328 protein-coding genes, 2 tRNA genes, 22 pseudogenes and 1 riboswitch (1 of these 353 cut by a window edge) are annotated in these 337,898 nt (G+C 71.3%); of the genes and pseudogenes, 159 read left to right on the top strand and 193 right to left on the bottom strand.

All coding sequences use genetic code 11. The features are described 5' to 3' along the window. Nucleotides 1-309 precede the first annotated feature (309 nt). Nucleotides 310-3,435 (bottom strand): beta strand repeat-containing protein, encoded by a 3,126-nt coding sequence (locus ACE7GA_RS26375; RefSeq protein WP_376093866.1) that lies wholly within the window; start codon nucleotides 3,433-3,435, stop codon nucleotides 310-312. Between the two features lie 267 nt (nucleotides 3,436-3,702). On the opposite strand from ACE7GA_RS26375, the gene ACE7GA_RS26370 reads away from it, so the two are divergent. Next, nucleotides 3,703-4,413, top strand: a complete 711-nt coding sequence (locus tag ACE7GA_RS26370) for an IS6 family transposase (protein WP_376093810.1) — start codon at nucleotides 3,703-3,705, stop codon at nucleotides 4,411-4,413. A gap of 313 nt (nucleotides 4,414-4,726) precedes the next feature. Further along, a complete protein-coding gene (locus tag ACE7GA_RS26365) occupies nucleotides 4,727-5,434 on the top strand; it encodes a DUF2971 domain-containing protein (RefSeq protein WP_376093863.1) in 708 nt (235 codons plus the stop codon). Between the two features lie 262 nt (nucleotides 5,435-5,696). Here the strand turns inward: ACE7GA_RS26365 and ACE7GA_RS26360 are convergent, their stop codons facing one another. Next, on the bottom strand, nucleotides 5,697-6,407 hold the full coding sequence (locus tag ACE7GA_RS26360) for an IS6 family transposase (protein WP_376093810.1): 711 nt from the start codon (nucleotides 6,405-6,407) through the stop codon (nucleotides 5,697-5,699). Nucleotides 6,408-6,711: 304 nt separating this feature from the next. On the opposite strand from ACE7GA_RS26360, the gene ACE7GA_RS26355 reads away from it, so the two are divergent. After that, nucleotides 6,712-7,677 carry an IS5 family transposase gene (locus tag ACE7GA_RS26355; protein WP_376093839.1) on the top strand — a complete coding sequence of 322 codons (966 nt, stop codon included), beginning with the start codon at nucleotides 6,712-6,714 and terminating at the stop codon, nucleotides 7,675-7,677. Between the two features lie 72 nt (nucleotides 7,678-7,749). On the opposite strand, the gene ACE7GA_RS26350 is transcribed toward ACE7GA_RS26355, so the two are convergent. Continuing rightward, nucleotides 7,750-8,076, bottom strand: a complete 327-nt coding sequence (locus ACE7GA_RS26350; protein WP_376093860.1) for a hypothetical protein — start codon at nucleotides 8,074-8,076, stop codon at nucleotides 7,750-7,752. A 350-nt stretch (nucleotides 8,077-8,426) separates the two neighbouring features. Here ACE7GA_RS26350 and ACE7GA_RS26345 point away from each other — a divergent pair, with 350 nt between their 5' ends. Next, entirely contained in the window at nucleotides 8,427-8,867 is a 441-nt protein-coding gene (locus ACE7GA_RS26345; protein ID WP_376093857.1) for a hypothetical protein, read from the top strand. Between the two features lie 13 nt (nucleotides 8,868-8,880). Here ACE7GA_RS26345 and ACE7GA_RS26340 read toward each other — a convergent pair whose 3' ends face one another. The 5 genes from ACE7GA_RS26340 to ACE7GA_RS26320 all read right to left on the bottom strand — a co-directional run bounded on the left by ACE7GA_RS26340 (nucleotide 8,881) and on the right by ACE7GA_RS26320 (nucleotide 11,964). Continuing rightward, nucleotides 8,881-9,366 (bottom strand): hypothetical protein, encoded by a 486-nt coding sequence (locus tag ACE7GA_RS26340; RefSeq protein ID WP_376093854.1) that lies wholly within the window; start codon nucleotides 9,364-9,366, stop codon nucleotides 8,881-8,883. Beyond that, complete coding sequence (locus ACE7GA_RS26335) at nucleotides 9,363-9,941, bottom strand: hypothetical protein (RefSeq protein WP_376093851.1); 579 nt, start codon at nucleotides 9,939-9,941, stop codon at nucleotides 9,363-9,365. The genes ACE7GA_RS26340 and ACE7GA_RS26335 overlap by 4 nt, the downstream gene beginning before the upstream one ends. Before the next feature lie 323 nt (nucleotides 9,942-10,264). Then, nucleotides 10,265-10,621, bottom strand: a complete 357-nt coding sequence (locus ACE7GA_RS26330) for a hypothetical protein (RefSeq protein WP_376093848.1) — start codon at nucleotides 10,619-10,621, stop codon at nucleotides 10,265-10,267. 3 nt (nucleotides 10,622-10,624) lie between these two features. Continuing rightward, the gene (locus ACE7GA_RS26325; protein ID WP_376093845.1) at nucleotides 10,625-10,951 is read right to left on the bottom strand and encodes a hypothetical protein; all 327 of its coding nucleotides are present in this window, start codon (nucleotides 10,949-10,951) and stop codon (nucleotides 10,625-10,627) included. A gap of 200 nt (nucleotides 10,952-11,151) precedes the next feature. Continuing rightward, on the bottom strand, nucleotides 11,152-11,964 hold the full coding sequence (locus ACE7GA_RS26320) for a hypothetical protein (protein WP_376093842.1): 813 nt from the start codon (nucleotides 11,962-11,964) through the stop codon (nucleotides 11,152-11,154). A 230-nt stretch (nucleotides 11,965-12,194) separates the two neighbouring features. Here ACE7GA_RS26320 and ACE7GA_RS26315 point away from each other — a divergent pair, with 230 nt between their 5' ends. After that, the gene (locus tag ACE7GA_RS26315) at nucleotides 12,195-13,160 is read left to right on the top strand and encodes an IS5 family transposase (RefSeq protein WP_376093839.1); all 966 of its coding nucleotides are present in this window, start codon (nucleotides 12,195-12,197) and stop codon (nucleotides 13,158-13,160) included. A gap of 162 nt (nucleotides 13,161-13,322) precedes the next feature. On the opposite strand, the gene ACE7GA_RS26310 is transcribed toward ACE7GA_RS26315, so the two are convergent. The 4 genes from ACE7GA_RS26310 to gmd all read right to left on the bottom strand — a co-directional run bounded on the left by ACE7GA_RS26310 (nucleotide 13,323) and on the right by gmd (nucleotide 17,311). Continuing rightward, nucleotides 13,323-14,681, bottom strand: coding sequence for a hypothetical protein (locus ACE7GA_RS26310; RefSeq protein WP_376093836.1), 1,359 nt, complete (start codon nucleotides 14,679-14,681; stop codon nucleotides 13,323-13,325). A 37-nt stretch (nucleotides 14,682-14,718) separates the two neighbouring features. Continuing rightward, complete coding sequence (locus tag ACE7GA_RS26305) at nucleotides 14,719-15,150, bottom strand: hypothetical protein (protein ID WP_376093833.1); 432 nt, start codon at nucleotides 15,148-15,150, stop codon at nucleotides 14,719-14,721. 147 nt (nucleotides 15,151-15,297) lie between these two features. Continuing rightward, nucleotides 15,298-16,239 (bottom strand): GDP-L-fucose synthase family protein, encoded by a 942-nt coding sequence (locus tag ACE7GA_RS26300; RefSeq protein WP_376093830.1) that lies wholly within the window; start codon nucleotides 16,237-16,239, stop codon nucleotides 15,298-15,300. Nucleotide 16,240: 1 nt separating this feature from the next. Then, the gene (gene gmd / locus ACE7GA_RS26295) at nucleotides 16,241-17,311 is read right to left on the bottom strand and encodes a GDP-mannose 4,6-dehydratase (protein WP_376093827.1); all 1,071 of its coding nucleotides are present in this window, start codon (nucleotides 17,309-17,311) and stop codon (nucleotides 16,241-16,243) included. 151 nt (nucleotides 17,312-17,462) lie between these two features. Here gmd and ACE7GA_RS26290 point away from each other — a divergent pair, with 151 nt between their 5' ends. Then, complete coding sequence (locus ACE7GA_RS26290) at nucleotides 17,463-18,944, top strand: hypothetical protein (RefSeq protein ID WP_376093824.1); 1,482 nt, start codon at nucleotides 17,463-17,465, stop codon at nucleotides 18,942-18,944. A gap of 125 nt (nucleotides 18,945-19,069) precedes the next feature. Continuing rightward, nucleotides 19,070-19,474 carry a tetratricopeptide repeat protein gene (locus ACE7GA_RS26285; protein ID WP_376093821.1) on the top strand — a complete coding sequence of 135 codons (405 nt, stop codon included), beginning with the start codon at nucleotides 19,070-19,072 and terminating at the stop codon, nucleotides 19,472-19,474. Between the two features lie 48 nt (nucleotides 19,475-19,522). Here the strand turns inward: ACE7GA_RS26285 and ACE7GA_RS26280 are convergent, their stop codons facing one another. The 4 genes and pseudogenes from ACE7GA_RS26280 to ACE7GA_RS26265 all read right to left on the bottom strand — a co-directional run. Then, nucleotides 19,523-21,217, bottom strand: coding sequence for a glycosyltransferase (locus tag ACE7GA_RS26280; RefSeq protein WP_376093819.1), 1,695 nt, complete (start codon nucleotides 21,215-21,217; stop codon nucleotides 19,523-19,525). 58 nt (nucleotides 21,218-21,275) lie between these two features. Continuing rightward, nucleotides 21,276-22,115 (bottom strand): sulfotransferase domain-containing protein, encoded by an 840-nt coding sequence (locus ACE7GA_RS26275; RefSeq protein WP_376093816.1) that lies wholly within the window; start codon nucleotides 22,113-22,115, stop codon nucleotides 21,276-21,278. Nucleotides 22,116-22,561: 446 nt separating this feature from the next. After that, a complete protein-coding gene (locus tag ACE7GA_RS26270; protein WP_376093813.1) occupies nucleotides 22,562-23,335 on the bottom strand; it encodes a sulfotransferase domain-containing protein in 774 nt (257 codons plus the stop codon). A gap of 344 nt (nucleotides 23,336-23,679) precedes the next feature. Beyond that, a pseudogene (locus ACE7GA_RS26265) lies at nucleotides 23,680-23,976 on the bottom strand (integrase core domain-containing protein); the annotation flags it as partial. A 59-nt stretch (nucleotides 23,977-24,035) separates the two neighbouring features. Between ACE7GA_RS26265 and ACE7GA_RS26260 the strand changes: the two are divergent. Then, nucleotides 24,036-24,746, top strand: coding sequence for an IS6 family transposase (locus ACE7GA_RS26260; RefSeq protein WP_376093810.1), 711 nt, complete (start codon nucleotides 24,036-24,038; stop codon nucleotides 24,744-24,746). Between the two features lie 73 nt (nucleotides 24,747-24,819). Here the strand turns inward: ACE7GA_RS26260 and ACE7GA_RS26255 are convergent, their stop codons facing one another. After that, nucleotides 24,820-25,530, bottom strand: a complete 711-nt coding sequence (locus ACE7GA_RS26255) for an IS6 family transposase (RefSeq protein WP_376093807.1) — start codon at nucleotides 25,528-25,530, stop codon at nucleotides 24,820-24,822. A 264-nt stretch (nucleotides 25,531-25,794) separates the two neighbouring features. Between ACE7GA_RS26255 and ACE7GA_RS26250 the strand changes: the two genes are divergently transcribed. Together ACE7GA_RS26250 and ACE7GA_RS26245 are read left to right on the top strand one after the other, a co-directional pair. Continuing rightward, complete coding sequence (locus ACE7GA_RS26250) at nucleotides 25,795-26,589, top strand: calcium-binding protein (RefSeq protein ID WP_376093804.1); 795 nt, start codon at nucleotides 25,795-25,797, stop codon at nucleotides 26,587-26,589. Between the two features lie 31 nt (nucleotides 26,590-26,620). Next, on the top strand, nucleotides 26,621-26,818 hold the full coding sequence (locus tag ACE7GA_RS26245) for a hypothetical protein (RefSeq protein ID WP_376093801.1): 198 nt from the start codon (nucleotides 26,621-26,623) through the stop codon (nucleotides 26,816-26,818). 15 nt (nucleotides 26,819-26,833) lie between these two features. On the opposite strand, the gene ACE7GA_RS26240 is transcribed toward ACE7GA_RS26245, so the two are convergent. From ACE7GA_RS26240 to ACE7GA_RS26225, 4 genes are all read right to left on the bottom strand, one after another. Further along, the gene (locus ACE7GA_RS26240) at nucleotides 26,834-27,133 is read right to left on the bottom strand and encodes a hypothetical protein (protein ID WP_376093798.1); all 300 of its coding nucleotides are present in this window, start codon (nucleotides 27,131-27,133) and stop codon (nucleotides 26,834-26,836) included. Then, nucleotides 27,109-27,813, bottom strand: coding sequence for a calcium-binding protein (locus tag ACE7GA_RS26235; RefSeq protein WP_376093795.1), 705 nt, complete (start codon nucleotides 27,811-27,813; stop codon nucleotides 27,109-27,111). Before ACE7GA_RS26235 ends, ACE7GA_RS26240 begins: the two co-directional genes overlap by 25 nt. Nucleotides 27,814-28,388: 575 nt before the next feature. Beyond that, nucleotides 28,389-29,369, bottom strand: coding sequence for an alpha/beta hydrolase (locus tag ACE7GA_RS26230; protein ID WP_376093792.1), 981 nt, complete (start codon nucleotides 29,367-29,369; stop codon nucleotides 28,389-28,391). 2 nt (nucleotides 29,370-29,371) lie between these two features. Continuing rightward, nucleotides 29,372-29,944, bottom strand: a complete 573-nt coding sequence (locus ACE7GA_RS26225) for a nuclear transport factor 2 family protein (RefSeq protein ID WP_376093789.1) — start codon at nucleotides 29,942-29,944, stop codon at nucleotides 29,372-29,374. Between the two features lie 119 nt (nucleotides 29,945-30,063). Here ACE7GA_RS26225 and ACE7GA_RS26220 point away from each other — a divergent pair, with 119 nt between their 5' ends. Beyond that, nucleotides 30,064-30,972 (top strand): LysR family transcriptional regulator, encoded by a 909-nt coding sequence (locus ACE7GA_RS26220; protein ID WP_376093786.1) that lies wholly within the window; start codon nucleotides 30,064-30,066, stop codon nucleotides 30,970-30,972. Nucleotides 30,973-31,041: 69 nt separating this feature from the next. On the opposite strand, the gene ACE7GA_RS26215 is transcribed toward ACE7GA_RS26220, so the two are convergent. Then, nucleotides 31,042-31,968, bottom strand: coding sequence for a LysR substrate-binding domain-containing protein (locus ACE7GA_RS26215; protein WP_376093783.1), 927 nt, complete (start codon nucleotides 31,966-31,968; stop codon nucleotides 31,042-31,044). A 169-nt stretch (nucleotides 31,969-32,137) separates the two neighbouring features. On the opposite strand from ACE7GA_RS26215, the gene ACE7GA_RS26210 reads away from it, so the two are divergent. After that, on the top strand, nucleotides 32,138-32,620 hold the full coding sequence (locus ACE7GA_RS26210) for a VOC family protein (protein WP_376093780.1): 483 nt from the start codon (nucleotides 32,138-32,140) through the stop codon (nucleotides 32,618-32,620). A gap of 47 nt (nucleotides 32,621-32,667) precedes the next feature. Here the strand turns inward: ACE7GA_RS26210 and ACE7GA_RS26205 are convergent, their stop codons facing one another. Continuing rightward, nucleotides 32,668-33,621, bottom strand: coding sequence for a LysR substrate-binding domain-containing protein (locus tag ACE7GA_RS26205; protein ID WP_376093777.1), 954 nt, complete (start codon nucleotides 33,619-33,621; stop codon nucleotides 32,668-32,670). A gap of 89 nt (nucleotides 33,622-33,710) precedes the next feature. Between ACE7GA_RS26205 and ACE7GA_RS26200 the strand changes: the two genes are divergently transcribed. From ACE7GA_RS26200 to ACE7GA_RS26190, 3 genes and pseudogenes are all read left to right on the top strand, one after another. Beyond that, complete coding sequence (locus ACE7GA_RS26200; protein WP_376093774.1) at nucleotides 33,711-34,655, top strand: MBL fold metallo-hydrolase; 945 nt, start codon at nucleotides 33,711-33,713, stop codon at nucleotides 34,653-34,655. A gap of 20 nt (nucleotides 34,656-34,675) precedes the next feature. Then, nucleotides 34,676-34,819 (top strand): annotated as a pseudogene (locus tag ACE7GA_RS26195) (3-hydroxyacyl-CoA dehydrogenase NAD-binding domain-containing protein); the annotation flags it as partial. Nucleotides 34,820-34,863: 44 nt separating this feature from the next. Beyond that, nucleotides 34,864-35,382, top strand: a complete 519-nt coding sequence (locus ACE7GA_RS26190; protein ID WP_376093771.1) for an SDR family oxidoreductase — start codon at nucleotides 34,864-34,866, stop codon at nucleotides 35,380-35,382. Between the two features lie 256 nt (nucleotides 35,383-35,638). On the opposite strand, the gene ACE7GA_RS26185 is transcribed toward ACE7GA_RS26190, so the two are convergent. Together ACE7GA_RS26185 and ACE7GA_RS26180 are read right to left on the bottom strand one after the other, a co-directional pair. Beyond that, nucleotides 35,639-36,586 carry a fumarylacetoacetate hydrolase family protein gene (locus tag ACE7GA_RS26185; RefSeq protein WP_376093768.1) on the bottom strand — a complete coding sequence of 316 codons (948 nt, stop codon included), beginning with the start codon at nucleotides 36,584-36,586 and terminating at the stop codon, nucleotides 35,639-35,641. A 5-nt stretch (nucleotides 36,587-36,591) separates the two neighbouring features. After that, nucleotides 36,592-37,368 (bottom strand): cyclase family protein, encoded by a 777-nt coding sequence (locus tag ACE7GA_RS26180; protein WP_376093765.1) that lies wholly within the window; start codon nucleotides 37,366-37,368, stop codon nucleotides 36,592-36,594. An 83-nt stretch (nucleotides 37,369-37,451) separates the two neighbouring features. Here ACE7GA_RS26180 and ACE7GA_RS26175 point away from each other — a divergent pair, with 83 nt between their 5' ends. From ACE7GA_RS26175 to ACE7GA_RS26135, 9 genes and pseudogenes are all read left to right on the top strand, one after another. Next, the gene (locus tag ACE7GA_RS26175; protein WP_376093762.1) at nucleotides 37,452-38,165 is read left to right on the top strand and encodes an FCD domain-containing protein; all 714 of its coding nucleotides are present in this window, start codon (nucleotides 37,452-37,454) and stop codon (nucleotides 38,163-38,165) included. A 24-nt stretch (nucleotides 38,166-38,189) separates the two neighbouring features. Next, on the top strand, nucleotides 38,190-39,125 hold the full coding sequence (locus ACE7GA_RS26170) for an ABC transporter substrate-binding protein (RefSeq protein WP_376093759.1): 936 nt from the start codon (nucleotides 38,190-38,192) through the stop codon (nucleotides 39,123-39,125). A 1-nt stretch (nucleotide 39,126) separates the two neighbouring features. Further along, a pseudogene (locus tag ACE7GA_RS26165) lies at nucleotides 39,127-39,596 on the top strand (ATP-binding cassette domain-containing protein); the annotation flags it as partial. Between the two features lie 36 nt (nucleotides 39,597-39,632). After that, complete coding sequence (locus ACE7GA_RS26160; RefSeq protein ID WP_376100583.1) at nucleotides 39,633-39,932, top strand: hypothetical protein; 300 nt, start codon at nucleotides 39,633-39,635, stop codon at nucleotides 39,930-39,932. Further along, nucleotides 39,932-40,633: pseudogene (locus ACE7GA_RS26155) on the top strand (ABC transporter permease); the annotation flags it as partial. The gene ACE7GA_RS26160 and the pseudogene ACE7GA_RS26155, both read left to right, overlap by 1 nt. A gap of 34 nt (nucleotides 40,634-40,667) precedes the next feature. Further along, nucleotides 40,668-41,432, top strand: coding sequence for an ABC transporter permease (locus ACE7GA_RS26150; RefSeq protein WP_376093756.1), 765 nt, complete (start codon nucleotides 40,668-40,670; stop codon nucleotides 41,430-41,432). 14 nt (nucleotides 41,433-41,446) lie between these two features. Then, nucleotides 41,447-42,373, top strand: a complete 927-nt coding sequence (locus tag ACE7GA_RS26145; RefSeq protein ID WP_376100532.1) for a 3-keto-5-aminohexanoate cleavage protein — start codon at nucleotides 41,447-41,449, stop codon at nucleotides 42,371-42,373. 8 nt (nucleotides 42,374-42,381) lie between these two features. Then, a complete protein-coding gene (locus ACE7GA_RS26140; protein ID WP_376093753.1) occupies nucleotides 42,382-42,879 on the top strand; it encodes a MaoC/PaaZ C-terminal domain-containing protein in 498 nt (165 codons plus the stop codon). Between the two features lie 67 nt (nucleotides 42,880-42,946). Continuing rightward, nucleotides 42,947-43,213 (top strand): annotated as a pseudogene (locus ACE7GA_RS26135) (transposase); the annotation flags it as partial. Nucleotides 43,214-43,454: 241 nt separating this feature from the next. Here the strand turns inward: ACE7GA_RS26135 and ACE7GA_RS26130 are convergent. Beyond that, nucleotides 43,455-44,504 carry an IS110 family transposase gene (locus ACE7GA_RS26130; protein ID WP_376093750.1) on the bottom strand — a complete coding sequence of 350 codons (1,050 nt, stop codon included), beginning with the start codon at nucleotides 44,502-44,504 and terminating at the stop codon, nucleotides 43,455-43,457. Nucleotides 44,505-44,569: 65 nt separating this feature from the next. On the opposite strand from ACE7GA_RS26130, the pseudogene ACE7GA_RS26125 reads away from it, so the two are divergent. Further along, a pseudogene (locus ACE7GA_RS26125) lies at nucleotides 44,570-45,436 on the top strand (IS3 family transposase); the annotation flags it as partial. An 85-nt stretch (nucleotides 45,437-45,521) separates the two neighbouring features. Here the strand turns inward: ACE7GA_RS26125 and ACE7GA_RS26120 are convergent. From ACE7GA_RS26120 to ACE7GA_RS26090, 7 genes are all read right to left on the bottom strand, one after another. Further along, nucleotides 45,522-46,064, bottom strand: a complete 543-nt coding sequence (locus ACE7GA_RS26120; RefSeq protein WP_376093747.1) for a hypothetical protein — start codon at nucleotides 46,062-46,064, stop codon at nucleotides 45,522-45,524. Nucleotides 46,065-46,250: 186 nt separating this feature from the next. After that, entirely contained in the window at nucleotides 46,251-48,470 is a 2,220-nt protein-coding gene (locus ACE7GA_RS26115; RefSeq protein WP_376093744.1) for a calcium-binding protein, read from the bottom strand. A gap of 217 nt (nucleotides 48,471-48,687) precedes the next feature. Continuing rightward, nucleotides 48,688-49,971, bottom strand: a complete 1,284-nt coding sequence (locus ACE7GA_RS26110; RefSeq protein WP_376093741.1) for a DUF924 family protein — start codon at nucleotides 49,969-49,971, stop codon at nucleotides 48,688-48,690. A 163-nt stretch (nucleotides 49,972-50,134) separates the two neighbouring features. Beyond that, nucleotides 50,135-50,536 (bottom strand): cytochrome-c oxidase, encoded by a 402-nt coding sequence (locus ACE7GA_RS26105; protein ID WP_376093738.1) that lies wholly within the window; start codon nucleotides 50,534-50,536, stop codon nucleotides 50,135-50,137. A 37-nt stretch (nucleotides 50,537-50,573) separates the two neighbouring features. After that, the gene (locus tag ACE7GA_RS26100) at nucleotides 50,574-50,792 is read right to left on the bottom strand and encodes a DUF1127 domain-containing protein (RefSeq protein ID WP_376093735.1); all 219 of its coding nucleotides are present in this window, start codon (nucleotides 50,790-50,792) and stop codon (nucleotides 50,574-50,576) included. Between the two features lie 110 nt (nucleotides 50,793-50,902). Beyond that, nucleotides 50,903-52,483, bottom strand: coding sequence for a winged helix-turn-helix domain-containing protein (locus tag ACE7GA_RS26095; protein WP_376093732.1), 1,581 nt, complete (start codon nucleotides 52,481-52,483; stop codon nucleotides 50,903-50,905). Nucleotides 52,484-53,065: 582 nt separating this feature from the next. Then, complete coding sequence (locus tag ACE7GA_RS26090) at nucleotides 53,066-54,016, bottom strand: Bug family tripartite tricarboxylate transporter substrate binding protein (RefSeq protein WP_376093729.1); 951 nt, start codon at nucleotides 54,014-54,016, stop codon at nucleotides 53,066-53,068. Between the two features lie 582 nt (nucleotides 54,017-54,598). On the opposite strand from ACE7GA_RS26090, the pseudogene ACE7GA_RS26085 reads away from it, so the two are divergent. From ACE7GA_RS26085 to ACE7GA_RS26075, 3 genes and pseudogenes are all read left to right on the top strand, one after another. Further along, nucleotides 54,599-54,964: pseudogene (locus ACE7GA_RS26085) on the top strand (DUF3489 domain-containing protein); the annotation flags it as partial. Beyond that, entirely contained in the window at nucleotides 54,965-55,087 is a 123-nt protein-coding gene (locus tag ACE7GA_RS26080; protein WP_376100581.1) for a hypothetical protein, read from the top strand. 49 nt (nucleotides 55,088-55,136) lie between these two features. Then, nucleotides 55,137-55,799 carry a recombinase family protein gene (locus ACE7GA_RS26075; protein ID WP_376093726.1) on the top strand — a complete coding sequence of 221 codons (663 nt, stop codon included), beginning with the start codon at nucleotides 55,137-55,139 and terminating at the stop codon, nucleotides 55,797-55,799. A 571-nt stretch (nucleotides 55,800-56,370) separates the two neighbouring features. On the opposite strand, the pseudogene ACE7GA_RS26070 reads toward ACE7GA_RS26075, so the two are convergent. Then, a pseudogene (locus ACE7GA_RS26070) lies at nucleotides 56,371-56,709 on the bottom strand (transposase); the annotation flags it as partial. A 646-nt stretch (nucleotides 56,710-57,355) separates the two neighbouring features. Here ACE7GA_RS26070 and ACE7GA_RS26065 point away from each other — a divergent pair. From ACE7GA_RS26065 to ACE7GA_RS26030, 8 genes are read left to right on the top strand one after another with little or no spacing between them, the layout of a single operon-like run. Continuing rightward, the gene (locus ACE7GA_RS26065; RefSeq protein WP_376093723.1) at nucleotides 57,356-58,987 is read left to right on the top strand and encodes a TIGR04028 family ABC transporter substrate-binding protein; all 1,632 of its coding nucleotides are present in this window, start codon (nucleotides 57,356-57,358) and stop codon (nucleotides 58,985-58,987) included. Beyond that, nucleotides 58,984-59,931 (top strand): ABC transporter permease, encoded by a 948-nt coding sequence (locus ACE7GA_RS26060; RefSeq protein ID WP_376093720.1) that lies wholly within the window; start codon nucleotides 58,984-58,986, stop codon nucleotides 59,929-59,931. Before ACE7GA_RS26065 ends, ACE7GA_RS26060 begins: the two co-directional genes overlap by 4 nt. Further along, the gene (locus tag ACE7GA_RS26055; protein WP_376093717.1) at nucleotides 59,928-60,767 is read left to right on the top strand and encodes an ABC transporter permease; all 840 of its coding nucleotides are present in this window, start codon (nucleotides 59,928-59,930) and stop codon (nucleotides 60,765-60,767) included. The genes ACE7GA_RS26060 and ACE7GA_RS26055 overlap by 4 nt, the downstream gene beginning before the upstream one ends. After that, the gene (locus ACE7GA_RS26050; RefSeq protein WP_376093714.1) at nucleotides 60,764-62,425 is read left to right on the top strand and encodes a dipeptide ABC transporter ATP-binding protein; all 1,662 of its coding nucleotides are present in this window, start codon (nucleotides 60,764-60,766) and stop codon (nucleotides 62,423-62,425) included. The genes ACE7GA_RS26055 and ACE7GA_RS26050 overlap by 4 nt, the downstream gene beginning before the upstream one ends. Nucleotides 62,426-62,430: 5 nt before the next feature. Next, nucleotides 62,431-63,465, top strand: coding sequence for a putative FMN-dependent luciferase-like monooxygenase (locus ACE7GA_RS26045; protein ID WP_376093711.1), 1,035 nt, complete (start codon nucleotides 62,431-62,433; stop codon nucleotides 63,463-63,465). Between the two features lie 12 nt (nucleotides 63,466-63,477). Further along, a complete protein-coding gene (locus tag ACE7GA_RS26040) occupies nucleotides 63,478-64,068 on the top strand; it encodes a CMD domain protein (protein ID WP_376093708.1) in 591 nt (196 codons plus the stop codon). A gap of 11 nt (nucleotides 64,069-64,079) precedes the next feature. Next, nucleotides 64,080-64,679 carry an alkylhydroperoxidase domain protein gene (locus tag ACE7GA_RS26035; RefSeq protein ID WP_376093705.1) on the top strand — a complete coding sequence of 200 codons (600 nt, stop codon included), beginning with the start codon at nucleotides 64,080-64,082 and terminating at the stop codon, nucleotides 64,677-64,679. Next, complete coding sequence (locus ACE7GA_RS26030; RefSeq protein WP_376093702.1) at nucleotides 64,676-65,209, top strand: L-2-amino-thiazoline-4-carboxylic acid hydrolase; 534 nt, start codon at nucleotides 64,676-64,678, stop codon at nucleotides 65,207-65,209. The genes ACE7GA_RS26035 and ACE7GA_RS26030 overlap by 4 nt, the downstream gene beginning before the upstream one ends. A gap of 175 nt (nucleotides 65,210-65,384) precedes the next feature. On the opposite strand, the gene ACE7GA_RS26025 is transcribed toward ACE7GA_RS26030, so the two are convergent. From ACE7GA_RS26025 to ACE7GA_RS25990, 8 genes are all read right to left on the bottom strand, one after another. Further along, nucleotides 65,385-65,885 (bottom strand): MarR family winged helix-turn-helix transcriptional regulator, encoded by a 501-nt coding sequence (locus ACE7GA_RS26025; RefSeq protein ID WP_376093699.1) that lies wholly within the window; start codon nucleotides 65,883-65,885, stop codon nucleotides 65,385-65,387. Nucleotides 65,886-66,476: 591 nt separating this feature from the next. Then, on the bottom strand, nucleotides 66,477-67,187 hold the full coding sequence (locus ACE7GA_RS26020; protein WP_376093696.1) for an ABC transporter ATP-binding protein: 711 nt from the start codon (nucleotides 67,185-67,187) through the stop codon (nucleotides 66,477-66,479). Next, nucleotides 67,184-67,924 carry an ABC transporter ATP-binding protein gene (locus ACE7GA_RS26015; RefSeq protein ID WP_376093693.1) on the bottom strand — a complete coding sequence of 247 codons (741 nt, stop codon included), beginning with the start codon at nucleotides 67,922-67,924 and terminating at the stop codon, nucleotides 67,184-67,186. Before ACE7GA_RS26015 ends, ACE7GA_RS26020 begins: the two co-directional genes overlap by 4 nt. A gap of 1 nt (nucleotide 67,925) precedes the next feature. Continuing rightward, a complete protein-coding gene (locus tag ACE7GA_RS26010) occupies nucleotides 67,926-68,930 on the bottom strand; it encodes a branched-chain amino acid ABC transporter permease (protein WP_376093690.1) in 1,005 nt (334 codons plus the stop codon). Beyond that, entirely contained in the window at nucleotides 68,927-69,775 is an 849-nt protein-coding gene (locus ACE7GA_RS26005; RefSeq protein WP_376093687.1) for a branched-chain amino acid ABC transporter permease, read from the bottom strand. Before ACE7GA_RS26005 ends, ACE7GA_RS26010 begins: the two co-directional genes overlap by 4 nt. Before the next feature lie 107 nt (nucleotides 69,776-69,882). Beyond that, entirely contained in the window at nucleotides 69,883-71,064 is a 1,182-nt protein-coding gene (locus ACE7GA_RS26000) for an ABC transporter substrate-binding protein (protein WP_376093684.1), read from the bottom strand. Between the two features lie 7 nt (nucleotides 71,065-71,071). Then, a complete protein-coding gene (locus ACE7GA_RS25995; RefSeq protein WP_376093681.1) occupies nucleotides 71,072-72,241 on the bottom strand; it encodes an FAD-dependent oxidoreductase in 1,170 nt (389 codons plus the stop codon). 10 nt (nucleotides 72,242-72,251) lie between these two features. Beyond that, nucleotides 72,252-73,301 (bottom strand): hypothetical protein, encoded by a 1,050-nt coding sequence (locus ACE7GA_RS25990; protein WP_376093678.1) that lies wholly within the window; start codon nucleotides 73,299-73,301, stop codon nucleotides 72,252-72,254. A 117-nt stretch (nucleotides 73,302-73,418) separates the two neighbouring features. Here ACE7GA_RS25990 and ACE7GA_RS25985 point away from each other — a divergent pair, with 117 nt between their 5' ends. Next, complete coding sequence (locus ACE7GA_RS25985; protein ID WP_376093675.1) at nucleotides 73,419-74,348, top strand: LysR family transcriptional regulator; 930 nt, start codon at nucleotides 73,419-73,421, stop codon at nucleotides 74,346-74,348. Nucleotides 74,349-74,354: 6 nt separating this feature from the next. Here ACE7GA_RS25985 and ACE7GA_RS25980 read toward each other — a convergent pair whose 3' ends face one another. Both ACE7GA_RS25980 and ACE7GA_RS25975 read right to left on the bottom strand, forming a co-directional pair. Next, complete coding sequence (locus ACE7GA_RS25980) at nucleotides 74,355-75,242, bottom strand: NAD(P)H-binding protein (RefSeq protein WP_376093672.1); 888 nt, start codon at nucleotides 75,240-75,242, stop codon at nucleotides 74,355-74,357. Further along, nucleotides 75,232-76,032 (bottom strand): alpha/beta fold hydrolase, encoded by an 801-nt coding sequence (locus ACE7GA_RS25975; protein ID WP_376093669.1) that lies wholly within the window; start codon nucleotides 76,030-76,032, stop codon nucleotides 75,232-75,234. The genes ACE7GA_RS25980 and ACE7GA_RS25975 overlap by 11 nt, the downstream gene beginning before the upstream one ends. A 186-nt stretch (nucleotides 76,033-76,218) precedes the next feature. Here ACE7GA_RS25975 and ACE7GA_RS25970 point away from each other — a divergent pair. From ACE7GA_RS25970 to ACE7GA_RS25955, 4 genes and pseudogenes are all read left to right on the top strand, one after another. After that, nucleotides 76,219-77,337: pseudogene (locus ACE7GA_RS25970) on the top strand (IS5 family transposase); the annotation flags it as partial. 99 nt (nucleotides 77,338-77,436) lie between these two features. Beyond that, nucleotides 77,437-78,461: pseudogene (locus tag ACE7GA_RS25965) on the top strand (DDE-type integrase/transposase/recombinase). Between the two features lie 618 nt (nucleotides 78,462-79,079). Continuing rightward, nucleotides 79,080-79,286: a cold-shock protein gene (locus ACE7GA_RS25960; protein ID WP_376093665.1), complete on the top strand. Its 207-nt coding sequence runs from the start codon at nucleotides 79,080-79,082 to the stop codon at nucleotides 79,284-79,286. A gap of 55 nt (nucleotides 79,287-79,341) precedes the next feature. After that, nucleotides 79,342-79,554 carry a hypothetical protein gene (locus tag ACE7GA_RS25955; RefSeq protein WP_376093662.1) on the top strand — a complete coding sequence of 71 codons (213 nt, stop codon included), beginning with the start codon at nucleotides 79,342-79,344 and terminating at the stop codon, nucleotides 79,552-79,554. Between the two features lie 196 nt (nucleotides 79,555-79,750). Here ACE7GA_RS25955 and ACE7GA_RS25950 read toward each other — a convergent pair whose 3' ends face one another. From ACE7GA_RS25950 to ACE7GA_RS25885, 14 genes are all read right to left on the bottom strand, one after another. Further along, on the bottom strand, nucleotides 79,751-80,038 hold the full coding sequence (locus ACE7GA_RS25950) for a cold-shock protein (RefSeq protein WP_376093659.1): 288 nt from the start codon (nucleotides 80,036-80,038) through the stop codon (nucleotides 79,751-79,753). After that, the gene (locus ACE7GA_RS25945) at nucleotides 79,936-80,388 is read right to left on the bottom strand and encodes a cold-shock protein (protein WP_376093656.1); all 453 of its coding nucleotides are present in this window, start codon (nucleotides 80,386-80,388) and stop codon (nucleotides 79,936-79,938) included. The genes ACE7GA_RS25950 and ACE7GA_RS25945 overlap by 103 nt, the downstream gene beginning before the upstream one ends. Before the next feature lie 340 nt (nucleotides 80,389-80,728). Then, nucleotides 80,729-81,028 carry a hypothetical protein gene (locus tag ACE7GA_RS25940; RefSeq protein WP_376093653.1) on the bottom strand — a complete coding sequence of 100 codons (300 nt, stop codon included), beginning with the start codon at nucleotides 81,026-81,028 and terminating at the stop codon, nucleotides 80,729-80,731. A gap of 56 nt (nucleotides 81,029-81,084) precedes the next feature. Beyond that, nucleotides 81,085-81,291 (bottom strand): hypothetical protein, encoded by a 207-nt coding sequence (locus ACE7GA_RS25935; protein WP_376093650.1) that lies wholly within the window; start codon nucleotides 81,289-81,291, stop codon nucleotides 81,085-81,087. 516 nt (nucleotides 81,292-81,807) lie between these two features. Next, nucleotides 81,808-82,797, bottom strand: coding sequence for a polysaccharide deacetylase family protein (locus ACE7GA_RS25930; RefSeq protein WP_376093647.1), 990 nt, complete (start codon nucleotides 82,795-82,797; stop codon nucleotides 81,808-81,810). A gap of 206 nt (nucleotides 82,798-83,003) precedes the next feature. Next, nucleotides 83,004-83,789, bottom strand: a complete 786-nt coding sequence (locus ACE7GA_RS25925; RefSeq protein ID WP_376093644.1) for a BtpA/SgcQ family protein — start codon at nucleotides 83,787-83,789, stop codon at nucleotides 83,004-83,006. Continuing rightward, on the bottom strand, nucleotides 83,786-84,808 hold the full coding sequence (locus tag ACE7GA_RS25920; protein WP_376093641.1) for a carbohydrate kinase family protein: 1,023 nt from the start codon (nucleotides 84,806-84,808) through the stop codon (nucleotides 83,786-83,788). Before ACE7GA_RS25920 ends, ACE7GA_RS25925 begins: the two co-directional genes overlap by 4 nt. Continuing rightward, nucleotides 84,805-85,476 carry a hypothetical protein gene (locus ACE7GA_RS25915; RefSeq protein WP_376093638.1) on the bottom strand — a complete coding sequence of 224 codons (672 nt, stop codon included), beginning with the start codon at nucleotides 85,474-85,476 and terminating at the stop codon, nucleotides 84,805-84,807. Before ACE7GA_RS25915 ends, ACE7GA_RS25920 begins: the two co-directional genes overlap by 4 nt. Beyond that, nucleotides 85,473-85,760 carry a hypothetical protein gene (locus ACE7GA_RS25910; protein WP_376093636.1) on the bottom strand — a complete coding sequence of 96 codons (288 nt, stop codon included), beginning with the start codon at nucleotides 85,758-85,760 and terminating at the stop codon, nucleotides 85,473-85,475. The genes ACE7GA_RS25915 and ACE7GA_RS25910 overlap by 4 nt, the downstream gene beginning before the upstream one ends. Then, nucleotides 85,730-85,906, bottom strand: coding sequence for a hypothetical protein (locus tag ACE7GA_RS25905; protein ID WP_376093633.1), 177 nt, complete (start codon nucleotides 85,904-85,906; stop codon nucleotides 85,730-85,732). The genes ACE7GA_RS25910 and ACE7GA_RS25905 overlap by 31 nt, the downstream gene beginning before the upstream one ends. Next, nucleotides 85,903-86,715, bottom strand: a complete 813-nt coding sequence (locus tag ACE7GA_RS25900; RefSeq protein WP_376093630.1) for an ABC transporter permease — start codon at nucleotides 86,713-86,715, stop codon at nucleotides 85,903-85,905. Before ACE7GA_RS25900 ends, ACE7GA_RS25905 begins: the two co-directional genes overlap by 4 nt. Beyond that, the gene (locus tag ACE7GA_RS25895) at nucleotides 86,712-87,383 is read right to left on the bottom strand and encodes an ABC transporter permease (protein ID WP_376100530.1); all 672 of its coding nucleotides are present in this window, start codon (nucleotides 87,381-87,383) and stop codon (nucleotides 86,712-86,714) included. Before ACE7GA_RS25895 ends, ACE7GA_RS25900 begins: the two co-directional genes overlap by 4 nt. After that, nucleotides 87,383-88,648 carry an ABC transporter ATP-binding protein gene (locus ACE7GA_RS25890; RefSeq protein ID WP_376093627.1) on the bottom strand — a complete coding sequence of 422 codons (1,266 nt, stop codon included), beginning with the start codon at nucleotides 88,646-88,648 and terminating at the stop codon, nucleotides 87,383-87,385. Before ACE7GA_RS25890 ends, ACE7GA_RS25895 begins: the two co-directional genes overlap by 1 nt. Before the next feature lie 201 nt (nucleotides 88,649-88,849). Next, on the bottom strand, nucleotides 88,850-89,890 hold the full coding sequence (locus ACE7GA_RS25885) for a PotD/PotF family extracellular solute-binding protein (protein WP_376093624.1): 1,041 nt from the start codon (nucleotides 89,888-89,890) through the stop codon (nucleotides 88,850-88,852). 850 nt (nucleotides 89,891-90,740) lie between these two features. Here ACE7GA_RS25885 and ACE7GA_RS25880 point away from each other — a divergent pair. From ACE7GA_RS25880 to ACE7GA_RS25865, 4 genes and pseudogenes are all read left to right on the top strand, one after another. Continuing rightward, on the top strand, nucleotides 90,741-92,276 hold the full coding sequence (locus ACE7GA_RS25880; protein WP_376093621.1) for an amidohydrolase family protein: 1,536 nt from the start codon (nucleotides 90,741-90,743) through the stop codon (nucleotides 92,274-92,276). Between the two features lie 76 nt (nucleotides 92,277-92,352). Then, nucleotides 92,353-93,237: pseudogene (locus tag ACE7GA_RS25875) on the top strand (IS630 family transposase). A gap of 70 nt (nucleotides 93,238-93,307) precedes the next feature. Then, nucleotides 93,308-93,580 (top strand): annotated as a pseudogene (locus ACE7GA_RS25870) (integrase core domain-containing protein); the annotation flags it as partial. A gap of 28 nt (nucleotides 93,581-93,608) precedes the next feature. Then, nucleotides 93,609-94,985, top strand: coding sequence for a serine hydrolase domain-containing protein (locus ACE7GA_RS25865; RefSeq protein ID WP_376093618.1), 1,377 nt, complete (start codon nucleotides 93,609-93,611; stop codon nucleotides 94,983-94,985). Nucleotides 94,986-95,052: 67 nt separating this feature from the next. Here ACE7GA_RS25865 and ACE7GA_RS25860 read toward each other — a convergent pair whose 3' ends face one another. Further along, nucleotides 95,053-95,844, bottom strand: coding sequence for an IclR family transcriptional regulator (locus ACE7GA_RS25860; RefSeq protein WP_376093615.1), 792 nt, complete (start codon nucleotides 95,842-95,844; stop codon nucleotides 95,053-95,055). A 64-nt stretch (nucleotides 95,845-95,908) separates the two neighbouring features. Here ACE7GA_RS25860 and ACE7GA_RS25855 point away from each other — a divergent pair, with 64 nt between their 5' ends. From ACE7GA_RS25855 to ACE7GA_RS25810, 10 genes are read left to right on the top strand one after another with little or no spacing between them, the layout of a single operon-like run. Beyond that, nucleotides 95,909-97,168: an extracellular solute-binding protein gene (locus ACE7GA_RS25855; protein ID WP_376093612.1), complete on the top strand. Its 1,260-nt coding sequence runs from the start codon at nucleotides 95,909-95,911 to the stop codon at nucleotides 97,166-97,168. Next, nucleotides 97,165-98,103 (top strand): carbohydrate ABC transporter permease, encoded by a 939-nt coding sequence (locus ACE7GA_RS25850; RefSeq protein ID WP_376093609.1) that lies wholly within the window; start codon nucleotides 97,165-97,167, stop codon nucleotides 98,101-98,103. Before ACE7GA_RS25855 ends, ACE7GA_RS25850 begins: the two co-directional genes overlap by 4 nt. After that, nucleotides 98,100-98,927 (top strand): carbohydrate ABC transporter permease, encoded by an 828-nt coding sequence (locus ACE7GA_RS25845; protein WP_376093606.1) that lies wholly within the window; start codon nucleotides 98,100-98,102, stop codon nucleotides 98,925-98,927. The genes ACE7GA_RS25850 and ACE7GA_RS25845 overlap by 4 nt, the downstream gene beginning before the upstream one ends. 29 nt (nucleotides 98,928-98,956) lie before the next feature. Further along, nucleotides 98,957-99,922 carry a Bug family tripartite tricarboxylate transporter substrate binding protein gene (locus ACE7GA_RS25840; protein WP_376093603.1) on the top strand — a complete coding sequence of 322 codons (966 nt, stop codon included), beginning with the start codon at nucleotides 98,957-98,959 and terminating at the stop codon, nucleotides 99,920-99,922. After that, the gene (locus tag ACE7GA_RS25835) at nucleotides 99,919-100,983 is read left to right on the top strand and encodes a mannonate dehydratase (RefSeq protein ID WP_376093600.1); all 1,065 of its coding nucleotides are present in this window, start codon (nucleotides 99,919-99,921) and stop codon (nucleotides 100,981-100,983) included. The genes ACE7GA_RS25840 and ACE7GA_RS25835 overlap by 4 nt, the downstream gene beginning before the upstream one ends. Continuing rightward, the gene (locus tag ACE7GA_RS25830; RefSeq protein ID WP_376093597.1) at nucleotides 100,980-102,134 is read left to right on the top strand and encodes an extracellular solute-binding protein; all 1,155 of its coding nucleotides are present in this window, start codon (nucleotides 100,980-100,982) and stop codon (nucleotides 102,132-102,134) included. Before ACE7GA_RS25835 ends, ACE7GA_RS25830 begins: the two co-directional genes overlap by 4 nt. Further along, nucleotides 102,131-103,096 (top strand): Bug family tripartite tricarboxylate transporter substrate binding protein, encoded by a 966-nt coding sequence (locus tag ACE7GA_RS25825; protein ID WP_376093594.1) that lies wholly within the window; start codon nucleotides 102,131-102,133, stop codon nucleotides 103,094-103,096. Before ACE7GA_RS25830 ends, ACE7GA_RS25825 begins: the two co-directional genes overlap by 4 nt. Nucleotides 103,097-103,115: 19 nt before the next feature. Beyond that, entirely contained in the window at nucleotides 103,116-104,105 is a 990-nt protein-coding gene (locus ACE7GA_RS25820; protein ID WP_376093591.1) for a mannonate dehydratase, read from the top strand. Next, nucleotides 104,102-104,863, top strand: a complete 762-nt coding sequence (locus ACE7GA_RS25815) for an SDR family NAD(P)-dependent oxidoreductase (protein WP_376093588.1) — start codon at nucleotides 104,102-104,104, stop codon at nucleotides 104,861-104,863. The genes ACE7GA_RS25820 and ACE7GA_RS25815 overlap by 4 nt, the downstream gene beginning before the upstream one ends. Nucleotides 104,864-104,886: 23 nt before the next feature. Beyond that, nucleotides 104,887-105,645, top strand: a complete 759-nt coding sequence (locus ACE7GA_RS25810; protein WP_376093585.1) for an RraA family protein — start codon at nucleotides 104,887-104,889, stop codon at nucleotides 105,643-105,645. 302 nt (nucleotides 105,646-105,947) lie between these two features. Here the strand turns inward: ACE7GA_RS25810 and ACE7GA_RS25805 are convergent, their stop codons facing one another. Both ACE7GA_RS25805 and ACE7GA_RS25800 read right to left on the bottom strand, forming a co-directional pair. Next, the gene (locus tag ACE7GA_RS25805; RefSeq protein WP_376093582.1) at nucleotides 105,948-106,091 is read right to left on the bottom strand and encodes a hypothetical protein; all 144 of its coding nucleotides are present in this window, start codon (nucleotides 106,089-106,091) and stop codon (nucleotides 105,948-105,950) included. Then, nucleotides 106,081-108,780 (bottom strand): MHYT domain-containing protein, encoded by a 2,700-nt coding sequence (locus tag ACE7GA_RS25800; RefSeq protein ID WP_376093579.1) that lies wholly within the window; start codon nucleotides 108,778-108,780, stop codon nucleotides 106,081-106,083. The genes ACE7GA_RS25805 and ACE7GA_RS25800 overlap by 11 nt, the downstream gene beginning before the upstream one ends. A gap of 367 nt (nucleotides 108,781-109,147) precedes the next feature. On the opposite strand from ACE7GA_RS25800, the gene ACE7GA_RS25795 reads away from it, so the two are divergent. Then, on the top strand, nucleotides 109,148-109,612 hold the full coding sequence (locus tag ACE7GA_RS25795; protein ID WP_376093576.1) for a TspO/MBR family protein: 465 nt from the start codon (nucleotides 109,148-109,150) through the stop codon (nucleotides 109,610-109,612). A 265-nt stretch (nucleotides 109,613-109,877) separates the two neighbouring features. Here the strand turns inward: ACE7GA_RS25795 and ACE7GA_RS25790 are convergent, their stop codons facing one another. Next, entirely contained in the window at nucleotides 109,878-110,498 is a 621-nt protein-coding gene (locus ACE7GA_RS25790; protein WP_376093573.1) for a TetR/AcrR family transcriptional regulator, read from the bottom strand. A 195-nt stretch (nucleotides 110,499-110,693) separates the two neighbouring features. On the opposite strand from ACE7GA_RS25790, the gene ACE7GA_RS25785 reads away from it, so the two are divergent. The 3 genes and pseudogenes from ACE7GA_RS25785 (at nucleotide 110,694) to ACE7GA_RS25775 (ending at nucleotide 114,510) form a co-directional block, all read left to right on the top strand. Then, nucleotides 110,694-111,191 (top strand): (2Fe-2S)-binding protein, encoded by a 498-nt coding sequence (locus ACE7GA_RS25785; RefSeq protein ID WP_376093570.1) that lies wholly within the window; start codon nucleotides 110,694-110,696, stop codon nucleotides 111,189-111,191. Then, a pseudogene (locus tag ACE7GA_RS25780) lies at nucleotides 111,188-112,241 on the top strand (FAD binding domain-containing protein). The gene ACE7GA_RS25785 and the pseudogene ACE7GA_RS25780 overlap by 4 nt, the downstream one beginning before the upstream one ends. Further along, nucleotides 112,234-114,510: a xanthine dehydrogenase family protein molybdopterin-binding subunit gene (locus ACE7GA_RS25775; protein WP_376093567.1), complete on the top strand. Its 2,277-nt coding sequence runs from the start codon at nucleotides 112,234-112,236 to the stop codon at nucleotides 114,508-114,510. The pseudogene ACE7GA_RS25780 and the gene ACE7GA_RS25775 overlap by 8 nt, the downstream one beginning before the upstream one ends. Nucleotides 114,511-115,863: 1,353 nt before the next feature. Here the strand turns inward: ACE7GA_RS25775 and ACE7GA_RS25770 are convergent. The 3 genes from ACE7GA_RS25770 to ACE7GA_RS25760 all read right to left on the bottom strand — a co-directional run bounded on the left by ACE7GA_RS25770 (nucleotide 115,864) and on the right by ACE7GA_RS25760 (nucleotide 116,885). Further along, nucleotides 115,864-116,163, bottom strand: a complete 300-nt coding sequence (locus ACE7GA_RS25770; protein ID WP_376093565.1) for a hypothetical protein — start codon at nucleotides 116,161-116,163, stop codon at nucleotides 115,864-115,866. Between the two features lie 12 nt (nucleotides 116,164-116,175). Continuing rightward, a complete protein-coding gene (locus ACE7GA_RS25765) occupies nucleotides 116,176-116,499 on the bottom strand; it encodes a hypothetical protein (RefSeq protein ID WP_376093562.1) in 324 nt (107 codons plus the stop codon). Nucleotides 116,500-116,809: 310 nt separating this feature from the next. Then, a tRNA-Phe gene (locus ACE7GA_RS25760) sits at nucleotides 116,810-116,885 on the bottom strand. Nucleotides 116,886-117,584: 699 nt separating this feature from the next. On the opposite strand from ACE7GA_RS25760, the pseudogene ACE7GA_RS25755 reads away from it, so the two are divergent. Beyond that, a pseudogene (locus tag ACE7GA_RS25755) lies at nucleotides 117,585-117,797 on the top strand (UDP-phosphomannose--protein mannosyltransferase); the annotation flags it as partial. Nucleotides 117,798-117,820: 23 nt separating this feature from the next. Beyond that, nucleotides 117,821-118,867 carry a glycosyltransferase family 39 protein gene (locus tag ACE7GA_RS25750; protein WP_376093560.1) on the top strand — a complete coding sequence of 349 codons (1,047 nt, stop codon included), beginning with the start codon at nucleotides 117,821-117,823 and terminating at the stop codon, nucleotides 118,865-118,867. Between the two features lie 16 nt (nucleotides 118,868-118,883). Here the strand turns inward: ACE7GA_RS25750 and ACE7GA_RS25745 are convergent, their stop codons facing one another. Both ACE7GA_RS25745 and ACE7GA_RS25740 read right to left on the bottom strand, forming a co-directional pair. Beyond that, nucleotides 118,884-119,582 (bottom strand): response regulator, encoded by a 699-nt coding sequence (locus ACE7GA_RS25745; RefSeq protein ID WP_376093557.1) that lies wholly within the window; start codon nucleotides 119,580-119,582, stop codon nucleotides 118,884-118,886. 18 nt (nucleotides 119,583-119,600) lie between these two features. Further along, on the bottom strand, nucleotides 119,601-120,134 hold the full coding sequence (locus ACE7GA_RS25740) for a MarR family winged helix-turn-helix transcriptional regulator (protein ID WP_376093554.1): 534 nt from the start codon (nucleotides 120,132-120,134) through the stop codon (nucleotides 119,601-119,603). A gap of 115 nt (nucleotides 120,135-120,249) precedes the next feature. Here ACE7GA_RS25740 and ACE7GA_RS25735 point away from each other — a divergent pair, with 115 nt between their 5' ends. The 3 genes and pseudogenes from ACE7GA_RS25735 to ACE7GA_RS25725 form a co-directional block, all read left to right on the top strand. Continuing rightward, nucleotides 120,250-121,149: a branched-chain amino acid aminotransferase gene (locus tag ACE7GA_RS25735; RefSeq protein WP_376093552.1), complete on the top strand. Its 900-nt coding sequence runs from the start codon at nucleotides 120,250-120,252 to the stop codon at nucleotides 121,147-121,149. 98 nt (nucleotides 121,150-121,247) lie between these two features. Next, complete coding sequence (locus ACE7GA_RS25730; RefSeq protein WP_376093550.1) at nucleotides 121,248-121,760, top strand: DUF3592 domain-containing protein; 513 nt, start codon at nucleotides 121,248-121,250, stop codon at nucleotides 121,758-121,760. A 4-nt stretch (nucleotides 121,761-121,764) separates the two neighbouring features. Continuing rightward, nucleotides 121,765-122,076 (top strand): annotated as a pseudogene (locus ACE7GA_RS25725) (3-keto-5-aminohexanoate cleavage protein); the annotation flags it as partial. Between the two features lie 73 nt (nucleotides 122,077-122,149). Here ACE7GA_RS25725 and ACE7GA_RS25720 read toward each other — a convergent pair. The 12 genes from ACE7GA_RS25720 to ACE7GA_RS25665 all read right to left on the bottom strand — a co-directional run bounded on the left by ACE7GA_RS25720 (nucleotide 122,150) and on the right by ACE7GA_RS25665 (nucleotide 131,830). Beyond that, nucleotides 122,150-122,881, bottom strand: coding sequence for an aspartate/glutamate racemase family protein (locus tag ACE7GA_RS25720; RefSeq protein WP_376093548.1), 732 nt, complete (start codon nucleotides 122,879-122,881; stop codon nucleotides 122,150-122,152). A gap of 106 nt (nucleotides 122,882-122,987) precedes the next feature. After that, the gene (locus ACE7GA_RS25715) at nucleotides 122,988-123,470 is read right to left on the bottom strand and encodes a hypothetical protein (protein ID WP_376093546.1); all 483 of its coding nucleotides are present in this window, start codon (nucleotides 123,468-123,470) and stop codon (nucleotides 122,988-122,990) included. Nucleotides 123,471-123,959: 489 nt separating this feature from the next. After that, nucleotides 123,960-124,556 (bottom strand): hypothetical protein, encoded by a 597-nt coding sequence (locus ACE7GA_RS25710; protein WP_376093543.1) that lies wholly within the window; start codon nucleotides 124,554-124,556, stop codon nucleotides 123,960-123,962. A 292-nt stretch (nucleotides 124,557-124,848) separates the two neighbouring features. Next, entirely contained in the window at nucleotides 124,849-125,343 is a 495-nt protein-coding gene (locus tag ACE7GA_RS25705; RefSeq protein ID WP_376093540.1) for a molybdenum cofactor biosynthesis protein MoaE, read from the bottom strand. Beyond that, a complete protein-coding gene (gene moaD, locus ACE7GA_RS25700; protein ID WP_376093537.1) occupies nucleotides 125,340-125,591 on the bottom strand; it encodes a molybdopterin converting factor subunit 1 in 252 nt (83 codons plus the stop codon). The genes ACE7GA_RS25705 and moaD overlap by 4 nt, the downstream gene beginning before the upstream one ends. Nucleotides 125,592-125,595: 4 nt before the next feature. After that, nucleotides 125,596-125,961, bottom strand: coding sequence for a hypothetical protein (locus tag ACE7GA_RS25695; RefSeq protein WP_376093534.1), 366 nt, complete (start codon nucleotides 125,959-125,961; stop codon nucleotides 125,596-125,598). 80 nt (nucleotides 125,962-126,041) lie between these two features. Further along, the gene (locus ACE7GA_RS25690; RefSeq protein WP_376093531.1) at nucleotides 126,042-126,299 is read right to left on the bottom strand and encodes a hypothetical protein; all 258 of its coding nucleotides are present in this window, start codon (nucleotides 126,297-126,299) and stop codon (nucleotides 126,042-126,044) included. Between the two features lie 218 nt (nucleotides 126,300-126,517). Continuing rightward, on the bottom strand, nucleotides 126,518-127,129 hold the full coding sequence (gene pgsA, locus ACE7GA_RS25685; RefSeq protein ID WP_376093528.1) for a CDP-diacylglycerol--glycerol-3-phosphate 3-phosphatidyltransferase: 612 nt from the start codon (nucleotides 127,127-127,129) through the stop codon (nucleotides 126,518-126,520). A gap of 34 nt (nucleotides 127,130-127,163) precedes the next feature. Continuing rightward, complete coding sequence (locus ACE7GA_RS25680; protein WP_376093525.1) at nucleotides 127,164-127,994, bottom strand: alpha/beta fold hydrolase; 831 nt, start codon at nucleotides 127,992-127,994, stop codon at nucleotides 127,164-127,166. Between the two features lie 164 nt (nucleotides 127,995-128,158). Then, nucleotides 128,159-130,213, bottom strand: a complete 2,055-nt coding sequence (gene uvrC, locus ACE7GA_RS25675) for an excinuclease ABC subunit UvrC (protein WP_376093522.1) — start codon at nucleotides 130,211-130,213, stop codon at nucleotides 128,159-128,161. A 304-nt stretch (nucleotides 130,214-130,517) separates the two neighbouring features. Continuing rightward, entirely contained in the window at nucleotides 130,518-130,904 is a 387-nt protein-coding gene (locus ACE7GA_RS25670; RefSeq protein WP_376093519.1) for a dihydroneopterin aldolase, read from the bottom strand. After that, nucleotides 130,901-131,830: an SDR family oxidoreductase gene (locus ACE7GA_RS25665; protein ID WP_376093516.1), complete on the bottom strand. Its 930-nt coding sequence runs from the start codon at nucleotides 131,828-131,830 to the stop codon at nucleotides 130,901-130,903. Before ACE7GA_RS25665 ends, ACE7GA_RS25670 begins: the two co-directional genes overlap by 4 nt. Between ACE7GA_RS25665 and ACE7GA_RS25660 the strand changes: the two genes are divergently transcribed. The 12 genes from ACE7GA_RS25660 (at nucleotide 131,726) to ACE7GA_RS25605 (ending at nucleotide 145,485) form a co-directional block, all read left to right on the top strand. After that, complete coding sequence (locus ACE7GA_RS25660; RefSeq protein WP_376093513.1) at nucleotides 131,726-132,310, top strand: AAA family ATPase; 585 nt, start codon at nucleotides 131,726-131,728, stop codon at nucleotides 132,308-132,310. The genes ACE7GA_RS25665 and ACE7GA_RS25660 overlap by 105 nt on opposite strands. Next, the gene (locus tag ACE7GA_RS25655; RefSeq protein WP_376093510.1) at nucleotides 132,310-133,044 is read left to right on the top strand and encodes an SDR family NAD(P)-dependent oxidoreductase; all 735 of its coding nucleotides are present in this window, start codon (nucleotides 132,310-132,312) and stop codon (nucleotides 133,042-133,044) included. The genes ACE7GA_RS25660 and ACE7GA_RS25655 overlap by 1 nt, the downstream gene beginning before the upstream one ends. Nucleotides 133,045-133,054: 10 nt before the next feature. Then, complete coding sequence (locus ACE7GA_RS25650) at nucleotides 133,055-133,762, top strand: SDR family NAD(P)-dependent oxidoreductase (RefSeq protein WP_376093507.1); 708 nt, start codon at nucleotides 133,055-133,057, stop codon at nucleotides 133,760-133,762. A gap of 94 nt (nucleotides 133,763-133,856) precedes the next feature. After that, nucleotides 133,857-134,075 (top strand): DUF2171 domain-containing protein, encoded by a 219-nt coding sequence (locus ACE7GA_RS25645; protein ID WP_376093504.1) that lies wholly within the window; start codon nucleotides 133,857-133,859, stop codon nucleotides 134,073-134,075. A 140-nt stretch (nucleotides 134,076-134,215) separates the two neighbouring features. Next, nucleotides 134,216-135,424 carry a cell division protein ZapE gene (zapE, locus tag ACE7GA_RS25640; protein ID WP_376093501.1) on the top strand — a complete coding sequence of 403 codons (1,209 nt, stop codon included), beginning with the start codon at nucleotides 134,216-134,218 and terminating at the stop codon, nucleotides 135,422-135,424. 441 nt (nucleotides 135,425-135,865) lie between these two features. After that, on the top strand, nucleotides 135,866-136,090 hold the full coding sequence (locus ACE7GA_RS25635; RefSeq protein WP_376093498.1) for a hypothetical protein: 225 nt from the start codon (nucleotides 135,866-135,868) through the stop codon (nucleotides 136,088-136,090). A gap of 221 nt (nucleotides 136,091-136,311) precedes the next feature. Continuing rightward, entirely contained in the window at nucleotides 136,312-137,265 is a 954-nt protein-coding gene (mdh, locus tag ACE7GA_RS25630) for a malate dehydrogenase (protein WP_376093495.1), read from the top strand. Nucleotides 137,266-137,427: 162 nt separating this feature from the next. Further along, nucleotides 137,428-138,624, top strand: a complete 1,197-nt coding sequence (gene sucC, locus ACE7GA_RS25625; protein WP_376093492.1) for an ADP-forming succinate--CoA ligase subunit beta — start codon at nucleotides 137,428-137,430, stop codon at nucleotides 138,622-138,624. Nucleotides 138,625-138,629: 5 nt separating this feature from the next. Next, entirely contained in the window at nucleotides 138,630-139,520 is an 891-nt protein-coding gene (gene sucD, locus ACE7GA_RS25620; RefSeq protein ID WP_376093489.1) for a succinate--CoA ligase subunit alpha, read from the top strand. A 206-nt stretch (nucleotides 139,521-139,726) separates the two neighbouring features. Further along, nucleotides 139,727-142,624, top strand: a complete 2,898-nt coding sequence (locus tag ACE7GA_RS25615; RefSeq protein ID WP_376093486.1) for a 2-oxoglutarate dehydrogenase E1 component — start codon at nucleotides 139,727-139,729, stop codon at nucleotides 142,622-142,624. A gap of 14 nt (nucleotides 142,625-142,638) precedes the next feature. Further along, nucleotides 142,639-143,895, top strand: a complete 1,257-nt coding sequence (odhB, locus tag ACE7GA_RS25610) for a 2-oxoglutarate dehydrogenase complex dihydrolipoyllysine-residue succinyltransferase (protein ID WP_376093483.1) — start codon at nucleotides 142,639-142,641, stop codon at nucleotides 143,893-143,895. A gap of 102 nt (nucleotides 143,896-143,997) precedes the next feature. Next, nucleotides 143,998-145,485 (top strand): helicase HerA domain-containing protein, encoded by a 1,488-nt coding sequence (locus ACE7GA_RS25605; protein WP_376093480.1) that lies wholly within the window; start codon nucleotides 143,998-144,000, stop codon nucleotides 145,483-145,485. A 43-nt stretch (nucleotides 145,486-145,528) separates the two neighbouring features. Here ACE7GA_RS25605 and ACE7GA_RS25600 read toward each other — a convergent pair whose 3' ends face one another. Continuing rightward, the gene (locus tag ACE7GA_RS25600) at nucleotides 145,529-146,413 is read right to left on the bottom strand and encodes a GyrI-like domain-containing protein (RefSeq protein WP_376093477.1); all 885 of its coding nucleotides are present in this window, start codon (nucleotides 146,411-146,413) and stop codon (nucleotides 145,529-145,531) included. 119 nt (nucleotides 146,414-146,532) lie between these two features. On the opposite strand from ACE7GA_RS25600, the gene lpdA reads away from it, so the two are divergent. Further along, entirely contained in the window at nucleotides 146,533-147,930 is a 1,398-nt protein-coding gene (lpdA, locus tag ACE7GA_RS25595; RefSeq protein WP_376093474.1) for a dihydrolipoyl dehydrogenase, read from the top strand. Nucleotides 147,931-147,988: 58 nt separating this feature from the next. After that, nucleotides 147,989-148,318, top strand: a complete 330-nt coding sequence (locus ACE7GA_RS25590) for a PGPGW domain-containing protein (RefSeq protein ID WP_376093471.1) — start codon at nucleotides 147,989-147,991, stop codon at nucleotides 148,316-148,318. A gap of 16 nt (nucleotides 148,319-148,334) precedes the next feature. Here the strand turns inward: ACE7GA_RS25590 and ACE7GA_RS25585 are convergent, their stop codons facing one another. From ACE7GA_RS25585 to fsa, 7 genes and pseudogenes are all read right to left on the bottom strand, one after another. Beyond that, nucleotides 148,335-148,727, bottom strand: coding sequence for a VOC family protein (locus ACE7GA_RS25585; RefSeq protein WP_376093468.1), 393 nt, complete (start codon nucleotides 148,725-148,727; stop codon nucleotides 148,335-148,337). Between the two features lie 34 nt (nucleotides 148,728-148,761). Next, complete coding sequence (locus ACE7GA_RS25580; protein WP_376093465.1) at nucleotides 148,762-149,319, bottom strand: SDR family oxidoreductase; 558 nt, start codon at nucleotides 149,317-149,319, stop codon at nucleotides 148,762-148,764. Then, nucleotides 149,316-149,528, bottom strand: coding sequence for an SDR family NAD(P)-dependent oxidoreductase (locus ACE7GA_RS25575; protein ID WP_376093462.1), 213 nt, complete (start codon nucleotides 149,526-149,528; stop codon nucleotides 149,316-149,318). The genes ACE7GA_RS25580 and ACE7GA_RS25575 overlap by 4 nt, the downstream gene beginning before the upstream one ends. A gap of 41 nt (nucleotides 149,529-149,569) precedes the next feature. Then, entirely contained in the window at nucleotides 149,570-150,085 is a 516-nt protein-coding gene (locus ACE7GA_RS25570) for a hypothetical protein (protein ID WP_376093459.1), read from the bottom strand. Between the two features lie 110 nt (nucleotides 150,086-150,195). Further along, nucleotides 150,196-151,103: pseudogene (locus ACE7GA_RS25565) on the bottom strand (tyrosine recombinase XerC). Continuing rightward, nucleotides 151,100-151,873: a hypothetical protein gene (locus ACE7GA_RS25560; RefSeq protein ID WP_376093456.1), complete on the bottom strand. Its 774-nt coding sequence runs from the start codon at nucleotides 151,871-151,873 to the stop codon at nucleotides 151,100-151,102. The pseudogene ACE7GA_RS25565 and the gene ACE7GA_RS25560 overlap by 4 nt, the downstream one beginning before the upstream one ends. A gap of 70 nt (nucleotides 151,874-151,943) precedes the next feature. After that, entirely contained in the window at nucleotides 151,944-152,600 is a 657-nt protein-coding gene (gene fsa, locus ACE7GA_RS25555) for a fructose-6-phosphate aldolase (protein ID WP_376093453.1), read from the bottom strand. Between the two features lie 153 nt (nucleotides 152,601-152,753). On the opposite strand from fsa, the pseudogene ACE7GA_RS25550 reads away from it, so the two are divergent. The 3 genes and pseudogenes from ACE7GA_RS25550 (at nucleotide 152,754) to ACE7GA_RS25540 (ending at nucleotide 155,461) form a co-directional block, all read left to right on the top strand. Beyond that, nucleotides 152,754-154,945: pseudogene (locus ACE7GA_RS25550) on the top strand (primosomal protein N'). 35 nt (nucleotides 154,946-154,980) lie between these two features. After that, nucleotides 154,981-155,262 (top strand): DUF29 family protein, encoded by a 282-nt coding sequence (locus ACE7GA_RS25545; RefSeq protein WP_376093450.1) that lies wholly within the window; start codon nucleotides 154,981-154,983, stop codon nucleotides 155,260-155,262. Nucleotides 155,263-155,269: 7 nt separating this feature from the next. After that, entirely contained in the window at nucleotides 155,270-155,461 is a 192-nt protein-coding gene (locus ACE7GA_RS25540; RefSeq protein WP_376093447.1) for a hypothetical protein, read from the top strand. On the opposite strand, the gene ACE7GA_RS25535 is transcribed toward ACE7GA_RS25540, so the two are convergent. Then, nucleotides 155,458-155,709 carry a hypothetical protein gene (locus ACE7GA_RS25535; RefSeq protein WP_376093444.1) on the bottom strand — a complete coding sequence of 84 codons (252 nt, stop codon included), beginning with the start codon at nucleotides 155,707-155,709 and terminating at the stop codon, nucleotides 155,458-155,460. The two genes, ACE7GA_RS25540 and ACE7GA_RS25535, sit on opposite strands and share 4 nt — an antisense overlap. A gap of 247 nt (nucleotides 155,710-155,956) precedes the next feature. Between ACE7GA_RS25535 and atpH the strand changes: the two genes are divergently transcribed. The 7 genes from atpH (at nucleotide 155,957) to ACE7GA_RS25500 (ending at nucleotide 163,196) form a co-directional block, all read left to right on the top strand. Next, nucleotides 155,957-156,586, top strand: a complete 630-nt coding sequence (atpH, locus tag ACE7GA_RS25530) for an ATP synthase F1 subunit delta (RefSeq protein ID WP_376100528.1) — start codon at nucleotides 155,957-155,959, stop codon at nucleotides 156,584-156,586. Nucleotides 156,587-156,588: 2 nt separating this feature from the next. Further along, the gene (atpA, locus tag ACE7GA_RS25525) at nucleotides 156,589-158,121 is read left to right on the top strand and encodes a F0F1 ATP synthase subunit alpha (RefSeq protein WP_376093441.1); all 1,533 of its coding nucleotides are present in this window, start codon (nucleotides 156,589-156,591) and stop codon (nucleotides 158,119-158,121) included. A gap of 25 nt (nucleotides 158,122-158,146) precedes the next feature. Continuing rightward, nucleotides 158,147-159,028 (top strand): F0F1 ATP synthase subunit gamma, encoded by an 882-nt coding sequence (locus ACE7GA_RS25520; protein WP_376093438.1) that lies wholly within the window; start codon nucleotides 158,147-158,149, stop codon nucleotides 159,026-159,028. A 68-nt stretch (nucleotides 159,029-159,096) separates the two neighbouring features. Continuing rightward, nucleotides 159,097-160,527, top strand: a complete 1,431-nt coding sequence (atpD, locus tag ACE7GA_RS25515) for a F0F1 ATP synthase subunit beta (protein ID WP_376093435.1) — start codon at nucleotides 159,097-159,099, stop codon at nucleotides 160,525-160,527. Between the two features lie 4 nt (nucleotides 160,528-160,531). Continuing rightward, complete coding sequence (gene atpC, locus ACE7GA_RS25510; protein WP_376093432.1) at nucleotides 160,532-160,945, top strand: ATP synthase F1 subunit epsilon; 414 nt, start codon at nucleotides 160,532-160,534, stop codon at nucleotides 160,943-160,945. Between the two features lie 236 nt (nucleotides 160,946-161,181). Beyond that, the gene (locus ACE7GA_RS25505) at nucleotides 161,182-162,042 is read left to right on the top strand and encodes a ferritin-like domain-containing protein (protein ID WP_376093429.1); all 861 of its coding nucleotides are present in this window, start codon (nucleotides 161,182-161,184) and stop codon (nucleotides 162,040-162,042) included. 2 nt (nucleotides 162,043-162,044) lie between these two features. Beyond that, nucleotides 162,045-163,196: an endo-1,4-beta-xylanase gene (locus ACE7GA_RS25500; protein WP_376093426.1), complete on the top strand. Its 1,152-nt coding sequence runs from the start codon at nucleotides 162,045-162,047 to the stop codon at nucleotides 163,194-163,196. Between the two features lie 7 nt (nucleotides 163,197-163,203). On the opposite strand, the gene ACE7GA_RS25495 is transcribed toward ACE7GA_RS25500, so the two are convergent. The 6 genes from ACE7GA_RS25495 to gpmI all read right to left on the bottom strand — a co-directional run bounded on the left by ACE7GA_RS25495 (nucleotide 163,204) and on the right by gpmI (nucleotide 170,425). Then, a complete protein-coding gene (locus ACE7GA_RS25495) occupies nucleotides 163,204-163,689 on the bottom strand; it encodes an RNA pyrophosphohydrolase (RefSeq protein ID WP_376093423.1) in 486 nt (161 codons plus the stop codon). 67 nt (nucleotides 163,690-163,756) lie between these two features. Then, a complete protein-coding gene (locus tag ACE7GA_RS25490; protein ID WP_376093420.1) occupies nucleotides 163,757-164,629 on the bottom strand; it encodes a divergent polysaccharide deacetylase family protein in 873 nt (290 codons plus the stop codon). A 347-nt stretch (nucleotides 164,630-164,976) separates the two neighbouring features. Beyond that, a complete protein-coding gene (locus ACE7GA_RS25485) occupies nucleotides 164,977-166,377 on the bottom strand; it encodes a S41 family peptidase (RefSeq protein ID WP_376093417.1) in 1,401 nt (466 codons plus the stop codon). A gap of 154 nt (nucleotides 166,378-166,531) precedes the next feature. Next, entirely contained in the window at nucleotides 166,532-167,857 is a 1,326-nt protein-coding gene (locus ACE7GA_RS25480; RefSeq protein ID WP_376093414.1) for a murein hydrolase activator EnvC family protein, read from the bottom strand. Between the two features lie 23 nt (nucleotides 167,858-167,880). Further along, entirely contained in the window at nucleotides 167,881-168,891 is a 1,011-nt protein-coding gene (gene coaA, locus ACE7GA_RS25475) for a type I pantothenate kinase (protein WP_376093411.1), read from the bottom strand. A gap of 13 nt (nucleotides 168,892-168,904) precedes the next feature. Next, nucleotides 168,905-170,425 (bottom strand): 2,3-bisphosphoglycerate-independent phosphoglycerate mutase, encoded by a 1,521-nt coding sequence (gpmI, locus tag ACE7GA_RS25470; protein WP_376093408.1) that lies wholly within the window; start codon nucleotides 170,423-170,425, stop codon nucleotides 168,905-168,907. Nucleotides 170,426-170,538: 113 nt separating this feature from the next. Between gpmI and ACE7GA_RS25465 the strand changes: the two genes are divergently transcribed. After that, nucleotides 170,539-171,600, top strand: a complete 1,062-nt coding sequence (locus ACE7GA_RS25465) for an acyltransferase family protein (RefSeq protein WP_376093405.1) — start codon at nucleotides 170,539-170,541, stop codon at nucleotides 171,598-171,600. Between the two features lie 108 nt (nucleotides 171,601-171,708). Here the strand turns inward: ACE7GA_RS25465 and ACE7GA_RS25460 are convergent, their stop codons facing one another. The 9 genes and pseudogenes from ACE7GA_RS25460 to ACE7GA_RS25420 form a co-directional block, all read right to left on the bottom strand. Beyond that, on the bottom strand, nucleotides 171,709-172,440 hold the full coding sequence (locus ACE7GA_RS25460) for a class I SAM-dependent methyltransferase (protein WP_376093402.1): 732 nt from the start codon (nucleotides 172,438-172,440) through the stop codon (nucleotides 171,709-171,711). Further along, nucleotides 172,437-173,300: an ion transporter gene (locus ACE7GA_RS25455; protein ID WP_376093399.1), complete on the bottom strand. Its 864-nt coding sequence runs from the start codon at nucleotides 173,298-173,300 to the stop codon at nucleotides 172,437-172,439. The genes ACE7GA_RS25460 and ACE7GA_RS25455 overlap by 4 nt, the downstream gene beginning before the upstream one ends. A gap of 58 nt (nucleotides 173,301-173,358) precedes the next feature. After that, nucleotides 173,359-174,033: an NnrU family protein gene (locus ACE7GA_RS25450; RefSeq protein WP_376093396.1), complete on the bottom strand. Its 675-nt coding sequence runs from the start codon at nucleotides 174,031-174,033 to the stop codon at nucleotides 173,359-173,361. Between the two features lie 44 nt (nucleotides 174,034-174,077). Beyond that, nucleotides 174,078-174,764, bottom strand: a complete 687-nt coding sequence (locus tag ACE7GA_RS25445) for a hypothetical protein (RefSeq protein WP_376093393.1) — start codon at nucleotides 174,762-174,764, stop codon at nucleotides 174,078-174,080. An 82-nt stretch (nucleotides 174,765-174,846) separates the two neighbouring features. After that, the gene (locus ACE7GA_RS25440; protein WP_376100526.1) at nucleotides 174,847-175,314 is read right to left on the bottom strand and encodes a 23S rRNA (pseudouridine(1915)-N(3))-methyltransferase RlmH; all 468 of its coding nucleotides are present in this window, start codon (nucleotides 175,312-175,314) and stop codon (nucleotides 174,847-174,849) included. Between the two features lie 451 nt (nucleotides 175,315-175,765). Next, nucleotides 175,766-176,212, bottom strand: a pseudogene (gene rsfS, locus ACE7GA_RS25435) (ribosome silencing factor); the annotation flags it as partial. 833 nt (nucleotides 176,213-177,045) lie between these two features. Continuing rightward, nucleotides 177,046-177,717, bottom strand: a complete 672-nt coding sequence (locus tag ACE7GA_RS25430) for a nicotinate-nucleotide adenylyltransferase (protein ID WP_376100524.1) — start codon at nucleotides 177,715-177,717, stop codon at nucleotides 177,046-177,048. A gap of 10 nt (nucleotides 177,718-177,727) precedes the next feature. Further along, on the bottom strand, nucleotides 177,728-178,564 hold the full coding sequence (locus ACE7GA_RS25425) for a 2-keto-4-pentenoate hydratase (RefSeq protein ID WP_376093390.1): 837 nt from the start codon (nucleotides 178,562-178,564) through the stop codon (nucleotides 177,728-177,730). Nucleotides 178,565-178,630: 66 nt separating this feature from the next. Then, a pseudogene (locus ACE7GA_RS25420) lies at nucleotides 178,631-179,897 on the bottom strand (glutamate-5-semialdehyde dehydrogenase). A gap of 350 nt (nucleotides 179,898-180,247) precedes the next feature. Here ACE7GA_RS25420 and ACE7GA_RS25415 point away from each other — a divergent pair. Beyond that, complete coding sequence (locus ACE7GA_RS25415) at nucleotides 180,248-182,779, top strand: tetratricopeptide repeat protein (protein ID WP_376093387.1); 2,532 nt, start codon at nucleotides 180,248-180,250, stop codon at nucleotides 182,777-182,779. Between the two features lie 108 nt (nucleotides 182,780-182,887). Here ACE7GA_RS25415 and ACE7GA_RS25410 read toward each other — a convergent pair whose 3' ends face one another. The 4 genes from ACE7GA_RS25410 to proB all read right to left on the bottom strand — a co-directional run bounded on the left by ACE7GA_RS25410 (nucleotide 182,888) and on the right by proB (nucleotide 186,283). Continuing rightward, nucleotides 182,888-183,847, bottom strand: a complete 960-nt coding sequence (locus ACE7GA_RS25410) for a hypothetical protein (protein WP_376093384.1) — start codon at nucleotides 183,845-183,847, stop codon at nucleotides 182,888-182,890. Further along, entirely contained in the window at nucleotides 183,844-184,602 is a 759-nt protein-coding gene (locus tag ACE7GA_RS25405) for a hypothetical protein (protein WP_376093381.1), read from the bottom strand. The genes ACE7GA_RS25410 and ACE7GA_RS25405 overlap by 4 nt, the downstream gene beginning before the upstream one ends. 11 nt (nucleotides 184,603-184,613) lie before the next feature. After that, nucleotides 184,614-184,973 (bottom strand): hypothetical protein, encoded by a 360-nt coding sequence (locus ACE7GA_RS25400; RefSeq protein WP_376093378.1) that lies wholly within the window; start codon nucleotides 184,971-184,973, stop codon nucleotides 184,614-184,616. Between the two features lie 185 nt (nucleotides 184,974-185,158). Continuing rightward, on the bottom strand, nucleotides 185,159-186,283 hold the full coding sequence (proB, locus tag ACE7GA_RS25395) for a glutamate 5-kinase (protein WP_376093375.1): 1,125 nt from the start codon (nucleotides 186,281-186,283) through the stop codon (nucleotides 185,159-185,161). Between the two features lie 81 nt (nucleotides 186,284-186,364). Between proB and ACE7GA_RS25390 the strand changes: the two genes are divergently transcribed. Continuing rightward, complete coding sequence (locus ACE7GA_RS25390) at nucleotides 186,365-186,850, top strand: M23 family metallopeptidase (RefSeq protein ID WP_376093372.1); 486 nt, start codon at nucleotides 186,365-186,367, stop codon at nucleotides 186,848-186,850. A 72-nt stretch (nucleotides 186,851-186,922) separates the two neighbouring features. Next, a complete protein-coding gene (locus tag ACE7GA_RS25385; protein WP_376093369.1) occupies nucleotides 186,923-187,768 on the top strand; it encodes an FkbM family methyltransferase in 846 nt (281 codons plus the stop codon). Nucleotides 187,769-187,774: 6 nt separating this feature from the next. On the opposite strand, the gene ACE7GA_RS25380 is transcribed toward ACE7GA_RS25385, so the two are convergent. From ACE7GA_RS25380 to ACE7GA_RS25360, 5 genes are all read right to left on the bottom strand, one after another. After that, a complete protein-coding gene (locus ACE7GA_RS25380) occupies nucleotides 187,775-188,707 on the bottom strand; it encodes an ABC transporter permease (RefSeq protein WP_376093366.1) in 933 nt (310 codons plus the stop codon). A 7-nt stretch (nucleotides 188,708-188,714) separates the two neighbouring features. Then, the gene (locus tag ACE7GA_RS25375; RefSeq protein ID WP_376093363.1) at nucleotides 188,715-190,370 is read right to left on the bottom strand and encodes a peptide ABC transporter substrate-binding protein; all 1,656 of its coding nucleotides are present in this window, start codon (nucleotides 190,368-190,370) and stop codon (nucleotides 188,715-188,717) included. Nucleotides 190,371-190,384: 14 nt separating this feature from the next. Continuing rightward, on the bottom strand, nucleotides 190,385-191,461 hold the full coding sequence (locus ACE7GA_RS25370) for a calcium-binding protein (RefSeq protein ID WP_376093360.1): 1,077 nt from the start codon (nucleotides 191,459-191,461) through the stop codon (nucleotides 190,385-190,387). Further along, the gene (locus ACE7GA_RS25365) at nucleotides 191,398-191,880 is read right to left on the bottom strand and encodes a hypothetical protein (RefSeq protein WP_376093357.1); all 483 of its coding nucleotides are present in this window, start codon (nucleotides 191,878-191,880) and stop codon (nucleotides 191,398-191,400) included. The genes ACE7GA_RS25370 and ACE7GA_RS25365 overlap by 64 nt, the downstream gene beginning before the upstream one ends. 178 nt (nucleotides 191,881-192,058) lie before the next feature. Continuing rightward, complete coding sequence (locus ACE7GA_RS25360; RefSeq protein ID WP_376093354.1) at nucleotides 192,059-192,799, bottom strand: orotate phosphoribosyltransferase; 741 nt, start codon at nucleotides 192,797-192,799, stop codon at nucleotides 192,059-192,061. Nucleotides 192,800-192,940: 141 nt separating this feature from the next. Between ACE7GA_RS25360 and ACE7GA_RS25355 the strand changes: the two genes are divergently transcribed. The 5 genes from ACE7GA_RS25355 (at nucleotide 192,941) to ACE7GA_RS25335 (ending at nucleotide 197,369) form a co-directional block, all read left to right on the top strand. After that, the gene (locus tag ACE7GA_RS25355) at nucleotides 192,941-193,942 is read left to right on the top strand and encodes a mitochondrial fission ELM1 family protein (protein WP_376093351.1); all 1,002 of its coding nucleotides are present in this window, start codon (nucleotides 192,941-192,943) and stop codon (nucleotides 193,940-193,942) included. Nucleotides 193,943-194,001: 59 nt separating this feature from the next. Next, on the top strand, nucleotides 194,002-195,084 hold the full coding sequence (locus ACE7GA_RS25350; RefSeq protein WP_376093348.1) for a Kelch repeat-containing protein: 1,083 nt from the start codon (nucleotides 194,002-194,004) through the stop codon (nucleotides 195,082-195,084). Between the two features lie 24 nt (nucleotides 195,085-195,108). Beyond that, nucleotides 195,109-195,849, top strand: a complete 741-nt coding sequence (locus ACE7GA_RS25345) for a formylglycine-generating enzyme family protein (RefSeq protein WP_376093346.1) — start codon at nucleotides 195,109-195,111, stop codon at nucleotides 195,847-195,849. A gap of 73 nt (nucleotides 195,850-195,922) precedes the next feature. After that, entirely contained in the window at nucleotides 195,923-196,996 is a 1,074-nt protein-coding gene (locus ACE7GA_RS25340) for a tartrate dehydrogenase (RefSeq protein WP_376093343.1), read from the top strand. A 133-nt stretch (nucleotides 196,997-197,129) separates the two neighbouring features. Further along, nucleotides 197,130-197,369 (top strand): hypothetical protein, encoded by a 240-nt coding sequence (locus ACE7GA_RS25335; protein WP_376093340.1) that lies wholly within the window; start codon nucleotides 197,130-197,132, stop codon nucleotides 197,367-197,369. A gap of 78 nt (nucleotides 197,370-197,447) precedes the next feature. On the opposite strand, the gene ACE7GA_RS25330 is transcribed toward ACE7GA_RS25335, so the two are convergent. The 4 genes from ACE7GA_RS25330 to ACE7GA_RS25315 form a co-directional block, all read right to left on the bottom strand. Beyond that, on the bottom strand, nucleotides 197,448-198,098 hold the full coding sequence (locus tag ACE7GA_RS25330) for a flavin reductase family protein (RefSeq protein ID WP_376093337.1): 651 nt from the start codon (nucleotides 198,096-198,098) through the stop codon (nucleotides 197,448-197,450). A gap of 13 nt (nucleotides 198,099-198,111) precedes the next feature. Continuing rightward, entirely contained in the window at nucleotides 198,112-199,101 is a 990-nt protein-coding gene (locus ACE7GA_RS25325) for a Bug family tripartite tricarboxylate transporter substrate binding protein (protein WP_376093334.1), read from the bottom strand. Nucleotides 199,102-199,244: 143 nt separating this feature from the next. Then, nucleotides 199,245-199,967: an aspartate/glutamate racemase family protein gene (locus ACE7GA_RS25320; RefSeq protein WP_376093331.1), complete on the bottom strand. Its 723-nt coding sequence runs from the start codon at nucleotides 199,965-199,967 to the stop codon at nucleotides 199,245-199,247. Beyond that, nucleotides 199,964-200,722 (bottom strand): sulfite exporter TauE/SafE family protein, encoded by a 759-nt coding sequence (locus tag ACE7GA_RS25315; protein WP_376093328.1) that lies wholly within the window; start codon nucleotides 200,720-200,722, stop codon nucleotides 199,964-199,966. The genes ACE7GA_RS25320 and ACE7GA_RS25315 overlap by 4 nt, the downstream gene beginning before the upstream one ends. Before the next feature lie 174 nt (nucleotides 200,723-200,896). Here ACE7GA_RS25315 and ACE7GA_RS25310 point away from each other — a divergent pair, with 174 nt between their 5' ends. From ACE7GA_RS25310 to ACE7GA_RS25285, 6 genes are all read left to right on the top strand, one after another. Beyond that, the gene (locus ACE7GA_RS25310; RefSeq protein ID WP_376093325.1) at nucleotides 200,897-201,727 is read left to right on the top strand and encodes a sulfite exporter TauE/SafE family protein; all 831 of its coding nucleotides are present in this window, start codon (nucleotides 200,897-200,899) and stop codon (nucleotides 201,725-201,727) included. 311 nt (nucleotides 201,728-202,038) lie between these two features. Next, on the top strand, nucleotides 202,039-202,164 hold the full coding sequence (gene ykgO / locus ACE7GA_RS25305) for a type B 50S ribosomal protein L36 (protein WP_007003646.1): 126 nt from the start codon (nucleotides 202,039-202,041) through the stop codon (nucleotides 202,162-202,164). Nucleotides 202,165-202,181: 17 nt separating this feature from the next. Beyond that, entirely contained in the window at nucleotides 202,182-202,508 is a 327-nt protein-coding gene (locus tag ACE7GA_RS25300) for a hypothetical protein (protein ID WP_376093321.1), read from the top strand. Between the two features lie 76 nt (nucleotides 202,509-202,584). Further along, nucleotides 202,585-204,069, top strand: a complete 1,485-nt coding sequence (locus ACE7GA_RS25295; RefSeq protein WP_376093318.1) for an FAD-linked oxidase C-terminal domain-containing protein — start codon at nucleotides 202,585-202,587, stop codon at nucleotides 204,067-204,069. Beyond that, nucleotides 204,066-205,244: an FAD-binding protein gene (locus ACE7GA_RS25290; RefSeq protein WP_376093315.1), complete on the top strand. Its 1,179-nt coding sequence runs from the start codon at nucleotides 204,066-204,068 to the stop codon at nucleotides 205,242-205,244. Before ACE7GA_RS25295 ends, ACE7GA_RS25290 begins: the two co-directional genes overlap by 4 nt. A gap of 306 nt (nucleotides 205,245-205,550) precedes the next feature. Continuing rightward, entirely contained in the window at nucleotides 205,551-206,318 is a 768-nt protein-coding gene (locus tag ACE7GA_RS25285) for an MBL fold metallo-hydrolase (protein WP_376093312.1), read from the top strand. A gap of 72 nt (nucleotides 206,319-206,390) precedes the next feature. On the opposite strand, the gene ACE7GA_RS25280 is transcribed toward ACE7GA_RS25285, so the two are convergent. After that, nucleotides 206,391-206,807 (bottom strand): hypothetical protein, encoded by a 417-nt coding sequence (locus ACE7GA_RS25280; protein WP_376093309.1) that lies wholly within the window; start codon nucleotides 206,805-206,807, stop codon nucleotides 206,391-206,393. Between the two features lie 180 nt (nucleotides 206,808-206,987). On the opposite strand from ACE7GA_RS25280, the gene glcF reads away from it, so the two are divergent. The 4 genes from glcF to ACE7GA_RS25260 all read left to right on the top strand — a co-directional run bounded on the left by glcF (nucleotide 206,988) and on the right by ACE7GA_RS25260 (nucleotide 210,334). Beyond that, nucleotides 206,988-208,307: a glycolate oxidase subunit GlcF gene (gene glcF / locus ACE7GA_RS25275; RefSeq protein ID WP_376093306.1), complete on the top strand. Its 1,320-nt coding sequence runs from the start codon at nucleotides 206,988-206,990 to the stop codon at nucleotides 208,305-208,307. Next, nucleotides 208,304-208,951 carry a tetratricopeptide repeat protein gene (locus ACE7GA_RS25270; protein ID WP_376093303.1) on the top strand — a complete coding sequence of 216 codons (648 nt, stop codon included), beginning with the start codon at nucleotides 208,304-208,306 and terminating at the stop codon, nucleotides 208,949-208,951. The genes glcF and ACE7GA_RS25270 overlap by 4 nt, the downstream gene beginning before the upstream one ends. A 73-nt stretch (nucleotides 208,952-209,024) precedes the next feature. Then, a complete protein-coding gene (locus ACE7GA_RS25265) occupies nucleotides 209,025-209,294 on the top strand; it encodes a hypothetical protein (RefSeq protein WP_376093300.1) in 270 nt (89 codons plus the stop codon). 80 nt (nucleotides 209,295-209,374) lie between these two features. Then, complete coding sequence (locus tag ACE7GA_RS25260) at nucleotides 209,375-210,334, top strand: Bug family tripartite tricarboxylate transporter substrate binding protein (RefSeq protein ID WP_376093297.1); 960 nt, start codon at nucleotides 209,375-209,377, stop codon at nucleotides 210,332-210,334. 127 nt (nucleotides 210,335-210,461) lie between these two features. Here the strand turns inward: ACE7GA_RS25260 and ACE7GA_RS25255 are convergent, their stop codons facing one another. The 6 genes from ACE7GA_RS25255 to ACE7GA_RS25230 form a co-directional block, all read right to left on the bottom strand. Beyond that, complete coding sequence (locus ACE7GA_RS25255) at nucleotides 210,462-210,833, bottom strand: hypothetical protein (protein ID WP_376093294.1); 372 nt, start codon at nucleotides 210,831-210,833, stop codon at nucleotides 210,462-210,464. Nucleotides 210,834-210,850: 17 nt separating this feature from the next. Continuing rightward, nucleotides 210,851-212,497 carry a pyruvate kinase gene (pyk, locus tag ACE7GA_RS25250; protein ID WP_376093291.1) on the bottom strand — a complete coding sequence of 549 codons (1,647 nt, stop codon included), beginning with the start codon at nucleotides 212,495-212,497 and terminating at the stop codon, nucleotides 210,851-210,853. A 136-nt stretch (nucleotides 212,498-212,633) separates the two neighbouring features. After that, nucleotides 212,634-213,755 carry a 2OG-Fe(II) oxygenase gene (locus tag ACE7GA_RS25245; RefSeq protein ID WP_376093288.1) on the bottom strand — a complete coding sequence of 374 codons (1,122 nt, stop codon included), beginning with the start codon at nucleotides 213,753-213,755 and terminating at the stop codon, nucleotides 212,634-212,636. Between the two features lie 73 nt (nucleotides 213,756-213,828). After that, nucleotides 213,829-215,100, bottom strand: coding sequence for a glycerate kinase (locus ACE7GA_RS25240; RefSeq protein ID WP_376093285.1), 1,272 nt, complete (start codon nucleotides 215,098-215,100; stop codon nucleotides 213,829-213,831). 49 nt (nucleotides 215,101-215,149) lie between these two features. Next, nucleotides 215,150-216,124, bottom strand: coding sequence for a Bug family tripartite tricarboxylate transporter substrate binding protein (locus ACE7GA_RS25235; RefSeq protein ID WP_376093282.1), 975 nt, complete (start codon nucleotides 216,122-216,124; stop codon nucleotides 215,150-215,152). A 123-nt stretch (nucleotides 216,125-216,247) separates the two neighbouring features. Beyond that, entirely contained in the window at nucleotides 216,248-216,637 is a 390-nt protein-coding gene (locus tag ACE7GA_RS25230) for a hypothetical protein (RefSeq protein ID WP_376093279.1), read from the bottom strand. A 129-nt stretch (nucleotides 216,638-216,766) separates the two neighbouring features. Here ACE7GA_RS25230 and ACE7GA_RS25225 point away from each other — a divergent pair, with 129 nt between their 5' ends. The 3 genes from ACE7GA_RS25225 (at nucleotide 216,767) to ACE7GA_RS25215 (ending at nucleotide 219,318) form a co-directional block, all read left to right on the top strand. Beyond that, nucleotides 216,767-217,843 (top strand): tartrate dehydrogenase, encoded by a 1,077-nt coding sequence (locus tag ACE7GA_RS25225; protein ID WP_376093276.1) that lies wholly within the window; start codon nucleotides 216,767-216,769, stop codon nucleotides 217,841-217,843. 146 nt (nucleotides 217,844-217,989) lie between these two features. Further along, nucleotides 217,990-218,259 (top strand): hypothetical protein, encoded by a 270-nt coding sequence (locus tag ACE7GA_RS25220; protein WP_376093273.1) that lies wholly within the window; start codon nucleotides 217,990-217,992, stop codon nucleotides 218,257-218,259. Between the two features lie 192 nt (nucleotides 218,260-218,451). After that, nucleotides 218,452-219,318, top strand: coding sequence for a tripartite tricarboxylate transporter substrate-binding protein (locus tag ACE7GA_RS25215; protein ID WP_376093270.1), 867 nt, complete (start codon nucleotides 218,452-218,454; stop codon nucleotides 219,316-219,318). On the opposite strand, the gene ACE7GA_RS25210 is transcribed toward ACE7GA_RS25215, so the two are convergent. Together ACE7GA_RS25210 and ACE7GA_RS25205 are read right to left on the bottom strand one after the other, a co-directional pair. Further along, nucleotides 219,306-219,635 (bottom strand): HEPN domain-containing protein, encoded by a 330-nt coding sequence (locus tag ACE7GA_RS25210; RefSeq protein ID WP_376100522.1) that lies wholly within the window; start codon nucleotides 219,633-219,635, stop codon nucleotides 219,306-219,308. The genes ACE7GA_RS25215 and ACE7GA_RS25210 overlap by 13 nt on opposite strands. Nucleotides 219,636-219,692: 57 nt before the next feature. Next, nucleotides 219,693-220,115 carry a nucleotidyltransferase domain-containing protein gene (locus ACE7GA_RS25205; RefSeq protein WP_376093267.1) on the bottom strand — a complete coding sequence of 141 codons (423 nt, stop codon included), beginning with the start codon at nucleotides 220,113-220,115 and terminating at the stop codon, nucleotides 219,693-219,695. Nucleotides 220,116-220,121: 6 nt separating this feature from the next. Here ACE7GA_RS25205 and ACE7GA_RS25200 point away from each other — a divergent pair, with 6 nt between their 5' ends. The 4 genes from ACE7GA_RS25200 (at nucleotide 220,122) to ACE7GA_RS25185 (ending at nucleotide 221,981) form a co-directional block, all read left to right on the top strand. Then, nucleotides 220,122-220,427: a DUF1244 domain-containing protein gene (locus ACE7GA_RS25200; protein ID WP_376093264.1), complete on the top strand. Its 306-nt coding sequence runs from the start codon at nucleotides 220,122-220,124 to the stop codon at nucleotides 220,425-220,427. 7 nt (nucleotides 220,428-220,434) lie between these two features. Beyond that, nucleotides 220,435-221,124, top strand: a complete 690-nt coding sequence (locus ACE7GA_RS25195) for an EI24 domain-containing protein (protein WP_376093261.1) — start codon at nucleotides 220,435-220,437, stop codon at nucleotides 221,122-221,124. An 86-nt stretch (nucleotides 221,125-221,210) separates the two neighbouring features. Beyond that, nucleotides 221,211-221,516, top strand: coding sequence for a DUF2312 domain-containing protein (locus ACE7GA_RS25190; RefSeq protein WP_376093258.1), 306 nt, complete (start codon nucleotides 221,211-221,213; stop codon nucleotides 221,514-221,516). A gap of 66 nt (nucleotides 221,517-221,582) precedes the next feature. Further along, the gene (locus ACE7GA_RS25185) at nucleotides 221,583-221,981 is read left to right on the top strand and encodes a DUF4087 domain-containing protein (RefSeq protein ID WP_376093255.1); all 399 of its coding nucleotides are present in this window, start codon (nucleotides 221,583-221,585) and stop codon (nucleotides 221,979-221,981) included. A gap of 7 nt (nucleotides 221,982-221,988) precedes the next feature. Here the strand turns inward: ACE7GA_RS25185 and ACE7GA_RS25180 are convergent, their stop codons facing one another. Continuing rightward, complete coding sequence (locus ACE7GA_RS25180; protein ID WP_376093252.1) at nucleotides 221,989-223,713, bottom strand: AMP-dependent synthetase/ligase; 1,725 nt, start codon at nucleotides 223,711-223,713, stop codon at nucleotides 221,989-221,991. A gap of 104 nt (nucleotides 223,714-223,817) precedes the next feature. Here ACE7GA_RS25180 and ACE7GA_RS25175 point away from each other — a divergent pair, with 104 nt between their 5' ends. Further along, entirely contained in the window at nucleotides 223,818-225,665 is a 1,848-nt protein-coding gene (locus ACE7GA_RS25175; RefSeq protein ID WP_376093249.1) for a M3 family oligoendopeptidase, read from the top strand. Next, the gene (locus ACE7GA_RS25170) at nucleotides 225,658-227,016 is read left to right on the top strand and encodes an ABC1 kinase family protein (RefSeq protein WP_376093246.1); all 1,359 of its coding nucleotides are present in this window, start codon (nucleotides 225,658-225,660) and stop codon (nucleotides 227,014-227,016) included. The genes ACE7GA_RS25175 and ACE7GA_RS25170 overlap by 8 nt, the downstream gene beginning before the upstream one ends. Before the next feature lie 4 nt (nucleotides 227,017-227,020). On the opposite strand, the gene ACE7GA_RS25165 is transcribed toward ACE7GA_RS25170, so the two are convergent. From ACE7GA_RS25165 to ACE7GA_RS25155, 3 genes and pseudogenes are all read right to left on the bottom strand, one after another. After that, nucleotides 227,021-227,317, bottom strand: coding sequence for a DUF1330 domain-containing protein (locus ACE7GA_RS25165; protein ID WP_376093243.1), 297 nt, complete (start codon nucleotides 227,315-227,317; stop codon nucleotides 227,021-227,023). A gap of 64 nt (nucleotides 227,318-227,381) precedes the next feature. Beyond that, nucleotides 227,382-228,431, bottom strand: coding sequence for an alpha/beta hydrolase (locus ACE7GA_RS25160; RefSeq protein WP_376093240.1), 1,050 nt, complete (start codon nucleotides 228,429-228,431; stop codon nucleotides 227,382-227,384). Between the two features lie 131 nt (nucleotides 228,432-228,562). Next, nucleotides 228,563-229,335 (bottom strand): annotated as a pseudogene (locus tag ACE7GA_RS25155) (DUF3891 family protein). A 460-nt stretch (nucleotides 229,336-229,795) separates the two neighbouring features. Between ACE7GA_RS25155 and ACE7GA_RS25150 the strand changes: the two are divergent. The 3 genes from ACE7GA_RS25150 to ACE7GA_RS25140 are packed head-to-tail and all read left to right on the top strand — an operon-like array spanning nucleotide 229,796 to nucleotide 232,765. Then, nucleotides 229,796-230,944: an NAD(P) transhydrogenase subunit alpha gene (locus tag ACE7GA_RS25150; protein WP_376093237.1), complete on the top strand. Its 1,149-nt coding sequence runs from the start codon at nucleotides 229,796-229,798 to the stop codon at nucleotides 230,942-230,944. Between the two features lie 2 nt (nucleotides 230,945-230,946). Next, the gene (locus ACE7GA_RS25145) at nucleotides 230,947-231,351 is read left to right on the top strand and encodes an NAD(P) transhydrogenase subunit alpha (RefSeq protein WP_376093234.1); all 405 of its coding nucleotides are present in this window, start codon (nucleotides 230,947-230,949) and stop codon (nucleotides 231,349-231,351) included. Nucleotides 231,352-231,355: 4 nt separating this feature from the next. Continuing rightward, nucleotides 231,356-232,765, top strand: a complete 1,410-nt coding sequence (locus ACE7GA_RS25140; RefSeq protein ID WP_376093231.1) for an NAD(P)(+) transhydrogenase (Re/Si-specific) subunit beta — start codon at nucleotides 231,356-231,358, stop codon at nucleotides 232,763-232,765. 342 nt (nucleotides 232,766-233,107) lie between these two features. On the opposite strand, the gene ACE7GA_RS25135 is transcribed toward ACE7GA_RS25140, so the two are convergent. The 3 genes from ACE7GA_RS25135 to rpsU form a co-directional block, all read right to left on the bottom strand. Continuing rightward, complete coding sequence (locus tag ACE7GA_RS25135; protein ID WP_376093228.1) at nucleotides 233,108-233,863, bottom strand: gamma-glutamylcyclotransferase; 756 nt, start codon at nucleotides 233,861-233,863, stop codon at nucleotides 233,108-233,110. Nucleotides 233,864-234,014: 151 nt separating this feature from the next. Then, on the bottom strand, nucleotides 234,015-234,731 hold the full coding sequence (locus tag ACE7GA_RS25130; RefSeq protein ID WP_376093225.1) for a DUF1223 domain-containing protein: 717 nt from the start codon (nucleotides 234,729-234,731) through the stop codon (nucleotides 234,015-234,017). Nucleotides 234,732-234,911: 180 nt separating this feature from the next. Beyond that, nucleotides 234,912-235,115 carry a 30S ribosomal protein S21 gene (gene rpsU, locus ACE7GA_RS25125; protein ID WP_043829268.1) on the bottom strand — a complete coding sequence of 68 codons (204 nt, stop codon included), beginning with the start codon at nucleotides 235,113-235,115 and terminating at the stop codon, nucleotides 234,912-234,914. A gap of 196 nt (nucleotides 235,116-235,311) precedes the next feature. Between rpsU and def the strand changes: the two genes are divergently transcribed. From def to ACE7GA_RS25110, 3 genes are all read left to right on the top strand, one after another. Then, entirely contained in the window at nucleotides 235,312-235,848 is a 537-nt protein-coding gene (gene def / locus ACE7GA_RS25120) for a peptide deformylase (RefSeq protein ID WP_376093222.1), read from the top strand. Between the two features lie 41 nt (nucleotides 235,849-235,889). Then, entirely contained in the window at nucleotides 235,890-236,456 is a 567-nt protein-coding gene (locus tag ACE7GA_RS25115) for a COQ9 family protein (RefSeq protein ID WP_376093219.1), read from the top strand. Nucleotides 236,457-236,687: 231 nt separating this feature from the next. Beyond that, nucleotides 236,688-237,263 (top strand): hypothetical protein, encoded by a 576-nt coding sequence (locus tag ACE7GA_RS25110; protein WP_376093216.1) that lies wholly within the window; start codon nucleotides 236,688-236,690, stop codon nucleotides 237,261-237,263. A 176-nt stretch (nucleotides 237,264-237,439) separates the two neighbouring features. Here ACE7GA_RS25110 and ACE7GA_RS25105 read toward each other — a convergent pair whose 3' ends face one another. The 6 genes and pseudogenes from ACE7GA_RS25105 to ACE7GA_RS25080 all read right to left on the bottom strand — a co-directional run bounded on the left by ACE7GA_RS25105 (nucleotide 237,440) and on the right by ACE7GA_RS25080 (nucleotide 242,874). Further along, nucleotides 237,440-237,829, bottom strand: coding sequence for a hypothetical protein (locus ACE7GA_RS25105; protein WP_376093213.1), 390 nt, complete (start codon nucleotides 237,827-237,829; stop codon nucleotides 237,440-237,442). 223 nt (nucleotides 237,830-238,052) lie between these two features. Beyond that, nucleotides 238,053-239,255, bottom strand: a complete 1,203-nt coding sequence (locus tag ACE7GA_RS25100; protein WP_376093210.1) for an OmpA family protein — start codon at nucleotides 239,253-239,255, stop codon at nucleotides 238,053-238,055. Between the two features lie 233 nt (nucleotides 239,256-239,488). Continuing rightward, a complete protein-coding gene (locus ACE7GA_RS25095) occupies nucleotides 239,489-240,661 on the bottom strand; it encodes an OmpA family protein (RefSeq protein WP_376093207.1) in 1,173 nt (390 codons plus the stop codon). A gap of 186 nt (nucleotides 240,662-240,847) precedes the next feature. Continuing rightward, nucleotides 240,848-241,990, bottom strand: coding sequence for a 5-(carboxyamino)imidazole ribonucleotide synthase (locus ACE7GA_RS25090; protein WP_376100520.1), 1,143 nt, complete (start codon nucleotides 241,988-241,990; stop codon nucleotides 240,848-240,850). 26 nt (nucleotides 241,991-242,016) lie between these two features. Continuing rightward, nucleotides 242,017-242,471 (bottom strand): annotated as a pseudogene (gene purE, locus ACE7GA_RS25085) (5-(carboxyamino)imidazole ribonucleotide mutase). A gap of 202 nt (nucleotides 242,472-242,673) precedes the next feature. After that, a complete protein-coding gene (locus ACE7GA_RS25080; RefSeq protein ID WP_376093204.1) occupies nucleotides 242,674-242,874 on the bottom strand; it encodes a YdcH family protein in 201 nt (66 codons plus the stop codon). A 202-nt stretch (nucleotides 242,875-243,076) separates the two neighbouring features. Here ACE7GA_RS25080 and ACE7GA_RS25075 point away from each other — a divergent pair, with 202 nt between their 5' ends. Then, nucleotides 243,077-243,286: a YdcH family protein gene (locus tag ACE7GA_RS25075; protein WP_376093201.1), complete on the top strand. Its 210-nt coding sequence runs from the start codon at nucleotides 243,077-243,079 to the stop codon at nucleotides 243,284-243,286. A gap of 107 nt (nucleotides 243,287-243,393) precedes the next feature. On the opposite strand, the gene ACE7GA_RS25070 is transcribed toward ACE7GA_RS25075, so the two are convergent. Then, a complete protein-coding gene (locus ACE7GA_RS25070) occupies nucleotides 243,394-243,948 on the bottom strand; it encodes a DUF1013 domain-containing protein (protein ID WP_376093198.1) in 555 nt (184 codons plus the stop codon). Between the two features lie 122 nt (nucleotides 243,949-244,070). Between ACE7GA_RS25070 and ACE7GA_RS25065 the strand changes: the two genes are divergently transcribed. Then, nucleotides 244,071-244,268 carry a DUF1192 family protein gene (locus ACE7GA_RS25065; RefSeq protein WP_376093195.1) on the top strand — a complete coding sequence of 66 codons (198 nt, stop codon included), beginning with the start codon at nucleotides 244,071-244,073 and terminating at the stop codon, nucleotides 244,266-244,268. A 231-nt stretch (nucleotides 244,269-244,499) separates the two neighbouring features. Here the strand turns inward: ACE7GA_RS25065 and ACE7GA_RS25060 are convergent, their stop codons facing one another. Beyond that, nucleotides 244,500-245,837: a hypothetical protein gene (locus ACE7GA_RS25060; RefSeq protein ID WP_376093192.1), complete on the bottom strand. Its 1,338-nt coding sequence runs from the start codon at nucleotides 245,835-245,837 to the stop codon at nucleotides 244,500-244,502. Between the two features lie 107 nt (nucleotides 245,838-245,944). Here ACE7GA_RS25060 and ACE7GA_RS25055 point away from each other — a divergent pair, with 107 nt between their 5' ends. Then, on the top strand, nucleotides 245,945-246,784 hold the full coding sequence (locus tag ACE7GA_RS25055) for a 3-keto-5-aminohexanoate cleavage protein (RefSeq protein ID WP_376093189.1): 840 nt from the start codon (nucleotides 245,945-245,947) through the stop codon (nucleotides 246,782-246,784). A gap of 124 nt (nucleotides 246,785-246,908) precedes the next feature. Here ACE7GA_RS25055 and ACE7GA_RS25050 read toward each other — a convergent pair whose 3' ends face one another. After that, complete coding sequence (locus ACE7GA_RS25050; RefSeq protein WP_376093186.1) at nucleotides 246,909-247,085, bottom strand: hypothetical protein; 177 nt, start codon at nucleotides 247,083-247,085, stop codon at nucleotides 246,909-246,911. A 249-nt stretch (nucleotides 247,086-247,334) separates the two neighbouring features. Here ACE7GA_RS25050 and ACE7GA_RS25045 point away from each other — a divergent pair, with 249 nt between their 5' ends. Further along, nucleotides 247,335-248,567, top strand: coding sequence for a calcium-binding protein (locus ACE7GA_RS25045; RefSeq protein ID WP_376093183.1), 1,233 nt, complete (start codon nucleotides 247,335-247,337; stop codon nucleotides 248,565-248,567). Between the two features lie 23 nt (nucleotides 248,568-248,590). On the opposite strand, the gene ACE7GA_RS25040 is transcribed toward ACE7GA_RS25045, so the two are convergent. The 5 genes from ACE7GA_RS25040 to ACE7GA_RS25020 form a co-directional block, all read right to left on the bottom strand. After that, nucleotides 248,591-250,312: an ABC transporter ATP-binding protein gene (locus ACE7GA_RS25040; protein WP_376093180.1), complete on the bottom strand. Its 1,722-nt coding sequence runs from the start codon at nucleotides 250,310-250,312 to the stop codon at nucleotides 248,591-248,593. Next, nucleotides 250,302-251,450 carry an ABC transporter permease gene (locus ACE7GA_RS25035; RefSeq protein ID WP_376093177.1) on the bottom strand — a complete coding sequence of 383 codons (1,149 nt, stop codon included), beginning with the start codon at nucleotides 251,448-251,450 and terminating at the stop codon, nucleotides 250,302-250,304. Before ACE7GA_RS25035 ends, ACE7GA_RS25040 begins: the two co-directional genes overlap by 11 nt. 20 nt (nucleotides 251,451-251,470) lie before the next feature. Beyond that, complete coding sequence (locus tag ACE7GA_RS25030; protein ID WP_376093174.1) at nucleotides 251,471-252,457, bottom strand: ABC transporter permease; 987 nt, start codon at nucleotides 252,455-252,457, stop codon at nucleotides 251,471-251,473. A 51-nt stretch (nucleotides 252,458-252,508) separates the two neighbouring features. Next, nucleotides 252,509-254,455, bottom strand: a complete 1,947-nt coding sequence (locus tag ACE7GA_RS25025) for an ABC transporter substrate-binding protein (protein ID WP_376093171.1) — start codon at nucleotides 254,453-254,455, stop codon at nucleotides 252,509-252,511. 220 nt (nucleotides 254,456-254,675) lie between these two features. Continuing rightward, on the bottom strand, nucleotides 254,676-255,869 hold the full coding sequence (locus ACE7GA_RS25020) for a BLUF domain-containing protein (protein ID WP_376093168.1): 1,194 nt from the start codon (nucleotides 255,867-255,869) through the stop codon (nucleotides 254,676-254,678). 258 nt (nucleotides 255,870-256,127) lie between these two features. Here ACE7GA_RS25020 and ACE7GA_RS25015 point away from each other — a divergent pair, with 258 nt between their 5' ends. Then, complete coding sequence (locus ACE7GA_RS25015; RefSeq protein ID WP_376093165.1) at nucleotides 256,128-256,646, top strand: GNAT family N-acetyltransferase; 519 nt, start codon at nucleotides 256,128-256,130, stop codon at nucleotides 256,644-256,646. 9 nt (nucleotides 256,647-256,655) lie between these two features. Here ACE7GA_RS25015 and ACE7GA_RS25010 read toward each other — a convergent pair whose 3' ends face one another. Continuing rightward, a complete protein-coding gene (locus tag ACE7GA_RS25010; protein ID WP_376093162.1) occupies nucleotides 256,656-257,075 on the bottom strand; it encodes a hypothetical protein in 420 nt (139 codons plus the stop codon). Nucleotides 257,076-257,129: 54 nt separating this feature from the next. Between ACE7GA_RS25010 and ACE7GA_RS25005 the strand changes: the two genes are divergently transcribed. From ACE7GA_RS25005 to ACE7GA_RS24985, 5 genes are all read left to right on the top strand, one after another. Further along, nucleotides 257,130-258,062 (top strand): ArsR/SmtB family transcription factor, encoded by a 933-nt coding sequence (locus ACE7GA_RS25005; RefSeq protein ID WP_376093159.1) that lies wholly within the window; start codon nucleotides 257,130-257,132, stop codon nucleotides 258,060-258,062. 11 nt (nucleotides 258,063-258,073) lie between these two features. Further along, nucleotides 258,074-261,568: a methionine synthase gene (metH, locus tag ACE7GA_RS25000; protein WP_376093156.1), complete on the top strand. Its 3,495-nt coding sequence runs from the start codon at nucleotides 258,074-258,076 to the stop codon at nucleotides 261,566-261,568. 34 nt (nucleotides 261,569-261,602) lie between these two features. Continuing rightward, nucleotides 261,603-262,490, top strand: coding sequence for a cation diffusion facilitator family transporter (locus tag ACE7GA_RS24995; protein ID WP_376093153.1), 888 nt, complete (start codon nucleotides 261,603-261,605; stop codon nucleotides 262,488-262,490). Nucleotides 262,491-263,194: 704 nt separating this feature from the next. After that, on the top strand, nucleotides 263,195-263,575 hold the full coding sequence (locus ACE7GA_RS24990; RefSeq protein WP_376093150.1) for an energy transducer TonB: 381 nt from the start codon (nucleotides 263,195-263,197) through the stop codon (nucleotides 263,573-263,575). 8 nt (nucleotides 263,576-263,583) lie between these two features. Then, on the top strand, nucleotides 263,584-264,138 hold the full coding sequence (locus tag ACE7GA_RS24985; RefSeq protein ID WP_376093147.1) for a cob(I)yrinic acid a,c-diamide adenosyltransferase: 555 nt from the start codon (nucleotides 263,584-263,586) through the stop codon (nucleotides 264,136-264,138). 3 nt (nucleotides 264,139-264,141) lie between these two features. Here ACE7GA_RS24985 and ACE7GA_RS24980 read toward each other — a convergent pair whose 3' ends face one another. The 7 genes and pseudogenes from ACE7GA_RS24980 to ACE7GA_RS24950 all read right to left on the bottom strand — a co-directional run bounded on the left by ACE7GA_RS24980 (nucleotide 264,142) and on the right by ACE7GA_RS24950 (nucleotide 272,441). Beyond that, nucleotides 264,142-264,456 carry a response regulator gene (locus ACE7GA_RS24980; protein WP_376093144.1) on the bottom strand — a complete coding sequence of 105 codons (315 nt, stop codon included), beginning with the start codon at nucleotides 264,454-264,456 and terminating at the stop codon, nucleotides 264,142-264,144. 5 nt (nucleotides 264,457-264,461) lie between these two features. Beyond that, nucleotides 264,462-266,429 (bottom strand): ABC transporter substrate-binding protein, encoded by a 1,968-nt coding sequence (locus ACE7GA_RS24975; RefSeq protein ID WP_376093141.1) that lies wholly within the window; start codon nucleotides 266,427-266,429, stop codon nucleotides 264,462-264,464. A 94-nt stretch (nucleotides 266,430-266,523) separates the two neighbouring features. Then, entirely contained in the window at nucleotides 266,524-268,023 is a 1,500-nt protein-coding gene (locus ACE7GA_RS24970) for a GMC family oxidoreductase (protein WP_376093138.1), read from the bottom strand. A gap of 95 nt (nucleotides 268,024-268,118) precedes the next feature. Beyond that, nucleotides 268,119-268,226 (bottom strand): annotated as a pseudogene (locus tag ACE7GA_RS24965) (NAD(P)-binding protein); the annotation flags it as partial. Nucleotides 268,227-268,312: 86 nt separating this feature from the next. Then, nucleotides 268,313-270,310, bottom strand: coding sequence for a TonB-dependent receptor plug domain-containing protein (locus tag ACE7GA_RS24960; RefSeq protein WP_376093135.1), 1,998 nt, complete (start codon nucleotides 270,308-270,310; stop codon nucleotides 268,313-268,315). Nucleotides 270,311-270,462: 152 nt separating this feature from the next. Then, nucleotides 270,463-270,720, bottom strand: a riboswitch (cobalamin riboswitch). A 15-nt stretch (nucleotides 270,721-270,735) separates the two neighbouring features. Further along, nucleotides 270,736-271,305: an exopolysaccharide biosynthesis protein gene (locus tag ACE7GA_RS24955; RefSeq protein ID WP_376093132.1), complete on the bottom strand. Its 570-nt coding sequence runs from the start codon at nucleotides 271,303-271,305 to the stop codon at nucleotides 270,736-270,738. A 170-nt stretch (nucleotides 271,306-271,475) separates the two neighbouring features. Next, on the bottom strand, nucleotides 271,476-272,441 hold the full coding sequence (locus ACE7GA_RS24950) for a Bug family tripartite tricarboxylate transporter substrate binding protein (RefSeq protein WP_376093129.1): 966 nt from the start codon (nucleotides 272,439-272,441) through the stop codon (nucleotides 271,476-271,478). Nucleotides 272,442-272,576: 135 nt separating this feature from the next. On the opposite strand from ACE7GA_RS24950, the gene ACE7GA_RS24945 reads away from it, so the two are divergent. From ACE7GA_RS24945 to ACE7GA_RS24930, 4 genes are all read left to right on the top strand, one after another. Further along, nucleotides 272,577-273,197 carry a DUF1194 domain-containing protein gene (locus ACE7GA_RS24945; protein ID WP_376093126.1) on the top strand — a complete coding sequence of 207 codons (621 nt, stop codon included), beginning with the start codon at nucleotides 272,577-272,579 and terminating at the stop codon, nucleotides 273,195-273,197. Between the two features lie 97 nt (nucleotides 273,198-273,294). Beyond that, nucleotides 273,295-274,407 carry a 2-aminoethylphosphonate--pyruvate transaminase gene (locus tag ACE7GA_RS24940; RefSeq protein ID WP_376093123.1) on the top strand — a complete coding sequence of 371 codons (1,113 nt, stop codon included), beginning with the start codon at nucleotides 273,295-273,297 and terminating at the stop codon, nucleotides 274,405-274,407. 126 nt (nucleotides 274,408-274,533) lie between these two features. Further along, nucleotides 274,534-275,904 carry a DNA/RNA non-specific endonuclease gene (locus ACE7GA_RS24935; RefSeq protein ID WP_376093120.1) on the top strand — a complete coding sequence of 457 codons (1,371 nt, stop codon included), beginning with the start codon at nucleotides 274,534-274,536 and terminating at the stop codon, nucleotides 275,902-275,904. Between the two features lie 19 nt (nucleotides 275,905-275,923). Continuing rightward, a complete protein-coding gene (locus tag ACE7GA_RS24930; RefSeq protein ID WP_376093117.1) occupies nucleotides 275,924-276,370 on the top strand; it encodes a hypothetical protein in 447 nt (148 codons plus the stop codon). Nucleotides 276,371-276,403: 33 nt separating this feature from the next. On the opposite strand, the gene ACE7GA_RS24925 is transcribed toward ACE7GA_RS24930, so the two are convergent. Beyond that, nucleotides 276,404-278,800, bottom strand: coding sequence for a transketolase (locus tag ACE7GA_RS24925; RefSeq protein ID WP_376093114.1), 2,397 nt, complete (start codon nucleotides 278,798-278,800; stop codon nucleotides 276,404-276,406). A 147-nt stretch (nucleotides 278,801-278,947) separates the two neighbouring features. Here ACE7GA_RS24925 and ACE7GA_RS24920 point away from each other — a divergent pair, with 147 nt between their 5' ends. Continuing rightward, nucleotides 278,948-279,187 (top strand): hypothetical protein, encoded by a 240-nt coding sequence (locus ACE7GA_RS24920; RefSeq protein WP_376093111.1) that lies wholly within the window; start codon nucleotides 278,948-278,950, stop codon nucleotides 279,185-279,187. 33 nt (nucleotides 279,188-279,220) lie between these two features. Here ACE7GA_RS24920 and ACE7GA_RS24915 read toward each other — a convergent pair whose 3' ends face one another. Continuing rightward, nucleotides 279,221-280,204, bottom strand: a complete 984-nt coding sequence (locus ACE7GA_RS24915) for a Bug family tripartite tricarboxylate transporter substrate binding protein (protein ID WP_376093108.1) — start codon at nucleotides 280,202-280,204, stop codon at nucleotides 279,221-279,223. A 243-nt stretch (nucleotides 280,205-280,447) separates the two neighbouring features. Between ACE7GA_RS24915 and ACE7GA_RS24910 the strand changes: the two genes are divergently transcribed. Further along, nucleotides 280,448-281,572, top strand: a complete 1,125-nt coding sequence (locus tag ACE7GA_RS24910; protein ID WP_376093105.1) for a site-2 protease family protein — start codon at nucleotides 280,448-280,450, stop codon at nucleotides 281,570-281,572. A gap of 71 nt (nucleotides 281,573-281,643) precedes the next feature. Beyond that, nucleotides 281,644-283,314 carry a formate--tetrahydrofolate ligase gene (locus tag ACE7GA_RS24905; RefSeq protein WP_376093102.1) on the top strand — a complete coding sequence of 557 codons (1,671 nt, stop codon included), beginning with the start codon at nucleotides 281,644-281,646 and terminating at the stop codon, nucleotides 283,312-283,314. A gap of 108 nt (nucleotides 283,315-283,422) precedes the next feature. Here ACE7GA_RS24905 and ACE7GA_RS24900 read toward each other — a convergent pair whose 3' ends face one another. Together ACE7GA_RS24900 and ACE7GA_RS24895 are read right to left on the bottom strand one after the other, a co-directional pair. Further along, nucleotides 283,423-284,160, bottom strand: coding sequence for an SGNH/GDSL hydrolase family protein (locus ACE7GA_RS24900; RefSeq protein ID WP_376093099.1), 738 nt, complete (start codon nucleotides 284,158-284,160; stop codon nucleotides 283,423-283,425). A gap of 5 nt (nucleotides 284,161-284,165) precedes the next feature. After that, the gene (locus ACE7GA_RS24895; RefSeq protein WP_376093096.1) at nucleotides 284,166-285,302 is read right to left on the bottom strand and encodes an OpgC family protein; all 1,137 of its coding nucleotides are present in this window, start codon (nucleotides 285,300-285,302) and stop codon (nucleotides 284,166-284,168) included. Between the two features lie 109 nt (nucleotides 285,303-285,411). Here ACE7GA_RS24895 and ACE7GA_RS24890 point away from each other — a divergent pair, with 109 nt between their 5' ends. Next, the gene (locus tag ACE7GA_RS24890; protein WP_376093093.1) at nucleotides 285,412-286,635 is read left to right on the top strand and encodes a tetratricopeptide repeat protein; all 1,224 of its coding nucleotides are present in this window, start codon (nucleotides 285,412-285,414) and stop codon (nucleotides 286,633-286,635) included. Nucleotides 286,636-286,732: 97 nt separating this feature from the next. Here ACE7GA_RS24890 and ACE7GA_RS24885 read toward each other — a convergent pair whose 3' ends face one another. The 10 genes from ACE7GA_RS24885 to ACE7GA_RS24840 all read right to left on the bottom strand — a co-directional run bounded on the left by ACE7GA_RS24885 (nucleotide 286,733) and on the right by ACE7GA_RS24840 (nucleotide 297,810). Continuing rightward, nucleotides 286,733-287,512 (bottom strand): cellulose synthase operon protein YhjQ/BcsQ, encoded by a 780-nt coding sequence (locus ACE7GA_RS24885; protein WP_376093090.1) that lies wholly within the window; start codon nucleotides 287,510-287,512, stop codon nucleotides 286,733-286,735. After that, nucleotides 287,509-288,114 carry a hypothetical protein gene (locus tag ACE7GA_RS24880; protein ID WP_376093087.1) on the bottom strand — a complete coding sequence of 202 codons (606 nt, stop codon included), beginning with the start codon at nucleotides 288,112-288,114 and terminating at the stop codon, nucleotides 287,509-287,511. The genes ACE7GA_RS24885 and ACE7GA_RS24880 overlap by 4 nt, the downstream gene beginning before the upstream one ends. Nucleotides 288,115-288,539: 425 nt before the next feature. Next, entirely contained in the window at nucleotides 288,540-290,588 is a 2,049-nt protein-coding gene (gene flhA / locus ACE7GA_RS24875) for a flagellar biosynthesis protein FlhA (protein WP_376093084.1), read from the bottom strand. A 3-nt stretch (nucleotides 290,589-290,591) separates the two neighbouring features. Further along, nucleotides 290,592-291,986: a sigma-54 interaction domain-containing protein gene (locus ACE7GA_RS24870; protein ID WP_376093081.1), complete on the bottom strand. Its 1,395-nt coding sequence runs from the start codon at nucleotides 291,984-291,986 to the stop codon at nucleotides 290,592-290,594. Beyond that, nucleotides 291,983-292,300, bottom strand: coding sequence for a flagellar motor switch protein FliN (gene fliN / locus ACE7GA_RS24865; RefSeq protein ID WP_376093078.1), 318 nt, complete (start codon nucleotides 292,298-292,300; stop codon nucleotides 291,983-291,985). The genes ACE7GA_RS24870 and fliN overlap by 4 nt, the downstream gene beginning before the upstream one ends. Then, nucleotides 292,297-292,908, bottom strand: coding sequence for a hypothetical protein (locus tag ACE7GA_RS24860; protein WP_376093075.1), 612 nt, complete (start codon nucleotides 292,906-292,908; stop codon nucleotides 292,297-292,299). The genes fliN and ACE7GA_RS24860 overlap by 4 nt, the downstream gene beginning before the upstream one ends. Before the next feature lies 1 nt (nucleotide 292,909). After that, complete coding sequence (fliG, locus tag ACE7GA_RS24855) at nucleotides 292,910-293,908, bottom strand: flagellar motor switch protein FliG (protein WP_376093072.1); 999 nt, start codon at nucleotides 293,906-293,908, stop codon at nucleotides 292,910-292,912. Continuing rightward, nucleotides 293,908-294,801 carry a flagellar M-ring protein FliF C-terminal domain-containing protein gene (locus tag ACE7GA_RS24850; protein ID WP_376093069.1) on the bottom strand — a complete coding sequence of 298 codons (894 nt, stop codon included), beginning with the start codon at nucleotides 294,799-294,801 and terminating at the stop codon, nucleotides 293,908-293,910. Before ACE7GA_RS24850 ends, fliG begins: the two co-directional genes overlap by 1 nt. 77 nt (nucleotides 294,802-294,878) lie before the next feature. Further along, nucleotides 294,879-295,541, bottom strand: a complete 663-nt coding sequence (fliF, locus tag ACE7GA_RS24845; RefSeq protein ID WP_376093066.1) for a flagellar basal-body MS-ring/collar protein FliF — start codon at nucleotides 295,539-295,541, stop codon at nucleotides 294,879-294,881. Nucleotides 295,542-295,710: 169 nt separating this feature from the next. Next, on the bottom strand, nucleotides 295,711-297,810 hold the full coding sequence (locus ACE7GA_RS24840) for a flagellar hook capping FlgD N-terminal domain-containing protein (protein WP_376093063.1): 2,100 nt from the start codon (nucleotides 297,808-297,810) through the stop codon (nucleotides 295,711-295,713). 446 nt (nucleotides 297,811-298,256) lie between these two features. Here ACE7GA_RS24840 and flgE point away from each other — a divergent pair, with 446 nt between their 5' ends. From flgE to ACE7GA_RS24800, 8 genes are all read left to right on the top strand, one after another. Continuing rightward, entirely contained in the window at nucleotides 298,257-299,558 is a 1,302-nt protein-coding gene (gene flgE / locus ACE7GA_RS24835; protein WP_376093060.1) for a flagellar hook protein FlgE, read from the top strand. Between the two features lie 20 nt (nucleotides 299,559-299,578). After that, complete coding sequence (locus tag ACE7GA_RS24830; protein WP_376093057.1) at nucleotides 299,579-301,108, top strand: flagellar hook-associated protein FlgK; 1,530 nt, start codon at nucleotides 299,579-299,581, stop codon at nucleotides 301,106-301,108. Then, a complete protein-coding gene (locus ACE7GA_RS24825; RefSeq protein ID WP_376093054.1) occupies nucleotides 301,105-302,178 on the top strand; it encodes a flagellin in 1,074 nt (357 codons plus the stop codon). The genes ACE7GA_RS24830 and ACE7GA_RS24825 overlap by 4 nt, the downstream gene beginning before the upstream one ends. 122 nt (nucleotides 302,179-302,300) lie before the next feature. Further along, nucleotides 302,301-303,134 (top strand): flagellin, encoded by an 834-nt coding sequence (locus ACE7GA_RS24820; protein ID WP_376093051.1) that lies wholly within the window; start codon nucleotides 302,301-302,303, stop codon nucleotides 303,132-303,134. A gap of 76 nt (nucleotides 303,135-303,210) precedes the next feature. Beyond that, nucleotides 303,211-303,681, top strand: coding sequence for a flagellar biosynthesis repressor FlbT (locus ACE7GA_RS24815; protein ID WP_376093048.1), 471 nt, complete (start codon nucleotides 303,211-303,213; stop codon nucleotides 303,679-303,681). Next, nucleotides 303,678-304,040, top strand: coding sequence for a flagellar biosynthesis regulator FlaF (locus tag ACE7GA_RS24810; RefSeq protein WP_376093045.1), 363 nt, complete (start codon nucleotides 303,678-303,680; stop codon nucleotides 304,038-304,040). The genes ACE7GA_RS24815 and ACE7GA_RS24810 overlap by 4 nt, the downstream gene beginning before the upstream one ends. Further along, a complete protein-coding gene (locus tag ACE7GA_RS24805) occupies nucleotides 304,037-304,711 on the top strand; it encodes a DUF1217 domain-containing protein (protein WP_376093042.1) in 675 nt (224 codons plus the stop codon). The genes ACE7GA_RS24810 and ACE7GA_RS24805 overlap by 4 nt, the downstream gene beginning before the upstream one ends. Before the next feature lie 163 nt (nucleotides 304,712-304,874). Then, nucleotides 304,875-305,957: an AbrB family transcriptional regulator gene (locus ACE7GA_RS24800; RefSeq protein ID WP_376093039.1), complete on the top strand. Its 1,083-nt coding sequence runs from the start codon at nucleotides 304,875-304,877 to the stop codon at nucleotides 305,955-305,957. A gap of 1,000 nt (nucleotides 305,958-306,957) precedes the next feature. Here the strand turns inward: ACE7GA_RS24800 and ACE7GA_RS24795 are convergent. Then, entirely contained in the window at nucleotides 306,958-307,494 is a 537-nt protein-coding gene (locus tag ACE7GA_RS24795; RefSeq protein WP_376093036.1) for an adenine phosphoribosyltransferase, read from the bottom strand. Between the two features lie 102 nt (nucleotides 307,495-307,596). On the opposite strand from ACE7GA_RS24795, the gene ACE7GA_RS24790 reads away from it, so the two are divergent. After that, on the top strand, nucleotides 307,597-307,788 hold the full coding sequence (locus tag ACE7GA_RS24790; protein ID WP_376093033.1) for a DUF2842 domain-containing protein: 192 nt from the start codon (nucleotides 307,597-307,599) through the stop codon (nucleotides 307,786-307,788). A 39-nt stretch (nucleotides 307,789-307,827) separates the two neighbouring features. Here ACE7GA_RS24790 and ACE7GA_RS24785 read toward each other — a convergent pair whose 3' ends face one another. Continuing rightward, nucleotides 307,828-308,592, bottom strand: a complete 765-nt coding sequence (locus tag ACE7GA_RS24785; RefSeq protein ID WP_376093030.1) for a TorF family putative porin — start codon at nucleotides 308,590-308,592, stop codon at nucleotides 307,828-307,830. A gap of 169 nt (nucleotides 308,593-308,761) precedes the next feature. Next, nucleotides 308,762-308,838: transfer RNA gene (locus ACE7GA_RS24780), tRNA-Pro, on the bottom strand. A gap of 143 nt (nucleotides 308,839-308,981) precedes the next feature. On the opposite strand from ACE7GA_RS24780, the gene ACE7GA_RS24775 reads away from it, so the two are divergent. After that, entirely contained in the window at nucleotides 308,982-309,431 is a 450-nt protein-coding gene (locus tag ACE7GA_RS24775; protein ID WP_376093027.1) for a c-type cytochrome, read from the top strand. A gap of 181 nt (nucleotides 309,432-309,612) precedes the next feature. Here the strand turns inward: ACE7GA_RS24775 and ACE7GA_RS24770 are convergent, their stop codons facing one another. After that, nucleotides 309,613-310,287 (bottom strand): cytochrome b/b6 domain-containing protein, encoded by a 675-nt coding sequence (locus ACE7GA_RS24770; RefSeq protein WP_376093024.1) that lies wholly within the window; start codon nucleotides 310,285-310,287, stop codon nucleotides 309,613-309,615. A 1,027-nt stretch (nucleotides 310,288-311,314) separates the two neighbouring features. Between ACE7GA_RS24770 and ACE7GA_RS24765 the strand changes: the two genes are divergently transcribed. From ACE7GA_RS24765 to ACE7GA_RS24745, 5 genes are all read left to right on the top strand, one after another. Then, nucleotides 311,315-311,761, top strand: coding sequence for a LysM peptidoglycan-binding domain-containing protein (locus ACE7GA_RS24765; protein ID WP_376093022.1), 447 nt, complete (start codon nucleotides 311,315-311,317; stop codon nucleotides 311,759-311,761). A gap of 145 nt (nucleotides 311,762-311,906) precedes the next feature. Next, complete coding sequence (locus ACE7GA_RS24760) at nucleotides 311,907-312,641, top strand: phosphatidylserine decarboxylase (RefSeq protein ID WP_376093020.1); 735 nt, start codon at nucleotides 311,907-311,909, stop codon at nucleotides 312,639-312,641. Next, nucleotides 312,638-313,531, top strand: a complete 894-nt coding sequence (locus ACE7GA_RS24755) for a CDP-alcohol phosphatidyltransferase family protein (protein WP_376093017.1) — start codon at nucleotides 312,638-312,640, stop codon at nucleotides 313,529-313,531. The genes ACE7GA_RS24760 and ACE7GA_RS24755 overlap by 4 nt, the downstream gene beginning before the upstream one ends. Before the next feature lie 140 nt (nucleotides 313,532-313,671). Continuing rightward, nucleotides 313,672-313,956: a DUF427 domain-containing protein gene (locus ACE7GA_RS24750; protein WP_376093015.1), complete on the top strand. Its 285-nt coding sequence runs from the start codon at nucleotides 313,672-313,674 to the stop codon at nucleotides 313,954-313,956. Next, nucleotides 313,953-314,357: a tyrosine-protein phosphatase gene (locus tag ACE7GA_RS24745; protein WP_376093012.1), complete on the top strand. Its 405-nt coding sequence runs from the start codon at nucleotides 313,953-313,955 to the stop codon at nucleotides 314,355-314,357. The genes ACE7GA_RS24750 and ACE7GA_RS24745 overlap by 4 nt, the downstream gene beginning before the upstream one ends. Here ACE7GA_RS24745 and ACE7GA_RS24740 read toward each other — a convergent pair. The 7 genes from ACE7GA_RS24740 to ACE7GA_RS24710 all read right to left on the bottom strand — a co-directional run bounded on the left by ACE7GA_RS24740 (nucleotide 314,344) and on the right by ACE7GA_RS24710 (nucleotide 321,332). Beyond that, nucleotides 314,344-315,261, bottom strand: coding sequence for a DMT family transporter (locus ACE7GA_RS24740; RefSeq protein WP_376093009.1), 918 nt, complete (start codon nucleotides 315,259-315,261; stop codon nucleotides 314,344-314,346). The two genes, ACE7GA_RS24745 and ACE7GA_RS24740, sit on opposite strands and share 14 nt — an antisense overlap. A 49-nt stretch (nucleotides 315,262-315,310) precedes the next feature. Then, nucleotides 315,311-316,531 carry a CaiB/BaiF CoA transferase family protein gene (locus tag ACE7GA_RS24735; protein ID WP_376093006.1) on the bottom strand — a complete coding sequence of 407 codons (1,221 nt, stop codon included), beginning with the start codon at nucleotides 316,529-316,531 and terminating at the stop codon, nucleotides 315,311-315,313. A gap of 57 nt (nucleotides 316,532-316,588) precedes the next feature. Then, on the bottom strand, nucleotides 316,589-317,749 hold the full coding sequence (locus tag ACE7GA_RS24730) for a mandelate racemase/muconate lactonizing enzyme family protein (RefSeq protein WP_376093003.1): 1,161 nt from the start codon (nucleotides 317,747-317,749) through the stop codon (nucleotides 316,589-316,591). A 15-nt stretch (nucleotides 317,750-317,764) separates the two neighbouring features. Then, on the bottom strand, nucleotides 317,765-318,517 hold the full coding sequence (locus tag ACE7GA_RS24725; RefSeq protein WP_376093000.1) for a CoA-transferase: 753 nt from the start codon (nucleotides 318,515-318,517) through the stop codon (nucleotides 317,765-317,767). Next, nucleotides 318,514-319,341: a CoA transferase subunit A gene (locus ACE7GA_RS24720; protein ID WP_376092997.1), complete on the bottom strand. Its 828-nt coding sequence runs from the start codon at nucleotides 319,339-319,341 to the stop codon at nucleotides 318,514-318,516. The genes ACE7GA_RS24725 and ACE7GA_RS24720 overlap by 4 nt, the downstream gene beginning before the upstream one ends. A 72-nt stretch (nucleotides 319,342-319,413) precedes the next feature. Continuing rightward, nucleotides 319,414-320,613: a hypothetical protein gene (locus tag ACE7GA_RS24715; protein WP_376092994.1), complete on the bottom strand. Its 1,200-nt coding sequence runs from the start codon at nucleotides 320,611-320,613 to the stop codon at nucleotides 319,414-319,416. Then, nucleotides 320,610-321,332: a dienelactone hydrolase family protein gene (locus ACE7GA_RS24710; RefSeq protein ID WP_376092991.1), complete on the bottom strand. Its 723-nt coding sequence runs from the start codon at nucleotides 321,330-321,332 to the stop codon at nucleotides 320,610-320,612. Before ACE7GA_RS24710 ends, ACE7GA_RS24715 begins: the two co-directional genes overlap by 4 nt. Before the next feature lie 141 nt (nucleotides 321,333-321,473). Here ACE7GA_RS24710 and ACE7GA_RS24705 point away from each other — a divergent pair, with 141 nt between their 5' ends. Further along, nucleotides 321,474-321,977, top strand: a complete 504-nt coding sequence (locus ACE7GA_RS24705; RefSeq protein WP_376092988.1) for a flavin reductase — start codon at nucleotides 321,474-321,476, stop codon at nucleotides 321,975-321,977. A gap of 84 nt (nucleotides 321,978-322,061) precedes the next feature. Here ACE7GA_RS24705 and ACE7GA_RS24700 read toward each other — a convergent pair whose 3' ends face one another. Further along, nucleotides 322,062-322,997, bottom strand: coding sequence for a hypothetical protein (locus tag ACE7GA_RS24700; protein ID WP_376092985.1), 936 nt, complete (start codon nucleotides 322,995-322,997; stop codon nucleotides 322,062-322,064). A 438-nt stretch (nucleotides 322,998-323,435) separates the two neighbouring features. On the opposite strand from ACE7GA_RS24700, the gene ACE7GA_RS24695 reads away from it, so the two are divergent. After that, complete coding sequence (locus ACE7GA_RS24695) at nucleotides 323,436-324,140, top strand: DUF2066 domain-containing protein (RefSeq protein WP_376092982.1); 705 nt, start codon at nucleotides 323,436-323,438, stop codon at nucleotides 324,138-324,140. A gap of 40 nt (nucleotides 324,141-324,180) precedes the next feature. Here the strand turns inward: ACE7GA_RS24695 and ACE7GA_RS24690 are convergent, their stop codons facing one another. From ACE7GA_RS24690 to ACE7GA_RS24650, 9 genes are all read right to left on the bottom strand, one after another. Then, entirely contained in the window at nucleotides 324,181-325,302 is a 1,122-nt protein-coding gene (locus tag ACE7GA_RS24690) for a branched-chain amino acid ABC transporter substrate-binding protein (protein ID WP_376092979.1), read from the bottom strand. 52 nt (nucleotides 325,303-325,354) lie between these two features. Continuing rightward, on the bottom strand, nucleotides 325,355-326,059 hold the full coding sequence (locus tag ACE7GA_RS24685) for an ABC transporter ATP-binding protein (RefSeq protein WP_376100518.1): 705 nt from the start codon (nucleotides 326,057-326,059) through the stop codon (nucleotides 325,355-325,357). A 47-nt stretch (nucleotides 326,060-326,106) separates the two neighbouring features. Next, complete coding sequence (locus ACE7GA_RS24680; protein WP_376092976.1) at nucleotides 326,107-326,925, bottom strand: ABC transporter ATP-binding protein; 819 nt, start codon at nucleotides 326,923-326,925, stop codon at nucleotides 326,107-326,109. Continuing rightward, on the bottom strand, nucleotides 326,922-328,232 hold the full coding sequence (gene livM / locus ACE7GA_RS24675; protein ID WP_376100516.1) for a high-affinity branched-chain amino acid ABC transporter permease LivM: 1,311 nt from the start codon (nucleotides 328,230-328,232) through the stop codon (nucleotides 326,922-326,924). Before livM ends, ACE7GA_RS24680 begins: the two co-directional genes overlap by 4 nt. Nucleotides 328,233-328,339: 107 nt before the next feature. Then, complete coding sequence (locus tag ACE7GA_RS24670) at nucleotides 328,340-329,254, bottom strand: branched-chain amino acid ABC transporter permease LivH (RefSeq protein WP_376092973.1); 915 nt, start codon at nucleotides 329,252-329,254, stop codon at nucleotides 328,340-328,342. A 63-nt stretch (nucleotides 329,255-329,317) separates the two neighbouring features. Next, nucleotides 329,318-329,941, bottom strand: a complete 624-nt coding sequence (locus ACE7GA_RS24665) for a nuclear transport factor 2 family protein (protein WP_376092970.1) — start codon at nucleotides 329,939-329,941, stop codon at nucleotides 329,318-329,320. Nucleotides 329,942-330,001: 60 nt separating this feature from the next. Continuing rightward, complete coding sequence (locus ACE7GA_RS24660) at nucleotides 330,002-330,949, bottom strand: LysR substrate-binding domain-containing protein (protein ID WP_376092967.1); 948 nt, start codon at nucleotides 330,947-330,949, stop codon at nucleotides 330,002-330,004. Between the two features lie 84 nt (nucleotides 330,950-331,033). Further along, a complete protein-coding gene (locus ACE7GA_RS24655; protein ID WP_376092964.1) occupies nucleotides 331,034-332,770 on the bottom strand; it encodes an HlyD family efflux transporter periplasmic adaptor subunit in 1,737 nt (578 codons plus the stop codon). Further along, on the bottom strand, nucleotides 332,767-334,269 hold the full coding sequence (locus tag ACE7GA_RS24650; protein WP_376092961.1) for a TolC family protein: 1,503 nt from the start codon (nucleotides 334,267-334,269) through the stop codon (nucleotides 332,767-332,769). The genes ACE7GA_RS24655 and ACE7GA_RS24650 overlap by 4 nt, the downstream gene beginning before the upstream one ends. A gap of 109 nt (nucleotides 334,270-334,378) precedes the next feature. Between ACE7GA_RS24650 and ACE7GA_RS24645 the strand changes: the two genes are divergently transcribed. Beyond that, complete coding sequence (locus ACE7GA_RS24645; protein ID WP_376092958.1) at nucleotides 334,379-334,660, top strand: hypothetical protein; 282 nt, start codon at nucleotides 334,379-334,381, stop codon at nucleotides 334,658-334,660. Here the strand turns inward: ACE7GA_RS24645 and ACE7GA_RS24640 are convergent. The 4 genes from ACE7GA_RS24640 to ACE7GA_RS24625 form a co-directional block, all read right to left on the bottom strand. After that, complete coding sequence (locus ACE7GA_RS24640) at nucleotides 334,614-335,780, bottom strand: ABC transporter permease (protein WP_376092955.1); 1,167 nt, start codon at nucleotides 335,778-335,780, stop codon at nucleotides 334,614-334,616. The two genes, ACE7GA_RS24645 and ACE7GA_RS24640, sit on opposite strands and share 47 nt — an antisense overlap. Further along, nucleotides 335,780-336,484, bottom strand: coding sequence for an ABC transporter ATP-binding protein (locus ACE7GA_RS24635; protein WP_376092953.1), 705 nt, complete (start codon nucleotides 336,482-336,484; stop codon nucleotides 335,780-335,782). The genes ACE7GA_RS24640 and ACE7GA_RS24635 overlap by 1 nt, the downstream gene beginning before the upstream one ends. A gap of 89 nt (nucleotides 336,485-336,573) precedes the next feature. Further along, nucleotides 336,574-336,999, bottom strand: coding sequence for a hypothetical protein (locus ACE7GA_RS24630; protein WP_376092950.1), 426 nt, complete (start codon nucleotides 336,997-336,999; stop codon nucleotides 336,574-336,576). A gap of 144 nt (nucleotides 337,000-337,143) precedes the next feature. After that, nucleotides 337,144-337,542, bottom strand: a complete 399-nt coding sequence (locus ACE7GA_RS24625; RefSeq protein ID WP_376092948.1) for an SWIB/MDM2 domain-containing protein — start codon at nucleotides 337,540-337,542, stop codon at nucleotides 337,144-337,146. Between the two features lie 352 nt (nucleotides 337,543-337,894). On the opposite strand from ACE7GA_RS24625, the gene ACE7GA_RS24620 reads away from it, so the two are divergent. Further along, on the top strand, nucleotides 337,895-337,898 hold the start of the coding sequence (locus ACE7GA_RS24620) for a fumarylacetoacetate hydrolase family protein (RefSeq protein WP_376092945.1). It continues 863 nt past the right edge of the window; the window shows 4 of its 867 coding nt (coding positions 1-4); it begins with the start codon at nucleotides 337,895-337,897; the stop codon falls past the right edge of the window.

Below are 337,898 nucleotides of genomic sequence, written 5' to 3'. Positions count from 1 at the left end.
TTGAAGGGCGGTTTCGGTCCGAGGAAGCGGCCCTTGTTCCAGGGCAAGATGGGGCGGGTATGGGGAAGCGGAAAACCTGACGGCTGCTGCACGGTACTTCTCCCGAGCCGCGGGATCGCGGCAGCCCGGTATGGCACCCGGCGGACGGGCATGGCCGGAAGCCGCAGGACCGCTCTCGGCGGCTGCTGGTGCCGGAGCTCACATTGGGCGATGTCCGGCGGGCGCCTTGGGACGAGGCCGTGCAGCCGCGCGGGCGCGCATGCGGGCCGGATGCCCCTTCCCTGCCGCTCGGTCCCGCCCATCCTGCACTTAGTAGAATGCGAAGTCGGCGGCCGAGAGGGCGGGCCTCCCGGCGAGGGTTGCGAGGAGAGTGAGGCCGCCCTCGGCCGAGCCGTTTGCGTCGTGGAAGAGCCCGCCCGTCGCTCCGCTGTAGAGGAGGGTCGGGGCCGCGGTGACCGGATAGGGCGTGTCGCCGGAGACGAAGGTCACACCGGGCAACACGCCCGTCAGCCCGAAGGCCGCGGCTTTGAGCTGGATCCGATCCTCGCCGGTGGTGAAGTCGAGGAGGGTGTCGCCCGTGTTCACTGCGCCGGCGACGGCGTCGGCCGGCTGCTCGAAGCGGAACAGGTCGGCGCCCGCGCCGCCGGTCAGCGCATCCGGCCCGCCGCCGCCGATGAGGATGTCGGCCCCGTCGCCGCCGCTGAGGACGTCGTAGCCCTCCCCACCCGCGATGATGTTGTCGCGCCCGTTGCCGAGGACGACGTTGTCGCCCGCGTTGCCCGTGCCGTAGACCGCGGCGCCGAGGAGGATCAGCACCTCGACGTTGTCGGAGAGCGTCAGGTCGGCGGTGGAGTAGACCGTGTCGATCCCGCCGCCCGCCGCCTCCACGATCGTGTCGACGCTGCCGTTGACGGAGTAGTTGTCGTTCCCCGCCCCACCCGCGAGGACGTTCGCCGCCTCGTTCCCGACGAGGACGTCGTCGCCCGCCCCGCCCGTCAAGTTCACCGCGGCGGTTCCGATGGCAACCAGCGCCTCGACGTTGTCGGGCAGGGTCGCGGTCACGCTCGCGTAGACGATGTCGAAGCCGCCGCCCGGCGCTTCCGTCACGATGTCGCCCGCGTCCTCCACGACGTAGGTGTCGTCGCCCGCCCCGCCCGCGAGGCTGTCCGCGCCGGCCCCGCCCATCAGCAGGTCCGCCCCCGCGCCGCCCACGAGCGTGTCCGCCCCGGCTGCGCCGTCGAGCGTATCGGCCGCGTCGCCGCCGGCCAGCAGGTTCGCGCCCGGGTCGCCCGTCAGCGCGTCCGCGAAGGCCGAGCCGGAGAGGTTCTCGATGAGGATGAGGACGTCGCCCTCCGCGTCGCCACCACGCCCCGTGCCCGCCGCGAGGCTCACCGTCACGCCGGCGCCCGAAGCCGAGTAGTCCACCGTGTCCACCTCAGCCCCGCCGGGCGTCGCGGCCCCGAAAAGCGTGTCCGCGCCCGCGCCGCCGATCAGCGTGTCGGAGCCGCGGCTCCCGTCGAGGTTGTTGGCCCCGGAATCGCCCTCCAGCCGGTCGTCCCCGCCCGAGCCCCGAAGGTTCTCGACCCCGATCAAGACGTCGCCCTCAGCGAAACCGCCAGTCCCGGTGCCCGTCGCGAGGCTGACGGCGACCCCGGCGAAGGTTGCCTCGTACAGCACCGTGTCCGTGCCGGCCCCACCGATGAGGCGGTCCGCGCCCGACGAGCCGAAGAGGGCGTCGTTGCCGGCTCCGCCGTCGAGCGTCTCGCTGCCCGCGGCGCCTCCGAGCAGGTCGGCGAAGGCGCCGCCGATCAGCCCCTCAATTCCCGTAAAGGTGTCGCCGACCGCATCCCCGAACGCGGCCAGCCCTAGCCCGGCGCCCAGGCTCGCAAAGACGCGGCCGGCCGAACCCGCGAAGGAGGCCATGTCACCTGACCCGTCGCCCCCGTCCAGGCTGTCCGCCCCGGCGCCGCCCGCCAGGGTGTCGTTGCCGTCGCCACCGAGAAGCGTGTCGGCCCCGCCGCCGCCGGAGAGGAGGTCTGCGCTGTCCGCTCCTGACAGGAGGTTTGCCCCGGAATCGCCTGTGAGGACGTCGGCGAAGGCCGAGCCCGCAACGTTCTCGATGAGGAAGAGCCCGTCGTCCTCGGCGTCACCGCCGAAGCCTGTCCCCGTCCCAAGGTCCACCGTCACGCCGGCGGGCGATCCGAAGTAGTCGGCGAGGTCCACGTCGCCCCCGCCCGGCGTTGCCGAGCCCAGGAGCGTGTCGGCCCCCGCCCCGCCGACGAGCGTGTCATCGCCGCCTTGCCCGATGAGGAAGTTGGAGCCGGCATCCCCGATCAGGAGGTCGTCGCCGCCCGAGCCCGACACGTTCTCGATGCCGGTCAGCACGTCGCCCTCGGCCGTGCCGCCGCTGCCGATCCCTCGCGCGAGGTCCACGACGACCGCATCGCCGTCGAGGTTGTAGTTCGCCAGGTCGGTCCCCACCCCGCCGACGAGCGTGTCCGCACCCGCCCCGCCCGTCAGCACGTCGTTCCCGGCACCGCCGTCGAGAAATTCCGCCCCGTCCGCACCAACGAGCTGGTCGCCGAAGTCACTGCCGATGAGTCCCTCGATGCCCGAAAAGCTGTCGCCGAACGCATCGCCGCCGGACGACAGGCCGGTGAGCACGGCGGAGACACCGGAAGCTGAGGTCGCGTAGGAGACGATGTCGCCCGTGCCCGAGCCGCCGATGAACGTGTCGAAGCCGGCGCTGCCGAGGAGCGTGTCGTCGCCACCGCCACCTTCCAGCCGGTTCGCGTTCGCGTCGCCTACGAGGACGTCAGCAAAGGCCGAGCCGATGACCGCTTCGATCCCCGTCAGCGTGTCGCCCTCGGCATCGCCGCCGGTGCCCGTCCCTGCGGCGAGCGAGACGGTGACTGCGGCGCCGGATGCCGAGTAGTCCACGACGTCGAAGCCCGTGCCTCCGTCCACCACGTCGGCGCCCGCGCTGCCGAGGAGCGTGTCATCACCGTCGCGTCCGGACAGGAGGTCCGCGCCCGCAAGCCCGGCGAGCGTGTCCGCGAAATCGCCGCCAAAGGCTGCGGAACGGAAGCCGCCGGCCGTGCGCGAGACCGCAGACGTCGGCTCGCCGAAGATCACGTGGACGGAGCCGGAATCGATGCGGCCGTTGTTGTCGGCCCAGGCACCGATGGCGATGTCGGAATAGCCATCCCCGTCGAGGTCGCCGGCGGACGTCACGGATGACCCGCTGAAGTCAGCCGCGGCCGCTCCGTCCAGGCGAAAGCCGTCGGCGGCCGAGAGGTTCGCGAGATCGACATCCGCGAACCCGCCGGCCTTGCCGAAGACGACATAGGTCGCCCCGGAGGCGGGGCGGCCATTGGGCGATTCGGCGAAGGCCCCGATGATGACATCGGCGTAGCCGTAGCCGTCGCCGTTCACGTCGCCGGCGGACGCGACCGAAATGCCCGTCCTCGCCCCGGAGACGGATCCGTCGATCCGGAACCCTTGCCCTGGCTGGAGGGTGCCGAGGTCGATGTCGGTGAACCCGTCCGGCTTGCCCAGGATGACGTAGGCGCTGCCCGACGTGGACCGGCCGTTGTTGTCGGCATAGCTCGCGCCGATGATCAGGTCGGCATAGCCGTCGGCGTGGCATTGCCACGTTGTCGCCCGCTGGCCGGAACGAGGCGGCTGGGCGAAGCTGGCCGGATGTCGTCAGAGCCCGCCACCTACCCCGGCTACCGCTTCCCGGCCGAGATCATCCGGCACGCGGTCTGGCTGTACTACCTCTTCAGCCTCAGCTTGCGTGACATTGAGCTGCTCCTCGCTGAACGGGGCATCACCGTCACGCACGAGAGCATCCGGCGGTGGGTGCTCCGGTTCGGGAGTGAGTTCGCGGGGAAGCTGCGCAAGCGGCGGCCGCGGCCCGGGGACACCTGGCACTTGGATGAGGTCTTTCTGAGGATCAACGGCGAGCTGCACTACCTCTGGCGCGCGGTGGACCAAGACGGCGTGGAACTCGATATCCTCGTGCAGCCGCGCAGGAATGCGAGTGCGGCCAAGCGGTTCTTCAGGCGCCTGCTGGTCGGGCTGAAGTACAAGCCGAAGCGCCTCGTGACCGACGGGCTACGCAGCTACGGCGTTGCGCATCGCGAGGTGATGCCCGAGGTGCGGCATCGGGTCAGCCCCTACCTGAACACCCGGGCCGAGAACCCACACAGGCCGACGCGCCGGCGAGAGCGGCAGATGCAGCGCTTCAAGTCACTGGACCAGGCACAGCGGTTCCTGTGGGCCCATACGATGATCTACGGTCACTTCCGGCCGCGGCGGCATCTCATGACCGCCGCTCAGCACCGCCGCGCTCGCGCCAAGGCCTTCCGGATTTGGCGTGAGGAGACGCGCGTCCAGACCGCAGCGTGAAGGTGCACGGGCGCCTCGTCACGCGCGAAAGCTCGGCCTTGCGCCAACAAGTTGACGATACCCTTGGGTGAGCTGAACAGGGCTTGAGGCAGCTCTTAAAGCTGCCCACCGCCAAGGCGTGCATACTGAACCGCATGCAAGACGGTGGTCCGGAGAAGCAGTTGGGGCATCCGGCGGTGGACGTGGCGGGCCGGAGAGGATGAGCGCCTGCGAGGAGCCTCCTCACCTTTATAAGTACCGATCGCTCGAGGGCGCGGCGAAGGCGCGTACGAAGGACATAGTGATTCATGACCGGCTCTGGTTCGCCAGGCCCATGGACTTCAACGATCCCTTCGATTGCAGCCCGACTGTCTCGCTGTCGGCGCCGCAGAAGGTGTACGAAGACTACCTCGGAGACTTGTTCCGGGAGAAGGTAAAGGGCCTGTCCCGCCGCGACCGTCGCGCGATGCTGAGCGACATCCGCCACGATCCGGCACGGCGCCCCGGATCCGCCGAACTCCGCGCAAGCATGCGGTCCGCCGTTTCGAACATGGTCAACTCCGCCGGCGTCCTCTCGCTGGCAGCGCGGCCGGATCAGGTGCTGCTGTGGTCACACTACGCGTCAGCGCACACCGGCATCTGCCTCCGGTTCAGCAGGGCACCTTGGGCCTATCCGTTTCGCGCAGCGCAGAAGGTCATCTACTCGGAACAGCGCCCAGTGTTGAATCCCGTGCTCGACAACGCGGACGCCCAGGTCGACAAGGCCATCCTGACGAAGGCCGATTTCTGGGCTTACGAGGAGGAGTGGCGTGTGCTGAGTCATCCCGGCGGCGTCGTGCCGGGCGGCCCTGGCCTCGTCACGTTCGACCCGAAGGCTCTGGATGCGATCATCCTGGGCGCCCGCGTCAGCGACGCCGATGTTGCGGAGGTGGCCAGTTGGGTCGAGGGCCGGGAGCAGCCGGTTGCGCTGTTGCGGGCGCATCCGAACGCCGAGCGCTTCCGGATCGACATTGTCCCGCTCGATGCCGCAGTGAAGGGGTAAGTTCTCTATGTTCCGAAGTGCTGAACCCATACCCTGATTCAAGCGCATGGACCAAGCGTCAGAACTCGAAGCGTTCCTGACGAGGGTCGTGCACCTTGCCCCGGGGTCGGCGCGCGGACGGGGGCTCGGCCGCAGCTGCTGATGTGGCGGGCGGTGCGACGGTCGGCTCCGGCGCGTCCTCCGCTCCCGCGCGTGCCGCGGGTATCGTCAACTTGTTGGCGCAAGGCCGAGCTTTCGCGCGTGACGAGGCGCCCGTGCACCTTCACGCTGCGGTCTGGACGCGCGTCTCCTCACGCCAAATCCGGAAGGCCTTGGCGCGAGCGCGGCGGTGCTGAGCGGCGGTCATGAGATGCCGCCGCGGCCGGAAGTGACCGTAGATCATCGTATGGGCCCACAGGAACCGCTGTGCCTGGTCCAGTGACTTGAAGCGCTGCATCTGCCGCTCTCGCCGGCGCGTCGGCCTGTGTGGGTTCTCGGCCCGGGTGTTCAGGTAGGGGCTGACCCGATGCCGCACCTCGGGCATCACCTCGCGATGCGCAACGCCGTAGCTGCGTAGCCCGTCGGTCACGAGGCGCTTCGGCTTGTACTTCAGCCCGACCAGCAGGCGCCTGAAGAACCGCTTGGCCGCACTCGCATTCCTGCGCGGCTGCACGAGGATATCGAGTTCCACGCCGTCTTGGTCCACCGCGCGCCAGAGGTAGTGCAGCTCGCCGTTGATCCTCAGAAAGACCTCATCCAAGTGCCAGGTGTCCCCGGGCCGCGGCCGCCGCTTGCGCAGCTTCCCCGCGAACTCACTCCCGAACCGGAGCACCCACCGCCGGATGCTCTCGTGCGTGACGGTGATGCCCCGTTCAGCGAGGAGCAGCTCAATGTCACGCAAGCTGAGGCTGAAGAGGTAGTACAGCCAGACCGCGTGCCGGATGATCTCGGCCGGGAAGCGGTAGCCGGGGTAGGTGGCGGGCTCTGACGACATCCGGCCAGCTTCGCCCAGCCGCCTCGTTCCGGCCAGCGGGCGACAACGTGGCAATGCCAACGAGACTATAGCTCTCCACGCCCGCGGGGTGATCCGGCCGAATCTCCTTCTCTCGGGGACACCGCGCCCCTATCTTCCGACGCTTCGGAAGGATTATGCCTATGCCCACGGGCGCACAGATGGTGTCGGCGAGCGAAGCGGCAGCGCTTGCGGGCGTCGAGCTTCGCGACAGCGTGGTGCATGAATTGGGCGGGTGATCGCCTTAGGATAGAGTAGCGGGTGCCCCACCTGACAGAGCAGCCCTTTGCCGTACAAGGCCAATGCTGACCGGCGTCACCGGATCCCGCGGCAGCGGCACAGGGTCACGAACTGGCCCGCGTATGAGGCGGGCCTGCGGGCCCGGGGCAGCCTGACGCTCTGGTTCTCGGAGGAGGCGATCGAGGGATGGCGGGCTGAACCTCGCACCACCCGAGGAGGGCAGCCGCGCTACTCCGATCTGGCGATCACGACGGCGCTGACCCTGCGTGCCGTGTTCCACTTGGCGCTGCGCCAGACCGAGGGCCTGATCAGGTCCATACTCGATCTGCTCGGCCTGGATCTGGCGGTGCCGGACCACTCGACCATGAGCCGCAGGGCGGAGACGCTGAAGCGGCCACGGCCGCGTAGCGGGAGGGAACCGGTGCATCTCCTGGTGGACAGCACCGGCTTGCGCCTATGCGGCCCTGGCGAGTGGCTGGTCGAGAGGCACGGCAGCAAGCGGCGGCGGGCGTGGAGGAAGTTGCACCTCGCCATGGACGCCGATACTGGCCGGATTGTCGCGACGGAACTGACGGGCCATGACGTCGACGATGGCTCACAAGTCGGCCCCTTGCTCGACGGGGTCGATGGTCCCGTCGCCTCCTTCACGGGTGACGGCGCGTTCGACCGCGACGACGTCTACGCCGCGATCGCTGCCCGACATCCCGGTGCGGACATCATCGTGCCGCCGCGATCAAGCGCGGTGCCGAGTGCCGACGCAGAGACCTCGCCGTCGCAACGGGATCGGCATCTGCAGTCCATCGCCGAGCACGGCCGCATGGGCTGGCAGAAGGCCTCTGGCTACAACTGGCGAGCCCTCGTGGAGGCCGACGTGTCGCGCTGGAAACGGGTGATCGGTCCCGGTCTGCGCTCGCAGACGGATGGGCGTCAGGCGACCGAGGTGGCGATCGCTGCGGAGGCGCTCAACCGCATGTTGGATCTGGGACGCCCGGGCTACGTCCGCATCGCGTGATCCGGCATGCTGGTCGGGCTCAGTGCGTCTTCATCGCTGACCCGTGCAACAAGATGGCGGGCTGACGTCCGGTCAGGCGGAGGCCGCCAGCCGCGCGGCGCGATGCGCTTCGAGCGCCGGAATCACCATCGCCGCCCAGGCCCGCCGCGACGCCTCATAGGCGAGCTGGCGCGGGTCGCGGCCGGGGGCGGGCGGGGCAGGGGAGGGGACCTCGACATCCGGAAACTCCACCTCCGGCATCGGCCCCGCCGCTTTGATCTCGCCCTCCACCCAGGGCCGCATCTCGAGGATCAGCGCGTGCCGCTCGGCCTGACCGAGCCCCGTCACCGGGTCGACGTCGGCGCGCGCGTGAAGGAAGGGGAGGGCGGCCAGCGCCCCGAACAGGCCGCGCCGCTTCACCGGACGTTGCTCAAGTCCGCCCATCCCGCCGGCGCCGGCCGTTCCTCGAGGTCCTCTTCCCCCGGCTCGGCGAGGAGAAGGCGCCCGAAGGTCGAGGCGTTCGCGTCACGCGTCGCCTCGTCCCAGCGCCGACGGAACTCCGCCGCATCCTCCGGGGAAATCCGAACCTTCGAGGACGCCGGGGATGTCAGGGCCGGGCCCGGCCTCCCCGAACAGCCGGCGGGCGCGGAGGTGATGGGGGCAGGGGAGGGGCGTGGGGGCGTCCATGCTCCGCATCCTCCCGTCACGACCGGGCAGGCAGCTTGTTCCGGTTTCGGCTTGGACTAGGCTCCCCGCGGGGGATCTGGCTGATGCGGGTGTGGCGCGGGTTATTCCGGCTCTGGGTCGTCGCAACCTGCCTGTGGGTCCTCGTCGCTGGGACGATGACCTGGGTGGACGAGCGAGGGATCACGCCGGCCGAGCAGTGGTGGGTCCTCCCCTCAGCGGAGAGGGGCGTCTACCGGCTCGAGCTCGCGTCCGACGCCCAGGCGCTTCGCGCGACGCACGACCGCATCGACTACGCCCACAACATCCACCTCATCGTGCCGAAGGAGACCCCGCAGGAAGACATGCGGCGCTACTCGCCCACGTTCGTGCGGGATGTCGTCGAGGCGCGGGGACAGTTTCTCGCCGACGAGCGTTGGGACCGCCTGCGGAGGTCGGCGTCCTTCATCCTGGCTGCGCCCGTCGTCGTCCTGGGTCTCGGCCTGGCCTCGCGATGGGTCGTGGCCGGCTTCCGGCGGCCGGCCTGACGACGCCCCCTCGTCAGTCGTCCTCGTCGTCCGGATTGCGCGGAGGCGGCGGGGGAGGGGTGTAGGGCGCGGTCGCGGCGACCGCCTTTGCCCGGTCCAGTCGAAGGGAAGCGCCTCGGGGCGTCTCCTCGAGGTGTCGGTGATCAGAGATCGCGAGGATGATGACCGTGTCGTCGTCTCGTTGCATCAGGTAGACGATGTCGTCGGATCCGGGGTGGCGGAGGTGCAGGTGCATGACCCGAAGCTGGCTCCGGAGAAGGTCATCGCCGCGCGTGCTGGCGCGGTAGTACCGCGCGAGTTTTTCTGGATCGCAGTCAGTCTCTATAATGTCGATGAGGTCGTTGAGGTCCGCGAGTGTCCTGCGGGACGGCGTGTAGCCGGTGCCGAGCGGCAGGCGGCGATTCCCGTCGGCGTCGAACGTGGTGTCGATGATGACACGCTTGGGCCCCGGCCGGAGGCGTGGCTCGGCCAGGGCGCCGGCGATATGCGGCCGCTTCAATCCCTGATGCGGCCGGCCATGGCGGTAAGGGCCGCGAGCCTCTCCTCACGCGTCGACCCGAGGGTGCGATATTCGATGGGGTGCGTGCGCCCAGCGGCGAAGTCCAGCACCCGCCGTTCGATCTCCCCATCCACCGTCACCGGAGGCGCGGGGGAGGCTGGCTGGGCTGCGAGAGCGGGTTCCGTCGAAAAGGGGATGAACCCCTGATAGTAGGTCGCCTCGGGCGTCTGGATCGGCCCCGGCGTGTAGAGATCCTCGATGCCGCGAGCCTTCATCGGAATCCGGTAGCGGTGACCCTTCTTCACGACGCTCACGCGCTCGATCCCGTAGGGCAAGTTCACCGGAACCGACGCATCCGGCGGATTCAGCGGCACGGTGACGATGTGGGACTTGTAGCCGGAGGCGTCGATGACCTTGATGCCGCGTGCGACGTCCGTCGCCGGCGTCGGCTCGGCCGCCTTCGGCTCATGGCTGTGGGCGGCCCGGAACCGTCCGTCCGCGGACCGAACGACCGGGCCGACCGGGGGCTTCTCCCCGCCGCTGCGAGGGGTCTGGCGCCGCGTGAAATCGACCATATCCGCCCCTCTCCTCTCTGACCCGCAGGCAAAATTGCCCCGCATCTATGGGGTTTCAGCGCGGCGAAGTCGACGGGTTTGAATACTAATCCCCCGGGCAGGCACCCCATCGCGGCCGCTTCCGGCCCCGCTTATGGTCGGAGGCACGCGGGGAGGATCGGGCGACGGGGCGGCGCGACGGGGACTGGTTTTTCTACGGGGCGATCGCGATGCTGGCCGCGTCCAAGCTGACGGACCTCTCGACCACGGCGCTCGTCATCGGCGCCCTCGTCCTCGGCTGGGCCGTGAACGAGGGGATGCGCAAGCGCGACGCCTGACGACCGTCACGCCGCGGATCGGCCGGTCGGGACGGACGCGGCGCCCGCGAGGCAGCCAGGCGACGGCCGCGCCGGCCGCCGGGGCTCCCAGCCCGGCAGGGCGCGCGGATCGTCGCCGGGACGGATCTCGATCGCGACCTCCTCCAGGCCGCCCGGCCAGCGCAGGGGCGCGGTCCGGAAGGCGATGGTCGGCGCGACCTCGACCACGGGCGCGATGCCGACGCTGTAGGGCTCAAATCGGGGCGCGCGCGTGACGCGGACCAGGCCGGGGAAGCGGCCGGTCTCGCGGTCCATCTCGACCAGGTCGTCGCAGAAGCCGAGGAACGTGACGGAGCGGTCGGGGGCGATACGGATGACGTGCATGTCTCAGCCCTCCCCACGCGCGGCCGCGAGCTCGGCGAGGAGGTCGGCGACGACGCAGCCGGCCGGTGTCACGCGAATGATGATGCCCCCCAGGGGCCGGCTCTCGATCAGGCCGAGCGCCTCAAGGCGCGGCAGCTTATCCGCGTCGCCGCGTTCGAGGAGGGAGATCTGCTCGACCTCGAGGAGGGCGTGCCAGCGCGGGAAGTCCGCGAGGAACCGCACGAGCCGGCGCGCGGCCGGGCCCAGTGGGAAGGGCGACGGCGGTCGGGGGACCCGGACCGGCGTGATCGAGAGGAGAGCTTGGAGGACGGAAGAGGAGGGTGTCTGCATCCCCCGGATTGTCCCGTCACGACGCGACAGCAGGCGTCGTTTGCTCGAAACGGTGGCCCACCTTTACCTGAGATGCTTGATGGATCCTCTCCAGCAACACATGCCACTCTGTAGAATAGAGTGCTTCGTAAGGTGATGCAGCACGCTTTTCGGCCGAGATATCCCCGGCGGTTTGCCTGCTTCGTTGCTTTAAATGACACTCATAGTAGAGACGAGAAATAACTGAGCCATCTCAGGGCGCTTTCCACTGCCATACGAGCCGCACCCATCATGTCAGTAAAGTGCGCGGGAATCATATAAGCCCCGACAATAACCACTCCCTGAGCGGCCCTCTTGCCAATCTCCTTTGCAAAGCCGTCCGCTGCCGAATCGCCCTTTTTGCCAATCCAAACGACGGTGTTGTTTATGCGTTTCGTCGCTTGAGCCACCTCTACGGCGTTCGGAGTCTCTTTGGTCAGCTCTTGCCTCATGAGCCGGCTGGCTTCTCGTAGCTGTTCGGCGGCTTTACCGACCTCTGTAATCTCGTCTGGCGGTGGATTGTTGTGGCCCATGCGGCCGTGATGTCGAGGAAGTCTATCCAGTAACTCGTCTAACTTGTTGAGTGCACCCGTCACCTCGGCTCGTAGCGCTTGCTCAGCCTGGGTTCCCAGACCCACAAGCGGGCCGGTACTAAGGTCAGTTGCTAACCTTTCAATCCGCTCCGCTCGGCTTCGCCGTGTTCGCTTTTCATTACTGAACTCGGACTTTACTAGATTAGACGAGTGGTACGGATGCTTCTGACTCGGTACCCAATAAACGACTTGTCCTGGATCTACCGCCAAATCAACTTGCTCGGCGGCCTCCTCAATTGCATCGTGCGTCGCCACATCCAGGAACTCGTATTCAAGCTCATCGAACGCGAGAAACGGGCCAGGGATACCAGCTGTAGAGACTTGAGATCCATTCTGCGCGTACATTTCGTAGAAGGTCGTAAACCAGTGTTTCAGATATTCGACCTGCTTCTCAGATGACATACGTCGCAATGTGGATGGTGGCACGCCGTCAACGTCAGCGTCATTCCGGAAATACCGTTTGCGCTTTGCCATGTACGTCTCGAAACAGGAGGCGATCGGTGTGTCAAGGAGCACACGGGAATGAAGCCTGGATGCGCGGTGCGGTAACGGCACACCAGCGTGGTGCATGAATTGGGCGGGTGATCGCCTTAGGATAGAGTAGCGGGTGCCCCACCTGACAGAGCAGCCCTTTGCCGTACAAGGCCAATGCTGACCGGCGTCACCGGATCCCGCGGCAGCGGCACAGGGTCACGAACTGGCCCGCGTATGAGGCGGGCCTGCGGGCCCGGGGCAGCCTGACGCTCTGGTTCTCGGAGGAGGCGATCGAGGGATGGCGGGCTGAACCTCGCACCACCCGAGGAGGGCAGCCGCGCTACTCCGATCTGGCGATCACGACGGCGCTGACCCTGCGTGCCGTGTTCCACTTGGCGCTGCGCCAGACCGAGGGCCTGATCAGGTCCATACTCGATCTGCTCGGCCTGGATCTGGCGGTGCCGGACCACTCGACCATGAGCCGCAGGGCGGAGACGCTGAAGCGGCCACGGCCGCGTAGCGGGAGGGAACCGGTGCATCTCCTGGTGGACAGCACCGGCTTGCGCCTATGCGGCCCTGGCGAGTGGCTGGTCGAGAGGCACGGCAGCAAGCGGCGGCGGGCGTGGAGGAAGTTGCACCTCGCCATGGACGCCGATACTGGCCGGATTGTCGCGACGGAACTGACGGGCCATGACGTCGACGATGGCTCACAAGTCGGCCCCTTGCTCGACGGGGTCGATGGTCCCGTCGCCTCCTTCACGGGTGACGGCGCGTTCGACCGCGACGACGTCTACGCCGCGATCGCTGCCCGACATCCCGGTGCGGACATCATCGTGCCGCCGCGATCAAGCGCGGTGCCGAGTGCCGACGCAGAGACCTCGCCGTCGCAACGGGATCGGCATCTGCAGTCCATCGCCGAGCACGGCCGCATGGGCTGGCAGAAGGCCTCTGGCTACAACTGGCGAGCCCTCGTGGAGGCCGACGTGTCGCGCTGGAAACGGGTGATCGGTCCCGGTCTGCGCTCGCAGACGGATGGGCGTCAGGCGACCGAGGTGGCGATCGCTGCGGAGGCGCTCAACCGCATGTTGGATCTGGGACGCCCGGGCTACGTCCGCATCGCGTGATCCGGCATGCTGGTCGGGCTCAGTGCGTCTTCATCGCTGACCCGTGCAACAAGATGTTTCACTTACCATCGCGGCTCTAGGTAAGCGCGTTGAGCGCTCGCCTAGAGGCACGATGGTAACTGTCATACTAGGTCTGTTTACCTGAGGGGCTACGGCCTACGATTAGCTAAGCAGGTCCAGATTTGGTAGGATGACTTTGCCGTCTCTGGTTATGGTCAGCGCCAGAGAGGAAACGCGGCAGCATCCGTCTGCGCCAGCCGGGATGCGCACCTCCGAAACAATGTAGGCCGTCAAACCTGGCGCTGTACATGAAACCTTCGCTTTCATGAAGCCTTGCGCAAGGGTGGCCTTAACGACCTTGCGGGCAATGATCTGCCCATTTGCATTGCGCAACGCAAAGCGGATCGGAGTCTCATCTTTGCTCTTAGACTCCACGCCTATGCGGAGCGTGATATCCGTTCCACCCTCGATGACCCGGTTGTGCAACCACGCTGAGCGTTCCCAGATTGCGTCCTCCTCGTCCGCTGACGCAAGGAAAGCCCCTTTCTCGAATTCAACGCCGTGCAGGGCCCTCATGTGACCTAGGCATGCGACGCCTCGCCGGTGTTCGGTCCCAACGCTAAGGGGTCCATGAACGATGAGGGCGTTCGGAAAACGGCTCCTTAGCTGCGCGGGAGACCAGACGAAATGCCCGGCCTGCTCGGCGGCGCCACCAACGTTGATGATGAAGTCGGACAGCCGAAAACGGTGCAGGACGTCGCGGGCAATGAGCCAGTGTGGATGACCTGGATCGCTCATTTCCGGGGAGGCGAGGAACGTCTCCCAGGCGCAATCGTAGGCGAGACTCGGATCGTGGTTCCGGATGTAGTTGTGCATCCAGTCCCAGAAGAAACCGTCCATGAATGTCCAGAAAGCCGCGTCTCCGACATTGTACAATGCATTGCCATTGATGTGGCGGCACAAAGCCCAGTGCAGGGGAGCGATGCCGCTATAGTGCGCGCCGACGATCCAGGCTTCGCCGCTCCGCCCGGCCGCGGCGTTCACGCGGACGAGCCAGTTTGGCACGAGGGGCTGGCAGTCTGTCTCCATAAGGAACACAAAGCCGCCCAGGTAACGCAACGCCTTTAGGGACTCGTAGAACATCCAGTTGGGACCAGACTTGAAACCGTAGGGCGGCGGTGGATGCACGGCCTTCCGGACATACAGATCCTTCTCCGGCGGAAGGTCGAGAAAGAGGACGTCGCAGGCTGCGAAGGCCCGCCGTACCTTTGGATGCGCGTTGAAAGCATCGCGCAGCGTAGCCTCGTATCCACGATCGGGCTTGCCGCTGAAAGCGAAGACGAGACGGGCCTTTTCCTGTCGGACAGGGTCACCGGAGACCGCGGGCGGGAACCGATGCTCCCAAAAATCAAGGTTCGCGACCGCGGTTGGAATCTCCCGGGGCATCAGGGGACAGAGCACGGCTGACAGCCGCGCGTTCTCCTCACGCTTCGCCACCGCCCGGGGCGCGGCGTGGGCCATCGGTGGCGAACCGTTCACGGCGCAGCGCCTCTGCGCGTCAGGCGAGGAGCTCGTGAAGCGGGGCGAAGGCGAGGCCGGAGATGTCGATAACGACGCTGCCGGCGGCCGTGTTGTCGCGCTTCTGGAGGGCGAGCACGGGCTGCAGCACGCGGTTCGGCTCGCGAACTTCAAGGCCGGCGACGCAGACGGCGTTCTCAGCGGGAAGACGGACCGGATAGTTCGCCTGTCGGACGTACGCGCCCTGCGCTTCCCATTCGCGCACGACGATGAAGGCGTTGGCCAGATTTGTCGCGTCGGCGACAGAGACGCGGGCCCGGAGCACGCGAATATCACCTTGCACGGACAGCGCGTAGGGTCCGAGCGAGAGAGAGACGAAGTCGCCGGCACCACCCGGTCCGAACGCCAGCCGCAAGCGGATCGCAGGAACGCCGTCGCGCATGCCCGCCTCGAGCACCTCCAGTTCCGACACCTCCTCACCGGCCCAGCCCGACGGAAGCTGTCCGCCGAGGCCTACGACTCCCGCCCGCGCATGGCGGAAAACAACGTACCGTTCCTTCGTTACGTCTGCAACCATGCTGCTCAATCCTCGATTCCGAGTTATCGCGGTCTGGATGGGTCAGGCAGGCCGAAGGCTGTCGAGGTACCAGCGGTAAGCCTGCGCCAGGCCGTCGCGGAGGCCGATCCGCGGTCGCCAACCCAGCCCGGCGAGGATGTCGGCGCTCATGAGCTTGCGGGGCGTGCCGTCTGGCTTCGTCAGGTCGTTCTCGATGCGGCCCTCGAAGCCTACGACCTCGGCCACTAAGTGCGCGAGGTCGAGAATCGTTAGGTCCGAGCCGCTCCCCACGTTGACTGGTCCAGCGCCGTGGTAATGACGCAACAGGAACACGAGCGCGTCGGCGCAGTCGTCCGCGTGGAGAAACTCGCGCCGGGGCCTGCCGGTTCCCCAGATCGTCATGGTCAGACTGGCGGACACCTTGGCCTCGTGTGCCTTGCGGATGAGAGCGGGGATGACATGGCTGTTCTGTAGGTCGAAGTTGTCGTGGCTGCCGTAGAGGTTCGTCGGCATCGCTGAGGTGAACTGGCAGCCGTGCTGGGCACGGTAAGCCTGGCAAAGCTTGACCCCCGCAATCTTGGCGATGGCATACCATTCGTTCGTCTGTTCGAGCGGGCCGGTTAGAAGCGAGTCCTCTCGGATCGGCTGGGGAGCGAACTTCGGGTAGATGCAGCTCGACCCGAGGAACAGGAGCCTCTCGACGCCTGCGAGGGATGAACCGTGGATGATGTTTGTCTCGATCATGAGGTTGTCGTACAAGAAGTCGGCGGGGAAGGTGTCGTTGGCTAGAATCCCGCCCACCCGCGCCGCCGCGAGGAACACTGCGTGCGGGCGCTCCCGCTCGATCCAGGCCGTTGTCGCCGCCTGATCCAGAAGGTTCACCTCCGACCGTGGCACCGTCAGTATTTCGCAATCTTCTGCGCGGAGGCGGCGAACGAGCGCGGAGCCGACCATCCCACGATGGCCCGCGACCCAGACGCGCTTCCCGCGGAGTTCGTAGGTCATGTCAGATGCCACGATTGCGGCGCTCCCGCGCCATCTGGACCATGTCCTCGCGCACCATCTCTGCGCAAAGCTCTTCCCAGCCGATTCGCGCCTCCCAGCCCAGCCGCGTACGGGCCTTCGTCGCGTCGCCGATCAGCAGGTCCACCTCGGTCGGACGAAAGTAGGCGGGGTCGACCTCGACGAGCACCTCCCCCGTCGCCGCGTTGACGCCCTTCTCCTCCACGCCAGTGCCGCGCCACTCGAGGGGGAGGCCGACCTGCTTGAACGCATAATCCGCGAAGGCGCGGACCGAAACCTTACGTCCCGTGGCGAGCACGTAATCCTCCGGCACATCCTGCTGCAACATAAGCCACATGCCTCTGACGTACTCACGGGCATGCCCCCAATCGCGCTCGGCGTCGAGATTTCCGATGTAAAGTTTCTTCTGATAGCCCAGGCGGATGGCCGCAGCCGCACGCGTAATCTTGCGCGTCACGAAGGTCTCCCCGCGCAACGGGCTCTCGTGGTTGAACAGGATGCCGTTCGAAGCGTGCATCCCGTACGCCTCGCGGTAGTTCACGACGACCCAGTAACCGTAGAGCTTCGCGACACCGTAGGGACTGCGCGGGTAGAACGGGGTCGTTTCGTTCTGAGGAACTGCCTGGACCTTACCGTAGAGTTCCGAGGTCGAAGCTTGGTAGAAACGCGTCTTCTTCTCGAGCCTGAGGATACGGATGGCCTCAAGCAGACGTAGGGTTCCCAGCGCATCGGCGTTCGCCGTGTATTCGGGGGTCTCGAAGCTCACTTGCACGTGCGATTGCGCCGCGAGGTTGTAAACTTCGTCCGGCTGTACCTGCTGCATGATCCGGATCAGGTTCGTGCTGTCCGTCATGTCGCCGTAGTGCAGGTGGTATCGCACGTCCTGCTCATGCGGGTCCTGGTATAGGTGCTCCACGCGGCTCGTGTTGAACGAAGAAGAGCGCCGCTTAATCCCGTGGACCTCGTACCCTTTCTCAAGTAGCAGTTCCGACAGGTAAGCCCCGTCCTGGCCCGTCGCTCCGGTGAGGAGAGCCACCCTCGCTGAGCTAGACATCGAGTGCCTCTACCTTCGCAATGCCACACGGATCTGTGAGCTGACTACACGGGCCGGGGAACTGGGTAAAGGTAGAAACATGGGCCGGGGATGCTCGAACGGAGGTGTCATGCCGTCGAAATCAGCACCTCTTGCTCACGCTGAACACGACGTGTGCGACGACGGGCGGCGCCGAGCCGGACCCTGGACCAGACCGCGACGGGCCATCCTCCCCGTCACGATCCTTGCTATCTTGTGTGTGCTGCTTCCCACCCTCGCGGTGGGGCGGGAACAATCCCGACTGTCGGGCCAGGTCTCGCTGACGGCGACCGCTTCGTTCTTGGACCGCTTTGTCTCGTCGCGACATCCAGCCCTGCCGTTGTCCATCGTTCTTCAGGGCAACGAGGCGGGCGACCCGTTCTTCGCCCGCCTTTCCTTCTCGGGCAGCGCGGGACAGACTGATATCGATGTGGCGAGCGGCGGCAGCATCAGCGCGTGGCGGGCCTCCGGAATGGAGCTGCTGCCGCCGAACCGGAACCCCCGTTCAGCCTTCGTGGACGATGTCTTCCAGATCGTCGTTGCGCGCCCGGGCGCGCAGGATGAGGTGCGCGCGGGCCAGGACGCCTTTTTCCTACATCAGGCCGGCACTTACCGCCTGCGCCAGCGTGAGGACTCGCCGCAGGTCTTCTCGCCCGCGCTCGGCGTCCAGTCCGATCCGCAAGGCGGAACGCTGTACCTGCTTGCCTGGCCGCAGGCGGCCCACCTGCCTAGCGCAATCCGGTCGGAGTTCCTCATCCTCTCGCGCTTGCGGCGTGTGGCCCCGGACGTGCTGGAGTACGCGGCGCTCATCGTGAACTTCGGGTGCGAATCCTCCGGTTGGCTCAGTTTTCCTTGGGGAGGCGTGCGAACCTCCGCCTTGCCCCAACTGCATCTTGGATCGGAGACGGGCGAGACTCGCGTCGAGCCGCGCTTGCGCTATGGTGAGGGACCGGTGGTTGGACCCTCGGACTGGAACGGCATCGCCTTATGGTCCGCCGACCACGCGCGGGAGGAACGGCCGGCCCTCGGGCTCGCGGTGCCGACTCGGTTTGGCGCGTCGCCGGGCATTTGGAGGAGCGGCGTGGGCGGGGGTGGCACGGCGGGGGAGCCCCGGGACTTCTACGTGGGCGCGAGCGAGGGTGGGATTGTCCTGGAGCCAGGCGACGCGGCGGTGGGGTGGTTCTATATCGGCGTGGGCCGCCCGGCGGAGTTGGAAGCGTCCCTGCGGCATTTGCGAGCCGCTGCGCCACCGGAGGTCAGGCGGCTCGCTGCCGGCGAGACGCGGCCCGAGCCGACCCGGTGCCTTGCCGAGGAGAACGGTCTTGATCGCTCCGGCCGGTGCCGCATCACCGTCACCGACACCGCCGCGCCGGGCCTGCGACCGCTCTTCCGGTATCGCCGGCCAGATGGGACGAGCGCGCTGACAGACGACCCCTACCTCGGCGTACCTGTCGGTCTCGGCCTGGAGACGTGGCGCCGGGTGGGTGAGATTGAAGCCGTTGTGGGTTTCGTCGGGACGACGCGGAGCGGGGGCGCCTGCAACCTCACGAGCGGGGAAGTCTGCGAGGCGACCGTGACCCCCGCAGCCGAGGGGCGCTGCGCTCGACAACACTGAGAGTTTGGTGGCACCGGGCCACGTCCGCCCGTTTGGCGAAGCTGTCATGGATCTGATAGGCATATTTATTGCTAGGAAGCGGTCGGGCGTGGGATTAACAGCGCCGAAGCTGGGTCAACCAAGGAGTGACGAACATCATGAGCACGACGATGCCAACCGACGGTCCGGCGGCCGACCAGGACCGCGAGGGCATGCGTGAGATGATCGCGCGCGGCGAGCTGGAACAGGCGCTCTTGCCAGGCCTCCGGGCGCTGGAGCGAGTACCCGGCGTAGGACAGGCTGTCGAACTTGCCTCCCTTCTCGTTGACCTTCGGTTGCCGCGCGTCGCTAAGACGATCGTCTCTGAGAGCCTCGCCGAGGGCAGCGACAGCGTGGCGCTTTCCATCCTCCTTGCCCGTTGCCAGCTCATGTTGGGGCAGGTCGAGGAAGCAGCTACCACGCTTGACGCCCTCGGGCCGGACCATGCCGATCTGGAAGCGGTCAGGTCGCTTCGCGGGGGCGTTGATCGTCAGCGCGCCGCAGCGGCCTAGCATCCGGTCGCGTCGGTCCGAACCCTCAGGTGAAGGCTGGCCGACCGATCAAGATCCCACGAACGCCACCCGATGCTCGAGAGACCGGATGGTCGCCGCGGGATCACGCCAGCAGCGGAACGCAACCGCCCGTCGCGCGGCCTCCGACAAGAGCGTCGTGTGGTCATGGAGGAGCGTCCGCACAGCCCGGGCGAAACCGGACGGGTCGGAGTAGCGGAGAGCCACACCGTCTGTGGCGAGCTCAGCCACGGTCGGCCCGTCGCGAGCGACGACGACACGGCCCGCCGCGATCGCGTCGACCATGATGCCAGAGCCTCGCCCGGCGTATCGGTCTGGGTCGTAGGGCAGAAGAACGGCGTGGGCGGCCCGCAGCCGCTCGCGATAAGCGCCGTCGTCCAGGGGGCCTCGGTGGAGCCGGACCTGTGGATTCGCTCCCAGCCGGGCTAGGGCCTCCTCGTAGGCCGAGGTCGGGCCGCGGTGCGGCGGGAGGACCTGCACGTCGAGGATGATCGACCGGAGCCCGTCATCGCCCCCCAGCGTCGCGGCGAGAGCGGGTAGGTCAGCGAACCCCTTCTCCGGCCGTGCCTCGCCGAGGAAGACGAGGCGAAGCGGAAGGTCGGGCGGTGGCGACACGCCCTCGGCGGCCCAGGCCGGGGCCGGGAGCTGCAGCGCGGGCACAGTACGGCCCAGCCGTTCCGAGACTTGCCGTCCGAGTTCGCGCGTTTCCGCCCAAAGGAAAACTTCCCGCCCGTAGGACGCGGTCGCGGCGAGGCGGGCGAGGGCGCGGCTCACCTCTATTCCTGCCGCCCGCCCTGGCATTATCCACGGCTGGTTCGGAATCACCAAGTGAAACGGGGCGCCGATGGGCGCCTCATCCTCGGCCAGCGCTAACGCGGCGCGCAGCAGGGCTGGGTCGGCGCTGTGCGCTAGAAGGTGGGTGGCCGCGCCCCCAACCTTATTCAGGAAGCCCCGGAGCGCCGCGGCGATCTCAGGCCCTAGGTCCACCTGCCCCAGTGCCTCGGGGGGAAGGTCAAAGAAGGAGCGGGCGAAGACGGGGTGGACGGCGACGCCCGGCGGTGCCGTCGCGGGATCCAGCCGCGCGTGGCATGCCCAGGTGACGTCCAGCCCGAGATCCTGGCCCCCTGCCGTAAGGCTCCGCGCGAGGGGTAGGTAATGCCCGCGGGCACCGTCGAGGCAGGGGTCCACGATCGCAAGCCGCGCAGGCCAGCCCGCGGACCGCTCAAGCACGGCGTACGCCGCGGGCCGCCTCGCCAGGACGACCGGCGCCCCGCGCCCAAGGTCGTAGTGCCCGGTGAGCCGCAGCCCGTGCTCCGCGAGGGCCGTCAGGACGGCGTCGAGCGACTGGGAGGCCGCGAACTGGAGCAGTACCGCGGCGCAGTTCCGGAGCAGGCCGGGATGGCTCGCGGCGACCCGGGCGAGGGTTCCCGGCTCGACGAAGCGGAGCACGGTCGCCGAGGGGTCATCTCCCTGCGTCAGCCCTGACGCCCCGTCCACCGGCGCCACCTCTTCCGGTGGCGCGCCGGCGCGGGTCTGGCGGAAGGCGCGGAGTGGACGGGGTGGCCCGGGAGGCTCCGAGACGACGATGTTGAGACCCTCTCCGAAGATCTGCGGCAGCAGCCCGGCGGCGGGACGGCGACTGATGGTTACGAGGGCCGGGTCCGGCCGCCCGTCGGCCACGGTTGCGGTGACTGCTCCGATAAGGTCGTGCAGGGTCACGGGCATTCGCCCTCGGTGCTGCTTCGCGGGCTACGTACCGTCCGCCGCCAGCGGAGCAGGCGCTTCACGCGACCGTCGCCGTCACCGAAGCCTGGCCCGGAACGGCATACCCGTAGAGCAGGAGGTATTCCCCGAGGATGTCGTTAAGGGCAGCGATCGTTGCGGGCTTCAGGCGCCGCGCGTGGTCGCCCGGCCGGACCTGCCGGATGTGCTCCTCGGGCCGTTCAGAGGTCGGCACGACGTCTACGCGCTCCAGCACCTCATCCACCGCCGCTTCGGTCACCATCCAGCCGTACCAAGCGCAGATGTCCCGGATCCAGTCCCGCTTGGCGTAGATAACGTCCTCGTAGCGGTAGGTCGCCACGTTCGGTCGCCAATGGAAGAACTGGGCTAGGTAGCCCTCGAACATCCGGGTGTAGCGATGCACATTGGCAAGGCAGAATTCGTCGGGAGTCTGGCCGAGGGCGCGCTCGCGCGCCCGGAGCAAGGCCTCCGTAGCGCTCCCCGGCTCCGGCTCCCCCGGAAGGCCGTGACTCAGGGCGACGGAGTAGTAGAGGGAGGTAAGCATGTCCCGTGGGTCGCGCACGAGGAAAACAACCTGTGCCTCGTGGAGCATCGGGATCGCGTAGAACGGGAAGTCGCGATACCCGCCATAGCAGTATCCGGTCGGCTTCAGCACCGATCCGATGTGGGACGGCCGACGGTCCGCACGCACGTTCTTCCCATAAAGGTGGTTTGAGACGGAGAAGTACGTGACGCCCGCATGGGGCGCAAGGAGCGTGAGGATGTCGTAGAGGAGGGTGCTGCCGCCTTTCGCGAACGCGAAGGCGAAGCAGCTGGGGTGGGTGCCGTCGGTCGGCGGCGGTTGCACGGGGAAGAACTGACGACGGGGCACGAACCTCATGTATGGCTCCGGTCTGTTGGGCCTGCGCGGTGAGCGGTGGACCGCCCGGCCGAGATCCGGTCTCCCGAATGTATGCCCTGCGTGCAACGCCGGAACCTCCGCCGATGACGGTCGTCATATTGAATGAATACGGCCGGTGCTTTCTGGGAGAGCAGGCGAAGGAGCATCAAGAATTGGGGGGTTCGCCTGAAGCCTCGCCGTGGTGCCACACCACCACTCGAGCAGCGCCTAAGCTGCGGGTACGCACCCTTGGGACGGGACGCCGTCTGGACGGTCAGATCGCTGCGTCCCTTCCGAGCGCGATGTCGGCGATTCGGCTACGCCATATCAGGAGCCGCGTCTCCGAGCATGCCTCACGAAGGCGCCCGCCACCATCCCGTGCTCGACCGGCACTGCGGAGCGCCCCGCGACCATCTCGGCCGCACATCCGTCGAGCAGTCGCGATTTCAAGTATACCCGAACAATTCCATGTATTCTGATAGCCGCGCCCGTATTTCCTGCTCGGCTTCTTCCGAGATATGGCGCTTGTGGTTTCCAGGCGAGACTTGCCGCACGTGCTCGTTCGGACGTTCCTGGCTCGGCAACTCGTCGAACTCGTCGACGGCGGCCTCTCGGTCCGCGGTCGGGACGTCCCAACCAAACCATTCGCACATATCATCAACCCATTCTCTCTTACGATAAATGATGTCCTCATACCGGTAGATTACCACGTTCGGTCGCCATAGGAAGCCTTGGGCTACGTAACCTTCGAACATGCGGATGTAGTCTCTCGTGGCCTGCTTGGCGTACGTATCAATGCCGATCTCATGAGCCATTTGTCGGGCCGAAGAGAGTTGTGCGCCCGCTCCATTATCCGGACCACCCTCCTCCGGAATCTCGTGACTGTAGGCGACGGAGAAATACAACGATGTGATCATGTCGCGCGGATCCCGCACGAGCAGAATGACCTTTGAGGAGTGCAAGATCGGAACCGGGTAGGCGGGGAATTGTCGGAAACCGCCGTAGCAGTAGCCCTTTGGGTGAAAGGTACTGCCAACATCCAGTGGACGCCTCGTCGAGCTAACGTTCTGAGAGAAGAGGTAATCCTCGATAGAGAAATAGGTCAGGCCGGCCTTCGGAGCGATCCGAAGCATGAGATTGAACAGCAACGTGCTCCCGGCCTTGGCAAGGGAGAAGACCAAAGCGCTCTGTGCATCGCTCTTCGGCGGCGGAACGACCACGCGATGGTATCGTTGCTGTGGCGCAAATCTCATGACGGGAGCGACTCCACCGGCATCATAGTGATGGCTTCGTTTCGTAATCTTCTGCACACCCCTTTGCAAGAAGGCGACTCGATACCGCTGAGAAGGCTGAGGTTAGGAACCAGTGGGGTTGACCCCGCCGCGCTACCGAGGTGACGCCGGCAGGCGCGCGGAGGCGCTTGCTCGGGTGGCAGCGAAGGACGAAGGGCTGTCTCGCCGTGCGGTTCACTGTCAACCGGTCCACGTTCGCTACGGGCCGTCGCCGCTGGGCCTGCTTGTTGTTGCCCCCGAGATCCCGGACAGGATCAGTGGAGTGCTCCCCATCAAACCGGACATGCGGCTGGGGTGGACGACTGGCTGGCGATGAACTCACGGGGTGAGAGCATGCGCAAGCCGGAGTGGGGGTGGACGGCGTTGTAATCCTCGAACCAGGCGGGCAGCTGCTGGAGGACGGTGATGGCGTCGGGGCGGGGGTTCACCCGGGCATAGTCACGCTTGAGCGTCTTCACGAACGCCTCGCAGACCCCGTTGCTCTCGGGGCTACGGATCGGCGTGAAACAGGCCACGAGGTTCAGGGCGGTCGCGAAGTCGACGGTCTCCTTCGCGGTTTGAACCGCCCCGGGCATTGCCACGTTGTCGCCCGCTGGCCGGAACGAGGCGGCTGGGCGAAGCTGGCCGGATGTCGTCAGAGCCCGCCACCTACCCCGGCTACCGCTTCCCGGCCGAGATCATCCGGCACGCGGTCTGGCTGTACTACCTCTTCAGCCTCAGCTTGCGTGACATTGAGCTGCTCCTCGCTGAACGGGGCATCACCGTCACGCACGAGAGCATCCGGCGGTGGGTGCTCCGGTTCGGGAGTGAGTTCGCGGGGAAGCTGCGCAAGCGGCGGCCGCGGCCCGGGGACACCTGGCACTTGGATGAGGTCTTTCTGAGGATCAACGGCGAGCTGCACTACCTCTGGCGCGCGGTGGACCAAGACGGCGTGGAACTCGATATCCTCGTGCAGCCGCGCAGGAATGCGAGTGCGGCCAAGCGGTTCTTCAGGCGCCTGCTGGTCGGGCTGAAGTACAAGCCGAAGCGCCTCGTGACCGACGGGCTACGCAGCTACGGCGTTGCGCATCGCGAGGTGATGCCCGAGGTGCGGCATCGGGTCAGCCCCTACCTGAACACCCGGGCCGAGAACCCACACAGGCCGACGCGCCGGCGAGAGCGGCAGATGCAGCGCTTCAAGTCACTGGACCAGGCACAGCGGTTCCTGTGGGCCCATACGATGATCTACGGTCACTTCCGGCCGCGGCGGCATCTCATGACCGCCGCTCAGCACCGCCGCGCTCGCGCCAAGGCCTTCCGGATTTGGCGTGAGGAGACGCGCGTCCAGACCGCAGCGTGAAGGTGCACGGGCGCCTCGTCACGCGCGAAAGCTCGGCCTTGCGCCAACAAGTTGACGATACCCGTGCGCGGGTTCAGGCCGCGATCTGGACGCACGTTTCCTCGCGCCAGATCCGGAAGGCCTTGGCGCGAGCGCGACGGTGCTGAGCGGCGGTCATGAGATGCCGCCGCGGCCGGAAGTGACCGTAGATCATCGTATGGGCCCACAGGAACCGCTGTGCCTGGTCCAGTGACTTGAAGCGCTGCATCTGCCGCTCTCGCCGGCGCGTCGGCCTGTGTGGGTTCTCGGCCCGGGTGTTCAGGTAGGGGCTGACCCGATGCCGCACCTCGGGCATCACCTCGCGATGCGCAACGCCGTAGCTGCGTAGCCCGTCGGTCACGAGGCGCTTCGGCTTGTACTTCAGCCCGACCAGCAGGCGCCTGAAGAACCGCTTGGCCGCACTCGCATTCCTGCGCGGCTGCACGAGGATATCGAGTTCCACGCCGTCTTGGTCCACCGCGCGCCAGAGGTAGTGCAGCTCGCCGTTGATCCTCAGAAAGACCTCATCCAAGTGCCAGGTGTCCCCGGGCCGCGGCCGCCGCTTGCGCAGCTTCCCCGCGAACTCACTCCCGAACCGGAGCACCCACCGCCGGATGCTCTCGTGCGTGACGGTGATGCCCCGTTCAGCGAGGAGCAGCTCAATGTCACGCAAGCTGAGGCTGAAGAGGTAGTACAGCCAGACCGCGTGCCGGATGATCTCGGCCGGGAAGCGGTAGCCGGGGTAGGTGGCGGGCTCTGACGACATCCGGCCAGCTTCGCCCAGCCGCCTCGTTCCGGCCACCGGTCATCAACGTGGCAATGCCCGCCGTTTGGCTGAGCCCCGCGCGCTGCTCTGGCAAGAGACGCAATGCTTGATGAGGTGAGGTGGCGGTGAACGACCCGCCTCCGCGCTGGGTGCTGCCGACCGTCGCTGCGCGGCGGCGAGGGAGAACGGGGCGCGGCGGCGACATGTCTCGACACACGCCCGCGCGGGCGCCTGCTCTGCTCCAGCTCCACCAGGAGGCACGACGTGGCGATACGGAGCCGGGGCGGTGACCTGATCATCGGGGAGGCCTACGGGGACAACATCATCGGCGACCCCGAGTTCTTTCCCGACCCGGGCCTCCCGCCGCCCCTCGACCTCGGCCCCGACGACCGCATCTACGGCCGCGACGGGAACGACCGCCTCGCCGCCGACCGTCCGGGCTGGGGGAACCGGGTCGAGGGCGGCGACGACGTCGTGGACGGCGGGCGCGGCGACGACGAGATCACCGGCGGCGGCGGTCGCGACGTCCTCTCCGGCGGCAGCGGCGACGACGAGATCCGGGGCGGTCACGGCGCGGACACCCTCTACGGCTCGGCGGGCGACGACCTGCTCGTGGGCGGGCCGGGCGCCGATGTGATCATCGGCGGCGTCGCGCGGGACCGGGCCTGGGGACGCGACACCCTCTCCTACGCTGAGTCCTCGCGCGCCTTCGGCGAGCCCGCCCTGGGCGTGTCGGTGGACCTCTCGACGGGTCACGGCCGGGGCGGAGACGCCGAGGGAGACCGCGTCTTCGGCATCCGCGACCTCGTCGGCACCGAGGCGGACGACGCGTTCGTCGGGGACGGCGCGGACAATCGGCTGTCGGGCGGGCGCGGCGCCGACCGGCTCGTCGGGGGGGGGGGGGGGCGGGAACGACCTGCTCTCCGCGGGACCGGTCAGCCAAGCGTGGCTCGGCATCGGCGGCGACGACACGCTCACGGGCGGGGAGGGCGCGGACCGCTTCCGCGTCGGCTACGACGGCTACCCAGGCTCCACCATAGGCCTGTCGCGGGTCACTGACTTCGACGCCGCCGAGGGCGACACGCTCGCGGTGGACGCGAGCGCCTTCCTCTCCGAGTTCCTCGACTGGTACGGCTTGACGTGGCGCGAGGAAGGCGAGGACGTGGTGGTCGAGTGGTCCGAGCGGTACGATCCGACGGAGAGGAGCCCGATCTGCGTCCTGGAGGGAGTGGGTGCGGAGAGCCTGACGGGCGACTGGCTCGACGTGATCAGGGTCCCCTGGGATTGACGGACGGACGGCCCCCTACGGCCAGAAGCCGTACCACTCTCCCGTCAGGCACTCGACGCGCGTGTCCTGCAGGACGCAGAGGGGCTTTTCCCAGAGGCCGTCCGAGAAGCGCTCCCCCGTCACGAAGTATTGGTAATCCACCCCGATCCAGACCGCGACGTCGGTGCCGCTCTGTTCGGCCGTGATCCTCTCCGGCAGCCGGTTCTGGTCGTGCCAGATCAGCAGGCGATCCCCCTTGGCCACCGAGAAGTCGGTGATCCAGGGCCAAGCGCCGTTGGGCTCGTCCGTCGTCATCTCGTAGTACCAGTGGCCCACGACGAAGGTGTCGGCGCCCGTGCGCCCGTCAGGGTGTCCTCCCCGCCCGTCCACGATCCCCCAAATCCTCCGTCGAGCGTGTCGTCCCCCGCGCCGCCGATGAGGCGGTCCCCGCCCCTCTCCCCGACGAGGCGGTTGTCACCGTCGTTGCCGACGAGCACGTCGCCGAAGCCACTGCCTTCCACGTTCCGGAATCCGAACAGCCGATCGCCCTCCGCGTCGCCGCCGGCAGAGGTGCCCGCCGCGAGGTCCACGGTGACGCCGGCCGAGGAGGCCCGGTAGCCGACCGTGTCGGAACCCGAGGCTACGTCGCGGGCGACGCCGCCGATGAGGGTGTCGGCGCCCGCGCCACCGGAGATCGTATCATCCCCCGCGGAACCGTAGAGGATATCGTTCCCCAACTCGCCGAAGAGGGCGTCGTTCCCACTGCCACCCGAGGCGATATCGTCTCCGCGGCCGCAGGCGATCACATCGTCCCCGCGCTGGCCGTCGAGCGTGTCGTCGCCCGTGCCGGGCCAAGGATAGCCTTCGGAGTCGCCATAGAGGGTGTCGTTGCCGCCGCCACCGAGGATGCGGTCGTCCGGGCCGAGGTCACCCGAGTTACCCGTAAGGTCGCCCGCGAGGACGTCGCGCAGGTCGGTGCCGATGATGAGATCGCCGCTGTTCAGCTGACGAGTCATCCAGCGTCCCTCCATAGGCGCCGCGCGCGGTGAACCCTTTAGCAAAGCACGAGGCGGCACGCTGGAGTGTCGCGTTTGGTAGCTTGGCTGCTTCCGGGAACACGCTGTCCGGAAGGGTCCACGCTCCACCCGCGAGAGAAACACGAAGGGCTGATCCAGCGCCTGCCGCAGATCAGGGCCACGCGTGTGGATCGCCGATCACCATCCAAGCGGCGCTTCGACCCGTGCGGAGCGGACACTGTTGGCGAAGTCGGCTCCCGCCCGCCGCGAGCGGGATCGATCCCTTGGCAGGCTCACCTGCAGCAAGGTCAACCGCGCATCTGCGCTGGTGTCTGGTGCGGGGAACAATGCGGGTCGGGCGACTTCGCCAACAGTGTCCTCCCCGTTCGACGGGTTGGAAACTCGGCTCACGCTCACGCTCGCCCACCGCAGCATCGCGCGGATCGCAGCATCGCACCCGTCCTGCCGAGCGCTCACCGTCTGAAAGCCGGGCGACGTACAAGATGAAACCCGGCGCGAACGCCGGGTCTCCAAGAAATCAAGGCAGCGATGCCGGAGGATCTCGCGCGAACGGCTCAGGTGCGGAGCGTGGCCGCGAAGTGGTCGGCGACCGCGGCCACCGCAGCCGAGACCGCGGCGGGCCGGTCGTAGAAATCGAATTGGCTGACACCATCGAGCCACAGCTCGTGCTTCGCGCCCGGCACCGCGGCATAGAACTGCCGGGCCCCGGCCGGAAGGGCGGCCGCCTCGCTCTCCACCATCAGGAACGGCTGCGCTAGCTTCGGCGCGAACCGCATGGCGTCGAAGGTGAGCCAAGCTTCCCAGAAGGCGGGATCGACCTCGTTGCGCCACGCTGGGATCAGGCCGCGCGACGCCTCGGTGTAGTAGGGCACGTCGAACATGACCGCGGTCCGGTCGGTGCGGCTCGCACCCGGGACGAAGGTCGGGCGGCCGGTGGCCCTGAAGCTCCGCTCCGCCTTCCGGCCGGCCTCGATCAGCCCGGCGACCGCGTCCTTCCCGCCATAGATCGCCTCGACCAGCGCGGCGTCGTGCAGCCAGGGCGCGACCAGCGCGATCGACTTGACGTCGGCGCTCTCCGCCGCCGCCGCCGCCATGTAGCCGGCGCTGGCGCAGATGCCGAGGCCGGCGACGCGGGCGCCGTCCACATCGGGCTGCGCCTTCAGGAACGACGCCGCGGCCACGATGTCGGCGATCTTGTCGGCTGGGATCTCGCGCTGCCGGACCGCGCCGCCGCTCTCGCCGAAGCCGCGGAAGTCGAAAACGAAGGCGGCATAGCCGCGGCGCGCCAGTTCGCGGGCATGGACGGTCGGCATTTGCTCCTTGACAGTGAACCAGGCGCCGGTGACGACGACCGCCGGGACCGGGTTGAGCGCCGAGGCGCCCTCGGGGAGATGGATCTGGCCGACGAGCGTATCGGCGCCGCTCCTGAACGTGACGCGACGCATGGTGGATGCTCCGTGGGTGGACGGGGTCGCGAGGGCCGGGCCGGCCGCGGCGAGCCCGGCGAGGGTGGCGACGAAGCTGCGGCGGTCCATGGTCAGCGCCCCTTCGCCCGTTCGGTGGCGAGCGCGATGAGCCCCCGGTCGCCGATCTCCTGTGTCATGGCGAAGGTCATGCTCGTGACCTTCCAGGCGCCGCCCTGGCGCTCCAGCGTCCAGCGATAGGTGCCGATCGGCCGCCACAGCCGGCCATCGATCCAGTGGCGGCCATCCACGAAGGCCGTGGCGGTCGCGCGGTCCCCGTCGAGCTCGGCGCGCACGTCCTTCAGCTCGTGCCGGGTGGCGTCGAAGCCGGGCACGAGGCCGCGCCAGGCGGCCATCAACTCGGCGGGCGTCATGCGCTGCGGCTCGCCGCCCCAGAGGCTCGTGTAGTCGATGACGATCGAGGGCGCGAAGGAAGCCTCGGCCAAGTCGTAGCGGGCGAGGTCCACCGCGAGGGGGATGGACGAGACGGTGGAGATGACGCGGGCGCTGTCGGGGTCACCGGCGGGGGTGACGGTCATGGCAGTCTCCTCGGTCTGCGGTCGGGCGTGGGCGGGAAGGGCGGCGGTCGTCGCGAGCAGGGCCATGGCGGCGCCGGCGGCGAGGCGGATGGGCTTAAGGGCGGTCATCTGCGGGTCTCCTGGTCGGCTCCGACGACCTTGCGTCGTCCGATGCGCTGAAGATGCCGTCTGGCGCCCTATCCATTAATCGGGCTGATTTCGCGTGGAGTATGCGATACGGCTCAGCAATGGACCGTGACCTGCTCAGCCACCTGCCGGTCATGCTCGCCGTCGCACGGCGTCGCGGCTTCGCGGCGGCCGCATCAGAGCTCGGCCTCAGCGCGTCGAACGTCAGCCACTCGGTGCGCACGGTCGAGGAACGGCTCGGCACGCCGCTCTTCACGCGCACGACGCGGAGCGTCGCGTTGACCGCCGAGGGCGAGGCGTTCGTCGCGACGCTGACGCCGGCGCTGCAGGACATCGGTGCGGTCTGGGAACAGCTCCGGGCGAGGAAGACCGGTGCGTCCGGCCTCCTGCGCATCAACCTGTCCCGCGTGGCGCTGCCGCTCGCGATCGGGCCGGTAATCGCCGCGATGGTCGAGCGCTACCCCGACGTGACGGTCGAAGCCTACATCGACGACGGCCTGACCGACATCGTCGCGGCCGGCTTCGACGCCGGCGTGCGGCTGGGAGAGATGATCGCCGAGGACATGGTGGCGGTGCGGCTGACGCCGCCCTTCCAGGCGATCATCGCCGCCGCGCCGTCCTACCTCGGGCGGCGCGGGGCTCCGGGCGGCATCGCCGACCTGGCGGCGCACGACTGCATCGGCTTCCGCCAGATCGCGGGCGGCGGCCTCTACCGCTGGGACTTGCGGGAGAACGGCCGCGACGTCCAGGCCGATGTCGGCCATGCCGTGATCGTCAACGACCCGCTCTCGGCGCTCGACCTCGGGCTGTACGGCGTCGGGCTGATCTACGTGTTCGAGCCGCTGGTGCGCGAGCACCTGGCGGCAGGCCGCCTCGTGCAGGTCCTGCCCGAGGCGGCGATCGAGGAACCGGGGCTCTTCCTCTACTTCCCGCGCCGCGCGGCCATGGCGCCGAAGCTCAGGGCCTTCATCGACTGTGCGCGGGACGTGCTGCGGCTGCATACAGCCTGATCCGCGGCCGTGGAACAGGCAGCCCTAGGCAGTGAGGCCAGGGCACGCTGCCATGCCGCGGATGCCGCCTCAGCCCCTGCCGGCGAGGGTACCGGCGGTGGCGCCGCGCATGACCGCGACCAGGTGGTCCGCGAGGGCCCGCACGCGCCGCGGCACCTGCCGGGGCTGCGGCAGGAGAAGGTGGACGGGCGCGCCGTCGATCCAGGATGCCTCCAGCACGCGCCGCAGCGCCCCCGAGCGGACCGCGCCCGCCGCGATGAAGGTCGGCAGGTAGGCGAGGCCGAGCCCGGCGATGGCAGCCTCCAGCACGCCCTCGATGTCGTCGCCGACGAAGCGCCCCGAGGGCGAGAGGGAGACGCACTCCTCTCCCGCGCCGAGCGTGAAGTCGAGGGGCCGGCCCGATGTCAGGGTGAAGCCGAGCCGGGCGTGGCCCGCAAGCTCCGCTGGGCTCCCCGGCTCGCCCCGTGCACGGAGGTAGTCGGGCGCCGCGAACACGCCGAAGCGGATCCGATCCACCTGAACGGCCCGCATGGAGGAGTCCGGCAACTCGCCGATGCGGACGACGAGGTCGAGCCGCTCCTCCACGGGATCGGAGAGGCGGTCGGACATGCGCAGGTCCAGGCGGATGCCGGGATGGGCTGCGGCGAAGGCCGCGAGTGCCGGCACGACCCGAATGCGCCCGTAGGCGACGGGGGTGCCGACCCGCACGGGACCGGAGATCTCCGACCGCCGGGCGTCCACCTCCGCCTCCGCCGCGTCGAGGTCGGCCAGGAGGCGGAGGCAGCGTTCCCGCAGCACCGCCCCGTCCTCCGTCAACGCGACGCGGCGCGTCGTGCGGGTGAACAGGCGCACGCCGAGACGGGCCTCCAGGCGGCTGACCGCCTTGCCGACGCCGGAGGGGGTGAGGCCGAGCTGCGATGCGGCCGCGACGAAGCTCCCGGCCTCCGCCACGGCGAGGAACTCCTCCATTCCGAGCAGCCGGTCGGTCAGGCGCATGGGATCAGATTACAGACCTGGCGTCCGGAATGAAGGGAACAGGTTGGCGTTTTTCGATCCTGCGACGCGATCCATTCTCCAATCCGTCGCCGCACGAGAGCAGCGGGGCCGACCGGAGGAGCCCACCCGGCGGCGAACGACCCGACCCGGAGCGAAAGGAGACAGGACCATGATCAAGACCATCGCCGCCGCCGCGACCGCCCTCGCCCTGACGGCCGGCGCCCTTGCCGCCAGCGCCCAGCCGCTCCTCCCCGACATCCGCCCCTACGCCGTGACGATGTCGGTCCCTGACCTCGAGGCGACGGTCGCCTGGTACGGCGAGATCCTCGGCTTCACGGTCGAGCGGCGGAATAGCTACCCCGAGTTCGGCACCCGCCTCGCCTTCCTCCGCCGCGACGCCTTCCGGATCGAGCTGATCGAGGACGCCAACGCGCGCCCCGGCATCCCCCGTCCCGACGCGCCGGCGCACACGGCGACCTACGGCATCTCGCAGTTCATGTTCGGCACCGACGACCTTGCCGACGTGAGGCGCCGCTTGGCCGAGCGCGGCATCCACCCGCATTTCGAGTTCGAGAACGCCGAGCTCGGCGTGCGGTTCTTCTTCATCCGCGACCCCAACGTGAACCTCATCGCCTTCATCCAGCGCCTCTGAAGTGCGTCATGCGACGGGCGGTTCGCCGGGCGCTGCGCATCGGGGCGTCACCGTGTGCTCGCGCCATCGTGCAGGTCCATCACCGCTCTCGCGACGAAGTCCCGGAACCACGCGTGCGCCGGATCGGCGTCGGTCCGGACGTGCCAGGCGAGCGAGACCTCGAAATCCGGCGAGGGCATCGGCGGTGGCGAGAGGACCAGCCCGTAGGTCGCCGCGTAGTAGTGCGCTGCGGTTGAGGGCATGTTCACGAGCGAGGGCCGCCCCTTAAGGACGAACGGCATCGTCGGGAAATGCGAGACGGCCAGCATCACCCGTCGCGACCGCCCCATCTCGGCGAGACGCCGGTCCATCGGCCCGGTGAGGTCGCCTGCGATCGAAAGCAGAAGGTGCGGGATGCGGATGAAGGCATCGAGCGAGACCGGCGCCTTCTCGGGGACCTGGGCCGGGTCGAAGAGCACCGAGAAGGTCTCGCGGTAGAGTGGCCGGACGCGGTGGCGCCGCTCGACGCCACGTTCCGGCGTCGCACTCAGGGCGAGGTCCGCGTCGCCGGAGTCCAGGCGGCCGAGGAGGGTGTGGAAGTCGGACGGGCGCACGACGAGCCGCACGCCCGGTGCCTCGCGCCCGAGGCGGTCCATCAGGAGCGGCACGAGGACGAACTCCAGGTCGTCAGGCGCTGCGAAGCGGAAGACCGCGTCGGAGATTGCCGGGTCGAAGCCCCGCGCCCCTCGCACTGCGGCCTCGATGCGCGACAGGGCGGGTTCCAGCTCCACCCAGAGGGCGTCGGCGCGGGGCGTCGGCTCGACGCGGCGTCCGGCGCGCACGAAGAGCTCGTCTCCGAGCGCTTCCCGCAAGCGGGCGAGCGCCATGCTGATTGCGGAGGGGCCGAGGTAGAGGCGGGAGGCAGCACGGGAGACGCTACGCTCGCGCATCACCGCCGAGAAAACGAGAAGGAGGTTTAGGTCGAGCCGCCGTAGCTCAATCTCGCTGAACTCATCCGTCATGACGATCAATTTGAGTGAGTAACTCGGCAGGAGCAAGTTCCGGCCATCGGCGGATGGCGATGGAGCCACCACGGCCAGGGGAACACCCGATGCGCCTCGACCGCCGCTCCCTCCTCACCGGCTTCCTGACCGCAGCAGCGGCCTCTGCGCTCCCCGTCGGCCACGCCGTGGCGCAGGGCGGCGGCCTCCGCACCGGCCGCTACACCTACGAGGGCCTCGGCACCGTCAACACGCACTGGGTCGAGACGCCCGGCGGCGGGCTCGTGGTCGTGGACGTCCAGCGGGACCTGACCCATGCGCGCGAGGCCCTCGCGGCCGTCCGCGCGACCGGGCGCCCGGTGCGGGCGATCCTCGTCACCCACGGCCATCCCGACCACTACGTTGGCCTTGGGCTCTTCAAGGAGGCCTTCCCCGCGGCCGAGACCTGGTCCTCGCCGACCACCCGCGACACGATCCGGGACGACACATACGGCTTCAACGCCTTCATGCGGAGGGCCGCGCCGGGCGACTTCCCCGACCGGCTCCTCCTGCCCGAGCGCATGCTCGCGCCGGAGCAGACCGTTGAGATCGATGGGCTGACAGTCGTTGCCCGCGAGATGGGCAAGGCCGAGGCGAACAGCGCCTCCGCGTTCTACCTCCCACAGACGGGCGACCTCTACGTCGGCGACCTCGTGCTGCACCGGATGCACGGTCTCTTCGTCGAGGAGGCGACCACGGAGTGGCTCGCGGCCCTCGACCGGCTCGCCGTCCTCTTCTCGGGCCCCCGCGTCGTGCACCCGGGCCACGGCGCCTCTGGCCCGACCGCCGAGCTTCTCGGCGGTCAACGGGACTACATCGTGACCGCCCGCGCCATCGCGGCGGACGAGTTCGCCCGGAGCGGCGGGACCGAGGAGGCACGGGTCCGCGTGGCCCGGAGGGTCACGGAGCGGTTCGCGGGCTACGGCTTCCCCGCGGGCCTGCCCGACCTCGTCGGGCTCTCCGCGGCCGGGCTGTTCCGCGAGTTCGATAGGCCTGGCCGCGGCCCGGCCCGCTGACGCGCGAGGGAGAACGGAACATGACGTCCATCGGTGATTCCCTCCGGGACCAGACCGTCGCGGTCGTCGGCGGCAGCGGGGCCATGGGCTCCGCCATCGCGCGGCACGCTGCCGCAGCAGGCGCCCGGGTCGTCCTCGTCGGGCGTGACGAGGATACCCTGTCGGCCGTCGCCGGAGGATTGGCGGGGGGACGACGCTCGTCGCCGACGTGTCCGGCCCGGCCGGGGTTGCCCGGCTCGCGGCGGCCGGACCGTTCGATCATCTCGTCATCGCGACCTCCGCCGGCGGCCGCGCGTCGAGCATTCCTGGCACCGCACCGGCCGAAGCCCGCGCGGCGTTCGGCCGCTTCTGGACTGCCTACGACCTGCTGCACGCCGCGGGTGACTTGGTGCGCCGCGGCGGTTCGGTGACGCTGATCTCGGGGTCGAGCGGGCGCCGGCCCGGCGCAGGCTTCGGCTTCTGGTCCACCCTGCACGGCTCGATCGAGGCGCTCGCCCGGGCCGCAACGCTCGAGCTCGCGCCGACCCGGATCAACGTCGTCTCGCCCGGCGGCATCGGGCTGCGCCCGGACCGGCAGCTCGCGGAGCACGCGGGAAGTCCGGACGACATTGGCGCCGCGGCGCTCGCCCTCATCGCCAACCCCGCGATCACGAACGCGGTGCTCGACGTGGACGGGGGCGAGCGCCTCGGCCGCTGGTCGGGCAGCCCCGTCACGGTCGCGGCCTGAGAAGGAATGCGTCCATGAACATCGGCATCATCGGCTCCGGCAACATGGGGTCACGCCACAGGACGGAGCTGGATTCACGCTAAGCGGGACGGAGCGGGAACGTCGGACAGCGGCATGGGTGCGACGTTCAATCAGGTCTCGTCGCTGTTGTCGTGACCCCTATTCGACCCGTGAGGAGCGAAGGAGACAGTTGCTGCGTCGCGCGCTGCGACGTCCTGGCCACCACGGCCATCCTCGGTCCCGGCTGCACCTCGTGTCAGGCTCCGGGACGCACCACGCGGTTCCGCAGCGTCCCGATGCCCTCGACCTCCAGCTCGATCACGTCGCCGGGCTGGATCCAGCGGTCGAGTTCGAGGCCGCAGCCGGAGCCGACGGTACCAGACCCGAGGAACTCGCCGACGTGCAGCGTCTCGTCGCGGGAAGCGTGAGCGATCATGTCCTCGAAGCTATGGAGCATCGTGCCGGTGGTGCCGGACGACCAGACCTCGCCGTTGACGCGGACGGACATGGTGAGGGCGTAGGGATCGGGGAGCTCGTCGGGCGTGACGATCCAGGGGCCGATGACGTTACCCGTGTCGAAGTCCTTCCCTTTCGCGGGGCCGAGCCAGCCCGCCATCTCGTGGGCCTGGACGTCGCGCGCCGAGACGTCGTTGAAGATGGTGTAGCCGAACACGTGATCGCGGGCGCGGGAGGCCGGGATGTCGCGGCCGCCGCGGCCGAGAAAGATGCCGAACTCCAGCTCGAAGTCGAGCTTCTCCGAGTAGGACGGCCACCGGACGTCGTGGTCGGGGCCGACCACGGTGAAGCGGTTGCCCTTGTAGTAGATGGGCTGGGCGCGGACGATCGCGGGAACCTCAATCTCCTCGGGTGTGCGCGGGCCGTGGCCGGTGATGCGGTTCACAGCGGCCATAGATTGGCGCACGTGGGTCTCGAACACCATGAAGTCCCGCATCGCGCGGGGGACGGGGACGGGGGCGAGGAGGCGCACCTCCGCCAGCGCGTGCGTCGGGCCGTCGCGGACGGCGAGGGCTCGGGCGAGGTCGAGCGCCGCGTCGCCGCCGTCCATGAGCGCGAGCATGTCGGCGAGGTACGGGGAGTCCGCGCCGGAATGCGCGGCGTGTGCCCCCTGCAGGTCCAGGACCCGGTCGTGCAGGACCGAACCGATCCGCGGCGTCCCGGCCTGTTCGAATGTGGCGAGGCGCATCGCCGCTATTCCTCGATGATCGCGACGGCGCGGCACCAGCCGGCGGAGGCGCGCTCGATCTTCACGGGAAGGCAGGAGATCGTGAAGCCGCTCGGCGGGAGGACTTCGAGGTTCGAGAGCTTCTCGATGTGACAGTAGCCGATCTCGCGCCCGGCCTTGTGGCCTTCCCAGACGATGCTCGGGTCCCCCGTCTCGGCGAAGCGGCGAGCGGTGGCGGAGAAGGGCGCGTCCCAGGACCAGCCGTCCGTGCCGGTGACGCGGACGCCCTGGTTGAGAAGGTGGAGCGTCGCCTCGCGGCCGATGCCGCAGCCGCGGTCGAGGAAGTCGGGTTGGCCGTAGGCGCGGCCTGCCGCGGTGTTCACCACGACGATGTCGAGCGGGGCGAGCGCTACGCCGATGCGGTCGAGTTCGCGGCGGACGTCGTCGGCGGTGCAGACGTATCCGTCGGGCTTGTCGCGGAAGTCGAGCTTCACGCCGGGGGCGATGCACCAGTCCAGCGGGACCTCGTCGATCGTGATGGCACGGGCGCCCCCATCCATCGTGGAGTGGTAGTGCCACGGCGCGTCGATGTGCGTGCCGTTGTGGGTGGTGATGCGCACCTGCTCAAAGGCCCATCCCTGGCCCTCGGGCAGCTGGTCGGGGCGCATCCCCGGGAACATCGCAGCCATCGCGGCGGCGGTGTCGACGTGAGCGACATAGTCGATCTGCGGGAGCATCGAAGGCGGGTCGGAGGCGATGCCGACCTGCAGAGGCACGGACAGGTCCACGATGTGTCGGGCCATTCGGCTCTCCCCTTGTCCCCGGGACCTTGGACCGGAAGATCGGTGCTTGCCAAGATCCTCGATGATCGGGCCTAGTATCGGTGATGAGGGTCGAAGCGCCTTTCCCCGTTCTCGCGCCCGCCGCAGCCCCGCGGGGGGTGACGCTCGCGGACGTGGCGGAGCGGCGGCTGCGGGAGGACATCACGACGAACGCGCTCGCACCCTCCGCCCGGCTGCGACTGGAGGAGTTGCGGGACCGCTACGAGGTCGGGGCGTCGCCGCTGCGGGAGGCCCTGTCGCGGCTCGTCGGCGAGGGGCTGGTGGAGGTGGAGGGGAACAAGGGTTTCCGCGTCGCCCCGCTCTCCTTCGCGGACCTTGACGACATCGCGTGGATGCGGGCGACGATCGAGGGCGCGGCGGTGCGGGAGGCGATCGCGCGGGGTGACGCCGCCTGGGAGGCTGGGATCCTCGCGGCATTGCACCGGCTGTTGCGGGCGACCGGCTCGACGCTCGCGGACCGGGCGCCTCTCGAGGTCTGGAACCGCGAGCATGACGGATTCCACCGCGCGCTCGTCGGGGCCTGCGGATCGCCGCGGGCGATGGAGATGGGGGCGCGGCTGGAGGCGGAGCACCGGCGCTACCGCGTCGCGCTCATCGGGGACGGCCTGCCGGGGGAGCTGATCGTCGCGGAACATCGGGCCCTGGCGGATGCAGCGCTCGCGCGCGACGCGGACGAAACGGCGGCGCTGCTCGCGCGGCACATGCGCATCACGAGCGACTTTTACGCAAATCAGTTGCGGCAAGCGGCGGCGGAATAGCCGTCCCTCGGGGGGAGATGGGTCATGGCGATAGACAGGCGGGCGCTGCTCGGTGCGGTCGCGGCCGGGGCGCTGGCGCGGCCCGCGCTCGCGCAGGGCGCGGGGCGGGTGCGGATCGGGTACACGGCCGTGCTGGACTACACCGCGGCCTTCGTCGCGCAGGAGGAGGGGTTCTTCCGCCGCCGCGGCCTCGACACGGAGTTGCAGCTGATCACGCTGAACTCGACGATCCCGGCGGCGCTGCAATCGAACTCCGTGCAGATCGGGGGGCCGACACCCTCCGTGATGATCTCCGCCGTGGACGGCGGACTCGACCTCGTCGCGCTGTCGGCCTGCGCCGAGATCACGCGGGACGTGACGACCTTCGGGGTGGTGGCGCGGGCGGGGTCGGGGATCACGGACGCGCCGGGCTTCGTCGGCAAGCGCGTCGGCGTGCCGGGGCTGAACGCCTTCCTCCACGTCATCTTCCGCAAGTGGCTCATGGACAAGGGCGTGGACCACCGCCGCGTGACCTTCGTCGAGGTCGCGTTCCCGACGATGTCCGACGTGCTGCGCGGCGGCACCGTGGAAGCGGTGGTGACGGGGGAGCCGGTGATGAGCCGGATCACCGCGGGCGGGATCGGGGCGCTGGTCTCGAACATGACGCCGGACCTGGCGGAGCCGCTGCCCACGACCTTCTGGGCCTCGACGCGCGCCTGGGCGACGCGGAACGGGGAGGCGGTCCGGGGCTTCCGGGAGGCGATCGCGGAGGCCGTGGCGTGGGTCGGAGCCAACGACGCGCAGACCCGGGAGTACATCGCGAAGTACACGCGCCTGCCGATCGAGATCGTGCGGACCGTGCCGCTCGCGCAGCTGCGGACGGACGTGACGGAGCGCGAGATGGCGGCCTGGGTGCGGATCATGAGGGAACAGGACATGCTGACCTCCCGCCCCGACGTCGTGCGGCTGCGGCTGGCCTGAGGTGGACGGGATCGTCGCCGCACCCGTGACGCGCACGGCGGACGCCTCACGGGAGGCGGCGATCGCGTTCGAGCGGGTGTGCCTGGACCTCGGCGGACGGGAGGTGCTGCGGGACGTGACGTTCTCGCTGGCCGCCGGGTCCTTCGGCTGCGTTATCGGCCCGTCGGGGTCGGGCAAGACGACGGTGCTGCGGCTCGCCGCCGGGTTCCTCGCCGCGAAGTCGGGGAGCGTGCGGGTCAACGGCGCTCCGCGAACGGGGCCGTCGCGCGACGTGGCCGTGGTGTTCCAGGATTACGGGCGGGCGCTGCTGCCGTGGCGCGACGCCTACGGGAACGTGTCCCTCGCGCTGGAGGCGGCGGGGGTGCCGCGCGGCGAGCGGCGGGACCGGATCGAGCGATTGCTCGCCACCGTGGGGCTGCGGGACCACCTGCGGAAGTTCCCGTCGGAGTTGTCGGGGGGATGCAGCAGCGGCTGCAGATCGCGCGGTGCCTCGCGCAGGAGCCGCGCGTGCTGCTGATGGACGAGCCGTTCGGCGCGCTCGACGCGATGACCCGCGGGGCGTTGCAGGACGAGGTGCTGCGCCTCGTCGCGGAGCGTGGGATGACCGTGCTGTTCGTGACGCACGACCTGGAGGAGGCGCTCTACCTCGGCGACGTCGTCGTGGCACTCGCGGCGTCCCCGGGGCGGGTGGAGCGGAGCGTGGCGGTGCCCCTGCCCATTCCCCGGAACCAGCTGGCGACGCGGGAGCATCCGGAGTTCCTGCGCTTGCGGCGGGAGCTGTTCTCCCTTGTGCAGGACTCGCACTGATGTGGCGGGGGGCGGTGCTGCCGGTGGGGTTCCTCGCGTTCTGGGAACTTGCATTCGTGGGCCGGCCGCCGTCGGAATCGCTCGCGCCGCCCTCCGCCGTCATGCGGGCGCTCGGTGGGGCTCTGGCGAACGGGACGTTGCTCGCGGCGACCTGGGAGACGCTGTCGGTCGTGCTCCTCGGGCTCGCGATCGGGGTGGGGGCCGGCCTCATCGTCGGGATCACGCTGGGGCTCGTGCCCTTTGCGGCGCGGCTGTGCCTCGCGCCCGTGGAGGCGCTGCGGTCGGTGCCGCCGGTCGCGCTCATCCCGCTCGCGCTGTTGGTCTTCGGGTTTGGCGGGGCGTTCGGGGCAAGCGTCGTCGCCTTCGCGGTGTTCTGGCCGACGCTGATCCTCTCGCAATCCGCGGTGGCGGGCGTGGATCGGACGCTGAGGGAGGTGGCGCGGGCGCTCCAGCTCGGGCCGGTCGCGCGCGTCACGAAGGTCGTGCTGCCGGCGGCGCTGCCGCGGCTCCTCGTCGCGCTGCGGCTGGCAGTGGGCGTGGGGCTGGTGATCGTCGTCACCGTCGAGATCGCGGCGAACCCGCAGGGGCTGGGCTACGGAATGATGGTGGCGCAGCAGTCACTGCGGCCGGACCTGATGCTCGCGACGCTGCTGTGGGTGGGCTTACTAGGGTGGTGGCTGAACCGCCTACTCCTCGCAGCTGAGCGGCGACTGGCATCGCGGGGGGCGGGGCGTAATGCGCGGAGCGGCGAACCTCGGGCGGGACCTCGGACTGGCGGTCGTCGGGCTCGGCGTCGTCGCGGCGGTCTGGTGGGCCGTCACGGCGGTGGGGCTGGTCTCGCGGGCCTTCCTGCCCTCTCCCGAAGCGGCCTGGGCGGCGCTGCAACGGGGGATGGCGCGCGACCTGCCGACGCAGACCGGGGCGACGGTGTGGCTCATGCTCCAGGGTTGGCTCGCGGCGAGCGCAGTCGCGGTGCTGCTCGGCTCACTCATCGGCATCGTGCGGCCGGTGCGGGAGGCGCTGGAGCCGACCCTGGAGTTCCTGCGGCCCCTCCCGGCCTCCGCGATCATTCCCGTCGCCGTCGCGGTGTTCGGGCTGACGCCGGGCATGGTGCTGGGCGTCGTCGTCTTCGGCTCGCTTTGGCCGACGCTGCTCGCGACCGTGCACGGGTTCAAGAACGTGGAGCCGCGCCTGGGCGAGGTGTCACGCGCGCTCGGCCTTTCGCGGCTGGCCTTCGTGTGGAAGATCGGGCTGCCGAACGCGGTGCCGGACATCATCGCGGGAATGCGGCTCGCGCTGACTGTCGCACTCATCCTCGCGGTCGTGACGGAGATGCTCTCGGGCCAGCAGGGGCTGGGAACGGCGATCCTGCTCGCGGGTCGGGCGTTCCGCTCGGCGGACATCTTCGCGGGATTGCTGCTGCTCGCGGCGATCGGACTGGTCAGCAACGTCGCGCTCGCGGCGGCGGAACGGCACCTGCTGCGCTGGCGCGCGGCATAGGGAGGGAACGGGTCATGGCGTCGAAGAAGGTCATCGTGACGGTCGCGCCGACGAGCAACTTCCACGGAAAGGACGCGAACCCCGCCCTGCCGGAGCAGCCCGAGGAGATCGGTATCTGCGTGCGGGAATGCGCGGACGCCGGCGCGTCGCTCGCGCACCTGCACGCGCGCAACCCGGACGGGACGCAGTCCAACTCGGCCGCGGTGTTCCGCGCGATCAATGCCGCGGTGCGCGCGCGATCCGACATCATCGTCCAGAACTCCAGCGCGCCGGCGATGGGCAAGCTGCCGGGCGTCGCGGAGGACGGCTGGCAGACGCTCGATGCGCTGCCTGAGATGGCGAGCCTCGACATGGGGGTCTGCACCATCTCGCTGCCGGGTCGGGAGCACATCATCGAATGGACGCGCGGGTTCCTGGAAAAGACGGCGCGGACGATGCTGGAGCGCGGCATCAAGGCTGAAATGGAGATCTTCAACAATTCGCACATGGCGAACGCGGAGTGGCTCATCGAGCGTAGGCTGCTGGAGGCACCGTATTCCTACTCCTTCGTGATGAACATGCACCGCGTGAACCAGTCGGGCATGGCCTGGCACCCGAAGACGCTCTCGGCGCTCGTGGACACGCTGCCGCGGGACGCGCTGTTCTCGACGCTCGGCGTCGGGCCGTCGCAGCACCCCGCGACGGTCATGTCGCTCATCCTCGGCGGCGGGGTACGGGTGGGGTTCGAGGACAACATCTTTTACCGCCGCGGCGAGCTGGCGCGGTCCAACGCGCACCTCGTCGAGCGGATCGTGACGACGATCCGCGACTTCGGGCTGGAGCCGGCGACGCCGGTGGAGGCGCGGGAGATCCTCGGGCTGCCCCCGCTCGGCAGTGCGGGGCACATTGAGACACACGGGGGCAAGCCGCCTGCGCCCCCGGTGGCGCGGGCGGCGGAGTAGGGCGCGCCGTGTCACGGGCCATCCTCGACGGGTCGGAGTTGCGGGTCGGGGATGTGATCCCGGTGGGGTCGGTCTCCTTCACCGTCGAGGAGATCACCGACTTCGCGCGGCGCTACGACCCGCAGCCCTTTCACCTCGACGAAGAGGCGGCGCGCACGTCCATCTTTGGGGGGCTCTGTGCCTCCGGATTCCACACGCTCGCGGCCTGCTTCGGCGCGCAGGTGCGGGCGGGGGTGCTAACGCCGTGCAACCTCGGGGGGCGCGGGATAGCTGGGTTGGCTTGGCGGCGGCCGACGTGGCCGGGCGTGGAATATACGCTGTCGCTGGAGGTGCGGTCGCTCGTCCCCAATCCCGCGCGGGAGCGAATTGAGGCGGGGATCGGCTATGTGCTGTGCGATCCGGAGGGGGCGGTGGTGATGGACGCGACGCCGCAGCACCTGCTGCGGGCCACGAGGGGTGAACGTTCGACCTCGGGCGGTGAGGCACCGGTCGAAACAGCCGCCTGATTGACCTTCCCCCGTAGAAGCGGTCCGCCGGTAATGTGAGGCCGGCGAAGCCGTGGAGGGTGCTGGGATGGGGAGGAAGCATAAGCCCGAGGAGATCGTCGCCAAGCTGCGACAGGCGGAGGTGCTGATTGCAGGTGGTAGGTCCGTGGCGGACGCGGTGCGGGCGATCGGGGTGAGCGAGGCGACGTACCACCGTTGGCGCTCGGAGTATGGCGGCCTGAAGCTGGACGCGGTGAAGCGGCTGAAGGAGCTGGAGCGGGAGAACGCTCGCCTGAAGAAAGCCGTGGCCGACCTGACGCTCGAGAAGGTCATCCTGAAAGAGGCTGCCTCGGGAATGTATGGTCCGCCCCTCCCCGGCAAGGGCCGAGTTGGTGGTCACGACAGCAGTTGCGTCAATGTATCCGGCCTCTCGCGAGTGAGCCGCTGTTGCGGCCAGGCCATGATGAGATCTGCGCGCAGCGTTCCCAGAGACTGGTAAGGGCACGAGGCCCGTTTTCCCGAGAAGGGCTTACGCCGCGCCGATCGCCTGCTTCGTCATCACTCCCTCGAACCTCGCAAGCTGCGGGCAGGTGTCCTCAGGCGAAGGCGGGGTCCCGCCGTTCGTAGAGGGCACCAGGCCTATTCAGGATCACCCAGGCGATGCGCGCCATCTTCGCCGCCAGAGCGACCACAACCTTATTGGGATGCATCCTCGCCCGCAGCCGGTCCAGCCAGGCCCCGAGCCTGTCTCGGCTGCGGTCCAGGTGCATGAGGCAGGAGCGGGCGCCGTGGATCAGCAGACGCCGGATGTAGGAGTTCCCCCGCTTGTTGATTCCGAGGCGGGTCGTCTTGCCCCCCGTCGAGTGCTGTCGTGGTACGAGCCCGACCCAGGCCGCCAAGTCGCGCGCCTTTCGGAACTGCCGCCCCTCTCCGACAGCAGCCACGATCGCCGTGGCACCGAGGGGGCCGATGCCGGGGATCGATGCCAGACGGCGGGCGACCTCGTTGGACGCAGCGGTCGCCTCGATCTCGCGCGAGACGGTTGCGATGCGCGCCTCCAGCACACTGAGTTCCTCGCGGAGCTCGCCCAAGAGCCGACGTATGGTCGGCGTGAGGTCGTTCTCCTCGTCCTCAATCACCCCTGTCAGGTCGAGCTTGAACGCACCGGCGCCCTGCCGCATGGCGACGCCGTACTCGAGGCAGAACGCCCGCATCTGGCAGATCAAGCGCGTGCGGGAGGTGACGAGGCGCTCGCGGATGCGATGCAAGGCCTGCAGGTCGACCTGCTCGGTCGTCTTGATCTCGACAAAGCGCATCGTCGGCCGTGTGACCGCCTCGGCGATTGCGGCTGCATCGATGAGGTCGCTCTTGTTCGACTTCACGTACGGTTTGACGAACTGGGCGGGGATGATGCGCACGGTGTGCCCGAACGCCTTGATCTTTCGTGCGAGCCACTGGGATCCAGCGCACGCCTCCATGCCAACAACCGCCGGAGCGGCGCACTCGAAGAACTGCAACAGGGTGTCGCGTCGAAACTTCGCCTTCTGGATCGGCTGGCCGGAGCGATCCAGACCAACGACGTGGAAAACGTTCTTGCCGAGGTCGACGCCGTAGACCGCGGCATTACGAGGCTTGGTCCTACTCATATCGTTCCTCCTCTCAGCAGTACCGCCATTCTGCCAAAGGCCGGTCGGGGCGGACCATCCCATTACTACTGAGCCCAGCCCGCCGGCGTCGCTGCATCAACCACGTCCGGTCGGCGCTGGGCATCTCAGAGCGCCTCGCGTGTCGCGTCCTGGGTCAGCATCGGTCGACGCAGCAGAAGGTGCCGCAGGGGCGTGACGACGAAGCGGCACCGACCGCCGACATCGTCGAGCTCGCGCGGCGGTACGGGCGCTACGGCTACCGGCGGATCACCGCGCTGCTACGGAGGGCGGGCTGGGCTACGAGCCACAAACGCGTCGAGCGGATCTGGCGACGCGAGGGCCTGAAGGTGCCACGGCGGCAGCCGAAGCGGGGACGCCTCTGGCTGGCGGACGAGTCGTGCATTCGGCTGCGCCCCGAACGCCCCCGGCACGTCTGGGCCTACGACCTCGTCGAGGACCGGACGCGCGATGGACGCCGGTTCCGGATGCTCTGCGTGGTCGATGAGTTCACGCGGGAAGCCTTGGCCATCCGCGTGGGCCGCAAGCTTACCTCTGCGGACGTCATCGACACCCTCGCCGACCTCTTCATCCGCCATGGCGTGCCACAGCATATCCGTTCCGACCAAGGGCCTGAGTTTATCGCCGAGGCCGTGAAGGCCTGGATCAGCGGCGTTGGCTCCAGGACGGCCTACATCGAGCGCGGCAGCCCATGGGAGAATGGATACGCGGAGAGCTTCAACGCCCGCCTTCGCGACGAGCTGTTGAACGTCGAGATCTTCAACAGCCTCGCCGAAGCCTGCGTCCTCATCGAGGCCTGGCGAAAGCACTACAACGCCGTCCGACCCCACTCATCCCTGGGCTACCGCCCCCCAGCGCCAGAGGTCGTCCGTCTTGGCCTACCAGCGCCCAGAGCAACCGGCGTCCTCCTATGACCGGCCCTCATTAGACCCGGCCCACCTCGTGGGGGCTTGCCACTCCTTACGAGAGAACGCACCACCAGATCCCGGGACTGCACACCTAGCCTCCCGTCCTGACCCAGCGACCGTTCTGGGCATGCCAGACGGTTGGGCGACCGGACGCACGGAAATCCCTTATGACGAGGTCGTAGTCCGTCAGCTTGGGCGTTCTGCTCGCATTATCGCGAACGGCTCCACCCTTGGACAGGCTGAAATAATCAGCCACCAAGGATGCCTGTTGCTCGATGTTGAAGTCGCCGAATCGGGTCTTGCCAGCGAGATCGTACTTATACGTTCCCTGATAGTTTCCCATGCTCGCGATGAAGAGGCCGATCGCATTCGCCAATGGGCGGATGTTATGAAAGTACTGCCAGGAGTGAGTCATCTCGTGGAAGAAGATCCACTGCTCATCCAGCGTGGCAGAGGAAAAGTCCGACTTTGCGTGATGCGGAGAGAAGTAGGGGTGCCCTTCGGGTGTGATCGAGTTGTTCTCGCCGCCAATTTCTGCCGAGTTGATCCTGACGCGGATCTCACCATAGGGTAGCATCGCCCCGAAGATGCTCGCGAGCAAGTTTTTCTCGCCGAACGTCAGGGTTCGTTCCATCTGAATTTCTCCTTATCGCGTCGTTTTGCGTGGTTTTCCGACACGCCGACGTCGAGAGATCTGTGTTGGGTGCGTTCGGGTAGGTTCGTCAGCAGCGAACGGAGCGCCTGTATTCAGGCCGCGCCTGCCGAGAGGGAATGTCGCCCAGGTAAGAATGCCAAACCTCTACCTGGGCGGAAGCGTCGATCAGAACAGGAACGCGTCCGCGACGAAGGACCCACCCGTGATCTCGCCGTTCAGCAGGATGTCCTGACCACCGCCGGGGGTCAGCGTGTCGAGACCGTCGCCCCCATCCAGGAAATCGTCACCTAGGTTGCCAAGCAGGCGGTCGTTCCCGGTAGATCCAATGATGATGTCACTGCCGCCATCGCCGGATAGTACATCCGCGCCAGCGCTCCCAATGATAACGTCATCTCCTTCGCCGCCCTGCACGAACAGACCGATGCCGGCCAGGCTGGAAGCATTCACGACGTCGTCGCCTTCGAAGCCCCGAAATAGGAGCTGATCGAGCCCCGCCTCGGCCCCCAAGATGCGAATGGTGGCGGCCAAGCCCTCGATCACGATCACTCCTTCCTCAAGCCCGATCGTGACAGTGTCGGCGACGCCAGTTCCATCGACGACGATTAAGTCCGCGGCACCATCGGGGCCGCCCAGGTCGATCACGATTTCATCCAAATCGGTTCCTGTCATGTCGCCTACCCGGACCTCGTCCGTACCGCCAAACGTCCGCACGTCGGTGCGCTCGACATCAACCAGGTCCATCCGCACGGCGCCTACATCCCTCACGAGCACGGCGGTCGCGCCGTCCGCGATGATCTCGATCGTCTCGGTCGTGCCCGAGCCGTCGAAGGCGAGGGTGTCAGTTCCAGCTTCGCCGTCCACGAAGTCGTTGCCGTCGCCGGGGATCCACGTGAACCGGTCGTTACCCGTGCCGAGCCGAGCGAAGTCGTCGCCACGACCGCCGAACACGCCGTCGTCGCCGCCCCCCGAGAAAAGCCCATCGTCGCCATCGCCGCCCGAGAAGCTTTCGTCGTTGTCGCCGCCGAACAGGAAGTCGAGGCCGGCCCCGCCATCAACGAGAAGCCGTGGCGCGCCGATCGCGACCTCGCGGGTGCGGATGATGTCGTCGCCGCTACCGCCCGTCACGGACAGCATGTCCTGCGCCTCGACGCCGAACATGGACACTGCCGCCGGGAGCCCCTCCACCGTGATCAATGATCCGGCGCCGCTGATGACGTCGACAGTATCGCCCTCCGCACTACCAGTTAGGCTGATGACATCTGCTGCGCCGTCGCCTGCCCGCCCCGGAAGCGACAGCGCAATCTCGACGGCACTCACCTCCGTCGAGCTCAGATCGCCGATCGCGATACGGTCTGCGCCGCCGTCGGCGCGGATCGTGACGCCCTCCACGTCATTCAGTTTCATGCGGATATTGCCCAGGTCGCGGGTCAGCAGTGCGCGCTCGCCTGACGCTTCCAGGACGAAGGCTTCGTCCGCGGCGAAGCCGTTGAATGCCAGGTCATCGTCGCCCGCCTCGCCTTCCACACGGTCGCTACCGTCGCCGTTGTTCCAGACGAAGACATCGTCGCCAGCACCGAGCCGCGAGACGTCATCTCCGCGCCCGCCGATGATGAAATCATCGCCTGTGCCGCCCAGCAGGGTGTCGTTGCCCTGGCCGCCGGTGAGCTGATCGTCACCCGCGCCGCCGTCCAGCGTCAGCCTGACGCCGCCCGCGACGCCCGAGGCCGAGACGACATCGTCGCCACCCCCCGCCTTGAAGGTCACCCCGTCCTGCGCCTCGACGGAGGCGATCCGGACGAAGGCGTCCAGCCCGATTACCGACACCGCTCCGCCATCGCCCAGCAGCGTCACGAAGGACGCGTTGCCGCCGTCGGACAGCACGACGTTGTCGGTCATGCCGTCGCCGGTGCCCGCGCCTTTCGTCCCGGAGAGGTCGATGCGAACCTCCTGCACGCCGCTGCCGGCCATGTCGTTGACCCGGACGACGTCGGCGCCACCACCCGCGAACAGGTCAATGCGTTCCATGCCGGACAGGCGCATCGTGACCGAGTCCACGTCGCGGTCGAGCCGGGCCTCGTTGCCCTGCGCGCGTAGCGTGAAGGTCTCCCGGCTGTCGTCACCGTCGAAGTCGAGCCGGTCGAAGCCCGCCTGGCCGGAGACCGTGTCGCTGCCATCGGCCGGGGCCCAGCCGAACACGTCATTGCCTGCGCCGAGCAATGCCGTGTCGGAACCCCTGCCGCCGGCGACGACGTCGTCGCCGGCGCGGGCGATGATCGTGTCGTCGCCGTCACCGGGTGTCGTGTGTGGCCCGAGGCGGATGACGCCGGACGAAATCAGGCCGGGCTTGATAGTGTCGCCGGCATTCGTGCCGATGAAGATGGTCATGGTTCTGCTCCTGCTGTTGAAGGGGGATTGTCGGTTGCGGTCCGGCCACTTCGTCGCCGGGGTTGTCGGGACGTTTTCAGGGCGCGGGGTGAGAGGTCGGGGTGGCTCGCGGCACGCTGTGGCCGGAGCTTTGGTCCACCGATGGCCCTGGTCACCGGGTCATCGAAGGAAGATGAAGGTCCCACCGCCTGAGGCGTTGTGAAGCATTCGGCCCGGTTCAGCCGCCATAGCCGCCCTCATCGAGGAAACGCTGCTCTTCCGGCCGCATCACCCGCCCCAGGATCGGGTTTCGGTGCGGGAAGCGGCCGAAGCGGACGACGATGTCGCGATGCCCCTTGGCGCGAGAGAGGTTGGGCTCGCCGAAGCGCTCGGCCAGCGCAACCGATCGCTCCTGGTCGGCGATGATCTCGGAATGCGCGAAGGGCATGCGGAAGAAGAGTCCGAGAAGGTCATCAACCTGCCGATCATGACCGGCGCGGATCGCTTGATCCGCGATCTTTCGCGCCTGCTCATCGGTCGCATACATGCGTGGCGTGCCGCGAAAGGCGTTGCGTGGAAACTGATCGAGCAGGATGACCAAAGCCAGGGCGCCTTGCGCCGTGTCGCCCCAATGCGACAAGGAACCAGAAGCTGCCGCCTCGTGGGTGAGCAGGAAGCGGGTGCGAAAGCGCTGGTCGAAATCGGGGTCCTTCGCGAACCACAGGGCCGGCCCTGCGTCGCGCCAGAAGGCGATGACGGCGAGGGCTTCGTCGGGTGGGTTAGCATTCGGCGTCTGAGTCACGTCGGGCATGGAAGTTCCCTGAGTGAATGAGACGAAGGGTCGCCGCCCGACCACAATGCAGGTCAGCGACGTGGTCGCACCCGGGAGCGCGCGGATCCCAACAAAACCCTGGGCGCGAAGGTGCGATTCCACCGCTTCCTGGGTGCCGAGGAAGCCACCGAGCATGGCGCGCCGATGTTCGGCTATCGCCGCCGAAACCAAGTCGTTACCAAGTCGCAGCATGGCGAAAAGCAGCCAACCGCCCGGTCGCAGCGCCGCATGGGCACGTTCGAGAATGGCCGGAATTGACGCCTCGGCAATGAAGGCACTGGGCAGCCAGGCCAAGTCGAAGCACGACGTTTCCGTTAGCGCCTGACCCGCCTGTTGGCGCAGGGTGATACGGTCGGCGAAGCCTGATTCTCCCACGCGCTGCCGCGCGAGCGCCAGCGCGGGCGGCCAGGGATCGATGCCGAGGATGGTCAGTTCCGGCCAGAGGCGCGCCATTTCAACGCTAAGCGCGGCGACACCCACGCCGATATCCAGGAACGCCGCGCCCGGTTGCTCCAGGCGCTCCGCCAGGCCTTCGAGGCTGGTGACCATTGCGCCCTTCAGGCGGCCGGCAAAGCCTACGGATGCGTTGCCGGCCGCGGCCAGGATCGCCGGGTCGGTGGGCGTCCAGCCCTCGGTCGGGGCAGTCTGCTTGTCGCGGTTGGCGTCGAGCAGCGCAAACAGGTCGCTCATTGGCAGACGACCTCGGACGGGGGCGAGGTTGGCGCCGCGGCCATGCCCGCGCCGGAAACAAGCCTGTTCAAGATGGCAGCCCGCCAGGCGGACCAGAGGCGGCGCAGTTCGGCCTCGGATTGAGCGTCCGCCGCGAGGGCACGAAGCGCTTCAGGGTCCTGCATCACGATGCCGCCTGCAAGGCACGGGTCGAAGCGCGACGCAGTCCGGTGACGGCTGCGGCGAAGCAGAGCATGCCGCCCAGCGTCATCAACGCGCCGATACCGATGATGGGGACGAGGCCGCCGTGATCCTCGGACTGGTCCGCCAGCGCACCGCACATCAGGACCGGGCCGAGCGTCGCCAACCAGAAATGCACGCGCGGCAACAAGCCAGCCGATGCGGCCGGCACGACTTGGTAGAACAGCCCATACAGAGCGAGTGACACCCACCCGAGCAGGTTCACATGCGCATGGACATGCCTGAGGCGGAAATCCTGCGAAATGCCCATGGCGATGCCCAACGACATGCCGACAACGCCGGCGGCAACGGCGGCGAGCAGGAAGCGTCGCGCGAGCGGACGCATCGTGGTGTCATCTTGACGAATCGAGCTGGCCATAATCTCAACGCCACCCATCCGCGGGCGGCGCTGGCTGTCCGGCGCGCGTCATGCCGATATCCTTCAGCAGGCGCTCATCGAGTGAGGCGAGCACCTGCGCGGTACGGATCTGCGCCAGCCGTGCCAGCAGCCAGCGGATTGGGCATGGGGCGGGATTGCCGTTGATGGCCGAACTCCGCGGCAGGGCGGCGACCAGAGCGGATCGGGAAGGAAGATGCGACATCGGGCGAACTTTCAGTGACCGTGATCGAATGGCTGATCTCTGCCCGGGCGCGCCTAAAGCGTCCTTGCCCACGGTCTGAAAGCATCTGAATTCTTCTGGTCGGGCGCGTCCTACGCGCAGGCCTGCTCCAAAGCCGCGAACGTGCGGACGAGCCGCACCTCCCGCTGGTGATAAGCGGGGCTGACGCGATGGCGCGGTACCCTGATCAGTCGGGCGGGCAGGCGCGCGTCTGGGTCAGGTTGATGCCGAATAAAATCGGCAAAGCGTTCGCGCGCCGCCTCGGGCTGGCCGTCCAGCGCGAGCGCCACCGCCAGCAGGCCGTGACCGAAGCTCCAATCCGGGCTGGACTCCACCACCATCCGGAACACCGCCACTGCCTCGGCATCGCGTTCCAGTTGCAGCAGGGCGCGGCCCAGGCCCTGAAGCCAGGACCAGCGCGCCGGGTCCGCGGGCCCGCTCAGCTCCGCTTGGCTGAACCAATGCACGGCCTCCTCCGGCGCGCCCAGATAGAGGTGGTTGAGCCCCAGTTCCCGGCAGGCGGGCGGGTCGCCCGGGCAGCGCAGCAGCACGGCTTGCGCGATGATGATGGCATCCTCGAACCGGCCTTGCGCCCGCAACACCACGGCGCGAGCCCGCAAGGCGCCGACATGCTCGGGCTCGGCGGCCAGCACGCGGTTCGTCAGCCCCTCGGCATCGGCGAGGCGTTCCGCCCGCTCGGCCTCCGGCGTGAAGCCGTTGACCAGCGCATAAGCTTCCAGCGTGCCTAGGCCCGCGGCCGCCTCGACATTGTCGGGGTCGAGTGCCAGAGCGCGGCGGAAGAGCGCACGCGCGGCCGGCACGCTCTGCGGCGCCATGCGCGAGGCGATGGCCGAACCCAAACCTTGCAAGGCCAGCCCTCCGGCATCGGGCACCGAATCCAGAGCCGCCCGCCGCGCCTCAGCCAGCACCATGCGGAGCGCCACCATGCGCGCCAGGCGGCCGACGATGGCGTCCTGCGCCGCCAGCGCTCCCGCGCTCAGCAGCGTGTCGAAACGCTCGGCCCAGACATGGATGTCTGCTGCCGCGTCGATCAGCTGCGCATTGACCCGCAGACGCGGGCCATCGGCCGTCACGCTGCCCTCCAGCACGTAGCGGACGCCCAGTTCCTCGCCAATGGCGCGCGCGCTGAGCCTGCGGTCGCCAAAAAGGCTTGCGGTGGTTCGCGAGATGACGACACCACCGGCAAGGGTGCGCGAGAGGTCGGTGGTCAGGCTTTCCAACACCCCTTCCGCGAGGCCCGTCACCATGGCGTCGTCGCCATGGGTCAAGAAGGGAAGCACCAGCACCGAGAGCCGGACGGGTGCCACGGCTGCCGGCGCTCCGGCCGGCGAGGCGCTCGTGACCGGCAGGACGAAGCGATAGCCCCGGCCGGGTACGGTGACGATGGCATCGCGCGCCGGACCAAGCGCGCGCCGAACGGCGCCGATCTGGGTATGCAGGTTGTTCTCTTCGACGATGGCGCCCGGCCAGACCTGGCGCAGCAGCGCGTCCTTGGTCAGCAGCGCCCCACGGCCGCCGGCGAGTGTCGCCAGCAGATCGAAGGCGCGCCCACCCAGTTCAACCGGCGCGCCATCGGCCAGCAGCGCTCGGTCGCGCCGTCGAAGCGTGAAATTCCCGAAGGCAAGATCGTCCCCGTCCGAGTCCTCGTTCATGGTCTGGCACCTGGAAGACCGTTCAGTACTGTTGCAGGGTGTGGGAGGTTTTAGGGGCTCTTCAGAGGGGCAGCAAAAACGGGCCGACCAGACCGACGCCCACGTGAGTGAAGAGCGGATGCGGCTCACGCCGTCGAACCGGAAGCGTTCTGTCGTGAGCAGGTCGACCCGCTGTTTAAACCGCCTAGGACGCCAGGCCTCATCGCGCGAATGTGATCGTTACAGTCCAGTCCCCGTCGCTGTTAATGAGCTACCACTGCGAGCGCTACTCGGCCAGCCGACCTGGATGGGGTCGCTCCATTTACATAGTTAACTGATCAAATGCACTGGAACGGGGGGGAGCGGCTTTCAGAGCCCATTCGGGAAATTCTGATTCATGCTGAGAGCTTTGCGGCCAGCCGTCAAAGCATGATGCGGATCATGGCATCCGGACAACGTGCGGCGCAGGCTCGAGCCTCTCCGCGCGGCCCCGGGCGGGTGAGCGCGCCTCGGGGCTCGGGGAAGTAGCGCCCGGCTGGTTGGGTGCGGACCGGAGCCCCGACATGAGCATCCGGTGAGAGTGCCCATGCTCTCGCGGCCGGCTCACTCCAGCTTGGCGCCGGAGATCTCGACCAATCGGATCCAGGTTGGAGTTTCACGCCGGATCTGCTCGGCTAGCGACGCTGGGCTCTCACTTGTGACGACCTCGTAACCGAGCGGGCGAAGACGGTCCGCGAAGTCGCCCTGCGATGCAACTTGGCGAACCGCCGTGAACAGGTGCGCCACGACGGGCTCCGGTGTGCCCGCAGGCAGCATCAGGGCGTTCCAGGGCGAGATGTCGAGGTCACCGAGCCCGAGGTCAGCGAACTCGCCGAGACCAGGCACCTCGGGCAGAAGGGACATCCGGCCCCGGGACGAGACCGCGAGTGCCTTGAACTTCCCGCTCTCGACGTGGGGCGTCAGGGCGGGCGTGACGTCGAACATCATGTCGATCGTGCCGCCGAGCAGGTCCTGGATCGCGGGCCCGCCGCCGCGGTACGGAACATGGAGGACGCGAGCCCCGGTCGCGCTGTTGATCGCGCTGATGCAGAGGTGAGACGACGTGCCCGTCCCCGAGGAGCCCATCGTCACCCCGTCCGGGTTGGCCCGCGCCCACGCGATGAGGGAGCGGAAGTCGGTCCAGCCGCGTCGCTGCGCCGTCTCCGCGTTCACCACGCAGAGCAGCGCGCCCGACGTGATGAGCGTGAGCGGCTGAAGGTCCCGTCCCGGATTGAAGGGCAGCCGCGCGTAGAGGGTGGGATAGGCCATGAGCGTGACACCGCCGATGACGCCAATGACACTGCCGTCTGGCGGTCCTTTCGCGACCAAGTCGGTGCCGAGGATCCCGCCCGCGCCGCCGCGGTTGTCCACCACGACGGACTGACCCAGGATCGGTCCTAGCCGGTCGGCGACGAGCCGTCCCACGATGTCGATCGCGCCCCCGGGCGGGAAGGGCACGACGACCCGGATGGCCCGACCACCGGCGACGGGCTGCGCCGTCGCCGACGCCGCCATGACAGCCGTCCCGCATGCGGCGCCTGCACTCAGTAGAGCCCGTCGCAGCACTTTGCATTCCTCCGAACCGGCGCACCGTCCCGGGGCGCGCTGTCCGACACGAGGTGCGTTGCGCCGAGGCGATGGACCAGTGCCGATGTCGCGACCAGCGTGAATCATCCGGCGCCTGAAGAAGTGATCGGCACGTTTCGCTTGGTTTCTGTCCGGCAGAGCGAAGCGTCGGGTGTGCGGAGCGGGTCGGGGCTCGCCCGCACGGCCCCGGGCGGGTGACCGCGGATTGGGGTTCGGGCTGGTAGCACCCGGCTGGTCGGGTGCGGACCAGGAGCCCGACGATGATGAGCACCCCCACGAAGTCCTCCACGCTGTCTACGACCGGCGCCGCGGTGCTGCGAGGGGCAACCGAGCACCCGACGCACCACGCGCTCCCACCCGAGCACCTGCCGACCGCGGCCCGGAACGCCGTCATGGCGAGCCTGCTGCGGGCAGGGTTGCTGGTGGAGGTCGAGCCGGAGGAGGGCGTCCCGTCCGCGCTTCGGCTCACCCAGGCAGGGCTCGCCGCGATCCGGCGGGAGGTGGCCCCCAGTGGCGCCGAGAACCCGCCTGCCAGGACGGGCGAGGGCGGGACGACGTTGCAGACCGCCCGGCTGCCCCTGCGCCGGGCCGCAAAGGCCGTGCTGCTGGCCTGGGACGTGGGGGGACGGCCGTACAGGGCTCCCCGGCGCCACCGAGGCGCTGCGGGCCGCCCTGGCGCGGCGTGGCGCGGGTGGCCGCCCCTCCCGGGATCCCGCCACGCCCCGCCGCCCGCGCGAGGGCACGAAGCGCGCGGCCGTCCTCTCCCTCCTACGCCGGCCGGAGGGCGCCACGATCGCCGACCTCGTCGCCGCGACCGGGTGGGCCGGGCACACGGTCCGGGGCTTCCTGGCAGGACTGAAGAAGGCGGGCCTGGACGTGGCGGTGCTGGAGCGCGTGCGCCAGGTCGGGCCAGGGGCGAGCGGGGCGAAGGGGAGCTACAGCATCTACCGCGTCGCGGAGGTCACGCCGGCGACCGCGGCCACGGCGGAGGTCGGCTGATGCCGCGCGGACGCACCATCACCGCCTCTCCGGCCAGCCCCGCTACGCGGTGGGGCTGTACGGGGTCTCCACGGCCGAGCAGGGCCATTCCGGGCTCGGCCTCGAGGCCCAGCGCGCGGCGGTGCGGGCCTTCGTCGCGGCGCAGGGCTGGGCGCTGGTAGCCGAGTACGAGGACGTCGCCTCCGGCAAGGACGACAGGAGGCCGGGGTTCCAGGCCGCCTTGCAGCGGTGCCGTCAACTCGGCGCCATCCTCGTCGCCGCACGCCTCGACCGCATCACCCGGCGCGCGCACACCCTCTCGCAGCTGCTCGAGGACGGTGTCTCGATCCGGGCAGCCGACATGCCCGGGGCGGACGACCTGATGCTGCGGGTCTACGCAGCGATGGCGCAGAAGGAACGAGAGCTCATCTCGGAGCGGACGCGTGCGGCGCTCGCCGCGGCACGCGCGAGGGGGCGGGTGCTCGGCGGAGATCGGGGGTACCGGCCCACAGCGGGCCCGGACGCGGCGGCTGCGGCGCGGGCTCGACGGGAAGCAGCGGAGCGGGCTGCGCACCGTCTCGTGCTAGCAGTCGACCGCATGCGCAAAGACGGCATCACCGGCAAAGCAGCGCTCGCCCGGGTGCTGAACGATCGTGGCGTGCTGCCTCCAGCAGGCCGGGGGGCGTGGACCCACACGACGGTCGCGCGTGTCGTTTGTCGATCAGGCGAATGACTGAGTTGGCCGTTTCCAGCCTGTGCGCTTCTGGGAGAAGGGTGGATCGAACCGGACGTCCGATTAGTCCTCCTCCCGAGGGCAGATACTCCGACCGGAGACAGGCCGGGCGTTCCTCCGTCGCGCCCTCGTGGCCTGTCGTCGCATCCAAAAGGCCGTGTTGCTGCGCCAGCGCCTCGAGTCGGTTCGGATGCGCTGCCCGAAGGTCATGATGTGGAGCGACAGCCGGAAGCTCGGGACGCGAGCACCAGGCGTGTCCTCCCGCCTGGCGAGGAGCAGCCGGAGCAAGCGGGACGGGCCATTCGCGACGAGGACAACGGCCGGCAGAGCCGACCGATTAGACCGGGGGGATGCCATCGTCCCCGGTACCCCAGCGGAGCCGCCGAGCGGCCGTCTTCAGCCACTTAGAGCCCGCTTCGGAACGCCTTCACATCGACTGATAGTGAAAGGAGCGACAGAGACTTCGTGCGTTGTTGCCGCCGCTGCGAAACCGACCCGGTCGCCGGTTGAAAGGGTCGTGTTCCAACGCGTGGTGTAGGAGCGGTGGCTCCTGGCGGGCTGGGCCGCAGGGTCAGGCTGGCACGGCGGACAGCCTGGCGGGGCCGGTATCGCTGACGGTGCTGATGCCTTCCAGGGTCATGTAGCAGGCGCGTTGCGTTGCCCACTCGTCGGACTGCTCCAGCAGCAGCGCCCCGACGAGCCGGACGACGGCGGCCTCGTTCGGGAATATGCCGACGACGCCGGTGCGCCGCTTGATCTCGCCGTTGAGGCGCTCGGTCGGGTTCGTCGAATGCAGCTTCGCCCGGTGCGCTGCGGGGAAGGCCATGTAGGTGAGGACGTCCTCCTCCGCGCTGTCCATCAGCGAGGCGAGCTTCGGGGCCTTCGGGCGGAGCTGGTCGGCGACGGTACGCCGAAAGATCGTCGTGCGCGCGATCCCCACGCCTCGATCCCCAAGCGTTCGATCGAGATCGCGGTAGCTGACGGGGAACATGAGGTATCACCGGACCGCCCAGAGGATCACCTCGGCTGCGGACTGGCGGCCCTTGAAGGACCGACCCGCCGCAATCTCCTCCAGTGGCCGCCGTCTCGCCATACCGAACCATGGCCCCGGTCACTGCCGAGCGCAAAGGCTGCAACGGAACCCCTGTGTCTAACGGTCATCGCTTCGGCCGGGATGGACCCCGGGATGGGCCCATTCACGCGTGCACGATCCATCCGGGGCTTTGCCGGCTCGCGTCACCGCTGCGGGCGGAGCGCGGACCCGTCAATCGGGCACTGGCCGGCATGACTGCCGCCGGCCACGGCCAGAGTCACGCCGTGGCCGCAACGACCAGACTGGGCGGGCGGGCTGCCCCGCCGGGGTGGGGGGGGCGGTGGCCTGCGGCTGAACGGAGGCGGAACACTCAGCCCCCGCCAGCCATCATAAATAACGTCGCACGAACGTTCTTGCATTTTAAGCGCGTCTCCTCAACGTATATTGCAGAGCTCCCTCACGTTGTATCGGGCTTAGGCTCGGCGAGCGGGGCCAGCCCACGCCGCCATCTCGGAGATCGCCCATGCCCCTGACCCGACGCTCCGGCCTTCTCGCGGGGGCTGCAGCAGGCCTCTCCCTCGCCTCTCGCGCTGCTTTCGCCCAGGCCGCCTCTATCCGCGGCGGCACGCTGGTCTACCTGGAGCAGCAGGCGCACACGCCGCTCTACCCGCCCGCCGGCGGCTTCTACCCGAACGGCGGCATCCTCAATCAGATCACCGACAAGCTCACCTACCAGAACCCCCGCACCCTTGAGATCGAGCCCTGGATCGCGGAGAGCTGGGAGATCAACGCCGACGCGACGGAGTATGTCTTCCGCCTCCGCCCCGGCGTGACGTTCTCCGACGGCACGCCACTCAACGCCGAGGCCGTCGCGCGGAACTTCGACATCTATGGCTTCGGGAACACCGCCCTGCGGCTCCCCGTCTCCGAAGTCATCAGCAACTACGAGCGGGGCGAGGTCGTGGACCCGCTGACGGTACGGTTCCGCTTCTCGCGGCCGGCGCCGGGGTTCCTGCAAGGCACCTCCGTCATCGGCTCGGGCCTCGTCTCCCTCGGCACCCTCGCGCAGAACTTCGACGCCTTCGGCGACCCACGGAAGGTCGTGGGATCCGGCCCTTTCGTCGCGACGGGCTTCGTGCTGGGCCGCGAGGTCACGCTGACTGCCCGGCGCGACTACACGTGGGGACCGGTGCGCCACCCGCATCAGGGCCGGGCGCTGCTGGACGGCATCCGCTACGTCGTCACGGGCGAGGACAGCGTGCGCATCGGCGCGCTGCTGGCGGGCCAGGCGCACGTCATCCGGCAACTCCAGGCCTATGACGAGAGCCAAGTCGCGTCGCGGGGCTTCCGCATCTACGCCCCGTCCACCCGGGGTGTGAATAACTCCGTCGTCTTCCGCCCGGATAATCCGCTCGTCGCCGACCTCCGCGTGCGTCGCGCCCTGCTGCACGCGACGAACGCGCGGGAGATCGTGGATACCCTGTTCTCGCCCAACTACCCGCGTGCAACCTCCATCATCGCGTCCACGGCCCAGGGCTACGTGGACCTCTCGTCGAAGCTGAACCACGACCTCGCGCTCGCGAGCTGCCTGCTGGACGAGGCGGGCTGGGCACCCGGCCCGGGCGGCGTGCGGCAGAAAGACGGGCGGCGGCTCGAACTGACCGCCTACGAATCCCCGCCGCAGCCGCAGAACCGGGAGACGCTGCAACTCATCGCGCAGCAGTGGCAGCGCGTCGGCGTGCGGCTGACCGTCTTGCCCGGTGACGCGGGGTCGCGCGTCGCGGACAACCTCGACCCCGCGAAGACCCCAGTCTCCCCGGCCATGGTCGGCCGCGCGGATCCCGACGTCATCCGAAGCCAGTATCACCCGCTGACCCGCAACGTCCTGCTCCAGACCGGCGGCGTCAGCGACCGGGTCCGCGACTTCAACGACGCGCGCCTGAACGCCCTGCTGGACGGTATCGCCTCCGAGCCCGACCGCGCGAAGCGGCTCGACCTCGTGCGGCAGGTCCAGGAGTACGTTCTAGAGCAGGCCTACGCGATCCCGATCTTCGAGGAGCCGCAGGTCTTCGCCGCCTCTGCCCGCGTGCGCGACCTCGGCTTCGAGGCGGTGGGCCGTCCATCCTTCTACGCGACCTGGATCGCGCCGCGATGAGCAGCTACGTCCTGGGCCGCATGGGCGGTGCCGTCGCAGTGCTCCTCGCGACCTACACCCTTGCCTTCGTCCTCCTCCAGGCGCTGCCGGGGGACGCGGTGCTCATCAAGTTCCTCGGCTCCGATATGGGTCTGACGCCGGAGGCGCTGGCGGAGATCCGGTCCTCCTACGGCGCCGACGCCCCGGTCTGGCTGCAATACGTCACAAGCCTCGGCCGCACGCTGACCGGCGACCTCGGCACCTCTATCCAGACGGGCGCGCCGGTCTGGGCGGCGCTGTCGGCCAACCTACCCGCGACGATCCGCCTCGCCGTACTCGGCTTCCTTGCGGCGTCTCTCCTCGCTGTCGGAATCGCTGCGCTCGCGACCCTCGCGCCCTTCGCCTGGCTCCGCGGCGCGACGGCCTCCATTCCCTCGCTCTTCGTCGCGATCCCCGTCTTTTGGCTCGGGATCACGCTGATCCAGGTCTTCTCCTTCCAGCTCGGTCTCGTCTCCGTCATCTCGCCGGGTCCCCTGGAGGGGCTGATCCTTCCCGTCCTCACGCTTGCCGTCCCGATCTCTGCGCCGCTCGCGGGCATCCTCATCCGCAGTATCGACCGGGTGATGGCGGAGCCCTTCGTGGCCGTCGCCCGCGCGAAGGGCGCCTCCCCACGGTGGGTGCTGCTGCGGCACGTCGCGCGCAACGCGATCCTACCGACGCTGACGATCGCCGGCGTGCTCTTCGGCGAGCTCCTCGGCGGCGCCGTCGTGACGGAGGCGGTGTTCAACCTCTCCGGCCTCGGCGGGCTGACGCAGCAGGCCGTGGGGAACCAGGACTTCGCGGTGCTGCAGGGGATCGTCCTCGTCTCGGCCCTCGCCTTCGTGCTCATCAGCCTCGCGGTGGACCTCGCGGCACCGTTGCTCGACCCCCGCCTGGTACGGCGCGGCGCGGTGGCGGCCCGATGAGTGCGACGGCCCTCGACCTCGCGGCCCCGCGCCGGGCCGCCGTCCGGCAGGTCAGCCCGACGGTCGTGCTTGCGGCGCTGGTCCTCCTCGTCGCTCTCGCCTGGGCCGTGGCACCGGGCCTCTGGACGGCCTTCGACCCGGCCGTCGGCATCCCGCGCGGCGGCCTCCGCCCGCCGTCGGAGGCGCACGTCCTCGGCACCGACGGGCTGGGCCGCGACCTCTTCGCGCGGATCGTGTACGGCGCCCGCGAGTCCCTCCTCGGCGCAGCCGTCGCCGTCACGGTGGGCCTCGCGCTCGGCACGCTCCTTGGCGGCGTCGCCGGTACGGCGGGCGGCTGGACGGACGCAGTGGTCATGCGGCTCGTGGACACGCTCCTCGCCATCCCCGCGCTCCTTCTCTCCCTTTCGATCGTCGTCCTGCTGGGCTTCGGCACCGTGAACATCGCCGTCGCGGTCGGCCTCGTCTCCGTCGCGCGCTTCGCCCGCCTCGCGCGGTCCGAGGTCGTCCGTGTCCGCGCGAGCGACTACGTCGAGGCCGCCTATGGCATCGGCGGGCGGTTCCTCGCGGTCATGTGGCGGCACGTCCTGCCGAACTCGCTCACCGCCGTCCTCGCCCTCGCCGCGCTCCAGTTCGGCTCTGCGATCCTCCAGATCTCCACCTTGGGCTTCCTAGGCTACGGCGCCCCGCCGCCGACGCCGGAATGGGGGCTGCTGATCGCGGAAGGCCGCAACTACCTTGCGCGCGCCCCGTGGCTCGTCACCGCGCCAGGGGTCATCGTCGTCCTCGTCGTCCTCTCGGCCGAGCGGATCGGCCGCGCCCTCGGAAGCCGCGCGTGAACGCCCTCTCCCCCCGCTCCGCGCTGCCCGTCGAACTGCCAGGTCCGCCCCTCCTCGCGGTCGAGGACCTGACGATCGCCTACAGCCTCCGCGGGGGGGAGACCCAGGTCGTGAACGGCGTCTCGTTCCGGATCGAACCGGGGGAGGTCGTCGCCCTCGTCGGCGAATCCGGCTCTGGCAAGACGACGGTCGCCTCTTCCGTCCTCGGCCTCCTGCCGGAGAATGGCCGCATCGTGTCTGGCGCCATCCGACTGAGTGGTACGGACGTCGCGCGCTGGCCGTCACGTCGCTTCGAGGCGATCCGCGGCGCCGTCGTCTCCCTCGTCCCGCAGGACCCCGGTTCCTCGCTCAACCCGCTGCGGACTGTCGGCGACCAGATCGGGGAGATCCTCCGAATCCACGGCGCCCGCGATCCACGCGCGATCCGCGCCCGCGTACTGGAACTGCTGGATCGCGTGGGCCTGACCCCCGCGGAGCTTCGCGCCGGTCAGTACCCGCACGAATTGTCGGGCGGGATGAAGCAGCGGGTCCTCATCGCCATCGCCGTCGCGCTCCGCCCCGCGCTGATCGTCGCGGACGAGCCGACGAGCGCCCTCGACGTCACGGTCCAGCACCGCATCCTCGACCTGCTGGACGAGCTGCGGCGCGAGAGCGGGACGGCAGTGCTCCTCGTCACCCACGACCTTGGCGTTGCGGCCGACCGTGCCGACCGGATCATCGTGCTTCAGGGCGGCCGCGTGCAGGAACAGGGGCGGGCGGCCGAAGTCCTGGCCGCACCGCGCGCCGATTACACGCGTCGCCTTCTGGCCGATGCGCCCTCCCTCGCGGCGCCACGCCTTCGGCGCGCGGTTCCGGCGGGTGACGATGCGGTGCTCGTCGAGGGGCTGGTGCAGGACTTCGCCGTGCCCGGCGCGGCGCCCTTCCGGGCGGTGGGTCACGCGTCCTTCCGCGTCCCGCGCGGGACCACCCACGCCATCGTCGGGGAGTCCGGCTCCGGCAAGACGACGACCGCACGCGCCCTCGTCGGCCTTCTCCGCCCCACGGCGGGACGGGTCGTCGTGGACGGCGCGGAGATCGGGACCCTCCGCCGCGAGACGCTCCGCCGCTTCCGACGCGGCGTCCAGCTCGTCTACCAGAACCCCTATTCCTCCCTCGATCCGCGCCAGACCGTCGGCGAGATCGTCGGGGAACCGCTGCGCAACTTCGAGCCCTTCCCGCAAGCCGAACGCGCGCGCCGCGTTGCCGCGATGCTGGAACGTGTGGGCCTGGGGGCCGATTACCTGTCCCGCCTGCCCCGCGCCCTGTCCGGCGGCCAGCGGCAGCGCGTAGCCATTGCGCGCGCCCTGATCCTGGAGCCGCGCGTCGTCGTCCTGGACGAGGCGGTCTCCGCCCTCGACGTCATAGTCCAGGCGGGCATCCTGCGGCTGCTGGACGAGCTCCAGCATGACCTCGGCCTGACCTACGTCTTCGTCACCCACGACCTCGCGGTGGTCCGGCGCATCGCCGACACGGTTTCCGTCATGCGCGGCGGCCAAATCGTCGAGGACGGTTCCGTCGAGGCCGTGATGGGACGACCCACCCATCCCTACACGCGCGACCTCGTGGACGCGATCCCTGGCGGCGGCTCCGGCCGCATCCCCGTTCCCACGGAGGCCTGAACCCCATGGCACCCCAGCCCGTCCGCAAGCGGCTCGGCTTCTTCACCCGCGTGCTGGACGAGACCAACCCGGGCGAGCGCTACCGCCTCGGTATCGAGCAGATCGTCCATGCCGAGCACATCGGCTTCGACTCCGCCTGGGTCGCGCAGCACCACTTCCATGAGTTCGAGGGCGGGCTGCCCGCGCCGCTCGTCTTCCTCGCCGCCGTCGCGGCGCGCACCTCCCGCATCCGCCTGGGCACCGGCATTGTCGTCCTACCGCTGGAGGCGCCCATCCGCGCGGCGGAGGACGCGGCGGTGCTCGACCTCATGTCCGGCGGGCGGCTGGAATACGGGGTCGGACCCGGCGGGAACCACTCGGCATTCCGCGCCTTCGGGCTGGACGCGGCGGAGCGCGGGGCGCTCTTCGACCGCAACCTCGCCGGTCTCCGCGCGGCCTGGGCGGGCGAGGAACTGCCCGGCGGCGACCGGATCTACCCCACCGCGCCGACGCTCGGCGCACGGCTCTGGCAGGCGACCTTCACCGTTGAAGGCGCGCGCCGCGCCGGCGCCGCGGGCGACGGCCTGCTGCTCTCCCGCACCCAGCCGCGGCCGGAGGCGGCTCCGCAAGCCTCGCTGGCCGACATCCAAGATCCGATGGTGGACGCCTACCTCGCCGCGTTGCCGCCTGGGGTCGACCCTCGCATTCTCGCCTCCCGCTCCGTCTTCGTCGCGGATGACGGCGCCGTCGCGCGGCGCTTCGCCGAGGCCGGCCTCGGCCGCTGGCGCGCACGCCTCGCCGCCCTCGGCCGCCCGCCCGCGGCGCAGATGCTCGACGAGATGATCCGCGCCTCCGATGTCCACCTCGGCACGCCCGACGCGGTCATCGCTTCGCTCGCGGCCGACCGCACGCTGGACCGCGCGACCGACCTCGCGGTGCAGGTCCATTCGGTGGACCCGCCCCACGCCTTCATCCTCCGCTCGATCGAGCTCGTAGCCGAGGTCGTCGCCCCAGCGATCGGCTTCGGCGCGCGCGACGCGCCGACGCGACGCGCTGCCTAAAGGAAGACCCCCATGTCCGACGTCATCGACACCCTCGTCGGGATCGCCCCGGGGTCGGCTCTCGACGCCATCCGCGCCCGCCGGCCCGCGGCCCGGGAGAACGCGCAGCGGAGCCACGAGGTCCTCTTCGCGCCTGCCGATCCGGGCGGCTTCCCGGTCGCGGAGCGCCAAGCCCTCGGCTTCTTCGTCGCCGCCCTGCACGGGGCCGAGGACCTCGCCGCGCTGCATGCGGAGGGGATCGCGCGGGCTGGCGGGCCCGTCTCACTCCGCTCGGTCGTCCGCCGCCTTGCAACGGAAGCGCGGGCCGACGGCCCCTATGGCCACTACCCGCCCGGCCCGCTCTCGGTGGAGAACGCCGATGGTTCGATCTGGGCCGTTCCCGCGACCGACCGGGCCACCATCGGCGAGCACCTGGCGACGGCACTGGAACACGCGCACCTCCTCGTCCTGCATCCGCGTGACGCGACCCCTGGCGCGCTGCGCGCGCTGCTCGACGCGGGCTGGTCACCGGACGAGGTGGTCACCCTGTCCCAGATCGTCGCCTTCACCGCCTTCCAGGCCCGCGTCGTGGCGGGCCTCCGCATCCTCGCCGCCAGCCGCTGAGGGGGACCGACATGCCCGACACCGACCTCGCGACCGCCGCGGCCCCGAAGGCCTTCACGCGGGATCAACTGGACTGGACGCCGTGGCTCGAGCCCCTGCGGGAAGACGAGCTGACCGAGCGGCATATCCGCGGCCTCGTGGACCCGTCCCGCGCGGGATCACCCTACTTCCGGCTCCTCGCCCGCGACCCGGAGGCGCTGGAGGCGCGCACCCGGACGGACAAGGACATCTTCTACAACGCGGATGCCGGGCTTCCGCGTGCGGAACGGGAACTGGCCGCGACCGCCGCGTCGCGACTGAACGGCTGCATCTTCTGTGCCTCCGTCCACGCACGCTTCGCCGCGACCTATTCGAAGCGTGGGGCGGAGGTTGATCGCCTGCTGGTAGAAGGCGTCGGCGCCAACCTCGGCGAGCGGTGGAACGCGGTCGTCGCCGCGGCGGCAGCGCTTTCGGCCACGCCGCCCGCCTTCGGCGACGAACATGTGGACCGCCTGCGCGCCGCGGGCCTCGACGACCTCGCGATCGCCGACCTGATCCAGGCCGTCGCCTTCTTCGGCTGGGCCAACCGGCTGATGCTCTCGCTCGGCGAGCCGCGCCGAGCGGCGGAATGACCGCGACCGACGCGCCAGACGTCGCGAGTGACGCCGCGGCGCCTGAAACCCTCGCGATGCTGGATCGCCGCCGGATCGAGGCGGAGATCCTCGGGCATGTCTACGCGACCCTGAAGGAGACGGCCGGACCGGAGGCCGCCGCGCAGACGGTCGGTGAGGCGGTCCGCCGGTCGGCGCTGCAGCAGGCCCGACGCTTCGCGGCCGCCGCCGGCGGGCAGACGAGCTTGCAGACCTTCATCGACCGAGGCTCGCTCTGGGAGAAGGGTGGCGCGCTGGAGACGGTGGTGCTGCGGCGGACGGGCACCGAGTACGATTTCAACGTGACCCGGTGCCGCTACGCCGAGATGTATCGCGAGATGGGCCTGGGCGAGATCGGGCATCTCCTCTCCTGCAACCGGGACGCCACCTTCTGCGAAGGCTACGACGCGAAGCTGAAGCTCACCCGCACCCAGACCATCATGGGCGGGGCAAGCCACTGCGACTTCCGCTACCGCTACGTTGAAGAGGGTGTCGGCTCGGCCCCACGCTGAGCTGAGGCGATGAGAGCTGGCGGCGGACGTCTGTCGCGGTCGAAGCCCGTGCTGTGTAGGTTCGCTTGTCAGGGACGCGCGGTCCGAAGCGGACGTGCCGCTTCCGGTCAAGCTCGGTCCTACGGCTTTGGGTCGGCCGCAGCTATGCATGCGGCGGGGCCGCATGAACGGGGGGTCAGAACACCGCCGCCCAGTCGTCGTCGCGGCGGACGAGCTTTCCGAGCAATCGGTCGAGCGCCGCGCGCTCCCCCGCGCTGAGCGGCGCGAGCATCGCTGCCTGCCGCGCGCGGAAGCGGGGGATCAGCGCCTCGTCGAGGGCGCGGCCCTCGTCCGTCAGCCCCAGCAGCCCCGCGCGGCGGTCGGCGGCGTCGGTTCGGCGGCGGATCCGCCCCGCCGCTAGCAACCGCGCGATGGCGCGGGAGATCGAGTTCTTCGGCCGCCCCGTTGCGCGGCAGATGGCGGCTGCCGGGATGCCGGAGGCGTGGGCGAGGCAGAACAGCACGACGAGTTCGGGCCGGCTGAGGCCCGGATCGCTCTCCAGGCCGCAGTAGATCGGGCCCGAGAAGAAATTCGCGAGCCAGGAGAAGCGGTAGCCCGGCGTGATCGTCGGCGCGTCGAGGATGCCGTGCGCGCCCTGGTCCCGCCGCACCGCTATGCCGGAGCCTCGCTCGCGCACCCGGGCCGGGGACAGGGTAGGGCTGTACGGGCGGGAACCGGTCTCAAAAAATGGTTCCATTCGGGACCATCTGCCGGCATCGAACGCCGCCTCGCGCGCGCGGACCTTCGCCTGCCGCCTGCCGCCTGCCGCCTGCCGCCTGCTGCCTGCCGCCGGCGGACGCGGCTAGGACGCCGCTGCTGCTGCGCGAGGTCGCAGGGGAGCGGCGCGGGATTCCGTCCTCCTGGTGCACGGCGCGACCCTGCCGGGGTCCGTCCTGCTCGACGCGCCTCCGCCGGGGCGGTCCTGGCTCGCCGACCTCGCGGCCTCGGGGCGGCCGGCCTACGCCCTGGACCTGCGGAGGCACGCCAGCCTCGGCCCGGCTCTCTCGTCCCGTCCCCTCCTTCGTAGTTGCGTCTGTCCGTTCCCGGAGGGAGGCCGCCATCGCCGCGTCGGGCTCCTGGCCTGCCACCAGCGCTCTAGCCGTCTTGGTCCGGACCTGGAGGGCTTGGAACACGCCCTCGGAGGTGGCGCGCTCCGCCCCGAGGAGTGCAAGCCGATGCATCCCGCTTGTCGGCATGGTTCGGCCAACCGCTGTCGGCCTGCCGCGCGTCACACGCTGAGCCAAGCGCGGATGACCGGGTCGTCGTCCCGCAGGCTCTTCATGGCGCCAGTCCACTGGATGGCGCCCTTGCCCAGCACCGCGGCTTCATCTGCTAGGCGGCGCGCGAAGGCGAGGTTCTGTTCGACGAGGACGATGGACATCCCCTCGCGCCTGAGATCGCCGAGCCGTTCCAGCAGCTCGCGCACGATGATCGGAGCGAGGCCCTGAGTCGGCTCGTCGAGGAGGAGCACGCGCGGGTTAAGCAGGAGCGCGCGCCCGATAGCGAGCATCTGCTGCTCCCCACCCGAGAGCTGGCCGCAGCGGTGCCGCAGCCGCTCGCCCAGGCGCGGGAAAAGTGCCAGGATGCGGTCCGTGGTCCAGACGCCCTTCCGTCGCATGGCCGCGACGGCGAGCGCCTCCTCGACGCTCAGCGACGGGAACACCCCGCGATCCTCCAGCACGAGGCTCATCCCGGCGCGGGTGATCTCGACGGGACTGGCCGTTCCGATGGCGCGCCCGAAAAGGCGGACGGTCCCAGTGCGCGCAGGGACCAGGCCCATGACCGCGCGGAGCGTTGTCGTCTTCCCGGCCCCGTTCCGACCAAGCAGGGCAAGGACAGCGCCGGCCGGCAGGGTGAGGTCGACGCCCCGGAGGATTCGGCTCGAGCCGTAGGCCGCATGCAGCCCCTCGACCGCGAGCGCGGGCCCCTCGGCCGTCACGGGTCGATGCCGCCGAGGTAACGGGCCTGGACGAGGGCGGAGGACCTGATCTCCTCCGGCGTGCCCTGCGCCAGGATCGAGCCGGCGTCGAGCACCGTGACCCGGTCGGCGATGCCGAAGACGAGTTCCATGTCGTGCTCGATGATGACGAGGGTGAGGCTCCGCGGCAGGCTCGCGACCAGCCGCGAGATGCGCGCAGTCTCCTCCGGGCTCATGCCCGCCGTCGGCTCGTCGAGCATGAGAAGTCGTGGCTCTGAGGCGAGCGCGACTCCGATCTCCACCTGCCGCCGCGTTCCGTGGGAGAGGGCGGCGTCGGGCACGTGGAGGAGATCCGCGACGCCGACGGCCTCCGCCGCACGCCGGACGCGCTCGTGCACGTCCGACAGGCGCGCGAGCGGCCGCAGCATGTTCCAGCCCCTTCCCGAGGCGACCGTAGCCGAGACGGCGAGGGTCTGCGCCACCGTCATGCCGGGGAAGGTCGAGTTCCGCTGGAAACTTCGGGCAAGCCCCCGCCGTGCCCGTGCGTCGGGTGACTGCCGGGTGATCGGCTCGCCATCGAGCGAGACCGTGCCGCCGTCCGGCATCACTTCGCCGCAGATGAGATTGAAGAGGGTCGTCTTGCCCGCGCCGTTCGGCCCGATGATGGCGTGGCGCTCGCCCCTCCCCACGTGAAGCGTCACGTCCCGCGTGACCTCCAGGCCGCCGTAGGACTTGCGGAGCGCCTCGCAGGACAGCACCTCAGCGGCCCGCCTCGACCGGCGGCATCGCAACCTCCGGACCGGGCAGCAGCCGCGCGGCACGCCGGACGAACGGCCGGCGGAGCAGGGCGAAGAGGCCGTTCTCCGCGAACATCACGACGGCGATGAAGGAGACGCCGAGGAAGAAGCCCCAATATCCGGTCCAGCGGGAGAGGAAGTGGCTCGCCGCCTGCACGATAATCGCGCCGAGCGCGGCGCCGGAGATCGAGCCGAGCCCCCCGAGGATCGCCATGATGAGGACGAGCCCCGAGAGGGTCCAGCCCGCGAGGTCGGGGGAGGCGAAGTTGTTAAGCTGCGCCATCAGCGCCCCTGCGAGCGCGGCGAGGGCCGCCGAGAGGGCGTAGACCACCGTTCGGACGAGGTTGATCCGCGTCCCCAGGGCCCGCGCCCGTGACGGTTTCTGCCGCACGGCTGCCGCGACGAGGCCGAAGGGCGAGCGCGCCAACGCGTCCAGCAAAGCGAACGTGATGACCGCGGCGACGACCGTCACCGCCGAGAACACCTCGGGCGCCTCCCCGTCGAGGCCGATCGGGGAGAGGTCGAGGCGTGGCACGCCGGCGATGCCGTCCGACCCGCCAAGCGTCCGGTTCCCGAAGATGAAGGCATAGAACATCTCGGAAAGGGCGAGGGTCAGCATGATGAAGATGATCTCGCTGAACCGCACGATCACCGCGCCGACGAGGGCCGCGACGACCGCGGCGCCGGCTACCGCGAGGAGGAGCGCGGTCCCGGCGGAGACGCCGAGTTCCGTCGTCAGGAGGGCGACGGCGTAGGCGCCGAAGCCGAAATACATGGCGTGGCCGATGGACATGAGCCCGACGAGCCCGGCGACAAGGTCCACCGACATCGCGAAGATCGCGAAGATCGCCAGTTCCGCGAGGAGGCTCTGGCCGAAGAAGCCCGCCTTGCCCCAGGTGACGAGGGCCGCGAGAACGAGCGCGGCGGCGATGGTCCAGCGCAGCCGGATGTCGAGGCCGTCGCTCATCGGATCGGCAGCACGCCGCGCGGCCGAAGGATGAGGAAGCCCGCGACGACCGCGTACATGAGGAACGCCGCGAAGCTCGGCAGGAAGAGGCGCCCGAAGGTGTCGGCCAGGCCGATGAGGACACTGCCGAGCGCCGCGCCCGCGAGGCTGCCGGGCCCGCCCACGACGACGATGATGAGCGTGAGGACGAGGACTGGCATCTCCATCCCCGGGTAGACAGAAAGGACAGGGGCCGCCACCGCGCCCGCGAGTCCCGCGAGCAGGCAGCCTAGCGCGAATACGCCGAGGAACAGCCGCCGCACGTCCACGCCGAGGCATTCCGCCGCGTCCCGGTGGTCCACTGCCGCCCGCACCATCGCCCCGACCCGGGTCCGGTCGAGCAGAACGTGAAGGACCAGGAGGACGGCAAGACCCATCGCGATAATGAACAGTCGGTAGACCGGGTAGGGCTCCCCGGCGATCTCGACCGAGCCCGTCAGGAGCGGCGGTACGGCGACGGAGTGCGTGTCGTTGCCCCATAGGAATCGCACGGCGTCGAGACCGACGAAGATCACGCCGAAGGTCACGAGGACCTGCCGGACCGGGTCCGTTGATTGCAGTCGCTCGAACAGCGTCTTGTAGAGGGCGAGGCCGACGAGCGCGGTGCCGAGCGAGGCCGCGACGAGCGCGAGGGCGAAGGAGCCGGTGAGGCGAGTCGTTGTGAGACCGATATAGGCACCGATCATGTAGAGCGTGCCGTGGGCGAGGTTCACGAAGTTCATCAGCCCGAAGATGACCGAGAGCCCGGCCGAAAGAAGGAGGAGGAGCATCGCGAACTGCAGCCCGTTCAGGAGCTGGATCAGCATGGCGACCTCCCGGCGCGCGGCGCCCCGACTGGCGGCTGCCACAGCCGCGCCGGCTGCCACAGCCGCGCCGGCTGCCACGCCGTCCCGGACGGGGGCGCGGGTATGTCTCAGCCCTCCAGACGCATCTGGCAGCCGTTCGGCTCGTCCGTCACGGCGGGCATGGTGTCCAGCACCGCCAGCTCCGGCCCATTCGAGCCGCGCCGAACTTCGACGATGTACATGTTCTGCACGATGTTGTTCGTGGCCGGGTCAATGCGGGCCGGGCCGCGCGCGCCGACGATCCGGGCATCGCGGATCGCGCGCGCGAGGGCGAGCTTGTCGTCCGTGCGGCCGTCGAGCGCACGCAGCGCCGCCGCGATGAACAGGCCGGTGTCGTAGCCCTGGGCGCCGAACTCGGAAGCCGTCCTGCCGTGCCGGGACCGGTAGTCTGCCTGGAACCGCCGGTTCTCCGGCGTGTCGATTGAGGGCGCGTAGTTCAGGAGGCCCTGGAAGCCGAGCGCCGCGTCGCCCTGCGCGGGCAGCACGAGCGGCGAGACTGTCCAGCCGGACCCCGTCACGCGCGTCGCCTCGGAGAGGCGGAAGTCGGCCGCCTGCCGGACAAAGTTGATCGCCTCTGCCCCCCCGTAGGAGACCCAGGTGGCGTCGGGCCGCTGCTGCTTCACGCGGGCGAGGTAGGGGCCAAAGTCGTGGGTGCGCTGGAACGGCGTGAACTCGCGCCCGACGATCTGGCCGCCCTGACGCGTGAATTCCGCTTCGAACTTCTCCATAAGGTCGCGCGGCCCGACGTAGTCCGGCGCCATCAGCGTGATCGTCCGCACGCCGCGCTGAGCGAGCCAAGCGGCCATGGGGCGCCCGAACTGGTTGCCGGAGAAGCTCGTTCGCAGGATGTAGGGGCTGCACCGTTCCCCGAAGAGGTTGTCGAGCGCTGCGTGCGGCATGATCAGCGGGATGCGCCGCTGGTGCGCGAAGTCGCGGAGCGGGATGCTCTCGGATGAGGAGACGGGGCCGACGAGGAGGTCCACCCGGTCCGAGCCGACCAGCTCGCGCGCTTTCGTCAGCGCGACGTTGGGCCGCACCTCCGTGTCGGCCCGGACGATGGTGATGGGACGCCCGGCCACCGTGCCGCCCGCGTGGTCGAAGGCGAGCTGCATGGCGTTCGTGATCTCGTCCCCGATGGAGGCGAAGACGCCGGAGTAGGAGAGGAGCGCGCCGATCTTAATCGGCTCCGCGGCCCGCGCCCGTGACGCGACGGAGCTGAGGGCGAGGGTCAGTGCCGTGCGTCGCTTCATGGCGTCCTCAACGTGAGGGTTGCGGGAAGGATGTGAGGGGATCCGCGGTGCCGGTGGGCACGTGCCGGGCGGTACGCTGCATCATCCGGGACAGGTAGGCGGAGCGGGCAGTGATGCCGAAGGCGGCCGCGCGGAGCCAGTCCGGCCAGAAGGTCGTTGCACTATAGAGGCGTGACCAGCGCTGGGTGTGGTCCGTCAGCGGGCGTTCCCGACGCTCCCAGTCGGCCAGCCCCTCCTCCACGCCTCCGCCGTCGAGCGCGACGGCAAGGGCAAGTGCGTTCATCATCGCGCAGCCGCCACCCTGGCCGAGGTTCGGCGGCATGGCGTGGGCGGCATCGCCGAGGATCGCGACCCGTTCGCGCGACCAGCGATGCAGCCGGATGATCTCGAACCGCGTCCATCGCACCCGTGTCCAATCGGCGCTGGCCGCCACGCGTTCCAGCACGCCCGACAGCGCCGGGAAGGAACGTGTCCAGGCGTCGAGGTCGATCGGGGTGCGCTGCCCCGCCACGTCGTCCGCTGGGCAGCTCATCGCGACGTAGACCTCGTCGGGGCCGCAGGCGTTGACGATGATGCGCCGGCGTCCCGACCAGTTCTCATGAGCGACGGCGGAGTCCGTCGGCTCCGAAGCCCGCTCCTCCGGCGTGCGGGGAATGACGAGCCGCATGGCGCCGTCCCCTAGCGTGATGCGGCGCTGCAAGAGGCCAAGGCCATCCCGGATGGCGGAACGGTAGCCGTCCGCGGCGAGGACGAGGTCAGCCGCCAGCTCCTCCCCGCCCTTCAAGCGCAGGCGTCCCTCAGGCAAGGCGCCCGTGGCGGCGCTCCCTGTCCTGATCTCGCCGCCCTGCGCCTCCACCGCCTCCGCCAGCACCTGCACCATGTGCTGGCGGGAGATGCGGTAGGTTCGCGAGCGCGGTACGTGAACGGAGGTCGTCCGTCCCTCGCGGTCCCGCGTCTCCATCCGGCTGATGCGTAGCGCCCGCTCCAGCACCGCGTCGAGAACGCCGAGCGCCTCCAGCACGCGGATGCCGTTCTCGTGAATGGCGATGCCGAACCCCTCGTTCCGGAGCGTGGGCGCGCGCTCGTGAAGCCGCACGCTCCAGCCGCGGTGCAGCAGGGCGAGCGCAGCGCAGAGTCCCGCGAAGCCCGCACCGGCGATCTCGGCGTGCCGTCCCACGACCGCCGCCTCAGCCCGCGAGCGCGCCCTGGAGGACGCCGTCCCGCACGACCGTGGTGTTGTCGAGCGTCACCGTGCATTTCCGCATCGGCAGGTCGAAGTGGCACAGCGTGAAGCGGTCCGCGAAAGGGTTGGCGCCTGTGGAGTAGAGGAAGTTGCCGGCGAAGGCCCGCTGCTCCACGGCGTTCGTGTCGCGCTTGTCGTAGGCCACCATGGCGTCCCAGCGCGCGCTTGCATTCATGCCCCAGCCGACATGGGAGGACGCGTAGGCGTTGCGGTCGCCCCAGGCCTCGAAGTAGCCGCGCATGAGTTCGGCATCGAGCCCGTCGCCCTCGATCGCGACGGCGAAGTCGTTCTCGATGACAAGGCGGACCGGGCGTTCGAGGTTGCGCTTGAAGGTGCAGTTGAAGTCGCCAACGTCCATGACGAGCGTCCCGTTGACGGAGCCGGCCTTCGGGAAGCAAACGACGAGGCCGCCTGGCCAGTTCTCGAGGGTACCCGGCGTGTCGCAGCCGCCCCAGGTGCCGCCGACGAAGGCGTCGCGCATGTCCACCCGGAGGTCGGTTCCCGCGACGGAGGTAACCCGCATTTCCGTCGCCCGCTTCGCCATATCCATGCCGAGGTGCACGCGGTCCCGCAGCGCCGGATCGGGCGCGCAGCGCTCGAGCTGTTCCGGATGATCGTTCGAGATGTAGAGGATCCGGCTACCCGCCCCGAGGATGGCGGGCGTTTCGGGAGCGTGCATCAGCCCCTCGACGGTCAGGTCCACGACCATGACGGACTGTGAAAGGGCGGAAACGACGGTTTTCATGCCTTGGAGCGCGGGCGTCGCGCCGGTGGAGCGGACTGGCACCCTGACCTGCAGCGGTGGTGTCGGCAGCACGACGTGGAAGGGCTTGGCGCCGAGGCGGAGGAGGGCGAGTTCGGCGAGGTGGACGTTGATCTGCCGTGACTGCGTCTCCGACAGGATCGCGATCTCGTCCCCTCGCGTGACCTTCGCGAGTTCGAAGGTGTGGACGAAGAGGTCGATCCACTTGCCCTCGATGCGGTCGCTCAGCATGGCCTGCACATCCCCTTGCCCCCTAGCCGGCGTGCCCGGCCAGAGGGATGTGAATGTTGACAACCGGCGAAGGCGCCTCGCAATGTCGCGCTGGGCAAGGGGAGATCACCGCGGGTTATGACCCGCCTCGAGATCCGGTCGCTCGCGCACTTCCTTGCCGTCCTGGACGAACGAAGCCTCGGCCGGGCGGCGCGGCGCGTGAACCTGTCGCAGCCCGCGCTGAGCAAGAGCATCCGCCAGTTGGAGGCTTCGCTCGGCGTCCAGCTCTTCGAGCGGGCGGTAGGCGGCATGACCCCGACGCGGCACGGCGCCGCGCTAGCCGATCGGGCGCGCCTCATCGTCGAGGAGGCCCGGACCGCACAGGAGGAGATGGAGCGGCTCTCCGACGTCTGGAAGGGCACCGTGACCGTGGGCGCCGGGCCGAGCATCGCCGCATCGGTCCTTGCACAGGCAGTCGCGGACCTTCGGACGCTGCGGCCTGGTCTTCGAATCACTGTGCTGGAGGGGATGCTGGAACATCACCTCCCCTCGCTGCTCAATGGTTCCACCGACTTCGTCGTCGGCACGGCCGGAGATCCTGTGCCGAAGGCAATCGTCGCGGAAAGCCTTTTCCGGGACACTGTCGCCGTTGTCGCCCGTGCCGGGCACGCGCTCGCCGGGCCCGGTGTGGTGCCGCTCGACCGGCTTGCGGCCTTCCCCTTCGTGCTGCCGCGCGCGCCGGAAGTCCTGCGGGACGGACTGGAACGCCGCTTCGCACAGGCGGGCGTCGCATTCCCCCAGCACGTCATCGACACGAACTCGCTGCCCTTCATGAAGGCGCTGGTGGCGGCCGGCGATGCGCTCGCCTACCTGCCGCGCCTCGCGATTACGGCGGAGGAGCGGGCAGGCCTCCTCGTGCCGCTGAGCGTTCCCGAGGCGACCTGGCACCGGGAGGTACACCTGCTCCGGCGGGCGCGCGGCACGCTCTCGCCCTCGGCGCGTGCCCTGCTTCAGGCGTTGCGGACGACCTGTGCCACCCTCGGCGCAGTGCCGCGCGAGGCAGCGTGACGGCGTTCAGTGCCGCGCTTCGCCGGACGCGAAGGCCGGGGCGTGCTCCCGCGCAAAGTCGTCAAAGCGGCGCGGCGTGCGGCCCGCGACCGCCCGGACCACGTCGGTCACCGGCGCCGCCCCGTCGCGTTGCAGCAGGGCGTACATCCGTATCAGGTCCTCGATGAGCCAGGGCGGCGAGCCCGCAGCCCTCATCTCCGCCCGCGCTTCGTCCGGGGAAAGCGGGACGTAACGCACGGTCCGCCCGACGGCGTCCCCGATCACGGCGGCCACATCGTCGTAGCCGAGCCATTCGTCGCCCGTGACCTTGTAGGCCCGCCTCCGGTGCTCTGCGCCAAGAAGGCAGGCGACGGCGACGGCCGCGATGTCGTCAACATCCACCAGCGTCATCCGGCCGCGGCCGAAAGGCGCGCGGATCTGCCCCCGCTCGGCCACAGTCGGCGCGAAAGTGAGCATGTTGTGCATGAAGTTGCAGGGCCGCAGGTGGGTCCAGGCAAGGCCCGAGGCTTCGAGTTGGGCCTCGCCGCGCCGATGCCATTCCGACAGGGCCATCGGCTCGCTCGCCTCCACGCCCTCTGTCGATATTCGCACGACGTGCTCGGCGCCCGCGGCACGGGCCGCGTCCACCGCACGCGCGTGCTGTGCGACGAGGCCGGCGCCGACCGAGGAGGCGAGATAGACCGATCGCACCCCGGCCATCGCGTCGCGGAGCGACGCGGGATCGTCGAGGTCCCCCGCCACGATCTCCGCCCCCTCGCCGAAGATCGCCACCATCCTCGCGGGGTCGCGTGCGAGGACGCGTGGACGCAGTCCGCGCCTGATGAGGCCGTTCACCACGCCGCGCCCGATGCGTCCCGTCGCGCCGATGACGAGGAAGTCCGCCTCACCCCGCATGGGACAGGAAGTCCAGCAGCGCCGCGTTGAACGGACCGGGTGCCTCGATGTTGGACAGGTGACCCGCATCGGGGATCACGACGAGCCGCGCGCCGGCGATCCGGTCTCGCATCTCCTCGTGGACGCGGGGTGGGGTGAGGCGATCCTCCGTCCCGACGAGGAGGAGGCAAGGCACGGTGATCGTCCCGATGTCGCCGGCGACTTCGTGGAAGGTGACGGCCCGCAGCGCCTTCAGGTAGCTCTCCTTGTGGAGCACGGCGAGGCTGTCCGTGAGGCGTTGCAGCGCCGCCGGCGGCGCCTTCGAGCCGATGAGGGTGCGCGCGACGCCCGGCGCGATGTCGGCGGGTGTCTTGCCGGCGAGCAGGGGCTCCTCGCGGAGCCGCAGGAACTCCTCCCGCTCCTCCAGTGTCTGCGACCGGGCCAGGCCGGGGCTGGTATCGCAGAGGACGAGGCTCCGGACCCGGCCGGGGTGCCGGTACCAGATATGCTGCGCGACGAGCCCACCCATCGAGAGGCCCACGACGTGCGCCGAGGACGCGCCGAGGTGATCCATGACACGCACCGCGTCATCCGCCATGTCGTCTATGCCGAGAGGCCCATCGTAGTCGTCACTCAGGCCCCAGCCACGCGCATCGAGCGCGGCAGCGTGGTACCGGCTACTCAGCGCCTCGATCTGATCGTGCCAGTTCGTGCGGTTCCCCCCGATGCCGTGGAGGAAGAGGACGAGGTCGCCCTTGCCTGCGTGGTCCACCGCGATGAACGGCGACGGTCCGATGCGGGTCGTCTCCAAGGCTTCCTCCTTAGGGCGACGAGTGCCGGTCTGGATCTTGGCAAACACCCGCCGTCGCGTCGTCATCGCTTTCGCGACAGGGGCATGCACCGCGGGTTATCGCAGGCACGGCTAACAGGCTGCTGAAAAGCTGTCGCGAAGCGTGAGGGGACGTGATTCCTTCCGGTGGATTGGCTGGAGGGTGCGATGCGCGGGGTGGACGGGCGGGGTGCGGCGTTGTTCTCCTACGTGTCGCGCGAGGCGCGGGTGCCGTCGGACCATCCATTGCGCCTGATCCGGGCGATGGTAGACGAGGCGCTGGAGGCGCTGTCGGGCGAGTTCGAGGATTTGTATGCGCGTGTCGGGCGGCCTTCGATCGCGCCGGAGAAGCTGCTGCGCGCCCTTTTGCTCCAGGCGTTCTACTCAGTGCGTTCGGAGCGCGCGCTGGTGGAGCAGCTCGAATGCAACCTGCTGTTCCACTGGTTCGTGGGTCTCTCGATGGAGGCCCCGGTGTGGGACGCGTCCCCCTTCGCCAAGAGCCGCGACCGCTTGCTTGCGGGCGATGTCGCGCAAGCCTTCCTCGCGGCCATCATCGCCCAGCCGCGGGTCGCGTCCCTGCTATCGTCCGAGCACTTCTCGGTGGCCGGCACGCTGATCCAAGCCTGGGCAAGCCAGAAGTCGTTCCGGCCCAAGCGGGAGGCCGACGGAGCGGAGGGCAGGCCACCTGCGCCGCCAGCATCCAGGGGTGGGCGCAACGCGGATGCCGACCGGCGCGGGCAGAAGCGCTGGAACGAGGTGCATGCCTCCACCACCGACCCAGACGCCCGCCTTGCCCGCAAGGCGGACGGGCAGTCCTTGATGATGGCCTATGCGGGGCACGTGCTGATGGAGAACCGGAACGGGCTCGTGCGGCTGACCTGCATCACGCGCGCCTCGGGCACCGCCGAGCGCGAGGCGGCGCTCGCCATGCTGGACCGGCTGCGATGCACCACCCGACGGCGTCTCACCCTCGGTGCCGACCGCGGCTACGATGTGCGCGACTTCGTCGCCGACCTCCGAGCCCGCCGCGTCACGCCCCACGTGGCCCGCGACGACCACCTCACCAAAACCGGCAAACGCCGACGCTCGTCCATTGACGCCCGCACCACCCGCCATCCCGGCCAGAGGACCAGCGGGGTGATCAGGAAGCGCATCGAGGAGGTCTTCGGCTGGATCAAGACCACCGCCACCCTCCGACAGACCCGACACCGCGGCCTGCCCCGCGTCGCTTGGACCTTCACCCTCGCGACCGTCGCCTACAACCTCGTCCGATTGCCGAGATGTCTGATCGCAGAACGTTGTTGGGACCCGGTCGAGTGGGCCATCCCAAACTATGCGCACCGCTTCGAAGGCCTCAGAGCCGCGAAGCCGGAAGGGGGGTGAACGGTGCTCCAGATCCACCCCAATGCCCGCACCACCCCTGCCGTTCGGGCCGCGATCGCCCGCTCCGACGAGCCCTCTGGCGTGCTGGCCCGCCGCTACGGCATCAGCACCGAGACCGTGCGCAAGTGGAGCAATCGTGGTCCGGACGACTGCCTCGACCGCTCCGCCCGACCGCACGTGCTGCCCTGGAAGGCCACGGAGGAGGAGCGGGCCGTGGTCTGTGCCCTGCGCCGGGCCACGAACTTCGCCCTCGACGACCTTGCCTTCATGGTACCCCACTTCCTGCCGCATCTCAATCGCGACAGCATCTGGCGCATCCTCCGCGCCGAGGGGCTGAGCCGGCGGCGGTCGCCCACTCCCGAGGCACCGAAACGCGGCACGGGCACCTTCCGGGACTACGACCTCGGCTTCCTCCACATCGATATCAAACACCTTCCGAAGCTGCAGGCTGCCAATGGCGAGCGCCGCAAGAGGTACCTCTACGTCGCCATCGACCGCCGCTCCCGCTCCGTCCACCTCGCCGTGAAGGACGACGAGACGGAGAAGAGTGCCATCGCCTTCCTCCGCGAGGCCGCCGCCGCCTTTCCCTTCCGCATCACCCACGTGCCGACCGACAACGGCAGCCGCTTCACGGACCGCTTCGCCCGCGTCTGTGCCGAGCTCGGTGCGGAATACCGCCACACCCGCCCCCGATCGCCCAGACGAATGGGATGGTCGAGCGCTTCAACGGCCGGTCAGCAGCGAGGTGCTCGGCATCACCATCTACTCCCACGCAGGGCTCGAGACGCTGCTCCGGGGGGTTCAACGCCGCCTACAACGCCCGGCGCCAGCGCGTCCTCGACGGCAAGACCCCTGACCAAGTCGTCGCCGAACGGCTCAAAGCTCGCCGCAAGCTCGCCCGCGGCAAACCCCATGGCCGCGCCGGGCCGCAGGACATCACCAAGGCACGCCTCGTGGCCGAAGCTGCCAAGAAGGTCTCGCGACCTGACATGGGGAGAGGTAGGCCTCGGTCGCCGCCTTCAACGTGAGCGTGTCACCAGGCCGTCGCTCGTCGGACCGCCGGTGCTGGACGCGTGGCATGACAGGTTAACCCCAAAGACTCGGGTCGATTCCACTCTCGCTTGGCGGGGGGACGAGCGCCGCTTCCTCGTGCTCGCCTTCAGGGAGCCGTGTCAGACGGCGGCTTGCCTTCACGGTCACGCCGTTCGGCGGCTTCCGCCGTGACCTCCGCCGAGATGTCGGACAGCGTCCCCTCGAGCGAGTTTGGCGATCCTCCCGAAGCAGGGGGCATGTCGCCCCGCGCTCGCCGGTGAAGCTCATACCTCCTCCGAGCTTCGCGCACGGCGTCCGAATCGCTGTTGCTGTTGGCGCTCATTCAAGCCTCACATCATGAAGATGGCCGCTAGCAGGCCCGCTGCGGTTCAGGCGTGGGGTCCGGCGAGGTCTCGGCCCGCCAGCCCCCTCGCGCCATCAGCTTGCGACGAGAGCACGGGCATGCCATACAACGTGCGTCGCATCAGATCGTTCGGCCCGACCTCCAATCCCCTCCGGGGGTGCCGAGCTTCCGTTCCCAACACCTTGCATCTCGTGTTGACCCGTGACGCGATGTCCGCGTCGCGGCGCTCGTGGATGTAAGGAACACGAGAATGACAACTGGTACCGTGAAGTGGTTCAACGCCACCAAGGGCTTCGGCTTCATCCAGCCGCAGGACGGCTCGGCAGACGTCTTCGTCCACATCTCCGAGGTCGAGCGCTCCGGCCTGGGTAGCCTCAATGAAGGCCAGAAGGTCGGCTTCGAGGTCGAGGTCGGGCGGAACGGCAAGGCCGCCGCGAGCGCGCTGCAGCGCGCCTGACGGGAAATGGGGGGCTCCGGCCCCCCAGTTTCCCTGACACGAGCGAGGAATGCCCATGGCACCGCACAAGTACACGATCGGGCAGAAGGTGGACTTCCGTCCGGAGATGAGCGACGGGCCGGGCTCGCGAGGGTCCTACACCATCACGCGCGCCCTCCCGGGCGACGCCCACGACCGGACCTACCGCGCCCGCGGCACCCAGGACGGACACGAGCGGGTGCTGCGCGAAAAGCAGCTCACCCCCGCGCCCGCCGGAATCTGGGGCTGACATGGTTGGCCTCGTCGAAGCTTTTCGCCGACGAGGCTGATCGTTCCTGGTGAGCTTTCCCGAGGGCACGAACCACGGCGACCGCGGCAAGGCCTCCGCCCTCCTGGCCTATCGAAAGACCGCTCGCGACCGGCGGTGTGCCCTGCGCGAGGCGCGCCGCTGCCCCCTCGGACGCGGGGGCAGACGGCAATCCTGACTACGCGGGCCTGACCGTCGTCGCCTCCAGGCCCTTCTTGCCCTGGGCGACCTGCATCGTGACGGCTTGTCCCTCCGACAGGGCCGCCGTCCCGCTCCGCTCGAGCGCCGTCGCGTGCACGAACACGTCGTTGCCGCCACCCTCCGGAGCGATGAAGCCGAAGCCCTTCTCGGCATTGTACCACTTCACCGTACCCCGGACTTCCTCGCCCGCACCGACCGGTGCCGCATCCCGGAACGCCGGGCGCGGTGATCGAGCACTCGGCGGGGCTTCGCCCGCCTCGCCCACCTCAGAACCTCCGTGACCTGCGGCCCCCGCTCGCCCCCGCCTGCCCGCACCCTCAGGCGCGTCCCAGGCGTAACCGCATCGACGCCCGCGCGCTGAAGGGCGCTGATGTGCAGGAAGGCGTCGCCCCCGCCGCCCTCGAGCGTGACGAAGCCGAATCCCCTGGCTGGATCGAAGCGCTTCACGACCGCCCCCGTCTCCGTGCCGGACGCGCCCGCATCCCGCCTTGGGGATGGCGCGCCGCCGTAGGGGGACGGAGATGGGGCGGACCATTCGCCCTCCTCGAACGGATCCCTCCCGCCCCCCGGCTTTCGGGATTTGCGGTCGCGCCGCCAGTCGTTCGTATCGCTCATCGGTCAAGCCTTCTTGTCACGTCGAGGGGAGGACCATCGTTCCAGCTGTCTCGGACCCGTCGCTCCGTAGCGCCCCGGCCGCATCAACTGCCCCGTTCATAGAAGCTTCTGGGAACGACCGGGAGACCGGCGGCTGCCCATCTCGCACCGTTCCGGGCTAGCCGGAGAGGAGGTTCCGGCCTAGTGCGGCGGAGGGCGCCCACCGAAGCTCGGAGTTGCCGCCCGGCAGCTCGCTCGTCACCTCGCGCGAGCGAGCGCGCGGTCGTCCAGCGTGCCCGTCAGCAGGTCACGGATGGCATCGGCAGCTTAGGTGGCGTGGTCATCTGCGTTCATGCGCTCCTCATGGCTCGCCAGACTGCCGTTTGCCGCCTTGGAGTTGGGGGCCCGTCACCGCTGAGAAATCCATCATGTTGTCGATCGTTGGCACCGTGTTCTCCGAGCGCCAGACCACCGACGACGTCCCATCGGTGCCTTCGAGCACTACCTCGGTCTCGTGGCCATTGAGGCTGAGCTTGCGTGCCACGTTGATGGCCGACTCCAGCGCCGCGTCCCCCGAGCTGTAGCCGGTGTATTCGCGGCCGGCGTGTCGCACGGTCCAGCCGGAGCCGACCTGTTGGACATGGTAGGTGAGTTGCGACATCGGCGTTCTCCTTCCTGCGCTTCTGGTCGAGTACGACGTTGCCCTCGCAGCGCCAATCAACCCCGCACCCGGCGCGCCTTCCAGACCTGGACCCCGACCGCATACGCCTCCTCCGCGCCAGCGTAGTGCCGACTGCTCGAGAGGAGCGTGCGGCTGTCCCGGACGACGCGCCAAGCCCAGCGCCCGCCCGAGAGGCCCTGGCGTTCCACCACGACTTCGGCCGCCCCGGCGATCGCGTCGCTCGGAAGGGGCAGCTGAGCCAACAGGCCATGGGGGCTGGGGTACCTGTGCCTGGGTGTGCCCGGCTTCGTACTGATGATCGTCATGGAGTCCAACTGCTGGGGAAGCGCCCCTCTTACGACCTCTCACACGTCCCCGCGCCTGCGGACATGCCGGCGTGAGGCTCCTCACCGCGACGTGTTCCACGTTGAAAGGACGCCAGTTGCGTTCGAGCTGTGCCCCCGCGTGGAAGGAGACAGCCCACTTCGACCAGGGGCCTCCGTTCCACAGGTTGAAAAATGGGCCACGGCATCGCCGCACGGTCCTGCAGCCGCGTGGCATCGGCGCCGTAAGCGGTTGAACAGGAGCGCGCCGAGCGCGGCCGCGCGGTCTTCGGTGCGCGCTTGCTGGCCGAGGTGCGGCGCGAGGAGTGGGTCGGCGGCGACGACGTCAGCGAGCGATCCGTCCTGCGGCACGCGGGGATGGGCGACGCAGACCACGCCCTCCGACGTCCAGCCCGCTTCGCACGTGTCTTCTCAGGCTGACTCTCGCGCGACGCATCACGAGGAACGTGCCGGTTGGGACGCACCGCGGAGTAGTCCTGGAACAAAGGACGAGAGCGCCGGTGCCGGCGACCAGGCCGGCAGCCCGAGCCCGGCGCGCCAAGCCCGCGCGATCGCTTCGCGCCGCGCGAACCAGACGCCGGGGCGCGAGGCCATGTGGGCGAGAAGCGTTTCCAGGCCGCCGATGCGCGCAGGTCGGCCGATGATGCGCAGGTGCAGCCCGACCGACATCATGCGGGGCGCGTCATCGCCCTCGTCGTAGAGCCGGTCGAAAGCCGCGATGCAGTAACGCGCGAAGTCCTCCCCCTGCACGAACCCGCCCCCGTTGGTGAAGCGCATGTCGTTCGTGTCGAAGGCGTAGGGCAGCACGACGAGCGGCCGGCCCGCAGCCTCGACGAGGTAAGGGATGTCGTCGTCGTAGGCGTTGGAGTCGTACAGGAAGCCGCCATGCTCACCGAGCAGCCGCCGCGTGTTGGGGGAGGTGGCGGAGCGGGTGTGCCAGCCGACGGGCGGCGTTCCCGCGGCCTCCGCGATCGCGGCGACGGCGCGCGCGATGGCGACACGCTCCTCCGCCTCCGGCATGTTGGCGTGGCGTTCCCAGCGCCAGCCGTGTGACATGACCTCGTGCCCGTCCGCCACCGCTTCCTCGACGATCCAGGGGGAGAGTGCGACGGCGCGGCCGCAGGCATTGAGGGTAGCCGGGACACCGTAGCGACGGAGGAGCGCGCGGATCCTCGGCCAGCCCGCCCGGGTGCCGTATCCGAAATGACTCTCCATGCAGAGGTCGCGTACTCCCTCCACCCGCTCCACCGCCTCGTAGACGTGCTCGTTGCGCTCGTCCCCCATGGCGAGGGTGAGTTCCGCTCCTTCCTCCACGTTCACGACCACGGAGACGGCCAGGCGTGCGCCGCCCGGCCAACGGATGTCGGGCGGCCGGCCCCGGTAACCCGCGAGGTCGCGGTCGGTCGTCAGCGTCATGAGGATCATCCCCTATGCTCAAGGCGGGCCCTGTGCTCAGGGCGGGTCGGCCGCGTCCGGCGCATCGCCGGCGTGCTACCGGGCGCCGCGGGTGCTGGCGCACGGGCAGGCCCGTCCCCGCACCGCGGCCTCGTTCCGGTCGGAGTCGCGGAGGAGGGTTCGCATGCCGGCCGCCCTCCTGCCTGACCCGAGCGATCGGCACGCCGCGAGCCGGTTCACGCCGCGGCGCGGGCGCGGTCCATTAGGCGATTCGTGGCGTCGCGGTCCCAGCGCAGAAGGCCGTCCGGTCCTGCATCCTTCCGCATGAGCGAGGAGGAGACGATGACACCCTGCGCGACGCAAAGGGCCTCGGCAACGTTTGTCTCCGTCACGCCGCCGCCCAACAAAATCGGGACGCGGACGCCAGCACCACGCGCCGCGCGGATGCGCGCGAGGCTGTCGCCGAAGTCGGCGCCCGTCAGCACGAGGCCGTCGGCGCCCAGCCCCTCGGCCCAGAGCGCCGCGCGTTCCGGCGGGATGGCGACGAGCGGGATGGTCGTGCGGTCGAAGACGTCCGCCAGGATGGCGACCCCCGGCGCAGGCAGCGCTGCGCGGCAGGCGCGGGCGGAGACCGCGAGCGCCTGCTTCGTTCCCTCCGCCCCGACGGCGGCGGCGACGAAGACCTTCAGGCGCACGAAGCAGGCGCCGGCCGCATGCGCCACCGCGATCGGCGCCTCCGCGTCATGGGCCTGCAGGATGATGCCGAGATGGATGGCCGGGAACTCGCGCCGCAGCAGGCGGCCGAGCGAAGCCATCAGCGCTACCGTCTCCGCCGACGCACGCCCGGCGGCGCGCGTCTGGTCCTGCAGCTTGACCGCCGGCACGCCCGCCTCGGCGAAAAGGCGCGCGTTCGTCAGCACGTAATCCTCAAGCCAAGCGGGCGAGCGCTTCGGCCCGGCCACCGGATCAGGCAGGTGGAGTGCCGCGACCACGAGCGGGCGGGCGGCGAGGAAGGCGTTCACGAGGCACTCCGTACCGGCAGGTCTTGCAGGGCGGCCAGCCGGGCCGTGACCTCGGCGGCCGGCGCGCGCAGCGGGGCAAGGGCCCCCGGCCCCTGGACGGCGAGGGAGGCCGCGACGGCGCCGCGACGGGCCGCTGCCACAGGCGGCTCGCCGCGCAGCAGCCCGGCGAGCAATCCGCCGGCAAAGGCGTCGCCCGCGCCGGTCGGGTCCGGCGCCGTCGTGCGCAATGCGGGCACAGGATGCGCAACGCCCTCGGCCGGGTCGAGCACCAGTGCGCCCGCGCCGCCGAGTTTCGCGATGAGGAGGGGGCCACCGGGCACGGCAAGCGAGGCCAGGGCCGCCGCGGGGGCGAGGCCTGGGCGCAGCGCGCGAAGCTCCGCCTCGCTCGGCAGGAAGACGTCGCAGGTGGCGAGCAGCGCTGACAGCGAGTCGGGCGACAAACCACGTGCCGTGAAGCCGGGATCGAGCGTGACCAGCATCCCCGCGGCGCGCGCCGCGTGGGCCAGCGCCAGTTGCGATGCCGTCGGCCCTGGCGCGACGTGGACGCCGCGGGCCGACCACCACGCCCCCGGCACCTGCTGCGGCCCAACCGGATGGGCAGCGCGGAACGCCGCCCAGCCGCCCTGCGGGTCGGCTCGGGACAGCAGATATCCTTCCCAGGCCCGGGCGAGCGCGGGCGCGATCCGCCCGCCCTGGACGCCGAAGGCCGCGGCTTCGGCGACCGTGGCGTGCAGCCGGTCCACGCGGCTTCCGTCGGACCGGTGGAAGAACCACTCGGGCGCGGGCATCGGCGCTGCCTCCCGCAGCAGGCCGCCGAGGTCGACCGGCGAGGCAGCGAGCGCGGCGAAGGGGAAGTCCTGCGGAACGCGGCCGACGATCCCGGCGCGTGCGCCCATGACGGCCGCGCCGACCGCCGAATGCAGCGCGTTGCCGCCCGGTACCTCAAGCGCCAGCGCGCCGTCTGCCGTGACGATGCAGTCCAGCATCACGCCGCCCGCGGTGAAGAGCTCCGGCGTCACGACCCGCGCGGCCAGGCGCCGGGATACCCGAGGCCCGCCTCCGCCCTCGCCACGGCGTAGGCATGCGCGAGGTGATGCAGCGGGATGGCGGCCAGTAGCGGAAGCAGCAGCGGATGCGCCGGCGGCAGCACGAGGTGGCGCTCAACAAGCCCCGCGATCTCAGCGTCCTCGGCCCCGAGGATCGCGAGCGTCCGCCCGCCGACGCCGGCGCCCACGATCGCGGTGTCCAGCGCGCGCGGGCGCGACGCGGCGTCGGGCGCCAGCATGACCAGCGGATCGCCTTCCTTCTGCGCGCGGTAGTGGTGCATCTCCTCCAGGGGCCAGGCGACGGCATGGACAGGGCCCAGCTCGCGGACCTTGGCCGCGCCAATGGCAGCCATGGCGGCGTAGGGACCGGCCCCTGTGAAGGCCAGGAAGCCGGCCGCGGCGAAGGTCCGGCCGGCCTCCGCCATCGGCTCCGCCGCGAGCGTGGAGACCGCATCCGCCCTCTCCGGCAGGCCGCGCAATGCCTCCGCGAGGTCCGGATCGGGCGCCATGGCTTCGGCGGCCGCGACGAGCAGGGCGATGCAGGCCGTCGTGGACTGCGTCGGCCAGCCTTTGCGCGTCGCCTGCACCAGAAGCCCGGCATGGAAGCCCGTGTGGAGCGGGCTGCCCGGCGTGTTCGTCACGCCGACCGTAATGGCCCCCGTGCCCCGGCGCGTTCCAGCGCCTCCATCACCGCCGGCGTATTGCCGCCGGCCGAGATGCCGAAGACGAGCGTGCCGGGTCCGGCGAGGTCCGCGTCGTAGAGCGCCCAGTCCAGGGCCTGCACGCCGACGGCCGGCACCCCGAGGCGGGCGCGGTAGGCGCCGCGGGCCGCGAGGCCGGCGAACCAGGAATCGCCGCAGCCGGCGATGACGACCTCCGTCACCGCCCGCCCCTTCAGCCGGGCGGCCAGTTGAGCCAGGGCCATGGCGTTCCCCCCAGCGTCGCCGCGATGGCGGCGCCCTGGGCCAGCATCTCCTGCCGCGTGCGCTCGACCCGCGCCAGCCGCGCGGGGTCGCGCGGCGCGTCGGTGGAGGGCTCGCCCCGCAGGGCGGCAAAGCGCGGGTCGGTCATCGGCCGAGCCTCTCCAGCCCAACGGTCCGGGCCATCACCAGCAGGACCGCGAAGGACAGCAGGATCTCCATCGCCGAGAGGGCGGCGATGGCCGGGGTCGAGTCGTTTTGCACGAGGTAGTAGAGCTCCACGGGAAGCGGCCGTCCCCGCACGTCGGAGGTGAAGAGCGCGACCGTGACGTTGTCGAAGGCCTCGATGAAGGTGAAGGCGGCGGCGGCCAGCAGCGCCGGGCCGAGTTGCGGCACCGTCACGCGCAGGAAGGTCTCCATGCGCCCGGCGCCGAGGTTCGCCGAAGCCTCGTCCAGCCGCGGGTCGAGCCCCGCGAGCCGCGCCATGCAGATCCGTATCGCGAAGGGCAGGCAGAACACCGTCAACGCCGTAACGAGCATGAGATTGGACGCGCGGAAGCCGACATAGGCGCCGAAGAACAGGCTGGCGATGCCGATGACCATGCCCGGCATCATCTGCGGCGCCAGCAGGAAGGCGTTGGCGGCGGACCGGCCGGGGAAAGTGCCGCGGACCGAGGCGAAGGCGGCAGGCACGCCGATCGCGACGCACCCGATCGTCACCCAGAACGCCGTTTCCAGGCTGACCCAGATCGAATCCGTCAGTTGCCGGTTCTCGAACACCGCTGCGTACCAGCGCGTGGAAAAGCCGGAGGGCGGGAAGGAGATGAAGGCCCGCGGCTCGAAGCTGATGGCGATGACGATCAGGCTCGGCCCCACGAGAAGGAGGAGGGAGAACCCGGCCACTAACCCGAGGAGCGCCCCGCCGAACCGGTCCACGGGCAGGACGGCGCGGCGCCTCATCGCGCCGGCTCCGACCAGCGCGCCAGCCGGTTCCCGGCCGCGACGATCGCCAGTACGAAGGCGAAGCAGGTGGAAAGCAGGATCGTCGCCAGCACCGCGCCGCGGGTCCAGTCCAGCACGACGATGGTCTGCTCGTACACCTGCATGGCGAGGGTGGAGTAGCCACCGCCCCCCAGCAATTGGGGCACGATGAAGTTCGTGTAGGACACGGCGAAGACGAGCGCGAGGCCCGCGAAGATCGCCGGCACGCTCAGCGGGACGGTGACGCGGAAGAAGGTCCCGGTCCGGCTGGCGCCGAGGTTCATCGAGGCCTCCTCCAGCCGACGGTCGCGCTCGGCCAGGACGGCGAGCAGGGGCAGGATCATGAAGGGCAGGTGGATCTGCGTCATGCCGATCAGCACCGCCCAGTCCGTGTTGAGGATGCGGATCGGGTCCTCGATGATCCCCAGGGCCATGAGCGACTGGTTCAGCATCCCGCGCCGCCCGCCGAGGATGACGATCCAGGCGTAGGCGCGCACCAGCGCGCTCGTCAGCAAGGGCGAGACGACGGCGACGAGGATCAGCATGCGCCAGATCCCCCGTGCCTCTGCGAAGAGCCAGGCGACGGGATAGGCCAGCAGGAGGCAGAGCAGCGAGGAGACCGCCGCGACCCAAAAGCTCCGCCACATCAGCCGCCAGACCAGGTCATCGGCGAGGGCCCGTTGAAGGTGGGAGAGGGTGAAGCCGTCGCCCGAGACGCGCCCGCGCTCGACCGTGACGAAGCCGAAGGCGAGCAGCGTAACCATCGGCAGGACGAGGAAGACGACGAGGAATGCGAGCGCCGGCACGGCGGGCCAGATACCGCGGCCCCGGAGCACGCGGCGTAGCAGCCGCGGGCCGGCGGTGGCGTCAGGCCGCATGGGACGCGATCACGGCGCAGCCCGCCGGGTCGGCGATGCCGAGGCGCAGCGCGGTCCCCGGCATCGGCGGCACCTCCCCGCGCGGCGCGGCAAGACGGCGCGCAGCGGCTCGGGCAACCCGGCCTCGACCTCCACCTCCATCGTCGGACCCTCGGCGGAGGCGAAGGCCACGCGCCCCTGCCATCCCGGCGTATCCTCCCCAGGGCCGAGAACACGCAGATTCTCGGGCCGCAGCACGAGCGCGGCCGGGCCATCCGGGCGGGCGACCGGAATGCCGGGCAGGCCTTCCACCGCGCCCCCCGCACCGCCACGGGCACGACGTTGGCGCGGCCGATGAAGGTCGCGACGTAGGGCGTGGCGGGCCGGTCATAGATCTCGAGCGGCGGGGCGACCTGCTCGATCCGCCCCTCGCGCATCACCGCGACCTGATCGGACATCGTCATGGCCTCGGTCTGATCGTGGGTAACGAAGATGGAGGTGATGCCGACCCGGGAGATGAGCTTGCGCAACTCCACTTGCATGGTCAGGCGCAGCCGCGCGTCCAGCGCGTTGAACGGCTCGTCCAGCAGCAGCACCTCAGGCTCCATTACGAGGGAGCGGGCGATGGCGACACGCTGCTGCTGCCCCCCGGAGAGCCGGGCCGGGTAGCGGTCGGCGAAGCCGTCGAGCGCGACCATCGCCAGCGCGGCGCGCACGCGCTCCGCGATCTCCGCCCGCGGTCGGCGGCCGACGCGCAGCCCGTAGGCGACGTTCTGCGCCACCGTCAGGTGCGGGAACAGGGCGTAGTTCTGGAAGACGTAGCCGACCTGGCGGCGGTTGGGCGGCAGGTCGGTGATGTCACGCCCCCGGACGCGCACCTCGCCCTCGTCCGGATCAAGGAAGCCAGCGATGATGCGCAACAGCGTCGTCTTGCCGCAGCCAGAGGGGCCGAGCAGCGTCAGCACTGCCCCTTGGGGAATGAAGAGCCGGCAATCACGAAGGACGGCCGCCGCGCCGAACCGCTTGCTGACGCCCGCGACCTCGACGTGGCTCATGCGCCGAACCCGAAGGTGGCAGGCACCGTGACGGCGCGGATGCCGACCGCCACCGGCGGACGCGAGCTGCGCCGCGCCGCGCCTCGGACGGCTGCACCCCGCAGCGCATCGCCCGCACCTGTCGGGCCAACGGCCCTGGCCGTAAACCGACGGGCCATGTCGGCCCAACAACTTCCGGCGCCCGACGGAACCGTCACGCCGTCAACCCGCGAAGGTGCGGTCGAACTGCTCCAGGATGCGGCCGCGCGCCGGTGCGATCCTGGCCCAATCCACGGATTGCAGCGCCGCGACCTCCGCGGGGGTCGAGGGCGTGTAGCCGCGCGCCGCTTCGGGCACGGCCACGCCGCGAACCGTCGGGCCGAAGAAGTAGGGCGCGTTGGCCGCGTGCTGCTGGTATTCGGCGGAGAGGATGTCGTTCATCCACTCCTGGACCAGGTCGGGATGCCGGGTGTTGGTGATCTCCGACATGAACGAGATGAGCGAGACTGGGCCCGGCGCGGGCTGGACGAAGCGGATCGGGAGGCCGCGCGCGGCGGCGCCGGCCGCGTCGTTGTTCCAGATCGGCGCGACGCCGATCTCCTCCCGCTCCAAAAGCTGGATGAGCGCGGTGGGGGAACGGCCGACCATCGGCCGCAGTGCCGCCAGCTTCTCCCAAGCCGGGGCAAGGTTGTCCTCCGACCCGCCGAAGACCTTGGCGATGATCGCGAGCACGGCGAGGCCGAGGTTGGAGGAGGCGCGGGGGATGGCGACCTTGCCGCGGTAGTCCGCGTGCCAGAGGTCCTGCCAGCTCGTCGGCTCGCGCCGCACGACGCGGGTGTTGTAGGCCAGGCCGACGAGCGAATAGCTGGCGGGCACGCCGAAGCCGCCGGACTTCGCCATGAACTCCGGGATGACGTTGGCGGCGTTCGGCACGCGGTCGGGGCGCAGGCGCTGGATGTAGCCCTCCGCCTGCGCGGTCAGGTGCGGCGGCTCTCCGTTCGGCATGGCGTCGTAGGGCGATTGACCCTGCGCCGCCTTGATCTGGGCGACGATATCCTGCGCCTCGCTCGGGACGAGGCGGATGCGCAGGCCGGGGTGGCGCTGCTCCATCCGGCGCGCCAGCCACTGGTGCGGCTCCTGAAGCTGTCCGGCGAAGGAGACGATGATGAGTTCCCGGGCCTGTGCGCGGGCGAGGCGCGGCGTGCCGAGCGCGGCTCCGACCGTGAGGCCGCCGAGCGCGCGCCGGCTGATCGTGCTGTTCATGGCTTTGGTTCCTCTCCTGGCGATGTCAGCGGGCGAAGACGTGGTCGAAGCGATGGACGAAGGCGCCGCGCTGCGAGACGACGACGCCGCGGCCGATCGGCCGAGGCGGCAGCACGTCCTGCGGCATCGGAAGCGTGCAGAGATACCGAGCCCGCGGCACGGATACGCCCTGCAGGGTCGCGCCGAAGGCGAACGAGGCCTCCCGGCGTCGACGCCGCCGATCCGGATCAGGCCGCGTTCCGGCCGACGGGCGATGGCGCCCTGCGCCACGCCGGTGATGTGCGGTAGCCCGGCGCCCGGCAACGCCTTGAAAGGCCGGACAAGCGCCGACGCTTCGATCGTCACCACGACGTCCCCACGTTCGGGCAGGACGCGCCAGCGGCTCTCCTCCATCCCGTCCGTAAGTCGACGACTCGGCCCCGAAAGGCGGTCGCGACGGCGGGCGCCGGCGCACTCCCGAGCTGCGCCAGGGCACGACGGTCGGCCAAGCGGTCGCGCGGGCAGCAGCGAAGTGGCAACTACGGTCGGAGGACATGGATACCCCTGCGGACATAAGGAGCCCGAGACGCCTTCAAGGCGCCGCATGGTCCGGGCACGCGCCCAGCGATGTCAGGGGGTCGTTCGGCGGGACGCTGCGACGAGCGCGACGTAGGCGCGGCAGGAACGGGACGGCGCGGCCCAAGGACGGCCGCGACGACGGCGGCCGCTCACCTTCGTCCGGCCCGGGGCATTGATCCGCAGCATTACGGTGATGTTGTCATCGGGGTTGCGGCCGCGCAAGCATCGCCCTGCCCCGCGTTTCGGTGGGGTGACGCGGGCCTGCCCGCAGCCGCGGCAGGAGACGATGTGCGTGCCCGTTGATGATGCACCGACCGGGGACGGACTGATCCTCCACGGACGCTGGGTGCTGGAAGGCTTCCGGTCCGACGGCTCCCCGCTCCTACACGAGGACGCCGGCGTGCTGGTCGCGGGGGACGAGGTGGTCGCGGTCGCGCCCTTCGCGGAACTGTCCGCTCGCAGGCCTCGGGCACGCGTGATCGGCGACGCGGACGCGTTCGTTATCCCCGGCCTCGTCAATGCGCATCACCACGTCGGGCTGACGCCGTTGCAACTCGGCTCGCCGGATCACCCGCTAGAACTGTGGTTCGCCAGCCGCATCGCGCTGCGCGACGTGGACCTGCGCTTGGACACGCTTTTCTCGGCCTTCGAGATGATCGCCGCCGGCGTCACGACGGTGCAGCACCTGCACAGCCGCGCGCCGGGCACGCCGGACCGCATCCTCGCCGCCGCTTCGCAGGTCGTTGGCGCCTACCGGGAAGTGGGCATGCGCGCCTCCTACTCGATGGCGCTTCGGGACCAGAATCGGCTGGTGTACGAGGACGATGCGGCCTTTACGGCGCGGGTGCCCGAAGCGTTGCGGCCGGCGCTTCGCGACTATTTCGCCCGTTTCACCCTGCCGTTGGCCGAGCAGGTGCAGCTCTTAGATGCCATCCGTGCGCTGCCGGCCGGGGACACGCGTCTCGCGGTCCAGGTCGCGCCGGCCAACCTGCACTGGCTGTCCGACGCGGCCCTGGAGGCGGCCGCGGACCTCTCCGCCCGTCACGGCCTGCCGATGCACATGCACTTGCTTGAGACACCATACCAGAAGGAATACGCCAGGCGGCGCACGGGCGGTTCGGCTGTGGAATATCTGCACCGCCTAGGACTGACGGGGCCGCGCCTCACGCTCGGACACGGCGTCTGGATGACGGAGGCGGACATCGACGTCTGCGCGCAGACCGGCACCCGCATCTGTCACAACTGCTCTTCGAACCTCCGGCTCAAGTCCGGCGTCGCACCAGTGAACCGCTTCCTCGCCGCCGGCATCCCCGTCGCGCTCGGGATGGACGAGGCGGGGATCAACGACGACCGGGACATGCTGCAGGAAATGCGGCTTGCGCTGCGGCTGCATCGGGAGCCGGGAATCGGCGCGCCGCATCCGACGCCGGCGCAGATCCTGCGGATGGCGACGGAGCACGGCGCCGGCACCACACCCTTCGGCAACGCGATCGGCCGCCTCTCGCCCGGCTGCTTCGCCGACGCGGTGGTGTTCGACGGACGCCGTGTCATCTGGCCCTGGCAGAGCCCGGATATCCCGCCCGTCGACGTACTGGTTCAGCGAGCGAAGACGGAGAGCGTGAAGACGGTGCTCGTCGCCGGGGAGGTCGTCTACGCGGACGGCGTCTTCACCCGGGTCGACCGCGACGCCGTCCTTGCCGAGATCGCGGCAAGGCTGGCGCGCCCGTTGACGCCCGAGGAGGAGGCGCGCCGCGTCTTCGCGCGCGACGTGTTCCCGCACGTGCGGGCCTTCTACGACGGGTGGCTCGACGAACCCCCTGGAGCGTGATCGCGTGAGCTTGAGTCGTGTGGTGATGGCGGCGGGGCGGCCGGGCTGATTCGAGGTGTTGCCTGCTTAAAGGCCCCTGGCGGTCGCGGGGCGCAGTTGCGGCGGGGTGCCGACCCTCTTCGGGGCGGGTGGGTCGAGCGTGATCCGTTGGGTGGCGGCTCAGCGTGAGACGGGGGAATGCGCTGCGGTCGATGGGGGGAAGGCGGCCCATCCTGCTTCCCGAGCGAGACTGGCTGCTGGCGCGCGTGGCCGCCGCGCTTGACCTGACCGTGCGCGGCCTCCGGTCCGAGCTTCCCGTCCGCGGCGTGCGTGTGAGCTACGGCGCGGTCTGGTCCTTCCTTGCCGCCGAGGGGCTCACTTCCAAGAAAAGTTTGCACGCTGCCGAGCAGCACCGGCCTGACGTCGCGGCCAAGCGGGCGCGGTGGCGGCGTCGCCAGCACCGAATCCACCCCTCCCGCCTCGTCTTCGCGGATGAGACCTGGACCAAGACGAACATGAGCCGCACCCACGGCCGCGCGCCCCGCGCTTCCTTGGTCGCGTCCCCCACGGGCGCTGGACGACAATGACCTTCCTTGCCCCGCTCTGCCATGGCCGCATCGCCGCACCCCGCGTCATAGACGGCTCGATCAACGGCGCCCTCTTCCTCGCCTGGGTGGAGCAGTTCCTCGTCCCCAGCCTCCCGACCGGCGATGTCGTGGTGCTCGACAATCTCGGCAGCCACCAGAGCCGCACCGTGCGCGCTGCCATCCGCGCAGCCAGCGCCCACCTGTTGTTCCTGCCGCCCTACTCGCCCGACCTCAACCCCATCGAGCTGGCCTTCGCCAAACTCAAGACCCTCCTCCGCCGTGCCGATGAGCGCTTCATCGCCGCCGTCCGGCACCGCGTCGGTGCCCTCCTCGACCATTTCAACCCCGAAGGGTGTGCCAAGTACCTCCGCAACGCAGGCTACGCCTCAACCTGAGCCGATCACGCTGTCATCCGCGCAAAGCGCGGCAGAACCACCGGAGCGGCGGCATCCCAGTCCCAATCCGACGGAGCGACTGCTCGAGGCCGGGATCTATCCATCGGTTAGGAGCGTAGGAGATTGCTACGATAACGCGCCCGCAGAGAGCGTGATCGGCCTGTTCAACGCCGAGATGATCTGGCGCCCCAGCCCCTGGCGATCGTCCGAGGCCGTCGAGTGCGCCACCTTCATTTGGGTGGACTGGTTCAACAACCGCCGTCTCCTCAAGCCGATCGGCAACGTTCCTGTGGGATTGTCCCGGCTCCGTGGCTCTTCCACGCAAAGCGCGGAAGAGCCGTGAAAGCGGGTCAATCCCAATGCTGGAGATCATGCGCCACGGCGGCGCCGATCTCGGCACGCCCGTCCGGCTGCACGACCTGATCGACGGCATCTGCCGCCAGCGCACCCTCAACTTCGTGCCGGGAACGCGGTTCCTCTACAGCGACTCGAACTTCCTCCTGCTCGGCCTCATCGTCGAGCGGCTCTCGGGCGAGACGCTCGAGGCCTTCCTGGAACGCCGTGTCTTCCCCCCGCTCGGCATGTGCGACACGCGCCTGACGGCGAAGGTAGCCGACGCCATCCCGGACCTCGCCACGGGCTACTTCCCCGACGGCCCGGACCGCTGGACCCGCGCGGCGCATGCCTTTCCGTTGCACGGGGAAGGCGGGCTCGTCTCCTCCGTCATGGACCTCGCGCTCTGGGCGCGGAACTTCGACGCGCGGCGCATCGGGGCCGCCTGGCTGGACGACCTTCCGAAGCAGACGCCCTTCGCGAACGGCACCGTGAACCGCTACGCCCGAGGCCTCGTCGTGCGCTCCTATCGCGGCCTGGAAACCGTGTCCCAAGGCGGCCTCTGGCCCGGTTACAAGACGGAGTTCCTGCGCGTCCCAGGCCGCGGCCTCGCGGTCATCGCGATCTCCAACGCCGCGGACAGCGACCCCAACCTCGCGGCACACCGGGCGCTCGACGCCGTGCGGGATGGCAGCCCGGGCGTGCACCCCGTTCCCGCCCTGCCGCCGCGGGAGACGTTGGAGCCGCTGCAAGGCTGTTACGTCGACCCCGCGACCAGTGCCACGCTGGACGTCGGGCTATCCGCCGAGGGAAAGCCGACCCTGGCGCTCAACGGCCTGACCGTCTCGGCCGAGGCCATGGAGGACGGGCGCCTCGCCTCCCCGCGTTCCAGCAGCGTCTTCTTCGTGCGGGCGGCCGGCCCGGATGCGGTCGAGGTGGAGCAGGACGCGGGCACTATCGGCATCTGGCACCGCGCCCCGGCCGGTGCCGCGCTGCCGGAAGACCTGCCAGGGGCCTACCGCAGCGACGAGATGGCGACGACCTGGACGCTGACGGAGGAGGCGGGCGCGATGTCGGTCCGCGCCGCCGGCCCCGTGGTCAACGGCCCGGCGTGGGAAGTCGATGCCATCGCGCCGGACCTGCTTCGGCTTCAGATACCCGGCGCGCTGTTCCGCGCCTGGCTCGACGTGCGCGTGCTGCGCGAGAGCGGGCGCATCACGGCGCTGGAGGCGAGGGGGGCGCGTCAAGCGGGTGATCGACCGGCGGCTCGACTGATCCCGGGAACCTCCGCGTTTGCTTGGCAGGGACGAGGAGCCTGGCGGACAGCGTCCGGCCAACCCCGGCGGTGCGGTGCGGCGGCCACCTCGGACGTCATGCGCATCGATGCCCAGATCCGAAAGCGGATATGCCGCTGAGGCAATCTCCCGACCGGACGTTGCGTGAAGGTCATCCCGTGCTCCGACGCGCGCATGGGCCAGCCCATCACCTGCCCGTCGCGCTTGCCGGACCGCCGATGCTGTTCGAGAGAACGGCGGCGGCCCCGACGACGGCTTTCCTGATCCCGTCCGCGCGCGCCTTCGGCGTGGCCATCAGGTAGGGGACGCTCAGCGCCGCGGCGATCCGGCCATCCGGTCCGAGGATCGGCGCTGCCACGGCCCTGACGCCGTCCGCGAACTCGCCGCGATCCTCGGCCCAGCCGCGGGCGGCCACCTCGTCCAGCTCCGAACGAAGGACGGCAGGATCGGTGATCGTGGCTGCCGTCACGGCGGTCAGTGGGCCTGCGAGAGCCCGCTCCCGCGCGTCGGGCGGCCCGAGCGCGGCAAGGACCTTGCTTGCCGCACCGGCGTGCAGCGGGAAGCGCCGGCCGACCTGCGTCGTCACCGAATAGCTCTCGGGACTCTCCACCGTCGCGACGACGAGCGCGTCGGCACCGTCGAGAACGGAAAGCTTCACGGTGCACCGCTGCTCCGCGGCGAGCGCCTCCATCACGGGCCTTGCGGCGCCGACCAGGTCGAAGCCGATCGGCACGGCACGGGCGAGCCGAAGAAGGTGCGGACCGAGGCGGTAGGCGTTGTCCGCGCCGCGCACGACGACGCTGCGCGCCTCGAGCGAATTCAGCACCCGATACACCGTCGAGCGAGGGATCCCGAGCTGGGCGGCAAGCTCCCGGATGCCGGCCGCACCCGCGGCCAGGGCGTCCAGGACGTCGACGGCACGGTCCACCGCGGGAATGCGGTGCGTGGTGGCGATTTCGGTTGACGTGGCTGACGGCATGGGCGCTAGATTATTCAGATACCAACAAACAGTTCAAATAATAACTGACATGGGAGGGATAATCATGCATCGCCGAGCGATCCTTCTTGGCGCCGCGGCCTCGCTCGCCGCACCTGCCGTGCCCAAAGCCCAGGCCAGGACGCTCTCCTGGGTGACTCATCCCGTCATCCTGCAGGCGACCGGCGACGGCGAGCTGCTGCGCCGCTTCGAGGCGGCGACCGGCATCCGCGTCGAGCCCGTGACCTTCCCGACCGAGGTCCTCGGGCAGCGCATCCAGCAGGAGCTGATCGCCCGCAGCGCGGCTTTCGACGTGCTGAGCGTGGCGGATGCCTTCTGGACGACGAGCCTCGCCCGCTTCTGCGAGCCGCTGGATCCGCTGATCCGCGCTGCGCCGCCGGCCGGCGGGATGGACGACTTCTCGCCGGGCATGGTGCAGCAGTTCCGCGTGCCGCAGACGCCGGACGGGCCGATCCTCGGCATCCCGCAGCGGGTCTCGGTGTCGCTGCTCTACTACCGGGCGGACCTGCTCCGCGCGGCGGGGCTGCCGGTCCCCCGGACGCTCGAGGCCTTCGTCGCCGCCGCGAAGGAGCTGACCCGGGGTGGGATATCGGGCGCGGTGTACCAGGGCCTCTCCGGTCAGGCCGGCGTGCTCGACTGGTATGAAATGGCAGCGCCGCTGGGCGCCGACCTGCTCGCGGCGCCCGACTGGAAGCGGGCGGCATTCAACTCGCCAGGCGGCGTGAAGGCGCTGGAGGCACGACGGCGCCTCATAACCGACGGCAGCGTGAACGCGGGCGCCGTAGGCTACGGCTTCGACGACGCGATCAACGCCGTCGCACAAGGCCGCGCGGCAATGAGCGTCCTGTTCTCCGCCTACTGGCCCCGCTTCGCGGATCGGCGGAGCTCCACCGTCGCCGACACCATCGCCTATGCCGCGCCGATGCGGGACGACGGCGTCTCCCCCGCTTACCCCGCGCGGGGCTGGGCCATGTCGGTCAACCGGGCCTCGGCCAAGAAGGAGATGGCCTGGGAGTTCATCCGCTTCCTGACCGATGCGCCGCAGCAGAAGTGGATGGCGATCGAGAAGGGAAACCCGGTCTCCCGCCTCTCCGTCGTGCGGGATCCGGAATTCGTCGCGGCGGTCCCGATCGCGGCGGCCCTGGGCGAGGCGCTGCCGCACGCGAAGATCATGCCGAACGTGCCGCAACTGCCCCGGGTCTATGACGCGCTGTCGCGGCATCTCGGCGCGGCGCTCGCCGGCACGGCCTCCGCGCGCGACGCCCTCGCCGCGGCGGAGGGCGAGGTCAACAGGCTGCTCGCGTGAGCCTCGCGCAATCCGCCGCGATCGCGGGCGACGCCGCCCCGGCCGCAACGGGTCGTGCGGCGGCCTGGCGCCGTTCGGCGTTGCCCTACCTGCTCGCCGCGCCGGCGCTGCTGCTGCTGGCCGTCGCGGTGCTCTACCCCGTGCTGTTCAATGTCTTCGCGAGCCTGCACGCCTGGAACCTGCTCGAGGACGATGCGCCGCGCGCCTTCGTAGGCGCTGGCGCCTTCGCGGCGGTTCTCGCCGACCCGCAGTTCTGGACGGCGCTGCGCGTTACGCTGCTGTTCACGGTCTGCGCCGTCGCGCTGGAATTCACGATCGGGCTCACCCTCGCCCTCGTCGCGAACGAGGCGATCCCGGGGCGCCGACTGATCCGCACGCTCCTCGTCGCCCCGATCATGGCGACGCCGCTTGTCGTCGCGCTCGTCTTCCGGCTGATGTGGCACGGGGAGTTCGGGATCATCAACCACGCGCTGGGGCAGGTCGGGATCGGTCCGGTCGTCTGGCTGGCCGGGCCCTGGACCGCCTTCGTTGCGATCCTGACGGTAGAGGTCTGGCACAACACCTCGTTCGTCTTCCTCGTGCTCCTCGGCGCCCTGCAGATGCTGCCGGCCGAGCCGTTCGAGGCGGCGAAGGTGGATGGGGCGAACCTCCGCCAGCGCCTCTGGCACGTGACGCTGCCCTTGCTGAAGCCGGCCATCCTCGTCGCACTGCTGTTCCGCATCGTCTTCGCCGTCCGCCTCTTCGACGAGGTCTGGGTTCTCACGCGCGGCGGGCCGAACGGCGCGACGGAGACCATCTCCATCCTCCTCTACCGCGCGGCCTTCGAGGTCTTCGACGTGTCGCGCGCCGGCGCCCTCTCGATCCTGCTGCTGGCAATCACGGCGGGCTTAGCCTGGCTGCTGATCCGCTTCCTCTACCACCGGGGGGAGTCGTGACGCGGGCTCTCCCCTGGTCCCGGGTCGCGCTGACCGTCGGCGCGGCCGCGGCGGCCAGCCTCACGCTCTTCCCGATCGCCTGGATGGTCATCGTCTCGCTCAAGACGCAGCGCGACGCGCTTGCTCTCCCACCGGCCTGGATCTTCGTCCCGACCTTCGAGGCCTACGCGGCGGTCTGGGCCAAGGGCGGCTTCTCGCGCGGGTTCCTCAACTCGCTCGTGACCGGGGCGGGAACGCTCGCGATCAGCCTGCCGCTGGCATTGATGGCGGCCTATGCGCTATCGCGGTTCAAGTTCCGCGGCGACCGCGCGATCCTCTACGGGATGCTCGTGACCCGGCTCTTCCCGCCGGTTGCGCTCGTCACGCCCTTCTTTCTCACTGCGACCTGGCTCGGCGTCCACGACCGCACGCCGACCCTCGTCCTGGCCTATGCCGCACTGAACCTGCCGCTCGCCGTCTGGATGCTGAAGGGCTACTTCGACGCGGTGCCAGAGGAGCTGGAGCAGTCCGCGATGGTGGATGGCGCCACGCGCCTGCAGGCCGTGACGCGCGTCATCCTGCCTCTCATGGCCCCGGGTCTCGCGGCGACCGCGGTCTTCGTCTTCGTCGGTGCCTGGAACGAGTTCCTCTTCGCGCTGACGCTGACCAGCCGCGAGGCCCGAACGCTCCCGACCGTCATCGCCGAGTTCGTCGGCGACACGGGAATCGAATGGCCCCAGATCATGGCGGCTTCCACCATCGCGCTCGCCCCCGTGCTGATCGCGACCTTCGCGCTGCAGCGGCACATTGCGGCCGGCATGACCGCGGGGGCGGTCAAGGGATGAGCACGACGACGGACAGAAGGAGGACCGCGATGCGACGCCGTACGATCCTGGCCGCGACCTTGGCCGCACCCGCGCTGCGGGCCCAGCCCGCCTGGTCCCCGTCGAAGCCCGTCAGCTTCGTCAACGGCTTCGCGCCGGGAAGCACGATCGACCTCGTGGCCCGGCTCGTCGCGCGCGAGATGGAGCCGCGGCTCGGGCAGCCGGTCATCGTGGACAGCCGTCCCGGCGCGTCCGGAAACATCGCGATGCAGCAGGTCCTGCGCCAGCCGGCCGATGGTCACACGATCGGCTTCGCGGCGATCACCCTCGGCACCAATCCGCACCTGATGAATGTCGGCTACGACCCGGTCAGGGACATCCAGATCGTGTCGCGGATCAGCACCGTGCCGGTCGCCGTCGTCGTCTCCACCCGCGCACCCTTCTCGACGCTGCCGGAGCTGATCGCCTACGGCCGTGCCAACCGGGAGGGCATCACGCTAGGCCATGGCGGGGCGGGGACATCCGGCTTCCTCGCGGCGCAGCTGCTCGCCCGTGCTGCGGGCTTCGTACCGCTCATGGTGCCCTATACCGGCTCGGGCCCGGTGTACCAGGCGATGCTGGCCGGCACGCTGCACGGCACCGTCACCCCGGTGGACAATACGCTCCCGGGTCAGGTCTCGGGCGGTGCCATGCGGGTGCTTGCCGTCATGCAGGACAGCCGCATCGCCATGTTCCCGGACGTGCCGACGACGCGCGAGCTGGGCTTCGGGCCGGAGGTGGACTTCCGGTCCTGGCATGGCGTCATGGCACGGCCCGACACGCCATCGCCGGCCCTGGAGACGCTGTTCAGAGCGGTCGTCGGCGCGGTCGGGACCGCATCGGTCCGCGAGGGCCTTCTCCGCGCCGGGGTCGAGCCTGCACCCTCCGCGAGCGTCGCGGACGCACAGTCCTACTACCTCGGCGAACTCGACCGTTGGGGCCAATTGATCCGGGCGATCGGGCTTCGCCCGTCGTGACGGCGATCCAGCCCATCCCGGCGCGGCACGACTGGTCCGCGCTGCCCATGCGGACGGCCATGGCGACCTTCTGGCCGCCGACGGACGACCGGCTGCGCTTCATGAAGCAGATCGGTGTGGACGACACGATCCTCTGGGCGACGACCTTTCCCGACGTCGCGTCGCTCTCCTTCCGCGAACTTCTGTCGGTGCGTTCCCGCTGCGAGGCGCATGGGCTGCGGCTCTTCGCGGTCGAGAGCGTATCCGCCCACTTCTACGACCGCATCATCCTCGGTCTCGATGGGCGCGAGGAGCAGGTCGAGGGCTATAAGCGCATCATCCAGGCGGTCGGGCGGGCCGGGATCCCCGTGCTGGGCTACAACTGGATGGTCAACGGCGTGTGGCGGTCCACCTACGCAAACCCCGTGCGCGGCGGGGCGAGGGCGACGGCCTTTGACCTCGAACTGATGCGCGACGCGCCGCTCATCGCGGGCCGGGAGTATTCGGAGGAGGAGCTCTGGGACAACTACGCCTGGTTCATCCGCCGCGTCCTCCCGGCCGCCGAGACCGAGGGCGTGAAGCTCGCGATCCATCCGAACGACCCGCCGGTCGAGCGGCTCGGCGGGCTGCCCTGCCTCATGCGCTCCCGCGCGGCGATGGAGCGCGCCATGGCGATCGAGTCGAGCGAGGCGCACGGCCTTACCTTCTGCCTCGGCAACTGGGGCGCGATGGGGGAGGATCTCGTCGCGGCGATCCGGCATTTCGGGCCGGCCGGCAAGCTCCTCTACCTCCACTTCCAGGCGACGCGCGGAACGGTCCCGGCCTTCACGGAAAGCTTCGTGGACGACGCGGACTATGACCCGCTGGAACTCGTCCGGGCCCTCGACGAGGTCGGCTTCAACGGCGTCATGATCCCAGGCCACGTGCCGCAGATCGAGATGGACGTGGAGTGGCGGACGGCTTTGTCCTCCAGCAGGACGCCCTACCATCACCCGATGGGCGGCTTCGCCGCGCGCGCCTTCACGATCGGCTACCTCCGCGCGACGATCGCCGCGGTGCGCGCCGCGCGGGTGGCGGCGTGATCGAGCTTCGCGGCACCACCTGGGCGCACACGCGCGGCTTCGGCCCCCTCGCCGCCCTTGGGCGCGTGTGGGAGGACTTCCACCCGGAGGAGCGGGTGACCTGGACGGCCCGCTCCCTCTGGTCCTTCGGGGAGGAGCCGTTGGGGCGGCTGCTCGACGACAACGACCTCCTCGTCTTCGACTACCCCTTTGCCGGCGAGGCGCTCGAGGCGGGTTGGGTGCTGCCGCTGGAGGATCTGCTCGATCCCGCCACGCTGGAAGCGCGCCGCGAGGGAACGATCGGCCCGCTGCACGACGCGTTCCGGCATCGTGGCCGGCAGGCCGCGCTCGCGCTGGACGTGGCGACGCATGCCGCGGCCGTTCGGCCGGACCTGATGGAGCGGCTCGGCGCGGAGGTGCCAGCCGATTGGGACGGCGTGCTCTCTCTCGCGCGGCGCGGTGTGGTGGCGATGCCCATGCGGCCGACCGGGATATGGGGGGCTTGGCTCAGCCTCTGCGCGAACCGCGGCGAACCGGCCTTCCCGTCGAGCGGTCCCGCCTTCCACATGGACGTCGCGGCCGCGGCGCTCGCCGACCTCGCGGCGCTCGCCCGCCTCGTTCCCGATTGGTGCGCGGAGGCCTACCCGGTCGCGCTGCTGAACCGGATGGCCTGCACGGAGGAGATCGCCTACGTCCCGCTGACCTACGCCTACTCGACCTACAGCCTGGCAGGATACGCGCCCTGCCGGATCGCCTTCCACCCACTTCCGGGCGGCGTGGGGCACGGCCACGGCGCAATCCTCGGCGGATCGGGGATCGGCGTCTCGGCCCGCAGCCGGCACCCGGACAAGGCGGCGCGGCACGCGGCATGGCTGACTTCCGAGGCCGTCCAGAACGGGCTCTACGTCACCTTCGCGGGGCAGCCGGCGTCGCGGGCCGCTTGGAAAGACACGCGTCACGCGGAGCCGCTGCTCCGCTTCTTCCAGAACCTGCGCGACAGCGCCGAGCACCCCTATGTCAGGCCGAACCGGCCGGGCTTCCACGATCTGCAGAACACGGCGTCGCGCCGACTCCACCGGGCCGTCTGGCACGGCGAGGATCCGGCCGTCGCGTTGCGGGAGGCCGCGGCGGCGTGGGACGCGCTGCCGCGTCGGATGGAGGAAGCGGCATGATCGCGCGTCGCACCCTCGGCCTGGCCTTGCCGGCGCTTTCGGCAGGCCGTGCGGGCGCACAGGCACCCTGGGCACCGTCGCGCCCGGTGCGGCTGGTCGTGCCCTTCCCGCCCGGCGGCGTGAGCGACCTCATGGCACGCTTGGTCGCGTCATATGCCGAGAAGGCGCTGGGCCAGCCCTGGGTCGTGGACCCGCGCCCCGGCGCGGGCGGCAACCTGACGCTCGACCTCGTCGCCAAGGCCGCGCCGGATGGGCACACGGTCGGGGTCGCGACGGTTTCGGGTCTCGCGATCAACCGGCACCTGTATCGCAGCCTGCCCTTCGATCCGGATCGCGACCTCGCGCCCCTGTCGCTCTTCGCCGTGAACCCGAACATGGTGCTGGTCCATCCCGCGGTGCCCGCGCGGTCCCTGCCGGAGCTCGTCGCCTGGCTGCGCGCGAACCCGGGCACGGCCTTCGCGTCCGGCGGAGTCGGGACGAGCCAGCACCTCGCGGGGGAGTTGCTGGCGCAGGTCGCGGGCGTGACGCTCTCCCACGTGCCGTATCGCGGCACCGCCGGCGCGATCGCGGACGTCCAGGCCGGGCGCGTGCCGATGATGGTGGACGTTGTGGTCACGGGCCTGCAATTCGCGCGGGAGGGAACGCTGCGCGCGATCGCCGTGACCACGCCCGACCGCCTCGTGCAGGCGCCGGAAGTTCCCACGGTTGCCGAGACCTATCCGGGCTTCGAGGCCACGTCCTGGCTCGGTTTCGTCGCGCCGTCCCGGACGCCGGCGGCCACGCTGGACCGCCTCGCCGACACCATCGCGTCGAGCGCCCGCGATCCGGAGATCGCCCGTCGTGTCTCGGAGGGCGGGGCCGTCCCGCAGGGCACTGGCCGCGAGGCCTTCGCCGCCTTCGTTCGGGCGGAGTCCGCGCGTTGGGCGGGCGCTGTCCGTGCCTCAGGCGCCACGGCGGAATGAGCGTGGGGGGCCGCACGGCATGAGGCTGGCCATGTTGCTTCCGCCGCATCCCGACCGCCGTTGGGACCTGGCACTTCAGATGGGCGTCAGCGCGGCAATCACGAAATGCGCGCCCGAACTCACCGGCGAGGCGCCGCCCTACGAGGCCGGGGTGCTGGAGTGCGCGCAGCGGCGTTTCGCCGCGGCCGGCTTCGACCTGATAGGCCTGGAGGGAGACCAGTTCGACCTGTCCCGCATCAAGCTCGGCCTGCCCGGAGCGGAGGACGACCTCGCGCATTACGCCGCGATGATCGAGGAGGCCGGCCGGCTCGGGATCACGCTGATCTGCCAGAACTTCATGGCGGGCGTCGGCTGGTTCCGCACGGAGAGCAACGGGGAGGGGAGGGGCGGTGCCCGCGTGTCCCGCTTTAGCGCCGCGGATGCCGCGCGCCTGACGCCGGTCGTTGCGGAAGCCGTGCCGCAGGAGACGATCTGGGAGAACCTGACGCGCTTCCTGCGCGCGGCCGTCCCCGTCGCTGAACGCGCGGGCGTCACCATCGCCCTGCACCCGGACGACCCGCCGGTGTCCTCGCTCCGCGGTGTCGGCCGTGTCCTGACGAGCGCGGCAGCGCTCGAGCAGGCCTGCGGGATCGTGCCGTCGCCCGCGCTCGGCATCACGTTCTGCGCGGGCTCTCTCGCCGCCGCGGGCGAGGACGTAGTGGGCCTCGTGCCCCGCCTCGCCCCGCACATCCGCTTCATTCATGTCCGCGACCTCCGCCGCACGGCTGACGGGTTCGAGGAGACCTTCCCGGACGAAGGCGGCACGGACATGCCCGCCCTCTTCAGGGCCTACGCGGCTGCGGGCCTGGACGTGCCGATCCGGCCGGACCACGCGCCGACCATGGCGGGTGACCAGGCCGGCGTGCTGCCGGCGACGGGCGGCGGAATATCCGTGGGCTACGAGGCGACGGGCATGGTCTACACGGTGGGATGGATGCGCGGCCTCATGCGTTGCCACGGCCTCGGGTGAGCGCGCCCGTGGGCCCCTGGCGTCTCGACGGCCGCATCGCCCTCGTCACCGGGGCGAGCCGCGGGATCGGCGCGGCGATCGCGACGGCCCTGGCGGGTGCCGGCGCGCGCGTCGCGGTCAATGCGATCGAGGCCCATGCGGAGGAGACCCGCATCCTCGCGGCCGGCATGCCCGGCGCGGTCGCGATCCCGTTCGACCTCGGCCCGTCCGGCTCCGGCGCCCGCCTCGCCGCCCTTGCCCGGGAGGCCCTCGGCCCGCCCGACATCCTCGTCCTCTGCGCCGCCATCCAGATCGAGGCGGACTGGGACATCGCCGATCCCGACGACATGGACCGGCAATGGGCGGTGAACCTGCGGGAGACGCTGACGCTGACCCAGGCTGTCGTGCCGGGCATGGCCGAACGGGGCTGGGGGCGCGTCCTCGGCGTGTCGTCCGTCCAGGCGCTGCGGCCGCATCCGCGCATGATGGTCTATGCCGGACTGAAGGCGGCGCTCGGAAACACCCTCCGCAACCTTGGCAAGCAGGTCGCCGCGCGAGGCGTGACGGCGAACCTCATCTCGCCCGGCGCGATCGATACGCCACGCAACGCGGCCGCCCTTGCCGACGCCGAATACCGCGCCCGTGCCCTGTCGCGTATCCCCGCGGGCCGGTTCGGCACCGCGGAGGACTGCGCCGGCGCCGCCCTGTTCCTCTGTTCCAACGCCGCCGCCTACGTCACCGGGGCCGACATCCCCGTAGACGGCGGCATGGCCCTCTGATCCCGCACCGAAGGACGGACCCGATGCCCGACGCCCCGACCGACACGAAGGCCCTGCAACGCGAGGCCGCGATGATGCGGCTCGAGAAGCTTATCGCCGAACGCGAGACGCATGAGATCGTGCCCCTGCCGATCTCGGACGAGGAAATGCTCGTCCGCTACGAGCGCCTCTACACCGGCGCGATCTCCGACGTGCTGCGGGAGCACGCGCTGATGGACCAGGCGATCCCCGGTTCGCTCCAGATCCTCCGCCCCGAGCGCACCGTCGCGGGCTTCGCCTTCACGGTGAAGAGCGCGCCGAACACAAAGGTGACGGGGGAACTGACGTTCCGCACGGGAATGCTGGAGCAGATCCCCCGCGACGCCTTCATGGTCTGGGACACGTCGGGCGACACGGAATCCACGGCCTGGGGCGGCGTGATGACCGCGACCGCCGTCGGGATGGGCGTGCGCGCCGCGATGATCGACGGCGGCATCCGCGACACCGCGCAGATCCTGCAGAAGGACTTCCCGGTCTTCTACCGCTATCGCTCCCCCAACGGCTCGCTCGGCCGCTGCCTCATCTCGCATTATCAGGTGCCGATCCGGATCGGGACGGTCTGGATCCGTCCGGGCGATATCGTCGTGGGCGATATCGACGGCGTGATCGTCGTGCCCCGCCCGATCGCCATGGCCGTGCTGGAGCGCGCGGAGGAAATCCTCGGCAACGAGAAGCAGATCTTCCAGTGGGTCGCGGAGGGCGAGACGCCGAAGCAGATCACTGAGAAGGGCGGCTACTTCTGAATCGCCCAGGTAACGCTTCGCCGTTCGGTGACGGCATGCCGGCAGGCCTTGGCGGGACGGCGATCCGCTCGCGCTACGGTCGGCTTGCGCTTGCCGGGAGGTGCAGCAGGGTCGCGTCCATGACGGCGTTCCCATCAGCGTCTCGTGGCGCGTGGCCGATCGCTGCGTCGATGCGCCCCTTGGTCAGGTGGGGGAGGAGGGACGGCACCTCCAACGAGAGTGCATACTCCATCCCTGGCCAGGTCGGCCGCCGCCAGGTCACCTCTTCGACTCCACGGCCCCGAGGTTGCACCGGTTCCTCGTTACGCGCCGGGCGTCCTTCCAATTGACGGCGCGACGGAGTTCCGGATGACGATGTCGGATCGCGCGCGGATGGCCGCGTTGATGGTGCGGATCACCTCGGCCGAGTTCGACTGCGTCCCGTCCGGCGATGCGTCATCCCGCATCCAGGGCGGCTTGCACCCTCTCGGCGAGCTCGCGCCGTCGATAGGGCTTCTTGAGGATCGGCGTCGCGACGCCGGTCGAACTCTCCCGTGCAGCGGCCTCCGCGTAACCGGAGGTGAGCAGCACCCCGATGTTGGGCCGCATCCCCCGCGCCGCCTCCGCGAGCTCGAAGCCGTTCATCTCGCCCGGCATCACGACGTCGGAGAAGAGCAGGTCGTAGGGTGCACCGGTCCCCAGCAACGCCATGGCTTCTGCCGCGTCCGCCGCCAACGTGATCTGGTAGCCCAGCCCGCGCAGGAGCGACGCGGCATGCCGTCGCACCATCTCGTCGTCCTCCACCACGAGCACGCGCGCGCCGCGCTTCGAGGGCGACGCGTCCCGAGCGCCCTCGGACGGAACCCCTCCGGCGGCTGGATCGCCTCCTTCGGCAGGGTCCGCCACGGGGAACATCATCCGGACGCTCGTACCTTCGCCGGGCCTGGACGTGATCTCGGCGTGGCCACCGGACTGGGTGACGAAGCCATAGACCATGCTGAGACCCAGGCCGCTTCCCTGCCCGACCTCCTTCGTCGTGAAGAACGGTTCGAAGGCACGGCCTAGGACCTCCTTCGACATTCCCGTGCCGGTGTCGGAGACGGTCAGCACGACGTAGGTACCAGGGGGCGTGCCCGGCTCGGAGCGGGCGCCGTGCGCGACCGTGAGGTTCGCGGCCGCGATCGTCAGCACGCCGCCCGCCGGCATCGCGTCACGGGCGTTGATGCACAGGTTGAGCAACGCATCCTCGAGCTGCGCGGCATCGACCATCACGCGGCGAAGATCGGGCGGGCAGTCGAGGCGCAGCTCGATCTGCTCGCCTAGCGTGCGATCGAGCATCTCCCTCACGCCGGAGAGCACGGCGCCGACCCGAACAACCTGCGGCTCGAGCGTCTGTCGCCGCCCGAACGCGAGGAGGCGGCTGGTCAGCGCGGTTCCGCGCTCCGCCGCCTTGAGGCACGTCTCGGCCAGCGCCCGCGCTTCGTCGGACCGGTCCAGCGTCTCCACCAGCTCCTCGGCGCTGCCGAGGATCACCGTCAGCAGGTTATTGAAGTCGTGCGCGACGCCGCCTGTCAGCTGCCCGATCGCCTCCATCTTCTGGCTCCGGCGAAGTGCCTCCTCGGCGATCCGGAGCGCCCGGGCCTGCTCGCGTTCCGCGGTGACGTCGCGGCCCACCGCGCTGATCATCCCGTCGCCGATGGCGGCCGACCAGTTGATGCAACGCCAGCCACCGTCCTTGTGCGGGCACCTGATGTCCACCGTCACGAGCGACGCACCGCCCCTGAGCGCCGCGAGGCGCGACCTGGCCATCCCGATGTCGTCCGGGTGGAAGAAGTCGAGGACGACACGTCCGACGACGTCGTCCTCCCCCCAGCCCAGCACCGAGGTCCAGGCAGGGTTGACCGCGGCCACTAGCCCGTCAGGGTCGGCGACGAGCATGATGTCCGAGGAAAGGCGCCAGAGAAGGTTTCGATCGGCCGTCCGCTTGGACACCTCCTCCTCCAGGCGCTCGTTCAGCGCCTGGAGCCGCAGTTCCGCCCGCTTGCGCTCGGTGATGTCGGTCAGCCCACCCAGGATGCGCTCGGTTCCGCCCGCCAGTCGTCCCTCGGCACGGGCTGACGCGAGGACATCGACGACCTCGCCGCGCTTGGTCCGGAACTGATACTCGATGTCGTGCAGCTGGCCATCGCGGAGGAGCCTTGGCCAGTCGAGCGCCAGGAACCGGCCGGCGGATCCCTCGGTCATGAAGTCGATGAGGGGTCTGCCGAGTACCTCCTCCCGCGGGTAGCCCAACAGGTCGAGCCACGCGTCGGTGACGTTCTCGACCCGTCTCTCGCCGTCGAGCGAGTGCAGGGGCAGCGGCGTGAGTTGATAGAGGGTGCGGAAGCGCTCCTCGCTCCGGCGCAGCGTCGCCGCCTCCCGCTCCGAGAACTCGGCGAAGCGCCGGTCCACCAGGGCCGCGGCGAGGGTGAGGAAGAGGATGAGGAAGGTCGATGCCGTGACGGCGACCGCAAGCGTCAACTGGGTGAGACTGCCCGCGCCGTGTCGCATCTCCGCATGTTGCTGGGCGGTGAACGCGGCTCCGTGCATGCTGGCATAGTGCATGCCCGCGATCGCGACGCCCATGACGATGGCGGAGCCGAAGCGCGTCGCCAGGCTGCTGCGCCGCGTCGAGAGCCAGACCGCGACGGTCGCAGCGCCGATCGCGATGAGAACCGAGGCGCCGACCCATGCGCCGGCATAGCTGATGTCGGCCGCCATCTTCATGGCGGCCATCCCGATGTAGTGCATCGCGACGATCGCCAGGCCCATGAAGAGCCCGCTGGCGGCGACGAGGATCGGTGAGCGGTCGTTGCGGCTGACGACCGCGAAGCTCAGTCCGGTGGCCCCGACCGAGACCGCAAGCGAAAGCAGCGTCAGGCCGAGGTCATATCCCACCTCCATTCCCGGCAGGCTGAAGGCGAGCATCGCGACGAAGTGCATCGCCCAGATGCCGCCGCCCATCGCGACGGCCGCCATCGCGAGCCATGCGCTTCGCCCCCAGCCGCTCGACGCCCGCACGCGGCTCGCGAGGTCGAGCGCGGTGAAGGACGCCGCCATCGCGATCAGCACGGAGAGGACCAGGAGGGTAGTGTCGTGCGAACCTGTGAGAAGCATGCGGGGCGGCGGTCTTGCTCGGGAAAGCGTGGGTTGGACGCAAGGCCGATATCACGGACGGGGATCGCAGGTGGAAACGGGCGAGTCATCGTGACCGCGCCGGCCAAGCCCGCGATCCGGGCCCACGGCCCCTGCCCGCGGGTGCGTGCCGCTGGGCAAAACGCCGCCCCGGCCACCTAGCGTTCCCGTGCGAACCTGTCCATCTGACATGACGCCCCGGCACACATCCGTTCCGATCAGGTACCGGAGTTGATCGCCGAAGGGGGATGAAGGTCCGGCCGGCGAGTGAGCGGGCGACTGACGGCCGTGGTAGGGGGGGAAGGAGCGGCCTCCGGGCCAGGATGACCGGGGTAGGGGAGATGAGGGAATGAGTGATCCGCTGGGTCTCGCCGGCTTCTTCGTGGCCAACCTCGTGACCGCGGGGTCCGGCGCGATCTTCACGCCCGGCGCCTGGTACGAGGGCCTGCGGAAGCCCCGCTGGCGCCCGCCGAACTGGCTCTTCGCGCCGGCCTGGGCCGTGCTGTTCTGCATGATCGCGGCCAGCGGATGGCTCGTCTGGCGGCAGGTCGGCTTCGGCCTGCCGATCGCCGTCTATGCCCTGAACCTCGCGCTGAACGCCGCGTGGTCGGCGCTGTTCTTCGGGCTCCGGCGCCCGGACCTCGCCCTCTACGACCTCGTGGCGATGTGGCTCACCATCGTCGCCTGCATCGTCCTGTTCGCGCCGGTCAGCGCCGTCGCGGCCTGGCTGCTGGTGCCCTACCTCGCCTGGACGACCTTCGCCGGTGCGCTGAACGCCACGATGTGGCGGCTCAACGGCGCGCGGCCCGCCTGACGCCGGGGCCCTGAGCCGCGGGGCAGGCCGGACCGCGCCGGAGCCGCCGCGGCGCCGGACGACGCGTCCCGGGTGCTGAACGCCCCGGCGCCTTACAGCGGGAACGGAACCACATCGGCAGCGCCGGTCCTGCGTTGTCGCGCGCGGGATGCGTGGCCCGCCGGCTGCGGCGTGACGGACCTCATCCATGGCGCTGGACTCGCCGACCGGGCGACGGTCGCCCCCGGCTATCTCAGCCGGGCGGCTCGGACTTGCGGCAGGACCATCAGCTTCCGTCCCCCGCGGCGTGGGACGGGGCCGCCAACCCTTCCCGGCGGCGCAGTCCGTCGAGGAAGACGTCGAGCAGCCGCAATGCCTGCGCCTGCCATCCCGGCCCGTCCAGGACGTAGCAGAGGCCGACCACCGCCATCAGCAGATCCTCGGGCCCCAGGTCCGTCCGCACTTCCCCTGCCTCCACGGCGCGGCGTAGCAGCATTCCGATCGCTTCCTGCAACCGGCTGGCCGAATAGGCGGCGAGTTCCGGCGGCCTGTGGGCGGCGAGCGCCAGGGCCGCCCCCATCCCCTTTTTCGTCGCGACCATCCCCATCAGGGCCGTGAACCAGCGGCGCAGCGCCTGCATCGGCGCACCCTCCGTCGCGAGCTGACCCGCCAGCTCGACGAGCTGATCCACCTCCCGCCGGTACACCGCCTCGTAGAGCGCCTCGCGGGTCGGGAAGTGGCGATAGAGCGTCCCGATCCCGACGCCCGCCTCCCGCGCCACGGCATCGAGGCCCGCCCCCGTCCCGCCGCGGCCGAAAACGGCCGCCGCGGCCTCCAGCAACCGGTTGCGATTCCGGATGGCGTCGGCGCGCGTCCTTCGGGGCCGGGTGGCGGCGTGGTCGGGCATCGGGGGAGGGAACACTCCTCAAGTTTAACGGAGTAACCCTCCGTTTAATCTTGCAAGCGGAGGGACTGTCCGCTTATAAGCTGCCCGCGACGCGATACGAACCCCCCAGGCCCCCGCCGGTTTTCGGAGGCCGGGGTTCCTTGGCAGCCGCGACGCCGCCGCCGCATTCCGAATCGCCAGCATCGGAGCCTCCGCATGAGCCTCTCCGTCCGCCTGATCATCAACCGCGTGCCCCACGCGGTCGAACTGGACGACCCCCGCGTCACGCTGCTGGACCTGTTGCGGGAGCGCCTTCACCTCACCGGCACGAAGAAGGGCTGCGACCGCGGCCAGTGCGGCGCGTGCACGGTCCTGCTGGACGGCCGCCGCGTGAACGCCTGCCTCGCCTTGGCGCTCAGCCACGACGGCGCGGAGATCCTGACGATCGAAGGCCTGGCGGAGGGCGACGCGCTGCACCCCGTGCAGGCCGCCTTCATTGCCCACGACGCCTTCCAGTGCGGCTTCTGCACCCCCGGCCAGATCATGAGCGCCGTCGGCCTCATCGGCGAAGCCGAAGCCGGCGACGATCCGGAGCGCGTGCGGGAGGGCATGAGCGGGAACCTCTGCCGGTGCGCCGCCTATCGCGGCATCACCGAGGCCGTGGTCGAGGCGACGCGCACGATGACCGCCGCTGCGCGGGAGAAGGCTGCATGAACCGCTTCGATTACGTCCGGCCCCGCGACGTCGCCGAGGCCGTCGCGGCCGCCGCACTACCCGGCAGCGCCTACCTCGCCGCTGGCACGAACCTCGTGGACCTCATGAAGATCGGCGTCGCGCGCCCCGCGCGGCTCGTCGACCTGAACTACCTTCCGGGGCTGGAGGCGATCGAGCACGGGCCGGATGGTGGCGTGCGCATCGGCGCGCGGGTGCGCAACGCGGACCTCGCGGCCGATCCGCTATTCCGCCGACGCTTCCCCGCCGTCGCCGAAGCGCTGCTTGCCGGCGCCTCCGGCCAGTTGCGGAACGCCGCGACCGTCGGCGGCAACCTGCTGCAACGGACGCGCTGCCCGCTTCCAGGACACCGCCAGCGCCTGCAACCGGCGCGCGCCCGGCACTGGCTGCGACGCGATCGGCGGCGAGAACCGCCACCACGCCGTGCTGGGCTGGAGCGACGCCTGCATCGCCACCCACCCCTCCGACTTCTGTGTGCCCCTCGCCGCGCTCGGCGCCGTCGTCGAGATCGAGGGGCAGGGCGGCCGGCGCGAGGTGCCGTTGCAGGACTTCCACCTCCTCCCCGGCAACACGCCGGAGCGCGAAAGCGTGCTCCGGCACGGCGACCTCGTCGTCGCGCTGCGCCTGCCCGCGGAGGCCGCCGGCTTCGCCGCCCACGCCCGCTACGTGAAGCTGCGGGAGCGGACGTCCTACGCCTTCGCCGTGGTCTCGGCCGCCGCCGCACTGCGGATGGAGGGTGGTCGGATCGCCGAGGCACGCCTGGCGCTCGGCGGGGTCGCCGCGAAGCCCTGGCGGGTGGAGGCGGCCGAGGCCGCGCTCGCCGGCGCCGCGCCGGACGCCGTCGCCTTCCGCCGCGCCGCCGACATTGCCCTCGCGGAGGCGCGCCCTTCCGGCGACAACGCCTTCAAGATCGAACTGGCGCGCCGCATCGCGGTGCGGGCGCTGACCCTCGCCGCCGCCGGCACGCCGGAGCGGCTGCCCGCCCTTCCCGCATCCCCCTTCGCGCCGATCCCCGGAGGTCTCCATGGCTGACGTCATCCGCATGCGCCACGGTTCCAGCATCGGCCAGCCCCTCACGCGTCGCGACGGCGCGCTGAAGGTGACGGGTGCCGCGCGCTTCGCCGCCGACAACCACCCGGCGGGCCTGCTGCACGCCGTCCTCGCCGTCGGTCGCATCGCGCGGGGGCGGGTCACCGCCCTCGACGTCGCGGCGGCACGCGCGCATCCCCGCGTCGTCGCGGTGATGACGCCGGAGAACCGCCCGGCCCTCGCCCTGCACCCCGACGACAAGTCCGTCCCCTTCTCCTACCGCTTCGACCTGCTCCAGGACGACCGCGTGCGCTACGCCGGGCAGCCCGTCGCCGTGGTGATCGCCGAGACGTTGGAGGCCGCCACGGAGGGCGCCGCGCTGCTCGCGCCGCGCTACGACGCCGAGGCGATCGAGGCGACGCTGGACGCGGAGGATGCCTACATCCCCCACATCGTCGGCGTCGGCGACGCCGGCGAGACGCGGCATGGCGACGTCGAGGCCGGCCTCTCCGCCGCCGCACGGCGCGTGGACGCGACCTTTGAGACGCCGACGCAGTTCCACAACGCGATGGAGCCGCATTCCGTCGTCGCGGCCTGGGACGGCGACCGGCTCTCGCTCGACATGCCGACGCAGGGCCTGGCGCTGACGCGGATGCGCCTCGCCGCCATGTTCGGCATCCCCCAGGAGGGCATCGAGATCCGCAGCCCCTTCCTCGGCGGCGGCTTCGGGTCGAAGCTCCTGACCGGGCCCCAGGTCCTCGGCATCCTCGCCGCGCGGCTGGTCGGGCGGCCCGTGAAACTGGTGCTCACGCGCGCGCAGATGTACGGGCCCGTCAGCCACCGCGCGCCGACGCGGCAGCGGCTGCGCCTCGGCGCGGCGGAGGACGGCGCGCTGACCGCGATTCACCATCACGTCCGCACGGCGACGAGCCGCTTCGACGAGTTCCTCGAACCCTCGGGCGGCGTCAGCCACACGCTCTACGCCGCACCGGCCATCGCCACGACCTACGAGGCCGTGCGGATCGACACGGGAACGCCGGGCTTCATGCGCGCGCCGGGCGAGGCGAGCGGAAGCATCGCCCTGGAGAGCGCGATCGACGAACTCGCCGCGGCCTGCGGCGTGGACCCGCTCGAATTCCGCCTGCGCAACTACGCGGAGGTGGAGCCGATCTCCGGCAAGCCCTTCTCCTCCAAGGCGCTGCGGGAATGCTACGCGCAGGGCGCGGCGCGCTTCGGATGGGCAGGCCGTCCGCTCGCGTCGCGGCAGATGCGCGACGAGAATGGCCTGCTGGTCGGTTGGGGCCTGGGCACCGCGACCTTCCCCGCCCTGATGTTCCACGGGACGGCGCGGGCCGTGATCCGGCAGGACGGCACGGGCGTCGTCGAGACCGGCGCGCACGACATGGGGCAGGGGGCCTGGACCGCCCTCGCGCAGATCGCGGCGGACAGCCTCGGGCTTGACCTCGCGCAACTGGAATTCCGTTCCGGCCATTCCGGCCTGCCCGATGCGGGCATCGCCGGGGGATCGGCGCATACGGCCACGGCCGGCGGCGCGATCCACGCCGCGGGAACCCAGGCGCTCTCACGCCTGGCGGAGATCGCGACCTCCGACCCGCGCTCCCCGCTCTTCGGGTCCGGCAACATCGGCGTCGTCGCGCGCGGGGGCCATCTGCTCCGCCGCGACGACGAGAGCCGGGGCGAGACCTTCGCGGCGATCCTCGCCCGTGCCGGGCGCGACGAGATCGAGGGCGAAGGCAGCGCGGCTGCCGACCCAGCCGCGGCGGAGCACTACGCCATGCACGCACACGGCGCCGTCTTCGCGGAGGTGAAGGTGGATCCGGAACTCGGCCAGATCCGTGTCACGCGCCTCGTGGGCGCCTTCGCCGCAGGCAGGGTCATCAATCCGCGCCTCGTTCACAGTCAATACTACGGCGGCATGATCTGGGGCCTGTCCTTCGCGCTCCACGAAGGCGCGGTGATCGACCCGCGCACGGGCCGCGTCATGAACGCCGACCTGGCGGAGTACCGGGTCCCCGTGAACGCCGACGTGCCGTCGGTCGAGGCGATCATCGTCGAGGAGGAGGACACCCGCGTGAACGCCCTCGGCGTCAAAGGCGTTGGAGAGATCGGCATCACGGGGACGGCCGGCGCGGTCGCGAACGCTGTCTGGCACGCGACCGGCGTCCGCGCGCACCGCTTCCCGATCGCGGCGGAGCAGCTGCTCGCCGCGACCGGGGACACCCCGGCCGCCAGGCCCGCGCAAATCGGCTGACGCCGGATCAGCCGCACGCGTCCGCGTTCGGAACGCGACGTCGTGGGGGAGGGCAGCGGCCGGATCGTGGCGGGACGTCGAATCATGCGTCCGCCCTCCGACCGCGTCCGCCGCTTCGCGGAGCCGCCTCGAGGGCGGACCGGACGCGTCGAGGGCCCGGCGCGCCGCGCCGATGGCCGTCGGAGAACCGCAACCGCCCACGACGATCCCTGCCCCGACGGGCCGGATTAGGCAGATGCAGGACCGGGACGGTGCTCGGGTAAAGCGCGGCTGATCGCGGCGGGCTCGGTATCACGGAGGGGGAGTGGCGCCCAGGGACGCGTTCGAACCCTGATGTGGGGAACGTCCCTCGGTGTGTCTGGCTGGCACAAGTTCGCCGCTAAATCGGCGAGTTGGGTCTTCTCACGCCCCGTCACAGACGCGTCTTCTCAGTCAGGCTGCCCTACCCTGCGCCACGCTATCGCGCCCGTCATTGGGGGTAGCGTTGAGGGCATGCCGGAGGGCCGTGGGTTCGAGGTCGGAGAAACGGGCCATCGGCAAATCCGGCCGTACCGTCACCATGACCGAGGCGCGGACCGCACCCACTGGCCGCTTCCACGCCGGCGGGGGCTGCGACCTCGACCGCCGCCAATTGGGCCCGATCACCGGGACGTGAATCTTGCAATTCCGCCTCCGAGGCAGCCGTTTGCGCGAACGTCTCTCAGCTCCCTCGCGCTCGTGTGCCTTGCTGATGATCTTGCGGCCTCCCTGGAAGCTCGCAAGCTGGTTGCGGCTGGACGCGACGCTATTGGGGAGAGGACCGTAGCCCACGCTGCCGTTGCCGCGGCTGCGGCCTCACGCCGCACCTTTGCCGAGGCCGTCGCCGGTGCGATGGTGGACACGGCCGGACGAACGTCCTGTCGATCCCCTTGCGGACTCCGCTGCTGCGGATCGGGCTGGCATTCCCTGCCGAGGTTCAGGAACAGCTCGCCGTTCTCGTGCACGAGGTCCGCACGGGTTTGGCCGGGGCGAAGGTCGTAAAGGCGACGAAGGAGCGGTCCGCTGATCGGCCCGCGCCCGGGCTGAAGGAAGCAAGGGTGGAGGCGGAGCCCCCACGCATTCGGGGGCGAGGTCCCCAAACGGTATAGTCGGATAGTGACCGGGCCCAACAACCCCGACATCCCGCGGGCATCCCGTCACCTCGGCGCCGAGGCGGGACTGGACGCCACTCCTGGGCTCGGTGGCGGCGTTCTGCATTTCCGGAAACCCGAGAGTCGCCCTGATGCTTGCGATGCGGTGCGCTGCGAAACCCCGCATCGCGTCGACTACGCAGAAGGACCCTACGGAGAAGCGTTGTTGGGGGGAGCCAGTTCGCTAACGACTGCCGGCCTTCTCGCCATAGTAGAAACCTGTAACGGCGCCCACGAGAGCGACGACGGGCGACAGCAAGACCCCAACAACTTGGAGTAGGCCCTCGACCTTACCGTTGCTCCCGAAGATCGCGAAAATCGCCGTAATGAAGGTCGCGACGACAAGTACCGCAAATATGCCAACAACAATGTACGCAAGATGGCCACGGACATTCTCGCGATCTCGCGCCGGTTCGTAGGCTATCGTGATCGGTTGCGGAGGGGCCGTCTGATCAAGCGGGTCGTTGGTCAGGTTGAGCGGCATCCTCGTAAGGCCTCAACGCTTCCAGGGCAGAAGTACCAGTCGGCCCTTTCCGTCCTCACCTTCAATGACGAGACGATCACCCGACTTCAACTCTCGCTCGAAGAACTGCATCGCGCCAATACCACGCCGGATGATCTCCGTCATCGTGACGCCCTGCTTTTTTGCGAGGTCGCGGAGAACCGTCTGCGTCTCCTGTGCTAGTCTTAATTGTACTTCGTCGTCGATCCTCACTGACCCATCGTGAGCCAGAGGAGGAGTTTCGGGCTGCTGATCATAAGGGGGTCCGCCATCCATCTTGCCAAGCACCTCTGCTCCAGTCCCGGCGTAGGTTGCCATCGATCATGGATGAAAACTGAAGTTTCTAGCATACAAGGCAACACGATCAGGCGGCCAGGCGGGGGTCTCTCCCCACCATTGGGGTTGGCGGGGAGGTAGTTGGGAGAGAGAAAACCCTGACAGCTACGGGCGTCTCAGACTCCCCACCTCCCACTGAAAAACATACTGTCTCGCGCGATCCTTCTCTCGCCGACGGTCTGTGCGTGCTCCGCGTGTCAGGTTGGTTCAGGCCAGCGCGCTGCCCACTGGGGGTAGCGTCAGCGGCCGAGACGCGAACTCGCTGCTGTCATCGGGGATGTTGGAGGGGGAATGGTGCCCAGGGGCGGAATCGAACCACCGACACTGCGATTTTCAGTCGCATGCTCTACCAACTGAGCTACCTGGGCCCAAGCGATCACTGCGCGTGCGCAGCTGGGCGCGGCCGGACATAGACGACGCGGCTGACCGTGTCGAGGGGCGCGCCGCCTTCGTTCTCGGACGTCGCGCATCGGCGTCGCGACGCACACCACCGCTGGACAGGTCCTTCCCAAGAACGATCCGACCCGCCTCTCCTGCCGCGCAGCCCGTCGAGCGCTCCCCGACATGACCACGGCACCAGAAATGAACGGACGGCCGCGCCGGCCCCCGCACGTGACCCGAGCCACGAAGAAGACCTGACGGCCGCTCCCTCCGCCCCGTTTCGGCCTAGGCGCAACCGCCCGACATCCCCCCACCGCGCGAGGCGATCACGACGGCCCACGCCCCTTCCGGCGCCCGCCCCCCGCCATACAAGCCCGTCCGCCCCCGGGGACACACCCTTCAGACGTCGCCCAAGGCTCGCCCCGTGCCCTCTCCATGTCCCCGCCCAGCGCCAACCTGACCACCGCCAAGCTGACCACTCCCGCCCCGCCCCGCCCCGCCCAGGCCACGCCGCCCCCGGCGCAACCTGCCGCGCCCGCCTGGCGCGCGCGCCGCTGGCTGCTCGCGCTCTTCGCCCTCACCGGCCTGCGCCTCGCGGCGGCGGCCGCCCTGCCGCTCGCGCCGGACGAGGCCTATTACTGGGTCTGGGGCCGCAGCCTGCAGCCCGGCTACCTCGACCACCCCCGATGGTCGCCCTCTGGATCGCAGCGGGCACGGCGCTGTTCGGCGACACTGCCTTCGGCATCCGCCTCCTCGGCCCGATCGGTGTCGCGCTCGCCTCCCTCGCCCTCGCCGATGCAGGGGACCGCCTCTTCCCCGGCCGCGGTGCCGGCCCCTGGGCCGCCATCGCCTTCAACGCCATGCCGCTGACCAACGCGGGCGCCGTGCTGATGACGCCGGACACGCCGCTCATCGTCCTCTGGTGCGCGACGCTCTGGGCCGCGGCGCGCGTGGCCACCGGGGGGACGGGCGCTGGTGGCTCGCGGTCGGCGCCTTCGCCGGCGCCGCGCTGGCCTCGAAATACACGGCGGCCTTCCTCGGCTTTGGCCTCGTCCTCTGGCTCGTCCTTGACCCGGCGGCGCGGCGGTGGTGGCGCGACCCGCGCCTCTACTTCGGCGGCGCGATCGCCCTGCTGGTCTTCGCGCCCGTCATCGCCTGGAACGCGGCCCATGGCTGGGCCTCCTTCCTCAAGCAAGGCGGCCGCGCCGCCGCCGGCTCCGGCCTCACCCTGCGCTTCCTCGGGGAACTGGCCGGCGGCCAGCTCCTCATCGCCTCGCCGTTGCTCTTCGCCGCCGTTGTGTTCGGGGCGGGGCGCGCCACCCGCGCATGGCTCCGTCGCGACGCAGCGGCCGGGCTCGTCCTGCTCTTCGTCCTGCCGGCCGCGGCCCTCTTTCTGTGGCAGGCGACGGGCAGCCGCGTGCAGGGCAACTGGCCCGCTATCCTCTATCCCGCAGGCTGCCTCCTTGCCGCGGCCTTCGTCCGGCCGGGGCTGCTCCGCGCCGGCGCCGTCCTCGGCCTCGCCATGACGGCGCTCGTCGCGATCCAGGCCGTCGCCTCGCCGCTACCCCTGCCGCGGCGGAGCGACCCCGTCCTCGCGCGGCTCGGCGGCTGGCCCGCGCTCGCCCGCGACGCGGAGGCCGCGCGCCAGGCCGCCGGTGCGACCTTCATCGCCGCGGAGGAATACGGCCTCGCCGCGGAACTCGCCCTGCATGCGCCGCGCGGGGTTCCCGTCGTCGCGCTGGGCGACCGCTGGGCGCTGTTCCGCCTGCCGGCGCCGGCCCCCGGCGACACGGGGATCCTCGTCCACAGCACCCGCCGGGGCCTCGCGGACCTGCAATGGCCGGGGGCAGGGCCGGCCGGCGAGATCGTCCGCGCCCGCGATGGCATCGAGGCCGAGCGCTACCGCCTCTTCCTCGTCCGCACGCCGCCGGGGATCCTGCCCGCCGCCACGCTGCCCCGCCCCCGCTGACGCGCGGGCGGCGCCGCTATGCTCCGGGCCGCAGCACGTAGCCCCGGTGCCGCACGGTCTGGAGGAACCGCGGCTCCCGGCTGTCCGGCTCGATCTTCCGCCGCAGCCGCGTGACCGTCACGTCCACCGCGCGCTCGCCCGCTTCCGGCGTGCCCATGGCCGCCGCGATCTCCTCCCGCGACAGCACCTCCCCCGCACGCCGCGCCAACGCGACCAGCAGGCTCGCCTCGCCCCCGGTCAGCCGCGTGATGCCCTCCGGCCCTCGCAGTTCCCCTCGCTCCGCGTCGAACCAGCGCGGCCCCAGCTGAACCGGCGGCAGCGGCATGGAGGCAGGGGAGGGCGGCGCCGCCCGCTTCAGGATCGTCCGGATCCGCAATGCCAGTTCCCTCGGGTCGAAGGGCTTGGCGAGGTAGTCGTCCACCCCCGCCTCGAAGCCCGCGACCCGGTCGTCCGGCGACCCCGCCGCCGTCAGCATCAGGATCGGAACGTCCGAACCTTCCCGCCGCAGCGACTCCGCGAAGTCCAGGCCGCTCTCGCCGGGCATCATTACATCGAGCACGAGGAGGTCGAACGCCATGCCCGCCAGCGCCCGCCGCGCCTGCGCCGCATCGCCGGCCGCCGTCACCCGGAAGCCCTGCTCCGCCAGGAAGCGTTGCAGCAGCGCCCGCAGCCGCGCGTCGTCATCCACCACCAGCAGGTGCGCCGCCTCCGTCACGCGCCGCTCCCGATCCGCTCAGCCACCCTCGCCCCCGCCCGCATCCTTCGCGCCGCCCAGCCGCCCGACCACGCGCCGTGCCTCCGTCCCCATCAAGCCGCGCATCACCGCGCGGAAGCCTTCGACCGCCGCCGGCCCCGCCTCGCGATAGGCCCGCAGCACCGTCTCCCGCTGCCGCTCGAAAAGGCGCTTCTCCAGCGCCTCCCCCTTTTCGGTCAGCGACAGCAGCCGCTGCCGCCGGTCCGAACGCCCCTCCGCCTGCGCCACGTACCCCTCCGCCACCAGCGGCGCGAGCACGCGCGACAGCGACTGCTTCGTGATGCCGAGGATGGAGAGCAGTTCGCCCACCGTCATCCCGGGCCGCCGCCCGAGGAAATGCAGCACGCGGTGATGCGCCCGCCCCATGCCGAGTTCCGCCAGGATCGCGTCCGGCCCCGCCGTGAAGTCCCGGTACCCGAAGAACAGCAGGTCCTGCGCCAGCCGCATCTCCTCCTCACGCAGGAACAGCAGGGATTGCCCGGCGCCGCGCGGCGAATCCCCCCGTGCCGGCATGCCAGCCCCGCTTCCGCGTTGGGTCAGGTTCGTTGACACAATCGTATCACCCTTTTACCGTGACCCCACTACACGCAACATAATTACCCAAAACGCCCGCCTGAAGGAACAGCGCATGGCCCTCATCCCCTTCGATGACCGCGACGGCTGGATCTGGTTCGACGGCCGCATCGTGCCCTGGCGCGACGCGAAACTCCACGTCCTCACCCACGGCCTCCACTACGCCTCCGCCGTCTTCGAGGGCGAGCGCGCCTATAACGGCCACGTCTTCAAGCTCGAGGAGCACACGAACCGCCTCTTCGAATCCGGCCGGCTCCTGGGCTTCGAGATCCCCTACACGCCGGACCAGATCAACGAGGCCTGCCGCGCGGTGCTGGCGAAGAACGGCCAGACCGACGCCTATGTCCGCCCCATCGCCTGGCGCGGCTCCGAAATGCTCGCCGTCGCCGCGCAGCAGACGACGATCCACGTCGCCATCGCCACCTGGCCCTGGCCCAACCTCTTCGGCAACGATCGCATGAAGGGCGTCACCCTCGCCCACGCCAAGTGGCGCCGCCCCGCGCCGGACACGGCGCCGACCGCCTCCAAGGCCGCCGGCCTCTACATGATCGGCACGCTGTCGAAGCACGCCGCGGAGGCGGAGGGCTTCAACGACGCGCTGATGCTGGACTGGAAGGGCGACGTGGCCGAGGCGACCGGCGCCAACGCCTTCTTCGTCTTCGACGGGGAGGTCCACACCCCCACCCCCGTCTGCTTCCTCGACGGCATCACCCGCCGCACCGTCATGGCCCTGGCCCGCAACCGCCAGATGAAGGTCGTGGAGCGCACCATCAAGCCGGACGAACTGCCGCGCGCAACCGAAGTCTTCCTCGCCGGCACCGCTGCCGAGGTGACTCCCGTCCGCCAGATCGCCGACATGCACTACACCCCGGGCCAGATCACCGAGACGTTGATCAACGACTATAGCGCCCTGGTGCAGATGACGCCGGAGGAAGTCGCCCGCCGCGCGGCCTGACCGCCACGCCGCACGACACGCGCGACACAAGGCCGTTGGGGCCGCGCTCGCGTCGGCCCTAGGATGCGCGCCGCACTCCTTCGACGCGCATCACGGGCATGAGCGACAGGACATCCCCAGACACGGACGGCGCGATCCCCGACGTCCGGATCACCTTGACTTCCGACGAAGAGGCCAACGAACGGCCGCTGTCCGAGGAGCGCGGCCGTCGCCTCCTGAACATCCTCAGCGTCGCCTTCGTCGCGATCGGCGCCGTTCTCCTGCTCGTCGCCGCCTGGACCGCCGTGGACGAGGTGCAGTTCGCCGCCCGTGCCGACACCGCTGACGGGCTCGTCGTCTCGCTCCGCCGCGACACGAGCGGCGGCACCGCCCCGACCTTCCGCTTTACCACGCGGGACGGCCGCATGATCGTCGCGGAGACGAGCCTCTTTACCAACCCGCCGGCGTGGCGCGTCGGCGAACGGGCGACACTGCGCTACGACCCCGCCCAGCCCGACCACGCCTCGCCCGACACCTTCATGTCCCGGTGGTTCGTCCCGCTGCTTCTCGGCAGCCTCGGCACCTTCACCCTCGTCATTCTCGCCGTCCTGCGCCGCCTCCTCCGCGCCTGAGCGGATGGCCTTCGGAATCTTCGGCCTGGCCGACCGCTACCGGACCTCGAAGCGCGATTGGGCCAACGTCCTGTTCGCGCGCCGCACCGCCGACCGCCTGTTCGGCAAGAACTACGTCTGGTCCGTCCTCGCGGCGGGCCGCCACCAGATGCCCTTCTGCACCCAGGCCGCGATGATGGGCGGCCACGTCCGCGTCGGCCTGGAGGACAGCCTCTAGATCGGCCGCGGCAAACTCGCCTCGTCCAACGCCGAACAGGTCGCGAAGATCCGCCGCATCATCGAGGAACTCGGCCTCCAGGTCGCGACCCCCGACGAGGCCCGCAATGCTTTCGCCGTGAAAGGCGCTGACCGAATCGGTTTCTGGCGCTCGGACCTGGGGGTGCCCCGCGTCACGCCGCCGCCACATCCTCCAGCGCCACCCGCCCGGCCGCGAGGTCCGCCAGCACCTCCACGTGCACGTCCAGCGCATCGATCACCGCATACCCGACATCCCGCCCGTCGAAGGCCAGGTTCAGGTCCGTCCCCGCGAGCACGATCGCCTCCGCCCCTGCCGCGATCATCCGCCGCCCCGCGTCCACGAACAGCGCCCGCTGCTCCGCCGAGCACGCCCCGGCGACCGCGACGTCCTGATAGGTCTGCCCCAGCACCTCGATCTCGTCGTCCAGCGCGATTGCCTCGGTCCGCGCGAGTTGCCCGTAGAGCCGCGTCCGCATCACCACCCGCGTCCCCAGCAACCCGACCCGCCGGATGCCTCGTCCCACGAAGAAGGCATCCAACGGTGCAATCCCCGAGACCAGCGGCAGCGGCGAGATCGCCGCCAGCTCCGCAAAGCAGAAGGACCCACCGAGCGACGTGATCGCCGCGCAGTCACACCCCGCCCCGGCCAGCCGCTCGACGAGCGGCAGGAAGGCCCGCGCCTGCTCCTCCCGCCGGTCCGCCAGGTTGTTGCGGATCAGCTCCTGCACGTCGCCATGCACGATCGTCAGGTCCAGCCGCCGACCCCCGCGCACCGTGACCGCCGAAACGAGCCTCTGGTAATAGACGACCGTCGCCGCGACCCCGACGCCGCCGATTAAGCCGATATGCACGGGGACCTCCATCGCGCCGGGGCGCGCATCCACCGCGCGATCCTCGCTGAAACCGCGCCGCGCCGCGACGGAACCTCGCGGTGGTCCACGCAACCCAGCGATGCGCAACGCGATCACCGCGCCGGCAAACCGCGCCGCGTCACGACGGCGGCGAAGCCTGCCGCGACGCGCCAGCGCGCGCCCCCAGCACCACCGCCCCGAACACCATCACCCAGACCACCCGCGCCCCGTACCGGTCATGCGGCCCGGACAGCGCCCCGGTCGCCCCGGCATTCACCGCCACGCCGACGATCAGCAGTGCCGTGAAGGCCAGCGCCCGCCGATCCCGCCGCAGCCGCCAGGCCAGCCAGGACAACGCGCCCGCCCCGATCGCCGCGACGATCCCCTGCGGCCACAGCAGCGGCTCCACCGCCGCCGCCAGCCGGTCCCGCCACTGCAGCCCGCCCTCCAGCCGCGCGACCTCCGCCGCCGGGAACCCCGCCTCGATCCGCCGCCGCACGCCCTCGCCGACATGCGCCCGCGTCAGCGTGTCGCCCACGCGGAAGGTCAGCAGCTGCTCCAGCGTGTCCCGCACCCCGTCGAGGATCACGCGCAGCGGCTCCCGCTCGATCGTCCGCCGCACGATCTCCCGCGCCTCGCCCGAGATCAGGGCACCGCCGAGGAACCGCGCCGTCCCGTCCGGCGCGCGCGCGGTTCAACGGCGAGACCGGGCTCCAGAGGAAATGATCCGAGGAGAGCGTGGACCGCATGCACCCCTTCGCCGGATCGTCCGGCGGCGCGCAGTGCCGCTCGGCAAAGGCCTCCAGCCGATCCGCGCCGAGCGGCGGCACGAAGGCGCAGAGATACCACGCGGACCCCGGGCACTCCGCCCGCACCGTGCGCGCCGCGGATTCCGTGGCGACGAGCCGCGCCAGCAGGAAGGTCGCCCCGTGGGGCGAAAGCGACAGCCGCCCATGCCCCACCAGGTTCGTCGCGAGCAGCAGCCCGACCCCGGCGAGGATCGGCACCGCCACCCGCAGCGCGGCCCGCCACCCCAGCAGCAGCAGGACCACCAGTCCCAGCGCCGCGACGACCGGCAGGTGCGACAGGTGCGCCGCCACCCCCACCGCCATCACCGCCGCGACGAAGACCGCCTCCCCACGCGACAGCGCGCGGGACCCGTCGTCCGCCGCGCGACGCGTCGCCGCATCATCCCCCGGGCCGCCCTGGGCCGGGCCGCCTTCTGCAGCCCCGGCAGCGCCCCGCCGATCCTCCGCGCCGTCCGCCGTCCGCGTCGTCCCGACGCGGTCACCCCCCGTGCGCAGGCCAGCAGGAAGGCCGCGACCACGACGCAGGGCGTGAAGACGTCGGGCATCAGCAGCGCCGCGGAAAACGGCGCCGCCGTCAGCCCCGCGACCACCCCGGCGGCCAGCAGGAACACCCCGGCGCGCTCCCGGCCGCAGACGACCCGCACCGCCAGCCACAGCAGCGCGGAGACCATCATCCCCTGCGCCACCACGACCGGCCACAGCGACAGCCGCCAGTGGAACAGGTGCATGAAGGGCCCGTAGATCCAGGGCTTGTCCCAGATCATCAGCGGCCCGAGCGTCTGGTGCAGGAAGGCGCCGGTATCGCTGAACACCAGCGGATACCCGTTCACGAACGCCGGCCAGATCAGCAGCACCGCGCCGAGCACGATGCACCCCGCGGGGATCACCCGCTTCGCCATGCCACCCGGCCCCGAACCTCACGCTTGACTTGTGCCAATAATCCTAGGAAGATACACCACGTGCCGCGTCCAACCCCGGCGCGGCCGGCTTCCGGGCAAGGCCCCGGCCAGCCTCGCTCCTTCACAGCCGCATCCGCCCCCGCCGTCCACACGGCAACGCCGCGCCCCGATGCGGCACCGGAGGTCGCCCTCCGGGCGGCCGCGCGGCAGCCCGGGGCGCACTCAAGGCGCCCCGTCACCGCATCCAGGCCTTTTGTCCGAAACCCGCCTGCCACGCGAAACCGTCGGCCGATCAAGGGCTTGCGCCGGATGCGCCGCCCTCCCAGGCCGCGGCTCGCGCGTCATCCTCCCCTCGCGCCGCGACCCACCGGTCCGTGCCGCCGGCGAACTCCTCCCGCTTCCAGAAGGGTGCCCGGGTCTTCAGCCAGTCGATGAGGAAGGCGCAGGCCTCCAGCGCGGCGACCCGGTGCGCGGAGGCTGTCAGCACCAGCACGATTCCCTCGCCCGGGACGATCCGCCCGACGCGGTGCACCACCGTGCAGCCCGTCAGCGGCCAGCGCGCGCAGGCCTCCGCGGCGATCCGGCGGAGCGCCCGCTCCGTCATGCCGGGATAATGCTCCAGCACCAGCGCGGCCAACTTCTGTTGATCGGGGCCGTCATCCCCCCGACACACCCCGACGAAGGACGCCACGCCGCCGACGTCCGCCCGCCCCGCCGTCAGCGCGGCCGTCTCCGCCCCGACGTCGAAGGCGGCCTCGCCCACCCGGACCGTCGGCTCGACGTTCATCCCCCCGTCACCGGCGGGAAGAACGCCACCTCGTCCCCGTCCCCGACCGGGTGCTCGGCCCCGCAGAAGTCCTGGTTCACCGCCATCCGCACCTGCGCCGGGTCCGCGAAAGCCGCCGCGTGCCCCGGCGACGACGCCGAGAGCCACCGCATCAGCCCACCGATATCCGCCACGCCCTCGGGTAGCGAGACCTCCTCCTCCGCCCGCCCGACCCGCTGCCGCAGCCAGGCGAAGTAGAGAACCCTCACCACTTCAACGCGGCACCACCGTCACCTGCCCGTTCGGCCCGATGAGCGTCGTGGTGTTCCCGTTGTTGATCGCCGTCCCCGTCCCGACCCCCGGCTGGGTGTAGGTCTGGATGCGGTCGTTCCCGGAGGACACGATCCCCGGCGGTCCGCCCGGGATCGGCAGCACCCGCCCCTCCACCCCGCGGGACGGCGGGATCGCCGGCTCCCCGCGCGCCACGCTCCCCTGAAACACCCCTTGGCGCGGCACCGGCGTCGGGTCCAGCGGCTCCAGCACGCCCGGCGCCGTAGACGATCCCCGCCGGTTCAGCGGCGCCCGCGGGTTCGGCGCGGCCTCCGGCGGCACGTTCGGCCCGGGCTCGAGGCTCCGCAACGGCGGGGGCCCCGGCGGCAGGCCCCGCTCCGCCGCGGCGCGCGGCGCCGGCCCGTCGGTCCGCGGGATCGTCGCGGGATCTACGCCGTCGGGATTCGCAAGCGTCGCGCGGGGGCCTCCGCCGCCGGCCAGACATTCCCCGCTTCCGGCAGCAGCGGCGGCGGCTCCACGTCCTCGCCGAGCACGCGCCGCACCGTCAGGCTGTCCGGCGGCGCCGCGCTGCCACTCCGCCCGAACGGCGCGAAATCCGCGTCCGCGCAGCCCGCCAGCCCGGCCAGCAGCACCAGGGCGCCGAGGCGCCCGCCCTTCGCCATCGCATCCGCGCGGTCTCGCGCCATGCCGTCATTCCGTCCGTGTCTCGCCGCGTTGCACCATGCCCGCGTCGCGTCCCGCGGGCCACCCCCGCGCCGGTGAATCTGGGATGTCTCGCCGGGCCGCCAAACCCGTCATCTCCGGGCGCGACCTCCGCCGCAACGGCCCCCGGCAGCGTCGAATTCGTTCACCCGGGCCGCCCAGCGCCGATCGGCCCGGCCGTAGCGCCCTCCTGCCGGTCCCCTCAGCCCGCGCCCCGGTCCGCCGCCCTTGCCTCCGGCGCATCCTCCGCCGAAGCGTGGCGCAGCCCTGCCGTCATGTAGTCCCAGCCCGTCCAGAGCGTCAGCGCCGCCGCCACCCAGAGCCCCGCCTCCCCGAGCCAGGAGATCGGCAGAAAGCCGAGGAAGACCGCCGAGGCTCCCGAGTCGCCGGCGATCACCACCCCGAGGGACCCCATCTGGAACCCGGTCTTCCACTTGGCCAGGCGCGTCACCGGCATCCCGATCCGCAGTCCAGCCAGGTATTCCCGCAGCCCGGAGACAAGGATCTCCCGCAGCATGATGACGATCGCCGGCAGCAGCCCCAGCAGCGACAGCCGTCCCAGCCCCGCCAGCAGCATCAGCGCCGCCCCCACCAGCAGCTTGTCCGCGATGGGATCGAGCATCCGCCCGAACGCCGTCTGCGATCCCCGGTCCCGCGCGATCTTCCCGTCGAAGTAGTCGGTGATCGCCGCCGCCGAGAACACCGCGCAGGCCAGGATGTCGCCCACCGGCGTGCGCAGCAGCATCAGCGCGATCAGCAGCGGGATCGCCGCGATGCGAGAGAGCGTCAGCAGGTTCGGCAGGTCGGTCGGCATCCGCCCCGCGGTGTAGCAGGCCCGCGCCCGGCGGTCAGCCGCGGCCTTCCGCCCCGAGGTGCCCGAGGACCAGCGCGTTCACCCGCCCCGGCTCCTCCAGGTGGATCCAGTGGGTCGTATCCGGGATGACCTCCAGCCGGGCCTCGTCGCACTGGCCGACCGCTGCCTCCGCCAGGTGCCGCTCCAGCGCCGCATCCTCCTCGCCCCAGAGCACCAGGGTCGGCACGCCGATCCGCCCGATCGTCGGCCGCCGGGGGAGGGCGCGGTAATAGTTCAGCATCGCCGTCAGTCGCCCCGGCCGCGCCCAGTCCTCGGCGTAGCGGTCCAGCTCGGCCTCGCTCACCGCGGCCGGCCGCGCCGTGCGCCCGATCGCGGCCCGCAGCCCCGCGTAGCCCTTGGCGGACAGCACGGCCTCCGGCACCGCGGGAATCTGAAAGAACCCGACATAGGCCGAGCGCAGCGCCTGCGTCGGATGCCGGATCATCGCGGCGGTGAAGGTGTCGGGATGCGGCGCGTCCATCACGACGAGGCATCGCACGAGGTCGGGGTGCCACGCCGCCACCGCCCAGGCGACGATCCCGCCCCAGTCATGCCCGACGAGGTCGAAACGCCCGGCCCCGTACCGGTCCGCAAGGCCGACGATGTCCGCCGCCAGCAGGTCGAGATGGTAGTCGGCCACGGATGGCGGCGCGTCGCTGCCGCCGTATCCCCGCATGTCCGGCGCGACCACGCGGTAGCCGGCCTCCGCGAAGGGCCCGACCTGACGGCGCCAGCCGAAGGAGGATTCGGGGAAGCCGTGCAGCAGGATAAGCAGCGGCCCGCCCTCCGGCCCCGCCTCCCGGACGCGGAGGGTGAGCCCGTTCACCTGATGCGTGCGGTCGGTCCAGGGTGGTTCCATCCAGCGGGAACGGCCGCCGCGGCCTGCGTTGCCCGGTGGCCCGGATCGACCCGGCGCTCGCCCCGACCCGTTGCTTGGTCGCGCCGGCCGGCGCCGCGCCCGCAAGCCGCGCTTGCGGCCTGCGGCGCGTATCAGGCGGTTCCGTCCGCGCCCGCCGGCGCGCCCGGCACCGTGACGGTCGCGCCGGGGTGGAAGTGTTCGTAGATCCGCTTGGCGACGGCGGGCCCTATGCCCGGGGTATTGCGCAGGTCGTCGGCCGAGGCGTTTCGGACGCCGCGCGCGCTGCCGAAATGGTTCAGGAGGGAGCGCTTGATCGCCGTCCCGACGCCCGGGATGTCGTCGAGTTCCGACTTGATGAGCGACTTCGACCGGCCCGCGCGGTGCGTCGTGATGGCGAAGCGGTGCGCCTCGTCCCGCAGGCGCTGGAGGTAGTACAGGACGGGGTCGCGCGGGGGCAGTTGGAACGGGTCCTGACCGACGCGGTGGAACCACTCGCGCCCCGCGTCGCGGTCCGGGCCTTTGGCGACGGCGACGAGGGGGACGTCATGCACGCCCATCTCGCTCAGGATCGCATGTGCTGCGTTGAGCTGGCCGATGCCGCCGTCGATGAGGACGAGGTCGGGCCAGGTGCCGGTTTCGCGTTCCGGGTCCTCCTTCAGGGCGCGGCCGAAGCGGCGCTCGAAGACCTCGCGCATCATCGCGAAGTCGTCGCCGCCGCGCGGGGCACCAGGACGCAGGGTGCGGGGGGCGCTGGCGGTGTCCGCGGTGGGGAGCGGGACGGATTCGGCGGCCTCGGCGGCCATCTCCTCGACGTCCTTCGATCCGCGCTTGGGCTTCGCGGCACCGGCGCCTTCGCCGCGGATGGAGAACTTGCGATAGGCGTTCTTGTTGAAGCCCGAGGAACCCGCGACGATCATCACGCCGTAGGCGTCGCGCCCCATGATGTGGGAGTTGTCGTAGACCTCGATGCGCTCGGGGGAGGAAGGCAGGTCGAAGACCCTCGCGACGCCTTGCAGGAGTTCGCCCTGCGCCGCGCCCTCGGCGAGCTTGCGTTCCAGGGCCTCGCGCGCGTTGGTCTGCGCGTGTTCGACGGCGGCGCGCTTGTCGCCGCGCTTGGGGTGGTGGACCTCGACCTTCTTGCCTGCGCGGATCGTGAGGGCCTCGGCGACGAGCTCGGCCTCCGGCAGTTCGTGGCTGACGAGGACGAGCGGCGGCGGGGGCAGGTCGTCGTAGAGCTGGCCGAGGAAAGCCGTGAGGACTTCCGCCGGCTCGGCGTCGGCGCGAACGCCCGACAGGAAGAAGGGACGATTGCCGTTGTTGCGGCCGCCGCGAAAGAAGAAGACCTGGATGCAGGCCTGGCCCGCCGCGAAGTGTAGCGCGACGACGTCGGCGTCACCGACGTTTTCCATGTTGATGCGGTCGCGGCCCTGCACATGGGTCAGGCCGCGGATGCGGTCGCGGATGGCGGCGGCACGCTCGAACTCCAGGCGTTCGGCGGCGTCCTCCATCTCCTTCGCGAGGCGCTTCTGGATGGAAGGCGTTTCGCCGGAGAGGAACTGCGTCGCTTCCTTCACGAGCTCGCCGTATTCCTCCTTCGAGACCCGCTCGACGCAGGGGGCGGAGCAACGGCGGATCTGATGCAGCAGGCAGGGGCGCGTGCGGTTCTCGAAGACCGTGTCGCGGCAGGAGCGGAGGAGGAAGACGCGCTGCAGCGCGGTGAGCGTCTGGTTCACGGCCCAGGCGGAGGCGAAGGGGCCCCAGTAGGAGGCGCCCTTGCGGCGTTCCCCGCGGTGCTTCGCGATCTGCGGGAAGGGGTGGTCCTCCGTGATGACGAGCCACGGGTAGGATTTGTCGTCGCGCAGGACGATGTTGTACCGCGGCCGCAGGCGCTTGATGAGGTTGGCCTCGAGCAGCAGCGCCTCGGCCTCCGAGGCCGTGGTGATGACCTCCATGCTCCGAGTCTCGAAGACCATGCGCTTCAGGCGGTCGGGCAGGCGATGGACCTGCGTGTAGGAGTAGACGCGCTTCTTCAGCGACCGCGCCTTGCCGACGTAGAGCGCGTCCCCCTTGGCATCGAGCATGCGGTACACGCCTGGCGAGAGTGGCAGCGTTTCGACGGTGCGCTCGATCACCTCGCGACCCTCGACCGGGCCGGCCGGGGTGGTCTGTTCGTTCGAGAAGGCCATGGTGTCTCGGGTCGGAATCTCGCGTCGGGGTTGTGACGGGGCGTTATCCCCGAAGGCTGTGGATAAGGCTGTGGATCGACGCCGGAGGAAGTAGTGCGGGCGATGGCGGGACAGGGCCTTCCATCAAGGTGCCTATTCGATGAGCACCCCGTTAACCCATTGTTTTTGTGGCATTACGCGTATGCGAACGGTTTCACGCTTCGTTCACATTGACACCTTCTCACGGCGCTGTGAATGCGCCGGGGCGCTCGATACGGCCGTGGATGAGTTCAGACACGAGTCCTTGAGATGCATCACGAGACTGTCACGGAACCGTCTTCGAGCTGGGGCGCGAGCGCTCGACGGTGACGCCGACGGCGGCGACGTCCGGCAGGATGTCGGGCTTCTCGACGGTGACGCGCGCGGTGCGGACGCGCGCGTCCTCCAGGCATGCGGCGGCGATGCGTTCGGCCAGGGTTTCTGCAAGGCGCGTGTGGCCCGCGAGCGCGATGGCGCGCGCGCGGTTCGCCACGGCCTCGTAGTCCACGACCCGGGAGAGACGGTCGGGGCCGATGCCGACCTCGGCGGACTCGTCCTCGACCAGCAATTCGATGTTGATGACCACGCGCTGCGGCTCGGCCTCGGCGGGGTGGACGCCGAGGCGGGCCTGGATCGTCAGGTCGCGGACGAAGACGCGGCGGAGCGGGGTCATTCGATGGGGCCCCCGCCGCGGTTGGGAGCCCATTGCAGATGCTGGCCGCCGTCGAGGCAGATGACCTGGCCCGTGAGGGAGGGGAGGGCGAGGATCGCGAGGGCGGCGCGCGCCATCTCCTCCGGCGAGGAGCCGCGGCGGAGGGGGGTGGACTCGCACTGCGCGCGGAACTGTTCCTCGGTCTGACGGGGCGAGGGCAGGGTAGGTCCGGGGCCGATGCCCATGACGCGGATGCGCGGCGCGAGCGCGAGGGCCAGACTCTGCGTCATTGCCCAGAGGCCGGCCTTGCTCAACGTGTAGGAGGTGAAGTGAGGGGTCAGCGACAGCACGCGCTGGTCCAGCATGTTGAGGACGACGCCTTCCGCATCCCCAGGCAGCGCGTGGGCGAGGGCCTGGGTCAGGACGAAGGGCGCGCGCAGGTTGGGTTCGAGGTGGGCGTCCCAGGATTCGCGCGTGGCGCTGTCCCACTCGTCGCGTTCGAAGAGCGAGGCGTTGTTCACCAGGACGCCGATCGGGCCGAGGGCGGCCGCGGCGCCGGGGATGAGGCGGGCCACCTCCTCCTCCCGCGACAGGTCGGCGCGGAGGGTGAGGGCACGGCGGCCCAGGGCGCGGATGGCGGTCGCCGTGTCCTCTGCGGCCTCGGCGCTTCCGGCGTAGTGGACCGCGACGTCGAAGCCGGCTTCGGCGAGGGCAAGGGCGATCGCGCGGCCGATGCGTTTCGCCGCGCCGGTGACGAGGGCGGCGCGGGGAATGGCGGCGGGGATGTCGGGCGGCACGGCGACGGGATAGACCGCCGGGGCGGCAGTTTGGAAGCCATCCGTATGCGGGCCATCGCGTTCGTCCCAGCTTTCGTTGAGGATCGCAGGGACGCCGCGGGGCTTGAGGCCAGGACGGGCAGGGCGACTGCACGCCTGATCTTCGGGCATGTCGGGACGGGGAAGACGACCTTCGCGCGGCGGCTCGAGCGGGAGCTGCCGGGGATTTGCTTCAGCCACGATGCCTGGATGACAAGGCTCCACGGCAGCGACCCGCCGGCGGATACCTTCCGCGAGCGCGCCCAGGTCGTATCCGTGCTGATGGAGGAGGTCTGGACGCGGTGCCTGTTCCTCGGTCTGGACGTCGTGCTCGACTTCGGCTTCTGGACGCGGCGGGAACGTGACGCGACGAGGGAGGTGGTGCGACGGCTCGGCGCTGCCTCCGTGCTTTACCGCCTCGCGTGTCCGGAGACGGAGGCATGGGCGCGGGTCGAGGGGCGCAACCGCGAGCCGGGCGAGCACCTGACGATCGCCCGGGCGACCTTCGACGCGCTCCGCCAGCGCGTCGAGCCGCTCGGGCCGGACGAGGAGCGGGTGGACGTGGCGGGGTCCGGCTTGCCCACCGCCGTTGCCGGTGCGATGCGACGGTGATGGATCCAGAATTGGCGCAGACGGGGCTCGCGGCAAAGCGGGTCCTTGTGACGGGGCATCGCGGGGGGATCGGGCGCGCCGTGGTCGCGGTGCTCGAGGCGTCCGGCGCGCGGGTCGAGGGCTTGGACCTGCCGGAGCATGACCTGTCCGACGTGAAAGCCATCGCCGGATGGGTAGAGGCGGCGGTCGCGCGGCTGGGCGGGCTGGAGGCCGTCGTCAACAATGCGGGCGACACGATGCTCGGCACGTTGCAGGACACGCCGTTGGCGGAAGCCGAGCGGATCATGCGGGTGAACTGGCTCGCGCCCTTCGCCGTGTTGCAGGCGGCATTGCCGCACCTGCTGAAGGGCGGGGGCGCGGTGGTCAACGTGGCGTCGGACCAGGCCTTCGTGGGGAAGAAGGCTTCGGCGGCCTACGGCGCGTCGAAGGGGGCGATCGCGCAAATGACGCGGTCCGCGGCGCTGGACTATGCGCGGCCTGCGGAGGGGAAGCCGGTGCGGTTCAACGCGGTGGCGCCGGGGTCCACGGATACGGCGATGCTGCGGGACGTCATCGGGAAGCTGGCGCAACGTGGGGCACCGGCGTCGCTCGACGCCTATACCGAGGCGGTGCCGCTGGGACGCTTCGCGGCGCCGCGGGAGATCGCGGCGGTGATCGCGTTCCTGCTGTCGGACCACGCGAGTTTCGTCACCGGCGTCGTCATGCCGGTGGACGGGGGCACGACGGCGGCATGATGATGCTGTCATGAGCGGATCGGCAGGGGGTCTCGCCGTCGTCACGGGCGGGACACGGGGGATCGGGCGCGCGGTCGCGGCGCGGCTGGCGATGGAGGGCTACACGGTCGTCGCGGCGGGGCGGAACCTGCCGGCGGAGCGGCTGCCGCCTGGCGTGCATTTCGTGCCGTGCGACGTCACGGATCAGGCTTCGGTGCGGCTGTTGTTCGCAACGCTCGGCGGGTTGCGGGTGGCGGTGCTGGCAGCGGGGATCGCGGGGGCCGATCCGGCGCGGGGGGATGAAGGGCATTGGCGCGCGATCCTCGGCAGCAACCTCGACGGGACCTGGCGCTGTGCCGAGGCGGCTTCGGCGCTGATGCAGGGGGAAGGGCGGATCGTGACCGTCGCCTCGGTTCTGGGACTGCGTGCCGTGCCGGACCAGGTGGCCTACGTGTCGGCGAAGCACGGGGTGGTGGGACTGACGAAGGCGCTGGCGCTGAAGTTCGCGCCACGCGGCATCACGGTGAACGCGGTCTGCCCGGGCTGGGTCGCGACGGACATGGCGCGGCAGCGCTGGGCGGAACTGGGATCGTCGGAAGCGGAGGCCGCGGCGGGAACGCCCACGCGGCGGATCACGACGGCGGAGGAGGTGGCGTCGCTCGTCGCTTGGTTGTGCTCGGCGGGCGCGCGGAACGTGACGGGGCAGGCGATCGCGATGGACGGGGGTGCCAGCCTGTAATCGCCGCCTGTCGCACGGGTGCCGTGCATCCCTTCCGGCGCGCCCGCGTTAAGCGCGCCGACGTCAAACGGAATGAAGGGATAGCGCCATGGCCATGATGAACGCCTCTGAGATCAAGGAGCATATGGAGATCGCCGGCAGCGACGGGCAGCACCTCGGCACCGTGGACAAGGTGGAGGGCGACCGAATCAAGCTGACGAAGAACGACAGCAGCGATCGGCAGCACCACTACCTGTCCGTGTCGAAGATCAGCGGCGTCGAGGGCGGGCAGCTCAAGGCCTCGGCCACGAAGAACGACCTGCAGATGGGCTGAGGCCCGTTGCGCCGAGGCTGGGCGGCGTGACGACCTGGCCCCGTCGGGAGCGATCCCGGCGGGGCTTTTCGTTTCGGGAATCCTGCCGAATGCGACGGCGGGTTGCCGGGGTCGGGGACGCGGGCTAGGACGGCCGACCGATGGACGGCAGCACGGGCGCCACCGCCCTCCGCGAGGCGGAGCAGGGCACGACGACCGGGACGAGTTCCCCGCAAGCGGGGACCGGCCCGCTCCATGCCTATCGTGCGCATATCTCGTCCGGCGCACTGTCGCCGGACCCGGCGCAGGCCCTGGCGGCGGAGCGGCTGCAGGATTTGTGGCGGCGCCTGCGCGGCTACGACCCGCATCCCGGGAAGAAGGAGGAGCCGGGGCTGCTGGCCCGCTTCTTCCGCCGCAAGCCAGTTGAGGAGGCGAGCGACGCGCCGCACGGCCTCTACCTCGTCGGCGAGGTCGGGCGCGGGAAGTCCATGCTGATGGACCTGTTCTTCGACGCGGCGGACGTGCCGCGGAGGAAGCGGGTGCATTTCCACGCCTTCATGCAATCGGTGCACCGACGCGTGCATGCCTGGAAGGCGGCCAATCCGCGCGGCGAGGATCCGATCCAGCCGGTGGCGGATGCCGTGGCCGACGAGGCGGCGCTGCTGTGCTTCGACGAGTTCCAGGTGCACGACATCGCCGATGCGATGATCCTCGGGCGGCTGTTCGAGGCGTTGTTCGCGCGGGGCGTCGTGGTCGTTTCCACGAGCAATACGGCGCCGGCGGACCTATTCAAGGGGCAGCCGGGGCGGGACGCCTTCCTGCCCTTCATCGGGCTGATCCAGAAGCACCTGGACGTGCTGTTCCTCGACGCGGCGCGCGACTACCGGCGCGACCGGATCCGCGGCATGCCGACCTGGCACGTGCCGGTGGACGGGCGGGCGGAGCGGGCGCTGGATGCGGCGTTCAAGGAACTGACGGGCGTCGCGCATGGCGAGCCGTGTTCGCTGACGGTGCTGGGACGACAGGTCGAGCTGGCGCAGGCCGCGCGCGGCGTGGCGCGGGTCGATTTCGAGGCGCTGTGCGGGAAGCCGCTGGGGGCAGCGGACTACCTGGCGCTGGCGACGCATTTCCACACGCTGGTGCTGGACGGCGTGCCGCGGCTGGGGCCGGAGAACTTCGACCGGGCCCGCCGCTTCGTGACGCTCGTCGATGCGCTCTACGAGCATCGGGTGAAGCTGGTCGCGTCGGCGGAGGACGTGCCGGACCGGCTGTATGAGCGGGGGGAGGGGGCGGCGGTGTTCCAGCGCACGGCGTCCCGCCTGATGGAAATGCAGAGCGGCACGTATCTGGCGCTGCCGCATCTGACGTAGGCTTGCTGCGGGTTGGGAACTTGCTTCGCGTTCGGGGGAACAGGGGGAAGAACGAATGGTGTTTCGGGGGATGACGGTGGCCTTGGCCGCTGTCCTGGCGTTCGGGGTTTCGACGGCGGATGCGGCAGGGAGCCGGGAGAGGCAGGCAAAGCCGCAGAGGGCGGCAGCCGTGCCGATGGCGCGTGCGGCCGGGCCGGCGGTGCGGCCGGCGTCGGGCCATTCCGCGACGGCGGCGCGGGGCGGCGAGGCCCGGTCTCAGGCCGCGGCGGGAGTCCGAGGGCGCGTGGCGGAGCCGCGTGGGCCTGTCATGGCGAGCGCGCGCGGGCGCGCTCCGGCGGAGGCACGGGGCCGGGGTGAGAGCCGCGGGCGGGTGCTCGCGCGGCTGGATGACCGACGGGGGCGCGCGGCACGGTATCCCGCGGGCGGCAGGTCGAGGCGCCGGTGGCGTCCTATCGCACGGTCGGGCTCTTCTCGCGGCCGGCGGCCGCTTCGACCCTGCGCGACGCGGACGACGAGCGGAGCGGAGGCGGCAAGATGGCGCGCCGCGGCGGGGCGTGGCACGCCGGTCTGCCTGACGCGGATGGGGAGCAGATGGCCTGTCCGCCGGGGACCATGTCGGTCATGGCGCGGGGGCATTCCGAAACCTTCCGCTGCATGCCGATCTGACGGCCCGCGGAACATCGAAGGCCGGTCCGGCGAAGGTGGGACGGGCCTGGCAGGCGTGACGGTTCGTTGACAGGCCCGGGTTCCGACCCGGGCCTGTTCCGTTCCTGCCGCTGCCTTGCCCGTGCTGCGGTACGGGTCTATTCCGCCCGCGGCTTCTCGCACCCGCACTCTTCACCACGGCGGAGGACCGACGGACGGTCCCGCCTACCACAGGGACACCCATGGCCCGGAAGAAGATCGCCCTCGTCGGCGCCGGCAACATCGGCGGCACGCTCGCCCACCTGATCGGGCTGAAGGAGCTCGGCGACGTCGTGATGTTCGACGTCTTCGGCGGGGTCGCAGCGGGCAAGGCGCTGGACATCATGCAGTCCGGCCCGGTGGATGGCTTCGACAGCCACATGACCGGCGGCGGCGACTACGCCGCGATCGCCGGGGCGGACGTGGTGATCGTGACGGCCGGCTTCCCGCGCATGCCGGGGATGAGCCGCGACGACCTGCTGACGAAGAATGCGGGCGTGATGGGCCAGGTGGCCGAGGGCATCAAGACCTACTGCCCCGATGCCTTCGTCATCTGCATCACCAACCCACTCGATGTGATGGTCTGGGCGCTGCAGCAGAAGTCCGGCCTTCCCGCGCACAAGGTGGTGGGCATGGCGGGCGTGCTGGACTCGTCGCGGTTCCGACTGTTCCTGGCGCAGGAGTTCGGCGTTTCGGTCGAGGACGTGACGGCCTTCGTGCTTGGCGGCCACGGCGACACGATGGTGCCGCTGACGCGCTACTCGACGGTTGCCGGCATCCCGGTGCCCGACCTCATCAAGATGGGCTGGACGACGCAGGAAAAGATCGACGCGATCGTCACCCGCACGGCCAATGGCGGCGGCGAGATCGTGAAGCTGCTCGAGAAGGGCTCGGCCTTCTACGCGCCGGCGGCCTCGGCCGTGGCGATGGCGGAGGCCTACCTGAAGGACAAGAAGCGCGTCCTGCCCTGCGCGGTGATGCTGAACGGGGAATACGGGCTGAACGACTTCTACGTCGGCGTGCCCGTGGTGATCGGCGCCGGCGGCGTCGAGAAGATCGTCGAGGTGCAGTTCACGCCGGAGGAGAAGGCGGCCTTCGACAAGTCCTGCGACGCGGTGAAGAAGCTGATCGAGGACTTCAAGGCCCTCGGCGTCTGAGACAGCGGGCCGGGGGGAACCCCGGCCCTTTTGGTATGCAGGGGATTCTTCCCGGATGACCATCCACGAGTATCAGGGCCGCGTAGCGGGCCGGCGGGCCGGCGAAGCCAGCCGACATCGTCCGTGCCCGGTCCCCGTGGTGACGGTTCAGGAGACGCGCGCGTGAACATCCACGAATACCAGGGCAAGGTGCTGCTGCGGCGCTACGGCGTCACGGTGCTCGACGGTTACGTCGCGAAGACCGCGGAGGAGGCGGAGGCTGCAGCGAAGAAGCTGCCGGGGCCGGTCTACGTCGTGAAGTCACAGATCCACGCGGGCGGCCGCGGCGCGGGGCGCTTCAAGGACGACCCGAACGGCAAGGGCGGCGTGCGCGTCGTGAAGTCGGCGGAGGACGCGAAGGCCGCGGCGGCCGCGATGATCGGCCACACCCTCGTCACGAAGCAGACGGGGCCGGAGGGCAAAGTCGTCAACCAGGTCTATGTCGAAGCCGGGTGCGACATCGCGCGGGAACTGTACCTGTCCCTGCTGGTGGATCGGGAGACGTCGCGCATCACGATCATGGCGTCCACCCAGGGCGGCATGGAGATCGAGGAGGTTGCGGAGCACCAGCCGGAGAAGATCCTGAAGGTTGCGGTGGACCCCGCCTCCGGGGTTTCGGGCTGGCACGCGCGCAAGCTGGCCTTCGGGTTGGGACTGACGGGCAAGCAGGTCGGCGTGTTCACGGCCTTCGTGATGGCCATGTACCGGGCCTTCGTCGAGCTCGACATGGCGATCGTCGAGATCAACCCGCTGGTCGTGACCGGCGCGGGGGATGTGGTCGCGCTGGATGCCAAGGTGTCCTTCGACGACAACGCGCTGTTCCGCCACAAGGATCTGGAAGCGCTTCGCGACGACTCCGAGATGGATCCGAAGGAGCTCGACGCGGTCAAGAACGATCTGAACTATGTCGCCCTCGACGGTGAGATCGGGTGCATGGTGAACGGCGCCGGGCTCGCCATGGCGACGATGGACATCATCAAGTTGTACGGGTCCTCGCCGGCGAACTTTCTGGACGTGGGCGGGACGGCGAATGCGGCGCGGGTGACCGAGGCGTTCCGGATCATCACCTCGGACGTCAACGTGAAGGCGATCCTCGTCAACATCTTCGGCGGCATCGCGAAGTGCGACATGATCGCGAACGGGATCGTCGAGGCGTCGAAGGCGCTGACCCTGAAGGTGCCGCTGGTCGTCCGGCTGGAGGGGACCAACGTCGAGCTGGGCAAGAAGATCCTGGCTGAGAGCGGGCTCGCGATCATCCCCGCGGATAACCTGGCGGATGCGGCCCAGAAGGTCGTGGACGCGGTGAAGAAGGCGGCCTGAGCGCCATGTCCATCCTCGTCGACAAACACACGCGGGTCATGACCCAGGGCTTCACGGGAGCCCAGGGGACCTTCCACGCCGAGCAGGGCATCGCCTACGGCACGACCTATGTGGGCGGCGTGACGCCGGGCAAGGGCGGGTCCACCCACCTGAACCTGCCGGTCTTCGACACGGTGGCGGAATGCGTGGAGAAGACGCGGGCCGACGCCTCCGTCATCTACGTGCCGCCGCCCTTCGCGGCGGACTCGATCCTGGAGGCGATCGCGGCGGAGGTGCCGCTGATCATCTGCATCACCGAGGGCATCCCGGTGATCGACATGATCAAGGTCAAGCGGGCGCTGTCGGGGTCGAGGTCGCGCCTGATCGGGCCGAACTGCCCGGGCGTCATCACGCCGGAAGCCTGCAAGATCGGGATCATGCCGGGCCACATCCACAAGCGCGGCTCGGTCGGGATCGTGTCGCGGTCGGGGACGCTGACCTACGAGGCGGTGGCGCAGACCACCGCGGCCGGACTGGGGCAGTCCACCTGCGTCGGCATCGGCGGCGACCCGGTGAAGGGGACGGACTTCCTGGAGGTGCTGGAGCTCTTCCTGGCGGATGACGAGACGAAGCAGATCGTCATGATCGGCGAGATCGGCGGGCAGTCGGAGGTCCTGGCGGCCGAGTTCCTGGGCCGGGAGAACCGGCCGGGGTCGCCGAACTACAAGCCGGTGGTCGGGTTCATAGCGGGCGCCACGGCGCCCCCGGGGCGGCGAATGGGCCATGCGGGCGCCGTCATCTCGGGCGGCAAGGACACCGCCGAGGCCAAGATGGATGCGATGCGGTCGGCCGGCATCCACGTGGCGGACAGCCCGGCGGCGCTGGGCTCCACCATGGTGAAGGCGATGGCCGCGTGATCCCTGGCGGGACCCGTCAGGGTCCCGGCCGTCGCGGGGCGGGCTTGCGCCGGGGGCCCCTGCCGCACAACCTCACTCGCGGCCACATGGTCCGGCGCCGCCCTCTCACCGGGGCGGCGTTCGGCCATTTGGCCCCCATGAACTGTTAAGCAAAACAGGTAACTTTTCGGCCCCGGCGCCCGAAGCCGGAAGGCCCGGAGGACAGCATGCCAGGAGTCGACATCCTAGCCAGCGCGATGACGGGGGCGAACGCCGCCTTCCTCGCGGATCTGTACGCGCGCTGGGTGGAGAAGCCGGATTCCGTCGATCCGTCGTTCCAGGAGCTGTTCGCGGCACTGAACGACGACTCCCGGGCCGTGCTGATGGACGCCCAGGGGGCGTCCTGGGCCCCCCGGACCCGCGGCGCCTTCGCCCCGGCTGAGGAGGCACCGGCCCCCGCGAAGGGCGTGCGCCCCGCCGCCACGGACGGCAAGCCGGCCGAGCGCCGCGCCGATCCGGGGGTGACGAAGCAGGAGGTCCTCGACAGCCTGCGCGCGATCATGCTGATCCGGGCTTACCGGGTGCGAGGGCATCTGGAGGCAGACCTGGATCCGTTGGGGCTGCAGGCGAAGAAGCAACATGCCGAACTGGACCCGGTGTCCTACGGCTTCGGCCCGGGGGATTGGGACCGGCCGATCTTCATCGACAAGGTGCTGGGGCGCGAGAGTGCGACGCTCCGCGAGATCATGGCGATCCTGAAGGCCTCCTATTGCGGGCCGATCGGGGTCGAGTTCATGCATATCCAGGACCCCGACCAGAAGTCCTTCATCCAGATGCGGATCGAGGGCGCGCCGTGGTCGCGGACTTTCGACGCGACGGCCAAGCGCCGCATCCTCGAGCAACTGACCGAGGCCGAGGGCTTCGAGGCGTACTGCGCCCGCAAGTTCGTCGGCACCAAGCGCTTCGGGCTTGAGGGCGGCGAGGCGACCATCCCTGCGGTGCAGGAGGTGATCCGCCAGGCAGCGACCGACGGCGTGAACGAGGTGGTGATCGGGATGGCGCATCGCGGGCGCCTCTCCACCCTCGTCAACGTCGTGAAGAAGCCGCCGGTGCAGGTCTTCGCGGAGTTCAAGGGCTCGGGCTTTTCCGAGGACGGGTACGGTTCCGGCGACGTGAAGTACCACCTGGGGACCTCGACCGATCTCGAGATCGAGGGAAGGAAGGTTCACCTGTCGTTGCAGCCGAACCCTTCGCACCTGGAAGCCGTGGACCCCGTCGTCGCGGGCAAGGTGCGGGCGCGGCAGGACATGGCCGGCGACACGAAGGGCCGCCGTTCCGTCATGGGCATCATGCTGCACGGCGACGCGGCCTTCGCGGGGCAGGGCGTGGTCTATGAGACGCTCGCGATGAGCCAGCTCATCGGCTACCGCACGGGCGGCACGATCCACATCATCACGAACAACCAGATCGGCTTCACGACGGTGCCGGTGCACGCCTATTCCGGGCTGTATTCGACGGACGTCGCGAAGTCGGTGCAGGCGCCGATCCTGCACGTGAACGGCGACGATCCGGAGGCCGTGGTGTTCTGCGCGCGTCTCGCGGCGGAGTTCCGGCAGAAGTTCGGCGCGGATGTCGTCCTCGACATCGTCTGCTACCGCCGCCACGGCCACAATGAGGGCGACGAGCCCGCCTTCACGCAGCCGCTGATGTACGCGCGGATCAAGGAGACGCCGACCGTCCGCACGAAGTACGCGGCGCGCCTGGCGGCCGAGGGCAGCGTGGGCGAGGCGGACTCGAAGGCCATCTACGATGCCTTCAACGCGCGGATGGACGAGGCCTTCCAGGCGGCTCCGGGCTGGAAGCCCAACAAGATGGACTGGCTGGAAGGGCACTGGTCCGGCCTGAAGAACCCGGGGACGAGCGACACGGAGGAGGAGACGGCCACGGCCGTGTCCAACGAGGTGCTCCAGGAAGTCGGCGCCGCCCTGTCGCGCGTGCCGGAGGGCTTCAACGCCAATCCGAAGATCCTGCGGCAGTTGGAAGCCAAGAAGCAGGCGATCGAGACGGGCGAGGGGATCGACTGGGCCACCGGGGAGGCGCTGGCCTTCGGCTCTCTGCTGGTGGACGGGCACCGCGTGCGGCTGTCCGGCGAGGACGTGCAGCGCGGCACATTCTCCCAGCGCCACGCCTACCTGATCGACCAGGGAAACCAGGCGGAATACGTGCCGCTGAACAACATCCGGCCGGGGCAGCCGCGTCTCGAGGCGTTCAACTCGCTGCTGTCCGAGTTCGGCGTGCTGGGCTTCGACTACGGCTATTCGCTGGCGGACCCGAACACGCTGGTCCTTTGGGAGGCGCAGTTCGGCGACTTCGCGAACGGCGCGCAGGTGATCATCGACCAGTTCATCGCCTCGGCCGAGACCAAGTGGCTGCGGATGTCCGGCCTCGTGATGCTGCTGCCGCATGGCTATGAAGGGCAGGGCCCCGAGCATTCATCGGCGAGGCTGGAGCGGTACTTGCAGCTCTGCGCCGAGCGGAACATGCGGGTCGGCAACCTCACGACGCCGGCGAACTACTTCCATGCGCTCCGGCGGCAGTTGAAGGCGAACTACCGCAAGCCGCTGGTGCTGATGACGCCGAAGTCGCTGCTGCGGCACAAGATGGCGGTCTCTCCGCTGGTGGAGTTCGGGCCGGGCAGCACTTTCAAGACGGTCATCCCCGAGGTGGACAAGCTCGTCGCGCCGACGAAGGTGCGGCGCGTCGTTCTGTGCAGCGGCAAGGTCTATTACGACCTGCTGCAGGAGCGGCGGGATCGCGGGATCGAGGACGTGGCGATCGTGCGTGTCGAGCAGCTCTATCCGTTCCCCGTGACGAGCCTGGCGGCGGCGCTGGAGCCGTATTCGGAAGCCGAGGTCGTGTGGTGCCAGGAGGAACCCGAGAACATGGGGGCCTGGAACTTCGTGGACCGGCGGATCGAAGGGGTACTGGTCCAGTTGGGCGGCGCGGCGAAGCGGCCGACCTATGCCGGGCGGGTCGCGGCGGCTTCCCCGGCGACGGGACTTGCCAAGGTCCATGCGGCGCAGCAGGAAGCGCTCGTTCGCCAGGCCCTTGGGGTCGCGGCGTAGGGATCCCCGAGACGATGACCGACATCCTGGTGCCCACGCTGGGCGAGAGCGTGACCACCGCGACCGTGGCCCGCTGGCTGAAGAAGGCCGGCGAGGCCGTCGCCGCCGACGAGCCGGTGGTGGAACTCGAGACCGACAAGGTGACGGTGGAGGTCAACGCGCCCTCCGCCGGGACCATCGAGAGCATCGCGGCGAATGAGGGGGCGGAGGTCGAGGTCGGCGCCGTTCTCGGCACGCTCGGTGCGGCCGGGGCCGCCCCGGCGACGAAGCCGGCCGAGGCGCCGAAGCCTGCCGCCCAGGCGCCCGCACCGGCCGCCGCCGCGCCGAAGGTCGAGGAGCCGAAGCCGATGACCGGGCCGGTGTCCCGCCCCGGTGGTGGCGCGGCCCCGATGCACGCCCCGCTGCCCTCCGCCGCCAAGATGATGGAGGAGCGGGGGATCACCGCCGGCGACATCGGCCCCGGTTCCGCGAAGGACGGGCGGATCGCGAAGGGCGACGTCATCGCTTTCCTGAACCGTCCCGCTCCGGAGCAGGCCAAGCCCGCAGCCCCGAAGGCGCCGCGCGCGCTGGAAGGTGGCGAGGAGCGGGTGAAGATGACCCGCCTGCGGATCACCATCGCCCGCCGGCTCAAGGAAGCGCAGAACAACGCGGCCATGCTGACCACCTTCAACGAGGTGGACATGGGCAATGCGATGGCGCTGCGCGCCGAGTACAAGGATGCCTTCGAGAAGAAGCATGGCGTGAAGCTCGGCTTCATGTCGTTCTTCGTGAAGGCCTGCGTCGCCGCGCTTCAGGAATTCCCCGCGGTGAACGCGGAGATCGAGGGCGACGAGATCGTCTACAAGAACTTCGTGCACATGGGCATCGCGGTTGGCGGTCCCTCCGGCCTCGTCGTGCCGGTGCTGCGCAATGCGCACCTGATGTCCTTCGCGGAGGTCGAGAAGAGCATCGGCGACTTCGGCAAGCGCGTCCGCGACGGCCAGTTGAAGCTGGAGGAGATGGCAGGGGGTTCCTTCACCATCACCAATGGCGGCATCTATGGGTCGCTGATGTCCACGCCGATCCTGAACCCGCCTCAGTCCGGCATCCTCGGCATGCACGCGATCAAGGAGCGGCCGATGGCCGTCGGCGGCAAGGTCGAGATCCGGCCGATGATGTACATCGCGCTCTCCTACGACCACCGGATCGTGGACGGGAAGGAGGCGGTGTCCTTCCTCGTCCGCGTGAAGGAAGGCGTGGAGGACGCGCGGCGGTTGCTGCTCGGGCTGTGATGCGCGCGCCGCGCTGACGGCGTTTCCACGTGCGAAGCCCCGCGCCGGGATGACCGGCGCGGGGCTTCGTCGTTGAAGGGGCGGGCGGCTTCGGGAGGGGGCATGACGGTTCGTATCGAGATGGGCGCGACGACGAACGGCGCGCCCGCGGTGCTCGACCTGGAGGAACTGCTCGCGACCCGGTTGCTGGTGCAGGGCAATTCGGGGTCGGGCAAGTCGCACCTGCTGCGACGGCTGCTGGAACAGTCGGCGTCCTGGGTGCAGCAGGCCGTCATCGATCCCGAGGGGGACTTCGCGACTCTGGCCGACCGGTTCGGGCACCTCGTGCTCGATGCGGCGGCCGTGGACGATGCGGGGCTGCGGCGAGCCGGGGAGAGCGTGCGGCAGCACCGCGTCTCCGTCGTGCTCAACCTCGAAGCCGTGGACCAGGACGCGCAGCTGCGGCGCGCGGCGGCCTTCCTGTCCGGGCTGTTCGAGGCGGAACGGGACCACTGGTCGCCGATGCTCGTCGTGGTGGACGAGGCACAGCTGTTCGCGCCGGCGATCGGCGCGGGCGAGGTCTCGGACGAGGCGCGGCGGCTGTCGCTCTCGGCGATGACGGACCTGATGTGCCGCGGGCGGAAGCGCGGCCTTGCCGGGGTCGTGGCGACACAGCGGCTCGCGAAGCTCGCGAAGAACGTGGCAGCGGAGGCGTCCAACTTTCTCATGGGCCGCACCTTCCTCGACATCGACATGGCCCGGGCGGCGGACCTGCTGGGAATGGAACGGCGACAGGCCGAGATGTTTCGGGACCTGGAGCGGGGGCATTTCGTCGCGCTGGGTCCCGCGCTGTCGCGGCGGCCGCTGGCGCTGCGGATTGGGCCGGTGGAGACGGGGTCGCGCGGTGGTGGGCCGAAACTGGTCGCGCCGCCGGTCGCGGCGGAGGAGGCGCGCGACCTCGTCCTGAAGGCGGCGGAGCCCGATCCGGCCCGGCCCGCACCGGTGCGCCGCGCACCGGCGGCGCCGAAGCCGGACATCCTGGCGCAGCTCGCCGCGGCACGTCCGGCGCCGGTGCACCAGCGGGCGGAGGAGGCACCGCCGGGCGCGGAGGCGCTGGCGGAACGGCGCCGGGCGATGGACGACGTCCTGCGCGCGGTGATGGCGGAGCCGGACGCGGCCTATCGGCCCCCGGCGACGCTGTACCAGGACTTCCTGGTCCGCTGCCGCATCGCGCGGCTGGCGGGGGCGCCGGACCTGCCGGAGTTCCGGCGGCTGCTGTCGCTCGCCCGCGCGGGGGTGGGCGCGGAGGTCGAGGCGGAGCCGGGCTGGGCGGACGTCGCGGCGCGCGCGGCGGCGCTGCCCGATGATACGCAGGGCGTCTTCCTCCTCCTGGCCCATGCGGCGCTGCGGCGGGAGGCCTGCCCGTCCGATGAGGCGCTGGCACGCGCCTATGGCAGTCGCTCGGCCGGGCGGGCGCGGCGGCTGCTGGCCTGGCTGGAGGAGCAGGGTGAGGTGGTGCTGCGGCCCGGGCCCGGCGGGGCGCGGATCGTCGCAATCGCGGGCCCGGGCTGGGAGACGGGGCCGGGACAGCCCGGGGCCGCGGCGGCCTGAGGGCCGGCCCAGGCGCTTCGCCCGGGCCGGCCTGGGCCCTGCGTCAGGCCGGGACGCGTTCCCGCAATGGCAGGATGACGTCGGTCAGCCACTCGGCGGGTGGCAGTTCCTTCGGGTCGTTCAGGTATTCCTCGAGGCACGGTTCGTCAGAGGGTTCCTCGCCGCTCGTTGGCAGCCAGTCGCGGTAGAGCGTGGTGTAGGCGCCTTCCAACTCGGCGTAAGGCCCCTGGTAACGCAGGACGGCGGCGCGGAGGGCAGAGACCTCGACGATCCGGACCTCCCCGTCCCCGGTGACGTGCGGGGGCACGGTCAGGCCTGCCTCGGAGCGGAGCTGCGCGTCGGGGACGCTGCCCGGATCATCGAAGTAGCGGGCGAAGAAGCGGCTGTCCGGCCCGACGAGGCCGCGGGCGGCGGCCCAGGCGGCAATGCGGTCGAAGGCGCTGCCGATGTCAGTGTAGGGGCCCCGGTGCGGCAGGACCGCGAGGCGCAGGGCGGGCAGAGTGCGGATGGTGACCTCGGCCATGATGGCCTCCTCGATGAGGGTGGGTTGCCGGAGCACGGCACCGAGGCCCCGCCGCGCCCGGTAGGCGGCCGGGGGGATCCCGTAGGCCGCCGCGAAGGCGCGGGTGAAGGTTGCCGCCCCGGAAAAGCCGGCGCGCTTCGCGACCTGCGCCACCGGCGCCTGACCGCGGACCAGCTCGGCCGCCGCCGTGGAAAGGCGGAGGCGGTTGCGGGTCTCGGCCGGCGTCTCCCCGGCGAGGTGCCGGTAGATCCGGTGGAAGTGACAGGGCGAGAAGGCGGCGGCCTCCGCCAGTTCCTCCAGCGGGACGGCGCGGGCGGGGTCGCGCGCGATCAGGGCCATCGCGCGCGCGATCCGGGCGCCGTGGTCGAGGAGGGTGGCCGGCTTGGCGGCTTGCTTCTGGGGCATGTCAGTTCCGTGCTCCGACGCGCCGGATCATCCCCATATCGGCTTTGCGGCGCTTGCGGACTTCGCGGGACGCGTCGCCCCTGCTAACCCCCGCCGCGACCGTATCGAGATCCAAGGGCATGTCGGACAGCAATTCCTTCGACGTCATCGTCATCGGCTCCGGCCCCGGCGGCTATGTCTGCGCGATCCGCGCGGCGCAGCTCGGGATGCGGGTGGCCTGCGTTGAGCGCCGGGAGACGCTCGGCGGGACCTGCCTCAACATCGGCTGCATCCCGTCGAAGGCGCTGCTGCAGTCATCCGAGAACTTCGAGGAGCTCGGGCACAAGTTCGCGGACATGGGGATCGTGGTGGAAGGGGTTCGCCTCGACCTCGCGCGCATGCATGCCCGCAAGGGCGAGGTGGTCGCCGCCAACGTGAAGGGCGTCGAGTTCCTGTTCCGCAAGAACAAGGTGACCTGGCTGAAGGGCCATGGCCGCATCACGGCACCGGGCAAGGTGGAGGTCGCGGGCACGACCTACGACGCGAAGAACATCGTCATCGCGACGGGGTCTGATTCCATCCCGCTGCGGGGCGTTGAGGTGGACGAGAAGCAGGTCGTGACCTCCACCGGCGCGCTGGAGTTGGAGAAGGTGCCGGAGCACCTCGTCGTCATCGGCGGCGGCGTGATCGGGCTGGAGCTGGGCTCCGTCTGGAAGCGGCTCGGCGCGAAGGTGACGGTCGTCGAGTTCCTCGACCGCATCCTGCCCGGCATGGACGCGGAGGTCGCCAAGACCTTCGAGCGCGTGCTGACGAAGCAAGGCTTCGCCTTCAAGCTTGGGCACAAGGTCACCGGTGCGACGAAGGCGGCGGACGGCGTCACGCTCACGGTCGAGCCGGCGAAGGGCGGGGATGCGTTCGAGGTGAAGGCGGATGCCGTGCTCGTCGCGATCGGGCGGCGTCCCTACACGGAAGGGCTGGGGCTGCCGGAGATCGGCGTGGCGCTCACCGAAAAGGGGCAGGTGGTCACCGACGACCATTGGGCGACGAACGTCCCGGGCATCTACGCCATCGGCGACTGCATCAAGGGCCAGATGCTCGCCCACAAGGCGGAGGACGAGGGCGTGGCGCTGGCCGAGCGACTGGCGGGCCAGGCAGGGCACGTGAACTACGGCGTGATCCCGGGAGTCGTCTACACCTGGCCGGAGGTCGCGACGGTCGGCGAAACCGAGGAGGAGCTGAAAGCCCGGGGTGTCGCGTACAAGACCGGCAAGTTCCCCTTCACCGCCAACGGCCGGGCCCGCGCGATGGGCGATACGGACGGCTTCGTGAAGATGCTGTCGGACAAGGAGACGGATCGGCTTCTGGGTTGCCATATCGTCGGGCCGGACGCCGGGACGCTGATCGCCGAGGTCGCGGTCGCCATGGAGTTCGGCGCTTCGGCCGAGGACGTGGCGCGGACCTGCCACGCGCATCCCACGCTGAACGAGGCGGTGAAGGAAGCGGCTTTGGCGACGGATGGCCGGGCGCTTCACGTCTGACGCGAAGGTTCGTGCGGGCGGCTTGATCGGGGAGCATGGTGCGGCCACTTGCGGCGCCATGCCCGACGACGCCCGCGCCGCCGCCGCGCCTCCCCCGACCGCCGCCTATGTCAGCCTGAGGCCGGACCGGGGGCGCAAGATCCTCGGTTGGTCCTTCATCGTGCTCGGGATCCTCGGCTGCATCCTGCCCTTCCTGCAGGGCTTCCTGTTCCTGGCGCTCGGCGTCTTCGTGCTGCGAGACCAGTACGTCTGGGCGGCGGAGCGCTGGGGTTGGGTCGCGCGCAAGTGGCCTGGCGTCGTCGGCCCGGTCGAAGGGCTGGAACAGCGCATGGCCGACCGGTTCTCGCGCTGGGGCGCGTCGCTGCGGCGGATGATCGGGCGGGGCTGAGCCGCAGCCCGCCGGCTCAGATCTCCGCGTAGATCTCGAGGATGTTGTCCTCGGGGTCGCGGAAGAAGAGCGTCCGGTGCCCCCATTGCGGCAGGTCAGTCGGGCCGCGGAGGATTGGCACGCCCTGGGAGACGAGTTCCGCATGGCAGGAGGCGACGGCCGCGGGCGGGACCCGGAAGGCCAACTGCATGGCTGCCGAGCCGGGCATCCGCGGGCCGTCGTCGCAGACGCTCCACGGACCGCGCGGGCGAAGGCTCAGCAGGGTGGCACCGATCCGGAAACTAATCCAGTTCTCGCGCTCGATCTCGACCGGCAGGCGCAGGACGTCGCGGTAGAAGGCCGTCGTCTCCGCCATCCTCGTGCAGAGAAGGACGGCGTGGTCGAGGCTGTGGATCTCGGACAGGCTCATGCCGCGGTGCCGGCGTGCGGGGACGTCCGGCTTCTCACATCATGTTCGCCGTCACGCCGCCATCCACGAAGACGATTTGGCCCGTGACGAAGTCGCTCGCGGGCGAGGCAAGGAAGACGGCGGTGCCGGCGATCTCGGCGGGGTCGGCGTAGCGGCCGGCGGGCGTGCGGCGTTTCACGTTCGCGACCCATTCGGGATTGACGGCGAGCGGCGCGTTCAGTTCCGTCTCGAACCAGCCGGGGCCGATGGCGTTGACCTGGATGTTGTGGGGCGCGAGCTCCACGGCCAGGGCGCGGGCGAACATCTTCAGCCCGCCCTTCGCCGCGGCGTAGGCCGTGATGGTCGGGCGTCCCAGCTCGCTCGCGAGGCTGCCGGTGACGATGATCTTGCCGCGGCCGCGTTCGCGCATCCCCGGTACGGCGGCGCGCGCGAGGCGCATGGCCGCGGTCAGGTGCGTGTCGAGGACGAAGTGCCACTCCTCGTCCGTGTACTGGTCCACGGGCTTGCGCACGCTGTTGCCGGCGTTGTGGATGAGGATGTCGAGCGTGCCGAGGGAGGCGACCGCCTCGGCAATGGCCAGCGAGTCCGTCACGTCGAAGGGCAGGGCCCGGGCGGCGAGGCCATCGGCGCGGAGGAGGCGGCGGCAGCCTCGGTCGCGGCGGGGTCGCGGGCGTTCAGCACCACCTCGGCGCCGGCCTCCGCGAGGCCGCGCGCCATGGCGAGGCCAAGGCCGCGGGACCCGCCGGTGATGAGGGCGAGCCGGTCAGTCAGGTCGAACTTCTGGCGATGGGTCGGGTGCAAGGTCGTCCCCTCGGGGTCGGCTGGGCGGGGTTCGGGCCCGGCTAGAGCGGGCGCGAGCGGCGGCGACGATCCTCGGCCGCGGCGGCGAGGAGGGCGGCGATCGGCTTCCGGTCGAGCCACGCGAGCAGGCCGAGGCTTCCTAGGCCGGCGTAGTGCAGCGCCGCGCCGGCCTGGAAATGCGCGAGGCCGAACATCACGAGTGGGCCGGCGAGGGCCAGCGCGGCCGCGGTGATGGCGGCGGCCGCCTTCGGCCAGCCGATCGGGTGGCGCAGGCGCCATTCGACGATCGTCGCGGCGCCGAGGGCGATGACGCCCTTGGTGATCGAGGTGACCCGCAGGAGCGTCGCGAGGTCCGGATCATCGGCGAGGCCGTTGCCTGCGCCGGCGACCAGCGTCGCGACCGCCGTGACCGAGAGGGCAACGAGGAGGGTCAGGCGCCAGCTCAGGCCCGAAGCAGATGCGCGGCCGCGCAAGGCGTGGACCGTCGGCGGGCGGGTTGGACCGGCGGGTGTCCCGGCGAAGGGCGCGGGAGAATGGTGGCGGTCGAGGCGGGCCATGCGCCTCCTCCCCTTTGTGTCGTGTGGATGATGGGGCGGGCGGGCGCGTTGCGCCAGTCAGTCGGCCCCGCTCAATCGGCCCGCTCAGTTGGCCCGCTCAGTCGGCCCGTTCAGTCGGCGCGCGGGTGTGCACTGCGCCAGGTGGCCAGAAGGCCGGCCGCGTCCACGGTGGTGTAGCGCTGCGTCGTGGAGAGGGAGGCGTGGCCCAGCAATTCCTGGATGGCGCGGAGGTCGGCGCCGCTGCCCAGAAGATGCGTCGCGAAGGAGTGGCGGAGGGCGTGGGGGTCGCGTGCTCCGGCAGCCCGAGGGTGCGGCGGAGGTCGCGCAGCGCGCGCTGGGCGACGCCGGGGTTCAGGCGGTCCCCCTTCGCGCCGATGAAGAGCGGGTCGGACGGGGCCCCGGGGCCGCGCTGGCGGAGCCAGTCCGCGACGGCCTGTTCCACGGCGGGGAGGACGGGGACGACGCGTTCTTTCCGGCCCTTGCCGAGGACGCGCAGGCCCGTCCCGGCTTGGGGGGCGTCGCGGAGGTCCAGGGACAGGGCCTCCGCGATGCGCAGGCCGCAGCCGTAGAGCAGGGTGAAGAGGGCGCGGTTTCGGGCGGCGAGGCGCGGGTCATCCTCGGCCTCTGCTGTGTCGCGCGCGGCGGCGCGGGCGTGTTTTTCCGAGAGGGCGCGGGGGATGGGCGGGCGACGACGTGGGCCGGTGAGGCCGCCGAGGGCGAGGGGTGGCAGGCCGTGCCGCTTCACAAGGAAACGCAGAAAGGTCTTGATCGCCGAGAGCTGCTTCGCCCGGGTCGAGGCGCCCGCGCCGTCGGACGCGCGGTGGGCGAGGAAGGCGCGGAGGTCGGCGAGGCGGAGGGCGGTGAGGTCCGGTTCGCCGCCCTGGTGCATCATCAGAAAGGCGGAGAGTTCGGTCAGGGCCTCGGCGTAGGTCGAGACGGTAAGGGGGGAGGCGCGGCGCTCCTCGGCGAGCCAGCGGAGGAAGGATTCCCGGGCGGCGGAGAAGGCCGGGACGGTCACGGTTCCAGCGCGCGGGCGAGGGCCGTGGCGAGGAGGCGGAGCGCGCTGCTCGCGCCGATCGTCGGCAGGCAGGAGGGGTCGCGGGCGCCGAGGACAAGAAGGCGCGGGGTGGTGTGCGCGCCGAGGCGCGAACCGCGTGTGGGGCCTCCGGCCTCCGGCACCGAAACACCCCCGCCGGGCGCGGACAGGCTCGCGCCGGGCGCGGACAGGCTCGCGCCGGGCGCGGACAGGCTCGCGCCGGGCAATCGGACCAGGGCGTCGCGGCGGATCAGGCCGGCGGCTTCGCCGTGCAGGAGGCCGGCGTCGGCCAGGGGATCGTTGCGCAGAAGCAGCTCGCGCGTGCCGAGGAGGCGGGCGACGGTGCCAGGGGGCAGGTCGCGGCGGTTGACGTCGGGCGGGCCTTCGGCCGCCAGGATCGCGTGGTCCAGGCCGAGCAGGGCGGGCCATTCATGGGCGACGACGGCGAGCGGGTCCGGCGCGCCGATGAGGGAAACGGCGGCGCCGGCCGCGCGGAGCGTCAGGTCCCGCGCGGCGCCGGCGGCCTCGGCGACCGTGCCGGTCTCGGCGCGGGCGAGGACGAGCATCGCGGCCATGTGGTCGGCCAGGCGGTCGCCATGGACGCGCAGCGGGGGCGTCAGGGTCCGGTACAGGTCCGGATGGTCGGCGAGGAAGGTCGGGTGGGTCGAGAGGAATGCGGTGACCCGCGCCTCCTCCGCCCGCCGCGCTGCGCCGTCATCGGGCGGGGTTGCCGCGGGTCCTGGTCGGGTCATGCAGGGGCAGTGTGGGGGAGGGGCCCGCCGCGCCACAAGCGGCAGCGGCGGGACAGCCTCGTGACGAAGGTCAGAGGATGGACTGACCCGTCTTCTTCCAGTCCGCCAGGAAGGACTCCAGCCCGCGGTCGGTCAGCGGGTGCTTGTAGAGGGTGCGGATGACCGCCGGCGGGATGGTCGCGACGTGGGCGCCCATCTTCGCGGCCTCGATCAGGTGGATGGGATGGCGGATCGAAGCGACGAGGACTTCGGTCTTCAGGGCGGGGTAGTTCCGGTAGATCTGCACCGTGTCGGCGATGAGCTTCATCCCGTCCTGTCCGATGTCGTCCAGCCTGCCGACGAAGGGAGAGATGAAGGTCGCCCCCGCCTTGGCCGCGAGCAGGGCCTGGGCAGCGGAGAAGCAGAGGGTCACGTTGACCATGACCCCGTTGTTCACCATATGTTTGCATGCTCGCAGCCCCGCCTCGGTCAGCGGCAGCTTGATGACGACGTTGGGGGCGATCCGCCCGAGGTACTCCCCCTCCCGCATCATGCCGTCGTAGTCCGTCGCGGTCACTTCCGCGGAGACCGGGCCCGGCGTGATGTCGCAGATTTCCTTCACGACCTCGACCATCGGGCGGCCGGCCTTGGCGATGAGGCTGGGGTTGGTGGTGACGCCGTCCAGCAGGCCGGTCTCGGCGAGCGAGCGGATGTCAGACACGTCGGCGGTGTCGACGAAGAACTTCATGGCGGGGCATCCCGTGATTCCAGCGGATCAATAGCGATGGGGGAAACCGGGGCAACCCTTGATAGCGGGTTGTTCGGCGAGCTGGTGCCCGCGCCGAAGGCGACCGCGAAGGGCAAGAAGCGCGGCAAGCCGGCCGGGCCGCCGTCGCGTCGCGTGCGGGTGCTGCTGCCCCTCCCGCTCGATACGGCTGGGGGCGGGGCCTACGACTATCGCATCCCCAACGGCACGCCGTTGCCGGAGCCCGGGACCTTCGTCGTCGTGCCGCTCGGCGGGCGGGAGATGTACGGGGTGGTCTGGGACGGCGAACCCGACCCGAGCCTCGCCGAGGGGCGGATGAAGGACGTGCTGCAGACGGTCATGGCGCCGCCGATGCAGCCGGGGCTGCGACGCTTCGTCGAATGGGTCTCGGCCTACACGCTGTCCCCGCCCGGGGCGGTGCTGCGGATGGCGATGAGCGTGCCCTCCGCGCTGGAGCCGCCGGGTCAGCAGGCAGGGTGGCGGCTATCGGCGGCGGGCGAAGCCGCGGCGAACGGGGCGCCGGGATATCGCATGACGGCGCAGCGGCGCCGCGTGCTCGACGTCATGAAGCCCGGCGAGGTCCGGGCGGGCATGGAGATCGCGGACGAGGCGGAGGTCTCGACCGGCGTTCTGCGGGGGATGGCCGATAACGGGCTGATCGAGCCGGCGCTGCTGCCGCGTGCCGCCGCCTTCGCGCGGCCCGATCCGGACCATCCGGGGCCGGTTCTGGGCGGGGATCAGGAGGATGCGGCGGCGGCGTTGCGCGATTCCGTTTCGAAGCGCGTCTTCGGCGTGACGTTGCTCTCGGGCGTCACGGGATCGGGCAAGACGGAAGTGTACCTGGACGCGGTCGCGGAGTGCCTGCGGCAGGGACGGCAGGCGCTGGTCCTGCTGCCGGAGATCGCGCTCTCCGCGCAATGGCTCGACCGGTTCAAGGCGCGGTTCGGCTGCGCGCCGGCTCTGTGGCATTCCGAACTGTCTGGCCGGCGCCGGCGGGACACCTGGCGCGCGGTCGCGGAAGGGGACGTACAGGTGCTGGTGGGCGCGCGGTCCGCGCTGTTCCTGCCCTTCCCGGACCTCGGCCTGATCGTGGTGGACGAGGAACACGAGACCGCCTTCAAGCAGGAGGACGGCGTCATCTACCACGCCCGCGACATGGCGGTGGTGCGGGCGCGGATGAACGAGGCGGCGATCGTGCTGGTCTCTGCGACGCCGAGCCTGGAATCGCTGACGAATGCGGAGACGGGGCGGTATTCCGTCCACCGTCTCGCGCAGCGGCACGGCTCCGCGGGGCTGCCTGACGTCGAGATCCTGGACCTGCGGAAGGTACCGCCTGAGCGCGGGCGCTTCCTGGCGCCGCCGCTGATCGAGGCGGTGACCGCGACGCTCGCGCGGGGGGAGCAGGCGATGCTTTTCCTCAACCGCCGGGGCTACGCGCCGATGACGCTGTGCCGGACTTGCGGCCACCGCATCCGCTGCCCGAACTGCACGGCCTGGCTGGTGGAGCACCGGGCGCAGCGGCGCCTGCAATGCCACCATTGCGGCCATGTCGAGCCGATCCCGCAGTTCTGCCCGGCGTGCAACACGGAAGGGAACCTCACCACCATCGGCCCGGGCGTCGAGCGGGTGCAGGAGGAGGCGGCACAGCTGTTCCCCGACGCGCGGCGGCTCGTCATGGCCTCCGACACCATCGCGGGGCCAGCGGCGGCGGGGGAGGCGGCACGGATGATCGCGGAGCGCGAGGTGGACCTCATCATCGGCACGCAGATCGTCGCGAAGGGCTGGCACTTCCCGCACCTGACCCTGGTGGGCGTGGTGGATGCCGATCTCGGGCTGGCGGGGGGCGACCTGCGGGCAGCGGAGCGGACGGTACAGTTGCTGCACCAGGTCGCGGGCCGGGCGGGGCGAGCGGAAAGCCCGGGTACGGTTATGCTGCAATCCTGGAACCCGGATCATCCAGTGATGCAGGCGCTGGTCTCCGGCGACCTGGACTCTTTCATGGCCGCGGAGGCGGAGGCGCGCCGGCCCGGCGCATGGCCGCCTTTCGGGCGGCTGGCCGCGCTGATCGTGTCGTCGGAGGATGAGCGGGCGGCGGACCGCGTGGCGCGCGACCTCGGCCTGGCGTCGCCGGGGGGGAAGGGGTGCAGGTCTTGGGGCCGGCGCCGGCGCCGTTGGCGATGCTGCGGGGCCGGCACCGGCGGCGGTTGCTGCTGAAGGCGCGGCGGGACGTGGCGGTGCAGCCGCTGCTGCGGGACTGGCTATCGCGGGTGGAAGTGCCGAACGCCGTGCGGGTTCAGGTGGACGTGGACCCCGTGAGTTTCCTCTGACCGGGTGTTCGGTTCCGTCCTAGATCTCGGCGGCCATGCCGGACGACCGATACCACCGCGACATCATGGCCTGGTCCGCCTCCCAGGCAGAACGCCTGCGCCGCCTGCGGGACGGGGAGCAGGTGAACGACCTCGACTGGGACAATGTGATCGAAGAGGTTGAGAGCGTGGGGAAGTCGGAACTCCAAGCTGTCCTCTCCCTCTACGCGCGCCATCGAACACGCCCTGAAGGCCTATGGGTGGCCGGATCACATGGCGGCACGGAAGTGCCGCAACGAGGCGACGACCCTCCTGGCGCGCGCTCGTCGGCGGGCTGAACCGGGGATGGCGCAGCACATCGACCCGATGCGCGAGTACGCCGATGCTCGACGTGTCGTGCTGCAACTCGACGTACGACGTCCGCCCCGGCCCTTGCCGGAGCGGGTCTGCCTGACGACGGACGACCTTTACGATCCGGATTTCGGTCCGGACGACTTGATCGCCCGTATCGCAGAGGGCCCGGGGACCGCCGTCTAACCCTGCCGGGGCAGGTCTTCCCGCGCGTCGCGGGCGGTGGCCTCGGCGGAGCCCTCGACGGCGGCTTCCGTCTCGTCCGGGACGGGCACGAAGCCGGTGACGCCGGTCTTCACCGCGGGGTCGGAGGCGGGGAAGGAATCCTCGGATCGCTTGTCCTGCTTCGCCTCCTGGGACGCGCCGGGCTTGAGATCGGAGATCCAATCGCCCGTCTCGGGGTCCCGCTTCTGGTCGGTCCGGTTCGTGTCCACGGCGGTGTCCTCTCGTGCTCGGAGGCCGACGGCCCCGACTTCACGGGCTAAGCGCGCGAGAGGGGGCTGGGGTTCCAACGCCGCCTCAGGTCGCGTTGCGTCGCGCTGCCCCCATTGCGGCGCCGCATGACCGCGTGTTAAGGCGCGCGCGCCGCGGAGCGGGGGAGTTCCCTTGTGCCGCAAGGGCTTCCGCCGCGCCGCGTGGCGCGCAGGTCCTCTCGAATCCAACCCTCGGACGGGATTGCCAGTGGCCTCCGACGCAGCCGCCGCGAACGCATCCGCCGGTCAGACGACTGGCGGGGGCAACCAGGGCCGGGGGAACCAGGGCCAGGGAAACCAGGGTGGCGCGGCGGGCCGCTACGCCGCCGCCCTCCTCGACCTCGCGAAAGACCGGCGGAACGTCGATGGCATCGCCTCGGAACTGGAGGGGCTGGGCCGTCTCTATGCCGAGGACCCGGGCTTCCGCGCCTTCGTCGCCGACCCGCGCCTGGACGCGGGGGCGCAGCGCCGCGGCGCCTTTGCCGTGATGGAGCGCGCCGGCATCGGCGGGGACGTCCGGAACCTCGTCGGCGTTCTCATTACCAACCGGCGCCTGGGGCTGCTGCCGGCCGTCGTCTCGTCCTTCGGGGCGCTGCTGGCGGAGCAGCGCGGACAGCAGACGGCCGAGGTGACCACCGCCCACCCGCTCTCGGGAACGCAGCGCGCGCAGATCGCGGCGCGGCTGACCGAGGCCGGCTACTCCAATACGCGGCTGATCGAGCACGTGGACCCGTCCATCCTGGGCGGCATCGTGATCCGGCTCGGCTCGCGCCTCTACGACACATCCATCAAGTCCAGGCTCCAACGCCTGTCCTACGCCATGAAGGGGGCTGCCTGATTATGGACATCCGTCCCGCCGAGATTTCGGACATCCTGAAGCAGCAGATCGCGGGCTTCGACACGGAGGCGAACGTCGCCGAAGTGGGCACCGTGCTGACCGTCGGCGACGGCATCGCCCGCTGCTACGGCCTGCAGAACGTCATGGCCGGCGAGATGGTGGAGTTCCCCTCCGCCGGCGTCCGCGGCATGGCGCTGAACCTTGAGAGCGACAACGTCGGCGTCGTCATCTTCGGCGACGACAAGATGATCAAGGAAGGCGACACGGTTTCCCGCACAGGGACGATCGTGGACGTGCCGGTCGGCCGCGGGCTGCTCGGCCGCGTCGTGGACGGGCTCGGCAACCCGATCGACGGCAAGGGGCCGCTGACCGACGTCTCGCGCATGCGCGTCGAGGTGAAGGCGCCGGGCATCATCCCCCGCAAGTCCGTGCACGAGCCGATGCAGACGGGCATCAAGGCGATCGACGCCCTGATCCCGATCGGCCGCGGCCAGCGCGAGCTGGTGATCGGCGACCGCCAGACCGGCAAGACGGCGGTGATCATCGACACGATCATCAACCAGAAGCCGGTGAACGCATCGGGCGACGAGAAGAAGAAGCTCTACTGCATCTACGTCGCGATCGGGCAGAAGCGCTCCACGGTGGCCCAGCTGGTCCGCACGCTGGAGGAGAACGGGGCGATGGAATACTCCATCGTCGTCGCGGCCACCGCGTCCGATCCGGCGCCGATGCAGTTCCTTGCGCCCTATACGGGCTGCACGATGGGCGAGTTCTTCCGCGACAACGGCATGCACGCCGTTATCTTCTACGACGACCTGTCGAAGCAGGCCGTCGCCTACCGTCAGATGTCGCTGCTGCTGCGGCGCCCGCCGGGACGCGAGGCGTACCCGGGCGACGTATTCTACCTGCACTCCCGCCTGCTCGAGCGCGCGGCGAAGATGAACGACGAGCAGGGCGCGGGCTCGCTGACGGCGCTGCCGGTCATCGAGACGCAGGCGGGTGACGTGTCGGCCTATATCCCGACGAACGTCATCTCGATCACGGACGGGCAGATCTTCCTGGAGACCGAACTGTTCTTCAAGGGCATCCGCCCCGCCGTGAACGTCGGCCTGTCCGTGTCCCGCGTTGGCTCGGCGGCGCAGATCAAGGCGATGAAGCAGGTCGCCGGCAAGATCAAGCTGGAGCTCGCGCAGTACCGCGAGATGGCGGCCTTCGCGCAGTTCGCGTCCGACCTCGACGCGTCCACGCAGGCGCTGCTAGCGCGCGGCGCGCGGCTGACGGAGCTGCTGAAGCAGCCGCAGTTCCAGCCCGTGCCGGTGGAGGAGCAGGTGCTTTCGCTCTTCGCGGGCACGCGCGGCTACCTGGACAAGCTGCCGGTCAACAAGGTCGGCGAGTTCGAGCGTCGGATGCTCGGCGAGATCAAGGTGTCGCAGCCCGACCTCGTCAACGCGATCCGGACCGAGGGCGCGATCAGCGGGGACAGCGAGAAGAAGCTCATCGCCTTCCTCGACGCCTTCGCCAAGTCCTTCGCCTGATCGCGGAGGGGACGGGAGCGAAGCGATGCCGAGCCTGAAGGACCTGCGCGGTCGGATCAATTCCGTGAAGTCCACGCGGAAGATCACGCAGGCGATGAAGATGGTCGCGGCCGCGAAGCTGCGTCGTGCCCAGGCGCAGGCCGAGGCGGCGCGGCCCTATGCGGAGCGGATGGAGCGGATCCTCGCCTCCCTCGGCTCGGCGGTGGTGGGTTCGCCCGACGCGCCGCGGTTACTGGTTGGGACGGGCAGGAACCAGGTCCACCTCCTGGTCGTCGTGGCGGCGGAGCGCGGGCTGGCCGGGCCGTTCAACACGAATGTCGGCCGCTTGGCGCGCACCCGCATCCGGGCGCTTGAGGCCGAGGGCAAGACGGTCAAGGTCATGACCGTCGGGCGCAAGGCCTCGGCCTTCCTGCGGCGGGAATTCGCGTCGCGGATCGTTGCCGAGTACTCCTACCAGACGGTCAAGCGGATCGGCTACGCGCAGGCGGACGAGGTCGCGGGCCGGATCACGCAGATGCTGGAGGACGGCGAGTTCGACGTCTGCACGCTGACCTACAACCGGTTCCGCTCCGTCATCTCGCAGGTACCGAGCGAGCAGCAGCTGATCCCCGCGCTGCTGCCGGCGAACGACACGGCGGCCGCGGGCACGCAGGCCCTCTATGAATACGAGCCGGGCGAGGAGGAGATCCTCGCGCAGCTGCTGCCGAAGAACCTGTCCGTGCAGGTCTACCGCGCGCTGCTGGAATCCCTTGCGGGGTTCTATGGCTCGCAGATGACGGCGATGGACAACGCCACGCGCAATGCCGGCGACATGATCAACCGGCTCACGCTGAACTATAACCGCACGCGACAGGCCAACATCACCAAGGAGCTGATCGAGATCATCTCCGGTGCCGAGGCCGTGTGATGCGATCGCAGAGCGCCGAAGGCGCGGCGCGTTAATCGCATCACCCAACGATCTAGGAGCGACGCAAGATGAAGAACAACGTCGGCACCGTCACGCAGGTCCTTGGGGCCGTCGTGGACGTGCAGTTCCCGTCGGAGCTGCCGAACATCCTCAACGCGCTGACGACCGACATCGACGGGCGCAAGCTCGTCCTCGAGGTCGCGCAGCACCTCGGCGAGCGGACCGTCCGCACGATCGCCATGGACACGACCGACGGCCTCGTCCGCGGGAACCAGGTGGTGGACACGGGCGCCGGCATTTCCGTGCCCGTGGGTGAGGGCACGCTGGGCCGCATCCTCAACGTCATCGGCGAGCCGATCGACGAGCGCGGGCCCGTGCCCACGGAAAAGAGCTACACGATCCACCGCGCCGCCCCTTCCTTCGAGGAGCAGGCGACGGCGGCCGAGGTGCTGGTCACCGGCATCAAGGTCATCGACCTTCTCGCGCCCTACCTGAAGGGCGGCAAGATCGGCCTCTTCGGTGGCGCCGGCGTCGGCAAGACCGTCACGATCCAGGAGCTGATCAACAACATCGCCAAGGGCCATGGCGGCGTGTCGGTCTTCGCAGGCGTCGGTGAGCGCACGCGCGAGGGCAACGACCTCTACCACGAGATGATCGATGCGGGCGTCATCAAGCTCGGCGAGAACGGCTCGACCGAAGGCTCCAAGGTCGCACTGGTCTACGGCCAGATGAACGAGCCGCCGGGCGCCCGCGCGCGCGTCGCGCTGTCCGGCCTCTCGATGGCCGAATACTTCCGCGACGAGCAGGGCCAGGACGTGCTCTTCTTCATCGACAACATCTTCCGCTTCACGCAGGCGGGCGCCGAGGTGTCGGCGCTGCTCGGTCGTATTCCCTCCGCGGTGGGCTACCAGCCGACCCTCGCAACCGACATGGGCGCGCTGCAGGAGCGGATCACGTCCACCAAGAAGGGCTCGATCACCTCGGTGCAGGCGATCTACGTGCCCGCGGATGACCTGACCGACCCGGCGCCGGCGACGTCCTTCGCGCACCTCGATGCGACGACGGTTCTGTCGCGCTCCATCGCGGAACAGGCGATCTTCCCCGCGGTGGACCCGCTCGACTCCACGTCACGCGGCCTCGACCCGCGGATCGTGGGTGAAGAACACTACCGCGTCGCGCGCGAGACGCAGCGCATCCTGCAGACCTACAAGTCGCTGCAGGACATCATCGCCATCCTGGGCATGGATGAGCTGTCCGAGGAGGACAAGCTGGTCGTCGCGCGCGCACGCAAGATCCAGCGCTTCCTCTCCCAGCCCTTCCACGTGGCGGAGGTCTTCACGGGCACCCCGGGCGTCTTCGTGAAGCTCGAGGACACGATCCGCTCCTTCGCGGGCATCGTCGCGGGCGAGTACGACCACCTCCCCGAGGCCGCCTTCTACATGGTCGGCACGATCGAGGACGCGGTGAAGAAGGCCGAGACGCTGAAGGTTGCGGCCTGATCTCATGGCCGGGACCTTCGACCTTGAGCTGGTGAGCCCGGAGAAGCTGATCCTCTCCCGCCCCGTCGAGATGGCGACCATCCCGGCGGCGGAGGGCGAGATGGGCGTGCTGCCCGGACACTCGCCGATGATCGTCGCCCTGCGTGGTGGCGTGATCCGGGTGCGGGAGAATGGGCAGGAGACCGAGCGGCTCTTCGTCATGGGCGGCTTCGCCGAGGTGACGCCGACCCGCGTGACCGTATTGGCGGAGGAGGCGACCCCGGTCGCCGACCTGTCGCGGGCCGAGGCGGAGCGGCGACTGGCGGAGGCCGAGGCGGCGCTGAACGGCCTCTCCGAACCCACGCCGGCGGCGACGGAAGCGGCGATGGCCCGCGTCGCCGCGGCGCGCGCGATGGTGCAGGCGGCCGGCGCGGCCTGAGCGCCGGTATTGACCTGAACCTTTCCAGGGCGCGGGCGGGATGACCGCGCGCGCCCTTCTCCATTCCGGCCGGGGCTCTCCGTCCCGGCCGGCGTGGCCCCGCCGCCACGACGTGACGCAGTACGCCATCGGCATGACCCGCGACGGTTGTGTCGGGGCTTGAAAGCCCCCCTTGCCCGTCGGCACATGGGGATGATGACAGCCCGACCGACTCCACCCCAGGGAGGGTTCGCCCGGTGAAGCACTGGCACATCGACCAGATCGCCTGGCACCGCTTCGACGCGGCCAAGGTGAACCCGGAGGTCGTGCCGCTCGTGAAGGCGGCGGCGATGGTCGAGAAGAACGGGACGGATTACGCGCTCTACCTCAACGGCGTCTTCGCGGACGACCCGGACTTCCGACAGGCCGCCGACAACTGGGCGGTGGAAGAGGTACAGCACGGCGACGCGCTGGGCCGCTGGGCCGAGCTTGCTGATCCCACCTGGTCCTTCGACGCAGCGTTCGCACGGTACCGCGCCGGCTACAGCGTGAACACGAAGGCGGATGCGTCCATCCGCGGCTCCCGCACCGGGGAACTCATCGCGCGCTGCATGGTCGAGACGGGCACCTCCTCCTACTATACCGCGCTCGGCGAGGGCTCCGAGGAGCCGGCGCTGAAGGAGGTCTGCCGCCTGATCGCGGCGGACGAGTACAGGCACTTCAAGCTGTTCTACGACCACATGAAGCGGTACTTGGCGCGAGAGGAGCTGTCCTTCGCCAAGCGCCTCCGTGTCGCGATGGGCCGCATCGGGGAAAGCGAGGACGACGAACTGGCCTTCGCCTTCCACTGCGGCAACGAGTCGCCCGACACGCCTTACGACCACGACCGCTGCATCGCCGGCTACATGGGCCGCGCCATGGACTTCTACCGCTACCGGCACCTCGAGCGCGGGATGGGTATGATCTTCAAGTCCATCGGGCTTGAGCCGCGCGGGCGGCTGTCGGAACTCTCGGCGAAGGCGGCTTGGCGCTTCCTGCAATGGCGCCGGGACCGCTACCGTCAGGTGCTGGCCCTCGGCGCGAACGAGAACCGTCCGCCGCGCGCAGCCGCGGCCTGACGGTGCGCGCCGGCCGCCGCGCCCTGCTCGCCGCGGCGGGCGCCTCGGTCGCAGGCTGTGGCGCGCGCGCGCAGCCCGGCGATGCCGCGAGGAACCCGCCGCCCGGCCTCTGGCAGATCGCGCGGGAACGCGGCTGTACCTTCGGAGCGGCAGTGCAGGCTGACCTCCTCGCCTCCGATCCCCTCTACGCCCAGGCCTATGAGCGGGAGGCCGGCCTCCTCGTCCCGGAATACGAGGGCAAGTGGGCGGCGGTGCAGCCCGTCGAGGGGCAGTTCGACTTCCGCGGGCTGGACGCCGTGGTGCAGTGGGGCCGCGCCCGGGGACGCGCGACGCGCGGCCACTGCCTCGTCTGGCACAACGCGATGCCGGATTGGCTGACGTCGGCGCTCGGGGAAGGGCGGGGGCGTGCGGAAGCGCTGCTGGAGGCGCATATCGCGGCGGTGCTGACGCAGACCCGCGCGGTGATCCGCGACTGGGACGTGGTGAACGAGGCCGTGGCGAACCCGCCCGGCAGCGACGTGCCGCAGACCACCCCGGGCGAGATGCGCGACACGCCCTGGCTCCGCGCGCTCGGCCCGACCTACGTGGACACGGCGTTCCGGATCGCGCGGCGCGTGGACCCGACGCTGCGCCTGACGCTGAACGACTACGGGGTGGAGGAGGATACGCCAGCGGCCGAGGAGAAGCGGCGCCGCCTGCTGGCGCTGGTGCGCCGTCTGATCCGCGCGCGGGTGCCGGTGGATGCCGTCGGGCTGCAGGCGCACCTGCAGATGGACAAGCCGTTCAACCCGTCGCTGTTCGGTACCTTCGTCCGCGCGCTTCGGGCGGAAGGCGTCGCCGTGCTCGTGACCGAACTGGATATCCGGGAAGGGCGGCAGATCGAGGACGACTATCCCCGCCGCGACCGCCTCGTCGCGGAACGCGCCCATGCCTTCGTGTCCGCCGCGATCGACGCGGGGGTGCGGAGCTTCATCACCTGGGGGTTGGTCGACAAGTATTCCTGGACCGTCACCGACAAGGACGTGCGCCGCGGCGACGACCGGCACCATCGCGGCCTTCCGCTGGACTGGGAGTACAACCGCAAGCAGATGTGGCGCGCCATGGCCCGGGCCTTCCGCGGCGAGGCGCCGGACCCCGACGGGTGGTTCCGGTAGCCGCGCGTCAGCGCGCCACGGCGAAGCGGACGAAGTCGCGGGCCAGTCGCTCGTAGATCGGGCGCTTGAACGCGACGGCGAGCGACGGCAGTTCGGACAGCTCCGCCCAACGCCAGGCGTCGAATTCCTGGTGCGCATCGGCGTCCAGGCGGATGTCGGCGTCCTCGCCCTCGAACCCCAGCGCGAACCAGCGCTGCTTCTGCCCGCGGTAGCGGCGGGCGATCGCGATGCCAAGGCCCTGCGGGAAGTCATAGGTCAGCCATTCCCCGTGCTCGGCGAGGATGGTGAAGCGGTCGGTGCCGATCTCCTCCCGCATCTCCCGGCAGATGGCGGCACGGGGGTCCTCGCCCTCGTCCACGCCACCTTGCGGGAGCTGCCAGCCGCCGGCGGCGCCTTCGGCGTTCGGCATGTCGGCCCGGCGGGCGACGAGGACGTGCCCTGCGCGGTTGAACAGCACGCCGCCGACATTGGGGCGATAGGGCAGGTCGCTCATGCGCGGGTGCTACGCCGATCGCAGCCGGCTGCGAAGCGTCACCGCGGCACTTCCTCCCCACGGCGGATCAGGGCGGTGATGGGGGCGAGGACGACTCCGCGCTCCTCGAGTCCCGCGGCCCAGGCGATGACGCGGTCCACGAGGACCGGAGCCGGATCGCTGGCAAGGCCGAGCACGCCGGCGCTCCCCGCTCCCGCGCCAGGCGCTCCAGTTCGGCGAGGCGGCGTTCGATCTCCCCGCGTGTCGCGGGCTCGTCCACGACGATGTCCACGGTCCGGCCGAAGGACCGGGCGGGTGGAGCGGCCCCGGGGCGAGGGTCGAGATACAGGAGGCCGCGGGCGCGCAGCGAATCCTGCAGGCCGTTCAGCAGGTCGGGCACGGCCGCGAAGCGTTCCCCACGCATGGGCCCGAGGGCGCCGATGGCCCCGACCTGGCCCTGGATGCGGGCGAGGACCCAGAGGAGGCGGTCGGCGTTCTCGGCGGGCATGGCGCCGGTCAGCAGGCCGCGCTCGCCCGGGTCGTTCAGCGGGTAGCCGGCGGGTTCGAGGGGGAGGGCGGTCAGCACCTCCATGCCCCGGGCACGGGCCTGCTCCAACAGACTCCCGGGCCGGAAAGCGTAGGGGGAGAAGGCGAGGGTCGTCGCGGGCGGTAGGCGGCGGATCGCCTCCTCCGACAGCGAGGCGGAGAGGCCGAGATTGCCGACGACGAGTGCGATCCGCGGTCGCGTATCCGACCGGTCGAAGGCGCGGGCATAGGCGCGGATGGAGGTGCGGCCCTCCGGCCCGACCCGGGGCACGGGGCCGTGAGGTGAGGATTCCAGCAGGGCAGGATCGGGCGGTGGAATCGGCCGCTCTGCGTTGGCCGCCGCAGGTGCGGCCAGACGGGGGAGGGGCGGTGGGTCGGGCGCCGTCGGCACGGCGGCCTGTTGCACGGCGGGCACGGCGACCCGCTCTGGCGGGGGGATGGAGACCGGCCGGATCGGTCCAGCCGGCGCGACCTGATCCGCCTCGGCCGGTGCGGGGGCGACCGATGCGGGAGCGGCTGGCGGTTGCGGCGTGGCCGCGGCCGGTACGCGGCCTCCGGGCCCCCCGGCGCGGCAGCGGGCAGGGGTGGCGGCGGGGCCATCATCGCCGTCCGCTGTTCCGGCGGGCCGAGCACGTGCAGCCACCCCGCGCCGCCGAGGAGCGCGAGGGTCACGAGGATCCAGAAGACGCGCAGCGCCTTCACGGCGCCGTCCGTGCGGGGACCGCCATCATGACGGCCCCGCGGGGCGTTGCGGCCGCGCCGTCAGCGGCTGGCGCGGCGCTGGGGGCCGGCAGCCGCGATGTTGCGCAGCAGCGACGTCGCCTGCTGCAGCTGGTGGTCGGTCTCGGGCTTCGTCGGGTCGAAGGCGGCGGCGCCCTCGGCCGGGACGCGCTGCACCCGCTCCGCCACGCCGGCGGGCAGGTTCAGCGGCGGGAGCGGGGCCGCGCCGCGGTTGCCCGCGCCCTCGTTGCGGAGGGAGTGGCGCAGGTCGGCCTCGCGGTCGCGGCGGCGCGTCGCCTCGGTCTGCTGCTCCTCGCGCTGCGCGAGCACCTCGATGTCCGGCTCGATCCCGGTCGCCTGGATGGAGCGACCCGACGGCGTGTAGTAGCGGGCCGTCGTCAGGCGGATCGCGCCGTTGCCGGGCAGCGGCATCACGGTCTGCACCGAGCCCTTCCCGAAGGACTTCACGCCCATGACGATGGCGCGGCGGTGGTCCTGCAGCGCGCCCGCCACGATCTCGGAGGCCGAGGCGGAGCCGGCGTTGATGAGCACGACGACCGGCACGCCGGAGACGAGGTCGCCGGCCCGCGCGTTCCAGCGCTGCGCGTCTTCCTGCCGCCGTGCGCGGGTGGAAACGATCTCGCCCTGCTCGAGGAAGTCGTCGGAGACCTGGATGGCCTGGTCCAGCAGCCCGCCCGGATTGTTGCGGAGGTCGAGGACGAGGCCCTTCAGCCCGTCGCGCGCCTGCTGCCGCAGCGTGCTGACGGCGCGGCGCAGGCCGGCCTCGGTCTGCTCGTTGAAGGAGGTGAGGCGGACGTAGCCGATGTCGCCCGGCTCCATGCGGAAACGCACGACCTGCGGGCGGATGACCTCGCGTGTCAGGGATACTTCGATCGGCGCCGGCGTGCCCTCGCGGCGGATCGTCAGGTTGATCCGCGTGCCGCGCTCGCCGCGCATCTGCTCCACCGCTTCCTGGAGCGTCAGGCCCTGGGTCGAGGTGTTGTTGATGTGCGTGATGAGGTCGCCGGGCTTCACGCCGGCGCGCGAGGCCGGCGTCTCGTCGATCGGCGAGATGACCTTCACGTAGCCGTTCTCCTGCGACACCTCGATGCCGAGGCCGCCGAACTCGCCGCGCGTCTGCACCTGCATGTCGCGGAAGTTGCGCAGGTTCATGTAGGAAGAATGGGGGTCGAGCCCCTGGAGCATCCCGTTGATCGCGTTCTCGATGACGTCGCGGTCGTTCACGGGCTCCACGTATTCGGCGCGCACGCGCTCGAAGACGTCGCCGAAGAGGTTGAGCAGCCGATAGGTCTCGGCGCGCGAGCCTTCCTGCGCCCAGGCGGCGACCACGGGGCCCACGGTGATGCCCGCCGCGAAGGCGGCCGCGACGGCGCCGTAGGTGCGCCACTTCCGCGTGGGCCGCTTCGGCTCGGTCGTCGTCATCGGCTGGTCCGCCATACGCTCAGTCCCCTTGCGCCGCCGGTGCTCCGCGGCGTGTCACGTCCCGTGCGGCGGTGCCTCTTGCCGCTTATACGTCCGGCAGCCCTGCCCGGACGCTTAACAAAGTGTCGCCCCGCCGGGTGTCACCCCCGGCCTCTCATCCACGGGCGGCCCAGCCCCGGGGGTCCACGGCCTGGCCCGCCCGGCGAAGTTCGACGTAGAGCGCACCGCGCCCGCCTTCGCCGTCCCTGCCCCCACCGACCGTCCCGACCGCTTCGCCGGCCCCGACGCGCTGGCCCGGCTCCCCGTCCAGGCGGTCGAGCCCGGCCAAGACGAAATGGTATCCGCCGCCGCAGTCCACAATCAACATCCGCCCGTAGGACCGGAAGGGTCCGGCGAAGACGATGCGCCCGGAACACGGCGAGACAACGCGGGCACCGGGGGCGGCGGACCAGGACTGGCCGGTCGAGCCGCCGGTTCCGAACTCACGCTGGATCACGCCGGCCACGGGGGCGCCGCGGTGGATCGGCCCGGGGATGACGGGGGCCGAGGCAATTTCGGCCGGGCGGGAGGGTTCGGGGCGGGAGGGTTCGGGGCGGGAGGGTTCGGGGCGGGAGAACTCCGGACGGGCGGGGCGTGGCGGGTCGGGGTCGGGGCGGCGGGACGCCTCGCGGCGTGCCTCGGCGTCCCGGCGGGCTTCCGCTTCGGCACGCTCGCGCGCCCTGCGGTCCGCCTCGGCGCGCTCGCGGGCCTCGCGGGCCGTGGCCTCGCGTTCCAGCCGTTCGACGGCGGCGCGGAGATCGCGGGCGCCCGCGGCGGCCGCGGCGGCGCGGCGGGTGGCCTCGGCCTCCGCGTCGCGGGTTTCCTGCCGGCGTTCGCGCGCCTCGGCGAGGGCTGCTTCCACCGCCGCGCTGGCGTCGCGCGCGGCGGCGCGTGCGGTGGTGAGCCGGGCCCGTTCCTCTCCGGCCGCCCGGGCCGTGCGGTCGGCCTCGGCGCGGAGGCGGCGGTACTCGGCGGCCTCCTCGGCCAGGCGCCGGGCGAGGCCGCGGAGGACGAGGGCGCCGCGCAGCGCTTCCTCGGGCGGGGCGGGGACGGCCAGCAAGGTCTCTGCCGGCCAGAGGTTCAGGCGACGCATGGCCGGGATGAGGGGTGCGATGGCCTCCGCGCGGCGCTTCGCCTCGGCCTCCGCGGCATCGCGGGCTCGCTCGGCGGCGTCCAGCCGTTCCTCGGCGGCGGCCAGCGCTTCCTCGGCGGCCACGGCGCGGCGGCCCAGTTCGGCGCGGCGGGCGGAGAGGGCGCGTTCCCGGGCCTCGGCCTCCCGCGCCTCCCGCGCCGCGGCGCCAAGGGCGGTGCGGGCGGCGCCGGCCTCGCCCTCCGCCTCGCGCAACGCGCCGCGGTCCGGCTGGGCGGCGAGGGGCACGGCGGCGAGGGCCGCCCAGAGGGCGAGGGGGAGCGCGAAGGGTAGGGCGGTACGATGCGGCATCGCCTGTCCCCCTCCCTTCTCCCCTACAGCCGACGCAGGGCGATCTCCTCGACCCGATGGTCCTCGCCCTTGCGAAGGATGAGGTCGGCGCGGCCGCGGGTCGGCAGGATGTTCTCCCGCAGGTTCACGAGGTTGATGTCCTCCCACAGCCCGGTCGCCGTCGCCAGCGCGTCCGCGTCGGACAGGCGCGCGTAGCGGTGGAAGTAGGACCGGGGATCGCGGAAGGCCGTGTCGCGCAGCGCCAGGAAGCGGTCGAGGTACCAGCGCCGCAGCGCCTCCTCCGGCGCGTCGAGGTAGACGGAGAAGTCGAGGAAGTCCGAGACGAAGGGCACGGTCCGCCCGTCTCGCGGCGGGGCGCCGGCGTGCAGGACGTTCACCCCCTCCAGGATAAGGATGTCCGGCGCGTCCACGGTCACCGAGTCACCGGGGATCACGTCGTAGGTCAGGTGCGAATACACCGGCGCGCGGACCGGGTGCACGCCCGCCTTCACGTCGGAGAGGAATCGCAGAAGGGCCTGGACGTCGTAGCTCTCGGGGAAGCCCTTGCGGCGCATCAGGCCGCGCCGTTCGAGTTCGGCGTTGGGGCGCAGGAACCCGTCCGTCGTCACCAGCGCGACGCGCGGCGTGCGGGGCCAGCGGGCGAGCAGGGCCTGGAGTACGCGGGCCGTGGTGGACTTCCCGACTGCGACGGAGCCGCCGATGCCGATGACGAAAGGCACCCGGTCCTCGTCACCGCCGAGGAAGCGGCGCCGCGCGCGGAACAGGCCCTGCGCGGCCTCGACGTGCATGGCCAGAAGGCGCGAGAGGGGGAGGTACACTTCCTCCACCCCCGACAGGTCCAGGCGGTCGCCGAGGGTGCGGAGGCGGGGGATCTCCGCCTCGGTCAGCGCCATCGGCATCCCGTCCCGCAGACGCGCCCAGGCGTGGCGGGGGAAGGTCAGGAAGGGCGAGAGGGACTCCGTCGGGTCGCCGGCCGGGACGGCGGCGTTGCCGGCCTCGCGCGCCGTGGGGCGCTTGCTCGTGGAAGTTCTCATCCCGGGAAGCACGTCAGCCGACGAGGCTCCGCCCCGTCATCGCCGCGGGCTGCGGGAGGCCGAGGAGGGCGAGGAGGGTCGGCGCCAGGTCCGCGAGACGCCCGTCATGGATCGGTGCGTCGGCAGGGCCGCCGAGCAGCATGACCGGCACGGGGCTCGTGGTGTGCGCGGTGTGCGGACCGCCCGTGACGGGGTCGCGCATGAGTTCGGCATTGCCGTGGTCCGCCGTGACCAGCAGCGCGCCGCCCGTGTCGCGGATCGCGCGGACGATGCGGCCGAGGCCCGCATCCGCCGCCTCGCAGGCCTTGATCGCGGCGGGGAGCGAGCCGGTGTGGCCGACCATGTCGGCATTGGCGAAGTTCAGGATGATGAGGTCGTACTTCGCGGAGCGGATCGCGGCCTCCGCCTTCTCCGCCAGTTCGGGCGCCGACATCTCGGGCTGCAGGTCGTAGGTCGCGACCTTGGGGGAGGGGACCATGACCCGGTCCTCGCCGGGGTTCGGCGTCTCCTCGCCGCCATTCAGGAAGTAGGTGACGTGCGGGTACTTCTCCGTCTCGGCCATGCGAAGCTGCGTCATGCCGGCGCGGGCGACGACGGGGCCGAGGAGGTCGGCCATGCTATGCGGTGGGAAGATCGCGCGGAGGTAGGGGTTCAGGGCTTCGGCGTATTCGGTCATCGCGACGGCGTCGCAGAACGACGGCATGCGGGGACGGGAGAAACCGTCGAAATGCGGGTCGAGCAGGGCAGCCATGATCTGGCGCACGCGGTCCGCGCGGAAATTGAAGGACAGGACGGCGTCGCCGTCCTTCATGCCGGCGTAGTCAGCAATGACGGTGGCCGGGATGAACTCGTCGGTCACGTCGGAGGCGTGCGCGGCCTGGATCGCGGCCCCTGCGCCCGTGGCGCGCTCACCCTCCGCCTGTACCATCACGTTCCACGCCTTCGACACGCGCTCCCACCGGTGGTCGCGGTCCATCGCGAAGTAGCGGCCCGTCACCGACGCGATGCGCGCGCCGGCGGGCAATTGCGCCTCGAAGGCGGGCAGGGTCCTCGCGCTGTCGCGGGGCGGGGTGTCGCGGCCGTCGGTCCAGGCATGGATCGCGACGGGGATGCCCTTCATCGCGAAGATGCGCGCCAGCGCCAGTGCGTGGTCCTGGTGCGCGTGCACACCGCCCGGCGAGAGCAGCCCCATCAGGTGCAGCGTCCCGCCCGTGGCGTGGAGGTGGTGACCCAGTGCGACCACCGGCGGCAGCCCTTCCAGCGTGCCGTCGGCGATCGCGTTGCCGATGCGCGGCAGGTCCTGCATCACGACGCGACCCGCGCCGATGTTCAGGTGCCCGACCTCCGAATTGCCCATCTGCCCGTCGGGCAGGCCCACGTCGTGGCCGGAGGTGCGGAGGAAGGCGTGCGGGCAGGTCGCCCAGAGGTCGTCGAAGGTCGGCGTCCGCGCCTGCCGCACGGCATTGTCCGCCACCTCCTCCCGCCAGCCCCAGCCGTCCAGGATCACGAGCATGACGGGCTTGGGCTGGGGCATCCGGACCTCCGCGGGACGGCGCGGATTAGCCGGGAATGCGCGGGAGCGGAACCGTCGCTTGACCACGGGGGCGCAACGGTCTCGATTGCCGGGACCGAAACGGCGTAGCCTGGATGCAGATCCTCTCGATCCAATACCTCCGCGCGATCGCGGCGCTGATGATCGTCGTGTTCCACGCCGGCAACCAGTTGACGCGTCTGGGCCTGCCCGCGGGCTGGGGGGACGGGCTCCAGGCCGGGGTGGACATCTTCTTCGTCATCAGCGGCGTGATCATGTATGTGACGACCGCCGGCACCGGCATCCGGCCGGCGGAGTTCTGGCTGCGCCGGATCATCCGAATCGTCCCGCTCTACTGGATCATGACGACGGCGATGGTGGCGGCCGCGCTGCTGCTGCCCGGCCTGGTCCGGACCGCGCGGTTCGATCCGGCGCACGTCCTCGCGTCCTACCTGTTCATCGCCTGGCCGCATCCGGTCCTGGGCGAGGCCCTGCCGATCCTGGTACCCGGCTGGACGCTGAACCACGAGATGTTCTTCTACGCCGTCTTCGGCCTCGCCCTCACGTTGCCGGAGCGGGTGCGGTTCTGGGCGGTCGGCGCCGTCCTCGGCACCCTCGTCGTCGCGGCGCACGCCTTGCCGGCGGCTGGGACGCTGCTGCGGTTCCATGGCTCGGGCATCGTGCTGGAGTTCTGGGCGGGCATGGCGCTGGGACGGCTTCACCTGGCGCGGCGGCTGCCCGGGCCGGCCCTGTCGGGCGCGCTCCTGGTCCTGGGTCTCCTTGCTTTGCCGTTCAGCGCGCTCTCCGCGGGCGACGTCCCGCGGGTGCTCCACGCCGGCCTGCCCGCGGTCGCCGTCGTGGCCGGGGCGCTGGGCCTGGAACGGGCGCGGCGGGTGCCGCGGAACGCCTTCGGATCGCTGCTGGGGGAGGCGTCCTACGCGCTCTACCTGTCGCACGTGATGGTGCTTCCGGCGGTCGCGGTGGTGTGGGGCCGCATCGCGCCGGGCGACGGATTCGTGGCGCTCGTGGGGTTCGTGCTGGCGGGGGTCGCCACCTCGGTCGCGGTCTCGATCGCGGTCTACCGGCTGATCGAGAAGCCGTTGCGGCACGCGATGCACCTCAAGATGCCCGGCGCATCGCGGACGCCGTCGCTCGCGGCCGTCGCGTCCCGGCCTTAGGGGCCGCTGCACGCGGCGCGACGGGCTCGGACGGCCCGATCGTTCCCACGGCAGGTGAGCGGCGCGCGGCCGCGGGCGGCGCCGGGCGGGAACCGGATCCCGTCCGGCTCAGGCGCGCGCGGTGTAGGCCCGGAAAACGCCGAGGTCGGTGGCGAGGCCAACGTCCCGGAAGCCCGATTCCCGAAGCGCGGAGAGGATTGCGTCCGCCGGGACGCAGGCCTCGATCGTCTCCCAGTAGTAGCGCATGAGTTCGCTCGAACGGCCCTTCGGCGCCGCGAGCCAGCAGAGCGTCGGGATCACGCCGCCCATGTAGGTCCGCGCGACGGCGCGCGCGGCGCCGCGCTCCGGCACGCCGATCTCCAGCAGCAGGACGGTCCCGCCGGGGCGCAGCACGCGCCGGTACTCCCGGAAGGCGGCGCCGAGGTCGGCGACGTGGCGCAGCGCGTAGCCCATGGAGACGAAGTCCACCGAGGCGTCGGGCAGCGGGATCTCCTCCGCCCGGCCCTTCAGCAGCCGCACGTCCGGCAGGTGGCGCCGCGCCTCGGCGAGCATGCCGTCGGAGGGGTCGAGGCCGGTGACGAGCGTCGGGTCGCCGACGATCCTCACCGCCTCCCGCGCGACCAGCCCCGTCCCGACCGCGACGTCCAGGACCTGCATGCCGCGGCGCAGCCCGGCCTGCGCCAGGGCCCGCCGCCGGTACCAGGGCCCGCTGCCGAGGGAGAAGATGCGGTCGATCCGGTCGTAATGCGGCGCCGTCTCGTCGAAGAGCGACTTGACGAAGCCCTCCCGCGCCTCGGCGCTGCCGTAGCGGTGCTGGAGGACGGGGTGGGGTGCGTTCATGATGGTACCTTCTCCGCGCGGAGCGCGGCGATCTCGGCCCGGAGCGCGCGCATCTCGGTCAGCAGGACCTGGCTGTCGGCATGGGCTTCGGACCGCGCGGCGTCGGTGATCGCCGTGGCGGCGCGCGCATCGGCGCTCTCCTTCTGCTCGCGCAGCGTCTGGATGCTCTCCACGATCACGCCGATGAAAAGGTTGAGGACGACGAAGGTCGCGATGAGGATGAAGGGCAGGAAGTAGAGGTAGGCGAGGCCGTTCGCCTCGGCCGCGGGCTTCACGATGTTGGCCCAGTCGTCGAGCGTCATGAGCTGGAACAGCGTCAGCAGCGCCGCGCCGAGGCTGCCGAACTGCTCGGGCATCAGGTCGCCGTAGAGCTTCGTGCCCATCACCGCGAAGACATAGAAGATGAGGAACATGAGTGCGACGATGCTGCCCATGCCCGGCAGGGCCGCGAGCATGGCTTCGACGACGTTGCGCAGCGACGGGAGGACGGAGGCGAGTCGGAGGACGCGCAGCACGCGCAGCGCGCGGAGGACGGAGAGCTCGCCGGAGGCCGGCATCCAGGCGATGCCGACGACGATGATGTCGAAGATGCCCCAGGGGTCGCGCAGGAAGCGGGCGCGGAACGCGTAGGCGCGTAGCGCCAGTTCCGCCGTGAAGACCAGCAGGAGTGCGTGATCCACCGCGTGCAGCGCCCCGCCCCAGCGTTCCATCACCGTGTCCGAGGTCTCGAGCCCGAGGGTGACGGCGTTGAGGAGGATCAGCGCCGTCACGACCTTCTGGAAGGGCGCGGAGGCGACGAGGCGCGCGGTGCGGGCGCGGAGGTCGTCGCCCGCGTCGGTGGCGGTCAGGGCTTCCTGCATGTCCGTGGTCCCGGGAGGCGGGGACGGATGCCAAGCCGCGGCCCGGCCCGCAAGGGTTTCAGCGCGGGATGGGCGAGACCCCGAAGATGGCGGGGTGCAGGTGCAGCAGCGCCGCCCAGGCTGCCCCGCCGATCAGGAGCGGCCAGAGGATCTCCCGCCAGGCGATCCGGTTCCGCCCCGACAGCACCGCGCCGAAGGGGAGGAGGGAGGTGCGGGAGGCGAAGCCCCGCCAGCCCGCCGGATCCCGCGCCGCGACCTTGGCATCGAGCGAGGGCATGCCGAGCAGCGCCGTCAGCGCGAAAGCCCCGAAGAAGAGGATCGCCGCCGTGTCGCCGTTGCCGATGACGTGGACGATCCCCCAGATCGCGAAGGACCAGAGCATGGGATGCCGGGTGATCCGCACCATCCCTCGCGGTTCCTGTTCCAGCGCCGAGCCCTGGCCGAGGCTCGTCGCGTTGCGGGTCATGACGCTGCCCGCGAAGAGGACGAAGGCCAGGAGCATCAGGACGACCAGCAGCCAGGACAGGACGCGGGGCGGAAACCACAGCGGCGTGGTCGGCGCGTTCTGCCAGGCCAGCACCAGAAGGGTGATCGAGACGGCGGAGGCGAGGGAGAAGACACCGGTGAATGCCTTCTCCCCGGTGCGCGCGACGACGGCGCCCCGCAGGCGCGTCCCCGCTACGCCGACATGGATGCCGATCCAGAGAAGGGCGGCGAGGATGAGCAGGAGCATGGCGCCGAGCCTGCCCCATGCCCCCCGCGTCGGGAAGGGCGCGGTCAGGCCAGCCGGGAACCCTGGGCGATCCCCGTCCGTCCGTTGATCACGCCGTAGATGTCGGGATCGTGCTGTTCGCTGAAGCCGCACTTCTTCAGGGCGGACTCGGCGGCGTAGTAGCCCTTCCGCTCCTTCGCCGGCATGATGTTCCAGTCGGCATCCGACGGCCGGCCCGGCGCGCCGGCGACGTGGGCGAGCTCGTGCACCAGGGTCGCGGCCAGGCGACTGGCGCTGGTGAGTTCCAGCGGGTCGATCATGATCTGGACCATCGAGGTCCCCGGATGCGCCGACAGGGTCTCGGTTCCCTTGGTGTAGGTCGCGGCAGCGGACATGGTGCGCAGGTCGGTCTCGATGTCGGCCGAACCGTAGCGGTAGATGAGGAACTTCCAGGTCAGCAACTGACTCAGCGCGTATTCGCGGGGGCCGAGCGCCTTGAAGTAGGTATCGCAGCCCGCGTTGGTCTTCGGGTTCGCCATCCGCGCCATCGCCACGAAGGCGGCCTCAAAGACCTCCCGCACCTTGATGGCCCTGCCGGATCCGCCGAGGGAGACAGGGATGGTCATGGTTTCCGGCCAGCGCTTCGGACCGGGCGTCCTGGGGCTGTCGGGGGAGCGATCCCAGAGGTCGCCGGTGCCGGAGAGGCCATAGAGGCTGACCTTGCCGCCCGCGGTAACCCAGGTTGCCGCCATCGATCCCTCCTCCGTCGCGATGCGGCGTGTAGAACGCGGCGCATCGCGGGTCTCGCGGGGGCGTGTCGCGTGCGTCGCGGCCTCAGCCCGGGCGCCAGGCCCGGTGGTAGGGGTGGCCGGCGTTGATGCAGGCGGCGCGGTAAAGCGCTTCGGCCAGCAGGCCGCGGACCAGCATGTGCGGCCAGGTCAGGCGTCCGAGGGAGAGGCGGTAGTCGGCGCGGGCGAGGACCGCGGGGTCCAGGCCCTCGGCGCCACCGATGAGGAAAGCGACGGGACGCGCGGCTTCGGTCCAGCGGGAGAGGAGGTCGGCCAGCCCCTCGCTGTCAGGCGCCTCGCCGCCGAGGTCGAGGGCGACGGCGAGCGACCCGGACGGCAGGGCGGCGAGGATCGCCGCGCCCTCCCGCCGCCGGATCTCGGCGCGGGAGCCGGTGCCCTCCGGCAGTTCCTTCACCGTCAAGGGCGGGCGGAGGCGGGCGTTGAAGTGGTCGAAGAGGTCGCGCTCGGGTCCCGGGCGCGATCTCCCGACGGCGATGAGGAGGGGCGGCTTCAGCCCCTCCTCCTCATCGCCGCCCCGGCTCCTCCGGATCGTGGCCGCGGGGGAGGTCGGTGCCGGTGGCCCGTTCCTCCTCGTCTGCGGCCTCGTCGGCGTAGGTCGGGACCATGTCCTCGCCGGAGACGTCGAAGGCGGTGCCGGCGGGGCCGTCGAGGAGTTCCCCGCGCGGCAGGGCGGAGCCGCCGCCATGGCCCATGCCCGGACGGCCGTCGGCGCCGCCGGATTCGTTGGCCGACCCGTCATCCTGGTCCGACGGCCGACCGTCCGGCGTGCCGGGGCGGCGGGCGTCGGGGTCCAGCGCGTGCTGGCCCGGATGGAGGGCGCCGCCGAGCGGCGCGCGGCGTTCGGGGCGGAGATCGTCGTCGTCGGCCATGGGAGAGTCCTCCGTGTCGCCCCCCAACGCTCCGTCCGCCCGAAGGTCACCATCCCGAAGTTCCGTATCGGCGGGCGGGCTTTCGGGTCCCCACATGCGCTCCAGCCGAACCTCCTCCCGCTTCTCCGGCTTGAAGAGGTGGATGACGATGTCGCCGGCATCCATGAGGACCCAGTCCGGGGAGGCTTCCCGGCGGATGCGCTTGATGCCGTGCTCCCCCAGCGCCTCCTCGACGTGGCGGGCCATCGCTTCGATCTGCCGTTCGGCCAAGCCGGTCGCAACGATCATGCGGTCGGCGAAGGCGGAGCGCGTGGCGACGTCGAGGACGACGACGTTCTCCGCCTTGTCGTCCTCGAGACTCCTCACCGCGGCGGCGACGAGAAGCTCCAGCCGCTCCGGCGTCGGGGGCGCCGGCTTCTTGGCACGGACCCGCTTGGGACCGGCGGCCGCGGCCTTCTTCGTGGCGGCGGTCGCAGCCGGGTCGGCCTTCGGCCGCGCGGAGAGGCGTTGCTGGGAGGGCACGCCGACCCTGGAAGCCGGGCGCGGCGCCTCGTCGCGCGTGCGGCGCTTGGGCGCCTCGTCGCGTGTCCGGCGCGCCGGGCCAGCATCGCGCGTGCGACGGGCGGGGGCCTCGTCCCGCCCTCGACGCACGGGCGCCTCGTCACGGGCACGGCGCGGCGGCGCATCGGCGCGCGGCCGCCGCGTCGGGGCGTCCTTTCGGGCGCCGCGGTCCGGGGCCTCGTCGCGGGGACGGCGGACGGGTGCGGCGTCGCGCGAACGCGGCGTTGCGTCGGCCCGGGTCCGGCGCGCCGGGGCATCGGCGCCCGATCGCCGCGTCGCCGCGTCGTCGCGGGTCCGGCGCGCGGGCATGTCCTCCCGGGTGCGGCGTGCCGGCGCTTCGTCGCGCGTGCGGCGTGCCGGTGCCTCCTCGCGACTGCGCCGCGTCGGCGCTTCCTCGCGGGTGCGTCGCGGGGATACGTCGTCGCGGGTGCGTCGCGGGGATACGTCGTCGCGGGTTCGGCGTGCCGGAGCCTCCTCGCGCGAGCGGGCGGGCTTGGCGGCGGGTGCGGCTCGTCCGGCGCGGGCGGGAGGGGCGGCCTTGGCGCGCCCCGCGGCCGGCGCCCGGGCGGGCCGAGACTCCGCCGCCGACCTGCCCTCTGCCTTCGCGCCGCGCGGTGGCCCCTTCGCCCCGGCGCGCGGCGTCTTCGGCCGGCCGGTCGCGGGGCCTTCTCCGGTGCTGCGGCTGGTCGGGGCGCCGCGCCCGGCGGGGCGGCGGGTCGGGGTCTTCGGCGTGCGGGCGATGGTGGCCTCCTGTCCGTCTCAGCGCCTGGCGAGGGCCGGCGCGTCCGGTATGCCTAGGGAATGGTCGTGCGGGGTCGCGGTTGCGAGGGGGCGGTTGCGGAGGGGGACGGCCCGCCGCGCGCCGCCCGGATCGCAGTGGCGCTCGCGGGGTGCTCGCGCGCGGGGATGAAGGTCCAGCGCGCATGGGCCCCCGGCGGGCAGGCGAGCAGCCGCCCCGGCCGGGTCCGGTGACGTCGTAGGGTGGAAGCGGCGGCGCCGTGCATCGCGCGCCGGGTCCAGCCGGGCCGGGGCAGGACGGCCATGGGCGTCCGCTTCGCCAGCCGGTGCCAGCGCCGCCAGCGCGGGAACTGGACGAGGTTGTCCGCACCCATGATCCAGACGAAGCGCGCGCGGGGGAAGCGGCGGCGCAGGCGCGAGAGGGTGCGCTCCGTCTCGCGCAAGCCCATGCGGGCCTCGATGTCCGTGGCGATGATGCGGCGGCCGTCGGCGACGCGGCGGGCGGATTCCAGGCGCTCGGCGAGGGGTGCCATGCCCGCGCGGGGCTTCAGCGGGTTGCCGGGTGAGACGAGCAGCCAGACCTCGTCCAGCCGCAGGGCGCGCAGGGCGCGTTCCGCCACGTGCCGATGGCCCGGATGGGCGGGGTTGAAGGAGCCGCCGAGCAGCCCGATCCGCCGTCGCCGCGAATCGCCCCGGGGTCCGGGGGCGTGCCCATCCGCCTGCTTCAGGGCCCGGGCCTCAGGGCGTGCGGACCGCGGCGGCGACGGGACGGTCCAGCAGTCCCTCGATCGTGGCCGTGACCGTGGCACCCTGCCGCAGCGGAAGGGCCGGCGAGAGCGCGCCGAGCAGGACGTATTCGCCGACGCGCAGCTCCCGCCCCTCGCGCCGCAGGTCCTCGATCACCCAGGCCAGGGCGTCCAGCGGGTGGCCGAGGAGGGTGGCGCCGGTGGCGCGGGCGAGTTCCGCCCCGTCGGCGGACAGCGTGACGGTCATGGAGGCGAGGCGGCGGGCGAAGTCCCCCGTCGCGCGGGCAACGACGGCTTCGCCGAGCACGCCGAGGCGCGTGCCGAGGTTCGTCGCGACGAGCGCGGGCCCGTCCAGGCGGTCGGCGGGCGCCGCGAGGTCGGGCAGCTCGATGAACGGCATCACGAGGTCGATGGTGCGGAGGATCGCGACGTGGTCCGACCCCGCGGCATTGATGTTCTCGGACGCGACGCGCACCAGGAGGCCGCTCTGCATGGCCGGGGCCACGCCGAAGCCGGCGGGGATCTCGGCCGGGCGGTCCGGCGTGCCGGTGGCGCGCACCGTGCCATGGAAGATCGTGCCGCGGAGCGGGTGCGGGATTCCGTAGCGCCGCTGCGACGCGGCGTCGGCGAGCGCGACCTTGTAGCCCACCGGGTCGCCATAGGGCTGCGACAGGGTGCGGATCAGCAACTGCTGCGCGCAGGCTGCGTCCGCCAGGCTCAGCGGGGCGGGGTAGGCCGGCACGGGGCGGCGCTCCAGCAGCGCGTGGGCGAAGCGAGCGACGGTCACGAGGTCCGGGCAGGCGGCCTGGGCCGGCACCGCGGCGGGCATGGCGAGGACCAGCGCCGCGACGGCGGCGATCGCGTCATGCGTTCGATCGGCCTCCTCCCCGCCGGGTCAGGGCCTGACCTGCCCCGTTCCCACAACATGGTAGCGATAGGTGCAGAGCTGTTCGAGGCCCACCGGTCCGCGGGCGTGCAGCCGGCCCGTGGCGATCCCGATCTCCGCGCCGAAGCCGAACTCGCCGCCGTCGCAGAACTGGGTCGAGGCGTTCCAGAGGCCGACGGCGGAGCCGAGGCCGTCGAGGAAGGCGCGGGCGGCGCCTGGGTCCTCCGTCACGATCGCCTCGGTGTGCTCGGAGCCGTAGCGGCGGATATGGGCGAGCGCCGATTCCACGCCGTCCACGACCGCGATGGAAAGCGTCGCGCCGAGCCATTCGGTCGCGAAATCCGCCTGCGTCGCCGCGGGCAGGTCGGGCAGGACCGCGCGGGCGCGGTCATCGGCGCGGAAGCCGCAGCCCAGCGCCGCGAGGTCCGCCGAGGAGCGGGAGGAGGGAGGGCGCAACGGCCGCGTCGATCAGCAGCGTCTCCGTCGCGCCGCAGACGCCGGTGCGCCGCATCTTCGCGTTGGCGAGGATGGCGCGGGCCATCGCCGGGTCGGCGGCGGCGTGGACGTAGGTGTGGCAGAGGCCCTCCGCATGCGCGAGGACGGGGACGCGGGCCTCCTGCATCACGCGCGTGACCAGCCCCTTGCCGCCGCGCGGGATGATGAGATCGATCAGCCCGGCCGCGCCGAGCATGGCGCCGACGAAGGCGCGGTCGGCCGTCGGTGCGATGGCCACGGCAGCCTGCGGCAGGCCGGCGGCGCGCAGGCCTTCGGTGACGCAGGCGTGGATGGCGGCGGCGCTGTGCAGGCTCTCCTTGCCGCCACGGAGAATCACGGCGCTGCCGGCCTTGAGGCAGAGGCCGGCGGCGTCGGCGCCGACGTTCGGACGGCTTTCGTAGATCATGCCGATGATGCCGAGCGGCTGGGCGACGCGGCGGATCAGCAGGCCGTTGGGGCGGGTCCATTCCGCCAGGGTCCGGCCGACCGGGTCGGGGAGGTCGGCGATCTCCTCGAGGCCGATCGCCATCGCTTCGACGCGCCTCGGGTCCAGCGTCAGCCGGTCGCGGAAGGCATCGGTCAGCTCCGGGGCGCCGGCGAGATCGGCGGCGTTGGCGTCCAGGACGGCCGCAGTCCGGGCTCGCAACGCGGCCGCGGCGGCGCGGAGGGCGCGGTCGCGGGCCTCGCCCGGGCTCCGCGCCAGGACGGCGGCGGCGTCGCGCGCCTGGCGGGCGGCGGTCTCGAGGGCCTGGGCGGCGCCGGATGCAGCGAGGGCATTCATGACGCGGGGGTTAGCGCCCCCGCCACCTCGGCCACAAGCGGTTGCCACCGAGCCGTCTCTGCCCTGCAGGACCGTCCAAAAAGATACTTGCATTCCGAAAAATGTAACGGATGCTGCGGTCGGCGCGCGGAATCGGTGCGCGACCTCGCCGGGAATGGTGCTAGGCTGCGGCGCAGCATCAACCCTCCGCGATCTCGCGCACAGTCGTTGTCCAACGGAACCTCATGACCATGCCGGCCCCGCGGTCGCCCGAAACCCCTCTCCCGACGTCCCGGCCTGCGGCTGGCCGGCCCGACCGGCCGCGCCGCATCCACCCCGGCTGGCGGGCGCGGCTCCTCGCGGGTGTAGCGGTGGCGGGCCTGCTCCTCGGCGTCGCTGGCGGCGCGGCGGCGCAGAGCTTCGACCCGCCCTTGCCCGGGAGCGTCTCCTCGACCGGCACGGCGGCGCGCACGACGTCGCGGGCGGGCGGCATCCTCCTGGACCAGGCGAACTATTGGTCGGCGCAGGGGCGCCCGAACATGGCGCTCTCGGCCCTCGAGCGCCTCATCGCGCTGGAGCCGAACAACGCGGAGGTGCTGTCCGTCGCGGCGGAGGTCGCGATCCAGAACGGCGACCGCGCGGCCGCCGAATCCTATCTCGCCCGCGTGGCGCAAATCGCGCCGGGCTCCCCTGCGCAGGCGCGCGCCCAGGCGGCGCTTCGCTCGTCGTCCGTGGACCAGTTGGCGCTGGGCGAGGCACGGCGGCTGGCGCAGGCGGGGCAGCGCGAGGCGGCGATGCAGCGCTACCGCGAGATCTTCCCGAACACGGAAGTGCCCGACGCCTACGCCGCCGAGTACTACCAGACCCTCGCCTCCGTCTCCTCGGAGAACTTCCGCGACGCGGTGAACGCGCTGCGCGAGGCGGTCCGGCGCCAGCCGGAGAACCGCGCGCTGCAACTGGCGTACGCGCAGCTCCTGACCTACCGCGAGGTAACGCGGTCGGAGGGCGTCGAGCGGCTGGCCGCGCTGTCGCAGATCGCGGACATCGCCAGCGGCGCGCGCGCGGCGTGGCGGCAGGCCCTGTTGTGGCAGGGCCCTTCGGGCGAGAGCGAGGAGCAGATCAACGTCTACCTCGCCCGCTATCCCGACGACCAGGAGATCATCGCGAAGCTCGCGGAAATCCGTGCCGTTACCGCCGATCCGGTCGCGGAGGCGCGGATCCGCGGCTTCGAGCTGCTGCGCGACAACAAGATCGCCGAGGCGGAGGCGCTATTCAACAACGTGCTCACCCTCGACGCCAACGAGCCCACGGGTCTGCTCGGCCTCGCGATGGTGCGGCGGCGGCAATCCAAGGAGGTCGAGGCGCGGGAACTGCTGGAGCGCGCGACGGCGGTGGCGCCGGACCGGCGCGCCGAGTTCCTCGAATCGCTCGGGTACAACGAGGAAGACCTGCGGCTCGGCCGCGGCCTGCCGGGGCGCAACGTGCCGGGGGGCGCCATGGCCGGGCGCGGCGGCGGAAGGGGCGGCGGGAACGTCAACTACACCCCGCCCTCCGTCCCCGCGCGGCGCGCGCTCGCGGCCAACCGGCTGGACGAGGCGGCACGGCTGGCGCAGCGCGCGGCGGGCGAGCGCGATGAGGGCCAGAAGATCGAGGCCTCCGTCATCCTCGGCCGGGTCGCGCTGCAGCGGCGCGACTACGTCACGGCGGAGGTGCGGTTCCGGGAGGCACTGAACCGCCGGCGCAGCCTGCCGGAGGCTCAGCAGGGCCTCTACGCCGCGCTCGCAGGCCAGCGGAAGTTCGCGGAAGCCGATGCCTTCGCCTCGGCCAACGGGTTCCGGCCGAACGAAGGCACGAACCTCGCCCGGGCCGCCGCGCTTCGCCAGGAAGCCGTGCGGGAGAACGACGCGGACGTGCAGATCTCCCTCCTCCGCGGCGCCGTCGCGGCGGCGCCGGAGGACGTCTGGTCCCGCCACGACCTCGCGCGCGTGCTGAAGGCTCGCGGGCAGCGCGAGGAGGCGCTGCGCATCGAGCGCGAACTGCTGAACCGTCGCACCGTGGACGGGATGTTCGCCGCCGCCCTGCTGGCCAACCAGGACGGCCGCGCGGCGGATACCGTGGCGCGGCTGGAGGCGATCCCGGCCCGGGCGATGACCGCGGACGGGCGGCGACTGCTGGAACTGAACCGCCGCATCGTCGAGGTGCAGCGCCTCGGGCGACTCGCGCGCGGGAACCCGACGGGCGACGCGGCGCGGCAACTCGTGGCGATCGCGGCCCAGCCTGACCCCACCGGCGAGATCCCGGCGAGCGTCGTCCGGACCTTCGGGGCGCTTCGGCAGGGCGGCAACGCCGAGGCTGCGGCGCGAGCCGCGGGCGCGGGAAACCCAGATGCCTCGCCGCGCGCGCGCGCCATCCTCGCGGCCGCGCTACTCGACGCCGGCGAGCGGGATGATGCCCGGCGCACGGTTGCCGAGGTCGACCGCGACCCGCGCCTGGGCCTGGACGGCGTGCGCGGGCCGGTGGTGCGGACCGCCTCAACGGGTTCGGCCAACGCGCTCCAGCAGGAGAACCCGCTGGACAACCGTCGGCCGCAACTCTCGATCGCCCGGGTCTATGCCAATTCCGGCCGGACGGAGGAGGGGCTTCTGATCGCCGAGAACGTGCTGGCGCAGAACCCCGCGAACGTGGAGGCGCGCTCCGTCGCCGGCGAGGCGGCCGTCCTGAACGGCTCCTTCAGCCGCGCCGAGGAGCTGCTGCGCGAAGGCCGTGCGATCGGCGCGGACGAGTTGCAGATGGCGCTGCTCGAGGCCCGAATCGCCCGCGCGCGCCGCGACACCTTCCGCGCCCGTCGGGCCCTGGAAGAGGCGGCGCGGCTGCGGGGTGAGCAACTGCGCGCCGGCGGCTGAGGCCGTCAGGGGCGACGTCTGTCGCCGCTGCGCCCGTTGTCCCGGAAGGAGAGCTTTGCCCTCCTCCGGAGTCACCGGCACAACGGCGAAGGAGGACGCCCGCGGTCCTCAGCGCCGCCGGAGGACCCGCGCGACGATGGCGGGCGTCGCGAAGATCGGCAGGGCCGTCAGCGCCATGAAGAGGTGCCCCTCCGGCGGAAGCACGGGCGCCACGATCACCCAGGTCACCGTCACGTTGCGGTAGCCGCCGGCCAGCGCGGCTTCCGCCACGCCGATCCCCGTGCCGCGCCAGAGGCGCGCGAGGGCGACGGCCGCGAGGATGCCCGCGAGGCTCGGGATGCAGGCGAAGGCGAGCAGCAGGAGCGCTTCCGCCGGGGCGGAGGCGAGCGGCGCGGCCGCCCCGTGCACCCGCGCGAAGGCCTGGAGGGCGAGCGAGGCGCAGGCGAGGAGGGCGAGGCAGGCCCGGGTCCCCTCCTGCGGGACCCAGACGCGCCGGACGGCGAGGGCGGCCAGAGCTGGCACGACGCCGAGCGCGAGCAACCGAAGCGCCGCGTCGCCGCCGCCCAGTCCTGCGATCCCGAGGGCGAGGGCCGTGCCCGGCAGGACCGCAACGGCCCCGGCCGCGGAGGCGAGCACCATTCCCGTCGTCCGGCGCGAGCCGCCACCCATCGCCGCGACGAGGCCGATCGTCCCGATCCCGACCGGGGCAGCCGCGGCGAGGGCGACCCAGGCCGCCCGGTCCGCCGACGCGCCGGCAAGGACCGCGAGGAACCAGGCCAGGGCCGGGGAGAGCGCGCCGAGCAGGAGCGCGAAGCCCACGGTGGCCCGGTGGTTCCGGACACTGCCTGCCGGCAGGGCGAGGACGCCGCAGAAGCCCGCGACGACGACGTATTCGGGCATGGCGGCTGAGGCCCGTTCCGCGAGGTCCGGGACGCCGAGGCCGAGGGCCATCGCGCCCAGCGGGAGCAGCGGGCCGAGACCGGCGACGAGCGCAGCGAAGGCGGAGATCCGGCGTTGATTCGACGGGGAACCGCCCTCGGCGGCGGTCACGGTGAGGGATGCGCTCACGGTGCGCCGCCGCTTGCGCTGACCACGGGGCCGGCGGCGTCGGGGCGGAGGAGGGCGGCGGCGAAGTGGGAAGCCACCGTGTCCGCGACCCACTCGATGGCCCAGGGGTAGCGCCGCGCGGTCAGCCGGGTACCGCTTCCGTCCGGGTGGGGCAGGCGTGCCACGGCGTCCTCGTCCGCGCCGTTGCGGTGGTCCCAGGCATGCGTGGCGCCGGGCACGGGCAGCGCACGGACCGGCAGACTGGTGCAGGCCGCGCGCTCCGCCGCGTTGTCGGCGTGCAGGACGAGGGCGCCGGCGGCGACGACCGGGACCGGTGCGCCGTCGCAGGCGGGATAAAGGACGACGACGGGCCCGCGGCCCGGCCAGAGCAGCGCGGCGCGCCCGCCCGACCCGAAGCCGAGGACACCGATTCGCCCTGGGGCGATCCAGCCCGGGGCCGTGTCCTCCAGCGCCTCGGCAAGCCCGGCGGGGTCGGGCTCGTCGTCCGCATCGACCTCCACGACGGCGATGCCGCGGTCGAGGAGGCGGTCCACGATCGGGTCGGCGCGGTTGCCTGCGTCCGGCCCGTCCGGCAGCAGCACGACGACGGGGAAGGGGGCGGGGGAGAGCGGGTCGGGGAGCGACAGGCGGATCACCCCGACCGGACCGCCGAGGGGCATCAGCACGGTCTGCTGCGCCTCGGCCGCCCCGGGCAGGGCCGTGGCAGGAAGGGCCGCGGCGAGCAGGGCCAGGAGGTGCGACCGAAGGCGGGTCATGGCGCCGGGCTTCAGCGCTGCGCGGTGTCGGTGGGCGCGCAGCCGCGCAGCGCCGCCGTGATCGCGGCGGCATGGCCGGCGCCTTCGCGCGGCAGGAAGCCGGTGCCGCCCGCGGCCGTGGCGGGGAGCGGGGTGGCGAGTTCGAGGTGCCGCTCGAGCGCATCCATCAGGCAGAGGCAATCGCGGGACGGGAGGTTCGCGGCGACGCAGGCGGCTGGGACGAGCGTCTCGACCTGCCAGGTGGCGTAGGAGGGGGCCTCGGCACGGGCCGTGCCCAGCGGGAGGAGGGCGGCAAGGAGGATAATGCGACGCATGGTGCGGAACTCCTCCGTCGCGGCGGAGCGCGGGCGACGGCGGGTGCAGCGCACCATTGCGGGGCCTCCCGGGTCCCGAAAGGTGCCCGGTATTGGCGTGATGGGCGGCTGAAATCTCCCCCGCCCTGTGGCCCCGTCCCGAAGGACTGCCGAAGCCGTCCCGAATCGCGTGCCCCGGCGTCCCGAAGCTGCGTCCGCGTCGCAGCCGGCGACACGCCGGCGCGGCCCGTCGCCTGCCGCGGTCAGACGAGGACGAGGTCGTCCCGGTGGATCACTTCGTCACGCCCGCGCCAGCCGAGGATGGCCTCGATCTCCGCGGTGCGGCGGCCCGCGATGCGACGGGCGGAGTCGGAATCGTAGGCCGACAGGCCGCGCGCCAGTTCGCGCCCCGCGGCATCGCGGACAGAGACGGGGTCGCCGCGGTCGAAGCGGCCCTCGACCTCCCGCACGCCGGCGGGGAGGAGGGAGCGGCCCTGGGTCAGCGCGCGCGCCGCGCCGTCATCCACCACGAGGCGGCCCAGAGGGGCGAGGGAGCCGGCGATCCAGGACTTCCGCGCGCTGCGGCCCTCCGGCGCCGGGAGGAACCAGGTGCAGCGTCCGCCGTCGAGCAGGGCGGAGAGGGGGTTGGGGGTCTCGCCCTTCGCGATCGCCATCGCGCAGCCGGCGCCCGTCGCGATTCCCGCCGCGACGAGCTTCGTGCGCATGCCGCCGGAGGAGTAGCCGGGCGGGGGTTCGCCGCCCATCGCCATGATCTCGTCGGTCATGCGGTCCACGACGGGCAGGTGCCGCGCCTCGGGGTCGCGGCGCGGGTCGGCGGTGTAGAGGCCGTCGATGTCGGAGAGGAGGATGAGCGCGTCGGCCTCGATCATCTCCGCGACGCGGGCGGCGAGGCGGTCGTTGTCGCCGAAGCGGATTTCGGCCGTGGCGACCGTGTCGTTCTCGTTGATGACGGGTACGCAGCCGAGCGAGAGCAGCGTCCGCAGCGTCTCCCGGGCGTTGAGGTAGCGGCGGCGGTCCTCGGAATCCTCCAACGTCAGCAGCAGTTGCGCGGCGGTGAGGCCGTGGGCGGCGAGGGCCGATTGCCAGGCGCCGGCGAGCCTGATCTGGCCGACGGCGGCGGCGGCCTGCTTCTCCTCCAGGCGCAGCTTGCGGCGCGTGAGGTTGAGGGAGCGTCGCGCGAGGGCAATGGCGCCGGAGGAGACGAGCACGACCTCCGCACCACCCGCGCGGAGGCGGGTGACGTCGGCGGCAACGGAGGCGAGCCAGGCCTCGCGCGGGGCGGCGGTGGCGGCGTCCACGACGAGGGCGGAGCCGATCTTCACGACGATGCGGCGCGCGGCGGCGAGGCTGGGGGAGAGCGAGGCCATCGGTGCCCCGTTATCACGCGGGGGTGGGGCGGCGACGGCGCGGGGGTTGCGGTCCGCGGCGGGCCGGGCGACGTGGCGCGCATGGCGTGGCGCATCGCGATGGGCGTGCTGGTCGGGTCGCTCGTGGCGGCGCCGGCCGTGGCGGAGGGCTTTGGCCTGCCCGTCACGCCGGCCTGCATCTCCTCGACCTTCGGGGAGCGGCCGGCGGCGGGACCGCGGGCGTCGCGCTTCCACACCGGGCTGGACCTGCCCGCGCCGGCGGGGGCCTGGGTGCGGGCGGCCGCGGCGGGGCGCGTCGCCGCAATCCGTCGCATCGGGGCGGGCGGGCTGGAGGTGGAAATCCGGCACGGCGAGGGGTTGGCCACGCGCTACGCCCATCTCGGCACCGTCGCGCCCGCCCTGGCTGGCGGGCGGCGCGAGGTTGTGGCGGGGGAGGCGATCGGGCGCGTCGGGCGCACCGGGATCACGTACGGTACGCACCTGCACTTCGAGGTCTGGGTGCGGGGGGAGCGGGTGGACCCGGGGCCCTACCTACCGGGCGTGCTGCCGTGCGGCCGGCGGCCGTGACACCGCGGCGATTCCGTTAGCGATCGGTTCACTGCGTCGGACCAGGATGGCTTCGCGAGCGGAAGGAATCCCATGCGCGAACCGGCCCCGGCCCAGCTGCTGCTGGAAAACGCGCACCTGCGCCTGCGGGCATGCCGCTATGGCCCGATGCTCTACAACGCGCGGGACCGCTACGTCGGCGGCTGCCTCGACACCTATGGCGAGTTCAGCGAGGCGGAGGTGGACCTGTTCGCCCAGGTGCTGCGCCCCGGGATGACGGCGCTGGACGTCGGCGCGAACATCGGGGCGCATACGCTGCCGATGGCGCAGTTCGTGGGTCCGAAAGGTGTCGTGGTGGCCTACGAGCCGCAGCGGATCATCTTCCAGACCCTCTGCGCGAACCTGGCGCTGGGTGGGATGGAGAACGTCGTCGCGCACTGGGCCGCGGCGACGGCGCGTCCGGGAACTGTGCGCGTGCCGCGCCCCGACTATAGCGTCCCGGGCAATTTTGGCGGCGTCGCGCTGCACGGGGACGCGGCGGCGACGGAGGAGGTGGCGGGGCTGCCCGTCGACTCGCTCGACCTGGTGGCCTGCCACTTCATCAAGGTGGACGTGGAGGGGATGGAGGCCGAGGTCCTGGACGGGGCGGCCGCGACCATCGCGCGGCACCGGCCGTTACTCTACCTCGAGAACGACCGCGCGCCGGGGAGCCAGGCACTGCTCGGGCGGCTGCTCGGCTGGGGCTACCGGTGCTGGTGGCACCTTCCGCCGCTCGTCCGCGCGCCGAACCATGCGGGGGAGGGGGCGAACATCTTTCCCGGCATCGTGTCGGTGAACGTCTTCGCGGCGCCGGCGGAGTCCGGGGCGAGCCTCGGTTCGCCGCACGAGATCACCTCGGCGGACGCGCGGCCGCCCTCGCTTGCGCGCTGGGACGCGTAACGGGGTTCAGGCAAGGCGCGGGTCCAGGGCGCGCTGGGCGACGTCGGCGGCGAGCGTCGCGGCCATCGTGACGCCGGCGACGAGCAGCAGCGCGAGCAGCGCGAGATTATGGTCGCCGCCCATGACCGCGTCGGTCAGGAGTTTGCCCATGCCGGGCCGGGCGAAGACGGTCTCGGTGATCAGGGCGCCGGAGACGAGGGCGCCCGCATCGAGGGCGAGGACGGAGAGCAGCGGCACCGCCGCGTTCGGAAAGGCGTGGCGCCAGGCGATCCGGAGGCGGGAGGCGCCCCGCGCCCGGCCCGCGACGATCCAGGGCGCCGACAGCGCGTCGGTCATCGCCGCGAGGGTGTGGCGCGCATAGGCCGCGAGGTGCGCCACCGCGAGAGTCGCGACGGGAAGGACGAGGAAGCGCCAGCCCGGGTCGCTTGCATCGTCGGGCGACCCGCCGGCCGGCAGCCAGCCGAAGGTCACGGCGAAGAGGATGATCAGCAGGATGCCGAGCCAGAAGGTCGGCAGCGCCTGCGAGGCCAGGGCCAGCCCGTCCACCGCCCCGCGCCAGCGCGGCCGCAGCGCCGCCAGCATCCCCACGCCGACGCCGACCGCGACGGCCATTGCCAGCGACCAGCCGAGCAGCACGAGAGAGCCGCGCAGCGCCGGCCACAGGACCTCCGCCACGGGGCGGGAGAAGAGGCGGGAGTAGCCGAACTCGCCGCGCGCCACGCCCGAGAGCCAGGCGACCCAGCGGGACAGCAGGGGCTGGTCCAGCCCGTGCAGCGCCCGGGCGCGCGCCACGTCCTCGGGCCCCATGCGCGGGTCGTTCATGAGGGCGAGTGCGATGGGATCACCCGGCATGGCGCCGATCGCGAGGTAGGCGACGAAGGAGAGGACCAGCAGCGTCACCGCGATCTGCGGCACGCGCCAGGCGATCAGGCGCAGCACGCGCGCGTCACCGGACTCGCCAGTCCGTGACCCAAAGGGAGGACGGGTACTGGTTCCCCGTCGGCCGCACGCCGTCGAGCCAGGTCGGCCAGACATGCGCGTCGGCGCGATGCCAGAGCGGCAGGGCCGGCAGGTCGCGGTAGGTCATGGCCTGCAGCCGCGCCCACATCGGCCGCCGCTTCTCCGCGTCCAGTTCCTGCGGCAGGGCTTCCAGCAATTCGTCCATCTCGGGGTTCACGTAGCCCGGGTGGTTCTGCCCGGACCAGTTGCGCTCGGCGGTCGGGATCTCCGAGGAATGCAGGGTCGTGCGCGGTACGTTCTCCGGCGCGGAGATCCAGGCGAACAGCACGGCGCCGTTGAAGCGGCGCTGCGACAGCGTTTCCCCGAACAGTACGCGCGGCGGCTGGTTGACGATGCGTGCCTCGACACCGGCGGCGCGCCACATGCCCTGGATGACTTGCTGCACTGCCTCACGCGAGCGGTTGCCGGCGGTGGTCTGCAGGTCGAAGGCGAGGCGCTGCCCCGCCGCGTTCACGCGGATGCCGTCGGGGCCGGGGCGCCAGCCCGCTTCCTCCAGCAGGCGCTTTGCGAGGTCCAGGTCGAAGGCGTGCGGCTGGATGGAGCGGTCCAGCATCGGGTCGTCCGGGTGGATGGACGTCGCCGCGACGGGCTGCCGGCCGTCGAAGAGGCTTTGCACGATCCGCGGGCGGTCCATCGCGTGCATCAGGGCCCGGCGCACGCGCGTGTCGGACAGGACGGGGTTGTCCAGCCGGACGTCCATGTGTTCCCAGGTCAGGCCGGGGCGGTAGTGGAAGCGGAACCGCCCGCGTGCGCGGCGCTCCAGCGCGATCGCCTGATCCAGCGGGAGGCCGGCCTCGCCGGAGATCATGTCCACCTGGCTGGACAGCAGTTGCGCTTCCAGCGCCGCGGAGTTCTCGACGATGCGGATGTTGATGCGGCGGAAGGCCGGCGCCGGACCCTGCCACGCCGCGTTGCGTTCCAGCGTCACGGAGGCGCCGGGCTGCACCGCCGTGATCCGGTAGGGGCCGTTCCAAAGGGCGGGGTTCGTCGTCTCGGTGTCGTAGAGCGTGCGGGAGCGGTAGGCGCGGCGGTCGGCTTCCCAGCGCGCGCGTTCCACGTGGGCTGGCAGCGGTTCGAAACTGCCGGCCGATCCCGCGTCGAAGGAGACGCGATCGAAACGTAGCGTGACCGTGCGCGGGTCGTCGGAGAGGAATTCGTAGGCCTGCCGGTAGAATTCGGCGCCGCCGAAACCCGTCTCGAAGGCGCGGCCGGCTTCCCAGGCGAAGCGCAGGTCCTCGGCGGTGACGGGCGTGCCGTCGCCCCAGCGCAGGCCTTCGCGCAGGCGCCACGTCACGCGCATGCCGGGCTTCCCGTCCGGCGTCGTCTCCCGCACCACGCCGCCATTCTCGATCGTCGGCACGGCTTCGCAGGCGATGCAGGTCAGGCGCCAGTCGTCGCCGTAGGCGGTCAGGGGGCGGCGCGTGAAGCCGAGGACGTAGGTCTTGGCGAACATCGGGTCGATGTTCGGATGGAAGGTGGACGGGGCCTGGGAGATGCCGATGGAGAGAGTGTCGCGCGGCTGTGCCAGCGTCGGCGCGGCCGCCAGCAAGGACGCGGCGATGGCCCATGCCGCGGGTTGCATCCTGATTTGCCCGGTCACGAGTCGTAGAACACGAAATCGGCCCGGGTGATCATGGCTTTCGTCACCCCGACGAGCAGGACGGCGTTCCCGTCCCAGGCGAAGCGCACGCCAGCCGGACCGTCCGTGGCGGAGGCAAGAAAGCGTTGCAGAATCTCCTCCGCGTCACCGTGACCGATCACCGCCATACGGTCCTCGCCATCCGTGAAATCCGTGACCCGCAGGTTCGCGCCGGACGTGCCGAAGAAATGGTATTCATCGGCGCCTGCACCTCCCGTCAGGACCGCGATTCCGCCTCCCGGCGTGATCACGTCCGCGCCGGACGAGCCGCGGTAGTCAAGCCGCCCGCCTCCCGACAGGTCCGGGCCCGTGAAGTGGACGCCGCCCGTCCCCGCCGCTGAAGCGTCGACGAACGCGTTCCCGCCCGTGAAGACCGCCGTCGCCTCGGCGGAGCCGAAGGACAGGCCGATGGCGATGGGCCCCGCCCCCGGAGCGAGCGCCAAAGCCTCGATCCCGCCGACCCCCGCGAGGTCGCGGGCCGAGACGTCTCCCGCCACCCGCAGCACGTCCCGGCCTGCACCGCCCGCCACCGTGTCCCCCGCCGTCAGCGTCCCTGCGCCGAAGACGCCCGCGTCGAAGATGAAGGTGTCGTTCCCGGCGCCGCCCAGGAGAGCGTCGGCGCCGTCGCCGGCCTCCAGCGTGTCGTTGCCGTCGCCGCCGACGAAGCTGTCATTGCCGGCCGAGCCGGTGGCGGAAAGCCGCAGCCCCGCGACGCCCGCCGCGGCGGATACCGCCAGCCCGTCCGTCGCGGCTTGCGCGACGATCCGCACGAGGCCAGCGGTGAATGCCTCGCGCGCCTCCTCTCCGAGGCTCACCGACCAGTGCCCGTCCCCGAGCGACAGGGTCTCGATCCCGCTGACGTCGGCGAATGCCGTATCATCGATCGTCCCGCCGGTGCCGCCGAGTTCCAGCGTGTCGCGGCCCGCGCCGCCGTCCACGACCGAGGAGGCGAGGTCGGCGGCGCTCCCGATCACCATCCGGTCGTTGCCGCCGAAACCTTGGAGCGTGTCATGCCCACCGCCCCCAACCAGCACGTCCGCGCCGTTGCCGGCCGCGAGGTCATCCGCCAGCAGGCCCCCGACACGGTGAGGCGCAGGCCTGACGACGCCGCCAGCGCAGCCGCCGAGAGGTGGAAGGAGAGGGCGGCGGTGGCATCACCCGCTACCCGAAGCGATCCGGCGATCTCGCCCCCATTGCCGGCCAGCCCGAAGGCCGCGGCGGCGTCCGGACCGAGGATCACGCCACTGGCGCGCGGACCAGGCAGGCCCGGGACGGGCCCGACCAGCAGCCTCTCGAAATGCGACAGGCCGGCGAAGAAGCTGTCCGAAACGACTTGCCCGGGCGCGGTGAGCAGCCGCAGCACGTCCTGGCCGCCCAGGGCGTCCAGCACAGGCGGTGCGCCGCGCGCATCCAGCATGATGACGTCGTCGCCGTCCGTCGGCAGCCTCGGCATCGTCGAACCCCCGGTCGTGCCGGCCAAGCCTAGACCGGTGCGGGTCGGGTGTCCCGGGCTGCGACGCGGCTCGGCGCCCGGACCGCGGCCGCCGTGACGCACGCGAGGGCCCCGCGCCGCTGCCGTCGGGCCGGGATTGCGCGGACCGCGACGGGGCCCGCAGCCCGACCGCGCGGTGTCACCCCACTTCGATCCCCTTTCGCGCCGCCTCCTCCGCGCTGCCGATCCCGCCATGCTCCTTCGACCACGCCACGGGATCCTCGAGGAACCGCCGCACCTCGCGCAACGCCTCGTCGGAGAAGTAGGGGCGTTCCCGGCACACCTCCAGCACATCCCACCAGGTGCAGAGGTGCAGCAGGCGCAGGTTCATCGCCTTCATCGTCTCGAAGGCGCCGGGAAAGACGCCGTAGAAGAACACCACGAAGGTCTCGTCGCAGATCGCGCCGGCGTCGCGCAGCGCCTGGGCGAAGCGGATCTTGGAGCCGCCGTCCGTGGTCAGGTCTTCGACGAGGAGGGTGCGCTTACCCTCCGGCACGTCGCCCTCGATCTGCGCGTTGCGGCCGAAGCCCTTGGGCTTCTTCCGGACGTACGCCATGGGCGCCATCATCCGGTCGGCGATCCAGGCGGCGAAGGGGATGCCGGCCGTCTCGCCGCCCGCGATCGCCTCGATCGTCTCGTAGCCGATGTGGCGGCCGATCTTCTCCGCCGCCAGGTCGCAGATCGTGCGGCGGGCCCGGGGGAAGTAGATGATGCGGCGGCAGTCGATGTAGACCGGGCTCTTCCAGCCGGAGGTGAAGGTGTAGGGCTCCTCCGGCCGGAAGTTCACCGCCTTGATCTCCAGCAGGATGCGGGCGGTGATGAGCGCGGCGTCGCGGTCCCACTCGGTGGTCGGGTTCGCTTGGAGGTTCGGCGTGGGCAAGGCGGCGGGTTCCGGGCGAGGGGGGGCGGCCCCGATCGGTAACGTCCCGCCGTCCGCGCGTCCACTCGCGGCGACGGGGGCGGGTTGAGCGCGGCGGTGGGGCCCGGAACACCCGGGGATGACCAGCCGCCGCGGGTCTGGGTGCTGGCCGACCCCCGTGCGGGCACCGCGGCCCAGGCGCTTGGCATCGCCGAGCGGCTCGGCCTGCCCTTCCGTACGGTCGCGCTGGAATGGGGCCCGTTCGCGCGCCTGCCGATCCCCTGGCCGAGCCTTGCCGGCCTGACGCGAGAGGCCCGCGCGGCGCTCTGGGACGCGGCGCGGGAGCCGGCCCTCTCGCGCTTCTGGGCGAACCTGCCGGAGGGAGTCTATCCCCGCGCGCCCTCGCCGGTCTGGCCGCGTCTCGTCCTCTCTGCCGGGCGGCGCTCGGCCCCGGTGGCGCGCTGGCTGCGGCGGCGGGGGGCGGTCGCCGTCCAATGCATGCGGCCAGGCCTCGGTGCCGCGGACTTCGACCTGCTGGTGATTGGCAGGCACGATTCGCCCCGCCCCGCGCCGAACGTCCTGGAGATCCTCGGCGCCTGTCACCGGCTCTCGCCCGAGCGCCTGGCCGCGGCGCGCGCGGAATGGCCGGACCTCGCAGCGCTCCCCGGCCCGCGCGTCGCGGTGCTCGTCGGCGGGCCGGTGCGAGGCAAAGGCATGCCGGTAGGGGATGCGGCGCAGCTGATCCCCCGCGTGGCGAAGCGCTTTCCGGGCGCAACGCTCCTCGTCACCACCTCCCGCCGGACCGGCGAGGCCGCGACGGCCGCCATCGCCCAAGCCCTCCGCGACCTGCCCCACCGTCTCTATCGCTGGGGAGATCCTGGGCCGAACCCCTATGCCGGGTTCCTGGCCCAGGCCGACGCGATCGTCGTCACCGGCGACAGCGTCTCCATGCTGTCGGAGGCCTGCGCGACCGGCGCCCCGGTCCTGGTCGCGACGCGGGAGGAAGGGCGGCACCTCCGCCTGGTCCACAGCCTCCGCGAGGCGGGGCTCGCGGCCCCGCTGACCGATGCGGGGCGCGGGGCACCGCACCCGCCGCTCGACGAAGCGGGACGCGTCGCGGCGGAGATCCGGGGGCGCTTCGCGGCCGCGGTCGGGACGTCCTGACCGTCTTGGCCGAGCCTGGCCACATCATTACAAGCCGTCCAGCATCCGAGAGCAGGACCGTGACGCAGCTCCACCGACGCCACCTCCTCGCCGGCGGCTTCGCGCTGGCCGCCGCGCCCGCCGCCGCGCAGCACAACCACGGCAACACGCAGCCCCACCAGGCCGGCCAGTTCGAACGGCTGAACCAGCCGGGCCGCACCGACCTGCCGGACCTGGCGCACCAGCACGCCGCCACGGACAGCCCGGCCCCGCGCGCCGCCAATCCCGGCCGCTGGCGCGCGCTGGCCCCGCTGCCGATCCCGCGCACGGAGATGGCCTGGGCCGCCGAGTACCGCGGCCGCGTGCACCTCGTCGGCGGCTACGCGGAGCAGCGGGTGGACCGGCCCTACCACCATGCCTACGACCTCGCCTCGAACAGTTGGACCGAACTGCCGCAGGTTCCGCGCGGCGCGAACCATGTGGGCGTGGTCAGCCATGGCGGCCGTCTCTACGCGTTCGGCGGGTTCCTGGAGCAGAACCGCACGCCGCATGACGGCGCCTACGCCTTCGACGGGGAGAGCTGGACGACGCTCCGCCGCCTGCCCGAGGCTTGCGGCGCGATCGCCTGCGTCTCGGCCGGCGACCTGATCCACCTGATCGGCGGCGCGATCGGGTCGGACAATCGGCGCTCCGTGGATTGGCACATCACCTACGACCCGCGCACGGATCGATATGGCCGCCGACAGCCCATGCCGTTGGCGCGCGACCATACGGGCGTCGTGTTCGTCAACGGCGTCATCCACGTGATCGGCGGACGCGTGGACACCTTCCACACCAACTCCAACCTCCACCACACTTATGACCCGCGTACCGACGAGTGGACCTTTCGCGCGCCGATCCCCACCGCGCGGTCGGGCCACGGCAGCGTCTGGTTCGCCAACCGCGTCTTCTGCATGGGCGGGGAGGGGACGAACCGCGTCCACGGCAGCACCGAGGCCTACGACCCCGCGACGGATCGCTGGGAGTCCTACGCCCCGATGACGACACCGCGCCACGGCATGGGCGCGGTCGTCTTGGGCGACAGCATCGTTGTGGCCGGTGGCGGGCCGCAGATGGGCGGCGGCGTGCTCAGCGCGATCAACGAGGCGTTCAGCCTGGGCTGACCGTCGCGGCGGGAGGGAACCGGGATGACGCGCGCGACACCGGCCGCCTTCCGCGACGGCGACGGCCTGCCGGAGCTCGTCGTCATTCCGCCCGGACGCTTCCTCATGGGCTCGCCGGACGAGGAGGCGGGGCACGAGGACAGCGAATACCCGGTACGCGAAGTCATCCTCGCCCGGCCCTTTGCCCTCGGCCGCTTTCCAGTGACCTTCGCTGAGTTCGACCACTTCATCGCCGCGACACGCGCCCCCGCGCCGTCCGACGAGGGTTGGGGCCGGGGCGATCGGCCCGCCGTCAACGTGACCTGGCATGAGGCCCGGGACTACGCCGCCTGGCTCGCCGCGTGGACCGGCCGCGCCTATCGCCTGCCGACCGAGGCAGAGTGGGAGTACGCGGCCCGGGCCGGCGCGACCACCGCCTATCCTTGGGGCGCAGACCTGCGGCCCGGCGATGCGAGATACCTGGTGGAAGAGGAGCCGTCGGAACAGGCCGGCACCGTGCCCGTTGGCTGCTTTCCGCCCAACGCCTTCGGCCTTCACGACGTAATCGGCAACGTATGGGAATGGGTCGAGGATTGCTGGAACGAGTTCTACGTCGGCGCTCCGCTCGACGGCTCGGCCTGGCTCACCGGCGATTGTGGGCGCCGGGTGCTGCGCGGCGGCTCCTGGCGCGACGTCCCGCGGCAGGTCCGGGCAGCGGCGCGCAACCGCAACGCGCCGGACTTCCGCTGCGACGATTACGGCTTCCGGATCGCGCGCGAGGTGTGACGCAGCGCGATCCCTTGCCATCCGGCCCGCACGCGCGCAGGACCGGGCGGACCGTTCCGCGAGAGTGACGCGCATGACCCGCACCCACCGTATCGCCGTCATCCCCGGCGACGGCATCGGCCAGGAGACAACGCCGGAGGGCCTGCGCGTGCTGGATGCTGCCGCGCGGCGCTTCGGCTTCGACCTGCGGCTCAACCACCTGGACTGGTCCTGCGAGCGCTACGCCAAGACCGGCCAGATGATGCCGCCCGATGGCCTGGAGATGCTGCGCGACACCTGCGACGCCGTCTTCCTCGGCGCCGTCGGCTGGCCCGGCGTGCCGGACCACGTCTCGCTCTGGGGCCTGCTGATCCCGATGCGGCGCGGCTTCGACCAGTACGTGAACATGCGCCCCTGCCGCCTCATGCCCGGCGTGCGCTCGCCCCTTGCGGACCGCAAGCCGGAAGACGTGGACTTCGTCGTCATCCGCGAGAACACCGAAGGCGAATACTCCTCCGTCGGCGGCCGCATGTTCCCGGGCACCGACCGCGAGTTCGCGGTGCAGGAAAGCGTCTTCACCCGCCAGGGCTGCGATCGCGTCATGCGCTTTGCTTATGACCTCGCGCGCATGCGGCGCCGGAAGAAGCTGACCTCCGCCACCAAGTCCAACGGCATCACCATCACCATGCCCTTCTGGGACGAGCGCTTCGCGGAGGTCGGGCGCGACTACCCCGACGTGCACACGGACCAGTTCCACATCGACATCCTCTGCGCCCACTTCGTGCAGCACCCCGACTGGTTCGACGTGGTGGTGGCCTCCAACCTGTTCGGCGACATCCTGTCCGATCTCGGCCCGGCCGTGGCGGGATCGATCGGCATCGCGCCCTCCGCCAACATCAACCCGGAGCGGAAGCATCCATCGATGTTTGAACCGGTGCACGGTTCCGCGCCGGACATCGCGGGGCGGAAGATCGCGAACCCCATCGCCCAGGTCTGGTCCGGCGCGATGATGCTGGACCACCTGGGCGAGGCGGAGGCGGCCGCCGCCATCGTCGCGGCCATCGAGACCCTGATGACCGCGGGCGGTCCCCGCACCCGGGACCTCGGTGGCCAGTCCGGGACCGAGGAGGTCGGCAAGGCCCTGGCCGATATCGTCGCCCGCGGCTGATCCAGCGCAACGCGGACTGACGCTGCGGACCGTCACGCTTGCTGACATGACGCGCGCCCGATATAACAGGTCCGTTCCTGCGAGTGATTCGCAACTGGCTCGCAGGACCCACCGAACGGAGAGGTTCCGCCCGATGGGCTACGACTTCAGCCATATCACCCGGCGCTGCGAGCGCGCGGTCGTCACCGCGTATCGCGAACTGCGCGACGGGGGGACGAGCGACTTCTCCGCCTTCTCCGCCTGCACCTCGCTCTACCGGATCCACCACCCCGAGGCGTCGGTGGCCGAGGCGCGGCGCCTGGTCGCGGAATGGGTGGATCACCACGTCGTGCGCGCCGATTCCGGCCCGACCGACGGGTGCGAGTGCGACTGAGCCCTCGCCGTCCGCTCAGCGTACGGCGTGATGAGAACAGCCCGGGCTGACCCGGGCCATCGTCATCTCCGGCCCGGCTCAGCCCACCTTCCAGCCCTCGCTGCCGGGCGGACGTTGCAGCATCGGTCGCTCGAAGACCTCTCCCAGCCCCGCGTAGAAGGGGCCGCCGAGCCGCGCGATCGGACGCATGGCCGCGCTGTCCACCCGCTTTCCGTCATAGATGTCGGACCGCAGGTGGAAGGCCACGATCTCGCCGATGTAGAGGGTGTTCACTCCGCGTCCCAGCACCACCGCCTGGTCGAGCCGGCACTCCATCTGCACGGGGGAGGCGGCCAGCCGCGGCGGACGCACGTTGCGGCTTGGCAGGAGCGCGAGCCCCAGCGCCTCCGCCTCGCTGACCTCCGGCGGGAACTCCTGCGCGGAGAGGTGCATCGCCTCCATCGTGTCTTCCGTCGCGACGTTCACGACGAACTCCCCGATCTCCCGGATGTTCCGCGCGGTGTCCTTCATCGCGCCGTCCCCGGCCCGCGCCGCGATGTTCACCGCCAGCATCGGCGGGCTCGTCGCGACGTAGTTGTAGGAACTGAACGGCGCCGCGTTGACGCGGCCAGCCGCGTCGAGCGTCGTGATCCAGGCGACCGGGCGAGGCACGACGCAGCCCACGATCAGCCGGTAGGCCGTCGCGGTATCCAGGCCCTCGCCGTCCACGAAGGCGAATTCGGGGATCATCCTTGGCGCCCGATCAGTCCAGCTTCACGCCGGGCAGCGCGACGGCGCGCCGGGAGGTTTCCAGCTCCTCCCGGATCAGGGCGGCGTAGCCCGCGGGCGTCGCCGCCTCCCCCGTCGCGATCTCCGCGCCGAGGTCGGAGAGGCGCTCCCGCACCGTGCCATCCTCCAGCGCCGCGGCCAGCGCCGCGCGGAGTGTTTCGACAGCCTCGCGCGGCGTCCCGGCGGTGGTGACCAGGCCCAGCGTCGTGGTCAGCTCCGGCTCGACCAGGCCGGCCTCGCGGAAGGTCGGCACGTCGGGCAGCGCCGCGATGCGCCGTGCCGAGCCGACGGCGAGGATCCGGGCCCGCCCGTCCCGGTGCAGCGGCAGTGCGTTGGACAGCTGGTCGAACACCGTGTCGATCGTCCCCGCGAGGAGGTCGGAGAAGGCCGGCCCCGTCCCCCGGTACGGGACGTGCAGCAGGGGTGCGCCGCTGCCGTTGTTGAACAGTTCGACGGCGAGATGCGCGCCCGTGCCGTTGCCGGAGGTGCCCGCCGTGACCTGTCCGCGCCGAGACCGGGCGAGCGCGACGAAGCCGGCCAGGTCGGTCGCCGGCAGGCCGCGGGACGCCAGCAGCACGATCGGGATGCGGTAGGCCGCCCCGATCGGCGCGAAGTCCTTCAGGGGGTCGTAGGGCAGGTTGGGCGTGGTCACGGGCAGGAGGGACAACGGACCGCTCGAGGCGACGAGGATCGAGAGACCGTCCGGGCGGGCCCGCGCCACGGCTTCGGAGCCGACGATCCCGCCGGCACCGGCGCGGTTGTCCACCACGACCGGTTGGCCCAACACGCGCGACATGACCGGGGCGAGCAGGCGGCCGGTGAAGTCCACGTTGCCGCCGGGCGGGAATGGTACCACGAGGCGGACGGGCCGGTCCGGAAACCCCGCGGCCACACCCAGCCGAGTGCCTGCGAGCAGAAAGGGCGCGGCTGCCGCCGAAACGATGATCGCGCGCCGTCCGTTCATCGGAACACTCTCCCACGCCCGCCGCCGCACGGTGCGTTGGCGGCCGGAGGCTATGGCGCAGGTCGCATCGCCGACAAGGGCCAATGATCCGGGTTTATGACCTTTCGGCCCGGGCTTCCCGTGGCGATCTGGCCGCCGCGGCACTACGCGACCGCGGCGGGCGTAGCGCCTTCTCGGGCCCATGCGATCGACACCCGCGCCAGCGCCGCGATCGTGTCCACGACGGGGAAGGGCAGGGCGGGGCCGGCCGCCACGCCGAGCGGGATTTCCGTGCAGCCTAGCACCACGGCCGTCGCCCCGCGGGCCACCAACGACCGGGCCGCCTCCGCAAGTGGCGCATAGGCCGCCTCCACCCGGTTCGCCTTCACCTCGGCGATCGCGGGGGAAACGAGGCGGGCCATGTCCTCCGGCGGCGGCACGATCACGTCCCAGCCGCCGCCCCGCAGGCCATCCTGGTAGAGCCCCATCTCCAGCGTCGCGACGGTGCCCATCACGCCGACCGTTCCGGGCCGCACGCCCTGTCGCCGCAGGTCCTCGGCCGCCGCATCCACGATGTGGAGGATCGGCAGGCGGGTGGCGGCGCGCATGCCCACGATCCAGCCATGGGCGGTGTTGCAGGGGATGGCGATCGCGCCGCAGCCCGCCGCTTCCAGCCCGCGCAGGCCGCGGACCAGCACCGGGAGCGGGTCTGGCCCGGTTCCCCGCCGCGCCGCCACGCGGTCCGGCACGCGCGGGTCGGACCACAGGATCGCGGGGACATGCTCCTGGTCCCGCTCGGCGGGAGTGAGCAGGGTGAGCTGCCGCATGAACTCCGCGCTCGCCAGCGGGCCCATTCCGCCGAGCACGCCGAGGATCCGCTCGCTCATGCCAATCCGTCCCAAACCAGCTTCGCGCCGGTGATCGCCAGAAGCACGTAGACCACGTTGTAGAAGGCCCGGTCGCTCACGCGCTTCTGCAACCAGATTCCGAGGTAGACGCCCGCGGGCGCGACGGGAAGCAGTACGAGGGACGTCAGCAGGTTCGTCCCGTCCAGCAGCCCGAGACCCCAGTAGGGGACGAGCTTCACGTAATTCATCACCCCGAAGAACACGGTCGTCGTCGCGGCCAGCATCCCGCGGTCCAGCCGCAGCGGATAGAGGTAGATCGCAAGCGGCGGTCCGCCGGCATGTGCGATCGTGCTCGTCAGGCCGGAGACGGCGCCCCAGAAGGCGCCGCGCACGCGGTTGGGACGCGCCGCTTCCGTCGCCGCGCCGCGCCAACGGGTCCAGAGCGAGCGCGCGAGGAAGGCGAGCGTCACGACGCCGAGCAGCAGCGACACGGTCCGCGCCGACATCGCGCCGAAGAGCAGCACGCCGAGCACCAGCCCGATCGCCCCGCCCGGCAGGATCGTCCGCATCTCCCGCGCGGACCAGCGGCCCCACCAGGCGCGCAGCCCCGCGATGTCCATGGCGCAGAGCACGGGCAAGGCGATCCCCGCAGCCTGCGGCGCCGGCACGGTCAGCGCCATGAGGGGCACCGCAACGTTCCCCGCGCCCGAGGCGAAGCCGCCCTTGCTGATCCCGTTCACGAGGAAGCCCGGCACCGCCAGGGCGTAGAAGAGAGGATCGGTGATCAGCGGCACGCGGCCATGATGGGCGAGTGATCGGCCCCGCGCCAGGACCGGCCGGTCACGCGGAGAAGGCCAGGCGGCGGCGCGCCGTCAACCCCACGGCACAGCACGGCCGACGCGGCTTGTCCGAGGGCTGACAGCCACCCGCGCCGCCCCTATCGGAGGCACGAATCGCAGGACGGCCCCATGACCCACATGCACGACCCCGCCTGGATCGCGGCCCTCGCGGCGGCCATGGCCGTCACCGGGCTCGTCTCCGGTACGCTCGCGGGGCTGCTCGGCGTCGGCGGGGGCATCGTGATCGTGCCCGTGCTGTTCAATGTCTTTCCCCTGCTGGACGTGCCAGAGGCCGTGCGGATGAAACTCGCCGTCGCGACCTCGCTCGCGACGATCATCCCGACATCCATCCAGTCCGCGCGCAAGCACCGGGCGAAGGGGGCGATGGACGTGCCGCTGCTGCGGTCCATGATCCCGTCGCTGATCGTAGGCGTGCTGATTGGGACTGTGATCGCGGTCTGGGTCCGCGGCTCCGTGCTGACGGCCGTCTTCGCCGTGATCTCGCTCCTCGTCGCGGTCAACATGGCCGTCACCGGCTTGGACTACCGCCTGCGAGAGACCTTCCCGACCGGTGCCCCCCGCCACGCCCTCGGCAGCGCGATCGGCGGGGTCTCCGCGATGATGGGGATCGGGGGCGGGACCGTCGGGGTGCCGCTGCTGAACCTCTTCGGCACGCCGATCCGGAGCGCGGTCGCCACGGCCTCCGCCTTCGGGATCATCATCTCGATCCCCGCGACGCTGGCCTTCATCGGGGCGGGGTGGGGCAACCCGCTGCTGCCGCCCTTCTCGCTCGGCTACGTCAACCTCGTCGGCGTCGCGCTGATCACGCCGACCTCGATGCTCGCGACGCCCTGGGGGGTGACGCTGGCGCATACCATCCCGCCGCTGCTGCTCAAGCGCGCCTTCGCGGTGTTCCTCGGCATCACCGCGGTACGGATGGTCTGGAGCCTGATCGGCTGAGGCGTCAGGCCGCCCGCGAACCCCGCATGTAGGGACGCTCCGGCCGGTAGCGCAGGCGGGCGAGAATATGCCTGATCCGGTGCAGCATCGTTCCTCTCCCGTGCCGGCGTCCTCAACACCATGCGCCGGGTTTGGTTTCGGGATGGTTTCGCGCGGCGTCGCGCCTGTCGCGCGGGCAACACGGCCCGGAGCGACCCGGTCCGGGCGGTTGACCCCCCGGACCGGCTTCCCCTATACGGCGCCCTCTCGTCGCGGGGCCGGTGGCCGTCGCGCGCCCGAACTCGTCCCGGACCAGACCCCAGGCCAAACCGATGAAGATTCGCAACTCCCTCAAGTCCGCGAAGACGCGCGACAAGAACTGCGTCGTCGTCCGCCGCCGCGGCCGCCTCTACGTGCTGAACAAGAAGAACCCGCGGATGAAGGCCCGCCAGGGCTGATCCCCGGCATCCGTCCGGTGCGCCTCGCGGCCCGCCTCCTGGCGGGCTGCTTCGTTCTGGGCGGTGTGGTGGGTGGTCTTCCGGCCGCGGCGCAATCGCGCGACTGGCCGGCCGAGCGCTGCGCCCGCTACGCCGCGGCCACGGAGCAGGCGTTCGAGCGGATCGGCCGCGCCGGCCTCGGCCCGGATTTCCTGTCGGCGCACGAGACGTTCCTGACCTCCGGCTGCCGCACGCGGGCGGTATGCCCCCGGTCCGCCGAGGAATTGCGCATGGCCGACGCCCTGACCGTCGCGGCCATGAACATCGGCGCGGCGAGCACCTTCGTGCCCTTCGCCTGCCGCTGACGGCGCGTCGCCGCGTCCTTGCGGCACCCCGGGGCGGCGGCCAGATTGCCGGGACGCCGTCCGGAGACGCCGCGCGATGATCCGCCTGCCAGACCCCAAGCCCGAGACCCTCGCCCGCCGCGAGGAGATCATCGCCGCCCTGCGCGACGCCGTGCCCTCCGGCCCGCTGGGGGAGGGCGTGATCGCCGATCCCCTCCGCCTCAAGCCGTATGAGACCGACGGGCTTTCCGCCTACCGCCAGGTTCCGCTTGCGGTCGTGCTGCCCTCCTCGACCGAGGAGGTCGCCGCGGCCATGCGCGTCTGCCACCGCTTCGGCGCGCGCGTGGTGCCGCGCGGGGCCGGCACCTCGCTCTCCGGCGGCGCGCTGCCGCTGGCGGATGCGGTGGTGATCGGCCTGATGCGCATGAATCGCGTGCTCGACATCTCGTTCGAGGACCGGCTGGCGGTGGTGGAGGCGGGCGTCACCAACCTCGGCATCACCCGCGCCGTGGAGGGGGAGGGGTTCTTTTACGCCCCCGACCCGTCCTCGCAGCTGGCCTGCATGATCGGCGGCAACGTCATGATGAACAGCGGCGGCGCGCATTGCCTGAAATACGGCGTCACCGCGAACAACCTCCTCGGCGTGAAGCTCGTGACCGTGGAGGGTGACGTCGTCGAGATCGGCGGCGGCCACCTGGACTCGGCGGGCTACGACGTCCTCGGCCTCATCACGGGCAGCGAGGGGCAGCTGGGCCTGGTGACGGAGGTCACCGTCCGCATCCTCCGCGCCGCCGAGGGTGCGCGGGCCATGCTCGCGGCTTTCAAGGGCACGGAGATCGCCGGTGCCGCCGTGGACGCGATCATGGCGAGCGGCGTGATCCCCGTCGCGCTGGAGTTCATGGACAAGCCCTGCATCCACGCCTGCGAGGCTTTCGCCCACGCCGGCTATCCGTTGGACGCGGAGGCCATGCTCATCATCGAGGTCGAGGGCAGCGCGGAGGAACAGGACGCACTTCTGGCGAAGCTCCGCGACATCTGCTCGCGCTTCGACCCGATCTCCATGCGCGTCGCCACCACCGCCGAGGAGTCCATGGCGATCTGGAAGGGCCGCAAGGGCGCCTTCGGCGCGGTCGGCCGCATCTCCCCCGACTACCTCTGCATGGACGGCACGATACCGACGGGGGAGCTCCCCCACGTTCTCAAGCGCATCGGGGAGATGAGCGACCAATACGGGCTGAAGGTCGCCAACGTCTTCCACGCCGGCGACGGGAACCTGCACCCCCTCATCATGTTCGACGCGAACGACCCGACCTCCTTCGCGAAGGCCGAGGCCTTCGGCGCGGACATCCTGCGCCTCTGCGTCGAGGTCGGCGGCTGCCTGACCGGCGAGCACGGCGTCGGCATCGAGAAGCGGGACCTGATGAACGTGCAGTTCAACGACCGCGAACTGGCGCAGCAGCGCCGGATCAAGGAGGCCTTTGACCCGGGCTGGCTCCTCAACCCCGCCAAGGTCTTCCCCATCGAGGGCAATCCCGCACTGCAGGTCGCGTCCTCTGGCGCGCCGGTCATGGCCGCGGAATGACGCTGCACGCACCGGGGACAGAGGAGGCGGTCGCCGAGATCGTCGCGGCCGCCACCGCCCCGCTCGCCATCGAGGGCAACGGCACGAAGCGCGGCATGCTGCGCCCGGTGCAGGCCGCGGCGACGCTGACCACGCGGAACCTGTCCGGCATCACGCTGCACCGCCCGACGGAACTGGTCATCTCCGCGCGCGCCGGCACGACCCTGCCGGACCTGGAGGCCGCCCTCGCCGAGCACGACCAGCACCTGATCGCGGAGCCGCCCGACCTGCGGTCCCTGATGGGCGTCCCCGACGCGCCGCCACCCACCATCGGTGGCCTCGTCGCCGCGAACCTCTCGGGCCCCCGCCGCATCGCGGGCTTCGCGCTGCGCGACAACGTGCTGGGCATCCGCTTCGTCAACGGCACGGGCGAGGTGCTGCGCAGCGGCGGGCGCGTGCACAAGAACGTCACGGGCCTCGACCTCTGCAAACTGCTGTCGGGCAGCCACGGCACGCTCGGCGTCATCACCGAGGTCACGCTGAAGGTCGGCCCGCGGTCCGAGCACACGGCGACCCTCGTCGTGCCCGTGGCGAACGAGGCCGCCGGCATCGCCGCGCTCTCCGCCGGCCTGACCTCTCCCTACGGCGTGACCGGCGCAGCGATGCTGCCGGCGGGCATGGCCGCCGCCGGGATCGCCGGCCCCGCTGCCTTCCTGCGTCTTGAGGACTTCTCCGAATCCGTCGCCTACCGCATGCCCCGCCTGCGCGGCCTCGTCGGCGGAGGCGACGTGATCGGCGGCGACACGTCCCGTGCCCTCTGGCGCGCGATCCGCGACGCCGACCCGCTCTCCCCCGCGCCGGAGGAAGCGGTGTGGCGCCTCTCGCTCCGCCCCTCCGAAGCACCGGCCGCCGCGCGCGCCCTCCGCGCCGCGGGCGGCCGCCTCCTCCTCGACTGGGGTGGGGGCCTCGTTTGGGTGGCCGGCCCTGCGACGGAGGCGACCCACGCCGCGGTCATCACCGCCGCGGCGGCGTCGGGCGGCACCTTCGCCCTGTTCCGCGCCCCTGACTCGCTCCGTGCCGCCGTCTCGGTCATCCCCGACGAGGTGCCGCCGCTCGCCGCGCTGACCGCGCGGATCAAGTCCGCCCTCGACCCCGACCGCCGCCTCAATCCCGGCCGGATGCGCGCCGGCCTCTGACGGACCTGCCTGCGCGGGCGGGTGCGGGGCGGACGGCGTTCAGCGAAACTTCTCCTGTGCCGGCTTGCGCGCGGTGGCGCAGCGCACAATTCCAGTTTTCCGAACCGAGGGGACTCCCGCCATGCCGTTTCGCCCGACCCGCCGCGCCGCGCTCGGCGCCCTTGCCGCGGCCGCCGTCGCACGGGCCCTGCCGGCCCAGGCGGCTGCCCCCTCGCCGGGCGACAGGCGCCGGGCTTCCAGCGCATCAAGGTCGGCCGCTTCGAGGTCACGGCCCTTCTCGACGGGACCCTCCCGCTCGAACTCGAGATGTTCCAGGGCCTCGGCGCCGACGGGCCCGCGCTGCTGGCGCGGTCCTTCCGCCCGAACGGCCCCGTCCTCGCCCACACCAACGCCTACGCCGTCAACACCGGCGAGCGGCTCTACCTCATCGACGCCGGCACGGTGCAGGGCTTCGCGCCGACCCTCGCGCACCTGCCCGACGCGCTGGCCGCCGCCGGCATCCAGCCCGCGCAGGTCGACGCGTTGATCATGACCCACCTCCACCCCGACCATGTCGGCGGCGCCGTGCGGGACAACGCCGCCCTCTTTCCCAATGCCGAGATGATCGTGCCGGAGGCCGAGGCTGCGTTCTGGCTCGATCCCAGCCTCGCCTCCCGGATGCCCGCGGAGTTCAGGCCCTTCGTCCAGATCGCGCAGGGCGGCGTCGCGGCCTATGGCAACCGGGTGCGGCGCCTGGCCCCCGGTGCCTCGCCGGCGCCGGGCTTCGAGCAGGTCGCGCTACCCGGCCACACCCCCGGCCACACCGGCTACATTGTGTCGGATGGCGGCCAGTCGCTCCTGATCTGGGGCGACATCGTCCACGCCCCGCCGCTGCAATTCGCGCGCCCCGCCGCCACGATCGCCTTCGACTCCGATCAGGCCCAGGCCGCGCAGACCCGCGGCCGTGTCATGGACCGTGTGGCGTCCGACCGGATGATGGTGGCGGGCATGCACATGCCCTTCCCGGGCTTCGGCCACGTCGCGAAGGACGGGGAGGGCTACGCCTTCGTCCCGGTCCCCTTCGCGCCGATCTGACGCCCCGGACCGACCTCGCCCGAACCGACCTCTGTAGAACGCGCGGGCGGCCGACGCCCGCGCGAGCGCCCGTCAGCCCGGCGCGAGCAGCGCGCGGAGGGGGACGAGCGGCGCGAGTTCCACGTATTCGAAGCTCAGCACGCCGTCCCGCACGAAGGGGAGCCGTTCCAGGATCGCGCGCGCGGAGGCCACGTCGTGCGCGTTGAGGATGACGACCACGCCTGCGTCGCCAGGGCGGAAGTACCACTGCTCGATCGCGCCGGAGAGATGGAGGTCGAGCGTGTCCCGCGCCTCCTGGCGCATGGCCGCCGGATCGGGCGCGCCCCGGATCGTCAGCGTCCCGAGGGCGAGAACCTTCGTGACCGGCGCGGTGGGCCGGCCCGTGGTGGGGCCAGGGGCAGGACCTGGGCTCGTCTGCGCCCGCCCCTCCGGCGCATGCGCGAGCGCGACGAAGGCGAGGGCCGTGACGGCTCGGGTCAGGTGGTGCATGACCGGATTCTTGTCGGTCGGGTCCCAAAAGCGGGACTGGCCCGAACCGATATGGTTGGTATCAACCTAAAGGCAAGCCCCGCTCGTGGCGACGATCGGATGGCAGGCCTTCCCCGATGCGGGCCGTCCTCGGCATCACCGGGGGAGGCGTCGGCGGCGCCGCGCGCTATATCCCATGAGATGCAGACCCATTTCACCGCCGAGCAGCTCCGCGACCCCGAGACGGCGGAAAGCAACACGATCCTCCGGACCTGCGTGCATTGCGGGTTCTGCACCGCCACCTGCCCGACCTTCCTGCTGCTGGGCGACGAGTTGGACTCCCCCCGCGGCCGTATCTACCTCATCAAGGACATGCTGGAGTCCGGCCGGCCCGCGACGAAGGAGGTGGTGCAGCACGTGGACCGCTGCCTGTCCTGCCTGTCCTGCATGACGACCTGTCCCAGCGGCGTCCACTACATGCACCTCGTGGACCACGCGCGCGCCTACATCGAGGAAACCTACGAGCGGCCCTTCATGGAGCGGACGATCCGCCGCGTCCTGGCCTGGGTGCTGCCGCGCCCCGCGCTGTTCCGGCTCTCCCTGTTCGGCGCGCGCCTGGCCAGGCCGTTCCGTGGCCTTCTCGGCGGCCGTTCGATGACCACGAAGCGCCTGCAGGCGATGCTCGACCTCGCGCCGGGGTCGCTGCCGGCGCCGGGCCCTTCCGCGAGGCCGGCGATCCACCGGGCACAAGGCGAGCGGCGCGGCCGTGTGGCCCTGCTGACCGGCTGCGCGCAGACCGTCCTCGCCCCCTCGATCAACGAGGCGACGATCCGCCTGCTGACCCGCATGGGGATCGAGGTCGTGGTGACCCAGGGTCAGGGCTGCTGCGGCGCGCTGACGCATCACATGGGCCAGCAGGAATCCTCCCACGCCTATGCCCGCGCCAACATCGAGGCCTGGTCGCGCGAGATCGAGGGCGAGGGGCTGGACGCCATCGTGGTGAACGCGAGCGGTTGCGGCACGACGGTGAAGGACTACGGCCACATGTTCCGGGAAGACGCGGAGATGCGCGACCGCGCCGCGACGGTCGGGGCGCTGGCGAAGGACATCTCCGAGGTCCTGACGACCTTCGGCTACGCACCCGCGCGCCCGACGCCGGACCTGACCGTCGCCTACCACCCGGCCTGTTCCCTCCAGCACGGGCAGCGCCTGACGGACGTGCCGAAGAACCTGCTGGCGAAGGCCGGCTTCCGCGTGAAGATGCCGGTCGAGGCCCACATCTGCTGCGGCAGCGCCGGAACCTACAACATCCTCCAGCCCGAGATCGCCGCGCGGCTGCGCGACCGGAAACTCGGCAACATCGCGCGGCTGAAGGCCGACGTGATCGCCTCCGGCAACATCGGATGCCTCACGCAACTCTCGGGCACCATCCCCGTCGTGCATTCCGTGGAACTGCTGGACTGGATGGCCGGCGGCCCCGAACCGGCCGCCCTGGCCGCCCGCCGGAAGGTCGCCGCATGATCCGAATCGTCGAGGCCGGGGCCGCCGTCGCCGCGATGGCCCTGGCGCTCGTGCTGCAACCGGCATCGGCACAGATCATCCCGCCGCCGGGCGGGTCCGGGGTTGCACCGGCCATCCCGCCTGCCGCCGCGCCCGTCCAGCCCCCGGACGCGGCGGAGCGTCGCCGCGCCGAGGCGAACCGCATCCTCGACGCCCTGCCGGCCGCCCCCGACGAGACCACGGCCGCGATGCTGGAGGCGCGGCTTCGCACGCTGTGGTCGCAGGGCGGCTCGCCTGCCGTCTCCCTCCTCATGCGCCGGGCGATCCGGAACCTCGAGGCGAATGCCCCGGCCGAGGCCGTGGAGGACCTCGACGCCGCCATCACCCTCCAGCCCGACTTCCCGGAATCCTGGATCCTCCGCGCCCAGGCCCAGGCAGCGGCCGGCGATCCCCGCGCCGCCGCCGCGGATCTGCGGGAGGCGCTCCGGCTCGAACCGCGGCATTTCGGCGCACTGACGGCCCTTTCCTCGGTGCTCGAGGATGCGGGCGACCTTCAGGGCGCCCTCCGCAGCCTCGACGCCGCCCTCGCCATCAACCCGAAGCAGTCGGGCGCTGCCGCCCGGCAACGCGACCTGCGCCGCCGCGCCCTCGGCGACGACACCTGACGCCGTCGCCCCGGCCCATCTGGCGGCGCCGTCGGCCTTGGGATACACGGGATTCGTAACGGTTTTTCAGCCCATGTCCCTTTTCACTGCTCGACGGCCGTCTGGCGGGATATCCGGGGTCGGGAGCGTCCCGTTCGAGGCGGAACTCTACCTGCACGCCCCCGAGCGCTTCGGGCGCTGGCACGATGGGCAACCGAACACCCCCGCCATCCCCCCGGTCCTGACCGAGGAGCAACTCCGCGGAGAGTTCGCGCTGGCCTTCCTCCGCTGGACCTGCCTCGTTTCTCTCGCGGTGACGCTGATCGGCTTGCTCGTCATCCTGTGGCGGCTCGGCCTGGCTTGAGGACGGCCCTGGCGCGGCGCACGAGCCCGCGGCACGCTGAGGCGAAGGTCGCCCGAGAGCCGGCCACGGAGGAAAGCGCCATGACCGTCGCACGCCGCGTCTTCTTTTCGCTTCCCTTCGTGGCGGTCCTCCCACGCCTCGCACGTGCGGACTGGCCGGACCGCCCCATCCGCATCCTCGTCGCCTTTCCGCCGGGGGCCGCGACCGACGTGCTCTGCCGCGCCCTCGCGGTCCCGTTGACGGCAGCCCTGGGCCAGCCCGTCGTCGTGGAGAACCGCCCCGGCGCCGGCGGCAACATCGCGACGGTCGCCGTGCGCCGCGCACCGCCGGACGGGACCGCCTTCCTCGCCCATTCCGTCGCCTATGCCGTCAACCCCGGCCTATACCGCAACGCGGGCTACGAGGCGGCGGACCTGGAACCGGTCGCGCTGCTGGCGAGCACGCCGAACGTGATCACCGTCAACCCGGAGCACCTGCCGGTTCGGACCCTGGCGGAACTCCTCTCCGCCGCGCGGTCGCGGCCGCTGGACTACGGGTCCTCCGGCACTGGCACGACGACGCATCTGGGGATGGAGGTCCTTCTGCGGACGCGTGCGGGCGCCGACGTGCAGCACGTGCCCTTCGGCCCGGCCCAGGCCATCACCGCGGTGGCTGGCGGGCAGGTGCCGATCGCCAGCACCTCCCTGCCCCCCGCCCTGCCATTGATCCGGGAGGGGCGGCTGCGCGCCGTCGCCGTCACCTCCGCTGCCCGCGACCCTGCGCTGCCGGAGGTGCCGACCGTCGCGGAATCTGGATATCCCGGCTTCGAGGCCCTGACGTGGTTCGCCGTCTTCGCGCCACCCGGCACGCCACCGCCGGTCTCCGACCGAATGAACGCCGAGATCAACCGCGCCCTCGCCTCGCCGGAGATGAAGGCGCGTCTCGATGCCCTGGGCTTCGTGACCGCCCCGATGGACCGGCCGGCCTTCGCCGGCTACCTGCGCCGCGAGGTCGCGACCTGGGCGGACGCCGTACGCGCATCCGGCGCGACGGCGGATTGAGGAGCGTCCGCCCCGGCTTCGGCTCCGTGCGGGCGGTTGCAACAGTCGTCGCGGGACAGGGGCGGCGCCGCCTGCCGCGGCTGCCCGCGCAAGCCCGCGCAGCGACGAGGATCGCGCGGGACCGGCCTCAATTGCGCGGCGTGAGCGTCTCCGTCCCGATCGCGCTGGAGCCGATGAGGGTCCATTGGCCTGTCAGCACCCCATCCTCGCTGACCGTGTAGATGCCGAGGCCCGGCCGCTGGCCCAGCGTGAAGCCGGCGGCGAAGGTGTTGCCGGCGGACATTCCGTAGCCGGCGAAGCGGTTGCCCTCGATGTTCCAGGCGATCTGCCAGGCCGCGAGCCCGGCCGGCGCCAGTTGCAGCACGCCCGAATAGGGCGTGCCGTCGGGGTTCGTGCCGGTGACGTCGTAGAGGCCGGCGCGCTGCGCCCAGGCCGGGGCCGCGAGCGACCCGAAGGCCAGGAGGGCGCCCAGGACGCCCGCGCGAAACGCCTGCCGCATGCCCGTCACCCCGTATCTCAATCCACGATCGCGACGCGGAGGGCGTTCGTCGTCCCGGGCGTCCCGAACGGCACGCCGGCGACCACGACGACCTCGTCGCCGGTCACCGCGAAGCCCTCGGTCGCCGCGGCGCGCACGCCCTTCGCCACCATGTCCGTCATGGAGGAGGGCTCGCGGCTCGCCAAGGGGTGCACGCCCCACACCAGCGCGAGCCGTCGCGCCGTCGCCTCCGACGCGGTGAGGCCGAGGATCGGCGCCGCGGGCCGTTCCCGCGCGACGCGCAGCGTGGTGGAGCCGGTCGAGGTGAAGGTCGCGATGGCCTCCGCCTCGATCGTCGCGGCGACCTGGCGCGCCGCGGCTGCGATAGCGTCGGAGGAGGTGTGTCGCGGCTCCGGGCGGTTCGAGTCCGTGATGGCCCGCCAGCCCGGGTCGGATTCGGTGCGGGCGACGATGCGGTCCATCATGTTCACCGCCTCGAACGGGTACTGCCCCGCTGCGGTCTCGGCCGAGAGCATGACGGCATCCGCCCCGTCGAAGACGGCGGTCGCGACGTCCGACGCCTCGGCGCGGGTCGGGGTCGGGGCGCTGATCATGCTCTCCAGCATCTGGGTCGCCACGATCACCGGCAGGCCGCGTGCGCGGGATGCCCGGACGATCCGCTTCTGGATTAGCGGCACCTCCTCCGGCGGGCATTCCACGCCGAGGTCGCCACGGGCGACCATCACCGCGTCGGCGAGGTCCAGGATGGCGTCAAGGTTCTCGACGGCCTGCGGCTTCTCCATCTTCACCAGCACCCAGGCGCGGCCCGCGGCGATCTCCTTCGCTTCCGCCACGTCCTCGGGACGCTGGACGAAGGACAGGCCGATGAACTCGACGCCCTGTTCCAGCACGAAGGCGAGGTCGGCGCGGTCCTTCTCGGTCAGCGCGGGGATGGGCAGGACGACGTCGGGGACGTTCACGCCCTTGCGGTCGGAAAGGGGGCCGCCGACCAGCACCTCGGTCTCCAGGTGGTCGTCGCGCACGCGGGTGACGCCAAGGCGCAGCTTCCCGTCATCCAGCAGCAGCGTCGTGCCGATGCGCGCGGCCGCAATGATCTCGGGATGCGGCAACTGCACGCGGCGCACGTCGCCCGGCACGGGCGAGAGATCGAGTCGGAACGGCTGCCCCGTCTGCAACTGGACCCGCCCGCCGGAGAACTTCCCGACGCGCAGCTTCGGCCCCTGCACGTCGGCGAGGATGCCGATGGGCCGTCCGGTCTTGCGTTCCAGCTCCCGGATCGTCGCGATCCGCGCCGCGTGGTCCTCGTGGCTGCCGTGGGAGAAGTTCAGGCGGAACACATCGGCGCCGGCGCGGAACAGCCGCTCGATCACCTCAGGCGAGGTGGAAGCCGGTCCGAGGGTCGCGACGATCTTCGTCCGGCGCCGGCGGCGGATAGGGAGGCGGTTCCCGGCGGGCCTCAACGCGGCGGCGGCGGGGCGAGCGGCCGGGAGGGGATCCCGCAGGCTGTCGGCCGGGACCTCCATCAGCCGCGCCACCTCCTCCACCCGCTCGGGCGGGACACGTTTCCACTGCGACACGGCGGCGGTGGAAATGCCGAGGGCCGTCGCGATCTTCGTGACCGCGCCGCGGCGTGCGAGGAGGTCTTCAAGGGCTTTGTCGCGCATCGCCGTAAGTTAGGCGCCGTAAGGTCGCTGCGCGAGCCGCAATTTCCTTACATTTGGTAAGCGCATCGGCCAAGCCGCCGGACCGGTGGGTCACTCCCAACCGCGCCTCACGAGGCGCACGCCGTAACCCGCCCCGTCAGGACTTGTAGCTGCTTCCGGCCAGCGACGTCGCGTTCTGCTCCCGCACCTTGGCCGCGGCATCGTCGTAGAGGAACGGCAGGAAGGCATAGCGCCGCCCGGAGGTCACGCGGGACACCGCGTGCAGAAGGGAGCAGGAGAAGACCACGGCACCGCCCGGCGGCGGTTTGAAGGACCGCGGGCCGTATTCGGGGAACGACACCTCGCCGCCCTCGAAATCCCCGTTCAGGTTGATGGAGACGGCGAAGCGCCGGTGCGCGGTGCCGGGCGTCGTGTTGTCGCGGTGCGCGCGGAAATGCCCGCCATCGTCGGCCGAGTAGCAGCCGACGAGGTAGCGCTCCATCCGCGTGGCCCTGAACTGGTGGACCTTCAGGATCTCCGGGACGATGCGCCGGCGGATGCGGGCCTGGGTCTGCTGGATGAGGTTCTGGTCCTCGATCAGGTGGTCGCGTCGGACCTTGTGGGCGCGGTCGTGCACGCCGACGGTCTTGCCGTCCACCTCACGCATGAAGCCGCTGAGTTCGCCGCCCGCGGCGTCGTAGGCCTCGATGAGCCGGCGGCAGAAGGCGGGCTCGAAGACGTCGGGGATCAGCAGGACCGGCGCCATCACCTCCTCGCCCCCGAAGGTGCCGGGGGCGGCCAGGGTGTCGAGATAGGCGAAGACCGCCTCGTGGTCGCGCAGCGCGAAGACGCGCTTCACGCGCAGCGCGGCGTCGAGCACGACCCAGAAGCGGCGCGCCGGGTGAGTGCCGACGGGTTCATCCCCGGCCGGAACCGCACCGTAGAGGCGGCTGACCGTCCCGTCGAAGTCCCAGAAATGCCGGATGCCCGGCAGGCTCTCGCGGACCCGGCCCTCCGCCTCGTCCCCCGGGTCGAGGCTGACGCCGAAGAAGGCGGCATGCTGGTCGTCGAAGCGGGACCGGGCGGCCGTGACGGCGTCCAGCGCGGCCTGTCCCGCCTCGTCCCGCGCCGATCCGAAGAAGAGGAGGACGACGTGGCGGCCGGCCGCGGTGTCGAAGACGTAGCGTGGGTTGGAAGTGGAGCGCTGCCTGAACCAGGGGGCGGGGTCGCCGGGCAGGAGTTCGACGTAGCGGGGTCGGGCTTCGGTCGTGACGGACATGGCGTTTCCCGGGATCTCGCGCGGACGTTACCGCGGCGGATCGCTGGGGCAAGCGCAACCGGGCCGCCGCGGGTCAGGCGATGAGGATGGCGCGGAAGTCGTTCACGTTGGTCAGGGTGGGCCCTGTGACGACGAGGTCGCCGACCGCCGAGAAGACGTCGTGGCTGCGGTGCGTCGCCAGGGCCATCCGCGGGTCCACCCCTGCGGCGGCGGAGCGCGCGAGGGTGTCGGGGGCGGCGATGGCGCCGGCATTGTCCTCCGACCCGTCGATGCCGTCGGTATCGCCCATCAGCGCCCAGATGCCGGGATGGCCGGCGAGGGCAACCGCCGTCCCCAGCAGGCATTCCCCGCAGCGTCCGCCGGCGCCCTTCGCCGATCCCAGCGTCACCGTCGTCTCCCCGCCGGAGAGCAGGACGGCGGGGGCCGCGAGCGGAAGCCCGTGAGCGGCGACCGAGCGCGCGATGCCCGCGAGGACCGTCCCGACCTCCCGCGCCTCTCCTTCGAGGGCGTCGCCGAGGATGAGCGGAGTCAGGCCTTCCTGGCGCGCCGCGGCGGCGGCGGCTTCCAGCGCCATGCGGGGTGTCGCGATCAGGCGGTATTCGGACCGGGCCAGGCGCTGGTCGCCGGGCTTGGGCGTCTCCGCCTCGGCGCGGTCGAGATGGGCGCGGACTGCGTCGGGCAGGGCGATGGCGTAGCGCGCGATGATGGCTCGGGCGTCGGCGAAGGTCGTGGGATCAGGGACCGTCGGGCCGGAGGCGATGACGGCGGGGTCGTCGCCCGGCACGTCGGAGATCGCGAGGGTGACGACCCGCGCCGGATGCGCGGCCGCCGCGAGCCGCCCGCCCTTCACCGCGGAGAGGTGGCGGCGGACGCAGTTCATCTCCCCGATCGTGGCGCCGCACGCGAGCAGGGCGCGGTTGACGGCCTGCTTGTCGGCGAGCGTCAGGCCCGGCGCGGCGAGGGCCATCAGCGCGGAGCCGCCGCCGGAGATGAGGGCGAGGACGAGGTCGTCCTCCGTAAGGCCCTGCACGAGGTCGAGGTTGCGACGCGCCGCCGCTTCCCCCGCCGCGTCGGGGACGGGGTGGGAGGCCTCGACGACCTCGATACGGGCAGTCGGGTGGCCGTGGCCGTAGCGGGTGACGACGAGGCCGGTGAGCGGGACCTCGGGCCAGGCTGCCTCGACTGCGGCGGCCATGACGGCGGCCGACTTACCGGCGCCGACGACGACGACGCGGCCCCGGGGCTTCTCCGGCAGGTGGCGCGCCAGCACGACGCGCGGATCGGCCGAGGCCACCGCCGCGTCGAAGAGGCGGCGGAGGATTCGGCGGGCTTCGGCGTCGGTCATGCGGCGATCATCGCCGCCGACGCGAACGCCGCAACCCGGGCAGGGCGGGTTACTCCGCCCGGATTCCCGCTTCGCGGACCACGGGGACCCAGAGGCCGACCTGGCGCTCGATGAAGGCGCGGAAGGCCTCGGGCGTGCCGCCGACGATCTCTGCGGCCTGGGCGCGCTTGAGGTTGGTCTGCAGCTCCCCGTCGGCGAGCATCCGGCCGAAGACGTCGTTGATCCGCGTCGTGAGTTCCGTGGGCAGGCCGGCCGGGGCCAGGATGCCGTGCCAGACCGAGACGTCGAAGCCATCGAAGGTCGCGGCGACGGTCGGGACCCCGGGCAACACCTCGACCGGCCGGGCCGAGGCGACGGCGAGCGCCTTGGCCTGGCCTTCCCGAATGAAGGGCGCGCCGCTCGAGACGGTGGGCGCGCCGATGTCGCCCTCGCCCTTCACGATGGCCTGCATGAGTTCCGCGCCGGACCGGTAGGGCGTGTGGAGGAAGCGCACGCCGGCGCGGCGCTGGAGGAGCTCGGTCGTCAGGTGGCTCGGGTGTCCCGCGCCGGGATGCGCGGCGATCACCGCTTCCGGCCGGACCTTGGCCGCGGCGATCATGCCCGCAAGGTCGGAGTAGGGCGCGTCGCGCTTCGCGAGCACGACGATCGGCAGGTTCACGAGGTGGATGACCGGCGTGAAGGCCCGCAGCGGGTCGTAGCCGACGCCGCGGACAAGTTCGCCCGCGAGGACATTGGCGCCCATGTCGCCCATCAGCAGCGTGTAGCCGTCCGGCCGGGCCTGCGCCGCCGCCGTCGCGCCGATCGTGCCGCCGCCGCCGGCCCGGTTCTCGACGACGAGGCTGCCGCCGTTCGTCGCCGCGGCGAAGCGCTGGGCGATGAAGCGGGAGAGGGTGTCGATGGCGCCGCCCGGGCCGAAGGGGACGATCAGCCGTACGGGGCGGCTGGGCCACTCGCCGGACTGGGCGCGGGCGATGGCAGGAGCCGCCAGCCCGGCCGCGATGATGGTGCGGCGTTGGATCGCCATGGCCTGTTCCTCCTTCGGCGCCATTCTCGCGGGCGGCGCTGCGGCAGGTCTAGCGGGCCGCCGTGCCCCGTGACAGCACGCCGTAACAGCACCCCGTGACGGCACCCTGCGGCGGCAGGACGGTCAGGCCAGGCAGCGCACCGAAGTGTATTGGCGGATCTGATCGTCGGTCAGCCGCGCCGCCCCGGCCGGCGTCCAGCCGAGCCGCACGTCCATCCGTGCATCATTGGCGAGCGAGTAGCCCACGGCGCTCGTCGTGCTCGTCGCGCCCGGGGCGGAGAACACGACACGGAAGCCGCGCGGGCTCACGTCGCGCGTCCGGATCGTCGCGGTGTAGAGGAAGCCGCCGCCCGCGCCGTTCGGCGTGCGCGCCTGGAGGCTGGAGGAGACCGAGACGATCTCGAAGAAGCCGGCGTCGACGCAGTCCCGCTCCGTCGGCGTGCCACCGCGGGCGAGGGCGGGGCCGGCGATGAGGATGGCCAAGGCGGTGGCTGCTGAGATGCGACGGAACATCGGAACCTCCTGCGTGGTGCGGGGAGTGTGCGCAGGCGCCCCGGGTTCCTTCCAATCCGTCCTGCCGATCCCGGCGATAGGTTGACGCCCCGCCGCCACTGCCCGACCACGCGGGGCAGGAGGACCCGCATGCGCCGTCACCGAATCGCCGCCATCCCTGCCGACGGAATCGGGAAGGAGGTCATCCCCGCCGGCCTGCGCGTGCTGCAGGCGCTGGCCGAGCGCGACGGCGGCTTCGCATTTGAGATCGAGACCCTGCCCTGGGGTAGCGACTTCTACCGGCAGACCGGGCGAATGATGCCGGAGGAGGGGCTGGAGATGCTGCGCGGCTTCGATGCGATCTACTTCGGCGCAGTCGGCGACAAGGACCTGCCGGATGACATCACCCTCTGGGGCCTGCGGCTCCGGATCTGCCAGGGCTTCGACCAGTACGCGAATATCCGACCGACGCGCGTCCTGCCCGGACTGACTTCGCCGCTGCGCGGGGTGGAGCCGGGCGACATCGACTGGGTCATCGTCCGCGAGAATTCAGAGGGCGAGTACGCCGGCCATGGCGGCCGCGCCCACCGCGGGCACCCTGAGGAGGTCGCGACGGAGGTCGCGATCTTCACGCGTGCGGGCGTCGCGCGGATCATGCGCGTGGCCTTCCGGATCGCGCAGTCCCGGCCGAGGAAGTTGCTGACCGTCGTGACCAAGTCCAACGCGCAGCGCCATGGGATGGTGCTGTGGGACGAGATCGCGGCAGAGGTCGCGCGCGACTTCCCCGAGGTGACCTGGGAGAAGGAACTGGTGGACGCCATGGCCGCGCGGATGATCCGCCGCCCGGCCTCGGTGGACACGGTCGTCGCGACGAACCTGCATGCGGACATCCTGTCGGACCTCGCGGGGGCGGTCGCGGGGTCTCTCGGCGTCGCGCCGACGGCGAACCTCGATCCGGAACGCCGGGCGCCATCGATGTTCGAGCCGATCCACGGCTCGGCCTTCGACATCGAGGGGAAGGGCGTGGCCAACCCCGTTGCGACTTTCTGGACCGGCGCGATGATGCTGGAGCACCTGGGGGAGGGGAGGGCGGCCGCGGCGCTGATGGCGGCGGTGGAGCGGGTCTGCGCGGACGGGGTGCTGACGGCAGACCTGGGCGGCACGGCGACGACGGAGGACGTGACACAAGCCGTGATCGATGCGATCCGGGGCGTGAACGCGGCCTGACGCGGGGCGTACGGGGCGGCGACGTAGTGCGGGCGCGGACAGGGGCCGTCACCGGCACCGCCTGTCGGCGCACCCGATTGGCCCACCCGGTTGGCCGACCGTGCATCCAGATTGAAGCGCCCCGGCGGCGGTCGTAAACCCCGCTCATGTCCGATCCGCTGACCGCGCCGTTGACCTACGACGTGCCTGTCCGCCTCGTCGCGCCTGCCAGTGCGGAGCAGTCGGACGAGACGCTCCAGCGCGTCGGGATCCGGGTCTACCCGAGCCTGTGCAAGGCGGTGCGGGTGGCCATGGCCCTTCCCGTCACGTCGCGCCCCAACGTCTTCATCGATTGGACACCGCAGGACGGCTGGCCGGCGACCCTGACCTACCCGACTATCGCGGCGATCGCGCGCCGGGCCGACTTCCCGGTCTGACCGGCCGCCGGGAGGGAGCCCCCATTCCCGCTGTCGCGCCGGCCTGAACCGCGCCAGGATGCGGAAAACGCGTCCCGGAGGAACGACCGTGCCCCAGACCACCCGTCGCGTGCTCCTGGCCGCGCCGCTTGCCCTCGCGGCCCCCGCAGTGCGGGCGCAGGGGGCTTTCCCTCCCGCACCGTCACCGTCGTCGTGCCCTATGCCGCGGGCGGCCCGACGGATGTGGTGGCCCGGCTGGTGGCGGAGGGCATGGGGAAGGACCTCGGCGTTGCCGTGGTCTGCGAGAACGTGACGGGCGCCGGCGGCACGCTCGGCGCGGCGCGCGTCGCGACGGCGCGGCCGGACGGGCACACGCTGCTGATGCACCACATCGCCATGGCGACCCACGCCACGATCTATCGCCGCCTGCCTTACGACGTGGAGCGTTCCTTCGCCCCGCTCGGCCTCGTCTCCGACGCGGCGATGACGATCATCGCGAAGCCCGACTTTCCGGCAGATGACCTCGCTGGGCTGATGCGCGTGATCCGGGAGCGCGGGGACCAGTTGAACCTGGCGCATTCCGGCGGCGCGAACTTCCTCTGTGGGCTCCTGATGCAGGACGCGGCGGGGGCGGAGATGACGCCAGTCGTCTTCCGTGGCTCAGCGCCGGCGATCACCGAGATCATCGCGGGCCGGGTGGACATGATGTGCGACCAGGCCACGAACACGGTGCCCTACATCCGCGACCGGCGGATCAAGGTCTTCGGCATGACGCTCGACCGCCGCGCGGAGGGGCTGGACATGCCGACCACCGCCGAGGCCGGCTTCCCGACGGTGCAGATGAGCACGTGGCACGGCCTCTACGCCCCCGCCGGCACGCCGGAGGAGGTGCAGGTGCGCCTGAACGCCGCCATCCGAGCCGCGCTGCGGGAGGAGCGGCTGCGCGCCCGCTTCGCCGAACTGGTGACGGAAGTCGCGCGGCCCGAACAGGCGGACCGCGGCTATCACCGCCGCTTCCTGGCGGAGGAGGTCGCGCGGTGGCGGCCGATCATCCAGAAGGCGAATGCCTATGCGGATTGATCGTCGGAGGTTAGCAGGACTTCGACTGCCCGGATGAGGCGGTCGGCGAGGTCCAGGGCGTCCCTGGCGTCGTCGAGGTTGGGCGCTATCCCACCGAAGTAGTCGGCGTGAATCTTGAACTCGTAACCGCGCCCGAGGAAGGTTCCGAACTCGGCCGGCAACTCCGACAGTTCACGGATCAACCTCGCGAGTTCCGTGCGTGTTCCGGCATGTGTCTTCGGTCCCTCTCCCGTCCGACGGACGATGTACGCCCACGCCGCATGGAAACCGGCGAGATAGGCCTCACGTCCAGCAGCGTCGGCGATGCCGTTCGCCAGCAGCCCGCCCTGTCCTCACGTGGTGACGAGCCCGTGCGATGCCATCCAGCGGCTCGATCAAAGGTCCACGCCGTCCCGCTGGATCTCGTCCATGAAAGGACTCCAGGTCCGGTACTGGTCGGCGGGGAACGGCTTGGCGGAGACGTCCGCACCGGTATCCAGCAGGATGCCCGTCGTGATCCGGGCCAGGGGTTCCAGTTCCGGCCAGAGCCTCGTGAAGCCGTGCAAGAAGACCGCGACGTCGTAGTCGCTGTGCGGGCCGTGGTCACCGCGCGCGCGGGATCCGAACAGGATGATGCGTTCCAGACGTGGTCCGTAGAAAGCGCGGGCTTCCCGCGCGAACCGCCGCAGCACGGGGTCCGCCAGCGCGGGATGCGCCGTCTCCGCCGGTGCCGTGCCCTGATCCGTCATGGCCTCCGCCGTGCCGCCATCCTGGCGCGGCCCTTCCCTGCTGCCTACATGGGCGGGCGAGAGGGACATTTCACCATGACCGACATTCCCGACGCCACCCGCACCGAACTGGAGGCCGCGGCCTTCCGCCGCCTGGTCGCCCACCTTCGGGATCGGACCGACGTCCAGAACATCGACCTGATGAACCTGTCGGGGTTCTGCCGGAACTGCCTGTCCAAGTGGTACCGCGCCGCGGCGGAGGAGCGGGGCCTGCCGCTTTCAGACCCCGAGGCGCGGGAGATCATCTACGGCATGCCGTACAAGGAATGGCAGGCGCGCCACCAGAAGGAGGCGACGCCGGAGCAGAAGGCCGCCTTCGCCATGGCGAACCCCGGGCCCTGAGGCGCGCTTGAAGGGCATCGCGGAGAGCCTCGCGCTCCCGCTCGGCCAGCTCGGCGATCGCGGCTTCGTGGGGCCGCTGCTCGGCGGCTTCGGGGCGGCGGTGGTCGCCTTCGGCCTGCTGACCTGGGGCGCGGATGCCTGGGTGGCGTCGCTCGCCGGGGGGACGGGGTGGCTCGCCACGGCGCTCGGCGCGCTCGGCGGGCTCGCGGTGATCGTCGCGGCCTATTGGCTCTTCGTGCCCGTCACGATCGCGCTCGCGGGCGTCTTCCTGGAGGCGACGGCTGCGGCCGTGGAGCGCCGCCACTACCCAGGCCTACCGCCGGCGCGCGGCGCGTCGCTCGCCGCCCAGGCCTGGTTCAACATCGGCCTCGGCGCGAAGGTCCTGCTGCTGAACCTCGTCCTGCTGCCCGTCGCGCTGGTGCTGCCGCCGGTCGGCGCGGTCCTGTTCTGGTTCGTCGCCGCCGTCTTCCTGGGGCGTGGGCTCTTCGAGGGCGTGGCCCAGCGGCGGATGACGGTCGCGCAGGCCCGGTCGCTGCGGCGGGCGCGCAACCCCGCCGTCATGGCGATCGGCGCGGTGCTTGCCACCATGTCGCTCGTGCCGATCCTCAACCTGCTGCTGCCGGTCTACGGCACCGCGGCGATGACGCACCTGCTGCATCGCGGGCCGGCGGGACCGCTCACCGGACCGGTGACGTGACGAGTCCGCGGCGTGTCCTGCGCGTCCTTCCCGGCACCGCGCCCCCGCGGTAAGACCGCCGCCTTTTTCCGAGGGGATCAGGGGACATGTCGGATGCGGTCGCGCGGGAGCGCGCGGAAGTCGGCGTGAAGGAACGCGCGAAGGAGGAGGATACGGAGGTCGGCGGGATCGCGGCCGACCGCCTCCGCAGCATCATCGAGCGCGTCGAGCGCCTGGAGGAGGAGCGCAAGGCGCTGGCCGGCGACATCAAGGACATCTTCACGGAAGCCAAGTCGGCCGGCTTCGACGTGAAGATCATCCGCCAACTCATCCGCATCCGGAAGCAGGAGCCGGCCGAGGTGGAGGAAGCGGAGACGCTGCTCGACCTCTACCGCCGCGCCCTCGGCATGTGAGGGGGGCATTCGAGGGGGCATGTGAGGCGGCGGCAAGTGAGGCGGCGGCAAGTGAGGCGGGAGCGAGTGAGGCGCGCCGCGGCGCTCCCGCTCGTCGCGCTGCTCGTTGTCTCCTCCCTGGGCGGGGGCACCGCGCGGGCGGCGGAGCGCCGCTGCGGCTGGATGGTCAACCCGACGCCCGGGAACCATTGGCTGACCGATCGGGACGGCACCTGGATACTCTCTGCCCAAGGGAACGAGGGCGCACCCGGCATGGAGGACATGCCGGACATGACGACGCGCGGCTGGGTCCGTACGAACGGCAACCACGGCTACGGCTGCGCCTGCCTCGACATGGACGTGGACCGCAAGGCGATGCGCGTCGCGCGGGTCTATCGCGCGGAGCCGCTGCCGCTGTCGCGCTGCCAAGCCGACCCGGCGCTGCCCCGGCCCCAGCAGGGGAGCCTGGGTCCGGATCCGGGGTAGGGGAGCCTCAGTAGAGGCTCGCCACCTTCGCCGCGTGGCGTTCCAGCACGAGGCGGCGCTTGACCTTCATCGTCGGCGTCAGCAGCCCGTTCTCCACGGTGAAGGCTTCGACCGCTGTCCACTTCCGCAGGCGTTCGATGCCGGACAGTTTTCCGTTCACGCGCTGCACCGCCTTCTCCGCGTCCGCCCCGTCCGCCGGCACGACGAGGGCGACGAGGGCCGGCTTGCCCTCGCCCGCGATGACGGCCTGGGCGATCTCGGGCTCGGCCATCAGAAGGCCCTCGATCTTGGCGGGGGAGACCATGTCGCCGCCGAGGGTCTTGATGAAGTCGCGCATCCGGTCGGTGATGGCGACTCGGCCGTCCTCCGCCATGCGCGCGACGTCGCCGGTGTGGAGCCAGAGGCCGCCATCGGGCTCGGCCGCGAGCGGCTTGAGGGCGCGGGCCGTCGCCTCCGCGTCGTTCCAGTAGCCGTCCATCAGCAGGTCGCCGCGGACGGCGAGTTCCCCGCCCTCGGTCAGGCGGGCCTCCACGCCGAAGACGGGGCGACCGACGGTCCGGCGGTCGTTGTCCCAAGGCAGGTTGACGGAGATGACGGGGCCCGCCTCGCTCTGGCCGTAGCCCTGGATGATCGTGATCCCGAGCGCCATGAAGAAGCCGGAGAGATCAGGGTCCAGCCTTGCCCCGCCCGAGACCATGAAGGCGAGGCGCGAGCCGAAGCGCGCGCGGACCTTGCGGCGCACGAGGCGTTCCAGGGCGAAGTCCTGCGCCTTCTCCAGCAGCGAGAGCGGGGGCCCGTCGAGCCGCCGGAGGCCGAGGGCGACGGCGCGGTCGAAGAGGGCACGCTGGTAGGGTTTCGCCTTTTCCAATCCCGCAAGAATGCGGCCGCGCAGCACCTCGAACAGGCGCGGCACGGTCGTGACGACGTGCGGCTCGACCTCGGTGAACTCGGCCGCGATGCGGTCGGCGCCGCGGGAGAATACGATCTCGATCCCGTAGGAGGGGAAGAGGAAGCCGCCGACCGTGTGCTCGTAGGAATGGGAGAGCGGCAGGAAGGAAAGGTAGCAGGCCCCGCTCCAGAGCAGGCCTGCCTCCCGGATCAGGGGCAGGACGCCGGCGCGGTTCGCGAGCAGGGCGCGGTGGGGCAGCATCACCCCCTTGGGCGAGCCGCCGGTGCCGGAGGTGTAGATCAGGCAGGCCAGTCGGCCGGGCGGGATTTCGCCGACCTCCGCCATCAGGGCCGACAGGTCGGCGGGGGTGGCGAGCAGCGTATCCCAGGCCGTCGCGCCGTCGCAGGCCTCCATGCAGATCATCAGGTCGAGGCCGGACCCGCCCGCCGCTTCCCGTACCCGCGCGGCGAGGCGGGCAGTTGAAACGATGGCGGTGCGCGCGCCGGAGTCGCGCAGGACGTGACGGTGGTCCGAAGGCGTGTTCGTGACGTAGGTCGGGACGGTGATGGCCCCGATCGCCATCACCGCGTTGTCCGCGATGAGGAAGTCCGGCCGGTTCTCGCTGACCAGCAGGACCCGGTCCCCCGGCGAGACCCCCGCCGCCCGTAGCCCCGCGGCGACCGCGGCGACGGAGCGCGCGAACTCGCCCCAGGTCATGCGCTGCCAGGCGCCGTCCCGCCAGAACCGGGCAAGGGGGGCATCGGGGTGCCGCGCCGCATGGCCCAGCATCATCTGCGGGAGCGAGTTCCAGCTCTCCTCGCCCGCGTGCGGGTCCCTTGCCATCGATCCTCGCCGTTCCCGTCCCTGGTGGCAGGCGGCCTTGGCCGCCCTCCTTCGGGCCTTATATCGGGGGCTGATCACGTCAATCCGCAAGGCGCCCTGCCCGCATGACCTCTTCTTTCCCCATTCGGGCTTTCCCGGTCCGGGACGCCGAACGGCCCGGCTCATCCTCCGCCGTCGCGCTGCCCGAATGGGACCTGTCCGACCTCTACGCCCGCCCGGATGACCCGCGCCTGGCGGCCGACCTGGACCGGGCCGAAGCGGAGGCGCGGGACTTCGAGGCCTCCTACGCCGGCAGGCTGGCGACCCTGTCGGGCGATGCCCTAGCGGGGGCCATCGCGACCTATGAGCGGATCGAGGAGGTGCTGGGGCGGGTCATGTCCTACGCCCAGCTCCTGTTCAGCGGGAACGCGCAGGATGCTGCGAACGGCCGCTTCTACCAGACGATGGGGGAGAGGGTGACGGGCATCGGCTCCCACCTGCTCTTCCTCACGCTCGAGCTGAACCGGCTCGAGGACGACCTGCTGGACCGCCGGATGTCGGAGAGCGCGGCGCTGGCGCGCTACCGTCCCTGGCTGCGCGACCTCCGCGTCTTCCGCCCACACCAGTTGAGCGACGAGGTGGAGAAACTGCTGCATGAGAAGGAGGTGACGGGCCGCTCCGCCTGGAACCGCCTTTTCGACGAGACGGTCGCGCACCTGCGCGTCCCCGTGACGCGGGACGGGAAGGAGGAGGCGCTGACCGTCTCCGCCGCGCTGAACCTGCTGTCGGACCGGGACCGCGCGACGCGGGCTGCCGCGGCGCAGGGCGTTTCGAAGGTCTTCGCCGACAATGCCCGGCTCTTCGCGCTCATCACCAACACGCTCGCGAAGGACAAGGAGATCGTGGACGGGTGGCGGAAGTATCCGCGCCCCGGCTCCTCCCGCAATCGCGCCAACATGGTGGAGGACGAGGTCGTGGACGCCCTCGTCGCCGCGGTGGTCGAGGCCTTCCCGCGCCTTTCGCACCGGTACTATGCGATGAAGGCGAAGTGGCTCGGCCTGCCGAAGCTGCAGCATTGGGACCGCAACGCGCCCCTGCCTGACGACGCCGATACCTCCATTGCCTGGAACGAGGCGCGGGACCGCGTGCTGGCGGCCTATGGCGCCTTCTCGCCGGACCTGGCGACGCTCGGGCGCGACTTCTTCGAGAAGCCCTGGATCGACGCGGCGCTGCGCCCGGGCAAGGCCTCCGGCGCCTTCGCGCATCCGACGGTGCCGTCGGCTCACCCGTACCTGCTTGTGAACTATCACGGGAAGGCCCGGGACGTGATGACGCTGGCGCATGAACTGGGTCACGGCGTCCATCAGCGTCTCGCGGCCAAGCAGGGCTACCTGATGTCCGGCACGCCGCTGACGCTGGCGGAGACGGCGTCCGTGTTCGGGGAGATGCTGACCTTCCGCGCCGTGCTGGATGCGGAGAAGGACCCGGCCCGCCGCCGCGTCCTCCTCGCCGGCAAGGTGGAGGACATGCTGAACACGGTGGTCCGACAGATCGCCTTCTACCGCTTCGAGACGATGCTGCACGACGAGCGGCGCAAGGGCGAGCTGTCGCTGGAGCGCATCGGCGAGATCTGGATGTCCGTGCAGACCGAGAGCCTCGGCCCGGCCTTCGAGTTCACGCCGGACTACAACGTGTACTGGGCTTATATCCCGCACTTCATTCACTCGCCCTTCTACGTCTACGCCTATGCGTTCGGGGATTGCCTCGTGAACGCGCTCTACGGCGTGTACCAGGACGGGGCGGTGCCGGACTTCCAGCGCAAGTACCTCGACCTGCTGCGCGCGGGCGGGACGCTGCGGCACAAGGAATTGCTCGCGCCGTTCGGCCTGAACGCGTCGGATCCGAAGTTCTGGCGCCGCGGGCTCGACGTGATCGCGGGCTTCATCGACGAACTGGAGCGCACCGGTGGCTGACGCCGATCGTGGCAACACGCTGTTCGGCGAGATCCGCCGGATGGCCCGCACGTCGGGGGCCGTCGGCGGCATCGCCGCGCGCGTGGCGGGGGAACGTTTCCTCGGCATCAAGACGGACAAGTCGGCGCATGCGGAGGACCTGAAGGCCATCCTCGGGGGGCTGAAGGGCCCGCTGATGAAGGTGGCGCAGTTCCTCTCGACGATCCCGAACGCGCTGCCGGAGGAGTATGCGGAGCAGCTCGCGTCGCTCCAGGCCAATGCCCCGCCGATGGGGTGGGCCTTCGTGCGGCGCCGCATGGGCACGGAACTCGGCCCGAACTGGGAAAAGAGCTTCGCGGAGTTCGGCCGCGAGGCTGCCGCGGCCGCCTCCCTCGGCCAAGTGCACCGTGCGACGATGCACGACGGCACGCGCGTCGCGTGCAAGCTGCAATACCCGGACATGCCGAGCGTCGTGGAGGCCGACCTGCGGCAGCTGCGGCTGGCCATGAACCTCTACGCCCGCATGGACGGGGCGATCCAGCACGAGGACATCTACGAGGAACTGGCCGAGCGCCTTCGCGAGGAGATGGACTACCAGCGAGAGGCGTCGCAGATGCGTCTTTACGGCGCGATGCTCCGCGACACGCAGTCGGTGCACGTGCCGACGCCGGTGGATCAGCTTACGACGAAGCGCCTGCTGACGATGTCCTGGCTCGACGGCCGCTCCATCCTGACGCGCCTGTCCGAGGAACCGTCGCTCGAGGAACGGAACGCCTATGCCCGCGCCCTGTTCATGGCGTGGTACGTGCCGCTCTACCGCTACGGCGTCATCCATGGCGACCCGCATCTCGGCAACTACCAGGTCCGGCCGGATCAGGGCGGGATCAACCTGCTGGATTTCGGCGCCATCCGAGTCTTCGGTCCGAAGTTCATCACCGGAACCCTGACGCTCTATGAGGCCGTGCGCGACGGCGACATGGACAAGGCACACCATTCCTTCGAGCTCTGGGGCTTCAAGGGCATCACGCGGGAGCTGATGGAAGTGCTGCTCCGCTGGGCGCGGTTCCTGTACGAGCCGCTGCTGCAGGACCGCGTTCGGCTGATCCAGGAATCCGACGACCCGGCCTTCGGCCGCAAGGTCGCGGAGGAGGTCCATGCCGGCCTCAAGCGCGTCGGCGGCGTGCGACCGCCGCGGGAATTCGTGCTGATGGACCGCGCCGCGGTCGGCCTCGGCAGCGTCTTCCTGCGCCTGCGCGCGGAGGTGAACTGGCACGACCTCTACCACGAGCTCGTGCAGGGTTACCGGGAGGAGGACCTGGCGGCACGGCAGTCCGCCGCGCTGCGCGACGCCGGGGTGCCCGGCGCCGCCTGACCCGCTACGCCGGCGCGACGCCTTCGACGAACATCACCCGGGACCGCGTGCTCTCCAGCCGCAGGGCGAGGAGTGGCGCGTAGTCCGGGCTGTCGTAGAAGGTGCGCAGCGCGTCGAGCGACGGAAACTCCAGCACCACGCAGCGATCGAAGCCGAGGTCGTCCTCGACCGGGTGGATCGTCCCGGCACGGACGAGGAAGCGGCCGCCGAACCGCTCGACCACCGGTCCGACGCCGGCCCGGTATTGCTGGTACCGGTCCATGTCGGTGACCGTGACGTTCGCGATGAGGTAGGCGGCCAAGGCATCTCTCCTGCGGGTCGGCCTCGCCCAATTGCGCCGGCCATCATTCCCGCGCGCGACCCTATCACGTCCCCGGAAGCACGGACCGGCCGCCCCGGCCGCCTCCGGCCATGGCCCGCGCGATGTCGTCCCGGACCGCCGGCACGCGGCGGTAGTACTGGTGGCTCGTGTCGATGCCCTGTCCCGGACCGTCGTCCCGGACGGCGCTGCAATCCACCAGACGGTATTGCGGCGGCGGGTAGGCCGTGGCGTCGGTCCGGTCGATGGGGCCGTCGCGGCCCAGCCGCTGCTGGCGGTTCACGACCTGGCTCAGGCGGAGGATGTCGTCGGCGGTGGACGCGTACTGGGTGACGCGCGAGGCCAGGGCCCTCAGGTTACGAAGGAAGGGCGGCCCCGCGCCGTCCTCGGCGTGTTCCGTATCGGCCGCGGCGAGGAAGACCTCGTCGAAGAGGGGAGGGCCGCCGACCAGGCCCGACACCGCCGCGCGCAGGACCCGGTGACCCATGCTGTGGACGAGCAGGAACACGCGCCCGCCCGCCGCGCGCACCTCGTCGGCGATCGGCCGCAGCCCCGACAGGATCCGGACGGCATCCGGTCCCGACGCGTCGGCGGCCGCCTTGTCCGCGACGTAGCCATTCGTCAGCGGCGATGCCAGCGCGCCGGCCAGAATCCCCGCAAGCGTCACCGGCAGCAGGAGGATGCCGCCGAGCACGTCCTTCTCCCGCACGACCGCGCCGCCCGACGGCCAGCTCAGGCATAGGACCGTGCAGTCCGCGGCCGCCTCGCCGCTCGCCGCGAGGAACTCCCGGTTGAAGGCGGCGCGCGTGACGCTGTCGGTGAAGCTGTTGGCGAAGCCGTGGATGAAGACGAGGAGGTTGCGCCCGCCCGCGATGTCGTCGCCCACGGCGCTGGTGAAGGACCCGCGCCCCACCTTGTCGAGAGCGAGGATGTGGCCCGCCGCGAGGTTCGGGATGTCGGTGCCCTCCACCATCGCCATGCCGAAGGTCAGGCCGGCGGGGCCGGTCGTCGGGCCGGCCTCGCCCGCGTAGTCGCTGGGATCGAGCCCGTTGCCCGTGACGCGGCGGTTGGTGGCGAAATAGACGGTCGTGTGCACGGTCCGGCCCCGGCCGATGGACGTGGGCGGTAGCCTAGCCTGCGCCGGCCTGCGCCATGAAAGCCTTTTCGGCCGGCGGGCCGCCGGTTGAGTGCTTCGCCCGGGCGCCGTGTTGCCGGCCGAGCGGCCCGTCACACGGGCCGCAGGACCTCGACCAGCATGACCCGTGGTGCTGCGGCGAGGTCGCGCCGCATCGCGGCCGCATCTGTCCAGCGCGCGCCCCGCGGCAGGCGGGCGGCCTCGCAGGCCAGGGTGACCTCCGAGTCGCGGAAGGGCCAGGGATCCAGCCGCCACGAACCCGGCGCGCCGATTAGCGTCAGCGGCACGGTACCGCCCTGCGCCAGGGGCGCCTCCCCCGCGTCGGGGCCGAGCGCCGTCCCGCTGCCGAAGCACAGCGCCAGCGACAGGGCGTCCGCCGCGGCCAGCAGCGCGCCGTTGCCTTCGACCTGCGCCGCGGAAGCCGCCAGCGCCGCCGCCCAGCCCGCCTGCAAGCGTCCCTGTTCCGCGACGTAGCGCGAAGCGGCGAGGGCATCCTCCGACCCCGGGCGGTGGCGGTCGGCGAAGCGGGTATAAATCAGCGACCCGTGCCGCGAGATCAGCAGCGCGGGCCAGAGGCCCCAGGAGGCTCGTGCCAGTTCGACACCCCGTGCCCACATCGGCGCGTGGACATGCGCGCCGACTTGGCGGAACTCGTGCGGCCGTCCGGTTGCCGCGTCGAGCGTCGGCTCGGCCTCCCACGGCATCCAGGCCACGTCGTGCTGCCAGGCGGCCAGGATCACGGCGGGTGCGGGATCGGGCCGCCAGAAGCCCGGGGCCCCCAGGCCGCGGCGATCTGGCCGGAGAGCGAGGCATGCGCCGGCTGGGGGATGAAGAGGGTGCCGTCGCCGTCGTCGCGGAAGAGCATGGCCGCAGCCTAGGAGCGCCCGCGCCGGTGATCCAGGGCGCAGGGCTCCGAACGGGTGCCATGCCGCGCGACGCTGCCGGCCGTCGTGGAGGAACCGGCCGTCGCGGACCGGCCGGAGCTCGGATCGGTGCGCGGCCCGACCCGGCCCGGGAAGCGCCGATGTCGTTCCGCTCCGTGCGGCCCAGGCGGGCAGTGGCGCGGACCGCTGGTCGGAGTTCTGACAGGGGCACAGGCACCCGCGATCGCGCTTGGCCTGGGCTCGGACCCGCTGTTCGGCACAAGGTGGGCGTGGTGGGCGCGCCTTGCGCGACGCGCACCCCTCCCGCATGTTGCGCCGCGACGATGCCGCAACGGCGGCCGCCTTCCGTCCGGCGCCCCTGACCCGTTGCGCCGATCCGGCGACGCCGCGACGGTCGGGCCGGGGACGGCAGTGCGGCGGTGCGTCGCCCGGAGGAACGCAATGCGTCTGGCAGTATTGAAGGAACGCGCCGCGGCCGAAACCCGCGTCGCCGCGACCCCCGAGACGGTGAAGCGCTACGCGGCGCTCGGCCTAGCCGTCGCCGTCGAGGCCGAGGCGGGCCAACAGGCCGGAATTCCCGATGCCGCCTTCCGGGACGCTGGGGCGGAGATCGCGCCGGACGCCGCGTCCGCCGTCAACGGCGCGTCCGTCATCCTCGCCGTCCGCCCGCCGGACGTGCCGCTGCCCCGGGGCGCGTTGCTCATCGGGACCCTCGGCGCCGACGCGGCCGCGGCGGCCGCCTACGCCGCGGCGGGCGTCGATGCTGTTTCGATGGAGCTTCTGCCGCGGATCACCCGTGCGCAGTCCATGGACGTCCTGTCCTCCCAAGCGAACCTTGCGGGTTACCGCGCGGTGATCGAGGCCTCGACGGCCTTCGACCGCGCCTTCCCCATGCTGATGACGGCGGCCGGCACCATCCCCGCCGCGAACGTGCTTGTCATGGGCGCGGGCGTCGCGGGGTTGCAGGCCATCGCCACGGCGCGGCGCCTCGGCGGCCGGGTCTCGGCGACCGACGTGCGTCCCGCGGCGAAGGAGGAGATCAAGTCCCTCGGCGCCGCCTTCGTCGGCTACGAGGACGAGGAGTCGCGCCAGGCCCAGACCGCGGGCGGCTACGCGAAAGCCCTTTCACCCGAGTTCTACGCCAAGCAGGCCGAGGTCATTGCCGGCGCCATCACGAAGATGGACATCGTGATCTGCACGGCGCTGGTGCAGGGCCGCAAGGCGCCGACGCTCGTGACCGAGGCGATGGTGCTGTCCATGAAGCCCGGTTCCGTGATCGTGGACATCGCGTCCGATGCCGGCGGCAACTGTGCGCTGACGAAGCCGGGCGAGGTCTTCACGTCCCCCAACGGCGTGAAGATCCTGGGCCACCGCAATTGGCCGGGCCGCATCCCCGGCGCGGCTTCCGGCCTCTACGCCAAGAACCTTCTGACCTTCCTGACCACCTTCTGGGACAAGGACGCGGCGGCGCCGAAGCTGCCGGCCGAGGACGACATCGTCCGCGGCGTGCTGCTGACCCGCGGCGGCGCCGTGGTCCACCCGAACTTCGCCCCCGCCACCTCCCCTTCCTCTTCGAACCTGGCCGCCTGACGATGAACGCCACCGACCTCGCCAACCGTGCGACGGAGACCGCCAACCAGGCGCTCTCCCTCGCCGACCAGGCCCGCGCCGCGGCGATCGCCGCTGCGCCGGCGATCGACTCCGCCGCAGCCGCCGCGAACCCCTACCTGCTGCTGCTCACGATCTTCCTGCTCGCCTGCTTTGTCGGGTACCACGTCGTCTGGTCGGTGACGCCGGCGCTGCACTCCCCGCTGATGGGCGTCACCAACGCCATCTCCTCCGTGATCGTGGTCGGCGCGATGCTCGTCGTCGGGTTGGCGGACTCCACGCTGGCGCGGGTCTTCGGGTTCCTCGCCGTCATCCTCGCCGCGGTGAACATCTTCGGCGGCTTCCTCGTGACGCGACGCATGCTCGCGATGTTCAAGGGCAAGGGCTGAACCGGTGTCGCACACGATCTCGACCCTCGCCTACCTCGTCGCCTCCGTCCTCTTCATCCTCGCCCTGCGCGGGCTGTCGCACCCCACCACGTCGCGGCGCGGCAACATGCTGGGCATGGTGGGCATGGGGATCGCGATCCTCGCGACCCTCGCCCAGCCCGGAATGAAGGGGTCGGGCATCGCGCTCATCATCGCGGGCCTCGCGATCGGCGGCGGGGCAGGGGCCTACATCGCCAACCGGATCCAGATGACGCAGCTGCCGCAGCTCGTCGCGGCCTTCCACTCGCTCGTCGGCATGGCGGCGGTCTTCGTGGCGGCGGCGGCGCTCTACTCGCCGCAGTCCTTCGGGATCGGCACGCCCGGGCACATCCACGCGCACTCGCTCATCGAGATGTCGCTGGGCCTTGCGATCGGTGCCATCACCTTCTCGGGCTCCGTGATCGCCTTCGCGAAGCTGGACGGGCGCATGTCCGGCGCGCCGATCACCTTCCCGCGCCAGCACCTGCTGAACGCGGTGCTCGGGGTGCTGCTTCTGGTCCTGGTCGTCGCCTTCGTCTCCAGCGGCAGCCCCGTCCTGTTCTGGATGATCGCGATCCTGGCCTTCGCGCTGGGCTTCCTTCTGATCATCCCGATCGGCGGGGCGGACATGCCGGTCGTCGTCTCGATGCTCAATTCCTATTCCGGCTGGGCGGCGGCGGGCATCGGCTTCACGATCGGCAACCTGCTGCTGATCGTGACCGGCGCGCTTGTCGGTGCCTCCGGCGCGATCCTGTCCTACATCATGTGCAAGGGCATGAACCGCAGCATCATCAACGTGCTGCTCGGCGGCTTCGGGGGTGAGGCCGCGGCGGCCGCAGGCCCGGGCGGTGCCGCCCAGCCGGCGCGGCCCGTGAAGTCGGGATCGCCGGAGGACGCGGCCTACATCATGAAGAACGCGTCGAAGGTCATTATCGTGCCGGGCTACGGCATGGCAGTGGCCCAGGCGCAGCAAGTGGTGCGGGAAATGGCGGACCTCCTCAAGAAGGAAGGCGCGACCGTCGAATACGCCATCCACCCCGTCGCGGGCCGCATGCCCGGCCACATGAACGTCCTGCTGGCCGAGGCCAACGTCCCGTACGACGACGTGCACGAGCTGGAGGAGATCAACCCGGAATTCGCGGAAGCCGACGTCGCTTACGTCATCGGCGCGAACGACGTCACCAACCCCGCCGCGAAGACCGACAAGTCCTCCGCGATCTACGGCATGCCGATCCTCGACGTGGAGCGCGCGAAGACCGTCTTCTTCGTCAAGCGCGGCATGGCCGCGGGCTATGCGGGTGTGGAGAACGAGTTGTTCTTCCGCGACAATACGATGATGCTCTTCGGGGACGCGAAGAAGGTCACGCAGCAGATCGTGCAGGCTCTCCAGGCCTGACGCCGGCCTGCGCCGGTCCGGCTTGCGATCCTGTTCGTGTTCTGCGCGTGGCTCCGGGAGCCTTTGCCTCCGCGGCCCTCCGCCGGGGGGTGAACGCACCCCCCGGACCCCGCCTTCTGTTCAACGTCCCCGGTTGAGACCCCCGAAATCGGGGAGGCTCAACCGGGACGTCCAGTACGGATCGCGGTTCACGGGCGCGGTCGCCGCTGGTGGGAGAAATCCGGAGGGAGCGAAGAACCCTCTCTGTGGTCGCCAGCACCACACCGACACGATGGAGGTCAGGACGACGGCCCCGACCTCCGCCAAGAGCCGGCGGTCCCGCCCCGGAGGAGCACCGTCGCGCTACCTGCCCGGTGAAACCCGAACGCGCGGGCGACTGGCCGCTGCTCCGTCACGGCCAGGCCTCTCCACGGCAAGGCGCCGCGCCACCTCTGCCTCCAGCATCTCCAGGCCCGCATCTCGCAGGCCCCTGGCCCGCAGCGCCGCCGAGGCGTCCAGAAGATACGCGGCCGCCGTCCCGTTCGGCCCCCGCGCCCGGGCCAGCCGGTCGGCAACCGTCCCGACGGGCAGGCGCCCGGCGTAGAGGGGGTGGCCCCGCTTGGGCAGGAACGTCGCGGCGCGGACCGGCGCCCCGCTCGGCAGCATGATGCTGTCCACCCAGCCCGGCTCGTAGAAGCCCGGCGCCATCTCCCGCTTCCAGGCCGGCCATAGGCGGTCCCGCAGTCCCTCGGCCGGCAGGTGCAGCAGGACCCCGGCGCAGGAGGACACGGCGCCTTCCGGTCCCTTTTCCACGGCCGGCGTCAGCCCCGGCGCTTCCCGTGTGCCGCGATCCGACACGTCGTAGAGCGAATAGGCTCGCACGTGGCCCGCCACCTTTGCCCCGGCCACGATGTCCGGCGATGCCGCCTCTGGCTTCGCCATGAGCGTCCCGTAGGCGAAGAGCCACAGACCCCGCCCCTCCGGATAGCCGTGCAGGAAGACCTGCAGCTCCGCCTTGAGGTGCGCCTCATCGGGGCTACCGACGCCGGCCAGTCCGGGGACAGGGGTCGCCGGAGGCAACGAGGCCCGCGCGATCAGGTCGTGGGTCAGGCTCTGCATGATGGCTCCACGGCTCCCCTCCGCGGGCCAACGCGCGCCGTCGCGCTTCGTTCCCCGCCCGCCCCGGATGACAACCGAACGGAACGGTGAAGCGCCGCCCTGGGTGCCGGTGCGACCTGGCCGGTGCGGCCGTACCGGGTCCGGGGCGAGCCTAGCCCGCGACGGCAGCGTTCAGGATCGTCCCGTCCCCCGCCTGCAGGATCACCGCAAGGCGCTCCCCGGGTGGGGACGGCGCGTCCAGCACCACCTCCTCGCCCCGCCACGCGCCGGCGCGCCGCAGACCGCGCACGACGTTGACGTGGGTCAACCGCCGGCCCGCATTCTCACCGCGCCCGACCTCGGTGACGTGGCGCGCGTCGTAGCCGATGAGCAGGACGTCCCCCGCGCCGGCGCCCTGGCCCAGCCGCACCGTGGCCATGTCGTCGTGTCGTTCGAGTCGGACGGAGGGGCCCGGCGGCACCTCGGAGGCCGCACGGATCGCAGCCAGCAGGGCGGCGCGGTCCGAGCCCACCGCATCCTGCCGCCCCTGCACCACGGCCTGAGGCGTGAAGACAGTACCGGCATAGCGTGAGCCGCGGAGCAGCGGGGCGTAGCGCCGCTGCCGCTCCGTCGCTTCCTCGAGGGAGAAGGGATCGCGCCAGCCCAGGCGATTCCAATAGGTCACGTGGAAGGACAGCGGCAGGACCTCCGGCCGCGTCGCCGCCAAGTCGAGCAGAAAGGCGTCGGCAGGCGGGCAGGAGGAGCAGCCCTGCGAGGTGAAGAGCTCGACGACGATGCGCCGCGCCGGGGCCGGCGAGACCGCGCCGGAAGCCCGGGCCTTGACGGACAGCAAGGCCGGGGACACGGCCAGGACCGAGCGGCGCCGCATGCCCGCCTCCTCTGACGATGCAAGGGGTTTCGCCGGAGGCGCGCGGATGGTTAGCCGGAAGGTTCCGCGCCCCGAAAAGCAGGAGCCGCGAACCGCAGGGCCTTCACCCCGCGCCGCGGCTCGAACCTTTCCGGGTCGGATCGCCGCCGGCGGGCCCGTCGGGCCGCGGCGGCGCGTCTCTCAGAAGCCCTCGCGCTCCAGGCGCTTGCGCTCAACCTTGCGGGCGCGGCGCACTGCCTCGGCGGCCTCACGCGCACGGCGCTCGGACGGCTTCTCGAAGTGCCGGCGGAGCTTCATCTCGCGGAACACGCCTTCACGCTGAAGCTTCTTCTTCAGGGCCTTGAGCGCCTGATCAATGTTGTTGTCACGAACGACGACCTGCACGCGGTGCCATCCTCCTTCGGATTGCGGTTGCACGGATGACCCCGGCGGACGAGTCCACCGAGGCAAGCCCTGGCGTCTAGCACGCCCCTTCCGCCGAACGGAAGCGACAAGATGCCGGGCCGGTGGAGCAGCGGGCAGAACATCGCCTGCCGCCCCCCGGTTTCACGCGCCTCGCATTCCAGGCACAACCCGTGCCATGGCCATTCTGAAGATCAGCCGCCTCGGCCACCCCGTGCTGCTGCGGCGCGCCGATCCCATCCCCGACCCGGCGGCGCCGGAGATGCGGCGGCTCGCCGCGGACATGGCGGAGACGATGCTGGACGCGAACGGGCTCGGCCTGGCCGCGCCGCAGGTCCACATCCCGCTTCGCCTGTTCGTCATGCGGCACGAGAACGCGGTGATCGCCTTCTTCAACCCTGAATACTCCGCCCTGTCGGAGGAGACGGAGCCGGGCTGGGAGGGCTGCCTTTCCATTCCCGGACTCCGCGGGGAGGTACCCCGGTTCAAGCGGATCGCCTGGACCGCCCAGGACGTGGAGGGGCGTCCGATCCGCGGCGACGCCGAGGGCTTGGCCGCCCGCGTCATCCAGCACGAGACCGACCATTTGGACGGCATCCTCTATCCCATGCGGATGCCCGACCTCTCCCGCCTCGGCTTCAACGAGGAACTGGCGCGGCACGATCCGGCGACCCAGCGCATGCCGGGCGATCCCCGGCCGGCGCCGGGGCGATGACGGCCCTCCCGGAACGCGATGCGACACCCAGGTCTGGAGCAATGACCATCGAACGCTCCCCCGAACGCGACGCGGCAATTCGTGCCGCCCTTCCGCATGTCCCGGTCCTGGGCTGGACGGAGGCCGCGCTGGCGGCCGGGCTGCGTGACATCGGGGAGGACCCGATGGCCCATCTCTGGCTTTTCCCGCGCGGCCCGCTCTCGGCGGCCGAGGCCTGGGTGGACCTCGGCGACCGCGACATGGCGGAGGCTGCGGGTGACCTGTCCGGACTTCGGATCCCGGGGCGCATCCGCCGCCTCGTCGCCATCCGCCTGGATCAGGCGGAGCCGCACCGGGACGCACTGCGGCGTGCCCTCACTCTCCTGGCACTACCCTGGAATGCCGGCATCGCGGCCCGCACCCTGGCGCGGACGGCAGATGCGATGTGGGCGGCCGCGGGGGACAGCTCCGCCGACTTCTCCTGGTACACGCGACGCGCCTCGCTCGGTGTGGTCTATGGCGCGACCCTGGCCTTTTGGATCGCCGGGCGGGACACGGAGGAGGCGCTCGCCTTCCTCGATCGCCGCCTCGCCGGCCTCGCCGGGTTGCAGCGCCGCCGCGTCGCCTGAGGTGTCTCGCGGCCCGATGCGCCCCGGCCCCATGCCCAGCGCCGAGCACCACCGGGCGGGACGCGCCCTGGCCGCCCTGCCCTCCGATGGTGGATGCGCAACGCCCCGCAAGACGCTGTCGCAACGAAAGGAATCGGTGACCGAAACCCGCGTGCATCGGGCGGCGTGACGCGCTAAGGGACGCCCTGCGGGACGCGGGGGGCGTCCCATCACCACCCTGGGGATCGGACCATGTCGAAGCGTCTTCTCATTGCCGGGCTCGCCGCCGCGGCCCTCGCCACGCCTGCCTTCGCGCAGCAGGCCTGCGTCCAGCCGGCCGAGCAGACGGCCTTCCAGGTCCGCGCTCTCCAGTCGCAGCTCATGGTCGCCGCGCTGACCTGCGCGCCGGCCGACAACATCTACGCCGCGAACTACCGGCAGTTCCTCGACCGCTACAAGCCGCAGCTGGAGCAGGCCTTCCGCACCATGCAGGGCCACTACCGCCGCACGGCCGGCGCGGGGAACCGTGGGGAGCGCGCGCTGGATCAGCACGTGACGACGCTCGCGAACATCAACAACCAGGACGGCACGCGCCAGGGCTCGCTGTTCTGCCGGAACGCGGCGTCGCTCTTCCAGCAGGCGCTCGCGGCACCGCAGGAGATGGGCGCGCTCGCCACGGTCGCGCAGAACAATAACCTCGCCAATCCGCATGGCCGTGCGGAATGCACGACGCCCGCGGCTGCGACGCCGTCCGGCAATTCTGCCCGGGGCCGCAACCGCAGCGCGGATTCCGGAACCGTCCGCACCGCGGAAGCCGCGACGCGCTGACGCCGCACCGGGCCCGCGGCCTGCGGTGCCCGCTGCGATATCACGCCCTGGACCGCGAGGTCCGGGGCGTTTTCGTCTGCGTGGCGTGAAGCGCCGACGCATGGAGCCGACGGGGGCGGAGCGGATGAAGCGCGTTCCGTTGGCGTAGGACGGAATGCAGCGGCGCCGGGGCCGGGCTACTGGCGCAGCGCTTCCCCGAGCCGGACGATCCCCCGCTCGATGTTGCAGAACTCCCACCGCACGGATCCGCGCTGGATGCCCCTCGCGCGGCAATCGGCGAAGGCGGCCTGCATCGCGCCGAGTGTCAGGCCCTGCGCCTCCCGCACCTCGTTCGGCCCAGCGTAGAGCGGAGTCTCCGCCGTGCGTTCGGCGGCGACGAGGACATCGGCCGATTCGCGCTCGACGCAGCGACGCCAGGCGTCGTCGGTCTGGTCGGCGCAGGCGAGCCGGGCGTCGCGGAGCGCGATGAGAACGGCGAGGCGGCCCGCGACGGTATGCTCGCGCGGCTCGGCCTCCGCCGGGAGGGCGATGCCGAGGACGCAGCAGGCGAGGAGGATGGCACGCAAGGGCAGGACCCACCGGGCTGACGCGGCCCCCTGTGGCCGCCCCTCCGAAGGATGCCGGGTCCGTGAGCGGCCTGCCAAGCAGGATCACACGGCTTCGTGAGCCTTCTCGCGGGCCGAGTCACATTCCTGCCACTGTTCTTGCCCCTTGCTGATGCAGCCTGCCCGGCCGCGCGGCAGTCCGCTGTTTGGTCCGGGGCCGCAGCGCGGCCCCGGACGCGGGGTGTCAGCGCAGGACGATTTCGACTCGGCGGTTCTGCGGCTCCCGCACGCCGTCCGCGGTCGGGACGAGGGGGCGGCTCTCGCCGAAGGCCTGGATGCTGATCTCGTTGCGGGCGACGCCGTTCCGGGTCAGCTCGGCCGCGACTGCCTCGGCGCGGCGCTGGGACAGGCGCTGGTTGTACTGCGGCGTGCCCGAGCGGTCGGCGTGGCCTGCGACCTCGATCCGCGTGGTCTGGGTCCGCCGCACGTTCTGCGCTGCCTCGGCCACGATCTGGCGTGCGCGGTCCGTCAGGTCGGCGCGGTCCCAGTCGAAGAAGACGAGGTAGGTGCGGGCCGGCGAAGGTGCCGCCGCGGGGAGGGGCGCCGGCGCCGGGACGGCCGCCCGCGGCTGGTTGAAGGCGTAGCGCGCGCCGATCATGATCGAGTGGTTACCCGAATTGCCCGCCTTGAAGTAGCCGCGGGAGACGAGGGCGCCGGTCGGGCTGCGGACCTCGCCGTCGAACTTCTGCTCGAGGGTGCCTAGGTAACGGTACTCGAGCGTCAGGGCGAGGCCGGGGGCGAAGCCGACGGGGATCGCGGCGCCGGCGATGCCCTGGTAGGCGAGGCGACCATCCGTGTCGTTGATCACGATCCGATTGCCGGTCGCGGTGTTCCGCGTGCCCGCAACCCCGTCGAACTCGGTCCAGAGATAGCCGACACCGCCGCCGATATAGGGCACGACGTTCGCGCCGGGGATGCGGAAGTCGTAGAAGGCATTGCCCATCACGCCGTACTGGCGCGTGCGCCCGCCGTTGTCGCGGAAGGTGCGGGTAACCGGGCCGCCGCCGAAGCCGCCGATGCGGTCCACGTCGTTGTAGCGGAAGTTGCCCTCAACCTCCGCGCGGATACCGTTGCCGAAGCCCCAGCCGATCGAGGCGACGCCGACGAGGCCCTCATCGAAGTTGACGACGCCGCCGGGCGTGGTCCGGACCGTGTTCTGGAAGTAGCTGCGGTTGCCGAGCACGCCGTTGCCATAGGCACCGAGGCTGCGCTCGTTCTGGTGGTTCCAGCCGGCACCACCCGCGATGTACAGGCCGCTCACCGGCGGCACGCCCGCCGGATCCGGGCTGCGGAACAGGCCCTGGGCTTGCGCGGCGGGTGCGGCGAGAGCGAGGGCGCTGGCAGCAAGGAGAAAGCGGCGGAACGACATCGTGGTGAAATCCCTCATCGGGCGCCCCGGAACGGTCAGGGGTGCGGACCGGGCGTGAACGAGGGTTTCTTGCCGTGGATGCAACGTCGCGGCCCATGGGACGACGCTCCCGGGCCGATGTGGCGTCGAAAACACGACACGCCCGCAACGACGGGGACTGAAGCGTCGAAGACTGCCGCGACGGAAAAGGAAAGGGGCGGCCCGGTTGCCCGGGCCGCCCCCATCCGTCTGCCCCGCGAGGGACGTCCGGCTTAGCGCAGGACGATCTCGACGCGGCGGTTCTGCGGCTCGCGCACGCCGTCCGCGGTCGGGACGAGCGGGCGGCTCTCGCCGAAGGCCTGCACGACGATGTTCTGCCGCGCGACGCCGTTGCGGGCGAGCTCGGCGGCGACCACCTCGGCGCGGCGCTGCGACAGGCGCTGGTTGTACTGCGGCGTACCCGAGCGGTCGGCATGGCCGGCCACTTCGATGCGCGTCACGTTGGCCGTGCGCGAGGCGTTCGCGGCTTCCGCCACGATCTGGCGCGCGCGGTCCGTCAGGTCGGCCCGATCCCAGTCGAAGAAGACGAGGTAGGTGCGGGCAACCGCCGGCGACACCGCGGGCCCGGCCGGGGCCGCGACCGGCGCCGGGCGCGGCGCGTTGAACGCGTAGCGAAGGCCGACCAGGACGGAGTGGTTGTAGTTGTCCACCTCGACGCGGCCGGTGCCCGTGCCGAAGCCCGAGGAGATCGTCGTACCGGAACCCGCGGCCTGGCCGGTCACGCGCGCGTTCAGGCGCGGCGAGAGCGTGCCGAGGAAGCGGTACTCGGCGGTCAGCGCCAGGCCGGGGGCCAGGTTGAACGCCACGCCCGCGATGCCCTGATAGGCGAAGCGGCCGTCGGTGTCGCTGATCGTCAGGCGCTGACCCGCGCCGTTCGTGCCGAGCAGGATCGGCGCGCCGGCGAAGTTGTTGCCGCGAACGCTGTCATACTCGTGCCAGACATAGCCGGCGCCGACGCCGACATAGGGCTGCACCGGCAGGAAGAAGCCGGGGATGTTGAAGTCGTAGAACGCGTTGCCCATCACGCCGTAGGAACGCGCGCGGCCACCCTGGAAGCGGGGCGTGCCGTTGCTGAACCGGAGGCTGTCCAGGTCATTCTCACGGTAGTTGCCCTCGATCTCGGCGCGGACGCCGTTGCCGAAGCCGTAACCGATCGAGAGGACGCCGGCCCAACCCATGTCCCACTCGGTCTTGACGCCGTTCGCACGGACGCCACCCGTCGTCACCAGGGCCGCGCCGGCAGTGCCGTCGACCTGGTCCTTGCTCGACTGCAGCCAGTTGAAGCCAGCGCCGCCCGCGATGTACAGGCCGGTCACCGGCTGCGCCTGGGCGGCGAGCGGCAGCGACATCATCGTCGCCGCCAGAAGCGCCTTCTTGAGGCTCATGATCAAAAGTCTCCCTCGATCCACCAGGGGAACGCGCTGCGTGGGATGGAGGAACTCCCTCGATTCCGGCGCGGCGTGAGCAGAGACTTATCACTCACCCCCGCCGCTTGCACCGCGTCAGCGCGAGGTCAGGAGGTGTTTCGGACCGCTGTGGCAGACGGGCCACAGCCCCCCTGGGCAAATCGGTCACAGACCCGCGAGAAGGGTCGGCTCCGCTGTCCCTTCGAGGCTTCCGAGCGGGAGCAGGCGCGTCGCGTGCCCCATCTTGCGGCCCGGCCGGGCCTCCGCCTTGCCATAGAGGTGCGGGGCGACGCCGGCCGCGGCGACGAGCGCCGGCCAGCGCGCCATCCCGTCCGGCCCGACGAGATTCCGCATCACCGCGTCGGCGTGGCGGTCCGTCGCTCCGAGCGGCAGGCCGGCGACGGCCCGCGCGTGCTGTTCGAACTGGCCAACGGAGCAGGCGTCCATCGTCCAGTGGCCGGAATTGTGCGGCCGCGGCGCGATCTCGTTACCGAGGAGGGTGCCGTCCGGCAGCAGGAAGAACTCGACCGCGACGACGCCGACGAGGTCCAGCCCCGCCGCGACGCGGGCCGCGTGCAAGCGCGCGGCGCCGGCGACCGTCGCCGGGACGCGCGCGGGGGCGAAGGAGAGGTCGAGGATGTGGTGGCGGTGCCGGTTCTCGACGGCGTCGTAGGTCAGCACGGTCCCGTCCACGGCCCGGGCGGCGATGGCGGAGACCTCCGCCGCGAAGGGGACGAAGGCTTCGGCGATAAGCGGAAGCGGTCGCAGCCGGGCGAGGGCGGCCCGTGCGTCCTCCTCCGTCCGGACCACTGCCTGGCCGCGCCCGTCATAGCCCAGGCGGGTCGTCTTCAGGACCGCCGGCAGGCCGACCGCGGCGAGCGCCGCGGGCAGGTCCGACTCGTCCCGCAGCGCCGCCCAGGGCGCCACGGGAACGCCGGCCGAGGCGAGGAACCGCTTCTCCTCGACCCGGTCCTGACAGACCGAAAGTGCGCGCGTTCCCGGACGGCAGGGGACGAGGGGCCCAAGCACCTCCAACGCGGCCGCGGGCACGTTCTCGAACTCGAAGGTAACGACGTCCACGGCGCGGGCGAAGCGGCCGAGAGCCTCCCCGTCCTCGTAGTCCGCGACGGTCGAGGCCGCGGCGACCTGGGCGCCGGGCCCATCGGCCTCCGGCGAGAAGACATGGCATCGATAGCCGAGCCGGGCCGCCGCGAGGGCCGTCATACGCCCCAGTTGCCCGCCGCCCAGGATGCCGATGGTGGAACCCGGGGGAAGCGCGCCGGCGGTCGTCGCGCCAGCCGCCGTCACGCCGGCCGTCGTCACGCCGGCCGTCGTCACGCCGGCTCGTCCGGCACGGCGGCGGACTGCTCCGCGCGGAAGGCGTCAAGGCGCGCGGCCAGGGCAGCGTCGGAGGTCGCGAGGATCGCGGCGGCGAGCAGGCCCGCATTCACGGCCCCCGCCCGCCCGATGGCCAGCGTGCCGACGGGGATGCCGGCCGGCATCTGCGCGATGGAGAGGAGCGAATCCATGCCCTTCAGTGCGTGGCTCTCGACGGGGACGCCGAGCACGGGCAGGCGGGTCAGGCTGGCGGTCATGCCAGGCAGGTGTGCGGCGCCGCCCGCGCCGGCGATGATCACCTTCAGGCCTCGGCCGGCGGCCGCTTCGGCGTAGTCCACCATCCGGCGGGGGTGCGGTGCGCCGAGACGACGCGGCATTCATGCGGAACCTCGAGCCGCGCCAGGACCTCCGACGCGTGGCGCATCGTTTCCCAGTCGGAGCGGCTGCCCATGATGATTCCGACGAGCGGGGAGGGGGGCAGCGGGGAGGGGGCCAGCGGGGAGGGGGTCGGGGGCGTGGTCACGCGAGGCGGCCCTCCCGTGCGCCGCGGCGGCGTCGGGTGGCCCCAGCGGCCGGGCGACCGCACTTCCTAGGACCATCCAGGCGATGCTCGTCCCCCGGAGCGCCCAGGCGCTGTCGCCCTCCGGGAGGGCTCAAGCGATGATGTCCGGGACGAGGCGGCTCTCGAGCCAAAGGATTTCGTCCTTCAGCTTGAGCTTGCGCTTCTTGAGCCGCTGCAGCTGCAGCGCGTCGTGGCGGTCATCCGTCAGACGGGCGATGACCGTGTCGAGGTCACGGTGCTCGCTGCGCAACTCGTGCAGGCGTCGGAGGAGGCTGTCGCGGTCTTCCAGCATGGGTCCCCGGGGCCGGAGGAAGGGGCCCGGCGCCATGCCCCGGGCATTCTGTCGGGCGCTGGGCGGTCACGTGACAAGCCCGTGAAAACCGTCGCGCCCGAACGGGAGCCGCGCCTATCATATCCCCGGGCGTGGCGACAGCCGTTCCCGTCCGGCCGCCATCCGGCCGCCGGTTCCGTTCCTTGAACTGAGGACCAGACGCATGATCCAGCCCCGGCTGCAATCGCTGAAGGACCGTCACTCCGCCCTCGAGGCGAGGATCGGGATGGAAGCCCAGCGGCCCCTGCCGGACAGCTTGGCGCTCGGCCGCCTGAAGCGGGAGAAGCTGCGACTCAAGGAGGAAATGGAACGCCTCCGACCGCCTCATCGCGCGATAGAGCACCGGCCGGGCGAGCACCGCCCGGGAGCCTGATCCGCCCACGCGGAGGGGGCCTCGGCCCCCAATCCGGCCGGCGCCGCCTGGCGGCCGCCCTTCCGGCCCGTGGTCCGGGCGTGACCCCGGATCAGGCCGGCCGGGGTTCAGGCGGCGTCGTGCTCCGGCACCGGCGTCACGGGCTCGGCCCCGATCGAGGTGATCAGCGCATTCAGCTCGGACTGGGTGGTCAGGCCGAGCGTCACGGGGTCACGCGGCTTGATGTTGGCGGAGTTCCAGTGGGACTTGTCCCGGACCTTCGCAATCGTGTCCTTCGTCGTCCCGAGCAACTTGCCGATCTGCGCGTCCGTCAGCTGCGGGTAGTGCCGCAGCAGCCAAGCGATCCCATCCGGCCGATCGTTGCGCTTGGCCACGGGCGTGTAGCGCGCGCCCTTGCTCCGCTGCTTCGGCTGGGGAAGGGAGGACTGGACGATCTGGAGGCGCGCGTTCGGGTCGGCCTCGCAACGGGCGATCTCCTCCCGCGTCAACTGGCCGTTCTGGACGGGGTCGTAGCCAACGATGCCCTGCGCCACCTCGCCGTCGGCGATGGCCTGGATCTCGAGCGGGTGCATCGCCACGAACTCGGCGATCTGGTCGAAGGACAGGGAGGTCTTCTCGATCAGCCACACGGCGGTGGCCTTCGGCATGAGCGGGGTCGGCATCGCTGGATAATCCTTGGGCCCGGGGAGGGCGGCGGTCAGGTCTGGCCCCCCGCGGCGTCGCCCCGGATATAGAGAGGGGTGTAACCGGGGTCCAGCGGACCACCCCGCATGGAGGAACCGTCATGATCGGCGACGAGGACGACCGCCCCCGGGCGCAGACGGGGTTCCGCCCCGCGGACGTGGCGGTCATGTCGGTGGCCGCGCTGCAGGAATACGTGGCCGAGCTGCGGGCGGAGATCGCCCGGGCGGAGGCGGCGATCGAGGCGCGCGGCAGTTCGCGCCAGGCGGCGGACGCCTTCTTCCGGCTGCCGGAGGGTTAGGGCAGGTCCGCCTGGAGCGGAGTCGCTCGGAGCGGTGAACCGGTTTTCCGTACAGCGGCCCAGAGCCGTCGATGCAGATGCGGCCGGCCGGGAATAAGTCTTCGGCCGATCGTCTCGAAGCGGTGGACCTTCGCCTGGGCAGTGGCCCTCAGGGCGTCGATGCGGACGACGATCGGCCGGGATCAAGCCAGGGCCGGCCCCGCCGGACGAGCCGCGGCCCGGCGGGCGCGGTCAGGCGGTGCGCGCGGCGGCATAGGGCGGCGGCCCTGCGGGAAGGGTGACCTGGCCTTCGGCCCAGGACGGCGCCGTCGCCGGTGCAGCGTCCGAGTGGGACGGCAGGCTGACGGATTCGTCCGCACGTATGCCGGCCCGGTCGCGCGCGGCCAGCCACCAGGCGATGGCGGCGCAGGTGACCACCGGCCCCGGCGCGAACATGACGGAGTAGATGCCGGAGACGAGGATCTCCAGCAGCACGAAGTCGAGGAGCGCGCGGCGGAAGGGATCGGCACCCGCGAGGGCGCGAAGGTCCGACCACGCCCGGAAGTAGATCATCGCGACGAAGGCGGTACCGACGACGCCGTATTCCATCAGCACGCCGACCCAGCCGATGTCGGTGAGCCAGAAATCGGCGTAGCCCACGACGTCGGCCATGGTGACCGCGCTTTCGGTGCTGATCGAGCCGGTGCCGAAGATCAGGCGCAGAGGATGCTGGAACATCCAGTCGAAGGCGATGCCGAAGGACCTGATCCGGATGAAGAGGGAGGCATCGAAGATCCGGCCGAGCATGTCGGGGACTCCGGGCCCGTAGATCATGGCGGCGGCGCCGGCCGGCAGGGCCGCGAGGGCGGCGAGGGCGAGTCGCCAGCGGCCTGGCAGCGCGAAGAAGGGAGCGAGCAGCAGGATCAGGACGGTGACCGAGGTGGGGAAGCGCGCCTTGAAGATCAGGGCCAAGGATACGATCGCCGCGAGGATGAGGGCGGGCTGCCAGAGCCTGCGTTCCATCGCGAAGCGGCGCCCGAGGTAGAAGACCGCCACGTAGCCGAGCGACATGGGCATGCGGATGAAGTAGTCGCGCCCCTCGTCCCAGCTGAACAGGGATCCCACGGCGTCGTACCAGGCGAGCGGCACCGTGACCCAGAGGAGCCACATGGCCGGAAAGGTTGCCATGCCCAGGCCGAGGAGCGCGCGGCGGAACGAGACTTCGGAGGGACGCAGCAGGACGAGGGCGGCGGGGACGGCGAAGTAGAAGACCATCGGCCAGGCCCGGACGGTGGAGATGACCGCATCCAGGACGTCGTTCGGGAGATAGACGAGGGAGAGCGCGGGGGTGACGAGGAGGGCGTAGGCCAGGAACCCGGTGTAGAGCGCTGCCCGCGGCAGGCGGAGCGCCAGCATCCCGTAGAGCACCAGCGGCAGGACGACGATCGGCCAGACCTTCGAGAGCAGGTAAACCGGCCCGAGGTCGCGCTTGTAGTAGGGCAGTTGGTAGAACATCGGCAGCAGGAGGAGGGGCCAGAGCCAGAGCAGGCGGGCCCGCAGCGCTGTGCCCACGGTGACGCTTCCGATCATGTCGCCGAGCCTTATGCCACGTGGTGGGGCTGCGACGAAGCGCGAGCCGCCTCCCAGGGGACGGGAGCCCCGCGGTAACTCCTCCCGCGCCGTCCGAAGGAGCTCCCATGTCCGCCCAGCCCTGCGTCGTCGCCGTCGCCGTCGCCATCACGGGGTCGGTTCCCCGGAAGAAGGACAACCCCGCGCTTCCCGTCACGCCGGAGGAGCAGGTGGAGAGCACGCAGGAGGCCTTCGAGGCCGGGGCGTCGCTCGTGCACATCCACGTCCGGGACCCGGACGAGAGCCCGTCTTCCGATCCCGCGCTGTTCGCACGGGTGCAGGAGGGGCTGCGGAAGCATTGCCCCGGCATGATCGTGCAGTTCTCGACGGGCGGGCGGGGGCGCGATCCGGCGGCGCGTGGCAACGCGCTGGAGCTGCGGCCCGACATGGCGTCGCTGTCCACGGGGTCCGTGAACTTCCCGACGATCGTCTACGAGAACCCGGCCTCGCTCGTGACCGACCTCGCGACGAGGATGCGGGCTTTCGGCGTACGGCCGGAGATCGAGGTCTTCGACCTGTCGCACCTGCACGGCGCGCGGCGGCTGGTCGAGGCGGGGCTGATGGACGACCGGCCGCACGTGCAGTTCGTGATGGGCGTGAAGAACGCGATGCCGGCGGAGGAGCGGCTTCTGGACGTGCTGCTGACGGAGCTGCGCCACGTCCTGCCGCGCGCGACGTGGACGGCGGCCGGCATCGGGCGGGAGCAGGCGCGGGTGATGGGCTGGGTGCTGGCGCGCGGCGCGGACGGCGTACGCACGGGGCTGGAGGACAATGTCCGCGTCGGCAAGGACCGCCTGGCATCGGGCAACGCGGAACTCGTGCGCATGGCGGTTGAGGCGATCCACGCCGCGGGCCGCCGGCCCGCGACGCCGGCGGAGGCGCGGGCCATGCTGGGGCTTGCAGCATAGGCCCGACCCATGCTGCGCAAACCGCCGGGGCCTGCTGCTCCGGACGGGGGGGAACGGGGGTCGACGGTCGTCCGGGCGTGAGGGCCCCCGCGTGATGCGTCAGGCGCGCGGGCGTCCCGGTCCTTCAGGTTCCGCAGCAGCGCGAGCAGGCGACGATTCCCCGCAGGTCCTCTCCGACGACGGGCGCCAATCCCGCGCGGATCGCCTCGGCGCGCGTAAGGTCGCCGCGGGCGCTCGGCTCGATGACGCGCTCGATCATGGAGGCGACGAAGGTCACGCCGGCGGCCTTCACGAGCTGCATGGCGCAGGGGGCAACGAGGTTGCCGGCCGGGCCGCGGCCATCCGGGCCGAGGAGGGTGTCGAGCGGCCGAAGCCTATCGCGGCCATCAGTCGGGCACCGGGCGAGGCGGTGCGTGTTGCCCAGTGCCCGACTGATGGCCGCGATAGGCTTCGGCCGAGTTCCCGTCCGGCATCCGCCGCGGCATCCTGGGCGTAAGCTGGGGCGAGGCGTGGATACCCCATCGCCGGGCCCGGGAACGGAGCCCTACGCATGTCCGCAGGAGTCGTCGGCCTTGAGGTGAGAGCCGTCACCGGTGGCTTCGAGGTCAGCGCGCAATGGCTGATCGTCACCGGGCCCTTGCAGGCCCGGGTCCTCGCCGCGCTGGATTGGGGGGACGGCACTTCCGCCATCGTCACCGCGCCGCAGCCGGGCTTCGCCTTCGTCCAGGAGCACACCTACACGCTCACCGACGGACCGATCGCGGGCCTGGCGAGCTTCGCCGCGCTGCTGACGGACCCGCCGGGCGGGACGGTGACCAACGAGGCGCGGATCTACCTCGATCCTGGCGCCAGCGCCGGCGTGGCCCGGACGGGCTGGGCGGGGCAGGACCTGATGCTCGGTGGGGTCGGGGCGGATTCGTTGGACGGCAGCGGCTCGGGCGACACCCTGTACGGCGGTGCCGGCGACGACGTGCTGACGGGCGGCGCGGGCCGCGACGGCCTGTACGGCGGCGACGGGGCCGACGACCTCCTGGGTGGCGCGGGGGTGGACTTCCTGTCGGGGGGCAACGGAAACGACACGATCCGGGGCGGTGCCGATGGCGACCAGATGGATGGCGGGGCCGGGAACGACCTGCTCGCCGGCGGTTCTGGCGACGACAACGTATTCGGCGACGTCGGTGACGACCGGCTGAGCGGCGGCGACGGCAAGGATACCCTCGTCGGCGGCACGGGCGCGGATACGCTGGGCGGCGGCGACGGGCAGGATCTGCTCGTTGGCAATGCCGGCGCCGACCGGCTCGACGGCGGTGCGGGCGACGACATCCTCGTCGGTGGCGCCGCGGGGCCGGACGCGCCGGACGGCGCGGACATCCTGACCGGCGGGGACGGGAACGACCTGCTCATCGGCAACGAGGGCGACGATCGTCTGTTCGGCGGGACAGGCGCCGACATCCTATACGGCGGCACGGGGGCAGACCGCATCGTGCTGGAAGCGGACGGCGCGATGGACGTCGTGCAGTTCGTCACGCTCTCCGAGGCCGGCGACCGGATCACCGGCTTCACACCGGGCGAGGACCGGATCCAGTTGTTCTTCCTCGGGCTGACGGCGGTGATCCCCAACGCCGATCCCCTCCCCAACGCGCCGACCGGGACGCTTCTGTTCGACACGGATACGGGGCGGCTGTCCTACGATGCGGACGGGTATGCCGCGGGCGACGCCGTGCTGATCGCAACCCTCGTCGGTGTCACGTCCCTCTCCTCAGCCGACTTCTTCTTCGGCTGATCGCGGCGGCGCCGCGTGGCCCGTCAGGCCACGTAGCGTTCCCGCAGGTGCAGGCGCTTCGCCCCGGGATCGGGGCGCGGCACCGCCGAGAGCAGCGCGCGGGTATAGGCGTGGTTGGGGTGGTCGCAGACCTGCTCGGTCGGTCCGGTCTCCACCACCTGTCCGCGATACATCACGGCGACCTCGTCGCACATGTAGCGGATGACCGAGATGTCGTGGCTGATGAAGAGGAAGGCGAGCTGCAACTCGTCCTGGAGCGTCAGCAGCAGGTCGAGCATCTGGGCGCGGAGCGAGACGTCGAGGGCGCTCGTCGGCTCGTCCGCGATGATGATGCGGGGATCGAGGGCCAGCGCCCGGGCGATGCCGATGCGCTGGCGCTGGCCGCCGGAGAAGGCGTGGGGGAAACGCTCGCCCCAGGAGCGATCGAGGCCGACGCGGTCCAGCAAGGCCGCGACGCGGTCCCGCAGCGCGGCGCCGGAGGCCAGCCCGTTCACCAGAAGCGGCTCGCCCACGATCTGGTTCACCGTCATGCGCGGGTTCAGGCTTGCGAAGGGGTCCTGGAAAATCATGCGGACCTCCCGGCGCGCCTGGCGCAGCGTGGGGCGGTCGGCGGTCGCGAGGTCCACGGTGGAGCCGTCCGGGCGACGGTAGAGGACCTGGCCGCTGGTCGGGTCCACCATGCGGAGGATCGAGCGCCCGAGCGTGGTCTTGCCCGATCCGGACTCCCCGACCACGCCGAGGGTGCGGCCGGGCACCAGGATCAGCCGCACCCCGTCCACCGCCTTCACCACCGGCGGGGGCGGGCCGAACATGCGCTTGCGGCTCGAGAAGTGGACGGCGACGTCGCGCACCTCCAGCACCGGCGGCACGTCGAAGCGCATGGGCGGGCGCGCGGCGCGGATGGCGCTGGGCTGTTCCAGCTTCAGCACGTTGCCGATGAGGTGGCGCGTGTAAGGCTCGGTCGGGGCGGTGAAGATACGGTCCACCGTTCCGCGCTCGACCACCGCGCCACGGTTCATCACCACGACCTCGTCCGCGACTTCCGCAACCACGCCCATGTCGTGGGTGATGAACATGACGGCCATGCCGCGCTCGACCTGGAGGCGCTTGATCAGGTCCAGGATCTCCGCCTGGGTCGTGACGTCCAGGGCCGTCGTCGGCTCGTCGGCAATGAGGATGGTGGGGTCGCAGGCGAGCGCCATCGCGATCATCGCGCGCTGGCGCATGCCGCCCGAGAACTCGAACGCGTAGCGGTCCACGGCGGTCTCGGGGCGCGCGATCTCGACGGCGCGGAGCAGGTCCACGGCGCGGGTGCGCGCCTGCCGCTTGGTCATGCCGAGGTGGAGGCGGAGGACCTCGGTGATCTGGTCCCCGATCGTGTGGACGGGGGAGAGGGAGGACATCGGTTCCTGGAAGATCATCGCGATCTCCCGGCCCCGGATGCGGCGGATGGCGCGGCTGCGGGGATGCAGCGCAGCGAGGTCGGCGACCGTCCCATCCGGCCGGTTGAAGATGATCTTGCCGCCGGTGATGCGCCCCGGCCGGTCCACGATCTGGAGGACCGATCGCGCCGTGACCGACTTGCCGGATCCGGACTCGCCGACGACGCAGAGGGTGCGGCCGCGGCGCAGGTCCATCGAGACGCCGTCCACCGCGTGCAGCACGCCGTGGCGCAGCGGGAAGTCCACGCGCAGATCCTGGATGGACAGGACCGTCGCGTCGGCGCGGAAGAGGTCAGCGGTCATAGGGATCGCTCGCGTCGCGCAGGCCGTCGCCGAGGAAGTTGAGCGCGAGGACCGAGATCACCACCGCGACGCCCGGCGCGAAGAGCCAGGGCGCGGAAGCGATCGAGCGGATGTTCTGCGCTTCCCGCAGGAGCACGCCCCAGGAGACGACGGGCGGTTGCAGCCCGAGGCCGAGGAAGGAAAGGGCGGTTTCCGCCAGGATCATCGCGGGAATCGCGAGGGTGATCGAGGCCACGATGTGCGAGGTGAAGGAGGGCAGCATGTGGCGGAAGATGATCCGTTTCTCCGATGCTCCGTCCAGTCGCGCGGCCATGACGAAGTCCTCGGTCCGCAGGGACAGGAAGCGGCCGCGGACGACGCGGGCGAGCTGTGCCCAACCGATGAGGGACAGGATGATCGTAATCATGAAGTAGGTTGCGACGGGCGGCCAGGACTGCGGCAGGGCCGCGGCCATGGCGAGCCAGATCGGGATGGTCGGCAGGGACAGGACGAACTCGATGACGCGCTGGATCGCGAAGTCCACCTTTCCGCCGTAGTAGCCGGAGATGCCGCCGAGGATGATGCCGATGATGAGCGAGGCGGTAACGCCGACGAGGCCGATCGACATCGAGATCTGCGTCCCGAAGGCCAGCCGCGACCAGACGCAACGCCCGAGTCGGTCGGCCCCAAGGGGGTAGAAGGTGACGGTCGGATCGCCCGATCCGATCAGGTGGATGTTCGTCCGGAACAGGCCGAAGAGCTCGTAGTCCGGCCCGCGCACGAAAAAGGCGATGGGGATCTTGCGCGAGGTGTCCGGAGTGAAAAGCGGTTCCAGCGTCACCCGGTCCCGCGTCAGGCGCATGGGGTTGAAATGCAGGCGGAATGCGCCGTCGTCGAAGAAGTGGATGGGATGGGGCGGGTGATAGACCTGGCGCGCCGCCTGCTGCGCCGGGTCGTTGATTGCGAAGAAGCCGGGCGCGGCGGCCATGACGTAGATCAGGACCGTCACGACCAGCCCGACCATGGCCAGCTTGTGCTTGCGGAATCGCCACCAGATCAGCGTCCACTGCCCCGCAACGTCGTGGCGGGAGACGGGCGGCGCGATCGCGGGACGGTCGGGCTGCGGGGTTGGGGCGGTGTTGAGGGCGACGTCGCTCATCATCGACTCCTTGGGCCGCGCTATTCCAACCTGATCCGCGGATCCACCGCCGCGAGCAGCAGGTCCGAGATGAGGGAGCCGATCAGGGTGAGGGTGCAGAGGAGGAGGATGAAGGCGCCGGCAAGGTACATGTCCTGGCTCATCAGCGCCTGCAGCAGCAGCGGCCCGGCGGTCGGCAGGGACATGACGACGGCGACGATGGCGGCGCCGGAGACGAGGTTCGGCAGCAGCCAGGCGATGGTGGAGATGAACGGGTTGATCGCGAGCCGGCAGGGGTACTTCACCAGCAGCCGGAACTCCGACAGGCCCTTGGCGCGCGCTGTCGTGACGTAGGGCTTCGGCAGCTCGTCCAGCATGTTCGCGCGCATGATACGGACGAGGCTGGCTGTGCCGTTGATCGCCAGGATCAGCATCGGCACCCAGATATGCGACGCGAGGTCCGCGGCCTTGGCCCAGGACCATGGCGCGTTCTGGTACTGCTCCGAGAACAGCCCGCCCACGTCCTGACCGAAATAGACCACGGCCACGTACATCAGCACGAGCGCGAAGAGGAAGGACGGGATGGCCAGGCCGATGAAGCCCAGCGCCGTCACGAAGTAGTCGCCGATGGAATACTGCTTCACTGCCGAATAGACCCCGATCGGCAGCGCGATGGCCCAGGTCAGGACGAGGGTCGAGAGCGCCAGGATCAGCGTCAGCGCCATCCGTTCCCAGATAAGGTCGGACACCGGCTGCTGCCATTCGAAGGACAGCCCGAAGTCGCCGCGCGACAGGATGCCCCAGATCCACATGCCGTACTGGACGATGAAGGGCTGATCCAGGCCGAAGCGGGACCGCAGTTCCGCGACCATGTTCTGGTCCACCGTCTCGTTCGAGGCGGCGAGCGTCGCGATGTAGGTCGTGACGTAGTCGCCCGGCGGCAACTGGATCAGCACGAAGGCCATGAAGGAGACGACGAAGAGCGACGGCACCATCCAGGCGACGCGCTTGGCGGTGTAGGCGAGCATGGCGCCTCCTCACGCAAGGGGCAGGGCCGCGTCGCCGCGGCCCCGGGGCGGTCAGCCCTCGAAGAAGTACTGCTGCGGCATGGAGGGGCCGGGGTTCGGCCAAGACCAAGCCTGCGGCATCCCGTTCGGCACGTTCTTCAAACGGTTGACGGCGATGCCGAAGAGGTTCGGGGACAGCGACACGCCGAAGATCTCGAACGCATCCGCCGCAAGGTCGAAGACGCGCTTCATCAGCGGGGCCTGGTCCGCGACGTTTACCTTCGTCTTCGCCTCGTCGTAGAGGCGCATGCGTTCCCGCATGTTCTCGTTCGGCTCCTGGCCCTCGCGCCCGTTTGACGCGTACCACTGCGCCCAGGGAATGGCCTGGAGCGAACCCTGCGGGTGCATCGCGACGTAGTCGCGGGCATCCAGCATGGGGTCGAGGCCTCCGGGCCCGAGCCAGACCATGGCGTCGTGGTCGTTCGCGTCCATGCGCGTGTAGAACAACGCGCGCTCGATGGAGCCGACGCGCATGTCCACGCCGACCGCCGCCCAGTGGCGCTTGACCAGTTCCAGCGCGTCCACGTGGTCCGGGTTCAGCGTCGGGATGACGTTGATCGTGAAGGCGACCCGCTGCCCATCCGGGCGCAGGCGGAAGTTGGCGGAATCGCGCCGGCTGTAGCCCAGCGCGTCGAGCATCTGGTTCGACTTGTTCCGGTCCAGCTCCGTGTACTGGCGCGCCAGCTTCTCATGGTACCACGGGTGTCCCGGCCGCGGCCCGTGCTGCCAGGGCTCGCCCTGGCCGAGGTACACCGCCTCGATGATCTCCGCCCGGTCGATCGCGTGCGACAGGGCGACCCTGAAGTCCTTGTTGCCCAGCATCGCCCGCATCGCCGGGTCCTTGTGGACGATGTTGAGGTAGATCGACATCTGCTGCGAGTTGGCCGAGGTCGTGTCGAAGACCCGGTAGCCGCCGCGCTGCGCGTTGCGCGCGAGCGTCGGCTTGTTCTGCAGCGAGTCGAGGTGCCGCTCCTGGATGTCCAGCCGCCCGCCGATCGCGTCGAGCATGAGCGATTCCACGTCCTGCGCGATGCTGAAAGTGACGCCGTCGATGTAGGGCAGTTGGTTGCCCTGCGTGTCCACCTGCCAGAAATACGGGTTGCGGCGCATCGTCACGCGGGTGGAGCCGCCGGTATAGGGCTCCTGAATCACCCAGGGGTCGAGCGTTGGCTTCTGCGGGTTGCTCCAGCGGCTTGGGATCTCGATGTCCCCCATCCGCGCCCGGAAGAAGGAGGGCCAGTCGCTGTAGCCGGCGGCGCGGGCCTTCGTCAGCAAGTCGGGGTCGCCGCCGGGCATGAAGTGGCGCGCGTAGTGCCGGGGGAAGAGCGTGGCGTGCTGGCCCAGCGGCGTCGCGAGCTGCTGTAGGAACAGGCCATAGGGCCCGGCGAACTTGAAGCGGACGGCCGTGTCCGAAACCTTCGTCACCTCCGGCGGGCGGCCGTTAACGACGTAGAGTGAGGGATAGGATCGGTAGAGCTCGCTGTTGCCGAGGCACTCGGTCATCGAGAACACGACGTCATCCGCCGTGAAGGGCTGCCCGTCGCTCCACCTCATCCCGGGGCGCAGGTGGAAGGTGAACTCGGTCGCGTCGGCCGACACCTCCCAGCGCGAGGCGACGCCGGGCAGAACGTCGGTGAATTGCAGGTTCCAGCGCGTCAGCCCCTGGTTGCCGACGAGGCGGAGGATGCCGTTGTGGTCGGCCGATCCGCGCAGGCCGCGCCGTAGCGTCCCGCCGTGGCGGCCCACGCGCTCGACCGGCGTGACGACGAGAGGATCGGACGGCAGCCGCTGGTTCAGGGGCGGCAACGCGTTCGCGGCGACCTGACGCGCGAGGTCCGGCGCCTCGCGGGCTGCGCCCTGTGCCGCGGCGCCGCGCCCACCGAGGGATAGGGCCGCAGCGCCCGCCACCCCGGCAAGAGCGGCGCGGCGGCCGATATGTGTCGAGAGCTCGTCGGTCATGTCCTGGTCCCCCCGGGTGCGGTCCTGCCGCGCGGCCTCGTTCGAAGCCCGTTCTTGAACCGGATCATGAGGCCCGGGCTGACGCGCGGAAAGGGCCTCGCGCGGCTGCTCGGGAAGCAGGCCCACGTCGTGGGACGCGTCGCGGGGGCCGGCCGATCATCCACCCAGCCGCGCACTGTCGGTGCGGCGGCCGGGCCCGCGTGCGCTCCGGACGCGGTGCCTAGTCGAGATGGGCGAGCGCGCCGCTCGCCAGGTCGGCGCCGACGTCGCGCAGCGCGGCGCGGCCCTCGGCGAAGAGGCGCCCGCCGACGGCGACGATGATCCCCGGATTGCGGGACACACGCCGCGCCAGCGCGACGGTCCGGGCCAGGGCCGGAAGGCGGTCCGTGCGCGGGAGGGCGGGGCTGAGGCTGAGGTCCAGCGCATCGTAGCGCCGGTCGCAGAGGAGCCGCGCCAGCCCTTCCTCGTCCCGGGGCATCTCGTGCACGACGTCCCAGCCCGCACGGCGGAGCGACGCGGCCGCGAGGGATGCGCCGACGGCGTGGGGCTCGCCCGGGAGCGCGGTGACGAGGACGCTGCGCCTGGCTCCCTGGTGTGACGCCGCCGCGGAGGACAGGAGCCGCGCCGCGGTGTCGAGGCGCCAAAGCGCGAGCGTCACGTCGAAGTCGGTGCAGGAATCATCCGCCCAGGCATCGCCGATGCGCCGCGCCGCGGGTTCGAAAAGGGTGTGCCGGAGCGACGTGTGGCCCGGCCCCGCCGCGCCGGCCGCGAGCGCGGAAATGGCATCGGCGTCACCGCGGACGAGAAGTGCCGCGAGCTCACCTGTCAGCCGATGCTCCGGGACGCGGCGCAAGGGCTTGCCCGCGTGGTGTCCCAGGAGTTCGGGGAGGACGCGGTCACGGATGACTGTCTCGAGCAATTGCGCGATCGTCGGGTCCGACGGACGGGGAGAAAGGCGCCCGAGCCAATCGGCCGCGGCGTCCGGACTCCGGCGCATCGCCGACGAGACATCCCTGGAGAGGTGCATCACTTCTCCCTTCCGCCCGATCGCCTTCGATGTCGGCAGACCGAGCTTCATGTTCCAGTCGGCGAAGCTGCGACGCGGCGTGCCCCGGTGCGTCAGTACCTCGACATCCGCGTGTCGTCCGTCCGCGTTGATCGAGCGCATGACGCGGTCCAACCCGTCGGCCGGACCTTCAAGCCATTGGAAGAATTGGGAGTCTTCGAAGACGATGATGCCCGTTACTGCCTCGGTTCCGTTCCTCGCCTGCGCCGCGCGCGTCAGCGACAGGAGGTCGGGCGCCTGGAACGCGACTGTCGCGCGGCTCCGATAGACGATCATGGAGAGAGGGGCCGCAAGCACGCGGGCCGGCGCGGGAGGGGCCGTGCGCTGCGATGGCTGTGTCTCCGACACCCTTGATCCTTCCGCGGTGGGTCGCGAAGGCGCCTCGGGCTGAACCGGGGCGGGAGGGGGCCTGGAGCGCGTCGGCAGGTCGGGCCGGTCGAGAGCAAGGTCCCTCCGTCGCCGGAGGAGCCGGGGTGTCCCCGGGAAGATGCTACCTTACCTGCGCGGCGGCGGTCGGCGTCAAACGGATTCTGTGCCGCAGGTGCGAAGGCCTTCCCGGTCCAGGCACCGGTTTCGCGCGGGCGGGAAGCAGTCTAACCAACGCCCATGCCGATTCGCGATGCCCGCCCCGAGGACGCGCCCGCCGTGGCCGCGATCTACGCACACCACGTCCTGCACGGCACCGGCACCTTCGAGGAAGTGCCGCCTTCGGCCGAGGAGGTCGCTGCCCGGATCGCCCGGGTCCAGGCGGCCGGGAATGCCTGGCTAATCGCGGAGGAGGGGGGGGAGGTCGTCGGCTACGGCTACTTCGCCGCGTTCCGCGACCGCTCCGCCTACCGGTTCACCGCCGAGGATTCTGTCTACGTCCGCGACGACGTGCGCGGCCAGGGCGTCGGCAAGGCGCTGGTCGCCGAGCTTCTGGCGCGCGCCGAGGCCCGCGGGTTCCGCCAGATGATCGCAGTGATCGGGGATTCAGAAAATGTCGGGTCCATCGGCCTGCACCTGTCGCTCGGCTTCCGGCAGGCGGGGTTGTTGAAGTCGGCCGGGATGAAGTTCGGCCGTTGGGTGGACGTGGTGACGATGCAGAAGGCGCTGGGAGAAGGCGACCGCAACGTGCCGGAGTGAAGCGGGCGCTCATTCCTCGTCGGGCGGGAAGCGGTAGGACGGCGGGGCTTCGGGTGGCGGCGCGTCCGCGCGGAAGCGGCTGACCGTCACCGCGTCGTCCCGGAGGGCCGCCGCCAGCGCCGTACGCGACTCCTCGGCCGGGCAGAGCGCGACCACCCGGTCGAACCAGGGCGCCTCCCCCTTCACGCGGGCGAGGAAGAGGTGGTCCAGGGCGATCGCCACCGGGGACCGGGCGCCACAGCAGGAACACCCCGCGGCATGGGGCGCGCGATCGAGGTCGAAGCTGGCGAGCATCGCCGCCCCGGCGGGCATGGCGCGGTGGGGCGCTTCCATGAGGACGGCCACCGGCTTGCCGGGAAGACTTGCGGCGAGCGCCGTCTCATCCAGGACCACGGACACGGGGATGCGGAGATCGGCGAAGACGGGCATGGTGGCCTCCGTTCCGCATAGACATAAAGATATTGTTATGTCATATGCAAGGTCATGGATGAGATCCTCGCCCAGCTTCGCGCCGCGGCGGAGCCGACACGGCTGCGGCTGCTGGCCCTTTGCGCCCGCGGGGCGCTCTGCGTCACCGATCTCTGCGCGGCGTTGGGCCAGTCCCAGCCGAGGCTGTCGCGGCACCTGAAGCTGCTGGTCGAGGCCGGGCTGCTGGAACGTGTGCCGGAAGGATCGAACGTTTACTTCTCCCTGGCGCCGCGGGCGGCCCTTGCGCGCTCCATTCTGGCACGGCTGGCGGAGGACGACCCGCTGCTGGCGGCTGACCGCCGCGCCGCGGCGCGGCTGGTGGCGGAGCGAGTCCGCGCGGCCTCCGATGCCTTCCGCCGCGACGGGGTGGATTGGGACGAGGCGGGGGCTCTCGGCCTGCCGACCGCGCGGATCGAGGCGGCGTTGCTCGACGCGCTGCCGCCCCGGGCCGGGCGCCTGCTCGACATCGGCAGCGGTACGGGGCGTCTGCTGGAACTGGTCGCGCCGCGCTGCGACGCGGCGGTCGGGGTGGACGCGTCCCGCGATATGCTGGCGCTAGCGCGGGGGCGGCTGGCTGAGAAGGGGCTGGCCGACCGCTGCACGGTGCGGCAGGCCGACCTCTATCGGCTGCCCTTCCCCGACCGGTCCTTCGACGCGGTCACGATCCAGATGGTTCTGCACTTCGCCGAGGACCCGGCCGCCGCGCTTGCCGAGGCGACGCGGGTGCTGGCGCCGGGCGGCGTGCTGGTGATCGTGGATCTGGCGCCCCATGGGCGCGCCGACCTGCTGGAGCGCGGTGCGCACCGGCATCCCGGTTTCGACGACGCGGCTCTCGCCGGCTGGCTGGGGGCGGCTGGTTGTGCCGTTTCCGCCGCGCGCGAGGTCGCCGGCCCCCTGAACGTGCGCCTGTGGTCCGCGCAGCGCGCGACCGCGGCGCAACCTGCCTGAGAGGACGGACCATGTCCCGACCGCACCTGCTGGACGCCCTGCGCGACCACGTGCTGCTCTGCGACGGCGCGATGGGCAGCCGCGTCCAGGTCCTGCCCCTCGATATCGAGAAAGACTATTGGGGGCAGGAGAACTGCACGGAGGTCCTGAACCTCTCGCGTCCTGACCTCGTCCGCGACATCCACCGAGGTTACTACGAGGCCGGCGCGGACATGGTGCTGACCAACACCTTCGGCGGATCGCCCGTGACGCTCGGCGAGTTCGACCTGCAGGACCGGGCCTTCGAGATCAACAAGGTGGCCGTGGAACTCGCGCGCGAGGCGTCGGAAGGCTTCTCCGACGGCCGGCCGCGCTGGGTCATCGGCGACGTGGGGCCGGGGACCCGCCTGCCCTCCCTCGGCCACATCGCCTATGACGACCTGGAAGCCGCGCTGACGCTGCAGTGCCGCGGCCTTGTCGCCGGCGGCTGCGACGCGATCCTGACCGAGACGAACCAGGACACGCTGTTCATCAAGGCCGCGGTGAACGCGGCGAAGGCGGCCATCCGGGAGAGCGGGCGCGACATCCCGATCTTCGTGCAGGTCACGGTGGAGACGACGGGCACGCTTCTCGTCGGCCCCGACATCGCGGCGGCCGCGACGGTGGTGCACGCCCTGGACGTGCCGCTGATGGGCCTGAACTGCGCGACCGGGCCGCAGGAGATGGCGGAACACGTCCGCTGGCTCTCCCGCAACTGGCCGGGGATGGTGTCGGTGCAGCCGAATGCCGGGCTGCCGGAACTGGTGGACGGCAAGACGCATTACCCGCTCGGCGCGCCGGAACTGGCGTCCTGGATGGAGCGCTTCGTTCGGGAGGACGGGCTGAACCTGATCGGAGGCTGCTGCGGGACGTCGGTGCCGCACATCCAGGCGCTCGACGCGATGCTGCGGCGGCTGGGAGGCGATCGCGTGCGGCCCGCGCCGGTCGCGCGCAAGCCGGTCTGGGTGCCCTCGGTCGCCTCTCTCTACGGCGCGGTGTCGTTGCGGCAGGAGAACGCGTACTTCTCCATCGGCGAGCGATGCAACGCCAACGGCTCCAAGGCTTGGCGGGAGCGGCAGGCGGCCCATGACTGGGACGGCTGCGTCGCGATCGGACGGGAGCAGGTGGGCGAGGGCTCCAACTCCCTCGACATCTGCACCGCCTTCGTCGGGCGGGACGAGATGGCGGAGATGAACGAGATCGTGACGCGCTTCACGTCCTCGGTGAACGCGCCGCTCGTCATCGACTCCACCGAGACGCCGGTGATCGAGGCCGCGCTGAAGCGCCACGGCGGGAAGCCCATCATCAACTCCATCAACTTCGAGGATGGCGAAGGGCATGCGCGCGATCGCCTGATCCTGGCCAAGAAGTTCGGCGCGGCGGTCATCGCGCTTACCATCGACGAGGTGGGAATGGCGAAGACGGCGGAGGAGAAGCTCCGCATCGCGAAGCGCCTCGTCGAGTTCGCCTGCGACAAGCATGGCCTGCCGCAGTCCGACCTGATGATCGACCCGCTTACCTTCACCATCGCGACGGGCAACGAGGACGACCGCAAGCTGGGTCTCTGGACGCTGGAGGGCATCAAGGCCATCCGGGACGCGTATCCGGACATCCAGATCATCCTCGGCTTGTCCAACATCTCCTTCGGGCTCAACCCCGCGGCGCGCCACGTGCTGAACTCGGTCTTCCTGGACCACGCGGTGCGGGCCGGGATGACGGGAGCGATCGTCCACGTCTCCAAGATCAAGCCGCTGCACCTGATCCCGGAGGAGGAGGTGCGCGTCGCCGAGGACCTGATCTTCGACCGCCGCCGCGAGGACTACGACCCGCTGCAGCGCTTCCTCGAACTCTTCGCCGGCCGCAAGGCGGCGGACAGCGCGGGCAAGAAGCGGGCGGAGACGGCCGAGGGCCGGCTGAAGGATCGGATCGTGGACGGCGACCGCAAGGGGCTGGAGGACGACCTGTCGGAGGCGATGTCGAATGGCAGCAAGCCGCTCGACATCATCAACAACATCCTGCTCGACGGGATGAAGGTCGTCGGCGAGCTCTTCGGCGCAGGCAAGATGCAGTTGCCCTTCGTCCTGCAATCCGCGGAGACGATGAAGACCGCCGTCGCCTGGCTGGAACCGCACATGGAGCGGGTCGAGGGCCAGGAGAAGGGCACGATCGTCCTCGGCACCGTCAAGGGCGACGTCCACGACATCGGCAAGAACCTCGTGGACATCATCCTGACGAACAACGGCTACAAGGTCGTCAACCTCGGCATCAAGGTGCCGCTGAACGACATCGTCGCCGCCGCGCGCGAACACAAGGCGCATGCCATCGGCATGTCCGGGCTGCTCGTGAAGTCGACGGTGGTCATGCGCGAGAATCTCGAGGAGATGTCGCGCATCGGGCTGGAGGTGCCGGTCATCCTTGGCGGTGCCGCGCTCACGCGGAACTACGTGGAGGATGACTGCGTCCGCGCCTATGCCAGCGGGCGCGTCGCCTATGCGCGCGACGCCTTCGATGGGCTGCACCTCATGGACAAGGTCATGGGGAACGGCTTCGACGACTACCTCGCGGCGGTGCAGGCCAAGCGTTCCGGCAAGGGAAAAACGTCCAAGCGCGCGCCGGGGGTCGCGGACGTGCGGGGGTTCGCCCCCGTGGACGTGAACTACGCGCAGGCGCGGCGGCGGCGCATGACGGCCGAGGAACCCGTGCCGAACCCGCCCTTCTGGGGTGCCAGGGTGCTCTCGGCGCCGCCGAAGGCCATCGTGCCGTTCATCAACGAGCGGTCGCTGTATCAATTCCAGTGGGGCTTCCGGAAGCAGGGCCGCTCGCTCGACGACTTCATCGGTTGGGCGAAGCAGGAACTCCGACCCGTGCTGAAGCGCATGCTCGCGCTGACGGAGGAGCAGGAGATCCTGAAGCCGCAGGCCATCTACGGCTACTGGAAGTGCGCGGGGCAGGGGAACGACCTCATCCTCTTCGAGGAGGATGGTCTTACGGAGGTCTGCCGCTTCAACCTGCCGCGCCAGCCGAAGGAGGATGGCGACTGCATTGCCGACCTCGTGCGCGACGTGAACGATGCGGAACGTGACGTGATCGGCCTTCAGGTCGTGACTGTCGGCCAGAAGGCGTCCGACATCGCGCGCGACTGGTTCGAGGACAACCGCTACCAGGACTACCTCTACCTCCACGGCCTCGGCGTGGAGATGGCGGAGGGCATGGCGGAATACGTCCACAAGCGCATCCGCGCCGAACTGGGCTACGCGGCGGAGGACGACCGGGACATGGAGAAGATGCTGTCCCAGGGGTATCGCGGGGGACGCTACTCCTTCGGCTACCCGGCCTGCCCGAAGCTGGAGGACCAGGAGCCGCTCCTGCGGTTGCTGGGCGCGGAGCGCATCGGCGTGACGATTTCCGACGAGTGGCAACTCCACCCGGAACAGTCCACTTCCGCGATCGTGCTCCACCACCCCCGGGCGAAGTACTTCACGGTCTGACTCCCCGGCGCCTGCCGTGGTATCGGCGCGCCCGATGAAGGACAGCATCGCCCTGGCGTGGGGCAGCGTGATCGTGTCCGTCGCCGTCCTGGCCCTCAAGAGCGGGGCTTGGGCGATGACGGGCAGCGTCGCGCTCCTCGCGGACGCGCTGGAGTCGACGGTGAACGTGGTCGCCGCCGGCGCCGCGCTTCTGGCCGTGCGCTATTCCGCCATTCCGGCGGACGAGAACCATCCCTACGGCCACGCGAAGGCCGAATACTTCTCGGCCGTGCTGGAAGGCGTGTTCATCGTCGTCGCGGCGGGGATGATCCTGTGGCAGGCCTACGGGGCCTTCCAGGACCCGCGCCTGCCCGAGGCGCCCTGGTCCGGCCTCGGAATATCCCTGGTCGCAACGGCCGTGAACGCGGCCTGGGCGACTGTGCTCCTGCGGCGGGGCCGCGCCCTCCGCTCGCCCGCTCTGACCGCCGACGCGAAGCACCTGTGGTCGGATGTCGTGACGTCCGGCGGGGTCGTCGTGGGCGTCGGCCTTGCCGCGACGACGGGCTTCGCCATCCTCGACCCGGCACTCGCCGCGCTGACGGCCCTGAACATCCTCTTCTCCGGCTGGCGCCTGCTGCGGGAAAGCGTGGGCGGGCTGATGGACGAGGCCGTCCCGCCCGAGACCCTTGCCCAGGTCCGCGCCACCGTCTCCGCCGCGGCGGAAGGGGCGATCGAGGCGCATGACCTTCGCACGCGGCATGCGGGGCGCCAGACCTTCGTCGAGTTCCACCTTGTCGTCCCCGGGGAAATGCCGGTCGCCACGGCCCACGACATTTGCGACCGGGTGGAGGTGGCACTGAGGGACCTGCTGGGCCCCGCCACCATCACCATCCACGTCGAGCCGGAGGGGAAGGCGAAGCACTCCGGCGTCCTGGTGCTGTGACGGCCGCCACTGTCCCTGTCACGGTCCCCGTCGCGCGGCCCGAATGGCGGGCGCGGGGACGCCGGCGGCGGACGGCGGCGTGGCCGGGCTGGGCGGCCGCCGGGCTGCACGGCGCGGCCCTGGCCGCCCTCGTCCTAGCCTCGATCCGCGTCCCGCCCGAACCGCTGCGGGAGGAAGGCGTGCCCGTGGTCTGGGCCGGCCCCGAGGGAAGCGGGGAGGGCGCGCCGATCCTGGCACCCCCTTCCGTCCCCCTGCCGCCGACGCCCGACGCGGCCGCCGACCTGCCGACCCCAACCCCAATGCCGCCCGCGCCGGCGGGGGCGGCACCCCCGACGGCCCTGGCGGCACCGGCACCGCCGGTTCCGGTCGAGGCCCCGGCCCCCGCCCTGCCGACCCCTGCGGCGGCGCCTGCTCCTCCGCCGCCGCCCCTGACCCCAATCCCGCCGACGCAGCTCGTCGACGGGGCTCTGCCACTGCCGCCGCAGGTCGCGGACGAGCCTGCTGCACCCGCCCCGGCCCCGCCCGCGACGGCCCAAACCGCGCCACCCGCGCCAGCGCCCCCGACACCAGTGACCTCGACGCTCGACCCGGTGCCCCGCCCCCAGGCTGCGCCTCGCCCACCCGATCCGGCGCGTCCCCGGCCCGCCGAGCCGGCGCGCGAAGCGCCACCCCGCGTTCCCACGCCGCCCGCGCGTACGGCCGTGGTGGCTTCCCCGTCGGGCCCGTCCGTCCAGGCCTCCCCATCCGATGCCGCCCCCGCCGCCGGCGTCCGGCTGGGCGCGGGGGCCTTCGGGGCGCCGGGGCTGACGCAGGGCGTCGGCGCTCCGCTGCCGGGCTGTGCGGACGCCATCCCCTACCCGCCGGACGAGCGCCGCCGCGGCGTCACCGGCGCCGTGAACCTGCGCCTGCGCATTCGCGACAATGGCGGCGTGGTCGAGGCGCGGGTGATCGAGAGCAGCGGCTCCACCGGCCTGGACGAGGCCGCGGTCCAGGGCATCCGCCGCTGCCGCTTCGCGCCGGCGGTGCGCGACGGCATCAACGTGTTCGGGACGCGCGAGTACCGTGTCGTCTTCCGATTGGAGTAGGAAATCGCATGGTCAGGCTGGACGTCATCACCACCCGCGGCGGCGATTCGGGCGAGACCTCGCTCGGCGACGGGACGCGGGTGCGGAAGGATCACGCGCGGATCGAGGTCCTGGGCGCGCTGGATGAGGCGAACGCCGCGATCGGCCTGCTGCGCCTGTACGACACCGGCCCGCACGACGCGGCGCTGGCGCGAATCCAGAACGACCTCTTCGATCTCGGCGCCGATCTCTGCGTGCCCCTCGAGGAAGGCGGGCGGGAAAGGCTGCGCGTGACGGCGGCGCAGTGTGCGCGGCTCGACGCGGAGATCGAGGCGATGAATGGCGCGCTGCCGCCGCTCACCTCCTTCGTCCTGCCCGGCGGCACGGCGGCCGGGGCGCATGCGCACCTCGCGCGAACCCTCGCGCGACGGGCGGAACGCGCCGTCGTCACGCTGGCGGCGGAGGAGGCGGTGAACCCGGAGGCGGTGCGCTACCTCAACCGCCTGTCGGACCATCTCTTCGTGCTGTCCCGCGCGGTGAACGCAGGGCGCGACGTCCTCTGGGTCCCCGGCGCGAGCCGGTAGGCGTCAGACCGCCTCGGCGCGCGCCGGCGCGACGGCGGCGAGCGCCGCGATCAGCTCCGCCTCCTCCACCGGTTTGCGCAGCAGCGGCAGGCCGGCGGCGAGCGCCTCCTCCTCTCGCTCCGCGAAGCCGGTCATCAGGAGGACGGGCTGGCCCGGATGCCGCGCCCGGATTTCCAGCGCGAGGTCGAGGCCGCTGCGACCGCCTGGCATGACGAGGTCGGTCAGCACGACGTCGGGCCGCGCACCCTCCGCCAGCACTGCCAGCGCGCCGCCGGCCGCGGCGAGGCGCTGCACCTGGTGCCCTCGGCCCGTCAGCACCTCGGTCAGGACGGTCGCGACTCCGTCATCATCTTCGACCAGCAGGATATTGAGCGGGCGGGCCGGATCGGCGGACAGGCCGGCGGCCGCGTCGCCGGTGACCGGCGCCTCGCCCGCCGCGCGGGGGAGGAGGATGCGGACCGTCGTGCCCCCGCCCGCCGTGCCCCCGCCCGCCGTGCCCCCGCCCGTCGTGCTCTCGATTGCACCGTGCCGCCGGACCCCCGTGCGAAGCCGTAGACCTGGGCGAGGCCGAGGCCCGTGCCCTTGCCGACCGGCTTCGTCGTAAAGAACGGCTCGAAGGCACGGGCGAGAGCTTCGCGCGACATTCCGGTGCCCGTGTCGGCGACGGCGACCTCCACCGCGTCCCCCGACAGGTCCCCGCCCGCGGGCATGGTGCGGTTGCGGGCGGAGAGGGTGAGCGTCCCGCCCTTCGGCATGGCGTCGCGCGCGTTGACCGCGAGGTTGAGCAACGCGATCTCCAGCTGCGTCGCGTCGGCATCCACGGGCCAGAGGTCGGGCGGCACGTCCATGCGCAGCACGATGTCGCCACGCAGCGCGCCCTCGATCAGGTCGCGCATGGCGGGCAATCGGGCGGAGGGTGCGATGCGTTCGGGCACGAAGGACTTCCGCCGCGCGAAGGCCAGCATGCCCGCGGCGATGCGCGTGCCGCGCTCGACCGCGCGGCGCATGGCGGTCAGCACCGCGCGTCGGCGAGACTCGTCGGTGTTGGGTCGCTCCAGCAGCGTCAGGCCGGAGGCGACGACCTGAAGCAGGTTGTTGAAGTCGTGCGCCACACCGCCGGTCATCTGCCCCACGGCCTCCAGCTTGCGGGCCTGCAGCAGCGCCTCCTGGCTCTGTTCCAGACGCTTGCGCGCACCGGCGACGGCACGGCGCAGCGCCATCACCCAGGCGAAGGCGAGAAGGGCGGCTAGGAGCGTCACGGTCGCGGAGATCGCGAGAAAGCGCCGCGTCGCCTCCGCGCGGCGGCTCCGGTCCTTGTCCGGATCGAAGACGAAGTTCGAGAGATCCGGCACCTCCGGCAGGACCCGCGCGCGCACCAGTTGCTGCGCCATCAGGCGCCAACGCTCCGGGTTGATGTTGCCGAGGTCCACGATGGGGTGGAGCGTCAGCTCCCGCACGATCGGGACCATGAAGCGGTTGAAGCCGAGCCGGTCCTGGATCGGCAGGTATCGCGGCAGGTCCCGCGCGATCCGCTCGGCCATCGCGTCGGCGTTGTCCAGCGCGTAGCGCCAGCCGCGGAGGGTCGCGTCCTTGAAGCGCTGGACCAGTTCGGGGTTCTGCGCCGCGAGTTCCGGCGAGGTGATGAGGCTGTCGCCGTAGAAGGCAATACCGTAGTCGGACGGGCGCATTTCCGCGAAGTCGAGGCCGAGCTCCCGCATCTCGAAGGGCGCGGAGAGGATGTAGCCGAAGGTCATGTCGTACTCGCCCTCGGCCATCGCCTGGAGGAGGCGGTTCGGGGCCTTCAGGACGACGTTCAGCCGGGCGGGGTCGATCCCCTCGGCCGCGAGCATCGCCCTCAGCTCCATGTCCAGCAACTCGTTCCCCTGGTTGCGGCCGAGCCGCAGGCTCACGAGGTCCGCGAGGGAACGGACGTCGAGGTCGCGGCGGTAGTAGAGCCGCGTGCCCGATTGCTGGAAGATCGAGGCGACGACGACGATCCGCGCCCCTCCTGAGAGGGCAAGGAGGACGCCGGCGTTGCTCGTCCCGAATTGTGCGCGGCCTTCCGATACCTCACGCACCGGCGACCGCAGCGGACCGCCGCCGTCGGGGAAGGCGGAGCGGATCTCCACGTCCAGCCCGGCTTCCCGGTAGTAGCCCTGCCAAAGGGCGGCGTAGTAGCCGGCGAACTGGAACTGGTTGTCCCATTGCAGCTGGAGGACGACGCGGTCCTGCGCACGGGCCGGCAGCACGGCCAGCAGCGACACGAGGAGGGCGAACCCCCACGCGCCCATCCGCCGCCCGGTGCAATGCCAGAACGGTGCCTCCACATTCGCCTTATGACCGGGCCCTGGCGTGGGCGGTAAGGGCCCGCCGGGCCCCGCGCGATCACAGATCGCGGCGCAGGCCGTCGGCGATCTTTTCCGCCGTCATGATCACCGGGAAATTCAGGTTGGCGCAGGGAATGGTGGGGAAAAGCGAGGCGTCGCAGACCATCAGCCCTTCCACGCCGATCACGCGTCCCGCCGGATCGCAGACGCTTCGCGGGTCGTCGGGATCGCCCATGCGGCAGGTTCCGCAGGGGTGCCAGACGCCGCCGACGTGGCGCCGCAGATGCCGCTCCAGCGCGCCCTCGTCCGATAGCAGCGTGGCGAGCGGGGCATTGCCCTCGCCGGCCATCGCCAGCACCCGCGCGCGGAAGGCGGCGCTGGTATCCATCAGCGGCGCGGCGAGCGCCGTGAGCGCGCCGTTGGTCCGCGTCGGGCGGAGCAGGCGCTTGACCCGCGCCGAATAGGTGCTGGGGAAGACGTCGAGCACCACGCCTGCCAGCGCCGGATCCACCAGAACGGACGCGGTGAGGCGGAAGGCCATCGCGAGCCGCACGAGGTCGCGGGAATCGGAAAGCAGGTTCAGGTCCACCGCCGGCGGCGTGCACGGGTCGGGCGAGACGAGGCTGACGCGCCCAATGGAGTAGGACTTGTTCACCCAGGAGAAGAGCGTACCGATCCGCCGCGCGACGGAATGCCACCCCGACCGCGCCTGCATCGCCACGTGCATGTCGCCTGGCGGTGTGCCGTCGAGCCCGGAAGACCAGCGTAGCAGCGCCTGGAGGTGGTAGCGATCGCCGCCCGTCATCCTCTGCCCCGGACGCAGGAAGGCCGATACGCCGATGGACGGATGTTCCATCAGGTTGCGCCCCACCCCGTCGAGCCGGACCGCGACGGGGATGCCCAGGGCCGCGAGGTCCCCCGCCGGCCCGATGCCGCTGCGCATCAGCAGCGCGGGCGAGTGGAAGGCGCCGGCGCTGACGATCGTCATCGTGGCCCGCACCGTCTCGGTCGCACCGTCGGGATTCCGCAGCACCGCGCCCGTCACGCGCGTGCCGTCGAGGGTCAGGCGCTCGACCGGCGTCCCCGTGCGGATCGCAAGGTTTGGGCGGGCGCGGACGGCGGAGGTCAGGTAGGCCGTCGCGACGGAGGCGCGTTGCCCTTCTTCGTCCAGGTTCGTCGCGGCCGGAAAGGTCCCGTCCTCCCACGCCCCGTTCTGGTCGGCGCAGGCGGGATGGCCTCGGGCGGTCAAGGCGTCCTCGACGGCGCGGACGAAGGGCGCAAAGTGGTCGCGCCGCACGCGGCGGATGGGGAACGGGCCGTCGCGCCCGTGCAGTGGGTCGTCCGGCAGGTCGAGGTCGCGCTCGGCCCTGCGGAAGAAGGGCAGGACATCGTCCCATCCCCAGCCCGCGGCGCCCGCCGCCTCCCATTCCGCGTAGTCGGCGGGGGCACCGCGGTTGGCGCCCATGCCGTTGATCGCCGACCCGCCGCCGAGGATGCGGGCCTGCTCGTAGCCACGCGCCGTCGGGGCGTTGGAACCGTCATGACCGAAGCGCGCCACCAGCCCGGGCCAGACGAAATCCGGGTTGAAGTAGGCCCGCCCCGGATAGGGGAGGCGATGGAGGCCGGGACCGCACCGGCCCGCAGGTCGGGCCCGGCCTCCACCAGCAGCACGCGGCGCCCCGGGTCCTCCGACAAGCGGGACGCCAGCACGCAGCCGGCGGAGCCGCCGCCGAGGATCAGGACGTCAGGGCCGGACGACATCGGCCCAGGATGCGCCGGGCAGCGCGGCGTTCAAGCCCGCGCCGCGCGGACGCCCCCGGATCGCGGGACGACCTGCCCCGGGGGGATCAGAACCGCCCGCGCGCGCCGACCAGGACCGAGCGCCCGGCGATCTGGAAGCCGTTCGCCGGCTCGAACCGGCTGTCCGTCAGGTTGCGGCCTTCCAGGAACAGCGCGACGGGCTCCGTCACCTGCCAGGTGCCGACGAGGTTGAACACCGTTCCCGCCTTGTTGTCGCGCGACACCGCGAAGGACGTGCCGTTGTCGCGGTAGGACGCGAAGGCGCCCTCACGCGACCGGCCGTAGATCAACAGTTCCGGCGCGATCGTCACGCCCTCGACCGGCCGGACCGAGGCGTTGATCGCAATGGTCTGCTCAGGACGGCGCGCCAGACGGTCCCCGGTGCGGGCGTCCCGCGCGTCGGTGACGGTCCAGGCGAGTTGCGCCGTCAGCCAGCGCGCCGGTCGCAGCGTCGCCGCGATCTCCACGCCCTTGATCCGCGCGCGGTCCACGTTCTCGAGCGAGTTGAAGGCGGCGTTGAAGTTGATCAGCCCGGTGATCCGGTTGTCGAAGTAGGTCGCGCCGAGCGTCGCGAAGTCGCGGTTCCCTGCGACCGCCAGGTCGAATTCCGCCCCAGCCTCCCAGCCCGCGCTCGTCTCGGGCCGCAGGTCGGGGTTGCCCTGGAAGGTCGTCCCGATCCGCCCGAAGCGCTGGTAGAGCGACGGCGCCTTGAAGCCCGTGCCGTAGGAGGCCCGCACCCGCGCCGAAACCTCGGGGATCTGCAGCACGGCACCGAGACGGTAGGTGGCGGCGGAGTTGAAGCCCTCCGGCACGTCGTTCCGGAAGCCTGCCGTCAGGTCCAGGCGCCGGAACAGACGGACCTGGTAGGCCGCATGCGCCGCCGTCGTCGTCTGCGTCGCGTCCACCGTGGTCCGGAAGGTCGGCGAGCCGCTGGCCTGGCGCACCTCCTCCTCCTCCGCGCTGACGCCGAAGGAGACGAGGCTCTGGTCGAAGACGCCCATGTCGGGCAGCCGAACCTGATTGCCCCAGTCGAGGGAGTCGCGGCGTCCGCGGAACAGGTCGTCCGTCGTGGCGCGGGACAGGCTGTCCGGCAGGTTGGTGTAGCGGCGCCGGTCCTCGGTGCGCGCGATGCGCAGGCCGGTCGTCCAGACATCCAGGGGACGGCCTTCCAGCCGGATCTGGCCGGTCCACCGGCGGTCGTCGAACTCGTAGTTCGGATCGTCGTTCGGGACGTTGTCGATGCCGCCCTGGTTCTCGCGCCAGTTCAGCAGCGCCTCGGCCCGGAAGCGGTCGGACGGCGTCCACCCGACGCGCGCGGTGGCCGAGACGCCCCAGAAGCCGTCGCGCTCCCCCGTGTTGCGGGTGAAGCGGCTCGCGGTCGCGTCGGAGCCACGGGTGGAAAGGCTGCGAATGGAGAAGAGGTAGTCGAATTCACCGACTGTCCCCGTGATGCCGGCGCCCAGGCGCAGCGTGCGGAAGGACCCCGCCGCGGCCTCCCCGAAGACCTCCACCGGCCGGTCACGCGGCGCGCGGCGCGTGACGATGTTGATGACGCCGCCGATGGCGGAGGAACCGTAGAGCGCCGAGGCCGGGCCGCGCAGGACCTCGATCCGGTCCACCTCCAGGCCCAGCACGTCGTTGCCGAAGTTGAAGGCGCCGTTGGGGTCGGAGGCATCGTTGATCGGCACGCCGTCCAGCAGCACCAGCGCGTGGCGGGACGCCGTGCCGCGAATGAAGGCGCTGGCCTGCTGGCCCGGGCCACCGGCCTGGATCAGGGCCACGCCGGGCACCGTCTGCAACGCCTCCGCGACGGTCTGGTAGCCCCGTTCCTCGATGGTGCGGCGGTCGATGACGGTGACGCTGCCCGGCACGCGCTCGATCGGCGTCGGGATGCGCGTCGCCGTGACGACGGTTTCGGTGATCGCCGCAGTGGGCTCCGGTGGGGTGCTTGCCGGCGGTGGGGGCGCCGCCGTCTGGGCAAGGGCAGGGCTGGCGGCGAGGGCCGCGCCCAGGGACACGGCATAGGACAGCAGAAGACGTCGCACGGGGATCTCCCTTCGGCGAACGGTCACGGTCTGCCGCGCGCAAGTCGGGCGCGCGACGGTGGACGCGGTTCGCCTGCGGACGGGATCACGGCGAGCTTCCGCACGTCGTGGCCCGTTTGCTCCGTGCGCCGGTGCACCCCGCCCGGGCGCGCGCGAAACCCCTCCGCGTCGGCCGGTCTCCTGGCTCGCGGCGTGGTGCATGCGTCGCTTGCACCGGGGTGCACGCTGCGCACGCGCCGGGGAGCCCGCCTTCTCGCGGTCCCGGGGGACCGCAATGGCGTCTGGGCGCCCGAACGCCGCCTACAGTTGCGGGGGCAGCCGCGGATGGGCGGGGCAACCTCGTCGAGGGCACCCCGCGTCGCGCGTTCCCGTTTCAGCCCTCTCGGGCCACCGTCGCGTGCGGCGGTGTTAGCACCGCGCGCGCATCACATGAAGTAGTTGAAGACCTCGACGCCGAACCAGCCGATGGCGATGAGGATGCCCGTCGCGAAGGCGCAGCCGAGGATCGTGAGCGCGATCCCCCAGCCCACCGCCTTGCTGTCGTGCTCGATGAGGCCGAGCGCCATGACCATGTTACCGAAGGCCGGCGGACCGTTGGTGCCGGGCCCCGGCAGGATCAGCATGATGGCGACGTAGGCGGACAGCCAGCCGAAGACCCGCCGCCCGAACTCCGTCGTGAAGGGGCCGGGGCGGGGGCGGACGTAGCGTTCCACCCGCCCGAGCCATTTCGACGAGGCCTCGGTGAAGCGGAGGATGTCCGCGCGCTTCAGGCTCTGCCGCGCGACGAAGGCGGGAAGGCGGGGCTGCGAGAAGCCGAGACCCATCTGCACGCCGAGGATGAGGATCGGCAGCCCGAAGACGCTGGCGAGCCCGGGGAGCAGCCCGGGCAGCAACAGGAATAGGATCAGCAGTCCGAAGGCCCGGTCGCCGAAGGCGTCCACCATCTCGCCGAGGTTGATGCGCTCCCCGGGGAAGGTGGCGGCGACCTCCGCCACGAGGCGGGAGATCGGGGCGCCGGCGTGCTCCGCCGCGCGACCTTCGGGAGGACCCGCCTCCCCCGCTGCGCTGCCGTCCAAAGACGCGGTTCCCTGATGAGGCCGTCCCGGGCCGGGGCCTGTGCCCCCCTGCGCCGTGCCGCGCTTGTAACGGCCGGCGCCGGCGGGCGCTACTCCGGCTGGAAGTTCGCGAGGCGCAGCAGGGCGGAATTGCGCTCCACGTCCTCCCGCACGAAGGCCTCCAGCTGAGCCGGGGTCTCGGCCACCGCCTCGAACCCGAGCTGGGTCAGGCGCTGCGCCACCTCGGGCTCCCGCATCGCCGCGTTCAGGGCCCCGTTGATCGCCGCCACGATGTCCGCCGGCATCGCGCGCGGACCCCAGACGCCGTACCAGGAGTAGAACTCGAAGCCCGGCAGCCCCGCCTCGTTCATCGTCGGCAGGTCGGGCGCCAGCGGCGTGCGGGCGGCCGTCGCGATGCCCATGCCGCGGACCTGCCCGCCCTGGATCAGCGGGAGGGTCGCGAGCACCGGGTCGAACATGAGCTGCACGTTGCCCGCAGCCACGTCCGCCAGCGCCGGCGCGGTGCCGCGGTAGCCGACGATCTCGACATTCGCGCCGGTCAACCGGTTGAAATCGATGGTGCCGAGATGCCCGGCCGAGCCGAGCGAGGAGGTCGCGAAGGTCCAGCGTCGCGGATCGGCCTTCGCGGCCTCCACCACCTCCGCGACGGTACGCTGCGGCCGCCGCGGGTCCATCACGAGCACGAGGGGGCCGCGCGCCGTACGGGCGATCGGCACGAAATCCGCGACGGGGTCGTAGGGGACCGCCCGCATGACGTGCCGCGCCATGACGTGGATGCTGGCGGAGCCGAGGATCGTGTAGCCATCGGCCGGTGCCTGGAGGACGGCGGCGCCGCCCACCGTGCCGTTCGCGCCGGAGCGGTTCTCCGTCACCACGGTGGTGCCGAGTTTCTCGCCGATCTTCTGCGCTGCCAGCCGCGACATCGCGTCGGTGGCCCCGCCCGGCGGATAGGGGATGATCATCCGGATCGGGCGATTGGAATACCGCCCTTGCGCGAGGGCGGGCGTGGCGAGCGCCGTGGCGGTCATGCCGAGGAACAGGTCGCGGCGATGCATCGTCGTGCCTCCGTTGCGCCATCGATCTTCGCACTGGGGGCCGGGCTGGCAAGCGCCGGGCCGTGGGCGCCGCGGGATGTGCCCGCCTGGGGGCCCGTGCTGGCGAAGGGCCCTCCGCGTGCCCACATCCGGGCGATGGATCCCGTGGACGTCGCCCTCTGCCTGGCCGTGGATGCCTCGGCCTCCGTGGACCACGACGAGTTCGGCCTGATGATGGGCGGCCTCGCTGCCGCCTTCCGGGACCCGGAGGTGGTGCGCGCGGCGACGGCAGGCCCACGCGGCGCGGCGGCGGTCGCATTGGTGCTGTGGTCCGGCGTCGGCGAGCACGCGACAGCCGTGGACTGGATGCGGATCGCCGGTCCCGCGGGTGCCGAGGCAGCCGCGGCGGCGGTGGACGACGCGCCGCGCGCCGTCGCGCCCGGGCCGACGGCGCTGGGCGAGGGGATGGGGGCGGGCCTCGCCCTCCTGGCGGCCTGCCCCTTCCCGCCGGAGCGGCTCGTGCTCGACGTCTCCGGCGACGGGCAGGCCAATGCGGGGCCGTCGCCCGCGCCGGTGCGGGACGCGGGCGTCTCGGCCGGCGTAACGATCAACGCGCTCGCGGTTCTGAACGAGGAACCCGACCTCGTCGCGCACTACGCCGCCCACGTGATCGGCGGCCCCGGTGCCTTCGTCATAAGTTGCGGGGACTACGCGGACTTCGTCGGCGCGATCCGGCGCAAGTTGATCCGGGAACTGCGGGGCGACCTGACCACCTGACCACCTGACCGCGGCGCAAGGTCAGGCGCGTGTTGCCCGGAGTTCGGGGGCAGGGCAGTTTGGGTCGGCGCCAAACCATCCCGTCCCAGAGATTGCGATGATCCTCCTCACGCCCGGCCCCGTGCAGACCAGCCCGGAGGTCCCGGCCGCCGCCGCCTGTGACATCGCCCCCTGGGACCGCGAATTCAGCCCGGAATACGCCGGCATCCGCGACGCGGTGCGGGAGATCGCCGGAGGCAAGCCGGGCGAGCACGCAACTCTGCCCCTCCAGGGCTGCGGTCACTTCATGGTGGAAGCCGCCGTCAGGACCTTCGTGGAGCCGGGCGCGAAGATCCTCGTACCCAACAACGGCCAGTACGCGGAGCGCATCGCCCGACTGGCGGAGGAATGCGGCCGCATGCCGGTGGTGCTGCCCGTCCCCGACACGCGCGGCGTGACGGCGGAGGAGGTTGCCGCGGCGCTCGCGGGCGATCCGGCGATCACGCATGTCGGCCTCGTCCACTCCGAGACCGGGTCGGGAATCGTCAACGATCCCGCCGTCGTCGGCGCCGCCGTGCGCGCGGCGGGGCGGCGGATGATCCTCGACTCGGTCTCTGCCTTCGGCGCGCTTCCGCTGGACATCGCGGCGATGCCGGAATGCGACGCGGTGCTGTTCACGTCGAACAAGTGCCTCGAAGGCCTGCCGGGTATCGGCTTCGCGGTCTGCCCCGTGGAGCGCACCCGCGCCCGGCGCGGCCAGGCGGGGTCCTGGTGCTTCGACCTCGGCGACGTACTCTGGCACGGCGAGAACAAGGGCTGGGGCTCCTTCCGCTTCACCCCGCCCGTGCAGGCGCTGCGCGCCTTCGGGGTCGCGGTGGAGGCCTACCGGCGCGAGGGCGGCCAGGCCGCGCGCCTCGCGCGCTATCAGGAGAACATGCGCATCCTACGCGACGGCGCCGTTGCGCTGGGTCTGCGGCCCTACCTCGACACGGCGCACCAGGGCCCGATCATCCTGACTCTGCACGAGCCGGACCTCGCGGGCTGGTCGCTCCAGGGCTTCACGGATGCGCTGAAGCGGCGCGGCTTCCTGATCAGCAACTTCCACACGACGCCCACGCCCTCCATCCGCATCGCCGCGATCGGCGCGAACACGCCGGAGGTCATGCACCGCGCCGTCTCCGCCATGGGCGAGGCGCTGCAGGAGTTGCGCGAGGTCCGCGCCGCCGCCTAGCGGCCGCCCGGAGCGGGTCGGAACAAATGGTCGCGGACCGTAATTTTCGCCGCGATGAAGCTTCCCTGACCGACCCTTCGTGAGTCCGCTTCGCGTGCTGCAGGCGCCATTCTCCGCCTGCCAGCGATGGACGGAACCATGGTGCAGGAGATCGGGGGCGCGGCCCGCGCCGTGAAGGAATCCGGACCGCCGGCACCCCGGGGCGCGGATTTCGACCGCGCGGTGCAGGAGGCGCGCCGGGCCCAGGCGGACCCGGGGCGCGGCGGCCCCAGCCTGTCCGACATCGGCCACGGCGTGCTCGACGTGGCGGGGATGGTGCCGGTCATCGGCGAGGCGGCCGACCTGCTGAACGCGGGCTGGTACCTCGCGGAGGGCAACAGGGTGGACGCCGCGCTGTCGGCGGCCGGCGCCGTGCCGCTGCTTGGCAACGTGGCAACGGCCGGCAAGTGGGGGCGGCGCGCCGGGGCGGCCGGAGACGCGCTCGGCGGTGCGGTCGGCGCCGCGCGACGGGCGGAGGAGGCCGGCGACGCCGTCCGCACCGCGCGACGCCCCGGCAGCGAGGCGTCGGGCGCGGCCATGCCGCGCCAAGCCCGGGATGCGCCGCGCCGCGAGCCGTCGGCCGAGACCGGCCAGGCGGGGGCCGGCGAGACCCGGGCACGCGAGCCGGGGTCCCGCGAAGTCGGTGCGCGTGACGCTGGGGCACGTGAAGCTGGTGCGCGTGAGGCCGGGTCACGTGAAACCGGGGCGCGTGAAACCGGTGCGCGTGAAACCGGGGCGCGTGAAACCGGGGCGCGTGAAACCGCGCCCGGCAGGGCCGGGGCCGGTGAGGCCGGCGCTGGAGAGACGGGGCAGGTCGAGCGTGCACCGCGGCCGAGGCGGCCGAAGCCGGACGACGACCTCTCGATCCCGGCCGGCGAGGTGTCGAAGCCCCTGCCGCCGCCGCGACAGACCCTGCGCTTCGAAAGCCAGGAGGCCTTCAATGCCGCAGCGGACAGGCCGCTCGGCGAGCGTGCGGCGAACACGGCCTTCGAGCACGGCACCTATCGATGGCAGACCGACGACGTCGGACGGGTCGTCGAGGCGAGCGGCGAGGTGGTTCGCACGAAGGCCGGGCGGCGGGAGAGCCTTCAGCGGCGGATCGGGCACGAGGGCGACGCCACCGATGTCGGCTTCCACGTCATCGCGGACAGCCTGGGCGGCCCGTCGAACCGGCTGAACATCGTGCCGGGCAACGGAAGGGACCTGCCGGACGGGACAGTGAACATCAACGGCTCGACGGGAGCCTACGGCCGTTTCGAGGAGCAGGTCCGGCAGCTCGCCGATAGCGGCAAGGAGGTGGAGATCCGCATCCGGCCGACCTATGCCGAGGGCAACGGCACCTCCCGCCCCGACGTCTTCTTCGTGGCCTATCGCGTCAGGGATGGCGGGGCCGACACGCTGTGGCATGAGCGGGAGGTGATCAACCTCCGGGGGCCCGCCCGCGCGGCGGAGCCTTGATGGAAGGAGAGGGAGCGCCATGATCCGCGCCGGGGACGGGAGCACGACGATGGACGCCGCGGGCGTGACCGAGCTGTATGCGCGGATCTTCGCCGCGCTGGACGAGGCCGTGGAGGAGGACTGGGAGCGGATTGCGGTCAACTACGAGATGGAGATCGACGGCGACCAGCTGACCGAGGACCGCATCGGCGTGGCGATCGTCCGCGACGCGGACGGCGCGCTCCGCCAGGTGCAGGTTCCCTTCACGGAGGAGGCCAAGCGGCTGTTCCGCTCGCTGTCCGACGCGGTTCTCGCGCGGGACGGCCAGCGGCCCGGGGCGGTGGACCTGCTGATGGACGCTTCGGGCAAGTACCGCTTCAACTTCGACTTCGGCGCGCCGCGGCGGATCGGCGGGACGATGGACGACCAGGCGATGCGGCTGGCCCGGTACGTTGACCTCTACCGGGCCGACCCATCGCCGCTCTGACCCCCGCCGCGGTGCCGGGCGGCCGACGCGCGCCTACACCACGCGGAGGTGGCGCACGGGCCGCCCGGGCGTCATCGCCTGCGCCGCGCGCATGATCGCCGCGGCATCGAGCCCGTGGTGGCGATAGAGGTCGGACACGGTCCCGGTCTGGCCGAAATGCTCCACCCCCAGTGCGCGCACGCGATGGCCGCGTACCGCTCCGAGCCAGGCGAGCGAAGCGGGATGCGCGTCGAGCACCGTGACGAGCGCGGCGCCGGGCGGGACAGCGGCCATCAGGCGTTCGACGTGGCTCTCCGCCGCGTCCCCTGCGTCCCTCGCGCGCTGTGCCGCGGTCCAGTCGGCGTGAAGCCGATCCGGCGAGGTGACGGCGAGGAGCCCGACGTCCCGCCGGTCCTCCGCCAGCAGTCCCACCGCTTCGATCGCTTCGGGGGTCACCGCGCCGCTGCACGCGACCACGATCGCCGCGTTCGGGCCGGGGCGGCGGTGCCAGTAGCCGCCGGCGATGATGGCGTCGCGCAGGTCCGGCGTCATCTCCCGCCGCGGCTGCTCGACGGGACGCGTGGTGAGGCGGAGATAGACCGAGCCGCCATCAGGAGACTGGAGATGCGCGAAGGCGTGGCGCATCAGCACGGCCAACTCGTCCACGAAGGCCGGCTCCCAATGCATCAGCCCATCCTGCGCCATGCCGATCAGCGGCGTGTTGCTGGACTGGTGCGCCCCGCCCTCCGGCGCCAGCGTCACGCCGGAGGGCGTGGCCACCAGGAGGAAGCGCGCGCCCTGGTAGCAGGCGTAGTTCATCGCATCCAACCCGCGCGAGATGAACGGGTCGTAGAGCGTGCCGATCGGGATCAGCCGTTCCCCGAACAGGTCGTGCGCCAGCCCGAAGGCCGAGAGGTTGAGGAACAGGTTCATCTCGGCGATGCCGAGTTCCACGTGCTGCCCTTCCGGCGAGGATCGCCAGTCGAAGGTCGAGGCGATGCGTTCCCGCTTGAAGGTATCCGCCATCTCCTCGCGCGCAAAAACGCGGCGGCGGTTCACCCATGGGCCGAGATTCGTGGAGACGGTGACATCGGGCGAGGTCGTGACGATCCGGCGCGCCAGGTCGGTGTCGCCCTTCGCGATCTCGTGCAGGATCAGCCCGAAGCCTTGCTGCGTGGACATGACGGGCTGCGCGGGAACGGGCAGCGCGTCGGGCACCGCGATCGCCGGCGCGGACCGGCGCCGCTGCCCGCCCTGGGCGAATGGGACCTCCGCCAGGAAGCGGCGCAGATCGGCCTCCAGCACGTCCAGGCCTTCAAATGCGTCCCACTCGTGGCCTTCCCGCACGCGCATCGCGCGCCGGAACCCGTCCATCTGCGCCGGCGTCAGCAGTCCCGCGTGGTTGTCCTTGTGGCCCGCCAGCGGCAGGCCGTGGCCCTTGATCGTGTAGGCAATGAAGCAGGTCGGGCGGTCGTGCCCCCGCGCGGCCTCGAAGGCATCCAGCAGCGTCGGCAGGTCGTGTCCACCGAGGTTGCCCATCAGTTCGGCCAGTTCGTCGTCGCTCCGCCGCTCGATCAACGCGGTGACGGCGCCCTGGTCGCCCATGTCGTCCAGCAGCCGCTTTCGCCAGGCCGAACCCCCCTGGAAGGTCAGTGCGGAGTAGAGCGGGTTGGGACAGGCCTCGATCCATTCCCGCAGTCGCTCGCCGCCCGGCTCGGCGAAGGCCGCGCGTTGCAAGGTGCCGTGGCGCAGGACCACGACGTCCCAGCCGAAGTTGCGGAAGGTCGCCTCGAGACGGGACCACAACCCCTCCCGCACCACCGCGTCGAGGCTCTGGCGATTGTAGTCCACGACCCACCACGTGTTGCGCAGGCCGTGCTTCCAGCCTTCCATCAGGGCCTCGAAGATGTTGCCCTCGTCCATCTCGGCATCGCCGAGGAGGGCGACCATCCGTCCCTCCGCCCATCCATCCGGCCCTTGGCCCATCCCCTTCAGCCGCAGGTAGTCCTGCGCGAGCGAGGCGAAGAGGGTCTGCGCCACGCCGAGCCCGACCGAGCCCGTCGAGAAGTCCACGTCAGGCAGGTCCTTCGTGCGCGACGGATAGGATTGCGCGCCACCATACCCGCGGAAGTTCTCCATCTTCTCGCGCGTCTGGCGCCCGAGCAGGTACATGATGGCGTGGAAGACCGGCGAGGCGTGCGGCTTCACCGCAACGCGGTCCTCCGGCCGCAGCACGGACAGGTACAGCGCCGTCAGCAGGTGCGACATGGAGGCGGAGGAGGCCTGGTGTCCGCCGACCTTCACCCCGTCCTCGTTCGCCCGGACGTGATTGGCGTGGTGGATCATCCAGGTGGACAGCCAAAGCGCCTTCCGGTGCAGGGCCGTGAGCGCGGCCAGAGGGGCCGCCGGAGGGACGGCCGAACGGGCGGTATCAGGGCGCGGCTCGGGCATCGCGGGGGACCTCCTCTGTCCCGCCGAAGGTGCGGCCTCGCCGCAGGGGCGGGAAGGCCCGTCATGCGACGGACGCGACGGTGCGCCGCCTTGAACCGGCACCGGTGCGGGATCAACCTCTCGTGGGAGAAGAACGGGAGCGCTGCGATGACCCCGACACCGGAGGAGGCCGAAGCCGCCCTGCGGGCAGAGGAAGAGGCCCGGCGAGGGAGCGACCCGGTGGGCAATGCGCTGGAAGGCGTGAATGCCACGCTCGACGTCGCCGGCGTCGCGCTGGACGTCGCCACGGCCATCGGGGATTTCGCTGGCACGGTCGCGTCCGGTGCCTGCGACGGCGTGGTCGCCGTCTGCGGTGCGATCGGGGACGCCTTGGGCTCCCTGGGCTGAGGCAGTCACGGCCGCGCCCGCGCCACCTCTCCCTCAGGTCGCCGTGATCCCGGCGACCCGCACGACCTCCCGCCACCGTGCCAATTCCGCCGCCTGGAACCGTGCGTAATCGTCGGGGCTGCTGGCGACGACCGAGAGCCCGATCGCTTCCAGCCGCGCTTTCACCTCCGGCGTCGTCAGAGCGTTCCGCAGCGTGTCGGCAACCCGGTCACGTAGCGCGGGCGCCATGCCGGCCGGCGCCATGAAGGCTTGCCAGGACGTCACGACGAAATCCTGGATGCCCGCCTGTGCCGCGGTCGGCACGCCGGGCAGGACGGGGTGCGGCTCCTCGCTGGTCACCATCAGGGCCCGCAGCCGCCCGCCCGCGATGTGGCCCGCGACCGTCCCGAGATTCTGGAAGGAGATGTCGATATTCCCCGCGATCAGGTCCGTCGCCGCCGCCGCGCCACCGGAATAGGGGACGTGCGTGATCTCCGTTCCCGTCCGCAGCTTGAACAGTTCCGTCGTCAACTGGTCGGACGACCCGACCCCTGACGTGGAATAGGACGCATTTCCCCGACGCGACTTCAGCCATTCGACGAGTGCGGCCACGTCCCGCGCCGGGTTCCGCTCCGCGTTGACGACGAGGACGTTGGGCGTCGTGACAGCCAGCGTCAGCGGCGTGAAGTCCCGGACGGGGTCGTAGCCCAGGTTGGGTCGCAGCGCCGCGTTGATGGCCCAGACGCCGATCGAGCCGACCATGATGGCGTGCCCGTCTGGCGCCAGGCGCATGACGGCGCGCGCCGCGACCTCCCCATTCGCGCCGACCCGGTTCTCCGCGACGACCGGCTGAGGCAGCGACTGCGCCATGCGATTGGCCGCGGCACGCGCGACGATGTCGGACGGCCCGCCGGCCACGAAGGGGACGGTGATGGTGACGGGCCGAGTCGGCCAGGCGGCGTCCTGCCCGCGGGCGGCGAAACAGGGGGCCGCGGCGAGGGCGAGGCCGCCCTGAACCATGAGGGTGCGGCGGTGCATGGCGGACATCTCCCGTTCGGCGCTCGGCCGGCGCGTTTGGGTGTCAGCCTGCCGCCCCCGGCCGCTCTTGGCGAGGCCTCTTCCCGGGCTCCCCATCGGGGCGAGCCGCCGCACCATCCGGGCCGCCGCGCACCGCCCGCCCAGGAGAGCATCGGCGGGAGGGGACCCGCTCGACGATCCCAGGGGATCGCCCCACCTCCGGGGTGCGGCCGGCGTTGGGCCGCCGTCACCGCGGAGTGTCCCATGGGCTGGTCCTTTCCCATCGGGGTGGTGAAGGGGACGGTCATCCGGCTCCACCTCACCTTCCTGCTGTTCCTGATCTGGATCGGCTTCACCGCCTACGCGCAAGGCGGGCGGGGGGCGGCGCTGGAGGGGGTACTGTTCATCGTCCTGCTGTTCCTCTGCGTCCTGCTGCACGAGTTCGGGCATGTCTTCGCCGCCCGGCGCTACGGGGTGCAGACGCCCGACATCACGCTGCTGCCGATCGGCGGCGTGGCGCGGCTGGAACGGATCCCGGAGAAGCCGTCGGAGGAATTGGTCGTCGCCCTCGCCGGCCCCGCGGTGAACGTCGTGATCGCCGCGATCCTCTTCCTCGTCATCGGCGGCTGGCCGCGGATGGAGGCGGGGCAGCATCTGGCCAATCCCGGCTTCAACCTGCTGGAACGCCTGGCGTGGGTGAACCTGTCGCTCGTGCTGTTCAACCTCATCCCGGCCTTCCCGATGGATGGCGGCCGCGTGCTGCGGGCGATCCTGGCGCACCGGATGGGCTACGCGCGGGGTACGCGGATCGCGGCGGGGGTGGGCCAGGCCGTCGCCTTCGCGCTCGGCCTCGCAGGCCTCTTCGGCAACCCGCTGCTGATCTTCATCGCCTTCTTCGTCTACATGGGCGCGGCGTCGGAGGCGGCGGCTGTCGGGCTTCGGGAAGCCGGGCGCAGCATGATCGCCGCCGACGCGGCGGTGACGCGATTCGAGACGCTGGGGCCCGCCGCGACCGTGGAGGACGCGGTGGAGCACCTCCTCCGAACCTCGCAGACCGACTTCCCCGTGGTGGACGGCGCGGGGCGCCTTCGGGGCGTGGTGACGCGGGACGACATGATCCGCGCGCTGCGGGAACAGGGCCCGGCCGCGCCGGTGCTGGAGATCATACGGCGCGACGTGCCCGTGCTGCACCACCGAACGCCCCTCGACCAGATCATCCAAGTCATGAACGGGGGGAAGCACCCGGCCGTCGGAATCGAGGACGGGGAGGGAAGGCTGGTGGGCCTCATCACGCCGGAGAACCTCGGCGAGCTCATGATGGTCAACGCCGCGCGCCCGCCGAAGCCGCCCTCCTCCAATCCCTGGGCCCAGCGTGCCCCGGGCACCTGAAGGACGCGCCTGACCCCGATGGACGCCCGCCCCCGCCCCGGCTAACCGGAACCGGAACGGGGGAGGGGCGGATGGCGACGGACCTGGAGATCGCGCGCGCGGCGAGGCTGCGTCCCATCGCGGAGATCGCGGCCCGCGCCGGCATCCCGGACGACGCCCTGGAACCCTATGGCCGCCACAAGGCGAAGGTCTCGCTCGACTTCGTCCGCGCGCAGGAAGGCCGGCCGGACGGGGCGCTGGTGCTCGTCACCGGCATCAACCCGACTGCGGCGGGCGAGGGCAAGACCACGACGACGATCGGCCTCGGCGACGCTTTGAACGCTGCGGGCAGCCGCGCGATGATCTGCCTGCGGGAACCCTCGCTCGGCCCCTGCTTCGGCGTGAAGGGCGGGGCCACGGGCGGCGGGCGCGCGCAGGTCGCGCCGATGGAGGAGATCAACCTCCACTTCACCGGCGATTTCCACGCGATCACAGCCGCCAACAACTTGCTGGCAGCGATGCTGGACAACCACGTCTACTGGGGTAACGCGCTGGACCTCGACGCGCGGCGCATCGCCTGGCGCCGCGCGATGGACATGAACGACCGCGCGCTGCGGGCGACGAACGTCTCGCTCGGCGGCGTCGCCAACGGCTTCCCGCGCGAGGATGGGTTCGACATCACCGTGGCCTCCGAGGTCATGGCGATCTTCTGCCTCGCGCGCGACCTGCACGACCTGCAGGACCGGCTGGGCCGGATCATCGTCGGGCAGACACGGGCCGGACGTTCGGTGACGGCGCGCGACCTGAAGGCGGACGGCGCCATGGCCGCGCTGCTGCGCGACGCGCTGGCGCCGAACCTCGTGCAGACGCTGGAAGGCTCGCCCGCGCTGGTCCATGGCGGGCCCTTCGCCAACATCGCCCATGGCTGCAATTCCGTCATCGCGACGCGGCTCGGGCTGAAACTGGCGGACGTGGTGGTGACGGAAGCGGGCTTCGGTGCCGACCTCGGCGCGGAGAAGTTCCTCGACATCAAGTGCCGCTCCGCCGGCCTCGCCCCTTCGGCCTGCGTCATCGTGGCGACGGTCCGCGCGCTGAAGCTGAACGGCGGCGTCGCCAAGGCCGATCTCGGGACGGAGGACGTGGCGGCGTTGCGGCGGGGCATCCCCAACCTCGAACGCCACGTCGAGAACATCCGGAAGTTCGGCCTGCCCGTCGTCGTCGCCCTGAACCGCTTCACGAGCGACACGGAGGCCGAGATTGCCGCGGTGCAGGATGCCATGGCCGCGATGGGCACGCGCGCCATCCTCTGCACCCATTGGGGCGACGGCGCCGCCGGCGCGGCGGAACTCGCCCATGCCGTCCGGGAGATGATCGCCGAGCGCAGCGCCCGCTACGCGCCGCTCTACGGGGACGACCTGCCGCTCGCGGACAAGATCGCGACGGTCGCGCGGGAGGTCTATCGCGCGGACGGCATCGTCCTCCCCGCCGCCGCGGCGGCGAAGCTGCGCCGCTACGAGGATGCGGGGTTCGGTGAGGTGCCCGTCTGCATCGCGAAGACGCAGTATTCCTTCTCCACCGATCCGACCGCACTCGGTGCGCCGGTCGGGCATACCCTGTCGGTGCGGGACGTGCGGCTTTCCGCCGGGGCCGGCTTCGTCGTGGCGATCTGCGGGGACATCATGACGATGCCGGGCCTGCCCCGCGTGCCCGCCGCGGAATCGATCGGGCTGGACGAGGAGGGCCGGATCTTCGGCCTGTTCTGACGCGGACGGCTTCACGATGCCGGACGGATGGCCCGTTGCGGCGGTCGCCCGCACCGGCAGTCGGATCGTCCTCCGGAATGCGCGTGGATCGCGGCCGGCGGCTCCCCGCTACCGCGCCTCCGCCACTCCCCGGGCGATGAAGGCGGCGAGCGCCTGGCCGAGGCAGTCGTTCAACTTGTCCACCTCGACCGTCCGGCGCTCGCGCGGCGCGCGTTCGACGTCCACGGTCTCCGCCTCGGCCCAGGCGCGCATCAGGTCGTAACGGGAGAAGAGGGCGGCGCCCGTCGCCGCGACGGCGCTGCGCATGGCGTCGCGGTAGGACTCCACGTCCGCGTTGGCGCGCAGGAAGCGCGACCACTGCATGTCCATCAGGATCAGGTCCGCGCGCGCCGTGGCCGCCCGCTCGGCCCCGGCGCGCAGCAGGTTCAGCATCTCGCCCACGTCGGTCCCGCGCACCGCCTCGACCGTTCCGCCCTGCCAGATGACGAGGTTCGGGCGACGGTCGGCGATGGCGCCGTCGATCAGGGCGAGGTGGTCGGCGGCCGTCAGCCCGCGCCCGCCGCGCACCTCCATCGTGATGCTGGCCCCGGGATTGGCGCGGCGGAGCTGGCGCTCCAGCTGCACCGGATAGGCGCGCGACGGCCCGCTGCCGCCGGGTCCCGTGACGCTCGCGGACCCGATGACGAGGACGTGGAGGGCGTTCCGGCGCAGCGCCCGGGCTGTGTTCGGCAGGGGTCCCGAGGCCAGGAACTCCTCCGGCGCGCCGCAGGCCGGGCCTTCCGGGGCCGCCGCTGCGGCGGGGGCTGCCGAAAGGAGCAGGAGGGCCAGGACGATCCAGGATCGCATCGTCCTCAAGCCGTATCGGGGACGGCGACGCGCGGCAAGGGCGGAGCGTTCGGCTCGGGGGAGGGGCGGGGCGGCCGGGGCTTCCCGTCGGACCAGGCGGCGACCGCCCCCATGAGGACCAGCGCCGTCAGGCCCGCGAGGTTTACAGCGGCCTGCATCGCCCAGTTCTCCGACACCTCGATCGCGAGGCGGCCGAGGAAGGCCAGGGCGATGCCCGCGCAGAAGACCGGCAGCCCCTGCTGCCCCATGAGCACCAGCGGCGCCGCGACGGGGCCCTGGAGCCAGCGGGCGCTCCTCGGGACGGCATGGGCGGCCAGGTAGGCGATGGCGACGATCGCGAGCAGCCGGAACGGGTGGAGCGCTGTCTTGTCCGTCGCGTCCACCACGGCCGCGATCCCGATCGGCAGCGCGTCCAGCCACTCGCGGCGGTGATAGACGAAGACGACCGTCACGAAGGACGCGAGCAGGACGAGGCCGCAGGCGAGGCCGAGCCAGCGGTTCCAGCGCAACTGCCTCACCGGCCCGCCCGGCGGCGCGTAGCCCATGGTGGCGCCGAGGACGAAGAGGAGCTGCCAGGCCAGCGGGTTGAAGAACCACCCCCCGCCCGTCCAGGACGGCAGGTTCACCCCGCGCATGCGGACATACGCGTAGAGCAATGAGGAGCCGGCCAGCAGCCAGCCGGGATGCCGCAGCAGCGGCAGCGCCGCGGCGAACATCCCGAGGATGACGATGTAGAGCGGCAGGATGTTGAGGAAGGCCGGCTGGAACCGAAGCAGCAGCGCCTCCAGCAGCGCGCGGTAGGGCTGTTCCCCGAAGGCATCGAGGTGCATCTCGTCGAGATAGGCCATCGAGTCCAGCGCCGCGGCGGAGTATCCGACCTGCGCCGTGAAGACGACGAAGAGGAAGATGTGCGCGACGTAGAGGGTGAACACCCGACCCAGCACCTTCGCCGCGGCGGGCAACCAGCCCTCCCGGTCCATCTGGCGGCCATAGGCCAGCCCCGCCGCGTAGCCTGCGAGGAGCACGAAAGCCTCCGTCGCGTCGCAGAGGGCGACGTTGCGGAGCGTCACGTCGCCGAGCACGTTGCCCGGCACGTGGTCGATGAAGATGAACCACAGCGCGATCCCGCGCGCGAGGTCCACGCGCAGGTCGCGGTTGGTTCGGATCAGGGCCGACGTGATCGCGCCTCTCCCCGGTGGGCCGATGCCCGAAGCTAGCACAGGGCGGGGCGGGGCGGCGGCAAGAGATCGCGTGACCGCCGTCCTTCGGGAGGGGATGGCGCGCCACGGCAAGGGCGACCTGGCGGGCGCGGAGGCGCTGTACCGCCGCGCGCTGGCGGCGGACCCCCAATCGGCGGACGCGCTGAACCTCCTGGGCGTCCTGGCCAGGGCGCGGGGCGATACGGCCGCCGCGGTGGCCCTGACAGGCCAGGCCCTGGCATTGCGGCCGGACGCCGCGGTGTACCTGGCCTCGCATGGCGGGGCCCTGGCCGAGGCGGGACGGACGGAGGAAGCGGTGGCGATCCTGTCGCAGGCCGTCGCGCGACGGCCCGGCGACGCGTTGTCCCGACGGAACCTGGGCCAGGCCCTCTGCGCGCTGGGCCGCGCAGGGGAAGCGCTGTCGCATCTGCGCCATGCCGCGGCCCTGGCCCCCGCCGACCCCGAGGCCCTGCTGGCCCTCGCCCACGGGCAGCGGGAGGCGGGGGACGCGGCCGGCGCGATCGCGACCGCGCGCCGGGCGCTGCGTGCTGCGGAGGCCGGGGCCGCACCCGTCGGGGCCGGGGGCAGCGCGCGGCGGGTGGCGGAGCAGGCGCGTTTCCTCCTCGCTGCCCTCGGCGCGGAGGCGGCGCCCGACCGGGCCCCGGCGGCCTACGTCCGCGACCTGTTCGACGCCTACGCCCCTCGCTTCGACGCGGACCTGACCGGGAGGCTGGAATACCGGACGCCGGCGGCGCTCGCGGACCTGATCCGCCGTGCCGGCGTGCCCCCGGACGGCGCGGCAGAGGTCCTGGACCTCGGTTGCGGGACGGGCCTGTCGGGGCTGGCCTTGCGTGCCTTCGCACGGCACATGACCGGCATTGACCTTTCCCCGCGCATGCTGGCGGAGGCCCGGCGCAGCGGCGCCTACGACCTGCTGGAAGAGGCGGACCTCCTCTCCTTCCTGCCCCGGCATCCCGGCGCCTTCGGGCTGATCGCGGCCGCCGACGTGCTGAACTACCTCGGCGACCTCGGGCCGACGCTGGCGGGGATCGCGGGGGCGCTGGCGGCGGGCGGGCATGCCGCCTTCTCCTTGGAGAGCGGCGACGTCGCGCCCTACGCACTCGGAGATGGCCTGCGCTACCGGCACCACCCCGGCTACGTGCTGGACCTCGCGGCGCGGTCGGGCCTTGCCGCTGTCGCCCGTGAGGAGACGGACCTGCGGCGGGAACGCGGGGCGCCGGTGGCCGGCATCCTCCTTGTCCTGAAAAAGGGCTGAGCGCGGCGGGGCGGGTGCCCGTCGTTACCCGCACGCGGCGTAACCGTCCTGGTGGGCAGGCCGGTTCAGTCGCAATGCCCCGCGTGACCTGTCGCCGTCACGCCACCGCCGGATGGGGTGCCGTGGCAAACAGCTGCCGGGCCAGCGCCTCCAGGTCCTGCGCAGCGGGGGCGGCGGGATGCCGCGTCAGCACGGGGACCTGCGCGCGCACCGCGTCGCGCACCTTGGCGTCGCGCCGCACCACCCCGGCCAGCGGCACGCCACGCCCGAGGAAACCGCGGCAGGTGCGGTCGAGCACCGCGTGGGTACGTCGCCCGGCGGCAAGGTCGGCCGCGGCGTTCACGACGATCCGCGCATCGGCACCCGGTGCGTCGCGACCGTGGAGCTTCAGCATGGCATAGGCGTCGGTCAGGCTCGTCGGCTCGTCGTTGGCGACGACGAGGAGGGTGTCGCACGCGGCGGCGAGGCGGCGCGACGGTGTCTCGACCCCCGCGCCGATGTCGAGCACCACGATGTCGAAATCCCGCGTGGCCTCTCCGAGGAGGGCGACGAAGCGGTCCAGCCAAGGCTCGCCGAGCGAGGCGAGCGCGCCGGATCCGGACCGGCCGGCCAGCACGTGGAACCCGCCTGCGTGTCGCAGGGCCGCCTCCCGCAACGGCACCTCGCCCGCGAGGACGTCCGCCAGGTCGCGCGGCGGCGTGAGGCCGAGCTGCACGTCCACGTTGGCGAGGCCGAGGTCGCCGTCGGCGAGAAGCACGCGGCGCCCCGTCCCGGCCAGCGCCTGGGCAAGCCCGATCGCGACGACGGTCTTGCCGACGCCCCCCTTGCCCGAGGCGAGGCCGAGGATGAGGCCCTCGCGGCCTGTCGGTGAGTTCATGGCGTGATGGTCCGCGGAGCCGAGGCGAGGCGCGATTCGAGCCAGGCCGGCGTGATGGGGGTGAGCCCGTCCGCCGCCCCGGGCCCCGTTCCGGCCTCCGTCAAGGCGAGGGGGCCGGCGGCGGCGGCGGCGAGGATGCCGTCGAACCGCCTCGGCCGGTCGAGGCGCGTCGGGAGCAGGTGGCGGGCGCCCATGGCCGCGAAGGCCCGCGCGATCTCCGCGGCCTCCGCGGGGTCGAGCCCGGAGGGCAGCACGAGGACCGGCACGGCCGCCGCCGCTCTGAGCAGGGCGAGGAGCGAGGCGGCCTGCCCCGGCTCGAACGGATCGCAGCCCGCCGTGTCGAGGAGGACGGGTCGGGCGGGCCCGGTCTGCATGACCTCGCGCAGCGCAGCGTCGTCCTCCACGGCGAGGAGCGGCAGGTCGAGAACCCGGGCATAGGCGTCGAGCTGTGCCTGCGCGCCGGCACGCTGAGCATCCGCGCCGACGACCAGGGGCGGGCGCCCGGACAGCACGAGCCGGGTCGCCAGCTTGGCGCAGGACAGCGTCTTTCCCGCCCCTGGCGGCCCCACGAAGGCGAGCGGACGGTCGGCCGGGTCAGGCAAGGGCGCGAAGCGGCCGGGAGGACCGGCGGGCGGTGCCGTCCAAGACTGGCCGCGGCCATCGCAAGCGGACAGGCCTGACGGTTCTGCCCGAGACGTCACCGCGGCGGGCAGCGACGGGTCCCGTCGCCAGCCCTGCGGCGAGACGATGGGATTTGGCGCGGACACCGCGGCCCCGGACGGTTCCCAGCGGGCTCCGCCGGGGACGCGCGAAGGCGGGGGAGGCGGGGGAAGGACGGGCTCGTCCTCCTCGGCGGCCGCGGTCACCTCCACGCCGCCGGCGACGCGACGCGTGCGCAGGATCAGGGCATCGGGACCGAGGGCGCGCCGGCATGCGGCCATCGCCTCCGCCGTCCGCGCGCCGTGGAAGACCCTGAGCCGCATCCCCGCCTCCTACCGCCCCATCCCTTGCCGGAAGTTGAATCGCATCACACCGCCCCCACGGTCCGAAGCCGCGCCCGCGGATGGATTTCCGTCTGCGCCAGGACCGGCGTGGCAGGACGGAAGCGCTCGACGATCGCGCGGACATGCGCGCGCACGGCGGAGGAGCAGACGAGCACCGGCTGATCCCCATGTGCGGTCGCCGCGTCGAAGGCGTCCCGCAGGCGGGCGATGAAATCCTGCAGGCGGGACGGGGGCATGGCGAGGTGCCGGTCCTCCCCGCTGCCGATGATCGATTCGGCGAAGGCCTGTTCCCATTCAGCGGTCAGTGCGATCAGCGGCACCGTCCCGTCTGGTCCGCGGGCGGCGTCGCAGAGCTGGCGCGCCAGCCGCGTGCGGACGGCCGAGACCATCGCCGGCACGCCGCGCGCGCCCCCCGCCATGGCCTCTCCGATCCCCTCCAGGATCGTCGGCAAGTCGCGGATGGACACTCGCTCGGCCAGCAGCGCCTGGAGGACACGCTGTACGCCGCCCGTCGTGATCTGCGCCGGGATCAGGTCCGCCAGCAGCTTCGCGTTCTCGGCCGGCAGCTCGTCCAGAAGCTTCTGCGCCTCCGCGTGGCTCAGCAGCTCCGGCATATGCTCCCGCACCACTTCCGTCAGATGCGTCGCCAGCACGCCGGCAGGATCCACGACGGTGCAGCCGCGCGCGAGTGCCTCTTCCCGCGCCGGCTCCTCGATCCACAGGGCGGGGAGGCCGAAGGTCGGCTCCTCGCAGGGCTCGCCTGGCATGGCGGGACGCTCGCCGGAGGGGTGGATCGCGAGGTGCAGCGGCGGGCGCAGGGCGCCGCGCGCCGCCTCGATCTCCTTCACGCGGATGACGTATGTGTCGGGCGGCAGGTGCAGGTTGTCCTGCAGGCGCACGCTTGGCAGGACGAAGCCCATCTCCTGCGCCGTCGTCTTGCGAAGGTTTCGGATCTGCTCCGTCAGCCGAGGCCCGTCGCCGGCGGCGAGCGACAGCAGGCCGTAGCCGAGCTCGATCCGCAGCAGGTCCATCCGCAGCGTCTCGGCGATGGGCGCCTCGGCGGGGACGCCGGGGAGGGCCGTCACCGGCTCCGCCGCCGTCGCCGCGGCGGGGCGCTTCCAGGCTGCGAAACCGAATCCGCCCGCAAGCAGCAGGAAGGGCACCAGCGGCATCCCGGGCATCAGACCCATCAGGGCCGACGACGCGGCCGCGAGCCAGAGCGGCTTGGCGAGGCCCATCTGCCGCAGCATCGCCTGGTCCGCCGTGCCTTCCGTATTGCCCTTCGTCACCACGATGCCCGCGGCGACGGAGGTCAGCAGAGCCGGGATCTGGGAGACGAGGCCGTCGCCGATCGTGAGGACGGAGAAGGTCGAGACAGCCTCCCCGAACGGCATGCCATGGCGCGCCGCGCCGATCGCGATGCCGCCGAGGAGATTGATCGCCGTGATGATGAGGCCCGCGATCGCGTCCCCCCGCACGAACTTCGCCGCGCCGTCCATCGCGCCGTAGAAGCCCGATTCCGCCTCCAGCTCCGTCCGGCGGCGCCGTGCCTCCTCCTCGCCGATCGCGCCGGAGGAGAGGTCGGCGTCGATCGCCATCTGCTTGCCGGGCATGGCGTCGAGGCTGAACCGCGCCGCAACCTCCGCGATTCGGCCGGAGCCTTTCGTCACGACCATGAAGTTCACAACGAGGAGGATCGCGAAGACGATCATCCCGACGACCACGTCACCGCCCATCAGGAAGCCGCCGAAGGCGGAGACGACGTGGCCCGCCGACTGCGGCCCTTCATGCCCGTGGGTCAGGATCGTGCGGGTCGTCGCGACGTTCAGCGCGAGCCGCAGCAGCGTCGTGAGCAGGAGGATGGTCGGGAAGGAGGTGAAGTCGAGCGGGCGCTGGAGGAACAGCGCGGTCATGAGGACGAGGACCGATAGCGTCACCGAGACCGCGAGGCCGGCGTCGAGCAGCGCCACGGGCAGCGGCACGACGAGGAGCAGGATCAGCAGCCCGACCCCGACCGCCAGGGCGACGTCGGTCGAACGGCCGAGACCCTTCAGCAAGCCGGGGAGGGTCATCGGTCAGCCCGCGGCGAAGGCGGGCAGCGCGGGGATCGGGACCTGCCCCGGCGCGGCCGGAACCGCTTCCCCGAGAGCACGGTATTCGTGAAGCTTGTTGCGCAGCGTCCGGATGGAGATGCCGAGGATTTCCGCCGCCCGCGTGCGGTTGCCGAGGCAATGCGTGAGGGTTTCCAGGATCAGCGCCCGTTCGACCTCCTCCACCCGCCGCCCGACCAGGGCGGTGACGGGGGCGACGCCCGGCGTGGCGCCCTGTGGATCCGGTTCGGCCGGTACGTTGGCCGCGGCCTGGAGGCGCGGCGCGGGGTGGTGCAGTTCGATCGCACCGGCCTCGATCTCGTTCCCCTCCGCCAGCAGGACGGCGCGGTGGATGGTGTTCTCCAGCTCCCGCACGTTACCCGGCCAGGGATGCGCCAGCAGCATGGCCCGGGCGGCCGGCGCGAAGCGGCGGAGCGGCAGGCCGTTCGCCTCGGCGTAGCGGCGGGCGTAGTGGTCGGCGATCGGCAGGATGTCGCCGGGCCGGTCGCGCAGCGCGGGGATGCGCACGGCGACGACGTTCAGGCGGAAGAACAGGTCTTCCCGGAACCGCCCCGCCGCGACCTCGGCGGAGAGGTCGCGGTTGGTGGCCGCGAGGATCCGGACATCCACCTTCACCGGCGCCGCGCCGCCGAGCCGGTCGATCTCCCGCTCCTGCAGGGCACGCAGGATCTTCGCCTGCAGCCGCGGGTCCATCTCCCCGATCTCGTCCAGCAGAAGCGTGCCGCCGTCGGCCTGCTCGAACTTGCCGCGGCGGGACGCGACGGCGCCGGAGAAGGCCCCCTTCTCATGGCCGAAGAGTTCGGATTCGAGGAGCGATTCCGGCAGCGCCGCGCAGTTCAGCGCGACGAAGGGGCCGGCGGCGCGGCGGGAATGGCGGTGGATGTGGCGTGCCAGGACTTCCTTGCCCGTGCCGCTCTCGCCGGTGATGAGGATGCTGGCCTCCGCGCGGGCGACCGATTCCGCGCGCCGCAGCAGGGCCGCCATGGCGGGGTCCTGGTGAATCGGCCGTTCGGTCTCCCCCACTGCCGCCTGGAGCATCGCGGCGATCAGGTCCGCATCGGGCGGAAGCGGAAGGAACTCCTTCGCGCCGGCTTGGATGGCCCGGACCGCGGCCGCCGCGTCCGCGTTGCGGCCGCAGGCGACGACGGGGCAGGCGATCCGCTCGGCCTCGAGCGAGGCGACGAGCCAGGCGACGTCGTGCAGCACGTCGCAGAGGATAAGGTCGCAGCCCTCCCGCGCCGCGGCGATGCCGGCGGTCACCCCTTCGGCCGTGCGCAGCCGGGCGCCGCGCGCCGAGGCGATCCGCGCGGCTTGCCCGAGTTCGGCGTCGAGCGACCCGATGACGAGGAGGCGCGTCATCCCGCGCGGTCCAGCTTGACGATCTCGGTCATCGTCACGCCCAGACGATTGTCCTCGACCATCACCACCTCGCCGCGGGCGACGAGGCGGTTGTTGACGTAGATGTCCACCGCCTCCCCGAGTTTGCGGTCGAGTTCCACGACGGCGCCGCGGCCCAGCTTGAGCAACTGGCTGACCTGCAGCGTCGCGCGGCCGAGCACGGCGGAGACCTGCACGGGCACGTCGTAGACCGCCTCCAGCCCCGCCACGGGCGCCGGGGCGGAGCGGGTGCCGCCAGCCTGGTCGGGCGGCAGGGGTTCGAATGCATTGCTCATGCGGTGTCCTTCGGCAGCAGGTCGAGGGAGGCGAGGACCTCCCGGATCTCGCGGCGCCGGTCTTCCAGCACCAGGGCGACGGCGCCGTCGCGCCAGGCGATCCGGGCGTCGCCTTCCGGGAGGGACGGATCAGGCTCGATCGGAAGACCGCGGTCGCCGAAGCGCTCCCGCGCGAGGTCGAGGATCGCGGGCGGCACGCGGAGCGTGGCACCGGACGGCGCCTCCTCCACCGGACCGAGGGCCTCCAGCAGCCGCGGCAGCATCTGCGGCGCGTGCCGGGCCGCCGCGCCGGGCAGCGCCGCGTCGAAGGCGGCAAAGAGCAGCTCGCCCAGGGCACGCGCGTTCTCCTCCACCGCGGCGACGGCCTCGGCGCGCAGGTCCTCCATCGTGAGCAGGGCGAGGCGGATGCTTTCCTCCGCCATGGCGGCGCGGCCTGTCTCCGCCGCCGCGCGGCCGCGGGCCTCGCCTTCGACCAGGCCGGCCGCGAAGCCCTCCGCGCGCGCGGCAGCGATCCGTTCCTCGAGCGTCGGTTCCGGCGGGGGCAGCGGCGCTGCCGGCGCGTCCAGGTCCGGCAGGCGCAGCGCGCGCAGGGGGAGCAGGGCGCCCATCTCAGGCCACCATCGCCTCGTTGCCCTCGCTCAGGTCGATTTCCCCGGACGCCGCAAGGTTCTTGGCGAGCACGACGAGGCCGGCCTGCGCATCGTCCACGTCGCGCAGCCGCACGGCGCCGAGGGCGGCGATGTCGTCCTTCAGCATCTTCGCCGCGCGTTCCGACAGGTTGCGGAAGAAGAGCTCGCGCAGCGGCTCGGCAGCGCCCTTGAGCGCGAGCGCGAGCTTGTCCTTCTCCGCATTGCGCAGCAGGACCTGGATGCCCGGACCGTCCAGGCGCTGGAGGTCGTCGAAGGTGAACATCAGGGCGCGGATACGCTCCGCGCTCTCGACGTTTCGCTCCTCCAGCGCGGTCATCATCCGGGACTCGGCGGCGCGGTCGAGGTTGTTGAAGATCTCCGCCATCATCTCGTGGCTGTCGCGGCGCGAGGAACGCGCGAGGTTGTTCATGAACTCCTGCCGCAGGGTGCGCTCGATCCCCTCCAGCGCCTCCTTCTGCACGTTCTCCATGCGGAGCATCCGCATGATGACCTCGGTCGCGAACCCTTCCGGCAGCAGCGACAGCACGCGCGCAGCGTGGTCGGGCCGGATCTTCGCCAGCACCACGGCGACCGTCTGCGGGTATTCGTTCTTGAGGTAGTTCGCGAGCACGGCCTCCGAGACGTTGCCGAGCTTGTCCCACATCGTCCGTCCGGCCGGGCCGCGGATCTCCTCCATGATCTGCGCGACCCGTTCCTTCGGCAGGCCGAGGGCGAGTAGCCGCTCCGCCGTCTCGAAGGAGCCGACGAGGTTGCCGGTCGCACCGAAGGCTTCCGCGAACTCCGCGCAGAGCGCTTCCACCGTCTCCGCGGGAACCCGGCCGAGCGTGGTGATGGCGAGCGACAGCTCCCGCACCTCGTCCTCGTAGAGCTGCGACAGCAGCGGCTGCGCCAACGCCTCGCCGAGGGTCAGCACGATCACGGCCGCCTTCTGCGGGCCGGTGAGATCGGATGGACGCATCAGGATGGTTCCCCCGGGGACAACCAGCCGCGGATCACGGCGAGGCCCTGGTCGGGATGCGCCTGCATCAGCTCGGCAACGCGGGCGATGGAGGAGGCGCGGATCTGCCCCTGCACGTGGTGGGCGCTGACCAGCTCATCCCCCGCCGTCACGCCGGGCAAGGCGGCCAGCGGCGCGGGGCCGCCGAGCGCGGCCGATGCGTCCCCTGCACCAGCGAGGGCCGCGCCGCCCGCAGCGGCGGCGACGGCCGCCGCCTGCGGCACCACGGTAAGCCGCCGCGTCAACGGCCGGATGACGAGGAGCAGGGCGATGAGGGCCACCAAGGCGAAGACGCCGCTCTCGGCCAGGCGGATGGCCGCGGCGGGGCCGATCCCCCAGGCCGCCAGGCCGTCGGCCGGCGGGGTTGCCGTATCGGGGTTGTTGAAGCGCATGGAGACGACCTCCACGCGGTCGCCGCGTCGCTCATCCGCGCCGATGGCGCTGCGGACGAGAGTCGCGAAGCGCGCCAACTCCTCCGCGCTGCGTTCCCGGAATGCCGGGGGCGTGCCCTCCCACACCCCATCCACGAGCACGGCGAGGGAGAGGCGGCGCAGCACCGGATGCTCCCGCGTGACGTTGCGGACGGTACGGCCGATCTCGTAGTTCGTCGTTTCCTCGGACTTGCTCTCCTGGTTGCCCGCACCGCCCCCGCTCGGTTCGGCGCCGGGCAATTGGTTCGCGACGGAGACGTTCTGCGGCTCGGCGCTGCGCGACTGCTCCTGGCTCGTCTGGACGGAGCGGGGAACCTGGTTCTCCGGGTCGAAGCGCTCTTCCGTGGTCTGGACGCGGTCGAAGTCCATCTCGACCGTCGCTTCGGCGCGGACGCGGCCCGGGCCGAGGGTACGCTCGAGCATTTCCTCCACCGCGCGCGCGATGCGCAACGCCTCGGTCCGGCGCAGTTCCTCCGCCGTCGCGGCGGCTGCCGGACCGGTCAGCGCCTGCCCACCACGCGCCAGCAGTTCCCCCGGCTGTCCACGATGGAGATCGCGGAGGGCTTGAGCCCCGGCACCGCCGTCGCGACGAGGTGCAGGACGGCCTGCACCCCCTCGCGATCCAACCGCTGCGAACCCTGCATCGTCAGCACGACCGACGCCTGGGCCTCGGCGGTCTGGCGGGAGAAGGCCTCGCGCCGCGGCAGGACGAGGTGCACCCGCGCGCTGCGGACGCCGGAGAGGCCGCGGATGGTCCGCGCCAATTCCCCTTCCATCGCGCGCACGCGGTTGACGTCCTGCTGGAAGGGGGTGGTGGTCAGGCTCTCGCCGCGGTCGAAGATCTCCCATCCCACCGCGCCGCCGGCCGGCAGCCCCTCGCGCGCCAGGGCGAGGCGGAGGCGGGCGACCTGTTCCTCCGGCACCATCACCGTCGTTCCGCCGCCGCCGAGGCGGTAGGGGACGCGCTGACGCTCCAGCGAGGTGACGACGGCACCGGCGTCGCGCGGGTCCATTTCCGAATACAGCAGGGCCATCGGCGGCTGGCCCGCGCGCAGGGCGAACCAGAGCAGCAGGCCGAGCACGCCGGCGCCCACGGCGCCCATCGCGCCGAGCCGCAGAGGGCCGAGCGCACGGAGTTGCGCGAGCACCGCACCCCCGTTCATCGCGGGACCATCCCCATCCGGCGCCGGCGGGTCGCCGCCTGCCGAACCGTCCATCCCCCGCGTGTCGCGCCGCGCATACCGTCATCCCCGCGGCCGGCGTCCTGCCGGCCCGGCAAGGATTGCCGGGTGCGGTTAACGGAGCGTTACCGCCCCCGCCATCCGACGAGGGTCACGTCCCCGGCGAGACCGACCGCACCTTGTCGAATCCGTAAGCTGCGGCGCCGAGGCGCAGGCGCACCGCGTTGTCCGCCCGCTCCGCCCCCGTCGCCGTGCCGAGGACGGTGAAGTTCACCGTCGCCGGCCCGCCCGACGAATCGCTGCCGGTGACGGCGACGCGGTAGGCGCCGTCGGCCTGCCGCACGCCCCGCGAATCCTTGCCGTCCCACTGCCAGGTCGTCGCGCCCGAACCGAGGGTGACCTGCGCCTCGCGGATCGTGCGGCCGCCCTCGTCCACGATGGCGACGCGCGCCGAGCGGGCGGTGCCGGCGGCCGGCAGGCGCAGCGTGGCCGTGCCGTCCTGCAGCGGCAGCCGGTCGCCCTCGACTTCCACCTGCCGCCCGATCAGGGGCGCGGCCTGCGTCAGCGCCGAGGTTTGCTGCAACGAGACGAGCTGCTCCATGTTTCGGTTCATCGCGATCTGCTGCTCGACGGAAGCGAACTGCACGAGCTGCGCCGTCATCTGGTTCGTGTCGAGCGGATCGGTCGGCGACTGATTCTTCAGTTGCGTCGTCAGCAGCGTCAGGAAGTTGTCCATCGTGTCGCCGAGGCGCGAGCGCGCGCCGGTCGCGGCGCTCGCGGCCGCCGCGGCGGTGCCGGTCGAACTGGTCGCGGTGGTCGTGGCCAAGGGAGAGTCTCCGTCAGATCGCGATGTCGAGAAGGGTCGTGAGGGCGCGGGCCCGCGGTGCCTCGGCGCGGAGCGTGGGCGGCTCGCGCCAAGTCCGGCCGCCGCCGCGGGAATCGCCGGGCGGGCCGCCCGATCCGCCGTCGCCCGAGAGCAGCGAGAAGGACAGGCTGCGCCCGCCATCCCGCCGATCCCGGCGTCCCGCAACGCACGGTCCAGCTGCGCCCCGTCCCGCGCCAGCAGCGCGAGGGTTTCCGGCCGCTCCGCCGCGACGTGGACGGTCGCCGCCTCCCGGGAGCGTTCGACGACGATCTCCACGCGCCCGAGCTCCCCGGGGTCGAGCCGAAGCGCGATGCGGCCCCCCGCCGAGGGGTCGAGGGCGAGGGCGACCGCCACGGGCGTCACCTGCGCGACCGGCGCGTGGCGCGGCGCGGCGCGGGGAACCGGGGCAGGAGCCTCGGCCAGGGGAGGTCCGGCCTGGGCCGGCACGGCGGGCGCGACGGGACCGAAACCATCTCCCACCGCGTCCCGGCCAGGCCCGGTCGGGCCGCGACGGTTCGGGACGGACGGCGTGGCGGCCCCGGCTTCCGCCGGGCGGGTCTCCGGCCCTGCGCCGGTCGAAGGAGGGCTGGTGGTCGGGGTGAGGTCTGCCTGGTCGGATGACCCGGCGGCCGCGACGGGCCCGGCGCCCATGGTCTCGGCCGCACCGGCAGGCGGGGCGGGCGCCGTATGGCGGATCTCGCGCAGCCCGGGACTGGCGGTGCGGGCGACGGGACGACGCCCTTCGCCCTCGCTCGTCCCGGGTTGCGCAGTGGCCGCGCCGCCAGCGTCCGGCAGGCCGGGGGCGACGGGGGGCGGCGGCACGCCTCCGATCAGCTCGCCGCCCGACCTGAGGGAAGCGAGCGAGGACTCGGAAATCGCTCCCGTCGCCTCGTGCGACGTCGGGGGTGAGGCAGCGGGCGGCGGCGCGCTGGCGTCGGTTGCCGGCACCTCGCCGGGCCGGACGGGGCGCACGGTCCCCGACGGCGGTGCGTCGTGCCGCTGCGGCTTGGCGTCTCGCGCCGGGTTGGCCGCCAAGGCAGCCTGCGCCGGCACGGCGGCGAACTGGCCGGCGGGCGCCGCTTCCGTGGGGCGCGACGGGGAACCCGTCCCTCCGGCCGGCGCAGCGGCGACGCCGGTCTGCGGCGGGACCGTCGCGGCAGCCGCCGCAAGGTCGGTGGGCCCTCGCGCCGCAGCCTCCGGCATGGCGTCGGGGTAGGGCGTGGCGACCGGCTCCTCCCGATCCTCGGCTGCCTCGGCTGCAGGCTGTGCTTTCCCGGTTGGCGGCGTTGCCGCTCCCGCGACGACGCCCGCCCCGGGATCTTCCGCCGGCACGGGCGCGAAGGCCCAGGCATGCGGGAGGCTACCCTCTGCCGCCGGGGTTGGCATGCCGGCCGCCGGCTCCGTACCGCGGGGCCACGCCCGGGGCGCAAGGGGCGCCGGCGGCCCGGGCGCCGGGTCCTGCGGGGGGGCCGCGGCCGTCGTCAGCGGCGCGTCCGCGATCCATTGCATCGACGGGGCATCCGCCACAGGCGTGCGCAGCCGGTCGAGGACGGCCACGAAGCCGCCCTCCGCGGCGACGCGCCCCGGAGCGCCCGGCTGCGTCGGCGGCGACGTTACCACACCGATCGTCCCGTCCACCTGCGACCCCCGGCGGCACGCCCGCCCGGCGCCCCGCCGCAAACGTCCTGCCAGCCTGACGCGGCCCATCACGGCAGGAACCGCCCCGACGACCGGCAATCCTTGCCGCGCGCCGGCACGGGACGCCGCGGCAACCGCCGTCCCGCGGTGGCACGCGCGTTGCCGATCACCCGGCGCCACACGGGGACGAGGCGATGTCGCTCTACACCTCCATGACCACCGCGATCAGCGGGCTGACGGCGCAGTCGCGCGCGCTCGGCAACGTCGCGGACAACGTCGCGAATTCGCAGACCATCGGCTTCAAGCGCACCGACACGAACTTCGTGCAGTACGTCACCCGCTCCACGCAGCGGCTGAACCTGCCGGGCTCCGTGATGGCACGGCCGGACTACCAGAACTCCGTCCAGGGCACGCTGCAGCAGACCGACAATCCGCTCGCCATCGCGATCGCCGGGCAGGGCTTCTTCTCCGTCGCGCAGCAGCGCGGGACGCAGGACGGACTGCCGGTCTTCGACGAGAACCCGCTCTACACGCGCGCCGGCGACTTCCGGATGGACCGGAACGGCTACCTCGTGAACGGCCAGGGCTACTTCCTCCAGGCGTGGCGGATGGACCCGACGGGGAACCCGGACCGCACGCAGCTCTCGCCCATGCGGGTGGACCAGACGGTGTACAATCCCGTGGCCACCAGCCGGATCGAGATGTCGGCGAACCTGCCGGCGGACAATACGCTCACCCCCTCCGTCGCGCAGGCGCAGGTCTTCGACGCGCTGGGCCGGACGCATACGCTGGACCTGACCTGGACGAATCTTGGCCCGAACCGGTGGCGTCTCTCGGTCAGCGCTGCCGACGACGTGAACGCGGCGGCGCGCGGCAGCGTGGAGATGTTCTTCGGCGATGCCGCGACCCCGCCGGTCGCGGACGGAACGCTCGGCTCCTTCGCCAACGCGACGGGGAGCCTGGCCGGCAGCGCGTCCGTGCCGAACACGCCGGCGCGGATCACCTTCGACGCGGATTTCGGTCAGGGGACGCAGCCCATGACGCTGGAAATCGGGACCTTCGGGGCGTCCGACGGCATCACGCAGTTCAAGGGCCAGCAGATCTCCGTCAGCGGGCTGTCGCAGAACGGCGTGCCACCCGGCGCCTTCTCCGGCGTCGCGCTGGCGGAGAACGGCGACATCTCCATCAACTACGACAACGGGCAGATCCGGACGGTCGGGCGCGTCCCCATCGCCTCCTTCCGCGATCCGGACCGGCTGCAGCGCGTGGACGGACAGGCGTTCCAGCGCACGCAGGAGAGCGGCGGCGCGCTCATCGGAGACCCCGCGACGCTCGGCATCGGCAAGCTCGTCACGAACACGCTGGAGGGGTCGAACGTGGACATCGCGTCCGAGTTCTCGAAGCTCATCCTCGCGCAGCGCGCCTATACCGCGAACACGAAGATCGTGACCGCGACGGACGAGCTGCTCCAGGACACGCTGAACATGCGGCGGTGAGGGCGTAGGGACCGCATGCCGTGAGCCTTGACCTCGCCCTCTCCATCGCTCGGAGCGGGCTGTCCCACGTCCAGCGCCAGATCGGCACGGCGGCCGGCAACGTCGCCAATGCCGGCACCACCGGATACACGCGCAAGGTCGTGGACGGTGCGGCCTCCGACGGCGGGGGGCTGGCCTTCGGCGTCCGCTCGCTCGAGGCGAGGCGGGACGTGGATGCTGCGATGACGGCGGCGCTGAACGCCGCGCGCGCGACCGGGGCGGCGGCGGAGGCGCGGGCGGCCCTGCTGCGCGACGTCGAACTGGCGCATGGGCGGCCCGAAGCCGGTGAATCCGTCGGCGACCTGGCCAACGCCTTGCGCGACACCCTCCTCTCCGCGCGGGAGGAGCCGGCAGATGGCCTGCGCCAGTCGGCCGTGGTGGACGCGGCGGATGAAGTCGCCCAGCGTCTCAATACCGTCTCCGCCGCGATCGGCGGCGCGCGGCAATCCGCGCAGGACGGTCTGGTCGAGGGTGTCGCAGCCCTCAATGCGGGGCTGCGCCGCGTGGCCGAACTGAACGAGCGCATCCGCCCGCTGAAGGCTTCCGGACAGTCCACCGCCGCGCTGGAGGACCAGAGGGACCTTGCCGTGGCTGGCCTGTCGGACCTGATGGAGCTGCGCGTCATCCCGCAGGCCGATGGAAGCGTCGGCCTGCTCGGCCGCGGCGGCATCGCGCTGACGCTGGACACGAAGGGGGACGTGTTTTCCATCGCGTCGGCGACGGCCGGTCCGTCGGCCTATCACGGCGGCGCCGGGACCCTGCCGGGCGTGATGATCGGGACGACCGACGTGACCGGCGCGCTGGGCAACGGCCGGCTGGGCGCCCTCGTCGAGATGCGTGACCGGACGCTGCCGCTGATGCAGGCGGAGCTCGACGTGGCAGCGGCCAACCTGGCGTCGCGCTTCGACGCGCAGGGCCTGCGGCTCTTCACCGGCTCTGCGGGAACGGTGCCGGATCCGACGACGCCCTATGCGGGGGGCGGCTGGATCGACTTCGCCACCGCCATCCGGGTCAACCCGGCGGTGCGGGCGGACCCGCGGTTGGTGCGCGACGGCACCCATGCCGTCTCGGCCACCCCGGGCGGTCCGACGGCCTTCGCACCCAACCCATCCGGCGGTCCGGCGGCCTTTACGACGGCGCTGGACCGCGCGCTCAACCATGCGCTCGGCGCACAGGGCGCGCCGGGCAGCACGCAGCCGCCCTTCGCGACGACCGGGCTGGGGCCCGCCGGCAACCTGTCTTCCCCCATCGGAAGCGGCGGCGGGTTGGCCGCCTTCGCCGCGTCGCTCGTCGCGCGGCAGACCGGGATGCGCGCCGCGGCGGAGGAAGGGGGCGAGGCCGCCAAGGCGCTGCGAACCACGCTGGAGGAGCGGGTCGCGAAGCATTCCGGCGTGGACATGGACCAGGAGATGGCGGGGATGGTGAGCCTGCAGAACGCCTACGCGGCCAATGCGCGCATCCTGTCGACGGTGCAGGCGATGTACGACGCGCTGCTCGGGGCCGTGCGGTGAGCGGCGTCGCGGGAGTCGCGCCGGGCGCGCTCACCCGGTTGATCGCCGACTCGTCCGGGCTGAAGGCGCGGCTGGCGACGCTCTCGGCCCAGGCGGCGGACGGGCGGCGCGGCGACCTCTACGGCGACATCGGGACGGGTGCCAGCCGCGCCATCAGCCTTCGCGGCGAGGTCGCACGGCGGGAAGCGCAGTCCGCTGCGCTGGACCGCGCCCTGGCGCGGACCGGCGCCGGCCAGGACGCCATGCGTCGCCTGTCTACGATCGCCGAGAACTTCTTCGCGGAGGCGCAGAAGGTCACGACGGCCGATCCCGCCCGGATCGGGGTCGTGGCCGCCGATGCGCGGTCCGCCCTGAAGGAGGTGGCGGGGCTGCTGAACACCCGGCACGCCGGGGAATACGTCTTCGGCGGCGCGGATTCCGCGAATCCGCCCGTGACGGAAGACCTGATGGGCAGCGGCCTGGCCGCGGCGATCGGGGCGGCGGTCGCGGGCCTGGGCGGCGGCAACGCGGCGTCGGTCCTCGCCACGACGAAGGCGGCGTCCCAGAGCGACGCGGCGGGGACGACGCCCTTCTCCGCCTACCTCTCCGACCCCGCGCGCGGCCTGACGGAGCCGCGGCGCACGACGGTCGCGGATGACGGGATGGAGATCCCGACCGGCCTCTTCGCCAACCGCAACGCGGCGGCCGCGTCCACCGGAGAGACGACGGGTTCTTGGTCCCGCGACCTGCTGCGCGGGTTGATGACGCTCGCCAGCCTCGACCCGTCGCAGGCGGATGTTGGGCCAGACCTCGATTCGTTGATGCAGGGCGTACGGGCCGGGCTCCGCGCCGCGGCCGGGGGACTGGCGTCGGAGGAAGGCGCGCTCGGCATGGCCGAGAACCGGCTGGAAGCCATGCGCTCCCGGCACGCCGACCTCGCCGCGACGCTGCAGGACCAGCTCGGCGACATCGAGCAGGTGGACATGGTCACGACGCTGACGGCGCTGCAGGACACGAAGACCCGGCTGGAGGCGTCCTGGAAGGCGCTCTCGATGTTGTCAGGCCTTTCGCTCGCCGGATTCCTGCGCTGAGGCGTGCGGCCTTCAGCGCCCATTAAGGGGCGCGGGCGCAGGATGCCCGCACACCGCAAAACGCGGACCGCAACGGACGGAAACGGCCCCCGGGGCTGCGTCCAGGACAGGAGGGCACGAGCATGGCCCTGAACTCGATCAACACGAACAACGGCGCGATGGTCGCGCTGCAGTCGCTGAACCGCACGAACGACGCGCTGGCGACCACGCAGAAGCGCATCTCGACGGGCTACCGCGTCGCCGACGCCAAGGACGACGGCGCGGCCTTCGCGGTCGCGCAGACCGTGCGCGCGGACATCGCGGGTCTGACCTCCGCGAACGAGCAGATGGGCGGCGTGAAGGGCATCCTGGACACGACCCTCGCCGGCCTGACGAAGGTGTCCAAGGCAATGGAGGATGTCCGCGGCGTGCTGGTGAAGCTCGCCGACGGCACGCTCAGCGCGGACCAGCGGACCCAGTACCAGGCGCAGTACACGTCGCTGCGGACGCAGGTCCAGAACTACATCTCCGACGCGACCTACAACGGACGTTCCCTGCTGACGACGGCGACGGCGTCCGGTGGCGGCGACATCGCGACGACGCGCAACGAGACGGGGACGACCTACACCCTGACAGCCGTGGACGGCGCGACGAACCTGGTCGTCGCCGCAGCGCCGACGGATGCGGCGGGCGCGGTGACGGCACTCGGTGCCTCCGGTGACTTCGCGACGAAGCAGGCCGCGATCAACACGGCGCTGAACACCTTCGGCAGCGACAGCCGCTACCTCGACAACCAGATCGCCTACAACAAGGAGAAGATCGACAGCCTCGACAGCGGCGTCGGTGCGCTCGTGGACGCTGACCTGGCGAAGGAGAGCGCGCGGCTCCAGTCGCTGCAGATCCGGCAGCAGCTCGGAACGCAAGCGCTGGGCATCGCGAACCAGGCGCCTCAGACACTGCTCAGCCTCTTCCGCTGACGCGTCCGGCGGCGCGGCCCCTGCCGCGCCGCCGCCCAACCCCCTACGGACGATTCAGCGAAGGGCGCGAAACACGATGTCCACCCTGGTTCTGGAGATGCGTCAGGGCGACCTGATGGTCGTCAACGGCGCACCCATCCGATTCCGCAACCGGACGCGGATCGAGTTGACGGCGAAGGCGCGGTTCCTCTTCGGCAAACAGATCCTCCCCCCGGACGCGGCGGACACGCCGGCGCGGCGGATCTACTTCGCCCTACAGACCGCCTACATCGGCACGGAGGAGGAGCGCGAGGCGGGGCTGGAGGATGCCCGCCGCCTGATCGCGGCCTTCGCGGAGGCCACGACCTCCGTCATGGTCCGTGCGATGCTCGACCGCGCGCTGCATGCCGCGGAATCCGACGACGGATACACCGCACTCAAACTCGCCCGCCGCATCATGCGCCACGAGGAGGCGGTGCTGGGCCTGGCGCCACCGCCCCGCGCCGGCGGCCGCGGGCCAGATGACGATGAGGCGCGGCTCTACGTTCACGAGGAGCACGACGCATGACGCCGAACCTCAGGCCGGGGGCACGTGCCGTCGGCGCCTACGGCGCGACCCGCGCGGCGGTGCCGTTGCGCGAGAGCGAGGCCGACGTCTTCCGCCGCGTCACCGGCGCGCTCCGCAGGGCGCTGGACGACGCGACGCCTGGTGGTGCCGCGGATCGCGCCCGGGCGCTGGCGGACAACCGCCGCCTCTGGCTCGCAGTGGGCGGCCTCGTCGCCGACCCGACGAATGCGCTGCCGAAGCCGCTGCGCGCCTCCATCCTCTCCGTGGGCAACACCGTCCTGAGGGAAATGGCGTCGGACACGCCGGACATGGAGTTCCTCATCTCCGTCAACGAGAGCATCGCGGCCGGCCTGTCGTGACCATCTCGGCGGCGCTGGCCATCCTGGGCGGGGGCACGGCCGCCTCCACCGGGGCCAGTGCGGCCGAGGCCCTCGCCGCCCTGCGCCGCGCCGCCGCGCCCGGCGCGGAGGAGAAGGGCGTCGCGCAGTTGGCGAAGGACCCCACCGTGAAGGCGGACCTGTCGCGCTTCCGCGATGCCATCTCCCGCGCGAAGGACGTCCCGACCGCGATCCGTGATCCCCGCGTCGCGAAGGTCCTGCTGCCCGCCCTCGGCCTGCCTGACGCGGTGGACAAGCCGGGACTTGCCGCGCGCGCGCTGACGAGCGACCTGAAAGATCCGGAATCCGTCGCCAACCGCCTCTCCGACTCGCGCTGGAAGGATGCGGCGCGCAGCCTGAACCTATCCGCGCGCGGGCTGGACGCGCTGCGCGACCCGGCCGTCCAGGCACGCCTGGAAAGCGGCTACCTCTCCTACCGTTGGCGCACCGCGCAGGACGAGGCAACGCCGGGCGTGGCCGACGCGCTCTACCTGCGCGAACGCGCGGCGGCGGGCACGGCGCCCTCGGTCTACGAGGTGCTCGGCAACGCCTCGCTGCGCCGCGTCGTCACCGGGGCGCTCGGGTTGCCGGACTCCTCGCGGTGCAATCGGTCGAGGCGCAGGCGCGCGCGGTCACGACGCGGCTCGACCTGAAGACCCTCGCGGACCCGAAGAAGGCCGCGGCCCTGGCGGACCGCTACGTCATGTCGGTCGCGCGACAATCGTCCGGTACCGCGTCCAGCCCCTTGCTGGCGCTGTTCGCCTGAGACCGCGCGGCATTTGACCCGGCGGGACCGGGGGCGATACGCCGGCCGCGATGGCGCTCCCCGACCGCCTGCGGCCGCACCTGCCCGCATCCCTCGCCGCGGTGGCGGGCGGCTGCCTCGCCGCACTTCTGCACGTCCCGCTGCCCTGGATGATCGGCGCCATGGTCGCCACCGCCGCCCTGTCCTGGGTGCGGGAGGCACCGCGGCCGGCCGGCGTGCGCGAGGCGGCGCTCATTGCCCTCGGCCTGGGGCTGGGCCAGACCTTTTCCGGGCCGGTGATCGCGGCCGTCGCCGGAACGTTGCCCGTGATGGTCATCGCAGGGCTGATCACGATCCTCGCCGGCCTCGCCGCCGCACGGCTGTTCGCCTCGCTCGCCCGCGTGGACGCGCGGACCGCGTTCTTCTGCACGGTCCCGGGAGGAATCATCCTCATGGTCGTCCTCGCGCAGCGCGCGGGCGGCCACGTGCCGACGGTGACGCTGTCGCAGACGCTCCGCATGTGCCTCGTCGTCCTGCTCTTCCCGCCGCTGATCTCCGTCATCGCGCCGCACGCGCTCGATGCGGCCTTCTCCGCGCCGCGGCCGCCAGTCGACCCGCTGGGACTGCCGCTCTTGCTGGCGGCCGGGACGGCGGTCGCGATCGGCGCCGCACGGCTCGGGGTCGCCAATCCCTGGATGCTCGGGCCGTGTCTCCTCGCGATCCCGCTCTCGGGCCTGGGCTGGCTGCCCTCCGGCGTGCCGGCCTGGATGGTCAACGCGGCACAGGTCGCGATGGGCGGGACGCTTGGGCTGCGGCTGTCGCGGCGATTCCTGCTCTCGTCGCGGCGGCTCGCGGCGGTGTCGGTCGTGACGACGCTCGTACTCTCCGCCGTGCTCGCGGCGCTGGCCCTGCCCGTCGCCTGGCTCTCCGGCCTACCGGTCGCTGCCGTCGAATTGGGCATGGCGCCGGGCGGCATGCCGGAGATGACGGTCACCGCGAAGGCGCTCGACCTCGCGGTGCCTCTCGTCCTCGGCTTTCACCTCGTCCGCGTGCTGCTGTGCAACCTGCTCGTCGGGCCTATCTGGCGCGGGGCGGTGCGGCTCGGCCTGGTGGGGGAGGCGGGTCCATCCCCGGAGGATCAGGTGGGCCGGTAGCCCAGCCGCGCCTCCAGCCAACCGCGATAGGCCAGCACCGCGTCGGGCGGCGGCGTGAGCAGCGCGAGCGCCGCGGCCGCCTCGGGCCCGGCCAGCGGCCGTCCTTCCCGTCAGGTCGGTGCGTCCATCCTCCGCCCAGCGCTGCGCGGCGCGGCGCCAGGCCGCGACCGAGTCGGCGGGGCAGAGGGCAGGCAGGACGAGGAGGTTCCGCACCTGGAGGGCGGCCACGGCGGCGCGCGCGGCGTGGTGGCCCGGCGTCGTCCCGCCGAAGGGCGCCGCTTCCCCGTTCGGCGAGAGGGGCGGCAGGACGAACCAGGGCGTGGCGCCCAGGGCGGCCGCGGCCGCCGCGGGATCGGGTGCCGCGATCAGCAGCGCATCGGCCTCCCCTGCCGCGAAGGCGGCTTCGGGGCGCCCGATCACGGGGCGGCAGGGCACGCCGAGAGCTTCGAGCGCGGCAAGGGTTGCCGTCTCCGGTGCTTCCGGCGCGGGCACGGCCACGCGGACCGGCGGTGCGTCACGGCCGGGCGGCGGGCCGCGGCCGGCGAGCACGGCCGCCTGCCACGTCGCGAGGAGGGGAATCCAGCCCGAGGGCTCGTACCGGACCCGGCTGCCCCCGGCGAGCCGTGCCTGCGCGGTGGCCCCCGACAGGACGAGGAGGACGCTGCCGTCCACGTCGGTGATCGTCGCGAAGCGGTTCGCGGCCGTCACGCCGTCCGGGCCACCGAGCACGGAGAGGGCAGGCCGCGCGCCGCGCGCCATCCCGCGGGCAAGGGCTTCCCCCACCCGCGCGGCCCAGCGCGCGGAGGCGCCGTCCTCCGGCCCCGGGACGAGGAAGGTCGTCAACTCCTGCGCCCGGGCCGCGACGGGGAGGGTGGACGCCGCGAGGAGGACCGCCCGCCGCCCGATGGCGCGCGGGGCCAGCGCCGCTCCGTTGTCGCGGGCCTTTTTCATGGCATCGGACGCTGGCGCCGGCTTGCGGCGGGAATGTGGCGGCCCCGCGTCAGTCGTCGTAGGCCAGCAGCGCGTCGAAGGCCGTGTCGCCCAGCCGCGACCGGCCGTTGAGGAAGGTGAGTTCGATCAATGCCGCGGCACCCGGCACCTCGGCGCCGGATTGGCGAAGCAGGCCGATCGCGGCGGCGAGCGTCCCGCCGGTCGCCAGCAGGTCGTCCAGCACGACGACGCGGTCGCCCGGCTTCACGGCATCCGCCTGCATCTCGATCCGGTCGGTGCCGTATTCCAGGGCATAGTTCAGCCCGATGATCGCGCCGGGCAGTTTCCCGCGCTTCCTCAGCATGATGAAGCCGAGGCCGAGTTCGAGGGCCAGCGGCGCCGCGATGAGGAAGCCGCGGCTCTCGATCCCCGCCAGCAGCGTCGGGCGATGTGGGCGGACGACGTCGCCGAGGCGCCGCATCGCCTCCTTCCAGGCCGGGCCGTGCCGCAGCAGGGTGGAGATGTCGTAGAAGAGGATGCCGGGCTTCGGGAAGTCCGGGATGCCGCGGATATGGGCCTTGAGGTCGAAGGTCTCGGCGGTGCTCATCGGCGGGGCGTGCTCGCGGAAGGGGGCCGGGCGGGTCTAGATCGCGGGGCCCGGCCGCGTCCAGGCTTGGCGGGCGGCGCGGGCCGGGCCATGTCCGGCTTCATGCCGCGCAGCACCATCGCCGCCCTCGTCGGCGTGACCGGGTTCCTGATCTACGTCGTCGTCGTCGTCGCCCTGGCGGACGCCGTGATCCCCACGCACTGGGCGTTCGTGGCGCTCTACTTCCTCGTGGCCGGCTTCGCCTGGACCTGGCCGGCGATCTGGCTGCTCAAATGGGCGGCACGGCGGAGCTGATCCCCGCCGCGCCGCCGCCCGAGTCCCAGTGTGGCGTAATCAGAATGTGCGGCTGAGCGTGACCATGGCGCGTGCGTCGCAGATCTTCTGGCCGCCGACGCATTCGGCGCGGCGAATGTTGGTGTCGTAGTAGCCCACGCTCAGCGTCACCCCGTAGGCGATCTCGCGCGAGAGGGTAACGGACCAGTTGAGGTAGTCCGGCGTGCCGAAGCGGTTGTTGCGGTCGATCCACTGGTAGCCCAGCCGCCCGCCAAGGGTGAACTCGCCCGGCAGCTTCAGGTCCACGCCGCCCTCGAGGTAGAGCGCGTTGCGGGATTCCGCCTGGAAGTTCGGCGAGTAGAAGGCCGAGGCGAAGAACTTCGCCGGGTCGAGCTCGTAGGAGGCCCGCGCCGCGAACTCGAACCAGTTCAGGTCGAACTGCCCGGGCTGCCGGTCGTAGCCGGGGTACAGGTAGTAAACCCCTCCGAGGTCGAGCTTCACGCCTGCGACGGTGAAGCGATAGCCCGCGAGCACGTCCACCTCCTGCCGCGCGTCGGTGCCCGCGAAGGCGATGTTGGAGACGAAGGCGCCGACGTAGAAGCCCGACGAGTGCTCGACGTCGAGCGTGCCTTGGATCGCCGGGCGGTTGCGGGTCTGGGAGATGCCGCGGAAGACGTAGTCCGTCGACGCCGTCGGCGTGACCTGCACTGTCAGTCCGGCTCCCTCGATCTCGAAGGCCTCGGCCTTCGAGATCGTGCCGGGTGCCGCGAGCGTGAGGCAAAGGGCGGTGGCGCCCAACAGGGCCGCCCCGAAGTGACGCGCCATACAGTAATCCCCCTCGAACATGACGGTTGCAAGACGGGGATATGCAAGCGCCGTGCGAGCTTGGGCCGCGGCGGCGGACATGACGCCGAAGCAATGGGGAGGGGCAGCAACAGCGCAGTCACGAAAAACCCCGCCGGGCTGGGGGCCGGGCGGGGTTTCCGATGCCGTCTGGTCGGAGCGAGAGGATTCGAACCTCCGGCCCCTGCGTCCCGAACACAGTGCTCTACCAGGCTGAGCTACGCTCCGTCAGGACGGCGCCCCGTGCGAAGCCGGGGCGCCGGGCTATAGCGCCGGGGCCGTGACGCGGCAAGGGACAGTAAGGTCTCGTCTCACCGGCGGGCGGCATGGCAGGATGCCACCTTCAACAAAGCCCACGGAACATTCCTCGCATGCGTTCGATCACGCGTATCGCTCTTATCGCCGCCACGGCACTCGCCGTCGGTGGCGTCGCCGTCGCCCAGACGGCGCCCGGAGCCAACCCGGTCCAGACCCGGCAGGACGGCCTCAAGCGCATGCAGGACCACATGCAGGCGATCCAGGCCGCGGTGCGTGCCGGCGGCGACATGCGCCCGCTCTCCCCGCGGGTGGACGACATGGTGACGTGGTTCCAGGGCTTCCCGCAGCACTTCCCGGCCGGGTCCGACCAGCCGCCGTCGAAGGCGCTGCCGACCGTGTGGTCGGACCGCGCGGGATTCGAGCAGCGGGCCTCCGACGCCGTTGCCGCGGCCCAGCGGTTGAAGGTCGCGGTGGATTCGGGCGATGCCGCCAATGTCGGTCCGGCCCTGCAGGCCATGGGCGGTGCCTGCGGCGCCTGCCACCGCGTCCATCGCGGACGCTAGACCCGCCTCGGGACGACAGCGTCGGCATCGTCGGGTCCAGGGTATCGTAGGAAGGGCAGGTTCATCGCTTCTGGCGATTCCAGCCCGCGCGGACCTGTTCCCGCGACGGCCGCGCTCGAAGGACGTCGAGGCGCGGCCGCTCTGGTCGGGGATAGACCGGGCCTCTGCCGGGCCGAGGCCGTCAGCCCAGCCGATAGATCGCCGTGGACCCCGCCGCGGCGATCGCGAGCAGGAGGAGGGCGAGCCAGGCCGGGCCGAGCCGTGGCGCCTTCGGCAGGTCCTCGGCCGGCAGCCGCTTCTCCCCCGTGACCATCGGCCGCACGAGGTCCTGTCGCTTCAGCACGGCGTAGGCGAGCACCGCCAGGACGTGCAGCGCGGCGAGCGCGAGGATCAGGTTGAACGTCACGTGGTGCACCGCCGTGAGACGATCCGACCACGCGCCCGACACGAAGGATGCCAGCGGGCCCCGATCCAGGATGCCCGTATCCGAGAACAAGCCCGTCACGGCCTGAACGAGCATGACCGCGAGCAGGACCAGGACCATCCATCCGCCCGCCGCGTTGTGGCCGATCTCCCGGTCGGGCTCGCGCCGGCCGAGATGCGCGAGGTGCCGCAGGCCCTCGACCGGTGACCGGAGGAAGCGCGAGAACCGGGCGGTGTCCGAGCCGACGAGGCCCCAGGCCAGCCGAAAGACGAGCAGCGCGAGGACGGCGCTGCCCGAGACGAAGTGCCAGTCCCAGCGCCCGATCTCCGCCGTCCACCAGGAGAGGGGGATGAACAGGACGACCGCCCAGTGGACCAGGCGGATCCAGGGATCCCAGACGCGCACGCGGATGAGTCCCGAGTCCTCGGCCATGCCGATCTCCGCTGTGGGGGAAGACCCTAGATTGGGGTCGCGGCCGGCGGTGCGGAAGCCTGCGGCGTGGGGTCCTGGCCTCGCCCTTGTGATCCCGACCGTTCCGGACGTAGTTACTTCCCGATGACACAGGCGGCCGCGCGAATCCTGCCGGTGGCGGCGCTCCTCGCCGCCGGTGCAGCCGCGGCCGTCTGGTATGCGGGCGGGACCGGAGGCAGCGGCGGATCGGCGCCCGTTGGTCCGGCGCCGCACACGGCCCCGCGCCCTGCAGCCGAGGTCGCGTCCGCCGTGGCCCCGCCCCCGCTGCTCGCGACACGTCACCGGCCCGGGACGAGGCGCGCGCGCCGCGGGAGGCCTCGCAGGAACCCGCGCGAGCCGCCGAGCCGCGCGCCGCGGAACGCCCGGCCGCCGTGCCCGCCACGCCGCGCACGTCCGAGTTATCCCGCCCGGCCGAGGCACAACGTCACGAGCCTCCGCGCTTCGACGTCGTCCGGGTCGGGACGCGGGGCAACGCCGTGATCGCGGGGCGCGCCTCGCCGGGTGCGGAGGTCGTGCTGTTCGACGGTGTGCGCGAGATCGGCCGGGCGCGGGCCGATGCGCGGGGTGAGTGGGTCATCCTGCCCGCCGACCCCGTGGGCAGCGGGGCGCGCGAGTTCTCCCTGCGGTCCCGCCTGCCGGGCGGCGAGGAGGTGGCGGGGGCGGATACGGTGCTCGTCGTCGGCCCCCCGATCATGGCCGAGGCGACCGTGCCCGCACCGCGGCCCGACGCAAGTGCCGAGCCGGGTGCCGGGCACCCGGCGGCTGGCCCGCGTGGGGCATCCGGCGCACCGACATCCACCGCCGTCGCGCCCGCCGCGGCACCCGAGGCCGCGCGTCCGGCCGCGCAGGCGACCGATGCCGGCGCCGCGCCCTCGGCGCGGGCGCAGGAGGTCCCGGCCGTCCTGCTCCTCCCCCGACGGCCCAGGGCGGTGCGCGGCCGCTCGCGCCGGGAACGGGACCGCAAGCCTTCGCCCTCGGCCTCGACGTCGTGGACTACGACGACAGCAACACGATGCGCTTCGCCGGCAGCGCGCCGCCGGGTGCGCAGGTCCGGGTCTATGCCGACGACCGCCATCTCGGCGATGCGCAGGCCGACGGGGCGGGGCGCTGGACGCTCACGCCGGACCCGGCCCCGGCCGTCGGCCGCCACACCTTGCGCGTGGATCAGATGGCGACCGGCCCACGGCCGGCGGTGGCATCGCGGATCGAGGTGCCGTTCCAGAGGGAGGCCTTGCCCGCCTCCTTCGTCCGGGACGGGCGGGTGGTGGTGCAGCCCGGCAACAACCTGTGGCGCATAGCCCGGGAAGCCTATGGCCGGGGGACGCGGTACACCGTGATCTACCGGGCCAACCAGGGGCAGATCCGGAATCCCTCGCTGATCTATCCCGGTCAGGTCTTCGCGGTACCGGCGCTGGCGGAGGATCCGGGGCCGTAGCCGGGGAAGGTCAGGGCGATGTTCGGCGACGCGTCCTGGCCGCTTCGCCCAGCGCCCCACCCGGTCAGGCCGACCGCGGCCGCGCCGCCCCGGCCGGGGACTGCAGGGTTGTTGCGGGGGGAGGGCAGACCATAACCCGCGGCGCATGGCCCGCCCCGACGACTCCTTCCTTCGCTCCCTCACGATGGTCCTCGCCCCGCCACACCGCGCGGGGATGCCCTTCATCATCGGCGGCGCCGTCGTCGGGCTGCTGGGCGGGCTGATCCTCGGCGCCTGGCTGTTCTGGCTGGGGCTGTTCTTCGTCTCCTTCTGCCTTTTCTTCTTCCGCGACCCGGAACGGGTCCCGCCCGCGCGGCCCGGCGTGCTGCTCGCGCCGGCGGATGGCCGCGTTGTCTCCGTCGTGCAGGCCGTGCCGCCGGAGGAGCTGGGCCTCGGCCCCGCGCCGCGCTGGCGTGTGGCGACCTTCCTCTCGGTCTTCGACGTCCACGTGAACCGGATGCCGGCGGACGGCACGGTGCTGCGCATGGCCTACCGCCACGGCAAGTTCGTCAACGCCGCGTTCGACAAGGCGAGCGAGGACAACGAGCGCAACGCCGTCGCGGTGCGCCTGGAGAACGGGCAGACCATCGCCGTCGTGCAGATCGCCGGGCTGATCGCGCGCCGCATCCTGTCGGACGCGCGGGTCGGGCAGCGCGTCCGGGCCGGCGACCGCTACGGCATCATCCGCTTCGGCAGCCGCACCGACCTCTACCTGCCGGAGGGCGTGACGCCGCTGGTCGAGGTCGGGCAGTCCATGACGGGGGGCGAGACGGTGATGGCGGAATTGTCGCGCGCCTCCATCGCCGCCGCGCCGACGGCCGCTGCGATGGCCGCGCCTTGAAGCCGCCATCCGAGACCTTGCGGCGCCGACGGTTCCGCTTCGTCCCGCGCCGCAAGCGGTTCGAGGGGCTGTCCTTCAACCGCCTCCTGCCGAATCTCATGACGATGATCGGCCTGTGCTGCGGGCTGACGGCCGTGCGCTTCGGCTTCGACGGGCGGTGGGAGCCGGCGGCGACCCTCATCGTCGTGGCGGCGGCGATCGACGGCGTGGACGGGCGGCTCGCGCGGCTGCTGAAGGCGACGTCCCGCTTCGGGGCGGAGTTCGACAGCCTGTCCGACTTCGTCTGCTTCGGCGTCGCGCCGGCGCTGATCCTCTACCTATGGAGCCTGCACGACGCGCGGGGCTACGGCTTCATCCCCTGCGTCATGTTCGCGGTCTGCATGGCGCTCCGCCTCGCCCGCTTCAACGCGGCGCTGGAGCCCGGGCCGAACGCGCCGCCGAAGCCGGCCTATGCCAGTGCCTTCTTCACCGGCGTGCCGGCGCCGGCGGGCGCGGGACTGGCCCTGTTCCCGATCTTCGCGGCCCTTGCCTTGGAGGGCTGGGGGCTGACGGGCGTCGCCGGCGTCGTGCGCCACCCGATCTTCACGGCGGCCGTGCTCGTGGCGGTGGCGGGGCTGCTGGTCAGCACGCTCCCCACCCTGTCCTTCAAGAACCCGAAGATCCCGCGCGACGCGATCCTGCCGCTGCTGCTGGGGGCGGCGGCCTATGTCGCGCTGCTCGTGACCGAGCCCTGGGCGGCGCTAGCGGCCGCGGGCCTGATCTACGCGGCGATCATCCCGCTGTCCTACCGTGCCTACCTCCGCTTGACGGCGGAGGCGGAGCGTGCGGCCGGTCCGGTGGTGATCGAGGGCGGGCGCGACGCCGGGCGGGCGGAGGGGCGCTCAGCGTAGGAGCCGCATTCGGTCCGGCTCACGCCGCGGTCCTGGCGAGGTCTTGCGCCACGCGACCGGCGGGATGAATTGGTCGCGCCTTCCCGCCCGGAGCGGGTTAGGTTCATTCGGGACGCGGGCTGCACAGCAGGAGTTACGGGATGGCACGGGCGAACTGGAACGGGGCGACCATCGCGGAGGGCGCGGACGACGTGATCGTCGAAGGCAACGTGTACTTCGCGCCGGCCGACGTGCGGACGGACAACCTGCGACCCTCCGACCACACGAGCATCTGCCCCTGGAAGGGCACCGCGCGCTATCACCACGTCGTGGTGGACGGGCAGGTGAACGAGAATGCGGCGTGGTACTACCCCGACCCGAAGCCGGCCGCCGCGCAGATCAAGGACCGCATCGCGTTCTGGAAGGGCGTGAGCGTCAGCCGGTGAGCGGCCTCCGCGGCCAGCTCACCCTGCTGGGCGTGACGGTCACCGGCGGGCCCTTCGACGCGATCCCCGACGGCGCCTTCGGCGTGTGCCTGGAGCCCAGCGCCGCCAAGGCTTGGCTCGCCGACGTCCCGCTCCCCGTCCGCGACTTCGGCGTTCCGGACGAAGCGGCGATGCACGAGGCCGTCGCGGCGGTGTTGCGGCAGATGCGGGAGGATCCGTCGCGCCCGGTCCATGTCGGCTGCCGCGCGGGCTACGGCCGGACGGGGCTGTTCCTGGCCTGCCTTGCCCGCGCCGCGGGGGTGGAGGGCGACGCGCTCGACCACGTCCGGCGGCACTACCACCCGAACGCGGCCGAAACGCCGGAGCAGGAGGCGATGGCCCGGACCTTCACCTGGCCCTGATCCGGCCAGTCAAGCGACCATCCATCAGGATCAGCGCCGCCGTGATCAGCAGCATGCCGATGCCGTGCCGGGGCAGCAAAACCTCCCCCAGCACCACCGCGCCGAGGACGACCGCGCTGGCGGGCACCAGGAGCGTGACGAGGGCGACGTTGGTCGCGCCGGCCTGCGACAGGATGCGGAAGTAGAGCGCGTAGGCCAGCGCCGTGCAGACCACCCCGAGTGCGGCCAGGGCGAACCAGACCGAGGCCGGCGGAACCGGCAAGGTCCAGGGCCGGTCGAAGACCAGCACGAGAGGCAGCAGCATCAGAGCCGCCGCCCCCGTCTGCCCCGCCCCCGCCGCATAGGGCGCAACGCCCAGCCTGCGGAACCGCCGTCCCCAGACATTGGCGAGGCCATAGAGGACGCAGACCGCCAGCATCAGGCCGATGCCGGTGAGTTCGTCCCGCGTCGCACCGAAGCCGGCGCCGGACAGGACCGCGACGCCGGCGATGCCGATGAGGATGCCCGCGGCCTTCGCCGGCGTGATCCGCTCATCCTCCGTCAGCACGTGTGCCAGCAGGGCGGTCGCGAGCGGCGTCGCCGCCTGCACGATCGCCGAGAGGCCGCTGGGGATGAAGTGCTGCGCCCAGACGATGAGGCTGATCGGCAGCGCGTTGTTCAGGAACCCCATGACCGCCCAGGCCGCCACCCGCGCGCGGGTCGGGGCGGCGGTCATGCGCGTCAGGGCGGCCGCGGCCCAGAGCAGCGGTGCCGCGATCGCGACGCGCGCCAGCACCACTGTCATCGCCGGTAGGTGCGGCGCCGCGATCGCCATGAACAGGAAGGACCCGCCCCAGATCACCGAGAGCAGGAGCAGGAGGCCCCAGGAACCGCGGCTCATCCGGGGCGTGGTGGGCAGCGTCATCACGGCACGATCGGCGGAGGGCGTGGTGGACGCCTCCCGCGTCTTGCGGTTAATTCCGCGGCGTCTCGACGAGCACGCCGGATTCGCGGAGCGCGGCGATCTCGTCCTCGGTGTATCCGGCTGCGGTCAGGACTTCGTTGCCGTGCTCGTTGAACCGTGGCGGGACGGCGCGCGCGCCGCCGGGGGTGCGGGACATCTTGATCGGCGTGTTCAGGGCGCGGAACCACCCGATCTCCGCGACCATGTTCCGGGCGGCGGCGTGGGGGGACGACACCGCCTCGTCGATACCGAGGACTGGCCCGGCGGGCAGGCCGGCCTTCAGCATGCGTTGCGTGACGTCGTGGCCGTCCTCGGAGGCGAGTCGCTCCTCCAGGATGGCTTCCAGCGCAGCGCGGTTCGTCAGCCGCCCCGCATTGGTCGCGAAGCGTGGATCGGCAGCGGCTTCCTTCAGGTCGAGAAAGGCGCAGAGTTTCCGCCAGGCCGGGTCGTTGCCGCAGGCGATGAAGATCTCGCAGGTGCGGGTCTGGAACTTCGAATAGGGCGCGAGGTTCGGGTGCGGGTTCCCCGTCGCCGCTGGCCGCTTGCCGCTGAGGAAGTGGTTGGCCGCGTGCGGGTGCAGCAGCGCCATGCCGCAGTCATGCAGCGTCATGTCGAGGTACTGGCCCTGTCCTGACCGCTCCCGCTCATACAGCGCCATGAGGATCGCGACGGCGGAATAGAGCCCCGTGCCGAGGTCCACGAGCGGCGTCGCCATGCGAACCGCGCCGGTGTCCGGCGTGCCGTTGATGGACATCAGTCCGACCATGCCCTGGATCACCGCGTCGTAGCCCGGCATCCCGCCGAGCGGCCCTTCGCCGCCGAAGCCGGACACGCGGCAGTGGATGAGGCGCGGGAAGCGCTGCGACAGCATGTCGTAGCCGATGCCCCATTTCTCCATGGAACCGGGCTTGTAGTTCTCGACCAGCACGTCCGCGTCTTCCAGCAGGCGCAGCAGCACGTCGCGGCCGGCCTGCTTGGACAGGTCGAGGGCGAGGCTTTTCTTGTTGCGGTTGACGCCGAGGTAGTAGGACGCGTCGCCCTCATGGAAGGGCGGGCCCCAGGCCCGGGTCTCGTCGCCCTGCGGCGGCTCGATCTTGATGACCTCCGCACCGTGGTCGGAGAGGACCATCGTGCAGTAGGGCCCGCCGAGGACGCGGGTGAGGTCGATCACCCGCAGCCCCGCAAGAGAGCCGCCGGTCACGGTTCCGGCTTGAGGCAGGGCGTCGGTCATGGGCGGTCCTCCGTAGCCGTCCTTCTGCCTGTCGGCGGCGACCCGCTCAAGCCGGCCCTATTCGGCCAGGTCCCGCATCACCCGGATCAGGTCCGACTTCCCCTCGAACCCGATGCCCGGGAGGTCGGGCATGGTGATGTGCCCGTCCTCCACCCGCACCCCGTCCGGAAAGCCGCCATAGGGCTGGAACAGGTCGGGGTAGGACTCGTTCCCGCCGAGCCCGAGTCCGGCCGCAATGTTGAGCGACATCTGGTGCCCGCCATGCGGGATGCAGCGGGACGGCGACCACCCCGCGACGTGCAGCACCTTCATCGTCCGGAGGTACTCGCAGAGTCCGTAGGACAGCGCGCAGTCGAATTGCAGCCAGTCCCGATCCGGCCGCATCCCGCCGTAGCGCAACAGGTTCCGCGCATCCTGGTGGGAGAAGAGGTTCTCCCCCGTCGCCATCGGTCCCGGGTAGAACTCCGTCAGCGCGGCCTGCAGCGCGTAGTCCAGCGGATCACCGGCCTCCTCGTACCAGAAGAGCGGGTAGTCCCGGAGCATCTTCGCGTAGGCGATGGAGTCCTCGAGGTCGAGGCGGCCATTCGCGTCCACGGCGAGCTGCGCCTTGCCGTCCAGTTCCTTCAGGACACCCTCGATCCGCGGACGGTCGACCTCGATCCCGTTGCCGATCTTCATCTTCACGACGGAATAGCCGCGGTCGAGGTAGGACCGCATCTCCGCCCGCAACTGCTCGATCCCCTTGCCCGGGTAGTAGTAGCCGCCTGCGGCATAGACGAAGACGCGCAGGTCCGCCTCGCGCCCGTGGCGCTCGGCCAGCAGCCGGAACAGCGGCTTGCCCGCGATCTTCGCGACCGCATCCCAGACCGCCATGTCGATCGTGCCGACGGCGACGGAGCGTTCCCCGTGCCCGCCCGGCTTCTCGTTCCGCATCAGCGTCGCCCAGATGCGGTCGGCGTCCAGGTTGTCGCCGGCATCGTTCAGGAGCGACGCCGGATCGGCTTGCAGCAGCCGCGGCGCGAAGCGGTCCCGGATGAGCCCGCCCTGTCCGTAGCGACCGTTGGAGTTGAACCCGTAGCCGACGACCCGCCGCCCGTCCCGCACGACGTCCGTCACCACGGCGACGAGCGAGAGCGTCATCTTTGAGAAATCGATATAGGCGTTAGCGATGGAGGAGGCGATCGGCACCGTCACCTCCCGCAGGTCCACGATGCGCATGGGAATTCCTTCGGTTCAGGCCGCCGCGGCGCGGCCCCAGACGCGCGCGCAGAACTCGGGGTAGGTTTCCAGCATCTCGTCGCAGACGGGGCCGCGCAGCAGGCCGCGCTCGGCCTCCGTCGGCGCTGGCGTGGTCGGCACGTCGCCTGGCGCGTCGAATTCGAAGCCGGTGTTCGCGCGGATGCTCTCGACCATCTCGCCGGGATGGATGCTTTCGAGCGTGAAGCGCGCGCGCACCGCGTCGAAGCGGAACACACAGCGGCCCGTGACCAGCGCCTGCGCCGTGCCGCGCCGGAACACCTCGGGCGCCGAGACGCCGGGGGCGGAGACGTGGTCCACGCGCGGCACCAGGACGCGCGCCGAGTGCTCTTCGCGGAACAGGATGGTCCGCGGCGTCATCATGTACATGAAGGCCGAGCCGAAGGACCCGGGGAAGCGCACACCGTCGCCCGGCCATTCCCCGGTCCCGATGAGGTTCAGGTTCGCCTGCCCGTCGATCTGCCCGCCACCGAGGAAGAACAGGTCGATCCGCCCCTGTCCCGTCAGGTCGAAGAGTTCCCGCGACCCTTCCGTGAACGGATTGCCGCTGCGCCGGTGCAGCAGCGACAGCCGGATCGGATGCCCCGACTTCCGCACGAGCCAGCACGCGGCCGCCGGGATGGGAGAGGCCGCGCCAACCGCCACGTGGCGCACCAGCGGCGCCGCGGGGTCCAGGATCAGCCGTGCCAGAGCGCAGGCCAGCACCTCTTCCGGAGCGGCGTCGTTCATTCCGCCGCGAGCCGCGCGGTACGCCCGTACACGTGCTCCCCGCACCACGTCGAGAAACCTTCGTCCGTTCGTGCCGCACGGGCGTAAGCCGCGACGTAGGCGGCATCGAACGGATATTCGTCCAGCAGCGCCACGGGATGCGCGCCGCGCTCTGCCACCGCGAAGGCCTCGACGTAGGTCGCCGAAATCGTGCCAGGCGCCAGCCGCTCATCCTCGAGGAAGTTGCCGGGCACCACCCGCTCCACCGTCGCGAGCAGCCGCTTCGATGCGTGCGCCAGCGTCGCCAGTTCCCGCCGCCGGCCGACCCAGAGGTTCCCCGCCTCGTCCGCCATGACAGCATGGATCGCCGCCACGTCGGGCGACAGCGCGGGCAGTGCGACGATCGGGTCCGGCGCTTGCGAGAACGGGTTCTGGATCACCCGCCAGTCCGGCCGGTGCGCCAGGATGTCGCTGCCGATGATGCCGCGCAGCGGCAGGAAGGGCACGCCCTTCTCCGCGGCCTGCAGCATCGTATGGATCGCCGGGCAGGTCGCGTCGCGCACGACGATCTGCCCCGCCTTCACCGCGGCGGAGAAGCGCGGCGCGAAGCCCGCCTCGCCGAGCGACACCGCGCTCGTCTCCACCTCCGCCACGCAGCCCGCGCCGATCAGCAGGTCCGTCGCGAAGCCCGAGACGGGAACGCCGAGCAGCCGCAGCCCCCGCGCCCCGCGCCGCACCAGCGCCTTCGCGATCGCGACCGAGGGCAGGGAGTTGTCCGGCGGCAGGGCCAGCAGCGCGCCGTCGGGGACCGAGGCGGCGAGATCGTCGGCGGCAACGTGGATCACGGCGCGCTCCCGGAAGGTCTCGCCGGTTCTACGCCCGCGCTCGCCCGGCGCGGAAGGGGCGGGCGATCCCGGTCAGGATGGATCGAAGGGACTGACGCCGAACCCCGCCAGCGCCGCCCAGGCATTCGCCGCGAGGTGCCCTCGCGCGGGATAGCGAAAATCCGCGACGCCCGGCGTGACCCCCGTCTCCAGCCCCGTGGTCAGCCAGGGCACCGAGGCCGCGGTGATCCACCCATCCGTCCGCGTGTGGCGGGCGAGGGTGGAGGCGAAGCGCGCCGCATTCGCCTCCCGCCCGCGCCGGCGCAGCAGCAGGACAGCCTGGGCGGTGCCCTCCATCCAGATCCCGTCGCGGTCCAGGTCGAAATCCACGCCGTCCAGCTCCGTCGCGGCCGCCCCCGCCGGCAGGCCATGGCGCGAAAGGGCCCAGTCCAGCGCGGGGGCGAAGGCGGTCTCCCCGGGCCAGGTGAGAAGCGGCCAAAGGTTGGCATCCAGCCCCGAGTCCCCGTTTATCGACCCGTCGGGCCGCAGCCCGACGGCGAAGCGCCCCTCTGCCGGCAGCCAGAGCGACCGCACGAGCGCCGCTGCATGCGCCGCGGCCAGCGTGCGACCGAGACGGGCGAAGGCGATGGAGAGGTCAAGGTTCTGCTCGGTCGAGATCCAGGTGAGCGCGGCCGGGTTCGGCTCGTGCCCGACGAAGCCGCCGCGAAAACCGTGCGGGCCGCGCAGCGTCTCCAGCCAATCCGCGGCGCGGGCCGCCGGCACCGCGAAGCGCGGACCCAGGGCGGTCCAGAGCAGGACGCAGAAGGCCACCGGACCCGCAGCGGCGCCTGCGGCGTAGCCGTCCTCGATCCACTGCCCGCCGCGCGCGTCCCACCAGCCCGGCGGGCGGGCGGAGCGCGGCGCCTCGGCGAAGACCCGCCCCGCGGCGTAGGCATTCCGCAGCCGCCCGTCGCGCCAGTGGCGGTCCTGGTCCTGAACCAGTGCCAGGGCCGTGCCGATCCGTTCCGCCCCCGCGCGGTCCCCGCCCGCGAGGAGGGCGAGGCCGGCCAGGGCATTGTCGTAGGTGTAGGCGACCTCGGCATGGGTAAGGTCGAAGGCCTCGCCGCCATCCGTCACGAAGGACTTCAGCAGCGGCGGCCCGTCGGCGGCCGCGACGGCCGCGCGGATCGGGGCGAGTGCGCGGCGTCCGAGGGCAGGCCAGTCCACGGCCACACCTTGCGCGGCGGCCGGCGCGGCAACGGCCACCGCCAGCACACCGCGGCGGGCGATCACCCGTTCAGCGTCCGGTCGAGCAACTCCGCTGTCCGGCCATTCGCGATGGTGGCGGCGAGGCCGTCCCAGGAGTGGCCGCCCATGCGCGCAAAGGCGTGGTCCTTCCCCGGATAGCTGTGGACGGTGACGTTGGGGTTGCGGCCGAAGCCTTCCTCGATCGCGGCCTGGGCCGGCGGGGGGACGAATTTGTCGGCGCCCGCGACGTGCATCAGCAGCGGCGTGTCCACCTCGTCCGCCTGCCCCGTCAGCCCGTCCAGCCCGACTCCGTAATAGGACACGTTGACGTCGGAATCCGACTTGATCGCCATCAGCACGGCCATGCGGCCGCCAAGGCAGAAGCCCATCGTCCCCGCGCGGCCGTTGCCGCCCGGCATGGTCCGCGCGTGGACCAGCGTGGCCTTCAGGTCCTCCACGCCCTTGTCCTGGTCGAAGCCGTTCATCAGGGCGAACGCGCGGTCCCATTCCTCCTTGCTGCCGTCGGTCAGCTCCACGCCGGGCTGCTGCCGCCAGAAGAGGTCGGGGCAGACGGCCACGAAGCCCATGTCCGCGACCCAGCCACACAGGGCACGCATCGCGGCATTCACGCCGAAGATTTCCTGGATCATCACGACGGCCCCATGCCGCGCCTCGCCGGCAGGGCGGGCGACGTAAGCCGAGAAGGAGCCGGAGCCGTCGCTCGCGGGGATGGTGATTGTGCTCGTCTCGACGCTCATGGGCATGCGGGGTCCTCCTCGACCGAAGGGTTAGGGCAGATCGCGGGAGGGAGGAACGCCCTGCCGCGCAAATCCCACCCGCCCCGCCGTGCGGTTCACAGGGGGCGGAGGCGTCGCTACATGCCGGGCAGACCGAAGGACGCCCCGATGGCTCCGGCCACCCTCCTCCCAGACCGGCAGCAGTTCCGCGACGCCATGGCGCGCCTCGGGGCCGCGGTGACGGTTGTCACGACCGACGGGCCAGCGGGCCGGGCCGGCTTCACGGCCTCCGCCGTCTGCAGCGTGACGGACAGCCCGCCGACGCTGCTGGTCTGCATGAACCGCAATTCCCGCCTGAATCCGGCGGTGAAGGAGAACGGGCGCCTCTGCGTGAACGTGTTGTCGGCGACGCAGCAGCACCTGTCCGACACATTCGCGGGGTTCACGGGCGCGGATTCCGACGCGCGCTTCGGGGAGGGCGACTGGCTCACCCTCGTCACCGGGGCCCCGGTGCTGTCGCAAGCCGTCGCCGCGCTGGACTGCGAGATCGAGGAGGTGCTGGAGAAGGGCACCCATTCCGTCATCTTCGCCGGTGTCCGGGCTATCCGGCTCGGCGCGCCGGGGCCGGCGCTGATCTGGTTTTCCCGCGATTATCACCCGATCGGCGCCTGACCTGGGGCGCGAACGAAAAAGGCCCGCCCCGCGGGACGGGACGGGCCTTCCGGTCGGTGCCGGCGCCGTCAGGCGCCGACGGTGTCAGGCAAGCGTGCGGCGCTCGGTCATCAGGATCATGTCCCGCGTTCCGGCCCGGCTGCCCAGGATGGTCGCGATGGCGCCGAGCAGCAGCGCCGCAAAGATCCAGAAGGACGCGGCGGCAGCACCGGTTGCCGCGGCGTTCGCCGCCTCGCGTGCGCGCTGCTCCGCCTCCTGCGCCGTCCGCTGCGCCTCGGCCTCATAGGACTGGATGCGCTGGGCCGCTTCCTGCTCGGGGATCCCGGCCTCGGCCGCGACGAGGCGGTTCAGGCGGGTCCGGTCGTCGTTGGACAGGTTGCCGTTGGCGACGCGCTTGCCGAGCAGGGAGGTGATCTCCGCCGCGCGCTGCTCCGTCGTCATCCGCGCGACGTCCGTCGGGCCGGAGAGGGCGAGGCGGGCACGGTTCAGAAGATCGTCCGCATCCACGCCCTGCGCCGCCTGGCCCGCGGCACCCGCCGCGCCGCCGGCGACGCTCGAGGCCGCCTGGGTCACGCCGCCCGCGACGGAGGACACCGCCCGTCCCGCCGTGCTCGCGACCCCGGTGGCGAGGTTGCCGAGGAGCACGGCCGAGACAAGGTAGGCCGTCGCCCAGACCGCGAGGCCGTGCAGCGTGGCGTCGCGCTTGTCCGAGGTGCCCGAGAGCCGGGCCGCCACGTAGCCGCCGACCGCGAGGCCGAGCAGGTTGGCGACGAGGAGCCAGATGGCGCCGGTGATCCCGAAGGTCGAGGCATTCGGCGTGTCGCGCTGCACCGCATCCACCGCCGTCGCACCGATCGCGACGCCGAGGATGTTTAGCATGGCGCCGACCGCCACTGCCACGAGGGCGCCGGCGAGGATGGCCCCCCAGGAGATGCGGTGGCGGAGGACGGGCGCGCCTTCCGGCGCACCGGCGGAGGCAACGGTTGTCGCCGTGACGTCGCGTCGCGTGATATCCGACATGGCGGATGGGTCTCCCGGACGCCGCCCGTACGGCGGCGCTTCGGGCGTGCAACGTCAGGTTGACAGTCCGGGTTGCCCGCCAACGGCGCACCATGAACGAGACGATTCCTTGATGCCTTGCCCGGCACGCCCCGCCGCAGAAACGCAGAAGGCCCCGGAGCCGAAGCTCCGAGGCCTTCCCATCGCGTGGCCGGTTCGCGGCCCGCGTCGCCTGGTGACCCGTCGGGACTAGCGGCCGACGGTGATCCGGGCCACGGGCGCGGAGCCCTTTGCAAAGCGATGAGACACCGGATCACCTCCTTTCGTTTGTTGACGCTTCCAAGGTGGGGAAAGGCGATGCGGGGATCAAGCGGGAATACGGCTCGTTCCGCTGGCGTGCCACGGCGGGTGCTGGTCGCGGGGGCCCTGGCTTCGCCTGTGGCGGCCTTCGCGCAGGGCGTGCCCGACGCGCTGGTTCCGGACGCATGGGTCACCGTAACGGTGCGCACCGATGCGCCGGGACGGTCGGACCGAATCGCCGCGCTGCGCCGCGCGCTGGGCGTCGCCCTGGCGCGGCTGTCGGGCAATCCGGCGTTGGACGGCGACCCGAGGCTGGAGAGGGAGGACGTCGCTCCGCTCGTCCTCGACCTGTCCTACGAGGACGTGATGATCGACAAGCCGCTGAACGACGAGCAGGGCACGCGCGACAGGCCGTTCCTGCTGACGGTTCGGTTCGAGGCGGGGGCGCTGATCCGTCTGCTGAACAGTCTCGGCGAGAAGCCCTGGCTCGGTCCGCGTCCGCGCGTCGCGCCGATGCTGACCCTACGCTTTCGGGACGGGGCGGAGCGGCCCCTGACCGCCGATGACCCGCTGTTGGATCGGCCGCGCGCCGCCCTCACGGCTGCTGCCACGCGGTATGCGGTCCCGGTCGCACTTCCCGGGGCCGGGGCCGGGGCCGGGACCGGGGTCGGGGCCGGGGTCGGAGCGGGCGAGGTACCGCGCCGGGCGATTCGTCTCGACGCACGGCTCGAGTGGGTGGATGCCGAGTTCGGCTGGCGGGGGTCGTTCGCCCTCCGGGGAGATGTTTGGGGCGTGTCCGGGGTCAGCCTGGACGAGGCGTTTCGCGTGCTCGTGGGTGGGGCGGCGCTCCGCCTACGGCAATAGGAACGGCCCGGCCAACCGGGCCGGGCCGTTCCCAATTCGATTAAATCTGCGTGTAGGCGCCGTTGCGCCAGACGTAGAACACGTAGTCCGGCGTCGTCACGTCGCCCTTCGCGTCGAAGGAGATCGGGCCGAGGACCGTCTGCCACGGGCCGTTCGCCTTCATCCGCTCCGCAACGCGACGCGGTTCAATGGAATTCGCGCCTGCCGCTGCGGCCGCCCAGATCTGCAGCGCGGCGTAGGTGTAGAGGACGTATCCCTCCGGATCGATGTTGCGGGCGCGGAAGCGGCCCACTACGTCGGCCGCCTGCGGGCGGCGGCGGGGGTCGGATGAGAAGGTCATCAGCGTGCCCTCGCCGGCCGGGCCGCTGATCTGCCAGAACTCGTTCGTCACAAGCGCGTCGCCACCGATGAGCGTGGGGTTCATCCCCTGCTCCTTGGCCTGGCGGATAATGAGCCCGGCCTCGGTGTGGTAGCCGCCGATGTAGATGACTTCGACATTGGCGGAGCGCAGGCGGGACACGACGGCGCTGTAGTCGCGCTCACCCGGCGTGTAGGCGGTGAAGAGCGTCTCGGTGACGCCCGCGGCGTTGAGCGACTTCTTCGTCTCGTCCGCCAGGCCCTTCCCGTAAGCGGAGTTGTCGTGAAGGATCGCGACGCGCTTGCCCTGGAAGTTCTGCGCGATGTAGCGCCCGGCGACGAGGCCCTGCTGGTCGTCGCGGCCGCAGGTGCGGAAGGTGTTCCAGCCCCCTTCGTCCGTGAAGCGAGGGTTTGTCGAGGCCGGGGAGATCTGCAGCACGTTCTCCTCGGCGTAGACCTTGCTCGCGGGGATCGAGGAGCCGGAGCAGAAATGGCCCGCGACGACCGAGACGCGGCGCCCGGCGACCTGGTTGGCGACCGAGACGGCCTGGCGCGGGTCGCAGGCGTCGTCACCGATCTCGAGCGCGAGCTGGCGCCCGAGGACGCCGCCTGCGGCGTTGAGGTCGGTCACGGCCTGCTCCGCGCCGTTCTTCAGCTGCGCGCCGAAGGCGGCGTACTGGCCGGTCATCGGCCCGACGGAGGCGACGCGGATCGGGCCGGAGCCCTGCGCCCAGGCGCCGCGCGCCGTGAGGAGGGCGGGGGTGGCGAGGGTAGCACCCAGCAGGGTGCGGCGGTCGAGGGACATTGCTGGTCCTCCTTGAGGGTTAAGCGACGGTAAGGTGATCGGTACCCGGCGATCAATGGGCCCCGAGATAGGCGTCGCGCACTTCCGGCCGCGCCAGCAGCTCGGCGCCCGAGCCCTCCAGCGTGATCCGGCCGTTGACGAGGACGTAGGCGCGGTGAGCGAGGCGGAGCGCCTGGTTCGCGTTCTGCTCCACGAGCAGCACGGTCAGCCCGGTCCGCGCGTTGAGGTCGCGGATGGCCGAGAAGATCTGGCGGGAGATGAGGGGCGCGAGACCGAGCGAGGGCTCGTCCAGCAGGAGAAGGCGCGGCTTGGCCATCAGAGCGCGGGCGATCGCCAGCATCTGCTGCTCCCCGCCCGAGAGTGTCCCACCGCGCTGGCCTTCCCGTTCCTTCAGGCGCGGGAACAGCGTGAAAGCCTGTTCCAGCCCAGGGCCGGGATCGACGCCGAGGGCCTGCGCGCCCATCAGCAGGTTCTCCCGCACCGACATGCGGGGGAAAACGCGGCGACCTTCCGGGGACTGCGCGATCCCCGCGCGGGCGATGCGGTGAGTCGGCCAGGCCGTGATGTCCGTGCCGTCGAAGACCACCTGCCCGGACCGGGCGCGCGGGGCTCCGCAGATGGTCATCAGCAGCGTGGACTTGCCCGCGCCGTTGGCACCGATGAGCGTGACGATCTCGCCGGGATCCACGCGGACGGAAACGCCCCGCAAGGCCTCGACGGCGCCGTAGGCGGTGAAGACGTTCCGCATGTCCAGCATCGGCGCGGCGTGGGTCGCGGCCGGCGCGGGGGCGAGGCGGGTCGCGCTCATGCCGCCTGCTCCGCCGGAACCTCGTCCTCGTCGCCCTCGCCGAGATAGGCAGCGATGACCTTGGGATCGCGCCGGACCTCCGAGGGCGTACCGTCTGCGATCTTCACGCCGTGATCCAGGACGACGACGCGGTCGCTGATGGTCATCACCACGCCCATGTCGTGCTCGATCAGAAGGACGGAGGTGCCTTCGTCGCGGATGGTACGGATCAGGGCCGAGAGTTCCTCGGACTCACGCGGATTCAGGCCGGCCGCCGGCTCGTCGAGGCAGAGGAGGGAGGGCTGCGTGCACATGGCCCGCGCGATCTCCAGCCGCCGCTGCGCGCCGTAGGGGAGGGATGCCGCGGGTTCGTCGGCGCGCTCCAGAAGCTGCGTCGCCGCCAGCCAGCGCTTCGCGAGGTCCACCGCTTCGCGCTCGGCAGCGGGATAGCGGGACAGGCCGAGGATCGCGCCGATGCCGAAGAAGGTCGCGGCCTGCAGCCGGTTGTGCTGCGCGACCAGCAGGTTCTCGAGCACCGTCATCCCGCCGAAGAGGCGGATGTTCTGGAACGTGCGGGCCACGCCCTCCCGCGCGATGCGGTGGCCGGCGAGGCGGTGGAGGTCGCGCGCCCGGCCCTCGTGCTGCAGCCGGATCGTCCCGTCGCTCGGCCGGTAGAAGCCGGTGATGCAGTTGAAGACCGTGGTTTTGCCGGCGCCGTTCGGGCCGATCACTGCCGTGATCTCGTTGCGCCCCGCGGCGAAAGAGACGCGGTTGACGGCGGTCAGGCCGCCGAAGCGCATCGTGAGGTCCTGGACTTCGAGGATCGGCTGGCTCATCCCCGGCCCTCCCCGACATGCTCGCCGGATATGGCGCGGCGCTTGCCCAACGTGACCGACGGCGTGCGGGAGGAGACGAGGCCGCGCGGGCGCCAGACCATGATGACGACCATGGCCGTCCCGAAGACGAGCATGCGCCACTCGTCGAGGCCGCGGAACACCTCGAACCCGCCGATCATGACGAGCGCCGCGATGGCGACGCCGAGTTGCGACCCAAGGCCGCCGAGGACGACGATCGCCAGAATGATCGCGGATTCGATGAAGGTGAAGGATTCCGGGGAAATGAAGGCCTGCCGCGTCGCGAAGAAGGCCCCGGCGAAGCCGCCGAACATCGCCCCGATCGCGAAGGCCGAGAGCTTCGTGTTCGTGACGTTGATGCCGAGGGCGCGGGCCGCGATCTCGTCCTCCCGCAGCGCCTCCCAGACACGTCCCAGGGGCTGGCGGCGCAGGCGAAGCGTGACCCAGTTCGTCAGCAGGGCGAGGACGAGGATCACGTAGTACAGGAAGACGACGCGATGCGTCGGCGAGGGCTCGATCCCGAAGAGCTCCGCGAAGGAGCCGGGCCCGCCGCCGGCGGAGAAGGTGTAGCCGAAGAAGCTGGGCCGCGGGATGCCGCCGATGCCGTTCGGACCGCCCGTCAGCGACACCCAGTTCAGCAGGACGATCCGGATGATCTCGCCGAAGGCCAGCGTGACGATCGCGAGGTAGTCGCCCCGTAGCCGCAACACGGGGAAGCCCAGCAGCACGCCCCAGAAGGCCGCGAGGATCCCCGCCAGCGGGAGGCAGACCCAGAAGGATAGCCCGAAGGTCGTGGAGAGCAGAGCGTAGGAATAGGCCCCGACTGCGTAGAAGGCGACGTAACCGAGGTCGAGCAGCCCCGCGAGCCCGACGACGATGTTCAGCCCCCAGCCCAGCATGACGTAGGTCAGGACGAGGATGCCCAGGTCCAGCGTGGAGCGGCTCGTCCCCGGGATCCAGGGTAGCAGCAAGGCCAGTGCCAGCAACGCCGGCGCCACGACGACGCCGACCTTCCCCCAGGCGACCGGCAGCCGCACGCCGGAACGCGCGGCCCGCGCGGCGCCGAAGAGGTTCATCAGCAGTCGCCCCGCGAAGGCGATGGCGACGAGGATCAGGACGTCCGTCCAGCGCGTCCGGACGAAAAGCCCGCCGCCCGCGTTCGACACGTCGGTCCGCAGCCCGACCAGGGGGATGAAGAGCAGCGCCGCAACGGCCGCGGTAATGACGGCGTCGCGCAGTGCCTCGGCCAGGGGCGGCCGGCCCGGTGCCGACCCGGCATCGCGCGGCATGCCGCCGGACTGCCCCGGCGCGGGCACGCCGTCCGACCGGTGCGGAGCGCCGCCGGAGGTGGTCGCGCCGGTCGCGGCGCCCTCGCCGCGAGGCCCGAGGCTGACGCTCATACCTTCTCGACCTCCGCCCGGCCGAGCAGGCCCGTCGGCATGAAGATGAGGACGAGGACGAGGATCGCGAAGGTCGCGACGTCCTTGTACTGGATCGAGAAATAGGCGGACCAGAAGGTCTCGATCAGCCCGATCAGCAGGCCGCCGAGCACGGCCCCGGGCAGCGACCCGATGCCGCCGAGCACCGCCGCCGTGAAGGCCTTCACGCCGACCAGGAAGCCCGAGAAGAAGTCGATAACGCCGTAGCGCAGCAGCCACATCGTTCCCGCGACGGAGGCCAGCGCCGCGCCGATCACGAAGGTGATGGAAATCGTCCGGTCCGTGTCCACGCCGAGGAGGGAGGCCATCTTCCGGTCCTGCTCCGTCGCCCGCATGGCGCGCCCGAGCGGCGTCCGCGTCACCAGCCAGGTGAAGACCGCGAGCACGACGAGGGTCAGCACGATGATGAGGATCTGCATGACGGAGATGGACGCGGCGAACCCGTCGCTCGACCAGACCTGGAAGTTGCCGCGGATCACCGGCTCGATCGGCTTGGGCCGCGCGCCCTGCGACACCTGCACGTAGTTCTGCAGGACGATGGACATGCCGATCGCCGAGATCAGCGGCGCCAGTCGGAAGGACCCGCGCAGCGGGCGGTAGGCGATCCGCTCGACCGACCAGCCGTAGAGCGCCGTGACCATCATGGAAACGAGCAGCACCAGCAGCACCGCCGCCGGTCCCTCCATCACCCCGCCCATCCCGACCAGCACCAGCACGATGAGGGAGACGAAGGCCCCGACCATGAAGATGTCGCCATGGGCGAAGTTGATCATCCCGATGATGCCGTAGACCATCGTGTAGCCGACCGCGATCAGCCCGTAGATCATGCCGAGCGCGACGCCGTTGATGAGCTGTTGCAGCGCGTAACCCAAGCGCGAATCCCTTGTTTCGTGAGCGTCCCTTGGCTGCAACCTACGCGGGAAGAGAGCCGGGCGCTATTCTTCCCATCGCAGCGGGTCGCCCCGTAGCCAGGATTGACCCGCCGCGTAAAGGGCCTGGACCTTGTCCCCCCTCAGCCCGGGCATGTCGGTTTTCACGTCGTAGCCGATCCCGGTCTGAAGATAGGCGAGGTGGCGGTAACCCTCCGGGAACCGGGCGAGAAGGGCGGGGTCCAGGTCCAGTCGAGCGGCCGGGTCCACGGGGTCCATGCGATCCTTCTCGTAGATCGGCTGGCGGAGGACGATCTTCCAACCATCCGCCTTCTCCTCGACGAAGTCGTAGAACCGCCCGGTGCAGACGACATCCACGAGGACCCCGTGCACCTCCGCGCGCTGGGAGATCGTCATCTTCGTCTGCGAGATGGCCCTCTTCCCCGCCCCTCCCTCCGAGACTTCCACGGAACAGCCGCCGAGGAAGTGGAGGATGGAGACGCCGCGGGCCCAGCCGGCCTTGCTCGCCTCAATGAAGCCGGCGGCGGGCGCCTGGCACCAGGTCGCCATCATCCGGCCCTCGGGCGCCCAGCACGTCGAGAAGCGATTCCAGTCCCCGGCGTCACGCCAGACCGCCCAGTTCTGGATGAGCTCCGCCACCTGGAGGCGGCGGATCAGGTCGTTGTCCATCGGGGCCTCGCGATGCGTCGGCGCGGTCATGCCCGCCCGGCGCGCGGACCGCCAGCCCTGCTAGGCCAGCGGGCGCGTCTCGGGCCGGCCATGCACCGCGACCGTGCCCAGGCGCACCATCGCGTCCCGGATGACGTCGCGCAGCGCCCGCACTTCGGTGATCCGGCCGAAGCTCGGCCGATAGAAGAGGGAGATGTCGCGCCCAGGGGAGCCGTCCCGGATCAGCCGATAGGCCACCATGTCGTCCAGCAGGGACCCGACCTGAACCGCCAATTGGGGAAGCACGGAACATCCGAGGCCCGCGCCCACCATCTGCCGCAGCGTCTCCAGCCCCGTGGCCCGGACCGCCCCGTTCCGGCCGCAGCCGGGGAAGGCCTCCATCACGTGGTCGCGGAGGCAGTGGCCGTCGTCGAGCAGGATCATTTCGTCGGCTGGCACGTCCTCCCGCCGCACCTTCTCCGCCACGGCCAGGCGATGGTCGCGCGGGACGGCGAGGACGAAGACCTCCCGGAACAGCGGCAGTTCTGAGAGTTCCACCTGCCGGATGGGCGAGGAGGCAAGGAGCGCGTCGATCTCCCCCGCCTCAAGCTGCCGCACCATCGGCGCTGTCAGCGCTTCGGACAGGGTCAGCCGCAGCCGCGGGTAGCGTTCCCGCAGCGGCGGCAGGATGATCGGCGCGATGTAGGGCGCAAGGGTCGAGATGACGCCGAGGTGGAAGGACCCGCCGAGGAGTTCCCCGCCGGATTGCGCCACCTCCAGCAACCGCCGCCCTTCGCCGAGCACGGTGCGCGCCTGCGCGACGACGGCCGCGCCCCGCTCGGTCACGAGGATGGTGCGGCTGGCCCGCTCGAAGACCTGGACGCCAACGTATTCCTCCAACTTGCGGACCTGGGCCGACAGGGTCGGCTGGGAAACGGCGCAGGCCTCCGCGGCCTTGCCGAAATGCAGGTGGTCCGCGACGGCGACGAGATATTCCAGGTCCCGGAAGGACAGGCCTGCGAGGTTCACGCGTTCAGTTCCCCAACAGCACGGCGTCGCCGGGCCGAAGCGCCCCGCGCACCTCGATCCCGCCGGGCGTCGAGACGCCGACGGTCACGGGGACCGTCCGGACGGTCCCCAGCGCTTCCCGCACCCGCACCGCCCGGCCCTCGCCCTCCGCGACGATGGCGGAGGGGGCAGGACGATCGCTTGCGCGTTCTCATAGGCGATGATGGACATGCTGGCGGACATGCCGACGGCGAGTTTCGCCCGGTCCTCCGGCGAGAGCCCGTCCACCGCGACCGTCACTGCGAAGGTCGCCATCCCCCCGCGGCCCTGCTGCCCCGACGTCGCCTGCGCCGCGACGCTTGAGACCCGGCCCCGCAGGTCGAGTCCCGCAAAGGCGTCGCCGGACACGCGCACCGGCTGGCCGACGCGCACGCGGGCCACGTCGATCTCGTCCACGTTGGCGCGGACGAGGAAGGATTCGAGGTTGCCGATGGTGAACATCGCCTGCCCGCGGGACACGCGGGAGCCGACCTCCACCGTCTCGCGCCGCCCGGTGCCCTGCGCCTCCGGCGGGAAGAGGATGACCCCCGTCACCGGCGCCGTGATCTCCGCCCGCGTCAGGTCGGACTCCAGGTCCCGGACCTTCACCTCGGCATTGGCGAGTTCCAGTTCCGCGATCCGCAGATGCTCCGCATCGCCGCGGGCGATGGTCTGGTCCAGGTCCTGGCGCGCGGCCTGCAACTGCAACTGCTGGTTCCGCTGCTGCTGCTGCAACGTCCGCATTTCCTCCGCCGCGACGATCCCGCGGGAGAGGAGCATCTGCGTCTGCGTCACGCGGGTGCGAAGGTCGTTGCCCTCCATTTCCGCCGCAACGACCTGGCGGCGGGCGCGCGACACCTCCGCGCCATTGGCCCAGCCGCGGAGTTCCTCCACGCGCTGGCGGGCACGGATCTCGCCGCTGCGCGCGTCACGCAGCCGCACCTCGACCTCCGCGCGGTCCAGCCGCAGCAGCGGGGCGCCGCGCTCCACCTGGTTGCCGTACTGGAACAGCCGTTCCTTCACGATCCCGTCGAAGGGCGCGACGATGCTGACGAGCGCACCGGCATCCAGTTGCCCGACGACCGCGACGGTCAGCGACACGGGCTGCGGGACGACGGGGATGGTGCCGAAGGTCGGCGTGTCCACCTGCGCCGCGCTGCGCGTGAAGTCGAGCGATGGCGCCCAGGCGTAGAGGCCGGCGCCGGCGAAGAGCCCGAAGACGACGAGCGTGGCGGCGATCCGCACCACCGCCAGCCGCCGGGTCGTGTTGCGCAGCGTCTGGGCCGATGCTTCCAGTTCCAAGTAGGCCGATTGCAGTTTCCGGTGCTGTTCCGAGAGTTCGGCCGAGAGCCGCTCCACCTCCGTCACGTCGGCGAAGGTCGCGGTCAGCCCCAGTTTCCCGCGCTGCGGCCCCACGCGGATGCGGTAGGCGTTGCTCGTCACGGCCAGGCGCCGCGGCCGGCCGCCGATCGCGATGTCCACCACCTCCCGCCCGCGCGATTCCCCGCCGACCGGCGCAAGCACGGCGTCGAGGAAGGCGTCGGTGCCCTCCTCCGACAATACGGATTGCAACGTCTGCCCGACCGCCGCCTCCGCATCCCAGCCCAGCATCCCGGCGCCCGCGCGGTTCACGGCGGTGATCCGGCCATCCGGCCCGACCGTCACCACGCCGTCCGTCATGGAATCGAGGGCGCTGCGGTAATCAAGGCCGAGCCGGTCGAGCGCGGCGTCGGCCGCCTCCCCGGTCAGCGGTGCAACCGGATCGGGCCCGCTGCCCCCTGTCGGCACGGTGTCCGGGGTCATCCGTCGTTGAGCTCGATGCGCCAGGTGTCGAGCGTCGTACCGAGGACCTGATCGAGGACGTTGAGCGTATTGAGGTAGCCGATGACGGCCTGGAGTTCCGTGCTCTCCGCCTGCTGCAACGAGGCCTGGAAGGAGACGACCTGGAAGTTGCTGGACCGCCCGGCCTGAAGCTTCGCGAGCTCGGCCTCCAACTGCTGCGCCGCGAGTTCCCGGGCGCGGCGTGCGAGTTCCGCCTGGCGCCGCTGGATGTCCACGTTGCGGACCGCATCCTCGACCTGCTGCCGCACGCGGTCGCGTGCGGTTTCCAGCGCCAGTTCGGACTGCCGGAGGTTGATGCCCGCGGTCACCTCCTGCTGTTCGCGCGTCAAGTAACCGATCGGGACGTTAAGCTGCAGTCCCACGCTGAAGTCGGACCGCACGCGGCCCAGGGCGTCCACCGTTTCCAGCACGTCCGTCCGCCGGACGTTGTTGCCGCCGGATGCCACGAGGTTGAGGTCCCAGAGCCGCTGGTTCCGCGCGACGTCGAGCTGGATCCGGTTGATCTCGATGGCCAGCAGCGTGCCGAGGTAGTTTGGCTGGTTCGCGTATGCCGTCTCCAGCGCCCGGTCCAGCGACACGGTGACCGAGGGCGCCCCTGGCCGGTCCGCCGCCACGATCCGCGACGCCGGATCCGCGGCCAGCAGCGTCAGCAGCGACAGCCGCGCCGCCTCGTTCTGGTTCCGCGCGCCGAGGAGCGAGAGTTCCAGCGAGGCCACGCTCGCCTCGGACTGCACGAGTTCCACCTGGGCCAGCCGTCCCGCGGCAATCAGCAGGCGGTTGACCTCGACGAGGTCGCGGGACCGGCGCAGCGCCTCTTCGGCGATGCGGACCTGTTCCTGTGTCGTCAGGAGTGTGCGGTAGGCCAGGATGATGCCCGTGATCTGGTCGATGACCGCGCCCTTCACCCGCAGCCGGCTGTTCTGCTCGCTGATCCGGGCGATGCGGATGGGGGCGGTCGCATAATCGATCCCGCCCCGCGCCAGCAGGGGCTGGACGACTTGGAAACTGACCTGGCCCGTCCCGAGCCTCGGCTGGTCGCGCACGTTGGTTTGGGCCGCATTCCAGCCGAAGGTCAGGCGGGCGCCCGTGGGGGCGTCCCAGGTCACGACGGGGCCTAGCGTGATCTGGGTCTGACGGACATCCGCCGCGCGGCTGCGCGTGGCCGCGGCTGCGATGTCCAGGCGGGGTGTGAAGGTGTTCTCCGCGACGCGCAGGGCGAAGCGATCGGAGACGCGCTGGAGGTACTCGCCCCGAATGGCCCGGTTGTTCCGGATCCCGAGGTAGACCGCCTCCGGCAGGCTGAGCGCCGCCGGCGCGGCGTTCGAAGCCGAGGCGGCCAGCGGCGTGGAGCGCGGCCTAGTCTGCGCGGCGGCCGGACCTGCGGCCGGACCCATGATCGGACCGGCGACCGCCAGGCCCGCGGCGACCAGCACCGCACCCCGTCCGATCCTGCCGGTCACAACCATGGGATGGGTTATTCCACCGACGGTCCGGCCGCGGCAAGCGCCACTCCCTTCCGGTGCGGTCCGGCGTCGCGCAGGATGGGTCCGGGAAAGGGGAGTAATCGCCGTGCCCGGCTTCATCGTTCGCGCGCTGCTGCCCGCGGCGTTCGTGCTCGGCTGCGCCGAGCCGGCGGTGCTGCGTGCGCCGCCCGGTGGGCCAAGCATGCCGGAGCCGGTGCTCGGCGCCTCGCTTCCCCTGCCGGCCCTGGCGGAGCCGACCGGGGGGCCGCTGATCGCGCTGCCGCCGAACCGGGGCGACGGGCCGACGGCGCTCTCGCCGTCGACGCTGTCAGCCGTTCCCATCACTCAGACCGCAGTGCCTCGATCGGGTCGAGCCGCGACGCCATGACGGCGGGGTAGAAGCCGAAGAAGACCCCGACCGCGGCCGAGACCCCGGCGCCGAGTGGCGCCGCCACCGGGGAGAGGACGAAGGTCCAGCCCGACAGCCGTGCGAAGCCCCAGGCGCCGGCGATCCCGACGGCGATACCGAGGATGCCGCCGACGAGGGCCAGCACCACGGCCTCGGACAGGAAGAGAGCCCGTATCTCGGACCGCCGCGCCCCGATCGCGAGGCGGATGCCGATCTCCCGCCTGCGCTCGGCGATCGAGATGATCATGATGTTCATCACCCCGACCCCGCCCAGGATCAGCGCGATGCTGCCCACGGCGCCGAGCAGCAGCGTGAACAGCTGCATCTGGCTCGCCATGCCCGCGAGCAACTGGCGGGCGCTCTGCACGCCGAGCGTCGCGTCGCGCAGCCGCGGCTCCAGCACCGTCCGGATTCCGGCCGAGGCCACTTCCGGATCGGCCTCCGGCGTCAGGCGGAGGAGAACGGTGGAGATGGTCGGCTCCGGCATCAGCCGCCTGGCATTGGGGATGGACACGAAGAGCGAACCGTCCGCGTCCACCGGCATCATGGGGGAGGGGAGGGATGGGGCCAGGATGCCGACCACCCGCAGCACGTAGCGCCCGGCCCGGATCTCGCTGCCCACGCCGACGCGGGAATAGGGCGTGGACAGGTCGTTCGCGAGGCGCGCGCCGAGCACCCCGTACAATTCATACTGGTCGAAGGAGGACACGAAACGGCCGGACGCGGTCGAGAGCCGCGCGACGCGGAGGAACCCGTCCGTTGTCGCGACGGTCGTGGCGCTTCGCGTCTGCCCCTCGAAGGCGACGGGTCCGCCGCCGAGGATGAGCGGCGCCACCTCCGTCACGCCCGGGACGGTCTGCGGCAGCGACTGGATGTCGGGCAGGGTGAAGCCGCCGAAGGCGCCCTCGTAGCGGATCGCCAGGATGTCGGTGCCCATCGCGCGGAACTGCTGGATCGTCTCGTTCCGGGCCATCGCGCCGACGTTTAGCATGGCGATGACCGCGCCGGCGCCGACGACGATGCCGAGCAGCGCGAGCGCCGCGCGCTGGCGGGAGGCGAGGAGGCCCACCACGGCCTCCCGCAGGACGCGGCTGAGCATCAGACGGCGACCAGCGGCCGCGGGGCCGGGATCGCCGAATCCGTCGCGATCCGCCCGGCATCCAGCATGATCCGCCGGGGGCACTGCGCCGCGACCTTCGGGTCGTGCGTGATGATGAGGATGAGGACGCCGAGTTCCCGGTTCATGGTGAGGAACAGGTCCATGATCTCCTGGCTGACCTTCGGGTCCAGCGCGCCGGTCGGTTCGTCGGCGAGCACCACGGCCGGCTCACCCACCAACGCGCGGGCGATCGCGACGCGCTGGCGCTGGCCGCCCGAGAGCTGCGCGGGCATGTGCTCCGTCCGCTCCTTCAGCCCCACGCGCTCGAGCATCGCCAGTGCCCGGCGCTTCGCTTCGCCCTCCGCAACGCCGCGGTAGAGCAGGGGCAGCGCGACATTGCGCCACGCGTTCATGCGCGGCAGCAGGAAGAAGGACTGGAAGACGAAGCCGATGAGGCGGTTCCGCAGGCCCGACAGGGCGTCGGGCTTGGCCTTCAGCACGTCCTCGCCCCGGATCGTGTAGGTGCCCGTGCTCGGCCGGTCGAGCAGGCCGATGATGTTCATCAGCGTCGTCTTGCCGGACCCCGAGCCGCCCATCACGGAGACGAGCTCGCCTTCCCCGATCCGGAGGCTGATGCCCTTGAGGATCTGCATCTGGCTCGGCCCCACGGCGAAGGACCGGGTGATGTCGCGGAGATCGAGCATGGCGGGAGGGTAGGGTGCGGCCGGCGACGCGGCAAACCGCCGGCGCGGGGCGCCGGCGGTCGGTCAGTCCGCGGTGAGCCGTCCCGTGATCAGACCGGGCGGCACTGCGTCAGGCGAATGAAGGGCGCGCGGCCCGCGCCGTTGTCGTGCACCACGGACACCGTGCCGAGCGAGATGTTGGCGTTGGTGCCCGAGCCGAACCTGATGGTCTGCTGCTCGTAGGAGCCGAGGCGCTGGATGGGCAGGGACGGGCTGAACAGCGTGACGTCCCGCGGGAACCCGCTGAGGGTGATGGTCACGGAGCGCGCCACCGCCGACTGGTTCTGCACCTGCAGGGAGTATTCGAAGCGGTTCTGCCCGTCCACGAAGGTCGCGCCACTGACAAAGACCGAGTTGATGAAGACGTTGTTGGCGCAGAGGTTGTTGTTCTGGGCCGCCGCGTTGTCGCCGCTGATGGTCAGGAGGGGCAGCGAAAGCGCCGCACCGGCCAGGGCGATCTTAAGGCTCTTGATCATCGAAGGTTCCTCTTGGTGCCCGGAACCGAACCGGGCATGTGTGGAACCGTATCTTTCGGTGTCCGGTCCGAACAGGCAGAGGACCCTATCGCCGCGATAGGCCGCGGCGAACCGGGGCGCGCGTGGCGCCCCGGCCACGGCGCGTCAGCTCAGGTGCTTCGCGAGGTGCTTGTTCATCTCGAACATCGAGACGCTCGCGGCGCCGCCGAAGACCTTCTTCAGCTTGTCGTCGGCGTTGATCTGCCGCTTGTCCTTCTGGTCCTGCAGCCCGTTGGCCTTGATGTACTCCCAGACCTTCGACACCACGGCGCCGCGGGCCATCTTGCCCTCGCCGACCACGGCCGCGAGGTCGGGGGAGGGGGTCAGCGGGGTCTGCAGCGCGTTGGGCTTGCCGGTCTTCGGCGTCTCGGTCGTCTTCGGGGCCGCCTTCTTCTTACCGGCCTCGGGCTTGGCCGCAGCCGTGGTCGTCTTCGCCGCAGCCTTCGGCGCCGCCTTGGCGGGCTTCTCGGCCGGCTTGGCCGGCTTGGTCGGGGTCTTCGCCATTCGTGTCCTCCGTCGGGGATCCACCCGATTCGCGATCCGAATCGCCCTCCATCGGGTCCTCACCGCTTTCGCAGAGCGCGCGGCGCGTCAGCAAGGGCCTCTGCGCCCTCCACGACGGTATTCCGGGCAAATCCCCCTCTTGGGCCCCCCTGTGTGGATTCCGGGTGCCATCGGACGCGCCCTCGGCGCGACCGGCGGGCCCGCGATGGTCATGCTGCAGCGCGGCGTGACGCCCGAGTCGCGCCGGCATCCGTGGCGTGGATCGGCGTCATTGACCGGCCGCGGGAACGGCGCCTTGACCCCGCCGGCCCGCCGCGCGAACCCTGCCCGCCATGGGACGGGGAGGACGGCGGTGC

This window comes from Roseomonas sp. CCTCC AB2023176, assembly GCF_042259275.1.
In the GTDB taxonomy this organism is placed as follows: domain Bacteria; phylum Pseudomonadota; class Alphaproteobacteria; order Acetobacterales; family Acetobacteraceae; genus Roseomonas.
The sequence above is the reverse complement of the archived record's forward strand: the minus strand, read 5'-3'. Positions and strand labels throughout refer to the sequence as shown.

Excerpts from the sequence above, each read along its gene's own strand:
- ACE7GA_RS25710 (WP_376093543.1), bottom strand. The coding sequence starts at position 124,556 with ATGGCGAAGCGGGTGATCCCCGCGGGGTGCATCGTGCTCGGCGCGGTG.
- ACE7GA_RS24785 (WP_376093030.1), bottom strand. The coding sequence starts at position 308,592 with ATGGCGCGTCACTTCGGGGCGGCCCTGTTGGGCGCCACCGCCCTTTGC.
- ACE7GA_RS26325 (WP_376093845.1), bottom strand. The coding sequence starts at position 10,951 with ATGCAGACACCCTCCTCTTCCGTCCTCCAAGCTCTCCTCTCGATCACG.
- flgE (WP_376093060.1), top strand. The coding sequence starts at position 298,257 with ATGTCGCTCTACACCTCCATGACCACCGCGATCAGCGGGCTGACGGCG.
- ACE7GA_RS25200 (WP_376093264.1), top strand. The coding sequence starts at position 220,122 with ATGACCGACATTCCCGACGCCACCCGCACCGAACTGGAGGCCGCGGCC.
- fliF (WP_376093066.1), bottom strand. The coding sequence starts at position 295,541 with ATGAACGGGGGTGCGGTGCTCGCGCAACTCCGTGCGCTCGGCCCTCTG.
- ACE7GA_RS25375 (WP_376093363.1), bottom strand. The coding sequence starts at position 190,370 with ATGCAACCCGCGGCATGGGCCATCGCCGCGTCCTTGCTGGCGGCCGCG.
- ACE7GA_RS25945 (WP_376093656.1), bottom strand. The coding sequence starts at position 80,388 with ATGAGCGATACGAACGACTGGCGGCGCGACCGCAAATCCCGAAAGCCG.
- ACE7GA_RS24725 (WP_376093000.1), bottom strand. The coding sequence starts at position 318,517 with ATGAACGACGCCGCTCCGGAAGAGGTGCTGGCCTGCGCTCTGGCACGG.
- ACE7GA_RS25825 (WP_376093594.1), top strand. The coding sequence starts at position 102,131 with ATGATCGCGCGTCGCACCCTCGGCCTGGCCTTGCCGGCGCTTTCGGCA.
- ACE7GA_RS25765 (WP_376093562.1), bottom strand. The coding sequence starts at position 116,499 with ATGGCAACCTACGCCGGGACTGGAGCAGAGGTGCTTGGCAAGATGGAT.
- ACE7GA_RS26230 (WP_376093792.1), bottom strand. The coding sequence starts at position 29,369 with ATGGACCGCCGCAGCTTCGTCGCCACCCTCGCCGGGCTCGCCGCGGCC.
- ACE7GA_RS25055 (WP_376093189.1), top strand. The coding sequence starts at position 245,945 with ATGTCCGCCCAGCCCTGCGTCGTCGCCGTCGCCGTCGCCATCACGGGG.
- ACE7GA_RS25095 (WP_376093207.1), bottom strand. The coding sequence starts at position 240,661 with ATGAGCCTCAAGAAGGCGCTTCTGGCGGCGACGATGATGTCGCTGCCG.
- ACE7GA_RS25955 (WP_376093662.1), top strand. The coding sequence starts at position 79,342 with ATGGCACCGCACAAGTACACGATCGGGCAGAAGGTGGACTTCCGTCCG.
- ACE7GA_RS25225 (WP_376093276.1), top strand. The coding sequence starts at position 216,767 with ATGCGCCGTCACCGAATCGCCGCCATCCCTGCCGACGGAATCGGGAAG.
- ACE7GA_RS25045 (WP_376093183.1), top strand. The coding sequence starts at position 247,335 with ATGTCCGCAGGAGTCGTCGGCCTTGAGGTGAGAGCCGTCACCGGTGGC.
- ACE7GA_RS25400 (WP_376093378.1), bottom strand. The coding sequence starts at position 184,973 with ATGGTGCGCTGCACCCGCCGTCGCCCGCGCTCCGCCGCGACGGAGGAG.
- fliG (WP_376093072.1), bottom strand. The coding sequence starts at position 293,908 with ATGCGTCCATCCGATCTCACCGGCCCGCAGAAGGCGGCCGTGATCGTG.
- ACE7GA_RS24850 (WP_376093069.1), bottom strand. The coding sequence starts at position 294,801 with ATGCTCGAGCGTACCCTCGGCCCGGGCCGCGTCCGCGCCGAAGCGACG.
- ACE7GA_RS25665 (WP_376093516.1), bottom strand. The coding sequence starts at position 131,830 with ATGCCCGAAGATCAGGCGTGCAGTCGCCCTGCCCGTCCTGGCCTCAAG.
- ACE7GA_RS24860 (WP_376093075.1), bottom strand. The coding sequence starts at position 292,908 with ATGGGCGCCCTGCTCCCCCTGCGCGCGCTGCGCCTGCCGGACCTGGAC.
- ACE7GA_RS25900 (WP_376093630.1), bottom strand. The coding sequence starts at position 86,715 with ATGAGGCGCCGCGCCGTCCTGCCCGTGGACCGGTTCGGCGGGGCGCTC.
- ACE7GA_RS25145 (WP_376093234.1), top strand. The coding sequence starts at position 230,947 with ATGAACGCCACCGACCTCGCCAACCGTGCGACGGAGACCGCCAACCAG.
- atpD (WP_376093435.1), top strand. The coding sequence starts at position 159,097 with ATGAAGAACAACGTCGGCACCGTCACGCAGGTCCTTGGGGCCGTCGTG.
- sucD (WP_376093489.1), top strand. The coding sequence starts at position 138,630 with ATGTCCATCCTCGTCGACAAACACACGCGGGTCATGACCCAGGGCTTC.
- ACE7GA_RS26000 (WP_376093684.1), bottom strand. The coding sequence starts at position 71,064 with ATGAAGCGACGCACGGCACTGACCCTCGCCCTCAGCTCCGTCGCGTCA.
- ACE7GA_RS25960 (WP_376093665.1), top strand. The coding sequence starts at position 79,080 with ATGACAACTGGTACCGTGAAGTGGTTCAACGCCACCAAGGGCTTCGGC.
- ACE7GA_RS25885 (WP_376093624.1), bottom strand. The coding sequence starts at position 89,890 with ATGAACAGCACGATCAGCCGGCGCGCGCTCGGCGGCCTCACGGTCGGA.
- ACE7GA_RS24630 (WP_376092950.1), bottom strand. The coding sequence starts at position 336,999 with ATGATCAAGAGCCTTAAGATCGCCCTGGCCGGTGCGGCGCTTTCGCTG.
- ACE7GA_RS25245 (WP_376093288.1), bottom strand. The coding sequence starts at position 213,755 with ATGTCCGTCACGACCGAAGCCCGACCCCGCTACGTCGAACTCCTGCCC.
- ACE7GA_RS24635 (WP_376092953.1), bottom strand. The coding sequence starts at position 336,484 with ATGCTCGATCTCCGCGACATCACCCGGTCCTTCGCCGTGGGGCCGAGC.
- coaA (WP_376093411.1), bottom strand. The coding sequence starts at position 168,891 with ATGAGAACTTCCACGAGCAAGCGCCCCACGGCGCGCGAGGCCGGCAAC.
- ACE7GA_RS25405 (WP_376093381.1), bottom strand. The coding sequence starts at position 184,602 with ATGACCCGCCTTCGGTCGCACCTCCTGGCCCTGCTCGCCGCGGCCCTT.
- ACE7GA_RS25325 (WP_376093334.1), bottom strand. The coding sequence starts at position 199,101 with ATGAACGGACGGCGCGCGATCATCGTTTCGGCGGCAGCCGCGCCCTTT.
- ACE7GA_RS24820 (WP_376093051.1), top strand. The coding sequence starts at position 302,301 with ATGGCCCTGAACTCGATCAACACGAACAACGGCGCGATGGTCGCGCTG.
- ACE7GA_RS25320 (WP_376093331.1), bottom strand. The coding sequence starts at position 199,967 with ATGAGCGAGCGGATCCTCGGCGTGCTCGGCGGAATGGGCCCGCTGGCG.
- ACE7GA_RS25800 (WP_376093579.1), bottom strand. The coding sequence starts at position 108,780 with ATGCTTCTCACAGGTTCGCACGACACTACCCTCCTGGTCCTCTCCGTG.
- ACE7GA_RS25905 (WP_376093633.1), bottom strand. The coding sequence starts at position 85,906 with ATGACCGACCCGCGCTTTGCCGCCCTGCGGGGCGAGCCCTCCACCGAC.
- ACE7GA_RS25205 (WP_376093267.1), bottom strand. The coding sequence starts at position 220,115 with ATGTCCCTCTCGCCCGCCCATGTAGGCAGCAGGGAAGGGCCGCGCCAG.
- ACE7GA_RS25220 (WP_376093273.1), top strand. The coding sequence starts at position 217,990 with ATGTCCGATCCGCTGACCGCGCCGTTGACCTACGACGTGCCTGTCCGC.
- ACE7GA_RS25910 (WP_376093636.1), bottom strand. The coding sequence starts at position 85,760 with ATGGCCCTGGCTCAACTGGCCGCCCGGCTGAAGGGGCGGGCGGTGACG.
- ACE7GA_RS25560 (WP_376093456.1), bottom strand. The coding sequence starts at position 151,873 with ATGACCCGACCAGGACCCGCGGCAACCCCGCCCGATGACGGCGCAGCG.
- ACE7GA_RS25065 (WP_376093195.1), top strand. The coding sequence starts at position 244,071 with ATGATCGGCGACGAGGACGACCGCCCCCGGGCGCAGACGGGGTTCCGC.
- ACE7GA_RS25385 (WP_376093369.1), top strand. The coding sequence starts at position 186,923 with ATGCGCGAACCGGCCCCGGCCCAGCTGCTGCTGGAAAACGCGCACCTG.
- ACE7GA_RS26060 (WP_376093720.1), top strand. The coding sequence starts at position 58,984 with ATGAGCAGCTACGTCCTGGGCCGCATGGGCGGTGCCGTCGCAGTGCTC.
- ACE7GA_RS26260 (WP_376093810.1), top strand. The coding sequence starts at position 24,036 with ATGTCGTCAGAGCCCGCCACCTACCCCGGCTACCGCTTCCCGGCCGAG.
- ACE7GA_RS26105 (WP_376093738.1), bottom strand. The coding sequence starts at position 50,536 with ATGCGTCCGCTCGCGCGACGCTTCCTGCTCGCCGCCGTTGCCGCCGGC.
- ACE7GA_RS25280 (WP_376093309.1), bottom strand. The coding sequence starts at position 206,807 with ATGCACCACCTGACCCGAGCCGTCACGGCCCTCGCCTTCGTCGCGCTC.
- ACE7GA_RS24910 (WP_376093105.1), top strand. The coding sequence starts at position 280,448 with ATGGGCTGGTCCTTTCCCATCGGGGTGGTGAAGGGGACGGTCATCCGG.
- ACE7GA_RS26235 (WP_376093795.1), bottom strand. The coding sequence starts at position 27,813 with ATGACTCGTCAGCTGAACAGCGGCGATCTCATCATCGGCACCGACCTG.
- ACE7GA_RS25590 (WP_376093471.1), top strand. The coding sequence starts at position 147,989 with ATGCCCGACGACGCCCGCGCCGCCGCCGCGCCTCCCCCGACCGCCGCC.
- ACE7GA_RS25495 (WP_376093423.1), bottom strand. The coding sequence starts at position 163,689 with ATGAGCGACCTGCCCTATCGCCCCAATGTCGGCGGCGTGCTGTTCAAC.
- ACE7GA_RS26300 (WP_376093830.1), bottom strand. The coding sequence starts at position 16,239 with ATGACCTACGAACTCCGCGGGAAGCGCGTCTGGGTCGCGGGCCATCGT.
- ACE7GA_RS24920 (WP_376093111.1), top strand. The coding sequence starts at position 278,948 with ATGACCCCGACACCGGAGGAGGCCGAAGCCGCCCTGCGGGCAGAGGAA.
- ACE7GA_RS24915 (WP_376093108.1), bottom strand. The coding sequence starts at position 280,204 with ATGCACCGCCGCACCCTCATGGTTCAGGGCGGCCTCGCCCTCGCCGCG.
- ACE7GA_RS24680 (WP_376092976.1), bottom strand. The coding sequence starts at position 326,925 with ATGAGCCAGCCGATCCTCGAAGTCCAGGACCTCACGATGCGCTTCGGC.
- ACE7GA_RS25050 (WP_376093186.1), bottom strand. The coding sequence starts at position 247,085 with ATGCAGCTCGTGAAGGCCGCCGGCGTGACCTTCGTCGCCTCCATGATC.
- ACE7GA_RS24950 (WP_376093129.1), bottom strand. The coding sequence starts at position 272,441 with ATGCATCGCCGCGACCTGTTCCTCGGCATGACCGCCACGGCGCTCGCC.
- ACE7GA_RS24790 (WP_376093033.1), top strand. The coding sequence starts at position 307,597 with ATGCCGCGCAGCACCATCGCCGCCCTCGTCGGCGTGACCGGGTTCCTG.
- ACE7GA_RS26345 (WP_376093857.1), top strand. The coding sequence starts at position 8,427 with ATGCGGGTGTGGCGCGGGTTATTCCGGCTCTGGGTCGTCGCAACCTGC.
- pyk (WP_376093291.1), bottom strand. The coding sequence starts at position 212,497 with ATGCGCGACAAAGCCCTTGAAGACCTCCTCGCACGCCGCGGCGCGGTC.
- ACE7GA_RS25130 (WP_376093225.1), bottom strand. The coding sequence starts at position 234,731 with ATGCGGCGCCGCTCGGTCCTGGCCGTGTCCCCGGCCTTGCTGTCCGTC.
- ACE7GA_RS26130 (WP_376093750.1), bottom strand. The coding sequence starts at position 44,504 with ATGAGTAGGACCAAGCCTCGTAATGCCGCGGTCTACGGCGTCGACCTC.
- ACE7GA_RS26210 (WP_376093780.1), top strand. The coding sequence starts at position 32,138 with ATGATCAAGACCATCGCCGCCGCCGCGACCGCCCTCGCCCTGACGGCC.
- livM (WP_376100516.1), bottom strand. The coding sequence starts at position 328,232 with ATGCCGCGCGATGCCGGGTCGGCACCGGGCCGGCCGCCCCTGGCCGAG.
- ACE7GA_RS25175 (WP_376093249.1), top strand. The coding sequence starts at position 223,818 with ATGACCTCTTCTTTCCCCATTCGGGCTTTCCCGGTCCGGGACGCCGAA.
- def (WP_376093222.1), top strand. The coding sequence starts at position 235,312 with ATGGCCATTCTGAAGATCAGCCGCCTCGGCCACCCCGTGCTGCTGCGG.
- ACE7GA_RS25060 (WP_376093192.1), bottom strand. The coding sequence starts at position 245,837 with ATGATCGGAAGCGTCACCGTGGGCACAGCGCTGCGGGCCCGCCTGCTC.
- fliN (WP_376093078.1), bottom strand. The coding sequence starts at position 292,300 with ATGAGCAATGCATTCGAACCCCTGCCGCCCGACCAGGCTGGCGGCACC.
- ACE7GA_RS25035 (WP_376093177.1), bottom strand. The coding sequence starts at position 251,450 with ATGAGCGACGTCGCCCTCAACACCGCCCCAACCCCGCAGCCCGACCGT.
- ACE7GA_RS26370 (WP_376093810.1), top strand. The coding sequence starts at position 3,703 with ATGTCGTCAGAGCCCGCCACCTACCCCGGCTACCGCTTCCCGGCCGAG.
- ACE7GA_RS25480 (WP_376093414.1), bottom strand. The coding sequence starts at position 167,857 with ATGCCGCATCGTACCGCCCTACCCTTCGCGCTCCCCCTCGCCCTCTGG.
- ACE7GA_RS25520 (WP_376093438.1), top strand. The coding sequence starts at position 158,147 with ATGCCGAGCCTGAAGGACCTGCGCGGTCGGATCAATTCCGTGAAGTCC.
- ACE7GA_RS25180 (WP_376093252.1), bottom strand. The coding sequence starts at position 223,713 with ATGGCAAGGGACCCGCACGCGGGCGAGGAGAGCTGGAACTCGCTCCCG.
- ACE7GA_RS25650 (WP_376093507.1), top strand. The coding sequence starts at position 133,055 with ATGAGCGGATCGGCAGGGGGTCTCGCCGTCGTCACGGGCGGGACACGG.
- ACE7GA_RS25600 (WP_376093477.1), bottom strand. The coding sequence starts at position 146,413 with ATGCCCCAGAAGCAAGCCGCCAAGCCGGCCACCCTCCTCGACCACGGC.
- lpdA (WP_376093474.1), top strand. The coding sequence starts at position 146,533 with ATGTCGGACAGCAATTCCTTCGACGTCATCGTCATCGGCTCCGGCCCC.
- ACE7GA_RS26360 (WP_376093810.1), bottom strand. The coding sequence starts at position 6,407 with ATGTCGTCAGAGCCCGCCACCTACCCCGGCTACCGCTTCCCGGCCGAG.
- fsa (WP_376093453.1), bottom strand. The coding sequence starts at position 152,600 with ATGAAGTTCTTCGTCGACACCGCCGACGTGTCTGACATCCGCTCGCTC.
- ACE7GA_RS24640 (WP_376092955.1), bottom strand. The coding sequence starts at position 335,780 with ATGCTCAGCCGCGTCCTGCGGGAGGCCGTGGTGGGCCTCCTCGCCTCC.
- ACE7GA_RS25080 (WP_376093204.1), bottom strand. The coding sequence starts at position 242,874 with ATGCTGGAAGACCGCGACAGCCTCCTCCGACGCCTGCACGAGTTGCGC.
- ACE7GA_RS24690 (WP_376092979.1), bottom strand. The coding sequence starts at position 325,302 with ATGTCCCTCGACCGCCGCACCCTGCTGGGTGCTACCCTCGCCACCCCC.
- ACE7GA_RS24710 (WP_376092991.1), bottom strand. The coding sequence starts at position 321,332 with ATGCCCATGAGCGTCGAGACGAGCACAATCACCATCCCCGCGAGCGAC.
- ACE7GA_RS25425 (WP_376093390.1), bottom strand. The coding sequence starts at position 178,564 with ATGCCCGCCGCGGTGCCGGCCCAGGCCGCCTGCCCGGACCTCGTGACC.
- ACE7GA_RS25985 (WP_376093675.1), top strand. The coding sequence starts at position 73,419 with ATGACCCGCCTCGAGATCCGGTCGCTCGCGCACTTCCTTGCCGTCCTG.
- ACE7GA_RS24945 (WP_376093126.1), top strand. The coding sequence starts at position 272,577 with ATGGATCCCGTGGACGTCGCCCTCTGCCTGGCCGTGGATGCCTCGGCC.
- ACE7GA_RS25645 (WP_376093504.1), top strand. The coding sequence starts at position 133,857 with ATGATGAACGCCTCTGAGATCAAGGAGCATATGGAGATCGCCGGCAGC.
- ACE7GA_RS26180 (WP_376093765.1), bottom strand. The coding sequence starts at position 37,368 with ATGGCCCGACACATCGTGGACCTGTCCGTGCCTCTGCAGGTCGGCATC.
- ACE7GA_RS25295 (WP_376093318.1), top strand. The coding sequence starts at position 202,585 with ATGATCCGCCTGCCAGACCCCAAGCCCGAGACCCTCGCCCGCCGCGAG.
- atpC (WP_376093432.1), top strand. The coding sequence starts at position 160,532 with ATGGCCGGGACCTTCGACCTTGAGCTGGTGAGCCCGGAGAAGCTGATC.
- ACE7GA_RS25265 (WP_376093300.1), top strand. The coding sequence starts at position 209,025 with ATGTCCCTTTTCACTGCTCGACGGCCGTCTGGCGGGATATCCGGGGTC.
- ACE7GA_RS24655 (WP_376092964.1), bottom strand. The coding sequence starts at position 332,770 with ATGACCCCGGACACCGTGCCGACAGGGGGCAGCGGGCCCGATCCGGTT.
- ACE7GA_RS25570 (WP_376093459.1), bottom strand. The coding sequence starts at position 150,085 with ATGGCCCGCCTCGACCGCCACCATTCTCCCGCGCCCTTCGCCGGGACA.
- ACE7GA_RS25345 (WP_376093346.1), top strand. The coding sequence starts at position 195,109 with ATGACGCGCGCGACACCGGCCGCCTTCCGCGACGGCGACGGCCTGCCG.
- odhB (WP_376093483.1), top strand. The coding sequence starts at position 142,639 with ATGACCGACATCCTGGTGCCCACGCTGGGCGAGAGCGTGACCACCGCG.
- ACE7GA_RS26225 (WP_376093789.1), bottom strand. The coding sequence starts at position 29,944 with ATGACCGCCCTTAAGCCCATCCGCCTCGCCGCCGGCGCCGCCATGGCC.
- ACE7GA_RS25795 (WP_376093576.1), top strand. The coding sequence starts at position 109,148 with ATGAGTGATCCGCTGGGTCTCGCCGGCTTCTTCGTGGCCAACCTCGTG.
- ACE7GA_RS26185 (WP_376093768.1), bottom strand. The coding sequence starts at position 36,586 with ATGCGCCTCGCCACATTCGAACAGGCCGGGACGCCGCGGATCGGTTCG.
- ACE7GA_RS25460 (WP_376093402.1), bottom strand. The coding sequence starts at position 172,440 with ATGAACGCACCCCACCCCGTCCTCCAGCACCGCTACGGCAGCGCCGAG.
- ACE7GA_RS25805 (WP_376093582.1), bottom strand. The coding sequence starts at position 106,091 with ATGCGGGATGACGCATCGCCGGACGGGACGCAGTCGAACTCGGCCGAG.
- zapE (WP_376093501.1), top strand. The coding sequence starts at position 134,216 with ATGGACGGCAGCACGGGCGCCACCGCCCTCCGCGAGGCGGAGCAGGGC.
- ACE7GA_RS25660 (WP_376093513.1), top strand. The coding sequence starts at position 131,726 with ATGCGGGCCATCGCGTTCGTCCCAGCTTTCGTTGAGGATCGCAGGGAC.
- ACE7GA_RS25615 (WP_376093486.1), top strand. The coding sequence starts at position 139,727 with ATGCCAGGAGTCGACATCCTAGCCAGCGCGATGACGGGGGCGAACGCC.
- ACE7GA_RS24800 (WP_376093039.1), top strand. The coding sequence starts at position 304,875 with ATGGCGCTCCCCGACCGCCTGCGGCCGCACCTGCCCGCATCCCTCGCC.
- ACE7GA_RS24925 (WP_376093114.1), bottom strand. The coding sequence starts at position 278,800 with ATGCCCGAGCCGCGCCCTGATACCGCCCGTTCGGCCGTCCCTCCGGCG.
- ACE7GA_RS26335 (WP_376093851.1), bottom strand. The coding sequence starts at position 9,941 with ATGGTCGATTTCACGCGGCGCCAGACCCCTCGCAGCGGCGGGGAGAAG.
- ACE7GA_RS25855 (WP_376093612.1), top strand. The coding sequence starts at position 95,909 with ATGCATCGCCGAGCGATCCTTCTTGGCGCCGCGGCCTCGCTCGCCGCA.
- ACE7GA_RS24975 (WP_376093141.1), bottom strand. The coding sequence starts at position 266,429 with ATGGGCGCGTGGGGGTTCGCCCTCCTCGTGTCGCTGCTGGCCGTGCTG.
- metH (WP_376093156.1), top strand. The coding sequence starts at position 258,074 with ATGTCCCGACCGCACCTGCTGGACGCCCTGCGCGACCACGTGCTGCTC.
- ACE7GA_RS25670 (WP_376093519.1), bottom strand. The coding sequence starts at position 130,904 with ATGACCCCGCTCCGCCGCGTCTTCGTCCGCGACCTGACGATCCAGGCC.
- ACE7GA_RS25735 (WP_376093552.1), top strand. The coding sequence starts at position 120,250 with ATGGCCCTCATCCCCTTCGATGACCGCGACGGCTGGATCTGGTTCGAC.
- glcF (WP_376093306.1), top strand. The coding sequence starts at position 206,988 with ATGCAGACCCATTTCACCGCCGAGCAGCTCCGCGACCCCGAGACGGCG.
- ACE7GA_RS25980 (WP_376093672.1), bottom strand. The coding sequence starts at position 75,242 with ATGCGGGGTGAGGCGGACTTCCTCGTCATCGGCGCGACGGGACGCATC.
- ACE7GA_RS25310 (WP_376093325.1), top strand. The coding sequence starts at position 200,897 with ATGACCCACATGCACGACCCCGCCTGGATCGCGGCCCTCGCGGCGGCC.
- ACE7GA_RS25040 (WP_376093180.1), bottom strand. The coding sequence starts at position 250,312 with ATGACCGCTGACCTCTTCCGCGCCGACGCGACGGTCCTGTCCATCCAG.
- ACE7GA_RS26255 (WP_376093807.1), bottom strand. The coding sequence starts at position 25,530 with ATGTCGTCAGAGCCCGCCACCTACCCCGGCTACCGCTTCCCGGCCGAG.
- ACE7GA_RS24935 (WP_376093120.1), top strand. The coding sequence starts at position 274,534 with ATGGACGGAACCATGGTGCAGGAGATCGGGGGCGCGGCCCGCGCCGTG.
- ACE7GA_RS24930 (WP_376093117.1), top strand. The coding sequence starts at position 275,924 with ATGATCCGCGCCGGGGACGGGAGCACGACGATGGACGCCGCGGGCGTG.
- ykgO (WP_007003646.1), top strand. The coding sequence starts at position 202,039 with ATGAAGATTCGCAACTCCCTCAAGTCCGCGAAGACGCGCGACAAGAAC.
- ACE7GA_RS25540 (WP_376093447.1), top strand. The coding sequence starts at position 155,270 with ATGGCGCAGCACATCGACCCGATGCGCGAGTACGCCGATGCTCGACGT.
- ACE7GA_RS24730 (WP_376093003.1), bottom strand. The coding sequence starts at position 317,749 with ATGCGCATCGTGGACCTGCGGGAGGTGACGGTGCCGATCGCCTCCTCC.
- ACE7GA_RS25330 (WP_376093337.1), bottom strand. The coding sequence starts at position 198,098 with ATGATCCCCGAATTCGCCTTCGTGGACGGCGAGGGCCTGGATACCGCG.
- ACE7GA_RS26330 (WP_376093848.1), bottom strand. The coding sequence starts at position 10,621 with ATGCACGTCATCCGTATCGCCCCCGACCGCTCCGTCACGTTCCTCGGC.
- ACE7GA_RS26120 (WP_376093747.1), bottom strand. The coding sequence starts at position 46,064 with ATGGAACGAACCCTGACGTTCGGCGAGAAAAACTTGCTCGCGAGCATC.
- ACE7GA_RS25785 (WP_376093570.1), top strand. The coding sequence starts at position 110,694 with ATGAGCCTCTCCGTCCGCCTGATCATCAACCGCGTGCCCCACGCGGTC.
- uvrC (WP_376093522.1), bottom strand. The coding sequence starts at position 130,213 with ATGGCCTTCTCGAACGAACAGACCACCCCGGCCGGCCCGGTCGAGGGT.
- ACE7GA_RS25860 (WP_376093615.1), bottom strand. The coding sequence starts at position 95,844 with ATGCCGTCAGCCACGTCAACCGAAATCGCCACCACGCACCGCATTCCC.
- proB (WP_376093375.1), bottom strand. The coding sequence starts at position 186,283 with ATGGCCTCGCTCTCCCCCAGCCTCGCCGCCGCGCGCCGCATCGTCGTG.
- ACE7GA_RS26045 (WP_376093711.1), top strand. The coding sequence starts at position 62,431 with ATGGCACCCCAGCCCGTCCGCAAGCGGCTCGGCTTCTTCACCCGCGTG.
- ACE7GA_RS24775 (WP_376093027.1), top strand. The coding sequence starts at position 308,982 with ATGCGTTCGATCACGCGTATCGCTCTTATCGCCGCCACGGCACTCGCC.
- ACE7GA_RS24905 (WP_376093102.1), top strand. The coding sequence starts at position 281,644 with ATGGCGACGGACCTGGAGATCGCGCGCGCGGCGAGGCTGCGTCCCATC.
- gmd (WP_376093827.1), bottom strand. The coding sequence starts at position 17,311 with ATGTCTAGCTCAGCGAGGGTGGCTCTCCTCACCGGAGCGACGGGCCAG.
- ACE7GA_RS26365 (WP_376093863.1), top strand. The coding sequence starts at position 4,727 with ATGGACTTCAACGATCCCTTCGATTGCAGCCCGACTGTCTCGCTGTCG.
- ACE7GA_RS25010 (WP_376093162.1), bottom strand. The coding sequence starts at position 257,075 with ATGCCCGTCTTCGCCGATCTCCGCATCCCCGTGTCCGTGGTCCTGGAT.
- ACE7GA_RS24700 (WP_376092985.1), bottom strand. The coding sequence starts at position 322,997 with ATGTCGGATATCACGCGACGCGACGTCACGGCGACAACCGTTGCCTCC.
- ACE7GA_RS25450 (WP_376093396.1), bottom strand. The coding sequence starts at position 174,033 with ATGCTCCTGCTCATCCTCGCCGCCCTTCTCTGGATCGGCATCCATGTC.
- ACE7GA_RS25015 (WP_376093165.1), top strand. The coding sequence starts at position 256,128 with ATGCCGATTCGCGATGCCCGCCCCGAGGACGCGCCCGCCGTGGCCGCG.
- ACE7GA_RS26320 (WP_376093842.1), bottom strand. The coding sequence starts at position 11,964 with ATGTCATCTGAGAAGCAGGTCGAATATCTGAAACACTGGTTTACGACC.
- ACE7GA_RS26200 (WP_376093774.1), top strand. The coding sequence starts at position 33,711 with ATGCGCCTCGACCGCCGCTCCCTCCTCACCGGCTTCCTGACCGCAGCA.
- ACE7GA_RS25895 (WP_376100530.1), bottom strand. The coding sequence starts at position 87,383 with ATGTGGCGGAGCTTTTGGGTCGCGGCGGTCTCCTCGCTGCTCTGCCTC.
- ACE7GA_RS25255 (WP_376093294.1), bottom strand. The coding sequence starts at position 210,833 with ATGCGGCAGGCGTTTCGCGCGGGCGTCCTGGGCGCCCTCCTGGCCTTC.
- ACE7GA_RS24885 (WP_376093090.1), bottom strand. The coding sequence starts at position 287,512 with ATGAACTCACCGACAGGCCGCGAGGGCCTCATCCTCGGCCTCGCCTCG.
- ACE7GA_RS25655 (WP_376093510.1), top strand. The coding sequence starts at position 132,310 with ATGGATCCAGAATTGGCGCAGACGGGGCTCGCGGCAAAGCGGGTCCTT.
- ACE7GA_RS26090 (WP_376093729.1), bottom strand. The coding sequence starts at position 54,016 with ATGGCGGCGTCGGCGACGGCGCAGCCCGTCGCCGGTGGTCGGGCCATC.
- ACE7GA_RS24735 (WP_376093006.1), bottom strand. The coding sequence starts at position 316,531 with ATGACCGACGCCCTGCCTCAAGCCGGAACCGTGACCGGCGGCTCTCTT.
- ACE7GA_RS25690 (WP_376093531.1), bottom strand. The coding sequence starts at position 126,299 with ATGGCGCGAGACCGCGCGGATGCGATGGCGAAGGGCGGGCGCCTCGGC.
- ACE7GA_RS24760 (WP_376093020.1), top strand. The coding sequence starts at position 311,907 with ATGGCCCGCCCCGACGACTCCTTCCTTCGCTCCCTCACGATGGTCCTC.
- ACE7GA_RS25235 (WP_376093282.1), bottom strand. The coding sequence starts at position 216,124 with ATGGCGATCCAACGCCGCACCATCATCGCGGCCGGGCTGGCGGCTCCT.
- ACE7GA_RS25135 (WP_376093228.1), bottom strand. The coding sequence starts at position 233,863 with ATGCAGAGCCTGACCCACGACCTGATCGCGCGGGCCTCGTTGCCTCCG.
- ACE7GA_RS25940 (WP_376093653.1), bottom strand. The coding sequence starts at position 81,028 with ATGTCGCAACTCACCTACCATGTCCAACAGGTCGGCTCCGGCTGGACC.
- mdh (WP_376093495.1), top strand. The coding sequence starts at position 136,312 with ATGGCCCGGAAGAAGATCGCCCTCGTCGGCGCCGGCAACATCGGCGGC.
- ACE7GA_RS25110 (WP_376093216.1), top strand. The coding sequence starts at position 236,688 with ATGTCGAAGCGTCTTCTCATTGCCGGGCTCGCCGCCGCGGCCCTCGCC.
- ACE7GA_RS25605 (WP_376093480.1), top strand. The coding sequence starts at position 143,998 with ATGACGGTTCGTATCGAGATGGGCGCGACGACGAACGGCGCGCCCGCG.
- ACE7GA_RS25485 (WP_376093417.1), bottom strand. The coding sequence starts at position 166,377 with ATGACGACGACCGAGCCGAAGCGGCCCACGCGGAAGTGGCGCACCTAC.
- ACE7GA_RS25730 (WP_376093550.1), top strand. The coding sequence starts at position 121,248 with ATGAGCGACAGGACATCCCCAGACACGGACGGCGCGATCCCCGACGTC.
- ACE7GA_RS26170 (WP_376093759.1), top strand. The coding sequence starts at position 38,190 with ATGGCGATAGACAGGCGGGCGCTGCTCGGTGCGGTCGCGGCCGGGGCG.
- ACE7GA_RS25790 (WP_376093573.1), bottom strand. The coding sequence starts at position 110,498 with ATGCCCGACCACGCCGCCACCCGGCCCCGAAGGACGCGCGCCGACGCC.
- ACE7GA_RS25150 (WP_376093237.1), top strand. The coding sequence starts at position 229,796 with ATGCGTCTGGCAGTATTGAAGGAACGCGCCGCGGCCGAAACCCGCGTC.
- ACE7GA_RS24795 (WP_376093036.1), bottom strand. The coding sequence starts at position 307,494 with ATGAGCACCGCCGAGACCTTCGACCTCAAGGCCCATATCCGCGGCATC.
- ACE7GA_RS26220 (WP_376093786.1), top strand. The coding sequence starts at position 30,064 with ATGGACCGTGACCTGCTCAGCCACCTGCCGGTCATGCTCGCCGTCGCA.
- ACE7GA_RS25775 (WP_376093567.1), top strand. The coding sequence starts at position 112,234 with ATGGCTGACGTCATCCGCATGCGCCACGGTTCCAGCATCGGCCAGCCC.
- ACE7GA_RS24900 (WP_376093099.1), bottom strand. The coding sequence starts at position 284,160 with ATGCGATCCTGGATCGTCCTGGCCCTCCTGCTCCTTTCGGCAGCCCCC.
- ACE7GA_RS25890 (WP_376093627.1), bottom strand. The coding sequence starts at position 88,648 with ATGAGCCACGTCGAGGTCGCGGGCGTCAGCAAGCGGTTCGGCGCGGCG.
- ACE7GA_RS25840 (WP_376093603.1), top strand. The coding sequence starts at position 98,957 with ATGCGACGCCGTACGATCCTGGCCGCGACCTTGGCCGCACCCGCGCTG.
- ACE7GA_RS26310 (WP_376093836.1), bottom strand. The coding sequence starts at position 14,681 with ATGGCCCACGCCGCGCCCCGGGCGGTGGCGAAGCGTGAGGAGAACGCG.
- ACE7GA_RS24985 (WP_376093147.1), top strand. The coding sequence starts at position 263,584 with ATGGTCAGGCTGGACGTCATCACCACCCGCGGCGGCGATTCGGGCGAG.
- ACE7GA_RS24940 (WP_376093123.1), top strand. The coding sequence starts at position 273,295 with ATGATCCTCCTCACGCCCGGCCCCGTGCAGACCAGCCCGGAGGTCCCG.
- ACE7GA_RS26110 (WP_376093741.1), bottom strand. The coding sequence starts at position 49,971 with ATGAGCGACCTGTTTGCGCTGCTCGACGCCAACCGCGACAAGCAGACT.
- ACE7GA_RS26010 (WP_376093690.1), bottom strand. The coding sequence starts at position 68,930 with ATGAGCGACGGCCTCGACATCCGGCTGCGCTGGACCATCGCCGCCGCG.
- ACE7GA_RS25445 (WP_376093393.1), bottom strand. The coding sequence starts at position 174,764 with ATGGCGGCAACCTGGGTTACCGCGGGCGGCAAGGTCAGCCTCTATGGC.
- ACE7GA_RS25285 (WP_376093312.1), top strand. The coding sequence starts at position 205,551 with ATGTTCCAGGGCCTCGGCGCCGACGGGCCCGCGCTGCTGGCGCGGTCC.
- ACE7GA_RS25390 (WP_376093372.1), top strand. The coding sequence starts at position 186,365 with ATGGCGTGGCGCATCGCGATGGGCGTGCTGGTCGGGTCGCTCGTGGCG.
- ACE7GA_RS26215 (WP_376093783.1), bottom strand. The coding sequence starts at position 31,968 with ATGCGCCTGACCGACCGGCTGCTCGGAATGGAGGAGTTCCTCGCCGTG.
- ACE7GA_RS25545 (WP_376093450.1), top strand. The coding sequence starts at position 154,981 with ATGCCGGACGACCGATACCACCGCGACATCATGGCCTGGTCCGCCTCC.
- gpmI (WP_376093408.1), bottom strand. The coding sequence starts at position 170,425 with ATGCCCCAGCCCAAGCCCGTCATGCTCGTGATCCTGGACGGCTGGGGC.
- ACE7GA_RS26150 (WP_376093756.1), top strand. The coding sequence starts at position 40,668 with ATGCGCGGAGCGGCGAACCTCGGGCGGGACCTCGGACTGGCGGTCGTC.
- ACE7GA_RS24705 (WP_376092988.1), top strand. The coding sequence starts at position 321,474 with ATGGCTCCGGCCACCCTCCTCCCAGACCGGCAGCAGTTCCGCGACGCC.
- ACE7GA_RS24770 (WP_376093024.1), bottom strand. The coding sequence starts at position 310,287 with ATGGCCGAGGACTCGGGACTCATCCGCGTGCGCGTCTGGGATCCCTGG.
- atpA (WP_376093441.1), top strand. The coding sequence starts at position 156,589 with ATGGACATCCGTCCCGCCGAGATTTCGGACATCCTGAAGCAGCAGATC.
- ACE7GA_RS24995 (WP_376093153.1), top strand. The coding sequence starts at position 261,603 with ATGAAGGACAGCATCGCCCTGGCGTGGGGCAGCGTGATCGTGTCCGTC.
- ACE7GA_RS26005 (WP_376093687.1), bottom strand. The coding sequence starts at position 69,775 with ATGCTGATCCAGCTCCTGAACGGGCTGCAGTTCGCGATGCTCCTCCTC.
- ACE7GA_RS26205 (WP_376093777.1), bottom strand. The coding sequence starts at position 33,621 with ATGACGGATGAGTTCAGCGAGATTGAGCTACGGCGGCTCGACCTAAAC.
- ACE7GA_RS24740 (WP_376093009.1), bottom strand. The coding sequence starts at position 315,261 with ATGACGCTGCCCACCACGCCCCGGATGAGCCGCGGTTCCTGGGGCCTC.
- ACE7GA_RS25740 (WP_376093554.1), bottom strand. The coding sequence starts at position 120,134 with ATGCCGGCACGGGGGGATTCGCCGCGCGGCGCCGGGCAATCCCTGCTG.
- pgsA (WP_376093528.1), bottom strand. The coding sequence starts at position 127,129 with ATGCCGACCGACCTGCCGAACCTGCTGACGCTCTCTCGCATCGCGGCG.
- ACE7GA_RS24665 (WP_376092970.1), bottom strand. The coding sequence starts at position 329,941 with ATGGACAACGACCTGATCCGCCGCCTCCAGGTGGCGGAGCTCATCCAG.
- ACE7GA_RS25025 (WP_376093171.1), bottom strand. The coding sequence starts at position 254,455 with ATGACCGACGAGCTCTCGACACATATCGGCCGCCGCGCCGCTCTTGCC.
- ACE7GA_RS25100 (WP_376093210.1), bottom strand. The coding sequence starts at position 239,255 with ATGAGGGATTTCACCACGATGTCGTTCCGCCGCTTTCTCCTTGCTGCC.
- ACE7GA_RS24870 (WP_376093081.1), bottom strand. The coding sequence starts at position 291,986 with ATGACGCGCCTCCTCGTCATCGGGTCGCTCGACGCCGAACTCGGGCAA.
- ACE7GA_RS25115 (WP_376093219.1), top strand. The coding sequence starts at position 235,890 with ATGACCATCGAACGCTCCCCCGAACGCGACGCGGCAATTCGTGCCGCC.
- ACE7GA_RS25005 (WP_376093159.1), top strand. The coding sequence starts at position 257,130 with ATGGATGAGATCCTCGCCCAGCTTCGCGCCGCGGCGGAGCCGACACGG.
- ACE7GA_RS25240 (WP_376093285.1), bottom strand. The coding sequence starts at position 215,100 with ATGACCGACGCCGAAGCCCGCCGAATCCTCCGCCGCCTCTTCGACGCG.
- ACE7GA_RS24750 (WP_376093015.1), top strand. The coding sequence starts at position 313,672 with ATGGCACGGGCGAACTGGAACGGGGCGACCATCGCGGAGGGCGCGGAC.
- ACE7GA_RS25075 (WP_376093201.1), top strand. The coding sequence starts at position 243,077 with ATGATCCAGCCCCGGCTGCAATCGCTGAAGGACCGTCACTCCGCCCTC.
- ACE7GA_RS25770 (WP_376093565.1), bottom strand. The coding sequence starts at position 116,163 with ATGCCGCTCAACCTGACCAACGACCCGCTTGATCAGACGGCCCCTCCG.
- ACE7GA_RS24810 (WP_376093045.1), top strand. The coding sequence starts at position 303,678 with ATGACGCCGAACCTCAGGCCGGGGGCACGTGCCGTCGGCGCCTACGGC.
- ACE7GA_RS26145 (WP_376100532.1), top strand. The coding sequence starts at position 41,447 with ATGGCGTCGAAGAAGGTCATCGTGACGGTCGCGCCGACGAGCAACTTC.
- ACE7GA_RS26040 (WP_376093708.1), top strand. The coding sequence starts at position 63,478 with ATGTCCGACGTCATCGACACCCTCGTCGGGATCGCCCCGGGGTCGGCT.
- ACE7GA_RS25290 (WP_376093315.1), top strand. The coding sequence starts at position 204,066 with ATGACGCTGCACGCACCGGGGACAGAGGAGGCGGTCGCCGAGATCGTC.
- ACE7GA_RS24625 (WP_376092948.1), bottom strand. The coding sequence starts at position 337,542 with ATGGCGAAGACCCCGACCAAGCCGGCCAAGCCGGCCGAGAAGCCCGCC.
- ACE7GA_RS26055 (WP_376093717.1), top strand. The coding sequence starts at position 59,928 with ATGAGTGCGACGGCCCTCGACCTCGCGGCCCCGCGCCGGGCCGCCGTC.
- ACE7GA_RS25865 (WP_376093618.1), top strand. The coding sequence starts at position 93,609 with ATGCGCCACGGCGGCGCCGATCTCGGCACGCCCGTCCGGCTGCACGAC.
- ACE7GA_RS25585 (WP_376093468.1), bottom strand. The coding sequence starts at position 148,727 with ATGAGCCTGTCCGAGATCCACAGCCTCGACCACGCCGTCCTTCTCTGC.
- ACE7GA_RS25190 (WP_376093258.1), top strand. The coding sequence starts at position 221,211 with ATGTCGGATGCGGTCGCGCGGGAGCGCGCGGAAGTCGGCGTGAAGGAA.
- ACE7GA_RS24815 (WP_376093048.1), top strand. The coding sequence starts at position 303,211 with ATGTCCACCCTGGTTCTGGAGATGCGTCAGGGCGACCTGATGGTCGTC.
- ACE7GA_RS25030 (WP_376093174.1), bottom strand. The coding sequence starts at position 252,457 with ATGCTCGCCTACACCGCCAAGCGCGTCGCCTGGATGGTGCCGTCGCTC.
- ACE7GA_RS26175 (WP_376093762.1), top strand. The coding sequence starts at position 37,452 with ATGAGGGTCGAAGCGCCTTTCCCCGTTCTCGCGCCCGCCGCAGCCCCG.
- ACE7GA_RS25820 (WP_376093591.1), top strand. The coding sequence starts at position 103,116 with ATGAGGCTGGCCATGTTGCTTCCGCCGCATCCCGACCGCCGTTGGGAC.
- ACE7GA_RS25335 (WP_376093340.1), top strand. The coding sequence starts at position 197,130 with ATGGGCTACGACTTCAGCCATATCACCCGGCGCTGCGAGCGCGCGGTC.
- ACE7GA_RS25930 (WP_376093647.1), bottom strand. The coding sequence starts at position 82,797 with ATGATCCTCATGACGCTGACGACCGACCGCGACCTCGCGGGTTACCGG.
- ACE7GA_RS25260 (WP_376093297.1), top strand. The coding sequence starts at position 209,375 with ATGACCGTCGCACGCCGCGTCTTCTTTTCGCTTCCCTTCGTGGCGGTC.
- ACE7GA_RS25070 (WP_376093198.1), bottom strand. The coding sequence starts at position 243,948 with ATGCCGACCCCGCTCATGCCGAAGGCCACCGCCGTGTGGCTGATCGAG.
- ACE7GA_RS25365 (WP_376093357.1), bottom strand. The coding sequence starts at position 191,880 with ATGCCGAGGCTGCCGACGGACGGCGACGACGTCATCATGCTGGATGCG.
- ACE7GA_RS26275 (WP_376093816.1), bottom strand. The coding sequence starts at position 22,115 with ATGAGGTTCGTGCCCCGTCGTCAGTTCTTCCCCGTGCAACCGCCGCCG.
- ACE7GA_RS25990 (WP_376093678.1), bottom strand. The coding sequence starts at position 73,301 with ATGCTGAGCGACCGCATCGAGGGCAAGTGGATCGACCTCTTCGTCCAC.
- ACE7GA_RS25455 (WP_376093399.1), bottom strand. The coding sequence starts at position 173,300 with ATGCAGGAAGCCCTGACCGCCACCGACGCGGGCGACGACCTCCGCGCC.
- ACE7GA_RS26035 (WP_376093705.1), top strand. The coding sequence starts at position 64,080 with ATGCCCGACACCGACCTCGCGACCGCCGCGGCCCCGAAGGCCTTCACG.
- ACE7GA_RS25340 (WP_376093343.1), top strand. The coding sequence starts at position 195,923 with ATGACCCGCACCCACCGTATCGCCGTCATCCCCGGCGACGGCATCGGC.
- ACE7GA_RS26115 (WP_376093744.1), bottom strand. The coding sequence starts at position 48,470 with ATGACCATCTTCATCGGCACGAATGCCGGCGACACTATCAAGCCCGGC.
- ACE7GA_RS25465 (WP_376093405.1), top strand. The coding sequence starts at position 170,539 with ATGCAGATCCTCTCGATCCAATACCTCCGCGCGATCGCGGCGCTGATG.
- ACE7GA_RS25705 (WP_376093540.1), bottom strand. The coding sequence starts at position 125,343 with ATGAACGTCGAGCCGACGGTCCGGGTGGGCGAGGCCGCCTTCGACGTC.
- ACE7GA_RS26280 (WP_376093819.1), bottom strand. The coding sequence starts at position 21,217 with ATGCCCGTGACCCTGCACGACCTTATCGGAGCAGTCACCGCAACCGTG.
- ACE7GA_RS25810 (WP_376093585.1), top strand. The coding sequence starts at position 104,887 with ATGCCCGACGCCCCGACCGACACGAAGGCCCTGCAACGCGAGGCCGCG.
- ACE7GA_RS26030 (WP_376093702.1), top strand. The coding sequence starts at position 64,676 with ATGACCGCGACCGACGCGCCAGACGTCGCGAGTGACGCCGCGGCGCCT.
- ACE7GA_RS26095 (WP_376093732.1), bottom strand. The coding sequence starts at position 52,483 with ATGAACGAGGACTCGGACGGGGACGATCTTGCCTTCGGGAATTTCACG.
- ACE7GA_RS25230 (WP_376093279.1), bottom strand. The coding sequence starts at position 216,637 with ATGTTCCGTCGCATCTCAGCAGCCACCGCCTTGGCCATCCTCATCGCC.
- flhA (WP_376093084.1), bottom strand. The coding sequence starts at position 290,588 with ATGACCCTCCCCGGCTTGCTGAAGGGTCTCGGCCGTTCGACCGACGTC.
- ACE7GA_RS25270 (WP_376093303.1), top strand. The coding sequence starts at position 208,304 with ATGATCCGAATCGTCGAGGCCGGGGCCGCCGTCGCCGCGATGGCCCTG.
- ACE7GA_RS26065 (WP_376093723.1), top strand. The coding sequence starts at position 57,356 with ATGCCCCTGACCCGACGCTCCGGCCTTCTCGCGGGGGCTGCAGCAGGC.
- ACE7GA_RS24685 (WP_376100518.1), bottom strand. The coding sequence starts at position 326,059 with ATGCTGGACATGCGGAACGTCTTCACCGCCTACGGCGCCGTCGAGGCC.
- ACE7GA_RS26100 (WP_376093735.1), bottom strand. The coding sequence starts at position 50,792 with ATGTCGCATCTTCCTTCCCGATCCGCTCTGGTCGCCGCCCTGCCGCGG.
- ACE7GA_RS24840 (WP_376093063.1), bottom strand. The coding sequence starts at position 297,810 with ATGCCAACCCCGGCGGCAGAGGGTAGCCTCCCGCATGCCTGGGCCTTC.